449 protein-coding genes, 1 other RNA gene, 8 pseudogenes, 8 riboswitches and 2 other annotated features (1 of these 468 only partly in view) are annotated in these 461373 nt (G+C 35.6%); of the genes and pseudogenes, 364 read left to right on the top strand and 94 right to left on the bottom strand.

Annotated features, from left to right (window positions below):
- On the bottom strand, positions 1–112 hold the 5' portion of the coding sequence (locus NSU17_RS02280) for a hypothetical protein (RefSeq protein ID WP_340705528.1). It extends 74 nt beyond the left edge of the window; the window shows 112 of its 186 coding nt (coding positions 1–112); its start codon is at positions 110–112; the stop codon falls past the left edge of the window.
- Between the two features lie 214 nt (positions 113–326).
- On the bottom strand, positions 327–665 hold the full coding sequence (locus NSU17_RS02275; RefSeq protein WP_340433598.1) for a hypothetical protein: 339 nt from the start codon (positions 663–665) through the stop codon (positions 327–329).
- Between the two features lie 1159 nt (positions 666–1824).
- On the opposite strand from NSU17_RS02275, the gene NSU17_RS02270 reads away from it, so the two are divergent.
- From NSU17_RS02270 to NSU17_RS02200, 15 genes are all read left to right on the top strand, one after another.
- Positions 1825–3261: a DDE-type integrase/transposase/recombinase gene (locus NSU17_RS02270; RefSeq protein ID WP_340704174.1), complete on the top strand. Its 1437-nt coding sequence runs from the start codon at positions 1825–1827 to the stop codon at positions 3259–3261.
- A gap of 440 nt (positions 3262–3701) precedes the next feature.
- Entirely contained in the window at positions 3702–4244 is a 543-nt protein-coding gene (locus tag NSU17_RS02265) for an NUDIX hydrolase (protein WP_340704173.1), read from the top strand.
- A gap of 96 nt (positions 4245–4340) precedes the next feature.
- A complete protein-coding gene (locus NSU17_RS02260) occupies positions 4341–4853 on the top strand; it encodes a hypothetical protein (protein ID WP_340704172.1) in 513 nt (170 codons plus the stop codon).
- Positions 4854–4917: 64 nt separating this feature from the next.
- A complete protein-coding gene (gene fur, locus NSU17_RS02255) occupies positions 4918–5376 on the top strand; it encodes a ferric iron uptake transcriptional regulator (protein ID WP_016836900.1) in 459 nt (152 codons plus the stop codon).
- Positions 5377–5637: 261 nt separating this feature from the next.
- Positions 5638–6540 carry a site-specific tyrosine recombinase XerD gene (gene xerD, locus NSU17_RS02250; RefSeq protein WP_016836901.1) on the top strand — a complete coding sequence of 301 codons (903 nt, stop codon included), beginning with the start codon at positions 5638–5640 and terminating at the stop codon, positions 6538–6540.
- A 25-nt stretch (positions 6541–6565) separates the two neighbouring features.
- A complete protein-coding gene (gene deoB, locus NSU17_RS02245; protein WP_340704171.1) occupies positions 6566–7744 on the top strand; it encodes a phosphopentomutase in 1179 nt (392 codons plus the stop codon).
- A 13-nt stretch (positions 7745–7757) separates the two neighbouring features.
- Entirely contained in the window at positions 7758–9062 is a 1305-nt protein-coding gene (locus tag NSU17_RS02240; RefSeq protein WP_340704170.1) for a pyrimidine-nucleoside phosphorylase, read from the top strand.
- Between the two features lie 263 nt (positions 9063–9325).
- Positions 9326–11047: a SulP family inorganic anion transporter gene (locus NSU17_RS02235; protein WP_340433610.1), complete on the top strand. Its 1722-nt coding sequence runs from the start codon at positions 9326–9328 to the stop codon at positions 11045–11047.
- Between the two features lie 160 nt (positions 11048–11207).
- A complete protein-coding gene (locus NSU17_RS02230) occupies positions 11208–12482 on the top strand; it encodes an ISL3 family transposase (RefSeq protein WP_340704169.1) in 1275 nt (424 codons plus the stop codon).
- A gap of 584 nt (positions 12483–13066) precedes the next feature.
- Positions 13067–13417 carry an anti-sigma F factor antagonist gene (gene spoIIAA / locus NSU17_RS02225; RefSeq protein ID WP_016836905.1) on the top strand — a complete coding sequence of 117 codons (351 nt, stop codon included), beginning with the start codon at positions 13067–13069 and terminating at the stop codon, positions 13415–13417.
- Positions 13410–13853, top strand: a complete 444-nt coding sequence (gene spoIIAB, locus NSU17_RS02220) for an anti-sigma F factor (RefSeq protein WP_016836906.1) — start codon at positions 13410–13412, stop codon at positions 13851–13853. The genes spoIIAA and spoIIAB overlap by 8 nt, the downstream gene beginning before the upstream one ends.
- A gap of 91 nt (positions 13854–13944) precedes the next feature.
- Positions 13945–14739: a SigF/SigG family RNA polymerase sporulation sigma factor gene (locus NSU17_RS02215; protein WP_096550769.1), complete on the top strand. Its 795-nt coding sequence runs from the start codon at positions 13945–13947 to the stop codon at positions 14737–14739.
- Complete coding sequence (locus NSU17_RS02210; protein ID WP_340704168.1) at positions 14736–16193, top strand: spore germination protein; 1458 nt, start codon at positions 14736–14738, stop codon at positions 16191–16193. Before NSU17_RS02215 ends, NSU17_RS02210 begins: the two co-directional genes overlap by 4 nt.
- 268 nt (positions 16194–16461) lie before the next feature.
- The gene (lysA, locus tag NSU17_RS02205; protein WP_096550771.1) at positions 16462–17787 is read left to right on the top strand and encodes a diaminopimelate decarboxylase; all 1326 of its coding nucleotides are present in this window, start codon (positions 16462–16464) and stop codon (positions 17785–17787) included.
- Positions 17788–17989: 202 nt separating this feature from the next.
- Positions 17990–18358 carry a GNAT family N-acetyltransferase gene (locus NSU17_RS02200; RefSeq protein ID WP_096550772.1) on the top strand — a complete coding sequence of 123 codons (369 nt, stop codon included), beginning with the start codon at positions 17990–17992 and terminating at the stop codon, positions 18356–18358.
- On the opposite strand, the gene NSU17_RS02195 is transcribed toward NSU17_RS02200, so the two are convergent.
- Positions 18355–18855, bottom strand: coding sequence for a DUF309 domain-containing protein (locus tag NSU17_RS02195; RefSeq protein ID WP_016836911.1), 501 nt, complete (start codon positions 18853–18855; stop codon positions 18355–18357). The two genes, NSU17_RS02200 and NSU17_RS02195, sit on opposite strands and share 4 nt — an antisense overlap.
- 63 nt (positions 18856–18918) lie before the next feature.
- Between NSU17_RS02195 and NSU17_RS02190 the strand changes: the two genes are divergently transcribed.
- The 17 genes and pseudogenes from NSU17_RS02190 to NSU17_RS02110 form a co-directional block, all read left to right on the top strand.
- On the top strand, positions 18919–19692 hold the full coding sequence (locus tag NSU17_RS02190) for a segregation/condensation protein A (protein WP_340433626.1): 774 nt from the start codon (positions 18919–18921) through the stop codon (positions 19690–19692).
- On the top strand, positions 19685–20260 hold the full coding sequence (gene scpB, locus NSU17_RS02185) for an SMC-Scp complex subunit ScpB (protein WP_340705472.1): 576 nt from the start codon (positions 19685–19687) through the stop codon (positions 20258–20260). The genes NSU17_RS02190 and scpB overlap by 8 nt, the downstream gene beginning before the upstream one ends.
- A gap of 12 nt (positions 20261–20272) precedes the next feature.
- Positions 20273–21262, top strand: a complete 990-nt coding sequence (locus tag NSU17_RS02180) for a D-alanyl-D-alanine carboxypeptidase family protein (protein WP_340704167.1) — start codon at positions 20273–20275, stop codon at positions 21260–21262.
- A gap of 162 nt (positions 21263–21424) precedes the next feature.
- The gene (locus NSU17_RS02175; protein ID WP_340433630.1) at positions 21425–22159 is read left to right on the top strand and encodes a pseudouridine synthase; all 735 of its coding nucleotides are present in this window, start codon (positions 21425–21427) and stop codon (positions 22157–22159) included.
- A gap of 103 nt (positions 22160–22262) precedes the next feature.
- The gene (gene resA, locus NSU17_RS02170) at positions 22263–22796 is read left to right on the top strand and encodes a thiol-disulfide oxidoreductase ResA (RefSeq protein WP_340704166.1); all 534 of its coding nucleotides are present in this window, start codon (positions 22263–22265) and stop codon (positions 22794–22796) included.
- 14 nt (positions 22797–22810) lie between these two features.
- Positions 22811–24463, top strand: a complete 1653-nt coding sequence (gene resB, locus NSU17_RS02165) for a cytochrome c biogenesis protein ResB (protein ID WP_340704165.1) — start codon at positions 22811–22813, stop codon at positions 24461–24463.
- Positions 24460–25641 carry a c-type cytochrome biogenesis protein CcsB gene (gene ccsB / locus NSU17_RS02160; protein ID WP_340704164.1) on the top strand — a complete coding sequence of 394 codons (1182 nt, stop codon included), beginning with the start codon at positions 24460–24462 and terminating at the stop codon, positions 25639–25641. Before resB ends, ccsB begins: the two co-directional genes overlap by 4 nt.
- A gap of 151 nt (positions 25642–25792) precedes the next feature.
- Positions 25793–26509: a response regulator transcription factor gene (locus NSU17_RS02155; protein WP_340433638.1), complete on the top strand. Its 717-nt coding sequence runs from the start codon at positions 25793–25795 to the stop codon at positions 26507–26509.
- A complete protein-coding gene (locus NSU17_RS02150; protein WP_340704163.1) occupies positions 26502–28283 on the top strand; it encodes an ATP-binding protein in 1782 nt (593 codons plus the stop codon). Before NSU17_RS02155 ends, NSU17_RS02150 begins: the two co-directional genes overlap by 8 nt.
- Before the next feature lie 228 nt (positions 28284–28511).
- Positions 28512–29045, top strand: coding sequence for an RNA polymerase sigma factor SigX (locus NSU17_RS02145; protein ID WP_026018951.1), 534 nt, complete (start codon positions 28512–28514; stop codon positions 29043–29045).
- Positions 29035–30243 carry a hypothetical protein gene (locus NSU17_RS02140; protein ID WP_340704162.1) on the top strand — a complete coding sequence of 403 codons (1209 nt, stop codon included), beginning with the start codon at positions 29035–29037 and terminating at the stop codon, positions 30241–30243. The genes NSU17_RS02145 and NSU17_RS02140 overlap by 11 nt, the downstream gene beginning before the upstream one ends.
- Before the next feature lie 204 nt (positions 30244–30447).
- Positions 30448–30598, top strand: a pseudogene (locus tag NSU17_RS15890) (response regulator); the annotation flags it as partial.
- 101 nt (positions 30599–30699) lie between these two features.
- Positions 30700–30834, top strand: a riboswitch (FMN riboswitch).
- Between the two features lie 228 nt (positions 30835–31062).
- Positions 31063–31644 carry an ECF transporter S component gene (locus NSU17_RS02130; protein WP_016836928.1) on the top strand — a complete coding sequence of 194 codons (582 nt, stop codon included), beginning with the start codon at positions 31063–31065 and terminating at the stop codon, positions 31642–31644.
- A 210-nt stretch (positions 31645–31854) separates the two neighbouring features.
- Positions 31855–33201, top strand: coding sequence for a sodium-dependent transporter (locus NSU17_RS02125; protein WP_340704161.1), 1347 nt, complete (start codon positions 31855–31857; stop codon positions 33199–33201).
- A gap of 50 nt (positions 33202–33251) precedes the next feature.
- Positions 33252–33896, top strand: coding sequence for a TlpA disulfide reductase family protein (locus tag NSU17_RS02120; RefSeq protein ID WP_340704160.1), 645 nt, complete (start codon positions 33252–33254; stop codon positions 33894–33896).
- Between the two features lie 455 nt (positions 33897–34351).
- On the top strand, positions 34352–34750 hold the full coding sequence (tnpA, locus tag NSU17_RS02115) for an IS200/IS605 family transposase (RefSeq protein ID WP_340704159.1): 399 nt from the start codon (positions 34352–34354) through the stop codon (positions 34748–34750).
- An 11-nt stretch (positions 34751–34761) separates the two neighbouring features.
- A pseudogene (locus NSU17_RS02110) lies at positions 34762–35064 on the top strand (helix-turn-helix domain-containing protein); the annotation flags it as partial.
- 40 nt (positions 35065–35104) lie between these two features.
- On the opposite strand, the gene NSU17_RS02105 reads toward NSU17_RS02110, so the two are convergent.
- Positions 35105–38071, bottom strand: coding sequence for a Tn3 family transposase (locus tag NSU17_RS02105; RefSeq protein WP_017474138.1), 2967 nt, complete (start codon positions 38069–38071; stop codon positions 35105–35107).
- 146 nt (positions 38072–38217) lie between these two features.
- Between NSU17_RS02105 and NSU17_RS02100 the strand changes: the two genes are divergently transcribed.
- Positions 38218–38793: a recombinase family protein gene (locus NSU17_RS02100; RefSeq protein WP_340704158.1), complete on the top strand. Its 576-nt coding sequence runs from the start codon at positions 38218–38220 to the stop codon at positions 38791–38793.
- A 648-nt stretch (positions 38794–39441) separates the two neighbouring features.
- Here the strand turns inward: NSU17_RS02100 and NSU17_RS02095 are convergent.
- The 3 genes from NSU17_RS02095 to NSU17_RS02085 form a co-directional block, all read right to left on the bottom strand.
- Positions 39442–40656, bottom strand: a complete 1215-nt coding sequence (locus NSU17_RS02095; protein ID WP_340704157.1) for an IS110 family transposase — start codon at positions 40654–40656, stop codon at positions 39442–39444.
- 244 nt (positions 40657–40900) lie between these two features.
- The gene (gene qacH / locus NSU17_RS02090) at positions 40901–41278 is read right to left on the bottom strand and encodes a quaternary ammonium compound efflux SMR transporter QacH (protein WP_069120661.1); all 378 of its coding nucleotides are present in this window, start codon (positions 41276–41278) and stop codon (positions 40901–40903) included.
- Between the two features lie 2 nt (positions 41279–41280).
- Positions 41281–41829 (bottom strand): TetR/AcrR family transcriptional regulator, encoded by a 549-nt coding sequence (locus NSU17_RS02085; RefSeq protein ID WP_069120663.1) that lies wholly within the window; start codon positions 41827–41829, stop codon positions 41281–41283.
- Positions 41830–42169: 340 nt separating this feature from the next.
- Here NSU17_RS02085 and NSU17_RS02080 point away from each other — a divergent pair.
- A pseudogene (locus tag NSU17_RS02080) lies at positions 42170–43021 on the top strand (RNA-guided endonuclease InsQ/TnpB family protein); the annotation flags it as partial.
- A 215-nt stretch (positions 43022–43236) separates the two neighbouring features.
- Here the strand turns inward: NSU17_RS02080 and fabI are convergent.
- Entirely contained in the window at positions 43237–44013 is a 777-nt protein-coding gene (fabI, locus tag NSU17_RS02075) for an enoyl-ACP reductase FabI (RefSeq protein ID WP_016836931.1), read from the bottom strand.
- A 177-nt stretch (positions 44014–44190) separates the two neighbouring features.
- On the opposite strand from fabI, the gene NSU17_RS02070 reads away from it, so the two are divergent.
- From NSU17_RS02070 to NSU17_RS02055, 4 genes and pseudogenes are all read left to right on the top strand, one after another.
- Positions 44191–44517 carry a PadR family transcriptional regulator gene (locus NSU17_RS02070; RefSeq protein WP_340704156.1) on the top strand — a complete coding sequence of 109 codons (327 nt, stop codon included), beginning with the start codon at positions 44191–44193 and terminating at the stop codon, positions 44515–44517.
- Entirely contained in the window at positions 44514–45176 is a 663-nt protein-coding gene (locus tag NSU17_RS02065; protein ID WP_340704155.1) for a DUF1129 family protein, read from the top strand. Before NSU17_RS02070 ends, NSU17_RS02065 begins: the two co-directional genes overlap by 4 nt.
- 77 nt (positions 45177–45253) lie before the next feature.
- A pseudogene (locus NSU17_RS02060) lies at positions 45254–46292 on the top strand (IS1595 family transposase).
- A 52-nt stretch (positions 46293–46344) separates the two neighbouring features.
- Complete coding sequence (locus NSU17_RS02055) at positions 46345–46662, top strand: DUF3784 domain-containing protein (RefSeq protein ID WP_340435926.1); 318 nt, start codon at positions 46345–46347, stop codon at positions 46660–46662.
- 186 nt (positions 46663–46848) lie between these two features.
- Here NSU17_RS02055 and NSU17_RS02050 read toward each other — a convergent pair whose 3' ends face one another.
- On the bottom strand, positions 46849–47097 hold the full coding sequence (locus NSU17_RS02050) for a ferredoxin (RefSeq protein WP_016836934.1): 249 nt from the start codon (positions 47095–47097) through the stop codon (positions 46849–46851).
- Between the two features lie 111 nt (positions 47098–47208).
- On the opposite strand from NSU17_RS02050, the gene NSU17_RS02045 reads away from it, so the two are divergent.
- The 41 genes from NSU17_RS02045 to NSU17_RS01845 all read left to right on the top strand — a co-directional run bounded on the left by NSU17_RS02045 (position 47209) and on the right by NSU17_RS01845 (position 84828).
- A complete protein-coding gene (locus NSU17_RS02045) occupies positions 47209–48249 on the top strand; it encodes a helix-turn-helix domain-containing protein (protein ID WP_340704154.1) in 1041 nt (346 codons plus the stop codon).
- On the top strand, positions 48240–49682 hold the full coding sequence (locus tag NSU17_RS02040) for a RecQ family ATP-dependent DNA helicase (protein WP_340704153.1): 1443 nt from the start codon (positions 48240–48242) through the stop codon (positions 49680–49682). The genes NSU17_RS02045 and NSU17_RS02040 overlap by 10 nt, the downstream gene beginning before the upstream one ends.
- Positions 49683–49797: 115 nt before the next feature.
- Positions 49798–50436: a LysM peptidoglycan-binding domain-containing protein gene (locus NSU17_RS02035; protein ID WP_340704152.1), complete on the top strand. Its 639-nt coding sequence runs from the start codon at positions 49798–49800 to the stop codon at positions 50434–50436.
- 106 nt (positions 50437–50542) lie between these two features.
- Positions 50543–51790, top strand: coding sequence for an RNA-guided endonuclease InsQ/TnpB family protein (locus tag NSU17_RS02030; protein ID WP_340704151.1), 1248 nt, complete (start codon positions 50543–50545; stop codon positions 51788–51790).
- Between the two features lie 176 nt (positions 51791–51966).
- The gene (locus NSU17_RS02025; protein ID WP_340704150.1) at positions 51967–52722 is read left to right on the top strand and encodes a metallophosphoesterase; all 756 of its coding nucleotides are present in this window, start codon (positions 51967–51969) and stop codon (positions 52720–52722) included.
- 62 nt (positions 52723–52784) lie between these two features.
- The gene (locus tag NSU17_RS02020; protein ID WP_340704149.1) at positions 52785–53759 is read left to right on the top strand and encodes a YpdA family putative bacillithiol disulfide reductase; all 975 of its coding nucleotides are present in this window, start codon (positions 52785–52787) and stop codon (positions 53757–53759) included.
- Between the two features lie 326 nt (positions 53760–54085).
- Positions 54086–54685, top strand: coding sequence for a short chain dehydrogenase (locus tag NSU17_RS02015; protein ID WP_016836940.1), 600 nt, complete (start codon positions 54086–54088; stop codon positions 54683–54685).
- Between the two features lie 437 nt (positions 54686–55122).
- Positions 55123–55797 carry a glutamic-type intramembrane protease PrsW gene (gene prsW / locus NSU17_RS02010; RefSeq protein ID WP_340704148.1) on the top strand — a complete coding sequence of 225 codons (675 nt, stop codon included), beginning with the start codon at positions 55123–55125 and terminating at the stop codon, positions 55795–55797.
- Between the two features lie 213 nt (positions 55798–56010).
- On the top strand, positions 56011–56781 hold the full coding sequence (gene sleB / locus NSU17_RS02005; protein WP_340705471.1) for a spore cortex-lytic enzyme: 771 nt from the start codon (positions 56011–56013) through the stop codon (positions 56779–56781).
- A 12-nt stretch (positions 56782–56793) separates the two neighbouring features.
- Positions 56794–58083 carry a PepSY1/2 domain-containing protein gene (locus NSU17_RS02000; protein WP_340704147.1) on the top strand — a complete coding sequence of 430 codons (1290 nt, stop codon included), beginning with the start codon at positions 56794–56796 and terminating at the stop codon, positions 58081–58083.
- Between the two features lie 75 nt (positions 58084–58158).
- A complete protein-coding gene (locus NSU17_RS01995) occupies positions 58159–58800 on the top strand; it encodes a flagellar brake protein (protein ID WP_340704146.1) in 642 nt (213 codons plus the stop codon).
- A gap of 164 nt (positions 58801–58964) precedes the next feature.
- A complete protein-coding gene (gene cmk, locus NSU17_RS01990) occupies positions 58965–59639 on the top strand; it encodes a (d)CMP kinase (protein ID WP_340704145.1) in 675 nt (224 codons plus the stop codon).
- 125 nt (positions 59640–59764) lie between these two features.
- Positions 59765–60910 carry a 30S ribosomal protein S1 gene (rpsA, locus tag NSU17_RS01985; RefSeq protein WP_016836946.1) on the top strand — a complete coding sequence of 382 codons (1146 nt, stop codon included), beginning with the start codon at positions 59765–59767 and terminating at the stop codon, positions 60908–60910.
- 131 nt (positions 60911–61041) lie between these two features.
- Complete coding sequence (der, locus tag NSU17_RS01980) at positions 61042–62352, top strand: ribosome biogenesis GTPase Der (RefSeq protein ID WP_016836947.1); 1311 nt, start codon at positions 61042–61044, stop codon at positions 62350–62352.
- 21 nt (positions 62353–62373) lie between these two features.
- The gene (locus NSU17_RS01975; RefSeq protein WP_339288723.1) at positions 62374–63387 is read left to right on the top strand and encodes an NAD(P)H-dependent glycerol-3-phosphate dehydrogenase; all 1014 of its coding nucleotides are present in this window, start codon (positions 62374–62376) and stop codon (positions 63385–63387) included.
- 174 nt (positions 63388–63561) lie between these two features.
- Entirely contained in the window at positions 63562–63825 is a 264-nt protein-coding gene (locus NSU17_RS01970; protein ID WP_340704144.1) for a DUF2768 domain-containing protein, read from the top strand.
- Positions 63826–63842: 17 nt separating this feature from the next.
- Positions 63843–64568, top strand: a complete 726-nt coding sequence (locus NSU17_RS01965; protein WP_096550811.1) for a hypothetical protein — start codon at positions 63843–63845, stop codon at positions 64566–64568.
- Between the two features lie 92 nt (positions 64569–64660).
- Positions 64661–66139 carry a stage IV sporulation protein A gene (gene spoIVA / locus NSU17_RS01960; protein WP_340705470.1) on the top strand — a complete coding sequence of 493 codons (1479 nt, stop codon included), beginning with the start codon at positions 64661–64663 and terminating at the stop codon, positions 66137–66139.
- A gap of 205 nt (positions 66140–66344) precedes the next feature.
- The gene (locus NSU17_RS01955; RefSeq protein ID WP_340704143.1) at positions 66345–66617 is read left to right on the top strand and encodes an HU family DNA-binding protein; all 273 of its coding nucleotides are present in this window, start codon (positions 66345–66347) and stop codon (positions 66615–66617) included.
- Between the two features lie 219 nt (positions 66618–66836).
- On the top strand, positions 66837–67406 hold the full coding sequence (folE, locus tag NSU17_RS01950) for a GTP cyclohydrolase I FolE (RefSeq protein WP_096550813.1): 570 nt from the start codon (positions 66837–66839) through the stop codon (positions 67404–67406).
- A gap of 56 nt (positions 67407–67462) precedes the next feature.
- On the top strand, positions 67463–67684 hold the full coding sequence (gene mtrB, locus NSU17_RS01945) for a trp RNA-binding attenuation protein MtrB (RefSeq protein ID WP_016836954.1): 222 nt from the start codon (positions 67463–67465) through the stop codon (positions 67682–67684).
- Between the two features lie 69 nt (positions 67685–67753).
- On the top strand, positions 67754–68500 hold the full coding sequence (locus NSU17_RS01940) for a heptaprenyl diphosphate synthase component 1 (RefSeq protein WP_016836955.1): 747 nt from the start codon (positions 67754–67756) through the stop codon (positions 68498–68500).
- Between the two features lie 23 nt (positions 68501–68523).
- The gene (locus NSU17_RS01935) at positions 68524–69228 is read left to right on the top strand and encodes a demethylmenaquinone methyltransferase (RefSeq protein ID WP_339289565.1); all 705 of its coding nucleotides are present in this window, start codon (positions 68524–68526) and stop codon (positions 69226–69228) included.
- Positions 69229–69242: 14 nt separating this feature from the next.
- Entirely contained in the window at positions 69243–70217 is a 975-nt protein-coding gene (hepT, locus tag NSU17_RS01930; RefSeq protein WP_016836957.1) for a heptaprenyl diphosphate synthase component II, read from the top strand.
- Positions 70218–70324: 107 nt separating this feature from the next.
- Positions 70325–70741 (top strand): nucleoside-diphosphate kinase, encoded by a 417-nt coding sequence (gene ndk / locus NSU17_RS01925; RefSeq protein ID WP_016836958.1) that lies wholly within the window; start codon positions 70325–70327, stop codon positions 70739–70741.
- 388 nt (positions 70742–71129) lie between these two features.
- On the top strand, positions 71130–71900 hold the full coding sequence (locus NSU17_RS01920; protein WP_096550816.1) for a CheR family methyltransferase: 771 nt from the start codon (positions 71130–71132) through the stop codon (positions 71898–71900).
- A gap of 164 nt (positions 71901–72064) precedes the next feature.
- The gene (aroC, locus tag NSU17_RS01915; RefSeq protein WP_340705469.1) at positions 72065–73246 is read left to right on the top strand and encodes a chorismate synthase; all 1182 of its coding nucleotides are present in this window, start codon (positions 72065–72067) and stop codon (positions 73244–73246) included.
- A gap of 2 nt (positions 73247–73248) precedes the next feature.
- Complete coding sequence (gene aroB, locus NSU17_RS01910; RefSeq protein WP_340704142.1) at positions 73249–74340, top strand: 3-dehydroquinate synthase; 1092 nt, start codon at positions 73249–73251, stop codon at positions 74338–74340.
- A complete protein-coding gene (gene aroH, locus NSU17_RS01905; protein ID WP_096550819.1) occupies positions 74337–74708 on the top strand; it encodes a chorismate mutase in 372 nt (123 codons plus the stop codon). The genes aroB and aroH overlap by 4 nt, the downstream gene beginning before the upstream one ends.
- A 15-nt stretch (positions 74709–74723) precedes the next feature.
- Positions 74724–75824 (top strand): histidinol-phosphate transaminase, encoded by a 1101-nt coding sequence (gene hisC / locus NSU17_RS01900; RefSeq protein WP_340432845.1) that lies wholly within the window; start codon positions 74724–74726, stop codon positions 75822–75824.
- The gene (locus tag NSU17_RS01895; RefSeq protein WP_340704141.1) at positions 75821–76918 is read left to right on the top strand and encodes a prephenate dehydrogenase; all 1098 of its coding nucleotides are present in this window, start codon (positions 75821–75823) and stop codon (positions 76916–76918) included. The genes hisC and NSU17_RS01895 overlap by 4 nt, the downstream gene beginning before the upstream one ends.
- Positions 76919–76944: 26 nt before the next feature.
- Positions 76945–78234 carry a 3-phosphoshikimate 1-carboxyvinyltransferase gene (aroA, locus tag NSU17_RS01890; protein WP_172597859.1) on the top strand — a complete coding sequence of 430 codons (1290 nt, stop codon included), beginning with the start codon at positions 76945–76947 and terminating at the stop codon, positions 78232–78234.
- Between the two features lie 102 nt (positions 78235–78336).
- The gene (locus NSU17_RS01885) at positions 78337–79593 is read left to right on the top strand and encodes a tetratricopeptide repeat protein (RefSeq protein WP_340704140.1); all 1257 of its coding nucleotides are present in this window, start codon (positions 78337–78339) and stop codon (positions 79591–79593) included.
- Positions 79594–79606: 13 nt separating this feature from the next.
- The gene (locus NSU17_RS01880) at positions 79607–80164 is read left to right on the top strand and encodes a ReoY family proteolytic degradation factor (RefSeq protein WP_340704139.1); all 558 of its coding nucleotides are present in this window, start codon (positions 79607–79609) and stop codon (positions 80162–80164) included.
- A gap of 123 nt (positions 80165–80287) precedes the next feature.
- A complete protein-coding gene (locus NSU17_RS01875) occupies positions 80288–80737 on the top strand; it encodes a YpiF family protein (protein ID WP_016836970.1) in 450 nt (149 codons plus the stop codon).
- Positions 80738–80888: 151 nt separating this feature from the next.
- On the top strand, positions 80889–81386 hold the full coding sequence (locus NSU17_RS01870) for a QcrA and Rieske domain-containing protein (protein WP_340704138.1): 498 nt from the start codon (positions 80889–80891) through the stop codon (positions 81384–81386).
- A 22-nt stretch (positions 81387–81408) separates the two neighbouring features.
- Entirely contained in the window at positions 81409–82083 is a 675-nt protein-coding gene (qcrB, locus tag NSU17_RS01865; RefSeq protein WP_016836972.1) for a menaquinol-cytochrome c reductase cytochrome b subunit, read from the top strand.
- Positions 82084–82122: 39 nt separating this feature from the next.
- On the top strand, positions 82123–82917 hold the full coding sequence (locus tag NSU17_RS01860) for a menaquinol-cytochrome c reductase cytochrome b/c subunit (protein ID WP_340704137.1): 795 nt from the start codon (positions 82123–82125) through the stop codon (positions 82915–82917).
- A gap of 160 nt (positions 82918–83077) precedes the next feature.
- Positions 83078–83677, top strand: a complete 600-nt coding sequence (locus tag NSU17_RS01855; RefSeq protein ID WP_016836974.1) for a DUF1405 domain-containing protein — start codon at positions 83078–83080, stop codon at positions 83675–83677.
- Between the two features lie 58 nt (positions 83678–83735).
- Complete coding sequence (locus NSU17_RS01850) at positions 83736–84413, top strand: zinc metallopeptidase (protein ID WP_016836975.1); 678 nt, start codon at positions 83736–83738, stop codon at positions 84411–84413.
- A 208-nt stretch (positions 84414–84621) separates the two neighbouring features.
- The gene (locus tag NSU17_RS01845; RefSeq protein WP_016836977.1) at positions 84622–84828 is read left to right on the top strand and encodes a hypothetical protein; all 207 of its coding nucleotides are present in this window, start codon (positions 84622–84624) and stop codon (positions 84826–84828) included.
- A gap of 107 nt (positions 84829–84935) precedes the next feature.
- Here the strand turns inward: NSU17_RS01845 and NSU17_RS01840 are convergent, their stop codons facing one another.
- Positions 84936–85784, bottom strand: coding sequence for a YitT family protein (locus tag NSU17_RS01840; RefSeq protein WP_340704136.1), 849 nt, complete (start codon positions 85782–85784; stop codon positions 84936–84938).
- A gap of 287 nt (positions 85785–86071) precedes the next feature.
- Between NSU17_RS01840 and dapB the strand changes: the two genes are divergently transcribed.
- The 15 genes from dapB to NSU17_RS01765 all read left to right on the top strand — a co-directional run bounded on the left by dapB (position 86072) and on the right by NSU17_RS01765 (position 101213).
- Positions 86072–86869, top strand: coding sequence for a 4-hydroxy-tetrahydrodipicolinate reductase (dapB, locus tag NSU17_RS01835; protein WP_096550829.1), 798 nt, complete (start codon positions 86072–86074; stop codon positions 86867–86869).
- Positions 86870–86894: 25 nt separating this feature from the next.
- A complete protein-coding gene (locus tag NSU17_RS01830; RefSeq protein WP_026018954.1) occupies positions 86895–87302 on the top strand; it encodes a methylglyoxal synthase in 408 nt (135 codons plus the stop codon).
- Between the two features lie 130 nt (positions 87303–87432).
- Entirely contained in the window at positions 87433–88572 is a 1140-nt protein-coding gene (bshA, locus tag NSU17_RS01825) for an N-acetyl-alpha-D-glucosaminyl L-malate synthase BshA (RefSeq protein ID WP_340704135.1), read from the top strand.
- Positions 88569–89762, top strand: a complete 1194-nt coding sequence (locus tag NSU17_RS01820; protein WP_340704134.1) for a CCA tRNA nucleotidyltransferase — start codon at positions 88569–88571, stop codon at positions 89760–89762. Before bshA ends, NSU17_RS01820 begins: the two co-directional genes overlap by 4 nt.
- Positions 89731–90720: a biotin--[acetyl-CoA-carboxylase] ligase gene (locus NSU17_RS01815; protein ID WP_340704133.1), complete on the top strand. Its 990-nt coding sequence runs from the start codon at positions 89731–89733 to the stop codon at positions 90718–90720. Before NSU17_RS01820 ends, NSU17_RS01815 begins: the two co-directional genes overlap by 32 nt.
- Positions 90721–90994: 274 nt before the next feature.
- On the top strand, positions 90995–91828 hold the full coding sequence (panB, locus tag NSU17_RS01810; protein ID WP_339288714.1) for a 3-methyl-2-oxobutanoate hydroxymethyltransferase: 834 nt from the start codon (positions 90995–90997) through the stop codon (positions 91826–91828).
- A 3-nt stretch (positions 91829–91831) separates the two neighbouring features.
- Positions 91832–92698: a pantoate--beta-alanine ligase gene (panC, locus tag NSU17_RS01805; protein ID WP_340704132.1), complete on the top strand. Its 867-nt coding sequence runs from the start codon at positions 91832–91834 to the stop codon at positions 92696–92698.
- Positions 92691–93074 (top strand): aspartate 1-decarboxylase, encoded by a 384-nt coding sequence (panD, locus tag NSU17_RS01800; protein WP_340704131.1) that lies wholly within the window; start codon positions 92691–92693, stop codon positions 93072–93074. Before panC ends, panD begins: the two co-directional genes overlap by 8 nt.
- 214 nt (positions 93075–93288) lie before the next feature.
- The gene (lpdA, locus tag NSU17_RS01795; protein WP_168411774.1) at positions 93289–94629 is read left to right on the top strand and encodes a dihydrolipoyl dehydrogenase; all 1341 of its coding nucleotides are present in this window, start codon (positions 93289–93291) and stop codon (positions 94627–94629) included.
- A 249-nt stretch (positions 94630–94878) separates the two neighbouring features.
- Positions 94879–97677 carry an ATP-dependent DNA helicase DinG gene (gene dinG / locus NSU17_RS01790; RefSeq protein ID WP_340704130.1) on the top strand — a complete coding sequence of 933 codons (2799 nt, stop codon included), beginning with the start codon at positions 94879–94881 and terminating at the stop codon, positions 97675–97677.
- 40 nt (positions 97678–97717) lie between these two features.
- Complete coding sequence (locus NSU17_RS01785) at positions 97718–98197, top strand: cell wall elongation regulator TseB-like domain-containing protein (protein ID WP_340432869.1); 480 nt, start codon at positions 97718–97720, stop codon at positions 98195–98197.
- 15 nt (positions 98198–98212) lie between these two features.
- On the top strand, positions 98213–99406 hold the full coding sequence (locus NSU17_RS01780) for a pyridoxal phosphate-dependent aminotransferase (protein WP_168411776.1): 1194 nt from the start codon (positions 98213–98215) through the stop codon (positions 99404–99406).
- 67 nt (positions 99407–99473) lie between these two features.
- Positions 99474–100193: a DnaD domain-containing protein gene (locus NSU17_RS01775; protein ID WP_340704129.1), complete on the top strand. Its 720-nt coding sequence runs from the start codon at positions 99474–99476 to the stop codon at positions 100191–100193.
- A gap of 10 nt (positions 100194–100203) precedes the next feature.
- A complete protein-coding gene (nth, locus tag NSU17_RS01770) occupies positions 100204–100863 on the top strand; it encodes an endonuclease III (RefSeq protein WP_340704128.1) in 660 nt (219 codons plus the stop codon).
- Positions 100860–101213: a YpoC family protein gene (locus NSU17_RS01765; RefSeq protein WP_340432877.1), complete on the top strand. Its 354-nt coding sequence runs from the start codon at positions 100860–100862 to the stop codon at positions 101211–101213. The genes nth and NSU17_RS01765 overlap by 4 nt, the downstream gene beginning before the upstream one ends.
- Before the next feature lie 315 nt (positions 101214–101528).
- Here the strand turns inward: NSU17_RS01765 and NSU17_RS01760 are convergent, their stop codons facing one another.
- On the bottom strand, positions 101529–104180 hold the full coding sequence (locus NSU17_RS01760; RefSeq protein ID WP_340704127.1) for a PBP1A family penicillin-binding protein: 2652 nt from the start codon (positions 104178–104180) through the stop codon (positions 101529–101531).
- Between the two features lie 24 nt (positions 104181–104204).
- The gene (recU, locus tag NSU17_RS01755; protein WP_340704126.1) at positions 104205–104822 is read right to left on the bottom strand and encodes a Holliday junction resolvase RecU; all 618 of its coding nucleotides are present in this window, start codon (positions 104820–104822) and stop codon (positions 104205–104207) included.
- Between the two features lie 163 nt (positions 104823–104985).
- Between recU and NSU17_RS01750 the strand changes: the two genes are divergently transcribed.
- The 10 genes from NSU17_RS01750 to fabG all read left to right on the top strand — a co-directional run bounded on the left by NSU17_RS01750 (position 104986) and on the right by fabG (position 116030).
- Entirely contained in the window at positions 104986–105183 is a 198-nt protein-coding gene (locus tag NSU17_RS01750; RefSeq protein WP_340432884.1) for an endonuclease, read from the top strand.
- A gap of 34 nt (positions 105184–105217) precedes the next feature.
- Positions 105218–105595, top strand: a complete 378-nt coding sequence (locus NSU17_RS01745; RefSeq protein WP_340704125.1) for a YppE family protein — start codon at positions 105218–105220, stop codon at positions 105593–105595.
- Positions 105573–107846, top strand: coding sequence for a DEAD/DEAH box helicase (locus tag NSU17_RS01740; RefSeq protein WP_340704124.1), 2274 nt, complete (start codon positions 105573–105575; stop codon positions 107844–107846). Before NSU17_RS01745 ends, NSU17_RS01740 begins: the two co-directional genes overlap by 23 nt.
- A 4-nt stretch (positions 107847–107850) precedes the next feature.
- Complete coding sequence (locus NSU17_RS01735) at positions 107851–109116, top strand: ribonuclease H-like domain-containing protein (protein ID WP_340432892.1); 1266 nt, start codon at positions 107851–107853, stop codon at positions 109114–109116.
- Positions 109117–109277: 161 nt separating this feature from the next.
- Positions 109278–109574, top strand: coding sequence for a cell division regulator GpsB (gpsB, locus tag NSU17_RS01730; RefSeq protein WP_340432894.1), 297 nt, complete (start codon positions 109278–109280; stop codon positions 109572–109574).
- 59 nt (positions 109575–109633) lie between these two features.
- Positions 109634–110032: RNase P RNA component class B (gene rnpB, locus NSU17_RS01725), an RNA gene on the top strand.
- Between the two features lie 127 nt (positions 110033–110159).
- Positions 110160–111911, top strand: coding sequence for a GGDEF domain-containing phosphodiesterase (locus NSU17_RS01720; RefSeq protein ID WP_096550847.1), 1752 nt, complete (start codon positions 110160–110162; stop codon positions 111909–111911).
- Positions 111912–113045: a THUMP domain-containing class I SAM-dependent RNA methyltransferase gene (locus tag NSU17_RS01715; RefSeq protein WP_340704123.1), complete on the top strand. Its 1134-nt coding sequence runs from the start codon at positions 111912–111914 to the stop codon at positions 113043–113045.
- A 166-nt stretch (positions 113046–113211) separates the two neighbouring features.
- Complete coding sequence (locus NSU17_RS01710) at positions 113212–115113, top strand: ATP-dependent DNA helicase (protein ID WP_340704122.1); 1902 nt, start codon at positions 113212–113214, stop codon at positions 115111–115113.
- Between the two features lie 176 nt (positions 115114–115289).
- Positions 115290–116030 (top strand): 3-oxoacyl-ACP reductase FabG, encoded by a 741-nt coding sequence (fabG, locus tag NSU17_RS01705; protein ID WP_096550850.1) that lies wholly within the window; start codon positions 115290–115292, stop codon positions 116028–116030.
- A gap of 109 nt (positions 116031–116139) precedes the next feature.
- Here fabG and NSU17_RS01700 read toward each other — a convergent pair whose 3' ends face one another.
- The 4 genes from NSU17_RS01700 to NSU17_RS01685 all read right to left on the bottom strand — a co-directional run bounded on the left by NSU17_RS01700 (position 116140) and on the right by NSU17_RS01685 (position 119157).
- A complete protein-coding gene (locus NSU17_RS01700; protein ID WP_026018956.1) occupies positions 116140–117771 on the bottom strand; it encodes a b(o/a)3-type cytochrome-c oxidase subunit 1 in 1632 nt (543 codons plus the stop codon).
- A 49-nt stretch (positions 117772–117820) separates the two neighbouring features.
- Positions 117821–118315: a cytochrome c oxidase subunit II gene (locus NSU17_RS01695; protein WP_016837007.1), complete on the bottom strand. Its 495-nt coding sequence runs from the start codon at positions 118313–118315 to the stop codon at positions 117821–117823.
- Positions 118316–118337: 22 nt separating this feature from the next.
- A complete protein-coding gene (locus NSU17_RS01690; protein WP_016837008.1) occupies positions 118338–118466 on the bottom strand; it encodes a hypothetical protein in 129 nt (42 codons plus the stop codon).
- Between the two features lie 232 nt (positions 118467–118698).
- A complete protein-coding gene (locus NSU17_RS01685) occupies positions 118699–119157 on the bottom strand; it encodes a chemotaxis protein CheX (RefSeq protein ID WP_096552470.1) in 459 nt (152 codons plus the stop codon).
- 401 nt (positions 119158–119558) lie between these two features.
- On the opposite strand from NSU17_RS01685, the gene NSU17_RS01680 reads away from it, so the two are divergent.
- The 3 genes from NSU17_RS01680 to NSU17_RS01670 all read left to right on the top strand — a co-directional run bounded on the left by NSU17_RS01680 (position 119559) and on the right by NSU17_RS01670 (position 126185).
- Entirely contained in the window at positions 119559–123179 is a 3621-nt protein-coding gene (locus NSU17_RS01680; RefSeq protein ID WP_340704121.1) for a dynamin family protein, read from the top strand.
- A gap of 277 nt (positions 123180–123456) precedes the next feature.
- Entirely contained in the window at positions 123457–124377 is a 921-nt protein-coding gene (locus NSU17_RS01675) for a copper amine oxidase N-terminal domain-containing protein (protein WP_340704120.1), read from the top strand.
- 608 nt (positions 124378–124985) lie between these two features.
- Entirely contained in the window at positions 124986–126185 is a 1200-nt protein-coding gene (locus NSU17_RS01670; RefSeq protein ID WP_340704119.1) for an NAD(P)-dependent malic enzyme, read from the top strand.
- A gap of 149 nt (positions 126186–126334) precedes the next feature.
- Here NSU17_RS01670 and NSU17_RS01665 read toward each other — a convergent pair whose 3' ends face one another.
- Together NSU17_RS01665 and gdhA are read right to left on the bottom strand one after the other, a co-directional pair.
- On the bottom strand, positions 126335–126982 hold the full coding sequence (locus NSU17_RS01665; RefSeq protein WP_340704118.1) for a Yip1 family protein: 648 nt from the start codon (positions 126980–126982) through the stop codon (positions 126335–126337).
- A gap of 164 nt (positions 126983–127146) precedes the next feature.
- Positions 127147–128520, bottom strand: a complete 1374-nt coding sequence (gene gdhA, locus NSU17_RS01660) for an NADP-specific glutamate dehydrogenase (RefSeq protein WP_168411786.1) — start codon at positions 128518–128520, stop codon at positions 127147–127149.
- A gap of 167 nt (positions 128521–128687) precedes the next feature.
- Between gdhA and NSU17_RS01655 the strand changes: the two genes are divergently transcribed.
- From NSU17_RS01655 to NSU17_RS01645, 3 genes are all read left to right on the top strand, one after another.
- Complete coding sequence (locus tag NSU17_RS01655) at positions 128688–129152, top strand: YaiI/YqxD family protein (protein WP_096552472.1); 465 nt, start codon at positions 128688–128690, stop codon at positions 129150–129152.
- Positions 129145–130461, top strand: a complete 1317-nt coding sequence (locus NSU17_RS01650; protein ID WP_445684066.1) for a D-serine ammonia-lyase — start codon at positions 129145–129147, stop codon at positions 130459–130461. The genes NSU17_RS01655 and NSU17_RS01650 overlap by 8 nt, the downstream gene beginning before the upstream one ends.
- A gap of 169 nt (positions 130462–130630) precedes the next feature.
- Complete coding sequence (locus tag NSU17_RS01645) at positions 130631–130843, top strand: hypothetical protein (RefSeq protein WP_016837016.1); 213 nt, start codon at positions 130631–130633, stop codon at positions 130841–130843.
- A 110-nt stretch (positions 130844–130953) separates the two neighbouring features.
- Here the strand turns inward: NSU17_RS01645 and NSU17_RS01640 are convergent, their stop codons facing one another.
- Entirely contained in the window at positions 130954–131781 is an 828-nt protein-coding gene (locus NSU17_RS01640; RefSeq protein WP_340704117.1) for a phytoene/squalene synthase family protein, read from the bottom strand.
- Between the two features lie 225 nt (positions 131782–132006).
- Between NSU17_RS01640 and NSU17_RS01635 the strand changes: the two genes are divergently transcribed.
- Together NSU17_RS01635 and coaW are read left to right on the top strand one after the other, a co-directional pair.
- Positions 132007–133062, top strand: a complete 1056-nt coding sequence (locus NSU17_RS01635) for a 3'-5' exonuclease (RefSeq protein WP_340704116.1) — start codon at positions 132007–132009, stop codon at positions 133060–133062.
- Positions 133063–133199: 137 nt separating this feature from the next.
- The gene (gene coaW / locus NSU17_RS01630) at positions 133200–134045 is read left to right on the top strand and encodes a type II pantothenate kinase (RefSeq protein ID WP_340704115.1); all 846 of its coding nucleotides are present in this window, start codon (positions 133200–133202) and stop codon (positions 134043–134045) included.
- 199 nt (positions 134046–134244) lie between these two features.
- Here the strand turns inward: coaW and NSU17_RS01625 are convergent, their stop codons facing one another.
- Entirely contained in the window at positions 134245–134634 is a 390-nt protein-coding gene (locus NSU17_RS01625; RefSeq protein ID WP_340704114.1) for a ribonuclease HI family protein, read from the bottom strand.
- Between the two features lie 189 nt (positions 134635–134823).
- Between NSU17_RS01625 and NSU17_RS01620 the strand changes: the two genes are divergently transcribed.
- From NSU17_RS01620 to rbsB, 14 genes are all read left to right on the top strand, one after another.
- Complete coding sequence (locus tag NSU17_RS01620) at positions 134824–135378, top strand: RNA polymerase sigma factor (protein WP_340704113.1); 555 nt, start codon at positions 134824–134826, stop codon at positions 135376–135378.
- Positions 135359–136963, top strand: coding sequence for a DUF4179 domain-containing protein (locus tag NSU17_RS01615; RefSeq protein ID WP_340704112.1), 1605 nt, complete (start codon positions 135359–135361; stop codon positions 136961–136963). Before NSU17_RS01620 ends, NSU17_RS01615 begins: the two co-directional genes overlap by 20 nt.
- Before the next feature lie 332 nt (positions 136964–137295).
- Positions 137296–137487, top strand: a complete 192-nt coding sequence (locus NSU17_RS01610) for a zinc-finger domain-containing protein (protein ID WP_016837023.1) — start codon at positions 137296–137298, stop codon at positions 137485–137487.
- Positions 137488–137813: 326 nt separating this feature from the next.
- Positions 137814–138488, top strand: coding sequence for a phosphopantothenoylcysteine decarboxylase domain-containing protein (locus tag NSU17_RS01605; RefSeq protein WP_340704111.1), 675 nt, complete (start codon positions 137814–137816; stop codon positions 138486–138488).
- A gap of 97 nt (positions 138489–138585) precedes the next feature.
- A complete protein-coding gene (locus NSU17_RS01600) occupies positions 138586–139104 on the top strand; it encodes a YbaK/EbsC family protein (protein WP_340435658.1) in 519 nt (172 codons plus the stop codon).
- A 12-nt stretch (positions 139105–139116) separates the two neighbouring features.
- Positions 139117–139869 (top strand): VOC family protein, encoded by a 753-nt coding sequence (locus tag NSU17_RS01595; RefSeq protein ID WP_339288681.1) that lies wholly within the window; start codon positions 139117–139119, stop codon positions 139867–139869.
- 55 nt (positions 139870–139924) lie between these two features.
- A complete protein-coding gene (locus NSU17_RS01590; protein ID WP_340704110.1) occupies positions 139925–141079 on the top strand; it encodes a PstS family phosphate ABC transporter substrate-binding protein in 1155 nt (384 codons plus the stop codon).
- 631 nt (positions 141080–141710) lie between these two features.
- Positions 141711–143384 carry a formate--tetrahydrofolate ligase gene (locus NSU17_RS01585; RefSeq protein WP_340704109.1) on the top strand — a complete coding sequence of 558 codons (1674 nt, stop codon included), beginning with the start codon at positions 141711–141713 and terminating at the stop codon, positions 143382–143384.
- Between the two features lie 368 nt (positions 143385–143752).
- A complete protein-coding gene (locus NSU17_RS01580; RefSeq protein WP_340704108.1) occupies positions 143753–144733 on the top strand; it encodes a LacI family DNA-binding transcriptional regulator in 981 nt (326 codons plus the stop codon).
- Positions 144730–145611: a ribokinase gene (gene rbsK / locus NSU17_RS01575; protein ID WP_340704107.1), complete on the top strand. Its 882-nt coding sequence runs from the start codon at positions 144730–144732 to the stop codon at positions 145609–145611. The genes NSU17_RS01580 and rbsK overlap by 4 nt, the downstream gene beginning before the upstream one ends.
- The gene (rbsD, locus tag NSU17_RS01570; RefSeq protein WP_340704106.1) at positions 145608–145997 is read left to right on the top strand and encodes a D-ribose pyranase; all 390 of its coding nucleotides are present in this window, start codon (positions 145608–145610) and stop codon (positions 145995–145997) included. Before rbsK ends, rbsD begins: the two co-directional genes overlap by 4 nt.
- A 28-nt stretch (positions 145998–146025) precedes the next feature.
- A complete protein-coding gene (locus tag NSU17_RS01565) occupies positions 146026–147516 on the top strand; it encodes a sugar ABC transporter ATP-binding protein (protein ID WP_340704105.1) in 1491 nt (496 codons plus the stop codon).
- Positions 147509–148447 carry a ribose ABC transporter permease gene (rbsC, locus tag NSU17_RS01560; protein ID WP_340435643.1) on the top strand — a complete coding sequence of 313 codons (939 nt, stop codon included), beginning with the start codon at positions 147509–147511 and terminating at the stop codon, positions 148445–148447. Before NSU17_RS01565 ends, rbsC begins: the two co-directional genes overlap by 8 nt.
- Before the next feature lie 13 nt (positions 148448–148460).
- A complete protein-coding gene (gene rbsB / locus NSU17_RS01555) occupies positions 148461–149387 on the top strand; it encodes a ribose ABC transporter substrate-binding protein RbsB (RefSeq protein WP_340704104.1) in 927 nt (308 codons plus the stop codon).
- 57 nt (positions 149388–149444) lie between these two features.
- On the opposite strand, the gene NSU17_RS01550 is transcribed toward rbsB, so the two are convergent.
- Complete coding sequence (locus tag NSU17_RS01550; protein ID WP_016839427.1) at positions 149445–149855, bottom strand: DoxX family protein; 411 nt, start codon at positions 149853–149855, stop codon at positions 149445–149447.
- A 406-nt stretch (positions 149856–150261) separates the two neighbouring features.
- Between NSU17_RS01550 and NSU17_RS01545 the strand changes: the two genes are divergently transcribed.
- From NSU17_RS01545 to NSU17_RS01475, 15 genes are all read left to right on the top strand, one after another.
- The gene (locus NSU17_RS01545) at positions 150262–151305 is read left to right on the top strand and encodes a DmpA family aminopeptidase (protein WP_340434284.1); all 1044 of its coding nucleotides are present in this window, start codon (positions 150262–150264) and stop codon (positions 151303–151305) included.
- A gap of 280 nt (positions 151306–151585) precedes the next feature.
- Positions 151586–152332 carry a M15 family metallopeptidase gene (locus NSU17_RS01540; protein WP_016839429.1) on the top strand — a complete coding sequence of 249 codons (747 nt, stop codon included), beginning with the start codon at positions 151586–151588 and terminating at the stop codon, positions 152330–152332.
- Entirely contained in the window at positions 152329–153123 is a 795-nt protein-coding gene (locus NSU17_RS01535) for a M55 family metallopeptidase (RefSeq protein ID WP_340704103.1), read from the top strand. Before NSU17_RS01540 ends, NSU17_RS01535 begins: the two co-directional genes overlap by 4 nt.
- Positions 153124–153143: 20 nt before the next feature.
- Entirely contained in the window at positions 153144–154217 is a 1074-nt protein-coding gene (locus tag NSU17_RS01530; RefSeq protein ID WP_340704102.1) for a mandelate racemase/muconate lactonizing enzyme family protein, read from the top strand.
- 18 nt (positions 154218–154235) lie between these two features.
- Complete coding sequence (locus tag NSU17_RS01525) at positions 154236–156059, top strand: peptide ABC transporter substrate-binding protein (protein WP_339288666.1); 1824 nt, start codon at positions 154236–154238, stop codon at positions 156057–156059.
- A 113-nt stretch (positions 156060–156172) separates the two neighbouring features.
- A complete protein-coding gene (locus NSU17_RS01520) occupies positions 156173–157117 on the top strand; it encodes an ABC transporter permease (protein WP_340704101.1) in 945 nt (314 codons plus the stop codon).
- Positions 157117–158091 (top strand): ABC transporter permease, encoded by a 975-nt coding sequence (locus NSU17_RS01515; protein ID WP_016839434.1) that lies wholly within the window; start codon positions 157117–157119, stop codon positions 158089–158091. The genes NSU17_RS01520 and NSU17_RS01515 overlap by 1 nt, the downstream gene beginning before the upstream one ends.
- A gap of 11 nt (positions 158092–158102) precedes the next feature.
- Complete coding sequence (locus NSU17_RS01510; protein WP_016839435.1) at positions 158103–159155, top strand: ABC transporter ATP-binding protein; 1053 nt, start codon at positions 158103–158105, stop codon at positions 159153–159155.
- A complete protein-coding gene (locus tag NSU17_RS01505) occupies positions 159148–160095 on the top strand; it encodes an ATP-binding cassette domain-containing protein (RefSeq protein ID WP_016839436.1) in 948 nt (315 codons plus the stop codon). Before NSU17_RS01510 ends, NSU17_RS01505 begins: the two co-directional genes overlap by 8 nt.
- Complete coding sequence (locus NSU17_RS01500) at positions 160092–161024, top strand: S66 peptidase family protein (RefSeq protein ID WP_096550871.1); 933 nt, start codon at positions 160092–160094, stop codon at positions 161022–161024. Before NSU17_RS01505 ends, NSU17_RS01500 begins: the two co-directional genes overlap by 4 nt.
- Positions 161025–161036: 12 nt before the next feature.
- Positions 161037–161795, top strand: a complete 759-nt coding sequence (locus NSU17_RS01495) for a serine hydrolase (protein WP_096550872.1) — start codon at positions 161037–161039, stop codon at positions 161793–161795.
- Between the two features lie 12 nt (positions 161796–161807).
- Positions 161808–162617: a C40 family peptidase gene (locus NSU17_RS01490; RefSeq protein WP_340704100.1), complete on the top strand. Its 810-nt coding sequence runs from the start codon at positions 161808–161810 to the stop codon at positions 162615–162617.
- Between the two features lie 882 nt (positions 162618–163499).
- Positions 163500–165086, top strand: a complete 1587-nt coding sequence (locus NSU17_RS01485) for an FMN-binding glutamate synthase family protein (RefSeq protein WP_340704099.1) — start codon at positions 163500–163502, stop codon at positions 165084–165086.
- 126 nt (positions 165087–165212) lie between these two features.
- Positions 165213–165575, top strand: coding sequence for an enoyl-CoA hydratase/isomerase family protein (locus NSU17_RS01480; protein ID WP_340705467.1), 363 nt, complete (start codon positions 165213–165215; stop codon positions 165573–165575).
- Between the two features lie 211 nt (positions 165576–165786).
- On the top strand, positions 165787–166467 hold the full coding sequence (locus tag NSU17_RS01475) for a Dph6-related ATP pyrophosphatase (protein ID WP_096550874.1): 681 nt from the start codon (positions 165787–165789) through the stop codon (positions 166465–166467).
- A gap of 309 nt (positions 166468–166776) precedes the next feature.
- Here the strand turns inward: NSU17_RS01475 and NSU17_RS01470 are convergent, their stop codons facing one another.
- The 5 genes from NSU17_RS01470 to qoxA all read right to left on the bottom strand — a co-directional run bounded on the left by NSU17_RS01470 (position 166777) and on the right by qoxA (position 172651).
- Positions 166777–168072 carry an NCS2 family permease gene (locus tag NSU17_RS01470; RefSeq protein WP_340704098.1) on the bottom strand — a complete coding sequence of 432 codons (1296 nt, stop codon included), beginning with the start codon at positions 168070–168072 and terminating at the stop codon, positions 166777–166779.
- A gap of 130 nt (positions 168073–168202) precedes the next feature.
- Positions 168203–168303, bottom strand: a riboswitch (purine riboswitch).
- A gap of 583 nt (positions 168304–168886) precedes the next feature.
- Positions 168887–169168 (bottom strand): cytochrome aa3 quinol oxidase subunit IV, encoded by a 282-nt coding sequence (qoxD, locus tag NSU17_RS01465; RefSeq protein ID WP_016839144.1) that lies wholly within the window; start codon positions 169166–169168, stop codon positions 168887–168889.
- Between the two features lies 1 nt (position 169169).
- Complete coding sequence (gene qoxC / locus NSU17_RS01460) at positions 169170–169766, bottom strand: cytochrome aa3 quinol oxidase subunit III (RefSeq protein WP_096550877.1); 597 nt, start codon at positions 169764–169766, stop codon at positions 169170–169172.
- Entirely contained in the window at positions 169763–171712 is a 1950-nt protein-coding gene (qoxB, locus tag NSU17_RS01455; protein WP_340704097.1) for a cytochrome aa3 quinol oxidase subunit I, read from the bottom strand. Before qoxB ends, qoxC begins: the two co-directional genes overlap by 4 nt.
- Positions 171713–171760: 48 nt before the next feature.
- A complete protein-coding gene (qoxA, locus tag NSU17_RS01450) occupies positions 171761–172651 on the bottom strand; it encodes a cytochrome aa3 quinol oxidase subunit II (protein ID WP_340704096.1) in 891 nt (296 codons plus the stop codon).
- A gap of 396 nt (positions 172652–173047) precedes the next feature.
- On the opposite strand from qoxA, the gene NSU17_RS01445 reads away from it, so the two are divergent.
- Complete coding sequence (locus NSU17_RS01445; protein WP_340704095.1) at positions 173048–174937, top strand: ABC-F family ATP-binding cassette domain-containing protein; 1890 nt, start codon at positions 173048–173050, stop codon at positions 174935–174937.
- 15 nt (positions 174938–174952) lie between these two features.
- Positions 174953–176071: a conserved virulence factor C family protein gene (locus tag NSU17_RS01440; protein ID WP_340704094.1), complete on the top strand. Its 1119-nt coding sequence runs from the start codon at positions 174953–174955 to the stop codon at positions 176069–176071.
- A gap of 210 nt (positions 176072–176281) precedes the next feature.
- On the opposite strand, the gene NSU17_RS01435 is transcribed toward NSU17_RS01440, so the two are convergent.
- Positions 176282–177163, bottom strand: a complete 882-nt coding sequence (locus NSU17_RS01435; protein ID WP_340704093.1) for a DMT family transporter — start codon at positions 177161–177163, stop codon at positions 176282–176284.
- Positions 177164–177416: 253 nt separating this feature from the next.
- On the opposite strand from NSU17_RS01435, the gene aspA reads away from it, so the two are divergent.
- Complete coding sequence (gene aspA, locus NSU17_RS01430) at positions 177417–178823, top strand: aspartate ammonia-lyase (protein ID WP_340704092.1); 1407 nt, start codon at positions 177417–177419, stop codon at positions 178821–178823.
- Positions 178824–179289: 466 nt separating this feature from the next.
- Here aspA and NSU17_RS01425 read toward each other — a convergent pair whose 3' ends face one another.
- From NSU17_RS01425 to NSU17_RS01415, 3 genes are all read right to left on the bottom strand, one after another.
- On the bottom strand, positions 179290–179508 hold the full coding sequence (locus NSU17_RS01425) for a hypothetical protein (protein WP_340704091.1): 219 nt from the start codon (positions 179506–179508) through the stop codon (positions 179290–179292).
- A complete protein-coding gene (locus tag NSU17_RS01420; RefSeq protein ID WP_145986157.1) occupies positions 179496–179810 on the bottom strand; it encodes a hypothetical protein in 315 nt (104 codons plus the stop codon). The genes NSU17_RS01425 and NSU17_RS01420 overlap by 13 nt, the downstream gene beginning before the upstream one ends.
- Before the next feature lie 132 nt (positions 179811–179942).
- Positions 179943–180341, bottom strand: coding sequence for a hypothetical protein (locus NSU17_RS01415; protein WP_016839135.1), 399 nt, complete (start codon positions 180339–180341; stop codon positions 179943–179945).
- A 166-nt stretch (positions 180342–180507) separates the two neighbouring features.
- Here NSU17_RS01415 and NSU17_RS01410 point away from each other — a divergent pair, with 166 nt between their 5' ends.
- From NSU17_RS01410 to NSU17_RS01375, 8 genes are all read left to right on the top strand, one after another.
- Positions 180508–182682 carry a type IA DNA topoisomerase gene (locus tag NSU17_RS01410; RefSeq protein WP_340704090.1) on the top strand — a complete coding sequence of 725 codons (2175 nt, stop codon included), beginning with the start codon at positions 180508–180510 and terminating at the stop codon, positions 182680–182682.
- Positions 182683–182779: 97 nt separating this feature from the next.
- Positions 182780–183838, top strand: a complete 1059-nt coding sequence (locus NSU17_RS01405) for a hypothetical protein (protein ID WP_340704089.1) — start codon at positions 182780–182782, stop codon at positions 183836–183838.
- A gap of 392 nt (positions 183839–184230) precedes the next feature.
- Positions 184231–185586: an aspartate kinase gene (locus tag NSU17_RS01400; protein ID WP_340705466.1), complete on the top strand. Its 1356-nt coding sequence runs from the start codon at positions 184231–184233 to the stop codon at positions 185584–185586.
- Between the two features lie 157 nt (positions 185587–185743).
- Complete coding sequence (locus NSU17_RS01395) at positions 185744–186316, top strand: DoxX family protein (protein WP_340704088.1); 573 nt, start codon at positions 185744–185746, stop codon at positions 186314–186316.
- 85 nt (positions 186317–186401) lie between these two features.
- Positions 186402–186650: a hypothetical protein gene (locus tag NSU17_RS01390; protein ID WP_016839130.1), complete on the top strand. Its 249-nt coding sequence runs from the start codon at positions 186402–186404 to the stop codon at positions 186648–186650.
- A 179-nt stretch (positions 186651–186829) separates the two neighbouring features.
- Positions 186830–188437 (top strand): Na/Pi cotransporter family protein, encoded by a 1608-nt coding sequence (locus tag NSU17_RS01385; protein WP_340704087.1) that lies wholly within the window; start codon positions 186830–186832, stop codon positions 188435–188437.
- A 229-nt stretch (positions 188438–188666) separates the two neighbouring features.
- Entirely contained in the window at positions 188667–189437 is a 771-nt protein-coding gene (locus tag NSU17_RS01380; protein ID WP_340704086.1) for an S-layer homology domain-containing protein, read from the top strand.
- A complete protein-coding gene (locus NSU17_RS01375) occupies positions 189422–190138 on the top strand; it encodes an excalibur calcium-binding domain-containing protein (protein WP_340704085.1) in 717 nt (238 codons plus the stop codon). The genes NSU17_RS01380 and NSU17_RS01375 overlap by 16 nt, the downstream gene beginning before the upstream one ends.
- A gap of 87 nt (positions 190139–190225) precedes the next feature.
- On the opposite strand, the gene NSU17_RS01370 is transcribed toward NSU17_RS01375, so the two are convergent.
- Positions 190226–190744 carry an NUDIX hydrolase gene (locus NSU17_RS01370; protein WP_340704084.1) on the bottom strand — a complete coding sequence of 173 codons (519 nt, stop codon included), beginning with the start codon at positions 190742–190744 and terminating at the stop codon, positions 190226–190228.
- A gap of 1692 nt (positions 190745–192436) precedes the next feature.
- Here NSU17_RS01370 and NSU17_RS01365 point away from each other — a divergent pair.
- The 4 genes from NSU17_RS01365 to NSU17_RS01350 all read left to right on the top strand — a co-directional run bounded on the left by NSU17_RS01365 (position 192437) and on the right by NSU17_RS01350 (position 196373).
- On the top strand, positions 192437–193507 hold the full coding sequence (locus NSU17_RS01365) for an ABC-three component system protein (protein WP_340704083.1): 1071 nt from the start codon (positions 192437–192439) through the stop codon (positions 193505–193507).
- On the top strand, positions 193508–193990 hold the full coding sequence (locus NSU17_RS01360; protein WP_340704082.1) for an ABC-three component system middle component 2: 483 nt from the start codon (positions 193508–193510) through the stop codon (positions 193988–193990). It begins immediately after the preceding gene.
- Entirely contained in the window at positions 193983–195827 is a 1845-nt protein-coding gene (locus tag NSU17_RS01355) for a hypothetical protein (RefSeq protein WP_340704081.1), read from the top strand. Before NSU17_RS01360 ends, NSU17_RS01355 begins: the two co-directional genes overlap by 8 nt.
- A gap of 399 nt (positions 195828–196226) precedes the next feature.
- Positions 196227–196373, top strand: coding sequence for a hypothetical protein (locus NSU17_RS01350; RefSeq protein WP_340704080.1), 147 nt, complete (start codon positions 196227–196229; stop codon positions 196371–196373).
- Between the two features lie 30 nt (positions 196374–196403).
- On the opposite strand, the gene NSU17_RS01345 is transcribed toward NSU17_RS01350, so the two are convergent.
- From NSU17_RS01345 to NSU17_RS01315, 7 genes and pseudogenes are all read right to left on the bottom strand, one after another.
- Positions 196404–197786: a transposase gene (locus NSU17_RS01345; RefSeq protein WP_340704079.1), complete on the bottom strand. Its 1383-nt coding sequence runs from the start codon at positions 197784–197786 to the stop codon at positions 196404–196406.
- Between the two features lie 132 nt (positions 197787–197918).
- Complete coding sequence (gene tnpC / locus NSU17_RS01340) at positions 197919–199514, bottom strand: IS66 family transposase (RefSeq protein ID WP_340704078.1); 1596 nt, start codon at positions 199512–199514, stop codon at positions 197919–197921.
- Between the two features lie 49 nt (positions 199515–199563).
- Positions 199564–199920, bottom strand: a complete 357-nt coding sequence (tnpB, locus tag NSU17_RS01335) for an IS66 family insertion sequence element accessory protein TnpB (RefSeq protein ID WP_096549681.1) — start codon at positions 199918–199920, stop codon at positions 199564–199566.
- The gene (gene tnpA / locus NSU17_RS01330) at positions 199910–200236 is read right to left on the bottom strand and encodes an IS66 family insertion sequence element accessory protein TnpA (protein WP_340704077.1); all 327 of its coding nucleotides are present in this window, start codon (positions 200234–200236) and stop codon (positions 199910–199912) included. Before tnpA (NSU17_RS01330) ends, tnpB begins: the two co-directional genes overlap by 11 nt.
- 625 nt (positions 200237–200861) lie before the next feature.
- Positions 200862–201065 (bottom strand): annotated as a pseudogene (tnpA, locus tag NSU17_RS01325) (IS200/IS605 family transposase); the annotation flags it as partial.
- Between the two features lie 234 nt (positions 201066–201299).
- Entirely contained in the window at positions 201300–201530 is a 231-nt protein-coding gene (locus NSU17_RS01320) for a hypothetical protein (RefSeq protein WP_340704076.1), read from the bottom strand.
- 20 nt (positions 201531–201550) lie between these two features.
- Positions 201551–202465 carry a glycosyltransferase gene (locus NSU17_RS01315; RefSeq protein ID WP_340704075.1) on the bottom strand — a complete coding sequence of 305 codons (915 nt, stop codon included), beginning with the start codon at positions 202463–202465 and terminating at the stop codon, positions 201551–201553.
- 157 nt (positions 202466–202622) lie between these two features.
- Between NSU17_RS01315 and NSU17_RS01310 the strand changes: the two genes are divergently transcribed.
- Both NSU17_RS01310 and NSU17_RS01305 read left to right on the top strand, forming a co-directional pair.
- Positions 202623–202844: a UDP-N-acetylglucosamine 2-epimerase gene (locus NSU17_RS01310; protein WP_340704074.1), complete on the top strand. Its 222-nt coding sequence runs from the start codon at positions 202623–202625 to the stop codon at positions 202842–202844.
- Positions 202845–202855: 11 nt separating this feature from the next.
- Entirely contained in the window at positions 202856–203302 is a 447-nt protein-coding gene (locus tag NSU17_RS01305) for a UDP-N-acetylglucosamine 2-epimerase (protein ID WP_340704073.1), read from the top strand.
- Positions 203303–203590: 288 nt separating this feature from the next.
- Here the strand turns inward: NSU17_RS01305 and NSU17_RS01300 are convergent, their stop codons facing one another.
- The gene (locus NSU17_RS01300) at positions 203591–203863 is read right to left on the bottom strand and encodes a Parvovirus coat protein VP1-like protein (protein ID WP_340704072.1); all 273 of its coding nucleotides are present in this window, start codon (positions 203861–203863) and stop codon (positions 203591–203593) included.
- A gap of 326 nt (positions 203864–204189) precedes the next feature.
- Here NSU17_RS01300 and NSU17_RS01295 point away from each other — a divergent pair, with 326 nt between their 5' ends.
- The 4 genes from NSU17_RS01295 (at position 204190) to NSU17_RS01280 (ending at position 207192) form a co-directional block, all read left to right on the top strand.
- Positions 204190–204855: a M15 family metallopeptidase gene (locus NSU17_RS01295; RefSeq protein ID WP_016839124.1), complete on the top strand. Its 666-nt coding sequence runs from the start codon at positions 204190–204192 to the stop codon at positions 204853–204855.
- Between the two features lie 304 nt (positions 204856–205159).
- Positions 205160–205591, top strand: a complete 432-nt coding sequence (locus tag NSU17_RS01290; protein ID WP_016839121.1) for a BrxA/BrxB family bacilliredoxin — start codon at positions 205160–205162, stop codon at positions 205589–205591.
- Positions 205579–206370: a class I SAM-dependent methyltransferase gene (locus tag NSU17_RS01285; RefSeq protein ID WP_340704071.1), complete on the top strand. Its 792-nt coding sequence runs from the start codon at positions 205579–205581 to the stop codon at positions 206368–206370. The genes NSU17_RS01290 and NSU17_RS01285 overlap by 13 nt, the downstream gene beginning before the upstream one ends.
- 87 nt (positions 206371–206457) lie before the next feature.
- Positions 206458–207192: a hypothetical protein gene (locus NSU17_RS01280; RefSeq protein ID WP_340704070.1), complete on the top strand. Its 735-nt coding sequence runs from the start codon at positions 206458–206460 to the stop codon at positions 207190–207192.
- A gap of 110 nt (positions 207193–207302) precedes the next feature.
- On the opposite strand, the gene NSU17_RS01275 is transcribed toward NSU17_RS01280, so the two are convergent.
- Together NSU17_RS01275 and NSU17_RS01270 are read right to left on the bottom strand one after the other, a co-directional pair.
- Positions 207303–207446 carry a hypothetical protein gene (locus NSU17_RS01275; RefSeq protein WP_340704069.1) on the bottom strand — a complete coding sequence of 48 codons (144 nt, stop codon included), beginning with the start codon at positions 207444–207446 and terminating at the stop codon, positions 207303–207305.
- Between the two features lie 38 nt (positions 207447–207484).
- Entirely contained in the window at positions 207485–208297 is an 813-nt protein-coding gene (locus NSU17_RS01270) for an EcsC family protein (protein WP_340704068.1), read from the bottom strand.
- Positions 208298–208435: 138 nt separating this feature from the next.
- Here NSU17_RS01270 and NSU17_RS01265 point away from each other — a divergent pair, with 138 nt between their 5' ends.
- The 16 genes from NSU17_RS01265 (at position 208436) to NSU17_RS01190 (ending at position 224468) form a co-directional block, all read left to right on the top strand.
- Positions 208436–209407, top strand: a complete 972-nt coding sequence (locus NSU17_RS01265) for a 2-hydroxyacid dehydrogenase (RefSeq protein ID WP_340434889.1) — start codon at positions 208436–208438, stop codon at positions 209405–209407.
- Positions 209404–210531 carry a glycerate kinase gene (locus NSU17_RS01260; RefSeq protein ID WP_340704067.1) on the top strand — a complete coding sequence of 376 codons (1128 nt, stop codon included), beginning with the start codon at positions 209404–209406 and terminating at the stop codon, positions 210529–210531. The genes NSU17_RS01265 and NSU17_RS01260 overlap by 4 nt, the downstream gene beginning before the upstream one ends.
- 298 nt (positions 210532–210829) lie before the next feature.
- The gene (locus NSU17_RS01255) at positions 210830–211405 is read left to right on the top strand and encodes a YpjP family protein (RefSeq protein ID WP_340704066.1); all 576 of its coding nucleotides are present in this window, start codon (positions 210830–210832) and stop codon (positions 211403–211405) included.
- A gap of 122 nt (positions 211406–211527) precedes the next feature.
- Positions 211528–211890: a hypothetical protein gene (locus tag NSU17_RS01250; RefSeq protein WP_340434882.1), complete on the top strand. Its 363-nt coding sequence runs from the start codon at positions 211528–211530 to the stop codon at positions 211888–211890.
- A gap of 374 nt (positions 211891–212264) precedes the next feature.
- Positions 212265–213221 (top strand): thymidylate synthase, encoded by a 957-nt coding sequence (locus NSU17_RS01245; RefSeq protein WP_096550920.1) that lies wholly within the window; start codon positions 212265–212267, stop codon positions 213219–213221.
- Positions 213222–213345: 124 nt separating this feature from the next.
- The gene (gene folA / locus NSU17_RS01240) at positions 213346–213822 is read left to right on the top strand and encodes a type 3 dihydrofolate reductase (protein ID WP_340704065.1); all 477 of its coding nucleotides are present in this window, start codon (positions 213346–213348) and stop codon (positions 213820–213822) included.
- 733 nt (positions 213823–214555) lie between these two features.
- Positions 214556–215263, top strand: a complete 708-nt coding sequence (locus NSU17_RS01235; RefSeq protein ID WP_016839336.1) for a CoA transferase subunit A — start codon at positions 214556–214558, stop codon at positions 215261–215263.
- 1 nt (position 215264) lies between these two features.
- A complete protein-coding gene (locus NSU17_RS01230; RefSeq protein ID WP_016839337.1) occupies positions 215265–215918 on the top strand; it encodes a CoA transferase subunit B in 654 nt (217 codons plus the stop codon).
- A gap of 106 nt (positions 215919–216024) precedes the next feature.
- A complete protein-coding gene (locus NSU17_RS01225) occupies positions 216025–216642 on the top strand; it encodes a TetR/AcrR family transcriptional regulator (protein ID WP_096550922.1) in 618 nt (205 codons plus the stop codon).
- Between the two features lie 54 nt (positions 216643–216696).
- Complete coding sequence (locus NSU17_RS01220) at positions 216697–217839, top strand: acyl-CoA dehydrogenase (RefSeq protein WP_340704064.1); 1143 nt, start codon at positions 216697–216699, stop codon at positions 217837–217839.
- A gap of 22 nt (positions 217840–217861) precedes the next feature.
- On the top strand, positions 217862–219499 hold the full coding sequence (locus tag NSU17_RS01215) for an AMP-binding protein (protein ID WP_340704063.1): 1638 nt from the start codon (positions 217862–217864) through the stop codon (positions 219497–219499).
- Positions 219500–219519: 20 nt separating this feature from the next.
- Positions 219520–220875: an acetyl-CoA carboxylase biotin carboxylase subunit gene (locus NSU17_RS01210; protein ID WP_340704062.1), complete on the top strand. Its 1356-nt coding sequence runs from the start codon at positions 219520–219522 to the stop codon at positions 220873–220875.
- Positions 220876–220975: 100 nt separating this feature from the next.
- Complete coding sequence (locus NSU17_RS01205; RefSeq protein ID WP_016839342.1) at positions 220976–221188, top strand: acetyl-CoA carboxylase biotin carboxyl carrier protein subunit; 213 nt, start codon at positions 220976–220978, stop codon at positions 221186–221188.
- Positions 221189–221198: 10 nt separating this feature from the next.
- Positions 221199–222131: a hydroxymethylglutaryl-CoA lyase gene (locus NSU17_RS01200; RefSeq protein ID WP_016839343.1), complete on the top strand. Its 933-nt coding sequence runs from the start codon at positions 221199–221201 to the stop codon at positions 222129–222131.
- A complete protein-coding gene (locus tag NSU17_RS01195; protein ID WP_016839344.1) occupies positions 222109–222891 on the top strand; it encodes an enoyl-CoA hydratase in 783 nt (260 codons plus the stop codon). The genes NSU17_RS01200 and NSU17_RS01195 overlap by 23 nt, the downstream gene beginning before the upstream one ends.
- A 38-nt stretch (positions 222892–222929) precedes the next feature.
- Complete coding sequence (locus NSU17_RS01190) at positions 222930–224468, top strand: acyl-CoA carboxylase subunit beta (protein ID WP_016839345.1); 1539 nt, start codon at positions 222930–222932, stop codon at positions 224466–224468.
- A gap of 288 nt (positions 224469–224756) precedes the next feature.
- Here the strand turns inward: NSU17_RS01190 and trhA are convergent, their stop codons facing one another.
- Positions 224757–225398 carry a PAQR family membrane homeostasis protein TrhA gene (trhA, locus tag NSU17_RS01185; RefSeq protein WP_340704061.1) on the bottom strand — a complete coding sequence of 214 codons (642 nt, stop codon included), beginning with the start codon at positions 225396–225398 and terminating at the stop codon, positions 224757–224759.
- A 165-nt stretch (positions 225399–225563) separates the two neighbouring features.
- Between trhA and NSU17_RS01180 the strand changes: the two genes are divergently transcribed.
- The 4 genes from NSU17_RS01180 (at position 225564) to msrB (ending at position 228157) form a co-directional block, all read left to right on the top strand.
- Complete coding sequence (locus NSU17_RS01180; protein WP_340704060.1) at positions 225564–226406, top strand: DegV family protein; 843 nt, start codon at positions 225564–225566, stop codon at positions 226404–226406.
- Positions 226407–226609: 203 nt separating this feature from the next.
- The gene (locus NSU17_RS01175; protein ID WP_340704059.1) at positions 226610–227188 is read left to right on the top strand and encodes a YpmS family protein; all 579 of its coding nucleotides are present in this window, start codon (positions 226610–226612) and stop codon (positions 227186–227188) included.
- An 11-nt stretch (positions 227189–227199) separates the two neighbouring features.
- Positions 227200–227733, top strand: coding sequence for a peptide-methionine (S)-S-oxide reductase MsrA (gene msrA / locus NSU17_RS01170; RefSeq protein WP_340704058.1), 534 nt, complete (start codon positions 227200–227202; stop codon positions 227731–227733).
- A complete protein-coding gene (gene msrB, locus NSU17_RS01165; RefSeq protein ID WP_340704057.1) occupies positions 227726–228157 on the top strand; it encodes a peptide-methionine (R)-S-oxide reductase MsrB in 432 nt (143 codons plus the stop codon). Before msrA ends, msrB begins: the two co-directional genes overlap by 8 nt.
- 409 nt (positions 228158–228566) lie before the next feature.
- On the opposite strand, the gene NSU17_RS01160 is transcribed toward msrB, so the two are convergent.
- The 4 genes from NSU17_RS01160 to NSU17_RS01145 all read right to left on the bottom strand — a co-directional run bounded on the left by NSU17_RS01160 (position 228567) and on the right by NSU17_RS01145 (position 234205).
- On the bottom strand, positions 228567–229715 hold the full coding sequence (locus NSU17_RS01160; protein WP_340704056.1) for a Ger(x)C family spore germination protein: 1149 nt from the start codon (positions 229713–229715) through the stop codon (positions 228567–228569).
- Positions 229712–231166 (bottom strand): spore germination protein, encoded by a 1455-nt coding sequence (locus NSU17_RS01155; protein WP_340704055.1) that lies wholly within the window; start codon positions 231164–231166, stop codon positions 229712–229714. The genes NSU17_RS01160 and NSU17_RS01155 overlap by 4 nt, the downstream gene beginning before the upstream one ends.
- Before the next feature lie 15 nt (positions 231167–231181).
- Positions 231182–232297, bottom strand: a complete 1116-nt coding sequence (locus NSU17_RS01150; protein WP_340704054.1) for a GerAB/ArcD/ProY family transporter — start codon at positions 232295–232297, stop codon at positions 231182–231184.
- A gap of 111 nt (positions 232298–232408) precedes the next feature.
- Positions 232409–234205, bottom strand: a complete 1797-nt coding sequence (locus NSU17_RS01145; RefSeq protein WP_340704053.1) for a methyl-accepting chemotaxis protein — start codon at positions 234203–234205, stop codon at positions 232409–232411.
- 119 nt (positions 234206–234324) lie between these two features.
- Between NSU17_RS01145 and NSU17_RS01140 the strand changes: the two genes are divergently transcribed.
- The 5 genes from NSU17_RS01140 (at position 234325) to NSU17_RS01120 (ending at position 239629) form a co-directional block, all read left to right on the top strand.
- Positions 234325–234552 carry a YozE family protein gene (locus tag NSU17_RS01140; protein ID WP_340436042.1) on the top strand — a complete coding sequence of 76 codons (228 nt, stop codon included), beginning with the start codon at positions 234325–234327 and terminating at the stop codon, positions 234550–234552.
- A gap of 77 nt (positions 234553–234629) precedes the next feature.
- The gene (deoD, locus tag NSU17_RS01135) at positions 234630–235343 is read left to right on the top strand and encodes a purine-nucleoside phosphorylase (protein WP_340704052.1); all 714 of its coding nucleotides are present in this window, start codon (positions 234630–234632) and stop codon (positions 235341–235343) included.
- 185 nt (positions 235344–235528) lie between these two features.
- Positions 235529–237004 (top strand): lmo1851 family serine protease, encoded by a 1476-nt coding sequence (locus tag NSU17_RS01130; RefSeq protein WP_340704051.1) that lies wholly within the window; start codon positions 235529–235531, stop codon positions 237002–237004.
- A gap of 72 nt (positions 237005–237076) precedes the next feature.
- Positions 237077–237979, top strand: a complete 903-nt coding sequence (locus tag NSU17_RS01125; RefSeq protein ID WP_340704050.1) for a CobW family GTP-binding protein — start codon at positions 237077–237079, stop codon at positions 237977–237979.
- Between the two features lie 573 nt (positions 237980–238552).
- Positions 238553–239629, top strand: a complete 1077-nt coding sequence (locus NSU17_RS01120; RefSeq protein WP_016839360.1) for an undecaprenyldiphospho-muramoylpentapeptide beta-N-acetylglucosaminyltransferase — start codon at positions 238553–238555, stop codon at positions 239627–239629.
- A gap of 351 nt (positions 239630–239980) precedes the next feature.
- Here NSU17_RS01120 and NSU17_RS01115 read toward each other — a convergent pair whose 3' ends face one another.
- The gene (locus NSU17_RS01115) at positions 239981–240529 is read right to left on the bottom strand and encodes a GNAT family N-acetyltransferase (protein ID WP_340704049.1); all 549 of its coding nucleotides are present in this window, start codon (positions 240527–240529) and stop codon (positions 239981–239983) included.
- Positions 240530–241197: 668 nt separating this feature from the next.
- On the opposite strand from NSU17_RS01115, the gene NSU17_RS01110 reads away from it, so the two are divergent.
- The 7 genes from NSU17_RS01110 (at position 241198) to NSU17_RS01080 (ending at position 250465) form a co-directional block, all read left to right on the top strand.
- Complete coding sequence (locus NSU17_RS01110) at positions 241198–241869, top strand: response regulator transcription factor (protein WP_340704048.1); 672 nt, start codon at positions 241198–241200, stop codon at positions 241867–241869.
- The gene (locus NSU17_RS01105) at positions 241866–243257 is read left to right on the top strand and encodes a HAMP domain-containing sensor histidine kinase (protein ID WP_340704047.1); all 1392 of its coding nucleotides are present in this window, start codon (positions 241866–241868) and stop codon (positions 243255–243257) included. Before NSU17_RS01110 ends, NSU17_RS01105 begins: the two co-directional genes overlap by 4 nt.
- 198 nt (positions 243258–243455) lie before the next feature.
- Positions 243456–246260 carry a 2-oxoglutarate dehydrogenase E1 component gene (locus tag NSU17_RS01100; protein WP_340704046.1) on the top strand — a complete coding sequence of 935 codons (2805 nt, stop codon included), beginning with the start codon at positions 243456–243458 and terminating at the stop codon, positions 246258–246260.
- A gap of 58 nt (positions 246261–246318) precedes the next feature.
- Positions 246319–247566 (top strand): 2-oxoglutarate dehydrogenase complex dihydrolipoyllysine-residue succinyltransferase, encoded by a 1248-nt coding sequence (gene odhB, locus NSU17_RS01095; RefSeq protein WP_016839208.1) that lies wholly within the window; start codon positions 246319–246321, stop codon positions 247564–247566.
- 134 nt (positions 247567–247700) lie between these two features.
- Positions 247701–247878: riboswitch (Lysine riboswitch) on the top strand.
- Positions 247879–247981: 103 nt separating this feature from the next.
- Entirely contained in the window at positions 247982–248845 is an 864-nt protein-coding gene (locus tag NSU17_RS01090; RefSeq protein WP_016839209.1) for a transporter substrate-binding domain-containing protein, read from the top strand.
- A gap of 131 nt (positions 248846–248976) precedes the next feature.
- Positions 248977–249723 (top strand): amino acid ABC transporter permease, encoded by a 747-nt coding sequence (locus NSU17_RS01085; protein WP_016839210.1) that lies wholly within the window; start codon positions 248977–248979, stop codon positions 249721–249723.
- A 4-nt stretch (positions 249724–249727) separates the two neighbouring features.
- Positions 249728–250465 carry an amino acid ABC transporter ATP-binding protein gene (locus tag NSU17_RS01080; RefSeq protein ID WP_340704045.1) on the top strand — a complete coding sequence of 246 codons (738 nt, stop codon included), beginning with the start codon at positions 249728–249730 and terminating at the stop codon, positions 250463–250465.
- A gap of 263 nt (positions 250466–250728) precedes the next feature.
- Here NSU17_RS01080 and NSU17_RS01075 read toward each other — a convergent pair whose 3' ends face one another.
- A complete protein-coding gene (locus NSU17_RS01075; protein WP_340704044.1) occupies positions 250729–251487 on the bottom strand; it encodes an alpha/beta fold hydrolase in 759 nt (252 codons plus the stop codon).
- Between the two features lie 493 nt (positions 251488–251980).
- On the opposite strand from NSU17_RS01075, the gene NSU17_RS01070 reads away from it, so the two are divergent.
- The gene (locus tag NSU17_RS01070) at positions 251981–252178 is read left to right on the top strand and encodes a DUF6501 family protein (protein WP_016839213.1); all 198 of its coding nucleotides are present in this window, start codon (positions 251981–251983) and stop codon (positions 252176–252178) included.
- A gap of 37 nt (positions 252179–252215) precedes the next feature.
- On the opposite strand, the gene NSU17_RS01065 is transcribed toward NSU17_RS01070, so the two are convergent.
- The 4 genes from NSU17_RS01065 to NSU17_RS01050 form a co-directional block, all read right to left on the bottom strand.
- Positions 252216–253268, bottom strand: a complete 1053-nt coding sequence (locus NSU17_RS01065) for a toxic anion resistance protein (RefSeq protein ID WP_016839214.1) — start codon at positions 253266–253268, stop codon at positions 252216–252218.
- Positions 253265–253924 carry a 5-bromo-4-chloroindolyl phosphate hydrolysis family protein gene (locus NSU17_RS01060; RefSeq protein WP_016839217.1) on the bottom strand — a complete coding sequence of 220 codons (660 nt, stop codon included), beginning with the start codon at positions 253922–253924 and terminating at the stop codon, positions 253265–253267. The genes NSU17_RS01065 and NSU17_RS01060 overlap by 4 nt, the downstream gene beginning before the upstream one ends.
- A gap of 171 nt (positions 253925–254095) precedes the next feature.
- On the bottom strand, positions 254096–254368 hold the full coding sequence (locus tag NSU17_RS01055) for an acylphosphatase (RefSeq protein ID WP_026019132.1): 273 nt from the start codon (positions 254366–254368) through the stop codon (positions 254096–254098).
- A 30-nt stretch (positions 254369–254398) separates the two neighbouring features.
- The gene (locus NSU17_RS01050) at positions 254399–256117 is read right to left on the bottom strand and encodes a globin-coupled sensor protein (RefSeq protein ID WP_340704043.1); all 1719 of its coding nucleotides are present in this window, start codon (positions 256115–256117) and stop codon (positions 254399–254401) included.
- Between the two features lie 88 nt (positions 256118–256205).
- Between NSU17_RS01050 and NSU17_RS01045 the strand changes: the two genes are divergently transcribed.
- The 9 genes from NSU17_RS01045 to NSU17_RS01005 all read left to right on the top strand — a co-directional run bounded on the left by NSU17_RS01045 (position 256206) and on the right by NSU17_RS01005 (position 263916).
- Positions 256206–256493 (top strand): DUF1033 family protein, encoded by a 288-nt coding sequence (locus NSU17_RS01045; RefSeq protein ID WP_016839224.1) that lies wholly within the window; start codon positions 256206–256208, stop codon positions 256491–256493.
- Positions 256494–256744: 251 nt separating this feature from the next.
- On the top strand, positions 256745–256945 hold the full coding sequence (locus NSU17_RS01040; RefSeq protein ID WP_340704042.1) for a cold-shock protein: 201 nt from the start codon (positions 256745–256747) through the stop codon (positions 256943–256945).
- 279 nt (positions 256946–257224) lie between these two features.
- The gene (locus tag NSU17_RS01035; protein WP_340704041.1) at positions 257225–258190 is read left to right on the top strand and encodes a PstS family phosphate ABC transporter substrate-binding protein; all 966 of its coding nucleotides are present in this window, start codon (positions 257225–257227) and stop codon (positions 258188–258190) included.
- 70 nt (positions 258191–258260) lie between these two features.
- Positions 258261–259205: a phosphate ABC transporter permease subunit PstC gene (gene pstC / locus NSU17_RS01030; RefSeq protein ID WP_016839227.1), complete on the top strand. Its 945-nt coding sequence runs from the start codon at positions 258261–258263 to the stop codon at positions 259203–259205.
- 1 nt (position 259206) lies between these two features.
- The gene (gene pstA, locus NSU17_RS01025; RefSeq protein WP_340704040.1) at positions 259207–260088 is read left to right on the top strand and encodes a phosphate ABC transporter permease PstA; all 882 of its coding nucleotides are present in this window, start codon (positions 259207–259209) and stop codon (positions 260086–260088) included.
- Between the two features lie 12 nt (positions 260089–260100).
- The gene (gene pstB, locus NSU17_RS01020) at positions 260101–260946 is read left to right on the top strand and encodes a phosphate ABC transporter ATP-binding protein PstB (protein WP_016839229.1); all 846 of its coding nucleotides are present in this window, start codon (positions 260101–260103) and stop codon (positions 260944–260946) included.
- Positions 260947–260963: 17 nt separating this feature from the next.
- Positions 260964–261626, top strand: a complete 663-nt coding sequence (gene phoU / locus NSU17_RS01015) for a phosphate signaling complex protein PhoU (protein WP_340704039.1) — start codon at positions 260964–260966, stop codon at positions 261624–261626.
- 75 nt (positions 261627–261701) lie between these two features.
- Positions 261702–261913 (top strand) — a binding site (T-box leader).
- Between the two features lie 60 nt (positions 261914–261973).
- Positions 261974–263350, top strand: a complete 1377-nt coding sequence (gene trpE, locus NSU17_RS01010) for an anthranilate synthase component I (RefSeq protein ID WP_340704038.1) — start codon at positions 261974–261976, stop codon at positions 263348–263350.
- A complete protein-coding gene (locus NSU17_RS01005) occupies positions 263347–263916 on the top strand; it encodes an anthranilate synthase component II (RefSeq protein WP_096550941.1) in 570 nt (189 codons plus the stop codon). Before trpE ends, NSU17_RS01005 begins: the two co-directional genes overlap by 4 nt.
- A 762-nt stretch (positions 263917–264678) precedes the next feature.
- Here the strand turns inward: NSU17_RS01005 and NSU17_RS01000 are convergent.
- Complete coding sequence (locus NSU17_RS01000) at positions 264679–265149, bottom strand: glutathione peroxidase (RefSeq protein ID WP_340436553.1); 471 nt, start codon at positions 265147–265149, stop codon at positions 264679–264681.
- 21 nt (positions 265150–265170) lie between these two features.
- Positions 265171–266361 (bottom strand): MFS transporter, encoded by a 1191-nt coding sequence (locus tag NSU17_RS00995; protein ID WP_340704037.1) that lies wholly within the window; start codon positions 266359–266361, stop codon positions 265171–265173.
- A 216-nt stretch (positions 266362–266577) separates the two neighbouring features.
- Between NSU17_RS00995 and NSU17_RS00990 the strand changes: the two genes are divergently transcribed.
- Complete coding sequence (locus NSU17_RS00990) at positions 266578–267453, top strand: LysR family transcriptional regulator (RefSeq protein ID WP_340704036.1); 876 nt, start codon at positions 266578–266580, stop codon at positions 267451–267453.
- A gap of 44 nt (positions 267454–267497) precedes the next feature.
- Here NSU17_RS00990 and NSU17_RS00985 read toward each other — a convergent pair whose 3' ends face one another.
- A complete protein-coding gene (locus NSU17_RS00985; protein WP_340704035.1) occupies positions 267498–267992 on the bottom strand; it encodes a hypothetical protein in 495 nt (164 codons plus the stop codon).
- Entirely contained in the window at positions 267989–268378 is a 390-nt protein-coding gene (locus NSU17_RS00980; RefSeq protein ID WP_340704034.1) for a hypothetical protein, read from the bottom strand. Before NSU17_RS00980 ends, NSU17_RS00985 begins: the two co-directional genes overlap by 4 nt.
- Positions 268379–268534: 156 nt before the next feature.
- On the opposite strand from NSU17_RS00980, the gene rpmG reads away from it, so the two are divergent.
- From rpmG to NSU17_RS00960, 4 genes are all read left to right on the top strand, one after another.
- Positions 268535–268684 (top strand): 50S ribosomal protein L33, encoded by a 150-nt coding sequence (rpmG, locus tag NSU17_RS00975; protein WP_016839239.1) that lies wholly within the window; start codon positions 268535–268537, stop codon positions 268682–268684.
- A gap of 61 nt (positions 268685–268745) precedes the next feature.
- Entirely contained in the window at positions 268746–269333 is a 588-nt protein-coding gene (locus NSU17_RS00970; protein ID WP_340704033.1) for a 5-formyltetrahydrofolate cyclo-ligase, read from the top strand.
- Complete coding sequence (locus NSU17_RS00965; protein WP_340436132.1) at positions 269330–269557, top strand: YqgQ family protein; 228 nt, start codon at positions 269330–269332, stop codon at positions 269555–269557. Before NSU17_RS00970 ends, NSU17_RS00965 begins: the two co-directional genes overlap by 4 nt.
- 312 nt (positions 269558–269869) lie before the next feature.
- A complete protein-coding gene (locus tag NSU17_RS00960; RefSeq protein ID WP_340704032.1) occupies positions 269870–271765 on the top strand; it encodes an LTA synthase family protein in 1896 nt (631 codons plus the stop codon).
- A gap of 251 nt (positions 271766–272016) precedes the next feature.
- Here NSU17_RS00960 and NSU17_RS00955 read toward each other — a convergent pair whose 3' ends face one another.
- Positions 272017–272196, bottom strand: coding sequence for a DUF2759 domain-containing protein (locus tag NSU17_RS00955; RefSeq protein ID WP_016837707.1), 180 nt, complete (start codon positions 272194–272196; stop codon positions 272017–272019).
- A gap of 201 nt (positions 272197–272397) precedes the next feature.
- Between NSU17_RS00955 and NSU17_RS00950 the strand changes: the two genes are divergently transcribed.
- Positions 272398–273042 (top strand): MBL fold metallo-hydrolase, encoded by a 645-nt coding sequence (locus NSU17_RS00950; RefSeq protein WP_445684051.1) that lies wholly within the window; start codon positions 272398–272400, stop codon positions 273040–273042.
- A gap of 150 nt (positions 273043–273192) precedes the next feature.
- Here the strand turns inward: NSU17_RS00950 and NSU17_RS00945 are convergent, their stop codons facing one another.
- Together NSU17_RS00945 and NSU17_RS00940 are read right to left on the bottom strand one after the other, a co-directional pair.
- Positions 273193–273438, bottom strand: coding sequence for a DUF2626 family protein (locus NSU17_RS00945; RefSeq protein WP_340704030.1), 246 nt, complete (start codon positions 273436–273438; stop codon positions 273193–273195).
- A gap of 111 nt (positions 273439–273549) precedes the next feature.
- Positions 273550–274251, bottom strand: a complete 702-nt coding sequence (locus NSU17_RS00940) for a helix-turn-helix transcriptional regulator (RefSeq protein ID WP_340704029.1) — start codon at positions 274249–274251, stop codon at positions 273550–273552.
- A gap of 264 nt (positions 274252–274515) precedes the next feature.
- On the opposite strand from NSU17_RS00940, the gene comGA reads away from it, so the two are divergent.
- The 10 genes from comGA (at position 274516) to gcvPB (ending at position 283082) form a co-directional block, all read left to right on the top strand.
- Positions 274516–275547 carry a competence type IV pilus ATPase ComGA gene (gene comGA, locus NSU17_RS00935; RefSeq protein ID WP_340704028.1) on the top strand — a complete coding sequence of 344 codons (1032 nt, stop codon included), beginning with the start codon at positions 274516–274518 and terminating at the stop codon, positions 275545–275547.
- Positions 275520–276587: a competence type IV pilus assembly protein ComGB gene (gene comGB, locus NSU17_RS00930; protein ID WP_340704027.1), complete on the top strand. Its 1068-nt coding sequence runs from the start codon at positions 275520–275522 to the stop codon at positions 276585–276587. The genes comGA and comGB overlap by 28 nt, the downstream gene beginning before the upstream one ends.
- 13 nt (positions 276588–276600) lie before the next feature.
- Positions 276601–276906 carry a competence type IV pilus major pilin ComGC gene (comGC, locus tag NSU17_RS00925; protein ID WP_096550948.1) on the top strand — a complete coding sequence of 102 codons (306 nt, stop codon included), beginning with the start codon at positions 276601–276603 and terminating at the stop codon, positions 276904–276906.
- A 15-nt stretch (positions 276907–276921) separates the two neighbouring features.
- A complete protein-coding gene (gene comGD, locus NSU17_RS00920; protein ID WP_016837719.1) occupies positions 276922–277347 on the top strand; it encodes a competence type IV pilus minor pilin ComGD in 426 nt (141 codons plus the stop codon).
- A complete protein-coding gene (locus tag NSU17_RS00915; protein ID WP_016837721.1) occupies positions 277337–277648 on the top strand; it encodes a hypothetical protein in 312 nt (103 codons plus the stop codon). The genes comGD and NSU17_RS00915 overlap by 11 nt, the downstream gene beginning before the upstream one ends.
- Positions 277621–278070, top strand: a complete 450-nt coding sequence (comGF, locus tag NSU17_RS00910; RefSeq protein ID WP_096550949.1) for a competence type IV pilus minor pilin ComGF — start codon at positions 277621–277623, stop codon at positions 278068–278070. The genes NSU17_RS00915 and comGF overlap by 28 nt, the downstream gene beginning before the upstream one ends.
- 186 nt (positions 278071–278256) lie before the next feature.
- A complete protein-coding gene (locus tag NSU17_RS00905; protein WP_096550951.1) occupies positions 278257–278769 on the top strand; it encodes a shikimate kinase in 513 nt (170 codons plus the stop codon).
- A 126-nt stretch (positions 278770–278895) separates the two neighbouring features.
- A riboswitch (glycine riboswitch) is annotated at positions 278896–278986 on the top strand.
- A gap of 3 nt (positions 278987–278989) precedes the next feature.
- Positions 278990–279070, top strand: a riboswitch (glycine riboswitch).
- A gap of 88 nt (positions 279071–279158) precedes the next feature.
- Positions 279159–280259 carry a glycine cleavage system aminomethyltransferase GcvT gene (gene gcvT / locus NSU17_RS00900; RefSeq protein ID WP_340704026.1) on the top strand — a complete coding sequence of 367 codons (1101 nt, stop codon included), beginning with the start codon at positions 279159–279161 and terminating at the stop codon, positions 280257–280259.
- A gap of 20 nt (positions 280260–280279) precedes the next feature.
- Positions 280280–281626 (top strand): aminomethyl-transferring glycine dehydrogenase subunit GcvPA, encoded by a 1347-nt coding sequence (gcvPA, locus tag NSU17_RS00895; protein ID WP_340704025.1) that lies wholly within the window; start codon positions 280280–280282, stop codon positions 281624–281626.
- A complete protein-coding gene (gene gcvPB / locus NSU17_RS00890) occupies positions 281619–283082 on the top strand; it encodes an aminomethyl-transferring glycine dehydrogenase subunit GcvPB (RefSeq protein WP_340704024.1) in 1464 nt (487 codons plus the stop codon). The genes gcvPA and gcvPB overlap by 8 nt, the downstream gene beginning before the upstream one ends.
- A 158-nt stretch (positions 283083–283240) precedes the next feature.
- On the opposite strand, the gene NSU17_RS00885 is transcribed toward gcvPB, so the two are convergent.
- Complete coding sequence (locus NSU17_RS00885; protein ID WP_340705465.1) at positions 283241–283609, bottom strand: rhodanese-like domain-containing protein; 369 nt, start codon at positions 283607–283609, stop codon at positions 283241–283243.
- Positions 283610–283730: 121 nt separating this feature from the next.
- Between NSU17_RS00885 and NSU17_RS00880 the strand changes: the two genes are divergently transcribed.
- Both NSU17_RS00880 and NSU17_RS00875 read left to right on the top strand, forming a co-directional pair.
- Entirely contained in the window at positions 283731–284564 is an 834-nt protein-coding gene (locus tag NSU17_RS00880; RefSeq protein WP_340435267.1) for a lipoate--protein ligase family protein, read from the top strand.
- Between the two features lie 250 nt (positions 284565–284814).
- Positions 284815–287379: a vitamin B12-dependent ribonucleotide reductase gene (locus tag NSU17_RS00875; protein ID WP_096550956.1), complete on the top strand. Its 2565-nt coding sequence runs from the start codon at positions 284815–284817 to the stop codon at positions 287377–287379.
- 184 nt (positions 287380–287563) lie between these two features.
- On the opposite strand, the gene NSU17_RS00870 is transcribed toward NSU17_RS00875, so the two are convergent.
- Both NSU17_RS00870 and NSU17_RS00865 read right to left on the bottom strand, forming a co-directional pair.
- On the bottom strand, positions 287564–288325 hold the full coding sequence (locus NSU17_RS00870) for a TSUP family transporter (protein ID WP_096550957.1): 762 nt from the start codon (positions 288323–288325) through the stop codon (positions 287564–287566).
- 128 nt (positions 288326–288453) lie between these two features.
- A complete protein-coding gene (locus NSU17_RS00865) occupies positions 288454–289386 on the bottom strand; it encodes a DUF1385 domain-containing protein (protein ID WP_016837732.1) in 933 nt (310 codons plus the stop codon).
- A 133-nt stretch (positions 289387–289519) separates the two neighbouring features.
- Between NSU17_RS00865 and NSU17_RS00860 the strand changes: the two genes are divergently transcribed.
- The 27 genes from NSU17_RS00860 (at position 289520) to NSU17_RS00730 (ending at position 313511) form a co-directional block, all read left to right on the top strand.
- Positions 289520–289972, top strand: a complete 453-nt coding sequence (locus NSU17_RS00860) for a hypothetical protein (RefSeq protein WP_096550959.1) — start codon at positions 289520–289522, stop codon at positions 289970–289972.
- Positions 289973–290010: 38 nt separating this feature from the next.
- Positions 290011–290439, top strand: a complete 429-nt coding sequence (aroQ, locus tag NSU17_RS00855) for a type II 3-dehydroquinate dehydratase (protein WP_340704023.1) — start codon at positions 290011–290013, stop codon at positions 290437–290439.
- A gap of 14 nt (positions 290440–290453) precedes the next feature.
- A complete protein-coding gene (locus NSU17_RS00850) occupies positions 290454–291515 on the top strand; it encodes a M24 family metallopeptidase (RefSeq protein WP_340704022.1) in 1062 nt (353 codons plus the stop codon).
- A 16-nt stretch (positions 291516–291531) separates the two neighbouring features.
- Positions 291532–292092: an elongation factor P gene (efp, locus tag NSU17_RS00845; RefSeq protein WP_016837736.1), complete on the top strand. Its 561-nt coding sequence runs from the start codon at positions 291532–291534 to the stop codon at positions 292090–292092.
- 110 nt (positions 292093–292202) lie between these two features.
- Complete coding sequence (locus NSU17_RS00840; RefSeq protein WP_016837737.1) at positions 292203–292406, top strand: hypothetical protein; 204 nt, start codon at positions 292203–292205, stop codon at positions 292404–292406.
- Between the two features lie 3 nt (positions 292407–292409).
- The gene (locus NSU17_RS00835) at positions 292410–292787 is read left to right on the top strand and encodes a hypothetical protein (RefSeq protein WP_096550963.1); all 378 of its coding nucleotides are present in this window, start codon (positions 292410–292412) and stop codon (positions 292785–292787) included.
- A gap of 12 nt (positions 292788–292799) precedes the next feature.
- Positions 292800–293711, top strand: coding sequence for a stage III sporulation protein AE (locus NSU17_RS00830; protein ID WP_096550964.1), 912 nt, complete (start codon positions 292800–292802; stop codon positions 293709–293711).
- 204 nt (positions 293712–293915) lie between these two features.
- Positions 293916–294317: a hypothetical protein gene (locus tag NSU17_RS00825; RefSeq protein WP_096550965.1), complete on the top strand. Its 402-nt coding sequence runs from the start codon at positions 293916–293918 to the stop codon at positions 294315–294317.
- Positions 294314–294853: a SpoIIIAH-like family protein gene (locus NSU17_RS00820; RefSeq protein WP_096550966.1), complete on the top strand. Its 540-nt coding sequence runs from the start codon at positions 294314–294316 to the stop codon at positions 294851–294853. The genes NSU17_RS00825 and NSU17_RS00820 overlap by 4 nt, the downstream gene beginning before the upstream one ends.
- A gap of 177 nt (positions 294854–295030) precedes the next feature.
- Complete coding sequence (accB, locus tag NSU17_RS00815) at positions 295031–295549, top strand: acetyl-CoA carboxylase biotin carboxyl carrier protein (RefSeq protein ID WP_096550967.1); 519 nt, start codon at positions 295031–295033, stop codon at positions 295547–295549.
- Positions 295550–295561: 12 nt separating this feature from the next.
- Positions 295562–296938: an acetyl-CoA carboxylase biotin carboxylase subunit gene (accC, locus tag NSU17_RS00810; RefSeq protein WP_016837744.1), complete on the top strand. Its 1377-nt coding sequence runs from the start codon at positions 295562–295564 to the stop codon at positions 296936–296938.
- A 127-nt stretch (positions 296939–297065) separates the two neighbouring features.
- Positions 297066–298052 carry an LLM class flavin-dependent oxidoreductase gene (locus tag NSU17_RS00805; protein ID WP_340434062.1) on the top strand — a complete coding sequence of 329 codons (987 nt, stop codon included), beginning with the start codon at positions 297066–297068 and terminating at the stop codon, positions 298050–298052.
- Positions 298053–298176: 124 nt separating this feature from the next.
- Positions 298177–298590 carry an Asp23/Gls24 family envelope stress response protein gene (locus NSU17_RS00800; RefSeq protein ID WP_340704021.1) on the top strand — a complete coding sequence of 138 codons (414 nt, stop codon included), beginning with the start codon at positions 298177–298179 and terminating at the stop codon, positions 298588–298590.
- Positions 298591–298764: 174 nt separating this feature from the next.
- Positions 298765–300255, top strand: a complete 1491-nt coding sequence (glpK, locus tag NSU17_RS00795) for a glycerol kinase GlpK (RefSeq protein ID WP_340704020.1) — start codon at positions 298765–298767, stop codon at positions 300253–300255.
- Between the two features lie 71 nt (positions 300256–300326).
- Positions 300327–300458, top strand: a complete 132-nt coding sequence (locus NSU17_RS00790) for a YfhE family protein (protein ID WP_340704019.1) — start codon at positions 300327–300329, stop codon at positions 300456–300458.
- 204 nt (positions 300459–300662) lie between these two features.
- The gene (gene nusB, locus NSU17_RS00785) at positions 300663–301046 is read left to right on the top strand and encodes a transcription antitermination factor NusB (RefSeq protein ID WP_096550972.1); all 384 of its coding nucleotides are present in this window, start codon (positions 300663–300665) and stop codon (positions 301044–301046) included.
- Between the two features lie 23 nt (positions 301047–301069).
- Positions 301070–301957, top strand: a complete 888-nt coding sequence (folD, locus tag NSU17_RS00780; protein ID WP_422822739.1) for a bifunctional methylenetetrahydrofolate dehydrogenase/methenyltetrahydrofolate cyclohydrolase FolD — start codon at positions 301070–301072, stop codon at positions 301955–301957.
- A 107-nt stretch (positions 301958–302064) separates the two neighbouring features.
- Positions 302065–303420, top strand: coding sequence for an exodeoxyribonuclease VII large subunit (gene xseA / locus NSU17_RS00775; RefSeq protein WP_340704018.1), 1356 nt, complete (start codon positions 302065–302067; stop codon positions 303418–303420).
- Positions 303413–303640, top strand: a complete 228-nt coding sequence (locus NSU17_RS00770; protein ID WP_016837752.1) for an exodeoxyribonuclease VII small subunit — start codon at positions 303413–303415, stop codon at positions 303638–303640. The genes xseA and NSU17_RS00770 overlap by 8 nt, the downstream gene beginning before the upstream one ends.
- A gap of 4 nt (positions 303641–303644) precedes the next feature.
- Entirely contained in the window at positions 303645–304529 is an 885-nt protein-coding gene (locus NSU17_RS00765; RefSeq protein ID WP_340434055.1) for a polyprenyl synthetase family protein, read from the top strand.
- 92 nt (positions 304530–304621) lie between these two features.
- Entirely contained in the window at positions 304622–306523 is a 1902-nt protein-coding gene (dxs, locus tag NSU17_RS00760) for a 1-deoxy-D-xylulose-5-phosphate synthase (protein ID WP_340704017.1), read from the top strand.
- Positions 306520–307338, top strand: a complete 819-nt coding sequence (locus tag NSU17_RS00755) for a TlyA family RNA methyltransferase (protein WP_340704016.1) — start codon at positions 306520–306522, stop codon at positions 307336–307338. Before dxs ends, NSU17_RS00755 begins: the two co-directional genes overlap by 4 nt.
- A 107-nt stretch (positions 307339–307445) precedes the next feature.
- Positions 307446–307895, top strand: coding sequence for a transcriptional regulator AhrC/ArgR (gene ahrC, locus NSU17_RS00750; RefSeq protein WP_016837756.1), 450 nt, complete (start codon positions 307446–307448; stop codon positions 307893–307895).
- A 15-nt stretch (positions 307896–307910) separates the two neighbouring features.
- Entirely contained in the window at positions 307911–309629 is a 1719-nt protein-coding gene (recN, locus tag NSU17_RS00745) for a DNA repair protein RecN (RefSeq protein WP_340704015.1), read from the top strand.
- Between the two features lie 146 nt (positions 309630–309775).
- Positions 309776–310726, top strand: a complete 951-nt coding sequence (locus NSU17_RS00740) for a SpoIVB peptidase S55 domain-containing protein (RefSeq protein WP_340432745.1) — start codon at positions 309776–309778, stop codon at positions 310724–310726.
- 264 nt (positions 310727–310990) lie between these two features.
- The gene (gene spo0A / locus NSU17_RS00735; RefSeq protein ID WP_016837760.1) at positions 310991–311782 is read left to right on the top strand and encodes a sporulation transcription factor Spo0A; all 792 of its coding nucleotides are present in this window, start codon (positions 310991–310993) and stop codon (positions 311780–311782) included.
- 163 nt (positions 311783–311945) lie between these two features.
- On the top strand, positions 311946–313511 hold the full coding sequence (locus tag NSU17_RS00730; protein WP_340432748.1) for a FapA family protein: 1566 nt from the start codon (positions 311946–311948) through the stop codon (positions 313509–313511).
- A gap of 56 nt (positions 313512–313567) precedes the next feature.
- Here NSU17_RS00730 and NSU17_RS00725 read toward each other — a convergent pair whose 3' ends face one another.
- A complete protein-coding gene (locus tag NSU17_RS00725) occupies positions 313568–313828 on the bottom strand; it encodes a DUF2627 domain-containing protein (protein WP_016837762.1) in 261 nt (86 codons plus the stop codon).
- 288 nt (positions 313829–314116) lie between these two features.
- On the opposite strand from NSU17_RS00725, the gene NSU17_RS00720 reads away from it, so the two are divergent.
- The 9 genes from NSU17_RS00720 (at position 314117) to NSU17_RS00680 (ending at position 325610) form a co-directional block, all read left to right on the top strand.
- Positions 314117–315217, top strand: coding sequence for a Glu/Leu/Phe/Val dehydrogenase dimerization domain-containing protein (locus NSU17_RS00720; protein ID WP_016837763.1), 1101 nt, complete (start codon positions 314117–314119; stop codon positions 315215–315217).
- Positions 315218–315253: 36 nt separating this feature from the next.
- Entirely contained in the window at positions 315254–316681 is a 1428-nt protein-coding gene (gene lpdA, locus NSU17_RS00715) for a dihydrolipoyl dehydrogenase (protein ID WP_016837764.1), read from the top strand.
- A gap of 32 nt (positions 316682–316713) precedes the next feature.
- Positions 316714–317709 carry a thiamine pyrophosphate-dependent dehydrogenase E1 component subunit alpha gene (locus tag NSU17_RS00710; RefSeq protein WP_096550981.1) on the top strand — a complete coding sequence of 332 codons (996 nt, stop codon included), beginning with the start codon at positions 316714–316716 and terminating at the stop codon, positions 317707–317709.
- A 1-nt stretch (position 317710) separates the two neighbouring features.
- Positions 317711–318694, top strand: a complete 984-nt coding sequence (locus NSU17_RS00705; RefSeq protein WP_340704014.1) for an alpha-ketoacid dehydrogenase subunit beta — start codon at positions 317711–317713, stop codon at positions 318692–318694.
- 11 nt (positions 318695–318705) lie between these two features.
- Positions 318706–319998 carry a dihydrolipoamide acetyltransferase family protein gene (locus NSU17_RS00700; protein ID WP_340704013.1) on the top strand — a complete coding sequence of 431 codons (1293 nt, stop codon included), beginning with the start codon at positions 318706–318708 and terminating at the stop codon, positions 319996–319998.
- A 132-nt stretch (positions 319999–320130) separates the two neighbouring features.
- Complete coding sequence (locus tag NSU17_RS00695) at positions 320131–321825, top strand: methylmalonyl-CoA mutase family protein (RefSeq protein ID WP_340704012.1); 1695 nt, start codon at positions 320131–320133, stop codon at positions 321823–321825.
- The gene (scpA, locus tag NSU17_RS00690; RefSeq protein ID WP_340704011.1) at positions 321822–323969 is read left to right on the top strand and encodes a methylmalonyl-CoA mutase; all 2148 of its coding nucleotides are present in this window, start codon (positions 321822–321824) and stop codon (positions 323967–323969) included. Before NSU17_RS00695 ends, scpA begins: the two co-directional genes overlap by 4 nt.
- Positions 323966–325051, top strand: a complete 1086-nt coding sequence (gene meaB / locus NSU17_RS00685; RefSeq protein WP_340704010.1) for a methylmalonyl Co-A mutase-associated GTPase MeaB — start codon at positions 323966–323968, stop codon at positions 325049–325051. The genes scpA and meaB overlap by 4 nt, the downstream gene beginning before the upstream one ends.
- Positions 325052–325169: 118 nt before the next feature.
- Positions 325170–325610, top strand: coding sequence for a BrxA/BrxB family bacilliredoxin (locus NSU17_RS00680; protein WP_096550991.1), 441 nt, complete (start codon positions 325170–325172; stop codon positions 325608–325610).
- 232 nt (positions 325611–325842) lie between these two features.
- Here the strand turns inward: NSU17_RS00680 and prli42 are convergent, their stop codons facing one another.
- Positions 325843–325935 (bottom strand): stressosome-associated protein Prli42, encoded by a 93-nt coding sequence (prli42, locus tag NSU17_RS00675; protein WP_172597863.1) that lies wholly within the window; start codon positions 325933–325935, stop codon positions 325843–325845.
- A 125-nt stretch (positions 325936–326060) separates the two neighbouring features.
- On the opposite strand from prli42, the gene mce reads away from it, so the two are divergent.
- The 23 genes from mce to NSU17_RS00560 all read left to right on the top strand — a co-directional run bounded on the left by mce (position 326061) and on the right by NSU17_RS00560 (position 348039).
- Complete coding sequence (gene mce / locus NSU17_RS00670; RefSeq protein WP_016837773.1) at positions 326061–326459, top strand: methylmalonyl-CoA epimerase; 399 nt, start codon at positions 326061–326063, stop codon at positions 326457–326459.
- An 18-nt stretch (positions 326460–326477) separates the two neighbouring features.
- On the top strand, positions 326478–328025 hold the full coding sequence (locus NSU17_RS00665) for an acyl-CoA carboxylase subunit beta (protein WP_016837774.1): 1548 nt from the start codon (positions 326478–326480) through the stop codon (positions 328023–328025).
- Positions 328026–328231: 206 nt separating this feature from the next.
- A riboswitch (cobalamin riboswitch) is annotated at positions 328232–328410 on the top strand.
- A gap of 118 nt (positions 328411–328528) precedes the next feature.
- Positions 328529–329275, top strand: a complete 747-nt coding sequence (locus NSU17_RS00660) for an energy-coupling factor ABC transporter permease (protein ID WP_016837775.1) — start codon at positions 328529–328531, stop codon at positions 329273–329275.
- A gap of 1 nt (position 329276) precedes the next feature.
- Positions 329277–329570 carry an energy-coupling factor ABC transporter substrate-binding protein gene (locus NSU17_RS00655; RefSeq protein WP_096550993.1) on the top strand — a complete coding sequence of 98 codons (294 nt, stop codon included), beginning with the start codon at positions 329277–329279 and terminating at the stop codon, positions 329568–329570.
- Positions 329567–330349 carry a cobalt ECF transporter T component CbiQ gene (gene cbiQ, locus NSU17_RS00650; RefSeq protein WP_096550995.1) on the top strand — a complete coding sequence of 261 codons (783 nt, stop codon included), beginning with the start codon at positions 329567–329569 and terminating at the stop codon, positions 330347–330349. The genes NSU17_RS00655 and cbiQ overlap by 4 nt, the downstream gene beginning before the upstream one ends.
- Position 330350: 1 nt before the next feature.
- Complete coding sequence (locus tag NSU17_RS00645) at positions 330351–331205, top strand: energy-coupling factor ABC transporter ATP-binding protein (protein WP_340704009.1); 855 nt, start codon at positions 330351–330353, stop codon at positions 331203–331205.
- Positions 331206–331213: 8 nt separating this feature from the next.
- Entirely contained in the window at positions 331214–332815 is a 1602-nt protein-coding gene (cobJ, locus tag NSU17_RS00640) for a precorrin-3B C(17)-methyltransferase (RefSeq protein ID WP_340704008.1), read from the top strand.
- Positions 332816–332828: 13 nt separating this feature from the next.
- A complete protein-coding gene (locus NSU17_RS00635; protein ID WP_340704007.1) occupies positions 332829–333761 on the top strand; it encodes a sirohydrochlorin chelatase in 933 nt (310 codons plus the stop codon).
- Positions 333758–334534, top strand: a complete 777-nt coding sequence (gene cobK / locus NSU17_RS00630) for a precorrin-6A reductase (RefSeq protein ID WP_096551001.1) — start codon at positions 333758–333760, stop codon at positions 334532–334534. Before NSU17_RS00635 ends, cobK begins: the two co-directional genes overlap by 4 nt.
- On the top strand, positions 334531–335169 hold the full coding sequence (locus NSU17_RS00625; protein ID WP_096551003.1) for a precorrin-8X methylmutase: 639 nt from the start codon (positions 334531–334533) through the stop codon (positions 335167–335169). Before cobK ends, NSU17_RS00625 begins: the two co-directional genes overlap by 4 nt.
- Positions 335170–335174: 5 nt before the next feature.
- The gene (locus NSU17_RS00620) at positions 335175–336284 is read left to right on the top strand and encodes a cobalt-precorrin-5B (C(1))-methyltransferase (RefSeq protein WP_340704006.1); all 1110 of its coding nucleotides are present in this window, start codon (positions 335175–335177) and stop codon (positions 336282–336284) included.
- Complete coding sequence (gene cbiE, locus NSU17_RS00615) at positions 336274–337482, top strand: precorrin-6y C5,15-methyltransferase (decarboxylating) subunit CbiE (protein WP_168412197.1); 1209 nt, start codon at positions 336274–336276, stop codon at positions 337480–337482. Before NSU17_RS00620 ends, cbiE begins: the two co-directional genes overlap by 11 nt.
- On the top strand, positions 337475–338179 hold the full coding sequence (gene cobI, locus NSU17_RS00610) for a precorrin-2 C(20)-methyltransferase (protein ID WP_168412196.1): 705 nt from the start codon (positions 337475–337477) through the stop codon (positions 338177–338179). The genes cbiE and cobI overlap by 8 nt, the downstream gene beginning before the upstream one ends.
- A complete protein-coding gene (gene cobM / locus NSU17_RS00605; protein WP_096551011.1) occupies positions 338176–338955 on the top strand; it encodes a precorrin-4 C(11)-methyltransferase in 780 nt (259 codons plus the stop codon). Before cobI ends, cobM begins: the two co-directional genes overlap by 4 nt.
- On the top strand, positions 338952–340100 hold the full coding sequence (locus NSU17_RS00600) for a cobalt-precorrin 5A hydrolase (protein WP_340704005.1): 1149 nt from the start codon (positions 338952–338954) through the stop codon (positions 340098–340100). The genes cobM and NSU17_RS00600 overlap by 4 nt, the downstream gene beginning before the upstream one ends.
- The gene (locus NSU17_RS00595; protein WP_040764497.1) at positions 340100–341467 is read left to right on the top strand and encodes a cobyrinate a,c-diamide synthase; all 1368 of its coding nucleotides are present in this window, start codon (positions 340100–340102) and stop codon (positions 341465–341467) included. Before NSU17_RS00600 ends, NSU17_RS00595 begins: the two co-directional genes overlap by 1 nt.
- A gap of 61 nt (positions 341468–341528) precedes the next feature.
- Positions 341529–342308, top strand: coding sequence for a uroporphyrinogen-III C-methyltransferase (cobA, locus tag NSU17_RS00590; RefSeq protein ID WP_340432794.1), 780 nt, complete (start codon positions 341529–341531; stop codon positions 342306–342308).
- A 20-nt stretch (positions 342309–342328) separates the two neighbouring features.
- A complete protein-coding gene (locus tag NSU17_RS00585) occupies positions 342329–342865 on the top strand; it encodes a cob(I)yrinic acid a,c-diamide adenosyltransferase (protein WP_016837790.1) in 537 nt (178 codons plus the stop codon).
- 14 nt (positions 342866–342879) lie between these two features.
- On the top strand, positions 342880–344412 hold the full coding sequence (locus NSU17_RS00580) for a cobyric acid synthase (RefSeq protein WP_340432796.1): 1533 nt from the start codon (positions 342880–342882) through the stop codon (positions 344410–344412).
- Positions 344413–345093: 681 nt separating this feature from the next.
- Positions 345094–346221 (top strand): M20/M25/M40 family metallo-hydrolase, encoded by a 1128-nt coding sequence (locus tag NSU17_RS00575; RefSeq protein ID WP_340704004.1) that lies wholly within the window; start codon positions 345094–345096, stop codon positions 346219–346221.
- A gap of 10 nt (positions 346222–346231) precedes the next feature.
- Positions 346232–346708: a chemotaxis protein CheW gene (locus NSU17_RS00570; RefSeq protein ID WP_340434697.1), complete on the top strand. Its 477-nt coding sequence runs from the start codon at positions 346232–346234 to the stop codon at positions 346706–346708.
- Positions 346709–346774: 66 nt separating this feature from the next.
- Positions 346775–347281 carry a DUF1648 domain-containing protein gene (locus tag NSU17_RS00565; RefSeq protein ID WP_340434700.1) on the top strand — a complete coding sequence of 169 codons (507 nt, stop codon included), beginning with the start codon at positions 346775–346777 and terminating at the stop codon, positions 347279–347281.
- A 65-nt stretch (positions 347282–347346) separates the two neighbouring features.
- Entirely contained in the window at positions 347347–348039 is a 693-nt protein-coding gene (locus NSU17_RS00560; protein WP_340704003.1) for a DNA alkylation repair protein, read from the top strand.
- Here NSU17_RS00560 and NSU17_RS00555 read toward each other — a convergent pair.
- Entirely contained in the window at positions 348019–348531 is a 513-nt protein-coding gene (locus NSU17_RS00555) for a methylated-DNA--[protein]-cysteine S-methyltransferase (protein WP_340704002.1), read from the bottom strand. The two genes, NSU17_RS00560 and NSU17_RS00555, sit on opposite strands and share 21 nt — an antisense overlap.
- A 247-nt stretch (positions 348532–348778) precedes the next feature.
- Between NSU17_RS00555 and NSU17_RS00550 the strand changes: the two genes are divergently transcribed.
- Complete coding sequence (locus NSU17_RS00550; RefSeq protein ID WP_340704001.1) at positions 348779–349549, top strand: ABC transporter ATP-binding protein; 771 nt, start codon at positions 348779–348781, stop codon at positions 349547–349549.
- Between the two features lie 37 nt (positions 349550–349586).
- Entirely contained in the window at positions 349587–350141 is a 555-nt protein-coding gene (gene lepB, locus NSU17_RS00545; RefSeq protein WP_340704000.1) for a signal peptidase I, read from the top strand.
- Between the two features lie 460 nt (positions 350142–350601).
- Here the strand turns inward: lepB and NSU17_RS00540 are convergent, their stop codons facing one another.
- The gene (locus NSU17_RS00540; RefSeq protein WP_340703999.1) at positions 350602–350895 is read right to left on the bottom strand and encodes a MerR family transcriptional regulator; all 294 of its coding nucleotides are present in this window, start codon (positions 350893–350895) and stop codon (positions 350602–350604) included.
- Between the two features lie 265 nt (positions 350896–351160).
- Here NSU17_RS00540 and NSU17_RS00535 point away from each other — a divergent pair, with 265 nt between their 5' ends.
- The 12 genes from NSU17_RS00535 (at position 351161) to NSU17_RS00480 (ending at position 362436) form a co-directional block, all read left to right on the top strand.
- Positions 351161–352366 (top strand): branched-chain amino acid ABC transporter substrate-binding protein, encoded by a 1206-nt coding sequence (locus NSU17_RS00535; RefSeq protein ID WP_340703998.1) that lies wholly within the window; start codon positions 351161–351163, stop codon positions 352364–352366.
- Between the two features lie 211 nt (positions 352367–352577).
- The gene (locus NSU17_RS00530; protein ID WP_340703997.1) at positions 352578–353564 is read left to right on the top strand and encodes a branched-chain amino acid ABC transporter permease; all 987 of its coding nucleotides are present in this window, start codon (positions 352578–352580) and stop codon (positions 353562–353564) included.
- A gap of 9 nt (positions 353565–353573) precedes the next feature.
- Positions 353574–354866 carry a branched-chain amino acid ABC transporter permease gene (locus tag NSU17_RS00525; protein WP_340703996.1) on the top strand — a complete coding sequence of 431 codons (1293 nt, stop codon included), beginning with the start codon at positions 353574–353576 and terminating at the stop codon, positions 354864–354866.
- A gap of 11 nt (positions 354867–354877) precedes the next feature.
- A complete protein-coding gene (locus tag NSU17_RS00520) occupies positions 354878–355660 on the top strand; it encodes an ABC transporter ATP-binding protein (RefSeq protein ID WP_016837803.1) in 783 nt (260 codons plus the stop codon).
- 5 nt (positions 355661–355665) lie between these two features.
- Positions 355666–356373 (top strand): ABC transporter ATP-binding protein, encoded by a 708-nt coding sequence (locus NSU17_RS00515; protein WP_340703995.1) that lies wholly within the window; start codon positions 355666–355668, stop codon positions 356371–356373.
- A 138-nt stretch (positions 356374–356511) separates the two neighbouring features.
- On the top strand, positions 356512–357153 hold the full coding sequence (locus NSU17_RS00510) for a precorrin-2 dehydrogenase/sirohydrochlorin ferrochelatase family protein (protein WP_096551025.1): 642 nt from the start codon (positions 356512–356514) through the stop codon (positions 357151–357153).
- Between the two features lie 184 nt (positions 357154–357337).
- Complete coding sequence (locus tag NSU17_RS00505; protein ID WP_016837806.1) at positions 357338–357553, top strand: hypothetical protein; 216 nt, start codon at positions 357338–357340, stop codon at positions 357551–357553.
- A gap of 234 nt (positions 357554–357787) precedes the next feature.
- Complete coding sequence (locus tag NSU17_RS00500) at positions 357788–358528, top strand: 3D domain-containing protein (protein WP_340703994.1); 741 nt, start codon at positions 357788–357790, stop codon at positions 358526–358528.
- Between the two features lie 446 nt (positions 358529–358974).
- Complete coding sequence (locus tag NSU17_RS00495) at positions 358975–359673, top strand: GTP cyclohydrolase II (RefSeq protein ID WP_050988840.1); 699 nt, start codon at positions 358975–358977, stop codon at positions 359671–359673.
- Between the two features lie 11 nt (positions 359674–359684).
- Entirely contained in the window at positions 359685–360800 is a 1116-nt protein-coding gene (gene ribD, locus NSU17_RS00490; protein ID WP_340703993.1) for a bifunctional diaminohydroxyphosphoribosylaminopyrimidine deaminase/5-amino-6-(5-phosphoribosylamino)uracil reductase RibD, read from the top strand.
- Positions 360787–361866: an FAD-dependent monooxygenase gene (locus NSU17_RS00485; RefSeq protein WP_340703992.1), complete on the top strand. Its 1080-nt coding sequence runs from the start codon at positions 360787–360789 to the stop codon at positions 361864–361866. Before ribD ends, NSU17_RS00485 begins: the two co-directional genes overlap by 14 nt.
- Positions 361867–361881: 15 nt before the next feature.
- A complete protein-coding gene (locus NSU17_RS00480) occupies positions 361882–362436 on the top strand; it encodes a 5' nucleotidase, NT5C type (RefSeq protein WP_339288527.1) in 555 nt (184 codons plus the stop codon).
- A 147-nt stretch (positions 362437–362583) separates the two neighbouring features.
- Here NSU17_RS00480 and NSU17_RS00475 read toward each other — a convergent pair whose 3' ends face one another.
- A complete protein-coding gene (locus tag NSU17_RS00475) occupies positions 362584–363699 on the bottom strand; it encodes an IS4 family transposase (protein ID WP_096549683.1) in 1116 nt (371 codons plus the stop codon).
- A 374-nt stretch (positions 363700–364073) separates the two neighbouring features.
- Between NSU17_RS00475 and NSU17_RS00470 the strand changes: the two genes are divergently transcribed.
- Positions 364074–365849: an S-layer homology domain-containing protein gene (locus NSU17_RS00470; RefSeq protein ID WP_340703991.1), complete on the top strand. Its 1776-nt coding sequence runs from the start codon at positions 364074–364076 to the stop codon at positions 365847–365849.
- 75 nt (positions 365850–365924) lie between these two features.
- On the opposite strand, the gene NSU17_RS00465 is transcribed toward NSU17_RS00470, so the two are convergent.
- The 3 genes and pseudogenes from NSU17_RS00465 to NSU17_RS00460 form a co-directional block, all read right to left on the bottom strand.
- Complete coding sequence (locus tag NSU17_RS00465; RefSeq protein WP_016837813.1) at positions 365925–366473, bottom strand: biotin transporter BioY; 549 nt, start codon at positions 366471–366473, stop codon at positions 365925–365927.
- A gap of 414 nt (positions 366474–366887) precedes the next feature.
- Positions 366888–367055, bottom strand: a pseudogene (locus tag NSU17_RS15885) (hypothetical protein); the annotation flags it as partial.
- A 36-nt stretch (positions 367056–367091) separates the two neighbouring features.
- Positions 367092–367214 carry a hypothetical protein gene (locus NSU17_RS00460; protein WP_340703990.1) on the bottom strand — a complete coding sequence of 41 codons (123 nt, stop codon included), beginning with the start codon at positions 367212–367214 and terminating at the stop codon, positions 367092–367094.
- A 104-nt stretch (positions 367215–367318) separates the two neighbouring features.
- On the opposite strand from NSU17_RS00460, the gene NSU17_RS00455 reads away from it, so the two are divergent.
- From NSU17_RS00455 to NSU17_RS15880, 14 genes and pseudogenes are all read left to right on the top strand, one after another.
- On the top strand, positions 367319–367513 hold the full coding sequence (locus NSU17_RS00455) for a transposase family protein (protein WP_340703989.1): 195 nt from the start codon (positions 367319–367321) through the stop codon (positions 367511–367513).
- Positions 367506–368012, top strand: coding sequence for a transposase (locus tag NSU17_RS00450; protein ID WP_340703988.1), 507 nt, complete (start codon positions 367506–367508; stop codon positions 368010–368012). The genes NSU17_RS00455 and NSU17_RS00450 overlap by 8 nt, the downstream gene beginning before the upstream one ends.
- Before the next feature lie 159 nt (positions 368013–368171).
- A complete protein-coding gene (locus NSU17_RS00445; protein WP_445684065.1) occupies positions 368172–368888 on the top strand; it encodes a transposase in 717 nt (238 codons plus the stop codon).
- A gap of 385 nt (positions 368889–369273) precedes the next feature.
- Positions 369274–369927 carry a hypothetical protein gene (locus tag NSU17_RS00440; protein WP_340703986.1) on the top strand — a complete coding sequence of 218 codons (654 nt, stop codon included), beginning with the start codon at positions 369274–369276 and terminating at the stop codon, positions 369925–369927.
- A 15-nt stretch (positions 369928–369942) separates the two neighbouring features.
- On the top strand, positions 369943–371496 hold the full coding sequence (locus tag NSU17_RS00435; RefSeq protein ID WP_340703985.1) for a dynamin family protein: 1554 nt from the start codon (positions 369943–369945) through the stop codon (positions 371494–371496).
- Positions 371429–372550, top strand: a complete 1122-nt coding sequence (locus NSU17_RS00430) for a hypothetical protein (RefSeq protein WP_340703984.1) — start codon at positions 371429–371431, stop codon at positions 372548–372550. The genes NSU17_RS00435 and NSU17_RS00430 overlap by 68 nt, the downstream gene beginning before the upstream one ends.
- Positions 372551–372556: 6 nt before the next feature.
- On the top strand, positions 372557–374689 hold the full coding sequence (locus NSU17_RS00425) for a dynamin family protein (RefSeq protein ID WP_340703983.1): 2133 nt from the start codon (positions 372557–372559) through the stop codon (positions 374687–374689).
- Positions 374655–375329, top strand: a complete 675-nt coding sequence (locus tag NSU17_RS00420) for a hypothetical protein (protein ID WP_340703982.1) — start codon at positions 374655–374657, stop codon at positions 375327–375329. The genes NSU17_RS00425 and NSU17_RS00420 overlap by 35 nt, the downstream gene beginning before the upstream one ends.
- Before the next feature lie 19 nt (positions 375330–375348).
- Complete coding sequence (locus tag NSU17_RS00415) at positions 375349–378144, top strand: ATP-binding protein (protein WP_340703981.1); 2796 nt, start codon at positions 375349–375351, stop codon at positions 378142–378144.
- On the top strand, positions 378137–378952 hold the full coding sequence (locus NSU17_RS00410; RefSeq protein WP_340703980.1) for a hypothetical protein: 816 nt from the start codon (positions 378137–378139) through the stop codon (positions 378950–378952). Before NSU17_RS00415 ends, NSU17_RS00410 begins: the two co-directional genes overlap by 8 nt.
- 16 nt (positions 378953–378968) lie before the next feature.
- A complete protein-coding gene (locus tag NSU17_RS00405; protein ID WP_340703979.1) occupies positions 378969–379394 on the top strand; it encodes a hypothetical protein in 426 nt (141 codons plus the stop codon).
- A 4-nt stretch (positions 379395–379398) separates the two neighbouring features.
- Complete coding sequence (locus tag NSU17_RS00400; protein WP_340703978.1) at positions 379399–380109, top strand: hypothetical protein; 711 nt, start codon at positions 379399–379401, stop codon at positions 380107–380109.
- Between the two features lie 208 nt (positions 380110–380317).
- Positions 380318–381205: pseudogene (locus NSU17_RS00395) on the top strand (transposase).
- Positions 381206–381455: 250 nt separating this feature from the next.
- A pseudogene (locus tag NSU17_RS15880) lies at positions 381456–381662 on the top strand (ISL3 family transposase); the annotation flags it as partial.
- Positions 381663–381751: 89 nt separating this feature from the next.
- On the opposite strand, the gene NSU17_RS00390 reads toward NSU17_RS15880, so the two are convergent.
- A complete protein-coding gene (locus tag NSU17_RS00390; RefSeq protein WP_340705464.1) occupies positions 381752–382939 on the bottom strand; it encodes an ISL3 family transposase in 1188 nt (395 codons plus the stop codon).
- A 157-nt stretch (positions 382940–383096) separates the two neighbouring features.
- On the opposite strand from NSU17_RS00390, the gene NSU17_RS00385 reads away from it, so the two are divergent.
- Positions 383097–383285 (top strand): hypothetical protein, encoded by a 189-nt coding sequence (locus tag NSU17_RS00385; RefSeq protein ID WP_096551533.1) that lies wholly within the window; start codon positions 383097–383099, stop codon positions 383283–383285.
- A 10-nt stretch (positions 383286–383295) separates the two neighbouring features.
- On the opposite strand, the gene NSU17_RS00380 is transcribed toward NSU17_RS00385, so the two are convergent.
- Positions 383296–384309 (bottom strand): IS1595 family transposase, encoded by a 1014-nt coding sequence (locus NSU17_RS00380; protein WP_096551535.1) that lies wholly within the window; start codon positions 384307–384309, stop codon positions 383296–383298.
- 259 nt (positions 384310–384568) lie between these two features.
- Here NSU17_RS00380 and NSU17_RS00375 point away from each other — a divergent pair, with 259 nt between their 5' ends.
- The 4 genes from NSU17_RS00375 to NSU17_RS00360 all read left to right on the top strand — a co-directional run bounded on the left by NSU17_RS00375 (position 384569) and on the right by NSU17_RS00360 (position 387974).
- Complete coding sequence (locus NSU17_RS00375) at positions 384569–385318, top strand: site-specific integrase (RefSeq protein WP_340703977.1); 750 nt, start codon at positions 384569–384571, stop codon at positions 385316–385318.
- A gap of 145 nt (positions 385319–385463) precedes the next feature.
- Positions 385464–386696, top strand: a complete 1233-nt coding sequence (locus tag NSU17_RS00370) for a DNA polymerase IV (protein ID WP_340703976.1) — start codon at positions 385464–385466, stop codon at positions 386694–386696.
- An 18-nt stretch (positions 386697–386714) separates the two neighbouring features.
- Positions 386715–387671, top strand: coding sequence for a ribonuclease Z (gene rnz, locus NSU17_RS00365; RefSeq protein ID WP_016837815.1), 957 nt, complete (start codon positions 386715–386717; stop codon positions 387669–387671).
- Positions 387672–387743: 72 nt separating this feature from the next.
- Complete coding sequence (locus NSU17_RS00360) at positions 387744–387974, top strand: hypothetical protein (protein ID WP_016837816.1); 231 nt, start codon at positions 387744–387746, stop codon at positions 387972–387974.
- Positions 387975–388435: 461 nt separating this feature from the next.
- On the opposite strand, the gene proC is transcribed toward NSU17_RS00360, so the two are convergent.
- Entirely contained in the window at positions 388436–389242 is an 807-nt protein-coding gene (proC, locus tag NSU17_RS00355; RefSeq protein ID WP_340703975.1) for a pyrroline-5-carboxylate reductase, read from the bottom strand.
- A 64-nt stretch (positions 389243–389306) separates the two neighbouring features.
- Positions 389307–389517: a binding site (T-box leader), on the bottom strand.
- Positions 389518–389655: 138 nt separating this feature from the next.
- Here proC and NSU17_RS00350 point away from each other — a divergent pair.
- Positions 389656–390594 (top strand): MBL fold metallo-hydrolase, encoded by a 939-nt coding sequence (locus NSU17_RS00350; RefSeq protein ID WP_340703974.1) that lies wholly within the window; start codon positions 389656–389658, stop codon positions 390592–390594.
- 286 nt (positions 390595–390880) lie between these two features.
- On the opposite strand, the gene hmpA is transcribed toward NSU17_RS00350, so the two are convergent.
- A complete protein-coding gene (hmpA, locus tag NSU17_RS00345) occupies positions 390881–392026 on the bottom strand; it encodes an NO-inducible flavohemoprotein (RefSeq protein WP_340703973.1) in 1146 nt (381 codons plus the stop codon).
- 204 nt (positions 392027–392230) lie between these two features.
- Here hmpA and NSU17_RS00340 point away from each other — a divergent pair, with 204 nt between their 5' ends.
- The 5 genes from NSU17_RS00340 to NSU17_RS00320 all read left to right on the top strand — a co-directional run bounded on the left by NSU17_RS00340 (position 392231) and on the right by NSU17_RS00320 (position 397007).
- On the top strand, positions 392231–392674 hold the full coding sequence (locus tag NSU17_RS00340; protein ID WP_016837820.1) for an RrF2 family transcriptional regulator: 444 nt from the start codon (positions 392231–392233) through the stop codon (positions 392672–392674).
- A 92-nt stretch (positions 392675–392766) separates the two neighbouring features.
- Positions 392767–393519 carry an SDR family NAD(P)-dependent oxidoreductase gene (locus NSU17_RS00335; protein ID WP_340703972.1) on the top strand — a complete coding sequence of 251 codons (753 nt, stop codon included), beginning with the start codon at positions 392767–392769 and terminating at the stop codon, positions 393517–393519.
- A gap of 168 nt (positions 393520–393687) precedes the next feature.
- Positions 393688–394896: an argininosuccinate synthase gene (locus NSU17_RS00330; RefSeq protein ID WP_096551041.1), complete on the top strand. Its 1209-nt coding sequence runs from the start codon at positions 393688–393690 to the stop codon at positions 394894–394896.
- A 177-nt stretch (positions 394897–395073) separates the two neighbouring features.
- Positions 395074–396447, top strand: coding sequence for an argininosuccinate lyase (gene argH / locus NSU17_RS00325; protein ID WP_340703971.1), 1374 nt, complete (start codon positions 395074–395076; stop codon positions 396445–396447).
- A gap of 227 nt (positions 396448–396674) precedes the next feature.
- Entirely contained in the window at positions 396675–397007 is a 333-nt protein-coding gene (locus tag NSU17_RS00320) for a YqzG/YhdC family protein (protein WP_340435030.1), read from the top strand.
- A 150-nt stretch (positions 397008–397157) separates the two neighbouring features.
- Here the strand turns inward: NSU17_RS00320 and NSU17_RS00315 are convergent, their stop codons facing one another.
- Together NSU17_RS00315 and proB are read right to left on the bottom strand one after the other, a co-directional pair.
- Positions 397158–398420 carry a glutamate-5-semialdehyde dehydrogenase gene (locus tag NSU17_RS00315; protein WP_340703970.1) on the bottom strand — a complete coding sequence of 421 codons (1263 nt, stop codon included), beginning with the start codon at positions 398418–398420 and terminating at the stop codon, positions 397158–397160.
- A 29-nt stretch (positions 398421–398449) separates the two neighbouring features.
- The gene (proB, locus tag NSU17_RS00310) at positions 398450–399535 is read right to left on the bottom strand and encodes a glutamate 5-kinase (RefSeq protein ID WP_340703969.1); all 1086 of its coding nucleotides are present in this window, start codon (positions 399533–399535) and stop codon (positions 398450–398452) included.
- A gap of 435 nt (positions 399536–399970) precedes the next feature.
- Here proB and NSU17_RS00305 point away from each other — a divergent pair, with 435 nt between their 5' ends.
- Positions 399971–400744 carry a metallophosphoesterase gene (locus tag NSU17_RS00305; protein ID WP_340703968.1) on the top strand — a complete coding sequence of 258 codons (774 nt, stop codon included), beginning with the start codon at positions 399971–399973 and terminating at the stop codon, positions 400742–400744.
- A 117-nt stretch (positions 400745–400861) separates the two neighbouring features.
- Here the strand turns inward: NSU17_RS00305 and NSU17_RS00300 are convergent, their stop codons facing one another.
- Positions 400862–401026, bottom strand: a complete 165-nt coding sequence (locus tag NSU17_RS00300; protein ID WP_016837828.1) for an aspartyl-phosphate phosphatase Spo0E family protein — start codon at positions 401024–401026, stop codon at positions 400862–400864.
- 213 nt (positions 401027–401239) lie between these two features.
- Between NSU17_RS00300 and NSU17_RS00295 the strand changes: the two genes are divergently transcribed.
- The gene (locus NSU17_RS00295) at positions 401240–402442 is read left to right on the top strand and encodes a transposase (RefSeq protein WP_063210481.1); all 1203 of its coding nucleotides are present in this window, start codon (positions 401240–401242) and stop codon (positions 402440–402442) included.
- Positions 402443–403075: 633 nt separating this feature from the next.
- Here the strand turns inward: NSU17_RS00295 and NSU17_RS00290 are convergent.
- The 7 genes from NSU17_RS00290 to NSU17_RS00260 form a co-directional block, all read right to left on the bottom strand.
- The gene (locus NSU17_RS00290) at positions 403076–403198 is read right to left on the bottom strand and encodes a hypothetical protein (protein ID WP_016837829.1); all 123 of its coding nucleotides are present in this window, start codon (positions 403196–403198) and stop codon (positions 403076–403078) included.
- Between the two features lie 70 nt (positions 403199–403268).
- Complete coding sequence (locus NSU17_RS00285) at positions 403269–403391, bottom strand: hypothetical protein (protein WP_016837830.1); 123 nt, start codon at positions 403389–403391, stop codon at positions 403269–403271.
- 275 nt (positions 403392–403666) lie between these two features.
- Positions 403667–404275, bottom strand: a complete 609-nt coding sequence (locus NSU17_RS00280) for a hypothetical protein (protein WP_340703967.1) — start codon at positions 404273–404275, stop codon at positions 403667–403669.
- A gap of 173 nt (positions 404276–404448) precedes the next feature.
- Positions 404449–404586 carry a hypothetical protein gene (locus NSU17_RS00275; protein ID WP_016837832.1) on the bottom strand — a complete coding sequence of 46 codons (138 nt, stop codon included), beginning with the start codon at positions 404584–404586 and terminating at the stop codon, positions 404449–404451.
- A 127-nt stretch (positions 404587–404713) separates the two neighbouring features.
- A complete protein-coding gene (locus NSU17_RS00270) occupies positions 404714–404875 on the bottom strand; it encodes a hypothetical protein (protein WP_168412189.1) in 162 nt (53 codons plus the stop codon).
- Positions 404876–404933: 58 nt separating this feature from the next.
- Positions 404934–405140 carry a hypothetical protein gene (locus tag NSU17_RS00265; RefSeq protein ID WP_340703966.1) on the bottom strand — a complete coding sequence of 69 codons (207 nt, stop codon included), beginning with the start codon at positions 405138–405140 and terminating at the stop codon, positions 404934–404936.
- 55 nt (positions 405141–405195) lie between these two features.
- The gene (locus NSU17_RS00260; RefSeq protein ID WP_340703965.1) at positions 405196–405696 is read right to left on the bottom strand and encodes a hypothetical protein; all 501 of its coding nucleotides are present in this window, start codon (positions 405694–405696) and stop codon (positions 405196–405198) included.
- 138 nt (positions 405697–405834) lie between these two features.
- Here NSU17_RS00260 and NSU17_RS00255 point away from each other — a divergent pair, with 138 nt between their 5' ends.
- The 8 genes from NSU17_RS00255 (at position 405835) to NSU17_RS00220 (ending at position 414783) form a co-directional block, all read left to right on the top strand.
- On the top strand, positions 405835–407445 hold the full coding sequence (locus NSU17_RS00255) for a DEAD/DEAH box helicase (protein WP_340703964.1): 1611 nt from the start codon (positions 405835–405837) through the stop codon (positions 407443–407445).
- A 41-nt stretch (positions 407446–407486) separates the two neighbouring features.
- The gene (locus tag NSU17_RS00250; protein ID WP_340703963.1) at positions 407487–408251 is read left to right on the top strand and encodes a YqhG family protein; all 765 of its coding nucleotides are present in this window, start codon (positions 407487–407489) and stop codon (positions 408249–408251) included.
- A gap of 226 nt (positions 408252–408477) precedes the next feature.
- The gene (locus tag NSU17_RS00245; RefSeq protein ID WP_340703962.1) at positions 408478–409272 is read left to right on the top strand and encodes a carbonic anhydrase; all 795 of its coding nucleotides are present in this window, start codon (positions 408478–408480) and stop codon (positions 409270–409272) included.
- 813 nt (positions 409273–410085) lie between these two features.
- Positions 410086–410739 (top strand): reverse transcriptase-like protein, encoded by a 654-nt coding sequence (locus NSU17_RS00240; RefSeq protein WP_340703961.1) that lies wholly within the window; start codon positions 410086–410088, stop codon positions 410737–410739.
- A 139-nt stretch (positions 410740–410878) separates the two neighbouring features.
- Positions 410879–410981, top strand: a riboswitch (TPP riboswitch).
- A 59-nt stretch (positions 410982–411040) separates the two neighbouring features.
- Positions 411041–411143: riboswitch (TPP riboswitch) on the top strand.
- A gap of 78 nt (positions 411144–411221) precedes the next feature.
- Positions 411222–411968 carry a hydroxyethylthiazole kinase gene (gene thiM / locus NSU17_RS00235; protein ID WP_340703960.1) on the top strand — a complete coding sequence of 249 codons (747 nt, stop codon included), beginning with the start codon at positions 411222–411224 and terminating at the stop codon, positions 411966–411968.
- A gap of 2 nt (positions 411969–411970) precedes the next feature.
- The gene (thiD, locus tag NSU17_RS00230) at positions 411971–412786 is read left to right on the top strand and encodes a bifunctional hydroxymethylpyrimidine kinase/phosphomethylpyrimidine kinase (protein WP_340703959.1); all 816 of its coding nucleotides are present in this window, start codon (positions 411971–411973) and stop codon (positions 412784–412786) included.
- Positions 412779–413405, top strand: coding sequence for a thiamine phosphate synthase (gene thiE / locus NSU17_RS00225; protein WP_340703958.1), 627 nt, complete (start codon positions 412779–412781; stop codon positions 413403–413405). The genes thiD and thiE overlap by 8 nt, the downstream gene beginning before the upstream one ends.
- 217 nt (positions 413406–413622) lie before the next feature.
- Positions 413623–414783 (top strand): cation:proton antiporter, encoded by a 1161-nt coding sequence (locus NSU17_RS00220; RefSeq protein ID WP_340432823.1) that lies wholly within the window; start codon positions 413623–413625, stop codon positions 414781–414783.
- Between the two features lie 342 nt (positions 414784–415125).
- Here the strand turns inward: NSU17_RS00220 and NSU17_RS00215 are convergent, their stop codons facing one another.
- Complete coding sequence (locus NSU17_RS00215; protein WP_340703957.1) at positions 415126–417117, bottom strand: methyl-accepting chemotaxis protein; 1992 nt, start codon at positions 417115–417117, stop codon at positions 415126–415128.
- Between the two features lie 604 nt (positions 417118–417721).
- Here NSU17_RS00215 and proS point away from each other — a divergent pair.
- Positions 417722–419158, top strand: coding sequence for a proline--tRNA ligase (proS, locus tag NSU17_RS00210; RefSeq protein WP_016839662.1), 1437 nt, complete (start codon positions 417722–417724; stop codon positions 419156–419158).
- A gap of 1037 nt (positions 419159–420195) precedes the next feature.
- Here the strand turns inward: proS and serC are convergent.
- Positions 420196–421293 carry a 3-phosphoserine/phosphohydroxythreonine transaminase gene (serC, locus tag NSU17_RS00205; protein ID WP_340705463.1) on the bottom strand — a complete coding sequence of 366 codons (1098 nt, stop codon included), beginning with the start codon at positions 421291–421293 and terminating at the stop codon, positions 420196–420198.
- Between the two features lie 187 nt (positions 421294–421480).
- Between serC and NSU17_RS00200 the strand changes: the two genes are divergently transcribed.
- The 7 genes from NSU17_RS00200 to NSU17_RS00170 all read left to right on the top strand — a co-directional run bounded on the left by NSU17_RS00200 (position 421481) and on the right by NSU17_RS00170 (position 426475).
- Positions 421481–422074, top strand: a complete 594-nt coding sequence (locus NSU17_RS00200; RefSeq protein WP_340703956.1) for a carboxymuconolactone decarboxylase family protein — start codon at positions 421481–421483, stop codon at positions 422072–422074.
- A 281-nt stretch (positions 422075–422355) separates the two neighbouring features.
- On the top strand, positions 422356–422496 hold the full coding sequence (locus tag NSU17_RS00195; RefSeq protein ID WP_016838037.1) for a hypothetical protein: 141 nt from the start codon (positions 422356–422358) through the stop codon (positions 422494–422496).
- 79 nt (positions 422497–422575) lie between these two features.
- A complete protein-coding gene (locus NSU17_RS00190; protein ID WP_340703955.1) occupies positions 422576–423346 on the top strand; it encodes an NRDE family protein in 771 nt (256 codons plus the stop codon).
- 81 nt (positions 423347–423427) lie between these two features.
- Positions 423428–423541 carry a YjcZ family sporulation protein gene (locus NSU17_RS00185; RefSeq protein WP_016838041.1) on the top strand — a complete coding sequence of 38 codons (114 nt, stop codon included), beginning with the start codon at positions 423428–423430 and terminating at the stop codon, positions 423539–423541.
- 190 nt (positions 423542–423731) lie between these two features.
- Entirely contained in the window at positions 423732–424511 is a 780-nt protein-coding gene (locus tag NSU17_RS00180) for an SDR family NAD(P)-dependent oxidoreductase (protein WP_340703954.1), read from the top strand.
- 50 nt (positions 424512–424561) lie between these two features.
- Positions 424562–425146: a peroxidase-related enzyme gene (locus tag NSU17_RS00175; RefSeq protein ID WP_232019831.1), complete on the top strand. Its 585-nt coding sequence runs from the start codon at positions 424562–424564 to the stop codon at positions 425144–425146.
- 186 nt (positions 425147–425332) lie between these two features.
- The gene (locus NSU17_RS00170) at positions 425333–426475 is read left to right on the top strand and encodes a toxic anion resistance protein (RefSeq protein ID WP_340703953.1); all 1143 of its coding nucleotides are present in this window, start codon (positions 425333–425335) and stop codon (positions 426473–426475) included.
- Between the two features lie 71 nt (positions 426476–426546).
- Here the strand turns inward: NSU17_RS00170 and NSU17_RS00165 are convergent, their stop codons facing one another.
- A complete protein-coding gene (locus tag NSU17_RS00165; RefSeq protein ID WP_096551067.1) occupies positions 426547–426858 on the bottom strand; it encodes a CotD family spore coat protein in 312 nt (103 codons plus the stop codon).
- A gap of 355 nt (positions 426859–427213) precedes the next feature.
- Between NSU17_RS00165 and NSU17_RS00160 the strand changes: the two genes are divergently transcribed.
- The 6 genes from NSU17_RS00160 (at position 427214) to NSU17_RS00135 (ending at position 431259) form a co-directional block, all read left to right on the top strand.
- On the top strand, positions 427214–427567 hold the full coding sequence (locus NSU17_RS00160; RefSeq protein ID WP_340703952.1) for an alpha/beta hydrolase fold domain-containing protein: 354 nt from the start codon (positions 427214–427216) through the stop codon (positions 427565–427567).
- A gap of 202 nt (positions 427568–427769) precedes the next feature.
- Positions 427770–428672, top strand: a complete 903-nt coding sequence (gene rarD, locus NSU17_RS00155; RefSeq protein WP_340434908.1) for an EamA family transporter RarD — start codon at positions 427770–427772, stop codon at positions 428670–428672.
- Positions 428673–428769: 97 nt separating this feature from the next.
- Entirely contained in the window at positions 428770–429402 is a 633-nt protein-coding gene (locus NSU17_RS00150; RefSeq protein ID WP_340434906.1) for a hypothetical protein, read from the top strand.
- Positions 429403–429557: 155 nt separating this feature from the next.
- Positions 429558–430274, top strand: a complete 717-nt coding sequence (locus NSU17_RS00145; protein ID WP_340434904.1) for a cytochrome c biogenesis CcdA family protein — start codon at positions 429558–429560, stop codon at positions 430272–430274.
- Between the two features lie 29 nt (positions 430275–430303).
- Positions 430304–430675, top strand: coding sequence for a response regulator (locus NSU17_RS00140; RefSeq protein WP_016838052.1), 372 nt, complete (start codon positions 430304–430306; stop codon positions 430673–430675).
- Positions 430676–430767: 92 nt separating this feature from the next.
- A complete protein-coding gene (locus NSU17_RS00135; protein WP_340434902.1) occupies positions 430768–431259 on the top strand; it encodes a CcdC family protein in 492 nt (163 codons plus the stop codon).
- A 377-nt stretch (positions 431260–431636) separates the two neighbouring features.
- On the opposite strand, the gene NSU17_RS00130 is transcribed toward NSU17_RS00135, so the two are convergent.
- A complete protein-coding gene (locus NSU17_RS00130) occupies positions 431637–432059 on the bottom strand; it encodes a DUF2621 domain-containing protein (RefSeq protein WP_040764545.1) in 423 nt (140 codons plus the stop codon).
- A 133-nt stretch (positions 432060–432192) separates the two neighbouring features.
- Between NSU17_RS00130 and NSU17_RS00125 the strand changes: the two genes are divergently transcribed.
- From NSU17_RS00125 to NSU17_RS00110, 4 genes are all read left to right on the top strand, one after another.
- Complete coding sequence (locus NSU17_RS00125; protein WP_340703951.1) at positions 432193–432411, top strand: DUF1659 domain-containing protein; 219 nt, start codon at positions 432193–432195, stop codon at positions 432409–432411.
- Positions 432412–432429: 18 nt separating this feature from the next.
- Entirely contained in the window at positions 432430–432642 is a 213-nt protein-coding gene (locus NSU17_RS00120) for a DUF2922 domain-containing protein (RefSeq protein ID WP_340703950.1), read from the top strand.
- A gap of 79 nt (positions 432643–432721) precedes the next feature.
- Positions 432722–432874, top strand: a complete 153-nt coding sequence (locus NSU17_RS00115) for a YvrJ family protein (protein WP_016838057.1) — start codon at positions 432722–432724, stop codon at positions 432872–432874.
- 113 nt (positions 432875–432987) lie between these two features.
- Positions 432988–433623, top strand: a complete 636-nt coding sequence (locus NSU17_RS00110; protein WP_340703949.1) for an SCO family protein — start codon at positions 432988–432990, stop codon at positions 433621–433623.
- 128 nt (positions 433624–433751) lie between these two features.
- Here the strand turns inward: NSU17_RS00110 and NSU17_RS00105 are convergent, their stop codons facing one another.
- Positions 433752–434858 carry a methionine biosynthesis PLP-dependent protein gene (locus NSU17_RS00105; protein ID WP_340703948.1) on the bottom strand — a complete coding sequence of 369 codons (1107 nt, stop codon included), beginning with the start codon at positions 434856–434858 and terminating at the stop codon, positions 433752–433754.
- A gap of 258 nt (positions 434859–435116) precedes the next feature.
- Between NSU17_RS00105 and NSU17_RS00100 the strand changes: the two genes are divergently transcribed.
- Entirely contained in the window at positions 435117–435824 is a 708-nt protein-coding gene (locus NSU17_RS00100; protein ID WP_016838060.1) for a lytic transglycosylase domain-containing protein, read from the top strand.
- A gap of 66 nt (positions 435825–435890) precedes the next feature.
- On the opposite strand, the gene NSU17_RS00095 is transcribed toward NSU17_RS00100, so the two are convergent.
- On the bottom strand, positions 435891–436148 hold the full coding sequence (locus NSU17_RS00095; protein ID WP_016838061.1) for a GlsB/YeaQ/YmgE family stress response membrane protein: 258 nt from the start codon (positions 436146–436148) through the stop codon (positions 435891–435893).
- A gap of 851 nt (positions 436149–436999) precedes the next feature.
- On the opposite strand from NSU17_RS00095, the gene ilvD reads away from it, so the two are divergent.
- From ilvD to leuD, 8 genes are all read left to right on the top strand, one after another.
- Positions 437000–438670, top strand: a complete 1671-nt coding sequence (ilvD, locus tag NSU17_RS00090) for a dihydroxy-acid dehydratase (protein ID WP_340703947.1) — start codon at positions 437000–437002, stop codon at positions 438668–438670.
- Between the two features lie 422 nt (positions 438671–439092).
- Complete coding sequence (gene ilvB / locus NSU17_RS00085) at positions 439093–440850, top strand: biosynthetic-type acetolactate synthase large subunit (RefSeq protein WP_096551082.1); 1758 nt, start codon at positions 439093–439095, stop codon at positions 440848–440850.
- On the top strand, positions 440847–441368 hold the full coding sequence (gene ilvN / locus NSU17_RS00080; RefSeq protein WP_340434355.1) for an acetolactate synthase small subunit: 522 nt from the start codon (positions 440847–440849) through the stop codon (positions 441366–441368). Before ilvB ends, ilvN begins: the two co-directional genes overlap by 4 nt.
- Positions 441369–441480: 112 nt before the next feature.
- A complete protein-coding gene (gene ilvC / locus NSU17_RS00075; protein WP_340703946.1) occupies positions 441481–442494 on the top strand; it encodes a ketol-acid reductoisomerase in 1014 nt (337 codons plus the stop codon).
- Positions 442494–444038, top strand: coding sequence for a 2-isopropylmalate synthase (locus tag NSU17_RS00070; RefSeq protein WP_340434358.1), 1545 nt, complete (start codon positions 442494–442496; stop codon positions 444036–444038). Before ilvC ends, NSU17_RS00070 begins: the two co-directional genes overlap by 1 nt.
- A 129-nt stretch (positions 444039–444167) precedes the next feature.
- Positions 444168–445265 carry a 3-isopropylmalate dehydrogenase gene (gene leuB, locus NSU17_RS00065; protein ID WP_016838068.1) on the top strand — a complete coding sequence of 366 codons (1098 nt, stop codon included), beginning with the start codon at positions 444168–444170 and terminating at the stop codon, positions 445263–445265.
- 15 nt (positions 445266–445280) lie between these two features.
- Positions 445281–446693 carry a 3-isopropylmalate dehydratase large subunit gene (gene leuC, locus NSU17_RS00060; protein ID WP_340703945.1) on the top strand — a complete coding sequence of 471 codons (1413 nt, stop codon included), beginning with the start codon at positions 445281–445283 and terminating at the stop codon, positions 446691–446693.
- Positions 446694–446711: 18 nt separating this feature from the next.
- Positions 446712–447305 (top strand): 3-isopropylmalate dehydratase small subunit, encoded by a 594-nt coding sequence (gene leuD / locus NSU17_RS00055; protein ID WP_016838070.1) that lies wholly within the window; start codon positions 446712–446714, stop codon positions 447303–447305.
- 335 nt (positions 447306–447640) lie between these two features.
- Here the strand turns inward: leuD and NSU17_RS00050 are convergent, their stop codons facing one another.
- The gene (locus NSU17_RS00050) at positions 447641–448660 is read right to left on the bottom strand and encodes a C39 family peptidase (protein ID WP_340703944.1); all 1020 of its coding nucleotides are present in this window, start codon (positions 448658–448660) and stop codon (positions 447641–447643) included.
- A 269-nt stretch (positions 448661–448929) separates the two neighbouring features.
- On the opposite strand from NSU17_RS00050, the gene NSU17_RS00045 reads away from it, so the two are divergent.
- Positions 448930–450771: a dynamin family protein gene (locus NSU17_RS00045; protein WP_340703943.1), complete on the top strand. Its 1842-nt coding sequence runs from the start codon at positions 448930–448932 to the stop codon at positions 450769–450771.
- 168 nt (positions 450772–450939) lie between these two features.
- Here the strand turns inward: NSU17_RS00045 and yfkAB are convergent, their stop codons facing one another.
- Positions 450940–452052, bottom strand: coding sequence for a radical SAM/CxCxxxxC motif protein YfkAB (gene yfkAB / locus NSU17_RS00040; RefSeq protein WP_340703942.1), 1113 nt, complete (start codon positions 452050–452052; stop codon positions 450940–450942).
- A gap of 135 nt (positions 452053–452187) precedes the next feature.
- Positions 452188–454104 (bottom strand): right-handed parallel beta-helix repeat-containing protein, encoded by a 1917-nt coding sequence (locus tag NSU17_RS00035; protein ID WP_340434366.1) that lies wholly within the window; start codon positions 454102–454104, stop codon positions 452188–452190.
- A 331-nt stretch (positions 454105–454435) separates the two neighbouring features.
- Here NSU17_RS00035 and NSU17_RS00030 point away from each other — a divergent pair, with 331 nt between their 5' ends.
- Both NSU17_RS00030 and acnA read left to right on the top strand, forming a co-directional pair.
- On the top strand, positions 454436–454990 hold the full coding sequence (locus NSU17_RS00030) for a hypothetical protein (RefSeq protein ID WP_340703941.1): 555 nt from the start codon (positions 454436–454438) through the stop codon (positions 454988–454990).
- A 303-nt stretch (positions 454991–455293) separates the two neighbouring features.
- Positions 455294–458005: an aconitate hydratase AcnA gene (acnA, locus tag NSU17_RS00025; protein ID WP_340703940.1), complete on the top strand. Its 2712-nt coding sequence runs from the start codon at positions 455294–455296 to the stop codon at positions 458003–458005.
- Between the two features lie 180 nt (positions 458006–458185).
- On the opposite strand, the gene NSU17_RS00020 is transcribed toward acnA, so the two are convergent.
- Positions 458186–459166, bottom strand: a complete 981-nt coding sequence (locus NSU17_RS00020) for a diaminopimelate dehydrogenase (RefSeq protein WP_340703939.1) — start codon at positions 459164–459166, stop codon at positions 458186–458188.
- Positions 459167–459444: 278 nt separating this feature from the next.
- On the opposite strand from NSU17_RS00020, the gene NSU17_RS00015 reads away from it, so the two are divergent.
- The 3 genes from NSU17_RS00015 (at position 459445) to NSU17_RS00005 (ending at position 461035) form a co-directional block, all read left to right on the top strand.
- Positions 459445–459915 (top strand): hypothetical protein, encoded by a 471-nt coding sequence (locus tag NSU17_RS00015; RefSeq protein WP_096551093.1) that lies wholly within the window; start codon positions 459445–459447, stop codon positions 459913–459915.
- The gene (locus NSU17_RS00010) at positions 459903–460196 is read left to right on the top strand and encodes a YxcD family protein (RefSeq protein WP_096551094.1); all 294 of its coding nucleotides are present in this window, start codon (positions 459903–459905) and stop codon (positions 460194–460196) included. Before NSU17_RS00015 ends, NSU17_RS00010 begins: the two co-directional genes overlap by 13 nt.
- 260 nt (positions 460197–460456) lie before the next feature.
- The gene (locus NSU17_RS00005; RefSeq protein WP_340703938.1) at positions 460457–461035 is read left to right on the top strand and encodes a transcriptional regulator; all 579 of its coding nucleotides are present in this window, start codon (positions 460457–460459) and stop codon (positions 461033–461035) included.
- Positions 461036–461373 lie beyond the last annotated feature (338 nt).

Below are 461373 nucleotides of genomic sequence, written 5' to 3'. Positions count from 1 at the left end.
TTGCTTGTCCAACGATTGAACTGTTAATCCCTCTTCTAACTGCAGTTTCGATAACAACAAAAAGAATTATTAAACTAACTATATATAGAATTATTGAAACCATAGGAATCACAAAAATCCCTCCATCGTCATTTTGTTAAATCCACTAATAGCATCTTATTTAATGCTTAAACTCTTAATCGTAATAAATAATTTTCCTGCAGAATTCATAATTGTATCCCTAATCCATTGGAGTTCATTCATAGTAGTAATTTTTGCCCGTACGGAAACTTCTGTTTTTTCACGGAGAATGCTATCAATTTCAAATTGACTTTCTAGTAACATATCTAAAAATGTCTGTAATTTATCCTCTCTTTTTTCCCGATATAAAATATAATTTTAATTTTATATTTTCTTTCGGAAAGTAAATACTGATTCAATGCCCAAATGTAATTTTTGGTTTTTTCATCAAAGTGACTGGGATCACTAAAAATTTTTGCTTGTCCACAGTGCTGGCAAATGGCTGTGTAGCGAACATGATATACACCAATACCTGGCTCTTCAACATTTACATATACTTCATAAGGAATGAACACATCATAGTTACAGAAACTGCAAATAATTGGCTCATCAAAAATCGTAATTCGACTTTTTAAGGGACGTAAAGGCTCATCTGTTCTGGTCATTTTTTATCACTTCCGTGTACTCAATAATCGATATGTGTTTTTGCAAAGAATGGTCATACCGAAATTTTTCTTGAAACAATCGAATATCACCACAAGATGTACAGGTAAAAGATTGCAATGTCAGTTTCTCTTTTTCATCCTTATTGAAAGTTACTCTATCCAAATAAACCTCGCGATGTGTAAATTCATAGTTTTGGCAAAATGAACAAATCAGTTGTTGATTACGAATTTTTATTTGATAAATGCCTTTTCTTCTAACCATCTTTTCACTCCTACACAAAACCTATACTTTATTTTACCGTATTTTGAATAATTTGGATTTCTAGTGATGTAAAAATAGAATCTAAGGCTTTCAAGTGTTAAAACTCATATGAATGTATAAAACTACCTAAATTACTGTAAAAGTGGGGTCTAGAAGACGATCACTGTTTTATGAATTTGCGACAAAGCAAGTTCTATTAACAAAATAGTACCCAGAATGAGTTTAAATACAATCTACCAAAAAATTATAAATTTCCAAATAATATAATAAAGAAAATTCTGAATCCATATAATCCGGTTTTGGGGTTTTATGTTTTGCAAAATGCTTTTCAATTAAAGAACTAATAGTTATAGAAAAAGTTATCAGAATAAATTGCTAAGAATCTAGTAAATGTCAAGGGGGCGGTTAGGGGCTATTCACTAACCCTAATTTTTCCCCAGTTATACCTAAGTTTTCGATAGGTTTACTACCACCAAACCATTATAAAGGATTTTTTTATAGAAAAATATAGTTACAGAAAATTCAGATTTATTATGTCTGTTGATATTTTTTATGCGACACTAGTGTAGAAAATTAAATTAAAAATAGCAAATTTAAAATATAAAAATCCAACTAGCGATTATTTTAAAGCCTTTAATATGACCATTAGCAAAAAATAATAATAGGAAATAGAAAAAAGGATAATCAGAGCGAGCTCATAATTCTTCTTTTTTCCATATTGATGCCCATGTAATAACCCCTAACAAACCCAACGTATTGTCAAAAATTTATAGATAAAATCTAGATGATTTATTGATATATAAGGTTTTATAAACAAAAAACTTGCCACCCCCTTAAAATTAGGGTATTTATGAGGTAACCACACACTCAAAAATCCCTAATGAAGGAAGTGACAAGTTGTTACCTCAATTATTAACCTATTTGCTTGAATATATCAAGTACCAAGATCAAATGATTCGAACATTACTTACCCTTCTGATTGGAAAAAACATGTTTGATAAGCCAACTGAAAAGCCTGTCAATAAGCCTTATCAAAAACTCCAGGTGGATGAGCTGCCAATCATTGAAACTCTACAAAAGCTTGATTATCAAATTCTTCTCAAAGAATATTTGGAGAAGAACGGGAAACCTCTCAAACCTGTTCAGAGACGCTCCAATTCAAAAGGTAAAGTACCTTCATCCATGAAATGTCCAAGGTGTGGTGCTCCGTCAGATTATCTTTATGCCAATAACGGAGGTAAAGGACAGTATCAATGCAAGGTGTGTGCGTGTCTGTTTAATAAAAAGAATCAATATGCCAAGGAGGCTGTACTAAAATGTCCACACTGTTCGAAAACACTCGAGAAGATCAAGGAAAGAAAAGATTTTCTCGTATTTAAGTGCAAAAACAATGACTGTCCGTATTACAAAAAGAAACTGCGAGGAATGTCTAAAAAAGAGAAAAAGCAGTTCGAAAAGGATCCTCAGTCTTTTAAAGTTCGATACATATTCCGTCAGTTTCAAATTGATTATCAGCCGTTAGCCAAACATTCACCTAAGAAGCCAAAAGTGGATTTGTCCAGGCTTCATGTGTCACCGCACACATTGGGGCTCATTTTAACCTACCATGTAAACTATGGCTTATCGGCTCGGAAAACAGCTGCACTGATGAAGGATGTTCATGGTGTACCCATCTCTCACCAGAGTATATTGAATTACGAAAACAGCGTAGCACTTCTGCTCAAACCTTATGTGGATCATTATCCTTACGAGCTTTCTGATCAATTCTGCGGAGACGAAACATACATTAAGGTGAATGGCCGTTGGCATTATCTTTTTTTCTTTTTTGATGCGGTAAAGAAAATTATTCTGTCCTACCCTGTTTCTCCAAATCGTGATACAGTATCAGCCATTCGCGCGATTGATGAGGTCTTATGGAAGATGAAAGAGATTCCTGAAGACCTCACCTTTGTCGTAGATGGCAATCCGATTTACCTTTTAGCACAACACTTTTTTGCCCAGCACGGTATTACGTTTGATGTGAAGCAGGTCATTGGACTAACCAACGAAGACCCGGTTTCAACGGAATACAGACCGCTAAAACAAATTATTGAAAGACTGAATCGAACATTTAAGGGTAATTACAGATCGACACACGGATTTGGATCCGATCACGGATCCGTTTCTTATGTGACTTTGTTTGTGGCTTATTTTAACTTCTTGCGGCCACATTCAGCCCTGGAAGGCAAAGTGCCTGTAGTCATTCCAGAACTAAAAGAACTGCCGAATATGCCTGCACGTTGGATAAAACTGATTGGTTTAGCTCAACAATGGCTAGTAGAGCAAACTGCCTAACTTTTTGTTTAGCAGAGCCCTTACCAGCATCGGCGAAGCGAACTCTTGACAAACCGAACCAGTCAATGGTTTAAAATGGGAATTGGCAAGGGCTTCTTTGGTGTGCCTTCTTTTTGTTCCCTTCGCCCTTGTTGGTTCGAAATCAAACCATTGACGTGTTTGTCAAGAGCGATTGCGGCGGCATTTTCTCTATTTTCGTTAGAACACATCCTTCCAATACTGAGTTTTCATAGAACTTTTGACACTACCAAACCCAAAACAATCCTAACGAACCCCAATATCATTCTGTTTTATGCTTGATTTTACCATCTTTATCATTTTAGGGAATCTTGAAAAAATTTGATGATTCGCTTTTGGCGCTTTCCGATATACAAATTGCTTTTCATTTAAAGAACTAATGGTACAATGAATTCAGTATGAAGGATAAGCGAGGAATTGGTATGAAAAAATTTGAAGAAAAAACGATTCATTCGACAGAGATTTATAAAGGAAAAGTTGTTACGTTAACAGTGGATGATGTGATTTTGCCAAATGGGAAACCTTCCAAACGGGAAATTATTCATCATCCTGGAGCAGTTGCGATTATTCCAATTACCAATGAAGGAAAGATTGTTTTAGTAGAACAATATCGAAAAGCGTTGGAACGTTCAATAATTGAAATTCCAGCAGGGAAGTTGGAACCAGGAGAAGATCCAGCCGTCTGTGCACGAAGAGAATTGGAAGAGGAAACAGGTTATGGTGCAAGACAATTGACATATATTCAATCGTTCGCAACATCCCCTGGATTTGCAAATGAAATCATCCATCTTTATGTGGCAAAAGATTTATATAAAATAGAAGAAAAACGAGAATTGGATGAAGATGAATTTGTATCCATCATAGAAGTAACGTTAGAAGAAGCGGAAGAAATGGTGAAAAACCAGCAAATCTATGATGCGAAAACAGCATTTAGCGTGCTTTGGGTAAAATTAAACGAAATGTAAAATTATGAAGAGCGAAATTTTGATAGAATTTACTAAAATTCGTACTAATAAACCCCGTGGACGAGCATAAGCTGTAACAACGAAAGGAGAATGCTTATGTTTCGTTCCGTACAAGTTATTCAATATGGATTTTTACTAGCAATAGGTTTTGTCAGTGGGGTTATTTGTTTCCAAGCTTTTTCTTTGGACAAGTCTATGAATCTTATTAAGTTAGTGGATCCGCGTGTGTTAGAACTATCAGATGTCACTATGTGGCAAACGATATTACCAATTGTTGCATGGGGATTATTTGTATTATTTTTTACAACTCACCCATATCTCCATTTTTTTGCTAGACTAGTAGTAGCAGTAAAGGCCACATTTTTTGGTTTCGGTTCGGTATTTTTGTTAACTCAACAAGAATCGATTCTTGTCTATAGTGTTTGGTGGTTTCCATTTCAACTAATTTATTGTATCTTACTATTAGCGCTATGTTCTGTATTTGGAACTAGAAAAGTAGGGCCGAATCGAAAGTTTGTTTTTAATAAACATTTATTTATTACATTAGTGGTTGCTTTTACAGTGATGTGCGTTGGGGAAATGTTCGTTATTTCATCTATCATTAATTAGTCCCCTAATCTTGTAATTAATTTTAGACTTTTGTTATAATGGAATGTGTTTAGGAGGGCGTCATATGGAAAGCCGTATTGATCGTATAAAAAAGCAATTACATAGTGCTGGCTATAAACTGACGCCACAGCGTGAAGCGACAGTTGCAGTACTATTAGAACATGAAGAGGATCATTTAAGCGCAGAAGATGTATATCTATTAGTAAAAGAAAAAGCGCCTGAAATTGGTCTAGCTACCGTGTACCGCACTCTAGAATTATTAACAGAACTAAAAATTGTCGATAAAATTAATTTTGGAGATGGCGTTTCCAGATATGATCTTCGACAAGAAGGTGCAAAACATTTCCATCATCACCTAGTATGTATTGAGTGTGGTTCAGTAGATGAAATTCAAGAAGACTTATTAGAAGAAGTAGAAATGGTAGTAGAAAAGCGATGGAATTTTATAATTAAAGACCATCGTCTCACATTCCATGGAATTTGTCATCGTTGCCAAGAAAAACATGATCATGAAGATGAGTAATCCCTAAATAGGTAATCCCTATTTAGGGATTTTTTGTCGAATAATCGTTAGAAATTCAAATGCTTTCGAAATCCGTTGAAATACTTGCAGAATTGTAAAGTTTGCACGATTTTTCGCAATAAAATGCAGAATGATGATGATAGAGAATATCAATTATTTAAGATTTCTTGCATCTGATTCCTAATAAAAAAATGTTAAATCTTGTATGCTTTCATAAAAATCTCTATCATTTTATAGAAAGGAAGGGACAGGTGAGAAAAAATGAAAGAAGCGCAAGAAGCCGTCCTAGATTATCTCCATTTTCTAAGAGTAGAACGGCAATATTCTGAAAATACGTTAGCATCTTATAGAAGGGATTTAGAAGATTATATTGAACATTTACATAAAGGGCAAAAATTAGAGCGGTTAAATGATGTTGATCGTACTAGAATTCTAGTCTATTTGGAGCATTTAAGGGATAATGGCAAATCTTCTCGAACGATTGCCCGCCACATTTCATCAATCCGTTCATTCCATCAATTTTTATTAAGGGAAAAAATCACTGATCATGATCCTACAGTACATTTGGAAATGCCTCAAATTGAAAAGACATTGCCGAAAGTGTTATCCATTGCAGAAATCGAAGCATTAATACATGCACCTGATCGTTCCAAACCCCAAGGTATCCGTGATGTGGCTATGATTGAATTGCTCTATGGTACGGGTATGCGGATTAGTGAATGTATTGAACTTAATTTAGAAGATGTGCATTTATCGATGGGATTTGTGCGCATTTATGGAAAAGGTGGAAAAGAGCGAATTGTTCCTCTAGGAAAGAGCGCACTTTATGCATGTGAAACATATTTGCAACAAGCTCGTCATCTGTTGCAAGGGAATTATCCAAAAACAGATGCGTTTTTCATTAACCGTAGAGGAAAACGTTTAACGCGGCAAGGATGTTGGAAACTACTGAAACAGCATGCTTTAGCTGCAAATATCAAAAAGGAAATGACTCCCCATACTTTGCGGCATAGCTTTGCTACACATTTAATTGAAAACGGAGCGGATCTCCGCTCGGTACAAGAAATGTTAGGACATGCGGACATTTCTACAACACAAATTTATACACATATTAGTAAAACAAGACTTTCAGAAGTATATAAGCAATTCCATCCTCGTGCGTAGATTGTCAATGATAAGGAGGAAAAAAATGAAACCATTTAAAAGAATTCATTTAATCGTATTGGATTCAGTAGGAATTGGGGAAGCACCAGATGCAGAGAAATTCGACGATGTTGGAAGCGATACGTTAGGTCATATAGCAGAAGAAATGAATGGGTTACGCATGCCCAATATGGAGGCGTTAGGTTTAGGAAATATCCGAGAAATAAAAGGTATAAAAAAGGTTTCTAGACCGAAAGCCTATTACGGAATGATGCAAGAAGCTTCAGCAGGAAAAGATACGATGACCGGTCATTGGGAGATTATGGGGTTACGAGTAGATCAACCTTTTAAAGTATATCCAAATGGTTTCCCGGATGACTTAATTAAGCAGCTAGAAGAGAAAACGGGGCGCAAAGTAATTGGGAATAAACCTGCAAGCGGAACCGCCATTATTGAAGAATTGGGACAAGAGCATATGGAGACGGGAGCAATTATTGTCTATACATCCGCTGATCCAGTTCTTCAAATTGCTGCCCATGAAGACATTGTCCCATTAGAAGAATTATATAAAATTTGTGAAATTGCACGAAATCTTACTCTAGAGCCGGAGTATCTAGTTGGGCGTGTGATTGCTCGACCTTTTGTAGGAACACCTGGAAACTTTACTCGTACTGCGAATCGACATGATTATGCAATCAAGCCGTTTGGAAGAACGACGATGAATGAACTTAAAGATCATGGTTTTGATGTGATTGCCCTTGGGAAAATTTCGGATATCTATAACGGTGAAGGGGTAACGGAAGCCATTCGCACGAAAGATAATATGGACGGAATGGATAAATTAGTAGAAGCGGTAAAACGAGATTTCCACGGATTAAGTTTTTTAAATTTAGTAGACTTCGATGCGTTGTATGGACATCGGCGAGACCCAATTGGTTATGGAAAAGCGTTGGAGGAATTCGATCAGCGATTACCAGAAGTGCTCGAGTTGTTAAAAGAAGACGATTTACTCATCATTACGGCAGATCACGGAAATGATCCAACCTTTAAAGGAACAGACCATACTCGTGAATATGTACCATTGCTCGTATATTCGAAAAGATTCAAAGAAACAGGAGATTTAGGTTTGAGAAAAACTTTTGCGGACATTGCAGCAACAATTGCTGAAAACTTTAATGTTCCCGCACCGGCGAATGGTACGAGCTTTTTGTCTAATTTAATTTAACGGGGTGAGTCAAATGAGAATGGTGGATATTATTGAGAAAAAGAGAGATGGGAAGGAGCTTTCAACAGAAGAAATTCAATTTTTTGTCAAAGGATATACAGAAGGTTCAATCCCAGATTATCAAGCTGCAAGTTTACTAATGGCCATTTATTTTCAAGATATGACAGAAAGAGAACGAACAGATTTAACAATGGCGATGGTAGAATCGGGGGATACCATTGATTTATCTGCCATACAAGGAGTTAAGTGTGATAAACATTCTACAGGTGGTGTTGGAGATAAAGTGACTATTTGTTTATCTCCTATGGTGGCTGCTTGTGGAGTTCCAGTTGCGAAAATGAGTGGACGTGGGTTAGGACATACTGGTGGAACGATTGATAAACTTGAGTCTATTCCTGGTTTTCAAGTGGAACTATCTAGCGGCGAGTTTATTCAACAAGTCAATAACATCAAAATGGCAGTTGTTAGCCAAAGCGGAAATTTAACGCCCGCGGATAAAAAAATCTATGCTTTAAGAGATGTGACAGGTACCGTACCTAGCATTCCTCTCATTGCGAGTTCCATTATGTCCAAAAAAATTGCGAGTGGTGCTGATGCCATTGTTTTAGATGTAAAAGTCGGTGAAGGGGCATTTATGAAAACGGTCGAAGAGGCAGAAAAGTTAGCCCATGCAATGGTGAAAATCGGCAATCAATTAGGAAGAAGAACGATTGCTATTTTATCCGATATGAGTCAACCGCTCGGCTATGCTGTCGGAAATGCCCTTGAAGTAAAAGAAGCAATTGAAGTGCTAAAAGGGAATGGCCCGGAAGATGTAAAAGAGCTTTGTTTAACCCTTGGCTCACAAATGGTTTATCTTAGTGGCAAAACACAAACCCTTGAAGAGGCTAGGACGAAGGTGGAAAATGTATTAGCAAACGGAAAAGCATTGGAAGTGTTTAAAGCATTTATTGCTTCTCAAGGTGGAAATCCATCAATTGTGGATGACCCAACTTTATTACCACAGGCAAAATTTCAAGTTGAGATTCCAGCAACTGAGTCAGGTCATGTAGAAAAAATAATTGCCAACGAAATCGGTGTAGCCGCTATGCTTTTAGGGGCTGGAAGGGCAACAAAAGATTCCGAAATTGATTTATCTGTTGGAATCGTGTTAAATAAAAAGGTTGGAGACTATGTTGAAAAAGGTGAACCACTAGCAACGATTCATTCAAACCGAGAAAATATCAATGAGATTAAAGAAAGAATATATTCGAACATCTTCATATCGAATCAAAAAGTAGAAGCTCCTTCTTTGATTAAAGGGATTGTTGCAGAATGAAACTTTTGCATGTGGTAATACACGCAAAATGAATAGATCTACTATTATTAAACGATTTAAAAAGAGTGAATGGTGAGTTTTCCAATTCGCTCTTTTTCGTTTTCTTGCAATTTATGATGGTTATGAATAAAAGGGTTCGATATTCTTAATTTAAGAGACTAAAAAAGTTCTAAATTTTTCATAAAAAATATGACAAAAATATGAAAAATGTATATTATTAACTTAATAAAGCAATAAAAGAGAAAATTAAAGAAGGGATAAGAGTGGGTAAAATTTGGCGGGGGAGATTTGAAGGGTATTCGTTAAATTCTTTTAAAAAAGATTTAGTTTCAGGGACAATTGTTGGAATAGTCGCTATTCCTTTAGCGATGTCTTTTGCGATTGCCTCTGGTGTGAAGCCAGAGTATGGAATTTATACGGCAATCATTGCGGGGATTCTTATTTCACTATTTGGGGGATCGAAATATCAAATTGGTGGACCAACAGGTGCTTTTGTTCCTATTTTATTAGGCGTTGTACTTGTATATGGCTATGAAGATTTGCTGCTTGCCGGTCTGATGGCGGGAATTATGCTCGTATTAATGGGTGTATTGCGACTAGGAGTGCTTATTCAATATATTCCTAGACCTGTTACAATCGGTTTTACTGCTGGGATTGCAGTAATCATTTTTACTGGACAAATTGCTAATTTTCTAGGATTGCAAGGTTTGGAGCAGCATGAGCGTTTCATTGATAACATGTGGGAAATCGCCTCTCATTTGAATACAATGAATGTCTATAGTATTTTTATTGCCATATTATGTTTGGCTATCATCCTCATTACTCCTAAAGTGTTGCCAAAAGTGCCGGGGCCATTAATGGGCATTGTTATTTCGTCAGTTGTTGCTGCTATTTTCTTTAATGGACAAGTGGCTACCATTGGTTCTACTTACGGAGCTATTCCTAACACATTGCCACAATTAAAATTACCGGAAATTTCCCTTGAACGATTGGTGTCTTTGTTGGGGCCAGCTTTTGTCATCGCCATGTTAGGTGCAATCGAGTCATTGTTATCTGCAGTAGTTGCTGATGGCATGACAAATAGTAAACATAATTCAAATCGTGAATTAATTGGACAAGGTATAGCGAATATGGTAACGCCACTATTTGGTGGTATTCCTGCAACTGGTGCAATTGCCCGCACAGCAACGAATATTAAGTTCGGAGCTACATCGCCTATGTCTGGTGTTATTCACGGACTATTTGTTCTCATCACATTATTGTTGTTTGCGCCTTTAGCGGTGCATATTCCGTTAGCCAGTTTAGCTCCTGTGTTAATGGTTGTTGCATGGAATATGAGTGAGCGTAAACATTTTGCTCATGTATTAAAACTAAAATCAGGGGATTCACTTGTATTAATTATTACGTTTTTACTGACTGTTTTTACAAGTTTAACAATCGCAGTGTTTGTAGGATTGTTGTTGGCCATCTTGTTATTTGTAAAACGAATGAGCGACATGCTGATAGTGTCGAAAGTATTGCCCGACCATAAAAATAACGGAAAAGTTCAATCCCATGTCGTAAGTGAATCTCGGGATTGTCCTCAAATTAGTATCTATACAATTGAAGGTCCACTGTTTTTCGGTGCAGCCCAAACCTTTGAAGAACGAATTTTAAAGTCCCTTCACTATAAACCGCAAATTCTTGTACTTCGAATGGGGAAAGTGCCATTTATTGATGCAACCGGTGAGGCATATTTGCGAAATATTGTTCGCAATTTTAAATCACAAGGTGGACGACTGCTTGTAACAGGCGTACAACCAAGTTTGAAAACCTTATTAAATAAAAGTGGTTTAACAAATGAAATAGGTGAACATAACTTTTTCGAACATACTGGAGATGCCATTAATTGCGCATTAGGATGCGTTAACCGAAACAGTTGTATTGGATGTAAACATTACGCTTTCCGTGAATGCGAAGAATTATCAACAACAAAAATTAGTTAAAATGATTGGAAGGACAGATTTGAAAATATTGGCTCTATAATATTTGGTGTTGGTGAGTATAAACCAGCACCAATTTTTTTGAACAAAAAAAAATGAGACAGTGACAAAACTCTGGTAAAATGTAATCGACCAAAACCACATTTACAAGGAGTGATGTCACATGTCTCATCATTATTCTATACGTAATTTATTAAATATTAAAGACAAAAATATCACATTTGATGAAAATTTTTGTGCAGAAGAACTCATTAAAGGGGTCCAATCAAAAGTCTTTTATGGCCAATTAACTTACCAACCAAAAGCTTGTTATGCTTGTGGACATGTCTTTGATGATCAAATCATTAAACACGGTTTTAAAACGTCTCTCATTAAAATGCCTAGCATTTCAGGTTTTCATACCTACTTAAAATTGCGTAAACAGCGTTATTTCTGTAAACATTGTCATTCCACGTTTACTTTAAAAACGAGCGTCGTGGCTAAAAACTGTTGTATTTCCAACAATACTAAAGTATCGATTGCTTTAAATGCCAAAGATAAAATATCCGAAAAAGATATTGCGATGAAACATAATGTTTCTCATGCCACTGTCAGTCGAGTCATTGACAGCTTTTATAGCTACTATCAACCAAATGTTCACTACCTTCCAAAGCATTTGTGTTTTGATGAGTTTAAATCAGTGAAATCCGCAGCTGGAGCGATGTCCTTTATTTTCTGCGACTCTGAAACGGGGGAGATGGTGGATATCGTGGAGGACCGAAGATTACATGTCCTCAAAGAGTATTTCTTACGGTATTCCAAGAAGGCGAGAGATGCGGTAAAAACGATTGTCATCGATATGTACAGCCCTTATATTTCCTTAATCCAAGAAGTTTTCCCTAAAGCGGAAATCATACTCGACAAATTCCATATCCTCCAACTATTTAGCAGAGCTTTAAACAAAACGCGCATCAACGTCATGAATCGGGATAAAAAGAATTACAATAAATTGAAAAAATACTGGAAGCTCCTTCTGAAAGATCAAACAAAACTTGATTATAAGAACTATAAATATCATCGTTGCTTTAAAAAGCATATGTGTGAGGTGGAGATTCTCCACTATCTCATTGATTTAGATTCTGAATTAAAAGCGTCCTATGAGTTATACCAATACGTTCGACATTGCATCAAAACCAAAGACTTTGAGCTCTTGAAGAAAACCTTGGCGAATAAACAGAACAGCGTTTCCAGCTATATGAAAACCGCCATCAAGACAATAAACAAATACATAAATTACGTGGAGAATACGTTGAAATATGATTATAACAACGGCATTTTAGAGGGGATTAATAACAAAATCAAAGTGATTAAACGCATTTCTTTCGGTTATCGATCCTTCTATCACTTTAGAAACCGAATATTCATTACCCAAAACTTAGCGAAAATAAAAACAGCTTAGGGGAACCTCGAATTTCCCCTAAGCCATCCGATTACATATTACCAAATAATGTCACTAAAATTTATTCACCAACACCATTTGACAAAGAACCAAAATATTTTGGTTCAAATCTGTCCTTAATTATGTTTAAAATTATCCTTTTTTTCCATACTAAAGCTGATTAGGTAATCTCTTCTTATCTTGACGTTTCATGATGACGCCAAATTCCAGTGCAAAAAAGCATAGGTCAAGTGGAATAAGGGAAGGCGGGTTGGATAACTGGATTGTAGGATTGAAGCATTATTTGATTGAATGCCAATTGTATGCTGTGAGTTAATAGATTTATGAATTGATGACGCCTTTCCAGATGAGCTTGCAATCCGTTTATCGACTCCTACTAGCGTTCTTCGTTATTTCGCAAGCTCGTCAAATTGATTCGTTTGTATAGGTGGTGGATGAAGAAAGCATGAGAAACGAGTAAAACATATTATTTAAAAGTTTTTGTCGTATTTTTACTAGTTTCGGCGAATTTCTTCTACTATTGTCAACCGAAAGGGATTTTGACGTGCTATGTGGAATTGCGAAGGGAGGAGGCGATGTAACGGATGAATTTTGAAATAAATATGGAAAGAGATATTGCCATCATTCGATTATATGGCGAATTGGATCATCATGAAACGGAAAAAATTCGTACTCACATTTCTCAAACGATTTTAAAAGGAAATCTGCACACTATCATTTGGAATTTAGAGAGATTAAATTTTATGGACAGTTCAGGGATTGGCCTCATCTTAGGCCGCATGCGAGAGTTAAGTGCGGTCAATGGACAAACCATCATTTTAAACCCTTCAAATACGATGAAAAAAATATTTCAATTTTCGGGGTTAAGCAAGTATGTGATGGAGGGTAAAGAAGAAGAGGCGATCTTATATGCAAGGGGGATTGTGAATGGATAATGAAATGACACTTTCATTTGTAGCTTTAAGTGAAAATGAGAGCTTAGCGAGAATTGCGGTAACAAGTTTTGTGGCTCAATTAGATCCAACAATTGATGAACTATCTGAATTCAAAACGATTGTTTCAGAAGCTGTATCCAATGCAATCATTCATGGATATGACGAGGATGGCAAAGGGATTGTCACTGTCCATGCAGTTCGCGAAGGAGATGTCGTTTCAGTAGCTGTGAAAGATCAAGGAAAGGGGATTCCGGATATTAAAAAAGCTATGGAGCCTTTATTTACGACAAAGGCAGATATGGAACGGTCTGGGATGGGCTTTACCATCATGGAAAGTTTTGCAGATCATCTTCAAGTGGAATCTGAACCTGGTGTTGGAACGGTCGTTACTTTTTCCAAAAAATTTCACTCGATGAAAATGACGCAAATATCTTAACAACATGAGTGAAATTCAACACCTTTGAGTTTAAAAGAATAATTTTTGAATTGGATGCCAATATTAAAGGTATTTGGAAGAAGTAAGGGGGATGAGGACAATCGAACAGCCGTCCAATGTTTTGTTAACGCAAGAAGAGATGCGGGAGCTCATTAAGCTTGCTCAGGCCGGCGATATGGAAGCACGAAAACAGATGATTGAAGGAAATACGCGGCTCGTATGGTCGATTGTTCAACGCTTTGCTTCTCGAGGAGTAGAGCTTGAAGATCTATTTCAAATTGGTTGTATTGGATTAATGAAATCGGTGGATAAGTTTGATTTATCATATGATGTAAAGTTTTCAACTTATGCTGTTCCAATGATTATCGGAGAAATTCAGCGCTTTTTGAGAGATGATGGAATGGTGAAGGTTAGCCGTTCCATCCGAGAGTTAAATTTTAAAATACGTCAAGTCACCGATGAATACTTAAAGACCAATGAGAAGCCGCCTTCAGTCTCAGAATTAGCGGAAATGCTTGGTGTGTCACAAGATGAAATTTTAGTGGCAACTGATGCAATGAGAGATCCGGCGTCTCTTCATGAACAGTTGTTTGAGTCAGAGGGAGACTCCATTACGTTAATGGATCAAATGAAGGATGAAAAATCTGAATTACCGTTTCAATATATTTCATTAAAAGAAGTATTGAAAAAGCTTGATAAGCGTGAACAAGCAATCATTTACTTACGTTATTATTTAGATTTAACGCAAACGGATATTGCTGAAAGGCTTGGCATATCTCAAGTTCAAGTATCAAGGCTAGAAAAGAAAATCTTAGCCCAATTAAAACAATGGATGGATACTTCATCAAATACATCAAGTAAAACAAAAAAGACGGTGAATAAATGACGAACAAAATTTTTGCATCATTAGATGAGGCGAAAGAGTTCTTATATTCAAAATTTGGTAAAGATGAATCTTTCGATGTCTGTATTAAAGAAGTTCATGTCAAAGATTTGCCTGTACTATGCGTATATATCAGCGGTCTTGTTGATGGAATGACGCTCACTGTGCAATTAACACCGCTTTATTTTGATAGTGAAGAAAAACAATCTGCTCATTCGGTTAAAAATGACGACATCTATTTTGACAATATGTTCAACTTTTATGGAAAAGCTGAGCCGAAAGATAAAGAAGAATTTCTGCTCGGCGTTTTAAGTGGTCAAGTTGGGTTTGTGACACAACAAGGCTACGCCTACTTAACAGAGCTAAGAAGTTATCCAGGTCGTCAACCGGATGAACCGGATAATGAAAAAGTTATTCGAGGTTCCCGAGATGGGTTTGCTGAAAATATTATGCTAAATACGGCGCTCATTCGCAGGAGAATTCGAAGCCCAGAGCTGCGTTTTGAACTATATAAAATCACAACAAACGGAAGAACTGATGTTGCAATTGCCTATATTAAAGATATTGTCAATGACAAACATTTAAAGTGGTTGAAGCAACGTTTAGAAGAAATTAACCACGATGGATTGACGATGGCAGACAAAACATTAGAGGAGTGGATTTTTAAACAAAGGTTTCACCCAGTTCCGTTTGTTCGGTATTCGGAAAGACCGGATATTGTTGCCGCCCATTTGCTTGAAGGCCATATTGCCATTGTCGTTGATACGTCTCCGTCGGTTATTTTGCTGCCGATTACGATTTTCCACTTAATGCAGCACGCCGAGGAGTATCGACAATCACCCTTTGTTGGTTCAACCATTAGATTTTTACGTTATACTGCAATTCTTTTAAGTTTAACATTTATGCCGATTTGGTATTTGCTGGCCACCCATGAGCAATATTTACCGGAAGCACTTGATTTTATCGGTTCAAAAGAAGAATCGAATATTCCATTATTATTGCAAATCATCATTGCCGACTTAGGTTTGGAATATTTGAGAATTGCGGCAATCCATACACCAACGCCACTATCCACTGCAATGGGGTTAGTAGCGGGTGTAATCATTGGACAAATTGCCATTGATGTAGGTTTATTTTCACCTGAAGTTGTACTTTATGCAGCAGTTGTCGCAATATTCACTTTTTCCATTCCAACCTTCGAATTAAGTGTTTCCATAAAATATTTCCGTTTTATTGTATTAGGTTTAACAGCCTTATTTGGACCTAGTGGATTTTTCATCGGCTTCTTCTTCATCTTTTCGTATTTTTGTGCACTACGGCCGATGCAAATTCCTTACATGTGGCCACTAGTACCATTTTTCCCCAAAGCCTTCTTAAGGGTATTCATTCGATTCCCGATGGCAGACGATGCCCTCAGGCCATATATTGTTGGAGCAAAGCAGCGGAAACGTGTTTAAATTCAGTTGCGAAAGATGTGCGCCTATGTTAAAGTTCAAACATAAAACTAAAAATTTAAGGCTGTCCAGTGTCAAAATATTCAATCTATATTGTATAGATGATTTAATTCAGGGAAAGTTGGCGAAATTGGGCTTTCCTACCATTTTATCTGCTGACTGGTAGATGGAATTCATAAAGTTGAAATGGAATGCTTCGTTTTGTCGACCCTTAGAGGAAAAAGTTGAAATTTTTGACATGGACAGCTTATTTGTATACGGAGGGGAATCTATGCACTTATACGGAACTCAAACAATCGGAGAAAATGGCCATTTACATATCGGTGGTGTTGATACAGTTGAGCTAGCTAAAGAATATGGGACTCCACTAATCGTTTATGACCTAGAATTAATAAGAAATCGTGCTCGCGCATTTAGAGACACTTTTATTAAACATGGTGTTGAAGCACAAGTTGCATATGCATCGAAAGCATTTTCATGTATTGCAATCTATCAATTTGTTAACGAAGAAAATTTATCGCTAGATGTTGTGTCTGGTGGAGAATTATATACTGCTATAAAGGCAAACTTCCCCGCTGAACGCATTCATTTCCATGGAAACAATAAATCTTATGATGAATTAATCCTCGCCTTTGATGCAAAAATTGGTTGTATCGTTGTAGATAATTTCTATGAAATTGAACTATTAAAAGAAATTTCAGAATCTCGAAAACAATCGATGAATATTTTATTGCGTGTCACTCCTGGTGTGGAAGCACATACTCACGATTTCATTACAACTGGACAAGCAGATTCTAAATTTGGTTTTGATTTATATAACGGTCAAGCGGATGAAGCATTCAAGCTAGTTGCGAATCATGAATATTTAAATTTACTAGGTTTACATTGTCATATTGGTTCTCAAATTTTTGAAACGGACGGCTTTAGTTTAGCTGCAGGGAAATTAATTGAAAAAATTGGCGAATGGAACGATGCATTTGGCTTCCAATGTAAAGTACTTAATTTAGGCGGTGGCTTTGGCATCCGCTACACAGAAGAAGATCGTCCTCTTGAACCCCATGTGTATGTTGAAGAGATGGTCAAAACAGTAAAAGAGGAAGCTTCAAAACGTCGTTTAGCAATGCCTGAAATTTGGATTGAACCAGGACGTTCCCTAGTTGGAGATGCAGGAACTACATTATACACTATTGGTTCTCACAAAGTCGTACCAAATATCCGTGAATATATTGCAGTTGACGGTGGAATGAGCGACAATATTCGTCCAGCATTATACAATGCAAAATATGAAGCTGTCATTGCTAATAAAGCAAATCTGCCAAAAGATTACACTTATACTGTGGCTGGAAAACTATGCGAATCTGGTGATAAACTAATTGAGGATGCTCCTCTCCAACAAGCAGAACCTGGTGATATACTCGCAATTTTCTGTACAGGTGCTTACGGCTATGCAATGGCTTCTAATTATAATCGTGTGCCGAGACCAGCAGTTGTCTTTGTGGAAAAGGGTGCACATCAACTAGCAATTAGAAGAGAGAGCTATGAAGATATTATTGTAAACGATCAAGAATATCATTTAAACAAGGTGAATAAATTGTGAAATTTTCAAAATGGACATTGTTAGGATTTTTTGTCGTTTTTTGTTTAGTATGGGCATTGTTTTACATTTTTGTACTAATTCCTAAACTTCAGTAAATGAATCGATAAACTGGTAATTTCTGGGTGAAATTTGATTCTTAATTTGAAATCGTGTACGATAGTAAAGAATGTTTGTATGCGATAAGAAAACGAGGGAATGATACATGTTAGTACGTTATAAAAAATCACTCGAAAAAATTGCGATGGGTTTACTTTCGTTTATGCCCCAAGAAAAGGACGTCAAAAAATTAATGGAAACAATGCAGTCTTATGAACAAGAAGACAATTGGCAATTATATTTATGGAAAAAAGATGATGAGTATGTAGGAATTGTAGGCGTATTAGAGGAAGATTCTGTAGCGACGATTCAGCACATTACGGTTGTTCCTTCCTATAGAGGTGAGGGAATTGCCAAGCAAATGTTAAAAGAATTAAAAACATGTGGTGAATATACAGAAATCAAAGCTTGTGAAGAAACAGAACCCTTTGTTAAGAAATGCTTACATAGCTTACAAGAGGCAGACGAAAATTAACGTCTGCCATTTCTTTTTTCTTCACGCATTGTTAGAATATCTGAACGATCGCGCAGCATATGCTTATGAAGAAGAAATTCATGGGACAACGGTGGAAGTGATGAAATCTTGCCATTGACTTTTTCTATTAAATCACGATTCATTAATTTGATTTGAAAAGCTTTGTATGGTTGATTGTTTTCTATGGCATCAATACTTTTTAAACAATCGTTACATAATTGCTGAAAATCGATATAATCAAAAAATGGATGTCCTTGATTGGATAAAAATTTTTTGTAGGCTTTTCTCATTATGCGATGAGCGCCGCGAAGATTTCCTCTTCGCCAATGATATAAGCCGGTCGCCAATTGTATATACCCAACGAGAGGATGTTCTTTTTTTCCAGGTGCAATTGTCTTCCAATATTCCTCTAAAACTTCGTGACATTCAAAATAATCTTGATTACCATTGAAATATGCGCAAAAATCGATAAATAGCGGATGAAATAAGGGATGCATAGTGAATATGAACCTCTTTTCTCTATACTCATTTTTTAATATGAAACGCAAGGTGTGTGACATATGTATGAAGTAAAACTAGATGCTTTTCAAGGACCACTTGATTTATTATTGCATTTAATTCAACGTTTGGAAATTGATATATATGATATCCCGATGGCAGAATTAACCGCTCAATATATGGAGCATGTTCAAGCAATGAAGGTGCTGGAGTTGGATGAAGCCAGTGAATATTTAGTGATGGCTGCAACACTCCTTGCCATTAAAAGCCGGATGTTACTCCCGATTCATGAAGGGGAGATGGAAGAGACAGAATTTGAGGTGGAAGAACCCGATCCAAGGGAAGAATTAGTCCTAAAGTTAATTGAATATAAAAAGTATAAAGAAGCAGCAATTGAATTGAAAAAGATGGAAGAAAATCGACCAGAGAACTTTACAAAACCGCCAAGTGACCTGTCTCCATTTATGCCGGATGAGCAACTTGCATTGTTTAATGCAGACGTCAATATTTATGATTTGCTGTACGCATTTCAAAAAATGCTTCGAAGAAAACAATTGAGAAAGCCATTAAAAACGACTGTAAAAAAACAAGATATTCCAGTTAAAGAACAAATGTTAAGAGTTGTAGATGTGCTGAAAAAACGGGGTGGTAAATCCAGCTTTTCAGATCTCTTCCCTTATGAAGATAAATCCACAATCATTGTCACCTTTTTATCGCTGTTAGAATTGATGAAACGTCAAGTTGTTTTCGTCGAACAAGAAAGAAACTTTGAAGATTTGACCGTGATTTTGCAGAAGGAGGAACGATTAGGTGAACTCGAAAATCTTGATGGCTAGGATGGAGGCATTACTATTCGTTGTAGGAGATGAAGGACTGACGGTTAAACAACTGGCGGAATTATTAGATGTGGGGGAAGTGGATATCGAAGCTGGATTAAGTGAGTTAAAAACCCTTTATGAAAATAATGTTGCATCTGGTCTTACAATAAAACAATTGTCTGATACATATTTATTAACAACAAAACCAGAATTAGCAAATACGATCAAAAAATTAGTTGAAAATCCAAATAGTCAAGTACTTTCAACAGCCTCCTTAGAAGTTCTTGCAATCATTGCATACAAACAACCTATTACGAGGGCAGAAATTGAAGACTTGCGCGGTGTGAAAAGTGAACGTCCTATCCAGACTCTCGCATCACGAGGTCTTATTCGGGAAGTCGGACGAGCAGAAGGTACAGGACGAGCTATTCTTTACGGAACAACAAAAGAGTTTTTAAATTATTTTGGACTATCCAATTTATCAGAGCTTCCTCCATTACCTGAAGGTGATGAAGATGTTGAAAATGAACAAACAGATCTCTTTATGACAAAGTTCCAAGAAGTATTTCATAATGAAAATGAATAAAGGAGTGGCTAAGTGAAATTAGCTAAATTTATCATTACTTTCGCTTTTTCATTGATGTTTTATTTCTCGCTCCATCATGTTGTAAAAGCATCTTATGTTGTCATTGATGCAGATACTGGAAGAACATTGATTGGAAATAATGAGCATGCAAGAATGCCCATAGCAAGCCTTACAAAAATTTGGACTGCACTTATTGCTCTTGAAAATAGCAATTTAGATGATGAAGTTGTTATTTCTCGAGAGGCTACAATGAGTGAAGGGTCATCAATTTATTTAGAACCAGGCGAAGTGGTCACTGTAGAAACATTGTTGTATGGTCTTATGCTTCGATCGGGGAACGATGCAGCGTACGCTTTAGCGGAACATGCAGGCGGATCTGTTGAAGGATTTGTCGATTTAATGAATGAAAAAGCACTATATTATCGCTTAAATCAAACATATTTTACTAATCCTTCAGGCTTGCATCATGATTTGCATTTATCCAGTGCCTATGATACTGCCCAAATGTTAAGAATTGCTTTAGAAAATGAAGATTTTTTAAAAATTGCATCAACGATTCAATATAAAAGTAATACGAAAAATGGAACGACGTGGTTAAATAAACATCGCTTACTCCGAGAGAATGTTGGCGCTGTAGCAGGAAAAACTGGATACACAAAAGTAGCCGGAAGAACTCTTGCAACGTATTTTGAAAAGGAGAATGAACGCATTATCGTCGTAACATTAAACGAAGCCAACGATTGGCAAGTACATAAACAACTTGCAAATCAGGTGTTTGAAGAGTATGATATGAAAACGATTGTAAAAAAAGGAAAGTATAAAGCGAATGATAATATTACAGTTCAGCTGAAGGAACCAATTAAATTACTGATCTCGGAAGAAGAAGAAGATCAATTGCAAAACGTGTTGCACCTATCACGAAATCAAGATGTTAAATTCGGCATTTGGCATGTGTTTTTAAATAATGAAAGTATTTATTCAACAAAGGTAAAGTTAAAATAATAACATATAAAAGCTGTCCGAAACGCTCTTATTTTTCGGGCAGCTTTTCACTTGTATAAACTGAGTTGTTTTTCTTTAATATTGAGACAAAATATGACATAATTTTCATCAGTAAAGAAGCTAATGAATTAAAGTTATATGTATTTAGAGGTGAGTCATCAAATGGAAAGGCTTCAGAAAGTAATTGCTCAAGCAGGTATTGCTTCCAGAAGAAAAGCGGAGCAATTGATATTAGAAGGAAAAGTGAAAGTGAACGGTGAGGTCGTTACAAAACTCGGGACAAAGGTTTCAAGAAGCGATGTTGTAGAAGTGAATGGTATAAAAGTAGAAAGAGAAGAAAAAGTTTACTACTTATTCTATAAGCCAAGAGGTGTCGTATCAACGGTATCCGATGACAGAGGACGAAAAACAGTATTAGACTTTTTTCACGATCACGTGGAAGAGCGAATTTTCCCTGTAGGTCGACTAGATTTTGATACATCGGGCTTAATATTACTAACAAATGATGGCGAATTTGCTAACTTAATGACCCATCCGAAATACAAAATTGAAAAGACATATATTGCAAGGTTAAAAGGGATTCCGAGTTTTGAAGATATCAAAAAATTGCGGAGAGGTATTATGCTTGAGGACGGTATGACTGCTCCTGCAAAGGTGAACATCAAAAAAGTTGATCGAAAAGCAAATAAAGCAATTTGTGAAATTACCATTCATGAAGGGAGAAATAGACAAGTACGACGCATGTTTGACGCAATTGGAACGCCTGTTGTCAAATTAAAACGTGAAAGATTTGCTTTTCTTGACTTAAAAGGATTAAATGCAGGAGAATTTCGGGAACTTACTGCCCATGAAGTGAAGCAGTTGCGCGTGTTGGCAGAAACAGGGAAAATCGGTTGATACTATGTTCATAGTGATAACCTTCATAAACATTTCACATTTGGCCTTTAAATATTTGCTATAATGAAAGAGATTGGAATGTTCTCTTCAAGGAGGTTGCTGAATGGAAAAGAAAAAGAAACGTTTGATTATTAGAGGAATCATACTTGGAGTATTGGCTTGTGCAATTATTTATACAATATACAATACCGCGACAAAAGATACAGTAGAGGTTTTAGCTGATGGAGATACAGCTCCTGATTTCGAATTAGTCGATTTAGAAGGGAACACACATCGTCTATCCGATTACAGAGGTCAAGGGGTATTTTTAAATTTCTGGGGAACATGGTGTGAACCGTGTAAAAGAGAAATGCCTGCGATGGAACGACAATATCAACAATTTAAGGATCAAGGTGTACACATTTTAGCAGTCAATATAGCTCAGTCCAATTTAGAAGTAGAAAATTTTGTTAAGCAGTATAATCTTACTTTTCCAGTAGTCATTGATAAAACAAAAAGCGTGATGCAAGCTTATAATGTCGGGAAATTACCTGCAACTTATTTAATTACTCCGGAAGGAAAAGTGAAAAAAGTTCCTCCTGGTGAATTGTCAGAAGTACAAATTCAATCTCTTATGGAGTCAATTAAGCCAGAATAGGAGTATTTAAAATTATGGAAAAAATCTCATGTGTTTGTGGTCATGAAAACCCATTTGGTACAAAAATTTGTGAAAAATGTGGTAGACCATTATCTGAAGAAGCGAAAGCTCAAAAAGTTCTTGATATGCGATACGATGGTACAGCCATTCGTTCTAAAACCTACAACAAATCCATTATTGATAAAATCTGGAATTTCTTTTCGAGTGTTAAAGTGGGCGTTTCGTTAATTATTATTACGCTTGTTGCATCAGCTCTTGGTACGATTTTTCCTCAAGAATTTTACGTTCAAGTGGCTACACAAGAAGAGAAAGCGCTTTATTATAAACAAAACTATGGCGTTTTTGGTGAACTATATTACAATTTAGGTTTATCTGATTTGTATAGTTCGTGGTGGTATCAGATTCTAGTAGGGCTATTAGGAATCTCCATTATCGTAGCAAGTCTTGACAGAGGTCTTCCTCTATATAAATCGTTAAAAAATCAACGTGTAAAGCGCCATGAAAGCTTTATGAAAAGGCAGCGAATTGTTGCTCATGGGCCAGTAACAGAAGGCGATTCTTCGAAAACCCTTGATTTAATTGAAGAAAAAATGAAAAGTTTACGTTATAAAGTTCGTCGAGATGGAAACGCTTTATTGGCAGAAAAAAATCGCTTTGCCCGCTCTGGTCCATACATAAATCACCTTGGGCTCATTATTTTCTTGCTAGGAGTAATGTTACGATTCCTACCGGGATTCCACGTAGATGAATCGATGTGGATTCGCGAAGGAGAAGTTCGTGCAATTCCTGGAATGGATGGATATTTCCTAGAAAATAAACAATTTATTTTAGAAACTTATGACAACGATCCAACGAGAGCACAAATTGAACAAGGTGTTGCTGCCATTGCGAAAAACTATCAGACGGATGTAAAGTTATATAAACAGGCTGAAGGTGCAGTGTTAGGGGATACGGAAAATATGGAACTCGTTAAAGAGTATTCCATTCGTGTTAACCACCCATTAAAATATGATGGTTATGCTATTTATCAAATGGATTATCGATTAAATGAATTAAAATCAATGACGTTCGAATTAACCCATAAACAATCTGGTGAGTCTCTTGGATCGATGAAAATCGATTTGACAAATCCAGAAAAAGAATATGATTTAGGTGAAAATACAAAAGTTCAAATCTTGGACTACTACCCAGACTTTTCTGGACTAAAAGATGGTGTTCCTCAAACTAAATCCCAATATCCAAATAACCCTGCTTTTGTGTTTAAAATGATGACACCGGATAAGCCAGAAGGGGAAGTTAGTTTCGTTTCAATTGGTGCTTCTCCTATTGAAGCGGGGGAAAATGAATATAAAATGACCTTTAAAGGTGTAGAAACAAGAAATGTATCAGGATTAACAATTCGAAAAGATGTAACGATTCCTATCTTGATTATTGGTGGAGTTATTTTCTTATTAGGATTAGCAATTGGTTCTTATTGGAATCATCGTCGCCTGTGGGTACAACAATTAGAAGATGGCAAAATTATGCTTGCTGCCCATACAAACAAAAACTGGTTTAGCATGAAAAAAGATTTAGATGTTGTGACAGAATATGCGCATTTACCACAATATATTGACCAACTAGAAGAAAAAGATGAGAAGGATAAGGAAGGTGACGGTGCCGAATGAGTTTAATTGATATTAGTGGTAATTTACTTTTTACAGCATTCTTTGCATATATTATAGGTACGGTTTTCATAGCGGGTTCCATTAAAAGAAATGATGGTGCTGCCAGTAGAGCCGAAAAATGGGGAAAAATAGGAATTGTGATTGCAATTATTGGTTTTATTTCCCAGCTAGGCTATTTTATTACCCGTTGGATTTATGCGGGACATGCTCCTGTAAGTAACATGTTTGAATTTACTACAGCCTTTGGAATGTTCCTCGTTGGAGCATTTATATTAATCTACTTTATGTATCGTGTTACGGTTCTTGGTTTAGTGGCATTACCGTTAGCAGTATTATTTATTTCCTATGCAACAATGTTCCCAACGGAAGTAACGCCACTTGTGCCATCGCTACAAAGTAATTGGCTAACTATTCACGTTATAACAGCGGCAATTGGACAGTCGATTCTTGCTATTAGCGCAGTGGCTGGTCTTGTTTATTTACTAAAGGAAGTAGATCCAAAAACAAGCTCAAGGGAACGTTTTTGGCTTGAAGCCATTTTATATTTCTGCGTTGTTGTAATCGGCTTTGTACTTGTAACGATTACATTCCGCGGCATGGGATATGAAGCACAATTTACGTATGTTAATAATAATGGTATGGAATCTGAAATCGTTTATAATATGCCGGCATTATTCGGAATGAATGAATCTGAATTAAAAACGGAAGGCGTTATGAAGCCGTTAGTCGAAATGCCTGCGATTATTAATGCGAAGAAATTAACGACTGTTGTATGGTCATTCTTGGTTGGAACGATTTTATACTTGTTATATCGCCTCATTGTGCGAAGACCGATTTGTGAGTTGCTTCATCCTTTAGTGAAAAAAGTAAACTCCCAGTTAGTTGACGAAATTGGATATCGTTCTGTATTAATCGGATTCCCTGTCTTCACATTAGGTGCTCTCGTCTTTGCTATGATTTGGGCACAAGAAGCTTGGGGCCGTTACTGGGGCTGGGATCCTAAAGAAGTGTGGGCTCTCATCACTTGGTTATTCTATGCAGCTTATCTTCATTTACGTTTATCTAAAGGATGGGAAGGAAGAAAGTCTGCTTGGCTCGCATTAATCGGATTTGCAATCATCATCTTTAACCTCGTCTTTGTAAACTTAGTGATTGCAGGACTCCATTCATATGCATAATATCTATATACTATAATAAACGTATAAATATTAATAAAATAAGAAAGCTCTCCTCAAAACTATGGAGAGCTTTCTTAATAGTCTTTAATTTTTATTCATAAAATTGTACAATGAATATAGGTAGAGATTGCAAAGAGAGGGGTTAGACATCGTGTCTGAAAAAGTGTCCATTTTAGTTGTAGATGATGAAGATCGCATTCGTCGCCTGCTAAAGATGTACTTAGAACGGGAAGGTTACGAGGTAGATGAAGCTGAGAACGGTGCAGTAGCGTTAAAAAAGGCACTAGATAATGATTATCATTGCGTCATTTTAGATATCATGATGCCGGAGAAAGACGGATTACAAGTTTGTGAAGAGTTGAGAGAGAAGAAATCTACTCCCATTATTTTACTGACAGCAAAAGGCGAAGAAGCAAACCGTGTGCAAGGTTTTGAATTAGGTGCGGACGACTATATCGTAAAACCATTTAGTCCACGAGAAGTGGTGTTGCGAGTGAAAGCGATTTTACGCCGCTCAAGTGCATTAAATCAAGTTTCTAGTACTACTACATCTCGAGATATCGTTGTGTTCCCTCATTTAACTATCGATAATGATGCACACCGAGTAACATGTGATGGACAAGAAGTAAACTTAACACCGAAAGAATATGAGCTACTTTACTTCTTAGCTAAATCACCAGATAAGGTATTTGATCGCGAACAATTGTTAAAAGAAGTATGGCACTATGATTTCTTTGGTGATTTGCGCACAGTCGATACGCATATAAAGCGCTTACGTGAAAAGTTAAACCGCGTATCAGACAAAGCAGCTAAAATGATTGTAACCGTTTGGGGCGTTGGTTACAAATTCGAGGTAATCAATGACTAGAATATGGAATAGTATTGTCGGGAAGCTATGGGCAACCATATTGCTTCTCGTTTCGTTTGTGTTATTTATTTTCACAGTTGCCATGCTTGAATTCTTAGATGATTTCCATATGAAACAAGCGGAAAGTTCGCTTAAGCAAACAGCAACGACCATCTCGAACATTGTTGCCCATACAGATATCGATCAAATCACCGATGAGTTGTTGGAAGACTTATTAAATGGAGATACAAATGGATTTATTGCACTAAATAATCAGACTGTTATATCCAGTTATCAAACTGGAATAAATCAAGAAAAAATTCGAAATGCTTTGTTAAATTCTAAGGAATTTCAACGAGTCTTTGATACGAATGAACCGCTTATAAGACAAATGATTTTATCTTCTCAAGCGGATGAAGATAAAATGGAATCCTATTTTGTTTTAGGCTATCCATTATCGATTGAGCATGAAGTGCAAGGAGTTCTATTTATTTATCAAAACCCTTCTGCTCTTCACGAAACGACGAATCAAACGACGAAAATTGTCTTTCTCTCAGCATTTATCGCCTTTGTATTAACAACATTTTTTGCCTTTTTCTTATCTTCCAAAATTACGTTACCTCTCCGAAAAATGCGTGCCTATGCATTTGATATTGCAAAAGGTAAGTTTGATGAGCAATTGCCAACAAATCAAAGCGATGAAATTGGTCAATTAGCTGTAGCTTTCAATCAAATGGGGCGTCAGTTAAAACATCATCTCGAAGTAATTAATCAAGAAAAAGAACAGTTGTCTAACATTCTCACTTCAATGACAGATGCGGTAATTACGTTTAATCGTGATAAAACGATATTGCTGAGCAATCCTCCAGCTGATCGATTATTACAACGTTGGTTTATTCGAAATGGGGTCGATAAAGAATTATTCTTACCAGAAGAAATTTATGCCATGTTAGATCATGTTCTAACTTTTGAAGATAAGTTGGAAGAAGATTTGGAAATAGACGGTTCGTACTACCGCATCACCATCAGTCCATTAAAAAGCAGTGGACAAGCAATCCGTGGCGCGATTGCAGTCATACGTGATATGACTGAACAAATTAAATTGGATAAATTACGTTCAGACTTTATTGCTAATGTTTCTCATGAATTAAGAACGCCAATTGCCATGTTGCAAGGATATTCAGAAGCAATTATTGATGGTGTTGTTGAGACAGAGGAAGACAAGAATGAGATGATTAAAATTATTTATGATGAGTCTCAACGAATGGGTCGCCTAGTAGCGGATTTATTGGATTTAGCTCGAATGGAATCTGGACATACGACGCTTGTAAAAGAGTCTGTACCAATCAATTCTGTCTTTGAACGAATTACGCAAAAGTTTAGTCAAGTGGCGAAAGAAAATCATATTCAATTAATGTTCCATACGGAAATGTCAGATGATGTATTGATAAATATCGATGAAGACCGAATTGAACAAGTGTTAACAAATTTAATTGATAATGCGATACGTCATACACCAGAAGACGGCAGTGTAACGGTGTCATTGGAACAAGAATTATCTTATTTGAAAGTGCAAGTATCTGATACAGGAGAAGGAATTCCGAAAGAAGATTTACCATTTGTGTTTGAACGTTTTTATAAGGCGGATAAGGCGAGAACACGCACGAGGAAAGTTGGCACTGGCTTAGGACTAGCTATCGCTAAAAATATCGTTGAAGCCCATAATGGTAATATACGAGTTGATAGTGAAGTTGGAGAAGGAACAACTTTTACTTTCTATTTGCCTTTAAACTAAAATAGTTTATGGATCAGAATTCGTGGATATTCTAGGTAAATGAGTTGCAGAAATTTGGAAAGATAGGACTTGCCATTCTGCATAAGTATGGTACTCTTTTACCTGGAGTAGAAGCGAATTCTTTTTTTATATAAATGTTGGAGAACATTTAAAAGTAAAGTAGTTCTCCAAATGAAACATTTTACGATTTGAAACGACAAAATTAATAAGGATGGAGGTGGCATGGATTTGAAAGAATCCATATTCCATCGACTGTATGATCAATATCATCAAGATGTATTCCAATTTTTAATCTATTTAGTAAAAGATCGATCGGTTGCGGAAGATTTGTCTCATGAAGTATACGTTCGTGTTTTAAAATCATACGAACGTTTTCAAGGGAAAAGTTCTGAAAAAACTTGGCTTTTTGCTATCGCAAAAAATGTAGCAATTGATTATTTTCGAAAAAATGCAGTTCGCTCAGCCCATTCTTTTACCGCCTTTGATTGGGAAACAGAACAACTAGTATCACCAACAAAATCACCAGAATCTTTCATAGAATTAAATGATGAGACGAGGCAAATACTAGAGGCGCTGGAAAAATGTACAGGTGATCAACAAATGGTGATAATTATGCGCTATTTTCAGGAATTATCGATTGCTGAAACTGCAGCAATTTTAAATTGGACAGAAGGTAAAGTCAAAACAACACAACACCGAGCAATTAAACAATTGCGAGAATTACTATCACGAAACAAGGAGGCGAGTCAAAATGAATCATGAACATTGGGATGAGGATCGAATTGAAGAGCTATTAAAAAATGTTCCAAAAATTCATGATGTCCGTTCAAAAGAAGAAGTATTTGAACGATTAAAAAGAGATGGAGTATTTGATGAAGAGCCTCCGAAAAATTCACCAATTATTAAAAAGAAAACGAAAATGATGCCATGGTTGATTGCTGCTTGTGCTGCGTTATTTGCAGCTGTTCTCATACCATCTTTGACGAACAATTCAATGGAGGAACAAGCAATATTAAATAGTGAACAAGATGATTCCAGTGGAGATCAACAGGAAATGGAAACTTTTGCTCTTCCAAATGACATGGAAGAAAAGGAAAACTTTGCACCTATGTCAACATCGGACGCTGATATTAAAACTGCTGTATATCCTGAACAATTGGAAGGAAACACTCTTTTCAAGATTGGTCTTGCAAGCGATGAAGCAGAAAGCATTCCAGTAACAATCTTAATCCCAAATGAAAAAATTGTAGAAGATTTTGGGAAAGACAATCCAACACAGGTGGAGTTATACAATGAATATGCTCCGCAGTTAAATGAAAAGTTACTAGGGTTTAATGAATATCATCCATATGTGGGTGAAATAACAGAAAGTGAAGGAAAGGTTATTCATAAATTACCGAATAATCATCCATATGATGAAGATGCGGCAACTTATTATGCTACTTTAACAGATACCTTCTCTGATTACAGTGAAATGGAAATTGTTGATGAAAACAGCGAACCGGTAATTTTAGAAGATATTGGGGAAGAATATACCCTATTAACTGAAAAATCAAAGCAACATAGTTACTTTAAATATGTGCAAAATGATGGATCGGAGTTTTTAGCACCGAATTTTAGAGAAACTTATTCAACAGTAGAAGAAGCAATGGAAGCGTTAAAGGTAAGTACAAATGATATTTACAAATCAGTGATTTTACCCAATGCTGATTATTCCGTATCTGTCAATCATGATGTAGTAATAATTACATTTAAAAATCGCTTAGATTTATTTGAGTATAATCAAGTGGAAGCGATGCAAATGATTGAAGCGATGTTATTAACAGCAGCTGGATTTAATAAATCGGTACAATTTAAAAACATTGTACAAACAGAATGGGAAGGTTTCGATTTTACAAAACCGTTGCCAATTCCAGTTGGACCGAATGAGTTGCCATATACTGTATTAGAAAATAGATAAAGTTTTCCATTTGGGTATTTTGAAATTGATTGAGAAGAAGTATTAGAAATGCCGGGATAATATATTTTTATATATTTAAAAATTGATTGGAGTGCCGGAATGAAGGAATTGTTAATATCATTAACTCCCATTTTGCAGTTTCAGCGTATTTATCAAGCAACAAACTGTGAAGAAGCAAAGCAAATGATTCAATGGATTAAGCCTGATCTAGCAATTTTAGATGTGATGTTGCCAGATGGCGATGGATTCTCTCTTATCGACCATTCGCCAATATTCGAATATACCTGTTATTGTTTTAACGGCAAGAGGAGAAGATGAGGATCGTTTGCTTGGGCTTGGACTAGGAGCTGATGATGATATAATAATAAAGAATGATTGTTTTAATACTGCATATTAATTCCTTTACAAATACTCGGAATACGCCTATAATATTACTAAGTTAATAATAAAATAATGATTCATCTTCGGGGCAGGGTGAGATTCCCGACCGGCGGTATTAGAACGGTTGTTCTTAAGCCCGCGAGCTCTTTTTGAGCAGGATTTGGTGAGATTCCAAAGCCGACAGTATAGTCTGGATGGGAGAAGATGAAGGTACGGTCGTTTTTCGTTATGTAACCTAGACACGTGGCAATTATTGTGTTGGAAATTTTTGTATTAATCCAACGCGCTATTTTCCTATTCTCTTTTTGTCATGTGTAGCTTTTCGTGTACCCGTTTTCTCCCTTATGCTAGTTTGGCATAAGGGATTTTAATTTTTAACGAAGTCGACTATGTGCCTTTCTTCTTGCGAGTTGAATCAGCAAAGAGGAGAGAGTGCTAATGAACAAAATGAAATTGCGTTCTTTTGTAACAATCGCAATGCTATCGAGTATTTCATTTATTTTAATGTTTTTAAATTTTCCATTACCGTATTTTCCGGTATTTTTAGAGATTGATTTTAGTGATGTTCCTGCATTGATTGCGGCAATTACGATGGGACCTGTTGCAGGAATTTTAGTTGAATTAATTAAAAATATCTTGAATTGGCTATTTATGGGTGCTCCTACTGGGGTGCCAGTGGGACATATGGCAAACTTCGCAACAGGGATCTTGTTTATCATGCCAGTTTACTATGTATATAAAAGAACTAATTCATTAAAAGGGTTAATCTTTGGACTGATAGCTGGAACATTTACGATGTCAATTGGCATGAGCATATTAAACTATGTTGCTTTCCTGCCAATGTACACATATTTCTTAGGAATGGGTACATTTGATGTAAAAGAAACTATCGTTCTAGGAATTTTGCCATTTAATATTATCAAAGGTATTTTGTTGATGGTGTTAGTATTGATGTTATTTAGAACGATGAGAAATTGGATTGAAAATCAAAGAGCACAATATTTATTGCAAAAACAATAATAGAACATAGATTATTAGGGGTTTGCTGTTTTGTGCAAACCTCTTTTATTTTGAGTAAATTACGAATACCCTTTTGAAGGAATTGTATGATTACTTACATTATATTTCTGTTCGATCAATATTATAGAAAGTTTATATTGTTTTAAAAAATTGATATGATGTAATCATCATGTTTATTAGTTTAAAGTCATAAAGGAAGGAATTTTTACAATGGATCAAAATAAAGGGCAATGGACGAGTAAAATTGGATTTATATTAGCTTCGGCAGGGGCAGCCATTGGACTCGGCGCTATTTGGAAAATGCCTTATGTGACAGGTCAAAGCGGAGGGGGAGCTTTTTTCTTAATCGTTGTTATTTTCACCCTTCTCATAGGATTGCCAATGCTATTATCGGAATATATTATTGGTCGTAGCACTCAAAAAGAAGCAGTAACAGCATATAAATTATTAGCCCCCCATAATCTTCGCTGGTCTTGGATTGGGAAGTTAGGAGTTATCGGTTGCTTTATTATGCTATCCTTTTACAGCGTTGTAGGTGGATGGATATTTATATACAGTGGCGTTTCATTGGTTGGAGGAGTCATTGAGCCGAATACCAATCCAGGAGATTTTTTTAATTATGTTATAGGGACGCCATGGATTACGTTGTTAGGTCTTGCACTATTTACTTTAGCAAATGTATTAGTCATTGCATTAGGAGTGCAAAACGGAATTGAAAAAGCCAATAAAGTTATGATGCCGTTATTATTCATTCTATTTATTATTTTAGTAGTACGCGGCTTAACTTTAGATGGAGCAGTGGAAGGGGTAAAATTTTTCCTATGGCCAGATTTTTCAAATATTACTGGGGAATCGTTATTGTTTGCTCTTGGACAGTCCTTTTTTGCACTGGCGGTAGGATTTTCGTGCCTTGTAACTTATAGTTCCTATTTAAAAAAGGAAGTTAGCATACCTCAATCGGCAACATGGGTTGTTGTGTTAACCATTTTGGTTTCATTTCTTGCTGGACTAGCAATTTTCCCAGTTGTCTTTACATTTGGAATGGAGCCAACTGAAGGACCGGGATTATTGTTTATGGTTTTACCTGCTGCTTTTAGTCAAATGGCTTTCGGTGAAGTATTTTTGGCGATGTTTTTGATATTATTTTTATTTGCAACGCTCACTTCATCATTTAGCATGTATGAGATTATCGTTGCTGCGTTAATTGAGAAATTACATATTCGCCGCACGAAATTAACTGTCATTTTAGGAATCATCGTTTTTATAGTTTCCATTCCATCTGCATTATCTTTTAACGTATTAAGCAATGTGTCAATTTTTAATAAAAGTATTTTTGATGCCACGGATTATCTTGTTTCCAACGTGCTTTTACCTTTAGGAAATATATTAATTGCAATATTTATTGTATATGTGATGGATAAACAATTAGCAAAAAAGGAATTATTGCAAGGAAGCCAAATGGGGGAAGGGTATTATCACGTTTATAGAGCATTGATGACGTTTGTTGTTCCGGTTGTGATTATAATTGTGTGCCTGGCAAGACTGTTTGGATTTTGAAACAGCAGCATACATATAGTAAAAATGACAACCGTTATAAGGAAGGTGTTATGGAAAAATCGAAAGTATCCATTTTCTTTCTCTTGCTTATTCTCTGTGCATTCACTTGGACGATTTATTCGAAATTTATAAAGAATGAAAAAGGCCTAGAGGAGTCTTTTACAGAAGACGAGTTTATCGATTTTCTTTATGAAAATTTAGGCTTAGAGGATCCACACGATGTTGACATTCATGAATTTGAATATGACATGATTGAAACTGCTTATCAAGTGGTGGATGTTGAGGCAAGCGATTTTCAACTAAAAACAATGCAAAATGAAACAATTAAATTGTCTGATTTGAAAGGGAAAAAAGTTCTCATCAACTTTTGGACAAGTTGGTGCCCCCCTTGCAAAGAAGAAATGCCTCATTTAAATGAGTTCTATGAACAATTTGCAAAACAGAACAATATCGAAATATTGGCCATCAACATTACCGATCAAGAATTATCAATGGATGACGTGAAAAAATTTGCTGACAAATATCAAATAAAGTTTCCTATATTATTTGATGATACCGGTGCGGTTTCGACGGAATATAAAATCATTACGATTCCTACAAGCTTCATTATAGATGAAGAAGGTAAAATAACCGAAAAAATTGTCGGCCCGATCACAAAAGACATATTATTAGAAAAATTTCAGATAAATACATGAATACTTACTAAAAAACATAAACAAGACTAGACAGTATTGATACAAAAAAGGTGTAAGTGCTGATTATCCAGTTGAAATCAGGGGAGTCCATACGGAGTCATTTTGCTGATGGCAATGTGTTGATTATTGTTCGGAGCGGGGTTGGTTCATTTAATTGAACAGGGAATAGCTGAATGAACGAGGAAATCGATATTGCAAAAGGATTCGAAAGAAAAGCATAGTTTAAAAGAATTTGATGGTTATGTAAATAAAAGAGTGGATTACGATTTTAAGCCTCCTTTCTGGGGAAAAATTTTTAACATATCTCCGAAAGAAGTCTCCCGCTTCTAAACGAGAAGGTGCATATGCACCAGTGAAAGTGGGAGATGAATTTTGGTAGGCGTAGCCTAAAGTTGTCTCTTTTTTTTTGTGTTGTGATATAATCAGTCTCATATAAATGAAAGGTTGTTATATCAATGAAATTAGATAATAATAATCATTCAGTGTTCTTGTTGTATTACCATCTTGTCCTGGTCGTAAAATATCGCAGAAAAGTGATTGATGATACCATATCTGACTATGCAAAAGATATGTTTATTCGACTTGGTGAAAATTACAATATTTCCTTGGTTGAATGGAATCACGATATTGACCATGTGCATATTTTGTTCAAAGCACATCCGAATAGTGAATTATCAAAGTTCATCAATGCCTATAAAAGTGCAAGTTCTCGACTTATCAAAAAGCATTTACCACAAGTGAAAAGAAAACTTTGGAAAGAGTATTTTTGGTCAAGAAGCTTTTGCTTACTTACAACTGGTGGCGCCCCCATTGAAGTGATAAAGCAGTATATAGAAAATCAAGGGGTGAAGTGAGGTGATTCGATATGGCAAACAAAGCATATAAGTTCCGTCTGTACCCAACGAAAGAACAAGAGCAACTTCTTGCGAAAATCTTCGGTTGCGTTCGTTTTGTTTACAATCAGATGCTGGCAGAACGTAAAGAAATATATGAAAAGTTCAAAGACGACAAAGAGAAGCTTAAAGAACAAAAGTTTCCGACACCGGCAAAGTACAAAGATGAATTCCCATTCCTAAAAGAAGTGGATTCTTTAGCTTTAGCCAACGCACAAATCCATTTACAAAATGCTTATAAGGGGTCCCGTCAGGAAAATGCGGATTTACAACGCTAAGCACATTTTCGAGACGATTCCCCCATTTTTAACAACGTTAAGAAAATTTCAATGGTCTTAAAGAATCTAACGAGACTATTTTCTCGGAATTAAAATGGTATTCTCCTAGTAAATTAATATGTTCCCAACCTAGAGGCGATATATGGTGCAATAATTCTTCATTAAAACTACCAGACTGTTTTTGATATTCAACTGCTTTTGTTAGATGTAAGGTATTCCAGATACTGATGGCATTAATGATTATGTTTAAGGCACTGGCCCTTTGCAATTGATGCTGTATGGTTCGTTCTCTAAGCTCACCTTGTTTTCCAAAGAAAATAGCCCTTGCTAATCCATTCATGGCTTCTCCTTTATTCAATCCTCTTTGTATTTTTCTTCTTAATGATTCATCTGAAATGTAATTCAAAATAAAGATCGTTTTTTCTATTCGGCCCATCTCACGTAAGGCGGTAGCTAAGCTGTTTTGTCTTGAATAGGAACCTAGTTTCCCCATTATAAGGGAGGCTGAAACTGTTCCCTCCCTTATAGAATGAGCTAATCGCAAAACATCCTCATAATTTTCTTTAATGACCTTTTTATTTATTTGTCCACGTAAAATGGCTTCTAATTTTGGATACTCACTTGCTTTATCTATTGTAAATAATTTCGAGTCTGATAAATCTCTTATTCTAGGAGCAAATTTAAATCCTAATAAATGAGTCAGTCCGAATATTTGGTCTGTGTAACCAGCTGTGTCTGTATAATGCTCTTCTATATTTAGATCCGTCTCGTGGTGCAACAATCCATCCAAAACATGAATAGCATCCCTTGAATTTGTATGTATAATCTTTGTGTAATAAGAAGAGAATTGATCACTAGTAAAACGGTAGATAGTTGCTCCTTTTCCAGTCCCGTAATGTGGGTTTGCATCTGCATGCAGTGATGAAACACCTAGCTGCATTCTCATACCATCTGACGAGGATGTTGTACCGTCGCCCCAATAGGAGGATAACTGTAATTTATGATGAAAATTTACTAAAATGGCTTGGGCTTTATTCATTGCATCTTCATACATGCGCCATTGAGATACATTAGCTAGTTGCTTATATGTAAGTCCGGGTGTGGCTTCGGCCATCTTGCTCAAGCCAATATTCATTCCCATCCCTAAAAGGGCAGCCATGATAATGATTGTTTCTTCTTTATCTGGTTTTCGATTATTGGAAGCATGGGTGAATTGCTCATGAAATCCTGTTATATGAGCAACATCCATGAGTAAATCGGTTAATTTTATTCTTGGTAGCATCTGATAAAGGCTTGCACTAAACTTTTTTGCTTCTTCTGGAACATCTTTTTCTAAGCGTGCAAGTGACAGTTTTCCTTTTTCAAGAGAAACTCCATCCAACTTGTTGGAATTGGCAGCTAACCATTTTAACCTTTCATTAAGGCTGCTGGTTCTCTCCGTTATATAATCTTCGAATGATAAATTAACTGATAATCTCGTATTCCCCTTCGATTGATTCCATGTATCTTCCGAAAACAAATATTCCTCAAAATCCCTATATTGTCTACTGCCAACAATGGAAACATCTCCTGCACGAACATGCTCCCGAAGTTCTGTTAAAACAGCCATTTCATAGTAATGACGATTAATTGTTGTACCATCATCCTCATATAAATGCTTTTTCCATCGTTTTGAAATAAAATCCACGGGTGAGTCATCAGGCACTTTTCGCTTTCCGGATTCGTTCATTCCTCGAATAATCTCTACGGCTTGTAAAAGTGGTTCATTTGCCTTTGTAGAATGAAATTCCAGTACCCTTAATAGCGTTGGCGTATATTTTCTAAGTGAATAAAATCGTTTTTGCAGTAAGTCCAAATAATCATAGTCGGCAGGACGTGCAAGCTCCTGAGCCTCTTCTACTGAACAGACAAAGGTATTCCATTCAATAACTGATTCTAAAACCTTAAAAACGTCTAGTTTTTCCTCTCTTGCTTTAATTAATGCTTGTCCGATGTTCGTAAAGTGTATAACTTTCTCATTTAGCTTTTTACCGTTTTGTTTCTGGATTTCCTCTTGAGCCTTACGGCCTTTTGATAACAAACTAAGTATTTGCCTATCATGAATTTCAAACGCTTTATCTGTTAGCTCCTGAGTAAGTTGTAATAAATAGACGGCTAATATCGAATAACGTTTATTTTCTTGAAAGTCACGGAACGCATACGGTTCGTATCTTGAACCTAAGCGAGAAAGCTGTAATAGACGATTACGATGCAAATGGCTAATTTGCACTGTTTCTAATTCCATTTCTCGTAGGTATTCAAGTCGTTCTATTACTTTTAGAAAAGTTTCGGGTGAAGGATGACCCGGTGGTTCCTTTAACCAACCCAATATCGTTTTATTGGATTCGGATGGATGCTGCGAAGTAATAATCTCTTCAAGTTTTTCTTTTTGCTCATTTGTAAGAGATCTACTAACTGTATTAAATAGCTTCTTTTCAGCCATCGCCCTTGCTTCCCACACCATTCTTTCAAGTGTAGTGATAGCAGGCAGTATAATTTTGTTTTTTCTTAGAAAATCTATGCATTCATGCAGTAGATGAATAGTATCACCATTTTCCAAAGCTAATTGATGAAGGTACTTAAACGTCATTCGATATTCACTCAGGGTAAAAGTTACAAAGTCATATTCACTTCGAATTTCTTTCAAATGATCCCAAAGTGTATTTTCCCTTTGAGGATAATGATCAAGCGAGGATGGACTAGCACCAATCTGTTTCGATATATATTGTATGACCAAATCTGGGATGCTTTTGATATGAGTGTATGGCCAACCGGGATACCGAAGAACAGCTAATTGAACGGCAAACCCTAAACGGTTTTCTTCCCTCCTTCGCTTATTAACTATTTCTAAATCACGATTGGAAAAAGTGAAGTAGGTCCCCAATATCCATTCATCTTCAGGGATTTGCATAAAAGACTGTCTCTGTTCCGGTGTAAGCAATTCTCTACCTCTCGCAATTTTCATTCAATATCATCCCATTTCTGTATTTTTCAATTTATTAGTTCAATTATATATCAATAGAGTGTACTCTATTGATACAAGTGTAATAGACTGATAAAATCATAGTTAAGAGAGTCTCATAAGACTTGTCTCAAAAACGAGGTGACATTTTGCGAAAAATCGGTTATATACGTGTTAGTTCGACTAGCCAAAATCCTTCAAGGCAATTTCAGCAATTGAACGAAATTGGAATGGATATTATTTTTGAAGAAAAAATTTCTGGAGCAACAAAGGATCGTGAGCAACTTCAAAAAATGTTAGAGGACTTACGGGAAGGTGACATTATTTATGTTACAGACTTGACTCGAATCACTCGAAGTACGCAGGATTTATTTGAATTGATCGATTTAATACGAAGTAAAAAAGCAAGCTTAAAATCACTCAAGGATTCATGGTTAGATTTATCAGAAGATAATCCATACAGCCAATTCTTAATTACGGTAATGGCTGGTGTTAACCAATTAGAGCGAGATCTAATCCGTATGCGTCAACGTGAAGGGATTGAGCTGGCTAAGAAAGAAGGAAAGTTTAAAGGTCGGTTAAAGAAATATCATAAAAATCACGCAGGAATGAATTATGCAGTAAAGCTATATAAAGAAGGAGGTATAACTGTAAATCAAATTTGTGAAATTACAAATGTGTCTAGGGCTTCATTATATAGAAAGCTGTCGGAAGGGAAAAAATAGTCGTTCCCTATTCCATTAAAGGGCCATTATATTGAATACTTGAATTCGAGATAATTGAATAAAATTAAGTACTTCATTTAATAGCCCTTTTATTGAATAAGATTTCTGAACGGAACTGGATATTTATGTTAATACTTGTTTGGTATTGTTAAGAAATGTACTTAAACTAAAGAAGCAGGAGTAGAATAACAAAAAAAGAGTTTGGGACATAACAAAATGATTGCTTCTAAAAGACGAACACTAGCTGTTCCCATCTCTTTGATTTGTCTGAACACGTTCGTTCCATTGCGCTACGGCCACTCGCTTTCCGCGGGGAGGAACCTGAGCTTCCTTGCTGGAGTCGAGTGTCCTACGCTCCATTCCACCCTGTTTCCAACATTGTTTTCACAATCAAAAAACCTGAACGATTAAAAGTTATAAACTCTCAATCGTTCAGGTATAGTAAGGACTGAACTACTTATGTCTCAGTCTCTTTTCTTACGATTAGTCAAGTATATTTTATTAATTTGTATATGTTTTTATTTTAGTTGTAGTTGTGAGGGGGTACCCCCTCACAACTACAACTAAATTTTGGCATGCCAAAAAGACCTAACGTTTTTTTAATTTTTTCGCAAGGTCATTTATGGTATAGTGTAGTTAATCGATTATTTAACTTAAGGCAGTTTCATAATCGTATAAAATGCCATGTGTCAGTAACTGGAACGTCACTTTTAAAAATTTATTGATACAGGCGATAATCGCAACCTTATGAGGCTTTCTCTGAGGTTGTGTTTTTAATTTATAATAGTAATCTACAAAATGATTCGGTTTATCTTTCTTCTTCATAATCATGGCACACACCATAAAATATAAAAGCTTTCGCAAGTGTTTGTTACCTCTTTTATTAATACGATCATGATACTGTGTATTCCCCGATTGATAGCGCATAATATCAATTCCCGCATAAGCATTCAATTGTTTAGCATTTTGAAAGCGACGAATATCACCCATTTCCCCAATTAATCTACAAGCAGTAGAATCACCGATACCAGGGATGGAACGTAAAACCATATACTCTTTTCGATCTTTTGATAAAGTAATCATTTGTTGGACAAGTGCTTCTTTTTTATCCTTTAATTCTGCTATTCGATTTGCGTAATCACGGACTTGTTCACATCGCACATCGGTAGATTTAATCGCTGGATAACTATTTTGAGCAGCTTCTAATAAAGCAATTGCTTTTTTCTCTGCACGTTCTAAAGAAAGGTTCTTTCTTGTATTCGCTTTTAGACGATTCTTAATGACAGTTTTAGAGTGAGCTAAAACAAGTGTTGGGTGAGGGTATAGTTGTACTATATTTAAAAATAGTGCAGAATTTGGTGTCAGTATTTTTTCTAATTCTGGAAAACTCAATTGTAAAATGGAATGCAGACGATTTTTTAATAAAATCATTTCTTCATCAATTTCATCATAATAACGTGTCAATGCACGCATCTGCTCATAATAATCATCTTGGATATAGGTTGGTTCTCTCTCCATTTTAAAATGTGTTTTGGCTAATTCATGAGCATCGCTTATATCGGTTTTATGTCGACGCATCTTCGCCATTTGTAAGTTCGCTTCAAGGGGATTCATCCGACAATATGCATAACCGTAATCTTTTAAAAATGCTTCAATCGGTTTTGAATAAACACCTGTTGCTTCAAATACAATGTCTGGTGCTTGGTCATCAAGTGATGTAATATCTACTATTCGCTTATGCAATTGTTCAAAATCTCTTCGTGTATGATTGATTTCACCTTCATATTTGCACTGACGATAACTATCATAGATCGTTACTGTACTCTTTCCTTTACTAACATCTAAACCAATAACATGTTTCATTCCATTACTCCTTCTTTGCCAATTCATAGAAGTCTTCACATTACCTTATCGATTCCACTTTCTTATACACGATCTCTATGGACCCAACATACTAAACTGATTCGCATAAGGGTGTGAAGTTAGCCAGTTTTTAATACGGATTCAAAGATCCCTGAGACTGGTCGACTTTTCTTCACTTCTACTATAAAAAATAGTAGCACAAACCTTGGCCTTGGTTTGTACTACTAATCTTAGTATGTTTTTGTTATTCCATCTTTTCATTGATTGTAATAGTTTCGCTTGCTTCATGACCAGATTCTCCATGTCCTGGTCCAAACAAATTCAATATTACAACTCCTACAAGAATCAGTGTTATTCCTGCAATGCTAGCCATGTTAAGTTTTTCCTTCCAAACTAAAACTGAAATTACTGTAGTCAAAACAAGTCCTAAACCTGCCCATAATGCATATGCAGTGTTTAAGGGGATTGTTTTTAGCGACAAGGATAAAAAGAAAAAACAACCAACGAAAGCTATTATTACCCCTATTGTAGGATAGAGTTTTGAAAAGCCTTCAGATGCTTTTAATAGGGAAGAGCCAATAACCTCCCCCACTATTGCAAGTGCTAAATATAGATAAGACATTGTTATTCATCCTCCTGAGTCATTTTGATTAGTTCATCAAAAACTTTAACTTTTAAATCTTCGCTTAATGGTGCCATTCCAAATATTTCTGATAACCATAAACCATCTATGGATAATCTTGCTATTGTAATTTTGACAGGGTCGATCCCATCATTTATTAATTTTGTTTGCATACTATTGTATTTCTGGCGGAAGTCGTCTAATAAATCTGGATTAATAAACATCGCAGCCATTAATGCTGAATTTAGATTGTTGTTATCTAAATCGGAAAATGTAGTATTAACATAAGCCCTTATCCATTTTCCTATCTCTTTATTATCGTTATTAACTAACGTTAGAATGCTCTCGAAAAAATTATTTGTCCAATCTTCCACCATTCCTTTAATTAATGCTTCTTTGCTAGGGAAATGGTATAATAATCCACCTTTACTCACCCCAGCTTTTTGGGCGACCGCCTCTAAAGTGAGTTTGACAACCCCTTCTTCTTTTACAATTTCAGATGCAGCAGTCAATATATTTTTTTTCTTATTTGCATGCTTTGAAATAGACATAATAACCTCCATATTTTCGATATTTATACTATACCGTCTGGACGGTTTTTTGTCAACCGGATTAGAGTTTTTATGTAGTATCACTGTTTCACAATCAATTTATTCTAAAAAATAAATCTCAAGTTTAAGGTGAAATCCACTTAAAGTAACGGGTGCAGGTTAGTTTAAGAAGCATAGGCGTTTTTTTTGAATAAGACCCTATTTAAGATATTCAATTAAAGGGCGCGTTTCTGGAGTAACTAAAAAAGTCCAATTTCTCAATTTTAATACTGAGAAATTGGGCTTTTTAATATTGTAATTTCCTTAACGTTGTAAATCTGCATTTTCCTGACGCTACCCCTATAAGAACTTTTTTGAAGGTCGTACAGAGTTCCCTAAATTCAAAAGTAAAAAACACAAGCAATCCTATACAACCAATATGGTCAATGGAAATATTAAGATTGAAGATGGTCATATCAAATTACCAAAGTTCAAAAAGCCGCTGAAAATGAAGCAACATAGAGAGATTCCTGCTGATTACAAAATCAAATCTTGCACTATTTCGAAAACAAAGACAGGCAAATACTATATTTCGATTTTGACAGAATATGAGAAAGAAACTACTAAAGTAAACATTCAACATGTGGTTGGATTAGATTTTGCTATGGATGGTCTGTATGTCGATAGTGAAGAGGGTAAGAGAGCCAATTATCCTCGTTTCTATCGACAAGCATTGAAAAAATTAGCGAAGGAACAACGTATTTTGTCACGCAGGAAGAAAGGTTCTAATCGTTGGCACAAACAGCGACTGAAAGTAGCGAACTTACATGAAAAGGTTGCAAACCAACGAAGAGACTTTTTACACAAATTGTCCCATCATCTTGCAAGCAAGTACGATTGTGTTGTTGTTGAAGACCTCAACATGAAGGGAATGTCACAAGCCCTACATTTTGGTAAAAGTGTTACTGATAACGCATGGGGGATGTTTACAACATTTCTCCAATACAAGTTAGAAGAGCAAGGAAAAAAGCTTATCAAAATAGATAAATGGTTTCCATCATCCAAAACTTGTTCATGTTGCGGTCGAGTAAAGGAGTCTCTATCTCTTTCTGAGCGTACATTTCGCTGTGATTGTGGTTTTGTGGCAGACCGTGATTGGAACGCTTCTATCAATATCAAACATGAAGGATTGCGGCTGTTAGGGTTAGTATAGTAAAAAGAACTCTTGGAACGAGAGGGATAGCTCGGTCTATTTCCCATCATGAGATGGGATTACCCGAGAAGCCCCCACCTCTAAGCGAAGCGTAGGTGGCGGGTAGTTCACATAGTTGTAAGTAGGTCATTCGTTTAGAGAATGGCCTTTTATTGTGAGAAAATAAAAAAAGTAGCACAAACCAACAATTGATTTGTACTACAGCTAGTGAAAGATTATCCCATAATATGATAACCTGAGTCAACGTAAATCGTTTCTCCTGTAACGCCGCGGGATAATTCGCTAAGCATTACGACTGTCATATCTCCAACTTCTTCTTTATTTGTATTGCGTTTCAATGGAGATACTTCTTCATAACGGTGAAGGGCTTCGTTAAAGCTTGGAACACCTTTAGCAGCCAATGTACGAATTGCACCAGCGGAAATGGCATTAACGCGAATACCTTCTTTGCCAAGATCCGCAGCTAAATAACGAACGCTTGCTTCAAGCGCTGCTTTCGCAACACCCATGACATTATATCCTTCAAGAACTCGTTCCGCACCCAAGTAAGACATTGTAACGATAGAGCCGCCTTCTGTCATATAAGGACGCGCTGCATTAGCAACAGCAATTAATGAGTATGCGCTTGTATCTTGGGCAAAGGCATAGCCCTCTCGAGAAGTTTCAACAAAGCGATTTTTTAAATCTTCTGCATGAGCAAAGGCTACAGAATGTACGATACCGTGGATGACACCGAATTGTTCACCAATTTGTTTGAATGCATTTTGAATCGATTCGTCGCTGTTCACGTCACATTGAATAATGGCTGTTTTGTGGTCTTGATAGTCTTCTAAAATTTTTTCTAGTTTTGCTTTTGAACGATCTTTTCGATACGTGAAAATCACGTTTGCTCCAACTTCTAATAGTTTCTTTGCTGCTCCCCAAGCGATGCTTCTTTCATTGGCAACGCCCATCACAACGATATTTTTATCTTTTAATTTTAATACATCCATGTACTTGACCCCTTTAACATCAGTTATTAGTACCAACTACTAGAAGTGTAACAGCATTTCTAATAAAAATCAATATAAACTATTGACTGCTATTTTGTAATACAATATAGTTATGTATAGTTACTTTGTTTTACAAGATAGGTGCTTATCATTCCAACAATTGAGGTGGTGAAGTCTTTGTCTATTCGGAGTCAATTGTTAAAGGGAGTGCTCGATGGATGTATATTAGCAATTATTGAAAAAGATGAGATCTATGGATACGAATTATCAAAAAAGCTAGAACAAGTTGGCTTAGATATTAGTGAAGGTACAATTTATCCAGTGCTATTACGGCTTCAAAAAAATGGATATATTGTGGGGGAAATGAGGGCGTCTGTTTCAGGCCCAAATCGAAAATATTATTCTATTACGGTGAAAGGAAAAGAAGTACTTGATAATATTCGGGAAGAATGGAAAATCCTATCTTCTTCCATCGAAAAATTGTTGGGGAGTGATAATAAATGAAAGTTTCAGTGAAAGAGTTAATACGACAAAATAACGAAAAAAGAAAACAGCTTACACGAGAAAATCAGCAATATTATGAAAATCTCCTTGTTTACATTCGCGCCAATTTATCGAGAAATGAGCGAGCTACAGAGGAAGTTTTACTTGAAATGCTAGAACATCTATTAGAAGCACAGAAGGAAGGAAAAACAGCATCTGAAGTTTTCGGGAAAAATCCAAAAGATTTAGCGGATGAAATAATTGCCTCTTTACCAAAAGAATCTTGGAAGCGCCAATTAGAATTCGCTTTTGAAATCCTTTTTACGTTATTCGGGTGGTATTTGATTGTTCGTGGAATATTTCCTTTACTAAATAAAGAGAATCAAATAATTTATTCTGGAAATCTTGTTATCTCAACTCTTCTGCTAGTCGGTAGTTTATTGATGTTGATTTATTTAATAGTGAATCTATTGAAAAAAGAAGCTTTTCAAGAACCAAAAACAAAACAAAAAATGACAATTTTCTTTGGATTCATCACGATTGTTTTATTTGCGATGAGCTTTTATGTAAGATTTGCGATTCAACCATTTGGACCTTCATTTGAGGTTTCATATTATACCATTTTTGGCCTAGGGTGCTTCATGTTGTTAGCTTCTTATTTATTTAAAAGGCTTTGTTAAATTACTCTGTTGATATTTGATAAAAACAAACAAATGTTCTATAATGTTAGTAAGAACATTAGTTTGGAGGGTTTGAAATGACATTAAGAGGGTTAATAGCAGAGATTAAAAAATTGAATTCAGCAGAACAACATCGGTTAAAAGAATTTTTTATCAATTCTCTTATGTCATTTTCTGCAAGTGAACCTGTCTTTCAAGAAGTAACTGAACGAAAAAATAAAGATGGCTACACCTGTGTACACTGTAATTCTAAACAAGTGGTTCGTTTTGGTAAATATACAGTAAAACTTGGTCTGAAAGAAGTTGAACGTCAACGATACCGTTGTAAAGATTGCGGAAAAACATTTACTGATGTAACTGCAACACCATTGTATCGAACCCATAAGTCTGAAAAATGGTTGGATTTTATAAAATGTATGTTAGAAGGTTATTCACTCCGTAAATCGGCAGAACTCATTGGTAATGTACATTTACGTTACCCTGTTTTATTGGAGGCATAAAGTATTGTCTGCATTAAAACAAATGAATTTTGAATCTTTTTCAGGGATTGTAGAGATGGATGAAACTTATTTTCTGTATTCGGAAAAAGGCAAAAGAAATATCGAGGGGCGTAAACCTCGCAAACGTGGTGGCTCGTCAAAATTTCGTGGCATTAGTCACGAACAGGTTTGCGTTTTAATCGCAAGAGACCGTCAAAAGGCAACATATTCTGGTGTACTTGGTAGAGGTAGAATTGTTAAAACTCAATTAGATAAGGCTATTGGTTCTAAACTATCATCGGACAATACTCTTTGCACCGATGCTTGGAGAGCTTTTTCTGCCTATGCAAAAAGCAAAGAATTGGAGCATTATCGTTTTAAGTCAGATGGTACAGAACGTGTAAAAGGATTGTATCATATCCAAAACGTTAATAACTATCACAGCCGTTTAAAAGGTTGGATGCAACGATTTAATGGTGTGGCAACAAAATACCTCGACCATTATTTGAGTTGGTTTCAATTCTTAGATATTGTTAAACACCGAAGTGATAATGCATCTATAAGTAAAATGATTGTAGAGAGCTGTCTATTTCCAATTAATGAAACCTATGATTCATTAAGAACGTATAAATATTAAAATCTCGATTGTTTAACCAACAGAGAATCTTATAGAAAAGGAGGTAACTCGTTTGGGAGTAGCTGTTCTTATTATTTCAATACCTTTCTTAATTTTTGCTATCACACTATCGAAAGGAAAAGGAGCATCAATACTCGCAGGTTACAATACAATGCCTGACAGTGAAAAGGCTCAATACGATGAAGTAGCTTTGTGCAAGTTTATGGGTAAAATTATGTATGGTATTAGCTTTAGCATATTATTATTTGCATTGAGTGAGATGTTAGAAAACCAAGTTTTATTTATTATTGGTCTTATTTTATTTTTATCACTTATTATTTTTGCATTGGTGTACTCCAATACAAGAGACAGATTCAAAAAGAAAGTTTAATGATAATTGAAAGAGGACTTCACATCTTGAAGTCCTTAATTTATTAATAGAATCAACAATATTCATTAACATAGCCATTTAAAAAGATGCGGGAGCAAAAGGCGTAGTAGGGGAAAAAATTATTGTAAAATTCTAAGGGAAATAAAAATCAGGTGCATCCATTATCGGTGCACCTACTCTTATATTCTATTCAAATTTCAATGGGTCGCCATCGAAAGGTTCATCTGCCACTTTAATAGAATCTGTAGGGCAACCTTCAAAGGCATCTTGCATATCTTCCAGTAAATCTTCTGGTACTTCAGCGGTACCCGTGTTATCATCTAAAATAACGAAGGCAATTCCTTCATCATCGTAATCATAAATGTCAGGGGCAGCTGCGCCACAAGCACCACAAGCGATACATGTATCTTTATCTACAATTGTGTATTTTGCCATTTAGTAATCTCTCCTTTTTTCTATTGCGCTTCCAAGTTAAAGCTTCTTTATTATTCTAAAACTGTTTATTACACTTTTCAACATTAAGACTGTAAAATTGGAGGTTCTGATTTGCTATTTCAGTATTTAGTCTTAGATATATTAAAAACCGTAGAAAATGAGCGCACAATTTCTTCTCCTTATCATTTGCTGAAAGGGAAGCGCTCTGGCCAAACGATTCAAGATGTTGGTATATTCCGCTTGCATTCATATTTTGGTATTTTACCAACATTAACAAGGCAAATTTATGATAAAGAGATTCAAAAACTTGTTGAACATCAATTGATCGTTATATCAGAAAATAGTTTTCAATTAACGAAACAAGCAAACGAACTTCTTCAGCATTATGAGCCACTTCCTTTGAATGGTTGGCAATATAGAGGAAACGAACAGATCTTTTTTTCAAGACTCTCACTAACAGTACAAAGTTTATCGCATGCAAGAGAAAATGTCATGGCATTTTCTCCTATTCAAAAAGATGAAGAAATTCAGCGTTGGGTGCGACATTTCCTTTTAATCAATGATTACAAATCGGGACTTCTAAACCATAGCTTATATGATGAAATTCTACAAAGTCTTGAAAGGGCACAAATCAATACACAAGCAAAAGAAATTGTTGTAAAACGATTAGCGGGCTATCAAGAAACTGGATTTACTTGGGAACAAATTAGCATGGAATATCAAATGGCCGAAATAGATGTTCAAATCATATTTGTAGCTTGTCTTCATCAATGGTTGAATGAAATACTATTGAACACGAAACAATACCCATACCTATCTCAAATCGCTGATAAGATTCGCGTAGAAATTCCGCTGACGGGTTCTGCTTATCATACTGCGATGCTCTTTAAAAAAGGATATTCGATTGAACAAATCTGCAAAATTCGGAAGTTAAAACAAAGTACCATTGAAGACCACTTAGTTGAATTAGCAATCAATGATTCAACGTTTCCTATTGAACAATTTATAAAAAAAGAAGATATACAACTCGTACTTACAGCGACAGAAGATTACAATACGAAAAAGTTGAAAATTCTTCATGAAGTGCTACCGCATTTATCTTATTTTCAATTGCGTCTTGCACTGGCGAGAGGTGAAAAATTTTGCAATTAGAACAGCTGTTACAAAACCATTTTGGATACACTTCATTTCGACCAGGACAAAAAGAAGTCATTGAACAATTAATGAATGGAAGAGATACAATCGCTTTACTTCCCACTGGAATGGGGAAATCCTTATGTTACCAGCTTCCAGCATACATATTTAAAAAACCGATATTAATTATTTCTCCATTACTATCCCTCATGCAAGACCAAGTTGACCGAATGAAACAATTTGGTGAAAAACGGGTAGTAGCATTGAATTCTTTATTGAATCGTGAACAAAAACAACGAGTTTTACAATATTTACCTCAATATCGATTTATTTTTAGTTCACCGGAAATGTTGATGCAGGAACAGGTTAAAAGCAGACTGAATCAGATCGAATTGGCGTTAATTGTGGTTGATGAAGCCCACTGCATTTCCCAGTGGGGATTTGATTTTCGACCGGATTATTTGAAAATTGGAGACCTAATCAAAGATAAACGACCACCGATTTTAGCATTAACTGCAACTGCAACAGAAAAAGTGCTAGAAGATATACGGCATGTTTTAAAGATGGATGACCCTTATGAATACATTCATTCCGTTGACCGTCCAAACATTCGTTACGGGAAAAAAATATTTCACACAAAGGAAGAAAAAATGGAATGGCTCTTTGAACATGTTTTTCATACAGAAGGGCCAGGCATTATTTATACGCGATCGAGAAAAAGAACGGATGATATCACAACACAATTATTGAATCACGGGCTTTCTGTTTCTTCCTATCACGGGGGAAAAGATGCGGTAGACCGACAATTTATTCAACAGCAGTTTTTAGACGGCTCTTTGGAATGGATTGTTGCTACGAACGCTTTTGGCATGGGCGTACATAAAGAAAATGTACGTCAAATTATTCATGATTCAATTCCTTCAAACATCGCAGATTATATGCAGGAAGTAGGAAGAGCTGGTCGCGACGGCAAAGACGCAATCGCTATTTTGTTGTATTGTGAAGGGGATGAAGATGTAGCTCATTATATTGCAGGGGAAGATTTGCCGAATGAAAATCAAATTGAGTTGTACGATGAATATGTAAGAAGGCAAGTTAATCCGAAAGAAATGATGCATGATGGACTGATTTCTGAAACATCTTTTCGCGTATTGCACTATTGGATGGAGCATTATTCGATGGATGAAGTCAAATCTATTTTTCGACAAATGATGAGTGACAAATATCGTTCTGTGGAAGAAATGTTGAACATTGTAAAAAGTGATCAATGTATTCGAGAACAACTTGTCCATTACTTTGGCCAAACATTAAATAGTAAACCAGAGCATTGCTGTGAACATTGTGGTTTAGAATACCAGCATTTTCTCCTTCCAAGAACAACAAAAGAAACAAAAAGAAATTCGACCACTTGGCAGAGGAGATTGCGACAAATTTTATTAGGAACTGACTGATTGTAGTAAAATAATCATCATTGCGACAAAAATCTTTGAAAATAAAAATTTCCTCTCATTTACTTTTTCCCTCATTTTCGTCATAATTAGATATGATTGCAAATGGAGGTGCATTATGAGTAAAAATGATTATCGAAAAAAGATTGAAGAACACCGCCAATCGATTGAGATAAAAGATTCAAAAACGAGACTAAGTCGTTCAGAACGTCGTCGTAAAAAGAAAAAAACAAAAGAAACTCCATTACTCACCACTTTAACCGTTATTCTAATCGGTATTCCATTAGCGATTTTAATATATGTTTGGGGCTTTTGGAATCCAGGAGATAATGAAGAAGTTGCTGTTGATAAAGATGAAAATCTGATTGAAGTCCAAAGAAATAATGCGGTAGCAGCTAGCAATAAAGACGAAAAAGACAAAGCGGATGTAAACAAAGAAAAAGAATCTTCATCTGAAACATCGGAAAAAGAGGGAAAAAAGGATTCGGAAGCTAAACAAATATCAAAAACCGATTCTTCACATAAACAAACAGAAAAGGACGATTCTTCAATGAAAAAAGAAAATAGTCCACCTCAACATCATGAGAAGCAAAAAGAAAGTGTAAAAGTACATACTGTTAGTGCAAATGAAAATTTATTCCGTATTGCAAAACAATACTATAGTGATCCTATGAGTGGTGTTGAAAAAATTAAAGCGGCAAATAATTTATCATCCGATATCATTAGTCCAGGACAGTCGCTCATCATTCCGGAATAAAAGAAAATATTTTATCAGTTGAATGAATCGCCTTAACTATATTTACTGAAAATAATATAGATTCAGTAAAGTATAGTATAATATAGTTAGATGGGAGGTGAAAAAAATGTATTTTTGTATCAAGCAACAGCTAAATGGTTTGACGAAAGAAGAATACTTGACTCTTAGAGAACTGTGCCGTATTGCCAAGAACATATACAACGTCGGATTGTACAATGTTAGACAATACTATTTTGAACACAAGGAATTTCTTAATTATGAGAAAAACTATCATCTTGCAAAAACGAACGAAAACTATAAGCTGTTAAACAGCAACATGGCACAGCAAATTTTAAAAAAGGTTAATGAAGCTTTTAAATCTTTCTTTGGCTTAGTAAAACTAGCCAAACAAGGCAAATATGACTACAAGGCTATCAGTATCCCAAAATATCTTAAAAAAGATGGCTTTCATTCACTAATCATTGGTCAAATTCGTATAGACGGCAACAAATTCACGATACCGTATTCGAATCTGTATAAAAAGACTCATAAGCCTATCACGATAACGATTCCGCCTGTGTTACTTGACAAAAAGATTAAGCAGATTGAAATCATTCCTAAGCATCATGCTAGGTTCTTTGAGATTCAGTATAAATATGAAATGCCTGAAGATCAAAGAGAATTAAATGACCAAAAAGCACTGGCGATTGATTTAGGATTAAATAATCTTGCCACTTGTGTCACATCAGACGGCAGATCGTTCATCATTGATGGGCGGAGATTAAAAAGTATTAATCAATGGTTTAACAAAGAAAATGCCAGACTTCAAAGCATTAAAGATAAGCAAAAAATCAAAGGCACAACTCGTAAACAAGCTTTGCTTGCTATGAATCGCAATAATAAAGTTAATGATTATATCAGCAAGACTTGCCGTTACATCATAAACTACTGTATTGAAAATCAAATTGGCAAACTTGTCATTGGCTATGCTGAAACATTGCAGCGAAATATGAATCTAGGAAAAAAGACAAATCAAAACTTTGTCAATATTCCTCTCGGTAACATAAAAGAAAAACTAGAATATCTTTGTGAATTTTACGGCATTGAATTCTTTAAGCAGGAAGAATCATATACGTCCCAAGCCAGCTTTTTTGACGGCGATGAGATTCCTGAATATAATGCCGACAATCCAAAAGAATATAAGTTCAGTGGCAAACGTAATAAGCGAGGTTTGTATCGAACAAAGTCCGGCAAACTAATCAATGCTGATGTAAATGGCGCACTAAACATCTTAAAGAAAAGTAAAGCTGTAGACCTGAGTGTCTTATGCTCTAGCGGCGAAGTGGACACGCCTCAAAGAATAAGGATTGCTTAAAGCAGTCAAACTTCTTTGGAAGCCCCCACTTCAAATTTTCGCTAAAAAATTAAGTGGGGGTAGTTCACCAGTTGAATAAAATCCAGTAAAATATTATACATTACTGTAGGCTAGTGGATTAAAAGACGATGGTATATTCACCACGTCTTTTTTTTATCAGGAGGGGTACAACTTACATGATTGTTTTCGCAACGGTCCTCATCTTCGGTTCAATTCTTTCCTTTATGGTAAAGGAAGCTTTTGAAAATAACGTCATTCATCATGAAATATCATTAAAAGGTAAAGAGGAAAAATACACGATATTTTTCATTTCTGATATTCATACCCGATTAATTAGCGACAAATTGATTCAAGACATAAACGCTCCAATCAATGCTGTTATTATTGGAGGAGATTTAGCAGATAGAAGAACAAAAATATCGACCATTTACCGCAATCTTCATCTTCTAAAAACATTAGGGCCTGTTTATTTCGTTTGGGGAAATAATGATCGGGAAGTGGGAGAGGAGCGATTAAGAGAAATTTTTCAAGAAACGGGTGTACAAATCGTAGAAAACGATGCAGTGTTACTCCCGAATACGATAAATCGATGTTGGTTGAGTGCGGTCGATGATCTATCATCACGCAAAGCTCAACCTGAAAAAGCATTTAGTAAATGTCATCCTGAGGATATCGTTATTTTCGTTTCTCATAATCCAAATCTATTTCCAAAATTAAAAGATTATCATGCTGATCTAAGGTTGGGCGGACATTTCCACGGAGGACAAATTCGATTAGGGCCTTTTGGTATTTATCCTGTTGGCTCGTTTAGCGCTAAAGATGGCAAGTATACACTCATTAGTAATGGTTATGGAACATCGATGGTACCCTTACGTTTTGGTGCAAAACCGGAATGCCACATTATTGATATAAACTTCCATAGTGAACTTTAAACAAAGGATTGACATTCGCGTTATAATAAGAAGTAGTTTGTCGAATTAAGGAGATGTATTCAATGCAAAAAGTAGATGCAATTATCGTTGGAGGAGGCCCTTGTGGTTTATCGGCAGCGATTGAACTGCAAAATATTGGGCTAAAACCCATCGTGATTGAGAAGGGGAACATCGTAAATGCACTTTATCATTACCCAACCCATCAAACATTCTTTTCAACAAGTGAGAAATTAGCCATTGGCGATGTTCCGTTTATTGTTGAACAACGAAAACCAAGCAGAAATCAAGCTCTTGTCTATTATCGTGAAGTCGTGAAATTAAAAAATATTCATGTGAACCGATTTGAGAAAGTAATTTCTGTGGAAAAAAGACAAGATGGATTATTTACTGTAACATCAGATAAAGCACAATATGAAACACCTTACGTTATTTTGGCGACAGGTTATTACGATCATCCAAATTATATGAATGTCCCTGGAGAAGACTTACCAAAAGTATTCCACTATTTTAAAGAAGCCCATCCATTCTTTGATACAGATGTGTTAGTTGTTGGTGGGAAAAACTCAGCGGTTGATGCAACTTTAGAATTGCATAAGGCAGGAGCACGGGTTACGGTTGCTTACCGAGGCAGCGACTTCTCCCCTAGCATTAAACCTTGGATATTACCAGAATTTCAATCACTTATCCGAAATGGTGAAGTGGTTATGCACTTTAATACGACCGTTAAAGAAATTCGTGAACATGAAGTTGTTTTAAATATTCATGGGAAAGAAGAAGTAATTAAAAACGATTTTGTTTTTGCAATGACTGGATATCATCCAGACCACTCTTTTATTCGAAAAATGGGTGTAACGATTGATGAGGAAACAGGTCGACCTACATATCATCCTGAAACGATGGAATCAAATATTGAAAACTTGTTCATAGCTGGAGTTCTCGCTGCCGGCAACAATGCCAATGAAATTTTCATCGAAAACGGTAAATTCCATGGAGCCTTTATTGCAAAAGCAATTCAAGAAAAAAAAGCGAAAAAGTAAGGGGTTAATCAACTATCGCCTTCAAATTGTTTTATCGATTTTCGTTTCTGCGGGCTTTCTGCGGGGGGTATTCTTAGCCTCGCAGGAGCTCTTTCTTCACTTCTGTGGGTTGTTACGCTTTTCCTATAGAAAGTCTTGCTTTGCTACGGAAGAGGAATGACGGGACAAGCCGCCTTCACTTAAATGGACATTTCAAAAAACATTTCTAAAGTAAACGAGTCTTTACGCACAAGCTTTACATTTTCATAAAACAGATTTTATATTAATAGCATGAAATCAAGTAATGTTTTTTCATAAACGGTTTTTTGGATAGAGGAGGAATTGGTTTGAGAATTTTAGTTGTAGGAGCTACTGGTACAATTGGAAAAGCAGTAGTTGAAGAAATGAAAGATAGAGCAGAAATTATATGTGCAAGTCGCAGTAAAGCTGACATAAAAGTTGATATTACATCAGTTGAAAGTATAAAACAGATGTTTAAAGAAGTAGGAGAAATCGATGCTTTAGTGAGTGCAGCGGGAGGAGTCCACTATACGTCACTTGAAACATTGACGCCTGAACTAAATCAAATTGCAGTACAAAGTAAACTTTTAGGACAAATCAATTTAGTATTACTAGGTTTACCGTATATTAAGGACAATGGTTCAATTACTTTAATAACTGGAGTTCTAATGGATGATCCGATCAAAACTGGAGCTTCTGCAGCCATGGCAAATGGTGGCGTACATGCATTTGTCAAAGCCGCAGCTATTGATATGCCAAGAGGAATTCGAATTAATAGCGTTAGCCCAACAATTCTTGAAGAATCATTTGAAGATTACGGGTCTATGTTTGAAGGATTTGAGCCAGTTCCCGTAAAAAGAGTTGCTCTTGCCTATAAAAAGAGTATTCTAGGTGCTCATACGGGCAAGACATTCTATGTTTATTAAAAAGTGTCATTTTAAGCATTACCCACGTATTCAATAAATGGGTAGTGCTTTTTATTTTTTATGAAAAATTGATTGACTATTTTTATATGCAATAATAATTACGATACATATTTCGATAAGTCGATTTTTTCAAATTTACTTCGATATGGGTATACCAAATTTGGCATTATAGAAATATTTCTGATATGAGGTAATATATAGGATATGATGATGTGCACTTTGAAAAAGAAAGAGATTCGTATTGGGAATGCAACGATCTACAGTACAATTTAGTGTTGCAGTATAATAAAGGGGTTTTAGAAAAAATTTTTAATTTCGTGAGGTTTTCGCGACGGATAATCGTCGCTTTATTTATTGTTAGAAATTTTATGGTCCTAAACTTTAAAAAAGGTAGGTAATACTATAAAATATTATGTATAAGGAAAGGAGCGTCGATATTGTTTATTTTACTCTCTGCAGCGATTGCTCCAGGATTAGCATTATTTAGCTACTTTTATTTGCGAAATCAAATGGCGACTGAACCTCGAAAAACACTTTTTCGAACATTTATTTTTGGACTATTAATTACTTTCCCTATTATGTTCATTCAATATGTCTTGCAGGAAGAAGAATTAATTACAAATCCATTTTTCCTCAATGTTGTTTTCTCAAGTACTATGGAAGAATTTTTTAAATGGTTCATTATTTTTGCATTTATTTATCGCCATGTTGAATTTGACGATCCATATGATGGAATTTTGTATGGAGCAGCTGCTTCGCTTGGGTTTGCCACAATGGAAAATCTCCTTTATTTGTTGACATTTGGAATAGATACGGCATTTATGCGTGCGTTACTACCTGTATCAAGTCACGCCTTATTTGGTGTGGTGATGGGCTATTATTTTGGGAAAAGTAAATTTACAAAGAATAATCGTTCAATGGAATACTTAGTTCTTTCTATTGGAGCGCCATTTCTGTTGCATTTTGCCTATAACTCTATTTTGATGTTTGAAGATTATTGGGTTTATTTAATCGCACCATTTATGTTATTTTTATGGTGGTTTGCGTTAAGGAAAGTGAAGTTAGCTCACGAGCATTTAATTAAGCATTTAATAGAACAAAATAAAATTTAGCATGACCTAAAAGGAATGAGATTGCTTTTTAGGTCATTTTTTATTTTATTTGAAAATAACAATAAAATTTCATTCACTGTACATAATAACTCCTGAATGGTCGTTTCGATTGTTGATTCGACCATTTTTTCATTCGAATGTGCATAAATGATGTTAAATTTAACATGCTATGAAAAAGGAGTGAAATATATGGTAAGAAAACTTCTGATTTCAATGCTCATATTAATGACCTTAATCGGTACATTTACTGTCATGAAGCCTGAAGAGTCATTCGCTTTTTCTAATCAAGTTTTAGAACGGGGAGCCTTCGGTGATGATGTGATTGAGTTACAAGCAAGATTGCAATACTTAGGTTTCTATCATGGAAAAATTGATGGAAAATTTGGCTATGGAACTTATTGGGCTTTACGGAACTTCCAAGAAAGTTATGGTTTAAAAGTGGACGGCATAGCTGGAGCGCAAACAAAAAGAGTGCTGGTAAACAACAGTGATTTTGACCGTGAATGGGTCCATGCACAAATCAATGCGGGTAGAGAATTTACTTATTATGGCGGAATTCCTCTTAACCAACAAGTAAAAGGGAACAAAGGTTCATCAGGAAGTACAAGCTATCAACTTCCACCAAAATTTACGGAACAAGATTTACAGCTGATGGCCAATGCCGTATACGGCGAAGCTAGGGGAGAACCATACGAAGGACAGGTTGCAGTGGCAGCAGTTATTCTAAATCGACTTGAATCTCCTGATTTTCCAAATACGATTTCAGAAATCATTTTCCAACCTGGCGCTTTTACTGCAGTTGCTGATGGACAGATTTGGTTAACTCCTAACGAAAGAGCGAAACAGGCGGTTCTTGATGCAATGAGTGGATGGGATCCATCAGAAAATGCTCTTTACTATTTCAATCCAAAAACAGCCACGAGCAAATGGATTTGGACGAGACCACAAATTAAACAAATTGGTCAACATATCTTTTGCTATTAAAGGAGCGACATTATGAAAAGTGCGGTATACTTACTTTCCATTGCTGTTATTGCATTAGGACTATATGCTTTTGATGTTAGAGCAGACAATAAACAGTTGCAACAAGCCATGCATGCCCAATATACAAACTCATTATCCAATGCCAGTGAAAAATTGACCTACTTGCAGCGGTCTGTAGCACAATCCTTATTGTTCCAGGATGAGAAGGCGCTGCAAAATGAACTTGATAACATTTGGCGAACAAGCAATGAATTGCGTTCATCTATCAGTAACTTACCATTGAATCCTGATGTAGCAAATCAATGGCTACGATATATTGGGAAAATAGGAGATGAAGCAAAAAGAGCTTCGACAAATGGTGATTATGAAACTTGGCAATCCAAAATGAAAGTTGTAAACAAAAATTTAGAGCAACTAACAGATGAATGGGCTGTTGCAACAGCTCAATTTTATGAGAATGATGGGAACTTTGATAAATGGCAACAAGTTGCAAAAACAGAGCTTGAAGAATCACCATTTAAAAACCTCGCATCAAACTTAAAAACTTACACGGAAAAGGACTTCCCATTAACAACGAGTGAATCTGATTGGCTAAAGAAAAGAGACTTAAAACATATAAGAGATCGTGAAATTACGAAGGACGAAGCAATTCAAGTATTAGAAAAATTAGTACCTGGAATTAAAGACGCTACGTATACTGTATCGAAAAGTAAAGATGATGCACCTTATCCGTTTTATCACATTCAATTTGTTAAAGGCAGTCGGGTCGGATATGCGGACATTACTGTAAAAGGTGGACATTTAATTTCCTTCTTATCTGAACGTCCGGTACAGCCAGACAAAAATATTACACAAGAAAAAGTGAAGGAGTTAGTACAACAATTTATAGACCGAGCTGGATATGATGATTTAGCGTTAGTTGAAATGCGAGAAAACCATGAAGCTTGGCATATTCATCTTGCTCGAGTGGCTGGCAAACATAATGCGTTTGTGTATCCTGATGGAGTACAATTGAAAGTTTCTAAAGATAGCGGTGAGTTATTAGGGCTAAATGCAATGGAATATGTACAAAGAGAAAACATTAATGATAACCAGCCAGTGGTACCGATCGATTGGAAACAATTCTTCCGACCAAATACAGTAGTGGAAGAAGAGCGCTTTATCTACACAGAAAATGAAGCATATGAACTAAGATTATGTTATGAAGTAATTGCTCGTTTTTCAGACAATATCAATCAAACATATCGAGTTGTTGTGGATACGGAAAATCATGATGTCATAAAAGTGGAACAATTACCATAATTATCAAAATGCTCTAGAAATTCGCCTTAATTCGTGCAATAATAAAATTACAATTATTGTGCGAGGCGAATAAGTATGGATATTAAGATTGGAACAGTTCTCACATTGGAACCAACGACATCGGAAAAAGTTGAAAGATTTAAATGTAAAGTAGTGGAAAAGAAAGACAATATCATTTTTATTACTTATCCCGTAGATACGAAAACGGATAGGACAGTTTATCTAGTTGACGGTTCCCAGTTTCGTGCAATTTTTCGAAATGATGACGATATCAACTATGCATTTCAAACGGAAGTTGTCGGTCGTAAAATGGATCGAATTCCTATGATAATGCTTTCTTGTCCTCCAGATGATGAATTCATCAAAATCCAAAGGCGGGAATTTGTTCGAGTAAAAACACCTGTAGATGTTGCAGTGGAGCATTTAAATCAATTTTATCAATTCGTAACGGATGATATTAGCGCTGGCGGAGCCGCTATCAAAGTGCCTATATCCCCTCCATTTTCAGAGGGAGATAAGGTCAAACTAACGATTGTATTGCCTTATAAATCTGGAGAAATTCAATACATTCAAACGGATGCAGAAGTGATTCGAATATTTGAAAAGAATGGCCAAATGCTTGCATCTCTTCAATTTATCGATACGGACGAACTAGATAAACAATTCATCCTTCGATTCTGTTTTGAACGCCAAGTGATGCTGCGTAAGGAGATATAGGACCTCCAATAAACGATTATTGGAGGCTTTTTTATGGATAAAAAATAAGGATTCGACAACAATATGTAATACAAACTAGTTGTTTTTATTTACACAAACTATGAAAATAGTAAAAGTAAAAAACTTTGTTTATGTTACAATGTTGAAGGAAAGTAGGGATTGTCATGGGAAAAAACATACAAATAGCCATCGATGGGCCTGCTGGTGCAGGAAAAAGTACAATTGCAAAAATCGTGGCAGAACAATTAGGATTCACTTACATTGATACTGGAGCGATGTATCGAGCTGTTACGTATAAAGCGTTAAAAGAAAACATACAATTAAATGATGAAAAAAAACTAGAAGAAATGCTGCTAAAGACAAATATCGACTTAAAGCCATCTCCAAATGGACAACTTGTTTTCGTAGATGGAGAGGATGTGACAAAAAAAATTCGTTCCAATGAAGTCACAGCGAACGTTCCGCGAGTTGCATCTCTTGCAAAGGTTCGTGAAATCCTCGTTGCCAAACAAAAACAGTTGGCAAAAGACGGCGCAGTTGTCATGGATGGACGAGATATAGGAACTCATGTATTAAAAGAAGCAGAATTAAAAATTTTTATGTCTGCCTCCGTTGAAGAACGAGCAAAACGAAGATTGCTTGATAATAAAAAACGAGGCATTCCTTCTGACTATGAACAGCTAAAAGAGGAAATAGCGCTTCGCGATCAGCAAGATATGGAACGTAAAATATCGCCATTAGTTCAAGCAGAAGATGCCATTTATTTAGACACTACTCACTTATCGATTGAAGAAGTTGCAGAAAAAATTTTACATTTAGCGAAAGAAAAGATGGAATAATAGTCGTTTCTTTTCGCGTATGTTATTCATAATAAAGGAAATATTTAAACTATAAGGAAAAAATTTTGTGTTTAAATGCAATTTCTAATAAAATAGATATTGTAAGATGCGAAGGAGGGTTACATATGTCCGAGGAAATGAACTTAGGAGTTGGCCAAGAATTTCGTGAAGGAGACATTGTAAAAGGGACTGCTGCAAAAGTTGAAGACAAAGCAGTAACCGTTACAATAGAAGGTGCACCATTTGATGGGATTGTACCAATTAGTGAACTTTCTAGCTTGCACATTGAAAAAGCATCCGATGTGGTGTCTGTTGGCGATGAGCTAGAATTAATGATCACGAAAGTAGAAGAAGAAAACTTTGTTTTATCGAAACGTAAAGTAGATGCTTTAAAAGCTTGGGATAAATTAGAAGAGCTATACAAAAAGGGAGAAGTTTTTGAAGCAGAAGTAAAAGATGTTGTAAAAGGCGGTTTAGTAGTTGATTTAGGAGTACGAGGATTTGTACCAGCATCTTTAGTAGAAGATTATTTCGTAGAAGACTTTGAAGATTACAAAGGTAAAACGCTAACATTTAAAATTACAGAGTTAGATAAAGAAAAAGGAAGATTAATTTTATCTCACCGTGCAGTTGTAGAAGAAGAAAAAGCAAATAAAAAGAAAGAATTGCTAGAGAGCCTAAAGCCAGGAGACGTATTAAATGGTAAAGTTCAACGATTAGCTCCATTTGGTGCCTTCGTTGACATAGGTGGCGTTGACGGGCTTGTGCACATTTCACAAGTAGCCCATGAACATGTAGATGATATTAACACAGTTCTTCAAGAAGGGCAAGAAGTGAAAGTAAAAGTTTTATCTGTTGACCCGGAAAATGAAAGAATTTCTCTATCCATTAAAGAGACATTACCTGGTCCATGGGCAAACATTGCAGAACGTGTTTCAAAAGGTCAAGTATTGACTGGTACGGTGAAGCGTTTAGTGTCCTTCGGTGCCTTTGTTGAAGTGTTCCCAGGTGTTGAAGGGTTAGTTCATATTTCACAAATTTCTCATAAACACATCAATACCCCTCACGAAGTGTTGAAAGAAGGTCAAGAGGTTCAAGTGAAAGTGCTTGATGTTAATGAGCAAGAAAAGCGCTTATCACTAAGCATGAAAGAACTTGAAGAAAACCCAAAGCATCAAGAAGAATTTGATTATCAATTACCAGAAGAGACAACAGGATTCTCCATTAGTGATGTAATAGGGGAACAATTGAAAAAATTTACAGATCAATAAATTGTATTTCGAATAAAAATTGCGTGCTTTAAGGAGTGCGCTTTTTTTATGTCCATTTATGTCAAAAAATGATATATAATTGGATATCGTGTATAATACAAAGGATAAGAATTTGGAAGGATGAAGGACAGATGACAAAACCAGTAATCGCCATCGTAGGTCGTCCGAATGTAGGAAAATCAACAATTTTCAACCGAATTGTTGGTGAACGCATTTCCATTGTGGAAGATATACCTGGGGTGACCCGAGATCGCATCTACAGTTCGGCAGATTGGTTAAACCATGAATTTAATATTATTGATACAGGTGGAATTGATCTTGGAGATGAACCATTTTTAGAACAAATTCGTGCCCAAGCACAAATTGCCATGGAAGAGGCCGATGTGATTATTTTTATGACGAACGGTCGAGAAGGAGTAACTCTTCAAGATGAGCAAATCGCAAAAATGCTTTATAAAACAAAAAAACCAGTTGTACTGGCAGTCAATAAAATTGATAACCCAGACATGCGTGAATTAATATATGATTTTTATTCTTTAGGCTTTGGGGAGCCGATTCCAATTTCCGGTTCGCATGGATTAGGGATTGGGGATTTATTGGATGAATGTGCAAAATATTTCCCTAAAGAATATGAAGATGAATATTCAGACGATGTCATTAAGTTTTCATTAATTGGTAGACCAAATGTAGGAAAATCTTCATTAGTAAATGCAATTCTCGGAGAAGAGCGGGTAATCGTTAGTGATATCGCTGGAACTACTCGAGATGCAATCGACTCTCCTTATACGTATGACGGACAAGATTTTGTCATTATCGATACGGCTGGAATGCGGAAAAAAGGGAAAATATATGAAAGCACAGAAAAATATTCCGTATTAAGAGCATTAAGAGCGATTGAACGTTCAGATGTGGTGCTTGTCGTATTAAATGCAGAAGAGGGAATACAAGAGCAGGATAAAAAAATTGCAGGGTATGCTCATGAAGCGGGTAAAGGTATCGTCATTGTCGTGAACAAATGGGATGCCATTGAAAAAAATGAACGAACAATGAATGAATTTACCCAAACGATTCGCGATCAATTTTTATTTTTGGATTATGCTCCGATTGTGTTTGTTTCTGCTAAAACGAAACAAAGGTTGAGTCAAATTTTACCATTAGTGAAGCGGGTAAGTGAAAACCATGCAATGCGCATTCAATCTTCTTTATTAAATGATGTAATTGAAGATGCGATTGCAAGAAACCCAGCCCCTACAGATAAAGGAAAACGTTTACGCATTTATTACACGACACAAGTATCGGTTAAGCCACCTACATTTATCACTTTCGTAAACGATCCAGAGCTCATGCATTTCTCTTATCTTCGATTTTTGGAAAACCGCATTCGTGAAACCTTTGATTTTGAGGGAACGCCGATACGTATCATACCACGGGCACGTGAGTAAAAGAGTGAGGGATAAATAAAAATGAAAAAGGTAACAGTGTTAGGAGCAGGTTCATGGGGAACTGCCTTAGCAATGGTGTTGGCTGAAAATGGACACGATACATTAATTTGGAGCCACCGACATGAGCAAGCGAAAGAAATAAATGAACAACATACGAATGAAAAATATGTTTCGAATATACAACTACCTGAAAATTTAAGGGCAACAAGTGATTTGAAAGAAGCGGCAGAACATGGAGATATCATCATTTTTGCGGTGCCGACAAAAGCGATTCGTGAAGTAGCAGAAAACATTATGAATTATTTAAATAGAAAAGTATTAATTGTGCACGTATCAAAAGGGATAGAACCAGATTCTTTAAAACGCATCTCAGAAATTTTAGAGGAGTCTCTATCCCCGCATGTGATTGAAGATATCGTTGTATTATCAGGTCCTAGCCATGCGGAGGAAGTGGTGTTGCATCATCCAACAACGATTACTGCTGCTTGTACAAATCTCCGTTCCGCTGAAAAAATACAAGATTTGTTTATGAACCAGTATTTCCGTGTCTATACAAATACCGATGTAATCGGCGTTGAACTAGGTGGTGCATTGAAAAATGTAATTGCCTTAGCAGCAGGGATTTCCGATGGCCTAAACTATGGGGACAATGCAAAGGCAGCATTAATTACCCGAGGACTTGCGGAAATTGCTCGTTTAGGTGTGCGAATGGGAGGCAATCCCTTCACCTTTGCAGGATTAACTGGTATGGGCGATTTGATCGTTACTTGTACGAGCGTTCATTCGCGTAACTGGAAAGCGGGGAACATGCTTGGAAAGGGAATGAAGCTGGGGGAAGTATTAGAGAGCATGGGCATGGTCGTTGAAGGAGTTCGCACGACAAAAGCTGCTTACCAGCTTGCCAAAAAATACGATGTTCCGATGCCAATTACAACTGCATTGTTTGAAGTATTATTTAATGAAAAAGAACCGAAAGATGCTGTTGATGAGTTAATGAATCGCTTAAAGAAAAGAGAAATCGATTATTTACAATAAAAGGACAAGCATTTTCGTTGCATCAATGAGCGGGTATGAAAAAATTCAAAGTCGAGTTGAGTATCGGGAACTACAAATAATACCCGTTCATGTGCAATGAAAACGAACGCATGTGCGAAAGAGTGTTCATAGGCAAATATGTATACATACCGCTTCTTGAAAGGAGGAATTGCAATGAATCATCCATTATTAATGGATATAGATAAATTCGTACTTGGTGCTGCACGTGGTCCATTAGCGAACATGCACCCGATGGATGTCATGTGGGTTTCCTTTTACTCGATAGCTGCAATGATTTTATCCATTCTTATGATAACAGCAGCTCGCAAATGGGTGAATAATGCTATATTATCCTTTTTCATTAGACTGATTGCATTTATTATTTTTATATTTGGCACATTATTAATGGTTTTAGTAATCTTTACGTGGCCATCATAAATAAAGGGGTGAAAATCATGAAACAGAAACGGAAATTCATTTTTTTCATACTATTACTATCGACATCCCTTTTACTATCTGGATGTTTGTTTCCACAGGAAGAACGTGTTGAGAATCAAATACCTGATGAAGCTCAACTGATTGCTGTGCAAAATGCCATTGATCAATATCGAGCGGAAACAGGTGTGCTGCCGATAAAAAATAAAGATATGGATACAGATATATTTATTAAATATCCCATCGATTTCTCGAAATTGGTTCCAAAATATTTAGCGAATATCCCAGGGAATTCCTACGAAAAAGGTGGCATATTCCAATATATTATTTGGGACCCGGAAAACAATCCAACTGTAAAATTAGTAGACTTACGTTCAGCAGAAACGATTCGAGATCTAAATATTCGCCTTCTCTCAACAAAATACATGCCTTATAAAGACAGAATTGCGGATTATGTATATTCAATAGATTTTAAGAAATTAGGCTTTGCTAAAGAACTAACTGTGCCAAGTCCATATTCTAATAATCATTTACCATTAGTTGCTTCAACAGAAGGACAAGCCTATGTAGACTACTCCATCGATTTAGCTCAGTTTATAAGAGAAAATCATTTGAAGCCTGAGCCAGGAGAAGATATTCGTATGTTGCTTGTGGAAGCTTATCCAGTAGTACCGGCCTATTCACTGCCATATACTGTGAACGAGAATAATGAACCGATATTTATGTTTGATCCAATAAAAAAATAAAAAAATTTAAGCCTTGTACGACTTTTCGTGCAAGGTTTTTCATATCTTAAGTATATAATTCATAGATTGAAGTACGTAAAGGAGGAACTACAATAGGCGAACAAATCTTTCAACAAATAGCAGAAAGAACAAATGGTGATGTATATATTGGGGTTGTAGGGCCTGTGAGGGTTGGTAAATCCACTTTTGTGAAAAAAATGATGGAGTCAATCGTCCTACCAAACATCGTGGATGAAGAAGAACGGAAAAGAGCACTGGACGAGCTACCACAAAGTTCACCTGGCCCAGTCATTATGACTGCAGAACCAAAATTTGTTCCTGCTCATGGTACAGAAATTTGTATTGGGGAAAGTGAAATACCTTTCCGGATTCGTTTTGCTGATTGTGTTGGTTATGTCATTGATGGTGTAAAAGGGTATGAAGATGAAAATGGACCAAAGTATGTGCACACACCATGGAACACTGAAGCTATTCCATTCCAAGAAGCAGCTCGAATCGGAACAGATAAGGTGATCCGCGACCATGCAAACATCGGTGTAGTTGTAACGACAGACGGCACTGTTAATGGGATTTCACGAGAAGCTGCACAAGTGGCGGAAGAACAAATTGTTGAACAATTGCAGGAAATCGGTAAGCCATTCGTCATCATTTTAAACAGCCAATATCCAAACAATCAAAATACGCAAAAGTTGCGCAATGAATTGCTCTCCCGTTATAACGTTCCTGTCATTGCAATAGCTATTGATCAAATGACGTTAAATGATATGGAATTTATTTTAGAAGAAGCTTTGTATGAATTCCCTGTGGAAGATATTGAAGTGGAAAAACCTGATTGGCTTGATGTATTAGAACCGACTCATCACGTCAATGCAACGCTTTCAGAAGCAGTTGGAAATGTGCTGAATTCTGTAATGAAAATTCGCGATGTCCATAATGCGGTAGAAGATTTAAGAGAAATTGATTTTATTGAAAGCTGCGAAATTGAAAGAGTTGATGCAGGACTTGGTGTGGCAACGGTGCGCATCACATTAAAACCGGAAATTTATAAGGCGGTTTGCAATGAATTTTTAGATGCGCCCATTGACACGAAAAAAGATTGGCTGCTCTTCATTAAAGAGGCACAAGAAGCGAAAAAAGCACAAAAACGCTTCCGAGATGCGATTGAAGAAGCGACAATCAATGGCTATGGTGTAACGCTTCCGACGATGGAAGAGTTTGAGCCTAGTGAGCCAGAAATAATTAAACAAAATAATTTCTACGGTGTTCGCATGAAGGCGAAAGCTCCATCTTACCATATCATACGTGTCGATATGGAATCTGAGTTCTCGCCATTAATTGGGTCAGAATTCCACAGCCAACAGTTATTGAAAGACTTGCAGTATGCATATAAACATGATCGAGAAGCGTTATGGCAAACTCAATTGTTTGGAACGCCACTGCATGAAGTGTTGACGGAAGGAATTCGATTCAAAATGAATGCTGTGCCGCCAAGTGCGAAGAAAAGAATGCGTCAAACAATTGAAAGAATGGTGAATGAAGGAGAAAAAGGACTCATTACGTTTATTATTTAAAAAAAGTGAGATAATAAAAATAATGGAATTTTATTAGAAGGACTTTTTGTCATAATAGACGAAAAGTCCTTTTCATTATCCAGAGTGCCAAAAACTCAATTTTTCTTGGACAAACATGAATAAATACAGTTGCACCGCTTATTTCTATATGTTACTCTTTTTACATGATTTAGCTTTTTTAACCCTTTGAGAGGAGGTGAACAGTGTGAACAAAACAGAATTAATAAACTCTGTTGCTGAAGCTGCAGGTCTTTCTAAGAAAGATGCTTCTAAAGCAGTAGATGCAGTATTTGATACAATTCAAAACACTCTTGCAAAGGGTGACAAAGTGCAATTAATCGGTTTTGGAAACTTCGAAGTTCGTGAACGTGCTGCACGTAAAGGTCGTAACCCTCAAACGGGGGAAGAAATTGAAATTGCTGCAAGCAAAGTGCCAGCATTTAAACCAGGAAAAGCACTTAAAGAAGCTGTAAAATAATAGCTTCTTTAAAATTACATAGAGCAGTCGTCATGAATATGATGACTGCTCTTTTTACATATTATAATATTAATAAAAGATAAATCAATTCTACCATTGGAGCAAAAAAGCAACACATATAAGAGTACAATTTGAGTGAAAGCCTTTTGCGATTCACGTCTGTATGTGCTACGATTCATTTTGACAGTGTTGTGCTTTGTCGATTTAGGAGGAACATATATGTCAAATGTTGATTTAAAAAAAATAGAAGAAGCTGTAAAAATGATTTTAGAGGCCGTAGGTGAAGACGTTAATCGTGAAGGACTCATCGATACACCAAAACGCGTTTCAAAAATGTATGAAGAAATGTTTAAAGGGCTTAATGAAGATCCGCGAATTTATTTTGAAACGGTCTTCCATGAAAACCATGATGAGCTTGTTCTTGTGAAGGATATTCCTTTTTATTCGATGTGTGAACATCATTTAGTTCCTTTTTACGGAAAAGCTCATGTTGCATACATACCTCAAGATGGCCGAGTTGCTGGTTTAAGCAAAATCGGTCGATTAGTGGAATCCGTAAGTCACAGGCCTCAATTACAAGAACGAATTACAACAACCATTGCAGATATTTTAATGGAAAAATTAGAACCGCAAGGCGTTTTTGTATTGATTGAAGCTGAACATATGTGTATGACGATGAGAGGATTAAAAAAACCTGGGACAAAAACAGTGACTTCATGTGCAAGAGGAATTTATGAAGTAGATGATGTAAAACGACAAGAAGTGATTTCATTTATTCAAATGTCTTAATTAACAAAATAGATTGTGATATGATAACAAAGAATATGTAAATGTGAGGGAGAAGTATGAACCAATCTGATTATGTCGTAATTGAAGCAGAAGAAGATGGCGTACATGTAATTGGGTTAACTCGTGGTGAAGATACGAAATTTCATCATTCAGAAAAATTAGATGCCGGAGAAGTGATGATAGCTCAATTTACTGAACATACGTCGGCCATGAAAATTCGTGGAAAAGCGAAAATCTATACATCGCATGGAATCATTGAAAGCCAATCAAAAAAATAAACCGCTCATTATGATGACGACTGTAATAAGTGCAGTAGATTGTGCTTACATTGGAATGGAGTAATACCTATGGATGCAACATATATAAAAAACCATATTGAACAATTAAAAAAAGATATTTATCGTTATGTGCAACATAAAACACTTCTGAAATATACTGGAAATCCATTGGTGGATGAAAATCAATTATTTTACATGCTGTTGCCATTTTTTAATGGAGACCATTGGGATGATGAAAAATATGAAGGAATCATTACTGTCGGAATTGTACAAGCATCTTTAGCGGAACATGGTCTCATCAACGAGTATGATGCAACATCGAAAGAGCAGCAGCTAACAGTTCTGTCCGGCGATTATTACAGTGGTCGTTATTATGAAATATTAGCAAATTCAGGTAATATTTCTTTGATACGTCAACTTTCTGAAAGTGTTGTATTAAGATCTGAACATGAAATTCGAGTATATGAACCGAGACAATACGCCATCGATGATTGGTTAGATAGTATAACGGTTATTGAAACAGAATGTATTAGCAGATTTTATCAACTTTACAATTACGATCAATATTTAAATATAATGCAAATCAATTTATTGATTCTACGATTACAAAATGAACTATTAAACTATAGAGAAGGTAATAGTTCGCTCCTTTTACAAAAAATGATAGAAAGCTTTGTACCCGTTGATCATTTGAATTTTGAACAATACCTTCTGAAAAAATTGGATGTTCTTATTCAACAATTGCAAGAATTGTTACGTATCTCTTCTATCAAAGCTGAACTTAAACAATATATTGCAGAACGGTTGATTAGATAGAGTGAAGAAAGGTTATGAAAAAGATGGAAAAATCCAAAGAAGAACGCGTCCATGAAGTGTTTGAGAAAATTTACGAAAACTACGACAAAATGAATTCGGTGATTAGTTTTAAGCTTCATGTCAAATGGCGTGAAGATATTATGAAACGCATGAATGTAAAACCGGGATCTACATGTTTAGATGTTTGTTGTGGCACAGCTGATTGGACAGTTGCATTAGCACAGGCAACAGGTGAAAATGGAGTTGTTAAAGGGCTTGATTTTAGCAAAAATATGCTAAAAGTTGGAGCTGAGAAAGTAAAGCCGTATCCTCATGTGGAGTTAATACATGGGAATGCAATGGAACTACCTTTTGAAGATAACACTTTTGACTATGTCACAATCGGTTTTGGTTTACGAAATGTACCGGATTATATGCAAGTATTAAGGGAAATGCATCGTGTATTAAAACCTGGTGGGATGGCTGTTTGTTTAGATACTTCTCAACCAGAAATGCCTGGATATAAACAATTGTTTCGTTTTTATTTCAGATATATTATGCCGCTTTTCGGGAAAATTTTTGCGAAAAGTTATGAAGAGTATTCATGGTTACAAGAATCCGCAAGCACTTTCCCAGGGATGAAAAAGCTTGCAAAAATGTTTGAAGAAGCCGGCTTTGTAAACGTCACATACAAAAGTTATAGTGGTGGTGCAGCAGCAATGCATATGGGATTTAAGAAAGAAGTTTAGGGAGAGGTTCGCGAGTGGAAAAGATGAAGTTAAAAATGATCTATTCCGATTTAAAACCGGATATAGAAATCATCGAAAATGAATTAGAAAAAGCACTTTATTCAACGTCGCATGTATTAAATGATGCCTCTCTCCACCTTTTACGTGCGGGCGGAAAAAGAATTCGCCCACTTTTTGTTTTAATGAGTGCAAAATTTGGTCATTATAATATCGACAGAATGAAATATGCTGCTGTACCTCTCGAATTAATTCATATGGGTTCCCTTGTCCACGATGATGTAATCGATCATTCCGATATGAGAAGAGGGCGTCCTACCGTTCGTTCTCAATGGAACAATCGAGTTGCAATGCATACTGGTAATTTTATTTTCGGTAGAGCAATTCAATATGTATCCCAAATTAAAGATCCGAAGGCGCATCAAATTTTAGCAAGAACGATGGTTGAAATTTGTAATGGTGAAGTCATTCAAATTGAAGATAAGTTTCGACTAAATCAAAACTTAAAAGATTATTTCCGTCGAATAAAAAGAAAAACGGCACTTCTTATTGAATCCAGTTGTGAAGTGGGAGCAGTAGTAGCAAATGTTGATCCTGCTGTTACAATGCGGTTAAAGAGATTCGGTTATTATGTGGGTATGAGTTATCAAATCGTGGATGACGTGTTGGATTTCGTATCAACGGATAAACAACTTGGAAAACCTGCAGGCAGTGATTTATTGCAGGGAAACATTACTTTGCCTATATTGCTCATGAAAGATCATCCCAAAATTATCCAATTTATTGAGCGGGCTTCAAAAGGAATTGTGACAGAAGAGGAACGGTTAGAAATGCTTCAAATTGTACGCAATTCTGATTCAATTCAAGAAGCCTTGAAAGTAAGCGATCAATATTTAGCGAAAGCAATGAAAGAAGTAGAGCAATTACCAGAACATCCAACAAAGAAAAAACTAAGAGATATTGCATTGTTTATCGGTAAACGTAAGTTTTAAAAAATATATCTATTTCTAATATTGATAGTTGAAGCTTGAGCTTGATTTTGGTAACATTTAGCGGTAGGTAATAAAGCTTAATTGAGATTTAAGGAGTTGTTTAACTTATGGCAATTGAAAGAACATTTCTTATGGTAAAACCTGATGGTGTAAAACGCCAAGTAGTAGGAGACATTATTGACCGTTTTGAGCGTCGTGGATTTGTAATGCGCGGAGCAAAGTTAATGAATGTTCCACGTGAATTAGCTGAAAAACACTATGAAGAGCATAAGGATAAACCATTCTTTGGTGAATTGGTAGATTTCATCACTTCTGGACCAGTATTTGCAATGGTTTGGGAAGGAGAAAATATTATTAAGTTAGCTCGTGTGATGATGGGCGCTACAAAACCTGAAGAAGCACAACCAGGTACAATTCGCGGCGATTATGCGGTAACAATTTCTGAAAACGTTATCCATGGTTCCGATTCACCAGCATCTGCTGAACGTGAAATCAATTTATGGTTCAACAATGAAATCGTTTAATACACTGTAAATTTGCTATCCCACAGCAATTGTGCTGTTGGGATAGTTTTTTATTAATATGATATTGCAAAAGGTTAGTCAATAGAAAATTTTTGCAGAAACCGTAAATTTTGATAATATGAATATAATAAGCATAAGACTGTGTCTTCTTTTTTACACAAGCAAAGGGTATAACACGAGTATCGATACAATGCAAAGGCAAGGAATAACCTTTAAGGACGAACATGCGGAAAGCATTCGCCTGTAGTGAAATTCGAAAGTAGAAAAAATACTAACTACGAACAAATTTAATACTGCTTTAGAAATTTACTTTTTGAACTTTTACATATTTCAGAAAAGAAAAATTTTGTATATAATAAGTGTACGTCATTAGAGGGGATCGATAACTATGACAGACTACGAACTGTTTATTAATGGTATAAAAAAATTAACAGGTATTGATTTATCGCTATATAAAGAAGCACAAATGAAACGCCGTTTAACATCCCTTTATGAAAAAAAAGGCTTTAAAGATTTTGTTGATTTTTTGCACGGGGTTGAAAAAGATCGAGATTTATTGAATGAATTCCTAGATCGAATGACGATTAATGTTTCAGAATTTTATCGTAATGGGAAACGGTGGGAAGTACTTCAACATAAAATTTTTCCAAAACTGCTTGAAAAAAATAACCGTTTGAAAATTTGGAGTGCTGCCTGTTCAACAGGCGAGGAACCGTACACAATTTCCATGGTGCTCTCTAACCATGTACCATTATCTTACATAAAAGTATTAGCTACTGATATAGATGAAAACTGTCTTCAAAAAGCAAAGCTGGGCATTTATCCTGATCGTTCCTTAGCAGAAGTTCCTGCGGCTATAAAAGCAAAATATTTTATTGAAGAAGGGCAGTTTTATCGTGTAAAAGATGAAATTAAAAATACTGTAACATTTAAAAAGCACAATTTATTAAGTGACCCATATGAGAAAAACTTTGATTTAATCGTTTGTCGCAATGTTATGATTTATTTCACTGAAGAGGCAAAGGATCATATTTATAAAGAATTTAGCAATTCTTTACGACCAGGTGGCATTTTGTTTGTCGGATCTACTGAGCAAATATTCAATCCTGCTCGTTATGGTTTTGAAGTGGAAGATACGTTTTTTTACCGAAAAATATGAGATTGAAAAAAAGATTGGGCGCTTTTCGACTTGTGCGAAAAGCGTATTATATTTTCGTTAAATTCTATATTATATTAAAATTATGTATTCACAATGTTTTTTTACTAGCTTTATGTTATATTAAAAAATACATACTTTAACGAGTTGAAGGGAGAAAGTGTTTGATGAGATATTTAACTGCTGGGGAATCCCACGGTCCACAATTAACGACAATTATTGAAGGGTTGCCGTCCCTTTTACCAATAACTGCAGAACAAATTAATTACGATTTAAAACGACGACAAGGTGGTCACGGTCGCGGACGCCGTATGCAAATTGAAAAAGATACTGTTGAAATAGTTGGAGGAGTTCGTCACGGAAAAACATTAGGTTCACCTGTTGCATTAGTGGTAAAAAATGATGACTGGAAACATTGGACAAAAATTATGGGAATTGAACCTCTTCCAGAAGATGTAGATCCTTCAGAAATTAAGCGTCAAATTTCCCGACCTCGACCTGGACATGCTGATTTAGTCGGCGGAATTAAATATGGTCATCGTGACTTGCGAAATGTGTTAGAGCGTTCGAGCGCTAGAGAAACGACTGTGCGAGTGGCTGTTGGTTCCGTTGCAAAAGCTCTATTAAAAGAATTAGGTATTTCCATCGTAGGACATGTTACTGAAATTTACGGCATTAAAGCAGATACATCAAAAGTTGCAGGCAAATCAGCAGATGAAATTCGCCAAATTGTTGAAAACGATCCTTGCTATTCAGTGGACCCAGAAGCTTCTGCGAAAATGGTAGAAGCAATTGATGAGGCGAAAAAAGCAGGAGATTCCATCGGTGGTGTTGTCGAAATCATTGTGGAAGGTATGCCGCCGGGAGTAGGATCTTACGTTCATTATGACCGTAAATTAGATGGTAAATTGGCGCAAGCGATGTTATCCATCAATGCGTTTAAAGGGGTTGAGTTTGGTATCGGCTTTGAAATGGCTCGTCGTAGAGGCTCTGAAGTTCATGATGAGATCGTTTGGGATGAAAAACAAGGCTATCATCGTCGTACAAACCGTTTAGGCGGCCTTGAAGGTGGCATGTCTACAGGAATGCCAATCATTGTACGCGGTGTAATGAAACCAATTCCTACACTTTACAAACCTCTTGAAAGTGTTGATATCGAAACGAAAGAACCATTTAAAGCAAGTGTGGAGCGTTCCGATGCTTGTGCAGTACCAGCTGCATCTGTTGTAGCTGAATGCGTCATCGCTTGGGAAATTGCCAAGGCGATTGTCGAACAGTTCCATAGCGATCAATTACCACAATTAAAAGCACAAATTGAAGAAGCACGTAAATTGGCGAAGGAGTTTTAATGATGCGAATCCCAGTAAATACCCAAAGCCATTCCTACGAAGTGTTCATCGGAAGCGGTATATTATGTACCGCTTGCGATTCATTAAAAGAGAAAATTGAAAAAGCAGATAAACTCGTCGTATTTACCGATGAGAATGTTTGGCAAGCACAACAACAATATTTTAAAGAAAACTTCCCTTATCCTTTCGAAGTGTTTGTGATGCCAGGTGGGGAATCTTGTAAAAGTTTTCAAAATTTCGAAGATGCCCACACTTTTTTAATTGAAAAACATTGCTCGCGCCAATCCTTTTTATTTGCCTTTGGTGGAGGAGCAGTTGGTGATTTGACTGGGTTTGTAGCAGCAACATTCATGCGTGGAATCCCATACATTCAAATTCCAACGACCATTTTAGCTCACGATTCAGCCGTTGGAGGAAAAACGGCAATTAACCACCCGCTAGGCAAAAACTTAGTTGGAGCATTTTATCAACCGGAAGCGGTCATTTATGATATCAACTTTTTAGATAGTTTACCAACAAAAGAGATTCGTTCAGGAATGGCTGAAGTAATTAAACACGCGCTGATTTCAGATGAAAAATGGTTAACACAATTGATGCAAACACCATCAATTACGAAAATTGACAAAACAGCTTTAGCAAACCACTTGAAATCAGGCATCGAAGTAAAGGCGAAAATCGTAGGGCAAGATGAAACTGAACAATCTGTCCGAAAATATTTAAATTTGGGGCATACATATGGTCATGCTATTGAAGCAGCAGCTGGTTATGGCGGCCTTGCCCATGGAGAAGCGGTCATGATTGGGATGGTGTATGCACTTCTCTTGAGCGAACGATACGGTCAAATTTCTAGAGAATTTACGATTGATTTTCTAAAGTTTGCATATCGAAACGACTATCCATTCGAACAAGTAAAGAGATTCTCTTTTGAAGAATTATATGGATATTTAATGAAAGATAAAAAGATTGAATATGGCAAATTAAAATTTGTTTTATTACAGGAAATCGGCCAACCATTCGTAAGAGAAATTGGGGAATCGGAATGTAGAGAAGTAGATAGAGAGCTTCGCTATCTGCTAGAGGAGGTATGTAAATGATTCGCGGCATACGTGGAGCGATAACGATTGAATCAAATACGCCCGATGCGATTTATAGTGAAACGGAAAGATTAGTGTTAGAAATGGCGAGAGTTAACAATATCGTTCCAGAAGATATTGCTTCGGTGATTGTCACGACAACACCGGATATTAACGCCGCATTCCCAGCAAAGGCCGTGCGTTCAATTGATGGGTGGAAATATGTACCAACGATGTGTACCCACGAAATGGATGTTCCTGGATCTTTGCCTTTATGTATTCGAGTGTTAATGCATGTGAATACATCCGTACCTCAACAAGAAATACGCCACGTTTATTTAAATGATGCGGTGAAACTAAGACCAGATTTAGTCAATGAAAATCGATAAAAAGGAGCGTCAATCATGAAATTTAAAAAACAAATTTACGGTATGAAAGCTTACCAACCAGGTAAACCCATTGAGGAGGTACAAAGAGAATTTGGTTTAAAGGAAGTTGTTAAGCTTGCTTCAAATGAAAATCCTTTTGGCTGCTCTCCTAAAGTGAAAGATTTTATTGTAAATAATGGAATGAATTTTGCCATTTATCCGGATGGTTATGCGCAAGAACTTCGTACAGCAGTGAGTCAACATCTTGGTGTAGAAGAATCACAATTGCTATTTGGAAACGGTTCAGATGATATAATCGCAATCATTACGCGGGCACTCCTTTATCCTGGTGTTAATACAGTCATGGCAGATCCATCTTTCTCTCAATACAGTCATAATGCAGAAGTTGAAGGAGCAGAAGTTCGAAAAGTGCCATTGAAAGATGGTAAGCATGATTTAGAAAAAATGTTAGAAGCAATTGATGAAAACACGTCAATTGTATGGGTATGTAATCCAAATAACCCAACAGGAACTATTGTATCGGATGAGGAATTAAGCTCCTTTATAGAGAAAGTACCAAGTGATGTACTAATCGTATTAGATGAAGCTTATTTTGAATATATAACAGATCCTGCTTATAAAGATACGTTGCATTACGTAGAGGAATATCCGAATGTATTAATCATGCGTACATTCTCTAAGGCATACGGATTAGCTGCCTTCCGAATCGGATATGCAATCGGTCAATCGAAATTGATTGCCGCATTAGACCCAGTGCGTGCACCTTTCAACAACACGGCATTAAGTCAAAAAGTAGCGATTGTTGCATTGGAAGATCAACAATTTATTCAAGAAACAGTGGAACAAACGGAAAAAGGTAAACAGCAATATGTTGAATTTTGCAACAAACATGGACTTAAATATTACCCATCACAAACAAACTTTATTTTATTTGAAGTAAAAACAGACAGTGATGTGATCTTCCAAGAAATGATGAAACGCGGATTTATTATTCGAAGTGGGAATGCCTTAGGCACACCTGGATTCATTCGAGTTTCTATCGGTACAGAAGAACAAAACCGAAAGTTTTTATCACTTCTTGAACAGGTATTAAAGGAGCAAGGAGTATTGGCATGACCCGTAATGTGTTAATCATAGGATTAGGCTTAATTGGGGGCTCTTTGGCATTAGCTCTACAAAAAGCTCCCAAAACAAAAGTAGTTGGCTATGATCTTTCTGAAAAAACGAGAAATCTTGCAGAAACTTTAAATATTGTTCATGAAGTGGTGGAGGATGTAGAGGAAGCGGCTAAAAATGCGGACTTTATCATTTTTGGAACACCGGTAAACGCAACGCTACAATGGATGGATGAATTGAAGCACTGGTCGTTAAAGCAACATGTTATTATTACCGACACAGGAAGTACAAAAGGGTTAATTATGAAGAAAGCTGAAGAGCTAAGAGAACAAGGAATTACATTTATTGGCGGACATCCAATGGCTGGTTCCCATAAAAGCGGCATCACGGCTGCAAAACCCTACCTTTTTGAAAATGCGTACTATATTTTAACTCCTTTTGACGATGAAGATGGAAATAATCTTATCGCTCTAGAACAGTTGTTAAAATATACGTTAGCAAAATTAGTGAAAATCAATGCGGAAGAACATGATCATATGACGGCGGTAGTCAGCCACTTTCCTCACATCGTAGCTGCTTCCCTTGTTCACCAGTTAAATGAGGAAAATAAAAGATTTCCAATGACGAGTATGCTTGCCGCAGGTGGTTTTCGCGATATTACTCGAATTGCATCATCGAACCCGATGATTTGGAGAGACATTACATTGCAAAATCGAGAAGAGCTCATCGGGCAAATGGATGCTTGGATTGATGAAATGCAACGAGTAAAGAAAATATTACTGGAAAATGATGATGAATCTGTTGAAGAGTATTTTAGAAAAGCGAAAGATGTTCGTGATGCATTGCCAATTTCAACAGGGGCATTCTATACTACATACGATTTATACGTAGATATTCCAGACTATCCTGGTGTAATTTCCGAAATTACTGGCTACCTAGCAGACGAAAATATCAGTATTACAAATATCCGAGTAGTCGAAACGAGAGAAGACATATTTGGTATTTTGGTGATTAGTTTCCAAAATGAAAAAGATCGAGAAAAAGCAATGAAATGCATTCGTTCACATACGAACTTTGAAATGCACGTTTCTTAACTCGTATGTGGAAAGGGGGAATAAAATTGACTTCAAGAGTATTAGTTTATAATAAACCACGGTTAGAAGGCATTATTACCGTACCGGGTGATAAATCAATTTCACATCGTGCGGTAATGTTTGGAGCTATTGCGGAAGGAAAAACAACTGTTACAGGTTTTCTCCCCGGTGAAGATTGTCTAAGCACGATTGATTGTTTCCGAAAACTCGGTGTTGATATTCAAGTGGATGGTACAAATGTTGAAATCAATAGTCCAGGAATGGACGGTTGGCAAGAACCGAAAGAAGTATTATATACAGGCAATTCAGGTACGACAACAAGATTAATGTTGGGCATCCTTGCAGGGACAAACTTCCATAGTGTGATGACTGGTGATGCCTCTATTGGAAAGCGTCCTATGGGTCGCGTCACGAATCCATTGAAACAAATGGGAGCAAAAATCAATGGACGTGAAAATGGACAATATACGCCACTTGCCATTCAAGGAACAGCATTAAAAGCTATCGATTATACGATGCCTGTTGCCAGCGCTCAAGTGAAGTCTGCGATATTGTTAGCTGGACTTAGAGCAGACGGTACTACGATTGTACGGGAAAAAGAGATTACTCGGGATCATACAGAACGCATGCTACAACAATTTGGTGCAAAGATTGACGTAAAGGATGGCGTTATATCCTTAGAAGGCAGTCAACGACTTCATGGAACGCATGTAGATGTGCCGGGCGACATTTCATCTGCGGCCTTTTTCTTAGTAGCTGGTGCGATTGTTCCAAATAGTGAAATCGTTCTGAAAAATGTCGGCATTAATCCTACAAGGGCTGGCATTATTGAAGTCTTGCAGCAAATGGGAGCAAATGTAGCGGTTGATCAAGAGTTATCCGATGCAGCAGAACCAACAGCAACGATTACGATTAGGACGTCCAATTTAAAAGGGACAACGATAGAAGGGGATATTATTCCGCGTCTTATCGATGAAATTCCAATAATTGCGCTACTGGCTACTCAAGCGGAAGGAACGACAATTATTCGCGATGCAGAAGAATTAAAAGTGAAGGAAACAGATCGCATCACTGCAGTCGTAACAGAGTTGAAGAAACTTGGCGCAGATATTACAGCCACGGATGATGGCATGATTATTAATGGTCCAACAAGTTTAAAAGGAGCGAAATTAAGCACATACGGCGACCATCGAATCGGGATGATGGCAGCAATTGCCTCATTAATTACTGACTCTTCAATTGAAATTGATGATGCAGATTGTATTGCCGTTTCCTATCCAACATTTTTTGAGCATCTTGATTTACTATTAAAATAATTGATAAAAAAGGTTCATCTATTAGTGATGAACCTTTTTTCTTGTCTATTGAAAATTAGTTTTGTAGCATATTAATAGATAAAGAAAGTAAAGGTGAGCAAATTGAATAACATCACAAAGGACTTAATCGAAGCAATTGAAGAAGGAGAAATAGAACGCATTGATGCCCTATTAGAGACATTTTTTCTTAACGAAACACCAGAAGTTCAATATGAAATTAGTGATTTGTTTTTGCAATATGGGTATATACAGCATGCAAAACGAGTGCTGGAACATTTACGTTTCATCTTTCCTGATGAAGCACAAATTGCAATCGACTACGCTTCCGTATTAATTGAGCTTGGTGAGGAAGAAGAAGCGCTCAATATTTTAACTAGCATTGAAGAGAGCGCACCAGAGTATCCCCAATGCTTGCTAATTCTTGCTGATTACTATCAAATGCAAGGGTTGTATGAAGTGGCGGAACAACGGATCAACGAAGCGTTGGAAATACTTCCCGATGAACCGCTAATTCAATTTGCAAGAGCGGAGTTATTATTTGAAATTGGACGTTTTACAGAAGCTGCACGAATTTACGAAGACTTGCATAAACAAGAAAAAACCATTGCAGGTGTATTACTGGCAGAAAGGCTTGCAGAAGTATACCGTGCAGGCGGCGGATATGAAACGGCCCTTGATTATTACATGGAAGCATTGGAAGAGAAAGTAACTGCTGATTTGTTATACGGCAGTGCTTATAGCGCTTTCCAATGCGAAAAATATGAAACGGCTATCAGGCAATTAGAAGATTTAAAAGAACTAGATCCAGATTACTTTAGCAGTTATCTATTACTTGCCCAAAGTTATGCCATGTTAGAGGATAATAAAAAAGCATATAGTGTAATAAAAGAAGGAATTAAACGAGATGAATATGAAAAATCCTTCTATTTATTTGCAGGTAAAATGGCATTAAAAAATAACCTTCCCGAAGAATCCATTGAGCATTTGCAAAAAGCTATTGCTCTAGACCCTGAATATATGGAAGCAATCCTTGTACTAATGTCTATTTACCATCAAATGGAACGCTATGATGAAATTATTGAGCTGTATGAAAATTTACAAAAGGAACAGTTTGAGTGGATTTCGCTATATCCTTTCATTGCGGATGCTTATGCAAAAAATGAAGAGTACACACGAGCATACGAAATTTATAAAGCAGCATATAATGAATTAAAGGATGATACATTTTTTCTAGAAAACTATTGTTATTTCCTTATTGAAGATGGTAAACGAGATGAAGCGAAAGAAGTAGTACAACGATTAATTGAGTTACAACCTGCAGAAGTACAGTGGTTAGATTTGCTTGAGAGTCTAGAATAGGGGAGGGACACTCATGACTTCTTCCGTACCAATTGTAGACAAAAAGAATTTTGTGCGATGGTTTTTAAAAAATTTCCAATTGAAGCGACGAGAATGTGTATGGATATTAAATTATTTGCTTAGTAATGATCAGTTGCTTGAAAATATTCATTTTGTAGAAGAAGCTCATTATTGTCCGAGAGCGATTGTAATGTCGAGTGTTGATTCAAATGGTGTGCCGTTCAGATTTTACAAAGGCAACATTATGACAAGTGATGCTGAAAAATCCTTTCATGATTTAAGACTTTATCCAAATGAAGATATGTACATTCAGCTAAACTTTCCGAATGTGCCACCTAACCAATTGTATTTGGCAGTATTGGAAGAAAATCCGTATATGCCAAAATACTTGCATATTAATGAAAAAGACCGGTTAATTGCAGAAGAAATACTGAATACGAGCATGCTAACGTTCCAAGAAGAGAAATTATTAAAAGAAATAGATGAAGCGCTTGACCAAGGAGATAAAGAAAAGTTTTTAGAACTTTCGAATCTATTACAAGTATTAAAAGAAACTTCGAAACATCACTAGCGAAATTCAGTCGAAAGAGACGCTCTTTTCGACTGGATTTTTTATTTTCATCATCTTTTTCCAATAGAGTGGTGTATAATGATTTATGATTGATGAAAAAATGTTTATTTGGAGGAAATAAAAATGTATTTTCAAGTAAAAGATGTCCAACAATATCAACAGAACAAAGAATTTATTGATACTGCAATCGTTCCACTAGTTTATTTAGATTTTGCTGAGGACAAGATGGTAAAAAGTAGCTCGGATGTAGAGTTTTTAATGTCGCTTACATCCTTTATTGAACAGCAATTTAAAGGCCGCTTAATGTTAATTCCTCCATTTTCTTATACAGAAAGCACAAGAAGCGAGCAGGTTGTCCCAATCTTGAAAAAAAATATACAAGAAGGAGGATTTAAACACGTCATCTTTATCACTTGCGATCATTATTGGACAAACCTTCAAAAAGAAGTGGATGTTATTTGGTTGCCTGCAATACCAATTGAATCGATGGACAAAGATGTGAAGAAACGAATTTTAGAAGAACAATTAAAACAAGTAATCCCAGTTCTGACATCTAAGTGGACTCAACAGTAGAAATTATTTCAATAATTGTTCACATTCTAAATAAATACGAGATATTGCAATATTGACCTGCCTATTTTATTGATATATCATAGATATGTCCTAGTTTATACTATTATTATTATGTCTGTTGGACTGACCTTAAGTTAGAGGGGGGAAAAAGATGGTTAATAAAAAGGTTTCAAGACGTCAATTTCTTAACTACACTTTAACTGGTGTTGGTGGATTTATGGCGGCAGGTATGCTAATGCCAATGTTACGCTTTGCAATTGATCCAGCTTTACAAGTTAAAGCTGAAGGCGATTTTATACTAACTAGCCAAAAAATTGCTGACTTAACTGATGTTCCCGTACGAGTTGACTTTACTTATGAACAAGTAGACGCTTGGTATAAGTCTGAAGTTTCGGAAATGGCTTGGGTTTACAAAGAAGGAGATCGAATCATAGCTCTTTCACCTGTTTGTAAACACTTAGGTTGTACGGTTAACTGGGAAGGTGACCGCCCAAATGAATACTTCTGTGCTTGTCATGGTGGACGTTATGAAAAGAATGGTAAAAACATTCCAGGTACACCACCAACAGGTCCGTTAGATGAGTATGAAGTATCTGAAAAAGATGGTTATTTAATGCTTGGGAAGAAAATACCAAACACATTAGTTTAATTAGTTAGGGGGTACAACACAAGTGCTAAATAAATTATATGATTGGGTCGATGAACGTTTAGATATCACCCCAATTTGGCGTGATATTGCCGACCATGAAGTGCCAGAGCACGTAAACCCTGCACATCACTTCTCTGCATTCGTCTACTGTTTCGGAGGACTTACATTCTTCATTACGGTTATTCAAATTTTATCTGGTATGTTCTTAACAATGTATTATGTACCAGACGTAGAGAATGCATGGAAATCAGTATACTACTTGCAAAACGAAGTAGCATTTGGTGAGATTGTGCGCGGTATGCACCACTGGGGAGCTTCATTAGTTATCGTAATGATGTTCTTACATACGCTTCGTGTATTCTTCACAGGTTCTTATAAGAAACCTCGTGAATTAAACTGGATTGTAGGGGTATTAATCTTCTGTGTTATGTTAGGTCTTGGATTCACAGGATACCTACTACCTTGGGACATGAAAGCGTTGTTTGCTACAAAAGTAGGTCTTGAAATTGCGGGTTCTGTACCATTTATTGGTGAACTAATCAAAATCTTACTTGCTGGTGATGCTACAATCATCGGTGCTCAAACATTAACTCGTTTCTTCGCTATTCACGTATTCTTCTTGCCAGCAGCTTTATTTGCGTTGCTTGCAGTTCACTTTATTATGATTCGTCGTCAAGGTATTTCAGGACCACTATGATTTAAGTTTTAGAGTTGTTATTCAAAAGGAGGGGACAACATGCATCGCGGAAAAGGAATGAAATTCGTCGGCGACTCTCGCGTTAAGGCCTCAAACCGAATGCCGAATAAGCCGAAAGATTATTCCGAATATCCAGGTAAAACAGAAGCCTTCTGGCCAGACTTCTTATTAAAAGAATGGATGGTTGGTTCTGTTTTCCTTATCGGTTATTTGCTATTAACAGTCGCTCACCCATCACCATTAGAGCGTCCAGCTGATCCAACTGATACAGGTTATATTCCATTACCAGACTGGTATTTCTTATTCTTATATCAATTATTAAAATATTCATTTGCTTCTGGTGACTATAACGTTATTGGTGCAATTGTTATGCCAGGACTTGCTGTTGCAGCATTATTATTAATGCCTTGGTTAGATAAAGGTCCTGAGCGTCGTCCATCAAAACGACCAATTCCAACTGCAATTATGTTATTGGTAGTAGCTTCAATGTTCTATTTAACATGGGAGTCTGTTGTAAACCATGACTGGGAAGCTTCAAAAGCTCAAGGTCAAATTACACCAAAAGATTTAGGACTAGTACCAGATATTGAAATTGATGAGAATTCTGAAGGCTATCAAATCTTCCAATCTCAACAAACTTGTGTTGCTTGTCACGGCGGTGATTTAACAGGTGTTGGTTCAAACCCTATGTTATTAGGTAATGAACTAACAGCTGAAGAAGTTGAAGAAGTAATTCGAAATGGCCGTGGTGCAATGCCTCCAGGACAATTCTCTGGTACGGATGAAGAATTAAAAACATTAGCAGAATTTATTGCGTCATTAAAAGAAGAATAATGTTTTTGAAGGGAGTTAGTTATTATGCTAGCTCCTTTTTTCTTTATGGCTTATGTATATAAAATTCGAAAATAATTCACAATCTGCTGTCATATTTGGTATTATTACTTATGAAAAATAATAACCATATATTCCTATTTTTTCAAAAAGGAGAAACACAATGAAAACCTTATTGCCGCAGTTTACGTACGTGTTGCAACATCGTACCTTTTTAACTTTGTTATTCATTGTTAATTTCTTAGGTACCATCTACGGATACATTTGGTATATTCCTCAACTTTCAAGAACGGCACCACAATTTCTCATTTTTGTACCGGATAGCCCTACTGCGAGCTTATTTTTCTGTTTAGCTATTATAGGCTGGTTATTGGGCACGAACTTTAAATTAATTGAAGCCCTTGCATTAATAACGTTAGTGAAATACGGTATATGGGCAGTAGTGATGAATATACTAACATTGATGGAGATAGGTTCAATTGGGGTTGCAGGATGGATGTTGGTAGTTTCTCATGGTATGATGGCAGTAGAAGGAATTCTATATATGCAGAAATACCGCTTTACAAACATTCATATTGCCATAGCTGCTATCTGGACTTTGCATAATGATGTCATCGATTATGTATATGGACAAATGCCAACGTACAGCAGTTTATACAAATATGCCAACCATATTGGATATTTCACATTTTGGTTATCAATTGTCTGTATAGCTATTTCCTATTATTCTTTAAAGAAGCGTAATTATTTGCATATAATTTAAAAAATAATTAGAATAAAAAGTAAGATGAACAGTAGGAAAGGGGACTAAAGTCAACAGGATGTATATTCTATACTTTCTAATCATTTTATTATTACCAATTTATGCACAATTTAAAGTTCGAAACACTTATAAACGTTTTTCAAGTGTACATGCGTCAAAAGGCTTAACAGGTGCTCAAGTAGCGCGAATGATTTTAGATAGTCATGGACTTTATGATGTTCGCGTCGTTCCAACACAAGGTGTTTTATCCGATCACTATAACCCGATGACAAAAACTGTGGCATTATCTGAAGATAACTATCATAATGATTCATTGGCTGCAATTGCAGTAGCTGCCCACGAATGCGGACACGCTGTTCAACATAAAGAAGCATACTCTTTTTTAACTTTACGTTCAAAACTTGTACCAGTTGCAAACTTCTCATCTAGTTTATCTTGGATTTTTGTACTAATCGGTATTATTTCGTACAGTGCCAATATGCTTTTATTAGGTATTATTTTACTTGGTGCCGGCGTATTGTTCCAACTTGTAACATTACCAGTGGAATTTGATGCGTCGAAACGCGCTATGAATGAAGTCATTCAATTAGGAATTATTAACAATGATGAAGAACGTGGTGCAAGAAAAGTATTAAGTGCAGCAGCATTAACTTATGTTGCAGCAGCTGCAGTGGCTGTACTAGAACTATTGCGTTTAATTTTAATATTTACAAATATGAGTTCTAATGAAGATTAATGAACTGTAAAGAGCGAGTTGGTCAAATGCCAATTCGCTTTTTTCCTTTTTAGAAGAATAATTAGTTGGAATATACGGGTGACAAAGATTCCATTTAACTTGAACAAATAAATATGTAAGAAAAAATTCAAATTTTCCATGAATCAATTAATAAGCCCTCCCTTTCATTAATAAGATATAGCAAATCGGCTTGAACAGGAGGGGAAAGATGAAGATTAGTTATTCGAAACTGTTTTTGTTCGGGTTTCTTGGTTTCATTATTATTCTATGTCTTGCAATATATTCCATTAAATTATCTTTAAGCTATTTAGATAATGAAGATGAAGAATCGTATGATGGTTTTAGAATTTCAGATATTAAAGAATCAGATTCAACAGAGGAGAGCATTTCGATCGAATTCAAAGAAGATCATTAATATACTTGACATTTTGTGAGGCTGTCTTATGGAGCAGATTTACCTAGACAGCCTTTGAAAGTACGAGCTGAATGTAATGGGATCAAGTAAAGGGCTAAAGCAATTTATTATTCTTCAATTCGGAACCCTTCTCCTGTTACATCTTTTACATCAACAATGGACACGAAAGCATTTGGATCGAGTTTACGGATAATGGATTTTAGTTGAACGATTTCATTTCGACTGACGATGCAGTACAACACATCTCTTGACTGTTTTGTATAGTATCCGTAAGCATGAAAAACTGTGATTCCACGATTCATTTTTTCAGTTACGGATTTTGCGATTTCATCTGGTTTATTGGAAATAATGAATGCCCCTTTAGCGGAATATGCCCCTTCTTGAACGATATCAATCACTCTAGCTCCCACAAATACAGCCACAAGCGTATACATCATTGTGATGGAACTTAAGAAAGTTAACCAAGAGGCAACTAGTACTAAAGAGTCGAATAGAAACATCGTTTTTCCCATGCTCCAACCAATATATTTATTGGCAAGGCGGGCAATGATATCAACGCCACCAGTAGTCCCACCACAACGGAAAATGATACCTAAACCGACACCTACAAATACTCCTGCAAATAAAGATGCCAGTAGTAAATCGTTGTGCAAATCTAGCGGAAATTGATAGGTTTGAAAAATTCTTAAAAATACAGAAACGCTTATGATGCCGAGAACCGAGTAGAAAAACTCTTTACGTCCAAGCAATTTCCAACCTAAAATAAACATTGGAATATTTAAAAGGATGTTCATAATTGCCGGATCCCAATTAAGTGTAAAAAATAGAATTAAAGTAATTCCACTAAATCCGCCTTCTCCCAGCTCATTTAACATATTAAAATGGACGAAACCGAAACTGAAAATGGCAGTTCCTATAATAATTCCAATAATTTGTTGGATTTTAATATCCTTCAATCTATTACCTCCTTATGAAGAAAGGGCGTTATGGCAAGAGTGCATTTTAATTATGTTTTATTTTTCTACTTTTGACAACGAAATCCCTTTTCATTACGATTGTTAAGAAAGAGTGATATGATAATATAATAAACATTTAATCATAACAATATTCGACTTAATTTTTTGTTGGATGCAAACATTCAAGTAAAATAGGAGTAAAGACATTAGCAAGTAGGGGAATAGAAGTACCATTTGAAACCTTATAAGAAGAAATAAACATTGATGATACGAAAGGACGAATGCCAATGACAATAAGAGTAGCAATCGCAGGTTGCAGAGGGAAAATGGGGAAGGAAGCTGTCAACACTGTTGTCAATCAAGAAGGAATGGAGTTAGTAGCAGCTCTTGATTACAAACATGTTGGAGAAAGTCTTGCGGAACTTGAAATGTTTCCACCCGATTTAGATGTACCAATTTATTTGAATTTAAAACAATTAATTGAAGAAACAAAACCTGATGTATTAATTGATTTAACAAGCCCTCAAGCAGTGTATGACCATGTAAAGGTATCTCTTTTACATAACGTTCGTCCAGTTGTTGGAACTACAGGATTTACAGACGAACAACTAGAGGAATTAATTCAGCTTGCCGAAGAACAAAAAACGGGTTGTATTATTGCACCGAATTTTGCCATTGGTGCTGTGTTAATGATGAAGTTTGCAAAAGAAGCGGCAAAATATTTGCCTAACGTTGAAATTATCGAATTACATCATGATCGCAAATTAGATGCTCCTTCTGGTACAGCAAAGAAAACAGCTCAAATGATTGCAGAAGTTAGAGAAGCGCAAAAACAAGGACATCCATTAGAAGAGGAAACAATGAAAGGTGCAAGAGGAGCAGATTTTGAAGGGATGCGTATTCACTCTGTTCGCCTTCCTGGATTAGTCGCTCACCAAGAGGTAATTTTTGGCGGAAAAGGTCAATTATTAACCATTCGTCATGATTCCTTTAACCGAGAATCCTTTATGGATGGCATTGTGTATTGTGTCGAAAAAGTCATGGAACTAGACAAATTAGTTTATGGAATGGAAAATATTTTATAAATCGGGAAGATTGGAATGAGTGAATATGAAAATTGCATTAATTGCCCATGATCGTAAAAAAGATAGTCTTGTCGAGTTTGCCATTGCATATAAAGAAATATTACAGCAACATGAATTATATGCTACAGGAACAACAGGTCGCCGCATCATTGAAGAAGTTGGATTAGAGGTTACGTGTTTCCGATCAGGTCCATTAGGGGGCGATCAACAGATTGGAGCGATGATTGCAAACAACGATATGGATATGGTATTTTTCTTCCGCGATCCGTTAACTGCGCAACCTCATGAACCAGACGTTACAGCCCTCGTGCGTTTATGTGATGTTTATCACGTTCCGCTTGCAACGAATATGGGAACGGCAGAAATCTTATTAAAAGGGCTCCAAAAAGGTTTCGTTGATTGGAGACTCATTCAAGAAAGAAAATTTAATTAAACAGTGGCTATACTGTTGATTTCCCTTATTTGAATGCCATTATGCAGTTTAACAGTTTAGTCTTTTCGTTATGTTGGTATAAATTAGTGAATATATAATGAATACGCATAAATTGAAAGGACGTGTGTCGGTGAGAAAATTAAAGATAGGTATTACATGTTACCCTACTGTGGGTGGCTCAGGAGTGTTAGCGACAGAGCTTGGTAAAAAACTTGCTGAGCGCGGTCATGAAATCCATTTTATCACTTCTAGTGTTCCTTTTCGGTTAAAGAAAATTTACCCGAATGTTTTTTACCACGAAGTAGAAGTAAATAATTATTCCGTTTTTCAATATCCTCCGTATGATATCGCTTTGGCAAGTAAAATGGTCGATGTCATTTTAGATGAAAAATTAGATGTATTGCATGTTCATTATGCGATACCGCATGCAGTGTGTGCTGTCCTTGCCCGCGATATGTGTGGAGAAAATATTGGAATTGTCACAACGTTACACGGAACAGATATTTCTGTATTAGGCCAAGATTCCACACTCTCCCAAGCCATCAGATATGGAATTGAAAAATCCGACATAGTCACAGCAGTATCCAACGCATTAAAACAACAAACCTATGATATTATTGGTACGAATAAAGAAATCGAAACGATATATAATTTTGTGGATGAATCCGTATTTAAACCAATAGAAAAAGCTACTCTGTTAAAACAGCAATATGGTATTCGTGATGATGAAAAGGTCATCATTCATTGTTCAAACTTCAGAAAGATTAAAAACTTGCCAGACATTGTTGAAACATTCATCGAAATTCGAAAACAGCTTCCAGCAAAATTACTGCTCGTTGGAGATGGTCCTGAAAAACACCGAGTGATGGTTCAGGTGAAAGAATCTCCATATAAAGACGATATTTTATTTTTAGGAAAACAAGAAAATGTGGAAGAATTATTTTCTATTAGCGATTTAAAATTATTATTGTCTGAAAAAGAATCGTTTGGTTTAGTGCTATTGGAAGCAATGGCATGCGGTGTTCCGGGTATTGGAACGAACGTTGGAGGAATACCGGAAGTAATTGAGCATGGTGTCAACGGCTATGTTGTTGAGTTAGGTGATGTGCAACAAGCGGCTGCATATGCGATTGAATTGTTAACAGATGAAAATAAACATGAGGAATTTAAACTAAACGCAATACAAACGGTTCAAACAAAATTCCACGAAGAACCTATTATCGATCAATACGAAGAATTATATTATCGATTGGCGGCATTAAAAGTATGAAGCAGGTAAAAGATTGGGATGTCGCATTGCGCGTCATTGATAAAATTGAAAAAGCTGGATTTGAAGCCGTCATTGTTGGCGGTGCAGTACGCGACCATTTGCTGCAACGAGAAATACATGATGTCGATGTGGCAACAAGTGCACTACCGATGGAAATTAAAAAAATATTTTCCAATACAGTTGATGTAGGAATTGAGCATGGCACGGTGGTTGTTTTAGACGAAGGGAAACCGATTGAAGTAACAACTTATCGTACAGACGGAACCTATACAGATTTTCGCCGACCGGAAGAAGTCACATTTGTACGAGATTTGCCAAAAGATTTAGAACGGCGTGATTTTACGATTAATGCCATGGCTTATACAAAGGATGGTACCATTATCGACCTATTTGGTGGGAAAGAAGATATTGAGAATCGTATAATTCGAGCAGTTGGAGATGCCAATTCCCGATTTCGAGAAGATGCTCTTCGAATGCTTCGAGCAGTGCGTTTTGCTGCACAATTAGGCTTTGATATAGATGAATCAACGATGAAAGCCATCCAAAAAGATTGTGATTTAATTGAATTTATTGCCCGTGAACGAATTCATATGGAATTCTCAAAAATGTGGGTAGCAGATTATGTATATTTCGGTGTTAAAGCTCTAGTCGACAGTGATTTAGCCCTTTACTTACCTGGCAACTTTAGAGAGAATTTAGAGGTTTGGAAGGAATTTCACACAAAGCAAGAGGAAGTTGGATGGGCATACCTCTGTTTGCTAAACCGTAATGATATGGAGAATATTATTGATTTTTATAAATTATCCAATAAACAAAAAAACTTTACGAAAAAAGTGATTCAAGCGTATGACAGCCTCTTAAAACGTTGGGATGAATATGATTATTTTTTAAATGATTTAATTATTTTAGAAACAGCTTATGATTTTGCAATTTGGCAAGGAAAAAATGTTCCATTTGCAAAAGAGCATATTGCGAAGGTGAAAGAACATTTACCAATTCAATCAATGGAACAATTTGCACTGAATGGCAACCTCTTAATGGAATGGTCAGGTTTAAAGGGCGGTCCTTGGTTGAAAGAAGCATTAAACAAAGCGTTATATGCAGTATTATCAGGCAGAGTAAAAAATGATGAAGAACACTTAAAGGAATGGTTCCACAATGAATTTATCGATGAAAGACAAAATCATTAAACGTTTTTTAGAAGCAAAAGATGAGCCAATTTCGGGGCAACAATTGGCAGATGATTTAGGAATTTCTCGTACAGCAATTTGGAAACATTTACAAAATCTGCAAGATGAGGGATATGAATTTATTACGATTAAGAAAAAAGGGTATAAATTAATTGCTGTACCTGATCGTGTAGATGCTGCTAAAATTTCATCCTATTTAAAAACGAAACGCTTTGGCCACACGATTCATTATTTTGAAGAAATAGATTCGACACAAAGGCTGGCTCACCAGTTGGCAAGAGATGGTGCGAAAGACGGCACGATTATCATTGCTGAAGAACAAACTGGTGGAAAAGGAAGAATGCAAAGAACATGGTATTCTGCAAAAGGGAAAGGGATTTGGATGACAGTTATTGTTCGTCCAGATCTTCTCCCTCACCAAGCGCCTCAATTTACATTAATCGCTGCGGTTAGCATCGTAATGGCAATGAAATCTTTATATACTAACTTTACACCAGAAATTAAATGGCCAAATGATATTTTAATTAATGGAAAAAAATGCGTTGGGATATTAACGGAAATGCTAGCAGAAATGGATCGGGTGGACGGTTTGTTAATTGGAATTGGCATCAACGCCAATCATGAACAGACTGATTTTCCAGATGAACTGCAAGAGATTGCAACATCAGTTGCCATAGAGGAAAAGCAAAAAGTGGACCGTGCACAACTTGTTGCGGAGATTCTATCATATTTAGAACGATATACAGATGAGTATATCGAAAATGGTTTTAAGTCCATTAAGCAATTGTGGGTAGAGCATTCTTGTACAATTGGAAAACGAATTAGAGCATCAACGATTAGGGAAGTTATTGAAGGAAAAGCAATCGGAATTACTGATGAAGGCGTACTGGAAATATTATTGGATAACGGTCAAATAAAGAAAGTTTATTCTGCAGATATTGAGATTCAAAATCAATAGCTATTTCAAACGCCCTGTCTTATCTTTCATTCAACGCTTTACAAACTAGGCTTTTTTCTGTATCTTTTTAATAAAGTTGTGTAGTTCGATGGGCAGTATCGTAACGAACTGTACCTGTACGCAACTTGATAAATGGAATCTGCCTTGATCTAGTAAGACAGGGACGGAAGAAAACAAGTTCGAAACATCCGAACAAATACTATCCTTCTGTCCATTTTTGGAAGAAGGATATTTTTTTGTTTTCTTCCTCCGAATTTAATAAGGAGGAAACAATATGAAAACAACGAGCGATTTTTTAAAGATGAAGCAGAATCGTGAGAAAATCGTCATGGTTACTGCTTACGACTATCCTGCTGCAAAATATGCAGAAGAAGCGGAAGTCGATATGATTCTTGTCGGCGACTCGTTAGGGATGGTTGTTTTAGGCTACGATTCTACCGTGCAAGTAACTGTGGAAGATATGATTCATCATGCAAAGGCGGTTCGTCGAGGAGCTAAAGACACATTTTTAGTGGTGGACATGCCTTTCGGATCCTACCATGGTGATCCGAATGAAGCGTTAAAAACAGCAGTTCGCATGATGCAGGAAACAGGAGCAGATGCACTGAAATTAGAAGGTGCCGGTGAAGTGTTATATGTGATAAAAAAATTAGTTCAAGCTGGAATTCCTGTTGTAGCTCATTTAGGTTTGACACCTCAATCGGTTGGGGTTCTAGGCGGATATAAAGTCCAAGGGAAGACGGCAGAACAAGCTAAAAACTTAATTGAAGATGCTCTTCGTTGCCAAGAAGCAGGAGCCATGGCTCTAGTATTGGAATGTATTCCTCATCAATTAACAGAAATTGTATCCAATAAACTAGTTATTCCAACAATCGGCATTGGTGCTGGTCCTGAAGCAGATGGACAAGTACTAGTATTCCATGACTTATTAAGATATGGAAATCACCATATTCCGAAATTTGCGAAGGAATTTGCAAATGTTGGGGAACACATTCAGAAGGGGATTGAAGGGTATACAAAGAGTGTAAAAGATGGCTCGTTCCCAGCTCCTGAACATTGCTTCAACATGAAAGATGAAGTATTATTTTCAATTTATGGAGGCAAATAACCGATGGAAATCGTCACAACAATAGCCGAACTAAAAGAGATTGTAAGAAAGGTAAAAGCAGAAGGAAAAACAATCGGTCTTGTACCAACGATGGGCTATCTTCATGAAGGTCATATGGCGTTGGCGAAAGCGGCAAGAGAAGAAAACGATTTTATCATCATGAGTATTTTTGTGAATCCTACTCAATTCGGACCGAATGAAGACTATGAAACTTATCCAAGGGATTTAGAACGAGATCAAAAAATTGCCAAATCGGTAGGAGTAGATGTTGTGTTTGCTCCATCAGTTGATGAAATGTATCCAACTGATGGCGGTATTCGAATTCATGCGGGCAGACAAGCAACGATTCTTTGTGGTGCATCAAGGCCAGGGCACTTTGATGGTGTGTTGCAAGTAGTTACAAAGTTATTCCATTTAGCAGAACCGACAAGAGCTTATTTCGGCCAAAAGGATGCACAACAAGCTGCCATTATTTCTACTCTTGTTAGAGATTTTAATTTCCCATTAGAAATTCGTACAGTGCCAATTGTTCGAGAAGAAGACGGACTTGCGAAATCTTCTCGAAATGTGTATTTGTCTGAAAATGAGCGCAAGGAAGCTCCGGCAATTTATCGAGGACTGCAGCTTGCGAAAGAGGAATTTTTATCTTCCAAAGATGCAGAAAAAGCTATTGGCGTTGCAAAAGACTATATCTTAAAGAACACAACAACAGGGCGTATCGATTATATTGAATTGTTAGCTTATCCAGATTTAAAACCAATAGATGACAGCACAAAGCAATATTTACTTGCAGCAGCAGTATTTATTGGAAAAACTAGACTAATAGACAATATTATGTTTACGAATAAAGGGGATACAGAGAATGTTTAGAGAAATGATGAACGCAAAAATTCATCGTGCACAAGTAACAGAAGCCGATTTAAATTATGTCGGTTCTATTACAATCGATGCCGATATTTTAGATGCAGTAGGCATGCTTCCAAACGAAAAAGTGCAAGTGGTAAATAACAATAACGGTGCTCGTTTTGAAACATACATTATTCCAGGTAAACGTGGTAGCGGCGTTATTTGTGTGAATGGAGCTGCTGCTCGCCTCGTTCAAAAAGGGGATGTTGTAATTATTATTTCATATGCTTACGTAGAGCAAGAAAAACTTTCGGAACATAAGCCTACTGTGGCAATTATGGATGAAGGAAATAAAATTAAAGAAATTATTCACTACGAACCTGAAGCTACTGTACTGTAATCTTGTAGAAAAGAGAGCAAATTGGAACGACATATCCTGTTTGCTCTTTTTATTTTTAAATAAAATGAAGAATATTTTTCTGAAAATGGCAAATAACATAATGAAATTGCAACTATTCAGATGACAAACTTGCTGTTTTTGCATAAGAAAAATTCCTTCATTTACATTGATTTACAATTTTTTAGGTGATATTTTTGTTAAAGAGGTGATGAAAATGAAGAAATACGACGTTGCCATTATTGGAGCAGGTGCAGGAGGCTATGTTGCAGCAATTTATGCGGCTCGAAGCGGATTAAACGTAGCTTTAGTAGAAAAAGGGAAAGTGGGAGGAGCTTGTTTTAATCTTGGGTGCATTCCGTCCAAAATCATGATTGAACATTCGAAACTCATTCAAAAAATGAAGCTAGGAGAGCAGTGGGGGATTTCGACTAATAACATTGAAATCGATTTTCCAAAACTAATGCAACGGAAAGAAGACTTGATTCAGCAATTACTAGAAGATATTCATCGCTATATTGGTAATAATACGATTACTTATTACTCCGGAAAAGCTGAAGTTACAAAAGATTTAGTTGTTAAAGTAAACGGAGAAGAATTTGAGGCGAAAGACATTATTTTAGCGACAGGAAGTAAACCATTCGTACCTCCGTTTAAAGGGTTAGAGACAGCAACATATTACACAACTGATACGATTTTCAATATGAAAGAGCTACCAAAGCAACTCACAATCATTGGTGGTGGCGTGATTTCAATTGAGATGGCTTTTAGCTTAGCACCATTGGGCACAAAAGTAACGATTTTAAATCATAGCCGTGACATTTTGCAGACAGAAGAACCCGATGCACGACCAATTATACGGAAAAAGTTGCATGAGTTAGGAGTGGAACTTGTACTCGATTTTGAATTTGAAGAAATTCGTGGAAATGAAATTGTGACTTCAAGAGGGGTTTATACATATGAAAATTTATTATTTGCAACAGGTAGAAGACCAAATGTAGAAATTGCAGAAGCACTTGGATTAGAAATGGACGGCCGTTACATTAAAGTTAACGAATATTATGAAACAAATATGCCACATGTATATGCAATTGGCGATATCATCGGAGGTCATCAATTGGCACATGCAGCGAGCGCAGAAGGGATTCATGCCATTGAAGCAATTTTAGGAAATAAACCAGAACCGATTGATTTATCTACCATTCCACGTTGCGTCTATTCAACTCCTGAAATCGCGACATTTGGGGCATTGGAAAATGAAGTAAGTGCAGACGAAGTCATTGTTACAAAATTACCATTTAAAACAAATCCGAAAGCATTGATGGAAGGAAATGCAGATGGATTCATTAAATTTATTTCAAGCAAAAAGGACAATAGCATTTTAGGAGCATGCGTTGTAGGAGATGGTGCGACGGAAATTCTTAATTCCATGCTTGCAGTAAAAGTGGCTGGTGGAACAGCGGAAGATTTAGCGAAAATCATTTTCCCGCATCCTACAAAAAGCGAGCTTATTGGAGATGCAGCAAGAACTGTATTTTGGAAAGGAATCCATATTTAAAAACATTAACTTAGTGAAAAGGTTTCATATCCTTTTCGCTTTTTTTTATGTGGCAAATGAGTGCCATCAAAATAAGATATATTTTTATTCGAAAATACTCAAAATCCGAAGCGAATTAGCCAAATTAACGATAAGCATTCGTAAAATATGAATTTCGATGAATGATGTAAAACAAGACCATGCATTCTTATGTTATGATAAAATTCGCTTATAAATTATAAACATATGTAAATGTGAGTTGAGATTCAAATGGAAAATCAAAAATATGTCATTGTCGATTTAGAAACGACCGGTCATTCTCCTAAAGAAGGAGATCGAATGATTCAAATTGCGATGGTCATTATGAAAAATTGGGAAGTGCAAAAAACTTTCACTACCTTTATCCATCCAGGAAGAACGATTCCTTTATTTATACAAGATCTAACAAATATTTCAGACCAAGACGTCAAGGACGCATTACCATTCGAATCATATGCAGAAGAAATATATGAAATATTGCAGGATGCAGTTTTTGTAGCTCATAATGCCGACTTTGATTTATCTTTTTTGCAATCGGAATTTGAACGTGCGGGATTGCCGAGATGGAAAGGGAAGAAAATTGACACTGTTGAACTATCTAAAATACTGTTTCCTATGGCATTAGGCTATAAATTAGCGGATCTTGCCAGCGAATTAAATATTCCGCTCAATAATGCACATCGAGCGGATGATGATGCGATGGCAACGGCTTTATTATTCAAGAAATGTTGGGAAGAAATGTTATCACTTCCCATTCCAACTATTGAACAATTGCATAAACAGTCATTTAAATTAAAATCGAATATTTCCCATTTATTATTCCAAGCATTACAAGTAAAACGGAAAACGATCGAGAACGAATCGGATTATATCTATTATCAACAATTCGCATTAAAGAAAAAGGCGCTAAAAAGTGCTGAAAAAGATTTGAAGGGAAGTTACCCATATTCTACTGATGAAAAAGTTGAGCTTCTTTCAAAACACTTTCCCAAATTTGAAAAACGCCAAGAGCAATTTCAAATGATGGATGCCATTTGGGAAACTTATCAAGCGAAAAAAGAAATTATGATTGAAGCATCCACAGGGATTGGGAAAACGCTTGGATATTTGTTACCTTCCATTATCTATGCAAAGCAACGAGGAAAGAAAATATGCATTAGTACTTATACGTCATATTTACTTGAACAAATCTTATATAAAGAGATTCCTAAAATTGAAAAGGTTTTAGGAATAAAGGTAAATGTATCTCTACTAAAAGGAATGCAAAATTACATCGATTTAGAGTTATTTGAACAGCTCATTCAACAAGATGGACATTCCTACGATGAAACGTTGACGATTTTGCAAATTATCGTATGGCTATCAAAAACGAATACTGGTGATTTAAGTGAATTGAATCTATCCGGCGGAGGGCAATTATTCGTTGAAAAAATTCGCAAAAAAAATCGCAATCACCAAAATTCTTTTGATTTTTTTGAAAAAGCCATTAAGGAAAGCTTAGAGTCAGATATTATTGTAACGAACCATGCAATGTTGCTAGCTGATTTAGTGCGTATTGAGCCGATTTTCCAATCGATTGACGGATGGGTAATTGACGAAGCGCACCAATTTGTACAAGCAGCAATTCAACGTGATCAAATTATGTTTTCTTATGCTCAATGGAAATATCTTTTTGGTCAGATTGGAATTTCTTCTGATTCAGGTCTATTCCAAGCTTTTCGAAAAGCAGCCGTACAAACAGGAAGAGTCTCTGAACAACTGTTTTTCCAATTAGAAAAGTCTTTTGCAACAACTTTGGAACGTATTGAAAGGGCAATGCAAACACTTGCAATTTCAATACAAAATCAAAAACCTCCTTTATTAGATTATAAACAGACGGCATTTTTAAAAGATTTATCATTAAATATGCCATTGTTGAAAGATGTTTCGAGAACTTTGCAAAAATGGATTGATTTAGCGGAATATGTTTCAAACCAAGTTCGTCAAGATGTTGAAGAACTTCCAAAGAAAAACAAGCTGCTGTTAGAACGTTGGGATTATTGGATACGAGAATTAAAAATCAAATTAGCAGAGTGGGATGAACTATTTTTTGTAAAAAGCAATCAATTTGCCGTTTGGGTTGAAATAGATAAACGGCATATCCCAGGCAGCCTTCAAATATACAAGAAGCCGATTGAAATAACAGAAACAGTCGATGTATTGTTTAATAATTTAAGGAAAAACGCAGGTGTTATATGGACGTCGGGCACTTTGACCATTCCGAATAATGAGCGATTTATAGCAAAACAATTAGGAATCGCCGACAATGTCCCGATTCTTAAATTGGAAGCTCCCCAAAACTATTACGGTGGAGCGAAAGGTTATATCGTATCCGATATGCCAGATATTCAAGGAGTATCGCAGTCGGATTATATTGAATCGGTTGCAGCGGCTGTAACTCAAATTATTCAAACGATTGAAGGGCGATGTTTTGTTTTATTTACTTCGCAAGATATGCTAAAGAGAACGGTTGAGCTTATTCAAGAAGCAGAATTATTAAATGACTATTTGTTATTTGCACAAGGTGTTACGAGCGGTAGCCGAATGCGGTTATTAAAATCATTCCAAAAATTCCATCGATCTGTATTGTTTGGTACGAACAGTTTTTGGGAAGGGGTCGATGTACCTGGAGAAGATTTGAGTGCTGTCATCATAGTAAGGCTACCTTTTTCTTCCCCTGATGAGCCAACGTTTAAAGCAAAAGCAACGATGTTAACAGAAAAAGGGCAAAACGCTTTTATAGATTTATCTTTACCTGAGGCAATATTACGATTCAAGCAAGGATTCGGGAGACTCATTCGCTCGTCAAAAGATAAAGGAGTGTTCATTGTACTGGATCGACGTATTGAAACGAAATCGTATGGTCAAGAATTTATAAAAGCACTTCCTAACATTAAAATTGAAAAACTCCCTCTACAACATATGGTGAAAGACTTACAACATTGGTATAATAACAAAGGTGAGGAAGGAAAGCAGGTAGACAACAATTGAAAAAAAGAAAAAATTATTCCATAAAATATAAGGTGTTTAAATGAAAAATTGGATTATTTTTATCACAAGTTTTATGTTAATATTAACTATTGGAATATCTGTTTTAGTCTTCTGGAAAGCGTCAAGCCCATTTGTAAAAATAGAGAAGCAGGCTGTGGAGTTAGCAATTTCATCTAATTCCATCAAAACGGCCACTGATGCTTATGTTTACAATGGAAATAAACCGTATGTCACCGTTTTCGGAGTCGATGAAAAGGGTGAGGAAAAGGCTGTTTTTGTACCGATTACATTAGATGATAAATCGATACAAATCGTTAGCTTAAAAGACGGTATAACAGAAGATGAGGCTAAATCATTTTTAGATGAACAAAATGTTAAACAAGTGCTTCATACAAAATTAGGCTATGAGGAACCAGGCGCTGTTTGGGAAATCGCTTATATCAACAAATCGGATAAACTCAATTACGTCTACATTTTGTTTGAAGATGGACAATGGTGGAAACGCATTTTGAACTTATAGGGGAGAAGATTACAAATGAAAGAATTATTAGCCAATCGTGTAAAAACTTTAACACCATCTACAACTTTAGCAATTACAGCAAAAGCAAAAGAAATGAAAGCGCAAGGCATTGACGTGATTGGTCTTGGAGCTGGTGAACCAGATTTTAACACTCCACAAAACATCATGGATGCAGCCATTGATTCAATGCAACAAGGGTATACAAAGTATACGCCTTCTGGAGGTCTTCCTGCTTTAAAACAAGCGATTATTGAGAAATTTAAACGAGATAATCAATTGGAATATAAACCTAATGAAATCATTGTTGGTGTTGGAGCGAAGCATGTTCTTTACACATTATTCCAAGTGATTTTAAATGAAGGCGATGAAGTTATTATTCCAATTCCATATTGGGTTTCATATCCTGAGCAAGTAAAACTGGCTGGTGGAGTACCAGTTTATATTGAAGCAACAAGTGAACAAAACTACAAAATTACTGCTGAACAGCTAAAAAATGCTATTACGGATAAAACAAAAGCGGTTATTATCAATTCACCAAGCAATCCTACGGGAATGGTTTATACTCGTGAAGAATTGGAAGACATTGCGAAAATAGCATTAGAAAATAATATTCTGATTGTATCAGATGAAATTTACGAAAAACTATTATACAATGGAGCGGAGCACTTCTCTATCGCACAAATTTCCGAAGAAGTGAAAGCTCAAACGATTGTTATTAATGGTGTTTCAAAATCCCATTCAATGACGGGATGGAGAATCGGTTATGCTGCAGGTAATGCAGATATTATTAATGCGATGACAGATTTGGCATCTCATTCAACTTCCAATCCAACAACTGCATCTCAATATGCAGCGATTGAAGCTTACAATGGACCACAAGACTCTGTAGAAGAAATGAGAAAAGCCTTTGAGTATCGATTAGAAACTATTTATCCAAAATTAAGTGCAATTCCTGGTTTCAAAGTAGTGAAACCTCAAGGTGCCTTTTATTTATTGCCAGATGTCAGCGAGGCAGCTCAAAAAACTGGATTTGCTTCAGTAGATGAATTTGCAAGTGCGTTGCTAACGGAAGCAAACGTAGCGGTAATCCCAGGTTCTGGTTTTGGAGCGCCAACGACAATTCGAATCAGTTACGCAACATCTTTAAACTTAATTGAAGAAGCCATTGAACGAATCGATCGATTTGTTAAAGATAAATGGCAAGAATAAGCAGTTTCGCAATACGTAGCGTCCGTATATTACGGACGCTTACTTCATAATGAAAGGAGTCAAGCATATGAAGGAACAAAATCATCGACTCCGTAACTGGATAGAGCAAAAAAATGTAAGCATCCCAGAACTATTTTTTCGATATTACAAAAGATTGGGGATTTCTGATGATGAAGCATTGCTATTACTCCAACTTATTGCATTCCATTCCGACAACATTGATTTTCCTCCCCCAAGTGCATTAGCGGACAGAATGCATTTTACGGAAAATGAAATTACTGCGAAGTTACAACGATTGCTTCAAAAAGGCTTTATCGAAATCACTCAAGGAATCGACTCAAGCGGCAAAATTTATGAGAAATATTCAATTTTCCCTCTATGGGATAGAATATTAGATTTAATGGAAGCACAATCCATGAAGCAAGAAGAATTCCAAAAGAAAAATGAGGAAGGGGAATTATTCTCCCTTTTTGAACAGGAATTTGGTCGTTTACTATCACCGATTGAGATTGAAACCATTTCTTTATGGTTAGATCAGGATCATCACCCTCCAAAAATTATACGAGAAGCTTTGAAGGAAGCAGTGCTAGCTGGAAAATTGTCTTTCCGTTACATTGACCGTATTTTATTTGAATGGAAAAAGAAAAATATTCGAACAATCCAGCAAATTGAAAAGCAGCGGGAGCAATTTGCAAAACATAATTCACCTTCCGTCCCTCCGAATCAAAGTACAACAGAAAATCGAAAAAAAGTACCATTTTACAATTGGTTAGATGAAAGAGAATAGGGGAGATAGAATGTTGACAAAAAAACAGTGGGAGCATTGTTTAGAAGTAATCGACGAAATGTTCCCAGATGCCCACTGTGAGCTTGTACACAGCAATGCATTTGAACTGACAATCGCAACTCTTCTATCTGCCCAATGTACTGATCAACTTGTCAATAAAGTGACAAAAAATTTGTTTCAAAAATATAAAACACCAGAAGATTATTTATCGGTACCATTGGAGGAGTTGCAGCAAGATATTCGTTCCATTGGGCTTTATCGCAATAAAGCAAAAAATATTCAAAAGTTGTGTGAAAAACTTATAAAAGAATTTAATGGAGAAATTCCAAAAACGAGAGAAGAGTTAACTTCATTACCTGGAGTTGGAAGAAAGACAGCGAATGTTGTGATGTCAGTGGCTTTTGGAATTCCGGCTTTCGCGGTAGATACCCATGTAGAAAGAGTAACAAAACGACTTGGGCTTTGTCGATGGAAGGACAGCGTGTTAGAAGTAGAAGAAACGCTAATGAAAAAAACACCCAAAGAAAGATGGTCCAAAACCCATCATCAATTAATTTTCTTTGGCCGTTACCATTGCAAGGCACAAAACCCTCAGTGCCATCAATGTCCATTGCTTGACTTATGTCGCGAAGGGCAAAAACGGTTGAAAAAAGGGTTGGTTAAACAATGATACGGGTAAGGAAAGATGCTATACAAAAGGAACAAATCGAGCCTTATTTTGAAGCTTGGGAAAAGTTATCAAAAGAAATTTTTGATGCGCATGACGAACGCAATGGAAAAAAAGCTCAGAGTTTAATGGAGCAAGGCATTAGTTTGTTTGAGGAGTTGATTGTCAAAACTTCAGAATCGCAAGTTCAACAGTTCTTGCTCTCTGAAGAATATGAGGCAATGCCATTGAATGGGATGGAGCGTTTTCAATTCATCAAAGGAAGACCCGGACAATACGCATGTTTTGTGCAGTTAGATGAGTTATTTAAAGAATTGAAGAAACGATATGCGCGGTTAAGGGTACAGAAATAATGCATGGAACAATAGTGGCATAGGCGAGTGTAATCGTTTGTGCCACTTTTTTGTGGGGAGATATTAACAAATTATTCCAATAGCAGTTGATTATATAGAAAGTGCAAAATTTTATGCTTTTTCTTTTAGCACTTATTCCATATGTAGTATTGTTTATAGTTGCATACCTTTTCTTTAATTTGATTGTTCAAATAAAGAAAAATGTTGACAAGATAGTAGAACAGAATCAACGAATCCTTTCTTTATTGGATGAAATAGAAAAGAAAAGTGACAGGATTAATCCTGTCACTTTGATAAATGAATGATTATTGAATTTTAGTCGTCTTTTGAAGCTTCCCCAGGTGGTGTTGGTCCATTAGGGGGATTTACGACATTGCCTTCTCCTCCTGGTGAGAACCAATCATCAAAATCGTTGTTGTTTCCATTATTTGGATTACCATTGTTATTTCCGTTGTTGTTTCCATTATTTCCGTTATTACCATTATTACCATTATTACCATTTGGATTTCCTTGGTTACCGTTGTTTCCGTTATGATTTGGTGGATGGTCAGTTGAAGGTTCCTCAGTATCATCAGGTAATTCAACATCCGGTTCTGTTATTCCGCCATCAATAGTAATGGATACAGATGCTGGTGTGCTTCGGTTTTCTCCAATAATTGCAACAACGGTGAAAGTATATGTTTTGCCGGCTTCAATACCTGATATGGAAGCATTTTTATCCGCTGTAATTGTGACGACGGATGATTTGCCATCATCGGATTGCATGGATACTTCATATTGAACATCCGAACCTTCATAGTCTTCCGGAATTGTGTAGTCCCATGTTAAATCAACTACTCCAAATACTTGGTTAACTGCTTGTAAATTAAACGGTGCTCCTATATCCACTTCTTCATATGCATCAGAAACTTCTTTTGGTTCTGTTCCACGTACAAACAGCTCTGTTCTTCGAAGTTCACTAGGTGTATTTTTACTTGCGAGTTTTAACGGTTCTGTACCAACTTCAATTGTTACTTCAACGACTGAATTTGGTTTTGCAAATCGTTTCGTCTCTTTTCCTTGAGAAATTTCCCCCATGATTTTACTAAACAATACTTGTGGAAGGCGGCGTTCATCCCAAGTGGTTATAGGCTCAGAACGTTTTTCGTATCCACTCCAAATAGCAATGGAATAATTCGTTGAATATCCGACAAACCATGAATCTGGCACTGCTGTACTTGGCAGGTTATATTTTCTAAATTCATCGGCACCATAGTTTGTTGTACCAGTTTTCCCGGCGATATCTAATCCTGAAACTCTTGCTGCTGTACCTGTTGCGTTTCTTTTTGAACTTACTACATCACGAAGCATATCTGTAACCATATAAGCTGTATAGTCATTCATCGCCACTACCGGATCAGGTTTGTACGAGATTTTAGAGCCATCTCGGAAAACAATTTCTTTAATGGCATATGGTTTGTTATAAACACCGTTATTACCGAAAGCTGCATATGCCGCAGCGATTTCGATAGGCGATAATTCAATTTTACCGCCACCAATAGCATCTGCTTCTACAATTTCATCTCTTTCAATACCCAATTTTGAAATGAATTCTTTTGCTTGGTTGAGCCCAACTTCTTGCAATATTTTTACTGCTGGGATATTTCGAGAAGCATATAACGCTTCCCTAATAGTAATTGGGCCAAAATATTTTCCGTCCCAGTTTCCGAATTGTTTACCATTGGAATACGTATGTGGTTCATCCACAATGGTTTTTCCGGTAGACCATTTGAAATATTCAATGGCAGGACCATATGCGATTAGCGGTTTCATTGTTGAACCAGGAGGTCTTTTTGCGTCGTCAGCGTAGTTATAGCCTCTACCTGCACCATAATTGCGTCCACCGCCAATTGCTCGCAGTGCACCGGATGTTGTATCAACAACTGCCACCCCGGATTGAATCGTTTCTGTCGGGAAATTGCTTGCGTTATTCATGATATTTTCAACGGTAGTTTGTGCTTTTGGATCCAACGTTGTATAAACTTTTATACCTTCAGATAATAGACTTGGATCCCGATCTTCAATTTCATTTAATACAATGTCTAAAAAGGCATCGTATTTTGTGCCGGCAACGCCTTTTCTTTGTTCTTCCGGCAATAAGCGTGAAGCCACACCGATTTTCTTTGCTTCCTCAGCCTCGGCTTCCGTAATTTTTCCGTGTTGAACCATTAAACTTAATACGATATTGCGGCGTTTCTCCGCTCTATCTGGATTTTTAAACGGATTGTAATTGTTTGGACTTTGTGGCATACCGGCTAATAAGGCAATTTCATCTAGCTCTAATTCATTTAATTCTTTGCCAAAGAAGTATTCAGCTCCTGTAGCAAATCCATAAATGTTCCCTGAAATCAAAACTTTATTGAAATACATTTCAAATATTTCTTCTTTGTCATACATGCGTTCTAATTGAATCGATAACCATGCTTCTTGCGCCTTACGTTTTAATGTTTTTTCATTGCTTAAAAAAGAGTTTTTCACTACTTGTTGAGTAATCGTACTTGCTCCTTGTGAACCAAATCCGCCGGTAAAGTTCGCGATTACCGCACCACCTAGACGGAATAAGTCAATTCCAAAATGATCAAAAAATCTTACGTCTTCTGTTGCAAGAATCGCATCAACCATTTCTTGTGGAATCTCGTCATATTCAACATATTTTCGGTTCTCAACACCGATTGTTGCAAAGAGTTCTCCATTCATGTCGTAAAACTCTGCAGAAATCGGATCTTTCAATAATTCTTCATTCAACTCAGGCGCTGAACTTGCGTAATAAAAGAACAATCCCGCTCCAAAAACTAAACCGGCGAAAAAGAGAGTAAAAATGGAGATGATTCCCCATTTCAACCATTTTTTTATAGGTTTTTTATGATTTTTTTGTTGAGATTCTCGTATTTTTCGTATTTCTGTTCGAGAGCGTCTATTTTCACTCAATTCTATCTCCTCGCTTCATGTCTATCATTCTCCATTGGAAATGAGTTTTTTTATAGCATTTAAATAATCGATTCTAGGATTATAACCTGGAATGATTTCATAGCTTTTCTCCTCAAATGTATCGATTGGTATCGATTTTCGTCCTCCGTTTTTCATGTTGCACCACGCATCATATAAAACGGAAAAAGGTAGTAAAAAGTATCGATCCAGTTTAGAAAAACGCACAATGGTAAATGCTATTCCTTGTTGACTGGTTACATTTTTCATGTGGGTGATTTGATGTTCATGTACATTTTTTAAAGGGAAAGAAGTTTTACTTTCCGTTTCTTTTGCTTCAAAATCAATGTAGTAGCCGTTCCACACCCCATTATAATCTGTAGTAGATGGAGTACGAAAATATGCTTCTCGAATGACTGCCGCACTCCTTTTTGGATACTCTACTCTGACGATTTGGATGGGAACAGGTTTCTTATGAATGATTGCAATTTGTCTACTTAAATAGTACGCATTTGTCTCATTGATTTCATCTTCAAGAGTTTTTCCTCGATTTCCAAATGAAAAATCTTTGTTCTCTTGAATAGGATTCGCATTTGATGTCGTACTTTTCGGTTTATATGGTTTTCCGTTCGGATATTTGAGCATCCTAAAATCACCCTCTTGAAAATGATATCCAAAACTAGAAATAAGTTTAACATAAAAATTTATCGAAAAAATTGTTCTTTTAGCTAACGATGTCTAGTTTTGGCTAGATGAAAGGTTTTCTCCTATATATATTGAATTAACAAAATAATAAGGAGGGATTCGTATGAATAAATTTCAATTGCTTATATCTCAATTGGATTGTTTAGATGAAATGATGACCGCCAAACTAGAAAATGAACGAGCTATGATTAATGACTACTTTTTCGGACAAATTGTTTCCACTCATCAAAAAGTAAGATTAGCAGAAAAGAATGTTCATGTAAAGAATGCTTGTTCCCCTATTGCTAGTGAATTAGAATAGATTTTGATACACTAAGAATAAGAGGGTAATCTCTATGAAACTGCTAGAACTGACGAAATGGTTATTGGATGAGTGTGATGCGTCAAGAAAACGTTTTTTTGAAATGAGAGAACTTGACGCAACACCTCTATTTTTTGAAGAAGTTAAACCGCATTCGGATGATGTACACCAATACCTCATAGACTGGAAAGAACTGGCCATTCAATGGATTGAAGAAACTAAGCCAAAATATGTGCATATACAACAAATTTACAATGTCGTAGAATCGATGGATCAGTTCGTCGTACAATCCTTTTATAAAGAAACGAGCAAAAAAAGATTCCTTCAATCGGTGCATTCGGTGCAATATATACTTTCAACATTGTTAAGGTATTTGGAGGAGAAGAACGGTGAAGAAAAAAAGAACGATTGATGAATTAGTTAGGGAATGGAAAGAAGATGAAGAAATAAAACAAAATATTGCTCATATCGTGACAATGGAAGGTAGAGAAGGGCAGTACGCAGATTTTCCCAAACATCTTCATCCTTCTATAAAAAAAGCGCTACAAGAGCGAGGAATAAAAAAATTATATACGCATCAACGCCAAGCATTTGATTTAGCTCTTGCAGGAAAATCTTTTACTGCAATTACGCCAACCGCTTCCGGAAAGTCTCTCTGTTATCATTTGCCCGTATTACAAAAAATTTTAGAAGACCCTTCATCAAGAGCGATTTATTTATTTCCGACAAAAGCGTTGGCACAAGATCAAAAGACAGATTTAAATCACTTGATTGACGCCATGGATGAGGATATATACAGCTATACTTATGATGGTGATACAGCACCAAATATTCGGCAAAAAGTAAGAAAAGCTGGCCACATTGTAATGACGAATCCCGATATGTTACATTCAGGCATTTTGCCCCACCATACGAAATGGGTCTCGCTTTTTGAAAATTTAAAGTTTATAGTCATCGATGAACTCCATACATATAAAGGTGTTTTTGGCAGTCATGTAGCCCATGTCCTTCGGAGATTGCTTCGCATTTGCCATTTTTACGGCAGCAATCCTGTTTTTATTTGTACATCAGCAACGATCAAAAACCCAAAAGAGTTGGCTGAAAAATTAACAAATACGAAGCATGAATTAATTTCTCAATCAGGTGCACCGGTAGGAAAGAAAACTTTTATTTTCTATAATCCTCCAATTATACATACAACATTTGGTGTTCGAAGAAGTTCTATCTTAGAAGCGAGAGATTTAGCAGCGAAATTATATCAAGCTGGGATTCAAACGATTGTCTTTGCCAAATCCCGTGTGAGCGTCGAAAGGCTCGTTACGTATTTAAAACAGCTAACAAAAAATAAAATTGCAGATGAATCAATTCAAGGCTATCGCGGCGGATATTTACCTTCAGAGCGGCGTCAAATTGAAAAAGGTTTGCGAGATGGCACAATCCAAATTGTTGTTAGTACGAATGCCCTTGAATTAGGTGTCGATATCGGACAGTTACAAGCCTGTATTATGACAGGATATCCAGGAAATATCGCCAGTGCATGGCAACAAGCTGGACGAGCGGGGAGAAGACAAGATTCCGCATTGGTAATATATGTAGCAAATTCTACTGCTCTTGACCAATATGTCGTCAACCACCCGGACTATTTACTGGGCAACGCTCCGGAAGAAGCACTTATTAATCCAGATAATATTTTGATTTTGATGAGTCATTTAAAGTGTGCTTCATTTGAATTACCTTTTTCGACGAATGAAACTTATGGAGAATTTGAAGTTCAAGAGTTGTTGGAGTATTTGCAAGAAGAGGGCGTTCTAGTGAAAACAAATGCTCATTATTATTGGATGAGCGACCGTTTTCCAGCTCATGATGTAAACTTGCGTTCAGCTGCTGGCGAAAATGTCGTCATTATTGACCAAACCATTCCAGCGGGCACGAAAGTAATTGGTGAAATGGATACGTATTCTGCTATGACGTTATTGCATGAAGAAGCGATTTATCTTCATCAAGGAGTTCAATACCAAGTGGAAAAACTCGATTGGGAAGAGAAGAAGGCATATGTTCGTGAAGTCGATGTAAATTACTACACAGACGCCAATTTAGCTGTGGAACTAAAAGTGTTAAGTGAAGATAAATCAGCTATGTATCAGAATGTGACGGTTAGCTACGGAGATGTAAGTTTAGTCGCTATACCTACTATTTTCAAAAAGATTCATATGACAACATTAGATAATATTGGATCCGGAAAGATTCATATACCACCTATGGAGATGCATACAAATGCTACGTGGATTTCCTTTGATTTGCCGGAAAATTGGTCAGAGGAGATGCTGACAGATGCATTAACTGGGGCTGCGTATGCCATCGGATCATTCATCCCGTTGTATATCCAATGCGATCGAAATGATGTCACAGTTGTTCCACAAGTAAAGTCCGTACACAATGAAAAACCGACTTTGTTTATTTATGACAGCTATCCTGGGGGAATCGGTTTAAGTGAGAAAGTATATGATCTTCTCGTACCTATTTTAGAATTAACGATTGAACATGTCTTATCTTGCCCATGTGAATATGGTTGCCCGTCTTGCATCGGTGCACAAGATAATTTATCCGATGGAAAATCGAGAGTATTGAAAATATTAAAGATTTTATTTAATGAAATGATGTGATGGTATGAGTTACGAAAATAAAATAATGCAACTGAAAAAAATGCTTGGAAAGAAGAAAGAACAGCATTCTGAACAACCTTCATATCAAAAACCAGAAAAACCAGCCTATATTTCCAATTGGGGAAAGACTGGGCTTTCTATCGTAGAAAATGACTTTGGAGTGGTGTTTCATCGACAAGTACGATATCCATTTACTTATCAGCATGGATGGTATCAACTTCAACAATTTTTTCAGGCAGTAGAGAAGTGGGAACAGACTAAATTTCACCATCCATATGCTATATCCTCAGAGGAAACAGTGTTGTTTTTTGATACAGAAACAACGGGCTTAAAGGGAGTTGGAACCCAAATTTTTCTCATTGGTTTACTTGGAATTGATGAAGAGGAATTTGTGTTGAATCAATACGTATTAGCTGATCCAGCAAATGAAGCAGCATTATTATTTGAATCAAAGCTATGGCAATGGGGAAATACAATTGTATCATACAACGGGAAAAGTTTTGATTGGCCGCAGCTTGAGATGCGTTGGACTTTTCATAAAAACTTTTTGCCGAAATTACAAACGCCTAGGCAAATAGATTTATTACATAGTTCGAAGCGAATCTGGAAAAACCACTTAGAAAAAGTAAAGTTGACGAAAGTGGAAGAAGAAAAATTAGGTTTCAAAAGGGAACATGATATTCCGGGATTTCTTGCTCCGATTATTTATGCAGATGCGGTGAAGAGCGGAAATGCTATCGAACTAATGAAAGTTCTTCAACACAATGAATGGGATATATTATCATTATTGACGCTTTATATTCATTCAACAACTCTTCTTCTTGACCATGCGTTACGAGATGATGCAGTTACATATATAAATATTGGAAAATGGTACGATGATTTAAAGGAACGTCAACAAAGCGAGAAAGTATTATTATCTGTAACAAATCAATTTGATGTAAAAGAATCAGGTCTTGCATATTTCTATTTAGCATTTCAACAAAAACGTAATAAACAATTTCTAGAATCAATTGAATCTTTTCAAAAGGCCTTACATATAATTGACGAGAGAAAAAAATTGAAAGCTTTTGAACAATTGGCAATGCTCTATGAACATCAAATGAAAGACTATTCAAAAGCATTACAGTATACAATAAAAGGAATAGATTTGCTTCAACAGGCAACATTTATCAATGAGAATCAAAAGAAAAAACAGCTAGAAACTTGGGATAAACGTTTGCAGCGTATAAAAAAGAAAAATGGGAAATTATTTCATACTTTTGAATAAAACTTTCATTTCCCAGGTAAGCGCAAATATTGACAAAATCTTTTCCTTCGATGAGTCGAAAATTGCAAAAAAATATAATTATAAGATGTTTCTTTGTCCTTTTATAACGTTATATGTGGTATAATATAGGGTACGTATGTATCGATGGAAGGGCGATGTACATGGAAATAAAGTTAAATTCCAAAATGATATTGGAAAAAGAATTTAAAAGACAAATGAAGGGTTACAATGTCGATGAAGTAGACCAATTTTTAGATATTATCATGGAAGATTACGACAATTTCAATAAAATGATTGAAGAATTACAAGCTGAAAACGAACGTTTGAAAAAAGAACTAGAAAATGCGACTAAGAAACAACAGATACCTCAACAAACTTTAGGAAATACGAATTTTGATATTTTAAAACGATTATCGAATTTAGAGAAACATGTGTTTGGAAGTAAATTGTATGATTGATAAAATCCTCAAGTTGTTTTTGAATTAATTGTCTAGTATAATGATTTTTAGATCATAGTGGTTTCGAGTAATCGCTGCAAACGATTTTCGTTTGTAGAGGAAAGTCCATGCTCACACGGATCTGAGATGACCGTAGTGTTCGTGCTTACCGAAAAAATAAGGTAAGGCAAAGCTTTTAAAGCTTTGACGGCGGAAGGAAGACCTAAGTCGCTTCGTGCGATATGGTCGACACTTCCTGAAAAGTGCCACAGTGACGTAGCTTCACTGGAAACGGTGAAGGTGGAACGCGGTAAACCCCACGAGTGAGAAACCCAAATTATGGTAGGGGCGCCCTCCCGAAGGAAATGAACGGAGGGAGGGACGGGAAGAGTGGTTCTTCCCGTAGATAGATGATTACTACCTGACAGTACGAGGCGATCGCCGTTTGAGTACGCAGGCACAGAACATGGCTTACAGAAATCACTATGATAAGGAAACAAACACATTTTTAAATGTTCATCGTATACTTCAATTAAAATTATCGTCATAAGCTCTCCATTAAAGGAGAGCTTTTCTTTATATAATCGATGCGGGGGAGAATGGATAATGGTGGGGAAAAATGAAAATCAATCAATAGATAAACAGATAACCGAGTCAATATCAGCGAAGGTATTAAAAATCATTATGGATAATATGACTGAAGGCGTACTCGTAACGGATGAAACGAAGAGAATTATATTCGTTAACCCAGCTTTTGAATACGTAACTCGCTATCATTTTGATGAGGTTGTTGGAAAAAATCCTACAATCCTCCAATCTGGCATGCATGATCACAGATTTTATCAATCTATGTGGGAATCCATTCATCAACAAGGGATATGGCAAGGAGAAATATGGAATCGAAAAAAAGATGGCGAAATTTATCCTGAGTGGTTAAAAATTAAGGCCATTAAAAATGAACAAGGGGAAATTACAAACTATATCGGGATATTTTCTGATATATCAGAGAAAAAGATTATTGAAGATGAATTAAAAAATAAAATCTTAACCGATACACTTACCAATGTGAATAATCGATATTCTTACTTAGTGAAAATGAATTCTCTTTTGGATTCCAACACTTTGAATAATAAAAAAATGAAAGTACAACATGCTGTGATTTTCATAGACTTAAATCGTTTTAAGCAAGTAAATGATACGTTAGGTCATATAATTGGCGATGCTTTGCTTGTGGAAGTAGCGAACCGCTTAAAAAATTTAGTGAGTGAAAAAGATATAATTGCCCGCCATGGAGGAGATGAATTTATCATCACTTTAGTAAATATTTCTCACCCGAGAGACGCTGCACACTTTGCAGAAAAAATTATTCGTAAAATAGAGGAACCTTTTTTTATTGATGGTCATGAAATCTATATGTCAACGAGCATTGGCATTAGCCTTTACCCCATTGACGGCCAAACGACAGACGAGCTCATCTATTGTGCAGATAAAGCAATGTATTATGCAAAGCAAAAAGGTGCGAATCATTTCTCCTTTTATTTTGATGAATTAAATGTGAATAAGGCCAAATTATTAATTCTTGATAATGAAATGCGGAAAGGGATAGACAATAAACAATTTACTTTAATGTATCAACCAAAAGTATGTTTAACTACAAATCAAGTAATGGGTTTAGAAGCGCTAATTCGTTGGGAAAATGAAAAATTAGGATATGTTTCGCCAAATGAATTTATTCCATATGCAGAAGAAAGCGGCTTAATTATCCCTTTATCAGAATTAATCATTGATTTAGTATGTAATGATATCAGTTATCTTCATCAATCAGGTTTTCCAAATCTCCAAATCTCAATTAATATTTCCGGGCTTCACTTTCAGCAATATAATTTTTTACAATCAATCCAAACGATATTAGAACGAAATAACATATCAGCAAAAAATTTAGAGTTGGAAGTAACAGAACGAACAATTATGAATAACGATGCGGATACGATTAGAAAATTAGTTCGATTAAAGCAACTTGGTTTTAAAATAGCCATCGATGATTTTGGCACGGGTTATTCATCTCTCAGCTACTTAGTAAGATTTCCGATTGACTTTTTGAAAATTGATAAAAGTTTTATTCAACATATTACCGCTTTTGCTGATAAACAAGCTGTTGTTGATGCAATTATTCAAATGGCTCACCGCTTGAATATTCAAGTTGTTGCTGAAGGGGTTGAAAGCATTCAACAATGCAACTTATTAAAGAATATGGGTTGTGATTATATTCAAGGATATTATTTTTGTAAGCCTAAGCGAATTGATGATATAATAGACTTCTTGAAAATATGGGAAATTGAACATCAAGGATGGATGTAAATGACAAAATTTCAACTAGTAGCAACATCTGCAATGGGATTAGAATCAATTGTTGCAGACGAAGTAAAAGCATTAGGATACGAAACGAAAACAGAAAACGGCAAAATCTATTTTGAAGGTGATGAAAGAGCGATTGCTCGAACAAATCTTTGGCTTCGAGTTGCCGATCGAGTAAAAATCGTTGTTGCACAATTCCCTGCAACGACTTTTGATGAATTATTTGAGAACACAAAAGCCATTGAATGGGAACAATATTTGCCTGTTGATGCAAACTTCCCTGTCAGCGGAAAATCAGTGAAATCAACTTTATATAGTGTACCGGATTGTCAAGCAATCGTAAAAAAAGCGATTGTGGAACGGTTAAAACATGCTTATAAACGTATTGGCTTTTTAGAAGAATCGGGAGCAACTTTTAAAATTGAAGTATCAATTTTGAAAGATTTGGTAACACTGACAATTGATACAAGTGGTGCAGGACTCCACAAAAGAGGATATCGGGTAGGCCAGGGTGATGCACCTTTAAAAGAAACATTGGCTGCCGCTTTGGTAAAAATCTCAAAATGGTCACCTCACAGACCTTTTGTAGATCTTTTTTGCGGATCAGGTACGATTCCAATAGAAGCAGCGATGATTGGCCAAAATATTGCTCCTGGATATAACCGAGAATTCATTTCGGAAGAATGGGATTGGATGAATAAGTCAATTTGGGACGATGCGCGAGTGGAAGTAGAAGACTTAGCAAACTATGATCAGCCTCTTGAAATTTTAGGTACAGATATCGATCATCGAATGGTGAAAATTGCACAAGACAATGCAATGGAAGCAGGTTTTAGTGATCTTATTACTTTTAAACAAATGCAAGCAACTGATTTTACGACTACTTTAACAGACGGGGTAATCATCTCGAATCCTCCGTATGGTGAAAGAATTGGTGAGCGTGAGCAAATTGAAAAGGTTATTATTGAACTAGGTGAAATAATGAGATATTATCCAACCTGGTCGGTTTATTTGCTGTCTTCAATGGACAATATTGAAGAATTGTACGGCAAAAAAGCAACAAAAAAAAGAAAATTATTTAATGGATTTATTCGTACTGATTTTTATCAATTTTGGGGACAGAAATCCATCAAGTAACAACCTATGAATATCGAATGTTGTTAATTTATGTCGATTTTCTTATAATATAAATATTGTTAGTGATTAGCAAAGATTATGTAGACTTCAATAGGTGTCTTGAATAGATTCGAGACACTTTTTCTTAATGTCTAAAAAGTAGGCATTCATAAAGGAGATTTGAACAATGAGACCATCATTACCTTTTGAATTATCAAGAGAGAAAAGTTTTTTTGATTCCTTAGGGGATTGGATTGGCGACATTTTTTATGATGTATTACCCGAAAAAGGATTTGAATGTCGGGATGAACAAATTTTTATGAGTTATCAAATAGAGAAAGCATTAAAAGAAAATAACGTTTTGTTTGCGGAAGCGGGTGTTGGAACAGGGAAAACCCTCGCTTATTTATTGCCGGCAATTGCTTACGCTCGTTACAAAGGGAAACCCGCTTTAATTGCATGTGCTGATGAAACATTGATTGATCAGCTTGTGAAAGATGAAGGGGACATCGCAAAAATTGAGAAATATTTAGGATTGAAAATTGATGTAAGGCTTGCGAAATCCCGTGATCAATATTTGTGTTTAAAACGTTTTGAAGAAGCGGAATTGTATGAAGATGATGAATGGATAGATGAGATTGCTTTCAACATTCCAGAAGAAGTGTTTGCTGAAAGTTCAGCTGTACAAATCCCCCTTTATGGTGCAAGAAGCGATTATCCACAAATTAGCGATGAAAATTGGAATAAGGTGAATTACAATTCCATTATGCAGTGTAGTACGTGCGAGAAACGTAATCGTTGTGGTCAGACGCTGCATCGTATGCATTATCGAAAAGCGACTGATTTGATTATTTGCTCGCAAGATTTTTTAATGGAACATTTAGCAACAAAAGAATCTCGTAAAAGAGAAGGGCAATTAACACTTTTACCTGATGTTTCGTTGATTGTATTAGATGAAGGGCATTTATTGGAATATGCGGCTCAAAAAGCGATGACATATAAAGTGCAAAATTATACCATTGTAAAATTGCTAGATCAATTAATGGTAGACGGTATTCGTGAAAGCACGTTATATGCGATGGAAAAATTGCAAGATGACCACGAATTATTTTTTGATCAACTTCGGGAAGATATCGTACCATCCAATGAAGACAGAAAAACAATTCAGAAATCCGAAAAATTATTGGCATTAGGTAAGCAACTAATCGATGATGTAGAAAAATTATTGGAAGAGTTTGTTTTTGAATCAGAAATGTACGTTATTCCGGAATATGAATTGAATATTGTTGAAGAATTTTTAGAAGAGTATGAGGCTGCTTTAAAAATATTTATTTCAAAAAGCGAAGCAGTCGATTGGTTGGAAGATACGGATGGCGAAGAAACGTTAGTCATCATGCCGAGATTAATTACAGAAGTATTAGAAGAGAAGTTATTCTCGAACAATATACCGATTATCTTTTCATCCGCAACATTATCAGTCAATAAAGATTTTTCTTACATTGCTTCCAGTTTGGGTGTGAAAAAGTATCAGCATTTTAGCGTACCTTCTCCTTTTGATTATGATGAAGTTATGAAAATATATTTACATGAATTGAATGAAGATGAGAAAGTGAAGAAAGTAGAAGAGCTGCTAAAACAAAATAAGAAAACATTGGTACTGTTTAAATCTAGACAATCGATGTTGAATTTTAAAAACAAATTACCAATAATGTCACGGTTAACAGTTGGTTTTGAAGGAGATCGAGAATTAACATCCATTATTCAAGATTTCAAAAATGGCACTATTAAAACCCTATGTTCCTATCATTTATGGGAAGGTGTGGACTTGCCAGAAGAGGCATTGACACAAGTTGTTATTTATGAATTACCATTTCCACCAAAAGATCCGCTTTTTGATGCAAAACGAAAATTTGTTGAGAAACCATTTGAAGAAGTAGATTTACCATTTATGTTACTGCGATTGCAACAAGGAATTGGTCGACTCATCCGCACTTCAAAAGATTACGGTGACGTTCACATTTTATTAAATCAAGAAGATAATGCAATACAATCACGTTTTGTTGAAGTATTGCCAGTGAAACCACAATAATGAACGAACAGATATATGCAAAAAGTCTATATAGATTTTTTGCATATTTTTTTATTTTTAAGAATATAATTTTTTAAAAATTGTTGAAAGTGGTCGTGTCAATGCTGTCTATGTCGATGAATGTCTGTTATTGTAAAAGATGTACGGATTAATCTATTCGAAAAAGGGAGAGAAATATGAGATTAAAAGGAAAAGTTGCCATTATAACAGGAAGTGCAAATGGAATAGGTAAGGCCGCTACCATTAGGTTTTTGGAAGAGGGAGCAAAAGTAGTCATCGCAGATATACAAGCAGAAGAAGGAAAACAATTTGAAAAAGAATTAACTGAGCGAGGTTATGACGTTTTATTTTACCAAGTAAATGTTGCAAAAAAAGAAGAAGTTGAAAAAATGGTTGAAAAAGTGAAGGAACATTATGGCAAGATTGATATTTTAATCAATAATGCAGGTATTACAAGGGACGCGATGCTTGTAAAAATGTCAGAAGAACAATTTGATGAAGTCATCAATGTAAATTTAAAGGGAGTTTTCAATTGTACGCAAGCGGTTTCAAAAGTGATGATTGAACAAGGACATGGAAAGATTATTAATACTTCATCTGTAAGCGGTGTTTATGGGAATGTGGGGCAAACAAATTATGCTGCTGCAAAAGCGGCAATAGTGGGCATGACAAAAACGTGGGCGAAGGAACTTGGAAGAAAGGGTATAAATGTGAACGCTGTCGCTCCAGGATTTACGAAAACAGCAATGGTTGATAAGATGCCAGAGAAAATATTAAATTATATGGAATCGATTACAAGTTTAAAAAGGTTAGGGGAGCCAATCGATATTGCAAACGCTTACTTGTTTTTAGCTTCGGATGAATCAAATTACATCACAGGTCATATTTTACATGTAGATGGTGGAATTATGATGTAAAATTCAAAATACTTATTGAAAAAAAGTTCATCATATTTTAATATTCATAATATGTGCATAAATAACCCTCCCCGTCAATGTGGGGAGGGAATTGTGTTGCATTTTTTTCTTACCATAATCTAAAGCCTTTAGCTCCAAGAGGCGAGTTAGAGATAATATCGATGATTGGAATTGTATAAGCGAAGATAATTACTGCAATCATGATGACGCCCCAAAGTTTGAAGTTTTCGATAGCAGCTGGAGTTTTAGCAGCTCCTGGTGCAACTTCTGCAATTGGGAAATCCTCCTCACCTTTAGGAGCAAAGAAACCTACGTAAATTACTAATCCAGTGATTACTAATATTGCGATGAATAGGATTGATCCACCAACCGCTTGAGCAATTTGATAAGAGAGCCATTCAGCCGCTTGTTCTGAACCACCGTAAGTAGAGTAATCAGAACGACGTGGTGCGCCTAATAAACCTGCGATATGCATGGCACTCGACATAATCGTCATACCAATAGCCCATAAAATTCCTGCACAGTTTGCCATGCTATTAGCACGTTTTGTTAAAGTTCTACCATTTAGGTGCGGTATTAACCAGAATGCTGTACCAAAGAATGTTAATGCAACAGCACTAGCTACTGTTAAGTGGAAGTGACCTGTTACCCAAATTGTATTGTGAATCAGTTCGTTCATTTGGTAAGAGGCGTTAACGATACCACCGGCACCGCCAGGAATAAATGCAACCATACCAATGAATGGTAGTAAGAATCTTGAATCATTCCATGGTAATTTTTTGAACCATCCAAATACGCCTTTCGCACCAAGTTCACGTCCTCGCAATTCAAATGTTGCAAACATAGAAAAGGCAGTCATTAATGATGGAACTACGACGAAGAATGTTAATACGGCTTGAATGAACTTCCATAATGGATCAATACCAGGTTCAGTGTATTGGTGGTGAATACCAACTGGTACTGAAAGAATTAAGAACAACATGAATGTTAATTTTGCTAAAGCATCTGAGAAAACTTTACCGCCGATGATTTTAGGAATGATTGTGTACCAAATCATATATGCAGGTAATAACCAGAAATAAACTAATGCGTGACCGAAATACCAGAACAATGTTCTAGAAAGTAGTACGTCAACACGTTCTACTAATCCCATTGACCAAGGGATTAATTGGAATAATACTTCAATTGCTACACCTAATGTAGCGACATACCATAAGAAGTTGTTCACTACAACCATAAAGGATAATAGCGGTGTACTTTGGCCTTTATGTTCTTTCTTCCATTGAACAAAACGCATAATTTGTGCTAAACCTGTAAACCAAGAACCAACAATTACTAATGCTAAACCAAGGTAGAATACCCAGTGGGCTTGTAATGGTGCATAGAATGTGTAAAGAACAGAAGCTTCATTCGTTAGAATCATTGCGGCTGCTGCAACTAATCCAATTGTAGCAATCCAGAAACCAATCCAGCCAATTGTTCGTTGTTTATTTGTAAATGTACCAGAAGTTCGACTAACAGCAGCTGTTTGGAATCCCATAATGAAGAAAGTTGTTAATACAAGTCCGAGTAAAACACCGTGTACTGTTAACACTTGATAGTAATTAAGAAAACTAGGGAGCTGAAGTGTACCAGCACGAACTAATACTTGAAGTAATCCAGCTATACCACCTAATAATACTGCTATAAATGCGATATAAATATATGCTAATGCTAATTTACCATCTCTTCGATCAACCATTTCAAGTTGCTTTTTTAAACTTGTTGATACAGTGCTTTGTACTGTTTCCTTAGTTGCTGTTGTCATTAGGGTCCACCACCTTTAAAGTCGAGTACATTAATGTGTGACCAGTACCACAATACTCGTTACATACGATTGTATATTCTCCAACTTTATCCACAGTTGTAATTTTTTCTGATACATATCCAGGTTCAAGCATCATATTTATGTTTGTTCCTGCAACCTCAAAACCGTGAATAACGTCTTTTGTCGTTGCGATGAAACGAACTTTAGAACCAACAGGTATTTCAAGTTCCATTGGAGTGTAAGCAAACGCTTGTGCAACAAGTACCACTTCATAATCCCAGTCTTTACCTTCTACTTTGTGTATTCCGGGGTTATTGAAAGGTGCGATTTCATCTACTTTTTCGTAGTTTATCGTCCATTTCGAGTTATTTGGATGCGTTCCTCCATGGAATGCGCTTACACCGAGAACAATTAAGAACACGATGAGTGTACCTGTGCCAAATATTAACCACCATTTCTCATACTTGTGTATGTGCATTGTTTTCCCTCCTGCTCAAGTGTTAGAAGCGACCGATGTATAAATCGAATGCAGCGATCCAAAAAATAATAATAATTAGACCTATACCAAAAGTCGCTAAAAGAGTACCTGTTAAATTTTCCTCCGAAGAATTCTTTTTGTGATTTGTCATGTCTCTCCCTCCTATGAAATGAACTCAAATATGGTACTTCACGTTCATCATAATAAAAATCAAACTTCCAAGATGTGATAAAAATCACACTTCAATACTGGAAATGTGAATTTCCTGTGAAAGTCGATGGAAGCAAAAAAATAAAATGTCTCAAAAAAAGAGACATTTTATGCAAAAAACGTAATATCGTTCTATATTTTTTAATAAATTTTTATGAAAATCTATGTATAACTTACTTATTATCGATTGTAAGCAAAACCGTCAACATACCTATATCTTCGATGATAGTTGGTAATTTAATGGCGTTATCGATACCGTGAAGAGTTGTCTTGCCGATGAGTATTGTCGGTGGAGTCACGTCAATAAATAGTTGTTTTTCACTTGCCTGAATACTTAAATTTCCAGCAAACATATTACCGAATTCCCCTGTAAATGATTTCAACATTTCGCCTTCTAAATTCATGCCGAACATTTTCATTCCTATCGCAGAAAAAATAGCGGAAGTGCTATCCAGTATTACTCTACCTTTTATATCACCAGTCAAACCGACTAGAACGCCAATTTCTTTATGGGTAAAAGGCTCGGTCAAAAAGGAGGGAGACTGAATGTTGATATTCATTGGGATGATTTGTTTTAATGTGTAGATTGCACCGTTTAAAATCGTCTGTACATGTTTAGAAGTCATAGACATCAATCTTATCGCATCCTTTTGTATTTATTTACCTATTTTAGCAGAAAAAAACCGAAATTAAGAAGAATTTTGTATATTTATTATTATTTTATTTTTATTATAATAATTGATAAGAATTCTCATCGAAAAAAGGGGTAAAAACGAATGGTTTACGCATTCATTGCTGGGACGATTGCCATATATTATTGGATCGGTACATACATCTTTAAAAATGTAACGAAATAGTGCCAATCAACTTTTTTTAGCGATTGGCACAAATTTTTTGTATTTTCACACATTCTAAATATACTCAATAAAAACTTCATTTTTCTTGTAATCTTTTTGATTTACTAGCGATTTTACTTGAAAAGCATGTTAATATTATAATTGTGACAAAATGAAGGCAAAGGGGTATTTATTCCATGAGTAGTTTTGACGAAAAAATATCACAATTGTTAGAGCAATCCGCAATTCAATACATAATATTTAAGAATAATGAAGATACAGAGCGAATGGAAAAGCTCCACTTATTTGCTAAAAAACTATTACAAAAAGAATATGTCATTGGATTTGCCGGACATTTTTCAGCTGGAAAATCTAGTATGATTAATGCATTATCCGGTGAAGATATTTTAGCTTCTAGCCCGATTCCGACGAGTGCAAACATCGTAAAAGTCCATAAATCAGATGAAGATTTCGCTATTTGTTATATGAAAGACGACAAGCCTGTCAAATTTGAAGCTGGATATGATATAAAAACGGTAAAAGAATTAAGTAAAAATGGCGACCTCGTTACGCAAATCGAAATTGGGCATAAAGATTCAAAGTTGCCTGTCGGTGTCACTGTGATGGATACTCCGGGAGTCGATTCTACAGACGATGCTCACCGTATGAGTACGGAATCAGCATTACATATTGCGGATATTGTTTTTTACACAATGGATTACAACCATGTGCAGTCTGAATTAAACTTCCAATTTACAAAACAATTAATGAAATATAATCCAAATGTGTATTTGATTGTCAACCAGATTGACAAACATAATGAACAAGAACTTTCATTTGAAGAATATAAAGAATCGGTATATAACTCCTTTAAAGCTTGGGGAGTGGAGCCGAAGGGCATCTTTTTCACATCTCTTAAAGATTTCAACCATCCTCACAATGATTTTGAAAAAGTAAAAAACATTGTGATGGATTCAATGGAACACTGGCAAGATCGCCTAGTAGAAACGGCTGAAAACACATTGAAAAAGATGCAAAGTGAACATTTAGCGTTTTTAGAGGAAGAAAAGAATGCACGATTTGAAGAGAATAGTGAAGTTTTATCAACCGATGAATGGGATAACCGTGAAGATCTTTTAGAGCAATATGAAAAATTAAAATTGCAAACAGAACTATTCTCCATTGAAAATTGGGAGGAAAGCTTCAAGGAAAAACGAAATGACTTGCTAGAAAATGCAGCAGTCATACCAGCTGACTTCCGAGAAAAACTGCGTCTATATTTAGAGAGTCAACAAGAAGGATTTAAAGTAGGCGGCTTTTTCACTTCGAAAAAGAAAACTCAAGAGGAAATCCAACGACGCATTAAGGATGTCTATGACCAGTATCAAACCATCTTACAATCGCAAATCATCGGTCATATGAAATCGTTAATGAAACAGTCATTAAAAGATGTTGGAGCATTAACAGATGAAAGGGCTAGTCAAATCGATGCCATCGCTTTTGATGTGCCGTTTACTTTAATTGAAGAATGTGTTCAAAGAAACGCTATTGTTACAGGGGATGCGGTGTTAAACTTTGCTAATCGAGTAAGAGAGGCAACTCGTCGCTACTTTATTCGTGAAACGGATGCGTGGAAAGACAGTCAAATTCCATTATTAAAAGAACTCGGTGAAACATCACAAGCTCCGGTACAGCAAAAATTGAATAATCTAGAAAAGAAAGTAAAAGCAATTCAAAGCATCTCTGAAATAGGCGAACGAAAAGAATTTTTAGAAAGACAGCTCGTTCATGCATCAAAAAATACGAGAGATGAAGCGAAAAAACAAAAAGAGCAGTGGGAAAACAAGTTCGAACAAGAGTTAAATGAAGTTCGATTGTTTGACCCATCTATGCTGAAACAAGAGCAACAAGAAGAAGTGGTGGTAGAAGAGGTACCACAACAAATGGGTGTATCAATGCAAGGCGATGAAGTAATTGACAATGCTTTGCATACAGCAAATCTTGTAAGACAAGTGGAAGGCTTTGAAGAAGTAGCCGACTTCTTATTGAAAAAAGTTGAAAGGCTACAACATAAAGATTTTACGATTGCCTTATTCGGAGCATTTAGTGCAGGGAAATCAAGTTTCTCAAACGCATTAATGGGCGAAAAAGTATTACCGGTATCCCCAAACCCAACAACAGCGGCCATTAACAAAATACGCCCTGTAGATGAACAGCATCACCATGAAACAGCAGATGTTCAACTCAAAACGAAAGAACAACTACTAGAGGATATTCAATTTGCATATGAAGCGATTGGAATGACGGTCCAATCGTTAGATGAGGCATACAATCGTGCAGATGAAGCATTAAAAGTCGAACTGAAGGATGAGCGCTTAAATGTTCATAAATCCTTTATTCGCGCATATAAAGAAGGTTATCCTACTTACAGCAATCAACTCGGTGAGATTCTTCGTGTAAACCGAGAAGAATTTGAACGGTTTGTTGCGGAAGAGAACCGATCTTGCTTTGTGGATAATATTAATTTCTATTATGATTGTCCACTCACTCGTATGGGTGTGACATTGGTAGATACACCGGGAGCGGATTCAATCAACGCTCGTCATACAGGTGTCGCATTCGAATATATTCGCAATGCCGATGCAATTCTTTTCGTCACGTATTACAACCATGCTTTTGCAAAGGCAGACCGTGAATTTTTAATCCAGTTAGGTCGCGTGAAAGATGCCTTTGAATTGGACAAAATGTTCTTTATCGTTAATGCCATCGATTTAGCGAAAAACCAAGAAGAAGCTGAAGATGTGAAAGCTTACGTTCGCAATGAATTGCAGCGCTTCGGCATTCGTTTCCCTAAATTGTATGGCGTCTCCAGTTTACTTGCGTTGCGTGAGAAGCAAGAGAAGGCGGAATTGGCATCTGGAATGCAAGAGTTTGAACAAGCGTTTTATCGCTTCTTAAATGAAGACTTGGCATCAATTGCGATTCAAGCATTACATGAGGAAGTTGAAAAAACTCATCAACGTTTATCAGATTTAATTGTTCAAACTGAAGAAAACTTAAAACGAAAAGATGAACGATTAGAGGAATTGGCACAGCTAGAAGATTATGTAGAGAAACATTATCGTTCGTTAGGAACAAGCATGATTGAAAGCGATACGAAGCAAGAACTCGATGAACTATTATATTATGTATTGCAAAGAGTTTATTACCGTTATCCAGACTTCTTTAGAGAAAGTTACAATCCATCGACATTTGCAGCGTTGTCGCCACAAGAAGCTTTAAGTAAAGCGTTAAAAGAAACGTTAAGTTCTTTAAAATTTGACTTTGCTCAAGAACTTCGAGTTACGAATTTCCGCATCGCACAATTCATTCAAAAACAAATGAAAGAACGTTTCAAAGAAGAAAGTCGTTCTTTGAAGGAAATGAACCAAAGTTTCTCATTTATTGCTTATGAGTTTGAAGATGCGGAATTATTGGATTTCGATGGTCCGTTTGATGATTTCAATAAATATGCATCCGTAAAATCATATTTCAAAAATACGAAATCTTTCTTTGAAAAGAACGAAAAAGAACATTTGAAACTAGCGTTAGAAGAATTAACGAAACCAGATGCTGAGAAATATTTAGAAGAACAAAAACAACAAGTGATGGATTGGGCGCGGACGTATATTGCGAAGGAAGCTGAACGTTTACGCGAACATATTTATCACCAAGCGATGAATCAAATTCAAACAGAACGCTTATTGCTACAAGAAGAAAGCCGATTGGCGACTTGGAAAAATATCTATCAAGAATTGCAAAAAGTAGAAGTCAAATAAAGCGACGGAGTGTCTATTTGAGACGGCTCCCCTTGAGGCTCGACACAAATAATTTGTGGCGAAGGACTGTGGAAATTTGTTCGACTACAGCAGGCGCGGAGAGTTTTAACAAATCAATTAGGTAAAAGAATGTAAGGGTGTCTAGAAAAGTTCCATTTTCTAGCACCTTTTTTATTTGCAAACGTATGTATGTAGAAATTTTTGTGGAAGTTTGTAACCTTTTCCGTCGTTATTCGACTAATTGAACGAAAACAGAATTATGAAAGGAGAGGTGCATGTGAAAAAGAAATTATCTGCTCTTTGTGCATTAGCGGTGCTAAGTAGCTTCACGCTGATTCCTGATGGAAATGTACAAGCACTTGAAGTAAATGACAATTCGGTTATTGAAGCTAAAGAAGAGCACCAATTTAAATATTTTCAAGTAAGCGGAACAATTAGTAGTATTACTGAAAAAGAAAATGGATCATTCTTTGCAACTATAGACTCAAAGGAAAATCCATTCGGCTTTTATTTCAATGAAGACACTTTCATTTTCGATAATAGTGGAAACGCGTTAAAGTTGAAGGAAGGGATGCAAATCACAGCCTATGTTGATAGTCTTAAACCAATGATAATGATTTATCCACCTCAATATTCGCCTGATGTAGTCATTGTTCAAACGGATAATCCAGGTACAGTACAGTTGGATCAATTTGATCAAAACTACTTAAATGTCGCAAAAGATTTAATTATTCATTTGAATGAAAAGTCAAATATTATGAATTTATCAGGTGAAAAACTATCAAAAGAAGATGTTATTGATAAAGAAGTATTAATTTTCTATGAAGTTGTGTTAGAAAGCCACCCTGCTCAAACAGGACCTTCTAAAGTAATTGTATTAGAGAGAAATGAGCAATCGGAACAACCATCAGAAATCGAAAAAGCTTATCAAATCGCTGAAAATGATTTCTACATCGTCAACAATGTTAAAATGGTACCTTTACGATTAATTGCTGAGCAACTGGGCTACCGAGTAGACTCTACTGGCGTTGGAGCAATTGTATCAAAAGGCGAAGTTTCATTTACGATTACTAGAGGAACGAAATCTTACATTACAAATGGAACGACGAAACAGTTTGTAGAAGCACCTGCATTGTTAGAGCCTCGTAAAACATACGTGCCGTACGAATTCATTGAGGAACTTGTGGGGAATTTTTAAATAATTAAATTGGGATACCAACCGTTATAAAAAGGGCGCCTGAATAGTCATTTTAGGGCGCTCTTTTTGCTACTGTGACCGAAGTAAATTGGGGTTGTCGCTAAGATAGATTACGGCTGACGTCAGCTATCGTCTTAGAAAAATTGAGACGAGGCGGCGCAATTGATGTGATTGCAGCAGAAAAAGAATTATAATTTAGAAATTTGAGCCTGACCAAAAAGGGCAAACTTTTTGGTCAGGCTGTTTTTTTAATTATTAAGATGAAAAATTGTGAAAAATATGTGACAACGTCATTTTTTTCTAAATTGAAGTATGTGAAAAATATCATATTTAACTAAGCAAAATAGTCTGTTTTCATTTTCACAAATAAATGCTGATAGTATCAACGTTTGAATTGTGAAAAATGCATTATAAATTATATTAATATAATAAAAATTTAATCAAAAAATTAAGAAAAGTTGGTCAAAAAAATCATGAAAGCGCTTTAAAAACTCGGTATTTTCAATGTGTTTTGAGGTTTCGACAAAATATGTTATTGACTTTAATTAAGTAAAGTAATATTATACAAAATACAATATTAAACAATAATGGTTAGGGGATGATAAAGTATGGATTTAATGAAAAAGTCTTTAGAAATGCATAAAGAATTTAAGGGGAAAATGGAAATTGTATCAAAAGTACCTCTTAAAGATAGCTATGATTTAAGTTTGGCTTATTCACCAGGTGTTGCGGCACCTTGCCAAGAAATAGAAAAAAGCCCGATGCGCGTCTATAACTATACAATGAAAGGGAATTTAGTAGCGGTTGTATCTGATGGAACTGCGGTGTTAGGCTTAGGGGATATTGGACCGGAAGCAGCTCTTCCTGTTATGGAAGGAAAGGCGTTGTTATTAAAACGATTTGCAAATGTTGATGCAGTGCCAATTACATTGAACACAAAAGATGTGGATGAAATAGTTAGAACAGTAAAGGCGATTTCACCTACATTTGGCGCTATTAATTTAGAAGATATTGCAGCGCCTCGTTGTTTTGAAATTGAAGAACGATTAAAAGCGGAATGCAATATTCCAATTTTCCATGATGATCAACACGGTACAGCCATCGTTGTTGCAGCGGGATTAGAAAATGCATTAAAGCTTGTTGGAAAACGAAAAGAAGAAGTGAAAATTGTAATTAATGGAGCGGGAGCGGCTGGTATTGCTACATTAAAGCTGTTAGCAAGCATTGGATATAAAAACATTGTTGTTTGTGATTCAAAGGGTATCCTTTATGAAGGGCGTTCAGGAATGAATGCTGTAAAAGAAGAAATTGCGAAAATTACTAACCCTGAAAAGTTGACAGGAACATTGGACGATGCAATGGTAGGGACGGATATCTTTATTGGAGTTTCCATCGCAAATATTTTAACGAAGGAACATATTGATTCCATGAATCGGGATCCAATTGTTTTTGCATTGGCTAATCCAAATCCTGAAATCACTTATGAAAACGCTGAGCGTTGGGGAGTAAGAATCATCGGTACTGGTCGCTCCGACTATCCAAATCAAGTAAATAACGTATTAGCGTTTCCAGGAATCTTTAGAGGGGCATTGGATGTATTTGCGACAGAAATTAACGAAGAAATGAAAATTGCCGCTGTAAATGCCATTGCGTCTCTTGTTGATGAAAATGAGTTAAGAGAAGATTATGTGATTCCAAAACCATTGGATGAAAGAGTTGTTCCTGCTGTTGCAAAAGCAGTGGCAAACGCGGCAATTGAAACGGGCGTATCAAGGCTATATAGTAATCAACAAGCAAAAGTAATTTAGTGTGAATGTTCGTTATCAATTCTTGTATGGTAAACTGAAAGATTAAAAAATGAAAATCTCTTTTACAATTTGAAAAGATAAAAAATATGGCTTGGTGGTAGAAAGTAGGGGCTGACTGGTTTTTATCTAATACCAAGCCATATCGTTGATTACATATAATAGCTAAGTCCCAGTAAGACAATGATGATGCCAATGATAACGCCGATTAGAATAAAAATAATTGCTATGATTATAGCAAATATCAATAGTGTGAAAAAGGCCTTCCAATTAGAAAACTGATGAGCTTCTGCAATTGCTGCAATCGTAATGACAATTGACCATATGGTTGCAATGAATGTGAACAATATTCCAATGATTGCAAATGCACCAAAATCTTCGCTCATATTCATTAAACTATTCGGATCAATCAACATCCAAAGCAAGTAAATGGGAATTAACACAATAAACGGCCATACACTTAGGGAAGAAGCTTTGAATAATTGTGCATAAGTTCCTTTTCCTGAAAACATTTTCCCAATGAGCCAAGTACAAAGAGCTGAAAAAGCGTTGCTAATTAGTCCCACAATAGGCGAAAGAATAATGGTAATTAGAATCATTGCCCAAAGAGGAAAGTTTGGATAAATACCTATATCCATATATCCTGTAAACAAACTTCCAATATAACCAATCGATAAGAGAATAATGACATAAAGCCAACTTTTCTCTTGTATTACATAGCGAGTTGTTTTTTTAGGATGCAACCATATCGTGAAAAAAGGATTAATCTTTTCTTGTTGCGGTGTTTCGAACTCGTTCATCTAAAAACCTCCCAATATTTTCTTTTTTTAGTAAAACATATTTGATTAACGAACTTCAATAGGAAAAAAGATAGCCAATTGAAATATGCAAAATAGCACATTTCAATTGGCTTTATTTTCTATATTGAACCCCATTTGAAATCATTTCTCCCAATAATAGACGATTAATAAACCCCTTCAGCAATCATTCCGTTCGCAACTTTGATAAATCCGGCAATGTTTGCACCAAGCATTAAATTTCCAGGATATCCATATTTTTCAGAGCACTCTTTACTTGTTCTATAGATGTTTTTCATAATGTCATGTAGTTTTTCATCGACTTCATTAAATGACCAGTAAGTGCGGCTTGAGTTTTGTGCCATTTCTAATGCAGAAGTTGCTACACCGCCGGCATTTGCTGCTTTACCAGGTCCGTATAAGACACCATTTTCTAAAAACTCATTGATCGCTTCAGGAGTTGAAGGCATATTTGCGCCTTCCGCAACAACTTTTACGCCGTTACTAATTAAAGTACGAGCAGATTCTCCGTCAATTTCGTTTTGTGTTGCACATGGAAGTGCGATATCACATGGAATTGTCCAAATACCTGTGCAACCTTCCGTATATGTTGCATTTGGACGATATTCAACATACTTTTTAATTCGTTCACCTTGAACTTCTTTAATTTCTTTTACAATGTTTAAATCAATGCCCTCAGAATCGTAAATATAACCATTTGAATCGGAGCATGCAACAACTTTTGCACCGAAATGTTGGGCTTTTTCGATGGCATAAATAGCAACATTACCTGATCCGGAAACAACAACAGTTTTATCTAAGAATGATTCTTTTTTATCGCGTAGCATTTCTTCTACAAAGTATACTAAACCGTATCCTGTAGCTTCTTTACGAACAAGTGAACCTCCGTAACCTGGCTGTTTACCAGTAAGAACGCCTGCTTCATGCATCGCTTTAATGCGTTTATATTGACCCCATAGATAACCAACTTCGCGTGCACCAACACCGATATCTCCAGCAGGAACATCGACATCTGGACCGATATGACGGTATAATTCAGTCATAAATGCTTGGCAGAAACGCATAATTTCTGCATCTGATTTTCCTTTAGGGTCAAAATCAGAACCGCCTTTTGCACCGCCAATTGGCAGTCCAGTTAGTGCGTTTTTAAAGATTTGTTCGAAAGCTAAAAATTTCATAATGGATTCATTTACTGTTGGGTGGAAACGTAAACCGCCTTTGTATGGTCCGATAACATTATTAAACTGTACACGGTAACCACGATTTACGTGAACTCGATTTTGATCATCCTGCCAAGTTACACGGAAAGTAATGATACGATCCGGTTCTACAATTCGAGAAAGAATATTATGTTCAATATATTCAGGATGTTGCTCAAAAACAGGTACTAATGTAGAAAATACTTCTTCTACAGCCTGCAAAAATTCCGTTTGATATCCATATTTATTTTTAAGTTGATTATATACAGAATCAATATATTCTTTTGCTTTTGATTGTTTTTTTACATCTGTTGTTGTCATGTTTGTTTCCCTCCTCAAAATCTTATGAGAAAATGTTATTATGATTTTTCAAACAATTCAATCATTAATTTTTGAGTTAGGGAAAATAAAATGTAAAAATAAGGGAAAATAAATTATATTTATATAATAAAAAATACCAAAAATTAGGTAGGGAGTTGAAGGGTATAATATCCGTGTTTATAGATGCAGATGCCTGTCCAGTCGTTGATATTGCTGTATTTGTTTCATCTCAATACGAGATAAAACCATTCTTATTTTGCGATACTTCTCATCTCATAGAAAGGGAGGATGCGATAACAATTCAAGTTGCCGAGGGGCGAGATTCTGTTGATTTTGCAATAGTGAATGCGGTTTCAAAATTTGATATTGTTGTTACACAAGACTATGGTTTAGCTGCCATGTGTTTGGCAAAAGGTGCCTTTGTTTTAAATCAAAATGGAAAAGAATTTACAGATGAAAATATTGATCAAATGTTATTTTTTAGGCATGAAAATGCAAAATTTCGCCGTGCTGGTGGAAAAACGAAAGGTCCAAAAAAACGAACAGAGAAAAATAATTTGGACTTTGAAATAAAATTTCGACAAATTTGTGAACGAGCAATGTTATTAAAAAAGGAGAATGATAATGCTTAATTTTCTACACAAACTTTCGGAAATGGAACAAGATATTTTAGAGAATATGAAGAAACAGAACACTGTACTATGGTTAAATCCGAATAAAACAGATGAATTACCAGAAAATCATTCCTTTTCATTTCAGGAAGTCATCAACGCAGAAAAACGATTGCAACGGTTTAGCCGATATATTCAAGCAGTGTTTCCGGAAACGAAAAAATTACAAGGAATCATTGAATCGGATTTAATTGAAATACCAAAAATGAAACCATTTATCGAGAAGAATGCTGAAAAGCCGCTGTTAGGTAAACTGTTATTAAAATGTGACCATGAGTTAGCAGTTTCCGGTTCCATTAAAGCGCGAGGCGGAATATATGAAGTGTTAAAATTCGCAGAACAATGCGCCATCGAGAATGGTTTCATTAAAGATACGGATGATTATGAAAAGTTTAAGAGTGAAGCGTTTCGCCAATGTTTCAGTCAATATAAAATTGCAGTGGGATCTACTGGAAATTTAGGTCTTAGTATTGGCATAATGGCAGCGAAACTAGGGTTTCAAGTGACAGTACACATGTCCATGGATGCGAAAAAGTGGAAAAAAGATTTACTTCGTGAAAAAGGTGTCAAAGTGATTGAATATGAGTCGGATTATAGCTTAGCGGTGGAGGAAGGAAGAAAACAAGCAGAACATGATCCAATGTGCCACTTTGTGGATGATGAAAATTCCATCGATTTATTTAGTGGTTATGCAGTGAGTGCCCTACGATTGAAGAATCAGCTGGAAGAATTAAATATTCAAGTGGATGAAGAACATCCATTGTTTGTATATTTACCATGTGGAGTTGGTGGTGGACCGGGAGGCGTTGCATATGGTTTAAAAGCCCTATATAAAGAACATGTCCACATTTTCTTTGGTGAGCCGACTCAGTCTCCTTGCATGCTTTTAGGAATGATGACAGGATTGCATGATAAAATTGCTGTCAATGATATTGGATTGACGAATCGAACAGAAGCGGACGGATTAGCAGTTGGTCGAGCTTCCAAGTTTGTTGGGAAGTTGATGGAGCCGATTCTGAGCGGATGTTACACGGTAGATGATGAATTTTTATTTGAGAGTTTAAAAAAAATGATGCAACATGAAGGGATATTTATGGAACCTTCCAGCCATGCAAGCGTATACGGGCCGATACAATTATTGAAGGAAGGAAATGCGTATATAGAAAAATATGAATTAACGAATCGATTACATCAAGCAACTCATATTTTATGGGCGACAGGTGGCAATATGGTGCCGCAAGAACAAAGGGAAGTCTATTTGAATCGATAATAAGTACACTAATTATAATGGTTGAATCAACTAATCTAGCGATTTAAATGTTGAATTGTTAACTGAGTCATTGGCAAAAGAATTGAAGATGATTTAAAAATAGATTCGAAGGTAATAATTGAAGCTACTAATGTAGGTGCTGCGAGTAATTGAAGAAAGGAGGGTGGAAGTGGATAATACAAGATCAAAAATTATTGAGCCAACGATTATTGTAATTTCAATTATTATGATTATCACAGCAATTTTACTTATAATAAACGTTAATTTAAAACATCGAATTGCTGTAGATACAATTAATCAATTTTATGAAAAAGGTGGATTACCAGTTTACTCCGAAAACGCTAATATGACTTTTTCATTCTATTGTGACATGGATAATTAAACAATATCGCTTTTTCCCCCGTTTAGAAACAATTGCATAAAAATATTGAAAGCTTGTCCGAAAAGAGAGAGGGTTTCAATACCTTACTTTTCGGACAAGCTTTATCTTTGTTAATCCACCATCAATTCTTTTACGGTTTCTTCCACTTCGCTGCGGCTCATTTTCTCCTTGCCTTCTTTTAAAGCATTTAATGTTTTATGAGCGAGAGCAAGGGGTAAGCGACAGAACATTAAAATAGAACGTTTTTGGATTGCATCCATATATTGATAAGCTTTTTCTAAATTTTCCTCTGTATAATGGAACAAATCTTCTTTTGTCCAACCTTCAGGGATAAAGCTGACGCCTCGTGTTTCAAAATCTTCCTGTTGGTTTCTTAAAATATTGACCGCTTGCAAACCTCTGCCGTATCCAATGGCTAATTCCCGATCCGTTTTTACTGCACTATCCCATTCCCATAAATCGGAAAGCATGACACCAACAAGTCCGGCTACATAGTATGTATACTCATCTAAATCTTCCTTCGTGCGAACTTGCCAATTTGCTTTTGCCCATTTCGCCATACCGAATGCCATTTCACTTGCAGCATCGCAGACAATTTTTTTCGTTCCTTCAGGTAACAGTAAAATCCAATCATTTAAACGTATCGTTACTTCAGGCATGTATTGTTTAAAAGGTTCTAACAGTTGTAAATATTTGTCGTTATTAAAGTTTTCTTCTTTTAATAGTTCGCTTACTTCCATTAATAAGAAATATTTGATTTCATTCGTTACTTCTGGATGTTCATTATCTTCGATTTCATCCAATGCACGCATAATTAAATAGGCATTGGCAACAGCCTTTTTCAAATCTTTTTTTAAAAATGTAATCGGTATATAAAAAGTGCGACTCGTTTCTTTTAATACTCTCATAGCATCTTTTTCAAGCGCTTTCTGATTCATAAGACCAAATTTCCTCCGATCATTAACCTTTCTATTTATCCTACAATAATTTTTCTAAAATGAAAAATAAAACTTCTGAAATTATTATAGACAAAAGGAAAATATTAATTACAATTTATGTTTAACAAACTTTGGCAAGTTTTTTTTACTATTTTACGTGTCATTATTGACTATCTTCGTTACAATGAAATGTGATAGTTTGATAGAAAAAAGGTGAATTCATTCGTGCGAAAGGAAACATATATTTTTTTAGATATTGAGGCAGCCATTGTGCGCGGAAAACAGCACATCATTGAAATAGGGGCAGTGAAATGGTTGCCAAATGATGAAGTTGAATTTTTTTCTGAATTAATTCAACCATATAAATTTAAAAAGCTGAATAGCCGCATCCAAAAGTTAACGGGAATTCAAACGGAAGATTTATTATATGCTCCTTCCTTTAAACAAGTCATTAAACGCTTTATGGAATGGAGCCAAGGAGATACAATTTTCGTTACCTTTGGTGAGTTTGATCGAAAAGTTTTGGAAGAAGAGCTTTTCCGAAATCGAATCCAACGGCATTTTATATATCCCATCGTGGATTTTCAGCAAAAATATATGATTGAAAATCAATTAAAAGTTCAACCAAGTTTAAGTGAATTAATGGAAAAATTTGAAGTGGTTGCTGAACAACATCGTGCTTTGCAAGATGCAAATACCCTTTTTAAAATATTTAAAGCTTCAGGCGGCCATGAAATGATTGAAAAGCAAAAAACGAATCAATTCGCCCTCATGTTAAGTGAAAATCATCATGAAGAAAATGAAGTTGATGTATACTTAACCTATGTAACTGGAGAAGTTTTTCCTTCCCATATTCGTATTCACTCGATTAATTCCATACATAAATCGTTATCATGCATTATAACAGAAAAGGAAATTGTTCAAGAAGACGGTTCGATTGTTAAATTTGAATATAATGAAATTCTTCCGAATGAGGAATTAGCTCAATTTTTACATACCGTGAGAGAGGATGTACAGAATAAAGTTCTGATTACTCGCTCTGGTTTAAAACAAATTTCTCGCATTTACCGTTTACACCATTGTGTTTTACCAAAAACTGAAGTGATGACACTGCAACACTTGCTAATGGATGAGGGACTGCTAAGCCGTTTTACAATGAATGGCCAATCCATCGATACATATGAAAAAACAATTTCTAAATTATTATTTCGATATAAACACAAAATCATTGATGAATTTGAAAAAAGAAATTTATTCTCTAATGAAGTAGTAAAAGTTTAATTTTTTAACAAAAATTAATATAATTTTAATATAGTAACCGTTTTTTTGAATAGTGTTAAAATTAGAAAAAATTGCAATTGCAATCATATGCTTATACAGTTAAAGTGTATAGAGGGAATCTATAAAGGAGAAAGCTTATGCGCAATACAATAGGAATCGATGCAGGAGGCACTTTAACAAAAGTTGCTTACTTGGATGATCAAAATGAATTCCAATTTAAGGTCTTTCCTTCCAAAGATTTAACACTAGTGAAGGAATGGATTGAAGCAAATCCAAACATTGAAGAAATTGGGATTACAGGTGGTCGAACAGAACAGCTATTGGCAAAATTAAAAACAAAAAAATCAATCGATTATGTTGTAGAATTTGATGCAACAATCAAAGGGGTAAAATACTTATTAAAAAAAGAAGGCCATGAAATTCAAAAAAGTATCATAACGAATGTTGGAACAGGCACAAGTATACATTATATGGAAAATGACAAACATGTGCGTGTTGGTGGAACTGGAATTGGCGGAGGTACTTTAACAGGGTTATCAACGATTATGACTGGGCTTTCGGATTTTAATGAAATCACGAAAATTGCAAAGCAAGGTAAAAGGGAATTCATTGATTTATTTGTAAAAGATATTTTTGAAGGGATGAATCCTCCGATAGAAGGCCATTTGACGGCGAGTAATTTTGGAAAAGTCAACATATTAAATCATAACGATTATCCTGTTCCTGATTTATTAGCAACCATTCAAGCGTTAGTTGGTGAAGTCATTACAACTTTAAGCATCCAATATGCAGATACAAAAAATTCTGAAACGATTATATATATCGGATCGACATTGACGAATAATGATCATCTGAAAGAAGTTATTGCAAATTATACGATTTTGAAAAAACACAAGCCAATCTTTTTAAAAGATTGTGGATTTTCAGGAGCGATAGGTGCTCTTTTAAATAAAGTAGAACAAAGAAATATTGCACAATTATAAAAAAGAGCCTGACCAAAAAATGCAAAACTTTTGGTCAGGCTCAAATACATAATGATTGTTTTTTCTTTACTCCTGTAGTGGTCACAATCAATGCCCCGTCTCGTCGCATTTATCTCCGACGAAAGCGTTAGCGAGACGCAAAGGTGTAAAACAGAAAAGTGACTTTTCAGGCATCACACTTTTTTAATTATGGCGAAAATTACATCCCTTTACGAATAGCTTGTCGCGCTAACAGATCAGCTGCTTTATTTTGTTGTTCTGGAATCCATTTTATAAAAAACAAATCAAACTTATCAGCAAGTTTTAAAGCTTCTTCTAAATAGGGTTTAAATTGTTCGTTTTTTACATATTTCTTTTCCATTGAACTCACGACAATTTTCGAATCGGAACGAACGGATACGAATGACGTTCCTAATTTTTTTGCTTCTTCTAGACCTCGAATTAAAGCGATAAATTCCGCAACATGATTGTTTGATTCGCCTATAAATTCTCCAATTTGTATGGAATGTCCTTCTCCCTTTATAAATAAACCGATTCCGCTTGGACCGGGATTTCCGCTACTAGCACCATCAATATAAACTTCTAACATATTGCCCCCAAGAACTTTTTTTACTATATTATACCGCAATATATCAAAAGCGTGTAAAAACATTCTAATCTGTTAATGGTTTTCAGTAATGAATCTAGGTGGCCACGAAAATAAAAATTTTTTAAATAAAGTGAGATTTTTTCATGATGAATCTCGTTTTACTAAGTGAAGAAAGAAAGGAGGAATAACATGGATGAGGAAATCCGATACGTTCGACAAATTTTAGCAGGAGATAAAAGAGCTTACATACACATTATTAATCGTTATAAAAATCCTTTGTATGCAACGATTTTACGGATGACAAAAAATCCTCAAACGGCAGAAGATTTGCTCCAAGAAGTATTTTTTAAAGTGTATGAACAATTACCAAAATACAATCCGAAAGGTCCATTTAAAAGTTGGCTCTATCGCATTGCCATTAATTACTGTATCGATCAGCTTCGGAAAAAAAGAATTCAAACGGAACAAATTGAAAATACGATTATACGAAGCAACGATACACCAGAAGTAGTCTTATTACAAAATGAAGAGAGTAGAGAACTGGAGAAAATGGTTTCATTATTGCCGGAAGATGAACGAAACATTTTACTTTTACGTTATGCCAACGAATTGAGTTACGCAGAAATTAGTGAAACCTTAGAGATTTCGATAATAGAGGTACGCAATAAATTGTACCGAGCTAAGAAAAAATTACGAAAAAATGCAAAAGAAGGTGGGTATTTATATGGTGTGTCCGAAAGATGATAAGTTATTCGATTATATTGAAGGCATTTTAGAAGACAATGAAAAAGATCTTATGGAACGTCATATACAGTCTTGCCCTTATTGTGAGCAGCAATTAGAACTGCTATTAAAAGAAAATGAACTATTAGAACAAACACTAAAATCTCCAATATTGCCAGATGATTTTGCCGAAAAGATTGTCGATCAGCTGGAACCGCATAAACGCAAAAAAAATCGACCGTTAAAATGGGTGCTGGGTACGGCAGCAAGCGCACTTCTTGCAGGGGGAGTGTTCATGTCGGTGAGTCCGAGTGTTGCAAAACTTGTAGGTGGAATCTTCTACAGTGAAACGGTGGATGAAGGATTGCGAATGGCAATTGATACTGACATCGCAACACCTGTTAATCTTTCAGCAACAGATGCAGATATAACGCTGCACATTGAGGACTTGATAGCCGATACGTCGCGAATTGCTTTTTCCTATCGGGTAACCAATCAACAAGGTAAAGTATTAAATCCATTTATTGGAGATGCCGATTTATATTCAATCAAAGTATTAGATGAACATCAAAATGAAGTGGAACTTAATTCAATGAGTTGGGGACTTCATGATGACTATGGGATTTATGAAATATCGTTAGTAAATATCGATAACTTTACAAAAGGAACCGTTCGATTGGACATCCATCATCTTGCAGGGAAAGATGGACAATGGCAAATCGATATACCAATTGATTTGACTTCCGCTTATGAACAGCAAAAAGTTGTAGCGTTGAATGAATCTTACGAAGTTGAAGGAGTTAAAATTCATCTGGATAAAGTCAATTACGCTACTTCTACAACAGACATCTATTATCAATTAGAATATACCGAGGAAGTAAAAGAAAGATTAAAACAGCAATTAAAACAAAAAGAGCTACAATTTAATAATGAAATTGTCCAATTCCTATATTTCCCTTCTATTGGCTATCGAATTGAAAACGGAAAAGGGGTAGTGCTAGGTTATGAAAATATTTATTTCTCAAAAGAACGGGGCCATCCTGTTTCCGAAAATATGTTAAGCGGCATGGGACAATGGGATGGAGAGCCTAGTGAACTTGGTCCTTACAAACAAATTGATTCATTCGTTCCAAATAAAAATGCTGAAGAAGAATTATATTTCGTTGTAGATACAATTTATCGACCAAAAATTAGTGAATTCTCAATTACATTTAATCCAAAAGAATTACCTAAAACCTTTGAATATAACGGATATGAATTAACTATTGATTCTGTGCAAGAAAAAACAGATTATTCATTACAGAAATCATGGATGCCAATACAACGTCAAAAAAGTGTTGAAATACAATTATCAGGATTTGCTTTGCAAAAAGCTCCTAACATAGAAAAATGGGCACTAGAAGATGAAAAAGGAAATAAATATACGATTCACCATGGAGGATCAACTTTAGATGAAACGGATCAGCAAGGTCGATTCAAACGAACATTTGAATTGGTTTCTTCTGAGTTAGAAGAGATTCCTGAAGAAATGACACTCCATATCATTGCTGAAACGGAAGTCATTCCGTTGAAAAACGAAATACGAATTCCATTATTTAAAAATTGAATGAATCATTTAACGTAGAGGAAATCAATGGTTCGTTAAGCAGTAGTTCACCTTTGGAACTGCTGCTTTTTAATTAAGTTGAAGAATTACTGCACAAACGGTGTTTATCCCCTTTATCATAGACTATCGTAAAGACTTGATTATAAAAAATTGTCGAGCAAAAGGTATATCAACTCTTGTTCCAAAAGGACAAGCTCAGAAAATGTCGCAATAGACATATTCTCAATTGTTTTACAACATAATAAGCTTGTTTCAACTGGAAGCAATGCGCTTTGACAAATAAAAAATGACGATAGTAAAATATAAAAACTAATAAAGGGGGATTGTGATTTGTGGATAAAAGTGCAGTGATTAAAGATATAGATGAATTAATTGATACTTATTGCATAGATTGTCCCATCAAAAGGGATTTAAGACAAATAAGAGGAAAAGCAGGAGCACACCGGTTTTGCATTGAACAGTGCTCTGTTGGCGAGCAATTGCAATTTTTGGGTAACGAATTATTAAAGATGCAGGAAAAATGATGCAATAGAACTTTGGTACCTTTTTGTATTGAATTTTTGATAAAATAATGATAATATTATCAATGAAATATTAATACTCTCGATATATCTATCAAATCATATGTCTTTACACATGAATTGATATATCTTCTGAGGATTAATATATACACGGTTGGTTACCATAGGTTGAGCAGCTCCCTTAATAAGGGCTGCTTTTTTGTATTTTCCGAAACAGAAACTTTTTACATAACGACTCGTTTTTAAAAATTAGAATTTATTAATGAAAATGGAGTTAAAGTTCAGTAAACTTAATCTATAACGAAAGATAAAAATGATAGGTGATAGCTGTGAAGACATTAGAAGGAAAAAAAGTGCTCATTACAAGCGGAGGAACCCTTGAAAAATGGGATCGGGTTCGCGGACATACGAATCTTTCAAAAGGCACTATGGGCTGTTTTTTAGCTGAAACAGCTTTTTCTATGGGGGCAGAAGTAGTTTATTTACACGGATACTTTGCGAAGCTTCCGAAACATAAAGAATCCATGCGATTAGTAGGTTTTGAAGGAATTGAAGATTTAGGAAATAAAATAAAACATATTTTGCAAAGTGAAAAAATTGATATTGTGATTATGGCAGCGGCTGGTTCTGACTGGGTTGTAGACAAAGTTTACGACCAAAACGGTAATTTAATCACGGAAAATGGAAAAATGTCTTCGGATGAACCACCGATTATTCATTTTAAAAAAGCGCCAAAAATCTTAGGGAAAATTAAAGGTTGGGATCCAAAAACCCTTCTTGTCGGGTTTAAACTTGAAGCAACGGAAGATGTAGACTATTTAATTCAACGTGCAAAATTGCGAATGGAAGAATCGAATGCTAACATTATGGTGGCAAATAGTTCTCAATCATTGTATGGCGATGTTCAGCATTATATTATTTCTCAAACTGGAGATGTCATTGATGTTCAAGGCAAAGAACAAACGGCAAGAACTTTATTGGAAATACTGTGCGAAAAAGTATAAAATTGAAATTAAAACGAAAGGCTAGTTTCACTAGTCTTTTCTTGTATATAATAGGTAATAATTCGAATTTGTTTTATCGGGATTGGAGGATGGGAAAATGTCTTTACAAAGTGTAAAAGAACATTTAAAAAAATTTAACCGTGACCAAGATATTTTAGAATATGAACAAAGCAGTGCAACAGTTGAACAAGCAGCCATCGCATTAAACGTCATTCCTGCACGCATCGCCAAAACATTATCATTTAAAGATAAAGAAGGAAATGCTTTTCTTGTTGTAGCAGCTGGTGATGCAAAAATTGATAATAAAAAATTTAAATCTACATTTGGCGTTAAGGCGAAAATGTTAAGTTCAGAAGAAGTAGAACATTTTACGGGACATGTCATTGGGGGAGTATGTCCTTTTGGATTAGCTCATGATTTAGATGTTTATTTAGATGTTTCGTTAAAACGTTTTACAACAGTGTTTCCAGCTTGCGGCAGCATCAATTCTGCAATCGAATTAACTTGCGATGAATTGTTTGAATTTTCAAATGCGAAAGAGTGGGTGGATGTCGGAAAAGATTGGAATGAAACATTAACGGACATTAGTGAATTTGCAGCAACAAATGAATTATAGTAGGTGAGAAATATGTATTTACTTGATCATATCGTACATTTTGTGAAAGAGCCGAAAGCCATGGTTGAAAAAACGAAAGAAATTGGCCTTCATACAGTAGAAGGAGGAAAACATGAAATGTGGGGAACCTATAATTCCCTCAGTTATTTCGGCCTTTCTTATATTGAATTCATTGGCGTATTTGATGAAACGTTGCTCGAAAAATCTGCGGAAATTCCATATACATTGCATGAATCTTATAAAAAACGAAACAAAGAAAATGGTTTTACACGAATTGCCATTCGGACAACGACAATTGAAGAAGATGCAAAAAAACTTCGTGATGCAGGATATGAAGTGATTGGACCTGATTCATTTTCAAGAATACGCCCAGATGGAAGTGTATTAACTTGGAAATTACTGCATTTTGGCAAAAAAGAGTTGCCTTTTGAATATCCATTTCTGATTCAATGGGAAGGGTCAGACGAAGAACGATACAATGATTTAGTAAACAATGGAACAATCCAAAAGCATCCTTTAGGAGACTTAACAATTGATGAAATCTCCTTCTCCGTTACAGATTTACAGTGGGCAAAAGAATGGGCAAGTTTATTTGAACATGAAATAGTGGAGAGTACAGACTCATACATAACATTAAAAGCGCCAAATTGTCATTTCAAATTTAATTTAGAGCAAAAGTATGAAATCGTTGAAGTGAAAATTAGCGGTGCCAAAGAAGAAAAGCATGTAACGCTTGAGGACGGGAATTATTTGTTCGTTCGATGAAAATAAAGGGAAACACCTCCTACATGCCGAATTAGGTGGTAGGAGGTTTTTTGTAATGACGAACATTTTTGTGTCAATCATTGTTTTCTTCGTTCTATGTTTTTTTACATTTGGTATCGTTTTTATGGAACTGTTGATAGGAAATTTCGAATGGATTCCATTCATCATTATTTTTGCAATTTTTCTGTATTTGCTTTTTTTAGCATTTCTATTTCGATATTTCAAAACAAAGAAAAGAATCATTTGGTTTGTCGTTATTTCTTGTGTTGCGATTAGTGCTAGTTCCATTTGGCCGATTTACCAAAAATATGTAGAGAACATTCCAACCGTTTCAGCAGAAGTAAATATTTATGAATACATGCCTTTTGAAGAAAATTCGAAAGTAGTAACTTTAGAAGAAGAAGCAACTCTTCAATTATCCGATTCATTACCAATCATGGATGGTGCAACAGCATTGTATCCGATCTATTCCGCCATTGCACAAGCTACATATCCGAAAAAAGAATACGACCCATTTAATAGTGAAGTGATGGTCAATACAACGCCAGAAGCCTACGAAAATTTAATTAATGGTAAAGTGGATATGATTTTTGTCAATGAGCCTTCTCAAAAACAATTGCAGCGAGCAAAAGAAAAGGGAGTCGAACTAAAATTAATACCCATTGGGAAGGAAGCGTTTGTATTTTTCGTCAATCAAAAAAATGAAGTTGATGGGTTAACTTTGCAACAAATTAAAGATATTTATTCCGGTAAAATCACTAACTGGAAAGAGGTTGGTGGTAAAAACGAACCTATTCGGGCATATCAACGCCCTGAAGATAGCGGTTCTCAAACGGCGTTGCAGTCATTAATGGGTGATACGCCGATTATGGATGCACCAAGAGAAAATGTGGCGAGCGGCATGGGAGAAATCATTAGCGAAGTGGCACAATATCGAAATTTCGAAAACGCAATTGGCTATACGTTTCGATATTATTCACAAGAAATGGTCGGCAATAATCAAATTAAACTATTGGCCATTGACGGAGTTCCTCCGACAAAAGAAACGATTCGAAGTGGCGAATATCCTATAACAGGGGAATTTTATATTGTTACTGCAGGTACGGAAAATCCAAATGTCGACAAATTAATTGATTGGGTTCTATCTCCTCAAGGACAACAACTGATTGAAAAGGTCGGGTATGTGCCTATAAATAATGTGGATGAATGAATAAATAGTATGACAAAAAGTGGCTGTCATTTTGGACAGAAAAAATCATGATTATGAGGAAGTGAGGCTGTTTGGAAAGTTTCCGACTTTCTAGACAGCCTTTTCTTCATTTTTATGGTGAAATTTTTACAATGAGAGTTCACAATTCTTTTGAAAGCTCAAGGGCAAATCTTGCTAGAAGAATTGTATAATGATGGATAGGATACGAAAAAAAATGAATGACTATTATTTGCTCGAGTGTGGCTATTATTTATCAAAGATTGACTATTATAATCTTGATTTTGGCTATTATCGTTATTTCAAGGAAATCGTTTATATGTAGTTGGCTATTATGTTCATCAATTTGGCAAATATCCTTGGCCAGTTGACTATTAAATGCTTGAAACTGACTTGAAGCAAATTTTTATGGGTTGGCAATTATGTTCACAAATTTGACTATGATTCATCCGTATGACTATTATTGCCCGAGCTTTGACTATTATCAGCCCCATTTCTAAAAAGTGAATTTATGTAGTAATAATAAAATCTTAACAAAGCAGACAAAACAAAAGCATTATAAAACAAACACTTGTGTAAATAATAACGTTCATAACGAAGAGTAAACTCAATCTGACTAGAAAGAGGAATTAGTATGACAATTACAAAACCATTAACGGATTTAGACATTGCTTATGGTGCAGCATTAAAACCTATTGCAGAAATTGCAGAACAAGTAAACATTCCAGATGATGCACTTGAACAATATGGACGTTATAAAGGAAAAATCGACCCGAAAAAAATTCCGGGTGAGCCTTATGGTAAAGTTGTACTTGTTACAGCAACGAATCCAACACCTTCCGGAGAAGGAAAATCAACGGTTACTATTGGACTTGCTGATGCCTTAAAACAATTAAATCAAAAGGTCATGGTAGCTCTTCGCGAACCATCGTTAGGTCCCGTATTCGGCATCAAAGGTGGAGCAACAGGTGGCGGCTATGCACAAGTGCTTCCAATGGAAGAAATTAACTTGCACTTTAATGGAGATTTTCACGCGATTACAACTGCGAATAACTTAATTTCTGCAGTAATTGACAATCATATTCATCAAGGAAATCAACTAAACATCGACCCTAGAAGAATTATTTGGAAACGGGTATTGGACATGAACGACCGAGCACTTAGAAAAGTTGTTGTAGGACTAGGAGGTCCAACGCAAGGAGTTCCAAGGGAAGACGGCTTTGATATAACAGTTGCCTCTGAAATTATGGCGGTATTTTGTTTAGCAACAAGTATGGAGGATTTGAAAGAACGATTATCCAAGATGTTAATTGGTTACACTTATGATCGTCACCCAGTCTTTGTGCGGGACCTAGGAATTGAGGGGGCATTAACATTAATTTTAAAAGAAGCGTTCAAACCGAACATTGTACAGTCTATTGAAGGAACTCCTGCTCTTGTTCACGGTGGACCTTTTGCGAATATTGCTCATGGATGTAATTCCCTGATTGCTACGCAAACCGCACGGAAATTAGCGGACATCGTCGTGACAGAAGCTGGTTTTGGTGCGGATTTAGGTGCTGAAAAATTTTTGAACATTAAAGCAAGAAAAGGTGAATTCCATCCGGATGCAGTCGTAATTGTGACAACAATTCGCGCATTAAAAATGCATGGCGGAGCAGAAAAAAGCGAGTTAGCGAAAGAAAATATTGAAGCTCTCAGCAACGGAATCCCAAATTTAGCACGACATATTGAGACAGTAAGAAATTTCGGAATTGAACCGGTTGTTGCTTTGAATCGATTTATAACGGATACGGAGCAAGAAATTCAAACGCTTCTAAATTGGGCGAAATTAAACAATGTCCGCATCGCTAGAACAAATGTATGGGAAGAAGGCGGGAAAGGTGGAATGGATCTAGCCAAACAAGTATTGGAAGTTTTAGACGAACCGAAACAATTTGCTCCGCTTTACGAATTATCCGATTCCATAGAACAGAAAATTACGACGATTGTCCAAAAAGTATATGGCGGGATTGGAGTTGAATTTTCAAATCAAGCGAAAAAGCAATTGAAACAAATTAAGGAAAATGGTTGGGATCAATTACCAATCTGTATGGCAAAAACACAATATTCATTGTCAGACGATCCAACATTAATAGGTCGCCCAATTGGATTTACGATTACTGTAAGAGAAATCATTCCAAAATTAGGAGCAGGATTTTTAGTTTGCTTAACGGGCGATATTATGACAATGCCAGGATTGCCCAAAGCACCCGCCGCATTACGTATGGATGTTGATGAAAAAGGGAATGCAATCGGGTTGTTTTAATTGGAAAACGCTTTGCTATTTAGAGATAGCGAAGCTTTTTTTTATAAAACAACAATTTAAGGACGCCAATCATTATATAGACAGGCTGAATGTAAAGTTGAAATCTAAAGAAATCAGTTGAAAACAAAAAGGTTATTCCATATAATTACAAAATGATGAACAATTTGTGAACAATCGATAATGGTATAGCCTATTTAAAAGAAAAATGACATACTATAAAAGATTATTTCAGGTAATATATACACGTAAATTTTTTGGGCGGTAGATTGTGTAACCGATTACACATTAGGAGGTCAAATGTGTAACCGATTACATATTTTTTCATGAAAATGTGTAACCGGTACCACAATGATTCGAAAGGTGATTGTATGGTAACGATTCATGACGTAGCAAAGCGGGCAAATGTATCTGCAGCCACAGTTTCTAGATACATTAATAAGAATGGTTATGTGGGAAAAAAATCTAGAGAAGCAATAGAGCGCGCAATTAAAGAATTGAACTTTGTCCCAAACAATGTTGCAAGGACGCTATCCACTAAACAATCCAATATGATTGGACTCATTATTCCGGATATTAAAAACCCATTCTTTCCAGAGCTTGCCCGTGCTGTAGAAGATACCGCCTACAAATATGGATACACTGTTATATTATGTAATTCGGACGAGAATCCTAAAAAAGAACAACATTACTTTAAAGCTCTTACTCAAGAATACGTGGCTGGTGTTATTATCACATCTACTCACTCAGGAAATGGTCAAGAAGCAACTATTCCAATCGTTGCCTTAGACCGGGCTCCGATTATGGACATCCCATCTGTAACGACAAATAATATACTGGGAACAGAAATGGCCGGCCGCTACATGCTAGAGTGTGGTGCTAAAGAGCTGCTTTTTCTAAAAGGTCCTAAGCAACTTATTTCTTCCGAACAGCGTTTGAAAGGTTTCTTAAAGGCTGTTGAAGGAAAAAATATAAAAGTACACATTGTTGAAAGTCCCTATGATTTTAAAGTTGCTGAACATATTACATTCCAATTTTTACAAAAACATTCTACTATTGATGGAATATTTGGCAGTAGCGACGTTTCGGCAATTGGAGCGTTAAAAGCTTGTGAAAAATTGAATAGAAGCGTGCCGAATGATATTCAAATCATTGGTTTTGACGGTATACAGTTAGGAAATTATACAACTCCTAGTTTAACAACTGTTGCCCAAAACATTTACAAGCTAGGTGAAACTGCAGCAGAATTATTAATTCAACAAATCGAAGGCAAAAGCATAACTGAGAAAAACATTGTCATTAATCCGGAATTAGTTGTGCGAGAGACGACTCGAAAGGGGTTCTTACAATGATCACGGTGATTGGAAGCATAAATATGGATCTTGTAGTGGAAACTGACACTTTCCCGAAACAGGGAGAAACGGTTCAAGGAAAGCTTTTTACGACGATTCCAGGCGGAAAAGGTGCAAATCAAGCTGTTGCAGCGGCTCGACTTGGAAGTCAAGTTCGCATGATTGGTGCAGTAGGAGACGATAGCTTTGGAATAGAGTTATATAAAAAATTAATGAATGAAAATATAGATGTTTCAGGCATCGTGAAAACAAATAATTCCACTGGAATAGCAAATATCTTGCTACATAATCGTGATAATCGCATTCTTTTTGTTCCAGGAGCGAATTTTGATTTAAATAAAGAAATTATCGATGCCAATATCCAACTGATTCGAGAAAGCAAACTTGTGATGATGCAGTTGGAAATACCAGCAGAAACGATTGAGTACGTATTCACTATCTGTCAAGAGCATGCTATTCCAGTTTTATTAAATCCAGCACCTGCTGCGAATTTCAAAAAAGAATGGATGAATCAAATTACTTATTTAACGCCAAACGAAACGGAATGTGAATTAATCTTTGGTGCTGATTGGGAAACGGTATTAAAAGATTATCCAAATAAAGTCATTGTTACTTTAGGTAGTGAAGGTGCGGCTTACTATGATGGATCAAAAATTGTAAGAATCCCTGGATTTAAAACAACTGCTGTTGATACAACAGGAGCTGGGGATACGTTTAATGGCGCATTTGCTCATGCGATTTGCAGTGGAAAATCAATTGATGATGCGGTTGAATTTGCAAACATCGCTGCATCCCTTTCAGTTGAAAAGTTTGGCGCACAAGGCGGCATGCCAACTTTAAATGAAGTATTAGCTCGCTTGGGAGGACAGGAAGTTTGAAAAAACACGGAATTTTAAATAGAGAATTAGCTGGTCGTTTCGCAAAATTAGGTCATACGGATCAAATCGTTATTGCCGACTGTGGTTTACCAATTCCAGATGATGTACCTTGTATAGATTTATCATATAAGTTGGGAGAGCCGAGATTTCTTACTATTTTAGAAGTTGTACTTGACGATTTAGTCGTAGAAAGCTCCGTTTTAGCAGAAGAAATTAAAACAAAAAACGCAGAGCTTTCGAAAACATTAACAAACACATTACCGAACATTTCGTATGTTTCACATGAGGAATTTAAGCGATTAACGAAAAATGCGAAGTTCATTATTCGCACTGGTGAAACGACGCCTTATGCCAATGTGATTTTGCAATGCGGTGTGATTTTTTAATAGATTTCTTGAAAAAGTAGGTGATTTCATGATTGAAATGACAGGCATTTCGAAAGCCTTCAATGGCAATGTCGTGTTAAAAGATGTTCGGTTTAACCTTAAAGAAGGTGAAATCCATGCACTAATGGGGGAAAATGGTGCTGGAAAGTCGACATTAATGAAAATTTTAAGTGGCATTTATACGAAGGATGCTGGTGAAATTAAAGTAGATGGTCAACCTGTCAACTTTAAATCGCCTAAAGATGCTGAAAAATACGGAATCGTTGTCATACATCAAGAATTAAATATATTACCTGATTTAACTGTTGCTGAAAATTTATTTTTAGGAAAAGAAAAAACATACGGTCCTTTCGGTATTTTAAAAAATCGCGAAATGGATAGAGAAGCTGAGGAGCTATTATCTAAGTTAGGGTTACACGTGAATCCGAAAACTCGTGCTGGAGATTTGTCTGTCGGAAAACAGCAAATCATTGAAATAGCTAAAGCGATCGCCAGTGACGCGAAGTATATCGTGATGGATGAACCAACTGCTGCCTTAACAGATCGGGAAATAAAAACATTATTTGAAACAATTAATGAACTAAAAACGAAAGGAATTTCGTTTGTATATATTTCTCACCGTATGGAGGAAATTTTCTCCATTTGTGATCGCATTACAATTTTAAGAGATGGACAATATGTGGGGGAACGAAATATCCCTGAAACGAATTTTGATGAAATTGTTGCCATGATGGTAGGAAGGGAACTGGGCGAACGATTCCCCGAAAGACAATGTGATATAGGAGACATCAAACTGGAAGTCCGAAATTTAACGGCGAAAGGTTTGTTTGAAAATATTTCGTTTAACGTACGAAAAGGTGAAGTGGTTGGTGTTGCCGGATTAATGGGAGCTGGAAGAACGGAAGTAGCTGAAACCATTTTCGGTTATCGAAAAGCACATAGTGGTGACATTTTGATCGATGGTAATAAAGTATCCATTAAATCACCGATTGATGCAATGAAACACAAAATTGGATACGTGACGGAAGACCGTAAAACGAAAGGGTTAGTACTGAATTTTTCTATTCAGGAAAATGTAGCGTTGGCGAACTTAAAGAAAGTTTCCACTTCAGGTGTAGTGAAGAAAGAGAAAGAATTATCCCTCGTCAACCAATATATTGAGCAGTTAAAAATTCGGACATCTAGTCCAAAACAAAGTGCCAAATCATTAAGTGGTGGTAATCAACAAAAAGTGGTTCTTGCTAAATGGCTAGGTACGGAACCTGAAGTATTAATATTAGATGAACCGACTCGCGGTGTCGATATCGGTGCAAAAAAAGAAATTTACCAAATCATTAACGATTTAGCACAAGCAGGTGTAGCGATTTTAATGATTTCATCAGAATTGCCAGAAATCATTGGAATGGCTGATCGCGTTCTTGTTATGCATGAAGGAAAATTAACGGGAGAAGTTTCGAAAGAAGAAATGACGCAAGAAAGAATTATGCATTTTGCAACTGGAGGTGAACAAGTTGTCTAAATCGTCGAAAGAAATAATATCAAAATTAGGGCCATTAATTGGTTTAATTCTTTTAATTATTGTCGTTAGTATATTGAATCCTAGTTTTTTAACCATTTCTAATATCTTCAACGTGTTAAGACAAGTATCAATCAGCGCTATTATTGCATTCGGAATGACCTTTGTTATTCTCACAGGTGGTATAGATTTATCTGTAGGATCAACACTAGCATTAACAGGGGCTGTTGCCGCAAGTTTATTAGCTGGTGGGTTTGATCCAATCCTTTCTATGGGAATTGCTTTAATTCTTGGTCTCATCTTAGGTGGAATAAATGGGGTAATTATTACAAAAGGTAAAGTAGCACCATTTATTGCGACATTAGCAACAATGACTGTTTATCGAGGTTTAACGCTTGTTTATACAAACGGTAAGCCAATTTCAGGTTTAGGTGACCATGCTTCATTCCAATTATTTGGTAAAGGATATTTCTTAGGAATTCCGATTCCAGTTATTACGACATTAATCACTTTTGGTATTCTTTATTTTATTTTGCATAAAACAACATTTGGCCGCCGTGTTTATGCGGTAGGTGGAAATGAAGAAGCTGCAAAATTATCAGGTATAAATGCAGACCGAGTGAAAATTGCAGTTTATGCGATTTCCGGTTTTCTTGCTGCATTATCTGCATTAATTTTAACTTCTCGCCTAAATTCTGCTCAACCAACTGCAGGGCAATCTTATGAGTTAGATGCGATTGCTGCGGTTGTGTTAGGCGGTACAAGTTTAAATGGCGGGAAAGGTTGGATTTTTGGTACGTTAATTGGTGCACTTATTATTGGTGTACTCAATAACGGTATGAACCTCATTGGCGTTTCCTCTTTCTGGCAACAAGTCGTGAAAGGGATCGTAATATTATTAGCAGTTTTACTAGATCGCAAAAATACGAAATAAGGAGTGGGAAGAAATGAAAAAAATGAAACATCTATTTTTAGTTATCATTGCAATGTTAGTTTTATCTGCATGTTCCATGAATTCATCTGTGGAACAAAATGATGCTGCAGATGAAGGAACAAAAGAAGGAGCAGTAAAAGTTGGTTTCTCCATTTCTACATTAAATAACCCATTCTTCGTTACACTTAGCGAAGGTGCAAAAGCTGTTAGTGAAGAAAATGGTGTAGAGCTTGTGATTGTAGATGCTCAAGATGATGCTTCTAAACAAGCTTCTGACGTAGAAGACTTAATTCAACAAGGAATTGACTTATTGTTAATCAATCCTGTTGACTCTTCAGCGGTAGGTTCTGCAGTAGAATCTGCAAACGCTGCTGGCATCCCAGTTATTACAGTTGACCGTTCTGCAGATAGCGGAGAAGTGATTTCACATATCGCTTCTGATAACGTAGCTGGTGGTAAACTTGCAGGAGAATATTTACTTGAGCTTGCTGGTGAAGGTGCAAAAGTAGCAATGCTTGAAGGTGTTCCAGGATCATCTGCTGCTCGTGACCGTGGTGCAGGTTTCCTTGAAGCTGTAGAAGGTAAAGTAGATCTTGTTTCTAGTCAAACTGCTAATTTCAACCGTAGTGAAGGTTTATCTGTAATGGAAAATATGCTTCAAGCACATCCTGACATTGAAGCAGTATTCGCACAAAACGATGAAATGGCTTTAGGTGCAATTGAAGCAATTTCAGCAGCTGGTAAAGATATTATTGTAATTGGATTTGACGCTACAGATGATGCTGTGAAGAAAGTTGAAGAAGGCGTAATGGCTGCAACTGTTGCGCAAAAACCAGAGGAAATTGGTAAAATTGCTGTAGAAACAGCTATTAAATATTTAAACGGTGAATCTGTAGAAGAATTCGTACCAGTTGACTTAGAATTAGTTACAAAACAATAATCAATAAAAAGGTAGAACTTAGTAGCATGAATTGCTGCAACGTTCTACCTTTGTTTTTTATCGTACTTTATTCCTTTTTTCTTTTCCTTCTACAATGAAGTTATCAAGAGCAAGAAAACGATTGCTTGCAAAAAGTAAATAAGTAGCCATTGCCATCAAAGCTAAATCAAATTCATAACCTTGGAGGAACCCAACAGCAAATTTCACTGTTGCAATGGCTCCTGCCATCAGAAGAATGAATAAAAAAGCAAATAGACGTATGGAAAAACCAATGACAATGAAAATTCCTCCAATGATTTCAAGACCTGTAACACCATATGCAAAAACTTCTGGGAACGGTAAATTGTAGCTGGCAAATCGGTCTGCTACGGCAGTAATTCCTTCCTGCAATTTTGCTAATCCGTGAACGATGAAAATAACTCCTAGAACAATCCGAAGAATAAAACCTCCAAATTCACTTTTTCTCAATCAAATCTCCTTCCAACTGCTTTTTTACTATCATATTATCGCTCGTCCAAACATAGCACCGTTTCATTCAAATTTTATATCGTTTTATTTTTGCCAATAAAATTACTTGGCAACCTGTTAGTTTTTCACTTTCAGATTGAATCAACATCTTTTCTAGCAAAATATGTTTAATTTAATCATAAATATAGATTATGACGCTAAATAGATATGAAAATGTTTACAAAAATGAGAGAAATAAAGAGAAGTTGGTTCTATTTCCTTCAAATTTTTCATATGTTGTAAAATATATTATTTCAACGATCTGTTTGATTTTAAATCCAGCTCATGTGCTTTTTGTTTCTTCTAATCTTTTCCATACCTATCAATTCTATTAAAATACATTATAAAAATCGATGGGGGTTGGAATATGAGGAAAAAGATTCGAGAATTTGGAATCACCATTGGAAGATTGCCAGTTGGAGAAAAAAACTGCATAACCGATGTGGAAGGGGTAAAGGTGGGGCATGTGACGCTGGATTATCCAATAGATGATCAAGGTACATATGCATGTACAGGTGTAACTGCCATATTACCGCATGGCGGAAATTTATTTAAAGAAAAGGTAACTGCAGCAAGCTATGTCCTGAATGGATTTGGAAAAACAGCAGGCCTTGTACAAATCAATGAATTAGGTGTCATCGAATCACCGATTATGTTAACCAATACGTTTGGCGTTCCAGCTGTCACTCAAGGCACTTTAAAATATATGTTAGAACAAAATCCTGAGATTGGAATCTCAACAGGAACCATTAATATTGTTGTAGGAGAGTGTAATGATAGTTATTTAAATTCTATCCGTGCATGTCCTGTCACACCTGAACATGCCATTGAAGCGATTCAAAATGCATCTGATAAAGTAGTGGAGGAAGGAGCTGTTGGAGCAGGAAAAGGAATGATCTGCTTTGGTTATAAAGGAGGAATTGGTTCGTCATCTCGAATTGTAACGGCTAAGAACCAATCCTATGCAGTTGGATGTTTAGTGTTGAGTAATTTTGGAGAAAGTGTTGAGTTTCGACGTGAGCAATATATAAGAAACCAACGTCAAGAGGATTCCACTCTTAAACCGACAGATGGTTCAATCATCATTATACTAGCAACAGATGCACCGTTAAGCAGCCGGCAATTATTGCGCGTAATTAAACGTTGTGGAATTGGACTAGCTAGAACAGGAAGCCATTATTCTCACGGCAGTGGTGATATTGTAATTGGTTTTACGACTGCTCACAAAATTCCACATTTCACTGATTATATTACGGAATCTAGAATCCAACTACGAGAAGATCATCCAATCATGAATCAATTATTTATTGCTGCTGCAGAAACAACGGAAGAAGCAATTTTAAATTCCTTATCCCAAGCTGTTACAACAACTGGAAGAAATGGACATATCGTTCATTCATTTAATTGGTAAATAAAATGAATTGGTCCTATTTTCCGTAGAGGGAGTAAAGAATACATGTGCTTGCAAAATGCATTTATTATTCAAACCCTAAGTTTTATAAAAATAGCGAACTAATAATAAAATGATATCAATTAATACCATATATATACTTATTTATAATAATTAACCAAATAGGAACTAGAAAAAACAAGGAAAGTATGATATATTTCGTTTGAATACAGAATTATCAAAATATTCTATCATATGGTAATTCATTATGAAAATTTAATAGTATTAACGATTATTTGAGGTGATTTTCATACACGATTTTCTACTTTCACCCATTAAAGATCTTAAAATTCCATCACAAAAATGGAATCCACAAATACTTGAAGTTCAGGAACCACTTATTAAAGTGCAACAAGTACCGAACCGATTATACATCAGACCTATTTATTATGAACTAAACATTCCATCTAGTATTCAATCAATCTATTTACGTAAGGGAGTTTATCTACGAATCAAGAAAGCTTTAGAAATATTGCCTCGTCAGTATAGTTTCATTCTATTTGATGGATTTCGTCCATTTCAGGTTCAGCAATCTCTATTCAATCTGTTTTTAGAAAAAACGAAAATGCAGCATCCTGAGCTGACGGAAGAGGAAATTTTTCAAATCACTTTAAAATATGTTGCGTATCCAAGCATTGAGCCAACACTTACTTCCCCCCATATTACAGGGGGAGCGATTGATTTAACTTTAGGCGATGCGAATGGAAACGAACTAGACTTAGGCACAAAGTTTGATGAAATGAACGAAAAATCAGCAACGAGATATTTTGAAGATCATCCAGAAGAAAATGTTACAGCACTTCAAAATAGAAGAATATTATATAACAGTTTAATCCATGTCGGCTTTACAAATTACGCTGATGAATGGTGGCATTATGATTTCGGAAATATCTCTTGGGCAAGGAGAGTAAATGAACAAGTCGTCCCTTATGGCCCAGTATTAGCAGAACTAGAAAACAATGATGTAAAGGAGTTTCAGTTTATATGAAAGTTTATATTAGTGCAGATTTAGAAGGAGTTGCTGGCTCAACAACTTGGATTGAAACGGAAAAAAATACACCGGATTATGCCCCTTTTCAAAAGCAAATGACAAAAGAAGTTGAAGCCGCAATCGAAGGAGCAATAGCGGGTGGAGCAACTGAAATCGTATTAAAAGATGCCCATGACTCTGCAAGGAATATTGATATTTCAAACTTACCAGTAAATGTGAAAATAATTCGTGGCTGGACAGGGGATCCAATGTGTATGGTTGCTGGATTAGATGAAAGTTTTGATCGCGCCATTTTCATCGGTTATCACAGTAAAGGTGGAAGCCATCGAAATCCATTGGCCCACACATTGGTCGTGAATGCCGATGTGAAAATCAACGGTGAATATGCAAGTGAATTTTTAATTAATGCTTATGCGGCAGCACTACATGGAGTTCCTGTTGCATTTGTCAGTGGAGATGTTGGACTGACAGAGGAAATCAAGGCTGTTAACGAAAATATTGTTACGCTTCCTATCAAAGAGGGAATTGGTGGGGCTACTGTAAGTATTAGCCCTAAATTAGCAATTAGCGAAACAAAGAGATTGGTAGAAGAAGCGATGAAGGTTGATAGAGATTCAATTAAAATAGAGCTTCCAAAGCAATTCAATGTCGAAATTATTTACAGAGATCATACACGTGCATATCGAAATTCTTTTTATCCTAGAGCAAAATTTAAGCCTCATAATACAGTGGAATATGAAACAGATAACTATTTTGACGTTTTACGAATATTGCAGTTTTTAACTTAAATGATTCAAGGTGAGCCAACATGAAAATTACAGACATCAAGTGTTTCGAAGTTGCAGCACCCCTTATTACACCTTTTAAAACGGCACTTCGAACAGTCGAAAAGATTCAAAATATTGGTGTTTACGTTTATACAGATGAGGGAGAAATTGGGCTTGGGGAAGCAGCTCCAACGGCTGTCATTACTGGTGAAACGAGAGAATCCATTGTACACGCAATTGAGCGTTACATAAAACCTGCAATAATCGGGATGGAAATCGAAGAAATTGCGCTCATTATGGAACGCCTTGATCAATGCATATATAAAAATACAAGTGCAAAAGCCGCAGTGGATATGGCTATTTATGATTTGTTTGCAAAGCGTTATAATGCTCCTTTATACAAAGTGTTGGGTGGTTATCGTAAAGAGCTTGTAACGGATATCACCATTAGTGCTAATGATGCACAAACGATGGTCAATGACAGTTTGAAAGCAGTGAAACGTGGTTATCAAATTTTAAAAGTGAAAGTTGGGAAAGATCCTGAAAGAGATGCGGAAAGAGTTATCGCTATCCGAAAGGCTGTGGGACCTGACATTCAAATTCGTGTAGACGCCAACCAAGGCTGGTCTCCAAAACAAGCTGTCAGAATAATTCGTAAATTGGAGGATGCGAATGTCAACATCGAATTAGTCGAACAGCCTGTTCACTATGCTGATTTGGAAGGCATGCACTATGTAACAGCTCATACAGAAACAAATATTTTAGCAGATGAAAGCGTTTTTTCAGCAAAAGATGCACTTAAGGTTATTCAAATGCGTGCTTGTGATTGTATCAATATTAAACTGATGAAAACGGGTGGTATTTATCAGGCACAAAAAATTTCCCATATTGCAGAAGCAAATGGAATTGCGTGCATGATTGGTTGTATGTTGGAAACAAAAATTAGCATAAGTGCTGCGGCTCATTTTGCTGCGTCACAAAAGAACATTACGCTCGTTGATTTAGATGGGCCAAACCTATGTTTGAAAGATCCTATTTCAGGTGGTCCAACATTCGAAAGCCAATGGATTAGAATGTCGGAGGATCCTGGGTTAGGATTTTCAATAGAAAGTTAGAGAAAAATGGGGGGTTCTATGAAAAAGTATTTACTGTTTTTGCTCGCTTGTATCGCTATGATGCTAGCAGCTTGTAGCGATGATGAAGAAACAAAAGATGAATCTGTATTTCGCACAGTATATTCCGGAGAAGTAAAAACGCTCAACTATTTAAAAACATCTGAAACTAATGAATTTGCAGTTGCTGCAAACTTAGTAGATGGATTAATTGAATATGACAAATACGGCATTGTTCAACCAGGTTTAGCTGAATCTTGGGAAACAAATGAAGATGCTTCAGTATGGACATTTAGACTTCGAAAAGGTGTGAAATGGGTAGACCATGAAGGTAATGAAGTAGCTGAAGTAACAGCAAAAGACTTTGTAGATGGATTACATTATGTGCTCGATGCAAAAAATGAATCATCAACTGCATGGATTGCAACTGTTGTGAAGAACGGCAATGCATTCTATGAAGGAGAAATTACAGATTTTTCTCAAGTTGGGGTAAAAGCTTTAGATGAATATACCCTTGAATATACATTGGAGGGACCAACGCCTTACTTTCTTTCCATGTTGAACTATGTATGTTTCTTCCCGGTATATGGCGAGTTTTTAGCTGAAAAGGGAGACAGCTTTGGTACATCAAAAGAAAACCTTTTATACAATGGTTCTTATATTTTAACTGAGTTTGAACCTCAAAATAAACGTGTATTAACGAAAAATCCGACTTATTGGGATCATGAAAATGTGTTAATTGACAAAATCGAATATAAGTATAACAAAGAAGCAGCTACTGTTGCACCAGAATTATTCTTACGTGGAGAAGTGGACGAAGCGGCAATTCCAACTGCCATTTTAGATGATTGGTTCAAAGATTCAGAGAAAAAAGAATTAATTCGTCAAAGTAGAAGCAACTTCTATTCATATTTCTATGCATTAAACTTTAATCCACAATTTGATGCAGAATATGAACCGGAAAACTGGAAGATTGCAGTAAACAACAAAAACTTCCGTAAATCATTATTCCATGCGCTTGACCGAGTTTCTGCTATGTTGACGGACGAACCATATAATCCTGAATCATTATTAAACAATACGATTACGCCTAAAAACTTTGTTGATATAGATGGTGTTGACTATACACAATTAGAACCATTAGCGAAGTTTACAAATAATGATTCATTTAACCCTGACTTAGCGCTTGAATATAAAGAAAAAGCGATGGCAGAACTTCAAGGTAAAGCGACTTTCCCTGTTAAAGTATTAATGCCATATAACTCTGGAATGCCTGACTGGGCAAACCGCTCTCAAGTTATTGAACAACAAATGGAAAATTTGTTAGGCAAAGATTATATTGACATTATTGTTTATGCTGGCCCTTCAACTGGATTCCTTGGAGAAGTTCGGCGACCAGGAAAGTTTGCATTTATGGAAGTGAACTGGGGTCCAGACTATGCAGATCCATCCACTTATACAGATCCATTTACAATAGGTGGAACATATAACAAACCAGAATTAGCTGAAGGATATACTGATACGAATGGTCAACCGATTTATGAAAATATGGTAAACAAAGCGAAAGCAGCAATTGATTTTGCAGAACGCTATGAATTGTTTGCCGAGGCAGAAGCTTTCTTAATCGAAGAAGCATTCGTTGTTCCTTACAAAGTAGGTGGCACTGGATACGTAGCATCTAAATTAAATCCATTTGATGCACAATATTCACCATTTGGAGTAACAATGGAGAAATTTAAAGGGCAAAAATTGCTAGACAAACCGATGAACAACGAAGAATTTAAAGAAGCGAAAGCGCAATGGGAGAAAGAGCGTGCTGAAGCGCTAGCTAAAGCAAGTCAATAATTCACTATGAATTTATTCAATAAATGAAAAGATTCATAGTCGATCTTTGAAGAAGGAGATGGCTAACTTACATCTCCTTTCTTCTCTTATTTAGGTAAACAAGGGGGGTTCTCATGCTAGGATATATCGTAAAACGGCTGTTACAGTCAGTGGTTACACTATTTGTCATTATTACAGTCGTGTTTTTTTTATTACGCTTATTGCCTGAAGAAGGTTATTTAGGTGCCGCTGCTGATAAAATGACACCCGAACAACAAGAAGTCTATTTAACGAATTTAGGATTGCGTGATCCAATCCTCGTTCAGCTAGGAAACTTTTATTTAGATTTATTGCGTGGCGATTTGGGCAAATCCATTACATATCGTACGGATGTACCCGTTATTGATATTATTGCAGATAAAATCGTGTATTCATTTGCATTTGGAGTCGCAGCTGTTGCCTTATCCATTATCGTGGGCGTTCCATTAGGAATTTTCATGGCTCAATTTAAAGGAAGATGGTTAGATCGGCTTGGGACGGGCTATATTGTGTTCATTGTGGCAGTTCCTTCCATGGTCTATTACTTGCTCATTCAAGTATATATAACGGACTTCTTGAATTTACCTATGTTGTTTAATGAAAACAAGCCCATTACTTGGGTGTTGCCATTAATTTCACTGTCTTTAGGGCCAATCGCTTCTTATGCCATGTGGATGCGACGTTATATGGTCGATGAATTAAACAAAGATTATATTAAACTAGCGCGGGCTAAAGGTGTAAAAGAACGCACCATCATGTTTAGACATGTTATGCGAAATGCTTTTATTCCATTGGCTCAGTATTTGCCAGCAACCATCTTGCTAACTATCACTGGCTCCATTTATATTGAATCTTTATATTCCATACCGGGAATGGGCGGGTTGCTCGTTGACGCCATCCAGCGTCAAGATAATCCAGTCGTTCAAGCTCTTGTATTACTCTTCTCATCTTTAGGGATCATTGGATTATTTTTAGGAGATGTAGCAATGGCCCTTGTTGATCCTCGCATCAAATTCGGCAAAGGGGAGAGTGTTCGCTGATGGGCTTATATTCTGAAGAAATACGCAATATTACGGACAAATCTAGTAAACAATTATTTGAATTTGCGGTAGCAGATGAAAACAATGCAGAAAAAATCGGCTATTCGAATTATTCTTATTGGCGCTCTACTTGGAAGTCTTTTTTAAAAAATAAAGTAGCAGTAAGTTTATTGATTTTAGTTATTGCGATTGTTTTATTTGTTCTGATTCAGCCATATTTACCTAACCAAAAATCGCCAACGGAAATCTACCTGGATCCTGAAACTGGCTACCAAGCCCGCAATGTCCCACCAAACGAGGAATTCTGGTTTGGTACAAACTCCATTGGACAAGATTTATGGTCTCGCATATGGGCAGGAACAAGAACATCGTTATTTATTGGTGTGGTCGTAGCTATTGTTGAGGCGATTATTGGGATTACCATCGGTGCTCTGTGGGGGTATTCAAGGAAATTAGAAGCACCTCTCACTCATGCTTATAACGTGATTGAAAATATACCAACGACGATTGTATTGATCTTAATGTCTTTAATATTACGACCAAGTATCACTACGATTATTGTGGCAATGTGTATAACTGGCTGGGTTGAGATGGCAAGATTTATTCGCAACCAAATTGTCATCTTGCGTGACCGTGAATATAACTTGGCATCAAGAACGTTAGGAACGCCAAGCTATCGTATTATTTTAAAAAACTTGTTACCATATTTAATTTCAATCATTATGTTGCGAATGAGTTTAGCTGTTCCTTATGCAATTGGAGCAGAAGTATTTTTAACGTATATCGGTTTAGGGTTGCCTGTAAGTGAGCCATCATTAGGCAACTTAATTAACGAAGGTCGAGTATTAATGATGTCTCCAGATTTAAGATATCAGCTACTATTCCCAAGTATCGTATTAAGTGTGATTACGATTTCTTTCTATATTATAGGTAACTCATTCGCTGATGCGGCTGATCCGAAAAATCACGTATAGGAGGCATTCAAATGGTAGATGAGAAGAACAAAATCTTGTCCATTGAAAATCTAGTCATAAAGTTTACATTGCGTGGACGAGAACTGACGGCTATTCGTGATATATCTTTAGATTTATATAAAGGTGAAAGTTTAGCCATCGTAGGAGAATCAGGTTCTGGAAAATCTGTATTAATGAAATCGATCATAGGGCTATTGGATAAAAACGGTTATATTGATCAAGGGAAAATTTTGTATGAAGATTATGACTTAGCGCAATTTAAAACGGAAAATGATTGGTTGAAAATTCGAGGGAAAGAAATTGCGATGGTGACGCAAGACCCTATGACTTCTCTTAATCCGTTAAAAACGATTGGGAAGCAAATTGAGGAAGCGGTCATTTTGCATCAAGGACTAAAGGGAAAATCAGCCTACGAAAAAGTTCTTCAAATAATTCGGGATGTTGGAATAAAAGATGCGGAAAGACGTTACAAACAATATCCTCATGAGTTTTCAGGTGGTATGCGTCAAAGGATTGTGATTGCCATCGCGATTGCATGTAATCCAAAAATATTAATTTGTGATGAACCAACAACAGCTCTTGACGTAACGATTCAAGCACAAATTTTGCAGTTGCTGAAAAATCTCCAAGAAAAATATCAATTGACAACGATTTATATTACCCATGACCTTGGGGTTGTAGCAAAAGTAGCGGATCGCGTTGCGGTGATGTATGCAGGTGACATTATCGAATTTGGGAAAACGGATGAAATCTTTTTCAATGCAAAACATCCTTATACATGGGCATTAATTTCATCACTACCACAATTAGGGGAAAAAGGGAAAGAACTTTATTCCATTAAAGGAACGCCGCCGAATTTATTTAATGAAATTAAAGGAGATGCATTTGCGCCGCGTAATCCATATGCATTGAAAATTGATTTTGTAGAACGCCCTCCATACTTTAAAGTCAGTGATACCCATTATGCCAAAACGTGGCTGCTTCATCCCAATGCCCCAAAAGTAGAGCCTCCCGAAGTGTTGAAAAAATTTTTTGAAGAAGGGAGACAATACGCAAATGGCTAATCGCGAAGTAATACTTGAAGTGAAAAATTTAAATGTGACCTTTGGAAAAGGTAAGAAAAAGTTTGAAGCCATCAAAGATGTCAGCTTTCAAATTTATAAAGGAGAGACATTTGGATTAGTAGGAGAATCTGGTTCAGGAAAAACAACGATTGGCCGTGCGATTATGCGCATTAATGAAGTTACAAGTGGGGAGATATTATTTAAAGGAAGGAAAATCAATGGAAAAATCCCTCGTGATTGGGATCGTGAAATCACACAAAAAATTCAAATGATTTTCCAAGATCCAATGGCTTCTTTAAATGAACGGGCAAAAGTGGACTATATCATTAGTGAAGGCTTAATAAATACTAAAAATTATTCCAGTGAAAAAGAACGACAAGAGAAAATAAGAAATGCTTTGCTACAAGTTGGCCTTTTACCGGAATTTGCCTCAAGGTTTCCTCATGAATTCTCAGGTGGTCAGCGTCAACGAATTGGAATTGCTCGTGCTTTAGTGATGGAACCAGAGTTTATTATTGCAGATGAACCAATCTCAGCTTTAGATGTTTCCATCCGTGCGCAAGTATTGAATTTAATGAAACACCTACAACAACAAAATAATTTAACTTATTTATTCATTGCCCATGATTTATCCATTGTTCGCTTTTTCACAGATCGAACGGCAGTGATTTATAAGGGGAATATTGTGGAATTGGCAGAAACAGAAAAATTGTTTTCCAATCCCATTCACCCTTATACCCGTGCATTAATATCAGCTGTGCCTGAACCAAATCCGTATAAAGAACGTAGTAAAAAGGTGGAAATCTATGACCCTACTCAGCATAACTATGAAACAATGCCGCCTTCTTTTATTGAAATAGAAAAGGGACATTTTGTATTGGCAAACGAAGAAGAAATTGCCCGTTACCGTGAAACGAGAAGAATGGGGGTTAGCATGTGAGAATACCAAAATCGTTAAAAAAGGGTGATACGATTGGGTTGGTTAGTGCGTCCAGTCCAACTCCATCTGAAGTGTTGCCTAGAGCCATCAAAGCAATTGAAGACCTTGGCTTTAACGTCGTTGTAGGCGAAACTTGCAAAGAAAGGCATGGATATTTAGCTGGAAAAGATGACTTACGGGCACAAGAAATCAATGAAATGTTCCGCAATCCTGAAATTGATGGGATTTTTTGCATTCGCGGAGGATATGGTGCCCAAAGAATTTTGCCATTGTTGGATTTAGAGATGATTAAAGAAAACCCAAAAGTTTTTGCTGGGTATAGTGACGTCACAGCGCTTCATATTGTATTCAACCAATTATGTCATTTTGTTACATTCCATTCGCCTATGCCATCTACGGAATTCATTAAAGATGAAATGGACGATTATACGTGGAATTCGTTTTTGACAAGCGTCATGGATACAGAACGCACGGATTATTTTTTAGAAAATGCACCTGGGAATCCCGTGAAAGTATTAGTACCAGGTGAAGCGACTGGTGAATTGGTTGGCGGCAATTTGACATTGGTGGCTTCATCATTAGGAACTCCATATGAAATTGATACGAAAGGAAAAATATTATTTTTAGAAGATATCGATGAATATGAGCGAAGTGTTGATCGAATGCTTACACAATTAAAACTTGCAGGTAAACTGGATGATGCTGCGGGCATTTTGCTGGGAGCTTGGACAAATTGTGGTCCACAAAATCCAGATAAGCCTGAACAAAGTTTACGATTGCACACTATATTTGAAGAAATATTAGTTCCGACAGGTAAACCGATCTTAATGGACATTACATGTGGTCATGTGCTGCCTACGATGACGCTGCCATTAGGCAAGAAGATTTCATTTAATACCGAATTGAGAATGATAAAAGTAATGGGGTAGGTGGCGATTAGGATGGAGCAAATCCGAACCTTGCTAGATGAAGCAGATTGTAAGGTGCATCTTGTTGTGAAAGATTTGAAAACGGATCAATACTTGATTGCTGAAAAGATGGATGAAGTCTTTCCAAGTGCGAGTATTATAAAAGTTCCCATTTTATTAGCTGTATTGCATTATGTACAAGAAAATCAATTTTCTTTAACAGATGTAGTAGAAATTTCACCAGAAAATAAAGTGGATTTTAGTGTAATCACGGAGCAAGACTTAACATCCTGTACCATCTATGAGTTGCTATTATGGATGATTATTACGAGCGATAATTCTGCAACAAATGAACTCATTGATTTACTTGGTTTTGAAAAGTTGAACCATTATTTTAAGAAAATCGGTTTGGCTCATACAAACCTGGAACGCAAAATGATGGATTTTGAAAAAATAAATCTTGGGTACGATAATGTGACGACTGCGAGAGATATGGCACATTTATTTTCATTGATTTATCAACAACAATTATTAATAGACGAATTTAATAAAATAGCAATTGATATTTTGTGCAAGCAAAGAGACTATGAACGCTTAAAGAGATATATAGCGGACGTCCGGATTGCCCATAAAACAGGCAGTTTGGATACGGTTTGTCATGATGCAGGAATTGTCTATCATCCAACTATGGACTATTTGATCGGAGTTTTTCTAACGGAATTAAATGATTTTGAATTCGGAAAGCGATTCATCGGCCGCATTTCCAAAATCGTATATGACTATTTCGAATAGGGGGGATACCCTATGAAAGCAGTTGCAAGTGATATGATTGTACCCCTACATAAACACCCGTATTCTACTTCTGAATGTGTTGACGAAGTATTATATGGCATGGTTGTTGAGATACTCGAAGATTGTGGCACTTGGGTACATGTTCAAACCGCCTATCGATATAAGGGGTATTGTTTAAAAGAAAAATTGCTCATCAATGAAGGAAAAGCTGGGCAATGGGATAAAGAAGCAAAACATGTCATCATTCAAAACTTCGCAGATATTTTAGCGGAACCAAAAATTCAAAGCGCGAAAATCGCTACATTCGTGAAGGGATCTTCTATTTCATTAGTGGAAGATTCGAGTTTGAATCCAGAATGGGTTAAAGTAAAATTGGTGAATGGCGAGATTGGTTATAGTCGTTCTTATTGGATACGTGAAAGAATTGTAGAATTGGATTCTGAGGAAGCGTTTCGAGAAAATGTTGTTCAAACTGCATTGAGCTATTTAAAGGCGCCTTATCGTTGGGGAGGAAAATCGCCGCTGGGAATTGATTGTTCTGGATTATGTTCTATGGCATACATGTTGAATGGTGTTTATATTTACCGAGATGCACAAATTGTAGAAGGTTTCCCAATCAAGGAAATACCCTTTGAAAAAATACAAAAAGGCGACTTGCTTTATTTCCCTGGACACATCGCCATGTATATGGGGAATGGACTGTATGTTCACTCCTCGCTTGGAGGAAATGAGGTAAGCATCAATAGTTTAAATGAAAAGGATTCGAACTATCGAAAAGATTTAGCGACTTCTATTACTGCAGTGGGGAGTTTATTTGGATAGGTTGTTTTTCGTGGCAGTCTAGAATTTTGTCTAGACTGCCCGTTAATTTTGAAGATGAAATATTGTAAAGGTTGGCTATATCTTTCATAGTTTGACTTTGCATGATTTTGTAATTTTCGGATATTGTAAGGACGGTTTTATTTGTTTGGCTATTAAGAGCATTACTTTGACTATTATCTTACGGAGTTTGACTAATATGTGTTAGCAATTGACTATTATCGGATTTTATAGGGGCGATTTTGAGCTGCTTGGCTATTAAGTGTGTTACTTTGACTATTATCTTTTGGATTTTGACTAATATGTGCTAGCAATTGACTATTATCGGATTTTATAGGGGCGATTTTGAGCTGCTTGGCTATTAAGTGTGTTATTTTGACTATTATCTTTTGGAGTTTGACTAATATGTGCTAACAATTGACTATTATCGGATTTTAAGAGGACGAATTTGAGCTGTTTGGCTATTAAGAGCATTACTTTGACTATTATCTTACGGAGTTTGACTAATATGTGCTAGCAATTGACTATTATAGGATTTTATAGGGGCGATTTTGAGCTGCTTGGCTATTAAGTATGTTACTTTGACTATTATCTTTTGGAGTTTGACTATTAAAAGCAAAGTTTTGGCTATTATTTAAATATTTGAGGGAACGATTTATTAAGTAGTGTGTAAAATCAAGATATATTTTCCAAATGTTTAATGTATAGATTTTATTGGCGGATCAGATTCTAGAAGCAGCAGATTTTTAGTCTAAATTCTTTCTAACAGAAATGAAGAAAATACATCATCGGAATTCTCGCAACTAAAATTGAATAGTTTCCATATGATTGAGAAATCTAAACTATAGGGATTTTTTCAATTAATATTGTTTGGAGGTATCCATATTGAATCTTGCAGATGTGCTGATTGTAATTGGTTCGGTACTAATAGGCTTCCTTTTATTCATTCTTGTCGTGATTGGATTATATCTATATTTTATTGACCGGACGCAAAAGCAACATCCTGTACTTCGCAATTATCCACTAATTGGGAGAGCCCGTTATTTATTTGAAACGATAGGTCCTGAATTGCGCCAATATTTATTTAACAATGATACTGAGGGGAAGCCATTTTCACGTATCGAATATCAAACTATTGTCAAATCGGCAAAATATAAACGGGATGTAATTGGTTTTGGTTCACTTCGAGATTTTGAAAAACCCGGTTTTTATATTCGCAACTCCATGTTTCCTAAGTTAACAGAAGAATTAAAAATGGACGATGAAAAAATAAAGACAAAAAGATACCTCTTAGTGAAAGAGCCTTTATTTGGCCAAAGAAAGGAAATATTTGAAGATCATGTTTCAAAGGCATTTTTATTACATGATGAAGATGCAATTGTCATTGGAGAAAAAACGAAACATCCATTTATTGTGAAAGGGCAAATCGGCATGTCTGCTATGAGTTATGGTTCCTTAGGAGATCATGCCATTACTGCCTTATCAGAGGGGTTAGGATTAGCGAAAGGGACATGGATGAACACTGGGGAAGGAGGGCTTTCAGAATATCATCTAAAAGGTAATGTCGATATCATTATGCAAATCGGCCCTGGTTTGTTTGGTGTGCGAGATAAAGAAGGGAATTTTAATTGGGATGCATTATTGGAAAAAAGTCAGATTCCACAGATTAAGGCATTCGAAATTAAATTAGCTCAAGGTGCGAAAACACGAGGTGGCCATATCGACGCTGAAAAGGTGACAGAGGAAATTGCAAGAATTCGTATGGTGGAGCCGTTTAAAGCAATCGATAGTCCGAACCGATTTAAAGAGTTTAATGATTTCCCTTCATTATTTGAATTTATGGAACAAATTCGAGAAAAAACAGGAAAACCCGTTGGCATGAAGGTAGTTATTGGAAGCCCCGATGAATCAGAAGCTTTAGCAAAAGCGATAAAAGAGACTGGAAAAGGTCCCGATTTCATTACGGTTGATGGTGGGGAAGGTGGAACAGGTGCATCCTTCCAAGAGTTAGCAGATAGTGTCGGATTGCCAATTAAATCCGCCTTGCCATTAGTTCACAGTGCATTAATCAATTACGGTGTACGGAATCAGGTGAAAATCATCGCTTCCGGCAAACTGTTCTCTGCAGACCGGATTGCGATTGCCTTAGCCATGGGAGCGGACCTTGTCAACATCGCACGTGGATTTATGATTACGGTAGGATGCATCCAAGCATTAAAATGCCATTCAAATGCTTGTCCTGTCGGTGTTGCAACGACAGACCCTGATTTGCAAAAAGCTCTTGTCGTTGATGAAAAGAAATATCGTACGGCTAATTATGTCATCACCTTAAGGGAAGGACTTTTCCGTATTGCGGCTGCTTGTGGTCTTGAATCGCCAATCCATTTCAAACCTGAACATGTTGTTTATAAAGATGATAAAGGACGTGTAATTTCATTAGAGGAGATGTATCAATCATTACTAAAAAGTTGATGAATACAAGAAAAAATCGTGGTTATAAATCAATAAGAGGAAATTATGTTCCAATAGTTGAACATAATTCCTCTTTTTTTCAACATTAAAAAAACATTAGGAGTTATAAATTTAACAAAATAAGGGATCTGTTCAGTTGATGCAACTTTTGCACATCCCGAAATAAAATTTGGAGCTCCTCCTATTTTTACTCCACTTCGCTGGATAGTTGGAGAAGGAATTGCGAAGGATATTTGTTTTACAGGAAGAATAATTGATGCAAAAAAAGCGTATGAAATTGGATTAGTTAATTACCTTGTGGAAAGTGATCAAGTATTAAATAAATGTATTGAAATAGCTAAACAAATTTTAGAATCTCCTGCTGAGACTTTACGATTCACAAAAAGTTATATGAAAAAACATGCGGAGGAAAGTTTTGAAAGAGCCTTTAAAATTGAACATGATCAAGCATTTAAAGAGGTATTGTTTAAACAGCTTATGAAAAAATGATGAATCAAAAATAAAAGAGAGCGATATTTAAAATTAATGCTCTCTATACAGCCAGTTTCGAATTCAAACTGTTTGTTTCTATATAGCAAATTGTAACTATAGAAGTAGAGCTATTTTACACTTTAATTCGTTTTTTGTTTTTCGAAGCACTGAGTCTATAAACGGTTTATAATAAATAAGAAAAAACATATATTGAAAGGCTGAAACGATAGTGAATGATTGGCTGGAAAGAGTAAAAAATAAAAAATTTATCGCATCCTTTAGCGGGGGAAAGGATAGTATGCTTGCTTTATATAAAGCGAAGCAAGTAGCAGAACCACTTGGACTAATTGCAATGCTGGATGAAACAGAAGAACATTCCCACTCGCACAGACTGACTCCTGAATTTTTAACTGCGCAAGCTCAAGCTATTGGTTATCCCATTTATTCACGGGGAGCAAGCTGGACAACATATGAACAACATTTCATTGAGCTATTACAAGAGGCGAAGAAAAAAGGTGCGGAAGTCCTCGTGACTGGAGACGTGGACGTAGCATATGAGGGAACATGGCACGCAGATGTCACAAATAAAGTAGGGATCACATTAAGCATGCCCCTTTACCTTAAAAATCATCGTTCGCTAGTTGAAGAATTTATTGATTTAGGCTTTATAGCTATGGTGACAACCGTGAATTTATCACTCGGTATGCGTATAGAAGACTTAGGAAGAATCTTGACTAGAGACTTCTTGGACGAGCTTCAGCAAAGATCTATTGATCCTTGCGGCGAAGGGGGCGAGTTCCATACAACGGTGATCGATGGTCCAATATTTTCAGCCCCTCTTCAAGTTCAACCGTTGGACATTATTACACATGAAAATTATGCATTTTTGCCATTGAAATTAAAAGCGTAATAATGAAAACCTTACATTTAGAAGTGCCTCTCTAAATGTAAGGTTTTGATATTTTTAAAATAAATGGTGTAGAAGTTCTTTTGAAAGCCGTTTTTCATTGTAATCAGCATGAAGGACTACACGAAAATACCCTTAATACAATAGATAAAGTGTCGATGATGGGATTGCGTGTAAAATACAATTGCCTGTGAAATTTCGCAGTAAAAAATTTCACAGGCACTTTCATTCAGAGGAGGGTTTCTACCAGCATTTTTTTAGACTATTCTATGTAGTGGTTATTACTTTTGACATCACTCATCAATGTGTTTCTTAGATGAAAAACGCAAAATATAAAATAAATAGAATACAAAGTAAATACATCATTGGATGAACTTCTTTAAAACGTTTTTGAGCCATTAAACAAATGGGATAAAGGACAAACCCTAATCCAATACCAATAACTACGCTAGACGTAAGTGGCATCATAATTATTGTTAAAAACGATGGAATTACAATTTCTAACTTTGTCCAATTGATTTTACGAATTTCCATTGCCATTAAGGCACCGACAATAATTAATGCAGCGGATGTCACTTCCGCCGAAATCACACTGACAAGCGGTGAGAAAAACAACGCAACTAGGAAACACGCTGCAATGACGACAGATGTAAAGCCCGTTCTTCCTCCAACAGCAATACCAGCTGACGATTCAACACTTGTGGCAGGAGTTGAAGTTCCTAGAATAGCACCAAATACACCGGCAAGAGAATCAGCAAGCAATCCTTTACCTATATTCGGGATCTCACCATCTTTGACCATGCCAGCTTGGCTTGTTAATCCAATTAAAGCACCAGCCGTATCAAAAAAGGCAACAATTAAAAAGGTAAAGATGACTGTCAACATTTCAGGTGTAAATATTTCATCTAAGTGATTAAACACGACACCAAAAGTTGGTTCAATACTTGGGATACTCCCAATGAATGATGAAGGAACCTCAATTAAGCCACACATCATACCTATAATGGTTGTTATACACATTCCATAGAATATGCCGCCATTGATTCCACGCACTAATAAAATAATTGTGATAGTAAGTCCAACTATTGCAAGCAGAGTCATCGGTGAAGTCAAATCTCCAATGGAAACAAATGTGTCTTCATTGCTTATAACAATACCACCATTTTTTAAACCGATAAACGTGATGAAGAACCCGATTCCGGAAGCGATGGCGTATTTTAAATCTGATGGAATAATCGTAATAATTTTTTCTCGAACTTTCATTAAACTTAATAACGTAAAAATAATGCCCGCAACAAAAACCCCAGTTAGTGTAATTTTCCAGTCAATCCCCATTCCAATACATACGGAAAAAGTAAAGAAAGAATTCAATCCCATACTGGGAGCTATGGCGATGGGAAAGTTAGCAAGCAGCCCAATAAGTAGTGTACCAATGATGGCAGTAAGAGCTGTTGCAGTGAATACTGCTCCTTGATCCATCCCAGATTGGCTCAAAATAAGCGGATTAACGATTAAAATATAGGCAAGGGATAAGAAAGTCGTAATCCCTGCTAATGTTTCTTGCTTATAGGATGTATTTCGTTCTGTAAATTTAAAAAAGTTTCTCATGATGTACTCTCCTAGTTTTATCAAAGAATATATGAAAGCAAGTTTACAGCTAATAGATTTCCCCAATAAAAAAACTTTGGCGACAATTAGGCCAAAGTTTCTCTACAAAATGGAATAAAAATATTATGTATAATAAGTTTTCATTCCTTGTAGACAAGCTATTTATGGTAGCTGGTAGAAACATTCAAGCCGTATTCTTGAATTTATACAAGGTTTTTATGTTATATTAAAAAGTTTAGAAAAATGATAACAGCTTTCATTTGAATCGTCAATATAAATTAGAATGATTTTTTATAAATAATTAATATAAAATATTTTAAAAAATGAAAAAAGTAAGAATAATAAAACGAAAAGTCATGGATAGGAACATGCATAAGGAGAACAAAGTTTGAGAGCAGTTAAAAAGATGAATTGAAAGTCATTTTAATAAAAGTGTAAACATAAAACAAAAAAAGTTCATAAAATACAATTATTATGTTTGAAGTATAAAAAGTATGGTATTATTTTTTTAAGAAAAAATTTGTCTAAATTGTGAACGCAAAATATACAAAAGGGTATTCACGATTGTTGACAGCAAGGGGGATAGGACCATGTTGAAATATTTTATGAATCTGTTTGCGTTGCTTTTTATTTTGGGTTTGATATTACTTGGAATTAGTTTTGTTTCCAATCTATCAATGTGGTACGGTATTAGTATCGTGAAAGGGAGTTTTTATTTATTACTCATTGGCCTATTTCTTCATTTAATCCAATTTGAATTTCAGTCAAATAATAAAAAAGCTTGAATGCAAGATTCAAGCTTTTTCCATGTCCATTACATATCCCAAATTAAAATCAATAATGAACCAATTATTGTAACGACTGCGATAATAATTCCGTAAAGCACATTTGTATAAATCGCTTTACCGTCTTCCGTTTCACCTGCGTGCATAAATAGCACTAATTGCACTGTTGCTTGAACAAAAGCTGTGACAAGTAGGATTGACATTGCTATTGGGAAAGTAAAATCCAGAAAATATACAAGCAGAGCAATAATCGTTAACACTAATGAAAAGATATAGCCGCCGACTTGTTTTGCAGGGAATAATTCTTTCATATTACATCATTCCTTTCAAGTAGATGAAGCTGAAAATGAAAATCCAGACAACATCTAGGAAATGCCAGTAGAGAGAGAAGATAAAGGATTTATTGGCTGTTCGTGCATTTATGCCGTCTTTTGCCACCTGAATGATGATGCTAAGTCCCCAGAACAATCCGAGGGTAACGTGGGCACCATGGGTACCGAGCGTTGTCAAGAGTGCAGCAGTAAATCCGCTTGTTTGATAAGTTGCACCAACATGGTAGTAATGCATAAATTCAAAGATTTCTACTGAAAGGAACCCTAGACCAAGTAATAGGGTAATACCTAAAAATGCTAACATGGCCTTTTTACGTCCGATTCTCATTGCATGAACAGCAAGGCCAATGGTGAAACTACTTGTGAGCAATACAAACGTTTCAATAAGCACTGGTGAAATTTCGAAGATTTCCGGTCCAGTTGGTCCATTTCCTGTTCGATGTTCCATGATGAAGTAGGCTGTAAAAAGTGTTGCAAACAGCATGATTTCCGCACCAAGGAAAATCCAGAAACCTAAAATATTCAATTGGTTTTGGTGTGTACCATATTCAAGAGGCTGCGTGTGATCGATTTTCATGAATTAGCACCTCCATATGTGCTTTCCGTTGCTTTAATTTCTTCCACTGAAATATAGCGTCCATCATCTTTTTCAAAGGAACGAAGCACCATACATGCGAAAATACCGATTAGCGCGATGACTGCAGGAACCCACAATGCAAATACGAAGGAGAATCCAGCGATAAAGAAAATCACACCCATAATAAATGGGACACCACTATTATTTGGCATGTGGATTTTTTTAATGTCACCTTTAAATAATTCATGTCCATTTTTCTTCACATCCCATAATGCTTCACTCGATGCTACATGTGGAGTGCGTGCGAAGTTGTATTCTGGTACTGGGTTGTGCGTTGCCCACTCCAATGTACGAGCGTTCCATGGGTCATCCCCAACATTTCTTGGAGAATTTTTAATACTATATAAAATGTTATAGACGATAATGCAGAAGGCAATTGTCATTAAACCTGCACCGATGAATGCAACAAAGTTTAAAGGACCGAAACCTGTCGCTTCTGAATACGTATACATACGGCGTGCTTGTCCGTCTAAACCTGTAATGTACATTGGGAAGAAGGCAAGGACGAATCCGATTGATAAGAACCAGAAAGCCCATTTACCAATGCGTTCATTTAACATAAAGCCGAACATTTTTGGCCAGTAGTAATGTAAGCCAGCTAACATCGCAAATACGACACCAGGTATGATTGTATTATGGAAGTGAGCGACTAAGAACATTGTATTGTGATATTGATAGTCCGCTGCTGACATCGCAAGCATAACCCCAGTAACCCCACCGATTGTAAATAGTGGAATGAATCCTACTGAGTACAGCATTGGAACAGTAAAGCGAATTTTCCCTTTCCACATCGTAAGCAGCCAGTTAAAGATTTTCACTCCAGTAGGCACCGCAATGGCCATTGTTGAAATGGAGAAGATACTGTTTGTTAAAGCACCTTGACCCATCGTAAAGAAGTGGTGCGTCCAAACTAGGAATGAAAGTAGGGAGATAATCACCATTGATCCTACCATTGATTTATATCCGTAAAGGTTTCGTCCAGAAAAAGTAGAAATAATCTCACTGTAAAGACCAAAGGCTGGTAAGATTAAGATATATACTTCCGGGTGTCCCCAGACCCAGAAGAAGTTTGCCCAAAGCATGTCCATACCGCCATTTGTAGAAGTAAAGAAGTTTGTCGCAAATAAGCGGTCTGTTGTACCCATTAATAACGCAATTGTTAATACTGGGAACGCAAAGATGATAATGACACAAGCCATAAATGTAGCCCATGTAAACATTGGCATTTTCATCAGCGACATTCCTGGAGCACGCATTTTTAAGATCGTAGTAATCATGTTGATACCAGTCATTAAGGATCCAATACCCGAAATCTGAATAGCAATCATATAATAGTTCGTTCCGACAGATTCACTAAATTCCGTTCCAGCAAGTGGGAAGTAAGACGTCCATCCTGCATCTGGTGAACCACCGACAACGAACGAAATATTAAATAACATCGCTCCAAAGAAGAAAAGCCAAAAGCTGATAGCGTTAAGTCTTGGAAAGGCAACGTCACGAGCTCCAATTTGCAATGGAACGACGATGTTCATGAAGGCAAAGATGAAAGGCATTGCCATAAAGATGATCATGACTACACCGTGCGTTGTAAAAATTTCATTATAATGTTGCGCATCCAATAATTGATTTTCCGGCATGGAGAGCTGTGCACGCATCATAATCGCGTCAGCTCCACCACGGAACAACATCAAAATTGCGGAGATTAAATACATAATCCCGATTTTTTTATGGTCCACAGTCGTAAGCCATTCTCGCCACAGGTACCCCCATTTTCTAAAATATGTTAAACCAACGACAATGGCTAGGGAGACAACAACAATCGCTACCATAGATGCATAGATTGCTGGGCTTGGATGCGGCACAGCAAATCGTTCAAAAAATTCCATGGATTTTTCTCCTCTCAAAGTTTATTACGTAAATTACTAGATTTACGTTTATTCGTGTGAATGCTCAGCATGCATTTCGTACTCTGTATGTTCAAGCTCCGTTCCTTCATCTGCACCGTGGTCATGTTCTGGTGGTGGATTGAATCCAAGGTGTGTTCCGGTAAACGTCATTCTTCCAAGATGACCAGGTTCTAATAATTTATCGAAAGTTTCTTCAGTTAATGGTTCAGCATTGGCATGAACTTCTTCCACCCATTCGTCAAATTTTGCTTGATCCATGGCTGTTACAGTGAATGTATTTTCAGCAAAACCTTTACCACTGAAGTTAGCGTTACGTCCCATATATTCTCCTGGTGTATCCGCAGCTAAATGAAGTGTTGTCACCATGTCAGCCATCGCATATTTTTGACCACCTAATTGTGGAATCCAGAAACTTGTAATAGGTCCGTAAGAATAAAGTTTAAACTCAATAGGTCGATTCGTTGGTATATATAAGTAGTTCACCGTTTCAATATCTTGTTCAGGGTAACTAAAGTGCCATTTCCAGTTGGAAGATGAAGCGTAAATGATTAATGGTTCTTGATCTTCATAACCTTGTGGAGTTGCTTCTACAATGTAGTTACTTTTCACTGAAATAAACGAAAGAACGGCCACAATAATGATTGGAATACCAATAAAGAGTCCTTCAATCAAAGGACTACCCTCAATGTGAGGAGGTTCGTAATCTTCCGGTAGTTTCGAAGCTCTATATTTAACAAGCATGTAAACTAATAAAACCATGACAACGATTACAATAAATGCCATAATCCCGATGGAAATCATAATGTCACTTGCTTGACGTGCTGCTTGAGGTCCTTTTGGGTCTAACACTAATAAAGGTTCACAACCTGCGAGGAAGACAAGAAGCATTGGGAGAGATAACAGCAGAGTTCGTTTCATATGGATGTACTCCTTTCAACGTTCTAATAGAAAATCGATTTTCGATTTCCTTTCAATTCACTTTGAGTTAATTCTATATCAAAATAAGAAATTTAACATCGTTTTCACTATGGCTATAGTGTAAAATTCACAAAATAGACATGAATTGTTTTAGATTTTGTCGATAATTATCCAAAGCTTATCCAAATTTTACAATAAATCTGTATTCAGGCATTATAAGTATAATATTATTTTAGAAAAATAATTTTGAGAGCGAAGATTAAATAAAAATAGAAGAAAATAAATCTTCCAGTGTGGAACAGTTTGATAAGATACTGAAGAATGCAAGGAGATAAAAATTTCTATATAATAAATGATAGAATGAATAGAAGTTTATATTGAAAGAGATGGAATACGATGAGTCATTTAATTGTTTCGAATTTAACAAAAACCGTTGGAGATAAAACACTATTTAAAAACGTTGAATTTACCATTTATGAAGGAGAGCGGGCAGGTCTGATCGGAATTAATGGTACTGGGAAGTCAACTTTACTTTCCATTTTAGCTGGCGAACAAGAAGCCGATTCCATCGAAATGGACCATCCAAACAAATATCGAATTGCCTACTTGCCGCAAAAACCTGTATTTGAAGAAGGACTTACCGTTCTGCAAGCTGTCTTTTCAGGAAACTCTCCCATTTTGCAATTAAATAGAGAGTATGAAGAAGTCGTATCAAAACTCGCCTTTCAGCCTGAATCAGAAGCGCTACAAAACCAATTATTCCAACTGCAGCAGCGAATGGACGCTGAAAAAGCTTGGGATGTTAATGCTCTCGCCAAACAAGCTTTAACGAAACTGGGCATTAATTTGTTTGATGAGCATGTTTCGAATTTATCAGGTGGGCAGCAAAAGCGTGTGGCATTAGCGAAGGTTTTAATTGAACCGGCGGATCTTTATTTATTGGATGAGCCGACGAACCATCTTGATGCAGAATCAACGGAATGGCTGCAAGAAATGATACTTCGCTTAAAAGGAGCCGTTATTTTTATCACTCATGACCGCTATTTTTTAGATGAAATTGCCACTCATATTTATGAACTCGCGGATCAAACCCTTTATCGCCATAACGGCAACTATGCGGATTTCTTAGAAGCGCGAGCAATTCGGGAAGAAAATAGACAGGCAACGCAAGAAAAATTACGCAATCGTTACCGCAATGAGTTGAAATGGATACGCCGCGGTGCGAAAGCAAGAACGACGAAACAAAAAGCAAGAATTCAGCGCTTTGAAGAATTAGATAAGCAAATTGAACGGCATAAAGAAGAAGCAAAACTTGAACTGTCGCTATTGACTACCCGATTAGGGAAAAAGGTTTTAGAAGGCGTCCATTTATCCAAATCGTTTGGGGAGCGAACGATATTAAAAGATTTTAATTTTCTGATTCAACAAGGGGATCGCATCGGCATTGTTGGTGCTAACGGATATGGAAAATCGACTTTATTAAAGATATTGGCAGGGGAAATTCAGCCAGATGCAGGGGAAGTCATTGTTGGACCTACCGTTAAGATAGCCCATTTTCATCAAATGCTTCCAAAAATGAATGAAAATCAGCGAATGATTGAATATATTCGCGAGGCTTCGAACGACATTATCGACTCGGAAGGGGTTCGTTATTCAGCTGCCCAAATGTTGGAAAGATTTTTATTCCCATTACATACACACGGTACACCGATTGGGAAGTTATCAGGCGGTGAGCGGAAACGACTGCATTTATTAAGATTATTGATGGAACAGCCAAATGTATTGTTATTGGACGAGCCGACAAATGATTTAGATATTGAAACACTTGGAGTATTGGAAGATTTTATTGAACATTTCCCAGGTGTTGTGATTACCATTTCCCACGACCGTTTCTTCTTAGATCGAATTGTGAAAAAGTTATGGATTTTAGATGGAAAAGGGAATGTAGAGGAAAGCTTGGATTTATACACAGAATATTTAGCGAAGAAATCCGAAGCTGAAAAGTTAGAGACAAAAGCAGAAAAACAAGAAAAACCAAAGCAAGAGAAGCCAAAAAATGAAAAGAAAAAATTAACTTATAAAGAACAAAAAGAGTGGGAAACAATTGAAGAAACAATAGCACAAGTGGAAGAGGCAATAGCGGAAACGGAAGAACTAATGGCAGGCTGTGGTTCGGATTATGTGAAACTACAAGAATATACAGATAAATTAAACGAACTAAATGCTGAATATGAACGATTGATTGAAAGATGGACGTATTTAGATGGAATTGTGAACGGAAATTAAATGGAGGGAAGAATATTGAAAATAGTAACGATTGAGCCAACACCGAGTCCCAATTCAATGAAAGTGGTAGTGGATGAGGAGTTGCCTTTTGGCAAAAGCTTTAATTATACGAAAGAAAATATAGAAGAAGCACCAAGTGAAATCCAAGAAATCTTGAAAATTGAAGGCGTTAAGGGTGTTTATCGCGTATTAGATTTTTTAGCGGTTGAGCGGAATGCAAAATATCAATGGGAAACGATTTTATCCCAAGTTCGCAATGCGCTTGGTGATCAAACAGAAGAGGTGGAACAAAAGGAACAAGTTGCGGATCATTATGGAGAAGTTTTTGTCCACGTTCAAATGTTTAGAGGATTGCCGCTTCAAATTAAAGTGTTTGATTCTTCCGGTGAACATCGGATTTCAACTGGTGAGCGGTTTGTGAATGCGTTTCATCAAATTAAAGTTGACAAGACAGACGAAAACTATATTTTCGAACGTAAGTGGGCAGATTTTGGCATTCGCTATGGAGATAAAGAAGAAATTGCGCAAAGCGTCTTAAAAGAAATTGAAGCAACATATCCAGATGAACGGATTGCCCGCATAGTGGAAGCAGCAAATGCAAAAAAACAAGAAGCCGTAAAAAGAAAGAAAATTACGGTGGAAGAGTTTGAGGTGGAGGATTGGAAGGATCGTTTCCAAATGCTAGATCAAATTCCGGATCCGGATTTGGATGATCTTCCATTATTGGAAAAAGCTTTGGAAGATGAACAGATGTCCATTCGGAGACTCGCAACAGTGTATTTGGGCATGATTGAAGATAAGGCAGTTGTGCCGCTTCTTGTTCGTGCATTGAATGATAAAAGCGCCGCGGTTCGCCGCACTGCAGGAGATTGCATGAGCGATCTTGGATTTGTAGAATTTGAACCGGCCATGATGGAAGCGTTAAAAGATAAAAATAAACTTGTCCGCTGGCGTGCAGCTATGTTTTTATATGAATCTGGAACGGAACGGAGTCTTCCTGCATTAAGGGATGCGGAAAATGATCCGGAATTTGAGGTGAAGCTCCAAGTAAAGATGGCTATTGCACGAATCGAGCAAGGCGAAGAAGCAAAAGGATCCGTCTGGAAGCAAATGACGGAGAGAAATAATAACTGAGTATAAAAGTAGGGTAAGTTTTGTGCTCTTTGCAATGTAAAAATGGCTGCCTAACAAGTCGTTACTTTCTAGGCAGCCTTTTATCTATGTGTTTTGATATTTCCAAAATACTTTTCAAGTTAGTGAATTTAATATTCGATAAAAAGGGAATGTTTCATATCATCAAAGCGAAACTTAATCGTCAATAAAAAGAAAGAAGAAAATTTTTAATTACGCTAATTTCTCCTGTGTATATTTTCTAGGCTTTAATACTGTATATGAGATTCCACCAAAAATTAACAAAATACCAAGAGTCTGCAAGAGGCTTGGTCTAAAATCAAGAATCACCATATCGAGTAAAATCGCTACAACTGGATCTAGGAAAGTTAAAACAGAAACAATGATTGTCGGCAATTTACGAATACTGTCAAAGAATAAATAGTAAACAAATCCAGTATGAATAATACCTGTTCCCACTATAAACATTATGTTTGTGCTTGTTAAACCATGAAACACCGTAAAATCGCACATTGGCAACAAAATGAGTATGCCCAAAGCTGTTTGTACAAATGTCGTTGCATAAGGTGATAATCCTTTTAGCGTCTTACTTAAAAACATCGTCAACGCATAGCAAATGGCGGATAACATGGCCCATATAAATCCAGAATTCATAAAAGCTTCAATGGAATGTAAATGTTCCATTCCAACAATAAAAACAGAGCCAACAAAACAGATGATAATGGCAAGAATATTCCCAATCGTAATGTGTTCTTTCAATAATACCGCACCTAACATCACAACGAAAATGGGTGCTAAGTTATAAATAGAAATAGCTACGGAAATGGACATTTCTTCAAATGCCTTAAATAAAAATACCCAATTCAATACGAGGAATATTCCGCAAAATAGAGTTTGTAATACTTCTTTACGATCCCAAACTTCTGTCTTATGTCCTCCGGTTAACAACCATAGTCCACCTAAAAATAAAGTTGCACAGATACAACGAACAAATACGAGCTCTACAGCAGGAATCCCTGTATTCACTGTAAATAAACCGATGGAACCAAAAATGGCCATACTAACTGACAGTTTAATCATAGCAGATACATTCATTTGACTTCCCTCAAAACTATATTAGCATCCTATAATTTTCTGAAAACTCTGAAATAAAGCAATATAGAATCTATTAAATAACATTTATGTGAATTTGGCAATACTATTACAAAATATTATTAGGAAACATGGCTCTTTTTATATTTTTCTATGATAGAATAGTGTAGGATTTAATAAAGAAACTCTAATACAAGTTCGACAATGTAAACGTTTGCTTAGAGCTTCGATAGAAAGAAAAGGAGATTGTTTTTATATGAATACCGAAGTTCGTATTGAGAAAGACTTTTTAGGAGAAAAGGAGATTCCGAAAGACGCTTATTATGGCGTACAAACAATTCGGGCAACGGAAAATTTTCCAATTACAGGTTATCGTATTCATCCAGAATTAATTAAATCACTAGGGATTGTAAAAAAATCAGCCGCATTAGCAAACATGGAAGTTGGCTTACTCGATAAAGAAGTTGGGCAATATATCGTAAAAGCTGCTGACGAAGTGATTGAAGGAAAATGGAATGATCAATTTATTGTTGACCCAATTCAAGGCGGGGCAGGAACTTCCATTAATATGAATGCAAATGAAGTGATTGCTAACCGCGCATTGGAATTAATGGGAGAGGAAAAAGGAAACTATTCAAAAATTAGTCCAAACTCCCATGTAAATATGTCTCAATCAACAAACGATGCTTTCCCTACTGCAACGCATATTGCTGTGTTAAGTTTATTAAATCAATTAATTGAAACTACAAAATACATGCAACAAGAATTCATGAAAAAAGCAGATGAATTCGCTGGCGTTATTAAAATGGGAAGAACGCACTTGCAAGACGCTGTTCCTATTTTATTAGGACAAGAGTTTGAAGCATACGCTCGTGTAATTGCCCGCGATATTGAACGTATTGCCAATACGAGAAACAATTTATACGACATCAACATGGGTGCAACAGCAGTCGGCACTGGCTTAAATGCAGATCCTGAATATATAAGAATCGTAACAGAGCATTTAGCGAAATTCAGCGGACATCCATTAAGAAGTGCACAACATTTAGTGGACGCAACTCAAAATACAGACTGCTATACAGAAGTTTCTTCTGCATTAAAAGTTTGCATGATCAACATGTCTAAAATTGCCAATGATTTACGCTTAATGGCATCTGGACCACGCGCAGGCTTATCAGAAATCGTTCTTCCTGCTCGACAACCTGGATCTTCTATCATGCCTGGTAAAGTGAATCCTGTTATGCCAGAAGTGATGAACCAAGTGGCATTCCAAGTGTTCGGTAATGATTTAACAATTACATCTGCATCTGAAGCAGGCCAATTTGAATTAAATGTGATGGAACCTGTGTTATTCTTCAATTTAATTCAATCGATTTCGATTATGACAAATGTCTTTAAATCCTTTACAGAAAACTGCTTAAAAGGCATTAAGGCAAATGAAGAACGCATGAAAGAATATGTTGAGAAAAGCATTGGAATCATCACTGCAATTAACCCACATGTAGGCTATGAAACAGCTGCAAAATTAGCACGTGAAGCATATCTTACAGGGGAATCCATCCGTGAACTTTGCATTAAGTATGGCGTATTAACAGAAGAACAGTTAAATGAAATCTTAAATCCATATGAAATGACACATCCGGGAATTGCTGGAAGAAAATAATGCTACTTTTTTAGGCGAAGGGTACTATTGAGGTGCTCTTTGCCTTTTATTTTTTGAGTTACAACATGCTCATCTTGATGAAGTGTAATCGAAATCTGCAATGTTCGATAATAGCCAAAATCGTGGAGATAATAGTCAATCAAGCAAGGATAATAGTCAAACTCGGCAAGATAATAGCCAATGGAAGAAAAAGGTGCTTAGCGAAATTCGATATTAGTCAAAATCAAGAAGATAATAGTCAACCAAGCAAGGATAATAGTCAAACTCGGCAAGATAATAGCCAACGGAAGAAAAAGGTGCCTCGTCCGATACGATAATAGTCAAAATCAAGAGGATAATAGTCAACCATGCAAGGATAATAGTCAAACTCGGCAAGATAATAGCCAACGGAAGAAAAAGGGTGCCTCGTCCGATACGATAATAGTCAAAATCAAGAAGATAATAGTCAACCATGCAAGGATAATAGTCAAACTCGGCAAGATAATAGCCAACGGAAGAAAAAGGTTCCCTGTCCAATACGATAATAGTCAAAATCAAGAAGATAATAGTCAACCATGCAAGGATAATAGTCAAACTCGGCAAGATAATAGCCAACGGAAGAAAAAGATGCCTCGTCCAATACGATAATAGTCAAAATGATGAAGATAATAGTCAACCATGCAAGGATAATAGTCAAACTCGGCAAGATAATAGCCAACGGAAGAAAAAGTTGCCTCGCCCGATACGATAATAGTCAAAATCAAGAAGATAATAGTCAACCATGCAAGGATAATAGTCAAACTCGGCAAGATAATAGCCAACGGAAGAAAAAGATGCCTCGTCCAATACGATAATAGTCAAAATGATGAAGATAATAGTCAACCATGCAAGGATAATAGTCAAACTCGGCAAGATAATAGCCAACGGAAGAAAAAGGGTGCCTCGCCCGATACGATAATAGTCAAAATCAAGAAGATAATAGTCAATGGATGAAAAAGGCATCAGCAAACTCAATATAATCCAAAATTAGGAAGAGAATAGCCAATCGATGAAAATTACCAGCAAATGCTAAGGTGAGCCATTAGTCAATATCCCTAAAATAAAAAAACAGAGCGAATTTACTTCATTCGCTCTGATGAATCATTGACTTGATAGAACTTCATTTAAAAACGCATCCCGCTTTTCAGGAGTTTGTTGCTCGCCTTTCAATAACATTGCTCCAACTTTAAAGTCCGATAAATCTTTCTCCACAATAAATTGCAAGTTGATATCCGCCTTTTCTTGTCCATCAACAGGACAAACTCCTTTAAACTCTACAACATGTTGGCGATTGTTCGTTTTAAAATAAATCCACTCTTCATTTTCGCAAGTTTTGTTCAAAGCATCTTCATAGTTTAACGAAGGGCTACTACTAGAAGTTTGTGTTTTAATATAGGATATATATTCAGCACCATCCGTTGGTTTATACATATACCAAAAAATAAAAAGGATGAGTATAGGTACAATCCATAAAATCGTTCGTTTTGAAACATTTTGCATGGCAATAAACTCCCCCTACCTTTGTAATGACATTATATCAATATCAAATACTATTTTCTATAAAATTTCATATTATACTATTTCTGGTTAACTCAATACATTCTAATCAAAGAAAATAACATTATAATTATAATTAAAACTAGTCAACACAAGGTGATTGTAAAAAATGAAATTAATATTAACAGAAAAACCATCCGTTGCGAAAAATATTGCAGATGCGTTAAACATAAAAACAAAAAAAGAAGGATATTTTGAAGGGAACGGATACATTATTACGTGGGCTTTCGGACACCTTCTTGAATTGTATGATGCGAAAGATTATGATCCAAAAATGACGAAATGGAGAATGGAGTACTTTCCTTTCATCCCACAAAAATTTCAATACAAAGTGAAAACAGATCCTAAAAATAAAGAGAAAGAAGACTTTGGGGCAAAAAAGCAGCTGGAAATTATCCAACAGTTAATGAACCGCCCTGACGTGGAAATGATTATTTCTGCCTGCGACTATGATCGGGAAGGGCAACTGATTGGCGATACAATTATATATAATTTGAAAACGAATAAGCCCGTGTATCGAATGTTGCAAAATGAATGGACGAAGGAAGAAGTGTTGAAAGGTCTTAAACAATTAAAACCAAATACGGAAATGAGACCGCTGTTGGATGCAGGAATTAGTCGGCAATGGGCGGATTGGGTGATTGGCATTAATTTGACATCTGTTGCAACGTTAAAATATCAGAAAGGATCAGGCAGTGCTTTAAACATCGGAAGAGTTTTATTACCTACATTAAAAATAATTTATGATCGAGATAAAGAAATCGAACAATTCAAACCTGAAGATTATTTCAAACTCGAAGCGTCCTTTCAAACCCAAAATGGGGATGTGTATAAAGGAACGTATCACGAAAATGGAGAGGAAAAATTTAAGAATAGAGATGAATTAGAAAACATTCAAAAAGCATTAGCGAATCATCAAGAAGCACAAATTTTCGAAAAGACCGTAGAGAAAAAGAAAGAATATCCGCCTTACTTATTCAATTTGACAAACTTGCAAGGGTATATTACGAGCAAATATAAAGGTTGGACTTCCGATAAAGTGCTGAAAGTTGCCCAATCCCTTTATGAAAAGAAATATATTACCTATCCACGTACAGCTAGCGTCGTATTGGAAGAAAGTTTAGTGGATAAAGCAATGAAGGTTCTTCAAATTGTTAAAAAAGGCTTACCTTATGAAGGTGAAATCGTTTTTGCTAAAAAGAAACGTGTATTTGACAACTCAAAGGTTGAAAGCCATAGCGCCATTATCCCGACGTATGTGAAGCCTGCCCGTTTATCGAATGATGAGAAAATCGTTTATGAAGCGATTAAAAATCGTTTTCTAATGCAATTTATGCCTGTGGCTGAACATGAAGAAACAAAAATCGTAACGAAAGTGAGCCAAATCAAAGGAGAGTTTATTTCAAAAGGCAGAGTTCAAATTGTAGAAGGGTGGAGAAAAGTAGAACAAATTGAGTCAAAAGATATGATTCTTCCAAATGTAACCCTTCATGAGCTAGTGACAATCAAGGACCATGAACTAACCTCTCATGTTACTAAGCCGCCGAAACATCATACGGAAAAAACGTTATTGAAGGTGATGGAAACGTGCGGAAAAGGGAAGGAAGAAGAGTTGGAAGAAAGCGATGAAATGATGGCGACCATTTTAAGCGGTTTTAGCATCGGCACGCCGGCAACAAGAGCAGAAACAATCAAAAAGTTGAAATCAATTGGTTACATTACAACGAAAAATAAATATCTAATTTGCACAGAGCTAGGGAAGCGAATTGTTAAAACATTCCCAATCAAAGAATTGTTTGATTTAGAGTTTACCGGCCGATTAGAAAAAACGTTATCGGATATTGAAAAACAAAAATTTCAGCGGGAACGATTTTTACAATTTATTTTTGACTTTACGAAAAGAGCTGTACATACAATTCAACAAGATGAAGATGTGATTTTAAATGAAGTGGAGAAAAAGAAGAAAACCTTTGAAGTGTTAGGGAAATGCCCAGTTTGTGGTCATGCGGTCATTGAAGGGCAAAAAGGATTTGGTTGCAGCAATTGGAAAAATGGATGTAAATTTGTCATTTGGAAAAATGATAAATTCCTGGCTTCCATGAAAAAGAAACCGACGAAAACGATGGTGAAGCAGTTGTTGAGAGATGGGAATGTGTTAGTGAAAGGTCTCACAAGCAAAAAAGGGAATAAGTTTGATGCAATGTTGCGTTATGAAAAAAATCCTGAAGAAGAATATTTCAGTTGGAAGATGGAATTTTCCAACAACATAGAGCGAGGAAAGTAAGGATCTATTTGATGGAATAATCCATTTGAAGTGTATCTGAATATAATAATAAAAAGAGGAAAGGATTTTCATCATCATAAGGAAACGCTTTGTTCCATTGATGATTGTTGCCATTTTAGTCTATGGATTCTATGCTTTTTCGTCAGTGGCATTGGATGATGAGTGGCAAGCATTATCGCATGTAGAGCATAATCCATCATTCAAAATGCTTATGAATCAAACATCGGACACTAATTTCCTTCCTCAAAATCATTCTTATATAGAGAGTACTACTCAATTTGTGAATAATGCATCCCTTAATCCCCTCTACGAATTCATCTATTTTACTAGAAATTTCTCGCCCATCACTCTTTTAGAGCATCATGAATGGCACAATCCTACCGAAAAGTCCCAACTAATTTTGATTGCCATCCAATCCTTTTATACCATTGGTTTTTTGTTACTTGTCGGATCGGTGATTTGGTGGAGAATTATACAGAATTATTCCTTCTATGTACGAAAAACATATTTGCAATGGGGATTTGTTATTCAATGCGTTCATTTTCTCGCATTGATTTCACTTATTTTATTGGAAATGAATATATTAACGGATGGATTCCTTCCTTCCTTACCAAACCAATCATCGATTCAGTATGGCTGGTATCTCTCGCTTATAGTCTCAGTATTAGGGTTATTGTTTTTGAATAAAAATCGATGGTTCGATTTATTGTTTGTACTAATACTCATAGGTTGTAAAATCGAATATCCAGCAGATTTTCGCGCACTTATTTTAGCACTATTTGAAATCTTTCATTTAATTGCGGCTGCGATTTGGTTTACAGGTCTTGCCATTGTTATTTTTTTCTATTCTAAATATAAAACAATGGTAAAAAACTTCATTGCCATTTTCATTGAATATGCTTTTGTTTGCATTGTGATGTTAGTTATTTCCGGTAGTTTGTTAGCGTATAAATATGATTCGCCATTGGATTTATTGTTAAAGCCGTTTGGGCTGTTACTTTTACTTAAAGTCGTACTTGTCGGGTTCATCACAATTATTTCTCAAAAAATACATTCTACTATGGACGATTTTCATATAAAATGTTGGATGTATGTTCAATTAGTACTTATGGTCATGATTATTCTTCTAGTTTCTGTCATTTCGATTTTTAAATGATAAAAAGTTATAAAAATCTATGAATCAAAAATAAATTTAGACTAGAAAAATCAAGAAGATAGTATATAATAAAACTACTAAATATTAAGTATTGATAATCGATACTGACACATGATATATAGTAAAATCGTGTGCATCTATTTTTACCGAATAGGTGTGCACGGTTTTCTTTTAAAAAAAATTGAAGTTTTTTTATGTTAGGCAACTATGCAGTTTTGTAGTGAATTTCTACATATACTAGGACGAATTAATATAATCGGATTAAATTTTGCAAATATTTTATCTTTTTATTTAATTGGTCTTGACGATTTTTTATAAAATTTGTACACTGAGAAAAGTCAAATGTTTTTATGGAAAATACAATTCTGGATAGTAAGGATTTGATGAAAAAAATGATAGTATGTAAATTTGGTGGTACTTCTGTTGCAAGTGCAGAACAAATTAAAAAAGTGGCAAATATTGTGAAGGCTAATCCAAAAAGAAGAATCGTGACGGTATCTGCTCCAGGGAAACGCTTTGGTGATGATATGAAAGTGACGGATTTGTTAATCGATTTAGCAGAATCAGCTCTTCGGAATGATCAAGTTGAAGAGAAGCTGCAAAATGTGTTAAATCGATATATTGAAATTGCCCAAGGTTTAGGTTTAGACGGAAAAATTTGCGAAGTAATAGAGAAAGATTTACGCGAACGCATTGCATTAAAATTAGAAAAAGAGTTATTCATTGATAATTTAAAAGCAAGTGGAGAAGACAATAACGCGAAATTAGTTGCGGCATATTTCAATTCTATTGGCATGAAGGCGAAATATGTTAGCCCAAAAGATGGGTTAATTGTAAACGACCCTCCTGAAAGAACAGTTGCCTTACCAGAGGCTTATGAAAACTTAAAAAATCTTGGCAAGAGTGAGGAAATCATTGTCTTCCCTGGATTTTTCGGATATACAAAAGATGGTGTATTACGTACATTTGATCGCGGTGGTTCCGATATTACAGGTTCCATCTTAGCGGCGGCTGTCAAAGCAGAGCTGTATGAAAACTTCACAGATGTTGATTGCGTTTTTTCTGCAAATCCGAAAGTGGTAAACGATCCTATCGGTATTGAAGAAATTACATTCCGTGAAATGAGGGAGCTTTCTTATGCAGGATTTTCAGTATTCCATGATGAAGCTTTAATTCCTGTATTCAAACTAGGGATTCCTGTGAATATTAAAAACACAAATAATCCCTCTGCTCCTGGTACGCGCATTGTTCCATCCCGCAAGCCTAATGGTCGACCGGTCATTGGGATAGCGGCAGATCACGGTTTCTCGACTTTGTACGTCTCTAAATATTTAATGAATCGAGAAATTGGATTTGGCAGAAAACTATTGCAAATCATTGAGGAAGAAAACATTTCTTACGATCATACGCCATCTGGAGTGGATGATATTTCAATTATCATTCGTTCCAACCAATTAAATCCTGAAAAAGAAGAACGCATTGTTAAACGAGTGAAAGAAGAACTTCACGCAGATGATGTTTATTTCCGTCACGGATTTTCCATGATTGTCATTGTAGGCGAAGGTATGCGCAATAATACAGGATTAGCAGCCCGTGCAGCTTCAGCTATTTCTAGAACTGGAGCAAATATCGAGATGATTAATCAAGGGTCATCAGAAGTTAGCCTCGTATTTGGTGTATTGCAGCCATATGAAGACCAATGCTTACGCGCATTATATGAGGAGTTTTTTGCACCTGTAACGATTTAATATAATGAAGATGCGGCAGACAACCTGTTGCATCTTTTTTGTATTTATAATTTTTTCAAATTCATGAATTTTCATTATAAAAAGTATTTGTATATAGAAAAAAAGATAGTTCGGAGTAATAAAACACTATATAATAAGTGGTGAAAGGAGTGAAACAATGGAAAAAAAGGAATTGATTTTCTATCCGGAAAATCCAGTGACTCGATTTTTATTTAATGACACTCGTTCCGCGGCCATTTGGCTAGTTGTCCGCATTTATGTAGGATGGATTTGGCTCCAATCAGGAATTCATAAAGTATTTGATGATGCTTGGACTGGTAAGAATGCGGGAGCGGCAGTCAGCGGATATTTACAAGGTGCCATCGAAAAAGCATCCACGACGAATGATGTAATGGGATGGTATGCAGCCTTTTTAGAACATATTTGTTTGCCGAATGCGACAATCTTTAGCTATTTAGTTGCGTTTGGGGAAGTGCTTGTTGGGATTGGATTAATAATAGGATTGTTCACAGCCATTGCAGCCTTTTTCGGATCGATGATGAATATTGCCTTCTTATTTGCTGGCACGTTAAGTTCAAATCCACGTCTATTATTACTCAGCATTCTCTTAATGTTAGCTTGGAAAGTAGCAGGTTGGTATGGTTTAGATCGCTGGGTATTATTAAAACTCGGAACTCCTTGGGGAAAAATTGCAAAGCGGAAAGAAGACACAACAGTGTTCAATGCTTAATACATATGGTAAAATATGCTTACATAAATAGACTAAGAAAACGTTGCTTATAAGGCAACGTTTTTTCATGAAAAGGTGAAAGAAGATGAATGTAATATTTGTATTAACATCTACAGGTCAAGAATTATTACAAATGGTCTCCCACGATGTTGCAGGTTTACTTGCGGCGGTGAAGGGAGAATATGTAACGTTTCCTTTTGGCAGTTATAAATATGATTTTCATACCCTTGACCACTATTTAGAGGGAAATGAATATCGCCAAGAACTAGTGATTTATTTAAAAGAGGAAGATTCGAGAGAGTCAATGAAACAATTTGTCATTGATGCAGAATAGAAATAATATTTTGTGAAATATAATTTCAAAATGAATACTGCGTCTTGCCCATATCAGATGGTCGAATTTTTATTGATTCTTTCGTCTAATTTTGCGTTCTTCTAGGAACGCAATTTTGTTTTTTTTGTAAAATAATAATATTCCAGTGAATTGCTCTTTCTAGTGAAGGAGGTGGCTTGATGATTAATGCAATAGGTGGAATCGGCATTTTTTTATTAGGAATGTCGATGTTGACAAACGGGTTGAAAGAGATTGCGGGCGAAACGTTGAGAAAATGGTTACATACTTTCACAAAAGGAACGTTTACATCCTTAATAACGGGATTTTTTATGACTGTGCTCGTTCAATCTTCAACCGCAACAACGATTTTAACAGTTGGTTTTGTCAGTGCAGGACTTATTTCTTTTTTTCAGTCGATTGGTATTATCATTGGCGCCAATATTGGAAGTACAAGTACAGGGTGGATTATTTCCCTTTTAGGGTTTAAGATCAGCCTGCAAGCCATGTCATTGCCGATGATTGGTTTAGGGGTATTTGTACAATATGTGGCTCCAAGCGACATCAAGAAATATGGAGGCGTGTTGACCGGTTTCGGCCTTCTATTTTTAGGAATCGATTTGCTCCAAAAAGGGATGGAAACGGCCCAACATTGGATTCGCTTTGAGTCATTGGATACTGAATCCTTTCTGTCCATTTTGTTATTAATTGGAATTGGCATTATTATGACCATTATTATGCAAGCATCTAGTGCAGCGATGGCAACGACGCTTACTGCATTATTTGCTGGAGCGATTGATTTTGAACAGGCTGCTTTTTTAGTCGTTGGTCAAAATATCGGAACGACTGCAACAGCTATTGTGGCTTCGATTGGATCATCCATCGCAGCAAAACGGACAGCGGCAACCCATTTGTTGTTTAATGTTGTGACCGCTTTCATTGTGACCCTTTTCATTCGCTACATTTTACAATTTGTGGAGTTTTTGACTGTTGCGTTTACCGGTAGTTTTGATGAAACCGTGGGGCTTGCATTATTCCATACGCTGTTTAGTGTATTTGGTGCCATCATTTTCGTTCCATTTACAAAGCAGTTTTCAAAGCTCTTAACGAAAATGTTGCCAGAAAAGGCGAATGCGTTGACTCGAAATCTCGACGATCAATTGGTATCCATTCCATCCGCTGCCTTAGAAGTTGCTTATCAAACATTATTGCAAATGATGAAACATTTAACGGATGCAATGTTAGAGTTAATGGAAGCGAAAAAGGGAACGGCTAGCTACGAAAAAAAAGTGCAGGAAGTAGAGGAAGCCATTGTGTTACTCCGCAAATTCCTCAATGACGTGCAATCGGATTCAACGAAACTTCGTAATCAACATGTTGCCATATTGCATGTGTTGGACCATATCAGCCGATTAATTCGCGTTTTGCGAGAACAACAAAAGGTAGAAGGAGTTTTTCATCACGAGAAATTGATGAAATGGTGGCATAAAACGTTAGAACAAATCAATCAAAGTTTTGACAGCGAAGAAAAGTTGTTGGAAATGGAGCAAGAGTTGGAGAAAACCGCCCACAAAATTGCAGAAGAAAGACGAGTGCGCAGAAGAAAATATTATGAGCGAACGGCGGTAAGAGAAACAAAATTGGAAGTGGCCATGTCCAACGTTCAGGCGCTTCTGTGGATTGACCGTCTCGTCTACCATTACTGGCGCGCCTTTGCGAGATTGGTGGAATTTAAAAAAGGGACGGAACTAGAAGAATCCTCGAATTTTTATGATCGGGAATCGTTGTGACAAAAAGCAGGTAACAGTATGTGTGGGTCTATAGAAAATGAAGATATCCAAAATAAAGCAGGCTGGAAACGGCAATGGTTTCTAGTCTGTTTTTCTTATTAAAGGCAATATTTGAAGTTTTTAATAAAAAAATGCTCATTAGAAAAAAAGTCCAGTAATTCTTCCATATATTGATGTGTATGCAAGCATGAATGATTCCACTATAATTGAACGCTAGGGAGGAGAAGACATGAAAAAACTTATAACGATTTTACTATCCATTACACTAATAGGATGCTTTACAGTTCCATCCTATGCACAAACATTTCAAGATGTTTCGAAAACGCATTATAATTATTCAGACATTGAGTATTTAGTAGATCAAGAAGTCATTGATCAAGGAACAACATTTGCTCCTTCCAATACTGCAACTCGTTTAGATGTGATTGTGATGCTTGCAAAAGCATTGAAATTGGATAATTCGCCAACAGCAACAGGTTTCAAGGATGTCCCGAAAACTCACAAGTATAGAGGGTATATTTATGCAGCAACGAAGGCAGGAATCATTAAAGGTTATCCGGACGGTACATTCAAGCCTGACCAAAAAGTAACGCGTGGACATATGGCTACGTTTATTGCCCGCGCTTATCCATTGCCTGCAGGAAATCAAACATTTAAAGACGTTCCAAAAGGACACACAGCATATGAGGCGGTAAAGCAATTAGCAAAAGCGGGCATTACGACAGGATATACAGATGGTACATTTAAACCACAAACCAACTTATCTAAAGCCCATTTAGCAACATTCATGGCACGAGCGATCCGTTATCAAGAAACGGGTACAACCGCGTTAAAAGAAATGAAAGTTCACTTTATTGATGTCGGACAAGGTGACTCTATTTTTATTCAAACACCGAATGGAAAAACAATGCTTGTAGATGGTGGGGCGAAATCAGCAGGCGATGATGTATTGGTGGCCTTGCTGATGTATTCGAAGCTTTTCAGGTGTATAATTTTATAGACTCCGGAAAAGTACATACGACGGATACATATGTGAATGTATTAAATGCTGTCAAAAAAGAAGGAGCGAATTATCATCAAGCAACAATCGGTGAGTTGTTATCAGTAGATTCATCACTGAAAATACAAGTGCTACATGTTGATGCTAATGCAGATGACAATAACGATGCAAGTATTGTATTAAAAGTATCTTATCGTGACATGGATACGCTGTTAACAGGAGATGCCGATACAAATATTGAATCACAAATGCTACAGAAATATAATGTAGAATCTGAAATCATAAAAGCAGGACATCACGGTTCGAATACAAGTTCAAGTTTAGCATTTTTACGTGCTGTAAAACCAGAAGCGGTCATCTTAAGTTATGGTAAAGGAAATTCCTATGGCCATCCTCATAGTGAAGTCAAAAATAATATAAAGACGGTGGGGGCAAAAGCATACAGTACAGCAAAGAGCGGGAATATTGTTGTGACGTCAGATGGTTACACGTTTACGATCAATGCGAAACCGTTTGAAGCGAATGCAACATCGCCTACGCAAACATCGAAAAATCAATCCGGGGTAGTGTCCCGTGCGCCGATAAAATTTAGTAATTGTACAGAAATGCGCAAATATTATCCAAATGGTGTTTCATCCAGCCATCCATCCTATGACGAAAAACACGACCGTGATAACGATGGATGGGCGTGTGAAAAATAAATAAATGTAGAGAAATACTAAGTAGAATACGCATAAGGGATTGGGGCGTTTTTTATTAGTAATGAAAAATAATCAATAAATTTTCCTTTAGATACGAATAGAGCCATAATGATGTCGTCCTTCAAATAGGTACGCAATAATGCTTTCATAATAAGGAATAAATTTTTTTTGATTAATTAACGCTATAATTTCCTCTTTAGAAGCCCATTTTATGGCTTGTACCTCGTCAGATTGTAACGTCAATTCATTTAAATTCACGTCATATTCAATAAGGTAATAATCATTAAATCCACGTTCAAAATTAATAGTAAATTGTGGACGTATTTGTTCAAAGTTATAATGTATTCCTAATTCTTCAAATAACTCTCTAGAAGCAGCTTGTTGACTGGTTTCTCCAGCAATCGCACTACCACCACATGTGATATCCCAAAGATTCGGCCATTCTTTTTTAAAAGGCTGACGCTGTTGAATCAGCATCTCTCCTTGTGAATTAAATATGCAAACGTGTACGACTAAATGAAACTCGTCTGATGCCATTTTATCTCCACGAACGATTTGTTTCGCTAATTTGTTTCGATGGATATCATATAAATCCCACTTTTCCATTGTGCTACTCCTTGTGTAATTTTGCTTACCTATCTAAAACAGTAACGAGAGTAGAGATCTCTCTGTTTTTCTAGGATAATGCACGGTTTGGGAATTAGCAACCACTTCATATCTACAGTATTAAAAAACTATTAGTTTTAAGTTTTTTGAAAACTCCTCAGTTACAATGACGAAAAAATTTTTTAGAAGTTCTGTTTTTCGCATAAATTGTTCGTTTGTGATTCTGATATTTACCCTATATCAATTTTTTTCAATTTTATGCTTTAGTAAATCTTTAGCAAAAAACTAATGAAATAGATAATGCATGCATTCAACCAGGTATGAATTAAGAACAAGCTTTTTGGTAGTGACATATAAAGAAGGTTATACTCATGAAAATAAGAAATAATCGCTACATAATTTAGGAGAAATAACATGATAAATTTGGGTGGCCACTCGAAAGTGAGTGGCTTTTTTGAAGAAGAAAAGACATAAAAACTAGGGCTAGGTCTGAGTCTATACGTTGTTATAGAGTTTTTTATAGTAAGTAATTTTTTATATTTTTCAATAATTTTACTATTTTACAAAAAATTTAAATTATTAATTATAATAATAATAGTCTTACAGAAAAGTGGTGATTTCATGAAAAATAAACGACTCTTAACGATTATTGAATACTTATGGAAATATTCTTCGAGACAAAACCCAAAGTCCATTGGATATAATGCATTATCTGGACATAAAAAATATTGAGGGCGGATTGAAAGCGGTGCGGAATGATTTGAAGTTTTTAACTTCAGGAGATTCCTTTATAAATGTAGAAAGCTCTCAAATAGGAAGGAATCAATATATCAATTACTGGATCGAAGACCGGTTTTTTGAAATTCATGAATTGCGTTATTTAATGGATGCCATTTCTTCGGCGCGGTTTATTTCAAAGCAAGAAACGGAGCAAATCATAGGAAAATTGATAAACTTCGTGTCCGAGAATAAATCGATATTATTGTAGAACCACCAACTAGTCCATACGTTTACGAAAATCTTTAGTCCGCTATTTGTCAATACGGTTCAAATCATCCACCAGACCAAAGAGAGGCCAATAGAAATACATAAGAGAATACTCAGGAAATATTTAGTACGGAAAATTTATCGAGTTGAGGATAATACTAGTATTTTTACTTTATAATAATATTTTCCAGTTAATCAAAAAGTTGTATAATAAGATAAGAATTAAGAAGGAGCTGGATAATACATACATGTGAGTTACGCAATAAAATCGATAAAAAAATAGGAAACATTTTTGACAGATGGAATTACCAATACACTGACGGTTATTGGACAAAATCCTGATGAGGAACCTAAACATTAGTTTGATTTTACTTGTCTCAGTGCTTTAGATATCTTAATTCAATGTTAAACACATAGGGATATTTTTGGTTGGTTAGTTATTTGTGTGCTTTAAGGCTGTTTCGTCTCAGACGTGGTACTAACTAACAGTACAATAACGACTCAAAATTTTTCTATTTATCATCCTCCAATAAGTTTGTAATATCTGTGTGGGTTTTCGTGCCCAATCACTTATTCTATTGTCAATATACCTCAAAGATAAAAATGCGAAATTTAACTTGCACTGTCATTTGTTTACATAATGGAAACGACGAATGACGTCGAAATAATTTATATTGTTATATGTTTAAAAGGAGTTGCTGCAATATGGATTTACTTGAAATTTCTGCTCCACCAAGACCAGAAAACGGAAATATTTTCTTCGGAACTCCCTTAACGCCACAGCAGAGAATACAAGTAGTATCCAGTGAAGAGTTTGAGCAGATAGTTCATGAATGGGCATACGATTTTCTTAAAACGAAGTATCATGAAGTTTATCAGCTTGGTGGATCGGGTGATAAAGGAAGAGACATAATAGCATATATTGATGATACAAAGAAATTAATTGATATTTACCAATGTAAACATTATCAGAAACCTTTAACACCATCACAATATTGGGTAGAGTTTGGAAAACTTTGCTATTATACTTTTAATGGAGATTATCCTGTTCCCCAAAATTATTTTATTGTTGCTAGTCAAGGCCTAGGTCAGGATTTAAAAGATTATTTGGAGAAACCAGAAAAAATTAATCAAGCTTTGATAGATAATTGGGATAAATATTGCAAAAAAGGTATAACTCAAAAAAGAGAAGTAATTCTAGAACCCGAACTATTATCTTATATTCAAGCTTTTGATTTTAAAATTGTGCAAGAAATATCTACACTAAGACTTTTGGATGAATATAGTCAAACGAAATGGTTTAAATACAGATTTGGTGGTGGTTTGAAAAAAAGACCTAAAGCGGAAAAACCACCGAAAACCTTAGATGAGAGTGAAAGGAATTTGCCGTATGTAATTGAACTCTTAAAAGCTTACTCAGAGCATGTAAATACATGTTTTCGGACAGTAGAATCATTGAATGGTAATGATTATCTTAAAGATCATTTTCAAAGACAAAGAGTTGATTATCATTCTGCACAGTCACTTAAAAGATTCTCTAGAGATGAGTTTATTGATGAAGACCCATACACAGAAGCTAAAGAAGAAATATACTCAGGTGTCGTAGACATTTGCTTACAGGACTATAAATCTGGACTTATAAGGGTTAATACTACATTAAGTGAAGCTCGGAAAATCTCGCTAGATGGCAATGAACTTGGAAAAATTAATCCAAGTGATAAAAGTGGAATGTGTCACGAGCTTGTAAATGAATTTCGATTAAAATGGGTGAAGTAGATGCAAAGAGTCTTTAATAATGCAATTGAAACAGGGGTTAGAATTGTTGTTATTCTTACAGAAAGTAAAAAAAGCTTAGATTTACAACAACTTATTTTTTATGATCATTTAACATTGCATTTTGGTGATATAGATGCTCAGTACATAAGCTTGCATCCATCTAATCCATTTCATCCTACAGAATATATTGTGAAGAGAAAATTAGTACAAGAAGGTTTAAACATAGTTATTGCTAAAGGTATTGTTGATGTTGAGTATTCAGCTGAAGGGATTAAATATAAAGCTAATAAAAACTCAGAACACTTTTTGGTGTATTTTGAAAGTGAATATTACAAAAAGCTTAAGTTTTTTGCCTATCAGGTTGCATTGCGTTTTAATGATTATTCGTTAAATGAATTGACAAATTATTTTCGATTAAACATAGGCCAGTGGAAAGGAGAATTTGAGAAAGAAGTATTATTTAGAGGTGAAGAAGTTGTATAATAAAGGATTTTATATTTCAGCTCTTAGTTTGAGAGGACAAAATAAAGAAAATGCAGAAATCACATTAGCAGAGGGGTTAAATGTGATTTCTGGTGCCTCCGATACTGGAAAAACTTTTATATTTGAATGTATAAATTATGTATTTGGTGGCTCAACTAAACCTAAAAATATAATAGAAAGTAATGGTTATACCGAGATATTAATTGAAATAACTACTTATGATGAAAGGGTATTTACCTTAAAACGCAATCTTACTGACGGTAAGATGTTTAAATATGATTGCGGTCTAAAAGAAATATGTAAACAAGCACCAATTGAAATTGGTAATCAACATGATAAAGATGATGAAAATAATTATTCAAGTTTTTTACTGTCTCTGAGCGGGGCCACATATAAAAACGTAGTTAAAAATAAATCGGGACATACTACGAGTTTTTCATTCAGGGACTTTGTTCATATTTCTATGTTACATGAGAAGAAAATAATTGAATCGGCTTCACCGATTTATTCAGAAGGTTCGAGATTCACAAAAACTAGAAGCGAATCTGTGTTCAGGACTATCATGACAGGTAAAGATGATTCGGCTTTCGAGGAAACTAAAAAATCAGATACGGAAAAATTACGTGCAAAGGTTAAGATAGATGTTTTAGAGGATATGATAGTTTCTACAAGACTTCAAATAGAGGAACTAACTTCTGAACTTAAATCGGTTAATTTTAATATTGAAGATTTTGAGAAAAGTATTAGTGATTTAAAGGTACAGTTATCCGAAAAAAAACAAACATTAAATATACTTGAATCTAATAAACAACAATACTGGGACACTCTACAAATCTTAAAAAGTGACAGGATGTTGTTAAATGAAATAAAAAGTAGATTTAACTTATTGAAAAAAAATTACGAATCTGATCTTGAAAGACTTGCCTTTATTGAGGAAGCGGAATATTATTTGGGACAATTAATCGATGTAAAATGTCCTGTTTGTAATAGTGACTTTATAAGTGAAGTCCCCGAACTTAATCAAGCGGTGGCTGCAGAGATAGATAAAATTAGATTTCAATTATATGACTTAAATGAAACTATCAAGGAAACAGAACAGAAAATACTTGCAAAGGAAATTGAAATACAACAAATCAACAATGAAATTAAAAAAATCGATACAATCCTTGAAGAGGAACTCAAACCTATCTTAGGTAGATTTAACGAAAAAATTGATGAATTAATATTACTTCGGGATAAGTATAAAGAAAGAGAATTCCACGTAGAGAAGCTTACACAATTACAAAAAGAGAGGGATTACTTTAAGAAAATTGTAGAGAACAACAATACAACTTTAACGTTAAATAATGATATTAACGAAAACAGCATTAAATTGTTTTGTAATATTATTAAAAAATTGCTTGAAGAATGGAAGATTGAAGAGAACATTACTGTAGAATTTGATCATAATAAAAAAGATATTATTGTGAATGATAAAGATAAAGAAAGTTTTGGAAAAGGTTATGCTGCGGTTTTAAATTCCGCTTTCGTCATTGGTATTTTACAATATACTATAATGCTTGGTCTTCCACATCCAAAAGTAATCGTTTTGGATTCTCCATTAACGACATTTAAAGAAAGAGAAAAAGATAAATCTATTTCTTCTGATGAAATTGTAATTAATGATGAGGTTAAACAAGCTTTCTTTAAATATTTAAGTACTCAAAAAAGTGGTATGCAATTTATAATATTAGATAACGCAATACCGCCAAAAGAAGTGATACCAAAGATTAAGTATTATAATTTTACAAAAAACGAATCTTTAGGGCGTTATGGTTTTATTCCATTACAAAATTAACGTTTTATTTCGTTGCGATAATTTATCATTAATTTTTGTTAAAATTTGGGTAAATTTCATTACGGTAATTCTTGTCAAAATTTCACGTTATTCATGATTAATAACAATACAGGATTCCCGTATGATGTATACTGTACACGTTTTAACCTAATAAAGTAAATGTATTTAGCTAAACGAAACAGTTAAGGGGATTATAAGGCAAAAAACGTGGATGTTATATATAAAACTATTACTCATAATTCTATATTGTTTTTAAGAAAGGCTATAAATGAATTAACCAAAAATTACGATACAATTGCCAGTAGGCAAGATGCTATATTCTTGAGTGTATATTTACAGTTATCATTAGAGTTAGCAATAAAAGCCTACATTTTAAATAAAGCTGGCTAGAAGTCTATATTGGATCCAAAACAGCATAAAGATTATTTAGATGAAGAAATACTAGAAAAGTTTATAAAAAATGAAGTCAGAACAAAAGAACTTGAAAGTTTGAAAAACTTATTAAAAGATGCTCGTATATTTAACCTAGATGAATCAATTTCATAAATCATAGTTTTTCTGAAGTATAGAGTACCCCTATACTAAAAACTTTGTTTTTTTTAAATTATGCAACTTGGTTTTGTTGCTGTAATAAAGCATTGATTCTTCAACAGCTAGTTTGCAGGTATTATAAATTAACGTCACCAGATTGAAATGCATTTTTGCTTTCTTTCCTGTACGATGACGGACATTGTTTAATTGAAAGTATTCCTTTAAATAAGCGTTAACGCGTTCGACTGCTGTACGTTCTTGATAAAGCTGTTTCCATCGTTCTGTCCCACGTGCTGGATAGGTAAATTTACGGATATCTATATCACATTTGATTTTGAAAACTTTTTGGCAAAGGGTGTCTTCTCGTAATGGGCAAGTTGCACATTCCTTTGGACGTGTGAATTTTAATGTATTGTACTTAGCGTCAAAGCTGTCATATTGGTAACTATGTTCACGCACACAGGTTGGACGAAAATGTTCATCGAATCCTATATATTCTCCTTCTCGGCGAACGTTGTAAGGAATCACGACTCGCATGGACTGTGATACGGCTTGACGGTAAATAGGTTCAACATCATAACCAGCATCAAATATAGCTATTGTAAATTGACCGTTTCCTAAGTGATGAAGTTTTTTCAATAATGGAATCGCAGCTTTACAATCACTTAAATTACTTGAGGACATCAAACGCGTGATGATATATTGACTTTTCGTCGAAACAGCTAAATGTGCTTTATAACCAAACCAGAATGTATTTTTTCCTTTACTATTCTTTTTCACACCCCATTTTGGCTCAATCGGTACATCCTTCCAAAGGGTTTCTAATGGGATATCCAGCTGTTCTTTCAGTTCTTTTTCATAGGTTGATTGATTTCCTTTTTTCTCTACTTGTTCGGCTAACCAAACAGCTCGTTCAGCTTTAGTTTTACGACCACGTTTTTTAGGAGTTTTAGGTGCTTTCTTTTCTGATGGTGTGAAAGCATCACGAGCTTCAAAGTGACTCGCATCGATGGCGACATGTTCATCATTTAGAAAGCCTTCCAACATCGCTGTTTTGATGAGTGTATCGTTCATTTTATCTAGCACATCTGATTCACTAATGACTTGAATCATGCGTGAATAAGAGCTTTCAGATGGTACGACATCAGACACAAGGAATCCACAGTCGAAACGAAATAAAGGATCATGGACCAAACGTTTGACTAAATCCTTGATAGTTGGAATACGTTCGACAATACGAATAATCAGCGATTGAATCATTGCACCATAATTCAATTCACGTGGTGCACCTTTCAATGTCTTTTTAGAAAACAATTGAAATATAGGCTGAATGTCGATAGCACTAAAAATGGCATCATAACGATGGGAACTTTCCATTTCTAATAATTGATGGATGTCAAAAAGAGAAATTTGTTTTACAATAGTCATAGGGTACTCACCTCTTTCGGATGGTTTGTTTGGTTACCTACCATTATAACGAAATTTGGGGAGGTACCCATTTTTTATTGGTAAGCGTAAAATAACGCCCACGTGTTTTTTCGTGGGCGTTTATTATATGCTCTATTTAGTTTTATTTGGTATGCGACATTCTTCTGGAATTGTCTTCGACCAAGGAAGGAGTTGATCGATGGCTTCTACATCATTGTGATCTATCAATGGTAATTGTTCGAAAAGATAGGTTAAGTAGTTCAATGGATTTAATTGATTCTCTTTAGCTGTTTCGACAATGCTATAAATAATAGCGCTGGCTGATGCACCTTTCATCGATTGTGCAAATAGCCATGCCTTCCGGCCCATCACGAATGGTTTAATCGATCGTTCTGCACGATTATTATCGATTTCAAGTCGACCATCTTCTAAAAACACTATGAGCTTACTCCATTGATTTATACAATATGTAATTGCCTCTCCCAATTTGCTTTTTGGGGGAACATGAGGGCGTTTTGTTTTTAGCCATGCCAAAAAAGCGTCTAACACAGGTTTACTGTGTTCAAGACGGTATTCTTTGCGCTGTTTGGGAGTACAGTTCTCAAATTTTTCACTGATTTGTCTTTCAATCTGGAATAATTGATTACAGAATTGAATTCCTTCTGCAGCGGTTGATGATGTTTTATCCACATTGGCTGGTAATGCCTTCAGTGCTTCATCGAATTTTCGCCTTGCATGTGCCCAACACCCTACCAGTTCGACATCCTTTAATTCATGATATCCTGCATATCCATCTACATGCAGATATCCCTTAAATCCTTTTAGAAAAGCCTTCGGATGTTTACTGTGACGAGTCGTTTGATAATCATATAAGATGATCGGCGGTACGTCTCGTCCTGTTCGATACATCCACATATAAGACTTCGAATTCGCTTTTCGTCCAGGTTCTGCTAGAACTTGAAGTGTAGTTTCATCCGCATGTAGAATATCGTTTTCGAGTAATAGCTCATGCATCCGTTTATGTAAAATGGAAAGCCAATTGGTTGCACCATAAATCATCCAGTTGGCGAGCGTTTGGCGTGATAAATACACACCGAATCGTTCCAACTGCTTTTCTTGACGATAAAGAGGCATTCCTTCCACGTATTTTTGGTTCATGATATAGGCCATAGCCGATGCAGATGCCAAACTTTTTGGGTAAATTGGTGTTGGCATTTTGGCCGTGACAATCGGTGTCTCGATTCCTTCCCGTTTACATTGACGGCAACTGTAAATATGTTGAACATGCTCAACGACTTTTACTTGAGCAGGAATAATCTTGATTTCTCTTCGTATTTCCGTACTCATTTCGTGTACGGTTCCACCGCAACACAAACAAACCTGCTCTTCTTCGGCTAAACGATAGTGAATCGTTTCCGACGGCAAGTTCTCTAGTTTCGCATCGCGTTGTCCTACAGACTTCTTCCGTTTATAAGTAATGGTTTCAAGTGTAGGTTCTTCCACTTCTGTATCCGCTGTGATTTCAGCTTCATTAAAAAGAGGAAGTTCGAGTTGATCCGGATTCGTTTTTTCACTGGAAGCCCCAAATTTTTTATGTTGGCTAAGGCGGAATTGTTCTTCCAACCATTTGATTTTAGCCTGTAAGGCTTCATTTTGTTTTTTGAGTTCCGCATTTCTCGCTTGCAGTTCTTCAATTGTTGATTCATTGGTTTGTTTGTGTTTGTTCATAAGTTAAAGAATAAAGGAAAGGAATTGACAGGTCAATGTCAAATTCCTTTTAAACCATGATTTTAGCTGATACTTGTTCATGTGCTTGTTTTTGTTCAAATGAAAGACCATCGAGCAACCAACTGAATTGGCGGGGAGTGATGCACAAAGGGCCGGGAGTTCTTTCATCAGGCCATTGAAAGACCCCTTTCTCTAAACGACGATAGTACAACCAAAACCCATTGTGATCCCAATGGAGAATTTTCAATTTATCTCGTTTCCGATTACAGAAAACAAAGAGATTAGAAGAGAAAGGATTTAACTGAAAGCTCATTTGAACAATGGCTGCTAATCCATCAATCGACTTGCGTAAATCCGTTGCCCCCGCTGCTAAATAAACATGTTGAATGGATGTTTTACTTAACATGTGTTTTCAGCACCTGAACCACTTCGTTGAAAAGGAGTGGATTGAAACCTTCTTTTACTTCGATGGAAAATTCCCCAATGTTAACGATGAGCGGGGAATTTTTTTCATCCAACGGATGGGATACTTCAACAGTTAGCCATTGAGGGGAAGTCCGTGAAGTTTCAGTTGTCTCTAACTCTAGTCTTTTCATCCATTTATACATACTTTGATGACCTACTTGATTTTGTTTGCACCAAGCTTTTATACTTGACTCTCCACTAGATCGATAAGATTCGATTCGTTGTTGCCACAATTGTTTTCGTTCATCTGGGGACATAAAAATAAAAACCTCCTAACTTTTGATGTTGATCTAATTATCACAAAACATCAAAATGGTTAGAAGGTGTGGGATATTTGGCGCTTACTTTTATTGTCTTGAATCCCTTGAAAATCAAGGGGTGAGAATTATGAAATTAACTCAGATAGCAAATCAATTAAAATAATTGAAAAGTTCCAAAAATACAGAAATAAGTTAGTACATATTGGATATAACTTTAGCGAAGAAGAACTTACTAACTTTAAAGCGGATTGTATATACGTTATTGTACATATTATTATTATTAAAATGTTAGCTAGAGATAAGGGAGTTATAGCGTCAGCTTTTTACCAAGAATATCTAGATTATAAAGAATTCGAAGGATTAATATAATACCCACTGTATGTTGAACTAATGAATGCTATGGCACGGGAAGAAAACAAAGTAGTTTATTATTGTCCAATATGTAGCAATGAAACACTATCTGAGAATAAAAATGTTTGCTATTGTTGTTTAAGTGCTTTTGATGACAAACATATTTTTGGATTTATTGATTGTGATTTTTGTGCAAGTAAGGATTCAGTTATATATGATAAGTTAAATATCCATAATGACGGAAGTCATATGATAAGAGGTCTTTGTTTATACTTTTTCCTTTTAAATATCCCACAAATGATGAAACACTTAATTTCGGTGGGATACTAACCAACATATGTATGTGGTCTTTGCATGCGATAGCTTCAATAATTTCTATGCCTTTTCTTTCACATAGCTATCTTAATATTTGTCCAATATCTTTTTTTATCTTTTCATAAATTATCTGTCTTCTATATTTTGGTGCAAATTCGATGTGATACTTACAATTCTATTTGGTATGTGCTAAACTATTTGTGTCAGAAGACATAATAGGTCCCTCCTTAGTACAAAAATTTGGTTGGCGAACCAGGATTTATTTTAGCATCAAGTGGGATCTATTATAATACCTCACTGTAAGCTATACGGAACCCCCTGCCTAGCAGGGGGGGTTCATTTTTAAAAACAAAAAAATAGGCTGTATTACAACCAAAGTTGCAGCCTGTTTTTACTATGTTTGTAGACTTTTATAAATTTCAGACAACCGTTCCTCCATCTTTTCCCAACAGATATCTTTCATTGCTTTTCTTGCGTTTTGGCCCATTTGGCTCAGTAATTTTCGATTTTGATATAATCGGTAAAACTGATTGTAGTAATCTTCTGCCGTTGGATTTACTTTATCTATCACAATTCCACATTGATATTTTTCGATAAATCTTTTCATGTCAATGGATTGATTCACTACGACAGGAATCCCGTTATTCAAATAACTGAAAAACTTATTGGGCATCGCATATTCCGATTCGCATTGCTTGTATCGAAATAAATATAGCCCACATGCACCTTGTTTAATTCAGTAGGTAGGTTGTGATAGTCAATCCATTTACAGTTGATGGAAGGATGTTGGGAAATGAGATTCCTTTCCTTCATAGTAGGATGAATTCTTCCGAAAATCTCAAAACTGAAATTTTTCATTGACTTGTTGCAAAGATTCGCAATTTCGATGATTTTTCTAGGATCTCCTTTTTGGTACGTTACGACTCCTTCATAGGCAATGACAAAAGAGTTTTTATATGTTTTATCCTTCTGCAACTCTTCTTGATAGGAAGGCGTATTATAAATCACTGTAATAGGTACATTTGGGTATCTCTTTTGATAAATTTCTTTAATTGAATCCGATACCGTAATGAGATGATCGACTTCTTTCATCAATAATGTCAAGAATTTGCTATTTGCTTCTAATTCATGTGCATCAAAGATGACCTTGACATTTTTTCCTTTTTTTCTAAGCGTTCTTTTGATTTGTACAGCTTCATACAACGTATGCAATTCGTGGGCATGGTAGATATCAGCATTTGTAGATAAAGCCTTTTCATATAATTTATCAGGAAAATAATTTTGTGTATTCGTTTCTAAAGCTTTAATCATTTTGTTGATATGCGTATAAGTAATTTCCACTATATCATACGTTAAAAACTTAATCCCTTTATATTCGAATGAATCCTTTTTAAAAGCTGGGTCTTTTATCGAACTTCGATTTGGTCCCAAAACAACTCCTTTAGTTTTTCCAGCTACAATGGTTACGTCATAACCTAATTTTTTTAAGCTAATAGCTTCTTTTTCAAAAACACGGACATCTTTAAAAGAATGCTTTCGAATTAACTTGCAAACTTTCATTTAGCATTCCCCAATATGGATTCGGTTTACTGGTATATGCTATGCAAAATCTCTCAAATGTACATATTCCTATTTTTTTATAAATTAATAGACAGTAACAATGTTTATCACTAGACATAAAATAGATTACGAACTTTTTATGAAAGGGGGATGTGAGTTGAAGCTCATTACAATCGTTGGTGCACTGCCGCAATTTATTAAAGCTGCCCCTTTTTCGGATGTGTTTCGAAAGCAGCATCATGAAATTATGATTCATACGGGACAACATTACGATCAAAATATGTCTGATATCTTTTTTCAAGAGCTCTCCATTCCAAAACCCGATTATTATTTAGGAGTTGGTTCTGGAAGTCATGGTTTACAGACGGGGTTCTTTTAACAGGCGATATTATGGTCGATGCTGTTAATCGATTTATGAATATATCCAATAAACGCTATTCAAACAGTAAATGGTTAGAAACATTGAAAGCTGAAAATCCACATATTCCGCTTTTGAAAGAAAAAGAATATTATCTTGCTACGATTCACCGCGCAGAAAACACAGATGATTTAATGAAATTACAAACGATTTTCACTGCTTTAGAAAGGTTGGATAAACCAGTACTCATACCGCTGCATCCAAGAACGCAAAAATTGGTGGAAAAATTAAATATTTCGTTTCGAAACGTAACAATTATTCAACCAGTAGGATATTTGTTAATGCTTTATTTAACAAAAAATGCTTATATGGTGGTGACGGATTCGGGCGGTCTTCAAAAGGAAGCCTATCTTTTAAAAACGCCTTGCACGACGCTAAGGAATCAAACAGAGTGGATTGAAACGTTAGAAAATGGTTGAAATAGTTTATGTCCAATCAATGTTCATTCGATTATGGAAAAGGCATCCAGAAAATTAGACTGCTTGAATCATGCACAACCTCAAGTATTTGGAGATGGCAATGCAGCGCAGCGCATTTGTCAGGCGAATAACTTTGCATAATTAGCGTACTGATTAAAGGTACGCTTTTTCATTAAATTGAAAGAGGCGATTGTAGACATAAAAAAAGACACTTTTTATAAAAAGGCTGTTTTTTAATATTGCTCTTTCCTAAAATTTTTCAGTATGAAAAACGTCCTTTAGCCCTTACTAGAAAAAGAAGTTACGAATTTTCATGACGTTAGAGAATAGTCTTGCATCCCGTGCCATTCTGCCGTAGTAAGGATGTTTATAAGGTGCTAAACATTGTTGAAACAATTCATCACAATAGCGGCATGGTCCGTACATTGCGTAACAAATATCGTGTTGTAAACAACAAAAGTCGACGGGATTTGTTGGTGCATCCGGTCCAGAACAACCCGGTCCGCAGTAACGATAACCAGGATAGCAGAAACCGAATGGCGATCTACGACGTTGGAACATTTAATATCCCCCATTTCCAATATAACTAGTACATATTTATACTATGGCAAAAATGAAGATTGAGTAGGGCATACATATAGATCTTCCATAACTTTATAAGATTAAGAGGGTAAAAAGTGTCTATCAAATTAAAATGAAAACTTATAAACTCAATTGCAAATAAATAGGAGAAGAGCTGCTCTTTGTAATGGATATGCTAAGGAGCAGCTCTATTTTTTATTTATAAATAATTAATATCGATCGCAATAAAAAACTATAAATTTTAAACTTGCCGGCACTTTTTAGAGAGTTTTGGATATATATAAGTCAGAAGGGTGGTGAATTACATGAGTGTAACAACAGTGATTCGTGATTTGTCTCAACTATTGCCCGTAGCACAAACTGCTTGCAAGTTGCTGTTTCAAGAATGCTATAAAGCGGGGATTCGAGATATTTTTATTACAGAAACTTACCGAACGCAGGAACGACAAAATTATTTATATCAGCAAGGTCGCAGTCGTCCAGGCTCAATAATCACATGGACCTTAAACAGCAGACACACAAGCCGCTTAGCGTGGGATATCGCAGTAGCACCACCTAAAGATCTTTACGATGTGACTACGTTGAATAAAGTTGGCGCCATTGCTCGAAAACTGGGCATTACTTGGGGTGGAGATTGGGTCGGCAGTGTCGATCGTCCTCATTTTGAAGTAACTCCATCTTGGACGATGCCAAAGGGTTATAAATTAGAAGGTACGGTGATTGTGCCAACAACGAGCAAGTTAAAAGTGCAGCTCATTATCGATGAAAAAGATATTGAAAAGGGGGAAGCAGGCGTGTGGGATCCAAAATCACCGACGATGTATTCAGCAGCTGAACAAATGCTGGAACAAGCAGTTAAAGAAGGACTCATTCAATCGTATCACTTAGATGACCTTCGAAATAAAAAAATGACAGCTGATCGATTACTCGGTTTATATATTACGATTCAGCAAAGAAGGAATAAAAAGTAGAGCGATGAAGCTTTGATAAATACACTTTATATGAAAAAATGGTGGGTGAACAGGTGAAACACCTATGTTCATCTATTTTTTTACAGTGAATGGCTACTTAGAAAAAGAAGAATTATGTTCTACCACTAATCTAGAGGACAACCTTTAATTAAAATCAATTGGTTGTCCTTTCCTGTTTTCCGTATGTTATTCTCTCAAAAGGTAGGTTTCAATAATTAAAAAAATATAAAAGCAACTTTCTGTCAAACTATGCAAAACCATGATATTATAAGTTTTGCGAAAAAATATGAAAGGGTGCGAAACGATGAACGCTTACGAAGAATACATGCAAGCCATCGTGAAGCCAATGCGTCAAGAATTGGTGGACGTTGGATTTAAAGAATTAACAACAGCAGATGAAGTCAATGAATTTATGGCAACAGCGAAAGGGGTATCGCTTGTTGTGATTAACTCCGTATGTGGTTGTGCGGCTGGAAGTGCACGTCCAGCAGTAAGAGAAGCAATTAAAGAAATTAAACCAGATCACTTAGTGACGGTATTTGCTGGACAAGACCGCGAAGCAACAGCGGCTATGCGTGCATACTTTGAAGATATTCCGCCAAGCTCCCCATCCATTGCTATTTTACGTGATGGACAATTGGAATACTTTATTCCAAGAGAACAAATTGAAGGTTTTTCAGTGGAACAAATCCGTGACCATATTACGGGCGTGTTAAAACAAGCATGCGGAAAGTAATTGTGACGACAGCAGGTAGGCCAGATGAAGAGTCTTTTCAGTTGGCAAAACAAATTAGCGAAGAACTTCATGTTCGTTATGTTCCGCGAAAGAAACGTTCTGTTGCGAAAATCGGCAATCTTTATCAAGCCAATGTGATTGTTGCCGGGAAAAATCGGTTCGAGTATTATGTGAAAGGCTCTTCAACGCCTTTCTTTTTTCATCCTGATACGGCCGCTTTTCGTTTGAAGCGGTTAGAGAGAGGGGAAACGGAGCCGTTTATTGAGTCTTGTGGGCTGCAACCGGGCGATTCATTTCTTGACTGTACATTAGGAATTGGTTCAGATGCGATTATTGCTTCTTTTGCTGTTGGCGAAAGTGGAAAAGTGGTAGGTGTGGAAGTAGATCCTATCATTTCTTATCTTGTCCGGAGAGGATTAAAAGAATATGAAACGACAGACCCAGTGCTAAAACAAGCGATGGAGCGGATTCAGGTTATTCATGCTGAGGCAGTTGAATTTTTAAAGAAGCAGCCAGATAGTTCCTTTGATGTTGTATATCTTGATCCGATGTTTGAGGAGACCATTGAAGAATCAAATAACTTTGAATCACTAAGAGAAGTCGGCAGCCATCATCCATTAACGGAAGAATGGGTGAAGGAAGCGTATCGTGTGGCGAAAAAGCGGGTGGTGTTAAAAGCTCATTTTCGTTCAACTCATTTTGAAGACTTGGGTTTTGAGCGAAAAGTGCGCTTGACATCGAAATTCCACTACGGGGTATTAGAAAAAATTAATTGCTGATTACAGCAAGTGTATAAAGTATAAAAAGAGCGAATATGGCAATTTCGCTCTTTTTTGTGTAGGTGCGGATGGGGAGTAGTAAATATTATGATTGAAGTAGTCGCTTGTGCGAATGGGAAATCAACTTGTGTAGATAAAGTATTCACTTGTGCGAATGGGAAATCAACTTGTGTAGATAAAGTGTTCACTCGTGCTTATGATATTTCATCTTGTGTAGATAAAGTATTTACTCGTGCGTATGGGATACTAACTAGTGCAGATAAAGTGTTCGCTTGTGCGTATGGGAGACCAACTTGTGTAGATAAAGTATTTACTCGTGCGTATGGGAAATCAACTAGTGCAGATAAAGTGTTCGCTCGTGCGAATGGGAGACCAACTTGTGTAGATAAAGTATTCACTCGTGCGTATGGGATACTAACTAGTGCAGATAAAGTGTTCGCTTGTGCGTATGGTATCTTAACTTGTGTAGATGAAGTAGCCGCTTGTGCGTATGGGATTTCATCTTGTGTAGATAAAGTATTCACTCGTGCGTATGAGAAATTAACTAGTGCAGATAAAGTATTCACTTGTGCGTATGATATTTCATCTTGTGTAGATAAAGTGTTCAATCGTGCGTATGGGATACTAACTAGTGCAGATAAAGTGTTCGCTTGTGCGTATGGGAGACCAACTTGTGTAGATAAAGTATTCACTCTTGCGTATGGAATCTCAACTAGTGCAGATAAAGTACTCCCTCGTATATATAGCATCCCAACATGTGCAGAAGAAGCCCTCACTCGTGCGTATAGGAACAAGCTTTCTCGTGCGAATGGAGCAGTATAACTTGTATTGATCAAATATTCACCATGCTCCAAATAGATGTTTCCAATCTACTTTTACACATTTACTAAGCGTATTTTCATTCATTTTCCATATAAAAAGACACTCGCCCATTATTTTGATCGAGTGTCTTTTTGTAATTGTTCTATTTTTTGCTTAAACCATTCTTCTACTGTTAACCCACTGGATTGAATTTCCTTTTGTAGTTGTTCAAAGTACAGTTCTGCAACTTTTATTGTAAATATTTTATTTGCCATTTCCTGAACTCCCTTTATTATTTCTCTCCTAAGATAAGTTATAAAAACTCTCCAACAGACAATTCTTTTAATCTTTCCTTCACTCTTCTTTTCCGATAAAGCATGTTGCCAGTTTCTGCGATATTTTCAATCATACCTTTATTGGCGAAAGCTCCGAATAGTATGCCGGCAATTGGTATCGCTTGGAAGAATTTTTTCCAACCAAATTGATCACGGAACGTATAAAACACTTCTTGCCATCCTTTTAATTGCTGGATTACATCCGTAGAGAATTGTTTATCCATTTCCGACAATTCTTTTAAGATGGCTTCCTTTCCAACAATATCTGCATTTGCAAATTGCAAACATTTCACGATAAATATGCGTTCTATTTTATCATTTGGATCGTATCCATGAATTATGGCAATTTCCTGTAGGGTTTTCAAGGAAATTCCCAATATCACAGGAATATCGACGACAAGAGTAAATAATCCGCCTACTCCCGTTGAAGCTCCTTGCACCGTTGCAATTGCTGCGCGTTTTTTCGAAAGCTGCTCGGAAATCTTTTTCATCTCTTCAATCGGCAAATTTCGAATCTCTTCTATCGAGTGGATATTTTTAACAGAGGAATGTTGATTGATTCTTTTAATGATAGCTTGTTCACTGACTAAATATTTTCCGCCTGTTTGAATGTAGCTTCCTAATTCATCCACTAATTCAGCAACTTTTTTTTGAATCCATTTTGGTGTCAATTTATCTAAAATTTTAAAGGGGATTCTACCGATTTTTTCCCAAAAAAATAAATCTTTTTGTTCCTTTTCCCATGCTTCAATCTCTTGTAAATAGGCCAATAATTGCTCTTTTGTTTCCAATATTCATTCTCCTATTCGTTTTTACCATACATTATTTGTAGCGGTTTCCTATTTATACGAGTTCCTTTTCGAAAAAGTTTCGACAGAAGGATTATTAAAAAAAACCGAGAATATGTATGTAGAAGAGGAGTGGTAGAAATGTTTAAGATTTTTGTGACGAGTAAAATTAGTGATTCAGCATTAAACATATTAAAATCTGTGGGTGAAGTGGAAGTTTGGGAAAAGGAAGAAACGTTGAATGGGCCAGCGTTACTCGACAAAATAAAAGATCAAGATGCCGTGCTTTCGATGGTCAACAATTTCATTACAGATGACATTTTACAACAAGCATCAAAGTTAAAAGTTATCGGCAATTGCGGTGTTGGCTATAACAATATCGATATTGCTTCTGCAGAAAAACGTGGCATCGTCGTAACAAACACGCCAGATGTTCTAAATGATGCAACGGCAGACCTTACATGGGCACTGATTCTTGGAATAGCAAGAAGAATTGTTGAAGCTGATCATTTCGTTCGGGAAGGGAAGTTTACCGGCTGGCTTCCGCATTTATTTATCGGCAATATGGTATATGGAAAGAAATTAGGCATCATAGGGATGGGGAGAATTGGGTCAGCTGTATGTCAAAGAGCAAAAGGGTTCAATATGAAGGTTTACTATTATAATCGAAATCCGTTGCCGAAAGAAAAGGAACAAGAATACAATGCACGATATGTCGATTTGGAAACGTTGTTAAAAGAGTGCGATTATATCACAATCCATGCACCATTAAATGAAGAATCTTATCATTTGATTGGGCGAGAAGAATTACATCTCATGAAAAAAGATGCTTATTTAATTAATACATCCCGTGGGCCATTAATTGATGAACAAGCGTTATATGAACATTTAAAAGAAGGAAAAATCGCTGGGGCGGCACTCGATGTGTACGAACATGAACCGAAAATTGTGGAAGGGTTATTGGCATTAGATAATGTCATCTTGCTTCCTCATATTGGCAGTGCTACATATGAAACGAGAACAAAAATGGCGGAACTCGCTGCGAACAATATTGCCAATGTGTTATCGGGTAAAGAACCGATTACGCCTGTGACGAAAGGTTTGGAAATATGAGAGTTTTAGTTGCACCGGATTCCTTTAAAGGCTCTCTTTCATCTATTGAATTGTGCCAAACAATTCGCCATGGGATGAACAACGTCATGGATGCAGAAGTAATCGAAGTTCCGATTTCTGATGGAGGAGAAGGTTTTTTAGAAAGCATCTGTTCTGTGCATCCATTCCAAGTGGAGTTGGTAAACGTCAAAGATCCGTTGGGGGGAACGATTCAAGGAAAAATGGCGTTTGACTTACAAAAACGAACGGCGTTTATCGAGATGGCAAAAAGTACAGGGTTAACACTTGTATCGGTAGATGAACGAAATCCCTATCAATCATTTAGCTATGGGGTAGGAAATTTTATTTTATATGGTTTAGATAAAGGCTGTCGTACCTTTATTATCGGCCTTGGCGGTAGTGCTACGAATGATGCGGGTGTTGGGATGCTTTTGGAATTGGGCGTGTCGTTCAGAGATGTTCACAGTAAACCTGTAGAAATTGAATCATTAACGGATATCCAAAAAATTGCTTCACTTGATTTACAAAAGGTTGATCCGAGGCTATTTGAATGTGAATTTATTTTGGCGACGGATGTAAATAATCCTCTTTGTGGAGAGCAGGGGGCGACTTTCGTATTCGGACCGCAAAAAGGCATTGCCAAAGAGCGTTTAAACGAAATTGATGGAATCCTTGAACATTATGGAAAAGTATTAGAAAAAGAATTTCGTAAGGAGATTGTAAGTCGCGAAGGCGTTGGTGCTGCTGGGGGAATTCCTGCATCTTTTTTGGCACTTTTTAAAACGCAAATTAGACAAGGCATTGACATATTAATTGAATATTTACAATTAGATCAGTTGCTTCCTACGGTGGATTTTGTCATCACAGGGGAGGGGAAGCTAGATCATCAAACCCTTAATGGAAAAGTAATCAAAGGAATTTGTGAACTTGCCAATCTGCATCATATCCCAGTTGTGGCGGTTTGCGGCAATATTGAATTATCGAGAAATGAAATAAGAGAATTAGGATTAGCCGCGGCTTTCTCAATATGTAAAGGACCTAGTTCGATAGAAGAATCAATGAAAGATGCAAAACAACTTGTGTTGGAACTAGTTGAGAATATCGCGGAGTTGCTGAGAATTTAAGTGTAACTGCACTGCTACTCTATCAAAGATTCATAGCAGTGCTCCTCCTATAAACAAAAAAAGCCACGAGACGCAGCTTTTTTCATGACTTATTTAGAAAAGCAGAATGAAGTTAAGTATCCTAAATAAAGAACAAGACCAATGGCAATAGTAATTGAGGCCATTCCTTATCCCTCCCTAATAGAAAACAATAGTCGATTCCCTAGTAATTTTACTATGAAAACTTAAATTAGGAAACCTTTTTCATAGAAAATCGTAAATAATGATAGTAGATTTGTATAGAAAGCTGGTGAGGTCCTTGAAAAAGTGGTGGCAAAAAGCACTCGTATTTACCGTTGCCTTATTAACATTAGGGTTCATTACGCCTGATCATTCCATTTGGGATGTATTAGAAAATGGACAAGACTCGAATCGAACGCCAAGTTCCGATTATAAAAATGTTGAAGAAGCAAATGAAAGTATTGAAGAATCTTATGATCCAATTGATGCAATTATTCAACTTGCACGTGAACAATCATACATAAAATTTGGTTCAAAAATTGCACCGGTGATTGAAGATGAATTCGAACAACGGATTTTCCCAAATATAGAAAGAATTATTTCTACTACCTTATCAAATTTGGATGATGAATCAAAACGTTATGTAACAATTTCTGAAAAACCGGGCGGAAATTATTCTGAAAAAATTTTTCATATTACGGATGGCATAAGCGGCAAGGATTTGCTTCGATTCCATGTTCGTACGGAAAAGCGTCCTCAAGAAGGATATTATTACAACTTCCATTATCATACTCACGAGGATCACTTTGCATCCCATCATACGATTGGGGATATTTACTATTCTAAAAATACTCCACCTAAATGGCTTTCTTAATATCCAATACCACCTAAAAATGGGTGGTATTTTTTTATTTTCTATATCCAATTTCTTTAAAAATAGGCTAAACAATACTACTATTATACCGATATGTTATTATGTCAAGGAGGTCTTTAGTAGTGTTGTTGAGTAACTTGATTATTAGGATAAATGGCGCTGTTGATGCATTAGATTATGGTACAGCTCGTAGATACATAGAGGAAAACTTTGATACTGTTTATGAGAATAGACATTTGCTTAACAGTAATGCTCGGGAAATTCTTTTATTTGTTCAGCAGAAATTTGAATCGGTGGAACAAACGTTAACAAAAGATGAATTACATGCCATTACTGTCATTAATACTTATGCAAGTCGATTCGATATTAGCGGATTAAAGATATTTTTAAGAGAAAAAGAACAATTATTATTAAGGGAAAATACACTAAAAAATTTGAATAACGATGCAAAAATATTGTTATCAATGATGGGAATGATAAAATGAAATAGTTCCAATGAGGACATTTGGTAAAAGACAAATGGAGAAGCTGATTCGAGTTCATTGAATCAGCTTTTCGTTTTTTTTATTGTTAATTTGTAAAGCAAAGGGTTGTTAAGTATATTGTATATAAAATAAGTCCGATACCAATTAAAAAATCTGCATCCATTATAATCCCTCCGATTGAAGATATGTTTAGAAAGTAATTATATGCAACATTTTACAAATCCATTCATTTTTCATTTTGAAACCAATCTTTTTTCTTTTATGATATGATAAGAAAAGTTCTTTTTTCGATGACGCAATATTATTTCATAAATTGCTGTAAGTTTGGAAAAATGATTACGAACTAGAATTTACATAGATGGGAGTGTATTGATATGCGCCATCCTGAGTATGCGTATTTAGATTTATTGCAACATATCTTAGATACGGGAGTGAAGAAAGAAGATCGAACAGGGACAGGAACAATCAGTATTTTTGGTTATCAAATGCGCTTTGATTTAAGCAAAGGTTTTCCATTATTAACTACGAAGCGCGTACCTTTTAAACTGATTGCTAGCGAATTGTTATGGTTTATTAAAGGAGATACAAATATTCGCTATTTACTCGAGCATAATAACCACATTTGGGATGAATGGGCGTTTAAAAAGTGGGTTGAATCAAATGAGTATAATGGACCGGATATGACCGACTTCGGATTACGTGCAGCAAAGGATGAAGAGTTTGCGAAAGTGTTAGATGAGCAAATGAAAATCTTCCATGTAAAAGTACTAACGGATGATGAATTTGCAAAAAAATATGGTGAATTAGGTCCGGTATATGGAAAACAATGGAGAAGTTGGCCTAATGACAACGGTGAAACGATTGACCAATTAAAAAATGTGATTGAGCAAATTAAGCGAAATCCAAATTCCCGCCGATTAATTGTCTCTGCATGGAATCCAGCTGAAGTGGATGAAATGGCGCTGCCACCTTGCCATACGTTATTCCAATTTTATGTGGCAGAAGGGAAATTATCATGTCAACTATATCAACGTAGTGCAGACGTGTTTTTAGGTGTGCCGTTTAATATTGCTTCTTATGCATTGTTGACGCATTTAATCGCTCATGAATGCGGACTTGAAGTAGGAGAGTTTATTCATAGCTTTGGCGATACACATATTTATTTAAATCATATAGAACAAGTGAAGGAACAGCTTTCTAGAGAACCGAAAGCCCTCCCAACGCTAAAAATTAATCCTGAGAAAAAATCGGTATTTGATATCGAGTTGGATGACTTGTCGATTGAAGGGTATGACCCACATCCAACCATCAAAGCGCCTGTAGCAGTTTAAGAGTAATAATGTATTTGATTTGATAAATGCTACAAAAGAAATGACTAGTATGTATGAAGAAATTTTACTGAAAATCATGGAATCAAGGTAAAAATAAAATGAAATTTAAAATAGGAGAGAGAACATGATTTCACTAATTGTAGCACATGACAATAATCGAGTAATTGGATATAAAAATCAAATGCCTTGGCATTTACCTGGGGACTTAAAATATTTTAAAGAAAAAACAATGGGAAAACCAATTATTATGGGGAGAAAAACATTTGAATCGATCGGACGGCCTTTGCCTGGGAGAAGAAATATTGTGATAACTAGAAACAAAGAATATACTCATGAAGGGATTGAAGTGGGTTCAAGTTTCGATGAAGCATTGAAACTTGCGGGTGATGCTCAGGAGATCATGGTTATCGGCGGAGAACAAATCTTTAAACTTGCATTGCCGATTGCAGATCGATTGTATATTACACTTATTAATCATGAATTTAAAGGTGATACATACTTTCCGGCATACGGTGAAGAATGGAAAATCGTTTCATCAAGTGAAGTTTTTAAAGCCGATAAAGGATATACGTTTCAATATTTAGTTTATGAAAAAAAATAACCAGATGATTAAAGGAGCGTCTAAGAATTTGGCGCTCTTTTTGTAATGATGAAATTGTCAATTATCAAAAAAATGGAACTTCAAAAAATCTACTTCTGAATAATATTTAATAATAGTATCTGTTAGTTTTCTAATATACTTTTCGTTTTACGATGTACTTTAACAAGTACATACTCTTTCCTCCACATTTGAGTTAATAGCAATGAAACGTTCTCCATCCTTTTCAAAAAAGACCAGCTCCATCCTTTTCCTTGAATTCCCAACTTTTGAACATAATGTTTTCATCTGCTTATTTCATTCCCTCATTTTCAGGTGTAGTAATATACCAAATAGAAACACCTACAACTTCAATTTTTCCCATTTTTCTATTGCTCCTTTTGGGGTGATATTGTCCGATTGAAAAGAGTGGATAAGAAATTTATTGAACAAAATGATTGAAAGAAATATAATAAAAACAATTGAAAATAATCTTAATTTTTTCAAAATTTTCTCCTTCATGTTTTAATTTTCTTCTTTAGGGTATTAAGGAATTTGATTCATCGATGACGGTGATGGTATGATTTTCACTATTTCATCATACATCATCATTAGTTTTGGAATGGAAACGTTTTTCAGAATATTAATATAATAATTTATTTTTCTAATAAAAATTTAGTATAAAACTATTCTATTACACATATTTTTAAAATATAGATATATTTAGTTGCTAAAAAGATAAAGGAGGACTCACAACATGTCAAAAGTTTTTACATCTTTTGATGAAGCCATCCAAGACTTGAAAGATGGGGATACCATTATCGTTGGTGGATTTGGATTATGTGGCATCCCTGAAAAAGCGATTGAAGCCATTTTAAGAAAGGGAACAAAAAATTTAACGGTTGTCAGCAATAACTGTGGGGTAGATGATTGGGGACTTGGATTGCTGCTTGCTAATAAGCAAATCTCTAAAATCATCGCTTCCTATGTAGGGGAAAATAAAACCTTTGAACAACAATTTTTAAATGGGGAAATTGAAGTTGAATTAACACCTCAAGGTACACTAGCAGAAAGAATTCGTGCTGGAGGTGCCGGTATTCCAGCATTCTATACAGCAACAGGAGTTGGGACACCTATTGCAGAAGGAAAGCCAACAAAAGTATTTGATGGAAAAACGTATATCGAAGAAAGAGCAATCGTGGGTGATTTTGCATTTGTAAAAGCATGGAAAGGCGATAAACTAGGAAACTTAGTTTACCGGAAAACAGCAAGAAACTTTAATCCTTTAGCTGCAATGGCTGGAAAAATTACGATTGCAGAGGTAGAAGAACTGGTTGAAGTAGGGGAATTAGATCCTGATCAAATTCATACGCCTAGCGTCTACGTTCAACGTATTTTAGTTGGCGACCACTACGAAAAACGGATTGAAAGAAAGACAACGCGAAAAAAAGAGGAGGTTTATTAAGATGACTCTCACAACCAGAGAGAAAATTGTGAAACGCGCTGTGAAAGAAATAAAAGATGGCATGAATGTTAATCTTGGTATCGGTATGCCGACGCTTGTCGCCAATGAAATTCCAAGCGATTATCAAGTGTTATTACAATCTGAAAATGGTTTACTTGGTATTGGTCCATATCCGACAGAGGATGAAGTGGATCCGGATTTAATAAATGCAGGTAAAGAAACGGTAACAGCTGTAAAAGGAGCAGCATTTTTTGATAGTGCTGAATCCTTTGCCATGATTCGTGGTGGACATATTGATTTAGCGATTTTAGGTGGAATGGAAGTGTCTGAAAAGGGCGATTTGGCTAACTGGATGATTCCAGGAAAAATGGTAAAAGGAATGGGCGGTGCGATGGATTTAGTGCAAGGGGCGAAACGCGTCGTTGTAATCATGGAGCACTTGTCCAAAAAAGGAGAGCCAAAAGTACGAAAAGAATGTACTTTGCCGCTTACAGGTCAAGGTGTAGTGGACCGTTTAATTACGGAATTAGCTGTATTTGATTTCACGGAAGAAGGAATGGTTTTAATAGAAAAATCAAAGGACATTTCCTTGGAAGAATTAAAGAGCAAAACAGAAGCTGAATATAGCATTTCACCAAATCTTATAGAGTGGTAAAAAAATTTTTGTTGAAATTTATATGTTTTATGTCATAAAATTCTAAGAAAATAAATATATTTCTATTAGCGCTTGGTTCAAACGTGAAACCGAAAGGCGGAAAAAAATGAAAAAATCAGTTAAAGAACGAATTTTAGAAACTTCATTGCACTTATTTCAGGAACATGGTTATCACGGAGTCACGGTAGATAAAATCGTCTTAGAAGCGGGAACATCGAAAGGCGGATTTTATCACAATTATAAGTCAAAAGATGAGTTGCTATATGAAATCCATGATGTATTTATTTCCTATGTGATAGAAAAAGCGGAACTTTCCTACACGGAGAATAAAACGCCGATTTCTAGATTATCCGCCATACTGAATTCATTCATTAAAGTTTTTGACATGTATAAACCGTACATTACAGTTTTTTACGAAGAAAGCGCTTATCTAAATCATGAATTTAAACAAGTTATCAATGAAAAACGAGATCGCTATCGAAAGTTGCTTGAAAAGGTGATTGTTGAAGGCCAAGAAAGTGGAGATTTTCGAAATGAATTGCCAGCCAATATTGTTACAATGGCGATTATCGGCATGATCAATTGGACTTACAAATGGTTTAAGCAAGATGGACCAATGACTATGGAAGAAATTACAGCCATTTTCAAAGATTTAATCCTCCGCTCAATTGTCACAGAGCAAGGATTGGTTGAAGCCAAACAATTAAATCAATTAATAGAATAATCATAGGTCAAAAACAAACCGACTAGTCGGTTTTAAAAATAGGGGGAAATGTTCATGAATTTCGAATTAACAAAAGAACAATTAATGATTCAAGAAATGGTAAGAGATTTTGCAGAAAAAGAAATTAAACCGTATGCAAGAGAACATGATGAAAATTCCACATTCCCAATTGAAACATTTAAGAAAATGGGTGAACTTGGACTACTAGGTATTCCGTTCCCGGAAGAATACGGCGGTTCAGGAGGAGACACGATTTCTTACGCGATTGCGGTTGAAGAAATCGGAAAAGCTTGTGGCGGTACAGGACTAAGTTACGCTGCTGCCATCAGTTTGGGTGCATCACCTATCTATTATTTCGGAACAGAAGAGCAAAAGCAAAAATGGCTTGTTCCAATGGCGAAAGGAGAAACACTTGGTTCCTTTGGTTTAACAGAGCCAAATGCTGGATCTGACGCAGGTGGTACTCAAACGAAAGCTGAACTAGTTGGTGATGAATATATCATCAACGGTGAAAAGCAATGGATTACGAATGCTGGATACGCTAGACAAGTAATTGTAACAGCTGTAACAGGTAAAAGAGAAGATGGAAAGAAAATCATCACATCTCTGATTGTTCCTACTGATGCTCCTGGCGTAAAAATTCGTTGCGATTATGACAAAATGGGTGTTCGTGCATCTAACACTTGTGAGATTGTATTAGAAAATGTTCGTGTACCAAAAGAAAACGTGTTAGGAGATCCGAAGCGAGGATTTAGCCAATTCTTACAAACATTAGATGGTGGACGAATTTCCATTGCAGCTCTTTCTGTAGGGATTGCTCAAGCCGCTTATGAAAAAGCGTTGAAATATGCAAAAGAAAGAGTTCAGTTTGGCCAACCGATTTCTAAATTCCAAGCCATTCAGTTTAAATTAGCTGACATGGCAATGGAAATAGAATTAGCTCGCAACATGGTATATAAGGCAGCATGGTTGAAAGACAACAATAAACCATTTGGAAAGGAGGCAGCAATGGCAAAACTTTTCGCATCGGAAATGGGCTTTAGAGTGTGTAACCAAGCTATTCAAATTCACGGTGGCTATGGTTACATGAAAGAATACGATGTGGAAAGACATTTACGTGACATTAAATTAATGGAAATTGGTGAAGGAACTTCTGAAGTTCAAAGATTAGTAATATCTAGATTAATAGGGTGCTAAAAAAATTTGAAGGAGGAACTGAATGGCTGATCTTGTTTATAAAACTATTGGTCAATTGTTGGAGGAGCAAACGGAGAAATATCCAAATAAGGAGGCAGTTGTCTATTCAGACCGAGACTTACGATTAACGTATAAAGAATTTGATGCTTGGTCTGATCAAGTAGCGAAAGCACTCATGGCCCTTGGAATTGAAAAGGGTGATCATATCGCCGTTTGGACAACAAACGTACCAGAGTGGGTAGCATTACAATTTGCTACTGGCAAAATGGGTGCTCCGCTCGTAACGGTCAATACAAATTATCGAACTGCAGAACTTGAATATTTATTAAAGCAATCCGATTCCAAAACGCTCATTTTAATTGAGCAATTTAAAGACCATCGCTTCATTGATACAGTTTACGAAATCTGCCCTGAGTTGAAAACTTCCAAACCAGGCAAGTTGAATTCAAAACGTTTGCCGATGTTAAAAAATGTCATTATTATAAGCGAAAACCAATTCGACGGAGTATACAACTGGAGTGACGTCATTAAACTGGCAGATCAAGTGTCGGATGAAGAATTAGAACAAAGAAAAGCTTCTCTTCACTATGATGATGTCATTAATTTACAGTATACTTCCGGAACAACAGGATTCCCGAAAGGTGTTATGTTAACACATTACAATATCGTAAACAATGCCATTAATATTGCAGAAAGTATGAAGCTGACTAATGAAGATCGCCTATGTATTCCAGTTCCGTTCTTCCACTGTTTCGGATGCGTCATTGGAACATTGGCCATTGTAAGCGTTGGCGGTACGATGGTGCCGATTCAAGAATATAATCCAGTGGAAGTTTTAAAAACGGTGGAGAAAGAAAAATGTACTGCCTTACATGGTGTACCAACGATGTTTATTAGTGAATTGAATTTACCTAATTTTGATGAATTTGATTTATCATCACTACGTACAGGTGTAATGGCTGGTTCCAACTGTCCTGAAGAAGTAATGAAAGCTGTTATTCAAAAAATGAATATGAAAGATATTACGATTTGCTATGGACAGACTGAATCTTCACCAGTAATTACACAAACACGCACAGACGATCCATTTGATTTAAAAGTGGGTACAGTAGGGCGAGCTTTACCGAATGTGGAAGTAAAAATCATTGATCCAACTACTGGTAAAGAAGTGCCGCCTAATACGCAAGGTGAACTTTGCACGCGTGGCTATCACGTGATGAAAGGTTACTATAATAATCCAGATGCCACAAAAGAAGCCATTGATGAAGATAACTGGCTCCACACAGGGGACCTTGCTACAATGGATGAAAACGGCTATGTGCGAATTACAGGCCGTTTGAAAGATATGATTATTCGCGGTGGAGAAAATATTTATCCTCGTGAAATTGAAGAGTTTTTATATAAAAATCCAAAAATTTATGACGTACAAATCGTTGGTGTGCCAGATGAAAAGTATGGAGAAGAAGTGGCTGCATTTATCATCTTAAAGCAAGGTGAAACAGCAACGGAAGATGAAATTCGCGAGTTTTGCAATGGAAAAATTTCTAAACATAAAATTCCTAGATATATCTTCTTCGTAGACCAATATCCAATGACAGCATCAGGAAAAATTCAAAAATATAAGTTGAGAGAACAATTTACTGCAAAACTTGTACACTAGTAGGAAGGAGAAGTATGCCGATGTTTAAGAAAATATTAATTGCAAACCGCGGAGAAATTGCTAGAAGAATTATTCGTACCTGCAAAAAATTGAATATTCGTACAGTAGCGGTCTATTCGGAGGCAGATCGTGAATCCCTATTCGTTCGAGAAGCCGACGAAGCGTATGAAATTGGTAAACCCCCTGTTTCTTTAAGTTATTTAAATATTGAAAAAATAATAGAAGTTGCTAAAAATGCAAATGTCGATGCGATTCATCCCGGTTATGGCTTACTTTCTGAAAATCCCAATTTTGCAAAACGATGTGAAGAAGAAGGCATTGTTTTTATCGGACCGAAACATGACGTAATCGCTGCAATGGGAAGTAAGTTAGAAGCAAGGATTAAAATGAAAGAAGCAGGGGTACCAATTATCGAAGGGGTAGACGTTGCTATTGAAAACGTAGAAGAAGCAGTCAAAATAGCAGATCAAATTGGCTATCCGTTAATGTTAAAAGCTTCTAGCGGCGGCGGTGGCATCGGCATGCAACGAATTAATAATAGCGATGAACTTTCAAAATCCTTTGAAGGCAATAAAAAGCGAGCACAGTCTTATTTTGGTGACGGCACGATGTATATTGAAAAATACATTGAAAATCCTCACCACGTAGAAGTGCAAATTATCGCCGATGTACATGGAAATGTAGTACCGCTTTTTGAACGAGAATGTTCAATCCAACGTCGAAATCAAAAAGTGATTGAGGAAGCACCATCTCCAACAATTTCAGATGCAACGCGAGAAAAAATGTTAGAAGCAGCTGTTCAGGCAGCGAAGTATATTGGCTATACTAATGCTGGAACTTTTGAGTTTTTAGTAGATGACAAAGAAAATTTCTATTTCTTAGAAATGAATACTCGATTGCAAGTGGAACATCCTGTAACGGAAGAAATTACGGGAATTGACCTTGTAGAACAACAAATTCGGGTTGCAGAAGGGTTGCCGTTGGAGATTTCGAAAGATTCAATCAAGATGAAAGGACATGCGATTGAAGCGCGAATTTATGCCGAAGATCCAGTAACGTTTTATCCTTCACCGGGGACAATTACTTTACTGGAATTGCCTGAAGGGGAAGGAATTCGAAACGATTGTGCTGTTGAATCAGGATCAGCGGTTACGCCATTCTATGACCCGATGATTGGCAAATTGATTTGTTTCGGTGAGACGCGCGAAAAAGCATGTGAACGTTTAGTTGAAGCATTGAAACAATACAAACTAGAAGGAATTAAGACAAATATTCCAATGCTTATGAAAATTGCAAGTCACGAAGAATTTAGAAAAGGTAATATTACTACAAGTTTTGTAGATGAATATTATCTACCTGAATTTCAGGTTAAGTAAGTAAATTTAAGCTGTTCAATGATAATAGCTTTTCTTTCCATCATTGAACAGCTATTCAATATTTTTCATTTAGTTAGTAATAATATTTGGAGGGATTATGATGACAGTAGTAAAAGCAAATATGGCAGGAACAGTTTGGAAAATTGTTGTATCTGAAGGGGAACAAGTACAAGAAGGACAAGATGTTGTAATTTTAGAATCAATGAAAATGGAAATTCCGATTGCTTCTGAAGCAGCAGGAGTTGTGAAAAAAATCTTTGTTCAAGAAGGCGATTTTATTAACGTAGATGATGACATTTTAGAAATCGAATAGGGTGAAAAGGATGCATCTTCCAACGAAAGTGACAATTAAAGAAGTTGGTCCAAGAGATGGATTGCAAAATGAATCCAAGTTCATTGAGACACAAGACAAAGTGGATTGGATCAACTTATTAAGTAAAACAGGATTAGACTATATTGAAGTATCCTCCTTCGTTCATCCGAAGTGGATTCCACAATTAGCTGACAGTGAGCAAGTATTAAAGTCAATCAATCGAGAAAAGGGAGTAACGTATGCTGCCTTAGTTCCGAATATTCGCGGGCTTGAGAGGGCTTTAACTTGCAACGTAAATGAAGTCAGTGTGTTTATGTCCGCTAGTGAAGGCCATAATAAAAGCAATATTAATAAAACGATTGATGAGACGTTTCCTGTATTAAAAGAAGTTGTGGATGAAGCGTTAAAAGCAAATGTAAAAGTGCGCGGATACGTTTCAACGGTGATTGCTTGTCCTTATGATGGACCTGTTTCACCAGAACAGGTGTTAAAAGTAGTGGACCGATTAGCGGAAATGGGCGTTTATGAAATTTCATTAGGAGATACAATTGGCGTCGGGGTTCCAACGCAAGTGGAAAGTTTACTTTCTACATTATTAAAACACTTCCCATCAAATCTATTTGCCATGCATTTCCATGATACGAGAGGTACGGCTCTCGCAAATGTAGTGAAATCTTTAGAAATGGGTATTACGACATTCGATAGTTCAACTGGTGGGCTTGGTGGATGTCCATATGCAAAAGGAGCATCAGGAAATGTTTCCACTGAGGATTTATTATACATGCTTTCTGCCATGAACATCGAAACTGGCGTTAATCAAGAAGCACTGATCGAATCAGCATTTTTCATTGAAGAAAAAATTGGTAAGAAATTAGTTTCAAAGCAAATGGAAATTGCAAGAAATGAAAGGAGCGCTAACGTTGACAACGCTCGTACAGTTTAACGAAATCGAAAAGGGCATTGGTCTCATTACGTTAAATAGGCCAGAAGCAGCAAACGCGATGTCCATTCAATTATTGACGGACCTCAATGAATGTTTGGATGAGGTTGCTAAAAATCGAGAAATTCGTGTTGTATTAATTACCGGCAGTGGTGATAAAGCCTTTTGCGCTGGGGCAGACTTAAAAGAGCGCAAAAATATGAACGAACAACAAGTTCGTGAAACAGTAAGACTCATTGGCAGTACGGTCAATCGAGTAGAAGCTCTGCCACAACCAGTCATCGCTGTTTTAAACGGCGTTGCTTTCGGCGGCGGATTGGAATTAGCTCTAGCGTGCGATCTTCGCATTGCCAGCAGTGAGGCAAAAATGGGCTTAACGGAAGTTTCCTTAGGCATTATTCCAGGTGCTGGTGGTACGCAGCGTTTACCTCGTTTAATTGGTCTTGGAAAGGCGAAAGAATTAATTTATACAGCAAGAAGAATTACAGCAAGCGAAGCTCTTGAAATCAATCTCATCAACGAAGTCGTTGAAAAAGAAGATTTACTAAAAAGAGCGACAGAACTGGCTAGAGAAATTGCCAAAAATGCACCGTTATCACTTATTCAAGCAAAGATTGCCATTAATAAAGGGATTGAAGTCGATTTAACAACGGGATTAAAAATCGAAGAACTTGCATATAACGAGTTGCTATACACTGAAGACCGTATGGAAGGTTTAGTAGCATTCCAAGAAAAAAGACAACCTCAATATGTAGGAAGATAACTTAATTTACGCTTTCAGAGCCAAAGGAGGATTCATTCATGGGTGATACGGTAACAAAAAAATCCCACGCAGATTTAATAGAAGAAATTAAAAAAGGTGGACATGAGAAATACCATCAAAAAAATAAAGAGCAAGGGAAATTATTTGTACGCGATCGACTTAAATTGCTTTTTGATGAGGATGTATTAATTGAAGATGGCATATTTGCAAACGTAATGGCGGGAGATTTGCCAGCAGATGGAGTTGTAACTGGGATAGGCAAAATCCATGGACAAACAGTTTGTTTTATGGCCAATGATTCAACGGTAAAAGCAGGATCATGGGGTAAAAGAACAGTTGAAAAAATCTTGCGCATTCAAGAAACTGCTGAGAAACTAGCTTGTCCAATCATTTATTTAGTTGACTCTGCAGGAGCTCGTATTACTGACCAAGTGGAAATGTTCCCAGGAAGAAGAGGAGCGGGGCGCATTTTTTATAACCAAGTAAAGCTATCGGGTAAAGTACCTCAAGTATGTTTATTATTTGGTCCATCTGCAGCAGGTGGCGCCTACATTCCGGCATTCTGTGATGTGGTCATCATGGTGGATGGTAATGCATCCATGTATTTAGGTTCTCCTCGAATGGCTGAAATGGTAATTGGTGAGAAAGTAGATTTAGAAACAATGGGCGGAGCAAAAATGCATTGCTCTGTATCTGGTTGTGGAGACGTTCTTGCAAAGACGGAAGAAGAAGCGATTGAATACGCAAGAAAATATTTAAGCTACTTCCCAAATAATTATCGCGAAAAACCTCCAGTACAAGCACCAAAATTGCCAGCTCAATTCGAAAAAACAATTGAGGAGATCATTCCAAAAAATCAAAACGTACCTTTCAATATGTATGATTTAATTGATCGAATCATTGATGAAGGTTCGTTCTGTGAAGTGAAAAAGCTGTTTGCAGCTGAACTCATTACTGGTTTTGCTCGGATTGATGGACAAGCGGTTGGAATTGTAGCGAACCAACCGAGAGTCAAAGGCGGCGTATTATTCCACGATTCTGCTGATAAAGCTGCTAAATTCATTAACCTATGTGATGCTTTCCATATTCCATTAATCTTCTTGGCGGACGTACCAGGGTTTATGATTGGTACTCAAGTGGAAAGGCAAGGAATCATTCGCCATGGAGCAAAAATGATTTTTGCGATGAGTGAAGCGACAGTTCCAAAAATTACAATCATTGTGAGAAAAGCATACGGTGCTGGATTATATGCAATGGCAGGTCCTGCTTTTGAACCTGATTGTGTGATTGCATTAACAACAGCGCAAATTGCAGTTATGGGACCTGAAGCGGCAGTGAATGCGGTTTATGCGAATAAGATAGCTCAACTGCCAAAAGAAGAACAACAAGCATTTATTGAAGAAAAACGAAATGAATATCGTGAAGAAATCGATATTTATAAGTTAGCTTCAGAATTAATCGTGGACGATGTCATCGAGCCAAATGAGTTGCGTCAAGTGTTGACTGCAAGACTTCATGCTTATTCTTCAAAATATCTCGTATTCTCAGAGCGTAAACATGGAGTAAGTCCAGTTTGATAATGGAATAAAGTGCGAACTATTTCGCACTTTTTTCTTTTTGAAGAATGGCCATTATTTTATTCGAGTTGACTATTTTCCATTAAAGTTTGGAATGCACTTTCTTTAAGTTAAATGGCAATTAAAAGGATTCATTTGGCCAATATCTGATTTAAAATGACTATTATCATAGCGGATTTGGTTAATATCCGTTCATTGCAGTCTCATTTTAGTGAATTTTCTATTAGATGGATTCATTTGACGGATATCTCATTTGAATTGACTATTATCCGCCTCATCATCTTTTTGTTACAAATAAACCGCCACACAAACCACCATACACGTACATCCTGCGATGACAAATAAATGCCAAATTGCGTGATTATACGGAAGTTTTCTCCAAGCATAAAAAATGGAACCTATTGTGAAAAACAATCCTCCGGCAAGAAGTACAATAAAACCTTCTAACTGTAAAAATGCATAGAGCGGTTTAATAGCAAACATAATAAGCCATCCCATTGCCAAATATAATATTAAAGAAAAAGTTTCAAATCGGTGAATAAACAAACATTTAAACACAATTCCAAACAAGGCAATGGACCAAATAATACATAATAGTACAAGTCCGAGTGTCCCGTTTACAGCAATCAACAAAAACGGAGTATATGTACCTGCAATTAATACATAGATTGAGGAATGATCGAGAATGGAGAAAAACTTTTTATATTTTTCCGGCATGCTATGTAATAAAGTGGACATACAAAACAACACAATTAACGATGTACCAAAGACGGAGTAGGAAATAATTTGCACAACGCTTTCATTATGCACAGCCAATAATATTAACAAAACACAAGCAGGAATACTTAAAAGTAATCCGATTCCGTGAGTGATGGCATTCCAAAATTCTTCTTTCCAATTTTTATAATCAATTTGATGGATATTGTTCATCTTATCACTCTCCTAATAATGAATAGATTACATGAATACATTTCAATACAACACTATCATTTGTCACATATTTCAAATACCCATGAAAGTTATGACAGTTGTCATCTTTACAACCGGAATCATCGCTTTATATAATAATACAAATTAGCTAGAGGAAGTGGGTAAGTGGGAAAGATTCATATTGTGACAGATTCATCAAGTGATATTTCAAAAGAAGAGGCGTTAGAAAAAGATATCCATATTGTTCCTCTGACGGTGAACATTGATGGAAAAACATACGTTGATGGGGTGGATATTCATCCTAAACCATTTTTAGACATGATGGATCAAGCAAAGGAATTACCAAAAAGTTCACAGCCAGCGCCAGGACAATTTGCAGAGATTTATGAAAAATTAGGAAAAGATGGCGATGAAATCATTTCAATACACATTGCTGGCAATTTAAGCGGCACATTAAGCTCAGCACAACAAGGAGCACAAATCGCCAATGCAAAGGTAACCGTATTTGATTCACAATTCATTGCCTCTGCATTAGCAATCCAAGTGCGGGAAGCGGTGCGGATGAGAGAAGTTGGAGCTTCAGTCCATGACATCATCGAAAGGTTGAAAGAAGTTCGCGCCAATACTAAAATGTATATTTATTTAGATACGCTAACGAATCTAGTCAAAGGTGGCCGAATAGGGAAGGGGAAAGCGCTATTAGGCTCATTATTGAACATTAAACCTATTGCTATATTAGAACAAGGTGAGTATCTACCTGTTGCCAAAGTAAGAAGTTATAGTCAAGTGGTAAAATATATGTTTAAAGAGTATAAAAAACATATCGCAGGGAAACAGGTAAAATCGATCTGCATCTCTCATGCAGGTGAGATGGAAAATGTAGGAGCACCGTTAAAAGAACTGATTGAACAATCGGGATTTTGTGATATTGAAGTAACGGTTACGTCTCCAATCGTTAGTACTCACGTTGGTCGAGGAGCCATTGCATTAGTGTTTTTTGCAGAATAACGAAATATTGTAATCGAAGTGTCAACAACCTGTCGAAGGGAGTAGACACTTTTTTTATGTTTACAAGCGTATTCTTTTATTAAATTTTCCAATCAACTTATAATAAAGATTACAAATGTATGTATATTGAATAGAGTTTGATGCATACTAAAAGATTAGTGCTGATAGAATCATTTGTAAGATTGAATAGGAGTGTCAGATAAATGAATGTTTGGAAAGTCGCCTTTTTTATATTATCAGGTTCCATTGTATTATTATTGGCATTCGTTATTTACTGGGCGACTTCATCTGTGGAAACAGCAATCCCTTCCCCTAAAGAAACGTCTCTAAAACCTACAGATAGTGTCCTTTATGTTGAAACGACAACGGAAGATTTTGAAAAAATGGCCATTAAATATTTAGCGCAAGAATTAAAAAGTTCTTCATTACCGGTGGATTTAGAGATAAATGATGCTATTCAGATTTCCAGTGAGATTATTGCATTTGGGATTACTGTACCTGTTTCCATGAAATTCGATCCAGTTGTCAATGAACATGGCAATATTCATTTAGTTCAATCAGAAGTGAATGTAGGGAGTTTAAATCTCCCTTCTTCGATGGTATTGAAGTTAATGAATGAAGCCATTGATTTTCCTGAATGGATGATTATACGACCTGATTCACAAGAAATATTTGTGGATTTATCAAACTTATCGCTATCTTCTGGTGCAAGGGTGAAAGCAAAAGAAATTGATTTGAAAAATAATCGAATACTATTAGAAATCGTGATTCCAAATGAATAGGAGTGAACAAAATGCCAACGGAACTAGCCACATTTGCTGGAGGATGCTTTTGGTGTTTAGTCAAGCCATTTGATCAACTAAAAGGGATTGAAAAAGTTGTATCAGGATATACAGGGGGCCATGTGGTAAATCCCACATACCAACAAGTTTGTTCCGGGACAACGGGTCATGTAGAAGCAGTACAAATTACCTTTGATCCAGCAGTTTTTCCATATGAAAAATTAGTGGAGATTTATTGGACATTAATTGATCCGACTGATCCGGGAGGACAATTTTTTGATCGAGGGGAGTCTTATACAACGGCTATTTTTTATCATAATGAAGAGCAGCGAAAAATTGCAGAACAATCTAAAAAGCGTCTAGAAGAGTCGGGAAAGTTTGATAAACCGATTGTCGTAAAAATTCTTCCAGCAAAACCATTTTATCCAGCTGAAGAATATCATCAAGATTATTACAAGAAAAACCCGCAACATTATGAACGGTATTTTATCGGATCTGGTAGAGCTCAATTTATTAAACAACATTGGGGGGATATGAATGAATAAAGAAGAACGATTAAAACAGTTAACACCAATGCAATATTATGTGACGCAACAAAATGGTACAGAACCGCCTTATCAAAATGAATATGACCAACATTTTGAAGAAGGTATTTATGTGGATATCGTATCAGGCAAGCCGCTCTTTAGTTCCAAAGATAAGTTTGATGCAGGTTGCGGTTGGCCAAGTTTTGCAAAACCTATTGATGCGAGTGAAATCGTTGAGAAATTGGATTTGTCCCACGGTATGCGCCGCATCGAAGTTCGCAGCAAAACAGCAGATTCCCATTTAGGCCATGTGTTTCCGGATGGACCGAGGGATCTGGGAGGACTACGCTACTGCATCAACTCTGCCGCTTTGCGTTTTATTCCAAAAGAGAAATTGGAAGAAGAGGGCTACCGAGAGTTTTTGAAGTTATTTGAGGAATAAACATGTACTTATTAGAAAATGGGGGCGTCTGAAAAGTCATTTCAAGACGCCACCTTTGCGACTGTCGCTATCGCTTTCGTCGCAGATATATTGCGGCTGTCGCTAGCGCTTTCGCCGCAGAACCATTGCGACTGTCGCTAGCGCTTTCGCCGCAGATACATTGCGGCTGCAGCACACGCTTTCGTCGCAGAACCATTGCGACTGTCGCTATCGCTTTCGTCGCAGATATATTGCGGCTGCAGCACACGCTTTCGCCGCAGATAAATTGCGACGAGGAGGCGCGTTTGTGTAACCACCGCATTAGCAAAGTTTTTAAGAGAATATTACTATAAGAAGTAAGGCTGTTCAGAAAGTGTTCGACTTTCTGGACAGTCCTATTTTTTTGACATCATTTAGAAAGAAGATGCCTTTACGGATACTCGTTAAGCGTATCTTTGAACATTGATCTTCCGGATTTCAATTTATCAACCGTTACATGAACATCAATCGAATCTTCACTCAAAGGAATGCGCCCATCTTTTTCCGTATTCTTCCATAACTTCAGTTTTTTTCTATAAAGAATTTCAGATAGCCGGTAAACATCACTATTCAATTCCAACCCTTTCTTATATGTTCTTAATATTTCTTTTTTTATCTCTTCTTCAATTTGTTTTTCAAGATCTTTGTAGGATAGATTCAATTCAAAGCTACTTAATGTTGAAGTAACAGAAACTTCAATTTGAAACTTCGCATTATTCCCTTTTGTGATGGGCGTAATTTTTAATCTAAGATTTCGATTAACGAACGTAAAGTCGTGTCCATCAATGCTTGTTGTAAGATACGTAGTAATCGTTTCTCCTGTAAGGTATTGCAGTCCTTTTGCATCATCCTTTAATAAATAGCCTTTAAATTCTTTAGGAGTTATTAGGGCTACGCCTTCAATAACAAATGCCGGGTCAAATCCTTTTTCTGTGTTCCACACTTCCTTTATCGTGATATATGGAATTTTGGCTAAATGATTCGGTTCATTTAATTGAATAATTAATTTTCGTATATTGACCGGTTCAATAAACGAATTTTGTTCATACGTGTTTAATGGATTTGCCAATTTCGTCAATGTAATGGATTTTCTCAAAATGGGCGTTTCGAGAAAAAATTCTTCGATGGGCTTGTCCGTTGCATAAATCCATGTTTGATAGCGGGTATCAGTATATCTTGTAAAAGTATTGAGAATTTCATTCATATTTCCGGATTTTAGTAAATCCTCACTAAAAATCAATGTAGTCAAGTGACCTAAAAATAATCTTTCATCTACGGAATTATATAAATTTGCAAAAGCATCATCGACGGTTTTTCCGGTACTATAACCCACTTCCGATTGCATGAGGTCTTGATTGATTTGTCCAGTTTTTGCTGTATTTCCAAAACTGACCACTTGAACATATATTCGATATTCATTTTCTATATAATCGATTCCAACCCCATAGACATAGAGCATCCGCCAATTTTCTTGCGAATCCCAACAACCTGCAAGTAAGATAGGAATGATTGCAACTAATAAATATTTGAGATGTTTCATTTTTGCCCCTCATCACTCGTTCGTGTTTTATCAGTTGGACTTAACATTTTTGGCCTTTCCCGATATTGTCTATTGGTTAATCGTGCCATAGATTTACCAAAGGTTGACCAATTTAATTCCGCAGAAAAATTCAAGTAAGGTACGCCGAAAATACGTATGTTTGCCATATATAAAAGAAGCAAGTATATACAAAGGAAAAAGCCAAATAATCCGAAAAAGGAAGTGACGATAATAAAAATAAATCGAATGATTGTAATTAACGTTAACAATGATTGATTGGAAACCGTAAATGTCGCGATAAAGGATAATGCAATAATCACGAGCATGGCCGGACTCGTTATACCGGCCCTGATGGCGGCATCACCGATGATTAATCCGCCAACTACGCTGATGGTGCTACCAATTGCAGTCGGCAGCCTCATCCCTGCTTCCCGGAACATTTCAAACATCAAGAGTAAAACAATCATTTCCAATGCTGTAGGGAAAGGCAGTCCCCGGCTCGATACTACCACTGTTGCAAGAAGTTGCGACGGCAATTGATTTGGATGGAAAGTAATAAGAGCCAGCCAAAAGGCAGGCAGTAAAATACCAACCATCACTCCGGCAAACCGCATTGTTCGTTCAAAAGCACTGAATAAAAGAGGGTATTCATAATCTTCACCGGTTTTTAATAAATAAGTAAAGTTGACAGGTGTAATAATGGCATAACTGACCCCGTCGACCAGAATAACCAGCCTGCCCCTTATCAGCGATTGAATGGCAAAATCCGGTCTTCCGGTTTCATTTGTCCATGGCATCAGCAATTTTTTGCCCTGAAATTGTTCCATTAAAGAATCGCCGTTTAAAATAATATCGGTGTCAATATTTTCAAGTTGCTTTTTAACTTCTGCAATAATTTGTTCGTTAGCAATATCTTGTAAATATAATATCGCTACTGTTGTTTTAGATCTTTCTCCAATTGTCAACTTTTCAACACATAATGAATGGGTAGGGAGGCGTTTTCGAATTAACGCAATATTTGTTGAAATATTTTCAATAAAGTTATCTCGTGGACCTTTTATCAACAATTCCATTTTTGTTTCTTCAGTTGAACGATTGGGCTTCTTTGCTAAATTGCAGGTAAGCAATAGCTGCAATTCATTAATATAGATGGCTAGCTTTCCAGTAAACACTTCAAAAGAAACAGTTTCCAATTTTTCGATTTTTTGAAGGTCTGGAAATGGCAATTTTAATAACTCTTCTTCTTTTAACACTCCTTTCGAGTGTTCGATGAATTTTTCCAACGTCGGCAAAATATAGGAAAATATCATTTGATTGTCAATCATCTCATTACAAAAGATGAAAGTAATTTGGAAGTTGTGGATTTTAAATTCTTGAAATGTTACATCTTCAGCTTTTTTAAATAACTCCTTAAGAGTAAATAGATTTAGGGAAGCTTCATCAAAGTCCACTTGATATCCCTACTTTCATTCCATATTTTGCTGGTTTGGTTGGCGTTCTGAAGTAGCTTTTCGGTTTGGAATAAGAGATACAATAATTAGAAAAAGTGAAAATAAAAAAATGAAAATAAACGCAAATTGTTGGATATAGTGATAATTCCATTTTACAAATACTTCGTCCTCAATAAGGAATAATGCAAGATTGAAAATAACGAAAGGAGGAAACATGTAATACCAGATTTTCTTATGTTGCCCTGTGAAATTTAGTATGTCACAAACGATAAATAATATGACTCCTATACGAATGAACGCTCCTGATAACCATTGATAGACAGAAAGGAAATCCATATGTTCTATGAATCGGCCAATGGCAACCAATGTCCATTCTTCATAAGCAGGAAAATGCATTTTCGCGGCTTGTTCCGGGCCAAATTCAACAATGGCGCCAATTAAAGGACCAAGGGTTAAACCGACTAAACAAAAAATGAGAATGCCAAGATGATACCATTTTAAAGGTTTCTTAAAATAGTGCTGCAAAAAAAGCAGCATGTACAATTCAATGAATCCCGATGCCGGATAAATCATCGCCATCAATACAGGGCTTAAGCCGTGCTCCAATATTGGAAAAATCAATTCATAATTTTTCACTTGCATATTTGTAAACGCTGCGTAAAAACCAAAAATAATAACAAAAAATAATATGATTGTATTGACATTTACGATTGTTTGAATATTAGTGGAAACTAATAAGAAACATACGATGGCATAAAGCAATACTAGCAATGTTGTCGGAGTACTTTCTAAAAATGTGGAAGATATCCAAAGAATTGTTTCTTTTAAGGTAAATGCAGCAAGTATATACCCAAAAATGACGATGGAAAATAATGCGATGTTCGTTCCCACTTTCCCGATTTTTTCGGTTAGCCAGATTTTCATCGGCTGTAATTGAGATTTTTTTTGAATAAATATAATCATAAGGATCCATGGAAATATCACAATTCCTGTTAAAATGACAGTAATCCATCCGTCGCGTTTAGCCGTTTCCAAAATCGGAGGAAGAAGCGTTACGTGATTTTTCAAACCAATCGATGTTAAACATAAAAAAATCACATGTAAAATACTGATTTTAAATGTATTGTTCACATTTTCATCTCCTACATTATTTCTATCTATGAAAAGTCTAACCAAAAATAAAAAAAATTCGCTATCTACATGGTAAATAGCGAATTTTTTTATTTTTGTTAAAAGTCCCTATTATATTTTAAACTCGCTAACTAGATTTCTTAAATCATCTGCTTGTTTTGCAAGTTCTACTGCACTGGCATTGATTTCCTCCATTGCAGCGGAACCTTGCATCGCAGCATGTGCCGATCTTTCCGTTGCAAGGCTTGTGTTTTGACTGAGAGCATTGACTTCTTGGAAAGATGTTGTCAAGTCATTGACAATTTTTAAAGTAGAACTAATCTTTTCAACCATCGAAATAATAATATGCGTTGTCTTATTTGTTTGAGATAGGATGCCATTTAATACTTCATTTGTTTCATTCGTTACTTCCACACCACGAGAAATGGATTCTACGCCTTTTGCATTTTGCAACACAATTGTATGAATTTCATCTTGAATAGAATGAACAATTTTTGCCACTTCTTTTGCTGCTTCTTGCGATTGGATGGCGAGTTTCTTCACTTCATTACTTACTACTGCAAATCCTTTTCCATGTTCTCCAGCACGAGCAGCTTCAATTGCTGCATTTAAAGCAAGCAAATCTGTTTGTTCTGCAATAGCTGTTATCGTTGAGATGATGGATGTGATATCTTTTGATTTTTGTCCTAGGGCTTCAACTGTTGAAGTAGTGTTTTTCATTGTGTCTTCAATGAAATGAATGACATTTGTCGAATCTTTTACTGATTGGCTGCCGTTTTGAGCAGCTGATTGCATTTCTTTTGCTGCTTTTTGAACTTCATATGCTTCATTATTTAATTCAACCATTGACTGTTCAAGTGCTTTCATTTTTAATGCAGCTTCATTCATTCGTTCGATTGTAGAGCTGGAATCATTTGCAATATCATGGGTAGAACTTGCAATTTCATCAATTGATTTTGCATTTTCTTCTGCTAAAGCCATTAATTCTTGAGAACTAGATGAAACATGCTCAGCTAAGTTGGACACTTTTTTTACTAATTTTGAAATTGATTCGATTAACAAGTTTGTGGAGTGGGCAATTTCAGCAAATTCATCTTTTGTCGCTACTTTCACCCGTCTCGTTAAATCTCCTCCAGCATGGGCGATATCAAGAATGGAATGATTAATTTTCGCTGTATTGATTCGAATAGAACGGAATAACAGATAACTAAAGAAAACAGCGATAAACAATGAAAATGATGATAGACAGATGAAGGCGATGCGCGAGAATTTTGCAAAGTTTTCGATTTCTTTGATTGTTTTTTCGTTTTTGTCTTCTAATAAATGCAACAACTCATCAGCATGTTTTTCGATATTATTTTTAATGGCAGGTCCTTCACTTCTTTCCATTAAACGAACGGCTTGTTCATAACTGTAATATTGTCTTGTTTCAATAATTCCTGTAGATGCGTACAAATATGAGCGAAAAAATTGTTGAATGTAACTGACAAGCTTGAATTCTTCCGGGCGATGTTCAAAGTTTTTGCTAAGTTCGATGAGTTGATTTTCAATTAATTGCTTTGTTGTATTATATTTATTTAAGTTTTCTTCATCCCCGTAAATGAGAAACGCTTGTTCAAAAATTGTCAAATTCGCAATGTCATTTGCTAATTGATTGATTTCCCTTTGTTCCTTTAAGTTTACTTCTGCAAAATGATTTAAGTTTTGCTGTAGTCTAGTTATGTTAATATAGGATAGAATAAGCATGATAACGATAATTGTAATGAGTATTGCATAGGTCAGTACAATTCGACCACGAATTGTGTGATAGAAACGGCCTTTCGTAGGACTTTTCGTTTGGTGTTTTTTCCCTTTTGCTTGAACTTTTTTTGTGGATTGATTATTCATTTTCTGTACTTTTACGGTCATTTTTGTAAACATCCCCTTTAAAAAATGCTGTTTCCATGTATTGCGATTTTCAAATCTATTCTACTATAAAATGTTAAAAAGTCCTACATAAATTTAACTAGATAGGCGGGAGGTACTGAATGAGTCAAAGTTTTTATCAATTTGTCCTTTCTTATCGTGGAGGAGATTTATCGGATCCAAAAACTCGGTTTGCTGAGAAAATGTTCCAAGATCACAGTTTTCCCAAAATTAGCCATTCTTTTGAAGAGCTTTCCAGTTACATTGAAACATTAGCAGATGATGATTTATCCACGAATACTTTTGACGAACTATGGGAAATTTATCGCATGACAAATGATGGTGAATGAGTAACAAATTATTCATTGCATAATTTTTGAAAAATAAGTATATTTTAGTTTGAAATCATTGAAATGAGGGGAAGCCATTGAGTATTCATATTAATGCGAAACCTGGAGAAATTGCAGATATTGTTTTACTTCCTGGAGATCCGTTACGAGCAAAATATATTGCAGAAAAATTTTTAGAAAACGCGACATGCTATAATGAAGTGCGCAACATGTTTGGATTTACAGGAACGTATAAAGGTCACAGAATTTCCGTGCAAGGAACGGGAATGGGGGTTCCGTCCATTTCTATTTATATTACGGAATTAATGCAAGATTATGGAGTAAAAAAATTAATTCGTGTTGGTACTTGTGGCGCTCTGCAAAAAGATGTAAAAGTGCGGGATGTGATTTTAGCCCAATCCGCTTCCACAGATTCCAAAATGAATGAAATAATTTTTAATGGAATTGACTTTGCGCCTACAGCTAATTTTGATTTGCTATTAAAAGCGTATAACGCTGGATTGAAAGCTGGTTTGAATTTGAAAGTTGGTAATGTTTTTACAGCTGATATGTTTTATTCTGATGAAAATCAAAATGAAAAGTTAGCGCGTTATGGGGTTTTAGCAGTGGAAATGGAGACAGCAGCCCTTTACACATTAGCTGCTAAGTACGGAAGGCAAGCCCTTTCCGTATTGACAGTTTCAGATCATATTTTGACAGGCGAAATTACAACTGCAGAAGAAAGGCAAACAACGTTTAATGATATGATTCAAGTGGCGTTAGAAGCTGCAATAGAAAATGAATCAGTCTAAAAAATAATTATTAACATTTTGATAGAGAATTTAAATATTGGATATTGCTGTCACATATAAATTCAATGAAACTAAAAATATGTTGACTGTCATTAAATATTGACAGTCTTTTTCTTTTCGGAAAAGCTTGAAACTGTTAATATGGAAATATCGTAAAAGAAAGTGTATATGAGAGTGGTGAAACTATGGAAGAACAAAATCAACAAGAGAAAGAAATACAACAAGAACAAGTCAAACCAGCTACGAGATTTATTCGGTTAAAACCATTTACTTTTATTATGATGATGTTTTTAACAATTCTTTTCACATCAGTATTAACGATATTTGCATTAACTTTTGGAGATGAAAAAGTTGTAGAAGTAGCGGTTCCCGTTGAAAGAGAAGAATTTTCACAGCTATACGATGCCTATGATGAACTAAAAGAAAAATATTATACGGAAATAGATGATGAAAAAATTATTCACGGTGCCATTAATGGTATGTTTGACGCACTAGACGATCCATATTCTGATTACATGGAAAAAGAAGAAGCAGAACAATTTAATTCTGATCTTTCATCGAGTTTTCAAGGAATCGGTGCAGAAATTCAAGAACGAAATGGAAATATTATTGTTGTTTCGCCCATAAAAAATTCACCAGCTGAAAAAGCAGGGCTATTACCTGAAGATATTATATTATCTGTAGATGGACAAAGTTTACAAGGAATGAGTGCTACTGAAGCAGTGCTCTTAATTCGCGGCCAAAAAGGAACTCCTGTCAACTTAACAATCAAGCGGGGAGAATCCGATGAATTAATTGAAATGACAATTATTCGCGATGAAATACCGATTGAAACGGTATATGGTGAAATGGGAGAGGACAAAATAGCTCATATTCAAATAACTTCTTTCAGTGATAAGACTTATGAAGAATTACTGAAGATTCTTGAACAATTTGAAGCAGAAGGTATGAAGAGCATCATATTAGATGTAAGACAAAATCCTGGTGGATATTTAAACGCTGCGATTGAAATTTCAAACTTATTTATTGAAGAAGGTAAACCGATTGTCCAATTACAAGGACGCAAAGGTGAGCCAGAAGTTGTATTAAGTGAAGGTGGAAAAAAATATAAAATTCCAATTGTGGTGTTAATAGATAACGGAAGTGCTTCTGCTTCTGAGATACTAGCAGGAGCTTTAAAAGAATCAGCTAATGCTAAAATTGTTGGTTTGAATTCTTTTGGAAAAGGGACAGTTCAAACGGTGACTGAAATGCCAGATGGTTCAAATTTAAAATATACGACGGGCAAATGGTTAACGCCAAAAGGGAACTGGATTCATGAAAAAGGAATCAAACCAGATGTAGAAGTGCCTTATCCTGAATATATGAGTATTGCTTATGTCGATCCTAAAAATGAATTACAAAAAGACGTTGTATCGAATTATGTAAAAGCGGCGGAACAAATGCTTGATGCCCTTGGATATAGCGTTGGAACTATCGACACTACTTTTGATGCTGCAACAGAAGCGGCAGTACTTCAGTTCCAAAAGGACAAAGGGCTAGAACGTACAGGTAAAATTTCAGGAGATACAACGTATGAATTAATGGATGCATTACGTGAAAAAATTAAAAAAGAAGATCCACACATTTTAAAAGCAAAAGAATTGCTACAAGTTCAATAATGGTTACAATGAAAAGAGCTGCATTCTTAACATTGAATGACAGCTCTTCTCTTATGAATGGAGGAATATCACGTGAAAGACGTTTATTTATTTAGCGGATTTTTAGGAAGCGGTAAAACTTCCATGTTGGTGGACGTTTTACGCCAATTGAAAGAAGAAGGCTATAAACCAGCCGTTATTATGAATGAACTTGGGGAAATTCCTTTTGATTCTCAAGCAGTGGATGATGAAGTTCCGTTAAAGGAAATACTTGACAGTTGTATTTGTTGTACTGGTGGAGAGAAAACGGAAGCTCAAATTCAAACATTGCTTTACGAAGCAGATTTTGATGTGCTGATTATTGAGACAACGGGAGCTGCACATCCTGTAGAAGCGTTGGATGCCGTATATTCTCCGTTATTTGCTGAACTGTTAAATATTAAGGGGATTGTCACGGTAGCAGACAGTAAACGATGGTTAGAGCGTGAACAGTTCACTCCACAAGCAAGAAGCCTCTTTTTGGAACAAATTCGCCATGCTCATTTGATTCTTGCCAATAAGAGCGATTTATTAACAGAAGCGGAAAAAGCAAACGTTGTGTTTGAATTGCAAGGACTTAATCCCAATGCGTTTATATTGCAAACAACAAATGGACGAGTTCCTTTGAAATTACTGAAAAACATGCAAGCTACAGCATTAAATAAAGAAATAGAACCGGCTCAAATCGGCAGACATTTGCATTTAAGTTCTCGAGTGATTGAATTTCAAAAAGGCTTTACTCAAGAAGAATTTGAAGAATGGGTAAGGGGACTTCCGCCGACAGTTTATCGTATGAAAGGTTATGTACCCATTGAAGGAATGCAATATCCAATGTTATTCCAATATGCATATGGTTTAGTTCAATGGATGCCAGAATATATGAAAATGCCGCCAAAAATTGTGATGATTGGCGAAGATGTACAATCTATATCAGTGATTGGTGAAAAGAAAGAATAGTTAAAGATGTAAAATTCGTAATAAAAATGACTTATTTCTATCATTCTTTAGAGCAAACATTTTAAATGACATATTGGTGTAGGTTTCGTTGAAAATGGATACTACTGGACACAACAATTTATCCAAATGTAACGAAAACGAGTGAAAATCATCCATCTAATTGATGGATGATTTTTTTGAGCTTTTTTCGTATGGAAAAGTTTAAGAAAGCGGTAATTTAATTGTGAATATGTACCGGAGAATTTATCGCATGGGTGAAAGCTTCATTTATGTGAAATGGCTAATAAATGTGAGGGATTGGCCAATATATTGTCGGATTTGGCCAATATGTACCCAAGAATGACCAATATCACATAGAGTAACGCTTCATTTATTGGGATTAGCTAATAAACTACTGAAAGTGCCTAACTCTCCATAACAGAAGCATCATTTTATCCAAATGTGAAATTCCGTTGTTTCTATCGTGTTTTATGATAAAATCAGTGTTGTTGGCTTCATGTACTGCTTTAATGAAGCATAATGTAAACAAGAAGTTTGAACATAACGGAGTTTCATGAGAATAGGAGAATTTTTGTGAGCGAAAAAACAATCGTTTTAACTGGTGGGGGAACTGCTGGACACGTCTCGTTAAATGAGGCAATCATTCCTTCTCTTCAAGCGGAGGGATACACAGTTCATTACATCGGTTCACATCATGGAATTGAAAAGGAATTAATTACTGATAGTTTTCCTGAAGTTCCTTACCATAGCATTTCAAGTGGAAAATTAAGAAGATATTTTTCATTAAAAAACTTCACAGATCCTTTTAAAGTTTTAGCGGGAATCGGTCAAGCATTTTCGATTATAAAAAAAGTGAAACCTTCCATTGTTTTTTCTAAAGGTGGATTCGTTTCCGTACCAGTTGTGATTGCAGCAAAATTGTTGAATATTCCTGTAGTCATTCATGAATCGGATGTGACGCCAGGTCTTGCAAATAAATTAGCTCAACCTTTTGCTTCTCATATTTTTACGGTTTTTAAGGAAACATTAAAATATATACCTGCGAATAAAGCAACATGTACCGGTTCTGTTGTTCGGGAACAGCTGTTTAAAGGAAGCAAAATGAGGGGATTAAAACTTTGTCAATTTGAAAGCAAAAAGCCGGTGTTGCTTGTTATGGGTGGTAGTTTAGGTTCCGTCGTGTTAAATGACGCAATCCGAAGCAATCTACCAGAGCTTTTAAAGGACTACAACGTCATTCACCTTTGTGGTAAAGGGAATGTTGATTCATCCTTATTAGAATTAAAAGGATATAAGCAGTTCGAATACGTGACATCGGAATTACCAGATTTAATTAACGCGGCAGATTTCGTTGTATCGCGTGCAGGTTCAAATTCCATCTTTGAATTTTTAGCACTGAAAAAACCAATGTTACTTATTCCGTTATCATCTGCAAAAAGCCGAGGCGATCAAATTTTAAATGCAAAATTATTTAAAAATCAAGGTTTTGCAGAAGTATTGGAAGAAGAAAATTTAACGAAGCAAACTTTTTTGGAATCCCTTCAAACTTTAATTCAAAATAAAGAATCCATTTTAGAAGCGATGGCGAAAGCGGAAAGGCCGAAAACTCCGAAAGAAATGGTAAATTTAATTTTAAAATATGAAAAATAAATAAAAGAGGCTGGGACATAAACAAAAAATTAAAGGGGCAATTGAAAGAGTTTTGATAAAAAATTGATATAACGAATAATTGATTGAAGTGACGGGGCGAGTGCTCCTGTCGCGCACGCTTAGTCGCAAAGCGGAGCAAGTTCAAGGAAGTAAATTCAAAGCTTTCCTGCGACGAGCCCTCTCGAGACACCGCAGGAGCGAAGCAATGAGCTCCGAGGAGGCTCGAGCTGGGCCCGCGGAAAGCGTCCCCGGAACGGAAATCAATTTTAATAACATATCAAAAAAACATCATTTTCTCCTTGGAGAAAATGATGTTTTTTTAGATTTGTCCCAACCTCTTGATTTCATTTATTAAATTACTTGTTCTTCCGTGTCTTCTTGCTCATGAGCCGTTACTAAATAAAATAAATCTTTTGGAATTTTATATAAATCATATTTTGCTTCGCCAACATTAATTTCCTCATATAAAGTTGGATGTAATTCATTAGCGGAAATTACATATTGCAACTTTAAGGAGGCACGTTTCGATTTTTCATTTTCTTTTCGAATTCTTAAAAAAACGGTATGGAAATTATATTTGAAAAATATTTCGGATAAGAATTCTTTTTTTGCTATCTGATTGTATCCTTTTCCTTGGAATGGGGCGCCAATCCAAGTGCCTAAAAATCCAGCGCCATCTTCAATATCATACAAACTTATTGTTCCAATGGGTTGACCCCATTCATCAAGAATCGTTCTTGATATCGTTTTGCCTAAAGCCTCTTCTTCAATAATTTGTTTAGTCATAAATAGATATTCCTCTGGGCTCGTCGCTTTATGACGAACATACGGGAAAACCGACGGGTGTATGAGTAATTGATACAATTCATTAGTTTCTAATAAATCTCGATGTTTCAGCATGTAAACGCCTCCTTTTTAGGATAGTTGCAAAAAATTTCCAATAACACGAAGAGCAACGACACCAAAAACCTAAAAGTTTAGACGTTATAAACTATAGACATGCATCCATAGTTTTCCCGTTCTAATATTCTAAAAAAATTTTGACCAGTATATCTTATAATAAATATAATCGTTCTTACAAGATTTTGTTTGAAAAAAACAGTATTTTCTGTGTAAAGTTTGTGAACGTAATAAGAAATATTCTATAAAAAACCATCGATGTTTCAATAAATGAAATAGTTAATGGTTAAAATAGCTACATTTAGCATAACACTTCTTGCAAATGAAAAGCTGTAGATGTTTTATTTATATAATACCTAGATTGAATAACTCTAAAACTAGGTAAATTTATCGAAATTCGTCATCGATATAGGGCATAAACGTAAAATATGCAGATTAGGGAAAAAAGTTACAAGGATGAAATAACTTTTTCAATAGTGGGGAGATTACAGATTATGATGAAAATTCGATCCAATTCATTAAAAAAGAGCCACAATTTAAGGTAAACTTAAATTGTGGCTTTCAAAGTTTAAGGATATATTCTTTGTGAAAAAAGTGTTAGGGGTGTCTTGTATTTGGTAATATAACCATTATTTATAAAATTTATACCTTTTTGAAAGGTGATTAAAATGAAAAAAATATTATTAGTAGAAGATGAAAAAAGTATAGCCCGATTTATTGAATTGGAACTTATTCATGAACATTTTGATGTGACAACATGCAGTGATGGCAGAGAAGGCTTACAAAAAGCGCTAAATGAATCTTTCGACTGTATATTGCTTGATGTGATGTTACCTAGTCTCAATGGTGTTGAAGTTTGTCGGCGAATTCGTGCAAATTCCGATGTGCCGATTATTTTATTAACGGCTCGTGATGCCGTTACGGACAGAGTATCAGGATTGGATGCCGGTGCGGATGATTACATTGTTAAGCCTTTTGCGATTGAAGAATTATTAGCTCGAATTCGCTCTGTTTTAAGAAGAGCCAATTGGGGTGAACAACAACGAAAAGTCATTAAAGTAAGAGACCTTGAAATTGATACCGCATCCTATAAAGTAATGTTTGAAGGGAAAAAATTAGATTTAACCAAAACTGAGTATGATTTATTGAAATTGTTGTGTGAAAACAAAAACCGAGTATGTACTCGAGAGTTAATATTAGATAAGGTATGGGGACATAATATGGAAGTGGAAACAAACGTAGTAGATGTTTATATTCGTCATCTACGCTTAAAATTACAGACAGAAAAAGAACCATATATTGAAACAATTCGTGGCGTTGGGTATGTGGTGAGAGAATGAAAAAAATTAAACTATCAAAGTTCCAATTAACATTAAAACAAAAGTGGACGTTATCTACTTCACTAGTCATATTTTTTAGTTATGCGACGATTTGTATCATCATCTATTTTGCACTCTATACTTGGCTCATTCATCAAGAGGAATTAAATGCAGTCCGAACTGTTGATGATTTAACGGATTTTTTTCATACCCAAGGCCAATCGATTTCAATCAATGAATTGAAAGACAATACAGGGTTATTGAAGTCAATTGTTCATCAAAATCAAACGGTTCGTCTATATAATATGGATGGTTATGAAGTTTTGAAGATTAATGATTACTCGCCTAGTGCAAACATCAATTATCCGATTGATGAAATACAGAAAACTGTCGTTGAGAAACTATCGCTAGATCATAAAGAAGTCATTGTTGTGAATCGTTTAGTTCAAATCGGATTTTTTCAAGGAATTATTCAATTAATACACCCGCTTGACACGTTTCACTCCATGATGCGTTATGTGTTGACGGTTTTGGTAATAGCAGGAATCGGTGCATTGTTCATTGCAGTAACTATGAGTCATTATTTGGTTCATATAATAATGAAGCCGTTAAAAGATTTGCGGAATTCCATGACTCGAGTAAAAGAAAAAGGTTTTCAAGAAAATATTCATTTTACTTATCATCATGATGATGAGATTGGTGATTTGCTAAAAATTTATCGCTCCATGATGAATGAATTGGAAGTAACTTTTATGCAGCAACAACAATTTGTTTCAGATGCATCCCATGAACTTCGCACACCCATTCAAGCGATTGAAGGACACCTGTCTTTAATTAAGCGATGGGGTAAGGATGATCCACAAGTGTTGGAAGAATCGCTGGATTTGGCAATAGATGAAGTTCAACGCATGAAGAAAATGATTGAGGAATTATTAAGTTTGGCTCGAAATGAAGGAAAAGAAGAAACTTCTTGTGATTTAGAAAAAGTTTTAAATACCGTGATTGAAGAACTTGAAGTTGTTTATTCAAATGCTAAAATGAATGTGGTGTTCGATGGCGAAAAAAGGATGGCACAAATATCTGAGAATGCGTTTGCACAAATTGTAAGAAACATTATCGAAAATGGAATTCGATATAATGAAAATATACCCATTATCCAAATACATGTTCATTATTTTACAGAAAATATTTTTATGACGATACAAGATAATGGTATCGGCATTTCAAAAGAACATTTACCTTTTATATTTGATCGATTTTATCGCGTGGATCGTTCGCGGAGTAATGGAGGTGGAACTGGACTAGGTTTAAGCATTTCAAAAATGTTGGCAGACAAGTATCAAGTGGAAATGGATGTATCGAGTTCAGTAGGAAAGGGCACAATTTTTACATTACGTTTACCTACTTAACACATTTTTTTAATTCCATTCAAAAAATTTCATCTAAATTTGTGAAAAATAGTTGTATTTTTTATGAAGAGTAGTAAGATTGAAATGGAAAAAAGGTTCTTCTCAAATTGTTATATAAATTTATATTAATAGAAGAATGATTTTTATACTTTCTATTTAAAATGTAATTGCTATTAGCAAAATTTGGAGGTTTTTCTCATGTCGAACAATGTAATTACAACTGGATCTCCTTGGTCAGTATTCTCTGGTCCGAACTTAGGGTATGTAATGGAACAATATGAACTGTTCTTACAAAACCCTGACGAAGTTGATTCGGAATTAGCTTCATTATTCCAACAATTTGGTGCTCCAGTACTAGAAGAAACTTCAAGTGGTGCGCAAATGGCTCAAACAGGAGATTTTAATAAAGTATTGGCAGCTGTAAAATTAGCAGATGCAATACGAGCTTTTGGGCATTATGGAGCGGACGTATACCCACTGAAAGACCGTCCATTAGATTTTTCAAAAATTGAGCCACAAGCATACGGATTAACAGATGCAGATTTAGCTGAATTACCTGCTTCACTATTCTTAAATAATGTCCCTGCAAACGTTTCCAACGGTAAACAAGCGATTGATTATTTACGTTCACTTTACACTGAAAAAATTGGATTCGAATATGCACATGTAGAAGATCAATCCGAAAGAAATTGGATTCAATCAAAAATTGAATCAGGATTCTTCAAACAAAAACTATCTGCAGATGAGAAAAAAGCCGTATTAGAAAAACTTACTCGCGTTGAAAACTTTGAAAAATTCATTCATAAAACATTCGTTGGTCAAAAAAGATTCTCTATTGAAGGTTTAGATACATTAGTAGTTTTAATTGATGAAATCGTAAAATCCGCAGAAAAAGATCAAATGAAATTTTTACAAATCGGTATGGCACACCGCGGACGTTTAAATGTATTAACACATATCGTAAACAAGCCATACGCTATGATGTTTGCAGATTTCGCACACGTTCCAAACGATTACTTCTTCCCTGAAGATGGTTCAATTGAAATTGCAAAAGGTTGGACTGGCGATGTGAAATATCACATGGGTGCAACTTATCACAAACCATCTGGATTAACGGTAAAACTTGCATACAACCCTTCACACTTAGAAGTAGTTAGTCCTGTTGTAACTGGTTCAACGAGAGCAGCTCAAGAAGATACATCTAATCCTGGAGAACCAGTGCAAGATACATCAAAAGCACTAGCTGTTCTTGTTCATGGAGATGCAGCATTTAGCGGTGAAGGAATCGTACAAGAAACATTTAACTATGCTGGAACAAAAGGATTCTCTACTGGCGGTTCTATCCACATTATCTCCAATAACATGATTGGATTTACAACAGAATATTACGATTCTCGTTCAACACACTATTCATCAGATGTAGCAAAAGGATACGGTATTCCTGTAGTGCACGTGAATGCAGATGATCCTGAAGCAGTTATTCAAGTAGCAAAATTTGCTTTTGAATATCGTCAAATGTTCGGTAAAGATATTTTAATTGACTTAATTGGTTACCGCAGATTTGGACACAATGAAACTGATGATCCGACTGTAACAAATCCAAAAACATACTTAATTGTTGATAAACATCCTACAGTTCGTGAACTTTATGGTGAACGAGTTGTAAATGAAGGTATTGTAACAAAAGAATTCGTAGAACAGTTAAACCAAGAAATTTATGGCGAAATGCAAAAAAGTTACGATCATGTTAAAGCAGTAGGCGAAGAAAAGGGTCATCATCTCGAAGTGGAAATTCCTGAAGAGGTGAAACAACCTTATCCACAATTAGAAACAGGTGTTTCTGCTGAGGAATTAAAACAAATTAACGAAGAATTGTTAGCATGGCCTGAAAACTTTGAGCCTCAAAACAAATTGGCAAGAATTCTAAAAAGACGTGTTGAAGCGCTAGAAACAGGTAAAATTGACTGGGGTCATGCAGAAACATTAGCGTTTGCATCAATTTTACGTGAAGGAAACCCAATTCGTCTGACTGGGCAAGATGCTCAACGTGGTACTTTCTCGCAACGTCATTTAGTACTACATGATAAAAATAACGGTTCTGAATGGACGCCATTACACAATATTTCAGGAGCTAAAGCTTCCTTTAGTGTATTCAATTCTCCATTAACAGAAGCGGCAATCGTAGGTTATGAATATGGTTATAACCTGGAAAATGAGAAAGCATTAACAATTTGGGAAGCACAATTCGGGGACTTCGCAAATATGGCTCAAGTAATGTTTGATAACTTCATTACAGCTGCTCGTTCTAAATGGGGTCTTAAATCTGGATTAGTTCTTTTATTACCAAATGGTATGGAAGGACAGGGGCCAGAACACTCTGCAGCACGCATTGAACGTTACTTGCAATTATGTGCTGAAAATAACTGGATTGTTGCAAACTGTTCAAATGCCGGAAACTACTTCCACTTATTACGTCGACAAGCGAAAATGCTTGGAACTGAAGGAGTGCGTCCATTAGTAGTTGCAACACCAAAATCATTATTGCGTCATCCATTAGCTGCAGCTACATTAGAGCAATTATCTGAAGGAAAATTCGAGGAAGTCATTGAACAACCAGGACTCGGACAAAATCCTAAAAAAGTGGAACGCATTATTTTAGCTTCTGGTAAAGTGACAATTGACTTAGCAGAAGCAATTAAAGACGGTGAAGGATTCGAAAAACTTCACATCCTTCGCATTGAACAATTATATCCATTCCCAATGGAAAAACTTTCTGAAATCATTGCGAGATACCCTAACGCGAAAGAAATTGTTTGGGTACAAGAGGAACCTAGAAACCAAGGTCCTTGGAAATTTGCCTTAGAATACTTACTTGAATTAGCTGAAGGCAAAAAAGTACGTTATGTTGGACGTCCAGAAATGTCTTCTACTTCAGAAGGTGACATGGACTCACATAAAGTTGCTCAAGCTAAAGTAATTAACGACGCTTTAGCAGATTTGTAATCTTGCATAATTTACGTTAAGATTTAACAGTGTTGAGAATTAAAGGAGGATATAAAAAGTGGCTGAAATTAAAGTCCCTGAATTAGCAGAATCGATTACGGAAGGTACAATTGCACAATGGGTGAAAAAAGTTGGAGATCGCGTTGAGAAAGGCGAATTCATTGTTGAATTAGAAACAGATAAAGTAAATGCAGAAATTATTTCTGAAGAAGCAGGAGTATTAACTCAAATTTTAGCTGAAGAAGGCGATACAGTATTAGTTGGCCAAACAATTGCGATCGTTGAGCCTGTTGAAGGTGGAGCTGAACCTACTCCAGCACCTCAAGCAGAACCTGCAAAAGAAGCGGTTAAAGAGGAACAACCACAAGCTCCTCAAGCACAACCAGCACAAGCTGCACCGGTTGTTGAGGAAACATCTAATGAGCGCGTAGTAGCTTCACCAGCTGCACGTAAACTTGCTCGTGAAAAAGGCATTGATTTAGCAGCAATTTCACCAGTAGACCCACAAGGCCGAGTTCGTGTACAAGATGTTGCTGCTCATGCTGCTAAACCAGCACAACCAGTGCAAGCAGCACAACCTGTAGCACCTGCTGTAACTGTAGATGAATCTCGCGTTACAGTTGAAAGAATGAGCCGTCGACGTCAAACAATTGCAAAACGTCTTCTTGAAGTTAAACAAAATACGGCAATGTTAACAACATTCAACGAAATTGACATGACAAATGTGATGGAACTTCGCAAACGCAAACAAGAACAATTTGTGAATGAGAATGGTATAAAACTTGGATTCATGTCATTCTTCACAAAAGCAGTAGTTGCTGCATTGAAAAAATATCCTTATGTAAATGCACAAATTGTTGGCGATGAAATTCATAAATTTAACATTTATGATATCGGTATTGCGGTATCTACAGAAGAAGGTTTAGTAGTTCCAGTTGTACGTGATGCAGATCGCAAAAACTTCGCTGAAATTGAAAGAGAAATTGCAGAACTTGCTCAAAAAGCACGTGAAAAGAAATTAGCAATTTCTGATTTACAAGGCGGAACATTTACAATTACAAATGGCGGTATCTTTGGTTCATTAGCTTCAACACCAATTATCAATGGTACGCAAGCAGGTATCCTTGGTATGCACTCAATTGTAAACCGTCCAGTAGCTGTAAACGGCCAAGTTGAAATTCGTCCAATGATGTATGTGGCACTTTCATACGATCATCGAATCATTGATGGTAAAGATTCAGTTGGATTCTTAAAAACAGTTAAAGAATTAATCGAAAATCCTGAAGATTTACTTCTAAATTCATAAGAAAATGTATAATATACTCCCCAACTATTTTTGGGGAGTATATTTGGTACTATTAAACTTTTCCTATTTGTTATTGACAAGTAAACACCATTTAGGTTATGCTTCTCTTAACAATTGAATATTCTAGCCTCACTTGGTAGGGTAGAGGCGCGGTATTTATTAGTTTCTCATGGAGCTTGAGCGAGTGAAGAAGTGGGAAAGAAGGAAATATCGCCGAAGTGTAGTTATTTGCTCAGATAACTATGCTGGGGTTACAGTGAATAACTGTAACACTGTCTTACATGTTTATATGTAAGGTGTGCTATTCCAAAGTGGAACTAGAGGTATTAGTCTAACAAATTGATGCGACCTTAAGTTCTTCTTAGGTCGCTTTTTATTTGTGAAGCTAAGCGAAACAGAGACAGGGGGAATTAAGATGAAAAAGAAATTATTGCTACTTTTCATAACCATGATGACGGTTCTCGTTCTTGCAGCATGTGGTTCAGGAAACAAAGAATCAACAGGTGGAGAATCACAAAAAGATTCAGAATCTTCATCCGAGTCAAAAAGTGTATTAAGAGTAGGTATGGAAGCTGCTTATGCACCATTTAACTGGTCTCAAAAAGATGACTCAAATGGAGCAGTTCCTATTGCAGATTCTAAAGAGTTTGCAAACGGTTACGATGTTCAAATCGCAAAACGTATTGCTGAAGGATTAGGGATGGAGCTTCAAATTGTAAAAACTGACTGGGATGGTTTAATTCCATCATTACAATCTGGTGCAATTGATGCAGTTATTGCGGGTATGTCACCTACTCCTGAACGCATGGAAGTAATCGATTTTACAGACAACTATTATACGAGTGATTTCGTAATTGTTGTGAAAAAAGATGGTCCATATGCAAATGCAAAATCGATTCATGATTTTGAAGGGGCTAAAGTAACAGCACAACAAGGTACTACTCACTACAAAGTAATCGATCAAATGACTGGCGTTAATAAACAAGTACCAGCTACAGATTTTGGCCAAATGCGAATCCAATTATCTTCTGGTGCAATTGATGCTTATATTTCAGAACGTCCAGAAGGGATGTCTGCTGAGGCAGCAATTGAAGGATTTACTTACATTGTTCCAGAAGACGGATTTGAGGCTGATGAATCTGATACAGCAATCGCTGTTGGCTTGAAAAAAGGTTCGGACTTAAAAGATAAAATTAACGAAATTTTAGCTGGTATTACGGAAGATGAACGTCATCAAATCATGGAAGAAGCTATTAAAAATCAACCATCACAACAATAGTGTGGTGAAAGGTTGTCTTGAGATTCTCTATAAGACAACCTTTTTCCATTTTCCTTCCCTGTAAAGTTATTTACTGTGCTTAACTTTAATTCTTCTAAGTGCGAACAAAAAAACAATAAGGGGATTTCTTTATGTCTTTCTTAGAAACAGTTTGGAATATTTTTCAGAATAACTGGGATTTGTTTTTGCGAGGAGCATGGATTGCATTAATTCTTGCGATATTAGGTACGATTTTTGGTGCGATTATCGGATTTTTCATCGGGGTTATGCACACGATTCCATTGCAAAAAAAATCCTTTAAAACATATGCATTAAAAACTATTAATTTTATACTAACTTGCTATGTTGAACTATTCCGTGGCACTCCAATGATGGTACAAGCGATGGTTGTGTTCTACGGACTCTATGCCATTGATATTCAATTAAATCGCTTTGTTGCTGGTTTAATTGTTATCAGCTTAAATACAGGTGCTTATATGGCAGAGTATGTGCGTGGTGGAATTGTTTCAATCGATAAAGGACAATACGAGGCCAGTGAAGCGATTGGTATGAATCATTTTCAAACAATGTTCTATATTATCCTTCCTCAAGTAGCTCGAAATATTTTACCAGCGACTGGTAACCAGCTCGTTATGAATATAAAGGACTCTTCTGTACTAAGTGTCATTAGTGTAGTTGAATTATTCTTTACAACGAACTCTGTTGCGGGTAGTACATATCGTTATGCAGAAGCATTCTTAATTGCCTGCGTATTGTACTTCATTATGACATTCACTGTAACTCGTATTCTTCTTTGGTTTGAGAAGAAAATGGATGGACCTGATTCGTACCGAGTGGAGCTTGTGACAGGAAACAAGCCGATAAAGGATGGTGAGTAATGCTATGACAGTGGTCATTGATATCAAACATTTAAATAAAACATTCGGCAATCATGAAGTATTGAAAGATGTCAATTTCCAAGTAAGAAAAGGGGAAGTTGTAACGTTAATTGGAGCTTCAGGATCAGGAAAATCCACATTATTGCGTTGCATTAACTTGCTGGAAACTCCTACAGGCGGTGAGATTATTTTTAATGGAGAAAATATTTTAACGGAAGGTTACAATAAAGAAAAATATCGTACGCACTTAGGTATGGTATTCCAGCAGTTTAACTTATTTAATAACTTGGATGTATTAGGGAATTGTATAGTCGGACAAGTAAAAGTATTGAAACGTTCAAAAGAGGAAGCCATAAACAATGCGATGAAATATTTAACGATTGTTGGAATGGATCGCTATAAGAATGCGCGACCTCGACAACTTTCAGGTGGACAAAAACAGAGGGTTGCCATTGCAAGAGCTTTAGCAATGAATCCAGACGTGATGTTATTTGATGAACCGACTTCTGCCCTTGACCCAGAAATGGTAGGGGAAGTATTAAAGGTTATGCGAGACCTTGCGAAGGCTGGAAATACAATGTTAATTGTTACCCATGAAATGGAATTTGCAAAAGAAGTTTCAGATCGTGTCGTGTTTATGGATAAAGGGGTCATCGTTGAAGAAGGGCCTCCTGAACAAGTACTAGTCAACCCAATACACGAAAGAACAAAAGAGTTCTTAAGACGAACATTAAATAAATAAGATGGAACGGGGCTGTCTAGAAAAGTCAATCACTTTCTGAACAGCCTTATTTCTTAATACTAATATTCTCTTGAAAACTTTGCTCCTGTGGTAGTCACATCAAACGCGCCTCCTCGTCGCAATTTATCTGCGTCGAAAGCACTAGCGACAGCGCAATTTATCTGCGGCGAAAGCGCTAGCGACAGCCGCAATTTATCTGCGGCGAAAGCATGTGCGACAGCCGCAAAGGGGGTGTCTCAAAATGACTTGTCAGACGCGCCCTTTTAACTTACTTTATTTTGAAATTGTTTGATATGTTGAGCAATGGCTAAATTGAATAGTTCTGGTCGTTCGATATTCGGCAAATGTCCTGTATTTTCAAAAATAATTAAATTGGAAGACTTAATCATGTAATGCATTAAATAGGCATTTTGAATAGGTACTACTTTATCTTCTAGAGAACCAATGATCAGTGTTGGCACATTAATGGTCAATAAATCATAAAAATAGTTTCTTCCAAAAGCTGATTGAACCGATTGTAAATACGTATCTTTTCGAATGTGAAAAGCATTCTTTGCTAATTCATAAACCTTTTGTTCTTCAGGATTGTATAAACATTTTTTGATGAGCCGTTCATTCAGTTGTTCGAGTGACGATTTTTTTAAAAATCGTTTTGTTTTTTCAAGAGTAATATTTCCAAGCAAAGTAGGAATATAGTAAGTCGTATTACATAAAATGAGTGATTTTACACGCTTTTTAAAACGCTTACATATTTCTAGTGCAACGATTCCACCGAGTGATAGACCAACAAAATGTGCTTTTTCGATATTTAAATAATCTAATACTTCAATTATGTCTTTTGCAAAAAATTCGACATTGATATTTTCTTTTTCTGGAGAGTCACCATGTCCTCTTAATTCGATGATAATTAATCGATATTGTGTAGTTAGTTCCAATTGGGGAGCCCAAGCTTGTATGCGGTTACCTAATCCATGAATAAAGACTATTTCTTCACCTTTCCCAACATCTAAGTAGTTTAACATCACGATCACCTATTTCATCAGCGTATGTTGAGAAATCACAGGGATGGTTTACTTGATAGTCTTTGCAAATAACAATAAATTTATCAGCCAGAATGGTAAATAACGTTATCATTATTATATGTAAATTGCACAGAAATGTACCGTGACAACTGTACTTATGTTTGGAAAAGTTTCAATAAGGCTTACTGGTGATAGTTGGCGAATATTTTTTAAAAGGGAAAGGAAGAAAAGTAGTTAGTGCTCAAGAAAGGATTTATCTAAAATTCTACTGCAACAGATTTAAAACAAATAAAGAATCATAAATAAGCATACGATAAATTAAGTAAATCGAAATTACCTAATGGACGACAAAATCCTTCAGTATTTGTTAAAATGAAATGTGTTAACTGGACAAGAAGTTTATGAGAGACGATTTTGAAAACTTTCATGTATTTACCTGGCAATTCAATGATATAATTGTAACGATAGTTTAATGAAGAGAGAGGGTATGATGATGCTACACTTAAAATGGAAGGACGCACCTACTATTCGTACAGTAAAATGTGTGAATACAAATGCAAAAAAATATTTAGTATCTAACGTGTTAACTGTTGGGAAAGAATATGAAGTGAAAAATGAAACAGAAGAATTTATTTTTATAGTTGATAATACTGGAAAAGTAGGCGGGTATTATAAAGAGTACTTCGAATAAATAATAAGCACGAGTGTTTTGTATCACTCGTGCTATTTTACTTGCCATCTATTTCATGGATGGTTTGTTCAATCAATTGTTGTTTTTCGTTCCGGTCGGCTTGAATTTGCAATGTTTCTTCGATTGATTCGATAAGCTGTATTTGCGTTTCTTTCAAATGATCCAGTTCTACATGACTTTCGGTAATGCTCGTCATTTCAGCGCTTTTCATCGCTAACTTCTCTGAAGTATTCATTAAATGATGACTTGTCGCATTTGCACGATGTTGGCGATTGAGGTTGACGAGCATGGAAATTTGAGATTGCCATAAAGGGATTGTTGATAATATAGATGACTGAATTTTTTCAATGAGCATTTCATTGGTTGATTGAATCATGCGAATTTGGGGAGCTGTTTGAATAGCTATTTCCCGCGATATTTGTAAATCATACATTCTTCGATCTAGCCATTCCGCCGCATTTTTCATATCGAGTAACTTTTGCCTCATCATGGGGTTGTCCATATCGTTATAATCCTTTTCCACCATTTGCAACTGCTTTTGAAGGTCAAGTCTTTTCATTTCCAAAGCAGCAATGTACAAATTGATTTCTTGAAAATATTCTTCATTTTTTTCATATAACTTATTTAACATATTGTTATCCGTCAATAAATTCTCTTGAGCTCGTTTTAAATGAATCGTTAGACGGTCGATTTGCTTACTTAAGCGATTGTATTGGGAAACGATTTGTTGAATGGAAGTTTTTCGTTTAAATAGTTTTCTTAAAAATCCTTTATCTTGAATGTTGAATTGATCGAGATTCATTGAATCCAACTGTTCAATTAAGGTCGATAAAATCTCTCGAATTGGTGAAGTATCGTTTCTTTGTACTTGAACTAATAATTGATGGGTAAAATGTTTTAGGGATTTTTGAACTTCTTCACCAAAACGAACAATGGCTTCATAGCAAGTACTATCTAGCTCGCTTGCTAAATATAATGCTTTTGACTGCTCTTCTTCAGTAAGGGTAGGGAATACTTTACTCTCCACAATAGAAAAAGAGCTCTCGTTTGGGAACAGTTCAAAACCTTCTGAGCTCTTTTTCTCCATCATTGATTTTCCCTCCCAAATTCTATTTGCTTTTGTTTTTTTTCATGCTCGAGTTTGACATAATCCAACTCCAATTTTAAATTTTCTAAATCAGATGCAAGAGCAGCTTTTAAGTCATCTTCCATCGAACTTTGTAATTTTTTCATCGCTTTTCGAGCCTCTTCAAGAGCGATATGCACATCAGCATCTTTAATTTGCTGTTGTACTAACGTTGCGTAATTTTTGCTCAATTGCACAGCTGAAGGCAGGTGAGAATAGAAGAAATCTTCAACTGTGTAAAATTTTTGCGGATTTGTTTGAACGATATTGACTATTCTTCTAGACAACTTTGTCATTTCATTTAGTAATTTAAAAGAACGAATGGAACGCACTCGAATATATTGCTGTGTTAATAAATTTATGTGGCTTTTTGCTTGTTTTAATTGGGATTCAATATGATTATATTCTGAACGGGTAAAGCCGAGTGCTTTCGTCTTTTTATATTTTTGAACAGATTTAATGATATAATTACTAACTATATAAGTTAGAATGGATGCAATTGGTATGATTAATCCATTCAGAAAACTGATATTTAATTGAACAACTAATATGATAAAAACTGTAAAACTAAAGAAAAAATTGAGTAAATGTCGTATGATGAAGTTGCTTACCCCCAGCATATGCGTACCTCCTCGTGTTCTTAGTATAAATACGTTCGGTGGGGAATAAAAGTTTCAAAAACTTATTTGAATTTATCATTTCTCTATTTAAATGATACTACTTTTTTCACATATTTTTAAAGAGAAGGAATGGGGGAAATACAAAAAATTGGACGTTTAAAAAACGTCCAATTACATCAATTCAAAATTCAATTTTTCATAACCTTGTAAATCATCAAAAGTTTTGATTGACAAACTTGATTTTAGATTTTCACCTTTTTGAATAAAATGTAAAAATTCATCAATAGATTGATTTTTCCCTTCCACATCGATTTCAAGCTGATCGTTTTCATTTATACGAAAATTCCCTTTTAATCCTAATTCTAACGCCTTCTGTTGAATGAAAAATCGGTTGCCAAATCTTTTTTCAGCGACATTGATCATAATGTGCGCCCTCTTTGCCATCACTCCACCTACAATCAATTAAATTTTCATTCAGCCGTGGGTTTTCAACATATGAATTAAATCATTTAAATAGTGAATGACTTTTTCAGAAGCTTTTTCGATTTCTTGCAAATGGATTTCTGCTTGTTGTCGATTTCCTCTACTTAATTCCAAAATTGCATTTTTTGCCGCAATATGAACTTGCTTATGAACGCGCTCTAATTCTTTGAAAGATTCTACATGTTTAAATTTAGCTTGGGTGTCATTTGCATAATACCATTTTCCTAAACGGCAATCTTGGTGGGAGGAAACTTCTTCTGGTGATAATTCTTCAACTCCTAAAATCATGTTATATACCCGCCATTTCCATAATAGATGATCAGTTTTTGATAATTGTAAAAGGGCGGTACTGGATAAGTGAACAGGGTTATTATTGATAATGTCATTTCGGAAACGCATCATTTCTTTACTTAGTGCAAATATACTTTCAGACGTTTGTTTACCTAAGCTATGAATTTGTTCTTGAAGATTGGCCATTTCAGACATACGTTTAGTAATTTCATCAACGGCAGCAGCTTGTTCTTCAGTAATGGAAGCAGTGCTGGCAACATCATGTTTAATACTTTCAATAGCATGTACAATTGAGTTTAATAAAGGTAACGACTGTTTTGCCTCTGAAGTAGCTTCTTTAATCTTCTGTGATGCATCTAGAATGGAATCGGAAACCATATTTGAATATTGTTTAAATGCATCGACATTTTGTGATACTTCATTTAATGCGTTTATTGTTCCTTCAGCTAATTTTCGTACTTCTTGTGCCACAACAGAGAAACCTTTCCCATGTTCACCAGCACGAGCTGCCTCAATAGAAGCGTTAAGTGCTAGTAAATTTGTTTGGTCTGCAATTTCGTTTATAATTGTGACGATATTATCAATTTCGTTCACATAGTTTTGTAATTGATGGAATGACTGAACAATTTGTTGGAACGTATTATCCGTTTGAAAAATATCATTTAACGCTTTTTCAATTGTATTTTTTCCGTCGATAACATTGCTTACTGAATCCGTCGTTTTCTCAGAAATTTTCGATGAAGCACGGGCAACTTCTCCAATCGAAGCGGAAACTTGTTCGATTGCTGCGGTGGAATTTTGAATTTCCGTTGTTTGTTGATCAACGCGTTGAATTAAATCTTTCATGTAGATGATTTTCGTATTCGATTCAATTAGCGAAGAAATTTCTGTAATGACATTTTCGATCATTCTTTCTGTTAATACTTCTACCAATAACTCTTGCTCTACATTCATTGCAGCGTTTAATGAGCGCAAATATTCCAATGCTTTATGAGGTTTCATACCAAAGTTATGTAAAATGTGAGTACTAATGTAAAAGGAGAATTGATTAAATAATACGATTAATTTTCCAGTTTCAAAATTATGTATTCTGAATAAGTGAAAAAATTTTATCGCATTTTGTACATACTCATCATTTCGTTCATTAAGAAAAAATTGTTGCAAATATTTTTCAATTTTTTCTTCTGGAATAGGATTTTCGCCTTTCGGTGAAATTTCTTTTAAATAGCGTTGAAAAATATTGCTCATTGTTGGAGTGAAGTTTACAATTTTTTTAAATAATTCTTGTAAATTTTGCTGATCCTTTTTTGTAAAATGATTATATTGTAAGGTTTTTAAAAAACGTCCTGATGCTTCTATATCAGTTCCACGTTCTAATAAATCGTTTAAATGAACTCTTGGTTTAAATGTTAAAACCATACTTAAGTCCTTCCTTTCGATTCAAAAATTACCAAGTTATAGATATTTTAACATATTTTTTATTATGAAAAGAATGGGGTTTTTCAACGTGTATAAAATTATTTATATGAAGGCAGACTTTGAACCTTGGTGGCAATTTGAAGGTTGGGAATCACATATTGTGTCAGAAGAAGTTTTTGATACGAAAGAACAATTTGAAGTTGCAATTAAAGAAACTCTTAATGTGTTTAGAAAAAAATTTGACCATGAGGAGAGCAGGGAAGGAAAGTATTTTGCCTTTTGGTCGGAAGATGAAAAAACTTATTGTGAAGCTTGTGATGATGAATTACAAATTTTTCATGGTATAATTGTGCAACAACTTGAATATAATCAATAATAGTAACAAAATATATCCCGATCCATTCGAGAACGATTTCAAATCTGTATAAAAATCGTTTGACATTTTGTAATATGGTGGTATAATGTAAATACAATTGAATTGTAAGGCCGGAAACAAGTGATTCACATATTACAAAGAGTGATCGGTGTTTTTGTCGGTACTCTTCGTAATATGTGAATTTTTTTATTCTGGTAATAAAAACAATTCCATATTGTAAAAATATTTTTATTTTTTTGGAGGTTTTTTTAATGAAACAAGGTACAGTAAAATGGTTTAACTCAGAAAAAGGTTTTGGATTCATCGAAGTTGAAGGCGAAAACGACGTATTCGTACACTTCTCAGCTATTCAAGGTGAAGGTTTCAAAACTCTTGATGAAGGTCAAAAAGTGGAATTCGAAGTGGTTGAAGGCAACCGCGGACCTCAAGCTTCTAACGTTGTTAAATTATAATTATAAACGAACTTAAATATGATGAGGCATCCATTTTTGGACGCCTCTTTTTATTTTCGATATGGAAACATCATTTTCTTACAGAGAATGATGTTTTTTTGTTTCTGTTTTTAGTAAAAATTCCTCTTTCTTTTAAATTGCAATCTTAACATTTTCTGCATCCAAAAGTAGTGCAAATTTACAATCTCTTAACAATTCCTTTAAACAAGATCAATATATGAATTTTATAGTGGGAAATGTAGTGAGAATTAAACTATTAAACGACGGAGGAAATGTCAAATGAAAAAGTGGAAGTTCTTAACGATGACTGCAATGGTAAGTTCTGCATTATTACTTGGAGCATGTGGCGGAGAAAAAAATGAAGCTGGGACAAACGTTGGAAATACACCACAACAAGCAGAAAATGGAGAAGCACAATTAGCAGGCTCTGTAACAGGTGATGGTTCTTCAACTGTTGCCCCTATTGTTGAAGCGCTTGTGGAAGAATATGCTGCTGTTGAACCAAATGTACAAGTATCTGTAGGGGTATCTGGAACTGGTGGAGGATTTGAAAAATTCATCGCCGGCGAAACGGATTTCTCAAATGCTTCACGAGAAATTAAAGAAGAAGAAGCTCAAGCTTTAAAAGATGCGGGCATTGAATATACAAAATTTGAAATAGCTTATGACGGAATCACTGTCGTAATTAATTCAGATAACGATTGGGCTACGGATTTAACAATTGAACAATTAAAAGAAATTTGGATTGAAGACGGAAAAGTGAAAAAATGGTCTGATCTTGATCCATCTTGGCCAGATGAAGAAATTGTCTACTATGCACCGGGAACAGATTCAGGTACCTTTGACTATTTCGACGAAGTCATTTTGGAAGGTGAAGATTTAGTTCGATCAGCTCAATTGTCTGAAGATGATAACGTAATTGTTCAAGGCGTTGCTTCTGATAAAAACGCTATCGGATTCTTTGGCTATGCTTACTATTTGGAAAATCAAGATAAATTAAAAGCGGTACGCGTGAACGGTATAGAACCATCAAATGAAACAATTGAAAACGGGGAATACACGCCGCTCTCTCGTCCGTTATTTGTATTCGTAAACAATAAAAAAATCACTGAGAATGAATCATTTTACGATTTTATGAAATTCACTTTAGAAAACGCTGGCGACATGGCTGAAGCTGTTGGATATGTGCGTTTACCTGATGATAAGTATAGAGAAGGGCTGAAAACGTTAGAACAATTTAAATAATCCTTTAGATTGTTAGTGTGTGGGAGGCTTTCACCCACACACTTTGCAGGGTTAGAAGGGAGATTATGAAATGGCTCAAAGCATTGAGAAAGAGCAATCAATCCAACAATTGATTGAGAAATCTCGAAATAAAAAGGGCAAAAAAATCATTGAAAAAATAATGCCTATTTTACTCCTATTAGCAGCACTGATTTCTGTTGTTACCACATTAGGCATTGTCTTTACATTAATTTTCGAGACCTTTGAGTTTTTTAGGAGAGTATCAATTGTCGAGTTTTTATTTGGAACAGAATGGTATCCATTTTCAAGTGGCAGTCCATCCTTTGGTGTTTTACCACTCATATTAGGAACATTCAAAGTGACGCTGATTGCAATAGGTGTAGCTGTTCCGATAGGTTTGTCAGTAGCAATTTATTTAAGTGAATATGCTTCTGACAAAACTCGAAAAATCATGAAACCGATTTTGGAAGTATTAGCAGGTGTACCGACCATTGTCTATGGTTTTTTTGCTCTGACGTTTGTCACACCGATATTACAAACTTTGATACCGTCGCTGAAATTATTTAATGCTCTTAGTCCAGGGATCGTAGTGGGAATCATGATTTTACCTAGCATTATCTCTTTATCGGAAGATGCCATGAATTCTGTACCAAATGCTATTCGAGAAGGAGCTCTCGCGCTGGGTGCTACAAAGCTCGAAGTTTCGTTAAAAGTTGTACTTCCTGCAGCGTTATCCGGCATCGTTGCATCCATTGTATTGGGCATTTCTCGGGCTATCGGTGAAACGATGATTGTCTCCCTCGCCGGTGGTGCAACTCCAACTTTTGATTTCAATATTACGGGTTCAATTCAAACGATGACAGCCTATATCGTACAAGTATCTTCTGGTGATGCTGGTTACGGCACAACAATCTATTATTCCATGTATGCCGTTGGATTTACGTTGTTTATATTCACTTTATTGATGAACTTAGTAGCTCAATATATTTCGAAACGCTTCAGGGAGGAATATTGATATGACGAAATACATTGACGATACCGTCGTCATGAAGCGTATGCAGTCTCGATTAAGAAAAAATAAAATTTGGAAAATAATATTTTTCCTTGCTACTTCTTTTGCATTGTTAACCCTCGTTGTATTAATTGTAAGAATAATATCTCAAGGAGCGGGATACATAAATTGGGATTTCTTTAACAATTTCGGTTCACGTTTTCCTGAAAAAGCTGGAGTAAAAGCGGCATTAATTGGTTCGATTAGTATGATGCTCGTTGTAGCTCCAACTTCCATCATACTTGGGGTGGCAACAGCAATATATTTGGAAGAGTATGCAAAGAATAATAGATTTAATGATTTTATTCGAACAAATATATCCAACTTAGCTGGTGTACCATCAATTGTCTTTGGTTTATTAGGATTAACTATTTTTGTCCGCATGTTTGGTTTAGGAAAAAGTATTCTAGCTGCTGGATTAACGATGAGTTTATTAATTTTGCCTGTCATTATTGTAGCTGCACAAGAAGCAATCCGTGCTGTACCAAAAGAACAGCGGGAAGCTTCATATGGTATGGGCGCAACCAAATGGCAAACGATTACTCGAGTTGTATTGCCATCTGCCATACCGGGAATCTTGACGGGAAGCATTTTAGCTTTATCTCGTGCAATTGGAGAAACAGCGCCATTAGTTGTAATCGGAATCCCTGTAATTATCCATTTCTTGCCTACTGGTTTGCTTAGTGAATTTACAGCTTTGCCGATGCAAATTTACGATTGGGCAAAACGCCCGCAAGAAGCATTTCAATATGTTGCTGCAGCGGGAATTATTGTGTTGATGATTGTCCTTGTGCTGATGAATTCGATTGCCGTGTTGATTCGAAATAAATTCCAAAAACGATATTAAGGATGGGTGAAAGTGGTACAAACAATGATTAACAATGAATTGAAACCTTTGCGTGTTGTTGAAAAGCAGTTCAAAGTCAATGAAAATTTCCAGACAAACAGTAAAGCATCCGTTTTCTATGCGAACAATTTTAATCTTTGGTATGGTGAGCACCATGCGTTAAAAGATATTCAATTTAACGTTCAAGAAAATGAAGTGACGGCCATCATCGGGCCTTCAGGATGCGGAAAATCAACTTTTATTAAAGCGTTGAACCGTATGGTGGAACTTGTTCCATCAGTGAAAATAAGCGGAGAAATTTTATACCGTGGTCGCAATATATTTGCTGCTGATTATGCAGTAGAAGAATTGCGTACTAAAGTTGGGATGGTGTTTCAAAAACCAAACCCTTTCCCGAAATCCATATATGATAACGTCGCTTATGGGCCGAGAATTCATGGCATTAAAAATAAAAAAATATTAGATGAAATTGTAGAAAGGTCATTGAGAGGTGCAGCGATTTGGGATGAAGTGAAAGATCGTCTTCATCACAATGCTTATGGTTTATCAGGAGGACAACAACAACGTATTTGTATTGCACGGTGTCTAGCGATTGAACCAGATGTCATTTTAATGGACGAACCAACATCTGCCCTTGATCCAATTTCTACATTAAAAGTTGAGGACCTCATTCAGGACTTAAAAAAGAATTACTCCATTATTATTGTGACACACAATATGCAACAAGCGGCCCGGATTTCAGACAAAACAGCCTTTTTCTTAAATGGAGAAGTAGTGGAATTTGACATCACAGATCGAATATTCTCAACACCACGTGATCAGCGTACAGAAGATTATATTTCAGGGCGTTTCGGCTAATAAGGAGTGATGGGTGCGTGAGTATTCGAGAAAGATTGGACAAAGAATTGGAATCTGTGCAACAAGCATTTTTAACTTTGTGCGATAAAAGTATTCATCAATTTGAATTATCGTTTCAAGCATTTATTGAAAAAGATATGGAATTAGCAAAACGAATAATAGAAGAAGATGTGGAAATGAACAAGATGGAAGAAGAGATTCATAATAAAGTAGTGCTCCTTCTGACCAAACAACAACCAATTGTTGCAACAGATCTTCGTCGTCTTATCGTTTTATTAAAAGCTGCTTCAGATATGGAACGGGTTGGAGATTATGCAGTGAACATATCAAAGGGAGCCATTCGCATTGGGGAGGAACGATTTATTACGTCAGTAGAGTTAATGGAAGATATGTGCTATAAAACGATATCGATGCTTCGGCAAGTCGTTAATGCATTTGTGGAAGAAAATGTCCAAAATGCAAAAGAAATTGCTGAAATGGATGATCAAATCGATGAAATGTATGGAAATATGATTGCACATTTAATGAAACTTTCTGCCATTAGTCCTGAAAGTGTTTCGCAAATCACGTATTTATCTTTTGTATGCCGATTTATTGAGCGTTGTGCGGATTTGGCAACGAATATCGCAGAATATATCCTCTATTTTAAAAAAGGCCTTTACTTAGATTTAAACCGTTAATGTTGTATTCTAACTTTTCAAAAGGGTTTTTATTGAATAATGAAAAAATTTATAATAAAATGATTTCAACCAAATACGGAAGCGATGATGAAAAAGAGTAGTATTATGGATTGGCTAAGAGAGCTAGCGGTTGGTGCGAGCTAGTGCAAGACATAATACGAATGGGTTTTCTAGCTCTAGCATTGAAAGTTTAGTAGGTGCTAGCGTATCGTTTACGTTACAAACTTTGAGTGGACATAAGTCTTCTTATGTCAATAAAGGTGGTACCACGGCTCCCCGTCCTTTAATTTTAGGGGAGTTTTTTATTTTGATAGCTTAGTTAGTTGAGTTGAGAGGAGAAGGTAGAGATGACAGTAAATTATGTAATGAAAACTTTACAGGGAGATATGATGACTCCTATTTCTGTTTTCCTTAGTGTCTCAGGAAAAAATAAAGTATTATTTGAATCTGCTGCGAAACATGAGGAAAGTGGAAGATATTCCTTTATTGCCTATGATCCGATTGCAGAATTAATTGGCAATAAAGAGAGTTACTTGTTTAGGAAAGAAGGGGAGGAGGAAAAGAGGGAAGGTTCGGTCTTTCAAAAGTTGAGAGATTTAATCCCTATTTCCAATGAATCACTTCCTTTTTCCTTCTTTGGAGGGGCAATTGGCTATTTTAGTTATGATACGGCTTTTTATACTGAAAAAATCGGACCTCTCTTACCAGATGAGTTGAATATGCCAGATGTGCATCTTCTGTTTTATAATCAATTTATTGTCATCGATCATTTACTACAAAAAGTATCGATCGTGGCCATTGATTTATTCCAAGAAGGTAAAACAAGAGAGGAAATGGATGAATACATCCATCAGATTGAAGAACAATTGAAAAATGGTACTACGCTTATTGAAGTAGAAAAAAGTACAGTTGAATTTCGTCCATCCATTGATCAAGAAACATTTGTTAATATGGTAGAAAAAGCAAAAAATTATATTGAATGTGGTGACATTTTTCAAGTTGTATTATCTCAACGTTTTTCGTCCGATTTTAAAGGAAATCCTTTTTCTTTATACCGCCGTCTGCGTACTTCGAATCCATCACCATACATGTTCTATTTAGAGTTTGATGATTATACAATTTTGGGTACTTCCCCAGAAAGTTTAGTAAAAATCACCGATGGATTCATTAAGACGAATCCGATTGCTGGAACGAAACCTCGTGGAAAAACAAAGGAAGAAGATCGAAAATTAGAGGAACTTCTTCTAAGTGATGAGAAAGAACTTGCGGAACATCGCATGCTCGTTGATTTAGGTCGAAACGATTTGGGGCGGGTTTCGAAGGTCGGTACAGTGAACGTTTCAAAATATATGAAAATAGAAAAGTATAAATATGTAATGCATATTGTTTCCGAAGTAATCGGTGAAAAAAGAGATGATGTTCATGTAGTGGATGTCATTACTAGTTGCTTGCCTGCTGGAACGGTTTCCGGAGCTCCGAAAATTCGCGCCATGCAAATTATCAATGAACTGGAACAACAAAAAAGAGGGGTTTACGCAGGGGCAATTGGTTATATTTCAATTAATGGCAATTTAGACTTGGCAATTGCGATACGTACGATGATCGTAAAAGATGAAAAAGCATATGTGCAAGCTGGGGCAGGAATCGTGTATGATTCCATTCCGCAATCTGAATATGAAGAGACGCTGAATAAAATGAAGGCTTTGTTGGAGGTAGAGCGATGATATTACTAATTGATCATTACGATTCATTCACATACAATTTATATCAACAAATTGCCTCGCTCGGAAAAGAAGTGAAGGTTATTCGCTACGATGACATCACGATTGACGAAATTCGTGAAATGCAGCCTGAAGCGATTGTATTATCGCCAGGACCCGGAAGACCTGATGATATTCCTCAAACGGTCAATGTTGTAAAAGAACTGTACACGGAGTTTCCAATCCTTGGTGTTTGTTTAGGGCATCAAATTATCGGTGCCGCATTTGGCGGTGAGATTGTGCAAGCAAACCGCATCATGCATGGAAAAACGTCGCTATTAAACTATGAACGAAAGGGATTGTTCAAAGAGTGTTCTAATGATGTAGAAGTGATGCGTTATCATTCATTAGTCATTGAACCTACGACATTAAGTAAAGACTTTGAGGTAATTGCAACGTCAAAAGATGATGGAGAAATTATGGCTATTCAACATAAACAGCTACCTATCTATGGCGTACAATTCCACCCTGAGTCAATTGGTACACCAAGCGGAAATCATATCGTCAAGGCGTTTTTAGCAAATGCATAGTAAAAGGGGGCGTCTGAAAGGATTTTGAGACGCCCCCTTTGCGGCTGTCGCTATCGCTTTCGCCGCAGATAAATTGCGGCTGTCGCTAGAGCTTTCGCCGCAGATAAATTGCGACGAGGAGGCGCGTTTGATGTGACCACCGCAGGAGCAAAGTTTTTAAGAGAATATTACTATAAGATGTAAGGCTGTTCAGAAAGTGTTCGACTTTCTGGACAGCCACTAATATTTTATTGAAGATTATAGTCCTAATAGATGTTTATTAGTCAAACTTCAAATCATTATAGTCAATCTGAGGAGGATAATAGTCAAAATTGTGACAGTTATAGCCAATTATGAAGAAAACGATTATTGATTGAAAGATAATAGCCAAAGTTTAGAAAATAATAGCCAAACTCAATAGGAAAATGGCCAAATTTGTGATGATAATAGTCAATCAGCTAAAAATGCCTATAGAAAGAAGCGATAATAGCCAAAGTTTAGAAAATAATAGCCAAACTCAATAGGAAAATGGCCAAATTTGTGATGATAATAGTCAATCAGCTAAAAATGCCTATAGAAAGAAGCGATAATAGCCAAAGTTTAGAAAATAATAGCCAAAATCAATAGGATAATGGCCAAATTTGTAATGTTAATAGTCAATGAGCTGAACATGCCGATATAAAGAAGTGATAATAGCCAAAGTCAAGCAAAAAATAGTCAATACCAATAGGATAATGGTCAATCTGCACGTTATAATAGCCATTCCAGAAATATAAAGCGTTATTATAAGTATTTCTCAATCTCTTTCTCAAATTTGGATGGTTTATCCATCGGGGCAAAACGATCGACTACTTGACCATTTCGATCCACTAAAAATTTCGTAAAATTCCACTTTACTTTCGAACCGAGAACGCCCTTCGTGTTACTTGTCAAAAATTTAAATAATGGGTGCGCATCGTCACCATTTACTGCTACAATTTCATGGATTGGGAATGTCACCCCGTAATTGATTCGACATGCTTCTTCCGCATCTTTTGCAGAGTCTAATTCTTGTTTAAATTGATTGGAAGGGAAACCTAAAACGACAAACCCACGATCTTTATATTTTTGATAAATTTTTTCTAGTTCATCAAATTGTGGAGCAAAACCGCAATTAGATGCAGTGTTCACAATTAACATCACTTGTCCTTTATAGCGGCTTAATGGATACGTTTCTCCCTTAGCAGTTGTTACTTCGATATCGTAAAATTCCATGAGCGCTCCTCACTTCCACTATTAATTCTCAGTTCTTCTACTGCTTAAATTCAGTATAACAGCTAATAGGAGAGAAGTAATGATAAACGAACTGATGAATGCGATTACCCCGTTCCATCCGAAACTAGCCCAAAAGAATCCACCTGTTGTTCCACCAACACTGGAACCGAAATAGTAGGCGAATAAGTAGAGGGAGGAGGCTTGAGCTTTATTGCTTTTTGCACGGCTGCTTACCCAAGAACTTGCAATAGAATGGGATCCGAAAAAGCCGAAAGTAAATACAACAATCCCAAGTATTTTAATTATTAAGTTGACGGGAAGTGTTAATAAAGCGCCCGATAACATAATCATAATCCCGACTAACAGCACCTTTTGACGCCCAAACCGATCCGATAAACTACCAAACCAAGCAGAGCTAAAAGTTCCAACTAAATAAACGATAAAAATCCAGCCAACGATAGTTGTACTTAGGTTGTAAGGTTCTTCTAACAATTTATAACTAATATAGTTATATAAAGTGACAAATCCTCCCATTAATGTGAATGCAATTCCGAACAAGCAGACTAAACCTGGATCTTTTAAATGGGAAAATAGTGATTTCGTCAAGGAAGCTAATTGTAAAGGTCTTGGTTCAAAGTGTTGAGATGCCGGCAATGCCCATACGAAAAAGAAGCTCACAATTAAACTTAAAATACCAAGAAAAAGCATTCCTACTTGCCACGAAAATAAATCTGTTACCGTTCCCATGATAATCCGCCCGCTAAGGCCACCAACTGTATTTCCGCTTATATATAGTCCCATTGCAATACCTAGACTAGAAGGATCCATTTCTTCTCCTAAATAGGCCATCGCAATGGCAGGAATTCCCGCAAAAACAATGCCTTGTATGACTCTCAATAACAATAAAATTTCAAAAGAAGGAGAGAATGCTAGCACAATAGTTATGAACGATGCTGCAAAGATGGAAAAGGTCATTAATCGCTTTCGTCCCCAAGCTTCCGATAATGATCCAAATAAAATTAAACTAAAGGATAGGGAGACAGTAGAAGCTGATAATGACAAACTGGCTACAGCAGGTGAAACATGGAATTCTTCAGAAAATTGCGGAAATAAAGGTTGCGTAATGTATAAGTTTGCAAAAATAATAAATCCTGCTGCAAACAATGCTAAATTCGTTAATGTAAATTCTCGAGTTCCTTTTTGGATATACACTGTTCTTCGCCTCTTTCAATTTTGACATTTTTTTGAACAATCAACTTACCGATAATTATAATGGTGATTTTCTAAAATAGTAATTTCATAGTTTTTATTTCACTTATAACTTTGAGTTATAAGTAGATGTATCTTTAAAATATGCCATTTCATTGTGACATCTTTCGGACATGCTATAATTTGGATAAAGAATATGAAGGAGAAGGGGACAATCAATTGGATATCAATGCACTCATTTATTTTCAAACTGTTGCAAAATATGAAAATATGTCGCGAGCAGCAGAAACTTTACATATAAGCCAGCCTGCCCTCAGTAAATCGATTGCTATGCTGGAAGAGTATTTAGGAGTTGAACTTTTCGATCGAAATGGCCGCTCCATTAAATTAAACCGATACGGGAAATTCTTCCTAGAACGAACGAATCTGATTTTAAAAGAAATCGAACGGGCAAAAGAAGATTTAACCAACCTTGTGACACCTGATGTTGGTGAAGTCTCATTAGGATTTATGCATACGTTGGGACTCGAAGTTATTCCATCCTTAATGATGAAAGTGAAAAAGCGATTTCCTCATATGCGTTTTCAATTAACGCAAAGCAATTCTAGTGTCATTATGAAAAAATTAGAAATGGGAGAGCTTGATATTTGTTTAGTATCTTCTCTTGAAACTAGTAAAGACGTCCATTGGGAAAAATTATGGGAAGAGGAGTTATTTTTAATTGTTCCGAAACAACATCCATTAAAAAATCGGAAAAAAGTCAAGCTTGCTGAATTTGCAAAGGAGCCTTTCATTTCTATCAAAAAAGGAAATTCATTGAGGAAATATGTTGATGAGATTTTTAAACGAGAAGGGTTTCAATTAAATGTTGCTTTTGAGGGGGAAGAAGTACATACCATTGCCGGACTTGTGGAGAGCGGCTTAGGAGTTTCGTTAATTCCTCATATTAAAGGGCTTGACCAATATAATGTACACATCATACAAGTAGATGCTAAAGACTGCAAAAGGGAAATTGGACTAAGCTATTTAAAAAATCGTTATATGAGTGGAGCAGTAAAGCAATTTATTGAATATGTTCGAGAGTTTTTTTATTAATAAAACCCAAACAGAATCATCTTCCATCCGTTTGGGTTGATGAATTAAGAATTTTGTTTGCCTGTAATTAAATTAGCAATTTCTTCAATAGTCATCGTGGAATTGACTTTAAATTGCCCTTTTTGAATTGAGCGGGCATATTCCGGTTGGGCTAAAAATAGCTCCATTTCAACCGCATTTTTAATAATGCCCATATCTTCCAATTTTTTTGAAACTTCATAAGGTGTTAGGCCGGAATAAATATATAGAATGTCTTCTATTACATTCTCCTGTTGTGTCGATGTAGTCGTTTCAGAAGGCGCATTATTTACCTCGGGTTCATCTTGCGTTTCGGTTGAATTGGAAGATGATTGATTTTCAAGTTCTTGTAATTGTTGTTTTGCTACTTTTAATTGGGATTCTAGCTGTGTAATTTTTTCTTCGTAATTAGCAATTTCCTTTGACTCTGATTCGGTATGAGAGAAACGATCCATCCCTGTATAAAGGATGCCGATGACTAAACAAGCAAGGCCAAACCCACGAACAGTCGATCTTTTCATGATTGACCTCCGTGATTAAGAATATGTAGTACTTGTTCTTCAGATAATGTTGACATTTTGCTGATTTCACTAATTGGGTATCCTTGCTTATTTAATTCGATGACTTGTCGAACTAAAATTTGATTGACCGGCTTATTCGGTTGTTTGAGTACATTCTCTGGTTTAGTTGTAATAGGTTTTGTCGCCGGCTTTACTTTAAAAGAAGGCTCGAGTAATAATTCTTCTTCGATCACTTTTAATCTTCTTTTAATTCCGTTTGTTTCTTGATAAAATTGCAGAGATAATTCTTCAACATCTCGTTCTAATTTTTTTGATGTATCTTTTAGGAAAAAAGATGCAATAATACAAATAATGCCGATGATGATTAGTAACGTTGATAGTTCCACAATCGCTCCTCCGAATTTTACATTTTTGAATTATTTTAACATAAGGATTTTAATTAATAAATGATGCTAGATTTTTTTTCAATTTATGTTATAATGACTTAGTCGTATAAATCATGCTTATATATAAATTCATGATAGAGAGTGGGAGGGTTAATAATGCGCGTAAACATTACATTAGCTTGCACAGAATGTGGAGAACGTAATTATATTTCTACAAAAAATAAACGTAACAATCCAGAACGTCTAGAACTAAAAAAATATTGCTCTCGCGAGAAGAAAGTCACTCTTCACCGTGAAACGAAGTAATGATTTTGCCAAAACCAATTCCGGTTTTGGCTTTTTACTTATAAGCAAAGGATTGATTGAAATGAACAAAAAAGAATGGCGAAATACTATTAAATCCTCTTTAAACCAAATGTCCAATAATCAATATCATTTACTTTCAGAAATGATAAAAAAGCGCTTATTCAATGAACCCATCCTAGAACAATGCCATACGATTGCGTTGACTATTTCAAGACAGCCTGAAGTGGATACTTATGAAATAATTAAGTCATGTTGGCAACTTGGTAAGCGAGTAGCTGTTCCAAAATGCAATCCAAAAACACGAACAATGGCTTTTTATCATATCACTAGCTTTTCTCAGCTGGAAACGGTATATATGGATTTGCAAGAACCTATACCAGAAAAAACAACTTATGTATCTCCTGAAGAAATTGATTTAATGATTGTACCAGGGATTGTATTTGATCAACTTGGGTATCGAATTGGTTATGGAGGCGGTTATTACGACCGGTATTTAACGAATTATAATGGGCATAAGATATCTCTAGCTTTTCATTTACAAATTGTCGAAGAATTACCAAAAGAATCTCATGATATTCCAGTTGATTTCATTATTACTGAAAAAGCTCTCATACATTGTGCCAACAATCGAAAGGAGATAGCTGAATGAAAACGATACTCGATATTCGCAACATATTGAAGCAATATGGATCGTTTATTTATACAGGAGATCGCTTAGGGGATTTGATGATGATGGAAGATGAAATACGCGAATTATATAAGTCGCAAGTTATAGATCCAAAAGAATTCCAATCGGCTCTATTGATAATTCGAAACGAAATAAAAAAAGAAGAAGAAAGAAAAATGAAATTAAATAACGAATATAGCCAATAAAAGAAAAAAATAATGATTGAATCAATTGTTAAAAAGGTGTAGACTTGTTAAGTCATTTTCATAAGAACAGTGTAGAAGCCACTGTTTTATTTTTGGGAACCTTTTTGTAAAAAAGACGTAAATATTTTTGGGGGTTTGTAAAGGGAAGGTAATATATAATTTTTATAACCTAATTTCTTTTAATTTTTTCGTAGTGCAATTCATTGAATAATGGCAAGAAAAAGATTAAGATATTATTTGCCTTCTTCTAAATATATGAAGTATATGTGCGAATGTTGTGACTTTGAATACGTAAGAAGAGGAGGATGCAAGATGAAGTCATGGAAATGGCCTAAACATACGATTTTAATAGTAGCCATTATCGCAACTTGGATTAAGACTGCAATCGTCTATCGAACCAGCTTTGAATTCGATTTAGAAAATGGAATGCAAGAGTTCATTTTATTTATAAATCCTCTTAGCTTTTTGCTTTTTGCTTACGGAATATCTTTATTTTTCAAAACAGAAAAGGCGCAGAATCGTTGGATTGTCATTACAAGTATGGTGTTAAGTATTGTACTTTATACAAATGTTGCTTTCTATCGATTCTTCAACGATTTTATTACGCTTCCTGTATTATTCCAAACAAGCAATTTCGGAGAATTAGGAACGTCTGTAGCTGAAATACTTAATTTTAAGGATCTTTTATACTTTATTGATGTATTTGTTATTTTGTTGGCAATTAAATACTTACCAAAAATGGAGACATTATATAGCGTTCGAAAAGAAGTTCGTCGCGCATATTTTGTCCTATCATTAGCTGTGTTATTTTTAAATTTAGGTCTTTCTGAAACAGAACGGCCACAGCTTTTAACTCGTAGTTTTGACCGCGAATTACTAGTAAAAAATATTGGAACTTATAATTATCATTTATATGATATTTACATTCAATCAAAATCTTCCGCTCAACGTGCTCTTGCCGATGGGAGCGAACTAGTGGAAGTCAATAACTATGTTCAAGCAAACCAAGCAGCCATTAATGAAGATATGTTTGGTAAATATCAAGGTCGAAATTTGATTGTCATTCAACTGGAATCATTGCAAAGTTTTGTCTTGCAAAATGACATGAATGGATACGAAGTTACACCATTCTTGAATTCCTTAATTCACGATAAAGATACGTATTACTTTAATAATTTCTATCATCAAACAGGACTTGGCAAAACAAGTGATGCTGAATTCTTATTGGAAAATTCACTGTTTGGTTTAGACCGTGGTGCTGTATTCTTTACGCATAGTGGAAATACGTTTAATTCGATGGCTGAAAAGCTAGGGAAAAATGGATATTTTACAAGTGTCATGCACGCAAACAATAAATCTTTCTGGAATCGTGATATGACATATCAATCATTAAAAATGCAAAAATTCTATGATATTGATAGCTATGAAGTAAACGAAGATAATTCTGTAAACTGGGGATTAAAAGACATTCCATTCTTTGAACAATCAGCGGAAATTATGACTGAAATGCCGCAGCCGTTCTATACAAGAATAATTACATTAACAAACCATTTCCCATTCACATTGGATGAAGAAGATAAAATGATTCCTGAGTACAACTCTAATTCAGGTACGTTAAACCGTTATTTCCAAACTGTGCGATACATGGATGAGGCGGTCAAATTATTCTTTGAACATTTAAAAGAAAAAGGATTGTATGAAAATTCCATTATTGTTATGTACGGAGATCACTATGGAATTTCTGAAAACCATAATAAAGCGATGGCTATGTACTTAGAAAAAGAAGAAATTACGCCATACGATAGCGCATTGTTGCAGTCAGTGCCGCTATTCATTCACGTTCCGGGATCTGGTGACGGGCGAATCATCGAAAAGGTTGGAGGTCAAATTGACTTAAGACCAACCATTTTACATTTGTTGGGAATTGACACTTCCAATGATATGCAATTAGGTGCAGACTTGTTCTCTGATGAACACGAAGACTTTGTCATCTTCCGTGATGGACGCTTTGTGACGGATCAGTATGTATTTGCGGATCAAACATGCTTCGATCGTGCAACAGGAGAGAAGGTGGATATTCAAGGATGTGCACCTTATATTGAACGAGCTCAAAAAGAGCTTGGATATTCAGATAAAATCATCAATGGTGACTTATTACGCTTCTATGATGAAGAAACGGGAAATTTAATATCTGAAGCGGTTAAATAATTGTTGATAAAGTGACCGTTTTAAACGGTCACTTTCGACTGTGGTGCATGCTTAGCTACAGAGTAATGGCAAAGAGGATAGCAGAGACTTATTTCTGCTTCTGTAGCAGAAAAGAGTTATAAGGGCTATGATTATAGAATGTGGGGGTTTCTAGAATGCTTTGATTTTCTAGAAACCTTTTTTCCTTTTAAAAAATTAATTTAAATAAAAAACGAGATGCGGCAATGCACCTCGTTTTTTATTTCTTTTCATTAGTGATGTACTGGTGGATAGCCTTGGTATAATACAGTCATGATGACAAACCAACCAAACACTACTCCAGATGCTAATCCAAAAATAATTGCTAAAACGTTTTTGTCTTTGATTGCGCGGAATGCCGCAACTAATGAAAGAATTGCAATTAAACCGAAAATAACCATTAATAAGTTCATGAAAAATATTACACTCCTTTCGACATCCAAAGAGTATGTCGGTAAAACAATATTCCTTCTCTATTTTATAGCAACAGTCATAAAATGTCGAGTTTTAAAAGTGACGTTTATATGAACAACGATTGATTCGTTTAAAAGTTAGAAATGAATTGGTTGGCAATGTTCATTTTTTCCAAACCATAGTATAATACGCTAGAGGTGATGAGATTGTTGGATGTTAAAACATTAAGTGTCGGTCCAGTGCAAGCAAATTGCTATATAGTGAGCAACCAATCAAAAGAATGCATCATTTTTGACCCAGGCGAAGAAGGAAATAGAATCATTTCTACTATTCAGTCTCAACAGTTGAAACCACTAGCCATCTTTTTAACTCATGCTCATTTTGACCATATAGGTGCTGTCGATGAATTAAGACAGGCTTTTCATATTCCTGTTTATATTCATAAAGAAGAAGAGGATTGGTTAATGGACCCAAATAAAAATGGTTCAGGAAAATATGTGGATCTTCCAACGTACCGTCTGCAATCGGCAGATTATATCATCGAAAAAGAGCAGACTTTTGTTGTAGGAGGCATGAAATTTCATGCGGTATTTACGCCAGGACATTCTCCAGGAAGCATTTCATATATTTTCGAAGACGATGGGTTTGCAATTGTAGGCGATACGCTGTTTCAAGGAAGCATCGGTCGAACAGATTTAATTGGTGGTTCACTGGAAGTGTTATTAAAATCCATTCATGAGAAGCTGCTTGTGCTGCCTGATGATTTTATTATTTATCCGGGACATGGAGGCTATACAACACCAGCTCATGAAATGGATACGAATCCATTTTTACATGGCTTTTAACTTAATAAGAGGGTGTCTAGAAAGTCGAGAATTTTCCAGGCACCCTTGCTTGCTTTTTCCTCCTGTGATAGTCGAAACAAACTTCCACTATCCTCGTCGCAAAAAGGGCCGCCTCAAAATGACTTTTGAGACAGCCCCATTTCTGATTTATTAGTGTCCAAGTCCACCCGGTACGTGGATAAACGTTGTGTAATAAGTAAATCCAGCAAAGAATATTGTCAAATAAGCTCCGAAAATGTACATGTACATGCGTTCTGAAAGGTTTAAGAAGCCTAATAATAAGAATAATACAGAATTACCTACGAATAATAGCGAAATCTCAATCATATGACCAAGATAGAACATTACGGCAAAAATACCTGTCCAGAATGCTAAAACTTTATACATATTAGCCATGTCAAATCCCTCCTTTTGTACGACACAATAATCTCAATGTTTATTATAAATGATAATTGACAATATTGTAAACTGATACTTCGATAGATTTGTGACAATCAAGTGTATCTTTTACAGAGCAACATTTGGCACAAATATTTCATATTTACAAAAATCGCAATCGTGAACCATACTTTCAAATTGAACAAATTCATTTTTTTCAAATAGTGTGTCGATTTGACCTTGTAAGTATGATTTATGTAGTTCACATACTATATCGCTATGTTCTTTTATTTGACTTCTATATGGACAGTTAAAAATCGTTAGCGTAATTTTCTTTCCTTCAGCAGTATCTACAATTTTTGGAATGTAGCCAACTAGTAGAGCAGCTTCAGATAAGATTTCTAATTTTTCTTCAAAGCTAAGAGGTTTAGTTATCTTTGATAATCTTTTTTGAATTTCTTTTAAGCCATCTTGATAACTAATTTTTTTCGCTGTCTTCAATGCATCTTGTCCCAACTCACATACAAGTTGAAGTGCCCATTTGACGAGATGTTTTTCATCTCGTTTTGGGAAAGTCAACTCAACCCCTTGTTCAGATACTTGATAAATTCGACCAGGTCTTCCACCTTTACCTGATTTAAAAAAATCAGTAGTGATGAGATGGATCTCCGATAATTTCGTTAAATGCAATCTTGCCACATTGGGATGTATATTAAATTTATCTGCAATATCTTGTACAGTAAATGCTTTTTTTTGTTGCAACATGTATTCATATATTTGAAAACGAGTTTCATCCGCTAAAGTACTCGTAATTTTTAATGGATGCAACATGTTGTTATCCCACCTTCAGTAATATTTATGCTACTTCAATTTTAGCTTTATTATTAATAAAATGATAGTGAAAATACGTGGTGATTATTGGGTGTTAGCAAAATATTCAAAATTTGTAATAAAATCTGCCATAAACTTTTCAAAAATAAAGTTTCAACAGAAAAAAGGGGTCAAATAAAAATTTTAAGAAAAAGCCTTTTCCAAATATAAACTTCGTCTTATACTATTGCTAAATTCAGCGGTCACGAATTTAGGGAAGTGGTGATGCGTTTGAAAGTGGAGTCCGTTATTGAAACAAAATCAACTCAATTATTGTTAAAAGCTTTACATTTCGGAGCTAGTGATATTTTAATTGAGCCAACTCCAAACCATTACACCATTCAGTTTCGCAAATATGGAAAATTATTTCCTGCAGGTCATTTCCCAATTGAATTAGGGGATCGAATGATTTCCTTTTTTAAATATAAATCTTCTTTAGATATTAGTGAAAAGCGAAAGCCGCAAAGCGGTTCATTTGAAGAAATGTTTTCCAATCGTTTGTATGCCTTCCGAGTCTCTACTTTACCTTCCGTATATAAAAGAGAAAGCCTCGTTATTCGTTTGTTTTTACAAAATGCCTCATATCCGATTGCTTCATTATGTTACGATCGCCATTCAGCAGAAAAATTATTGAGATTGATTTCCAATCGACAAGGATTGATATTATTTTGTGGCGCCACAGGATCGGGCAAAACTACGACATTATATTCATTAGCAAAATATTGCAGTGACACATTAGGGCGACATGTAATTTCTCTCGAAGATCCAGTGGAAAGCAGCCAGTCGTATATGCTTCAAATTCAAGTAAATGAGCTTGCAGGTATTACATATGCAGCTGGTTTAAAAGCAATTTTAAGACATTCGCCCGATGTCATTATGATTGGTGAAATCAGGGATGAAGAGACTGCAGAAATCGCCATGCGTGCTGCATTATCCGGTCATTTGGTGCTATCAACTATACATGCAAAAGATTCGGTGAATTGTCTATATCGTTTAATGGATTTAAATGTTTCCATAGAAGAAATTCGGCAAGCTTTGATTGCAATTATTGCCCAATGTTTAATTCAGTTACATGATAGCGATAGCAGGAAAGCAATTTATGAAATTTTGTCGGAAGATATTTTACAAGAAGCAATTATAAATACAGCGCAAGGAATTGAATATCACTTGCCAGTTGAGGAAACATTGGAATTCCAAAAAGCTGCTATTAAAGAATTGGGGGATTTGTCGTGCTACAGCAAATCAGCGAAAAAATGATTTTCCCCATTCAAAGAAATTATAAGGAGAAAGTTCGGGATGTTCCATCGCTCCTAAATAGGACAAGCATATTACTGAAAGAAGGATATACATTTTCAGATGCCTTGTTTATGTTACTTCCTTATCACGTTAAAGAATTGGAAAAGTGGAATGCTTTATTACAACAACAGTTCAATAACGGTTCATCGGCAGTGGATATTTTACAACAACTTTCAATTCCAAAACATTTTTTATTATTGATAGCTATTGCAGAAGAAAAAGGGGATTTGGCTGAATCATTGCACCACGTAAGTAAGCAAATAAAATTTCAAGAAGATACGCAGCGGAAAATTATGAAGTTGCTAATGTATCCCGCTTTCTTGATGATTTTATTAACAATGGTTTTTATATTGTTTCGAAGTTATTTTTTACCAAACATAGAGCAACTCGTGATTTCGAATCATTCAGAAAAGGTCAATAGTATAAACTTCGCTGTTGTATTGCTTCATATACCAGATTTTCTCATACTCCTATTCATTATTTCGTTATTCTTGATATTTATTTCAATTCATTCCATTCGAAAAAAAGAAATCGCTCATCAACTAAACATCATTATGAAAATCCCTATAGTGAAGTATGTTTATCAAGTGAATTTAACAAGACAATTCTCTCATTTGCTTGGAAGTTTATTAGTATCAGGTATATCACTTCAACAAGCATTGTCTATTTTAGAACAACAACAAATAAGTCGCCACTTATCATATATCACAGCACTATTGAAACAAAGGGTGAAGTTCGGTGATTCATTGTCAGAGGCTGTGAAGATACTTCAACTGTTTATGCCAAAGTTTGATGAATTGATTCAACACGGTGAAAAAAATGGATACTTAGGCCGGGAAATGCTCATATTCAGCGAATTGCTAAATGAGAGGATCCAATCGACCATCAAATTTTGCTTGGCGAGCATTCAACCTCTTTTCTTTATTTTGATAGCGATATGCATTGTTGCAGCGTATTTAAGTATACTGCTGCCGATGTATGACTTAGTCGAAATCATGTAATAGAGGTGAAATCATGAAAAATCAAAAAGGTTTTACGTTAATTGAGATGTTAATTGTGCTATTTATTATATCTATCTTAATATTAGTAACTGTTCCAAACGTAACGAAACATCGGAATACGATTGATGATAAAGGTTGTGAAGCATATATCCGCATGGTACAAGGGCAGGTAGAATCATACAAAATTGAATACAAAACCATCCCTACATTAGATCAGTTAGTAAACAAGGGATACTTAAGAGAGGGGATGGATAAATGTCCGAATGGCAAGGGATTTACCATTGAGACGGATGGAACTGTGACATTAATCAATCAATAAAGGAGCATAGAGCTATTGAAAGAACAGGGGTATACGCTATTAGAAATATTATTCGTTTTAATGATTGTCGTATTGGTTGGTATGTTAGGGACAACCTTTTCTTTTAAAATGACAGAAAAAATGGTTGTGGAACAGTTTTTCCACCAATTTACATTAGACATTCAAATGGCACAAATGCTGGCCTTGGAAAAGCAAAGGAGCTGTTTTGTTTCTTTTGTAAATCAAGATACTTATAGAATATACCATCAACTAGATGAAGTGATTTTAGAGAGAAAACTACCGGAAATCATTGAGTTTGATCAGTATAGTAATTTATTAACTCTTCGAATTGATCCAGATGGAAATGTAAAAAATTTTGGGAAATTCACTTTTTACACTCCTTTCGGACAAAAACATATTGTCATTAATATCAATAAAGGACGAATTCGTTATGTGGAATGAAAAGGGGACTTCCATGTTAGAATCGTTGCTAACGCTTATGATTATTATAGTAGCCATAAGTTTTATTCCGTTCATTTTTCAACTTCAGCATTCTCTATACAATCAATCGTTGGAATTACATGCATCCCAAGTGGCCTATGAAGCAGTTATTATTGCTAAAAATACCGGTATTTTCGAAGGGAAAAAATGGATCGACAACGTAGAATATGCTTGGTATTTTCAAACAGATGCGGTTTGTGTACGATTTAACAATTTAGATGGGGTACGATACAAATGCATCAATGGCGATGGCGAATTGTAAGAAGTGGAAATGGATTTACATTTATCGAGGCGCTGTTTCAATTGGTGATTTTTTCGTTACTCGCTCAAGTAATTTTTATTTTTTATCTATTAATTCAACAATGGCACAACACGATCGTGGCAGAAGAACAAATTAAATGGGAAATCTTTATTCATGATTTACAACAATATTTGCTTGATGCAGAGGATATTTATATAATGAATAATTCATTATATATCATAGACTCTTCCACAAAAACGATAAAAATAAACAAGATTACAGATGTGATTCGTTTGCAAATCAATGATCAAGGTTATGTGCCACTATTAATTGGTATTCGGCATGCCGAGTTTTCCCTTTCAAACAATATTGTAACGATAAAAGTAGAATTCTTGAATGGTATTGTAAAGGAGAGAGCGTTACTTGTACAATATCATAAATAACGAAAAAGGCATGATATTTCCCGTTGCCATTGTCTTTTTGTTTTTTCTTATCACTGTTGTAATTTTTTACAGTTCAACCTACTTAACTCAATTTTCTATTATAAATTCATTGGAAAACATAAACATTCGTGCTACGATAAATTTACTTGGAGAAACCGCAGAGTTTTAGTAGAAAGGTGTCTAATTATGCGAAAGATTTACTTAGTAGGGTTTATGGGGTGCGGAAAAAGTGCAGTCGGACGCCAATTAAGCTATGCCCTACGATTGCCCTTTTATGATATGGATAAAGAAATCGTCAGACAACAAGGCATGTCGATTCCAGAAATTTTTGAAAAGTTTGGAGAAGAATATTTTAGAAATTTAGAAACTGAATTTTTAAAAAACTTTCGTGACGAAGCTTGCATTATTGCGACTGGTGGCGGCGTTCCAATGAGACAAGAAAATCGACAAATAATGAGAAGAACAGGTTTAATCTTTTTTCTTGATGCATCATTTGAAGACATTTATAAAAGAATAAAAAATGACAAAAATCGACCAATTGCACAACGTTCGACTAAAAAAGAACTGGAACGACTATATTATTATAGGAGAAAATTTTATAAAAGAGCCGCTCACATCCGTGTCCTTACAAAAGATCGAACAATTCGCCAAGTGGTAAATTATATTGCTTTTCAAGTGAATCGACTAAAAGGCGAATGATAAGGTGTTGTTGTTTAAAAATGTTCGTTTTTTTAAGGAGTTTTAAAAAATGATTGCCTTCTATTACGTTCAATGTTAGGATATAGGCAAAGATGTCTGTTTGTTGAAAAATTTCATATGGTGCGGATGATTGTGCGGGGAGAGAACGTTTTTACGTCGCCGAAGGAGCAAGTAGTAGAACTATGAATCTCTCAGGCAAAAAGACTCGTACGGGACGCAACTCTGGAGAGTGCTGAATAACAGCCACCCAAGGGGAAAGCCTATTTTATAATAGGTGTAACTTTCAGGTGCAAGGACAGAGAATTCCTTTAAAAAGGGGATTTTCTGTCCTTTTTGCCTAGTTTAAAGATATTGGTAGTAAATTGTTAATTAATGAGGGAGGTTTCACGATGGGAGAATTAAAGAGAACACCATTATTTGACGAATATGCGAAATATGGTGCAAAAACGATTGATTTTGGTGGATGGGAATTACCCGTTCAATTTTCATCAATAAAGGATGAACATGAAGCTGTAAGAAATCGTGCTGGACTTTTCGATGTATCCCATATGGGAGAAATTCTTGTAAAAGGGAAAGATGTTCTCGGCTATCTTCAAAAATTATTGTCCAATGACATTTCAAAAATTCCAGTTGGCGGCGCACAATATAATGTAATGTGCTATGAAAATGGTGGGGTGGTAGATGATTTAATCGTCTATAATCTTGGCGATGACCAATACTTGCTTGTTGTCAATGCGGCAAATATTGAAAAAGACTTTGAATGGATGAAAAAGCATGCAGAAGGCGATGTAACGATTATAAATCAATCAGATGAATATGCCTTAATTGCACTTCAAGGACCTCTATCAGAAAAAATCTTGCAAACATTAACAGATGTGAACTTATCTGAATTAAAACCATTCCAATTTAAAGCATCTGTTCAAGTTAGTGGTTATTCTGTATTGTTATCACGCAGCGGATATACAGGTGAAGACGGCTTCGAATTATACGGGGAGCCAAATTCAATTGTAGCATTGTGGAATAAACTATTAGAAGCAGGAAAAGAAGATGGATTGATACCATGCGGCCTTGGAGCACGTGATACGTTGCGTTTTGAAGCATGCTTACCGCTTTATGGACAAGAATTATCAGAAAATATTTCTCCATTAGAAGCAGGCATCGGCTTTGCAGTAAAACTTCAAAAAGATGCGGATTTCATCGGTAAAGAAGCTCTTAAAAACCAAAAAGAACAAGGGCTTTCAAGAAAACTGGTTGGTATTGAAATGATTGATAAAGGGATTCCTCGCCATGGCTATAAAGTATTTAAAGGCGACACTGAAATTGGAGAAGTTACAACTGGTACACAAATCCCTAGTACGAAACGTAATTTAGGACTTGCTTTATTAGATATTCAATATACTGAAATTGGTACAGAAGTGGAAGTAGAAATACGCAATAAAAAGGTAAAAGCACATGTTGTGCCGAAGCCATTTTATAAACGTGAAAAATAAAAATTAATGGAGGTCAAACAATGAAGCATCGTTATCTTCCAATTACGGAACAAGACAAACAAGAAATGCTCTCTACCATTGGAGTAGAAAGCATTGATGAATTATTTGCGGATATTCCTGAAGAGGTGCGTTTTAAAGGGCTTTATAATATTAAAGAAGCAGCATCTGAATCTGCGCTATTAAAAGAACTAAAAGCTTTAGCAGATAAAAATATCAACACTGAAACAGCTGTTTCATTCTTAGGTGCAGGTGTATACAATCACTACAAACCTGTTATTGTGGACCACGTTATTTCTCGGTCTGAATTCTATACTGCTTATACACCATATCAACCGGAAATTTCACAAGGTGAATTACAAGCTATTTTTGAATTCCAAACAATGATTGCCGAATTAACAGGTATGGATTTAGCAAACTCTTCCATGTATGATGGCGGAACAGCGCTTGCAGAAGCAGGGATGCTTGCTGCCGGCTCAACAAGACGTAAAAAATTGTTAGTATCTGAAGCAATCCATCCTGAATATCGTACTGTTGTAGAAACTTATGCATATGGCCAATCAATCGAAGTAGTAAATGTGCCAATGAAAGATGGAGTTACAGATATTGAAGCATTAAAAGGTATGATTGATCAAGATACTGCGGCTGTCATGGTTCAGTATCCTAACTTCTTCGGTCAAATTGAAGACTTGAAAACAATGGGTGAGCTTGTACATGAAGCGAAAGGATTATTCATTGTTTCTGCAAACCCATTAGCATTAGGTGTGTTAACGCCTCCTGGAAAACTTGGAGCTGACATTACTGTAGGGGATGCACAACCATTTGGTATTCCTGAAAGTTTTGGAGGACCACACTGCGGTTATTTTGCTACGACTTCAAAATTAATGCGTAAAGTGCCTGGCCGTTTAGTAGGACAAACAGTAGACCAAGACGGACGTCGCGGTTTCGTATTAACATTACAAGCTCGCGAACAACATATTCGCCGTGAAAAAGCAACTTCTAACATTTGTTCGAATCAAGCATTGCTTGCTCTTGCTGCATCCGTTACTATGACAGCTTTAGGTAAACGCGGTATTCAAGAAATGGCAAAGCAAAACATCGTGAAAACTCGTTATGCAAAAACAGCGTTTGAGCAAGCTGGATTTACAGTTCCATTCCAAGGTGCTCACTTCAACGAAATCGTTGTAAAAGTAAACAAACCAGTGAGTGAATTAAACAAAAGATTATTAGAAAAAGGCATTATCGGTGGTTATGATTTAGGCCGCGATTATCCTGAACTTGAAAACCATGTGCTTATTGCCGTAACAGAATTGCATACGAAAGAAGAAATTGATCAATTAGTGCAAGAAATGGGGGCTTACAATGCATAACGAAAATCAACCGCTCATTTTTGAATTATCGAAGGAAGGACGCATTGGCTACAGTTTGCCAGAATTAGATGTGCCAGAGGTAGAATTATCAGAATTAGTTCCACAAGAATATTTACGTGAAGAACCTGCTGAATTACCGGAAGTTTCAGAATTGGATATTATGCGCCACTATACAGCATTATCTCGCCGCAATCATGGCGTAGATTCCGGATTTTATCCACTAGGTTCTTGTACGATGAAATACAATCCAAAAATTAATGAAGAAGTTGCCCGCTTCTCTGGATTCGCGAATATTCACCCGTTACAAGACGAGTCAACAGTTCAAGGTGCAATGGAATTAATGTACGAACTTCAAACAGCTTTAAAAGAAATTACAGGTATGGATGAAGTTACATTACAACCTGCTGCGGGTGCGCATGGAGAATGGACAGCATTAATGATGATTCGTGCTTTCCATGAAGCAAATGGGGAAGGTCATCGTAATAAAGTAATCGTTCCAGACTCTGCACACGGAACAAACCCAGCTAGTGCTACTGTTGCTGGATTTGAAACAATTACAGTAAAATCGGATGAAAATGGTTTAGTTGACTTGGAAGATTTACGTCGAGTAGTTGGGGAAGATACAGCGGCACTTATGCTGACAAATCCAAATACGCTCGGGCTATTTGAAGAGCACATCATTGAAATTGCGGATATCGTGCATAGCGTGGGCGGCAAAGTGTATTATGATGGAGCCAACCTAAATGCGATCATGTCGAAAGTTCGTCCGGGAGATATGGGATTTGACTGTGTACACTTGAATTTACACAAAACATTCACAGGTCCACACGGCGGTGGAGGTCCTGGTTCTGGTCCTGTAGGGGTAAAAGCAGATTTAATTCCATTCTTGCCGAAACCAGTATTAGTGAAAAAAGAAGATGGCACGTTCCATTTTGATTATGATCGTCCACAATCCATTGGCCGTGTAAAACCATTCTACGGAAACTTCGGCATCAATGTGCGTGCTTATACGTATATTCGTTCAATGGGTCCTGAAGGATTAAAATTAGTAACAGAATATGCAGTATTAAATGCGAACTACATGATGCGCAAACTACAACCTTACTTTGACCTTCCTTATGATCGTCATTGTAAACACGAATTTGTTTTATCCGGTCGACGTCAAAAGAAACTGGGTGTTCGTACGTTGGATATTGCGAAACGACTACTTGATTTCGGTTATCATCCACCAACAATTTACTTCCCATTAAATGTGGAAGAGGGGATGATGATTGAGCCTACAGAAACAGAATCGAAAGAAACTTTAGATGCGTTCTGTGATGCACTGATTCAAATCGCAAAAGAAGCGGAAGAGAATCCGTCTATTGTACAAGAAGCACCACATACAACTGTTGTGAGTCGATTAGATGAAACTCAAGCTGCTAGAAATCCAATTTTGCGTTATCAAAAACAATAGCGTTCACAATAAAAATATCCATGAGTGCATCTCATGGATATTTTTTACTACTTTTAAAACTAGCTATTTTAAAGATGATATATGACATGAGTAAAATATCATAAATGTTGTTGGCGAATCATGTCATTTCTTTAAATATAGGAATTTCAACAGGCAAACTAATTTTTTGTTTTAATTTTACCAGTCCAAGTTTTGAAACCGCCTTGAAGTTGATACAATTGATTGTAACCTTTTTTCTTTAAGAAAAGAGCTGCCCTAGAACTTCTTGTCATATTTTGACAATATAAATATACAGGAAGATCTGGACGAATTTCTTTGTAACGTTGACGCAATTGAGAAAAAGGAATATTACGTGCACCTAAAATGTGACCAGAATCAAATTCTTTTGTTTCTCGAACATCGATTAATTGAGCTTTTCGATATCCTTTAATAAATTCTTCTTGCGTCAAATTAGTAACAGATTTTTTTAAACGGAATGAACTTACTAAAACATAGATAATGATAAGTCCTAGGATTGTTGCAATCATATATAATACTGTCGCCACTTCTAAAATTCTCCTTTCTATTTACATAGAACATTATAAATAAGAAATTGGCATTCGTCCATTCAGTTTGATACAATAAAAAAGTTGTGAGGAGGAAAACAAGTTGAAAACGAAATGGTATTTCATTAATTCAGGACCATGCAGTCCTTCTTATAATATGGCATTAGACGAGGCATTACTCGATTTTCATAGTAGAGGCGAAATTCCACCAGTCATTCGATTTTACGAGTGGAATCCGCCAACCCTTTCTATTGGATATTTCCAAAGAGCACATCGAGACATTGATTTTGATGCTTTAAAAGCGCAAAATATTGGCTTTGTTCGGAGACCTACTGGTGGAAGAGCAGTTCTTCATGACAGCGAATTGACATATAGCATCATCGTTACAGAACAATACCCAAATATGCCTGAAACGGTTACAGAAGCTTATCGTTTTTTAAGCGAAGGCTTGTTAAAAGGGTTCCACAATTTAGGGTTAGATGCATATTTCAGCATCCCTGATACGGAGGAAAAACAAGAAGCATTGAAAAAACCAAAAAGTGCAGTTTGTTTTGATGCTCCAAGCTGGTATGAACTCGTTGTAGAAGGAAAGAAAGTTGCTGGAAGTGCGCAAACTAGACAAAAGGGTGTCGTTTTACAGCACGGTGCGATTTTATTGGATCTCGATGAGGACAAGCTGTTGTCTCTGTTCAAATTCCCTTCCGAAGAGGCAAAAGAGCGGATGCGAAAACAATTGCCGGAAAGAGCAGTTGCAATTAACCGTTTATCAACACGACGCATCACTATTGAGGAATGCATTCATGCATTCAAAAAAGGATTTGAAGAAGCTTTACAAATTGAACTTGTTCCATATGAATTAACAGAAGAACAAAAGGAATATGTGAAAAAATTAGAAGAAGAAAAATATGCAAATGATGAATGGAATTTCAGAAAGTAATTAAAAATTATCGTTCAAAAATCGTGACTAAAATTTAATAATCAGCTCCAAACTTAGAAATTTCTAAGATTCATAGAAATTATTATTTGTCAACCCCTTGAATCGATTCTAGTTATGAGGTAATCTTTTCTAAGTAGAACGAAACAATATATTGTATGTTCATTTTACTAGACATACAATATATTGTGTTTTATTGTTTATATATGGGAAATGATAGATAAATTATATATGTGCTAAGGGAGGCTGGCAGATGGTAATGGTAGATTCTTATACGACCATCCTCATTGATCAACTAAACAAAGATATTGAACAATTTCCACAAGTTCATTCAATTACTCCAGATATGCATATAACGCATAAAGGTGTATCGAGATTAGTCATGATTGACCGATACTCATTCAAGGATACGGAAAAGAAAACATTAAAACCTGGAGATTTTGTTGTATTAACAATTAAAGAAGATCCAAAGTTTCCAGCTCGAGGATTAGGTTATATCCAATCAATTGATTGGAATGCTAATAAAGCAGAAGTATTAATTGAAGAAGAATACAGAAATGTACTCGATGATCCAAAAGAACAAGAAACAGGCATCATCGTTCGTTCTCTAGATGTTATTGAAAAGCCTCTAGAAATTTTTTATGAACAAATTGCGAAACGAAATGCAACAGGCTTATCGGCTGTTGAACAAACAGAAGAAAAACGCAATGAATGGTTCCAAAAATTTTACGAGCAATTAGCTTCTTTAAAGTTCGTGCCGGCTGGACGAGTTCTATACGGTGCAGGTTCAGGAACGCAAGTCACATACTTCAACTGCTATGTAATGCCTTTCGTTCCAGATAGCCGAGAAGGTATTAGTGAACATCGCAAAAAGGTAATGGAAATTATGAGCCGCGGAGGCGGTGTTGGTACAAACGGTTCAACACTAAGACCTCGCAATACGCTTGCAAGAGGGGTCAATGGAAAATCAAGCGGTTCTGTATCATGGCTTGATGATATTGCGAAACTTACACATCTTGTCGAACAAGGTGGTTCGCGTCGGGGAGCACAAATGATCATGCTCGCTGATTGGCATCCAGATATTGTTGAATTTATCATTTCCAAAATGCAAAATCCTCGTATTTTGCGCTATTTAATTGAAAATATGGAAGATGAATCAATCGTTCGCCATGCGAAAGAAAAATTAAAATTCAAACCATTAACCCCGCTTGAAGAAGCGATGTATCAAGGAATCCTAAACTATAAAAACATCCCTGGTTTAGGAGGATTTAGCGAAGCAATTATTAAAGAGGCGGAAACAAAGCTTCGCGATGGCGGAACGTACACTGTGCATAATCCAGACTTTTTAACGGGTGCCAATATCTCTGTTACTATTACAAATGAATTTATGGAAGCGGTTGAAAAAGACGAAGAATACCCGCTTCGATTCCCAGATGTAGAAAACTATACGCCGGAAGAAATGGCAATTTACAATGAGAAATGGCACAAAATTGGTGACGTGCGCGAGTGGGAAGCTCTCGGTTACGGAGTGCGCACTTATCGCAAAATTAAAGCACGAGAACTTTGGAAATTAATTAATATATGTGCAACTTATGCTGCAGAACCAGGTATTTTCTTCATCGATAATGCCAATGAAATGACAAATGCCCGCGCTTATGGCCAAAAAGTTGTTGCGACAAACCCTTGTGGTGAGCAACCGCTTGCGCCGTATTCAGTATGTAACTTAGCAGCAGTGAATTTAGCTCAATTTGCATTGAAAGATGAAAAAACAGTGGACTTTGAGGCATTAAAAGAAACAGTTCGCGTTGGCGTTCGCATGCAAGATAATGTCATTGATGCAACTCCGTATTTCCTTGAAGAAAACCGTAGACAAGCTCTAGGTGAGCGACGTATCGGTCTTGGAGTAATGGGCTTAGCTGATCTACTAATTTACTGCGAAAAAGAATATGGTTCAGAAGAAGGAAACAAGCTTGTCGATCAAGTTTTCGAAACGATTGCGACAACTGCTTACGAAACGTCCATTGAACTAGCAAAAGAACGTGGCAGCTTCCCATTCTTAGTAGGTGAAACAGAAGAGGAAACAAAACGCTTACGTGAAGCATTCATTAATACTGGTTACATGAAACGCATGCCAGAACATATTCGTCAAGGGGTACTTGAATATGGCATCCGAAATTCCCATCTGTTAACTGTTGCTCCAACTGGTTCAACAGGTACTATGGTGGGAGTTGCAACTGGTTTAGAACCTTATTTCTCTTTCACATATTATCGTTCTGGTCGCCTAGGAAAATTCATCGAAGTAAAAGCAGAAATTGTTCAAGAATACTTAGAAAAGCATCCTGAAGTAAATGAACATCACTTACCTCACTGGTTTGTAACAGCGATGGATTTGACGCCAGAAGCTCATGCAGATGTTCAATGTATCATTCAACGTTGGGTAGATTCATCTATCTCTAAAACGGTAAATGCACCGAAAGGATACACGGTGGAACAAGTAGAAAAAGTTTATGAACGTTTATATAGAGGTGGAGCAAAAGGTGGAACGGTTTACGTTGACGGTAGCCGTGATTCGCAAGTGTTAACATTAAAAGCGGAAATGACGCAAGAAGAGCAGTTAACATTTGAAGAATTGCAGGATGAGCCTGTTGAAAAGCCAGTAGTATTGTTAGAAACAATTGCTCCGCTTCAACAAACAAACGTGAACATCGGTTCCGAAGTAGGAGATACATGCCCAGTTTGCCGCCAAGGAACAGTAGAAGAAATTGGTGGATGCAACACATGTACCGTATGTGGTGCCCAACTAAAATGTGGTTTATAATTATGACAAAGTCATACTGTAAAAAGTGTGTGACCAATAAAAAATGGTTCTTTGCCAAATGGTGTTGGTGAATAAATTTTAGTGACATTATTTGGTAATATGTAATCGGATGGCTTAGGGGAAATTCGAGGTTCCCCTAAGCTTTTTTTATATTTTCTAATTTGCGAAAATCAGCAAACGATCATTAGAAAAAATAATCATAGCTATTTTTCGCTAGTAAAATTAATGTCGTGACGATAAATAAAATACGAACAACAGTAGTTCCTTGTTTCAATGCAAACTTTGTTCCTACATAGGCACCACATATCATGGAAATCCCCATGATTATTCCGTAGATGAACAATACTTCCCCGAGTATGAAAAACATCACTAATGCTGCAAGATTACTAGTAAAGTTTAATAATTTTGCATTTCCTGATGCTTGTAAAAAATCAAAACCTATCATTAAAAATACAAAAATGATAAAAGAACCTGTTCCTGGACCAAAAAAACCATCATAAAATCCGATGGCGAGTAAAGAACAAAGGAAAACGATTTTTCGTTTCCACGTCAATTCTTTTTTCTTTTCAATTTGCCCCCAGTCTTTTTTTATTACTGTGTAAATGAAAACTAGAAGCAGCATGATAATCACAAGGGGTTTTAAAATTGCTGGATCCAATAAATGAACGGTCCAGGCACCAAGCATGGAAAAGATAAAAACGAAAGGAACAATTGGCCCTAACAGTTTCATATCTACTTTACCAGCTTTTAGGAATGTTAGAGTGCTTGTTAAATTTCCCATCGTTGCTGCTAATTTATTCGTTGCGATGGCACTAGCTGGCGGGAGTCCAACAAACATCAGTGCTGGTACGGTTATTAAACCTCCGCCACCTACAATGGCATTTAAAAAAGCTCCTAAAAAACCAAAAAATATAAGAAGTATTACGGTTATGACATCAATTTCCATTTCTCTATCCCCCATATTTTTTTATAAAAGTAATGTTACCGAATTGGTAGGGGAGAGTAAATATTTTGGTTTTTTTGGTATAAAAAAAGACGTTCCAGCAATCATATGCTGTGACGTCTTTTCATTGATTAGTCGTGATTCAATTGGGCGATGATTTCTGGATTGTTTTCGATTTCATGTAGCTTCTTAAAGGAAGCAATTGAAACTTCTACCATGTCATCATCCGGTTCTTTTGTTGTTAATAACTGCAACCATAATCCTGGATATCCTAAATAGCATAATACTGGTATATCTCTTAAAGAATTAGTAAATTGCAATACCTCATAGGAAACGCCTAATACGACAGGGATTAATAAGATACGAATCAGCACACGGAACCATAATGGATCAACGGGGAAGAATAAGTAAATGAACATCCCGACAATGACCGTAAATAAAATGAAGCTTGAACCACAACGGTAATGTAATCTTGATTGTTTTTGCACATTTTCAACTGTTAATTCAAGTCCGTTTTCGTAACAATTAATGACCTTATGTTCGGCTCCATGGTATTGAAAAACTCGACGAATGATAGGCGTTAACGAGATGAAATATAAATAAATCAGAAGCAAAATTAGTTTAATGCCAGTTTCCAAAAAGATTTGTGGATATTTACCGGAAACCCATGGAGAAAATAATTCGGCAATAAAAACGGGAACTAAAGTAAAGACAAATTTACCAAATAAAAAAGAAAGAATCCCGACAATTGCAACGCCGAATATCATTTCTAGCTTTGATAATTCCTGGCCATCTTCCTCTTCGCCGGGCGTCACATCGTAACGATCACTAGAAAATTGTAAATGTTTAGAACCGATTCCAGCGGATTCAATAATGGCTATATTTCCTCGGATGAAAGGAATTTTTTTAAGCTTTTGCATCCAAGGTTTTTTAGGTTTTTTCGCATAGTAATATTCAATGGATTGATCGTTTCGGCGAATTGCGGAAACGGTATGTTCTTTTCCTCCGAACATGACCCCTTCAAGTAGCGCCTGTCCTCCATAAATAGGTGTTTGATTGCCCACAGCTGACACCACTCTCTAACAATATTTCTTTCTATCAACTTTTTTTATTGTACTAAATTTTCAGCAATTGTACTAGCGTACGCATACGAAAAATCAATATTGGTAAAAATATATAAAAAAAGGAGTGGTTGGCATGTTGTATTTAGCGTTCATTACTAGTTTATTTGCATCGATTTTTCTTACAGTTAGTTTAAAAATGTTATCATTTTTCAAATTCATTCAATGGAATCCCATTGGATTTTCCAAAAAATATGAAATTTTTGAAGGTAGTCATCCGTTTATCAACTGGCTTATTTTAGCGGTTTTGATTTTTGTCGTAAATTTAATAATTTATTTGATCATGCAATATGTACAAAATGTGCCTCCATTTATTACTTCCCTTGTCATAGGTGGACTTTTTGCCATTATTGCAGAATGGATTATTTACGATTTACCAGCAGAATTATCTTCTTTTAAAAAACTGTCCATTCCATTTATTGTAATGGTGGTGATAACGGCCAGATTTATTATTGAAACAGCTTCTTTCCATTATCAAGCTCATTTGGAACGAAATAGGTTGCCGTATAAGGAGTCTGTGATAAAATAAAAGTGGTAATTTCCTCTAATTTTAAAGGAGAATCGGCGATGAAGTTGTTAGTGTTAAACGGGCCTAATTTAAATCGACTGGGTAAAAGGGAACCAGAAATTTACGGTTTAGAAACTTTGGAAGATGTAAAAAAAAGATGCGTTGCTTTGGCGAAAGAATTTAATGCGGAACTGGAATTTAAACAATCCAATCATGAAGGACAATTAATTGATTGGATACATGAAGCGGAGGATACAGGAGTTAACGGGATTGTATTTAATCCGGGAGCTTACACGCATACAAGCGTCGCACTTAGAGATGCCATTGCAAGTATTAGCGTACCAGTTATTGAAGTTCATATCTCTAACATACATAAAAGGGAGGAATTTCGTCATAAATCCCTACTTGCGGCAGAATGTGTTGGTCAAATTTGTGGTCTTGGAACATTTGGATATGAATTGGCATTAAGAAAGTTTTTACAAAAATAAGGAAGGAAAAGTCCATGAATAAACTAGACAAATTACGAAAAGAATTGGAAAGTCATCATGTGGACGCATTGCTTATTACAAATCCATACAACCGCCGATATATGACAGGCTTTACAGGATCGAGCGGTGCAGCCCTTGTAACAAAAAACGATGCGGTATTTATTACCGATTTTCGCTATACGGAGCAAGCAAATCATCAAGTGAAAGAATTTCGCATTATTCAGCAGGAAGGTTCCATACTAAAAGAAGTAGAGAAGCTTGTTGATGAATGTAAAATTAAAACATTAGGTTTTGAAAGAGATACAGTAACTTATGGAGAATATGAATCTTTTCAAAATCTGTTGAATGTGGAGCTAGTACCATTATCCGGATTAATTGAAAAAATTCGCTTGATTAAGACTGATGAAGAGATTAAGATTATAAAGGTTGCATGTGAAATTGCTGATGCTGCATTTTCGCACATTTTAAACTTTATTAAACCTGGCGTTACAGAGCTAGAAGTATCGAATGAGCTCGAATTTTTCATGCGCAAGCAAGGTGCAACGTCTTCATCCTTTGATACCATCGTCGCAAGTGGTCTCCGAAGCGCTTTACCTCATGGTGTTGCTACAAACAAAATCATTGAGCAAGGAGACTTTGTCACACTTGATTTCGGTGCCGTTTATAATGGGTATGTTTCCGACATGACGCGTACAATTGCGGTTGGTAAACCTAATACAAAATTGGTAGAAATGTATCATGTCGTGTTGGAAGCGCAATTATTAGCGTTAGAAAAAATTAAACCAGGCATGACTGGTATTGAAGCGGACAAAACTGCGAGAGATTATTTAACTGAAAAAGGATATGGAGAGGCTTTTGGACATTCAACTGGCCACGGAATTGGTTTAGAAATTCATGAAGGTCCAGCTCTTTCCTATCGTAATAATCAAACATTAGAGCCTAATATGGTCGTGACAGTTGAACCTGGTGTCTATTTGCCGGGTATCGGCGGAGTTCGCATAGAAGACGATATTGTTATCACAGCAACGGGCAATGAGAGATTGACTCATTCGACAAAAGATTTAATTATTCTATAATGATGGAGGAATATTCATGATTTCAGTTAACGATTTTCGTACTGGTCTAACAATTATTGTAGATGGAGAATTATACCGAGTACTTGATTTCCAACACGTAAAACCTGGTAAGGGAGCAGCGTTCGTTCGTTCCAAATTACGTAACTTACGAAATGGTAACGTAGCGGAAAAAACATTCCGCGCAGGTGAAAAAGTTGAAAAAGCGATGGTAGAAAACCGCAAAATGCAATATTTATATGCACAAGGTGATTCCCATGTTTTCATGGATTTAGAATCATATGAACAAATCGAATTAAATGCAAATCAAATCGATTATGAATTAAAATTCTTAAAAGAAAATATGGAAGTTTACATTATGTCATATCAAGGAGAAATGCTTGGGGTAGAACTTCCAAATACTGTGGAATTAAAAGTAGTTGAAACTGAACCAGGTATCAAAGGTGATACTGCTTCTGGAGGTTCTAAACCAGCTACTTTAGAAACTGGTCTTATCGTACAAGTACCATTCTTTGTTAATGAAGGTGATATTTTAGTAATCAACACTTCTGATGGATCGTATGTTTCCCGCGCTAACTAATAATTTCAATAAAAATTAAGTGGACGTCAAAAGCACGTCCGCTTTTTTTATTGTTCTTTGGTCTATTTATTTGAACAAGCTCATATATTGCTTTCACAAGGAGGAGTCAAATGGAATTACAGGATGTATTAAGGGTGGCAGGAGTAGGGCTAATTATTGCACTGTTACATGTTTTCTTTGACCAAGTTGGGAAGAAGGAATTTACATTCTATATATTCTTTATCGCATACCTATACATGGCTGCAGAACTAATCCGATTTTTACGGCTTTTTTTCGGTGAAATTATGCTATTTTTCCAATGGTTAACGAATTGACATATGACGATTTTGATTTATGCCGTAATTCTACTACTCATTATCATACTGATTAAAGAAACGGTCCCAAAACTTCATTCGCTCATTGCCATCATCTTCTTTTTTATAATATTACATTTTCTATTATCGAAATCTGTACTTCCATTAATTGGACAAATCCTGTCATATGTAAATTCAGTACCATATGTTCCTCAACTTGTCTATTCTGCTCTTTTTTATCAATTAGGTATATTTTTTAAGATGCTTTTTGATGAACAAGAGCATGAGACGATGGGAGAATTCGTCATGTTTTCGGTCCGGATCGCATTACTATCTTATTGGGTTGGTGAGTTTGCCAAAGTTCTTTCTAGTTTTTCTTCAATTCTAGATAAGCTTCAATAAGGGGCTTTCATAATGGATGAACTATTGAACATTTTTATCGATCCATTAAAAATTGCAGGTAAATCCATTGTACTCGTAGTCACATACACCATATTATTTCTGATATTAGAAGCTTTTGTACCGCAATTTAAAAAATGGGGAGATACATTATTTATTATTGTCCTCGTGTTGACACTTGGACAAACCGTAATGGAGTCATTCGGTTTAATTGGTGAAGTTGTGAATGTCGCTGCCGAATTCTTTTTATCGATCACACCGATTCTCATGTCCATTATCGTTGTGCTCAATGCAGTATTTTCCTTCATAGCTTGGAGTCCTATTGTTATCGCGATATTTGAATTTTTAATATTGTTATGTCAAAAGGTGCTTATTCCAGGAATCGTCATCGCGCTGCTACTGGATTTTTGTACAAGATTTATTGGCGAAATGTCTTTTTCAAAAGCTTCCGATTTAATACGAGGAACCGTCATGACATTAATTACAGCATCGTTATTGTTGATGGTCGCATTTTTATCTTTTGCAGGAGTTGCCTTTTTTACCGTAGATAAAGCGATTGCGAGCCCTGTGAAAAAAGTAATTGAACAAACGATTCCAATTGTTGGTTCACTAATCGTTGAAGGTTTTTCAATCTTCCAAAAGTACCAATCTGCTGCCACTACTTTAGCGGGATTTAGTGCTATGACTGCATTTTGGATAGCCGCGTTTTATCCGGCTGGAAAGCTGTTGATTCATGCAATGACTTTTAAAATTTTAGCTGCAATCGTCGAGCCCTTTTCTGGTGGAACGATTAGCGGTCTCCTTGATGATATTGGAAAGTCATTACTCGTCTTATGCGCTTCAGCAATGCTATTAGGAATCGCTTTCGTTTTCATTTGGCTCATCTTCATGGTAATTTTGCAGCTCGGGGTGGGAAAAAGCTTTTGATCAAATTAATCGCCATCATACTAATAGGAAAGTGCTTGCTATTACTGGCTGAGGAAAAAGAGATTATGGTCTATGTCAAACTAGCAACTCTATTAATTGTCATTACAACTTTATTAGAAATTCTCAAACTATAAAGCATAGAGCTTGTACTTCATTCATACAATGTTTTGAAACATGAGAGAAGGGGGGCACTAAGAACGTGAGGTGGAAAAGAAATGGACAAAGTTAAATCTATTAATTATACCTATTGCAGTTCTAGCGTTCATTGCGTACATTTCAGCAACGAGTGATGCATCCGTTGAGCGATATGATACTGTTTCAGCAGAAGGTAGACTTGAACAAGCTTTAAGTGAAATAGAAGGCGTTGGACAAGTAAAGGTTTATTTTCATTACGATGAAAATCCTTCAAATACGGATGGAACTTTAAGCAACTATTTTCGTTCAAGTAACAATACCACTACTGTATCAGGATTGCTCATTGTTTCAGAAGGTGCGAAGGATCCAAAAGTCCAAAGGCAGCTTCTTGAAACGATCAGTAAAGTTATGCAAATGCCTACCCACAGAATTATGATTGTACCGATGGAAAGTAAAGGAGATGAACAATGAAAGTAAAAAGAAGAACTGTTTGGCTATTAACATTATTGAGTTTAGCTGCTGTCATTTCAGTGTATTATGTATTTGAACCAAATCGTAATGTGGATTTAATGACAATTTTTACGGATGATACCCTTGAAGAAACAACTTTAACAAATGCAGATGAAAAATTAACAACGCCTACAGTATCTGAAAGCCATTTATTTGAAGATTTAAGAATGGAAATTGCTAATGAACGTAGCCAATTAAGAGAGCAATTAGAACAAAAAATTGCTTCCAGTGAATATTCTGCAGAGGAAAAAAATGAAGCATATAATCAAATGAATGAGTTAATTAAGAGAGAATCTGCTGAGGCTATGCTTGAAATGTTAATTGAAAATCTTGGCTATTCTGATGCATTAGTACATGTAAAAGATGGTAAAGTACAAGTGACAGTATTATCCGATGAAATTTCGAAAGCTCAAGCGAGTGAAATTATCTATGTTGTTCGTCAACAAATTAATGATATTCAAGATGTGACAGTAAGCGTTCAATCCAATTATTATTGAGATATAATTTTGAATGGAGAAACGATGTTGTATAACAGAAGATGAACAGTGCTTCGTTTACGTAACGAAAGCACTGTTTTTTGCTCATTTTATAGAAAATTAAAAAATATTGTTTCAAAATCTGTTGAAAGGATATAAAATGATTATTGTATTGAATAAAAAGAAGGGGTGTCTACATTGTTTAAAGTACAAGAACTTCGTGAGATTATTAAACTAGTTGATTCATCATCTCTTGACGAATTCATATATGAAGTAGATGGTGCAAAAATTAAATTAAAGAAAAATCAAGGTGTTGTAACAGAAGTGGTAGCACCGAAAGTACAAACTGTTGTACAACAAGCTCAACCACAGGTACAAGCAGAACCAAAAGAAGAAGTAAAACCACAAGCTGAAAGCGCAGCACCTGCAGCAAGTACTTCTGAAGCAAAACCTGTAAATTTAGATGATCCTACATTACATAAAATCACTTCACCGATGGTAGGAACATTCTATGCAGCACCATCACCTGATTCACCTCCTTACGTTAAAGTAGGGGACAAAGTGGAACCTGATACAATTGTATGTATCGTTGAAGCAATGAAATTATTTAACGAAATCGAAGCAGAAGTTAAAGGTGAAATTGTTGAAGTACTGGTGAAAAATGAACAGCTAGTAGAATTCGGTCAACCACTATTCCTAGTGAAACCTACTGAATAAGAGGTGACCAAAATGTTAAAAAAAGTATTAATTGCTAACCGCGGAGAAATTGCGGTTCGTATTATTCGTGCTTGTAAAGAATTAGGAATTCAAACGGTTGCAGTATATTCTGAAGCGGATCGTGATAGCTTACATGTAAAACTTGCTGACGAAGCATATTGCATCGGTCCAAAACTATCAAAAGATTCCTATTTAAGTTTTCCAGCCGTATTAAGCGTTGCAGAGAAAACGGGTGCCGATGGGATACATCCAGGTTATGGATTCCTAGCAGAAAATGCAGATTTTGCTGAAGCATGTGAAAATGCTGGCATTAAATTCATTGGTCCTTCTTCCAAATCCATTCGCATCATGGGGATGAAAGACGTTGCCCGTGCGACAATGGAAGAAGCAGGAGTACCTTTAGTACCTGGTACAGGCATTGTTCCTGATATTGAAACAGGTAAAAAATGGGCAGCTGAAATTGGCTATCCAGTCATTATTAAAGCGACTGCTGGTGGCGGTGGTAAAGGAATCCGGGTTGCTCGTACAGAAGAAGAGTTAGTAAAAGGTATTGAAATTACTCAAAAAGAAGCTCAAGCAGCATTCGGAAATCCTGGTGTATATTTAGAAAAATACATCGAATTCTTCCGTCACTGTGAAATCCAAGTATTAGCAGATGCATATGGAAATGTGATTCATCTTGGTGAACGTGACTGTACAGTACAACGACGCATGCAAAAATTAGTTGAGGAAGCACCATCTCCTGCATTATCTCCAGAAAGACGTGCAGAGATGGGGGAAGCTGCTGTAAAGGCAGCAAAAGCTTGTGGCTATGAAGGTGCTGGTACAATCGAATTTATTTATGATTATAATGAGGACAAGTTCTACTTCATGGAAATGAATACTCGTATTCAAGTAGAACACCCTGTAACAGAAATGGTTACTGGCGTCGATTTAGTTCAGCAACAGCTCAAAATCGCTTCTGGCGAAAAATTAACATTGACACAAGAAGATATTCAATTAAAAGGCTGGGCTATTGAGTGCCGCATCAATGCGGAAAATGCATACAAAAACTTCATGCCAGCTGCTGGTACAGTTGAAACATATATTACACCTGGTGGTCCTGGAGTACGAATCGACTCCGCAGTATATCCTGGATACACAATTCCGCCATACTACGATTCGATGGTTGCAAAATTAATTGTACATGCGGATACACGCGAAGAAGCAATCGCTCGTATGAATCGTGCATTGAGCGAATTTGTTGTTGAAGGGCCTGGTATTCATACAACGATACCATTCCACCATGCTTTAATGAACAACGAAGTGTTTAAATCAGGGAAATTCAATACAAAATTCCTTGAAGAAAATGATGTATTAAATACAAAAAAAGAAACTGTGAAAAACTAACTGAACTTACGGAGCCTTCAATTTGAAGGCTCTTTTTTTATTTAATAACCACTTTCGGAGAAGCGTGTTTTATGCTTTTTCCTTAACAAAGCGCTATACTAAGTTTAACGAGAAAGGGAGTGAAATAATGTTACCGAAATTATCAGTCCTTGATTTAGCACCTGTATTAGAAGGTGAAACTCCAGCGGATGCTTTTCTTCATAGCCGCGCATTAATTCAACTTGCAGAAAAATGTGGCTATCATCGATATTGGGTAGCTGAGCATCATAATATGGAAGGAATTGCAAGTTCAGCAACTGCTGTTCTCATTTGTTATTTAGCAGGAGCAACGAATAAAATTCGTGTAGGGGCAGGAGGAATCATGCTTCCAAACCACGCACCGCTCGTCATTGCTGAACAGTTTGGAACATTAGAGTCCATGTTTCCGGGAAGAATCGATTTAGGACTAGGACGAGCACCTGGAACGGATATGTTAACGGCGAGAGCGTTAAGAAGAGATGAGGCAGGAGCATATCAATTTGATGAATTAGTGGATGAATTGATGAGCTATTTTGATGATGAACACCGTGCGGTTATTGCAGTGCCTGGAAAAGGCTTAAATATTCCGATATGGCTTTTAGGGTCCAGTTTATATAGCGCAAGACTCGCAGGCGTTTTAGGATTACCTTTTGCTTTTGCAAGTCACTTTGCTCCGGATCTATTAGACGATGCAATTGATACATATCACCGGAATTTTAGACCTTCACAATTTTTAGATGCTCCTTATACGATGGTCAGCATTAATGCTTTTGTTGCTGATACTGATGACGAAGGAGAATTTTTAGCAAGCTCATTATACCAGCAATTTTTAGGGATGATTCGAGGAAAGCGTGGAAAAACACCCGCACCTACAAACATGGATGAATTATGGAACGAAGAAGAGAAAAAGCAAGTTTTACACACATTAAAGTATACTTTTGCGGGATCCAAAGAAACTGTTTATAAACAAATCATGGAATTTATAGCTCAGAGAAGAGCTGTTGATGAAATCATGGTAAATGGTCCGATTTACGATCAAGAGAAAAGAAGAAAATCCTTTGAATTGCTTGCACAAAGTTTCAAAGAACAGGCTTAGAATATTTCGTGAAATTCTTTGTTTTAGTACAGGGGATGAAGAAAATTTTGTATAATAATCATTAATCGGTGCAATTTGAGAACTGTGATAAACAGTTTTGGAAAGAAAAGAGAGGATGAAGAAGATGGCTGAAAAGTCTGCAAAAGCATTTATACAACCTGCTCCTTCCGGCAAAGAAGAACTTGGGAAAATTGAGGTTGCCCCAGAAGTCATTGAAGTGATTGCGGGGATTGCAACGAATGAAGTAGAAGGTGTTGCATCTACTCGCGGTAATTTTGCATCTGGAGTCGCTGAACGATTTGGGAAAAAAGTACATTCAAAAGGGGTTAAAGCAACAATCAGCGAAGATGGGGAAATACTGATTGACGTATATTGTTCAATAAAATACGGAAATTCAATTCCAAAAGTAGCTAAAGACATTCAAACAGCCATTCGCCAAGCCATTTATAACATGACATCCATTGAGACGAGCGAAGTAAATGTTCACATTACCGCAATTCAATTTGAAACGAATGCCGAAGAGGAGATTTCCCTTTAGAATTATATAAGCATTTATTAACATCAAATGGATGACTATCAAAGTTGTCCTTTGATGTTTTTTATTTAACAATTTTTCTGAAATGTGTTATCGAAATTCATGGAAATCGAAGGAGTTTTACTATCCATCAAGAATAAATTATTCAATGGGTGGAATGTGGAAGGAGTGAAGGATGTGGAACAATATATTTTATCTCTAGATCAAGGAACGACTAGTACACGAGCAATTTTGTTCAATAAACATGGAGAAGTTGTTCATATTGCTCAAAAAGAATTCAATCAATATTTTCCTAAACCAGGCTGGGTCGAACACGATGCGAATGAAATATGGAGTTCGGTTTTATCGGTAATTGCGTCAGTTTTATCTGAAAAAAATATACAACCAGAGCAAATTGCGTCAATTGGCATTACAAATCAACGGGAAACGACGGTTGTTTGGGATAAAAACAGCGGGAATCCGGTCTATAATGCCATTGTATGGCAATCAAGACAAACTGCAGAAATTTGCGACGAGTTGAATGAAAAAGGCTATAACGAACTATTTCGAAATAAAACAGGATTATTAATTGACCCTTACTTTTCAGGAACGAAAGTAAAATGGATTTTAGATCATGTGGAAGGGACAAGAGAAAAAGCTGAAAAAGGAGACTTACTGTTCGGGACAATTGATACGTGGATTATCTGGAAATTAACAGAAGGATCTGTACATGTGACGGATTATTCCAATGCTTCTAGAACTTTAATGTATAACATTTACGATTTAAAATGGGATGAAGAGTTGCTCGAAATATTAAACGTGCCTTGTACAATGCTGCCGAAAGTTCGTCCATCTTCAGAAGTTTATGGATATGTTTCAAAAAAGAACTTTTTTGGAGTTGAGGTACCGATTAGTGGCATAGCTGGTGACCAACAAGCAGCTTTATTCGGTCAAGCATGTTTCACTCCAGGTATGGTGAAAAATACATACGGTACCGGCTGCTTTATGTTGATGAATACCGGTGAAAAAGCTGTACAATCAAAACATGGACTACTTACAACAATCGCTTGGGGAATCGATGGAAGAGTGGAATATGCATTAGAAGGTAGCGTTTTTGTAGCTGGTTCTGCCATCCAGTGGTTAAGGGATGGACTTCGCATGTTTCAACATTCCAGTGAAAGCGAACGTTATGCAGAAAGAGTTGATTCAACAGAAGGGGTTTACGTAGTACCTGCTTTTGTTGGGCTTGGAACACCATATTGGGATAGCGATGTAAGAGGCGCTATATTCGGTTTAACGCGAGGAACGACGAAGGAGCATTTCATTCGAGCAACCTTGGAATCATTAGCCTATCAAACGAAAGACGTGTGCAGTGCGATGGAATCGGATTCAGAAATTCCATTAAAGTCTTTACGGGTAGATGGGGGCGTTGTGAAAAACAATTTATTGATGCAGTTTCAATCCGATTTATTAAATGTGCAGGTTGAGCGTCCTTCTGTGAATGAAACAACGGCGCTGGGTGCTGCTTATCTTGCTGGAATGGCAGTTGGTTTTTGGAAAAATCAAGATGAGATTGCACAATATTGGAATCTTGAGAGAAGATTTGAACCAAATATGAGTTCCGAAAAAAGGGAGAAACTGTATCAAGGGTGGAAAAAAGCTGTCAATGCGGCAAGATATTTCAAATAAAAATTGGTAATAGAATTTCTCTCCTCCAAACGTTCAAACTAACGAAGTATCAGTGAGAAAGGAGAGAGAAAATGAAAAAGCCAATCCACGAAAAATTATCTGAGAAAAACAATAAATCAAAAGCGCAAGAAGTTCATTACAAGAAAGATTTTAAGCAGGCGAAAGAAACAGAAAAAAACATCAACAACAAAATGAATATGTAAAGAATTTTAAAGCTCCATTAGTCGAATTGCTGATGGAGCTTTTTACATTTCATGTACGCCATAAAAATTTTTTATTTCTTTAACTTGAAAAAGTAATGTTATAATAGAAATTGTTGTATTTTTATCAAATTGTGATTTGCTAATGTATTTTTTGCAAACAATAGTTATAATAGGTACGAATGTTAGAAATGAAGGAGTTAAATTATGAAACGGCACGAGATTCGTGAAAAAGCGTTACAAGTTTTATTTCAGTTAGAAAATACCGATTTAACGCTAGAAGAGGCAATTAGTCATATAATAGAAGACAATGAAATGAATCCTTTTTTTAAAACGTTAGTATATGGTGTAACTGAAAAACTACAAGAAATTGATCGTCAACTTGAAGAAAAATTGGAGAATTGGTCGTTATATCGTTTGCCTAAAATAGAACGAACTATTTTGCGATTAGCCTTATATGAATTACTTTATATGGATGAGACACCTTCAGCAGTCGTGTTGGATGAAGCAATCGAATTAGCAAAAACTTTTGGAGATGACAAATCTAGCAAATTTGTCAATGGAGTACTTTCTAAGTTTGTTGAACAGTAAGAACATTCATTTTTAAAAGTTCCATGAAATTAGAGAAAGCACTGGGAGGAAGAATCGTGGCTCAAATTATTGATGGAAAAGCAATAGGGCAACAAATCCGCGAGTCAATTGCAGAAAGAGTGAAAGAATTAAAGGAAAAGGGAGTAACACCAGGTTTAGCTGTTATTTTAGTAGGTGAAGATCCAGCATCTCAAACGTATGTACGAAATAAGCATCGTTCATGTGAAGCGATTGGCATTTATTCAGAAGTGATTAAATTACCTGAAAATACAAATGAAGAAGAATTATTAGAGCAAATTCACACGTTAAATGAACGAAAAGAGATTCATGGTATTTTAGTACAATTGCCATTGCCAAAACACATTAATGAAGATAAGGTGATCGCCGCAATTTCACCAGATAAAGATGTCGATGGTTTTTCACCAGTTAGCGTTGGTAAAATGATGTTGGGGCAAGATACATTCTTACCATGTACTCCATTTGGCGTTATGAAATTATTAGAGTACTCTGGCATCGAAATCGCAGGAAAACATGCAGTTGTAGTGGGTCGCAGCCATATCGTTGGTAAACCAATGGGCCAACTGTTACTGCAAAACGATGCAACAGTTACATATACCCATTCAAAAACGAAAGACTTACCTTCTATTACGAAGCAAGCGGATATTTTAATTGCCGCTGTAGGCCGACCGAATTTCATTACGCGTGAACATGTTAAAGAAGGTGCTGTCGTTATAGACGTAGGTATCAACCGAGTTGAAAACAACAAGTTAGTTGGTGATGTAAACTATGAAGAAGTGGAACCAATCTCTTCATATATTACCCCTGTACCAGGTGGAGTGGGGCCAATGACGATTACGATGTTGCTGTATAATACAGTTAAATCGGCAGAAAAAACATTAGGCGACAAATAACGATAAAAATTGTACAATGAAAGAGAAAGCTGTTTTTCTAGGAAAACAGCTTTTCTAATGGTTGCAATTTTTGTACTATAACAGGCTTGCAAAAGGGGAGTTACACGATGCCATCTTCTTATTTAACAGTGAAAGCTTTAACGAGATATATTAAAAGAAAATTTGATGCGGATCCACACTTACGAGACGTTTATGTGAAAGGTGAACTATCCAACGTAAAAATACATACATCTGGGCATATTTACTTCACTTTAAAAGATGATGCCGCTCGAATTAATGCACTGATGTTCCGGACACATGCAAGCCAATTAAAATTCAAACCTGAAGATGGCATGCAAGTTTTTATACGTGGAGATGTTAATGTTTACGAAGCTCAAGGTTCATATCAATTATATGTTCTATCGATGGAACCGGATGGTATCGGAAGTCTTTTTATCGCTTTTAATCAATTAAAAGAAAAATTACATAAAGAAGGATTATTTAATCCAAACTTTAAACAACCAATTCCAAAATTTCCAAAAGTAATCGGTGTATGTACAGCAACAACAGGTGCAGCAATTCGCGATATTTGCACAACCATTAATAGAAGATATCCACTTGCAGAAATTATCATTTATCCTACCCTTGTCCAAGGAAATGGTGCAGCACAATCTATAGCGAAAAATATTCAATTGGCGAATGAACAAGGATTAGCTGACGTACTGATTGTAGGTCGTGGGGGAGGATCCATTGAAGATTTATGGGCCTTTAACGAGGAAATTGTTGCAAGAGCGATTTTTGAGAGTCGCATACCAATTATTAGTGCAGTGGGTCATGAAACAGATACGACGATTGCAGATTTCGTTGCAGATCTCCGTGCACCAACACCGACTGCCGCTGCAGAGCTTGCTGTACCGAACATTCAGGAACTATATCAACGAATATTAGCTTTTCAATCCCAAATGCATCAAATCGTAAGAAGCAAGTTGATTTATGAAAGAAATCGTCTTAATAAATTGCAACAATCATATCCTTTATCTCAACCTGAACGGTTGTATCGGCCTTTTACAGAAAGATTGATTCAAGCGGATATAAATTTACAACGAGCCAGTCAAATGTTCCTGATGAAAAAGAAAAATGAATTATCTCAACTCGATGGTACGTTAAAAATTCATTCACCACAAAATGCAATTGTCTACTATAAGAAACAATTAGAACAAATTTCGTACTTGTTGACAAGAACTGCTTTTCAAGCGTTAAATCGAAAAAGAGAGAATTTCCATTACACGATTCGCACCCTTCAAGCATTAAATCCTTTGACAATTATGGAAAGAGGATTTAGCGTTACTTATAAAGATGAAAAGGTCGTTAAATCGATCTCTCAGTTAGAAAAACAAGATGACCTTTCGATCCATCTTCAGGATGGAATCGTGCATGCAAAGGTAATAGAAATTCAAGAAAAAGTTGGTGAAAAAGATGACTAAACAAACATTTGCCGATGCAATGACGGAATTAGAGGAGATTGTTCGTAAATTAGAACAGGGAGATGTTCCACTAGAAGAAGCCATTGACTTATATAAAAAGGGTATGGAGTTGTCAAAATACTGCCACGAAAAGCTAAGAAATGCTGAAGAACAATTGATTTCAATTGTCAATGAAAATGGCGAGAAGAAGCCTTTCGAACCAACAAATGGAGAGGAATAATACAATGAATAATCGTTTAAAGCTATTTATCAATGAACATCTTGACTATATTAACCGTGAACTTGAATACCAAGTGGAACGATTAGTTGCACCGCATACATTAAAAGAATCTATGTTATACTCGTTAAGGGCAGGAGGAAAAAGAATTCGTCCATTGTTTGTCGTTGCCGTTTCCGAAATGTTTAACTATAAACAAAAAGAAGTTTATACAGTTGGTGCTGCGGTTGAAATGATTCATACATATTCCCTCATCCATGATGATCTACCTAGTATGGATAACGATGATTTAAGACGCGGTAAACCGACGAATCATGTTGTATTCGGAGAGGCGATGGCTACCCTTGCCGGAGATGCTTTAAACACATTGGCTTTTGGCGTTTTAGCGCGAATGGAAAATATTTCTGCTGATAAAAAGGTTGAATTAATCAACTTATTAAGTGTTGCTAGCGGTGCGGAAGGCATGGTTGGGGGACAAGTTCTAGATTTAGATGGTGAAAACCGTCAATTGAATTTATCGGAATTGGAACAAGTCCATTTAAATAAGACAGGAGCAATTCTTCGTTTTAGCATTGAAGCGGGTGCAGTATTATCCAATGCAACAATGGAAGCTCGAAAAGCGTTAATAGAATATGCACGACATATTGGCCTCGCATTTCAAATACAAGATGATATTTTAGATGTGGAAGGCACATCAGAACAGTTAGGAAAGACAGCTGGTAAGGACGAAGAGAGCAATAAAAGTACTTATCCTGCACTACTCACACTGGATGGTGCAAAACAAAAATTAAATGAACATTATCAATACGCTCTGAACGCTTTGAACAATTTACCGGAAGACACGACGTTATTAAGAGAATTTGCGAACTATATCATTTCCAGAAATAATTAATAGATAAAATAAATTACTTTTGCCATTGATATTAGCTTGATATAATAGTTAAAACTTCGATGTGAATAAACTGATGAAAAGGTGTGTGAGAGATGGATTTAACGACAATTACTGGTCCATCCTTTTTAAAAAAGTTAAATAAGCAACAATTAGAGAAACTTGCTCAAGACATTCGAGATTTTCTAATAGAAAAATGCTCAATTACAGGTGGACATATCGGACCAAATTTAGGGGTAGTTGAATTAACTATTGCATTGCATAGAGCCTTTAATAGCCCTTTTGACAAGTTTTTATGGGATGTAGGTCACCAAGCATACGTACACAAAATCTTGACAGGACGAGCAAGAGAATTTAACACATTACGTCAATATAAAGGGTTAAGTGGTTTTCCAAAACGAGCAGAAAGCAAGCACGATGAATGGGAAACGGGCCACAGTTCAACTTCATTATCAGCAGCAATGGGAATGGCCATTGCGAGAGATATAAAGAAGGAAAACAATTATATTGTTCCGATTATTGGCGATGGGGCTTTAACTGGTGGAATGGCACTAGAAGCATTGAATCATATTGGGCACGATCGAAGAAGAATGATTGTCATTTTAAATGACAACGAAATGTCCATCGCGCCAAATGTCGGTGCATTGCACAATATTTTAGGCCGATTAAGAACTGCTAAGGAATATTCTAAGGCGAAAGAAGAATTAGAATCTTTGATGAAGCGAGTGCCTGTTTTTGGTGGAAAACTTGCTCATGCGGCTGATCGTGTGAAGGATAGTTTAAAGTATCTTGTTGTTTCCGGAGTGTTTTTTGAGGAAATGGGCTTTAAATATTTAGGTCCGATTGACGGCCACGATTTCGATGCTTTAGAAAAAACGTTAGAATATGCGAAAAAAGTAGAAGATCGACCAGTTCTTGTTCATGTAGTGACAAAAAAAGGAAAAGGATATAAGCCGGCTGAGGAAGATAAAGTTGGTACTTGGCACGGTACAGGACCTTATAAAATTGAAACAGGAGCCTTCGTCAAAAATAATGCGAAAGGCCCTTCTTGGTCTAGTTTAGTTTCGGAAACCGTTCGAAAATTAATGAAAGAAGATAAACGTATTGTAGCGATCACACCTGCAATGCCAGTAGGTTCGAAAATGGAAGGTATTCAAAAAGATTTTCCAGATCGATTCTTCGATGTTGGAATTGCAGAACAGCATGCAACGACAATGGCTGCGGGATTAGCGACACAAAATATGAAGCCATTTTTAGCAATTTACTCGACATTTTTACAGCGAGCATATGATCAAGTACTGCATGATATCGCTCGCCAAAATTTAAATGTTTTCATTGGCATTGATCGTGCGGGACTTGTCGGTGCAGATGGCGATACCCATCAAGGTGTTTTTGATATTGCCTTTTTACGCCATATCCCAAATATCGTAATCATGATGCCGAAAGATGAAAACGAAGGGCAACATATGGTCAAAACTGCTATTGAATATAATGAAGGACCAATCGCTCTCCGTTATCCCCGCGGCAATGGGGTAGGCGTTCCTCTTGATGAGGAGCTAAAAACGATTCCAATTGGTTCTTGGGAAGTGCTGAGAGAAGGTCAAGATGCAGCCATTTTAACATTCGGTACGACTATTTCGATGGCTTTAGAAGCTGCAGATGAGTTAGCTAGTCGTAATATACATGTAAAAGTAGTGAATGCTCGATTTATCAAACCACTTGATGACAACATGCTTCATGACATCATGGGGAAAAATATGCCGATATTAACGATTGAAGAAGGCGTATTAAAAGGTGGATTTGGCAGTGCCATATTAGAGTTTGCCAGCGATAATAAATACAACCAAGTTGAAATAGAACGAATGGGGATTCCAGATCGTTTTGTGGACCATGGCAGTGTCGATTTATTATTGGAAGAACTGCACATTACAAAAGAAGAAACAATTGCTCGCATTGAATCCTTAATTAAAAAATCGTTAGGTAAAAATACCGTATGACGAAATCTCCGAAAGAACGGGTAGATGTTCTTCTCGTACAGAGGGGGTTATGTGAAACCCGGGAAAAAGCAAAACGAGCAATCATGGCGGGCATTGTTTTTTCAAAAGAATTGCGAATTGATAAGCCGGGAGAAAAAATCTCGATTGATGCGCCGTTGGAAGTGAAAGGTGAACAATTAAAATACGTTAGTCGAGGCGGTTTAAAATTAGAAAAAGCATTACAAGAATTCGATTTGTCCGTGGAAGGAAAATTAATGCTAGATATTGGTTCATCTACTGGGGGATTTACTGATTGTGCTCTTCAGAACGGTGCTAAACATTGTTATGCCTTAGATGTAGGATCCAACCAATTAGCTTGGAAATTAAGAACAGATGAACGTGTCACGGTAATGGAAAAAACAAATTTTCGCTATTCAAAGCCGGAAGATTTTACAAAGGGATTACCAGATTTTGCGACGATTGATGTTTCCTTTATTTCCTTATCGCTTATTTTACCAGTTTTGCACAACATTTTACTTCCGAACGGTGATGTAGTGGCACTTGTCAAACCACAATTTGAAGCTGGTAAAGAAAAAGTGGGGAAAAAGGGCATTGTTCGTGATACTAAAACACATTTAGAAGTGTTGGAAAACACTGCAAAAATGGCGACAGATGTTGGTTTTGTAGTAAAAAATGCTACCTACTCTCCAATTACGGGAGGGGAAGGGAATATTGAATTTTTATTCCATCTACAAAAACCATCAGAAGGACAACATGTTTCGGCATTCACTGATTTCCAAAAAGTTGTTGAATTAGCTCACCAAGAATTAAATTAAGTTGTATGCTAGGGAATGGCAATCGTCATTCCCTATTTTTACTTGCTGAATAAGAACTTATAATGATAGTATAAATATACATTTATATACATTAAGAGGTGCTATTTATGAGTAAAGGTCAAAGGCATATGAAAATTCGTGAAATTATTGCTAACAATGAAATTGAAACGCAAGATGAACTAGTTTCTGCTTTAAAAGAAGCAGGTTTTAATGTTACACAAGCAACGGTCTCAAGAGATATTAAGGAATTACATTTAGTGAAAGTACCACTTCCTGATGGACGATACAAATACAGTTTACCGGCAGATCAACGGTTTAATCCATTGCAAAAATTGCAAAGGGCTTTAACCGATTCTTTCGTCAGCATTGATGGCGTTGCTCACTTTTTAATGTTGAAAACACTTCCAGGAAACGGAAATGCTGTTGCGGTTTTGATTGACCATCTAGAATGGCCGGAAGTATTAGGTACATTATCCGGTGATGATACGATTCTCATCATCGTACGGGATGAAGGACAGAGGGAAATCATACAACAACGCATTTTAGATTTAATATAATTTGAGGTGGTCTGTTTGTTGAAAGAGCTGAATATACGTAATTTCGCCATTATCGACGAATTAACCGTTTACTTTAATGATGGATTAACCGTTCTAACAGGTGAAACAGGAGCCGGAAAGTCCATCATTATCGATGCTGTTCATTTGTTAGCTGGTGGACGAGCAAGTCAAGAATTTGTGCGACACGGTGCAAAAAAAGCGGAATTAACGGGTTTGTTTTTTGTTTCCGACAATCATCCTGTCTTTGAAAAATTATCTGATGCCGGTATAGACCATGAAGAAGGTACCATCATATTACGGAGAGATATTAATGAAAATGGAAAAAGCGTATGTCGAGTAAATGGTAAACTTGTTACATTATCGGTTTTACGTGATATCGGCTCCACGCTAGTGGATATTCATGGACAACATGAAAGCCAAGAATTAATGGATGAGAAGCGCCATATCGATTTACTTGATCAATTTGCTGAAAAACAAATCCAGCCAATCAAAGACAAATATCATCGCCTCTATCATGAATATCGTTTATTAAAAAAAGAAGTCGATGCCATCAATATCGATGAACAACAGACAGCTCAACGTATTGATTTGTATCAATTCCAAATTCAAGAGCTAGAAGATGCAAAATTATCAGAAAAAGAAGAAGAGGCTTTACTTGAAGAACGGAAACGATTGCAAAATTTTCATAAGATTTATGAACGAGCCATTCATGCCTACGATGCAATTTCTGGAGAATTAAAAGGACTAGATTGTATTGGAGAAGCGATGAGCGCTTTGGAAGATATCGTTTCATTAGATGAGCAATTTCATGATTCCTTTGAAGCTGTATCATCTTCATTCTATGCGTTGCAAGATGCTTCATATCAAATCAAAAATATCATTGATGAACTTGAATTTGACCCTGAACGATTAAATGAAATAGAATCACGGCTTGCACAATATCAAATGATGAAACGAAAATATGGAAGTACCGTAAAAGAGATTATTACATATTATGAAAAAATTAAAGAAGAACTAAACACACTATTAAATCGAGATGAAGCCATTCAACAAAAAGAACAAGATTTAAGAAAAATGGAATCTGAATTAGACCAATTGTGTGATGAATTAACGAAAGTTCGAAAAAAATGTGCAGGTATATTAAGTGAAGCCATAATGAATGAGCTTCGTGATTTACATATGGAAAAAGCGAAATTTATCGTTCAGTTTGAGCGTTTAAATAATTTCGACATAAATGGGAAAGACTATATATCATTCTATATATCCACCAATGTAGGAGAACCTCCTAAATCTTTGCCAAAAATTGCATCCGGCGGAGAATTATCGAGAATAATGCTTGCATTAAAAACCATTTTTTCATCGAAATCTCAAATTACATCCATCATTTTTGATGAAGTGGATACAGGTGTAAGCGGCCGCGTTGCACAGGCAATTGCTGAAAAAATCGCCAATATTTCATTCAATTCACAAGTATTATGCATTTCTCATTTGCCTCAAGTTGCAGCAATGGCAGATCAGCATTACTTAATATCAAAGCAAGTTGAACAAAATCGCACTTTTACGACTGTTCAAGTAATTGAAAATGATACACGGGTAGAAGAAATTAGTCGCATGATGAGCGGAACTGAAATTACAGAATTGACATTGCAACATGCGCGAGAATTATTGCAATTAGCACTTATAAAGAAAAATGAAATCAAAGAACAATTAATAAGTTCTACCTCGATGCAATAAGGAGGAGTCATCAATTTGATGACTCCTTATATTACAAAATCTACTTTTACTAATTTTGAAAGTACCTAAGCGACAAATATTTACCTCACATTATTAAAAGAACAGTTACACATAGTAATGTTACAAACAATTTGAGGAGGTGGACTATGAAATGCCATTTGCGTAATCTGTTGACTTATCTTGTGCTCATCATCGCACTTTTGTCACCTTCAGCAGCAGCCGAAGCAAAAAAGCTAATTCCGATGGGTGAATCGATAGGGATTCAGTTAGAATTGCCATTTATATATGTAGCTCATGATGTATTATTACCAAATGGACAATGGTTAAAAAAAGGTGATATTATAAAAGAAGTCAACGGAAAGCCAATACAATCTATCGAGATGTTGAAGGAATCCATGACTGATTCGGAAATAAGCCTAACCATTAAACAATCGTCCAATCATACAAGAACCATTACACTAACGAACGATCAAGCAAATAATATACTTCCCTTTCTAAAAGATGAAACGGATGGCATCGGTACATTAACCTTTATTGATCCTGAATCGAAAGAATACGGTGCATTAGGTCATCAAATCATCGACGGTGTATTAAATAAACCTCCTGAATTTACAGATGGTTCTATTTTTTTAGCATCAATTGAGCAAATAAAAAAATCGAGCCCTGGAAATCCTGGTTATAAAATTTCTGTCATTAATCATGACGATATACGTTTAGGAAATATTTCATCCAATGATATATATGGTATTTTTGGTAATTGGGAATTAGATGTAAAAGAAATAATGCGTAAGCCTATTGAGATTATGCATGATGATGAAATTCAATTAGGAAAAGCAGAACTTCTTACAGCTATTGAAGGTTCAAAAGTTGAATCCTTTACAATTGAAATTGTGAAGATAGAAGATAATTTTTTACAATTTGAAATAACCGATCAAAATCTTTTATCCAAAACAGGTGGCATATTACAAGGGATGAGCGGAAGTCCCATTTTGCAAAATGGTAAATTTGTTGGTGCAGTAACACATATGTTTGTCGAACAACCAGCTCGAGGTGCAGCCATAACCTTATCAGAGATGTTAAAAAAGAAGCCAAATTAAGCCGAAAAGACTATGCCAACATTTTGGTATAGTCTTTTTTTGATAATCGAATTAAAAACATTGTATGACGAAAAAATGAAATTAGAAATAAATGGTGATTTCTGTCACAATATACATAAAAATTACGACTACCTTCTCATTTTTAAATTCGATAAAGGTTTTTTCGATAAAATGTCGAAAAGAATAGTGTCAAGTAAACGGAAACTATGACATATAAGTATTAAAAATGCAATATTAGGGAGAAGGCTATAAGGGGGATTTTACATGACGAAAATTAGAGTTGCAATTGCCGATGATAACCGAGATTTAGTGAGAACAATGGAACAATACTTTGAAAATCATCCAGACATTGAAATAGTTGCAACTGCTTCAAACGGTAAATTGTGTCTCAATATGTTAGAAGAATATAACCCAGACATTTTGTTGTTGGACATTATTATGCCCCATTTAGATGGTTTAGGCGTTCTTCAAGAAATGTATAAAAATGATCGTTTTCGCGATACTCAAGTCATTATGTTGACGGCTTTTGGACAAGAAGATGTAATGAAACAGGCTGTTACATACGGGGCTTCCTATTTTATGTTAAAACCTTTTGAGTTTGATCAGCTCGTTCAGAAAATTTTGCATTGCGCAGGCCAAAAGCGTGAAACTGTCAAGAGACAAAGTGTGTTACAGCCTGAACCAAATGGAAAAGTGAATCAGAGACAATTGGATACTACGATTACATCAATTATTAAGGAAATTGGCGTACCTGCGCATATCAAAGGCTATGCATATTTACGAGAAGCTATTCAAATGGTATATCACGATATTGAATTGTTAGGTTCTGTTACAAAAATTTTATATCCAGAAATTGCAAAGAAATTTGGTACAACTCCTTCTCGTGTTGAAAGAGCAATCCGTCATGCCATTGAAGTTGCATGGAACCGTGGAAATTATGAATCCATCTCTCAAATGTTTGGATATACAGTCCATCATTTAAAATCAAAACCTACAAATAGCGAGTTTATTGCCATGATTGCTGACAAAATTCGTATTGAACTAGTGGCTTCATAATCGTATTTTCTTTCATTGTCATATTATTATTAACAATAGATTTTTCCATCCAATTGTCACCTCTTTATTGAGGTGACTTTTTATTACTTTATCATATTAATTTTATAAAAGGTATTACACTTTAAATAAAAAAATTATATTATAGTACAAGAGGTGAGCATATGTGCGTATATTTTCCAATGATTATTTTGAGTTAATCGAAGAAAACGGTAAAGTTTATATTCAAAACTATAAAAAGGGTTTTCCAATTAAACAATTCGATGAAATATTAGGCTCTCTTACTCGAATAAAACTGTCAAATTTTTCAAATTTAAAAAAAGCTCTAAAAGAAGAAGTGTCGAATCCTGTCGAAATCGGTTACTGGTTGCCTCCGATGGAAATTGAAGTATCAAAAGATAAGATGACAGCCCATCTTATTGTTTATGAATCAACCATTTTGGAAAATCCAAGTCAATTTCAAAAAGAACTAAATGACATATTGACTCAAAGACAGATTGTCCATGGAATAAAAGAGCTTAATCTAGAATCGATTACGATCGGGAAACCAATTGTAATTGCTGAAGGAACGGAACCAATTAAAGGGGAAGATGCACAGGTTACATACATAAAGATTCCGGAGAGAAAACCTGTCATAAGGGAAGATGGAAAAGCTGATTATTTTGATATGAATTTCATATTTGAAATCAATGAAAATGACTGGTTAGGAGAGAAAATCCCCGCCCAACCTGGTGTAAATGGCAAAAATGTTTACGGAGAAGAAATTCCAGCTCCTCCAGGTAAAGATATACCATTAAAGTATGATCGTAAATCTGCATATGAAGTAGAAGAGGATGGAAAAATTGTCATTCGGGCATTAAATAAAGGCGTTGTAGAGGAAAGACAAGGATTATTAATGATTAATAATCATTTGCCAATCGATGGAGATGTTGGGTTAGAGACAGGAAATGTTGAATTTGATGGTTCAATTAGCATTAGTGGAACTGTTCAAAAAGGTTTTAGTGTCATTGCAACGGGTGATATTTTCATTGAGGGTACAGAAGGTGTTACAGGTGCGAAATTAATCCAATCTAGAGAAGGAGATATTTACATAAAAGGTGGTATATTTGGATTAGGTCAAACAACTGTAAAAGCTGGTGGCAACATTTACGTAAAACATGTCAATGAAGCAAATTTATATGCAAAAAAAAATATTGTCATCGGATTTTATTCTTTAAACTCCTCATTGCAAGCTGATTCGATTTTTGTGGATGAGCGGAAAGGAAAAATTATTGGTGGCAAGGCAATTGCGAGAAACACTATTGTGACCGCTATATCGGGTAACCGGATGGAAAGGCGGACGGAATTAATTATACAATCAGTGAATCGGCAAGAAGGTTACAAGATTATACAAGAAAAAGCAGCATTATTAAAGTCGACACAAGAAGAAATGGAGAAATTATCTGAAAAGATAGAGAAACTAGCAGCATTAAAAAATCGGCTTACACCTGCTCAAGCGAAGGTTTATAAAGAAATGAAAGAAGTATTGGAAGATAAGAAGCAGCAAGTAATTGAATTGGACAATGAAATTCAAGAGATGATCGCAGCGATAAAATCCATCGGCAAAGAGGAAATCATTGTTAATAAAGAAGCGTATCCTGGTACTTTTATCCAAATAGGGAAACAATCGTCCTTAATAAGAAAGACAACAAAAGGGAAATTTTTACTGGAATTTGGCGAATTAAATATATAATAAAGCGTTCAGTGGAGGGACTTGTCTCTCGTTGAACGCTTTATTTATATAATAATCTATTGTTTAATTTCTTTTGTTTCATCCTTTTTTTGAAACCTTGGAGCCACTCTTCCCCTTTTTCGATCTCGATGCAATAAATAGCCCGCAAAAAATCCAATTCCGATGATGCTAAAGATAAGCCCTATAAGAAATTGGAACCATAACCAAGGAAAAGGGGAATTTAATATGCCGTATAGAGTATCGCGCATAAACTTGATACCTGCACCAGCAATTAATGCGGGAATCAATAAAATGATAAAGGCAATTAATCGGGCCATGAAATAACCTCCTTCGCAATTAATTCAATTTTACATCGCCAAGAAATAGTGTCAAGTTTCGACAAAAAATTGCTAATCTTTTGCACATTTTTGTCATAAAAATTATATTAGAATTATAATTTTTAATAATACGAAAAATCAGAAAATTAGGAAAAGTATATCTTTCAATATTTCTAGTTGATAAATTAAAAAATAAAAAGTATTGTAAAGTAAAATAGTACAAATTGTAGAAATTTTGTCGCTAATTTTAGGGATTTACTCCATTATATTTTTAGGGAGGTTTTTTGAATGGAAATCTTTAAGTACATGGAAAAATATGATTATGAACAATTGGTATTTTGTCAGGACAAAAATTCTGGATTAAAAGCGATTATCGCCATCCATGATACAACCCTTGGACCAGCATTAGGTGGCGCTCGCATGTGGCCTTATCAATCTGAAGAAGAAGCCATCGAGGATGCATTGAGACTTGCTAGAGGTATGACGTACAAAAATGCAGTAAGTGGCTTAAATCTTGGCGGTGGTAAAACAGTAATTATTGGTGATCCAGCTAAAGACAAAAACGAAGAAATGTTCCGCGCGTTAGGACGATTTATTCAAAGTTTAAATGGTCGTTATATTACAGCAGAAGATGTTGGTACAACTGTTGAAGATATGGACTTGATTTATGAAGAAACAGATTATGTAACAGGTGTATCACCTTCATTTGGTTCATCTGGTAACCCATCTCCTGTAACCGCTTACGGAGTTTATTTGGGAATGAAAGCAAGTGCTAAAGAAGCATTTGGAGATGATAGCCTAAAAGGCAAAACAATTGCTGTTCAAGGATTAGGTAATGTTGCATATAACTTGTGTAAATACTTGCATGAAGAAGGCGCAAAACTGATTGTCACGGATATTAATGAAAAAGCAATAGAGAGAGCTGTCAATGACTTTGGTGCAGTTGCGGTAAGTCCGAATGAGATTTACAAACAAGATGTTGATATTTTCTCACCATGTGCACTTGGTGCCATCATTAACGATGAAACGATACCGCAATTAAAAGCAAAAGTCATCGCTGGATGTGCAAACAACCAGTTAAAAGAATCTCGCCACGGGCAAATTCTTCATGAAAAAGGAATCATTTATGCACCAGATTATGTAATTAATGCTGGTGGAGTAATTAATGTTGCAGATGAACTTTACGGATATAACAGAGAAAGAGCAATGAAACGAGTAGAAACAATTTATGATTCTTTAACAAAAATTTTTAAAATTTCAAAAGATGAAAACATCCCAACTTATTTAGCTGCTAATCGTTTGGCTGAAGAAAGAATTAACAGTGTACTAAAATCAAGAAAACAATTTTTACAAAAGGAAAAAAACATCTTAAGTAGAAGACAAAAATAATTTCGCTATAGATGAAATTGATTTGGAGGGATGGCTTTGGCTCGAGAATATGATTTAGTCATTATTGGTGGAGGAACTGGGGGATACGTTGCAGCAATAAAAGCAGCGCAATTAGGTTTAAAGACTGCCATCGTTGAAAAAGAAAAATTAGGTGGTACTTGCCTTCATAGAGGGTGCATTCCAACGAAAACATTCTTACGAAGTGCGGAAATGTATCGTGATGCTAGTAATGCAAAAGAATATGGAATCCAAATTTCAAACATTCAATTTAATCTTCAACAATTACAAGAACGAAAAAAAAGTGTAATTGAACAGTTACATCAAGGTATCAAAGGGTTAATGAAAAAAGGAAAAATTGATTGCTATTACGGAACTGCAAGACTTTTAGGACCATCCATATTTTCTCCAATGGCAGGGGGAACGGTATCAGTTGAGATGAATGATGGTTCTGAAAATGAAATGCTGTTGCCTAAAAATATCATCATCGCAACTGGAGCCAAGCCACGTCCATTTAACGGAATTGAATATGATGGGACAATGATTTTAAATTCCGATCAAATATTGGAAATGGAAGAGCTTCCAGCATCCATGATTATAATCGGTGGCGGTGTAATTGGCATTGAATGGGCTTCTTGTTTAAGCGATTTTGGCGTGAAAGTAACAATTTTAGAATATGCAGATCGCATTTTGCCAAATGAAGATATAGCCATATCAAAAGAAATGGAAAAACAGCTTATAAAACGCGGTATTAACATCGTGACGAAAGCCGAAATCTCCCCTTCATCCATCGTAAAAGGTGATAATTCGGTAACAATTAACGCAAACGTGAACGGTGAAGAAAAGAAATTTGAAGCGGAGAAAATGTTAATTTCAATAGGCCGCATTGGAAATATTGAAAATTTAGGGTTGGAAAATACTGAGATTGAAACGGATTCTTCCTTTATCAAAGTAAATGATGTTTACCAAACGAAAGAAAAACATATATACGCTATAGGAGATTGCATTGGTGGTGTTCAGCTTGCCCATGTGGCCTCTCACGAAGGGATTATTGCGGTGGAACATATTGCATCCGGAAAGAAAAAAGCAATTAATTACCGAAACATTCCAAGATGCGTATATTCATTCCCAGAGGTTGCAAGCATTGGGTTAACTGAAGATGAGGCAAAATCGTTAAATTACGATGTGAAAATAGGAACCTTTCCATTTAAGGGAATTGGAAAAGCAGTGGTATATGGTGAAACAGAAGGTTTTGTTAAAGTCATAGCAGATCGAGAAACAGATGATTTACTCGGTGTGCATATGATTGGTCCGCATGTAACGAATTTAATTTCAGAAGCTGCATTAGGATTAACTTTAGATGCAACACCTTGGGAAATCGGCGAAACCATCCATCCGCATCCATCATTAAGCGAAATTTTAAATGAAGCTGCTTTAGCGGTTGATGGAAAAGCGATTCATATATGATGAGAACTGTTTTGTGAAAGGGGAGTGTATCAATGTCCGACTTACATCATGCACAATTAGGCTTATCAGACAACGATGTGTTACAAATGTATGAAACAATGCTTTTAGCTCGTAGACTTGATGAACGTATGTGGTTACTAAACCGAGCTGGGAAAATTCCGTTCGTTATTTCTTGTCAAGGCCATGAAGCTGCTCAAGTAGGGGCTGCCTTTGCGTTAAATCCAACAAGGGATTATATTGCACCATATTACCGTGATATGGGAGTTGTGTTGCATTTTGGGATGACACCAAGGGATTTAATGTTGTCTGCGTTTGCGAAAGCAGAAGATCCAAACTCCGGTGGTAGACAAATGCCTGGACATTTTGGTTATAAAAAGAATCGAATCTTAACTGGATCATCTCCAGTAGCAACTCAAGTACCACATGCTGTAGGAGTTGCTTTAGCAGGAAAATTACAAAACAAAGAATTAGTCTCTTTTGTAACATTGGGAGAAGGTTCCACAAACCAAGGTGACTTCCATGAAGGAGCAAACTTTGCTGGCGTTCATAAATTGCCAGTTATCATCATGGTAGAGAACAATAAATATGCCATCTCTGTACCAGTTGAAAAACAATTGGGCGGTCGCGTGGCTGACAGAGCTATTGGATATGGAATGCACGGCGCTTCCGTTGATGGCAAAAATCCTTTAGCTGTTTATAAAGTGATGAAAGAAGCCGTTGATCGTGCGCTTAAAGGTGAAGGTCCGAGCTTAATCGAAGCAGTAACTTATCGATTAACGAGCCACTCTTCCGATGATGATGACAAATATCGTTCTAGGGAGGAAGTAGCAGAAGGAAAAGCAAACGATCCGTTGCTGTTATTTGGTAACTACTTAATCGATACAAATGTCGCAACGAAAGAAACTCTAGAAGAAATTAATGACAAAGTGATGGCAATTGTGAATGATGCGACAGATTATGCAGAAAAAGCACCTTATGCTCCCCCAGAACATGCGTTGAAATATGTTTATTGGGAAGGGGATGAATAAGATGGCGGTAATGTCTTTTATTGAAGCGATTAATTTGGCGATGAAAGAAGAAATGGAAAGAGATGAAAACGTTTTTATTTTAGGAGAAGACGTTGGTAAAAAAGGTGGAGTATTTAAAGCCACTCAAGGATTGTATGAACAATTTGGTGAATGGCGCGTTTTAGATACGCCTCTAGCAGAAAGCGCAATTGCCGGTGTAGCCATTGGAGCTGCAATGGTAGGAATGCGTCCAATCGCTGAAATGCAATTCGCAGATTTCATTTTGCCGGCTGTTAACCAAATTGTCTCTGAAGCAGCCAAGATCCGATATCGTTCAAATAATGATTGGAGCTGTCCGCTTGTTGTTCGTGCTCCATATGGTGGTGGCATCCACGGTGCGTTATATCATTCCCAATCTGTGGAAGCACTATTTGCCAATACACCAGGGTTAAAAATTGTCATCCCTTCCACTCCATATGATGCAAAAGGATTACTAAAAGCAAGTATTCGGGATGAAGATCCAGTTTTATTCTTTGAACATAAACGGGCATATCGATTAATCAAGGGAGAAGTGCCGCTTGATGATTACGTGTTGCCAATCGGTAAAGCAGACGTAAAAAGAGAAGGGGATGACATTACTGTTATTACTTATGGACTTTGTGTCAATTATGCCCTTCAAGCAGCTGAGCGCCTTCATGACGACGGAATAGAAGTGCACATTTTGGATTTACGTACGGTATATCCACTGGATAAAGAAGCAATCATTGAAGCTGCAAGCCGTACTGGAAAAGTACTTCTCGTTACGGAAGATAATAAAGAAGGTAGCATCATGAGCGAAGTTGCAGCCATCATTTCCGAAAACTGCTTATTTGACTTGGATGCACCAATCATGAGATTAGCGGGTCCGGACGTTCCAGCTATGCCATATGCACCAACGATGGAAAGATTTTTCATGATCAATCCTGAAAAAATTGAACGGGCTATGCGGGAATTAGCCGCTTTTTAAGGGGGATACGTATGTCAGTTGAAAAAATTATCATGCCTCAATTAGGAGAAAGTGTTACAGAAGGAACAATTGAAAAATGGCTTGTTAAACCTGGAGATCATGTAAATAAATACGATCCTATAGCGGAAGTTTTAACGGATAAAGTAAATGCGGAAGTACCTTCATCCTACACGGGCATTATCAAGGAATTAATTGGTAAAGAAGGCGAGACGTATCCGGTAGGAACGGTGATTTGTACGATTGAAGTAGTTGAGGAAAAAGAATCATCAAATATAAGTGAAGCCATTCGCAATGCGACGAAAGAACCTGTGAAAGTAAAAGTGAATGAACCAAATTATGGGGAAAACATTCCAAAACAAAAAAATCGATATTCTCCAGCTGTATTGAGATTAGCGAGCGAACACAATATAGACTTAGAACAGGTAACTGGTACAGGATTAAATGGTCGCATTACGCGTAAAGACGTTCTAAACTTTATTGAGTCAATGAAGGATGGAAACGTACCGTCCGTTGAACGACAAGTACAAGAGCCTGTTCAAACTCAAGAAACAAGTCCGTCGCCATCACCAGTACAACCAAAACCAATTCACATTGAGAAACAAGCAGGTGATGTGGAAATTCCAGTATCCGGCCTTCGTCGTACAATCGCTAACAATATGGTGAGAAGTAAGCATGAAATTCCACATGCTTGGTTGATGATGGAAGTAGATGTAACAAATCTTGTACAATATCGTGATTCCATTAAAAAACAATTTAAAGAAAAAGAAGGATTCAACATCACATATTTTGCATTCTTTGTCAACGCTGTTGCTCAAGCATTAAAAGAGTATCCAATGCTTAACTCTGTTTGGGCTGGAGATAAAATTATCCAGAAGAAAGATATTAACATTTCAATTGCTGTTGCGACAGACGATGCCCTATTTGTTCCGGTAATCAAAAATGCAGATGACAAATCCATTAAAGGGATTGCAAAAGAAATTAATGAATTGTCTCAAAGTGTTCGAAGCGGAACATTAAAGAGTGATCAAATACAAGGTGGAACATTTACTGTAAATAATACGGGCTCATTCGGTTCTGTACAATCAATGGGTATTATCAATTACCCTCAAGCGGCGATCTTACAAGTGGAATCCATTGTAAAAAGACCAGTCGTTATTAATAATATGATTGCAATTCGCGATATGGTGAATTTATGCTTGTCAATTGACCATCGAATTTTAGACGGTTACATTTGTGGGAAATTTCTAAATAGAGTAAAAGATATTCTCGAAAATACAAATTATTATGAAAAGAATATTTATTAAAAGTGCTAGAAAGCCTTGTAAATCAAGGCTTTCTTTAATTTTTATACTTTATTGGTAGCGGTTTCTAATGTATTATAAATATTATAAAAATTTATAATTTGATGAAAAGGGGGAAGCTGTTTAGCGAAGTCTATGTCAAACAACATGCATGAGATCGATTTTCCATCCGCAAGTTATGAAGAGTGGAAAGAAACAGCTATAAAATCTTTAAAGGGGAAGCCATTTGAATCACTCTTTACTAAAACAATTGAAGGGGTTACAATACAACCGTTATATACACAACAAATGTTGGTGGAAAAATTAGGGGACCAATTAGAAAAACAAGTAAACACGATTCGTGCGCTAAATGCTACAAAATCTGTTCAAGCTGCCCAAACAATTTATGCTGAAAATACAAAAGAATTCTTTGATAAAATAAAAGATAGTGTTAATCGCGGTAATGGTTACATTACAATCGATAGTAGAATCCTTGAATGGGACGAAGAAGCTTTAACTCAATTAGCTAATTACTTAATTGAGTATCCATTTAAATTAATCGTACACGAAAACAAGATTTTAAATGTATTTTCAAAAATTCAAGAATCTGATCGTGAAAAAGTTAGAGGATTTGTTCTTACAAATGAAGCAATTACGCTTGATGATTTTCCGATGGTTCGGACTTTTGCGGCAAATACAGTTCCTTATCATAACGATGGTGCACATATTGTACAAGAACTTGCTCTTGCGCTAGCTCAAGCGGCAAAATATGCCGAGAAGTCTGAATCCTTTGAATCCTTTGCAAATAAATTTTTCGTAAATTTTGCAATTGATACTTATTTTTTCCAAGAAATTGCAAAATTGCGTGCCTTTAAAGTTTTATGGAAAGCCTTTGCAACGGCATACAATGCGGAAGCAGTTCCAGTTCCAGTATTGGTGGAAACATCATTACGCAGTTTCTCTAAATACGATATTTACGTAAATTTACTCCGTGCTGGTAATGAAGCCTTTGCTGCGTTAATCGGAGGAGCAGATGCCATTACTGTTCACCCATACGATGTATTAACAAAACCGACTGAACAATCCGTTCGTATTGCAAGAAATGTCGTGTTAGTGTTAAAAGAAGAATCATTTGTTGATGATGTTCTTGACCCTGCAGGAGGTTCATATTTCATAGAAACTTTAACGGCAGAATATGTAGAAAAAGCTTGGGAATTATTCCTTCAAATTCAAGAAGCAGGTGGCATTGACGAATTCGAAAAATCCGGAAAATTACAATCAGCTATTGAAGAAGTCTATAAAGAGCGTATTCGTCAAGTAGAAACGAGAAAACATTCGTTAATTGGTACAAACATTTATGCGAATCCAGCTGATCTGCTGCAAACAGAAACAAATCCGTTATATAAAGATATTAAGCGTTTAGCAATTCCATTTGAAATGCTTCGAGAGCAATACAGTCAATTGAATCCAAAAATCGGCATTCTCACTTACGGAAAATTAAAAGACTTTAAACCTCGAGCGGACTTTGTAGAAGGATTTTTCGCAACAGCTGGTGTTGTACCTGTAGAATCCGGTGAAATTGAATCGATTGAAGAGGCAAAAAATTGGTTACAGCAAACGGATGCTGATTATGTAGTGATTGCTGCTACAAATGATCAAACAAAAGAAATCGTACCAGTTTTATTGGAAAATAAAAAAGAAGGCTTAATTTTAGATGTTGCAGGGAAATTCCCAGAAGAAGAAACAGACTGGTTATCTCAAGGTTTAAACGGATTTATTTTTGCAGGTCAAAATATTGTGGAAAAGCTCACTGCGCTTCTTGAAAGCTTGAAGGGGGTACAACAACAATGAAACCAAACTTTCATTCTGTCAATATACAAGATGTAATAAAAAGTGAACAAATTCAACCATCTCATACATTTAAAACAAATGAAGGAATTGAAGTAAAAGAATTTTATAAGAATGAAGATATAAAAGACGTAAAACATTTACAAGACTTCCCAGGAATCGCACCAAATACCCGTGGACCATATCCAACAATGTATGTAGCGCGTCCATGGACTGTTCGCCAATATGCAGGTTTTTCAACGGCAGAAGAATCGAATGCATTCTATCGAAGAAATTTAGCAATGGGTCAAAAAGGTTTATCGGTTGCCTTTGATTTGCCTACACACCGAGGTTATGACTCCGACCATCCTCGCGTAAAAGGGGACGTGGGAAAAGCGGGCGTTGCCATTGACTCTGTGGAAGATATGAAAATTTTGTTTGATGGCATTCCTCTTGACCAAATGTCCGTTTCTATGACGATGAACGGGGCCGTTATTCCAATCATGGCCTTCTACATTGTAGCGGCTGAGGAGCAGGGAGTAACGCCGGAAAAACTTGCTGGTACAATCCAAAACGATATTTTGAAAGAGTATATGGTGCGTAATACGTACATATATCCTCCAGAAATGTCTATGAAAATTATTGCTGACATTTTTGAATATACAAGTAAATACATGCCTAAGTTCAACTCTATTTCCATTTCCGGCTATCACATTCAAGAAGCTGGTGCAACGGCGGACATTGAATTAGCATATACGTTAGCAGATGGATTGGAATATGTACGAACAGGACTTAAAGCTGGCATCGACATTGACTCCTTCGCTCCACGATTGTCCTTCTTCTGGGGCATTGGTATGAACTACTTTATGGAAGTAGCAAAAATGCGTGCAGCTAGAAGAATTTGGGCACAAATGATGAGCACATTCAATCCAAAAAATCCGAAAAGTTTGGCTTTACGTACACACTCCCAAACTTCTGGATGGTCGTTAACAGAACAAGATCCATTCAACAACGTAACTCGTACGTTAATTGAAGCAAATGCTGCTGCGATGGGTCATACGCAAAGTTTACACACGAATGCTTTGGATGAAGCGATTGCGCTTCCAACAGACTTCTCAGCTCGCATTGCACGTAATACGCAATTATTCTTACAAGAAGAAACGCTTATGACAAAAGTCATCGATCCATGGGGCGGATCTTATTATGTGGAAAAATTAACAGATGAGTTAACGAAAAAAGCTTGGGAGTTAATTAAAGAAATTGAAGAGCTGGGTGGAATGGCTAAGGCGATTGAAACAGGTCTTCCAAAAATGAAAGTAGAAGAATCAGCTGCAAGACGCCAAGCAAAAATTGACTCTAAAGTGGAAACGATTGTTGGCGTTAATAAATACAAATTAGACGTTGAAGAACCAATTGATATTTTAGATATTGATAATACGCTAGTTCGTCAAAAACAAATTGAAAGACTTGAAAAAATGAAATCAGAAAGAAATGAAGAAGAAGTGCAAAGACATCTTGAACGTTTAACGAAAGCTGCAGAAACAGGAGAAGAAAATATGCTTGCTGTTGCAGTTGACGCTGCTCGTGCTCGCGCGACACTTGGTGAGATTTCCGATGCCATTGAAAAAGTTTGCGGACGTCATAAAGCAGTTATCCGTTCAATTTCAGGTGTTTATTCATCTAACTTCTCCGATAATGAATTAATTGAAGAAGTAAAACAAATGACAGATGAATTCCTAGAAAACGAAGGTCGTCGCCCGCGTATTTTAATTGCGAAAATGGGACAAGACGGACATGACCGCGGTGCAAAAGTCGTTGCTACTGGTTATGCTGATCTTGGGTTTGACGTAGATATTTCACCGCTATTCTTAACACCGCAAGAAGCGGCACAAATGGCAGTGGAAAACGACGTGCACTGTGTAGGTGTATCTTCTTTAGCAGCAGGCCATAAAACGTTAGTACCTGAATTAATTGAAGAATTAAAAAAATTAGGTAGAGGAGATATTATCGTTGTCGTTGGCGGTGTAATCCCTGCTCAAGATTACCAATTCCTATACGATAAGGGTGTATCTGCAATCTTTGGACCAGGTACAGTAATCCCAGTTGCAGCGATTAAAATTATTGAAGAAATCTATCATCGATTAGGTTATGAGGAAGTGTCTGAATGATGGGCGAAAAAAACGCAGAAGAGACTGCACTACATGTCATGAAAGGTATTGAAAGTAAACACGATGGAATGTCATATGTTGCGCCAAAAAAATTTCGAAAAAAGCGGCAACAACAAGTTGATATAAAGCAATTAGCGAGTGAAGTGCGCGGAGGAAAGCGCACTTCGCTTTCAAAAGCAATTACTTTAATTGAAAGTTCCAATCATGAACATAAGGTGCTGGCTCAAAATTTATTGCAAGAATTATTACCTTTTACAGGAAACAGTATTCGGATTGGAATAACTGGGGTTCCCGGAGCAGGTAAGAGCACTTTTATTGAAGCGTTTGGTACAATGCTTTGCGAGATGGGGAAAAAAGTTGCCGTTCTTGCAATAGACCCTAGTTCTACCATTTCCGGCGGCAGCGTTTTAGGGGATAAAACACGAATGGAACATTTAAGCCGTCATCAAAACGCATTTGTACGTCCTTCACCAAGTGCCGGTACCTTAGGCGGTGTTCATAAAAAAACACGGGAAACGATGCTTCTTTGTGAAGCAGCTGGATACGATATTATTTTAATTGAGACTGTTGGTGTAGGGCAAAGTGAGACGTATGTTCGTGGTATGGTTGACTTTTTCCTTCTTCTCGTCTTAACAGGCGCAGGTGATGAATTACAAGGCTTGAAAAAAGGCATTATGGAATTGGCAGATGGTATTGTTGTCCATAAAGCTGATGGAGACAATGTAAAAAAAGCGAAAAAAACCGTTCAAGAATATAGGAAAATCCTGCATTTCTTACAACCGTCAACTCCAGGTTGGGAATCAAAAGCTGTTCCTGTTTCATCCTATGAAAAAAAAGGATTGGAAGATGTTTGGGAAATGATTTTATCGTTTGAAAAACAAATGAAAGAATCCAGCTACTGGTTCACAAGAAGACGAGAACAAACAAGTGATTGGTTCCATTCAATGATTACAGACCATCTAATTGATTCATTTTTTGGTAATAAAGAAAACAAAGAATTAGTGAAAAAGCTGGAAGAAGAAATATTGCAAGGAAAATTAACCGTAACGCAAGGCATACACAAATTGTTCCCCAATCAGTAACTGCCTTTAGGTTGTAATCCCTGTATAAAACCCATTTCAGAGAATCCTTTTGAAGTATTTGCAATTAACTTTTCCTTCTTCTATGCTAAAATTAATACTTGAAAGGAGATTGAAATGTATGAGTATGGATTACGATTTATTTATGCAAGAAATTATTACCACTGCACGAGCTGAAATGGAGAATGCTGGATATGAGCAATTAAGAACCCCAGAAGATGTAGAAAAGGCCTTTGCACGTCCTGGAACTACTCTTGTCATGATTAATTCTGTATGCGGCTGTGCAGGAGGTATTGCGCGACCTGCAGCGGCAAGTGCAATTCATTATGATAAACGTCCAGATTATCTAGTAACGGTTTTTGCTGGACAAGATAAAGAAGCAACGGCTGCTGCACGTGCGCATTTTGGAGACGAACATATTCCTTCATCACCAGCTTTTGTTTTACTGAAAGACGGAAAAGTTGTCGCTGATATAGGTCGTCATGAAATAGAAGGACATGATGTAATGTCAGTTATTACAAATTTACAAGCCAATTTTGAAGAATATTGCGATGAAGTATAATTAAACCAAAAATAGAATCCGCATACTCGTATCATTCAAGTATTGCGGATTCTAACTTATTCATTTCATGAATAGATAGAAAAATTGCTTACTATATTTTCAGAAATCATTTAATTTTATTTTTATATCAAATTTTTTTAATTGTATCTGTTGTGGTACAGTGTTGTTGGTTGATATACATTTTTTCAAAATAAAAAAGCGATTACATATCTTGTAACCGCTGTAAAGAATGTTAGAAGAATGATAAACCGAATGCCAATGTTGAAAGTAACATGATTGCAATCATCGTGTAGACTATTATTTTTTGAAATTTTTTGTTGCTCATATTCTCGCTCTCTCCTTTTTTTCATAGGATTAGTTTATCAAATCTGAAAAATTTCTCAAGTACGTAGCGGAAATTTCGTAATTTCGCTACAATAGATTATGTACTATAACAGAAGGGGTGGCATGATGGAAAAAGTCGATCATATTGGAATCGCAGTAAAAAACCTAGACGATTCAGTAAAATATTATACTGAAGTTTTAGGTTTGAAATTAGAAAGAATTGAAGAGGTTCCATCGCAAAATGTACGAGTAGCATTTATCGATGCTGGGAATGTACATATTGAATTATTACAACCCTTAAGTGAAGAAGGGGCGATTTATAACCATATACAAAAACGTGGAGAAGGAATTCAACACATTTGTTTCAGTGTAGATAATATTCGAGAAAAAATGGCTGAATTAAAAGAAAAGGGAGTTCGCCTTCTGTCTGAAGAGCCTATACCTGCAGCTGGGGGAGCTGAAGCATGCTTTATTCATCCAAAAGATAGTTTTGGAGTTTTATATGAACTATATGAAAAAAAGTGATAAAGGGGTTAAGGAATCATGGATATGTTAGATAAAATCGATGAAATGTATGACCGAAAAAGAGAGATTTATTTAGGCGGTGGGGACAAGCGCATTGAAAAGCAACATGAAAAAGGTAAGCTAACAGCACGTGAACGTATTGATCTATTACTAGATGAAGGCACTTTCGTTGAAATAAATCCATTTATTAAACATAGAGTAACAGATTTCGGCATGGGTGAACAAAATGGCCCTGGTGACGGTGTTGTAACTGGATACGGTAAAGTGAATGGCCGTCCTGTTTATTTATTTGCTCAAGATTTCACAGTATTCGGCGGTGCATTAGGAGAAATGCACGCGAAAAAAATTGCTGCAGTGATGGATTTGGCTGCAAAAAATGGAGCGCCATTCATCGGCATCAATGACTCTGGCGGTGCCCGTATTCAAGAAGGAGTATTATCATTAGACGGTTATGGCCACATCTTCTATCGCAACTCGATTTATTCTGGGGTTATTCCACAAATTTCTGTGATTATGGGTCCATGTGCTGGCGGTGCTGTATATTCTCCAGCAATTACAGACTTTATTTTAATGGTGGATAAAACATCCCAAATGTTCATTACTGGTCCGAAAGTAATTGAAGCGGTTACAGGAGAAAAAATTTCATCAGAAGATTTAGGCGGTTCAAAAGTGCATAACACAATTAGCGGTAACGCTCATTTCCGCGCCCCTTCTGAAGAAGAAGCGATTGAACAAATTAAGAGATTATTAAGCTATTTACCACAAAGTAATAAAGAAAAAGCACCAAAATTACCACGCCCTGAAGGAGACGATTGGCGTCCTGAATTAATTGACGTTGTTCCAATTGAACCTACACGTCCTTACGATGTTCGTAAAGTAATTGAACAAGTGGTGGATGAAGGTTCCTTCATGGAAGTGCATTCTGAATTTGCGAAAAACATTGTTGTAGGATTTGCTCGTATTGCTGGACAATCTGTTGGATTAGTTTGTAACCAACCAAAGGCCTTAGCAGGTGGTCTTGATATTGACTCATCCGATAAAGCTGCCCGTTTCATTCGCACTTGTGATGCATTCAATATTCCAATCATTACATTTGAAGACGTATCAGGATTCTTCCCTGGCGTTAAACAGGAACATGGCGGTATCATTCGTCACGGTGCTAAAATCTTATATGCTTATTCTGAAGCAACCGTTCCAAAAATTACAGTCATTTTACGAAAAGCATATGGTGGAGCATACGTTGCGCTAAATTCAAAAGCCATTGGTGCAGATTTAGTATTCGCTTGGCCAAATGCAGAGATAGCCGTAATGGGTGCTGCTGGTGCTGCTAACATCATCTTTGCGAACGAAATTGCAAATTCAGAAGATCCGGAAGCTACACGTCAAGCAAAAATTGAGGAATATAAAGAAAAATTTGCTAATCCATATGTTGCTGCTTCACTTGGAATGGTTGATGATGTAATCGATCCAAGAGAAACTCGCATTAAGTTAATTCAAGGATTAGAAATGCTTGAAAATAAAGAAGAATCAAGACCTAAGAAAAAACACGGAAATATTCCGCTATAATTGTGAAAGTTTCCAATTACGTACCATTAGAAGCACAAGCTAATCCCAGTTTGTACTTCGATTTTTCCAAAAATTCAAATTGGTTCTAACAATATTTCATATCAAAAGGTAATGAATATTATATGAATTTAGTAATTATTTTGTCTTATTTATAGAAAGATATAGAAATTTTTCAAACAATATGCTACAATTCAACTAAATTTCAACAACTGAATAATCTATACGGTGCTAATGAAAATTAGCTTAAAAGGGAAACTAGTGAGAATCTAGTGCGGTCCCGCCACTGTGAAGAGGAGCTCAAAATCAAATGCCACTGTGCAAACGGGAAGGCGATTTTGTAGCGATGACTCTAAGCCAGGAGACCTGCCGTATGGAGTGGATGGTAGTGTCCTACGAGGATAGGTACACGAATAGGCATGATTGGATTATTATGTCTTATTGTGGGACACTGCTAGTTTGGCAGTGTTTTTTTATTTTCAAATTTTCATTTTAGGAGGAATTTTATGAAAGTCTCAATCAAAATACTTTACTTTCTAGCAGTATTATTAATCATTCCTAATACAGCTTTTGCTATGCATATCATGGAAGGTTTTTTACCAATCAAGTGGGCAATATTTTGGTGGCTCCTTACATTCCCTTTTTTAATCATTGGATTAAAGAAAATGAGTAGTTTAGTAAAGAGAAATGCTGAGACGAAGTTATTACTAGGTTTATCGGGTGCATTCACTTTTGTATTATCCGCATTAAAAATTCCTTCGGTTACGGGAAGTTGTTCTCATCCTACGGGTGTTGGATTAGGAACCGTATTATTTGGACCATTTGTAATGAGTGTTTTAGGTACCATCGTGTTATTATTCCAATCATTATTATTAGCCCATGGAGGTTTAACAACGCTTGGCGCCAATGCGTTTTCGATGGCGATTGCTGGACCTTTTATCGCCTATGGAGTATTTAAAGGCTTCAATAGGATCGGTTTGCCCTTTACTCTAGCAGTTTTCTCAGCAGCAACATTAGCAGATTTAGGTACATATGTCATTACATCTATTCAACTTGCACTAGCCTTTCCATCTGAAGTTGGTGGAATTTTCGCTTCATTTGTAAAGTTTGCTGGCGTATTCGCTGTTACACAGGTACCATTAGCAATTATTGAAGGATTGATTTCAGTAATGGTGATGAATTTCTTATTGAAATACAACGAAAGAGAATTAAAGTTACTTCAAGTACTAAAGAAACCCCAGGAGGTGAAGTAAAATGTTAAAAAAGAATATGCTTTTATTAATTTTGATCATTTTTTTAATGATTGTCCCGCTGATTGTTAACGGAGATGCAGAATATGGTGGTGCAGATGGAGAAGCGGAAGGATTAATTACAGAACTGAACCAATCCTATGAACCATGGTTTTCAAGTATTTGGGAGCCTCCTAGTGGTGAAATAGAAAGTTTATTATTCGTACTACAAGGAGCAATCGGTGCAGGGTTCATTGGTTACTTTATAGGATATATGCGAGGCCGGAATAGGGGCGGGAATGCAGAGATACAGAAATGAGAATGTTAGAATATTTCGCTTATCAATCACCTTTAAGAAATAAACACCCAATCGAAAAAATGGGATTTGCTCTTATTCCATTAATATTGAATATCGTATTTCAACATGTTCTTACATCCATATTCATATTTTGCATCATGACAGTTATTACTTTAATAATCGGAAAAGTTCCGATTCGCGTATATTTGAAGTTATTGCTTATTCCAGTGGTATTTCTAATTTCAAGTATACTAGTCATTTTACTCAATTTTTCAACTAACCCTATAGAAGGTGCCATTTTTCAATCTATTATTGGTCCCGTCACGATTTCAATTTCGATAACGAGTGTTGAAAAGGCATTGATGCTATTTGTTGTTGCTTTATCGAGTATTAGTTGTTTGTATTTTTTAATTTTATCTACGACGATTCAAGATTTTCTATATGGATTAAGGTGTTGTAAAGTACCAACTACTTTATTGGATTTAATTGCATTAATGTATCGATTTATATTTATATTTCTTGATTCCAGCAGGACAATCTATCTTGCACAAATAGCAAGGTTAGGTCACAGTTCTTTATTAAATTCTATCAAATCAATTGGACTTATAATCAGTGCTTTGTTTATTAAGGTATTTCAAGAAATGAAAGACTTAAATAATGCGATAAATGCAAGAAGTGTAGATGGCTATTCAGCAGTCATTTCAAGAGAACTTCATTTTTCAACAAGTAGTTGGATATTTACGTTGTTAGTGAATTTGTTCATTATCGTCTTTTATTTCACCGTTGGGAGAGTTGGTTAAAATGAATACTCCTTTGTTTGAATTGAAAGAAGTTTCTTATACCTATGAAGATGGAACAGAAGCTTTACAAAAAATAAATTTACAAATTGATCAAGGAAAAAAAATTGCTTTGTTAGGTAGTAATGGAGCAGGGAAATCCACTTTAATATTGCATTTAAATGGTTTATTAAAACCAACCTCCGGAACAATTTATTTTAAAGGACAACCATTATCCTATTCAAAAAAAGAATTGTTAAATGTTAGACGCAAGGTTGGAATTGTTTTTCAAAATCCAGAAACCCAGTTGTTTAATGGAACTGTTTTGGATGATATTGCCTATGGGCCATTTAATTTACATCTAGCAGAACAGGAACGAAAGTCGTTGATAGAGAAAGCAATTAATCAAACAGACGTTGAATCATTATTAGATAAACCGATTCACTTTTTAAGTGTTGGGCAAAAAAAGCGAGTTTCCATCGCTGGAGTTCTTGCTATGGATCCTGAAGTCATCATATTAGATGAGCCGACTGCATCTTTAGATATTTATTACACAAGGAAAATACGAAAATTGTTAAACGAACTTCATTGTGACGGGAGAACACTCATTCTTTCTACTCATGATATTGACTTTGCTTATGAATGGGCTGACGAAGTCGTTGTGATGCATCATGGAGAAATGTTATATCACGGTGCTTTTTATAGTTTGTTTGAAGAAAACAAGGACATTGTGAAAAAAGCAAATTTAGAAACATCCATAATATTCGAAATTGCGCAAATGATGAAAATGCAAGGACTCATTTCAAAACTAGATGATGTACGTTCAAAAGAAAAAGTAATCGATGTACTTCATGATTGTTTCATGATGGCAAAGAATTAAAAGGGGTGATGAGTTTGAAGGGAAAGCTTTACATTGTCGGATTTGGTCCAGGTGATGCTAATCACATTACCTATCGTGCAGTTGAAGCAATCAAAGCTAGTGATACAATCATTGGCTATAAAACTTACGTCGAGCTAATTAAAGATTTATTAGATTCCAAACAACAAATTATTAGTACAGGGATGACAGAGGAAGTATCACGAGCACAAGCGGCAATAAAACTTGCTGAAGCGGGGCACCATGTGTCGGTCATTTCAAGTGGTGATTCAGGTGTATACGGTATGGCTGGTTTAATTTATGAAGTGCTCATTGAACAAGGGTGGAATAAAGAAACCGGGGTTGAAATTGAAGTTATTCCTGGCATTTCTGCAGTTCATTCTTGCGGTTCCCTTCTTGGAGCTCCAATAATGCATGATTCATGCACAATTAGTTTAAGCGACCATTTAACGCCATGGTCTATTATTGAAAAAAGACTGGAAGCAGCGGCAGCAGCAGATTTTGTAATTGCTTTATATAATCCTAAAAGCGGTAGGAGAACAAAACAAATTGTAGAGGCTAGGAGAATTTTATTAAAATACCGGTCACCGAATACGCCTGTTGGACTCGTAAAGAGTGCTTATCGTGAGAGACAAAATATTGTAATTACTACGCTAGAAAAAATGCTAGATTACGAGATTGGTATGCTCACAACGGTGATTATCGGAAATTCTTCCACTTTTGTGTATGATGACTTAATGATTACACCGAGAGGATACAAACGAAAATATACGCTTGATAGCGAGATTCAACCATTGAAACCTCATGAACGATTAAAAAAGGAAGCTGAACCTTGGTCTTTAGAAAATCTAGAGTCGAAAGAAAGTGAACTATTTAAACAAAAAACGCCATTTCAACTTGCATGTGAAGCAATTGCCATGCTAGATCAAAAGCAACATTTCGTTGTAGAACAGCCAAGCAATATGTCTATTTTTGAATTTGCGGTAAGCCCTGGAGTGGCAAACAAACGATTTACTCCGGAGCAATTTCAGCTGTTAGCAGAAATTGTGGGAAATGAAGGAAGGATGGACTATTCAAGGGATCATCAGTTACTCATAAGTATTCCAACCAATAATCCTAATAAAATAGTAGAGCAAATATCAAACGTTGGATTGCTAGTGATGCCGGTTGGAAATGTCGTTACGGTAAAAGCTTGTGATTTTTGTGATGGTGAAAAAACTGAACCCATTCCATACGCGGAAGAACTTCAAAGACGATTTGGAGGAAAAGCCATGCCGAAAGAATTAAAGATCGGTATTAATGGATGCGGAATGGCTTGTTACAACGCAGTTATGGAAGATATCGGAATCGTTTACCGAAAAGGTAAGTTTGATGTGTTTTTAGGGGCAAAACCAGTTGGGCGTACGGCCCATCCTGGACAATTAATTGAAGAAGGACTAGAAGCGGATCAATTAGTTGATTTAATCGAAAAAATTATTGAGGAATATAAAGAACATGCTCATCCAAATGAAAGACTATTTAAATATTTTAAACGGAAAAAAGTGCTAGCAGGCTACGAATATCAAGATAATGAACCAAAATTGAATTTACAACCGATTCCTTGTGTAGATTAGGAGGAAGAAAATAATGACAAAAGCCATTTTGTTTGTAGGACATGGAAGTAAGTTAGAAGCAGGAAATAATGAAGTAAGGGAATTTGTGGAGCAATTATCCTCTTTAATAGATGCTAATTTATTAGTTGAGACTTGTTTTTTAGAATTTGCTGAACCTACCATTTCTCAAGGAATTGATTATTGTGTTGAAAAAGGTGCAACAGAAATATATGTAATTCCGATTATTTTACTACATGCAGGACATTCAAAAATTCATATTCCTGCTGAAATTGTAGAAGCACAAAATAAATATCCCCATGTGAAATTTACGTATGGTGAAGTTGTTGGAATTCACGAAGAAATACTTCAAATTTTACTAGAGCGTTTGCAAGAAATCGGTTTTGATACACAGGCAAAACATGAAGACACAGCGATTTTATTAATTGCTCGTGGTGGAAGCGATGAATACGCAAATGGTGATTTTTATAAGATTACAAGACTTTTATGGGAAAAACTAGATGTTCCAATAGTAGAAAGTGCTTTTATGGGAGTGACAGAACCATTAGTTGATGAGGGTATTGAACGTTGTATTAAACTCGGTGCGAAAAAAATAATTATGCTTCCATATTTTCTATTCACAGGCATTTTAATCGAACGAATGAAAAAATATTGTGAGCGTTTCAATGAACAATACCCGAACGTAAAAATAGAGATTGCACATTATTTTGGAAATCATCCACTTTTAAAATCAGTGATCATTGAGCGAATGGATCAAGCACTAAATGGACACTCAAAAGGTGTTAAGGACTTGGAGAATATTCAAAGGTTAAAGCAATTGGGACTCATTTCTCATCATCATCATGACCATGAACATCATCACCATCATCATGACCATGAACATCATCACCACCATCATGACCATAATCATCATCATCATCATGATGAAAAAACGGAAGTGAAACCATGATTCTGTTTTTAGCAGGTACAAGCGATGCACGAGAGTTAGCAATTTTGTTAAAAAAGGAAGGCTTCCCCCTAATAGCCACTGTAGTAACAGAATCTGCTGCAAATAGACTTACTGATGAAGGAATCAATGTAAGAGTTGGTCGCTTAAATGAAGAAAAAATGTTTGAATTTTCAAAGAAAAATGGGGTGACTGCAATTGTTGATGCAAGTCATCCCTTTGCAGAAGAGGCGCATAAAACAGCGAAATCAGTAGCGGAACAATTAAAAATCCCATATATACGATACGAAAGAGAACAATCAAAGCTAGAACAAGACTCTATTATTTATGTTTCAACTTACGAAGAAGCAGCGGAACTCGCAGCAAAGAAAAAAGGAGTTGTCATGTTAACAACCGGCAGTAAAACATTAGAAATCTTTGCGAAAAAATTATTGCCACTAAATGATGTTCGCGTAATTTGCAGAATGCTTCCCCGAATCGATAATATGCAAAAATGCGAACAACTTGGCTTCCCTCAAAAAAATATTGTAGCAATGCAAGGACCTTTTACAAAAGAGTTAAATACTGCCTTATTTAAGCATTTCGGAGTGACACTCATGATAACAAAGGAAAGTGGAAAAGTTGGTGCTGTTGATGAAAAAGTAGAAGCTGCAAAAGAATTAGGGATTGAGACGATTGTGATTACAAGACCAAATATACAATTTGGCAATGAGTTTCACAAAATGGAGGAAGTTGTAGAATTCTTAAAAATACAAAGAAACGAGGGTGTGCTATGAATTTTAAACCGATTACGGTAGAACCGAATAAAATTTATGATTATAGTTTTGCCATTATTGAAGAAGAGATGGGTGAACATCATTTTTCTGAATTGGAATGGCAAGTCGTGCGTCGAATTATTCATGCTTCAGCAGATTTTGAATTAGGAAGGAGTGTTGTATTTTCTCCTGGTGCAGTTGAAGCAGGCATCAAAGCAATTCGAGAAGGAAAACATGTGATTGCCGATGTTCAAATGATTGTCAGCGGCTCAGGAAGGAAACGATTTCAAAAATATGGCGGAGATTTGCATTGCTATATCGGTGACGAAGATGTGGCACAAGAAGCAAAAAAAGAAGGAGTTACACGGGCAATTATGTCCATGAGGAAAGCTATCCGTGAACATGTAGGAGGAATTTATGCGATTGGTAATGCTCCTACAGCCTTATTAGAGTTAATTCGCCTTATCAATGAAGGCATCGCAAAACCCGACTTAATTATTGGGATGCCTGTCGGATTTGTTTCCGCAGCTGAGTCGAAAGAGGAACTTTTAAAACTAAAGGGAATACCTTATATCACAAATGTTGGTCGTAAAGGAGGTAGCACGGTAACCGTTGCCGCATTAAATGCTATTTCGATTTTAGCTGATCAGGTGTGAGGTATATGCAAAAACAGAAAAGAAAAGATCCTTCTGAACTTAGGGAAGGTTATACAACGGGTGCTTGTGCAACAGCATGTGCTAAAGCAGCATTAATCTCATTAATCACAAAGCTAGAACAAAAAAAAGTAATGATTCATCTGCCTGTGGGAAAAGATGTTGAATTTTCAATCGAAAAATGTGAAATAAGAGATATTGAAGTAAAATGTTCCGTAATAAAAGATGGTGGAGATGATCCTGATGCAACTCATGGAGCAATTATTGAAGCAACTGTTTCTTGGAGAAAAGACAAGGAAATTTTTATTGATGGCGGCAAGGGAGTAGGCCGAGTAACAAAACCTGGATTACCAATTGAAGTGGGACTAGCTGCCATTAATCCCGTTCCACGTAAAATGATTCAAACAGAAGTTGAAAAAGTCTTACAGCAATATGGAATTGAAACCGGAGTAAATATTATCATCACTGTCCCCGAGGGTGAAGAAATTGCTAAAAAAACATTAAATAGTCGTCTTGGCATCATTGGAGGTATTTCAATTTTGGGAACAAGGGGAACAGTCGTTCCTTTTTCCAACGCCGCTTATATGGCAAGTATTGTACAAGCAATATCTGTAGCAAAAGCAGCGGGTAGTGAACATCTTGTCTTTACAACTGGTGGAAGAAGTGAAAAATTTGCCATGAGCATGTATAGTGAGCTTCCTGAAGTTGCTTTTATTGAAATGGGAGATTTTGTTGGTTTTTCAATGAAACAGTGCAAACAATTAGGCATTCCGAAAGTATCTTTAGTCGGGATGATGGGAAAATTTTCAAAACTTGCCCAAGGTTCCATGATGCTTCATTCAAAAGGTTCTCAAGTCAATTTTGAATTTCTTGCATCCATTGCTAGAGAAAGTGGCGCTACCAATGAAAGTGTTAGACAAATTCTTCAAGCAAATACAGCAAATGAAGTAGGGGAAATCATGAAAGAACAAGGATGTATGAAATTTTTTGACAAATTATCGGAACTTTGCTGTAAAGAAATCTTAAAACATGTTGGTGGCGGATTGATTGTTTCAACTGCGATTTATTCAATGAAAGGTGAATTATTAGGAAAGGCGGAAATAATTGATGCCCATTAAATTGATTGGAATTGGTGATAACGGTGCACAAGGTTTGCATCCACAACTCATCGAATGGATTGAAAGTGCAGAAGTTCTCGTTGGTGGAGAAAGAGTATTATCATTTTTTCCAAACTTTAATGGAGAAAAAATATTATTGAAAACTAAAGTAATGAGCGTTATAGAAAAGCTAGAAAATAGGAATCAAAACATTGTGATTTTAGCCTCTGGCGATCCATTGTTCTATGGAATAGGAGGCCTCATTTCGAAAAAACTTCCAGTTGAAATTTATCCTTATGTAAGTTCAATTCAACTTGCAGCCGCAAAGTTCGGAATTAGTTGGCATGATGCTTATTTTGTCAGTATTCATGGAAGGCCGATTAAAGGACTAGCGCAAAAAATCGATGGAAAAGACAAAGTGATTATATTAACGGATGAAAATAATTCGCCAAATAATCTAGCATCATACTTAATAGAGTTTGGAATGACCGAATATGAAGCATATATTGCTGAAAACTTGCAAGGAGAAAAAGAACGTTGCAGAAAAATGACACTTGAAGAAATGAAGCGAGCAAGCTTCTCCCCTTTAAATGTTGTAATTTTAGTAAAAATTCAGCAAACAAAAAATTGGTCTCTTGGCATAGATGATGAAGAGTTTTATCAACGAAAACCGGAGAAAGGTTTAATCACGAAAAAAGAAGTTCGTGTTTTATCCATTAGTGCATTGAATTTACATGAAAAAAGTATTGTTTGGGATATCGGCACATGCACCGGTTCCGTTGCAATTGAAGCAGGGAAGATTGCAAAAGAAGGTAAAATTTTTGCCATTGAAAAAAATGAAGAAGATATCAAAAACTGTCTTCTTAATCAACAAAAATTTCGGGTTGATTTCACTGTTGTACACGGAAAAGCACCAGAAGGCCTTGATAAGTTTCCGAATCCCGATGCTATTTTTATCGGTGGTACGGGTGGAAACATGGAGGAACTATTAACCGTATGTTGTGAAAGATTAAACAAGAATGGCCGCATTGTTCTAAATGCTGCAACAATCGAAAACTTATATGAATCTATCAAAATATTTTATAAGTTAGGATTTCATACAGAAGTTACCCAAGTACAAATTGCGAGAAGTAAACAAATATTATCGTTGACTCGATTCGCTCCATTAAACCCTGTGTTTATTGTAAGTGCAAAACGAAAGGAAGATGAGGATGTGTAAAGGTGCTTTATATGGCATAGGTGTAGGACCTGGAGATCCGGAATTACTTACCGTTAAAGCTTTTCGGAAACTTCAAGAATGTCCTGTAATAGCCTATCCGAAAAAAATGCGAGGTTCAAAAAGTTATGCGTATAAGATTATAGAAGTTTATATACGTCCTGAAGAAAAGGAAATGTTAGGACTTGTATTTCCAATGACGAAAAATCAGGAAGTATTAGAGAGGGAATGGAATAAAGCCGTTGATGTAATTTATGAAAAAATTGCTCAAGGGAAAGACGTGGCATTTGTTACTGAAGGAGACCCGTTATTATATAGCACTTTTATTCATCTAATGAAAGTAATGAAGGAAAAATATCCCGATGTAGAAATTCATTCCATACCCGGTATTTCCTCCGTCAACGGTGCAGTATCCCGATTAACCATTCCACTAGCAGATGGTGATGAACAAGTGGCTATCATTCCCGCAAATGATGATGTTGAAAAGATGAGAAAAGCAATTGAAAATCATGATGCTGTAGTATTTCTAAAAGTTGCAAAGGTTATTGATGTGTTGCTAGAAATGCTTCGAGAATTAGGATTAGAAAACAAGGCACATGTAGTTACAAAAGTTACATCTGACGAGGAAATCTTATGGAATATCAACGAATTAGAAGGTGCCGATTTAAATTATTTATCATTAATGGTGGTGCGCAAATGAAGAAAATTTGGATAATTGGAGCAGGTCCAGGCGATCCCGATTTAATAACTGTAAAAGGATTACAAATGTTGCAAGAAGCAGATTGTATTCTTTATACAGACTCCCTTGTTAATGAAGAATTAATTGCCAAAGCAAAGAAAGAAGCAGAAATTATTAAAACAAGTGGAATGCATTTGGAAGAGATTGTTTCAATCATAGTCGATCGAGTAAAACGTGATAAATTAGTTGCCCGCATTCATACTGGAGATCCATCGATGTACGGTGCCATTGCTGAACAAATAACATTATTGAAAAAAGAAGGCATTGGGGTAGAAATCATTCCTGGTGTAAGCTCTGTTTTTGCTTCTGCAGCGGCAATACAAGCAGAATTAACGATTCCAGAATTAACACAAACTCTTATTTTAACCCGCGCTGAAGGTCGTACACCTGTACCGGAAAAAGAAAAATTAAAAGATTTAGCAAGCCATCATTGTACAATCGCTCTTTTCCTAAGTGCAACATTAACGAAAAAAATAGTGAAGGAATTAAAAGAAGCGGGGTGGCAAGATGACACGCCCGTTGCGGTAATTCAAAAAGCTACATGGCCAGATGAAAAAATCGTTCGTACAACACTCGCGAATCTCGATCAAGCGATGAAAGAAAATGGCATTCGGAGTCATGCCATGATTTTAGCAGGATGGGCACTTGACTCTAACCTTTATGAAAAGGATACGTATCGCTCAAAGCTTTATGATGCCGAGTTTACTCACGGCTATCGGAAAGGAGTTTCAAAGTGATTCAACTTGTGGAAGAGGAAATTCCAAACATTCATCAAAAAAATGATTATGCAGTTGTTGCTATAACAAAACATGGTGTAGAAATTGCTCGGAAATTACAAGGACTTTTTCCTAATTGTGACCTTTATTATCCGCAAAAGTTTTGTAAAGCTGATGAAGATAGCTTAAGCATCCAACTATATGATGGCAATGTTCGAATTCTGTTATCAGCGATTTTTAACAAATATAAAGGTCTGATTTTATTTATTTCTCTCGGTGCAGTTGTTCGCATGATAGCACCTCTTATAAAAGATAAAAAAATTGATCCAGCCGTTGTTGTTATAGATGATTGTTGTAAAAATGTAATCAGTGTGCTTTCCGGTCATCTAGGTGGAGCGAATGAATTAACGCGAGAAATCGCGGCATTGCTTCATGCAAACCCTGTGATTACGACGGCATCAGATGTTCAGCAAACTATCGCTGTTGATTTATTTGGCTCTCGGTTCGGTTGGGTTTGGGATTCAGAAGAACATTTAACGAAGGTTAGTGCAGCTGTTGTGAACGAAGAACATGTTGCTGTTGTACAGGAAAGTGGAGAGCGTTCATGGTGGATATATGATCGCCCATTACCAGAAAATATAAAAATTTATCAATCCATTTTGGAAGCAATCAATGCAAAACCAAGCGGTGCTCTAATTGTTACTCATCGGTTACTCACACCAGAAGAGACACCAATTTTACAATACGGCATTATATTTAGGCCTAAAGTAATTGTAATAGGAATCGGTTGTAATCGTGGAACAAGTGCGGAGGAAATTCATTTCGTCATTGAAGAGACGTTGCTTGAGTTAGGATTTTCATCAAAAAGTGTAAAAGCCATTTGTACGATTGATCTAAAGAAAGATGAAGAGGGTTTATTGCAAGTTGTAAACGAAAGAAATGTGGAATTTTGTACGTACACAGCTAAAGAATTGAATGAAATGCATATCGAAGAACCATCAGAAACGGTTTATAAATATACTGGAGCATATTCCGTAAGTGAAGCAGCAGCAAAACGTTATTTACAATCAAATTCACTAGTTCTAGTCAAAAAGAAAAGTGGGAATGTAACAATTTCTGTTGGGGTACTCGAGCATAAGGAGGATTTTCCGTGGCAAAAAGATTAATGATTGCAGGTACATCGAGCGGGGTTGGAAAAACCACTTTAACAATCGGAATCATGGCGGCATTGAAAAAACGAAATCTTGTCGTTCAAGGATTTAAATGTGGTCCAGATTATATTGATCCAACCTATCACACTGCCGTTACAAAACGAGTTTCTCGAAATATTGATAGTTGGATGTTTAGCCACGATGTCATTCGCGATATTGTGGAACGCAATAGTCGTGATGCAGATATAACAATTATTGAAGGTGTAATGGGGTATTTTGATGGAAAAAATCCATTAGAAAATACTGGTTCTGCTGCTGATATTGCGGACATTACTGAGAGTCCAGTTCTTCTCGTAGTGGATTGTGCAAGTATGGCAAGAAGTGCTGCTGCGATTGTAAAAGGATTTCAAACAATCCATGTACCATCACGTATTGTTGGCGTAATAGCCAATCGTGTTGGAAGTGAGAGCCATTTTAACATTGTAAAAGCTGCCATTGAACAAGAATGTCATATTCCTGTGATTGGTTATATGAAGAAAAACAATGAACTCCACTTGCCAAGCAGGCATCTCGGGTTAATTCCTGCTATTGAACGGGGAGATTTAGATTCTTATTTTGAAATGCTGGCAACAGAAGTTGAAAAAACGATTGATCTTAATAAACTACTAACGATTTCTGAAACAAACAGCTTAGAAAAAGTGAATCATTCTATTTTTGAAGAAAATTTAAAGGGGAATGTGAAAATTGCAGTAGCAAAAGATGCTGCTTTTAATTTTTATTATGAAGAAAATTTACAATTGCTCCGAGCTCGAGGGGCAGAACTTCTTTTTTTCTCACCGTTAGCAAATGATCCAGTACCGGAAGATGTTGATGGTTTATATATTGGTGGAGGCTTCCCGGAAGAATTTGCTGAAAAGTTAGCGAGTAATGAAGTGTCGAAACAATCCATCAAAGCAATGATTGAAAAAGGTGTTCCAACTGTTGCTGAATGCGGTGGATTTATGTATTTAACAAAATCCATTGAGACGACAGAAGGTATGAGTTATCCAATGGTTGGGGTAATTGATGGTAAAGTAGCCATGCAGTCCACACTTGCAGCCCTTGGATATCGTGAAATTTTTGGCATGAATGACAATTTCCTAATGAAAGAAGGAGAGGTTGCGAAAGGTCATGAATTCCACTATTCAATTTTCCAGCCAAATTCACTATATCCACCAGCTTATGAATTGAAAAGTCGATTTGGAGCAAAACGAGTTGGCTGCATTCTCCATTCTTTAATTGCAGGATATGTTCATTTCCATTTCGCCTCCAATTCAAAACTTGTAGATAACTGGATAAATGCATGTTTACAATTTCAAGAACAGAAACGAAATGCAATCTAATAATCTTAGAATGAAAAAGATGAACAAAAATATGAAGCAACAATGTTTCGGGAGGGAAAATATGAGGTTAGGAAAAGTGTATTTAGTAGGTGCTGGACCTGGGGATGAGAAATTAATTACCGTTAAGGGTCTTGAATGTATTCAACAATCTGACTGCATTGTATATGATCGGCTTATTAACTTAGCATTGTTAGATTATGCTCCATATAATGCAGAGCTTATATATTGTGGAAAACTTCCAGGAAAACATATGCGAATCCAAGAGGAAATTCATGAAATTCTAGTACAAAAAGCATTAGAAGGAAAAGTAGTAACCAGATTAAAAGGTGGAGATCCAAGTATTTTTGGAAGAGTAGGAGAAGAAGCGGCAGTATTAAAAAAGAAAGGAATACCATTTGAAATTGTGCCCGGCGTTACTGCAAGCGTTGCAGCAGCCGAATATGCGGGAATTTCGTTAACCCATCGTGAATATGCATCCACTGTTGCGTTAGTTACAGGACACGGAAGTAAAGATAAAGGTTCTGATAATTTAAATTGGGACTCCCTCTCCGGAATTGATACAATAGCATTTTATATGGGCGTAGGTAATTTAAGAAATATTTGTCATAAATTAATGCATCATGGAAAAAAAGCTGATACCCCAGTTGCAATAATTGAAAATGGTACGACAACAAGGCAAAGAACGATTACAGGGACATTAGAAACAATTTATGAACAAGCAGTAAAAGCACAGATTAGGAATCCTGCCATGATTATTGTAGGTGAAGTGGTACGTATCAGAGAACAAGCACAATGGTTTGAAGAATATATAGATGATTTGAAAAACACTGTAAATGAATGAAAGAAACAGGAGAAATATCGATGAAACAAAAAGGACTTATATTAATATATACTGGAAATGGTAAAGGGAAAACGACTTCAGCTTTAGGTCTTACTTTGCGTGCAATTGGCCGCGGCATGAACGTTCGTTTTTTACAATTTATTAAATCGAAAGAACGGACTTATGGTGAAGCCCTTGCTCTAAAAAAATTAGGGGTGACAATGGAACAATTAGGAATCGGTTTTACTTGGACAAAAACACCTGAGGAACATCGTGAAGCCTTGAAAAAAGGTTGGGAAATAGCAAAACAAGCCATTCAAGATTCAACTGTAGACGTTGTAGTATTAGATGAATTAAACAATGCCCTAAGCATTACACAGTTTCCAGTTGAAGATGTGATTCCATTAGATGAAGTGATCAACGTCATTCAAAACCGACCAAAACATATGCATGTTGTAATTACAGGCCGTAATGCAAAACAAGAATTAATCGATATTGCAGATTTAGTTTCAACTATTGAACCGACGAAACATTATTACAATGAAGGGATTCCAGCAGTAAAAGGCTTGGAATTTTAAAGGAGAGGTCGTTTTTGCGTGCTAATTCAATTATGATTCAAGGAACATCTTCTGATGTGGGAAAGAGTGTGCTTTGTACCGCACTTTGCCGCATTTTCTCAAATGCAGGATACAAAGTAGCACCTTTTAAGTCTCAAAATATGGCGCTGAATTCCTATGTCACCAAAGATGGGGGAGAAATTGGGCGTGCCCAAGGTGTACAAGCGGAAGCTGCTAGAGAAATCGCAACAACCAAGATGAATCCGATATTACTGAAGCCGAAACAAGACATGGTATCAGAAGTCATTGTTCATGGGAAACATTTTATGGATATGAGTGCTACAAATTATAGAGATAACTTTGTGCTGCAGGCATTACCAATTGTTGAAAAGGCCATTCGAGAACTAGAACAGTCCTACGATATTATTGTAGCAGAAGGTGCTGGAAGTCCAGCTGAAATTAATTTAAAAGATCGAGATATTGCTAACATGCGTGTTGCGAAAATGCTCAATGCGGATGTGTTCCTTGTGGCGGATATAGATCGAGGAGGCGTTTTTGCATCCATTGTTGGCACTCTAGCATTGCTAGATGAAGATGAACGAAAACTTGTAAAAGGAATAATTATTAACAAATTTAGAGGAATGATTGAAATACTTGAAAACGGAATAAAATGGCTTGAAGAATATACAGGTATTCCTGTCATTGGCGTCATCCCATATTTTGACTTGAAAATCGAAGCCGAAGATTCATTAGCCCTTGATACGTTAAAATTAAAAAGACCGAAAAAGAACGATTCTCTCATTGATGTTGTTTGTATACAATTGCCGAGAATCTCTAATTTCACCGATTTAGATCCGCTATTTGATGAACCTGATGTAGGCGTTCGTTTTGTAAGTCATGCAAGTGATTTAGGCAATCCTGACTGTATTATAATTCCTGGTACGAAGAATACGACAGCAGATTTAGAGTGGTTGAAAGAAACGGGGTTATTTGAGGCTATTCAGCAATGCTCTATGAATGGTTCGCGGGTATTTGGGATTTGTGGTGGCTATCAAATATTAGGAGAGAAGTTGTTTGACCCTGACTTTGTGGAGAGCGATATAAAAGAAACGACAGGTCTTTGCTTATTACCGATTCAAACGACTTTTGAAAAAAATAAACGCACGACCCAAACGAAAGGGAAAATTCATCCAATGCTTTTTAATAAAGAAATTGATGTGAAAGGTTACGAGATTCATTTAGGTCAAACAAAAGTAACGCAAGACTCTAATGTACAACCATTTTTACAATTAGATGATGGATCTTGTGATGGGATTATTTTTCATCACGGGAAAGTGATTGGTACTTATTTACATGGAATTTTCCAAAATCGTTCCTTTACAAGAGCTTACTTTAATGAAATTAGAAAAAGTAAAGGTTTAAAAGAATTATCAATGGATGTAATATCCGATAAAGAACAACGAGAACAAGCTTACGACGTACTTGCACAACATGTACAGCAATATTTGAATATGGAATATATTTATTCTTTATTAGAAAATCAAAAGAAGGTCAAAGGGGGCGTCTGAAAAGTCATTTCAATACGCCCCCTTTGCGGCTGTCGCACACGCTTAGCCGCAGATAAATTGCGGCTGTCGCACAAGCTTAGCCGCAGATAAATTGCGGCTGTCGCTATCGCTTTCGCCGCAGATAAATTGCGGCTGTCGCTATCGCTTTCGCCGCAGATGAATTGCGGCTGTCGCTATCGCTTTCGCCGCAGATGAATTGCGGCTGTCGCTATCGCTTTCGCCGCAGATAAATTGCGGCTGTCGCTATCGCTTTCGCCGCAGATAAATTGCGGCTGTCGCTATCGCTTTCGCCGCAGATAAATTGCGGCTGTCGCTATCGCTTTCGCCGCAGATAAATTGCGGCTGTCGCTATCGCTTTCGCCGCAGATAAATTGCGGCTGTCACTATCGCTTTCGCCGCAGATAAATTGCGGCTGTCGCTATCGCTTTCGCCGCAAATAAATTGCGGCTGTCGCTATCGCTTTCGCCGCAGATAAATTGCGACGAGGAGGCGCGTTTGATGTGACCACCGCAGGAGCAAAATTTTTAAGAGAATATTACTATAAGAAGTAAGGCTGTTCAGAAAGTGTTCGAATTTCTGGATAGCCTCTTTTATTTGTTCAGTATAAGTGGTGAAATTTGTAATCTTAAGCAACTAAGCGTAGAATGATGATGAAAAAGGTATGATAAAGGAGTTTTGATGATGAGAAACAGCCGTTTAGTAAATGAATTTATCGAATTAGTACAGATTGACTCGGAAACGAAACACGAAGAAAAAATTGCACCCGTACTTATAAAGAAGTTAGAGGATTTAGGTTTTTCAGTATATCAAGATGATGCCCATACACGAAATGGTCATGGTGCTGGGAATATTATTGCCACATTGAATGGAAAAGAAGATATAGAACCCATTTATTTTACTGTTCATATGGATACAGTCGTTCCTGGAAAGGGAATTAAACCTGAAATACGGGATGATGGATATATTTATTCAGACGGAACAACGATTCTAGGTGCAGATGATAAAGCCGGTATTGCTGCACTATTTGAAATGGCCCGTCGACTTAAAGAACAGTCAATTGAGCATGGAACCATTCAATTCATAATTACTGCTGGTGAAGAAAACGGACTTCGTGGGGCTAAGGAATTGGAACGGGAAAAGATTTTCGCCAAGTATGGATATGCGGTAGATAGTGATGGAAAAGTTGGGGGGATTGTCGTTGCAGCTCCTTACCAAGCTAAAATTGAAGCGAAGATATTTGGAAAAACTGCCCACGCAGGAGTTGAACCAGAGAAAGGAATCTCTGCCATCACCCTAGCTGCAAAAGCGATTGCTGAAATGAAATTGGGGCGCATCGATCATGAAACAACGGCAAACATCGGTCGTTTTGAAGGTGGAAAGGCAACAAATATCGTTTGCGATGAAGTTTTAATTTTAGCAGAAGCCCGCTCCATCCAAAAGGCTAAATTAGATCACCAAACGAAACATATGAAAGAGACTTTCGAAAAAGTTGCTGAAAAATTAGGCGGCCGTGCAGAAGTGGATGTTCAAATCATGTATCCTGGATTTTCAGTAAACGAATCAGACAAAGTGGTGCAAATAGCAGTCGAAGCTGTCCGAAATATTGGTCGTACACCTCAAATTGGCGTTTCAGGCGGTGGTAGTGATGCAAACATTATTTCAAGTTTTGGAATTCCGACAGTGAACTTATCGGTAGGCTATGAAAATATTCATACAACAAAAGAAAGAATGCCTATTGAAGAATTGGAGAAATTAGCCGATTTATTAGTAGAAATCGTTAAAAGTTCTTGCAAGTATTGTTCAATTTGAGGTGATGTTCATGAAAACAATCGTTTTTCGATGCGAAAATGAAGAATACGCAATACCTGTTAATCAAGTCGTGTCGATTGAAAAAATAGGAAAAATAAACCCCATTCCACACTTGCCAACTTATTTAGTAGGTTTTACGCGAATTCGTGGAGAGCTTATACCTATCCTTGATTTTAATATTATTTTGTACAACAAACCAACAACGGATTCGTTGGCGAGAATCATTGTATTAAATACGAACGTCGTCAATTATGGATTAGTTGTGAGTGAAGCGAAAGAAATTTTAGATTTTCGTGATGAAGACATTCAACAAGTGGGGCTCGTAAATTATTCTAAAACAAAATATTTTACAGCAGTGGCCAATTTAGAAAATCGAATGATTACGATTGTGAATCCAGACGTTTTGATAAATTCATTAGAAGGAATTCGGGAAATTATTGATTATTTACATCATTTATTGAAAGAGGAAAAAGAGATGAATTCATAAAATATAGAATTGCTAGAGTAAGGCATTGGCCTTTTCTAGCTTTATTTTTATATAAGGTGGAATGATATGATGAAAACGCCATATCGACCAATTCTTCATATACCAAAAACAAAAATGGAGAAAATCTGTGATATCGTTGGTATTGGTTTATTTATATTGTCTAATTTGTTTATTATTTTTCAGTGGAGTCAAATTCCTGATCGAATACCAGGACATTTTAATGCTAAAGGTGAAGTAGATCGATGGGGTTCAAAATATGAGTTAATCATATTGCCATTCATTGGAATGTTTGTTTTATTGTTAACATCTCTTTTTGAAAAAGCTCCCCATATGTATAATTATCCGGAAAGAATCAATGAATCAAATGCAGAAAAATTTTATTTAAATAGCCGAAAGATGTTAAATATTATAAAAAATATTTGCATGATCCTTTTTGCATTGATTAATTTTCAAATTGTACAAATCGCATTAGGTAAAACCGAATTTCTTTGGATTTGGTTTATTCCGGGGATTATCGTTTCCCTCATTATTACAATAGGTATTGGTATATATAAACAATCCAAAATTAAATAATTATTTTCCACACTTCTATACCGAATGACAAGAAAAGTTGATGTTGAAATATTGGAGTTGATTTGATGGAAATACGGAAAGAACTATTAGAACTGTCTGAACAGAAGTATCAATTGTTTCAAAAAACATTAATACCGAATCAAGAAAATATTCTTGGGGTTCGCATTCCGAAGTTAAGAGCATTAGCAAAAGAAATTTCAAAAAGCGACTGGGAAGATTTTTTATTGAATGGAACAGAGGAATATTTTGAAGAAATTATGCTAAAAGGCATGGTGATCGGGCAAGTAAACATTCCATTAGAGGAAAGGCTCAAGTGGATTAAGTGGTTTGTACCTAAAATAGATAATTGGTCTGTATGTGATAGTTTTTGTGTCGGATTAAAATTTACAAAAAAGCATCGGGATGAAGTGTGGAAATTTCTTAACCCCTATTTCCAATCAAAAAATGAATTTGAAATACGTTTTGCCATCGTGATGTCCCTTAGTTATTTTATTGAAGAAAAGTATATTGAAGAATTATTTCAAATATGGGATGACATCAAGCATGACGGCTATTATGTTAAAATGGCAGTCGCTTGGGCGATATCCGCTGCCTATTTAAAGTTTCCCAAAGAAACAACATCATTTTTACAAAAAAATTCTTTAGATGATTTTACTTATAATAAAGCGTTACAAAAAATAATTGAGTCTCATCGTATCAGCAAAGAAGTGAAGGAAAGCATACGAAAAATGAAAAGATCAATAAGGAATACCTTCTAAATCTAATAATCGTTTTTTTACATCCAGTCCACCGCTATAACCAGTAAGACTTCCGTTTTTACCTATGACGCGGTGGCAAGGGATGACGATGGATAATGGATTGCTTCCAATTGCTCCTCCTACTGCACGGACTGCTTTTGGATTTCCAATATTCGTTGCCACTTCAGAATAGGTAGCAGTTTTGCCAAATGGAATTTTACATAATTCATTCCACACTTGTAGTTGGAAAGGAGTTCCAGAAATATCAAATGGTAATGTAAATTGTTTGCGTTTACCATCTAAATATTCAATCAATTGGGAAGAATAGGGCGAAATGAATAGATCATTTTCAACTACTTCACAATGTGGATATTGTTTTTGGCAATACTGTTTTAATTCTTCCATAGAAGAATGTTGAGCCCCTACAAAAACTAAACCTTTGTCCGATGCGGCAATATATAAGTCCATATATGAATGGTTGATGCATGATGCGTAAATGCTTTTTTGTTTCATAACATAACCCCTTTCTCGTTTTCCTAAATGAAATACTAAATTAAGTAAACTGTAACATACTTTTTCTTCCGATTCTTCATCTGAAAAAAATAAAGTATTTAAATTAATATGATAATAAAAAGATAAATCAAAATAGCGATGTATTATAGGGGTAAATTAATAGTTAAAAATATTGTTACTTTTCTTTATATATTTAATTATTGTAATATTAAAATACTAATAAAGGTGGACAAATGGGGGAAGAACATTGATACAGTTAGAAAATGTAACAGTGAAACGAAATGGCAAAATCCTTTTGAAAGAGATTAATTGGAATATAGATAAAGGGGAGCATTGGTCCATCATTGGATTAAACGGAGCGGGTAAAACTTCATTGCTCAATATCATCACCGGCTATCTATACCCTACTTCAGGAACAGTAAAAGTGTTAGGTCAAGAATTTGGAAAAACAAATATTCCTGAATTGCGTAAAGAAATCGGCTTTATCAGTTCTTCTTTAAAAGAGCAATTAAGAGAATTTGATTCTGTGTTAAGTATTGTGCTAAGCGGAAAATTCGCATCGATCGGTCTATATGAACCGGTAGAAAAAAAAGATGTGGAAATCGCACATATGCTTATGAAACAATTAGGAATTGAATATTTGGAAAGTTCCCGATATGGCCTACTGTCTCAAGGTGAAAAACAAAGGGTGTTAATTGCTAGAGCATTAATGGCCAATCCGAAAATATTAATATTAGACGAACCTTGTAATGGATTAGATGTTATTGCAAGAGAGGAATTTCTAGCGTTTTTAGGGAATCTTGCACGACAGGAATATTGTCCAACATTAATCTATGTCACTCATCATGTAGAAGAAATATTGCCTTGTTTTTCTCATACTTTGTTGCTAAAAGATGGGGAAGTATATGCAAAAGGATTAGCCAATGATCTATTAACCGAGCAAAACTTATCTCAATTTTTTGGTCGCGATCTATCCGTACAAGAACAGCAGAATCGTACATGGATTGCATTTAAATAATTGGACAATTCAAAGCCGTTTACGAGGAGCAGGATAAATGAAGGGAAATAACATTCGGAAAGAATTGCTATCTTGGTTTTTTGTTTTCGTTTCGGGAATTACTATTGCTTTAATCTGTAGGGAATATATTTTTTCTCCCGTTGTTGTAAATGGTGCGTCAATGTCACCTACATATGAAAATGAAGATGTCATTATTGTTAGCAAAATAAGTAAAATCCAACGATTTGATCACATTGTTTTTAAAGCACCTTATGAAGATGAATATTATATTAAACGGGTCATAGGTTTGCCTGGAGATACGGTTGAAATGAAAGATGATGTATTAATTATCAATGGAAAAGAATTTGAAGAACCATATGTAAAACAAAATGCTGAGTATCAAATTCGCATGACTGAAAATTTTACATTGGAAGATTTGACGGGTGAAAAGAAAGTGCCAGATGGCTATATATTTGTATTAGGAGATAATCGTTTGAACAGTTATGATAGTCGGCATTATGGTTTAATACCAATAGAGGATGTTTTTGGAGAATCTAAATTGAGAATTTATCCACTACAAAACATGAAATATTTTTCTAATCCATATGAATAAACATGTTGCAAAATAAATCCTAAACATAATTAAGAAGAAGTGAGAGGCTGGGACATAATCAAAAAATTAAAGGGGCAGTTGAAAGAGTTTTGATAAAAAATTGATATAACTAAAAATTGATTGAAGTGACGGGGCGAGTGCTCCTGTCGCGCACGCTTAGTCGCAAAGCGGAGCAAGTTCAAGGAAGTAAATTCAAAGCTTTCCTGCGACGAGCCCTCTCGAGACACCGCAGGAGCGAAGCAATGAGCTCCGAGGAGGCTCGAGCCGGGCCCGCGGAAAGCGTCCCCGGAACGGAAATCAATTTTAATAACATATCAAAAAAACATCATTTTCTCCTTGGAGAAAATGATGTTTTTTTAGATTTGTCCCAACCTCTTTTTCATCGACTTTCCAATTTTGATAATGCAAAAATGCAATAAATGAAAGATAAGAATACAGTATATTAAAAATTCCAAACGTCTCAACAGGTATTATATGGTTGCTCTATTTTTATTTGATGATTGTTTTGACGTTTTTTTAATTCTTCTCGAATTTCATTTGTCCACACACCATCTTCTAAATGATTTGCAATTTCTATTAATATTTCAACATCATGAAAGGAATATTTTCGAATACCTGTTTTTGACCTTTCGGGGAAAATTAATTTTCTTGATTCATAATAACGTATCTGTCTATGGGACAAACCTGTAAGCTCACTAACAGTGCCGATTGATATAACCTTTTTATATTTATATGCATGATTTTGTAGAGGCATCAAGCATTACCCACTTTCTGATAGTCTAATATGTTTAACTCTATATCTATTTATTAAACCACTCGAAAAAAAATACCAAACTAACATCATATTTATAGTGAATGTTTCTACATGAAATCTCATTAATCGACATGTAAAAAAATTGCAAGTTTAATAAAAAAGTATGTAAGGAGTTCTTACAAAGATGATGTTCACAAAATTGTAAATAAATATACTAAAATTAGCTTTATTTTCAAGAGAACAATTTATCAAAAGGAGGAGATGTATGAAAAAATTACTTGTTGTTTTTGCCAGCTCTTTATTATTGGTAATCCTTTCAGCCTGTTCACAAAGTTCCAGTAATCAATCCGGTCAACAAACAACAACAGAACAAACTGGAGATAATTCCAATGTTATAAAAATTGCAACCCATACACCGTTATCCGGTGGTAATGCAATCATTGGTGAAGCCATTAAACTTGGTGCTCAAATGAAATTGGAAGAAGAAGCATCACGATTTGAAGAAATGGGCTTTACACTGCAATTGGAACCTTATGATGACCAAGCAGATCCAAAAAAAGGCGTATCGAATGCCAACTTAATAGGAGCAGATGATGCAATTTATGGAGTAATTGGTCACTTTAACTCAGGGGTTACGATTCCTTCTTCAGAAATATACGAGAAATACAACATAACAATGGTGAATCCCGGAAGCACTGCGACAGATGTAACGGATCGAGAGCTAAAAACAGTGAATCGTATTGTAGCCCGTGATGATTTCCAAGGACCAGCTGGTGCTCAATTTGCTGTTAATGAATTAGGGGCAAAAAGAATTTTCGTGATTCAAGATAAAACAGCTTATGGCACAGGAATTGCTGATGCGTTTGTTGCAGAAGCGGAAAAATTAGGTGCTGAAATCGTTGGATATGAAGGAATTACAGTTGGTGAAAAAGACTACAATGGTGTCATCAATCAAGCATTAAATAAAAAACCTGATTTAATTTTCTTTGGAGGCATTTATAGTGAAGGTGGAATTATTATAAAACAAGCACGGGATAAAGGAATCAATGTACCAATTATGGGTGGCGATGGAATGGACTCCTCAGGTTTAGTTGATATTGCTGGGGAAGCAGTGAAGAATGTGTACATTACATCGGTTGCTGGAGATACAAGTTCAACCCCTGAAGGAAAAAAATTCATGGATGATTATAAAGCAAAATTCAATAAAGAAGCAGAAGCATTTTCGGCTTATGGATATGATGCAATGGGCGTATTTTTACAAGGTTTAGAGAATGCTATTAAAGCAAATGGCGGCAAACTTCCTCCGAAAGAAGCAGTTGTAGAAGCTGTAAGAGCAATAACTGATTATCAAGGAGTCATCACAGATGTTTCTTTCGATGAAAAAGGAGACAACAAGAATGCAAAAGTTTATTTATATAAATTTGAGGAAGCAAAATATCCAGCATCGTATGTAGGTGAAGTAAGCCAATAAGCAGACTGAAAGGGGATGTCTAGAAAGCCGGACACTAGACATCCTTCCTATCTAATAATAAGAATTATTGCTACTATGGTTCTCAATATAATTTGTCACTAACCTCGTCGAAGGAGGACGTCTTAAATTGGCTTTACAGACGTCTCTTTTTTTCTAAAAGAGAGGGAATAAAACAGCACGAGTTTAATTTACAACGGATTGGAGGAATTTTATGTTTCAAGAGATGCTCCAAACTTTACCTCAAGTTATAATTGACGGTTTAACACTCGGAAGCATTTATGCTGTTGTAGCACTAGGGTATACGATGGTTTATGGCATTTTACAATTAATCAATTTTGCTCACGGTGAAATTTTTATGACCGGTGCTTATATTGGAACAGCTGTTCTTCTTATTATTCTTGGAATGGGATTTGGTTCATCGATACCGAGTCTTTTATTATTAATCATTGCATTAGTTATAACAGCCCTATGTACAGGTTTACTTGGAATGGGTATTGAAAGAGTTGCCTATCGTCCAGTGAGACGAGCCCCTCGATTAGTTGCCTTAATTACAGCTGTTGGTGTATCTTTCATTCTTCAAGATGTTGTTCGAATAGTTGCTGAAATCTTGACTGGAAATTATATTGTGACAGGACCGTCTTTATTTTCCAAACAAATTACAATACCAGTATCATCATTTTTATCAGTTATTAATGATGCAAGTTTAAAAGTTTCGTTTTTTATAGTGCTCATTTGTGCCATTGGTATGATGATTTCTCTAGATTTCTTTGTCAATAAGACGAAATGGGGAACTGCGATTCGTGCCGTTTCAATGGATCGGGAAACAGCAGCACTAATGTCTATCAATGTAAATAAAGTGATCGCCATTACCTTCTTTATTGGTTCTTCATTAGGAGGAGCAACAGGAGTGCTTTTTGCCATACAATACGGTACGATTGACCCTTACATTGGATTTATTTTAGGGATTAAAGCTTTTATAGCGGCAGTAATGGGTGGAATTGGAAATATTCGTGGAGCGATGTTTGGAGGCTTTTTATTAGGATTAATCGAAATGTTTGCTTCTGCAAATCTTTCTATATTAACAGGTGGCATTTTTGGAGCAGAATATAAAGATGTATTTGCTTTTGCAATTTTAATTTTAGTACTGCTCTTCAAGCCTGAGGGATTGTTAGGAAAAGCAGCAACAGAGAAAGTGTAGGTGATGGAAATGAAAGAAAAATTATCGATGTTATTGCAAAAGAAATCTGTTCAAATTACTTTGTTTACCCTTTTCATCATCGTGACTTCATCCGCATTATACTTCTCTCAAAAATCCGTTGTTTCATTCTTATTATTACTGTCTTCACTATTAATTCTCTACTATATGAATTTAAAGGTCGTGACGAAATGGATAATAGCGTTAGGGTTATTATTCATTCTTATACCATTTGCGTCTAGCGGTGGACCAGCCTTCCATTCTTATATGGAAGTAGCAACAATGGTGGGAATTTATATAGCGATGGCATTAGGATTAAATATCGTCGTTGGGATGGCGGGATTATTAGATCTTGGCTTTGTTGCGTTCTTCGCTGTTGGCGCGTATTCGTATAGTATTTTTGCAACTTCACAGGCATCCAACTTTATGCCTTTTGGTGAATATCCATTAAGTGGTAGTACTTTCTGGGGTTTTTTAATTATCGGTGGTATTATGGCAGCAATTGCCGGAGTGTTAATTGGTGTTCCTGTGCTACGGGTAAAAGGAGATTATTTAGCTATAGTTACTCTTGCTTTTGGTGAGATCATCCGAATTATTTTCAATAATTTAGATAGACCAATTAACTTTACGAACGGTGCTATGGGGATTGCATCCATCACACCCCCAAATCTGTTTGGATTGGAAATTATTTATCCAAATCAATACTACTTTATTGTCCTCTTCATCTTACTATTTACGATTTTTGCAGTAAATCGTTTGGAACATTCAAAAATAGGTCGTGCATGGAAGGCTGTTAGAGAAAACGAAATTGCTGCACAAGCGATGGGTATTCCGTTAGTGAAAACAAAATTACTCGCCTTTGCCTTAGGTGCTTCTTTTTCGGGTATCATGGGCGTTGTATTTGCAGCTAAGCAACAATTTATAGATCCAACAAGTTTTACACTACTAGAATCATTTACGATTTTAGTAATGGTTGTATTAGGTGGAATGGGTAGTGTTCCGGGAGCCATTTTAGGGGCAGCATTAGTAACAATTTTAAATTTGCAAGTATTAACGGAGTTGACGAATTGGCTGAATCAATTAAGTTTACAAGGTGTGATTACAATTCCTGATGCATTAACACCTGCAAAACTTCAACGATTCATTTTTGGGGTGCTACTAGTTATTTTTGCTATCTATCGAACAAAGGGATTAATTCCTGCAAAGAATAAAAAGTTTGACGTAGAACAAATAAAAGAAAGAGCTCAGAAAAAAGCTGCAATATCCAATATAGGTTCGAATGATACAGATCGAGTGCAAGCCTAGGGGGTGTAGCAATGAATATATTAGAAGTTTCCAATTTAACTAAGAAGTTTGGTGGATTAACGGCCAATTCCAATATTTCAATGGCTGTTAAACAAGGTTCCATTACAGCGGTAATTGGTCCAAACGGTGCTGGAAAAACGACATTTTTTAATATGATTACAGGAGTTTATCAACCTACTGAAGGGGAAATTTTACTAGAAGGCAAGTCTATTGTTGGATTAAAGCCAGATCAGGTTGCTAAACGTGGTATCTCCAGAACCTTCCAAAATATCCGTCTTTTCGGGGAAATGACGGTCATCGAAAATGTATTAGTTGGAATGCATACCCATTTAAGAGGAAATCTATTAGGAATTTTTCTTAATCTACCGAATACAAGAAAAGAAGAGTCAGAGGCGGAAGTGGAAGCTTATCGACTTTTGGAATATTTTAATCTGGAACCATTTATAAACGAAAAAGCGAGCAGTCTAAGTTATGGGAACCAAAGAAAGTTGGAAATTGCTCGTGCTTTAGCAACGAAACCGAAATTACTTTTACTGGATGAACCAGCAGCAGGAATGAACCCAAGAGAAACGCGGGAATTAACCGAAGTAATTCAACGGATGGGAAAAGAATTCAATGTAACGGTCATTTTAATTGAACATGATATGAAATTAGTTATGGAAATTTCTGAGCATATTGTCGTTCTTGACCATGGCGAAAAAATTGCGGAAGGTAATCCAGATGAAATAAGATCGAATCCAAAAGTGATAGAAGCCTATTTAGGAAAAGCTGCTTTGGAACTAGAAAAGAGGTGAGTGGAATGACTGTTTTGGAAGTGAACAATATTGAAACCTACTACGGAGCAATTCAGGCATTAAAAGGGGTAAGTTTTCAAGTAGAACGTGGAGAAATCGCTACTTTAATAGGGAGCAATGGTGCGGGAAAATCAACGACATTAAAATCAATAAGTGGTTTAGCAAAAGTGAAAAAAGGAGCAATACTCTACAATGGACAAGATATCACAAACAAACAAGCCCATGAAACAACATTGATGGGAATTAGTCACGTACCAGAAGGTAGAAGAATTTTTGCCAATTTAACAGTGAAAGAAAATTTGCTTATGGGAGCATTTTCTGTAAAAGGAAAAGCAGTAATCGAAGAACGTATGGAAAATGTCTTTACTTACTTTCCAAGATTAAAAGAACGAATAAATCAGAAGGGTGGAACAATGAGTGGGGGCGAGCAACAAATGCTTGCAATCGGTCGAGCATTGATGATGCAGCCTAATTTATTAATGCTTGATGAACCTTCTATGGGACTTGCTCCAATTGTCGTTGAACAAATATTTGAAATCATACTTCAATTGAATGAGATGGGCATTACAATTTTGTTAGTCGAACAAAATGCATATCAGGCATTAAGCATTGCACACCGAGGTTACGTTATTCAAAATGGTGAAATTGTCTTAACGGGAACAGGAAAAGAACTTGCTGAAAATGAAGAGGTAAAAGAAGCATATCTTGCATAAATAAAGATAGTTATTAGTTCAAAAATACATCATTTTTCAATAAAGAAAAATGGTGTATTTTTATATTTAATAATGAATTTAAGGTTATAGTAATAAACAAAATTTAAAAGAATGATTATATAACAGAGGAGGTCAATCATGTATTATCCAATCATGATGAATATAAAAGATAAAAATGTTGTCGTAATCGGTGGGGGACGTGTTGCTTATCAAAAACTAATAGGATTAGAGGGAACAGAAGCAAACTTAACGATAATTAGTCCAACCATTATTCCAGAAATTAAGGAATGGATGAAACACAATAACGCGAAATGGATTGAAAAAACTTTTGAACCTATAGATATTGAACAGGCAAATATCATTATTGCTACAACAAATGATTCAGCTACAAATCATGAAATACGAATCCATAAAAAAGAACATCAACTTTTGTTGCTTGCAGATAATCCGAAAGATAGTGACTTTATTACACCAGCAACCATAAAGAGAGGGAAACTTAACATCTCCATTTCTACTGGCGGTGCTAGTCCTAGTTTAGCAAAAAAAATTAAAAAAGATCTCGAACAACAATTTGATGAAAAATTTGAGGATTATATAGAATTTTTAGATTACGCTCGTCATATCGTTTTAAATCAAATTGCTGATCGTTCATTAAGGAAAAAACTTTTAACCCAATTATTGGATTCCAAATTTTACAATCTTACGGTTGAAGGAGATATAATAAAAAGAAATGAAATATTTAAGGAAATGTTGCAGCAAGTAAAAGGACAATCATTTTAATTCAGAAATAAATATATTATGTAAACTAACGAACAAGTTTCAGGTTGTTCTAAACCAATAGTAGAAAGAACTGATTGATTAAACATTTATTTTACATGAGTTGCTCTCTAAAGATTTCTTAAATAGCCCACACAGCCAATTAACTGAATAGAAGCATACAATGAGGTAAGAAAGGGGGCAAATCGTGTTTGAAAAAATAAAATATTTAATCGGCCAGCCCATCGGTGTTTCGTTTAAAAATGGATTAAGTGTCTCAGGGGTATTATGCAGTGCAAATGAGCATGAAATCTCCTTAATGGAATACTTATATCAAGAAAAATTTATACAAAGACATTATGATTTTCATATGATACAAGGAATATATATGTTCCCAAGCTGTTCGGATGAATATCTAAATTAAACAATCCTCTAGAGATTTTCTAGAGGATTTTATTTTTTGTAACAACGATTCAGAACCTTTTTTGAACTAAGCAATTTTCTGATACAAGCCCTTTCTCTCATTTTATCAACTAGTTTGAAAGCTGTATTATTTCATTTTTATCAAATTATGAATAAAAATGTAAATATTTGGACAATACTTAGTTCGTATTAACAAAAAGTGAATTGCAAGTTTGTTTGTTAAGGAGGACTAAGTATGAAAAAAATTGCAGCATATATGCTTTTATGTTTGACATTGTTTACAACATCATTGACATATGCAAAAGAAACATCAGTGGAAGAAGGGGAAATCGACTTTGTCACCAACATTTTAGGTAATGGAGTGGTGGAAGATGCAATTACACGCCAACTTGCTTTTATGAAAGCCCCACTATTTACTGTATACACTGTGAAGGAAGGGGACAACTTGTTCCGCATTGCATTAAATCATGAAGTACCATTAGATTTATTAATGGAATGGAACGATTTAGACAATACATTGATTCATCCTGGTAAGAAATTGATTATTTACAATGACGAAAAATACAAAAAAGAATACAAACCGATTTCTATTGTAGCTGACACAACGGGTGGCTACTTGCCGAAAAGAGAAACGAAAGCATCACCTACCTCTACTCAGCAAGTGATAAAAGAAGATGAACCGTCATTAAAAGAAATGACTGTTACAGCAACAGCATATACTGCATACTGTGAAGGATGTTCTGGTACCACTGCTTATGGGATAAATTTACGAGAAAATCCACATATGAAAGTAATTGCTGTTGATCCTAACATTATCCCACTCGGTACAAAAGTATGGGTGGAAGGCTACGGTTATGCAATTGCTGGTGATACTGGAGGAGCCATTAAAGGAAATAAAATTGATGTATTCATCCCTTCCCATGATCAAGCAATGCAGTGGGGAGTAAAAAAGGTAAAAATTAAAATTTTAGATTAAACTTTCATATCATCATGAAAAAATAACTCATAAAAAATACACTTCACTTTCAATTATTTAAGAAATGAAGTGTATTTTTTATTATATTGACAATCAAATAAATTATAACAATTGGTCGACTTTTGTCCCCTTAAAGTCATGTTCAATGATTGCATAAAAATGATAAAATAGCACTTCTTATAATAAAGAAAAATCTGCCGAAATTAAAAATGTAAAATAGCAATTAGTTCGTACGAAAATGTTTTATCTAAATAATATTTCTATTATTATACAAAAAGTAACATGGAAAACACTTCTTTTGCTTTTTAAACCTATTTCAGCTATATTAAAAAAGGCAAAGATTAATTCCTATTAATAAAATAGGAATTTTAAATAGATTTAGTTGAATTAGGTGATGAATATTGAAAAATCTACTATTAAATAAGAATGACATTTTGCTTAAAAAAATGCAGTTAATTTCATATAAAGAAAATGAGCAAATTTGTCTTGTTGGCCCAGTAAAACTCCCTGTAAAACAAGATAATTTTGAAGCCACATTCCAGTGGTATACTTGGTTGAAGCTAGATGAACCCATTTCAACAAAGGAAGAAGTGTTAAATTATATTTTAAGTGCGAACTTGCAAGAATCTCAACAATCATCTGTATTGGTTTACGGAGATTTTGAAAATGATGAGGAAGCGCTTATTCGTATGCACAGCATTTGTCATACTGGAGATATTTTCGGAAGTCAACGGTGTGATTGCGGTTATCAATTACATGAATCGATGAAAATGATTGTTGAACATGGATGTGGTGCAATCTTTTATTTAGCGAATCATGAGGGCCGTGGGATTGGATTATTTTCAAAATCATTAGCTTACTTATTGCAAGAAGAAGGTTATGATACAGTAGAAGCCAACCATGCACTTGGTTTTGAAGATGATACAAGGTCCTATGAAGAAGCAATTAAAGTATTAGAGACTCTTCGCAATAAACCTGTAACTTTAATTACAAACAACCCTAAAAAACTGGAAGCGTTAAAACATCATGGTCTATTAGCTGATAAACATATTCCACTTTGGGGCGGCTTAACTGAAACAAATCGTTATTATTTAGAAACGAAAATTAAAAAGGCAGGTCACATACCAGAGAAACAATTGTTTTAGGAGGGGTCATTGTGTTAACGGATCGTGATTACATGGAATTAGCATTAAATTTAGCGCGAACGGCAAAGGGCAAAACAAATCCAAATCCTGTTGTTGGGGCGGTCATAGTAAAAGATGGGGTTATCGTAGGAACAGGAATACATCGTAAAGCTGGAGAAGCCCATGCAGAAGTTCATGCATTTCATATGGCAGGAGAGCATGCAAAAGGTGCCACTTTATATGTCACGCTAGAGCCATGTTCTCATTATGGCAAAACCCCTCCTTGTGCAAATTTAGTGAAAGAGTCTGGTGTTAGCAGAGTGGTAGTGGCGACACTTGATCCAAATCCTCTCGTTGCGGGTAAAGGTGTTGACATCATTCGAAAAGCAGGAATTGAGGTAGAAGTAGGCTTATTAGAAAATGAAGCGAGAAAATTGAATGAACGATTTATTCATAATATGTTGACAAATCGTCCTTTCGTTATTTCAAAATTTGCCATGACATTAGATGGGAAAATCGCAACGCATACTGGACATTCAAAATGGATTTCCGGTGAAGCAGCCCGCCTTGAAGTTCACAAATTACGCAATGAAGTTGATGCGATTTTAGTAGGAATAGGAACCGTTTTAAAAGATAATCCGCTATTGACGACACGATTGCCCAATCAAAAAGGGAAAAACCCAATTCGAGTTATTTTAGACAGTCATTTACAAATTCCGATGGATGCAAATGTTTTAAATGACGAAGCTGAAACAATTATTGTGACAACTACCGGTGCGGATCCAATCAAAATAGCGGAACTTAAAAAGAAAAATGTACATTTTATATACTGTTCTAAAAATGAAAAGGGTATCTGTTTAGATGAAATGTTGGAACAATTATATAAACATGGAATAACAGATGTGTTAGTTGAAGGTGGAGGAGAAATAAACGCCTCGTTTATCAGAGCTGGACTTGTAAATAAATATATTATTTACATTGCACCAAAAATATTAGGAGGGCGCCACTCCATTACCCCGGTAGCTGGTGATGATGTTGATAATATGAATTTAGCGGCAAAAGTAGAAATTGACTCATTCGATAAAGTTGGAGAAGATTTACGAATAATTGCTTATCCAAAACTAGGTGATCAACATGATATTCACTGATATATTGATTGTGGGTGCTGGACCGAGTGGCTCACTACTTGCACTGCTATTAGCAAAGAAGGGGATTTCTGTCACCCTTCTTGAACAACATAAAGAAATTGCAAGGGAATTCCGAGGTGAACATTTGAATGAAGATGGAGAAAATATTTTAAAGAAACATAATCTGTATTCAAAAATTGAAAAACTCGGATTGTTAAAAATAAAAGTTATTGAATATTGGAAAAATGGAAAACTCTTTAAAACAATTCAACCTGAGAAACAAGTTGGCCATTTAGGAATCCATGTTCCGCAAGCACATCTATTATCAGTAATTATCGAAGAAGCAAAAAAATACGAAAATTTTTCTCTCATGACAAATACAAAAGTGATTGATTTACTTAAAGATGAAAATGGTCATTTCATTGGGATTAAAGGGAAAAGAGGTAAGGAAGAAATCCTTATACATAGTTCGATGATTATAGGGGCTGATGGAAGATATTCCACTGTCCGAAAAAAAGCAGGTATTGAAACAATAACACGTAAACATGGCTATGACTTACTTTGGGCAAAAATACCGGCACCAGACAATTGGCAACCATCCATAAAAATGGCTGAAGTAGATGGTTTCCAATTATCATTATTTACCCAAGCTAAGGGTTATGTGCAAATTGGCTGGAACATTGCACAGGGATCCTTTTCGAAAATCCGCAAACAATCTATACAACTGTTTATAGATAAATTGATTCAAGCATTTCCTGAATTAGAAGAATCGGTTCGAAAACATATTACTACTTGGGATGATTTTGTCTTATTAGATGTCTATAGTAATCACACAGAAATATGGAGAAAAGACAATATACTGTTAATAGGTGATGCATGTCATGCGATGACACCAACTGGAGCCTTTGGATTAAACAGTGCTTTAAAAGATGCAGATCGGTTATCTGAATGTATTGATCCCGGAAATATAAATGAATTACGTTTATCCCAATGTGAGAAACAAAGAAAAGAAGAAGTAAAAAAATTACAAAAATTGCAAATAGAAAAGGAAAAAAACTTTTCTACCCAGTTTATTATCATTGGTTAAGAAAGTAGGGGAAAAGTGAAAATCGGTTTTGATATAGATGATACATTGATTAACTTACGAGAACATGCTTTTCATCTTTATAATAAAAAATTAGGAAAACAGATTGATATTGCTCTTTTTTATCAATTAAAAAGAGTGGAAATTCATGAACTTTTCGGGTTAGACGAAGATGAAGGTCATGTAATGTGGAATTCGTTAATGGAAGAAATTTACTTTACAGACTGTCCAGTTTTTGAAGGGGCAATTGATTTTATCCGTAAACTTGAAAAAGAAGGGCATTCCATTTTTTATATCACATCGAGACCGAAAACATATTGTGAAAAAACTCGACAATGGATGAAAAATCGAGGTTTTCCGGTCATTGATGAACATTTTTATTGCGGAATGAAGGATCACGAAAAGATGGAGATCATTCAGAAGCTTAATTTGGATGTTTATTTTGATGATAAACCCGCTGTACTGGAGACATTAACAGATTCCAATACAAAAGTTTATGTAAAGCATCAATCTTATAATGGACATGTTCCTTTCCCTAGAGTATATGATTGGAAAAACTTTAAACTAGAATAATCATTAGCATTGCATAAATATAGTTAGAATTTTCTGTTAATTAATTTTTGTGAATTTGTGCCAAAAAGACAAAACCTAAAGAAAGGTGGCACTGCCCATTTGGTAAATATATACAGTTAAACCAGAGCGACAACGACAAAAGGGAGATTATGGACTGGCTCGCCCATCAAATTTTCGCAACCAAACATAAGCTGGTTTCCACAGAGCTCTCTTTAACCAACGAGTAATTCGAAGTAGAGATTTCTTACTTTTCATCTCCAATTGAATGAGAACATGTAAGCAATACGTGATAAGGGCTAAGAAAATTTGATTTTGAATAGCTGTTTCACTCATTCCATAAAAGTGCTTAATTTCTACGTGTTGCTTGAGCCATTTGAAAAAGAGTTCAATAGCCCAGCGAGATCGGTAAATATCACTTATCTCTTCTGGTTTTAAATCAAATCGGTTGGTGATGAAACGAAGTAAGTTCCCTTTTGTGTCCATAACTTCTAGTAGACGAAAGACATTTTCAGTACGATTTTGTGTGGTACCAATGTAGACCATTTTATCGGATAGAACGTGACAATCATCAGGAAGTGAAAATGTATAGACTTCACGAATGACTGCGTTTTTCTTCAGTCTTGAAACGAAGAAATAGCCATCATCTGTCATCCGATCAAAACGTTCATAGTCCACATAACCGCGGTCAAACACATACATGGCTTCTTTATCATCCACTAGGACTTCGAGTTGATTTCGGTCATGTTCTTTTGCTGTCGTAATCACTGCTTTTTCAGGATAGACGGTGTCTTTATCCATGAAAACGAGCCGTAAGTGTAGCTTTACACCAGCTTTTGTTTTACGGAATTTTGCCCATTTATAATTGGTCAAATTCAACGGGAGTGTACTTGAATCAATGATTTTCAGTGGCATATTCTTTCCGGTTTTATAATGGTACCGTTGAATTTTCCAAACAAGATCCAAGAACAAATTTGCAAGAATTAGTGGGTTGATCTGATTGTTTTTTCGGGATAGCTGAGAGGCACTTATCGATTCAAATCCGAGTGCTTTTTGAAGATCTTCGTCTACAAGTGCATCACTCATTTCCTCTAAGCTCTTAAATTCGAGCAGCTGGGCTACCAATAAAAGTTTAATATAGGCTTCTGTTGTCAGCTTTTTTGTGTAATAGTCCTGTTTCAATTCTTTGACTTGTTCGCTAAGTTTTTGAATATTTATGGGTGAAACCCATTTACCAAATGATGAAATTAGTGTATTCTTGTCCATAACGTTTATCCTTTACGATTGGATTTGGACAGGAACCACCTGTACTTCCATTGTAAAGGATTTTTTTGTTTCGAAAGCAATAAAAAATTGAACATTCTTAGTATTTTGAATCATCAGATTTAATTAGTGCAATGCTAGTGTAGAATAATATTTCCTAAAAACATACAATGGAAAATTTTCATTGTATGTTTTTTTATGGTATTTTAATAATAGGTATATACAGTTAAGAAATATTTTGTCGATATTATGAAGTGTATAGGTAAAAACTCACAATTATACACATTTTTGTAACTTTTTCTTCTACTATACGTTTAAATAATATAGAAGATATCGATGAAAATGTATCAATACATAAATGAAAAGGGGTAATATAAATGAAATTTAAGAAAAAAATTGCCGCATCCATTGCCGCCTGTTTAATCGCTGCTGGTGCTATGTCCGCCAGCGCTAATGAATTTCCATTTAAGGATATTAAAGCAGATGATTTCTATATTGAGCCACTGAAAAAATTTTTAAAGTTTGATTATGTTAAAGGTTTTGATGACAACACATTCAGACCATATCAAAATGTGAATCGTGCACAAGCAGCTTCTTTCGTTGCGAGAACGATGGGGCTTGATTTGGAAAATGTAAAAGACCCTGGATTTAAAGACGTACCAAAGCAATATGGGGATGTTCCTAATCCTCACTATGGAGCAATAGCAAAATTGACTGAGCTCGGTGTATTTGATAAAGGGAAATATTTTAAACCTGGTGAGGAAATCACTCGTGCTGAAATGGCAAAAATTTTAGTAAAAGCTTATGAATTGGAAGCTCCAACATTAAAACGATTTTCTGATGTTCCAGAAAATGATGAAAACTATTCTTACATTGGAACAATCGGATCATTAGGAATTACAGTTAATGAAGGTTTATTTAAACCGAATGATGGAGTAGGTCGTGCTCATCTAATCACATTTATTGCTCGTACAATCGATTTAAAACGTTCTGATGACAAAGAAGATTATTGGGACACATTAAAAGGTTGGGACGATAACGAAGACTCAAATGAAAACAATGAAGAAAATAATAATGACAATGGAAATCAAGGTGGTAATGAACAAGTAGACGATTATATACAACTAGAAGTTTTGAAAAAAGAGATTGAGTTTCACATTACCGATTTAAGAGATGCGAGAAAAGAAGTAGATAAACAACTAGAAAAACTCAATGAAGTGAAAAAAGATATAGGAGATATTGAAGAAATTGAAGAAGAAATCGAATATTTACAAAAGCAAATAGATAAAAAGAAATCAGAAAAAGAGAAAGAAGAAAAACGGAAAGAAGTAGACAAACAGAAAATTAGAGATATCGAAAGAAAAATTGATGAACTCGAAGATGAATTAGAAGACCTTGAAGATTTAATCGACGAGTATGAAGTACAAAAAAATAAATTATCACAGGCTTTGAAAAATCTAGATTCGATAATGAATAATGCAGAAAAGATATTACAGACTGCTAAAGAAAAATATCAAAAAGAATTAGACCAAACAATTATTACTTTTGCATATGAAATAAATAGAGCTAAAAGGGACCACGCCTCAGCATATGCAAAGACATTTGATAAAGACTATTACGAAGAATTGGGAAAAAAGACAAAAAAAGATTTGGAAAAAGTAATTGATAAAGGAAAAAAAGTATTGAAATCTAACGTTTCGTTAAACGAGTTGAAAAGCAAACTGATAGATTTAAATGAAGCAATCATGAAAGCAGAAGATGCTTACGATTCTATGAAAGATGCTGGAGTGGACTTAAAAACTTTAGAAAATGAATTAAAGGATTTAATCAAAACGGCAAGAAGTCTTTCCAATGACATTGAAAAGGAAATTGATAAAAAAGAAGATAACCGTGAAGATTATTTTAAAGCTGAATTAAAAGATGCAATTGATGAATTAGAGGATGCAATTAAAGAATTGGAAAGGGCAGTTAAGGATAAAAAAGGCGTTACTAAAGCTCGTGGAAATGTATCCGATGCTATTGAAGACGCGGAAAAAGTGCTGAAAAATTATCGAGATTCTGGACTAAAGAGCTTACAAAAATACGAAGACCAATTAAAAGATTTAATTAAAAAAGGAAATGATCTTTTTAAATCTTCAAAAGAATTACAATAATTAAAAACGAATGGTCAATAATGGCCATTCGTTTTTCACATTTTGAAGGGGTATCTTTAAAAGGTCAAAACCAAATTAAACTAATTTTAATAAATTTGCGTTCAATAAACGATGTCTAACGAGAATTCCTACCCAAGCAGCAATGACACCTTTCATCATTTCTAACAGTATAAATGGCGCTGCTCCTGCCATGAATGCCGCATACAATGACATATCGGCAACGAATTTTAACCAAATAGTACCAAAGGCAAGCGTGATCATCATTCCCGAAACGTTTGCAATCAAGCCATGGATATAAGTATATCCGAATTTATTTAAATACCATCCCATGAATAAAGCAGTTGGAATAAAGCCAATAATATAGCCACCTGTAGGTCCAACGAGTATTGATAACCCACCAGACATTCCTGTAAATACTGGTAAACCGATAGCGCCTAGTAAACAATAAACAAGTACGCTAAGGGTACCATATTTTAATCCTAATATTGTTACAATAAGCCCGATTGCTAAAGTTTGACCAGTAATTGGAACTAAAGGAAGTGGGATTGTAATTTGAGCTAATACAGCAATGATTGCTGCACCAAAAGCTGTTAATACAAGTCCATAAGTTTTTGTTGAAGTCACCGTCTTCTCCCCTTTGTTAACCTGTTTATATAATTGGTTTACAAAAAGAATAACGAACAATAATAGAAAAGTCAATACGAATTTATCTATGATAATAATAATTAGATAATAATAATTATATTTTCTAAATGCAAATTAAGCAATGAATGTTCACGTAATCCTCGATATATCAATACTTTCAACAATTTTTATAAAACGACAATTATGTAAAATTAGACATAAAATTGAATGGTTTTGGGGTTTGTTGGGGTTGTTGTGGGGTTGTTTAGAGCTATTTTGAGGTTACTTGAGGTTGATTGGGGTTCATCAAAAAAACGGAGAGCATGTGCATAGGAATGAATGAGTTAGTTCAAATATGTAAATAAACAATCCCGGACGAGAGCGCTTTTATTATTTGTTGACATAATTCATAATTTAATCAGTTTTGAATCTCAACAACTTAGTGCCGAAATCAGTTGAGTGGCGCTCTATCCATTTGAATACTTCATCACGTGGGTAACGCGCTTTGATAGCTGTTAGTTTTGGGAAGTCTTTGCGTTGAACAATTTTTCTAACAGTTGGTAACTCAACTTGCAAAATTTCAACTAAATGCTCTTGTTTTAATACTGGTGGATAAGCTTATTTTGTTTGCCCATCTTGTACACCTTTTAAATACGCTCTTTCTACCACTTCAGCGATTTTTAACTCTAATAGTTCTCTTTCTTTAGATTGAATATCTTCTAGCAATTTAGCAAGATTCATTCTAAGTCCTCCAGTTTATGGCAAACTAAAAATGGCTCTTACGCAATTTTGGTGAAGGCCTATAATTTTACTTTTATAGTATAATAAAAGAAAAGGTGTGATGAATGATGAATCGTCAAATCCATTGGTCTTCACCGAATCCTTTCCTAGAAGTTCTGGATATTCAAGAAGAACCATCCTCCATTACCTTTATTGTTCGAAGCACTCATGAATCCTGCCCTTGTCCTCATTGCCAAGTGCCTTCCACACGTCCACACAGCCGATATACACGCATGATTCAAGATTTGCCGATTGCCTGAAAAGCTGTTTCCATCCTGCTTATCACAAGAAAATGGTTTTGCGACCAACCCAATTGCACCCAAAAAATTTTTACTGAACGGTATGATTGGATTTCCAAAAATGGACGCCGAACTTTACGGTCCGAAGAAGTATTACGTAAAATCGCGTTTTCCACCAGCTGCCTCAATGGCGAAAAAGAAGCGAAAGCCCTGTCCCTCCCTGTCAGCCATGACGTATTGCTCTCCCTTATTCGGAAAACGGAGATTCATCAAGAGGTGTCCCCCTTTTATCGGAATCGATGACTTTGCTTTTCGGAAAGGACACAGCTATGGCACGATCATTTGTGATCTGAGCACGCACAAGCCTGTTGCATTACTTCCGGAACGTTATCCGGAAACCATATCAGAATGGCTAAAAAATCATCAAAACATCCAAGTTGTCAGTCGTGATGGCTATCAGGCTTTTCGGAAAGGGATTCAGAACGCTTCGCAAAGTATTTTGCAAGTATATGACCGATGACATTTTGTCCGGGCGGTAAAGAAGCAGATCGATGCTTGCCTCACCTCGATTCTTCCTTCCGTCATCACGTTGGAAAAAGAAGAAACGGACCAACAAACCTTTCCGCATGAAACCAAACTGCAAAGGAGACAAAAAGAAAGAGCCGAAAAGAAATGGATGATGATCAAAAGCATTCAACAGGAATACAAAAAAGGAAAGAAAAAAGCGGAGTTGGCCAGAGAATTTCATATGGATCCCCGAACCATTTCAAAATATCTCAACATAACCGAGATGCCGGTTCAAGTAAAAAGAAAGCGAAAACGGCAAACCGATGGTTTTGAGCAATACATTCAGCAACTCGAACAAGAGGGCAAGACCATCCGTGAAATTGATGCGCAACTTCGTAAATATGGATATACGGGGACACTTTCAGGTGTCCGCGTTGCAGTCGAAAGCATACGAAAAGAAAGAAAACGGCAGGGGATTAAGGAATCTTCCGTTCGAATTTCCAGACGGCAAATGATTTCATATGTTTGGAAACGAAAATCTAGACTTTTAGAAGAGGAACTGCAACTTCTTGAACAATCCTTTAAGATGTACCCATCCCTTCATTCTTTCCACCAAATGGTTCAAACATTTAGAGAAGCATTTGATGAACGGAACTATCCGGCATTTTTCAAATGGTTGGAAAAACAATTGTCTTCTCCAAACAATCATTTATATGATTGTGCACTTCGACTCCGTAGGGATTTACAGTCGATTAAGCTGGCATTTAGTACTTCCTACAGTAACGGAGTTGTGGAAGGCCATGTTCACCGATTGAAGCTGATGAAACGAATCATGTATGGCCGGGCAAAGCTGGATTTACTTGAAAAACGAGTGTTATATCATTTATAAAATGTTTTTTTAAAAAATTAATAAAGAGATGAAGGACTGTACATATATGGTTTCACCAAAAGAACGTAAGAGCCATTTTCTACTTGCCAAAAAAACTACTTTTGTGTAAAAATTAGGTATAATTTGGTTCTTAAATATCAAGGGGTGAGAATTATGAAATTAACTCAAGTGATAGGTTGAATATTTCAGAGATTTTAATAGGAAAATAAAGAAAATAAAGAAGTATAGACAAATTTCGACATATATCCAGCTAGATTTGTAGTACATTTGTAGTATAGTGGTAGTACATTTGTAGGTTTATGGCGAAAAATCGACATAAGAATAAATATATTGCATTTCTAGTTGTTAATATTTTCTATAAAAACTGATTAAAGGAGTACAGAGGATGGCGATCGATACAGAAAAGACACTTAGTCGAATTTATGAAGCAAATGTTTTACTCAATTCCAACATGTTTGATGCTATGCAGGCTGCAAAGGAATCAAAAGAGGTTGCTCATGAAGTATTAAAAGAGCTAGATCTTATGTATAAAGGAACGGAAAAAAGCCTTCAAGATGTGAAAGAAGATCTATCAAAAAAATTGCTTCAACTAGAGAATGATTTTAAGTCTGAACTTTTTACGGTAACAAATAACTCATTACATAAAATTACAAATGACAATGCAGACCTGAAAAAAGCTACTAAATTTTTATATGAGGATCACCAGAAAATTTTACAAAAGCTCGAGGAACAACAGGAACAAATTATTCAATCACTTCACACTACTCTAGATAAAAGTGTGCGTGTTTATAAGGATTTCATCGAGAAGATGCAAAATAATATTGAATCTAACTTGGAAGTACTTCAGAAAGAACAAAAAAGTATATTTATAAAGCTTGCTGAGCTGAATAATACTTTAAACACTACAAACGAAACGTTAATTTTACATAACGAAACGATGATAAGTAAATTAGACGAACACACGAAGCAACTGAAAAAAAATCAACGTACATGGTTTATCGTCCTATTTATTGCCATTTTCTTTGGTTACTTTATGTAAGAAGAGAGGTAAACTATGCAATTAACTGTTACGTTTTCAGACAAAACCATCTCAATTATGAATAAGGAAGGTATAGTAAACCTGTCTCCTTATTTTTACTATTTTAATCAACGAGTCATGATTGGGAAGCAAATAGAACAAGCGATTGATTTGTTTCCAGAGTATATATCTAATGTTTTTTTTGAAAAAGATGAGAAGAAACTGGGATATTTCCTTCAAGAGCTTAATGATTATGTAATAAAAAGCTTTAAGGTAAAGAATTATAAAATAGAATTATCTTCAAACCTCAGTCATTTAAATAATGTTATTAAAAACACTTTACCAAATGTATCAGTAAAAATTAAGAATGATTTTACTAATAAAATACCAGTTGAGTTGGAGAAACATTTACATAATGCACTTTCTACAGTGATTACAAATGAACTTATTCGTACGTGCCAAGTTTCAGGCAGCTTGTTTCAGAAAATCAACCGAATTGTTCGTTTGAGAATTGATTTTTATATAAAGGAATTACTTGAGAAAGGCAGAACGAATGTTCAACTGAAGTTTGTGGATAATCAATACTCTGTTCAGTTCATTTGTAAAGAAGTAAATGACCAAATCCCTTCTATTAATAGGATTATAGAAATTTATAAACAATCAATTAATAGCCATGAACGAATTGTTCAATCCCTGTACGAGGTATATGATGGCAATTTTAAAGTTACGTTTATTAGTCCATTCTCCTACGGAAAGTCGACGCTCATCAATGGTCTTTTTGGTGAAAAGATGTTAAATATGGACATTCGTGCAGAAACGGCTATTATTACAAAAATAGTGAGCTCGGATGAAAACAGGTTGTTTGTAAAATATGAAGACAATCGAATTGAAATGCAAACATATGAAAACTATGAGGATTTAAGAGAAAAATTAAAAACTTTAACTAGTGTGAGAGGAATTAAAACGCCATCTGAGGTGCAAATTTACCATACATTGGGTTACTTTCCAGGTGTCACGATTATTGATGCTCCCGGTTTAAACTCTAGACATGCTGAGCATAACAAGAAGGCATCTGACGCCATACAAATGAGTGATCTTGTCATATTTTTAATCAATCCAGCTCATATTGGAGAGGCTAATTTTTCACGCCAAATTAAAGAGTTTCTTGAATTAATTCATAAAAATAACAAAAAATATGGATTTGTTCTTTCAAAATTAGATTTATACAGTGATGATTACGATGTCATCATGAAAGAAATGGAAACTGTGTTGCAAGATTTAGATCCTTCTTATTCTATCAACAACGTGTTTTTCGTCTCAGGGTATTTTGCCCTTTTTGGTAAGTTGTTACGTGATGACAAAATAGACGTAAACGATGTTCGTAAATCCCATGGGATTTTTGTGATAGAGAATGATGAAATCATTATGGGACGAGGAATTGAGAAGCACCATTCATCTTTTCTTCTTCAATTTAGCAAAATCAAGCAGCTGGAGCAATTCATAATAGAAAGGGGTGATAATCATGCTACAAACAAACTCTATTTGGATCGTAGAGAACGAGAGACAGCTAAAGTCAATTCACCTTCTTAAAACGAAGTTGCTATATAAAGAGGCTTTACTTCAAGAGGAGTGTGATATTGCTACTTTACCAAACTATGATATGGTGTTTTTCCTCCTTACTCCAACACAAATTGGTAATAAATTTTTTATAGATGCCATAAAAGAAATTCTTCACGTTCGCAAAAATAGTAAAACAATCTTTCTAGCTATTGATGATTGTTATCAACTAGATAACGAAGAGATTGTTAAAGTCATTCTCGAATTAAAGGCTTCTATTAAAGAATTGATTACTAATCCGAATGTTTTTACGGTGTCATCCTATTATGCTGCTTTGCACCATCAATATGAGATTAAAAAAGTATCACTGGAAGAGCTTCGACAAAATAGAGATGTCATAATATCGACTGATGATGGGGAGCTTTTGACAGGTAGAAAATTGGAGGAAGATCATGTTAAGCAGCTATTGAAGCTAAGTAAAATGGAGAAGTTCTATCAGCTTGTACAGGATTTTTCCAAAGGATTACAATTGGCAGGAATCGATGTTACGAAGAAAAACTGGCTTGTACTCGGTCCAGAAAATACGGGGAAGAGCTTGCTTACAGAGCTTCTTAAAACTAGTGTTGGTGACTCTTTTCATTTTCAAGATATGCGTGATGATCTAAAGGATGTTGGAAAGTATTATGACGGATTAGTGATTGTTTTAGATTTAGATATCCTGAAAAATTTGGATTATTTAGAAAAAATTTGTTCTACATATGTCGGCATCGAAAAAATCATCGTTGTCAATAAAATCGATAATTTTATGTTTTTTCAAAAAAGCCAGCAGATGCTTAAAATGGATATTAAAAAAAAGATAAGCAGTTTTACAAGTGATCCTATTTATTTTGTATCATCGTATTATTTTCACCAATACCTCCAACTGAAAAAAGAGGAAATCACTGTTGAGGATCTTATTCAAAATCCGAATGTAGTTTTGGTCGATGCACTTAATTTTCCTATATCAAAAGAAAAAAATAAAACAAAACTACAAGAGCTACTTTTCAACCAGTCAGGCTTCGGTAATTTACTACAAAATTGGGAGTGATAAAGCATGTTAGAAAGATTTGCAGAGACGAAAAAATTCCTACTAAACTTTACAAATGAGCTAGTGAATTCGGAGCATATTGATCGCTACATTATTGACAACTCAAGTCTTTTACAAGAGATTGTTAGACTTGAAAAAGGAGAATTTAAGATTGCCCTCGTAGCACCTTTTAGTGCAGGGAAATCTACATTTATTAATGCGATTATTGGAAAAGACCTTTTAAGTATGGATATTCGAGCAGAAACTTCAGTTATTACAAAAATCACCTACTCTAATGATATTAAAATTGAAGTAACGTATTTTCAAAACGATCATGTCGAAGTGATTGAGACAGATGAACAAGGAAATCCTCTTACATATGAATCTTGTAAGGAAATACTAAAAAAAATAACAACTGTTCGCGATGCAACGAACGAGGAAAGAATCAAACAGGTAGTTGTGTATTGCCCATTGGATATTTGTAAAGACAATGTAGAAATTGTCGATACGCCTGGTCTTTTTTCTAGACATGAGAAGCATGAGGCGATTACGAATAACATTATCCCACAAGTAAACGCTGTTATTTTTATGATTGATCCAGATAGTGTTGGAGAAGAACATTTTACAGAAAAAATTCGTAATTATGTTAAATCCGCGAAAAATTCAAGCCTAGAAGAGGATGGACGTCACATTTTCTTCGTCATCAACAAAATTGACATGTTTGATGCAGAAGACATTGCAAAAGCAAGGCATGAATTAGAGGAAGTTCTCTCAGGGATTATTATGAAGCCTAACATTCATGAAGTATCTGCCTATTTTGGAATGAAAGGAAAGCAGCTATTGACGAAGGATATAGATATTTCGGAAGTTCAAAAGGATAGAAAAATTAGAATCCCTGATCCGTTAGATCCTGAATATACCATTGCCGGAAGGCTAATAACTAAAGAAAATGCAATGGATATCATCAACTTCAGCAAAATTAAAGAATTAGAGAAATCGCTTGGGGAGTATCTACAAAGCAAAAACCAATACTTAATTACGGATGTCATTTCTAGTATCCGAAATGTTTTATCTGACACGATCAACAAGTTGAAATTTGAAATTAAAGAAATTCAAAAAACAATTACAGAAGATAAGACGGTCTATATTGAAAAAATCGACAAGCTTCGAGAGGAAATTGAATCCATAAAAAAAGTCACCCTGCAAAACATTAATAGTCTTATAACAAAACGAATCCATGGAGGGATTTCTGAACAAAGTTTAGAGGATGAAATTTATGATGAAATTGAAGGGCAACTATATGATGTGGTAAAAGATATTGAAAGAGAATTATTTAAAAAGTGGTCAAGAGAAAAGCCGGGCATTGACCGCTATAACGCAGAGGAGGTTGTTAAATCGATTATTTTGGAAGCAGAAGATGATCTTGTATTAAAGGTAAAAGAATTAGTCAGACACTCCTTTCTTATGATACAAAAGATTATCTCTACATTAATTAGTGATATTCAGGATCAGCTTAATACCGTTACTGAAAAATTAGAAGAGGCTGAGGTCAAAAACTTAGGTATGAAGATGGAGCGAATCGGTAATCTAAATGTTGATAGCTTAGTAGGCTCAACCATGAATAAAATTGAGCGTGAGTTTTCAAATATCATAGTTTCTATTGCAAAAGATTGCCAGGAAAAGGTCCAAGAGGCTTATAATTCCTCAATTTCTATGGTAAAGAAAGCAGGATTTTGGAATTGGATTAAAGGATTGTTTGGTGCAGCAGACTACGAAGAAAAGTTCGACATATACCGCTTTAAACAAGAGCTTGATGTGTTAATTGATGACTTAACCGATACAATGAAAAATCAGTTGATGGAAAGTGATATTGCTATCGCTAATCCGATTGTGGATATGTCTAAAGAAATCGTAGACGAAATGAAATCAGAAGTTTCAACAATCATTACGAATGTTGTAAAGATTAAAGAAAATGTGTTAGTGAACTTGAAAAACGAAATGGATAAAAATGAAGATGAAAAAATGGCTTCTATCAGTAAGAAACAGCAAAAAATTTCTAAAGTTAATGAAATGAGAAATCGTTTTGAAGAAAGGCTTATCCAATTAACAGAGGAGGCGCTTGACAATGAACTTCAAAATAAAACGCCAGTTAATCAGTAATTATTTAGACAAATTATATAATCAGCTTATAAAGGATGTCGCTTTGATTAGCGAATTTCAAACGTTAGTAAAAAGATGTAACTTAGAGACTAGTAAGCTATCGAACTATGCAATTGCTATAAAAGAAGAAATTAAAAGCGAGCTAGTTCAATTATCAGCTTATAAAAGCTTGGATGAGGAAAGTAAGGAAAATCTTCTCACAACAATTGATCAGATTCATCAACAACTAAAGATTCCTGAATTTACGGTAACAAAAGAAGAGTGTATGGACGTAGTAACTGTTAGTGTGGACCGAGAGTACCGCAATGCAGCAGTTGACAAGCAAGCTCAAGAATTTTTGAACATGGGAACAGCAATAGGTGCTTTTATTGGTTTCGGATTAGGTATTGTAATTCAAAAAAACCTTCCTTTTCTACTCATTAGCATCCTTGGTGGAGCTGCCATAGGCACTGTTATTGGAAAAAACAAAAATAAACAAAAAATGAAAAGGTCTGTTGAGCCGTCAATAAAACAAACGTTTGGTAAAGTAAACAAAAATAAGTTTGAATCGGTTATTCAAAAGAGAAAGGCTTCCATTGTAACTTTATTCAACCAATATATTCAGCAAATCGAGGATGCATGCCAACCCATTCTAAAATAGGGAGAGGATTTCAGCTATTATGCTAGAAGATATTGTTCAAATAAAACGAATACATACACCTTTAGACGAAGCTCGTTTAAGCACTCGTCATATGAACACGGCTGACTATCAGTTTTTTCAAATCAATAAAATTTCTCTTTCGGATGAACTTGAAAAAGAGAAGATTCAAAGTTATGTGAATCATTGTGTAAAGCAATTTATTGCTTCATTGACAGATACCAAATCACCAATTGTTTTTCGCTTAAAAAGCAATAGGACGGATCGAACCATTTCTCTTTTTATAGGGGCGAAGAGAAAGAATGGACAATCGATTGCGGAGAGATTTAGTTCCTATTTTCAAACAATAGATTTTCATGAAGTGAGTGGGCAACAACACCTTGACTCCTATGAGGCACAGGCACTAATCACGGGCATACCTGCACAAAATGAGACAACATATGTCGAATATATTGAGTCATTCGTGAGGTTTATACGTGAAAAAGACGTTATGTTAGAGGTTGTGGCTAAGCCTATTAAAAAAGTAACAATCCTTCAACAATTAGAGAACTTAATGGATCGAAGGACAAAAAATTCGCTTCACTTAAAAATAAGTCATTCGGAAAGTACGGCTACCTCTGAAACGTCTTCTACGAGTTTTGGACAAACAATGACCGATGGAAATAACATTGGTGGCGGTTTACTTGTTGTCAATTCAGGCAGTTCAAAAAGTGAAGGAACAACAAGCTCTAATTCAGATTCTAAAGGCATTACAGAGACCGTTACGAAAAACTTGGAGCAAATAAAACATCAAGCGATGGAATACGACCACATTTTAGAAATATATACAGAACGATTACAGCAAGCACTCTCATCAGGATTGTGGAAAACAGCTATTTCGATTTATACAAAAAATCGTGAAGATTTAGCTGAGGTAACTGAAGTATATAGGTCTGCTTATAGTTTAAATGCAATTGAGCCTTATCAAGTGTTTCCGTTAAGTAAAACGTATCAAACACTTTGCTGGCTAGAGAGAGACGCAGATTCTCATTCATTGAATATATTTCATGAAAAATTTCGCGAATTCTCTTTTCTTACAGGTGAGGAGTTATCGTATGTATTGGATGTTCCGAAGGAGCAGTATAATGGATACGAGATATCCCAAGCACCGAGATTTAGCCAAAACTCACAATCGACTCACGGAATTCCTATCGGTCATATATATGATGGGGAAAAGAAAACCCGCAGTTTGTTTTACTTACATCGGAACCAACTTGTAAAGCATTTGCTTGTAGCAGGGATTACAGGAAGTGGAAAAACCAATACGATATTCAATTTGCTTAAAAATGTGGATGTTCCGTTTTTAATTATTGAACCAGCAAAAAAAGAGTATAGAGGTCTTCAAAAAGTAATTCCAAACTTACGGATATATACACTTGGAAATGAAGGGGTTTCGCCATTTAGAATCAATCCGTTTTATTTTCCTGCAAATGTGAACATCCAACAGCATATTGACAACTTAAAAGTTATCTTTAATGCTTCTTTTACGATGTACGCCTCTATGCCGAATATATTAGAGCAGTGCATCAATAATATCTATATCAAAAAGGGTTGGAGTTTAACGACATCTAGGAACATCTATCAAAATAATGATTTTGATTATAAAAATTATTTTCCAACAATTGAGGATTTATACTATGAAATCGACAGCTATACAAAGGAGCTTGGTTATGCCCAGGAGCAAATGCAAAATATTCGAGCTGCCCTTTTAACACGAATCAAAAGCTTAATGACGGGCGGAAAAGGATACATGCTCAATACAGTCGAGACAATCGACATCGAGGAACTTTTGCAATATCCAACTGTATTAGAGCTTGAAGCGATAGCCGATGACGATGAAAAATCGCTCATCATTGGTCTCATTTCAATTTTTATTTATGAATATTTAAAAGCAAACGAATTTGAGTTTGCTGGAAATTTAAAGCATTTACTCGTATTTGAGGAAGCACATCGCATTTTTGCGAACGTGAATCAGCATGGAAGTCAAGAAAATGTAAATATCAAAGGAAAAGCGGTTGAAAGCTTAAGTCACATTCTTTCTGAAATTCGGGCATACGGAGAGGGAATGATTATTGTTGATCAGGTTCCTACTAAATTAGCTCCAGATGTTTTAAAAAATACAAATACGAAGATTATTCATCGGATCGTTTCTAAGGATGATTGTGAATATGTTGCCAATTCACTTGGCTTATCAAATGAAAAGGTAGATTTTATTAGCAAGCTTACAAATGGGGCCGCTCTTCTTTACACAGATGGAATGAGCTCACCTGCCCATTTGCAAATCCTTCACGGAAAAGAGAATATTAGTTATGTTTCAGACCATGATGTGAGAGAGCATAGTCAATCGTATAATCATCTTTTAAATTACTCTAAACATATGCATCCATTGACAGAAATTATGTTACAGAATATTGCTAGCTATTCGGAATTGAAAAAAGAAGTGGAGAGCTTTTACCGCACATTGTTCGTTGAACCGCTAAAAAATCTGCAAAGCAATTATCAGTCTTTAAAGGAAAATATTATTCGTCATGCTATTCACTATGGCTTTGATATGAATATTGATGTAGACGATTTTGTTTTTTCTTTTGTAAAGGAAGCGTTGTTCCAATTAGTAAAAACGAACGAGAAAATAAAAAAGCAAGTAAACAGGCGAATTTTTATCGAGAGATATATTGAAACATGCCTGGTGCTTCTTTCAAAAAACTACGAGATTCATAAAAAGGAATACGCTTTGCTGGAGCTCAATCAACAAAAGTTAGGGGATGAATACGTTGGTTGAATTTACTTCGATTTTTGAAGTAGCTAAAAAGTTTATGGAGAGTGCAGAGGAAGCAAAAGATCTAAATGAAGCAGGAAAGCTTGAAACTGTTGAGAAACAGGAGCTCTCATTAGAAGAAGTACCGTTTGAAGAACAGGTTATGTATAAAGTGGAGCAAAGCCAGCAATTGGAGCAGGAATTGCAAGAAGCGAATGAAGTAAAATATATGTCAGATGATATTGGTTTACGGCAAAAATCAAGAGAGTTTGGTGATCCTGACTATATTAACGAAATTAGAAATCAAAATGAAAAGATAGATCAAGTTTTGTCGAAATATGAAGAGTCCCTTAAAAACGATTCCTCTGACTTGAATTATCAACGTGTTTCTGAAAACTTAGAACGGTACAAAGGAACTGTATTCGAGCACGAGCTAAAGGATACACTAAAAGACAAATTTGAAACGGTAGAAGAGAAACAACGTATTGTACAAACGGAGTGGGGAGAAACAAAGCCTGATGTTATCCTTCGAGGAGCAACGGAGGATATGACAATTGGTGATCTTAAAATTAAGAAGGGTGAAGATCTCTACATTGAGGCAAAATGCGGATCTCCAGAATACATTCGCAATGAGATGGAACATATTTTGCAGCAGGTGGAAGGTCATGATGGTAATTCGTTAGTTGTCGTATCAAAGGATTATTTAGAAATCAGTCCTGAAGTTCGTCTAGATTTTGAAAAGAAGCTGGCCGAAAAAGGAAGCCATGTGTATGTAGCGGATGTGACTTCGATGGATATTAGCATTGGCCTAACAACTAGTCTTCGTCTGTAAAGAGAGGTGAATTAGTATGAGACAAACATATTATGGAGTTGACTCCGTGCTGTATCATGAGCTAGAGAATCACATAAAACAATTTAGTCAACTCACACGAGATTTATTTAGTCAAGCGATTACCAAAGAGCAAAAAGTAGCTTTAATGAAGGAAAAAGAAGAATGGAAGGAAACGATTCAAAATAAACTGTTAGAAGATGGAACAATTCTTGGCTTTTTGACGATGGAACAAATAGATGATGTAGAAACAACGATTCAGGTTATTGAGGATGAAGAAATAAAAGGCTTGCTAAGATCAAATTTTATTCCGAATCATAAACTTGAGGAAGTCATCGTATCGTTAATGAAGGTAGATTCAACAGATTATGTGAAAAATCTTATTTTCTTTTTAGAAAAGGCCAAACAAAATCAGCAAAGCGTTATTGTTTGGATTATGGAGTGATAAAGTGGATTTCCAACAAATTAACAAAAATGTAATGCAATACTTAGAGAAGCTAAAGAAAAGCATGTTCACGAATCCACTTAGAATTAATTTGACAATAAAAAAACTCGACATGTATGTCGATAGCTTTCATAGGGAAATAAATGAATTGTTACAGCAAGAAAATAAAAGCGTGAACTTTGATATTGAAAAGAATGTAAAGAAACCAAACATTGTGCCAGTTGATTTAGATAAGCTGGAGAATGCAGAAAGAATTAAAAGTAAACTCGTTTCTGTTTCTAACAAACTCTTAAGTGAACTAGAGGATTTTCGAAAATCAATTAATTTTTTTAATTTTATTGAGGAAAAAAAACGTTTTAAGCAAAATGTCTGGCAGATTTTAAAAAAAGAAGTGGATTTCCTAAATAAAGGTACAACTCTTGATCGAATTATTAGTGATATCGAAAAAGAATTAAATAATGGTGACCAAAAGGAGCAGGAAAGTTTATTTAGTAAAATTCGAAGTTTGGTGTATCTTATGGATGATGGGTCTCTCGAAAAACTGAAAAGGTTATTTATTGATATTCGAAGTAACGAGGTTATAGATGAGATAAGAAAAAATGAGGAAGAAAAACTAAATGAGATCATTAATCACATCATTAATGAATATAAAGATTATTTATCTAATTGCATAAATTACTATAAGAATCATTATAACGGACTAGATGATGTATAAAAGTTTGTGTAAAGCATTTTGCTAGACCAAAAGAAAAAGGTAGGGTATTCTCTGATTTGGCCAACACATTACAGAGAAAGGAGTACCCTACCTATGTCGAACGTGTTGCAAAACGCATAATCCATGCATAAATGTACGCAAAAAATCCACCGTCTTGGAAATCATATACAGTGACTAGAAAACACATTTCCAAGGGGTGGACACTATCATGATTTCCAATTTCGTTATCGAACATGCACTGTCTAGCGAAATCGATCCTCTTTTACAGGCGTTATTTCAATACATCGATCAACTTTCTTTACCAGAAACACCTTATGTGACAGGACGACCACCGATTTCGAAAAAATCATTGTTAAAATGTTTCTTTTTAAAAACCTATTTTTCCATTGGTTCTTTACGTCAGCTAGTTGATACACTCGATCGATTTGGCTATTTCCGGCGTATTTGTGGACTCAAAGAGGTTCCTCATCTTTCTACATTCTCACGTGCAGGCAAGTGGTTTCAAGAACAGGAGTTTTCCTGTTTTAATGCCCAACTTCTGAAAGATTTAGGAACTAGATATCCAAAAGTGGTGATCATCGACAGTACGGCACTCCGAAGCAGTCTTTATGATTCTCAAGCAAGATGGGGGTATTAACTCGATATCACTGGTTTAAAGGGTATAAGTTACATCTTTGTACAACAACAGAGGGAATCATTTTATCCCACGTCTTCACAACGGCCAATCGAAATGATGCAGCCGTTGCGATCGAATTATTTCTTTAAAGGAATGGGAAATCGAGTTTGCCCTTGGAGATGCCGCTTATGACAGTGAAAAAGTTCGTCAAATGGCTGAACAGACAGGAATCTTTTTCGTTTCACCCATTAATCCTCGAAATAAGTAATAAACGAAAAGATGCCTATTGGTCGCGTGATGCCTCCGTTTTTGAAAACAGAATTTGGAAAGTGGTTGTTTCGTTTCCGTAACAGGATTGAACAGACATTCAATCAGTTAAAGAATGATGGTTTAGAACAGCCACGTTGGTATGGGTTTCGTCGCTATTTACTGCATGTACAACTATGCATTCTTATGCACAATTTTGAGTTTTTACTCTAGTTTTGCAACACCATCTATGTTTATAAGCTTTTCCGTAAGCGAACAGTGCCTGGCACTGTTCGCTTAAAGGTGTATCTTTATTTTGTTTTAAAATCAAAATATATTGACAGAATATCATATGGTATTTTTATGGCTCTTCACCACAAAATGTACTTGACAATCAGGTTGTTTTCTGATCAAGGGTACAAAAAATGCGAAATTTCCTGTATGGTAAAGGTGACCAAACCATCAACCATGGAGGAAATTTCGCATGCAATCTCAGTTTATCAAAGATTTGATCACTTTACCAGGCTTTCTTATTCATGGAGAACGAAAAGAGGGAGAACGATGGATTTTTGAACTTTCCCTCCCTCCTCATTGTCCGATCTGCCCGACTTGCTTCGGACGGACAACCAAAATATCATCGAAACGAAAACAATGGATTCATGGCTATACAAATACGGTCGGTTTATTTTGGTTCTTTGTCAAATGGTGTTGGTGAATCAATGTTAGTGACATTATTTGGTAATATGTAATCGGATGGCTTAGGGGAAATTCGAGGTTCCCCTAAGCTGTTTTTATTTTCGCTAAGTTTTGGGTAATGAATATTCGGTTTCTAAAGTGATAGAAGGATCGATAACCGAAAGAAATACGTTTCATCACTTTGATTTTGTTATGAATCCCCTCTAAAATGCCGTTGTTATAATCATATTTCAACGTATTCTCCACGTAATTGATGTATTTGTTGATTGTCTTGATGGCGGTTTTCATATAGCTGGAAACGATATTTTGTTTATTCTCTAATGTTTTCTTTAGGAGCTCAAAGTCTTTGATTTTGATGCAATGTTGCACGTATTGATATAACTCATAGGACGCTTTTAATTCAGAATCTAAATCAATGAGATAGTGGAGAATCTCCACCTCACACATATGCTTTTTAAAGCAACGATGATATGTATAGTTCTTATAATCAAGTTTTGTTTGATCTTTCAGAAGGAGCTTCCAGTATGTTTTCAATTTATTGTAATTCTTTTTATCCCGATTCATGACGTTGATGCGCGTTTTGTTTAAAGCTCTGCTAAATAGTTGGAGGATATGGAATTTGTCGAGTACGATTTCCGCTTTAGGGAAAACTTCTTGGATTAAGGAAATATAAGGGCTGTACATATCGATGACAATCGTTTTTACCGCATCTCTCGCCTTCTTGGAATACCGTAAGAAATACTCTTTGAGGACATGTAATCTCCGGTCCTCCACGATATCCACAATCTCCCCCGTTTCAGAGTCGCAGAAAATAAAGGACATCGCTCCAGCTGCGGATTTCACTGATTTAAACTCATCAAAACACAAATGCTTTGGAAGGTAGTGAACATTTGGTTGATAGTAGCTATAAAAGCTGTCAATGACACGACTGACAGTGGCATGAGAAACATGATGTTTCATCGCAATATCTTTTTCGGATATTTTATCTTTGGCGTTTAAAGCAATCGCTACTTTAGTATTGTTGGAAATACAACAGTTTTTAGCCACGACGCTCGTTTTTAAAGTAAACGTGGAATGACAATGTTTACAGAAATAACGCTGTTTACGCAATTTTAAGTAGGTATGAAAACCTGAAATGCTAGGCATTTTAATGAGAGACGTTTTAAAACCGTGTTTAATGATTTGATCATCAAAGACATGTCCACAAGCATAACAAGCTTTTGGTTGGTAAGTTAATTGGCCATAAAAGACTTTTGATTGGACCCCTTTAATGAGTTCTTCTGCACAAAAATTTTCATCAAATGTGATATTTTTGTCTTTAATATTTAAGGCTGTTTTCGTAAACTTTGTTGTTTTTTTATAGGAAAAGTTATCTTATACTATAATAAATAATAATATCCAAAAAATAACAATAAGGAGGAGTTCATTAATGCTATTTGTGTTATTTGTTATACCATTATTAGGCACTTTATGGTTTTTAAATTTTACTACTTTTTTAAAGAAGTTAAAGAATGGAAAAGACACCCATAACCAAAATGTCTTAGGAGCAGTCTTAACATTTATTTTAATCTTGGCTATAATCATCTTAATCATTGAAGCAAAAACCATCGCCCTCTGATGGTTTTTCTTTAGGCTATTCCTCTTAAAGAGTTAACGATTATTTTATTCGATTTTTGACAGGCTGAAATAAGCATTTGTTCAACACGCTTATCAAATGCTAAATTCTTTCCTAATTCGAGCCAACGGAACCAATAAAGGTAATTGTCTAAATATAGAGTTCCTACACCTTTAAAGCGGTACATCCAACCTTTTAAACGATTGTGAAAATTATTTACGTGTTGGATATGGTAGATGCCCTTTTTCACACGTTGTTTTAGTCGTTCATTTACTGTTTCGTGTTGCAAGCCTTTAATTCTTGCAAATTTTTTGTAATTAGTTGCGGTATCAGTACATAACAAAGCAGAAGGGTGAATATACCCTCCTATCACATTATCAATTTCCTCGGCTCTTACACGTCCTGTTCCTGCTTTTCGAGCAATGATATTTCCATTACGGTCTTGTGCAACTACAACAGCAATTTTAAGATTGGAAATCCCTCTTTTCCCATCTTTTTCTCCACGCTTTTTAGGTTTTCTATGATTTATTTGACGTTGACCTTTCAACGATTCACGAAAGAAAGTTTCATCACTCTCAACAATACCTTGTAATTGATTAAAACCTTGACTACCTAATGCATATAGGATTTTATGTCGCCAATAAAATGCAGTAGAAATGTGTATTTGCAGTTTGTCAGCGATTTTAGGTAGCGTATATCCCTCGACCATAAGTTCAATATATTTAACCCACTTCTCAGGATAATGTGAGCCTGAGAATGGTGTATTTGTCATATCATTAAACGACTTTCCACAATCTTTGCATAGATAACGCTGGCGACTGCGATATTTACCGTTCCGTTTAACATCTGTGCTGCCACAATGAACACAACCTAAACCCGAAGAAAATCGTGCTTCACGAAGACTTTTTAGAAGTTTATTGATTTTATCGGGTTCTTCTGGGAATAAGTCTTGCTTCATCGCTTCAAAAAGTGCTAACTGCTCTGATTTACTTAATTCGCTAAAATCCTCATAAACGTCTAACCACATATCTTTCATCCTCCTTAAAGTCTATAATATCAACTCTTTATACATATACCCAAGAAAGCAACAATTTATGCGAAAACAGCCATATTTAATAAATTACGTATAGAATAATGATGAGACATGTGACATCACTCCTTGTAAATGTGGTTTTGGTCGATTACATTTTACCAGAGTTTTGTCACTGTCTCATTTTTTTTGTTCAAAAAAATTGGTGCTGGTTTTTACTCACCAACACCAAATATTATAGAGCCGAACAATTAGATTGTGGCATAATGTTTTTTCCGTTGCAATTAATGCTGCGGTTGAAGAAGAAATTTTGCCGCGCAACCGATTTACTCGTGTTTCTATTCCTGATGAAGATAATGACGTGGTAAAGGACAATTACCTCACTGAAAATGAATTAAACCAATTACTTGATTTTGCTAAACAACATGAACCTATAACAAATTACACCGCTCTACTTGTTCTCGCTTATACGGGAATGCGAAAAGGTGAATTGATGGGCTTACAATGGAAAAACATTGACTTTAAATACAACACCATTACGATTGAACATACACGGGATAGATTAGGGCTGAGAAAACCAAAAACGAGAAACAGTTACCGCACAATTTCCGTTGATCCATCCGTAATGGAACAATTGAAACGCTATAAAACTTGGTGTAAACAATTGCTATTAAAGCATGGAAAAAAGATTAAAGCTGATTCAATTGTTTTTATCGATGAATGCGCAGAACCTATTTATAACGAGTTCATAAATTATGTTTTGAAATTAGTCATCAAAGCAAGTGGAATCAAAGAAATCACTGTTCATGGTTTAAGACATACCCATGCAACAATCCTTTTAAACCGTAATGCCAATGTAAAAGCGATTGCTGAACGATTAGGAAACACCCCAGATATGATTTATCGTATTTATGGACATCTAACAAAGGATTCCAGCAATGCTTTAATGAGTGTTTTTAGCGATAGTTTGAGTGCAAGTGGGGTTAAAACTGGGGTTCAAGATTAAAAAAATCGGCTGAAACCATTGATATGAAAGGGTTTCAGCCAACCTCTTTATATAAGGAATAATTATGTGAAATATAAGAAAAAGAGGAATGGAATCGTTTATGATAAAATATTGCAGAAAGGAATATCTTTGGAGGTGAAATAATTTGGCAAGAGTGATTTTTCATGTTGATATGAATAGCTTTTATGCTTCAGTTGAACAAGCCTATCATCCTGAACTGAAAGAAAAACCCATTGCCATCGCTGGCAATCCGAAAGAACGGCGCGGCATTATTGTAACTAGTTCCTATGAAGCGAGAGCAAAGGGGATTTATACGACGATGAATGTAGCTGAAGCATTAAAAACTTGTCCAGAGCTAATCATCTTACCTCCAGATTTTCCAAAATATCGTGACGCCTCCAAAGCAATATTTACGATTTTAAAAAGTTATACAAATCTTGTTGAACCGGTTTCAATTGATGAAGGCTATATGGATGTAACAGAAGTTTCAAAGGAACGGCATCCATTGGAACTTGCAAAAGAGATTCAACTTCGAATTTTCAATGAGTTAGATTTGCCATGTTCCATCGGCATAGCGCCAAATAAATTCTTAGCAAAAACAGCTTCAGACATGAAAAAACCCATGGGCATTACGGTATTAAGAAAAAGAGAAGTACGAGAAAAATTGTGGCCTTTACCCGTATTAAAAATGCATGGGGTAGGGGAGAGTACCGCTAAAAAACTCCAAACACTCAATATTAATACAATTGGAGACTTAGCAAATGCCGATGAAAGGTTACTAAAACAAAAATTGGGTAAAAATGGAGTTAGACTAATAAGAAGAGCAAATGGGATTGACACAAGGGAAGTGGATCCAAATGCAATTTATGATACAAAAAGCGTTGGAAATTCCACTACACTACCATATGACATCATCGAAATGAAAGATATCGAAACAACTTTTCTTAAACTATCTGAAAAAGTTGCAGAAAGATTGGAAGCAAAAAATTTATGCGGTTCCACTATTACGATTCAAATTCGGGACTGTCATTGGAAAAATCAATCGAAAAGTAAAACTGTACAAAATCCAATTTATTTAGAAAAAGATATTTTCCGCGAAGCAATGGAATTATTCTCGAAAGCATGGGATGGTACACCAATCCGCCTTCTTGGAGTGACCGTGTCTAACGTAATCGATAAAAAACATTTTGCTGAACAACTGTCCATTTTTAATTTTGAACAATTTGTAAAAGAAGAGCCTATTTATGAAATCATTCATTCAATGGAAAAGAAGTTCGGAAAAGGAATTGTACGAAAAGGGATTGATGTCAAGAAAAAAAGTTATGCATCCAAAACAAGTTTTAGCAAAGATTTCTTTGACGATTTAATCGATAAATAGTAGGAATGGAGATTCAACATGGAATTACAGTTTTTAGGTACAGGGGCGGGAATGCCTTCAAAAGAGCGAAACACAAGTTCTCTTGCATTAAAATTATTTGAAGAAAGAGGAACGATTTGGTTGTTTGATTGTGGAGAAGCAACGCAACACCAAATTTTACATACAACTATTAAACCAAGGAAAGTTGAAAAAATTTTTATTACCCATTTACATGGAGATCATATTTTTGGTTTACCAGGTTTTCTTAGTTCCCGTTCCTTTCTAGGAGGAGAGGAAACTTCACCGTTGACCCTTTACGGACCCTGTGGATTAAAAGATTGGGTTATATTCACGTTGCAACTGACAAAAACGCATTTAAACTATCCTTTACATTTTGTAGAAATTCATGAAGGGATAATATTTGAAGATGATCAATTTATTGTGACTGCAAAACAACTTGAGCATGTCATACCATGCTATGGTTTTCGTGTTGAACAAAAACCGCTACCTGGTGAGCTATTAGTTGAAAAGGCATTAAAACTTGGAGTTCCAAAAGGTCCGATGCTTGGAAAATTGAAAAGTGGGGAAGATGTCACATTAGAAGATGGAACGATTGTTTATAGTAAAGACGTAACTGCACCACGCAAAAAAGGCTTTGTTGTGACAGTCTTAGGTGATACGAAATATTGTCATCAATCGATTGAATTAAGCAAAGATGCGGATATCGTGATACATGAAGCGACTTTCGATTATTCTACGAAAAAACTTGCAGCAGATTATGGGCATTCGACGAATGTGGATGCTGCGAATATTGCAAAAGAGGCTGCTGCAAAGTATCTAATTTTAAACCATATCAGCGCAAGATTTTTACCACATGATTTAGATAAGATTATAAAAGAATCAAAAAATATTTTCCCTAACGTATTTGTAGCAAATGATTTTTCTCTTTTTCATTGGAAAAATGGAAGGTTAACAGAAGGAAATGAAGATAAATAATCACCTAAAATTTCAGAAAATAATAGAATGATTGAGGATAATTATTGTATGATGTTGTTGGGAGGGGAGAGTATGAATCAACCAAAAATAAATCCGGGGTTACTGCGTTTATTTGTTGTCTTTCCTAACTTATTAGCTTGGTGCTTAATGATTGGAATCATATTTTTTGTCATTACAAACTTTGAAGAATTAAAAGCAGCTGAGGCTTTATCTTTTTGGATTATTCTATTAGCGATTTTTTTACCTATTACAATGTATACATCTTATTCGATTATAAAACGTATTAAAAGCGGTGCGTTATAAGAAACTTGGCTATCTAGAAAGAAAAATTCTTTCTTGGTAGCCAAATTTTTTTATGTAGAATTCTGCTCTGTTACTACTCCAAAATTTCGTACTAATCCTTGTCAATAGTCTTAAGTAGCATACTCGCAATTTCATGGTAAAATGCACTTTAGTAGGTGATAAAACCCAAGTTTAAATGTCTAAATTCTTTTTGGAACCTTACATATTTCGAAGTAAATAGTCAAAAATATATATTTCGACAACATAAAATAGCAAAAAAATACATTTCCTAGGAAATAATTGATAAAAGGTTGATATTCTTTAAATATTATAAAATGCTCCGTAATCGGAGCATTTACAATGTTGATAAAGTTTGAATTTTCTTTCAATATTAACTGTAAAGTCAACTAATGGAAACGACGGAGATTTCTTTTCTAGTCAAGGGATTTTTGATATTTTCCCAAGAAAGAATAGAACAAAAATTACTCACCCCTTGCGAGTTCTCGAGATCTTGCTTCGGCACTTTTAATACAAGCATAAATGGCTTCGTTAAATCGGAAGTTTTCCAATGCTTTTATTCCAGCTTCAGTTGTTCCACCAGGACTTGTCACTTTTCTGCGAAGTACTTCAGGTTCTTCTTTAACTTTTTGAAGCATCATTGCTGAACCAGCAATCGTTTGAACCATTAATTTTCTAACCGTTTCTTTTGATAAGCCAAATTCTACTCCAATTTTTTCCCACGCTTCTAGCAAATAATAGAGATAAGCAGGACCACTTCCCGAAAGAGCCGTAATAGCATGAAGTTTATCTTCTTCCACTTCAATGACAATGCCAATTGCTTCTAACAATTGAAGATAAATAGACTTTTGTGAATCTGTTACATATTCATTAAATGCAATTCCACTGGCTGCCATACCGATTGCTGCTGAAGTATTGGGCATGACCCTTGCAATTGGTCGAACCCCTAGAGCTTTCTCAATTGTTTCAATTGCAATTCCAGCAAGAACAGAAAGGATTGCAGTATTTTCGGAAAGATAAGGAGCAATCGATTCAAAAGCAACTTTTGCATCTTTGGGCTTCATCGCTAAAATAACTAAATCGGCATCTTTAATTTCTTCTAATTGTTCAATAATGTGAACTCCATATATATTTTTTAATTCGTGTAATCTTTCAACGTTAGAACGATTTTTTACATAAATTTGGTTAGCAGGAACAACTTCATTTTTGATCCACCCATGAATTAATGCTTCTGCCATTGATCCTGCACCCATAAATACAATTTTTTGCATTCCTTTTCCCTCCGATATATTTTATCCATAATGAACAATAAAAAATGCGTTTTCATCCTTCATTAAAAAGGACGAAAACGCATGTTTCCGCGGTACCACCTTCGTTTGCTAAAAATAGCACACCTCTAGCCCTTATTATCGCTAAGGGAAACGGTCATGTTTTCATGACTGCTCAGAAGTAGGTTCAATGAATTGAGAGGACTATGCTACTCTCACCAAATGCAGCACTCTCTGAAGTCATCAATTCATTTACTTGGCTTCATCATCGCAATACTTTGTTCAATTATTACAGAAATTATATGCATTTCGATAAAATATGTCAACTAAGTGACGTGGACTAATTAAAAAAAAAGAAGTAAAATAAAATGAATAAGTATTCATTCAGAGAGATAGAGAAACAAGGGGGAACAGACATGGAAATAACAAAAATTATCATACCTACTCCCTATGATGTTGGAGATGTCAATGCTTTTTTAGTTAAAGGTGAGGCGCTTTCTATTTTTGATGTTGGTACGAAAACACCAACTGCGTACGAAGCACTCGTTCATGGAATAAAAAATGCAGGATATCAATTAAGTGATATTGAACAAGTGATTTTGACTCACCACCATCCTGATCATGCTGGATGGATTGAGGCTTTTCCAAATGCGAGAATACTAGGGCATGAATATATCGATTATTGGATGAATAAAGAGGAATTATTATCATATCGCGATGACTTTTATGAATTGCAGTTAAAAAAGCAAGCAGTTCCAGAAGAATATATTCAAAAAATCATTCAAATCCGAAGAAGAATGGATTTATATGGGAACACGCCATTAACTCAATTTATAAAAGATCGAGATGAAATACCAGGACATCCAGGTTTAATTGCTTATTATACTCCTGGCCATGCTCAAAGCCATTTTATTTTTTATAATCAAAAATCAAAAGAAGTCATAGGTGGGGATTTGTTATTAGAGAAAATCGCATCCAACCCACTTATTGAACCACCGGTGGATTTATCTTTTGATAGACCAAAATCACTTATTCAGTATCATGAATCATTAAAATTTTTAACTTCTTTAGATATAACTAAATTATATTCCGGTCACGGTAATGACATTGTTGATGTTAAAGAATTAGTCGATGTGAGAATCCAAAAAGACTTGCTTCGAACAAATCAAGTTTATGAAATTTTACATGAACCAAAAACTGTTTATGAAGTAACGAAAGAATTATACCCAAATGCTAACGATTATCAACTTGGGCTAACTTTATCAAAAACGCAAGGTTATTTAGATCTTTTAGTAAGGGATGAGCGCATACGTTATGAGCAAGTAGGGGAATATGAAATATATTTAAGGCAATAATTTCGTAGAAAATGGTTTCAATAACTATTCGACAGTTATCCATACCAAGAATAATAATAAGTCTACTAAGAATAATATTTCTAATTATGAACCGTTTTTTAGCAGAAATCGTATACAACCATTAATTTTTCTAAATATTTACTTATTCTTTTTTAGTTAAGTTAAGGAGTTTGAATACACAAAAAACCCACAATTGAGGTTTCATCCCTTAATTGTGGGTTAATGGTTTGATTATGATGAAATCAGATCGATTTGTGACAAGGAGAATGCTTAGAGATACAACTTTTTAAGCTTTTAATGCAAGCCCAGGTCCGAAGAATTCAAAATGAATTCGCTCTTCAGAAACACCAAGTTCTCTTACGTATGAAATTACAGTTTCCATAAATGCTTCAGGTCCACATATATAAACTTCTGTGTTTTCTTGAATGTATTTTGATAAATCTTCTTTTGTAATGTATCCTTCTGTATCAGAATATTTCACAAAGTATGAACCATTTAATTCATTAATTTTCTTTTGAATTTGGTCTTGGAATACAGCTAATTTTTCATTACGAACAGATTGTACAAATGTTACGTTACGGCCGAACTCCATTGAATCAAGCATTGCATAAAGTGGAGTGACGCCAATTCCACCACCTATAAATAATACAGGGTTATCGTTTTGTTGTAGAGTAAATAAACCTGCAGGTGCACTGATTTGTAGCGTGCTCCCTTCTTCAACATAATCATGTAAGTAATTTGATACGACTCCTTTTGCTTCTCGTTTTACTGAAATACGATAAATATTTCCATTCGGTGCTTGTGATACAGTGTAATGTCGCAAAGCTGTATATTCTTCACCAGGAGCTTTTACTTTTACTGTGATGTATTGACCTGGTTGATAAGGTGGAAGCGCTTTCCCATCTTCCGGCTCTAAATAGAAGGAAGTAACAAGTTCATTTTCTTGTTCTTTTCTTACTACCTTAAATGGTTTAAATAAACGCCATCCTCCATTCGCTTCAGCTTGTTGATAAAGCTCTTCTTCCACTTGAATGAAGACATTTGCAATTACACCGTAAGCATCTGCCCAAGCTTCAATAATCTCATCCGTTGCTGCATCACCTAATACTTCTTTAATGGCAGCTAGTAAATTTTCTCCTACGATTGGATAGTGTTCAGGTAAGATACCAAGTGCTCGATGTTTATGAGCAATTAAATGCACTACCGGTAAAATGGATTCTAAATTATCAATGTTAGCGGCTGCTGCATATACAGACGCTGCAAGGGCTTGTGGTTGTCTTCCTTCTCTTTGATTTGTTTGGTTAAATAGATTTTTTAATTCAGGATGGTTTGTAAGCATTCTTTTATAGAAATGTTTCGTGATATCCACCCCATGCTTCTCAAGAACTGGTACTGTTGCTTTAACGATGTCGATAGTTTTTTGTGATAACATACTTTCACGTCCTTTCAAAAAACACTATAAACATTATAAAAATATTAAGCAATATTTCAGATACATCTTTAACATTTTTGTCACAATTGATGTATATTAAATACATCTTTAAAAACGAATTTTTTTTCTTTTAAACAACTTAATTTATTGAAAAATGGTATAATGTTATGCGAATTATAAATGGAAAAAGCGTGGTGCATAATTTTGAGGTTAACTTTATATACTGATTATTCCTTAAGGGTTTTAATATATTTAGGTCTAAAAGGGAATGACCAACTATCCACCATTCAAGAGATAGCGGATAGTTATAATATTTCAAAAAATCATCTAATGAAAGTGACTTATGATTTAGGCCAATTAGGTTTAATCGAAACAATTCGCGGTCGGGGTGGAGGAATTCGCTTAAAAGTTGCTCCGAAAGATATTAATATCGGAAAACTTGTAAGACATACAGAAGAAGATTTTCATATAGTTGATTGTTTTAATCGTGAGAATCCTCTTTGTATCATTTCTCCTTCTTGCCAATTAAAACATGTTCTGTATGAAGCCTTGCAAGCTTTTTTAAATGTGTTGGATCGATACACATTAGCAGATTTTCTACATTCGAAAGAAGAATTATCAAATTTACTTCAAATGAAGCTTGATTAATAGGGATTGTCCATTTTTGGATATCCCTTTTTCTTTTGTTATGAATCATGAATAGAATACTAATTGAACAAATAAGGAAGGATTATACCAATATGAAAAATAAAAAAGTTTTTATTACTGGTGCAACAAGTGGATTAGGAAAATTAATTGCTGAATTATGTTTGAAAAAAGGACACGAAGTATATGCAACAGGAAGAAATGAGGAGGCGCTAAATCATCTTTCAAAACTTGGAGCAAGAGTGTTGAAAGGGGATTTAAGTAATAAAGAAGATATTCATCGAATATGCAGCAAACTTCCTGATATCGATGTCGCCATTATCAATGCAGGAGTTGGATTTTTCCAATATGCCTTTAATCTTTCAGAAAAAGAAATTGATGCAATGATAGACATTAATGTAAGAGCTCCAATGTATTTCGTAAAAAATTTATCACCAAATATGATAAAAAAACGTTCTGGTCACTTTATATTCATTGGCTCTCAAGCTGGGAAAGTAGCAACAAAAAAGGCGAGTATTTATGCAGCAACGAAACACGCTATCACCGGCTTTGCAAATGGAGTAAGAATGGAATTAGCTCCATACAATGTACAAGTATCGGCTGTTTATCCTGGACCAATTGATACTCCATTTTTAGATAAAGCTTCTTCATCATCGACTTCATATAGAAATTCTCTAAAAAGGGTATTATTGCGTCCTGAAAAAGTAGCCAAAGAAGTTGTAAAATTAATTGATCGGCCATTAAGAGAAATCAATTTACCTAAAATTTTGAATATCACAAGTAAGCTATATGCAGTCGCCCCTAGAATTGTTGAAACATTAGGTAAGAAATTCTTTACAAAAAAATAATTTTAAATCTTGCAAAAATTTAAATTTTATACAATTATATTAAGTAATAAAATGTTCTACAAACTTATAAAAATTCACTTGTATTTGAAATTATAATCTGATAACATTCATGTATAAAGTTTTATAAAATTGTATAAAAATACATTCATTATCGAAGGAGTATTTGATATGGCAAATAAAAAAGTAGTTTTAGCTTATTCAGGTGGACTTGATACATCAGTGGCGATTCCTTGGTTAAAAGAACAAGGTTACGACGTCGTAGCTGTTTGTTTAGATGTGGGTGAAGGGAAAGATTTAGAATTTATACAAAAGAAAGCTCTTCAAGTTGGGGCTGTTGAATCATATATTATTGACGCAAAAGATGAATTTGCAGAGGAGTATGCGCTTGTTTCGCTACAAGCACATACTTGGTATGAGCAAAAATATCCATTAGTCTCTGCTTTATCTCGTCCATTAATTGCGAAAAAATTAGTAGAGATTGCAAACAAAACAAACGCAGATGCGGTGGCTCACGGCTGTACGGGTAAAGGAAACGACCAAGTTCGTTTTGAAGTATCGATTAAAGCACTAAATCCGAATTTGGAAGTGTTGGCGCCGGTGCGTGAATGGGCTTGGAGCCGTGATGAAGAAATCGAATATGCAATAAAACATAACGTACCAGTACCAGCAACGATTGATTCGCCATTCTCCATTGACCAAAACCTTTGGGGACGTGCTAATGAAGCAGGAGTTATGGAAGATCCTTGGGTAGCTCCTCCAGAGGAAGCATATGGTTTAACTGTATCGATTGAAAATGCGCCAGATACACCAGAATATGTAGAAATTGAATTTGTTGAAGGTAAACCGGTAGCATTAAATGGCCAAGAAATGAAATTGGCAGATTTAATTCTAGAGTTAAATAAAATCGCTGGCCGACATGGTGTTGGACGCATTGATCATGTTGAAAACCGTTTAGTTGGTATTAAATCTCGTGAAGTGTATGAGATTCCAGGTGCAAAAGTTCTTTTAACAGCTCATAAAGAATTAGAAGATATCACATTAGTAAAAGAATTAGCACACTTTAAACCAATCATTGAACAAAAACTTTCTGAAGTGATTTATGATGGTTTATGGTTTAACCCAATTCGTGAAGCACTTTGTGCCTTTATTAAAGAAACGCAAAAATATGTAAATGGTACAGTTCGCGTTAAATTATTTAAAGGTCATGCAATTGTTGAGGGACGCAAATCTCCAAATTCTTTATACAGTGAAAAATTAGCTACTTACTCTAAAGACGATGCATTTAATCATGCATCAGCAGTTGGATTCATCGAACTTTGGGGTCTTCCAACTGTTGTCGCTTCACAAGTGAACAATAAAGAAGTAAACAGTAAATAATTATGTTGAGTGCGAAGAGGTCTAGGTATGATTATTTTAAGACAGGATTAGAGAAGAAGAGGCTTGTTCTTAAAATAAGTGCTTGAGAATGGTGGTTTCTCAAGCATACCAAGACTACTTCGCTATTCTTTTTCACATGAATTGTAACATTATTTTTAGTAAGGATAGGTGGAACAAATGACAAAACTTTGGGGAGGCCGTTTCCAAAAATCAGCAGAAAGCTGGGTTGATGAATTTGGAGCGTCCATTGGTTTCGATCAGCAATTAGTGATGGAAGATATTGAAGGAAGTCTTGCTCATGTAACAATGCTCGGCGTACAAGGTATTTTACCGGAAGAAGATGTGGAAAAAATTAAATGGGGACTAAATGAATTAAAAAAGCGTGCTGAAAATGGCGAGCTTGAATATAAAATTGAAAATGAAGATATCCATTTAAACATTGAAAAAATGTTGATTGATTTAATTGGTCCTGTTGGAGGGAAATTGCATACTGGCCGAAGCCGCAACGACCAGGTTGCGACAGACGTTCACTTATTTTTAAAGAAACGAGTAAAAGAAGTAATCGAATTAATAGAAACTTTCCAAAAAACAATTTTACAAAAAGCAGAGCAGCATATCGATACAATTGCTCCTGGTTATACGCATATGCAAAGAGCACAACCAATTAGTTTCGCCCATCATTTAATGGTGTATTTTTGGATGTTAGAGCGTGATAAAGAACGATTTAAAGAATCAATGAAGCGTATCGATATTTCACCTTTAGGGGCAGGTGCAATGGCTGGAACAACATTTCCAATTAATCGTCAATTGACTGCAGATTTGTTAGGTTTTAGTAGAATTTATGAAAATTCAATGGATGCGGTAAGTGATCGTGACTTCATTGTAGAATTTTTATCCAATTCATCTTTACTCATGACCCATCTTTCCCGTTTTGCAGAAGAAATCATTATATGGTCTACTGATGAATTTAAATTTATCGAATTAGATGATTCCTTTTCTACTGGATCATCCATCATGCCACAGAAGAAAAATCCAGATATGGCAGAATTAATCCGTGGAAAAACGGGTCGTGTATATGGAAATTTAATCGGTTTACTTACGGTGTTAAAGGGAACACCATTAACATATAACAAAGATATGCAAGAAGATAAAGAAGGAATGTTCGATACTCTTCAAACAATTTTAGGATCATTAAAGATCTTTGAAGGAATGGTTCGAACAATGACTGTTAATACGGAACGATTGCACAAAGCGGTACATAGCGATTTTTCCAATGCCACAGAGCTTGCAGACTATCTCGCTACAAAAGGAATGCCGTTCCGTAAAGCACATGAAGTGACTGGAAAGTTAGTTTTTACTTGTATTCAAAAAGGTATTTTCTTACAAGACTTGTCCTTAGATGAGATGAAGGCGGAAAGTGAACTGATTGAAGAAGATGTTTATGAAGTACTTAAACCTGAAGCGGCTGTTTCTCGTCGTCTCTCTCAAGGTGGGACAGGTTTTGAACAAGTTCGAGTGCAAATCGAAAAAGCAAAAGCATGTTTAAATTAATTTGTTTGGGAGTGTATAGAAAGGTCGTAAATTTTCTATACACTCTCACTTTTTATGATCACAATTTCTTATAAATTTGCTCCTGGGATAATCGAAACAACTTTCCACTATCAGCACCGTAAATGGGAGTCTCAATACGATTTTTCAGTGGGCTCTTTTTTATGACATTTCAGTTAATGAATAGCCTCCTCAAAATAGAAAACAATAAGGAAAAGGAGGTTACCACATTGAGAATCGTCATTTCTCTTGTATTAATTGCTTCAACAATCTTTGTTGCCAACATAATGTCTGATTCTCCCGATAGCAATGCCCAACAAACTGCACCTGCTTATGCAAAATGGGGAAGAATCGTTATGGAGAAGGTAAAAGAGAAATATGCACAAGCAAATATTATTGATTATCTCCATATCGGAAGAGAAATTGGAGATAAGACGACTACGGAAAAATTTAAACTTTGGTTAAGAGAAGGCAATCGTGAATTTGGCGTCTATGTTGATATTATTTTCGATAATCAAACGGAAGAGGTCATCGATATTCTCTATAGGGAAACTAATCGTTAAGAATTGGTGCAAAATTCTTTTATTGAATTGGATAAGTCTCCTTGTTATGTTGTTGAATCTGTTGAAAAGAACTTATATATGTCAAAATTGATAAAATAACCTATCAACACTTCATTGTATTGATAGGTTATTTTTATGATGGACTATTTATCATCTAATTTGACCATTTCCACGTATATAATATTTCGTTGATGTTAAAGCTGGTAATCCCATTGGACCTCTTGCGTGAAGTTTTTGTGTACTAATTCCGATTTCTGCACCGTACCCAAATTGAAATCCATCTGTAAAGCGTGTGGAAGCATTGACATAGACGCTTGTTGCATCAACGCGGTTTAAGAATATTTCAGCACTTTTCTCATCATTTGTGATAATTGCTTCCGAATGTTTCGTACCATAATAATTGATATGATCTATTGCTTCATCAACATTATTCACAATCTTCACACTAATCGTTAAACTTAAATATTCCGTTGCATAATCTTCGTCTGATGCTAGTGTAGCATGTGGTAACACATCGCATACTTTTTCATCTCCAATAATTTCAACCCCAGCATTTTCTAAGTTTGTTAATAATTTTTTTCCGTGCAGTTTAAACCAATCTTCGTGAATTAATAAGCTTTCTGCTGCATTGCAAACAGAAGGTCTTTGTGTTTTCGCATTGATAATGACTTTTTCAGCAATTTCATAGTCTGCTGATTGATCGACATAGATGTGACAATTTCCAGCTCCTGTCTCAAGCACTGGGACAGAGGCTTCTTTTACAACTAAATCAATTAATTTTTTACCGCCGCGAGGAATTAATACATCAATATATTCTTTTAAATGGAATAATTCAGAAGCTGTTTCATGTCGTGTATCTTCAATCAACTGAACGGCATCAATCGGCAATGCGGATTTTTCTAACGCACGGTGTATACATGAAACAAGAGCTATATTGGAATGTTTAGCGGATGAGCTTCCACGCAACATAACAGCGTTTCCAGTTTTTAAACATAATGTAGCTGCATCAACTGTAACATTTGGACGGGCTTCGTAAATCATGCATACAACTCCAAGCGGCACTCGTCTTTTTTCAATTTTTAATCCATTTTCTTTTGTAAAACTTTCTAACACTTCACCGATTGGATCTGGTAAGGAAATTAATTGATATATAGCTTCACACATTGCTTGAATGCGTTGTTCATTTAACATGATTCGATCTAGTACTGCATCAGTTAAACCATTTTCTTTTCCGCTTACTAAATCTTTTTTATTTGCTTCAAGAATGGCATCTTTCTCAATAAGCAGCTGTTTTGCAATTTTTGCTAATGCGTCATTTTTTTCTTCTGTTGTTTTTACATTCATTAAATAACTTGCAAATTTCGCTAATTTACCTTTTGTTTTCACTTCGCTACCTACCATAAATTGTGTCATGAAAATACCTCCTTCATTCTAGAAAAATATTATAATTTTACCCATTTATCTCGATGAATGACTTCAATATATCCTGAGTGAAGTTCTTCGGTTTTTTTACCACAAGCAAAAGCCAATTCTTTGCTGGAATAAAACACTTCTCCTCGACCTAACAGACCTGATTCTCCATAAACTTCCACAACATCACCGCGGTCAAATTCACCTTCAACTCGAAAAATCCCTGCAGGCAATAAACTTTTTCCTCTTAATAACAATGCTTCTTCAGCACCTTTATCGATGAATAATTTTCCTTTTGTTTCTGTAAAGGAAATCCATTGTTTTTGGTTAGGAAGTATAGTTAGATGATCACGATCAATATACGTTCCATCACCATGACCATTTAAAATATCGAGCAATTTATTTGGTCCACTTCCTTTTCCAATAAATACTTTTACACCAGCTTTTAAAGCGGTGCGAGCAGCTAGCAATTTGGATTGCATGCCTCCCGTTCCCACTTTGGAGCCAGCACCTTTTGCTAGTTGAAGCATGTCATCCGTAATTTCAGTTAGATGACGAATCCGTTTAGCTTTTGGATTTTTTAAAGGATTATCGTCATAGAAACCGTTAATATCCGTCAAAATAATGAGTTGATCTGCATGTACTAACCCGCTTACTAGGGCAGAAAGCATATCATTGTCGCCAAAAGTAAGTTCCGTCACTGAAACAGTGTCATTTTCATTTACGATAGGCAAAATAGAACGTTCTAACAACTCACTAAAAGTTGCAAAAGCATTTTTATAACGCTCTTTATTTGAAAAATCGGTACGTGTTAGAAGCACTTGGGCTGTTGTGATTCCGTATTTTGCAAATTGATCTGCATAAAGTTGAATAAGTAAACTTTGACCAACAGCTGCAGCTGCTTGTTTTCCTTTTAAAGTGACTGGTCGAGTAGGGTAACCTAGTTTTCGAAATCCTGCCGCCACCGCACCAGAAGAAACAAGAAGAACTTCATGGCCATCTTTGACAACTTGATAGATTGAGTCAACGTGTTCTTTAATTTTAACGTAGTCAATTTCACCCTTTGAATTTGTAAGCGAACTTGAACCTATTTTAACGACAATTCTTTTCTTCTCCATCAACAACCATCCTTAAAAACTTTCTACTGAAATAAAAAAACCTTTTTCGCCCTTATTTTTAGGGCGAAAAAGGAGTTTCCGCGGTACCACCTAAATTGGATTATGCCAACATAATCCCACTTTACCTCAAATAACGCTTTGAGCATGCGTCTAGTTTTAGCTAGAAGCTAGCGAAGCAGGTTCAGCAGCTCTTATTTGTACGATGTCTTTCAGCCTATGGACATCGCTCTCTTTCCAACAGTGTGCAGCTTACTAGTCTTCGTTAAGCTGATTGCTATATAAACATTTAGTGGTATATTTATTAATTAATATGCATGAAATTTTAAAAAGTGTCAACAATTAAAAAGTTTCTAACGAATAAAGTGTTTTATTCATTAAATAATAAATATACAATAATTTATAAAAATTTATAAAATATAAAGGGGCAAACTATCAATGAATATTGAAGTAGGAAATGGAGTAGACATCATAGGAGATATCCATGCATGTTTTGATGAATGGATTCAAATGTTGCATCAATTAGGTTACGAAAAAAATGAACAAGGATTATACGCTCATCCAAAAGGGAGAAAAATTATTTCTCTTGGAGATATCATGAGTAGGGGACCAAAATCGATTGATACGATGAAATTTTTTTTAAATCATTGCAATGTAAACACGTATATGATTGATAGTAATCATGGATGGAAAATTGCCCGTTGGCTAGATGGAAGAAAAGTGCAGTTAAAACATGGTGATGAAAAGGTAGAAGAAGAATTTAATCAATATGAAAAAATACATGGTATAGAAAAAACAAAAAAGTTAAAAAATCAATTCAAAGACTTACTAATGAACGTACCTTCACATTATATCTTAACAGATCAAGGGCAGCCAAAAGTCGTTTGTGTGCATGCAGGCATACGAGAAGAATTTATCGGTAAAGAATCCAATAGAATCAAAAATTTTTGCCGCTATGGCGATGTTGCTGGCATGGACGAACAAGGGAAACCAATACGTCGTGAGTGGTATAAGCAATATAAAGGTTCATTGCTTGTTATTTGGGGCCATGAGCCAAAACCAGAGCCGCTAATTATGAATAATACAATTAATATTGATCAAGGAGTTGTTTTTGGAGGGAAGTTAACGGCTTATCGGTATCCTGAAAAAGAATTTGTATTTGTTCAGGCTAAAAGAGACTATTCAGGTGCAAAAGAGAATCCTTTAAAATAAAGAAAAATAATACCCATCAAACCTTATAGAAAAGGTTTTGAAGGGTATTTTTAGAAATATATAATAAACCTATATAATTAACGAATTAACTTAATGGATGATTCCTAAGTTAATAAATTATGCCGCTTGTTTTGTATACTTATTTAGTAAATAGTCTAACTGTTGGCTGCAATTTACTACTTTTGGATGGGTGAATCCTAGTTCTTGTGCTTTTCGATACATATCTTTTCTTTTTATTTCTATTACAACTTTTAACACTTTTTTATACAGCGTGTTAAACATTTTTATTCCTCCAGTAAATATTGTTCATAATTTGATATTTTTCATATATGGTGTTGAAGCTCCTTCATTGTATACTATTTAGATTGAGCATTTTGCATATTTTTTGACCCAAGAGCCATAAGGATTTCAAAGACATAAAAAAGGACTTCACCCCTAAAATGTAGAATTTTTGAAGTGACGAAACAACAAAAAATTCAAAAGGAGGAAGTCACTTTGTATATTCTACAAGAAAGCCTATTTTCCTTTGAAGAACTGCAAAAATTAGAGTCAAAAGAGAAATTACCTATCTTTTTTAGCTCGCTTGATTTACGCCCTTATGCTAAACAGTTGAGAAGTTCTTCACCCCGAGGGGCTGACGGTCATTCCAGAGAAGGGATTCTAAGGGCTCTCATCGCTGCCCCACTCGAAGGCATCGACACCTTTACCGCCCTTCATCATCGATTGGATAAAGACCTTCGTTTCCGTTATCAATGCGGTTTATCGATTGATCGCCCCGCACCGTCTATCTCCACTCTCAGCCGGGTTTTTGCAGCACTTACCAAAAAAAAGCTGGCTGAAAAGATCTTCCTTGACTTGGTACAGTTAGCTCAGGAGGAAGGAATAATTGACGGCAGCCACCAGGCCATCGACAGTGCCGCCATTGATGCCTATGAAAAGAAACAGCCCAAAAAGCGTAGTGAACAAACGGGTAATGCCAATTGGGGCGCAAAATATGATTCCTTCGGCAATAAAATTACCTGGTTTGGCTATAAGATGCATCTTTCAGTCGATACCGCAAGCGAACTGCCAATGGCCATAAAAGTAACCCCTGCCCATGTGAACGATGGAGAAGTCGCACCAGAATTAATCGAGCAAGTGGCAGAGCGTACCAAATCCAAAATTGAATTTCTGATCATGGATGGCGGATATGACCAACTAAAAAACTATGAATCAGCCAAAAACATTGGAGCGCAAGCCATTATCCCGCTCAATTTGCGCAACGAAAAAGAGCCTCCTGAAGGGATTTCTTCCAATGGAACTCCGCGTTGTTCCATGGGTTATGAAATGACTTATTGGGGAGCTGATAAGGACCAGCTCAAGTTCAGATGTCCTCACGCAACCGGCAAAGTGGATTGCCCATTAGGAATGGCAGCCTGTTCATCTTCCAACTATGGAATGGTGGTAAAAGTCGACATCAAAAAGGATGTGCGCCGATATTCCAATCCGCACCGTGATACAAAACGTTGGAAAGAGCTTTACAACGAGAGGACAAGTGTAGAACGCTGTAATTCAAGAATGAAAAGCTACCTTACGGCGAACTCCCTACATGTATGGGGAATTGAAAAAGTAAAGACCCATATTTACCTGAACGCTATTGTATTACTTGTTTCAGCGCTAGCGATGGCAAAGGAAAATAAAGGGAAGAAAGCCGCTTAAAAAAATTCAATATGAAAAATTCTGTAGGTATGCCCAAAAACAGGATTATTGTAATATTTTGTAAAATAACATGCTGGTAGCTATTTGTCGAGTGCTTTATTTTTTATACTTTTATCCAAAAAATCTAATTTTGCAAAATGCTCAGATTAAAAAAAATGTCGGATTGTGGAGGAAAAATAGATTTTCACAAATTTGTCACAATTTAATAGGATTAACTAATAGAAAATGGGGTATATATCTTTGTTGTAGGTAATAATATAATTCAATGAAATCTCATCCAAATCCAAAGTTGAAGGGGATGAGATATTGATTATAAGTGATGAATTTAGATTAGAGAAGGGGATTTCTAAATAGGATTGGGCTCTTGAAAAGTTGATTTGAATCATTTCTCTTTACGACTGTTTGCAATGATTTCAAACTTAGAAAAATAGCGAATAACAGGGATCAAAATTGACGTAACAGATAATGGAGTATTACTTACAAGATCTAATGCGGACATAGACGATGATGACGTTTGATGTGACCATTAAAAGGGGAAAGAATTATATTTATAAGTAATTGAGCCTGACCAAAAAGTTTTGCTCTTTTTGGCCAGGCTCTCTTTTATTGAATGATGAAATGTAAGAATACTCATTAATTTGTGAATGATAAGATTGCTTTATTTTTATATACTTCAAGTGTACGAATTGCTTCTTCTTTAGAGTCATATTCGAAACAACGGAAAGAGTCTGCATCAAAAACTGTTACAACCCACATAAAAAATGCCTCCTTAATTTACCAAGAAATAATTTATTTATAATCTATTGTCAATGACTATAACTACTCATTATTTTGTATAGGACAAGTACGCTGAATGACCGAATTTTTGAAGTGCTAATGTTGCTTCATTTTTTTCAATAAATTCAAAGATACGATAAGAATTTTTTTCAAATACAGTAAGCACCCACATCTTGGGATCAAACTCCTTCATAAAATAATTTTGTTATATAACAATTTGCTGCTTTCTAATAAACAGTTAAATTGTTATATATCAATTTCAAATTCATTGTACACCTAATATATGAGAAAGAAAATAGAAAGTGAATTATTTCACAAATTGTTCAATATGATGACGTTTTCATCAGAAATTTACAAAAATTTATGAATATACATTTTATTAATAAAATTTACTATTAGTTTAAAATCCAGCGAAAATGTAACAATTCGCTGGATTGTTGGTACAATTTATTCAAGAATACGTTTATAAAATTCTTTTGGAAATTCAATACCTAAATTTTCGAATTCTTTTTCCGCTTCTTCAACAATTTGTTTCACTTTTTCTCTTGTCTCTTCATCTAATTGTGGTTCTTTTGGCATTTCAACGCCCAATTCCTTTAATTTTTCTTCTGCTTGCTCTTTCGTAATGGATCCACTTTTCATTTGTTTCATAATTTCCTTTACCTTTTGCTTTGTTCCCTCATCTAGTCCATCGTAAATTTTACATTTCTCATCTTTAGGGGAGATGACGCCTAAATTATACAGTTTTTCATCTGCCTGTTCAGAAGTAATTTTACCTTCTTCTAATTCCTTAATAATTTGTTTTACTTGTTCTTTCGTTTCTTCATCTAATTGAGAATACGTTAGATGTGCATTTAAATGCGGAATTTTCACACCTAAATTCTCTAATTCAGAATGCAAATCATTTAAGATTTTATCCACTTGTTGCTTTTTTTCATTATCTAATTGTTCATATTCCTGTAAAAATTTTGAATGATAATGGGCTTCTGCTCCTAAAGGGAACAATAAAAGTCCAAAGGTTAAAAGGAAAGTGAATAGATAAAATCTTTTTTTCATGTTGATCACCTCACAAAGATTTTAGCTTTCAATATTTTTAACCTTACACTTTTATCGTTCCCAAAATTCGCAAATAAAAAAGTGACGTTTATTGGTATATTCAGCAAGAAAAAGCATAAAAAAAGGAGCATTATTTGCTCCAAATAATGATTGCTAATATTTATGAAAATGACTTAAGCTACAAGAGTCAAGTTTGTGAAGGAAAGGATTGCTGGCAATTGTAACTCTTCCATAGCTTTAACTGCTTCTTCTTTCGTTTCGAATTCATAAATGCGGAAATTTTCTTCCTCAAATAGTGTGACGACCCACATCATTAACGCCTCCATTATATTTATATATCAACTTTGATTTCATTGTACTCCTTTTCAATCACATAAAGAAACGATTAGTGAAGCATTTCACATTTTATTCATAAAATATTTTTCACAAAGTTAACAATTATTTTTTTAAATAATTATCAAGGGAAATAATTTTTTCATCTTCTGTAGGAGGCTGTTTTGACATAACATCTTTAAAAAAATCGAATTTTTCCTTATGACCAATGTACATATTAAAGTTGCGGTGGGACTGGTTCATGAAAATAATTTGATTTTTATTCATTTGATAACCTCCAAATGGACAGGAGAATTAAAAAGAAAGGGTTAAATATTTTTATGGGTTAAATATTTTTATTTGATTTTTGAGTTTTATCGTGATTTGTTTTATTGTTTTTATTTTTTACTTTTGAATCGAATTCTTCTGAAATTTCCTCTGATGGATCTTCTGGATTTTCAGCATGACTAGTTGTGTTTTTATGCAAGTGTTTATAAGTTTCAAATGGATTGTGAGTTCTTTTGTTTATTGTTCTCTTATTATTTTTGCTCATATTCTTCACCTCCTAGCCCTAATTTGCTCTTATCGGGTTATTTTATAATTGGAACTTACTCGTAATTTTTTTCTAAAATATAATCCATTTTTTCTAACAATTGTGATTGAATTTCAGTATCTCTCTCATATTCATTTTGAAACATCTGAAAGTTCATTACATCTAGATTGGGTGGTGCGTTATACATTTTTTCAAGCAATTTTTTTAACACGTCCAATTGTTGAATAACATTTTCTTTTAATGCAATGGTATCTGGATATTGAACATTAAAATCCATTAATTCACTCTTCAACTCAACTATTTTTTGTTGCATTTCTAAATTTTCTTCCATACCACCTTCTATTACATAAAACGTTGTAAATTGCAATTGATTCATTTTCTCTTCTGATTTACTAAGGTGATCACTAATACGATCTACTAAAGGAAAAAATTTATCGTCTAATGTTTCATACAATGCTTCAAATTCTTTTGATTGAGAATAATCTGTAAAATATCCAGGAAAAAAAATAATCAAAAGAAATATTCCAATTAAGATGATGAACAACCATTTTTTCATTTCTTTCTCCTCGCTTTTAATTTTTATTTTGCGAAAGGGAAAAATTTTTATCCTAAAATGTTGGTTTATTGGCAATAGAATCATCATAGGTTTATAAAATTTGGACAACCTAATGAACAATAAGAGAGGTGAACTGACATGATGATTCAAAAATCCTCACAATGGAAAGAGGAGTTTGCACGTCGCCTTGAAAAGGGAGGACCTTGGGATAATTGGATGCTATACAAAATGGCTTATGAGGTCGTAAAAGATCAATTAATTACAGATTTTTCAGGTTTACAAGCTCCGAAATTTTTAACAAACATACAATTTCTCGAACATCAAATAGATGCAGCAAGAACGGTTATTGAAAAAATGAATGGAAAGGCAATATTAGCGGACGAAGTTGGACTTGGAAAAACGATAGAAGCTGGTTTAATTTTGAAGGAATATATTCTAAGAGGACTGGTAAAAAAAGCATTAATCTTAGTGCCGGCATCATTACTTACTCAGTGGGTTGATGAACTGAACGCAAAATTTTTTATTCCTGCCATTGGTTGTCGAAAAAAGAATGTTCCCTTCGAACAATATGATTTTGTTGTCATGAGTATGGATATGGCTAAACGGAGTCCATATCGGGAAAAGATTTACGAACAGAACTATGACATGATTATTATTGATGAAGCTCACAAATTAAAAAACAATAAAACGCAATCATATCAATTTGTACAAGGATTAAAGAAGAAATTTTGTTTATTGCTAACTGCTACACCAATTCAAAATAACATTTTTGAAATTTTTTATCTCGTGTCCTTATTAAAACCTGGTCACTTAGGAAATGTAGAAAGTTTCCAATCATATTTCAAAAAAGGGAAAAATGGCTTACAGGAAGATGAATACTTAAAAGAATTAGTGAATCAAGTGATGATTCGAAATCGTAGGCAAGATACGGGCATTGAGTGGGTTGGTAGACATGTTGAAACAATTCCAATTCAATTTACTGATGAAGAAAAAGAAGTTTACGAAATGATTCAACAATTAAAGGAACGCACAAGTGTATTTGCCAATTCTTTTGCTATGACAACACTATTAAAAGAAATGTGCTCGAGTAAAGAAGCAGCATATTTAACATTAGTGAAAATGAAAGAGAAGATGCAAAGTAGAGATGAAATAGATTATATAGAAGAAATTATAGAGAAAATGTCCAATTTAGAAATCAATTCAAAAGCAGAAAAAACTTATGAAATTATTCAAAAGGCAAAAGATAAAGTCATTATCTTTACCGAATATAGAGCAACACAACACTATTTACAATGGTATTTATATCAAAAAGGAATTAAAAGTGTGTTGTTTAACGGAAAGTTTAGTAAAAATAAGCGAGATTGGATGAGGCAATTATTCAAAGATTACGCTGACGTATTAATAGCAACAGAATCAGGTGGCGAGGGGATTAACCTTCAATTTTGCCATCATGTTGTAAATTTTGATTTACCTTGGAATCCCATGAAAATTGAGCAACGAATTGGCCGGGTACACCGTTTTGGTCAACAATCAGATGTATATATTTACAATTTAGCTATTCAAAATACAATTGAAGATCGCATCATCGACTTATTAACAAATAAAATCGATGTCTTTGAAAAAGTTGTGGGAGAAATAGATGATATCTTATCAAACAAAGTGGAAGAGCCAATATACAATTCTCCAAGTTTTGTGCCAAATTTCCATTTTGAAGATTTCGGGTTAGAAGATCAGTTAGGCTTCACATAAATTTTCCAATGCAAACTTCTCGAATTGGGAGGAGCAAAAGAATGATAGCTGAACAAATCCATCATTATTTACGAACATTTTTTATAGAGACAAATTGTAAAATTGAAGAGGAAACATCCGATTATTTAACTGTTCAATTAACAGCTGATATTGATAAACGTATAATGAATCGTCCTTTTTATTGGCAATTTATTGAAAGTACAAAAGGAGAGCCAAACCCATTAAAAGTAACCTTTATTACGAAACAAAAAGAGAATTTAAACATTCGTGGTGAATATATTCATTATGGGTCGATGCGAATGCATCAAATTTTTCAAGCCACGAAAGACTTAGGCTGTTTTGTTCAAATGTATGAGAATATTGAGGGAGCAAGTTTATTTCCATGGATTGGTGCAAATTTTAAAGTTTCTTATCATACAGACCAAACAAAGGAATTGCTCTTTTCTTTAGGAATTAACTTAATTCATGGCAGCGTCAAAAGTGACTTCCAAGATATATTATGTGCGTTGCAGTTAACGGATGAATTGCCAAAAAACGCATATTGCCTACCTTATATTGTTTCTCCAATGAGGGCGATTGAACGTTTGGAAACAGCAATTGAAAATTATATTGCAAATGATGATTTATCTTGGGCGGATGAGGCAAAAAAACGATGGAAAAGGGAACAAGAAATATTAGATCATTTTTATGAAGATGTAGAAAACAAACCAGAAATTTATGAAATAGAGAAAAAAGCGTTAGAAGAGCGATTTCAACCTCGAATTAAAATTGAAATCGTTAGCGGGGGACTGTTTTACTTAAAATAAATGAAATCATTCTAATTTTCGTAGTACTAACCAAAGCTATGGTAAGTACTACTATTTTTTTGCGGCTTGGACTCTCCGCTCCCCACTCATGCAAGTATGTATTTTTAATCAAGCTCTATTAAGTTTATAAACAAGGGAATGGTGCTATATAGCATGACCGAAGTATAAATCAATCATCTATTTGGTTAAGTTAAATAAAAAATGGAAAAATGGGTGGGGAATATTGATGAAGTTAAACTATTATATTGTGATTTTTTTGCTATCATTGTGCCTTGGTGTAGTTGGTTATCTATCTTATCAAAAATCAACTATTGAACAATCGCCTGGAGAAAATGACTATACATTCAAAAAAGTTTCTTATACTAATGAAGAACAAAAGACTTCAAATGAATTGGAAGTTCATGCTTGTGAAAAAGGAACAATGCAATCACCTATACAAATTGAATACAAGAATGTACTTCTTAAAGATGCCCCAAGAATCAACATACATTATGAAAAGGAGCCTGTTGTACTAATAAAACAAAAAAATCAGTTTAAAGTAAATTCGAAATCGAATACAAGTTTTATTTCGGTTGATAATGAACAATACAAATTTCATTCCTTCCATTTCCATTTACCAAGTGAACATCAAATCGAAAATCAAAACTATGATATGGAATTACATCTCGTACACGAAAATGAAAAAGGCGACCATGCTGTAATAGCGGTATTTATAAAATCTGGAGAAGAAAACGAAGCAATTAAAGAAATATGGAACTTTATACAAGATGAAAATATGAATGAAAAAGAAATGGATTCATTCAATTTATTACAATTAATTCCTGAAGTAAGGGAAGGGTATTACTATTCCGGTTCTTTGACGACACCTCCTTGTACAGAAGGGGTTGACTGGATTGTATTTGAAGAGCCAATCGAATTTTCAATTGAACAAATTACAATGTTTAGAGTTGTTTTCGGTCATACGAATCGACCTATACAACCAACGAATGACAGGAAAATTTTTAAAATAACCATCAATTAAATATTCTAAATATAATCCCTCATATCATATGAATGATTGACATTGAAATGCACTTTATAAATATGTTGAATATTTTATGGTTCAATACAGCAAAGTTGTAGAACAATTTGTTTCTCATCTACTTTCTGAGCATTCATGTTTTAATCAGCTGTAGTAATAAAGTGAGGGAGTGATTCTACAGGTTGATTATTTTGAATTTTTTAAATGGTTAAAGAATAAGGGGCGGTATCGCTCCTTTTTGTGTTAATTAAGCACATAAATCGTTTTATGATTACTGTTTTAAAAATGCCTCACGTTATTGAATATTTTTGTTATTAAAGGAAAAAAATAACTAAAAAAGTGGTAATTTCCTTCATCCAGTTGCATAGTGAGGTGAATTGAATGATTATTAATATGTTAACTGTAATATTTGTCTTGATTTGTTGTATTGTAAGTTTTCTCCTTATGGTTTTCACAAAAAAAACTTTGTTGTTTCGATATATTCCAATAGTTATCATCACAGTTAGCTTCATCTTTATAACGATTAAATACTTCTTCTATTCATATTACTTGATAGTCACAAAATTATTTGATGGTGTAATCCTTGTTCTTTTCCTTACATTATGGTTCTTCATTATGATTGAACATGTCATTCTTGATCTCATTGAAGATTATTCAAACATCCGCTCATTTTTTCGTATCATGTATAATCGAATTAAGCGATTGAAGTTTCGTTATGTTCGTTTACATTTCATAAAAAAAATTAAAAACCAAAGCCTACATTAATGCACATATCGATTTGTTGAAGGAAACAGGAACAGGGAGGTTCTATTCATGAAAATAACCATTGAATGGACGTATCATCATAAAGGATTGGAAACAACTTTTCGATCAGATGAAATGCCGCCAGTTCAAGCCCTATTGATTGCAGAAGAATTAAAGAAAACCGGAAAAGTAAAACATATGACCTTTATTGATCAATATGACAGTACATGGTCTGTTAAAGAAATAAAAAAATATTTAAAGGAAATCGAAACTGAGCCATCCAATGTGACAGTGTATTTTGATGGTGGTTATGATTTAGAAAGTCAAAAAGCCGGTTTAGGATTTGCCATATATTTTGAACAAAACGGAAAATCTTATCGAACTAGAAAAAATTTAATGCAACTTGGCTTAAGATCTAATAATGAAGCGGAATATGCGGCATTATACGGAAGTATTCTAGAGTTAGAAGTGATAGGCGTTCATCATCAAACTGTTCGATTCATTGGTGATTCACAGGTTGTTATTAATCAAATGAGTGGAGAATGGCCTATTTATGAAAAAGAATTAACAAATTGGGCGAATAAAATTGATGAAAAATTAAATCAACTAGGAATCAAATCTGAATTTAAATTAGTTTCGCGAAAAGGGAATGAAGAAGTCGATCGATTAGCAACTCAAGCATTGAATAATACCATAATTGAAGGAAAAATAGAGTTAGATTAATCGAGAAAAACTTGTGACATTCAATCTAGAATTTAAGTGATTTAGCTGTTTTATCTAGCAATCTTTTTAAATTCTATTAAATTATTTGAAAAAATAAAATGAAAATGTGTTATAATTTTCATAACAACTAAAAAATTATTAAATTTTGCAGGGGTGGCCTAAGTGCCTGAGAAGGTGATATCACCTAACCCTTAGAACCTGATGCAGCTAGTACTGCCGTAGGGAGCAAAATACCTTATCGTATGAATGATGATTATGTGTATTGTTGCTCTCCAAACTTGGAGAGTTTTTTTATTTCATATGATAATTGCAGGGGTGGCCTAAGTGCCTGAGAAGGTGATATCACCTAACCCTTAGAACCTGATGCAGTTAGCACTGTCGTAGGGAGCAATGAAAGATTGTGTTCTATTTTCAAAGCTCTTTTGCGCCGTGCAAAGGAGCTTTTTCTTTACATAAATTTTTACAATTATAGGAGGATATATATGAGCTTAATCAAAATAAGAAAAAAAAATCCATTAATTCATTGTATTACAAATACCGTTGTAACGAATTTTACTGCAAATGGTTTGCTTGCAATTGGAGCTTCACCAGTTATGTCAGATGAGCCATTGGATGTAGAAGACATGGTCGCTATTGCAAACGGATTATTAATTAATATTGGAACATTAAATAAAAATTCCGTAGAAGCAATGATATTAGCTGGGAAAAAAGCAAATGAACTAAATATTCCTGTCGTACTTGATCCTGTCGGAGCGGGGGCTACAACATATCGTAAAGAAACTGCAAAAAATTTATTAAAAGAGATTAAATTTGATTTAATCCGATGTAATGCTGGTGAATTAGCAGCAATTGCAGGAATTAATTGGCAAGCAAAAGGAGTTGATAGCGGACAAGGAGAAATGGATATTACCAATGTTGCTAAGGAAACTGCTCAAAAGTATGGTGCAATTATTGCTGTTTCTGGAAAAGAAGATTTCGTGACTGACGGAATAGAACACTATCAAGTTAGTGGTGGCCATGAGTTAATGACTCAAGTAACAGGAACAGGTTGTTTATTAAGTGCTATTTGTGCTGCAGCATTAACGTTGGATGGAGGAAAACTTGAAAATATTCGAAATGTATTAGCTGACTATAAAAAAGTCGCTGAAAATGCGTCGAAAGAAAAATACCTTGGTTCCTTCCAAGTTGAAATAATAAATGGATTACATCAAATTTCAAGAGGTGAATAACTATGAATATTGTCTTGACAATTGCTGGTTCAGATAGCGGCGGGGGAGCTGGCATTCAAGCGGATTTAAAAACATTTCAGGAGCTAAATGTTTTTGGTACATCTGTTATTACCGCATTGACTGCTCAAAATACATTAGGCGTAGAAGGTATTTATCCTGCAACGGCTGAATTTGTGGAACAACAATTGAATACGGTTTTACAAGATTTTGAAGTGAAAGCATTAAAAACAGGTATGTTATTTTCTGCAGATATTATTAAAACGATTGCAAAAAATTTAATAGATAAAAATATTCAAATAGTCGTTGATCCAGTGATGATTGCAAAAGGTGGGCAAGCGTTATTGCAAGAAGAGGCCGTACAAGCGATGAAAAATGAATTATTGCCAATAGCAACCGTATTAACGCCTAATATTCCAGAAGCTGAGACAATCACAGGTATGAAAATTGAAACAGCAGATGACATTCAACAAGCAGCAGCAAAGATTTTGCAACTTGGTGTTAATTGTGTAGTAATGAAAGGCGGACATTTTGAAGGTCCATCTGCTGTTGATACGGTCTTTTTTCAAGACGGCTCTTCCTTCCAATTAAAATCAAAACGAATTAACACGAAACATACCCATGGAACAGGGTGTACTTTTTCTGCAGCTATTACAGCAAATTTAGGTAAGGGGCTTTCGTTAAAAGAGTCCGTTATCGAAGCGAAAAAATTTGTTCAAATGGCAATTGAAAATCCACTAAATATCGGACGTGGACATGGTCCAACAAATCACTTTGCTCACCGTTTTGGTGCTAAAGTAGAGGTGGAAATTGTTGAATAGAATGGATTTAGCTGTTTACTTCATAATGGGTAACGAGAATTGTAATAATGAGTCCCCGCTATCAGTGCTAGAAGATGCCTTAAAAGCAGGTATTACGATTTTTCAACTGAGGGAAAAAGGTAAAGAACCGTTAATGGGGAAAGAATTAGAACAATTTGCAAGATCATGTCAATCCCTTTGTAAACAATATGGAGTTCCTTTTATTGTGAATGATGATGTGGAGCTTGCATTAAAAATCGACGCAGATGGCATTCACGTTGGTCAAGATGATACACCGATAGAAGCAATTCGCGAAAAGTTTAAAAACAAAATAATAGGTGTTTCCGTTCATAATAAAGAAGAAATGGTGAAAGCTGTCGAAGGAGGGGCAGATTATGTAGGGATTGGTCCAATTTTTGAAACGAAATCGAAGCCTGATGCAAAAAAGCCAGCTGGGGTTAATTTTTTAAAGAAAGCAAGGGAGATGTATCCGAATTTCCCTATTGTTGGAATTGGTGGGATTACTCCATTCAATGCACAAATGGTGTTAGAAGCAGGAGCTGATGGCATAGCAGTGATTTCTGCTATATGTAATAGCAATAATCGTACACAGACAGTCCAGCAATTTAAGGGAAAGTAACATCATAACAATAAGTAATTCTATCGTAACCTTTCTCAAAATAGAATAACAAAATTTAAAAATAAACTGAAAAAAAGGAATTTACATAATAATATAATTCGATTATAATAGTTAACGTATTTGAATATGGAGCAAAACATGGTGGAGTCTGTCAACAAGGCTACCACCATGTCTTTTTTTTGCATCCATCTATTATGACAACAAGGGGGTAACTATTGTGGATGTATTTGAATTTATTTTACAAATCGTACTCGTGTTGCTCGTTGCAAAAATTGCTGGTCAAATCAGCATTCGCCTAGGACAACCATCCGTATTAGGCAAAATCATTGCAGGTATCGTTCTTGGGCCGGCTGTTCTTGGATGGATAGAACAAACGGAATTAATTCATGTGTTCAGTGAAATCGGAGTATTATTATTAATGTTCCTAGCTGGACTTGAAACAGACTTGGAAAGTTTAAATAAAAATGTAAAAGCGGCAACACTTGTAGCAATTTTAGGAGTAGTAATGCCAATTTTAATGGGGTGGGGCGCTTCACCACTATTTGGTATTCCTACATCTGAAGGAATATTTTTAGGATTATTACTTGCTGCAACGAGCGTAAGTATTTCCGTTCAAACATTGCGGGAAATTGGGTGGTTAAATAGTAGAGAAGGTGCTACATTACTTGGAGCAGCTGTTCTTGATGATGTAATTGTAGTAATTCTCATCGCTGTTGCAATTGGATTTTTTGTGGGCTCGGATACAAATATTGCATGGGTTATTGCACAGCAAATTATCTTCTTTATTGTCATTTACTTTGTTGGAAAATATCTTGTGCCGAAGTTTATGCATCTTTTTGAAGGATTTAAAGTTACTGAACCGATTGTTACTGCGGGATTAATATTATTATTTGCCTTTGCATATTTCGCTGATTTCCTTGGGGTATCAGGAATTATCGGTACATATTTCATGGGGGTAGCTATTAGTAGAACAAAATATGCAAAAGAAGTTGAACATGGTGTTTCACCAATTGCATATGGCATCTTTGTACCGTTCTTCTTTATTAACATCGGTTTACCAATGAGCTTTGATGGTATTGGAGATCAAATTGTGTTTATTATCGTCTTTTCTATTATTGCCTTGCTTTCAAAATTTATCGGTTGCGGTCTTGGAGCAAAAGTTTGCGGCTTTGGTTGGAGATCCTCGGCAGGCATTGGGGCAGGCATGATATCCCGAGGAGAAGTTGCATTAATCTTAGCTTCCATTGGACTAACTGGCGGCATATTATCTCAAGAGTTTTATGGCGCAATCATTGTAGTCATCATTATTACGACTTTAGTAACACCACCATTATTGAAGCTAATTTTCGGTAAACGGGAAGAAGCGCAACAAGCATAATAAATAATTAAAATAAAAAGGGGGCATATCAAAGTCATTTTGAGACGCCTCCTTTGCGGCTGTCGCTATCGCTTTCGCCGCAGATAAATTGCGGCTGTCGCACACGCTTAGCCGCAGATAAATTGCGGCTGTCGCACACGCTTAGCCGCAGATAAATTGCGGCTGTCGCACATGCTTAGCCGCAGATAAATTGCGGCTGTCGCACACGCTTAGCCGCAGATAAATTGCGACGAGGAGGCGCGTTTGATGTGACCACCGTAGGAGCAAAGTTTTTAAGAGAATATTACTATAAGAAGTAAGGCTGTTCAGAAAGTGTTCGACTCTGAACAGCCCCTTTTATTATTATATTTTAAATCTGCTTACAGTTTTTGATAATTCTTTGCTTAATTCGTTTAGTTCTTCTGAAGCTTCAGCAACAGAATGTATTGCTCTTAATTGCTCATCGCTAGCAGCACTTACTTCCTCACAAGCTGCTGCAGTTGATTGTGCTGTCATGGACATTTCCTCAATGGTTTCCACAACTCGATCTTTATATTTTATGATACTATCGATTTCTTCCGTAACAGTTTTAAAAGTATGTTCCATATTTAAAATTAACGATGATAGATTTTGGAATAGTATACTTGTATTTTCAACAACTGTTCCTTGTTCTTTGAATGTATCTTGCATTTCATTCATTTGTTTAACGACGGAAATTGCTTCTTGCTGCAATTCATGGATTGTTGATTTGACATGTTCCGTTGCTTTAGCCGATTGTTCGGCAAGTTTACGTACTTCTTCTGCTACAACAGCAAATCCTTTACCATGTTCGCCTGCACGAGCTGCTTCAATACTTGCGTTTAAAGCGAGTAAATTCGTTTGTTGCGAAATTTCAGAGATTGTATCCATCACAGATTCAATCGCATGAATTTTTTCTTCCAGTGAAGACACAGAGATAGACATATTGTGTAATTCTGATTTCGAATTTTCAAAGGAATTTAATAAATTGTCCATTTTCTCTTGTCCTTCATTATTCAATTCATTCGCTTCATTTGTAATTCCTTTGAGCGCTTTCGATTGCTCTGTCATTTGATTGATTTTGTCTCCTAATTTCCCTGATGAAACAGTTACTTGCTCTGCGTTTTCACTTGATTGTGTGGCGCCTATTGCAATTTCTCGCACAGCATTTGTTACTTCTACACTGGAAGCATTCGTTTCTTCAGCAAGGGCGCTTAAGTGATGAGAACGATCTTCCACTTGTCTTGAAGATGATTGAACAACTCCAATGATTTTTTTCATTTCTTCAAGCATGTTATTGAAATGTTTTGCTAATTCACCAATTTCATCATGTCTCTTTGTATCGATATGTACAGTTAAATCGCCATGTGCAACTTTTTCCATAGAAGTACATAAGGAATAAATGGGTTTGATAATTTTTGAAATGCTGAAATACAGTACGAAAAAGATTGCGATTAAGATGATGAATGTAAATAAAATAATCATATTTTGAATGCTATTTGCTGTACTATGTAATTGTTTTACATTGTAAACAGCACCAACTGTCCATCCTAAAGTCGGAATTTTTTCATAAACAATCACATTTTCTTGATTATCAATTGTCGTTCTTAAAATATTTTTTTGATTTTCGTCATTTAAAATCTTTTCAACAAATTCTAGATTGCTTAAATTCTCCCCCGTTAGTGTCGGGTGAACAATAGCAACTCCCGAAGAATCGAAAATAATTGGATATCCTTCAAAGCCTAAATCGATTTTCGAGATTTCCTCTGTCAAACTTGATAGTAAAATATCTACTCCTAATACACCTAGAACTTTATTTCCTTCCACTACTGCTTTTGAACCTGCAATTGCGTATTCCCCGGTTGAAGCATCTACATACGGAGGGGACCATAACACTTCATTTGGGTTTGCAATTGCTTCAGTATACCATGAACGGGTATTTACATCTAAATCAAAAATTTCATCGAAATGTGGTTCAGTGATAATTTTATTTGCATCTGTAAAGTAAATGGACGAAGCAGAGTTGTAAATGGTTAAATATTTTTTTAATTGTTCCCGAAAAGCTTGATCCGCTTCATCATTAAACGTTGTTGAGTGATTATAATAATCTAATACACCTTGGTCTGAAGCCATTTTTAAAATGCTTTTTTCATAACCATCAATAAAAGTTGAAATGGAATTCGTTAATTCTTTAACTAGTACATCACTTTGATCGATGACTGCATTTTCGGTTTTAGATGATATTAAGATGGAACTTGCTGTTGATAGGGAACCTAGACCAATTACAATGACGAGAAATACTATCCCAATAATTTTCCATCGAATGGAAATTTTCATTTTTCAACCTCCAATTTACATATTATGACAAACTTTGGATGAAAGATTGTCGAATCTAGTAGTATTTACCGATTATATGAAACCATAAATTAATAAAAAATAATATACTACTTTATTCATATATTTTTTAATAAATTTTGGATATTTTGAAATTTCCCATCATATAATTGATAAAACTATCTTTTTGTTGCAAACATTTCAAAATTTTTACATAGAATTGAAAGGGTTGAATTTTGAGAATGTTTAGGAGAATGCTATCAGAATTGTCCAAGAATTTTTAACTATTAAATGATGAAAAAAGTTTTCAAATGTATAACTTTTTAACATTACCTCCGCAAAATTTTTATATAGTAATTGTATTTATTGCTTTAATTTGGTACATTATATTAGAAATAAATATTCGTTTTTCAAATAAAATCCGTTAATATAGCATTCGCTGAGAGCTATATCACCACCTAATGTCTTTAAAAGGAGAAGACGTTTATTGGTTTCATTGAATATCTGAAACGACAAAATATGTCGAATGTTGGTGGGAACTACTATTCAGCGTAAAGGCGTCCTCAATCGGGCATCTTTACGCTATTTTGTTGTAAGGAGGATGACTATGTCGCAACAAACAAACGATTTTACAAAATGGTATATCGACACAATACAAAAAGCAGATTTAATGGATTATACGCCGGTTCGTGGGTGTATCGCATTTAAACCGGATGGCTATGAACTTTGGGAACATATCCAGTCTGAAATGGATAAACGTTTTAAAGAAACGGGTCATCGTAATGCATATTTTCCAATGTTAATACCTGAATCTTTCTTCCAAAAAGAAAAAGATCATATTGAAGGTTTCTCTCCAGAACTACCATGGGTGACAGAAGCTGCCGGTGAAAAGCTAGAAGAACGTTTAGCACTTAGACCAACTTCAGAAACGATGATTGGTCATTTATATTCCAATTGGATTAAATCCTATCGTGATTTGCCAGTACTGATTAACCAATGGGCTAACGTTTTCCGTTGGGAAAAGAAGACTCTTCCATTTATTCGTACTTCTGAGTTTTTATGGCAGGAAGGTCATACAGCTCATGAAGATGAAGAAGATGCCCGCAAAGAAACAATGCAAATGCTTAATATTTATAAAGATGTTGTAGAAAATGTATTGGCCATCCCTGTGTATGATGGACAAAAAACACCGTCTGAACGTTTTGCAGGTGCTGTTGATACGTACTCCATCGAAGCAATGATGAAAGATGGTAAAGCCGTACAAGCAGGTACTAGTCACTATTTGGGAACAAAATTTGCTGAAGCGTTCAACATTAAATACTTAAACCGAGAAAATAAACACGTACACGTCCATACAACATCTTGGGGAACATCTACTCGTTTAATCGGTTCTGTTATCATGGTTCATGGTGATGAAAAAGGATTAGTTTTACCGCCAAAAATTGCACCAACACAAGTAATTTTAATTCCTGTTGGACCATGGAAGAAAAATCCTGCAATCATTGAAAAATTAGATGAAATCTTTAAGGCTCTAAAAGATAAAGGGATTCGAGTACGATTAGATGATACTGATCAATCACCAGGATTTAAATTCAATGAGTGGGAGTTAAAAGGAGTACCTGTTCGCATCGAGCTAGGACCACGTGATTTAGAAAACAATCAAGCAATCTTAAAAGCTAGAGATGAAGACGAAAAAATCACAATTTCTCTCGATTCTGTTGTAGAAGCAGTAGAGAAAGAATTACAAACAATGCAAAAACGTCTATACGATAAAGCAAAAGCTTTCCGAGATGCAAATTCTCATTTGCATATTGATACGTTAGATCAATTAAAAGAACATATTGAAAATAGCGAGAAAAACGGAACAATTCCAGGATGGGTACTTGCAGGTTGGTGTGGTGATGATGCATGTGAAGCTAAAGTAAAAGAAGAAACAAAATTTACTTCACGCAATATTCCATTCAACCCACCAACAACGAAACACACTTGCATTCATTGTGGAAAAGAAGCAAAACATACAGTATGGTTCGGAAGAGCATATTAATTGCTTACGTAAGTAAAACGAGGCTGTTGAAAATTTACAGCCTCGTTTTTTAGTGGTGCGCCCGGCATGTACATGAACTATAGGGTGTAAGTCCCGAACCCCGAAGACAGAAGTAGAGGTTAGCCAAGAGCAAGGGTGTCCGTGGTGACGCGGAATCTGAAGGAAGCTGGAGGCAAAACACCGGTCCGAGGAACACGAACCTCATATAAGGCTAGGTATGATTGAGTGAGTTTGCCAAACAAAACAAAGCTCTTTCTGTCGAAGGTCATATCGAGTAGATGAGGCGGATAGATGGTGTGAAAGTGCATGTACTTACCCGGGGAGGTCTGGCGGATAGGTGAAGTACGCTTCATAACCTACTTAGTGATAAGTAGCTGAACCGTCAGAAGTCAGCAGAGGTCATAGTATTAGTTGGTCTAGAACAACTAAGAAGGACCGAACAATTAAGAGAGAATAGCCCTTGGCATTCAGTGAGTCATGATGAACACAGAAAACGTAGTACCTCACTTGAGGAAGGAAGCGGTGAATCCCGTGGGAGACCTCTTGGAGGGTGGAGTGACCACTGGCATAAGAAGACAAGCTATTCACGGAAGTTATGAAAACTTGCGTCAATTATCTTAATTGAACCGCCGTATACGGAACCGTACGTACGGTGGTGTGAGAGGACGGGAGCTAATCACTCCCTCCTACTCGATCGCCTGGCATGGGTGTAATCTATAGGGTGTTGAAGGCAGAAGTAACAGTTAGCTTAACGCAAGGGTGTCCGTGGTGACGCGGAATCTGAAGGAAGCTGGAGGCAAAACGCCGATTATTTTCTATTTAAACCTGGTTCTAAATAATCCATTGATAATATAACTAATCCTCGCACCAAAAAAACAGAACACCTCAAATTAAAACACGTACTTCCTATAAAGGGTTGATAATATTTACCTGACTTATTTATTTAAAAATTTAGAATAGGAGAAGTAAAATAAGTATATAAAAAAGCGAATTGAGAAACCGATGTGTTTTCCAATTCGCTTTTTATAATTAATTATTTATTGATGCTTCTTTTGGAATTCGTACATGAAATCGCGTAAAGCTATGCAAGCTTCTATTGGTACGGCATTATATGTAGATGCTCGACAACCACCAACAGAGCGGTGGCCGTTTAACCCGACAAAACCAGCAGCTTTTGCTTCAGCTAAAAATTGCTTTTCTAATTCCTCATCAGCTAATCGGAACGTAATATTCATGAGAGAACGGCTATTTGGTTCCGCATGTCCTTTATAAAATCCATTGCTTTCATCAATAACATCATAGATATATTTTGCTTTTTCTTCGTTGCGTTTCTGAATTGTCTCAAGTCCGCCTTGATTTTCAACCCAGTTTAAAACTTCTCCTAACATGTAAATACCAAATGTTGGAGGAGTATTATATAAAGAATTTTTATCCGCATGTGTTTTATATTTTAACATAGTCGGTATTTCTGAATTTGCTTGTTCAATTAAATCTTTGCGAATGATGACTACCGTCACACCAGAAGGTCCTAAATTCTTTTGAGCACCTGCATAAATAATGCCAAACTGATTCACATCGATCGGGCGAGATAAAATGTCGCTTGACATATCTGCAATTAATGGAACATCTCCTGTATTCAGGAATTCTTTCCATTGTGTTCCATAAATTGTATTGTTGGATGTAAGGTGAACATATGCATCGCTTGCATTAAATTGAATATCTTCAATACTTGGAATATTTCGATATTCATTGTCTTTCGTACTAGACGCTACCACTGCATTTCCGAATAGTGTTGCCTCTTTCAAAGCTTTTTCTGACCAAGATCCTGTTAAAATATAGCTAGCTGTTTTGTCTTTTGTTAAGAAGTTCATTGGAATCATCGAGAATTGAAGACTTGCTCCACCTTGTAAAAAGAGAATTTCGTAATTATCAGGTATGGAAAGGAGCTTTTTCAAACGGTTGATTGCATTGTTATGAACTTCATCGTAATCTTTACTTCGATGGCTCATTTCCATAATGGACATGCCAGACCCGTTATAGTTTACTAGTTCTTGTTGTGCTTTTTCTAATACTTCTAGGGGTAATGCTGAAGGTCCTGCATTAAAATTGTATGCACGTTTGTTTGTACTCACGATAAACACTCCTTGAAATTGCAATATAGTTTGATTATATACTCTTTTCCATAAAATCGAACAATATTTTTATAAGAAATAGTGAAATATTCCGATAATCATAAAATTTATGTTAAATTGATAAAAATTCTGCAATTTCGAACTTCATTTTCTGCTATGTTTTTTTTACGAATATAAAGGAGCAATTTACATGACTAGTTATTATGAAAAAAATAAAAATCATTACATGAAGAAATTAAAAGAATTTGCGCCCGAACAGTTTAAAGCCTTTTCTAGATTTGATGGAACGGTTTTTAAACCAGGGGCATTATCGAAAAAAGAAAAGGAAATCATTGCAGTCGCCATTGCCCATGTCACAAAATGTCCCTATTGTATAGATGTTCATACAAAAAAAGCAAAGATTGCAGGAGCATGTCAAGAAGAACTTATAGAGGCAATATTTGTTGTAATGGCAGTTGAAGCAGAGACAACCTTAAATCAACATGAACATGCTTTGATTGATACAACAGAGTCATTCAAAGCGAAACTTCAACCATACTTTAATTTTTCTCAAGTTGTCATGGGAAAAGGTTTTTTAACTGATGGATTTAAAGAACTGCTTGCTATCGCAGTTGCTCATGCAATCCACTGTACACATAGCATCAATTCCCACACAAATAATGCAATGAAACTAGGGGTGTCAGAGGAACAAATTGCTGAAGCAATATTAGTTACAGCGGCTTTAAAAGCAGGAAGTGCATATGCACATTTACTGCATATTTACGAAAGTTATAACGATTTATAAAGTAGGGAAGAGGCATCGCAATATACTTTGGAAGATGATGGGTATAATATGTTAACAAACATTTAGAGTGCTTTATAACGTGATAAGAAATTGATATGAGACTCAACACATTTTTCTAATGTAGAGTCTCTTTTTGTAGATTATTGCAAGTTCATAAAAAATTTAAAATTTTTGTATTAGAAATGTAGCATGTGAAATTTATCTTATAAATAATGATAAAAATTCTATTGTTTTATTTCATGACCTATGAAAGAAATCAAAGGAAAGTAGGGGGGATTGCTGTGACTATTATTGTATCTATACTCTTTTATGTTATTCCTGCATTATTAATCATTTGGTTTATGGTGAGTGTGGTTTCTGCATTAAGGCATAAAAATAAAATATTAGAAGCAATTTTAGAAGAAATAAAAAAGAAGAACTAATCAATTTTAATTTATAGTAAAATTATAGCTCATGAATGATAAACTATTTTTATAAATAAAATGTTAAAGGGTTGGGAGCATGTGTTTAATACATTTTCATTATCAAGAACATCCTATTTACAAATTAATTGTTGTAGCAAATCGGGATGAGTTTTATGATCGCCCGGCAAAACCTGCACATTTTTGGGAAGACGAACCAGATATTTTGGCGGGTAGAGATCTACTTCAAATGGGTACATGGCTCGGAGTATCTAGAAATGGTCGTTTTGCAGCTATTACGAATTATCGTGATCCGAGTTTACCTGCAAAGCCTCGTTCACGCGGAGAAATTGTACGAAATTTTTTGAAGGATGCGAGACATCCAAAAGATTTTGTAGATGAATTAGTAACAACTAAAGATTATTACGGTGGATATAATGTCATTGTTTGGCATGAGGATCATTTATTGCACTATAATAATATCTTTAATGAAATAAATGAAATACAACCTGGGACGCATAGCATCAGTAATCATACATTAAATACTCCGTGGCCAAAAGTTGTTAAAGGAAGGGCACGCTTAGCAGAATATATACAAAATAATACTGGAAAATTAAATATCGATGAATTATTTGAAATTGTCATGGACCGTGAAATCGCTCCAGATGAGCAGTTACCAAATACAGGTGTTGGGTTAGAGATGGAAAGAAATTTATCCTCTGCATTTATTCAATTACCCCATTATGGCACTCGTTGTTCAACCGTCTTATTAATAGATGAGGATGGGAATATAACTTTTGTGGAACGAACATTTGATAAAGGTAATTTTCTTTTCGAAAAAAATTTTCATATTAAAATAGAAAAAATTTAAATATTAATCTATGCACTTGTACCTATCCCATTCATCGTTTCCACATAAACTGGAGTATCGAATGATGAGGGAGGGATATCCATGGGCTATTACGGAGGATGCTATGGTGGCCATTATGGAAATAACTTTGCTTTATTAGTAGTATTATTTATCCTACTTATTATTGTTGGTACACATTTCAAACGTTGGTGTTAATTTTGTAAGAAAGACTGATTCTAAAGAATTTTCACTTTAGAATCAGTTTTTTTATTTCTAAGGAACTTTTAATCAATTAAGGTTAAGAATAAATAGAAAATATTCATTTGATTATTTTGAAATTTCAATAAAGTATCTATTTACATACCTTGTTCTTATTTTGCAAAATAGAAGTAAAGGAGAGTGAACAATGGAACTTAATTTACAAGGTAAAGTTGCCGTCGTCACAGGAGCAAGTAAAGGAATTGGTCTACATACTGCACTTCAATTAGTTAAAGAAGGAGCGAATGTTGCCATATGCGCTCGAAACAAATCTTCATTGGAAGAAGCAAAAACAATGATAAAAAAGGAAACGGGAAAAGAAGTGCTTGCCATTGTTGCGGACGTTACTAAAGAAGAGGATTGTAAACGCTTAATTGAAGAAACTGTTAAGCAATTTGGCAAATTAAATATTTTGGTGAATAATGCTGGTACTTCTGCTGCCTATTCTTTTGAAGAAGTAGACACTGAACTTTGGGTTGCTGACTTAAATTTAAAATTGTTTGGTGCAATTCATTGTTCAAAATATGCACTTCCATATTTAAAGGAATATGGTGGCTCAATCGTAAACGTTACTGCGTCAATCGCAAAAACTCCAAGTGAAAATAGCCTTCCAACTACTGTTAGTCGTTCAGCAGGGTTTGCATTGACAAAAGCAATGAGTAAAGATTTAGGAAAATATAATATTCGAGTTAACACAGTATGTATCGGGCTTATTCGAAGTAGGCAAATTGAAGAAAAATGGAAAAGAGAAATGCCAAATTCTTCATGGGAGGAATATTCTAAAGAAATTGGAAAATCGATTCCTCTTGGTAGAATTGGCGAAACAGATGAAGCAGCAAATGTTATTACATTTCTTGTTTCTGATGCAGCTTCTTATGTAACGGGCACTTCCATAAATATTGACGGTGGTTCAGGAGGAACATTATAAACCTTGTTCTAGAGGCAATCACTAGTAGAAAAGTGGGGAGAAATATGGGAATGTATGATGAACAATTATCTTATTTAGAAAAGCCAAAATTAGAAGAAATACCACCAGAATTACAAGAATATTTTGAAGAGAACATCAAAAAGCAAGAAGAAAAATTAGGAGTAGTAAACAACTTATTTAAAGTTTTGCCGTTAAATGCGATTCAATTTAAAGCCTTTTTAGATTTTAAATATTCGTTGTTTAATACGAAAAATACGTATTTAGATTTAATTGATAAAGAAATGATAGGTCTTGTTGTATCATCGGTGAACTGTTGCAACTATTGCTTGACAACTCATAGCGATACGTTACGAAGACTAACAAACGATCCAGTTTGGGTAGACACGTTAACGTATAATTACCGCAGTGCAAAATTAACAGAAAAACAAAGAGCATTATGTGACTACGCTTTCCGTGCAACGAAATATCCAGACGAAATCACAACAAAAGAAGTAGATTTGTTGAGAGAAGTAGGGTTTAACGACCATGAGATTTTAGAAGCGGCTTTTGTGGTAGGTTTCTTTAATTACACCAATCGTTGGGTAAGTACAATTGGCGCAATTCCAAATCCTAAACATAATCAAAACAATCGTTAATCTTTCGTAAACCACGTTCAATCAAGAACGTGGTTTTTTGAGCGCATCTTGTCCAATTAACAATTATATTCCTTTGGTTAACGAAATGAAACTTTCGTAATTCTTTAATCGTATGATTACTGTAGAAGTTAGTGTAAACTGTAAATGAAAGAGTAACATACATACATTGAAGAACGGAGGAAAGCCATGTCAGAAATGAAAAACCCTTTATTTGAAGATTTAGATGCAAAATTGAAACAAGAAAACCATGAAATTGTTGAAGCTCCTCCTCAGCTTGTAACAGAAGAAGAAAAGTCACAATTGCGTAAAAGACAGATTGAGTTAAAAAAAGATCCAGCCGTTCGTACTCTTGCTGAAAAAATAGACTGGAAAAATCAAATAGCGGTTTTAGAATTCGGGAAGGAAACCGCCAATGCCATTTCTAAGTTTTCCGATCGGATGCTTGCTTCCATCAAACAAAGTAAATTAGAAAAATCTAGTGAGCTCATCAATCATTTAAATAAAATCATGTCTCGTTTTGATCCGGAAGATTTCAAAGAAGAGAAGAAAGGTTTTCTATCTCGTCTGTTTGGAAAGGGAAAAGAGCAACTTCAAAAAATATTATCGAAATACGATACAATGAATAAAGAAATTGATGTCATTTATCAAGAAATTACGAAATACGAACAGGAATTAAAAAAAAATACGCTCGAACTTGAACAAATGTACGAACAAAACCTTGAATATTTTAAAAGTTTAAGCGAACATATCGCAGCGATTGAAGTAAAACTGGAAGATTTAAAACCGGAACTTTCAAAATTAGAAATGCGAGCAAATGAAGGGGATCAAGAAGCAATTATGGATCTCGAATCCTTACAGCGAGCTATCGAATTGTTAGAACAGCGGCGCTATGATTTAGAGATGGCACAACAAGTTTCTTTCCAAGCAGCTCCGCAAATCCGATTAATGCAACAAGGCAATAATCATTTGATTGCAAAAATTAATTCCGCATTTGTAACAACAATCCCAATTTTTAAACAAGGTTTAATCCATGCAGTAACCATTCAACGTCAAAAATTAGTTTCTGACTCTATGCAAGAGCTAGATAAACGTACAAATGAAATGTTGTTGAGAAATGCGGAAAACATTCGTCGTAACAGTGTGGAAATTGCTAGAACTGCAAGCCAACCAAGTATTAAAATTGAAACGATAGAAAATACATGGAAAACAATTTTGGCTGGAATTGAAGAAACGAAACAAATTCAAGCGGAAACAATTCAAAGTCGCGAAGAAGGTAGAAAACGAATTGAACAGCTTCAACTTGAATATGAAAAGTTAAAGAAGATGTAATGAAATAAAAAAACTGCACCTCTTTGCAAGCTTTATGCTGCTTTAATAGGGGTGCAGTCATTTATTAGGATTTAATATCCAAATCTTCTTTGTAGAGGGAAGCACCTTGGTTCAGGGCTACCACATTGCTGAGATGTTTGATAATATTCATTCACTTCTGAATACGTTCTTGGATAATAGTGTTGATGATGATAGATATGTCGATTTACTGTTGTTGTGTGCACTGGATGGAAATGAGGAACTATTGTATTAAATACATTCGTTTTCACAACTTCTTGAGTTGGTGAAACTTGAGCAGGTGCAATTTGTGTTGGCATTACATTTGGTGGACAACAAATAGGTTGCGGTCTCATATGATGATGTTGATGTCTTCGATTAAACATTTATTTTCACCTCCTTAATAGTTATTTATTCATCCATAACATATGGAAGATTTAAAAAATAAACTAGATTAATACCTATGATGAACAAATAAAATTTTGAAATGAAAATTATATTTATTATTAGAGAGCTAGATTGAAAGGGTTTTAAAATTTTCTTCTTTGCTAATTTTGATGGATAGTAGTCATTATTGTGACATAGTGCAGCATACTCCAACTATTTATGTTGATTGAATTAGAATTTCATTGTACAATCAAATCACAGTAATCAAATAAGAATTATAAGAAAAAAGGGGTTGATCCTCTACTACAAGGTTCTACAATTCATGCTCAAGTAGTATTATATCCTGTAACAGATTTGACGTTCAGCACTGCATCCTATGAAGAATTTGCAGTTGGATATGATCTTTTAAAAGAAGATATGGCGTGGTTTAAACAACATTATTTAAACAATGAAGATGAAACATATCACCAATATGTCTCTCCATTACTAGCTAAAGACTTGACGAACTTGCCCTCCGCTTTTATTATCGTTGCTGAAAATGATGTATTGAGGGATGAAGGGATTGCCTATGAAAAGAAATTGGAGGATTCAGGGGGAAAAGTCAAACTAAGAATCGCTCGGGGACTTGTGCATAGTTATTTCTCAAAAAATGAATATTTCCAAAGGCAAATAAAAGCTTTTCATTTCATCACTTACTTCACCAAATGAATAAACACTTCACGATGACTAACTGAATCAAGTTAGTCATTTTTCACTTTTTAAATTTATCAACTCTACCGAAACGTTATTAATAAGCTATTCCCTCTAGATAACGAATTGTATTCGTTTGATATTACATTTACTTCATTATTTTACATCGCTATAATTTGTATGTAAGTTAATTCATATCATTGAAAGGTTGATTATCAATATGTCTGAAGAAAGAAAAGGCATGATCAGTGCCATGGCAGCGTATATCATTTGGGGATTCTTTCCTGTTTATTGGAAGTTATTAGAACACGTCAATAGCATTGAAATATTATTAAATCGCATTATTTGGTCGTTTATTTTTACAACTATTTTTATATTCATTATTGGTCAAAAAAGTAAACTTATTGAAGATTTGAAATGGCTATGGCAAGAAAAAAAGACATTTTTCTTACTTTTACTAGCATCCTTTGTCATTTCATGTAACTGGTTCCTATATATTTGGGCAGTAACAAATGAGCATGTAGTCGAAACAAGCTTAGGATATTATATAAATCCATTAATCACCGTATTGTTTGGCCTATTCCTTTTTAAAGAACAATTGTCTAAAGCTCAAATCACAGCTGTTTTTATAGCATTTATCGGAGTGGCATTGATGACAATTCGTTACGGGAAAATCCCTTGGGTTGCATTGGGGATTGCTTGTTCATTTGCCGTTTACGGTGCATTAAAGAAAAAAATTCAGCTCGATGCAACAAGGGGATTAGCAATTGAAACATTGTTTATTTTGCCTTTCGCACTAGTTTATTACGGTTTTCTTATGTTTACTAACAATACGTCATTTTTGCAATTCGATTGGAAAACAGATGTGTTTCTTATGTTAGGGGGATTGGTAACCGCTTACCCGTTGATTTTATTTGCAAAAGGGGCTCAAGCTTTACCACAATCTATATTAGGCTTCATCCAGTACTTTTCTCCAACTATTATTTTAATTTTGGGAACCGTTGTTTATAAAGAACCCTTTACAAACATAGAGTTGATTTCTTTTAGTTTTATATGGCTAGCTATATTACTCTTTAGTTTATCTACGGTTATGGAAAATCGAAAAAAACGTAAATTAGCCTAAAAGGATTTATTTATTTTTTATCGAATTACCATAATGAAGCTTAGATTGGGAATATTTCGATTTTTTTGTTTTTTAGCTATTTGGAGGGGATTGGTTCATGTTCATAAAAGTTGGGGATCGAGAATATCCTTTTCATCGCATTCGAATTGAACTGATTGAAACCGGCATTCAGGAACAATTTCGTTTGTTTGACAAAAAAACAATTCGTGAACTACTTCAACATAGACGATACGAACATTTAAAAGAAAAGGTTATCAAGGAATATACTGAACTTTTAGATGTTCCGGCTGGAATCGCTATTTATCAGATGAAAAAAAATCATGACCCCTTTTACAAAGAATTTTTAAATAAATATGGAGATTTAACTTATTGTCAATTTATTGTTAAAGGCAACGATTCTTTGCTAAGTAAAAAAGGTGTTTATTTAGTGATTAAGAATGATGAACTAGTTTTTGCAGGGATTTGTAACAATACATTTAAATTAAGATTTAATCAACATATTGGAAATATCTCTCCTAAATCGTGCTTTCGAGATGGCACCGCAACTCATTGTCATATTAATGCCAATATTGCTGAACATATAAGAGATTCTACTATTTATTTTCAAATATGTTCGTTAACTGATTTAAATGAAATGAAGCGATTGAAAAATTGGATCATCGATCGTTTTGAACCCCAATGGAATTTAAGATTTGGAAGCGATGTTAATTATTCTTATAATAATAAATAAACAAAATTTTTTCAGCATATATTATTTATAATCATCATTAACGATGCATCAACATCATGTGTTATTATTTGTTAATAATTTTTCAATTTTTAAATTAGTACTTTTTAAGCAACATTTGATATGATAGAAACATCAATTGCTAAGGAGAGATAAAGATGGCAACAAATATTAATATATTATTTGCCTTTGGTGCAGGATTTTTAAGCTTCATATCTCCATGCACATTGCCGTTATATCCCGCATTTTTATCGTACATAACAGGTATGAGTTATGATGAAATTAAAAATGATAAAGGCATGTTGCAAAAAAGAGCAATTCTTCATACGCTCTTTTTCTTACTAGGATTTTCAATTATTTTCGTCGTTCTAGGTTTTGGTGCAAGATTATTATCAATTGAAAACTTTTTTATTAATTATCAAGATTTAATACGCCAAATTGGTGCTATATTAATTGTTCTTTTCGGACTAATGATCGTTGGATGGCTAAATATCGACTTTTTAATGAAAGATCGAAAAATACAATTTAAAATTAGACCTTCAGGCTACTTAGGTTCATCATTGATTGGCCTTGCCTTTGCTGCAGGATGGACACCATGTACAGGACCGATTTTGGCAGCAATTTTTGCTCTTGCTATGACAAATCCAAATTCGGCAATGGGGTATATGATTGCTTATGTTTTAGGTTTTTCAATTCCGTTTTTTATTCTATCATTCTTCATTTCAAGAATTGGTTGGCTACAAAAATATAGCAATAAAATTGTAAAAATCGGTGGCTACGTAATGATCGCTGTTGGAATATTATTATTTTTCGATGGCATGAATATCATTATTAGAATTTTATTGCCTATATTTGACGGTTTCACTGGTTTCTAGAATGCTGATGAAATAAAGGAGATTTGTCAATGCCTTCTGTATTAATTGTGGATGACGCATTATTTATGAGAACAACAGTAAGAAAACTATTTGTTGAATGGGGTTTTGATGTAGTAGGAGAGGCCACTAACGGTGAAGAAGCCGTAAAACTATTTCACCTCCATCAACCGGACTTAGTGACAATGGATGTGACGATGCCCATCATGTCTGGTATTGAAGCATCTAGAGAAATTCTAAGTAACTTTCCAAACGCTAATATTATTATGGTTACCGCATTAGGACAACAACGCTTGATTGTTGAAGCCCTTGAAATAGGGGTAAAAGATTTTATTACCAAACCATTCGATGCAGCACAATTAAAAATGATTGTTAATAAAGTCTTAGATACATATGAATTATAATAATGTGGTATTATTATGAAGGTACTGCCTGTTAACAGGCAGTTTTTTTAAGCAAATGTGTTGAAGTTGTAATTTCTTCGAGGAGGGATTATATGTTAGAAGCAATACCTTCTCGCTATATTATTATTGCGAGTACGTTAATGGCAATATTTATGGGGACTTTCATCATGATGATGAGATTGCGTTCGCAAAAGAAACCGGTTAATGCAAAAAAAATCCTTATACCGCCCATTGCTATGTCTACGGGTGCATTAATGTTTATATTCGAGGAGTTCCGTGTACCACCTCTTCAAATATTGGAAGCTGTTATAGTAGGAATTATTTTTTCTATTGTTTTAATTTCAACTTCCAAATTTGAAATTCGTAACAATGAAATTTATATGAAACGCTCCAAAGCATTTTTTATCATTTTGGTAAGCTTGTTATTGATACGAATTGCTGGAAAAATTGTATTAACCGATTCTTTTGATCCTGGAGAATTAGCGGGCATGTTTTGGATACTTGCCTTTGCCATGCTCTGGCCATGGCGCATTGCCATGTTCATTCAGTATAAGAAAATTGAAAAATCAAACATAGTAAATTAAGTAATAGGAAAGGGACCCTGTAAACTAGAAGGCTGAAAAGGGGCTGTTCAGAAAGTCGAATCTTTCTGAACAGCCTTACTTCTTATAGTAATATTCTCTTGAAAACTTTGCTTCTGCGGTGGCCACATCAAACGCGCCTCCTCGTCGCAATTCATCTGCGGCGAAAGCGTGTGCTGCAGCCGCAATTCATCTGCGGCGAAAGCGATAGCGACAGCCGCAATTTATCTGCGGCTAAGCGTGTGCGACAGCCGCAAAGGAGGCGTCTCAAAATGACTTTGATACGCCCCCTTTTTTAGTTGCAGGCACATTTTTTTACTTCATTATTTGTTCAAAGTTTAATGATGGCTTGTACCTATGATAAAGGTATTAAATATCCATCATTTTTTGCTTTCCGCAAAATATTTTTCATAAGGCGTTACATCAATATTCATTTCAGCTAATTTTTTTCGCAAAAACTTGTGATCTCTTTTCGGAGTTGCAATAATATAGCCTCGAATAATTAATTCTTGCGTAATGGTTTTGGCATGCTCTTTTAATGCAAGTTCGCCAATTTTTCCAGCAATCGACTCCTTAGCTTGCTGTCTAAATAATTCGGGAACTGGACTAACAAGTTCATTTAACAATTGCTTTGATTCGTCATTCCATAAATGCAGAGTCTTCTTGATATAGTAATCTTGCCAATCTAAATCTGATTTTCCATCCTTTTTTGGCAAAGATTTCAAAAACTTTCGGAACATAAAAAACCCGCCAATGGCCATTAATACAACCATTACAAAACTCCAAAAAACGAGAAACCACATTAACCAACCTTCCAATTTGTTCACCTCTTTTTCCTCTCTAAAACATTATAACAAGGTAAAAAATTTTTTCATTAAGGTTGTCTCTATTTTTTTTTGAATTCGATATATGGATAAGTGAAAGGGGGGATAAGTAATGGCAAACTTAACGTTTGAAAATGCAACATTAAAAATCGTTTATGAGACGGGGATTGATGAATATGGTGATGTTGTCTACTCTTCTAGATCTTACAAAAATGTGCGCTCGAATGTGACAGCAGAACAATTAGCAGCTGTTGTACAATCATTCATTCAACTATCCAATTATCCAGTCGTTCATGCAACTTTGTCTACAACAGAAAAAATCGATTTATAATGAAGGAGGTAACATGTCATGACAACAGTGCTTGAAATGAAATTTGAGGCAGCTAACGGAAAGATTTTAACCCTCTCATTGAACGATCCAAAACCAAATTTAACTTCAATAGATGTATCCAATGCTATGCAAATGATAATTAATCAAGATGTTTTTCATTTGGATGGCGCACCACTTGCGGGCGTTAAACAAGCACGACTGATTGATAAAACGATTACAGAAATTCTTTAATTTTCATGAAAATCGGCAAAGTCCTTACTGGATTTTGTCGATTTTTCTAATCAACATATTAGAAAAGGGGATTATATAGATGGAACAATGGATCACATTAATTCAAGAACTTGGTTTTCCTATTATCATTTCTTTTTATTTGTTACATCGAATCGAAGCTAAGCTTGAAGCCATTTATTCTGTTCTCGTATCATTGAAAAACATCAATGGGGAAAAAGTATTTGAACGATAGAAAAGTGAAAAATATTTCACAAATTTGTTAAAAACCTTTCAAGCGGAAAAGCTTTTACTATTATACTACTTTCCTATATGATAAACATAGTATTCCAAGGGAGTTGAGGCTTTGTGAAAATTATAAAAAAAAGGAATTTTATTATTATTTCTATCATGTTGTTTGTTAGTATAGTGTTAAGTGCTTGTAGCAATTATAATTTTAAACCAACAATCGAGTACCAAATTGAAGATTTTAAGATGATTGACCATCGAGGAGAAACAGTTACATTAGACAGCTTAAAGGGGCAACCTTGGATTGCTATGTTTATTTTTACAAATTGTAACACGATTTGTCAGCCAATGACGTTAAATATGTCAATCGTACAAGAAAAATTAAAAGAAAAAGGATTAGAGGACTATAAAATCGTTGGGTTTTCAGTAGATCCAGCAAGAGACACTCCTGAAGTGCTTTCGAAGTATTTAAAATTCTTTACTGTACCCGATGAATCAAAATGGCATTTACTAACTGGTTATGATCAAAAATTCATCGAGCAATTTGCATTAAAATCGTTTAAAACTCTAGTAAAAATGCCTGAAGACGGCGATCAAGTAATCCATGGTTCCTCTTTTTATTTGGTTGACGAAAATGGTGTAGCTGTAAAATTATATACGGGTTATTCAGAAGAGGAAAATTCCGGTCAAGCTGTCCCATATGATGAAATAGCAATCGACATGGAGACACTAATTAACAACATGAAAAAGAACTAATTAAAATTAAACGATTAAAAAGCTCTTGAAAAATTATTCTTACTCACAAATCAGATAATAGAAAACCGAACTATTTCGCATCATTTTTTTCAAGAATTGAATAGTTCGGTTTTTTGTTGAGTAAAAATTTATTGTTCTTCTCTTAATTGATTAAATACTTGTTTTAAATCTGCAATAATATCTTCTGCATTTTCTAAACCTACTGAAAAACGTAGCAAACAATCATCAACTCCTCGAGCAACACGCTCTTCATAAGGAATGTCCGCATGTGTTTGAGTAGCGGGATAAGTAATAAAGCTTTCTGGACCGCCTAAACTCTCAGCAAAAGTAATCAGCTTCATTTTTTTTAAAAAAGGATTTACTAAATCCGCATTTTGTAATTTAAATGAAAGCATTCCGCCTTTACCTGTATATAACACATCCGTTACTAAAGGTTCTTCTTTCAAATATTTAACGACTCTTTTTGCGTTTTCATCATGTTGTTTCATTCGTAGATGCAGTGTTTTTAATCCACGTATTACTAACCAACTATCAAAAGGAGAAAGTACAAGACCCATACTATTTTGATTATATGCTAATTTTTCGCTTAACTCTTTTCCTTTTGAAACAACAAGACCAGCTAATGTATCATTATGTCCAGCAATATATTTTGTACCACTATGCATTACTATATCGGCACCATGTTCTATTGGGCGTTGAAAATAAGGCGAGTAGAACGTATTATCAACAATAAACATTAAATTATGTTTTTTACAAATTTGATTGAAGTAATCTAAATCAAATTCAATCATTAGTGGATTTGTAGGAGTTTCAAGGAAAATGGCTTTTGTTTTTTCATTAATCAACTCTTCTACTTGTTCCGCATTAGAAAAATAAACAGGTCGAATATTATACAACTCGTTATATGATTTCAATAAACGATAAGTGCCTCCATACACATCTTCCGGCAAAATAATTTCATCACCAGGTTTAAATATTGAAAGAATTAATTGGATAGCGGCCATTCCGGAACTACAGGCAAATCCTGCATCTCCACCTTCCAATTCTGCAATTCCATTTTCCAAAATTTCCCGAGTTGGATTTTTTGTGCGAATATAATCATAACCTGTTGATTCTCCAATCCCGGTGTGTTTGTATGCTGTAGATAGATAGATTGGGGGATTTACAGCTCCAGTTCTAGGGTCGCTTTGATTTCCTAATTGAACTAATTTTGTTTCGATTGAATTTTTCGTCATGTCTGTCACTCTTTCCTTGAAAATACTAAATAATTTTAGTTATCTAACAATTTAACATGGTCTAATTTTAAAAACAATAGTTTCAGAAATTAACATGATTTTTCTTAGTTATTTAATAGAATTAATTAAATATTTATAAATTTGTTTTCTAACTTTCATCAAACTTTAATGGTTTTTTAAAATTAATTTTTATTATATTTTTAGGATATAATCATTATTTAGGGGAGAAAAAACAACATTATGATTTAGGGGGAAATTATGTCGAAAAAGAAGAAAAAGAAAAGATCATTAATAAGCCCCGGAATGAAGCTATTCCTCATTATATTACTCATTCCTGCATCTATAATCATATATTCCATTGCATATTTAGCTTGGGAAGATTTAAAATCACTATCTTTATTTAATTCTAATGAAACAACTGAAATTGAAAAAATACAAGAGGACTTTGATTTAAAAATTCCAGCAGAATATATACCAATTTATATGAAAGCTGGTGAACAATATAATGTTCCTTGGACATTACTTGCTGCACATCATCGAGTTGAAACGAGATTTTCAACAATGAACACATTAATTTCACCCGTAGGAGCAGAAGGCCATATGCAATTTATGCCATGTACATTTGTAGGATGGAGTCATCCAACTTGTGATGGACTTGGGAAGGGAAATATTCCGGAATCAGAAAAAACCGATCCGAAAGTCATAGAAAAATATGGCGGCTATGGAGTTGATGCAAACGGGGATGGGGTGGCAGATCCATTTGATATTGAAGATGCAATATTTAGTGCTGCCAATTTTTTATCTCAAGCCGGGGTAAGGGAAGGGAAAATGGAAAAAGCGATTTATCATTATAACCATAGCAATGATTATGTGAAGAAAATTTTATATTATTATGAGCAATATGAGCGTGTTAGTCCTCTTTTAGAAAAAGAAGTGATAACAGCCACAAATAGTAATTCAAGCTAAAAAAGTGGTCCATAGTAAAATGATCATCCCTGTATTGGATGATCATTTTACAAGTGAATCAGTATTTTAATCCGTCGCTTTTCTAAACCCTTTCATGATTAGACTTACAATAAATACTAATACAACGGATCCAATCAAAGCTGGAAATACATAAAAGTTTGAAACTTCCCAGCCCCAGTTTCCTAAAAATGCACTACCGATCCATGATCCAACAATGCCGGCTACAATATTTCCGATAATACCACCAGGGATATCTTTGCCGACAATAACCCCAGCTAGCCATCCAATTACTCCACCAATAACTAAATACCAAATAAAATTCATGAATAATTCCACTCCTTTTATGATGCATCTTCATTATGTTAGTGTGCTCAAATGCTTTTGAGATATGCAAACAAACTAGTCTAAATGAAATAACGAAAAATAAATTTTTCTAAATATTTTGCAAAATGATGAAAAATGTCATATAATTTTCACAAAGAAGACAAAATTAACGGGGATGGGGGAGATCTATATGAATATGACAAGAAATTTAGATCGACAGGGGATTATGTTTGCAATCATTCACACAATCATATTTTTCAATTTAGCAATCGATTTTGCGATTGTTCCAATAGGTTAATAGAAAAGGAAGTAGTCTGAAAAGTCATTTTGAGGCAGCTCCCTTTCGGCTGTTGCTAACGCTTTCATGATGAGGGATAGTTGGATGTGACGACCACAGGAGCAAAAACATTAAAATATTGATTTTGATTATTTGAACCTGACCAATAAGTTAACTTATTGGTCGGGTCTTTTTGTTTTCATTGAGAAAGTTCTATTTACAACGCTTTTTCACGAATTTCTCAAAATGAAATCGTTTATTATTCCAATAATAATAGTTGAATCTGAAAAAAATTTATTTTTATTAAATTCAGAAAAAAATTGAAAGTATAAGAATAATTCCAACAAAACGTAGAAAGAAAACGTTTGCAATAAAATTGAATTTTTAAAATTTTATAAAAAATTTAAAAAATACGGTTGACGAAAGGGTCATTTATGTACTATTATGACAACAATTTCACCGACACTTTTTCAAAAGAACTTGAAAAAATATTATAACCATCAGTCGGAGAAATTATTATTACCCGTTATCGCTACATTGGAAATATTAGTATTTGTGAGGGGCGTTTGAAAGTATGAGAAGTGATATGATTAAAGTAGGAGTTGATCGTGCTCCTCACCGTAGCTTGCTTTATGCTACGGGAAAAGTAAAACCAAAAGACTTAGGTAAACCATTTATCGGTGTTTGTAACTCTTACATCGATATTATACCTGGTCACGTACACTTACGAGAATTTGCTGAAGAAGTTAAAGAAGCAATCATTGAAGCAGGAGGAATTCCATTTGAATTCAACACAATCGGTGTTGATGATGGAATTGCGATGGGTCACATCGGAATGCGTTACTCTTTGCCAAGCCGTGAACTCATTGCTGATTCTGCTGAAACAGTGATAAATGCTCACTGGTTTGATGGCGTCTTTTTCATTCCAAACTGTGACAAAATCACGCCTGGAATGTTAATGGCTGCAGTACGCACAAACGTTCCTTCAATATTTGTTTCCGGTGGACCAATGGAAGCGGGAAGAAGTTCTACAGGAAAACAACTGTCATTATCTTCAGTATTTGAAGGAGTAGGTGCGTATAAGTCAGGTCAAATGACTGAAGAAGAATTTAAAGATATTGAAATGAATGCTTGCCCAACTTGCGGATCTTGTTCAGGAATGTTTACGGCAAATTCTATGAACTGTTTAATGGAAATGCTCGGAGTTACTCTTCCAGGCAACGGTACAATCGTTGCTACGAGTGAACAAAGAAAAGAACTAATTCGTGAAGCAGCAAGACATTTAATTCGCATGATTGAAGAAGATATTCGTCCTCGCGACATCATTACAAAAGAAGCAATTGACGATGCTTTTGCTTTAGACATGGCTATGGGCGGTTCTACAAATACGGTATTACATACGTTAGCCATCGCTAATGAAGCGGGAATTGATTATAACTTAGAAGACATTAATAAAATTGCTGAACGTGTTCCATATATTGCAAAAATCATGCCAGCATCTGATATTTCGATGGATGACATTAATAAGGCTGGTGGAGTAAGTGCCATCATAAACGAATTAACAAAAATCCCTGGATGCATTCATCCAGATCGTCCTACAGTTGCAGGTAAAACAATAGGTGAACTTGTTCAAGGCTATGAAATTACAAATACCGATGTAATTCGAACGAAAGATAACCCATATAGTCCAGTTGGCGGTTTATCAATTCTTTATGGAAACCTTGCACCTGAAGGTTCTGTCATTAAAGTAGGTGCTGTTGATCCATCTATAAAAGTGTTTACTGGCGAAGCGATTGTTTTCGATTCTCAAGAAGAAGCTTTAGCTGCAATTGATGAAGGAAAGGTAAGGGAAGGACACGTAGTAGTGATTCGCTATGAAGGACCGAAAGGTGGTCCTGGTATGCCTGAGATGCTTGCCCCAACTTCTGCTATAGTCGGTAGAGGGCTTGGAACGAAGGTTGCTCTCATTACAGATGGACGATTTAGTGGTGCATCACGTGGCATCTCCATTGGGCATATTTCACCTGAAGCAGCTGAAGATGGCCCTATTGCTTTAGTTAAAAATGGTGATATAATCGAAATCGATTTACCAAACCGCACAATCAACTTAAAAGTTTCAGATGAAGAATTAGAAAATCGTCGCAATCAACTAAAACCATTCGAACCAAAAATCAAAACCGGATGGTTAGCAAGATATTCAAAACTTGTGACAAACGCTTCTAAAGGCGGCATTATGAAAATATAATTTTCTTAAAATTAAGATGAATAGGAACATTAAAAATATGCAAATAACTGTTTAACTCAATGATGAGGTTAAAGGATATAGAGCATTGTATCTACCAGAGAGTCGGTGTTGGTGGAAGCCGATGATACAACTATATCCGACATCCCCTCGGAGTGAGCTATTAAACGCGTAATGCAATTAGATAGCTCCGGGCACTATTTCGTGCACCGTTACCAATGAATAGCTTTCCCATCTAAGTTGCCGTTGAAGATTTATTTCTTCAATGAGATGGGATGTTACAGCTATTCGCAGAGGTAGCGATTTCGCTACGAAAAAGGGTGGTACCATGAAAAGTCTTTTTCATCCCTTCGCAAAAGGTCTTCTTTTGCGTTGGAGAAAAAGGCTTTTTTATTTTAGAGATTTAGAAGGAGGATGTATAAACAATGACTGCGAATGCGTCAACAAACGCAAAAATTGATGCCACACCAGCAGAAATGCAAAAAATTGAGAACAAACCCAAAAATGGTGCAGAAATTTTAATTCAAGCATTGCAAGAGCAAGGTGTTGATATCGTCTTTGGCTATCCAGGTGGTGCAGTTTTACATTTATATGATGCAATGTATAAAAATCCGATACGACACATTTTAACTCGTCATGAACAAGGAGCAATCCACGCAGCAGAAGGATATGCGCGTGTTTTAAATAAACCAGGGGTTGTCATCGCAACAAGCGGTCCAGGTGCAACGAATTTAGTAACAGGAATCACTGATGCGATGATTGATTCCATTCCATTAGTCATTTTTACAGGGCAAGTGGCAACAAATGTAATTGGTTCTGATGCATTCCAAGAAGCTGATATTATTGGAATTACAACACCAATTACAAAACATAATTATCAAGTCCAAGATGTAAACGACATTCCACGAATTGTAAAAGAAGCTTTTCATATTGCAAATACAGGTAGAAAAGGGCCAGTGCTCATCGACTTGCCAAAAAATATTTCAAACGCAATTTTTGATGAATCAAAAGCGAATGTACCAGATGAAGTTTACTTGCCAGGCTATCAGCCAACTTATAAACCGAATTATTTGCAAATTCAGAAAGCTATTCAAGCAATCAGTGAAGCAAAAAAACCGGTTGTTCTTGTTGGAGCTGGGGTACTATTTGCGAACGCTAGTGAAGAACTCGTAGAATTTGTCGAAAAATACAAACTTCCAGTGGTTACTACGTTACTTGGATTAGGAAGTATTCCGGGCAATCATGAGCTAAATTATGGTATGGGTGGAATGCACGGTGCAGTCGTAGCTAACAATGCTATCACGGAGTCAGATTTAATTATTAATATCGGTGCTCGATTTGATGATCGATTAACAGGTGATACATCACGATTTGCTCCGAAAGCAAAAATCATTCATATCGATATCGATCCAGCTGAAATTGGCAAAAACATTCGTACAGACATTCCAATTGTTGCTGATGCTAAAGAAGCATTGAAATCTTTATTGAAAAATGATTTTAAAGCGCCAGATACGGCAGGTTGGATTGATTATTTAAACAATATGAGAACAGAGTATCCATATTGGTATGTGGAAGATGAAAAAGAAATGTTACCACAGCAAGTAATCGAGATGATTCACGCCATCACTAACGGTGATGCTATTGTTACAACTGATGTAGGGCAACACCAAATGTGGGCTGCTCAATACTATCTTCAAAATCATAGTCATCAATGGGTGACATCTGGTGGCCTAGGAACGATGGGATTCGGTTTCCCAGCCGCAATCGGAGCCCAATTTGCCAAACCGGATAAAAAAGTAATCTCCATCGTTGGAGATGCCGGTTTCCAAATGACAGCCCAAGAACTTGCACTATTAAAAGAATTCAACCTACCAGTAAAGGTAATCATCATTAACAATGCAGCGCTCGGCATGGTGCGTCAATGGCAAGAATTATTCTATGAAAGCCGCTACTCGCAAAGTTTAATGCCAGTTCAACCAGATTTTGTAAAACTAGCTGAAGCCTATGGACTAAAAGGATATTGCATTAGAAATATGGATGAAGCTGAAAAAATCTTAACTGAAGCGATAAATTCCGATGAACCGGTGGTTGTTGATTGCCGAGTAAAGCAATTAGAAAATGTATATCCAATGGTGCCATCGGGTAAGGCGCTTCATGAAATGGTAGGGGTGAAAAGAATTTGAAACGAGTAATTACTGTAAATGTTATTAATCAAAGCGGCGTATTGAACCGCGTAACAGGATTATTAATGAAAAGACAATTCAATATTGAATCCATTACAGTTGGTCATACAGAACAGCCAAATATCTCAAAAATGACGCTAGTAGTTAATATTGAAGATGATGTCAAACTGGAACAGCTCATTAAACAATTATCTAAACAAATCGATGTTTTAAAGGTGAATGACATTACTGACAAAGCGATCGTTCTACGCGAACTGGCACTTATAAAAGTTGTTTCACCGCCGAATTTAAGGCTGGAAATGAATGCAATTGTTGAGCCATTTCGACCTCAAATTGTGGATACCTCTAAAAATGTAGTCACATATCAAGTGATTGGACATCCGGATAAAATCGATGCTTTTATCGAACTTGTTCGACCATATGGCATCAAAGAATTAACTCGAACAGGTGTTACTGCTACAGTACGAGAAGTACAACAAAACTTCTATGATCAACCAACCCTTTCACTTTTAAAATAAAGCGAATAAAGTGGTCTTAACGTCACAATGCAAAGTTAGTTTTCAGAACTATCTTTGACATTGAAATAATATAAATCTTTTGAAAATTAACAATTATTAGGGGGAAATTAAAATGACAAAAATGTACTATCATAACGAAATCGATGAAACAGTATTAAAAGAGAAAAAAATCGCAGTAATCGGATACGGTTCTCAAGGGCATGCACACGCTCAAAACTTAAAAGAATCTGGTTTTGATGTACGCGTAGGTATTCGCCCAGGTAAATCTGCAGAACAAGCAAAAGAAGATGGCTTAGCAGTAAAAACTGTTGCTGAGGCTTCAAAAGAAGCGGATGTCATCATGATTTTGCTTCCAGATGAAGTTCAAAAAGCAGTGTATGAAGCAGAAATTGCTCCAAACTTAGAGCCAGGAAATGCACTAGTATTTGCTCATGGATTTAATATTCACTACCAACAAATCGTACCTCCAGCTGATGTGGACGTATTCTTAGTGGCACCAAAAGGACCTGGTCACTTAGTTCGCCGTACTTACACTGAAGGTGCGGGTGTACCAGCATTAATTGGTGTATATCAAGATGCTACTGGCAATGCGAAAAATCTTGCTCTTGCTTGGGCAAAAGGAATTGGTTCTGCTCGTGCAGGCGTTCTTGAAACAACGTTCAAAGAAGAAACGGAAACTGACTTATTCGGTGAGCAAGCAGTACTTTGCGGTGGGGTAACTCACTTAATTAAAGCTGGTTTTGAGACATTAGTTGAAGCTGGATACCAACCAGAAAGTGCATATTTCGAATGTTTACATGAAATGAAACTAATCGTTGACTTGATTTACGAAGGTGGATTCTCTAACATGCGTTACTCAATTTCAGATACAGCTGAATGGGGTGACTATGTATCAGGTCCACGTGTAATTACCGAAGATGTAAAAGCTAACATGAAAAAAATACTTGAAGATATTCAAAGTGGTAAATTTGCAAAAGAATGGTTAGAAGAAAATGCAAATGGTCGTCCACAATACAACGAATACAAACAAAAAGAGAAAGAGCATCAAATTGAAAAAGTGGGCGCTGAGTTGCGTCAAATGATGCCTTTCATTAACGCTGGAAATCGAAAGGTAGTGATTAAATAGTGAGAAAGATTGATATTTTTGATACAACTTTACGCGATGGTGAACAATCACCTGGCATTAACTTAAATACCGCAGAAAAAATTGAAATTGCAAAACAATTAGAACGCCTTGGGGTAACGATTATAGAAGCAGGTTTTCCTGCTTCTAGCCCCGGTGACTTTGATGCAGTGAACAAAATCGCAAGCACTGTAAAAAACTCAATCGTCACAGGTTTAGCTCGCTGTGTACAACATGATATCGATCGTGCTTGGGAAGCATTGAAAGTTGCTGAACAGCCACATGTACACGTATTCTTAGCAACAAGTCCAATCCATATGGAATACAAATTGAAAAAAACACCTGATCAAGTCGTGGAACAGGCGGTAGAGGCAGTAAAATATGCGAAAAAATTCTTCCCACTTGTAGAATGGTCAGCAGAAGATGGTTTTCGCTCTGATCGTGAATTTTTAGTTCGCATTATCGAAAAAGTTATTGAAGCTGGCGCCACAACAATTAACATTCCCGATACAGTTGGCTATGCTACACCTCAAGAATATGGTGAATTATTCAGATATTTAAAAGAAAATGTACGAGGTTCAGAGAAAGTAAAATTCTCAGCCCATTGTCATGATGACTTAGGAATGGCTGTTGCCAATTCATTAGCAGCAATGCAAAATGGTGCAGATCAAATCGAATGTACAATTAACGGAATTGGTGAACGTGCAGGAAATGCTTCTTTAGAAGAAATTGCAGTAGCCCTTCATATTCGAAATGATTATTATCAAGCTGAAACGGGCATCAATTTAAAAGAAATAAAAAGAACATCTCAATTAGTTAGCCGTTTAACAGGATTCTTAGTGCCCCCAAATAAAGCGGTTGTTGGTAAAAACGCCTTTGCCCATGAATCTGGGATCCATCAAGATGGCGTGTTAAAACATAAAGAAACGTATGAAATTATATCTCCTGAATTAGTTGGTGAAGGAGAAGTTCCACTTGTACTCGGTAAACACTCTGGTCGCGCTGCATTCCGCGATCGAGCTGAAAAAATGGGCTTTGAATTATCGGATGAAAAATTAAATAAAGCTTTCGAAGAATTCAAAAAGCTTGCAGACCGCAAGAAAGAGATTACGGAAGAAGATTTAATTACATTATTAACCGAACAATCTGTTTCAATTGAAAATATCGCAAAATTTGAATTAAATAGCGTTCAAGTATCTTATGGTACAGATAATATTCCAACGGCAACTGCTTCTGTCACTACTCCAGAAGGGGAAACTAAGACGCTTGCAGCAACAGGAGCCGGATCAGTTGAAGCGATATTTAATACGCTTGAACAATTAGTTGATACAAAAGTAAATGTATTGGATTTCCAAGTAAAATCTGTTAGCAAAGGACGAGATGCTTTAGCAGATGCCGTTGTTAAAATTCGTTATAATGACGTCACTACAACAGGTCGCGACTCAGCTCAAGACGTTCTTGAAGCAACTGCTAATGCATTTATTGACGCAATTAACAGACATATCATTCACGAAAACTTCGTAAAGAAACATGTAGCTCAAATATAAAATTATTAAATCTAGTAATGTATTAACATACATTTCGTACGCCATCAAATAACCAAAAATTTGATGGCGTTTGTTAAACATTGGGTTTTCCTTTACTCTTTAAATCTCTATAGAAAGGTGTTTTATAACATGGAAAAGAAAATTACGGTTCTTCCTGGTGATGGTATTGGTCCTGAAGTCGTTGCAGCAGCTGTTCGGGTACTTCAAGCTATCGGGAAAAGATATAAACATGACTTTCAATTAGCTTATGCATCAATCGGAGGATCTGCGATTGATCAATTTAACACTCCACTTCCAGAAGATACGATTGAACTTTGTAAACAGAGCGATGCTATTTTACTTGGTGCTGTAGGTGGTCCGAAATGGGATAACAATCCTCCTGAATTAAGACCAGAAAAAGGATTATTGCAAATTCGCAAAACCTTTGACTTATTTGCAAATTTGCGACCTGTAAAAGCTTTTCCAAGTTTACTTGATTCATCTCCTTTGAAAAGAGAAGTTGCAGATAATGTTGATTTATTGATTGTCCGTGAATTAACTGGGGGAATATACTTCGGAGAGAAGAAACGTACAGAATCAGAAGCAAGTGACTTAAGTATATATACTCGTAAAGAAATTGAACGAATTGTAGATAATGCATTTGAACTTGCAAAATTAAGACGAGGTAAACTTTGCTCGGTAGATAAAGCAAATGTTCTTGAAACATCACGTTTATGGCGTGAAGTGGTTGAGGAGAAAAAGCATCAATATCCAGAAGTTGAAGTGGAACATAACTTAGTAGACTCCGTTGCCATGAAGCTTATCACAAATCCAAGCCATTATGATGTCGTTGTTACGGATAATATGTTTGGAGATATTTTAAGCGATGAGGCATCTGTTATTACCGGATCATTAGGGGTGCTACCATCTGCATCCATCCGGGGAGATTCTTTTGGTCTATACGAGCCGGTTCACGGATCCGCTCCTGAAATCGCAGGTTTAGGTATTGCAAATCCAGCAGCAGCGATTCTTTCAGTGGCAATGATGCTTCAATATTCCTTTGGTTTAAAAGAAGAAGCTGCAGAGATTGAACGTGCAGTAAATGCTGTATTCGAAGATGGTTACTTCACAATGGATTTAGCGAAGGATAAAGAACATGCTTTAACAACTGATGAATGGACTGACAAAGTCATCGCTGAAATCGATACAAGTTTTGTAGCTGATAGCATCATGGAATCATATATTTAAAGGTTGGTGGTTAAGATGGCGAAAAATATTATTGAAAAAGTTTGGGAATCACATGTTGTACATCGAGAAGAAGGGAAACCAGATTTATTATATATCGATCTTCACTTAATACATGAAGTAACTTCTCCACAAGCCTTTGAAGGATTAAGACTTGCTGGTCGAAAAGTTCGTCGTCCAGATTTATGTTTTGCAACGATGGATCACAATGTCCCTACGAAAGATATTTATACAATCAATGACCCAATTGCGAAAAAACAAATTAACACATTAGCAAAAAACTGTGAAGAATTTGGAATTCAACTCGCTGATATCGGCCATCCAGATCAAGGAATTGTTCATGTAATCGGACCTGAACTAGGTTTGACACAACCAGGGAAAACAATCGTTTGCGGCGACTCCCATACTTCCACACATGGTGCGTTTGGCGCATTAGCATTTGGTATCGGTACTTCAGAAGTAGAACACGTTCTTTCAACTCAAACATTATGGCAAAATAAACCTAAAACATTGGAAATTCGCGTAAATGGGAAACTAGGTTTTGGTGTCACTGCAAAAGATATCATATTAGCCATTATTGCAAAATGGGGAGTTGGCTTAGGCACAGGTCATATTATTGAATTTACAGGGGAAGCCATCCGTAATCTTTCGATGGAAGAGCGCATGACAATCTGTAATATGTCCATCGAAGCTGGAGCAAAAGCAGGATTAATCTCACCTGACGAAAAAACAATTGAATATTTACGTGGTCGTCGTTTTGCACCGAAAGAAGAATTTGAAAAAGCAGCTGAATACTGGCTAAGTTTAGCATCTGACCCAGGATGCACCTATGACAAAGTTCTTGAAATTGATGCAAGTGAAATCGAACCGGTTGTAACTTGGGGTACAAATCCATCGATGGGGACAGGTGTAACAAAAAATGTACCGACTGCAGATGATTACGAATCCGAAACAGATAAGCAAGCTTTAAGAAAAGCGCTAGAATATATGGGATTAGAAGAAGGGCAACCAATTACATCCATTGAAATTCAGCACGTCTTTATCGGTTCTTGTACAAATTCCCGTTTATCAGATTTGCGCACAGCAGCAAGTATTGTAAAAGGGAAGAAAGTGGCACCGGGCGTTCGAGCAATCGTTGTTCCAGGTTCTCACTCAGTGAAAAAAGCTGCTGAAGAAGAAGGCTTAGATAAAATCTTTATTGAAGCTGGTTTTGAATGGCGCAATTCCGGATGTTCCGCTTGTCTTGGCATGAACGAAGACATCATTCCATCAGGAGAACGTTGTGCATCCACTTCCAACCGAAACTTTGAAGGGCGTCAAGGAGCTGGTGCACGTACGCACTTAGTCAGTCCAGCAATGGCAGCAGCTGCTGCAATCGAAGGTCGTTTCGTCGATGTCCGAGAATATTTGAAACAAAAACAAGAAGCATAATTGAAAGGCGGGTTAAAAATGGAGCCAATTAATATCATCAAAAGTGTCATAGCACCATTGGATCGAAAAAATGTCGATACAGATCAAATCATTTCAAAGGAATTTTTAAAACGTATTGAACGTACTGGATTTGGTAAATATTTGTTTTACCATTGGCGTTACGACGAAAATGGAAATGAAATTTCAGACTTCGTATTAAATAAACCCGAATATAAAGAAGCAAAAATTCTAGTAGCACAAGATAACTTTGGTTGTGGCTCGTCCCGGGAACACGCACCATGGGCGATATTGGATTACGGATTTAGAGTGATTATCGCTCCAAGCTTTGCAGATATTTTCCATAACAACTGCTTCAAAAATGGAATTTTGCCTGTTAAATTAAAAGAAGTAGAAGTGGACGAAATATTGGAGAAAGGACTCCAAAAACCTTATATAGTGGAAGTAAATCTATCTGAACAAACTGTCACAGGGGAAGATGGAGCAGTTTACCACTTTAACATCGACCCATACTACAAAGAAATGTTGTTAAATGGTTGGGATGAAATTGCTTTAACATTTAAATATGAAGATAAAATTAAAGAATATGAAGAAAAACGAATTGTATTTAAATAAATTTATTAAAAAAGGGCGTCATTTCGGACGCTCTTTTTAATGTAATAAAATACGGTTGAGAATTGTTCTTAAAAAGCTCTAATAAATACACTATATATTCTCGTTTAAACCGTTTATATATTGTCATCAGTCTTTAATGCAGGAGTTTTATCTCGAAAATTTTTCTAATTAATTATATTGATTAATAAGGAAGTGGAAAGTTTTGTTGGCATCCAAAAAACTTCACTATTGGTGTAATTTAAAAAAATGATGCGGCTCCAAAAAAGAGACCGCATAAAACTTCATCTTATGAATTTTGGTCTCAAATGAGAAAATTCATGAAAGTGCTACAATCGCTACAATATTACCAATGCATGGGAACCTAACTGTTTATAAGTACGGAAAAATGTTTTTTCATCAATTTTCTCGATACCTGTTAATGGATTCATAATCGTCACTTTTCCATTTTGATAACCAGTCAACACGACTGCATGTAAATTCTTATAAACCCCATGCTTTTGATTTGTTCCTTCAATTACCCAATGACTAAATTTGCGTGGTTCTTTCCAATCGATTGTTACCCATGTTAATACAGGAACACCAGATTTAACATAGTCAATTAGTTCTTGTTTCGTGGCATTCGTTAAATCTAATGCTCGGAATTCCAAATTGTTTTCTGCTAATACTTTATTTGCAACATCTACCAATGGTGGAGCATATACATAATAACCGCCATCTTTTTCTTTCGGATCCCCAGCATATGCTTTATTTGGATCTGGTCCATATGTGACGCCATTTTTTTTATATACTTTTGATTTAGGTAAATATTCATTCATTTGAAGCTTATCCATTTTGATGCCATAGTAATTTAAAATGGCAGTCAATGATGTAATTTCACAACCGTTTGGTAATTCAGGATTTTGCAGTACCACTGGCACCTTTAAACTGTCTTTAGGTGAAACATTGAACGTTTCAATTTGTATAATTGGTTTTGAAGGATTAAATACAATACTTTCTCGAGATTGCTCCATCCATTCTCCATGATCCGTAATGCGATAAATAACAATATCATAAAGTACTTCGGGAAATACTTGCTCAAAATGAACCATTCCGTTTTGGTCAACAATTCCTCGCTCAATCTCTTGCTTTGTTTCAAAATCAAATAATGCAACCCCTAATTTGGCCACGCTTTCTTTGCTAGAAAATTCCACCGTTTGAACCGTCAACACTTCTTGTGATTCCATAGAAAGCTGCATTGGGCTATATTGTTGATTGCTCGATAACTTTAATTCTTCGCTCTCAATCATACTTCCACAACCAGTTAGTAATGCGATGGACATACCGAATAAAATTGCTGATTGATTTTTTATCTTCATGATGCCACCTCTAATGTATTTCTCAAAAAACGTTATCGCTTTTTTACTATTAATTCCTAAGCGTATTTTCCTACAAAACTTTATATTATTTTTACATTTATCAAAAAAAAAATACTCACATTTCTGTTTTTCCAAAAAACGAATAAGTTCAAATGACTAATTTGTAAAAAAAACGGAGAGCATCTTTTCTTATTTTCACTTTAGATACAACTTCCAATAAAAGAAACCATATATAATTATACTATATAAAAGGATAAAGGATTGATTCGATGATTGGAAAAAATAGTTTTTTAACAAAATCCAATAACGGATTCACTGAGAAATTAAAAACACTTTCTTCAAAAGTAGAAAAAAATGCGTATTTAAAATATACTTCCAATAAATTAAAACAACTGATTGAAGATGCTGAATCTCCATATATCGTATTATTTATTAGTAAGGAAAAAGTAGGGAAAACTTCACTAATTAATGCACTCATTGGTAGAAATATACTACCTGAAGGAAACAGAACGCATGTAAATACTTTGATTCGGTACGGAAAAAAAGAAAGAATAAAGGCAATATTTGTAGATGGAACAATTGTTCATTTCGATACGAAACATTTACATCTATTCATTGATACAAATACGCTTGTTGGGGATATACTCCGAAAATATTTGAGTTATATAGAGATTTATATTGACTGTGAAATACTAAAAAACGTCATATTTATTGATTCGGCAACGTTGGAAGCAGGGCAAAAAGGGGATCTATATATATCTGAAACACTTATACAGCGAGCAGACGATGTGTTTTGGGTATTGAATCATGACACAATGTTATTACAAGAAGAATTAGATCAATTAAAGAAGATTCATCAAATGGGGAAAAAGCCATTTTTTATTTTGAACACTAGCAAATATGAAGACAAAATTATAGAAGATTTTATCGCATCTGAAAAAAAACGCTACGGTGATTTCGTTGAAGAATTTATTGGTGTTTCCATCCAACAAGCGATGGAGGCAAAAAAATCCCATAATATGCAGCTTTATATTGATAGCCACATTAACGTCTTGCATACTAAAATAAACCATTTATCGAAGGAAAACATAAAAAGGGCTAAAAACATTGCCTTTCGATTTAAACAGTGGATTGAATTATTCGAAAGGGAAGTAAAGTTAATACCGGAACGCGAACCTTATTTGTCCGCTGCAAATTATATGAAAAATCTTGCAGCATTCAATAATACGATAGAACGTTCAAGCTATGAAAGAGATTTAAAAATCTTATCTGAATATGAAAAAGAATATGCTCATATTAGCCAAATATTTAAAAATATTCAAACGCTATACCAGTTACTACAAGTTCTTGAATTTGAAAAATATTTAAAAGACGACAGAGTTGATCTATTTGTTACACTTGCAATAAAGTATCATGAAAAAGTGCGAGAATATCGAAAACTTCATAGTGAATATATGCTGGAATATCAATATTTTGAAAAACAAGAAAAGAAGCTTTTACGTAAAAAGTTTGTAAAACCATTAATTCAAGACAATTCTAATGAAATCAATTTATTATTAAAAAAGGCAGAACATCTGAATCAATTACAGTGTAAGTGTAAAGATGCATATAATTCTATTAAAAGACTTGAACTTGATTTACTTAACGATTTATATAATACCCAAGATCATATTAATGATTTAACTCAACAACAACTTGAAAAAATAATGAATAAAGCTCATTTATTAAATAGCAACAGAAAAAAACAGCAGAGGAATATAGAAAAATATGTAAATAAATTAAATGAGTTTCAATGTATACGTGAAATACAAGAATTTCTTCAGCAAGAAATGAAACCATTATTAGAAAATGAATCTTTGCCATATTCACAAGAAGAACTTCATCATGTTTTATCAACAATCGATCATATTTCAAATGTTGATTTTTCAACCGAAGCATTATTATCTAATATTACGATTGACTCAATAGAACAGAATCTCACTATATCTGTAGATTTTGAAGAAAAATATTCATTTTATCCTTTAAATTTAACAGAATCAGATATAGTATCCGAAATTCCTCCAATTCCGATGGCAATCGATTTTCAACAGATTTTGAATTTCGATCATTAACCACAAAATTGTCGGCTGAAAAAGACGGTCCCTTTGTAACTGTGGCGCAACTTTAGTCGAATTTATTTGCGATGTATTAGAAACTTGTTTCGACTACCGCAGAAGCAAAGATTTATGTTCATAAGTAAAATGGTGTCTAGAAAGCTTTCGACTTTCTAGACACCATTTTTATTTCTTAGCTGAACCACTTTCAAATGTTACATTAGGATAATACATGTTTTTCACAAGCACATTAGGGCCTAAACATTTCACAGCTGGACAATGGCAATTTAATGATTTTGCTAAAGGTGTATCCAACCACTTATCAAAGATTTCTACTAATGAATCTGATTGAATATTTCCAAGAGGAGGAGTGTCACCAAAATCAGTGACAATAACGTCTCCTGTAAAGATATTGACGTTTAAACGAGAACGGCCATCCGGATCATTGCGCAACGTCACATTTTTTGCTTCTTTTAATCGTTTTAACAATGCTAAATCTTCTTCTTTCTTACTGCAATGATAAAACGGAAGTGTACCAAATAGCATCCACGTATTTTCATCTCGAATGTCGAGTAAATGGTGAATGGCATCGCGTGTTTCATCCAATGTAAGACTTGTTAATGACGAAGCGAAATCGGATGGGTACATTGGGTGTATTTCGTGCCTTTTACACTTCATTTCATGAACTACTTGATGATGAATCTGTTCAATGTATGGAACCGTTTTTTTGTTCAACATCGTTTCCGCCGAAACCATGACACCTTGTTCACTTAAAGCTCGAGCATTTTCAATCATACGTTCAAACAATTTCGCTCTCTGTTCATAAGTTGGTTTTCTGTCCATCATTGCAAAGCCCGTTTCAACGAATTCATCAATCGTACTCCAATTGTGAGAAATATGGAGCACATCAATATAAGGCGCAATTTCCAAATATCTTTCTAAATCAAGGGTTAAATTCGAATTAATTTGCGTACGAATTCCTCGTTCATGAGCATATTGTAAAATTGGTTTTACATAATGTTGAATTGATTTTTTGCTAAGCATTGGCTCTCCGCCAGTTATACTCAAAGACCTTAAAGTTGGAATTTCGTCCAATCGTTTTAACAGTAATTCAAGAGGTAGTGCATCTGGATCTTTTGTTTGTAAAGTGTATCCAACCGCACAATGAGCACAGCGCATATTGCATAAATAAGTTGTTGTAAACTCAATATTTGACAATACAAGTTTTCCATATTGCATAACATCTAAATAACTTTCCCACGGATCATAATTTGGAGTAATTTTTTCTAAAGTAGTCATATCTTTCGAATCTCTTCCTTTCCAACTAACTATTTTCTCATAGTTTGCTAGTTTCGAAAACTAAAATTGCAGCAAATAGAACATTTTTCATAATATATCAGTAAACATTAAGCTAAACTACAACAAAAAATTCCATCAATAATCGGAATTATTGATGGAACTATTATTTTCGCTATAGTACACATCACCGTATTTATTTTCAACGATGGTTTTGACGATTTCAATTTTTGAATTGTTTAATGCTTGAACATTATAGCGATATTTGTCATTGCGAATAATGCTATTTTCTACATAGATTTTTGATTGATTTTGCGCATGTAAATCTGAATGCGCTCCATCTGTTAATTGCACACTCATGAGCTCTAATATGGATTCGTAATCAATCCAAATTTGAGCTTGCAAATGTTTCGAAATAAAACTTTCTTGAATATACACTTCACTGTGGTTTTGAATAAATAAAGCATTTCGTTTCCCTTGATAAATCTCAGAATTATTCAATATAACGGAACTATCATTGACAACAATTTGAGCTAAATCATGTTGGAAGATTTGACTATGATAGAAAAAGAAGTTTGAATCTTTCAAAACCTTTACTCCATAGGATTTTCCATTATATATTTGGCAATGTTCGAATTTTGCAGTGGAATGATCATTGATTTCAATTTGTACATTCATACTATTACGAAACTTCGTGTGAATTGCGTAAATCTCACAACGATGTAACAGAAATATACTTTTACCACGTTGAAAATCCGAATTGCTTAAATAAATTTTTACCTTTGATTTACATGCAATATGGGGCATTTGGTTGTAATAAAAGTTGCACCCGTCTACTTCCACCAATGAATTTGTCACGGCCAATATTCCGTTTCCGTTATTTTCTGAAATTTCACAGCGGTATACTCTCATGATTCCACGATCAACATTAATAGCGGAATTGTTGTTTTGCGTAATTTGACATTGGAGGAGCATACACTCCGATTTTTTTTCTACATATATTCCAACGTGTCGGCCATTTACGATTAAACAATCTTTCATAGAACAAAACGACTTTTCGGTGATTGCCACTTGAGCGGATAAATGATCTTTAATAACCGTTTCATTACAATTGACTATAGATTCTTTACTTATTAATAATCCATTTTCATGTCCTGAATGAATTTCACAACGCTCAATTTGCATTTTAGATTTTTTTCTCGCTTGAACATTGATATTATGATGATTTGAAATCTCACAATGGGATAGTGTTCCATCACTATTTTGCAAGATGACACCGCATTCATTTCCATGTTGAATTGTGCATTGCTTTCCATTCAATACACTATTGTCAACAAAGAGTTGAGTAGCATTATGGGAGTAAAGAATGGTTGAATGTAAAAAAACATCTGAAGCTTCTTCGACTACAATTCCAAATCCTTCACCACGTTCAATTGAACTATTAAAATCCATGTATGTCGATCTTTCCACTGAAATTTGTCTTTCTGCGTGATGGTGCAAATGGCATTTCTTTGTTTGCATAAAGGATTGATCTGTGATCCAAAATCCTTTCAAAGCATTTGAACATTCACATGATTCTAAAAAAGCTTTTGAGTTTTTTGCAAAAAGCTGCATTTTTCCATTATGATGAAACTTGCAGTTGATAAATACACCATTACTATTATTTAGGAGTGCGATTCCTACTTCTTTTGCTTTTCTAAAATTGCTATTAACACCTTTTAAATATCCTCCGTTTACTGTAATGAGTACATCCGCATTTCCTTCGATGATGCAGTGTTCAAAAATCGCTTCACCCTCAACATATAATTGGGCAGTCGGTGAAACTTTCATTTTTTTAAACGTAATACGAACGTTCTTGGGAATGATAAACATTCCTTCAATAACGGTTTGACCATTCCCATCACCAATGAGTGTCATATCTTTTTCAAATTGAATTGATTCTTTATATTTTTTAGGTAACAGCTGTACTGCTTCACCGTTACTCGCTTTAGCTAATGCACCTTTTAGTGTTTTATATTTTGAAAACATCAAATTGTAAAACAAACGAATTACCATTTAACCCCTCCTAAAAACTTACATATAACTATTCTCACTAAAAAATTGGAATTCTAATCCTTTTTTAATGAAACTAAGTAAAAAAATGATGTCGTTATAAGGGGTCTTCGTTAAAATGGTATAAGGATTAAATTCCTTCTTCAGTAAGGACAGAGGAGTAAAGTGGTCACTTCCTTGAATAAGTGTATAAAAGCCATTTGGGGTTGTGGTGAGAAGTATTGAAATTTAAGCCAGAATGGTGAGTACGCTTCATTTTATGAAATGTTAAATTTTTATATTAAGGTTTTCTCAAATAAGGACGCCATGAAAATTAAAGAAGGGAAGAAAATACATGAGAAGCAGGTTTACAAGGACGGTATTATTTGCAGCATTAATCATCATGCTGGCCTTTTTGTTCCAACAGATTACAATTCAATTTTCAGGTGAAGGGTTTGACACGCCGCAAGAAGCATTGCCAAAAGATGCAGAGTATGAGTGGATTGAAGGGCCGAAAACAGAAAAAGAACATCGATATTTCTTTTTGTCCAATGGAAACTATTTTGGTACGGGTGTAGTAAAGAAAAATTTGAAAGGATGGTCAAGCGGTAACGGTGCATACGCAAAGCTGCCAAAGCGTTTAAATGAAAATGAAATCACTTCCGCTCATTCTGATGGAAAAATTCTATATGGATTAATAAATAAAGAAGGACAAGTAGAAGTGATCGTAAATGGTGAAAAAGCTACATTGCTCAATCTTTCAACTTTACCAAAAGAAACAATTGATTTATATAAGGTAAATGATTATTTCATTTGGTATGTTGATTTGGAAAAACTCCAAGATTCCGAACATTTTCATATAGTAATCAAAAATGATAAAGATGAAATCCTGAGTGAATTATCAATATAATAACTGACTAGAAAAAGGGAATAATTAATAGAAAATCTCTCTTTAATTTTTTTATTGTTAAGTATAAACTATAATTAGCATTATCCAAAATATTCATAGAATTCATGAATGTAGCATTTTTATACACATCGTTGAATTCTTGAATCTTTTGGAATAAAATTTAATTGCCCAAATGGGTCATAAAAATCTCTAATGACAAAACATAATTTTAATGTAATTTACTTATGAAGATAAGTGAGTTATGATTGGTCATGGAGAAAAGAACTAGCAAGCCTTTTCAAAATTTATATAGGGGGATTACATATGACAAAGAGCAACTTACACAACAGTCGTGCTTCTTTTGAGTTAAATGGTAAAACGTATTATTATTACCGTTTAGCTGCTTTAGAAGAAGCAGGCATTGCAAAAGTTTCACGCCTACCTTATTCAATCAAAGTATTATTAGAATCTGTTCTACGTCAATATGATGACTATGTAATCAAAGAAGAACACGTTAATAATCTTGCAAAATGGGCAGAAGGTGCAGATCCAGAAGGAGAAGTGCCATTCAAACCTTCTCGCGTTGTTTTACAAGACTTCACTGGTGTACCAGTAGTAGTAGACTTAGCTTCTTTACGTTCTGCTATGAAAGAATTAGGTGGAGACCCATCAAAAATCAATCCAGAAATTCCGGTTGACCTTGTAATTGACCACTCTGTACAAGTTGACAAATACGGTTCTCCAACTGCTTTACAAGCAAACATGGATTTAGAATTTGAACGCAACGCTGAACGTTACAAATTCTTAAAATGGGCTCAAACTGCATTCGATAACTTCCGTGCTGTACCACCTGCAACTGGTATCGTACACCAAGTAAACTTAGAGTATTTAGCACCGGTTATTCACGTTAAAGAAAATGAAGATGGCACATTCGAAGCATTCCCAGATTCAGTAGTTGGTACTGACTCCCACACTACAATGATCAACGGTCTTGGAGTTCTTGGTTGGGGTGTTGGTGGTATCGAAGCTGAAGCTGGTATGCTTGGACAACCATCTTACTTCACAATCCCAGAAGTTATCGGTGTTAAATTGACTGGTAAACTTCCAAACGGTGCTACTGCAACGGACTTAGCATTAAAAGTAACTCAAGTATTACGTAAACGCGGCGTAGTAGGTAAATTCGTTGAGTTCTTCGGTCCTGGTGTAGCTACATTGCCACTTGCAGACCGTGCAACAATTTCCAACATGGCTCCAGAATATGGTGCAACTTGCGGTTTCTTCGCAATTGACAATGAATCACTTAACTACATGCGTTTAACTGGCCGCGATGAAGAACACGTTCAAGTAGTTGAAAAATACTTAAAAGAAAACGATATGTTCTTCGATCCAAACTTCGAACCAGTTTACACAGACGTATTAGAAATCAAATTAGACGAAATCGAACCAAACCTTTCTGGTCCAAAACGTCCACAAGACTTAATTCCGCTTTCTGAAATGAAAAAACGTTATCGTGAAGCGGTTGTAGCTCCAATGGGCGTACAAGGTTTCGGCTTAACAGAAGATGAATTTGCTAAAACTTCAACAATTAAATTTGAAGATGGCGAAGAATTAGAAATGCCTACAGGTGCTGTAGCAATCGCTGCTATCACATCTTGTACAAACACATCCAACCCTTACGTATTAATCGCTGCAGGTCTTGTTGCGAAAAAAGCGGTTGAACTTGGTATTAAACCACCAAGATGGGTAAAAACATCTTTAGCACCTGGTTCTAAAGTTGTAACAGGTTACTTAAAAGATTCTGGTTTACAAGATTACCTTGACCAAATCGGATTCAACACTGTAGGTTACGGATGTACAACATGTATCGGTAACTCTGGTCCATTACTTCCAGAAATCGAAGAAGCAATTAAATCAAAAGACTTATTTGTAACATCTGTTCTTTCTGGTAACCGTAACTTCGAAGGTCGTGTTCATCCATTAGTAAAAGCTAACTACTTAGCATCTCCACCACTTGTTGTTGCTTATGCTTTAGCTGGTACTGTAGATATCGACCTACAAAAAGATCCAATTGCGAAAGACAAAGATGGTAAAGATGTATACTTCAACGACATCTGGCCATCATCTGAAGAAGTATACGGCATCTTAAATAAAGTCGTTACACCTGAATTATTCAAGAAAGAATACGAAACAGTATTCACTGCAAACGAAAAATGGAATGCAATTGAAACATCAACTGAGTCTCTATACACATTTGATGAAAATTCAACTTACATCCAAAACCCACCATTCTTCCAAGGTTTATCTAAAGAACCAGCTCCAATTCAAGAGCTTAAAGGCTTGCGCGTAATTGCGAAGTTTGGTGATTCTATTACAACTGACCACATTTCACCAGCTGGTGCAATTGGTAAAGATACTCCTGCAGGTAAATACCTACAAGAAAAAGGTGTTGCAATCCGCGACTTCAACTCTTACGGTTCTCGCCGTGGTAACCATGAAGTCATGATGCGTGGTACATTTGCAAACATCCGTATCCGCAACCAAATTGCTCCTGGTACAGAAGGTGGATTCACAACTTACTGGCCAACAGGCGAAGTAGAATACATCTATGACGCTTGCATGAAATACCAAGAACAAGGTACTGGCTTAGTAGTTCTTGCTGGTAACGACTATGGTATGGGATCTAGCCGTGACTGGGCTGCAAAAGGTACTTACTTATTAGGTATTAAAACAGTTATCGCACAAAGCTATGAACGTATCCACCGTTCTAACCTAGTAATGATGGGTGTATTACCACTTCAATTCATGCCTGGTGAAAACGCAGAAACTTTAGGATTAAAAGGAGATGAAACAATCTCTGTTAACTTAACAGACGATGTAAAACCTCGCGATATCTTAACAGTAACTGCAGTTTCTCCAGACGGCAAAGTAACTGAGTTCAAAGCATTAGCTCGTTTCGACTCAGAAGTAGAAGTAGATTACTACCGTCATGGCGGTATCCTACAAATGGTATTAAGAAACAAATTAGCTGGAAAGTAATTTCTAGCAATATGAAAGCAGGTTGACTTGTTCAACCTGCTTTTTTTGAATAGTTGGAGGAAAGCGCCTCAAGAAGTTGGGGAGAAGGGGAAAAGGGATTTTCCGGTCAAAAAAGCCAACCATAATAAAACGGCTTCGCTCTATTATTTTCGAGCTGAAGCCGTTTCGTTCAATTAGCTTTTATAAAAGTTCTTTTCTTAAATCTTCTGGAGATTTAGGAGATAGTAAGCCAAATGGAATATCAAACACTGTTTTAGCACCTTTATCTCCATTTTGACTTAATCGATATGCAGCACGTGCATAAGCTACCAGAGCGCTAGAAGTAAACATCGGATTGCTTTCAAGATTCAAGCTAAATTCAATAATTTGTTTATGACCTTCGTCGCTTTTACCACTTCGAATAACAAATCCACCATGAGGCATTCCGCTATGATTCTGCTTTAATTCTTCTTCAGAAATAAAGTGTACAGTTGTATCATATTCATCAAAATAATTTGGCATTGTTTTGATTTCATGCTCTACTTTTGCAGGATCTGCTCCTTCTTCTAATACGACAAAACATTCTCGAGCATGTTTTTCACGTGTTGAAAGTTCAGGATTTTCACCACTGCGCACACGATTTACCGCTTCATCAATAGGAATTGTATATTGTACAGCATTTTTTACACCTTGAATTCGACGGATTGCATCAGAATGCCCTTGGCTTACACCTTTTCCCCAGAACGTGTATGTATTTCCTACAGGTAATACAACTTCACCGAGAAGGCGATTTAAAGAGAATAATCCTGGGTCCCAACCAACTGAAATAATTGCAACTTTTCCGGATTGTTCAGCTGCAGCGTTGACACCATCAAAATATTCAGGAATACGTGCGTGTGTGTCAAAACTATCAATTGTATTAAAATATTGAGCAAAATATGGTCCCTGTTCTGGCAAATCTGTTGCAGAACCACCACATAATATCATCACATCGATTTCATCTTTAAAAGATTGTGCATCGTCCACATGAAGAACTTTCACATTTGATTTAACAGCCACTGTTTTTGGATCTCGGCGCGTAAACACCGCCACTAATTCCATATCTGGATTTTGTTGAATCGCCGCTTCTACACCCCGACCTAAATTTCCGTAACCAACAATCCCAATTCTAATTTTACTCATAACTTCTCCTACCTCCTAAAACAACAAAAAATATATTTTTTATATTACCTCTTTGAACATCATTGTACAATAAATTTTTATACAATTCTTTGCATGAATAATAATCTTATCATTATTGTAATAAAATTATTAAAAAATAATTATTAGGTTTATATAATTATATTATGTATACTAAAATGTAATTATAAAATTAAAATATGTATTTAGTTTGTTCACAATCATGATTTTGATATACTGGTAGTGTATGACATCAAAAGATGTAAATAGGAGGATTTAAAATGAAAAAACTTTCAGCCATTGTACTTGCATTTGCATTAGTTTTCTCAAATGTTGGTGCAGTTGTATTTCACGATGGTGGGGACTTCACTGTTGAAGCCAAATCTTACAAATCAGGCAAAAAAGGTTTTAGCGGCAATAATGGTGCAACAAAAAACCGCATGACAAATGATGATGCTAGTACAAATGGTAGCGTTAACAAAGCAACAACAAATAAAAACGACAATAATACATCTACTTCCACGAAAAAGGGAGGTTTTTCTTCCGGTGGATTAATGAAAGGTCTTATGATCGGTGGACTTGCTGGATTATTGTTTGGAAGCCTATTTGCTGACATGGGATTACTAGGAAATCTCTTAGGCTTAGTTATTAATCTCGGTGCCATTTTATTGATTGCATATTTAATCATTAAAATTTATTTCATGATAAAACGAAAAAGCGAAAAAGAGGTTACGGAAAATTGGAGAAGATAACGTTATCTGAACAAGAGATCATTGATGCCGTTTGTCTATTCCACGCTAAATTTAAACATGTCAATCCAGAAGATGTGGAAGTAGAGTTGATGTACGATGATGCTAGTGGTTTTACAGCTGAAGCGTATGTAAACGGCGAAATGGAACCTTATAACACTGTTAATTTCATTACAGCAATTCGACTTTACATTGAGGAACAATTGCATCGAGATGCAATGTCAGCTCGAATTGTTTTAGAACTTCACGATGAAGAAGGAATCATTGCAAATATTGAATGGTAACGGAGAAGGCGTCTCGAGAGATTTTTCAAGACGCCTTCTTTTCATAAGTCGCTTTTTCCTTTGCTCCAAATATATGGGAATGCAAATTGACTTATAAGCAGTAAGCCTGTCCAAAAGTACAATTGTTGGACAGGCCCTTTCAATTTCATGTCGACAACTAAAAATCCGTATTTTATTAATTTTCATAAAAATCAACTATTTTGTTTTCATTTGTTTTATGTTATGTTCAAAAAGAGATTTGAAATGAAAGTGGGATTCATATGACAATGGATGCTAGAAAAGTGTATAACGGAATTGTTTTACTAACAGGATATCTTCAACGATTATATGTATTTGAAAATATTCACCATCAATTAAACCTTCCTCATGATTCAGAACGAATTCAAAAGGTGAAGGAATTATTTGATGATACCCTTGCAATGTTACCTATTTTTGAACAAGCAAAAGAACTCGCTCCAACCCAAGTTAATAAGTTAAAATCTGTAACTAATGAAGTAGAGAGTTTAATGGCAAGTTATTTTAAAGATGAACCTGTCTCATTTCAAGAAAAGTTGGCTTATGTTGGGTCAAGCCTTTATGCTGAACAACATGTAAATTTAGGAATCATCCGCCTTGGTAAAGTATTTCAGATGGAAGTGAATAGAGATTTCGAAATGCGTACGAAGTTTTATGAAGAGCGAACTAAATTCATTGATACGATTGTTTCTTTAATTAAGAAAAATCAACAAATTGAAGATAAAGCGATGGAAATCATTGAATCTTGGTATACAAATGTCAAAAACAATAAAGAAAATATTCTCAATGATCTCAAAACGATCAGTACATTAATTGGTTTTTAACACAAAAACTGATGGAATGATATAGTCCATTCACATCAGTTTTTTCATTTTAATATAATATTTAATTATCCAGAGGCTGCCAATATATCGCATTAGAATCTTTATATTCATCGTATCTCACTATCCAATTTTTGTAGAGTAGGCAATTCGTATAAGTATAAGTATTATTCCCAATAAACTCCTCAAATATAGATGGAAAAAAATGATATATCTCGCCTCTCTCATTTGCACGATTATTTCATTGAGGTATACTGTTTTAGAGGTGATACAAAATGTTTGTCAGCGAAAAAGAAGTAGAAATCCGCTATGCGGACACCGATCAAATGGGGGTTGTCTAC

Origin of the sequence: Ureibacillus sp. FSL K6-2830 (genome assembly GCF_038004145.1) — a bacterium.
Taxonomy (GTDB): Bacteria; Bacillota; Bacilli; order Bacillales_A; family Planococcaceae; genus Ureibacillus; species Ureibacillus thermosphaericus.
The sequence above is the reverse complement of the archived record's forward strand: the minus strand, read 5'-3'. Positions and strand labels throughout refer to the sequence as shown.

What these genes read in the sequence shown, in the direction of transcription:
- NSU17_RS01495 (WP_096550872.1), top strand. Translation starts at nt 161,037, where the DNA reads ATGGAGCAAATCCGAACCTTGCTAGATGAAGCAGATTGTAAGGTGCAT.
- NSU17_RS02095 (WP_340704157.1), bottom strand. Translation starts at nt 40,656, where the DNA reads ATGAAACATGTTATTGGTTTAGATGTTAGTAAAGGAAAGAGTACAGTA.
- NSU17_RS00770 (WP_016837752.1), top strand. Translation starts at nt 303,413, where the DNA reads ATGACTAAACAAACATTTGCCGATGCAATGACGGAATTAGAGGAGATT.
- cbiE (WP_168412197.1), top strand. Translation starts at nt 336,274, where the DNA reads ATGCCCATTAAATTGATTGGAATTGGTGATAACGGTGCACAAGGTTTG.
- NSU17_RS00885 (WP_340705465.1), bottom strand. Translation starts at nt 283,609, where the DNA reads ATGATTGCAACAATCCTAGGACTTATCATTATCTATGTTTTAGTAAGT.
- NSU17_RS01295 (WP_016839124.1), top strand. Translation starts at nt 204,190, where the DNA reads ATGAGTGTAACAACAGTGATTCGTGATTTGTCTCAACTATTGCCCGTA.
- qoxD (WP_016839144.1), bottom strand. Translation starts at nt 169,168, where the DNA reads ATGAAAGAATTATTCCCTGCAAAACAAGTCGGCGGCTATATCTTTTCA.
- ndk (WP_016836958.1), top strand. Translation starts at nt 70,325, where the DNA reads ATGGCAATTGAAAGAACATTTCTTATGGTAAAACCTGATGGTGTAAAA.
- leuD (WP_016838070.1), top strand. Translation starts at nt 446,712, where the DNA reads ATGGAGCCAATTAATATCATCAAAAGTGTCATAGCACCATTGGATCGA.
- pstA (WP_340704040.1), top strand. Translation starts at nt 259,207, where the DNA reads ATGACGAAATACATTGACGATACCGTCGTCATGAAGCGTATGCAGTCT.
- NSU17_RS00405 (WP_340703979.1), top strand. Translation starts at nt 378,969, where the DNA reads ATGAGACAAACATATTATGGAGTTGACTCCGTGCTGTATCATGAGCTA.
- NSU17_RS01620 (WP_340704113.1), top strand. Translation starts at nt 134,824, where the DNA reads ATGGATGAGGAAATCCGATACGTTCGACAAATTTTAGCAGGAGATAAA.
- NSU17_RS02210 (WP_340704168.1), top strand. Translation starts at nt 14,736, where the DNA reads ATGACGAACAAAATTTTTGCATCATTAGATGAGGCGAAAGAGTTCTTA.
- msrA (WP_340704058.1), top strand. Translation starts at nt 227,200, where the DNA reads ATGCCAACGGAACTAGCCACATTTGCTGGAGGATGCTTTTGGTGTTTA.
- sleB (WP_340705471.1), top strand. Translation starts at nt 56,011, where the DNA reads ATGCTCATATTAATGACCTTAATCGGTACATTTACTGTCATGAAGCCT.
- NSU17_RS01815 (WP_340704133.1), top strand. Translation starts at nt 89,731, where the DNA reads ATGAATTTATCGATGAAAGACAAAATCATTAAACGTTTTTTAGAAGCA.
- NSU17_RS02065 (WP_340704155.1), top strand. Translation starts at nt 44,514, where the DNA reads ATGAAAGTTTCAGTGAAAGAGTTAATACGACAAAATAACGAAAAAAGA.
- ilvC (WP_340703946.1), top strand. Translation starts at nt 441,481, where the DNA reads ATGACAAAAATGTACTATCATAACGAAATCGATGAAACAGTATTAAAA.
- NSU17_RS01935 (WP_339289565.1), top strand. Translation starts at nt 68,524, where the DNA reads ATGGAAAAATCCAAAGAAGAACGCGTCCATGAAGTGTTTGAGAAAATT.
- NSU17_RS01215 (WP_340704063.1), top strand. Translation starts at nt 217,862, where the DNA reads ATGGCTGATCTTGTTTATAAAACTATTGGTCAATTGTTGGAGGAGCAA.
- NSU17_RS00635 (WP_340704007.1), top strand. Translation starts at nt 332,829, where the DNA reads ATGACAAAAGCCATTTTGTTTGTAGGACATGGAAGTAAGTTAGAAGCA.
- NSU17_RS00765 (WP_340434055.1), top strand. Translation starts at nt 303,645, where the DNA reads ATGAATAATCGTTTAAAGCTATTTATCAATGAACATCTTGACTATATT.
- NSU17_RS01445 (WP_340704095.1), top strand. Translation starts at nt 173,048, where the DNA reads ATGAGTCATTTAATTGTTTCGAATTTAACAAAAACCGTTGGAGATAAA.
- NSU17_RS01775 (WP_340704129.1), top strand. Translation starts at nt 99,474, where the DNA reads ATGAAGGAACAAAATCATCGACTCCGTAACTGGATAGAGCAAAAAAAT.
- NSU17_RS02140 (WP_340704162.1), top strand. Translation starts at nt 29,035, where the DNA reads ATGAATCATGAACATTGGGATGAGGATCGAATTGAAGAGCTATTAAAA.
- NSU17_RS00475 (WP_096549683.1), bottom strand. Translation starts at nt 363,699, where the DNA reads ATGGACAAGAATACACTAATTTCATCATTTGGTAAATGGGTTTCACCC.
- ahrC (WP_016837756.1), top strand. Translation starts at nt 307,446, where the DNA reads ATGAGTAAAGGTCAAAGGCATATGAAAATTCGTGAAATTATTGCTAAC.
- NSU17_RS00695 (WP_340704012.1), top strand. Translation starts at nt 320,131, where the DNA reads ATGTCAAACAACATGCATGAGATCGATTTTCCATCCGCAAGTTATGAA.
- aroH (WP_096550819.1), top strand. Translation starts at nt 74,337, where the DNA reads ATGATTCGCGGCATACGTGGAGCGATAACGATTGAATCAAATACGCCC.
- NSU17_RS01670 (WP_340704119.1), top strand. Translation starts at nt 124,986, where the DNA reads ATGGATTTAATGAAAAAGTCTTTAGAAATGCATAAAGAATTTAAGGGG.
- resB (WP_340704165.1), top strand. Translation starts at nt 22,811, where the DNA reads ATGGAAAAAATCTCATGTGTTTGTGGTCATGAAAACCCATTTGGTACA.
- fur (WP_016836900.1), top strand. Translation starts at nt 4,918, where the DNA reads ATGGAAAGCCGTATTGATCGTATAAAAAAGCAATTACATAGTGCTGGC.
- NSU17_RS00125 (WP_340703951.1), top strand. Translation starts at nt 432,193, where the DNA reads ATGGCAAACTTAACGTTTGAAAATGCAACATTAAAAATCGTTTATGAG.
- NSU17_RS01535 (WP_340704103.1), top strand. Translation starts at nt 152,329, where the DNA reads ATGAAAGTTTATATTAGTGCAGATTTAGAAGGAGTTGCTGGCTCAACA.
- NSU17_RS00720 (WP_016837763.1), top strand. Translation starts at nt 314,117, where the DNA reads ATGGAAATCTTTAAGTACATGGAAAAATATGATTATGAACAATTGGTA.
- NSU17_RS00655 (WP_096550993.1), top strand. Translation starts at nt 329,277, where the DNA reads ATGTTAAAAAAGAATATGCTTTTATTAATTTTGATCATTTTTTTAATG.
- NSU17_RS01720 (WP_096550847.1), top strand. Translation starts at nt 110,160, where the DNA reads ATGGTGGGGAAAAATGAAAATCAATCAATAGATAAACAGATAACCGAG.
- NSU17_RS01160 (WP_340704056.1), bottom strand. Translation starts at nt 229,715, where the DNA reads ATGAAACATCTCAAATATTTATTAGTTGCAATCATTCCTATCTTACTT.
- argH (WP_340703971.1), top strand. Translation starts at nt 395,074, where the DNA reads ATGACAAAACTTTGGGGAGGCCGTTTCCAAAAATCAGCAGAAAGCTGG.
- NSU17_RS00870 (WP_096550957.1), bottom strand. Translation starts at nt 288,325, where the DNA reads ATGGAAATTGATGTCATAACCGTAATACTTCTTATATTTTTTGGTTTT.
- NSU17_RS00430 (WP_340703984.1), top strand. Translation starts at nt 371,429, where the DNA reads ATGCTACAAACAAACTCTATTTGGATCGTAGAGAACGAGAGACAGCTA.
- rpmG (WP_016839239.1), top strand. Translation starts at nt 268,535, where the DNA reads ATGCGCGTAAACATTACATTAGCTTGCACAGAATGTGGAGAACGTAAT.
- NSU17_RS01265 (WP_340434889.1), top strand. Translation starts at nt 208,436, where the DNA reads ATGTTTAAGATTTTTGTGACGAGTAAAATTAGTGATTCAGCATTAAAC.
- coaW (WP_340704115.1), top strand. Translation starts at nt 133,200, where the DNA reads ATGCGCAATACAATAGGAATCGATGCAGGAGGCACTTTAACAAAAGTT.
- NSU17_RS01875 (WP_016836970.1), top strand. Translation starts at nt 80,288, where the DNA reads ATGTATTTTCAAGTAAAAGATGTCCAACAATATCAACAGAACAAAGAA.
- NSU17_RS00705 (WP_340704014.1), top strand. Translation starts at nt 317,711, where the DNA reads ATGGCGGTAATGTCTTTTATTGAAGCGATTAATTTGGCGATGAAAGAA.
- NSU17_RS00850 (WP_340704022.1), top strand. Translation starts at nt 290,454, where the DNA reads ATGAATAAACTAGACAAATTACGAAAAGAATTGGAAAGTCATCATGTG.
- NSU17_RS02000 (WP_340704147.1), top strand. Translation starts at nt 56,794, where the DNA reads ATGAAAAGTGCGGTATACTTACTTTCCATTGCTGTTATTGCATTAGGA.
- NSU17_RS01400 (WP_340705466.1), top strand. Translation starts at nt 184,231, where the DNA reads ATGATAGTATGTAAATTTGGTGGTACTTCTGTTGCAAGTGCAGAACAA.
- recU (WP_340704126.1), bottom strand. Translation starts at nt 104,822, where the DNA reads ATGCTCAAATATCCGAACGGAAAACCATATAAACCGAAAAGTACGACA.
- NSU17_RS00875 (WP_096550956.1), top strand. Translation starts at nt 284,815, where the DNA reads ATGGTAATGGTAGATTCTTATACGACCATCCTCATTGATCAACTAAAC.
- NSU17_RS02105 (WP_017474138.1), bottom strand. Translation starts at nt 38,071, where the DNA reads ATGAAAATTGCGAGAGGTAGAGAATTGCTTACACCGGAACAGAGACAG.
- NSU17_RS01225 (WP_096550922.1), top strand. Translation starts at nt 216,025, where the DNA reads ATGAAAAAATCAGTTAAAGAACGAATTTTAGAAACTTCATTGCACTTA.
- NSU17_RS01065 (WP_016839214.1), bottom strand. Translation starts at nt 253,268, where the DNA reads ATGATGGAGAAAAAGAGCTCAGAAGGTTTTGAACTGTTCCCAAACGAG.
- panD (WP_340704131.1), top strand. Translation starts at nt 92,691, where the DNA reads ATGTTTAGAGAAATGATGAACGCAAAAATTCATCGTGCACAAGTAACA.
- NSU17_RS01100 (WP_340704046.1), top strand. Translation starts at nt 243,456, where the DNA reads ATGTCGAACAATGTAATTACAACTGGATCTCCTTGGTCAGTATTCTCT.
- rarD (WP_340434908.1), top strand. Translation starts at nt 427,770, where the DNA reads ATGTCTGAAGAAAGAAAAGGCATGATCAGTGCCATGGCAGCGTATATC.
- NSU17_RS01695 (WP_016837007.1), bottom strand. Translation starts at nt 118,315, where the DNA reads ATGCACATACACAAGTATGAGAAATGGTGGTTAATATTTGGCACAGGT.
- scpB (WP_340705472.1), top strand. Translation starts at nt 19,685, where the DNA reads ATGGCTAGGATGGAGGCATTACTATTCGTTGTAGGAGATGAAGGACTG.
- NSU17_RS01870 (WP_340704138.1), top strand. Translation starts at nt 80,889, where the DNA reads ATGGTTAATAAAAAGGTTTCAAGACGTCAATTTCTTAACTACACTTTA.
- NSU17_RS00710 (WP_096550981.1), top strand. Translation starts at nt 316,714, where the DNA reads ATGTCCGACTTACATCATGCACAATTAGGCTTATCAGACAACGATGTG.
- qacH (WP_069120661.1), bottom strand. Translation starts at nt 41,278, where the DNA reads ATGTCTTATCTATATTTAGCACTTGCAATAGTGGGGGAGGTTATTGGC.
- gcvPA (WP_340704025.1), top strand. Translation starts at nt 280,280, where the DNA reads ATGAAGCATCGTTATCTTCCAATTACGGAACAAGACAAACAAGAAATG.
- NSU17_RS01650 (WP_445684066.1), top strand. Translation starts at nt 129,145, where the DNA reads ATGCTTAATTTTCTACACAAACTTTCGGAAATGGAACAAGATATTTTA.
- NSU17_RS02120 (WP_340704160.1), top strand. Translation starts at nt 33,252, where the DNA reads ATGGAAAAATCGAAAGTATCCATTTTCTTTCTCTTGCTTATTCTCTGT.
- NSU17_RS01595 (WP_339288681.1), top strand. Translation starts at nt 139,117, where the DNA reads ATGTATTTACTTGATCATATCGTACATTTTGTGAAAGAGCCGAAAGCC.
- comGF (WP_096550949.1), top strand. Translation starts at nt 277,621, where the DNA reads ATGCATCAATGGCGATGGCGAATTGTAAGAAGTGGAAATGGATTTACA.
- NSU17_RS01130 (WP_340704051.1), top strand. Translation starts at nt 235,529, where the DNA reads ATGGAAGAACAAAATCAACAAGAGAAAGAAATACAACAAGAACAAGTC.
- NSU17_RS00360 (WP_016837816.1), top strand. Translation starts at nt 387,744, where the DNA reads ATGAATCAACCAAAAATAAATCCGGGGTTACTGCGTTTATTTGTTGTC.
- NSU17_RS02035 (WP_340704152.1), top strand. Translation starts at nt 49,798, where the DNA reads ATGAGTAAAAATGATTATCGAAAAAAGATTGAAGAACACCGCCAATCG.
- NSU17_RS00145 (WP_340434904.1), top strand. Translation starts at nt 429,558, where the DNA reads ATGGCAACAAATATTAATATATTATTTGCCTTTGGTGCAGGATTTTTA.
- NSU17_RS01410 (WP_340704090.1), top strand. Translation starts at nt 180,508, where the DNA reads ATGAAATTAATATTAACAGAAAAACCATCCGTTGCGAAAAATATTGCA.
- cobI (WP_168412196.1), top strand. Translation starts at nt 337,475, where the DNA reads ATGTGTAAAGGTGCTTTATATGGCATAGGTGTAGGACCTGGAGATCCG.
- NSU17_RS01470 (WP_340704098.1), bottom strand. Translation starts at nt 168,072, where the DNA reads ATGAGAAACTTTTTTAAATTTACAGAACGAAATACATCCTATAAGCAA.
- trpE (WP_340704038.1), top strand. Translation starts at nt 261,974, where the DNA reads ATGACAGTAAATTATGTAATGAAAACTTTACAGGGAGATATGATGACT.
- NSU17_RS00970 (WP_340704033.1), top strand. Translation starts at nt 268,746, where the DNA reads ATGAACAAAAAAGAATGGCGAAATACTATTAAATCCTCTTTAAACCAA.
- NSU17_RS00135 (WP_340434902.1), top strand. Translation starts at nt 430,768, where the DNA reads ATGTTAGAAGCAATACCTTCTCGCTATATTATTATTGCGAGTACGTTA.
- NSU17_RS00495 (WP_050988840.1), top strand. Translation starts at nt 358,975, where the DNA reads ATGCAGTTAATTTCATATAAAGAAAATGAGCAAATTTGTCTTGTTGGC.
- NSU17_RS01075 (WP_340704044.1), bottom strand. Translation starts at nt 251,487, where the DNA reads ATGTTAAACTACTTAGATGTTGGGAAAGGTGAAGAAATAGTCTTTATT.
- lysA (WP_096550771.1), top strand. Translation starts at nt 16,462, where the DNA reads ATGCACTTATACGGAACTCAAACAATCGGAGAAAATGGCCATTTACAT.
- NSU17_RS01205 (WP_016839342.1), top strand. Translation starts at nt 220,976, where the DNA reads ATGACAGTAGTAAAAGCAAATATGGCAGGAACAGTTTGGAAAATTGTT.
- NSU17_RS00425 (WP_340703983.1), top strand. Translation starts at nt 372,557, where the DNA reads ATGTTAGAAAGATTTGCAGAGACGAAAAAATTCCTACTAAACTTTACA.
- NSU17_RS00800 (WP_340704021.1), top strand. Translation starts at nt 298,177, where the DNA reads ATGGCTGAAAAGTCTGCAAAAGCATTTATACAACCTGCTCCTTCCGGC.
- der (WP_016836947.1), top strand. Translation starts at nt 61,042, where the DNA reads ATGACAAAACCAGTAATCGCCATCGTAGGTCGTCCGAATGTAGGAAAA.
- ccsB (WP_340704164.1), top strand. Translation starts at nt 24,460, where the DNA reads ATGAGTTTAATTGATATTAGTGGTAATTTACTTTTTACAGCATTCTTT.
- NSU17_RS01145 (WP_340704053.1), bottom strand. Translation starts at nt 234,205, where the DNA reads ATGACCGTAAAAGTACAGAAAATGAATAATCAATCCACAAAAAAAGTT.
- NSU17_RS00620 (WP_340704006.1), top strand. Translation starts at nt 335,175, where the DNA reads ATGCAAAAACAGAAAAGAAAAGATCCTTCTGAACTTAGGGAAGGTTAT.
- NSU17_RS01565 (WP_340704105.1), top strand. Translation starts at nt 146,026, where the DNA reads ATGATTGAAATGACAGGCATTTCGAAAGCCTTCAATGGCAATGTCGTG.
- NSU17_RS00380 (WP_096551535.1), bottom strand. Translation starts at nt 384,309, where the DNA reads ATGTGGTTAGACGTTTATGAGGATTTTAGCGAATTAAGTAAATCAGAG.
- NSU17_RS01385 (WP_340704087.1), top strand. Translation starts at nt 186,830, where the DNA reads ATGATTAATGCAATAGGTGGAATCGGCATTTTTTTATTAGGAATGTCG.
- NSU17_RS00300 (WP_016837828.1), bottom strand. Translation starts at nt 401,026, where the DNA reads ATGTTTAACACGCTGTATAAAAAAGTGTTAAAAGTTGTAATAGAAATA.
- NSU17_RS00820 (WP_096550966.1), top strand. Translation starts at nt 294,314, where the DNA reads ATGAAAGTAAAAAGAAGAACTGTTTGGCTATTAACATTATTGAGTTTA.
- NSU17_RS01395 (WP_340704088.1), top strand. Translation starts at nt 185,744, where the DNA reads ATGGAAAAAAAGGAATTGATTTTCTATCCGGAAAATCCAGTGACTCGA.
- NSU17_RS00840 (WP_016837737.1), top strand. Translation starts at nt 292,203, where the DNA reads ATGGAATTACAGGATGTATTAAGGGTGGCAGGAGTAGGGCTAATTATT.
- efp (WP_016837736.1), top strand. Translation starts at nt 291,532, where the DNA reads ATGATTTCAGTTAACGATTTTCGTACTGGTCTAACAATTATTGTAGAT.
- NSU17_RS01580 (WP_340704108.1), top strand. Translation starts at nt 143,753, where the DNA reads ATGGTAACGATTCATGACGTAGCAAAGCGGGCAAATGTATCTGCAGCC.
- NSU17_RS00095 (WP_016838061.1), bottom strand. Translation starts at nt 436,148, where the DNA reads ATGAATTTTATTTGGTATTTAGTTATTGGTGGAGTAATTGGATGGCTA.
- NSU17_RS01715 (WP_340704123.1), top strand. Translation starts at nt 111,912, where the DNA reads ATGACAAAATTTCAACTAGTAGCAACATCTGCAATGGGATTAGAATCA.
- qoxC (WP_096550877.1), bottom strand. Translation starts at nt 169,766, where the DNA reads ATGAAAATCGATCACACGCAGCCTCTTGAATATGGTACACACCAAAAC.
- proB (WP_340703969.1), bottom strand. Translation starts at nt 399,535, where the DNA reads ATGGAGAAGAAAAGAATTGTCGTTAAAATAGGTTCAAGTTCGCTTACA.
- NSU17_RS00350 (WP_340703974.1), top strand. Translation starts at nt 389,656, where the DNA reads ATGGAAATAACAAAAATTATCATACCTACTCCCTATGATGTTGGAGAT.
- NSU17_RS00190 (WP_340703955.1), top strand. Translation starts at nt 422,576, where the DNA reads ATGTGTTTAATACATTTTCATTATCAAGAACATCCTATTTACAAATTA.
- aroC (WP_340705469.1), top strand. Translation starts at nt 72,065, where the DNA reads ATGAGATATTTAACTGCTGGGGAATCCCACGGTCCACAATTAACGACA.
- NSU17_RS02030 (WP_340704151.1), top strand. Translation starts at nt 50,543, where the DNA reads ATGTATTTTTGTATCAAGCAACAGCTAAATGGTTTGACGAAAGAAGAA.
- NSU17_RS00520 (WP_016837803.1), top strand. Translation starts at nt 354,878, where the DNA reads ATGAATATATTAGAAGTTTCCAATTTAACTAAGAAGTTTGGTGGATTA.
- rbsK (WP_340704107.1), top strand. Translation starts at nt 144,730, where the DNA reads ATGATCACGGTGATTGGAAGCATAAATATGGATCTTGTAGTGGAAACT.
- NSU17_RS01360 (WP_340704082.1), top strand. Translation starts at nt 193,508, where the DNA reads ATGCAAAGAGTCTTTAATAATGCAATTGAAACAGGGGTTAGAATTGTT.
- scpA (WP_340704011.1), top strand. Translation starts at nt 321,822, where the DNA reads ATGAAACCAAACTTTCATTCTGTCAATATACAAGATGTAATAAAAAGT.
- mce (WP_016837773.1), top strand. Translation starts at nt 326,061, where the DNA reads ATGGAAAAAGTCGATCATATTGGAATCGCAGTAAAAAACCTAGACGAT.
- NSU17_RS01235 (WP_016839336.1), top strand. Translation starts at nt 214,556, where the DNA reads ATGTCAAAAGTTTTTACATCTTTTGATGAAGCCATCCAAGACTTGAAA.
- NSU17_RS02230 (WP_340704169.1), top strand. Translation starts at nt 11,208, where the DNA reads ATGTCTCATCATTATTCTATACGTAATTTATTAAATATTAAAGACAAA.
- mtrB (WP_016836954.1), top strand. Translation starts at nt 67,463, where the DNA reads ATGAACCAATCTGATTATGTCGTAATTGAAGCAGAAGAAGATGGCGTA.
- NSU17_RS00005 (WP_340703938.1), top strand. Translation starts at nt 460,457, where the DNA reads ATGACAATGGATGCTAGAAAAGTGTATAACGGAATTGTTTTACTAACA.
- meaB (WP_340704010.1), top strand. Translation starts at nt 323,966, where the DNA reads ATGATGGGCGAAAAAAACGCAGAAGAGACTGCACTACATGTCATGAAA.
- NSU17_RS00150 (WP_340434906.1), top strand. Translation starts at nt 428,770, where the DNA reads ATGTTCATAAAAGTTGGGGATCGAGAATATCCTTTTCATCGCATTCGA.
- NSU17_RS01765 (WP_340432877.1), top strand. Translation starts at nt 100,860, where the DNA reads ATGATACGGGTAAGGAAAGATGCTATACAAAAGGAACAAATCGAGCCT.
- NSU17_RS01880 (WP_340704139.1), top strand. Translation starts at nt 79,607, where the DNA reads ATGACTTCTTCCGTACCAATTGTAGACAAAAAGAATTTTGTGCGATGG.
- tnpC (WP_340704078.1), bottom strand. Translation starts at nt 199,514, where the DNA reads ATGAACAAACACAAACAAACCAATGAATCAACAATTGAAGAACTGCAA.
- NSU17_RS01050 (WP_340704043.1), bottom strand. Translation starts at nt 256,117, where the DNA reads ATGGTTTTAACATTTAAACCAAGAGTTCATTTAAACGATTTATTAGAA.
- NSU17_RS01625 (WP_340704114.1), bottom strand. Translation starts at nt 134,634, where the DNA reads ATGTTAGAAGTTTATATTGATGGTGCTAGTAGCGGAAATCCCGGTCCA.
- NSU17_RS00515 (WP_340703995.1), top strand. Translation starts at nt 355,666, where the DNA reads ATGACTGTTTTGGAAGTGAACAATATTGAAACCTACTACGGAGCAATT.
- NSU17_RS00560 (WP_340704003.1), top strand. Translation starts at nt 347,347, where the DNA reads ATGGAAATACGGAAAGAACTATTAGAACTGTCTGAACAGAAGTATCAA.
- NSU17_RS02050 (WP_016836934.1), bottom strand. Translation starts at nt 47,097, where the DNA reads ATGGCAAAATACACAATTGTAGATAAAGATACATGTATCGCTTGTGGT.
- gdhA (WP_168411786.1), bottom strand. Translation starts at nt 128,520, where the DNA reads ATGACAACAACAGATGTAAAAAAACAATCAAAAGCAAAAGAATATATT.
- NSU17_RS01850 (WP_016836975.1), top strand. Translation starts at nt 83,736, where the DNA reads ATGTATATTCTATACTTTCTAATCATTTTATTATTACCAATTTATGCA.
- NSU17_RS00955 (WP_016837707.1), bottom strand. Translation starts at nt 272,196, where the DNA reads ATGAACTTATTAATGGTTATTTTCGGTTTAATTGCAATTCTTTCATTA.
- NSU17_RS01210 (WP_340704062.1), top strand. Translation starts at nt 219,520, where the DNA reads ATGTTTAAGAAAATATTAATTGCAAACCGCGGAGAAATTGCTAGAAGA.
- NSU17_RS00860 (WP_096550959.1), top strand. Translation starts at nt 289,520, where the DNA reads ATGTTGTATTTAGCGTTCATTACTAGTTTATTTGCATCGATTTTTCTT.
- cbiQ (WP_096550995.1), top strand. Translation starts at nt 329,567, where the DNA reads ATGAGAATGTTAGAATATTTCGCTTATCAATCACCTTTAAGAAATAAA.
- rpsA (WP_016836946.1), top strand. Translation starts at nt 59,765, where the DNA reads ATGTCCGAGGAAATGAACTTAGGAGTTGGCCAAGAATTTCGTGAAGGA.
- NSU17_RS01220 (WP_340704064.1), top strand. Translation starts at nt 216,697, where the DNA reads ATGAATTTCGAATTAACAAAAGAACAATTAATGATTCAAGAAATGGTA.
- NSU17_RS01970 (WP_340704144.1), top strand. Translation starts at nt 63,562, where the DNA reads ATGAATCATCCATTATTAATGGATATAGATAAATTCGTACTTGGTGCT.
- NSU17_RS01070 (WP_016839213.1), top strand. Translation starts at nt 251,981, where the DNA reads ATGCTACACTTAAAATGGAAGGACGCACCTACTATTCGTACAGTAAAA.
- NSU17_RS01290 (WP_016839121.1), top strand. Translation starts at nt 205,160, where the DNA reads ATGAACGCTTACGAAGAATACATGCAAGCCATCGTGAAGCCAATGCGT.
- NSU17_RS02265 (WP_340704173.1), top strand. Translation starts at nt 3,702, where the DNA reads ATGAAAAAATTTGAAGAAAAAACGATTCATTCGACAGAGATTTATAAA.
- tnpA (WP_340704159.1), top strand. Translation starts at nt 34,352, where the DNA reads ATGAAATTAGATAATAATAATCATTCAGTGTTCTTGTTGTATTACCAT.
- NSU17_RS01200 (WP_016839343.1), top strand. Translation starts at nt 221,199, where the DNA reads ATGCATCTTCCAACGAAAGTGACAATTAAAGAAGTTGGTCCAAGAGAT.
- NSU17_RS01055 (WP_026019132.1), bottom strand. Translation starts at nt 254,368, where the DNA reads ATGGCAAAGAGGGCGCACATTATGATCAATGTCGCTGAAAAAAGATTT.
- NSU17_RS02150 (WP_340704163.1), top strand. Translation starts at nt 26,502, where the DNA reads ATGACTAGAATATGGAATAGTATTGTCGGGAAGCTATGGGCAACCATA.
- NSU17_RS00445 (WP_445684065.1), top strand. Translation starts at nt 368,172, where the DNA reads ATGATCAAAAGCATTCAACAGGAATACAAAAAAGGAAAGAAAAAAGCG.
- NSU17_RS01035 (WP_340704041.1), top strand. Translation starts at nt 257,225, where the DNA reads ATGAAAAAGTGGAAGTTCTTAACGATGACTGCAATGGTAAGTTCTGCA.
- nusB (WP_096550972.1), top strand. Translation starts at nt 300,663, where the DNA reads ATGAAACGGCACGAGATTCGTGAAAAAGCGTTACAAGTTTTATTTCAG.
- NSU17_RS01230 (WP_016839337.1), top strand. Translation starts at nt 215,265, where the DNA reads ATGACTCTCACAACCAGAGAGAAAATTGTGAAACGCGCTGTGAAAGAA.
- NSU17_RS01140 (WP_340436042.1), top strand. Translation starts at nt 234,325, where the DNA reads ATGAGTCAAAGTTTTTATCAATTTGTCCTTTCTTATCGTGGAGGAGAT.
- NSU17_RS01090 (WP_016839209.1), top strand. Translation starts at nt 247,982, where the DNA reads ATGAAAAAGAAATTATTGCTACTTTTCATAACCATGATGACGGTTCTC.
- leuB (WP_016838068.1), top strand. Translation starts at nt 444,168, where the DNA reads ATGGAAAAGAAAATTACGGTTCTTCCTGGTGATGGTATTGGTCCTGAA.
- NSU17_RS00215 (WP_340703957.1), bottom strand. Translation starts at nt 417,117, where the DNA reads ATGAAAATTTCCATTCGATGGAAAATTATTGGGATAGTATTTCTCGTC.
- NSU17_RS01940 (WP_016836955.1), top strand. Translation starts at nt 67,754, where the DNA reads ATGGATGCAACATATATAAAAAACCATATTGAACAATTAAAAAAAGAT.
- NSU17_RS01525 (WP_339288666.1), top strand. Translation starts at nt 154,236, where the DNA reads ATGAAAAAGTATTTACTGTTTTTGCTCGCTTGTATCGCTATGATGCTA.
- NSU17_RS00965 (WP_340436132.1), top strand. Translation starts at nt 269,330, where the DNA reads ATGAAAACGATACTCGATATTCGCAACATATTGAAGCAATATGGATCG.
- NSU17_RS01000 (WP_340436553.1), bottom strand. Translation starts at nt 265,149, where the DNA reads ATGGAATTTTACGATATCGAAGTAACAACTGCTAAGGGAGAAACGTAT.
- NSU17_RS01415 (WP_016839135.1), bottom strand. Translation starts at nt 180,341, where the DNA reads ATGCAAAATGTTTCAAAACGAACGATTTTATGGATTGTACCTATACTC.
- NSU17_RS00680 (WP_096550991.1), top strand. Translation starts at nt 325,170, where the DNA reads ATGAGTATGGATTACGATTTATTTATGCAAGAAATTATTACCACTGCA.
- NSU17_RS00740 (WP_340432745.1), top strand. Translation starts at nt 309,776, where the DNA reads ATGAAATGCCATTTGCGTAATCTGTTGACTTATCTTGTGCTCATCATC.
- NSU17_RS00240 (WP_340703961.1), top strand. Translation starts at nt 410,086, where the DNA reads ATGAAAATAACCATTGAATGGACGTATCATCATAAAGGATTGGAAACA.
- NSU17_RS01345 (WP_340704079.1), bottom strand. Translation starts at nt 197,786, where the DNA reads ATGACTATTGTAAAACAAATTTCTCTTTTTGACATCCATCAATTATTA.
- NSU17_RS01515 (WP_016839434.1), top strand. Translation starts at nt 157,117, where the DNA reads ATGGGCTTATATTCTGAAGAAATACGCAATATTACGGACAAATCTAGT.
- NSU17_RS00385 (WP_096551533.1), top strand. Translation starts at nt 383,097, where the DNA reads ATGCTATTTGTGTTATTTGTTATACCATTATTAGGCACTTTATGGTTT.
- gpsB (WP_340432894.1), top strand. Translation starts at nt 109,278, where the DNA reads ATGGAAATAAAGTTAAATTCCAAAATGATATTGGAAAAAGAATTTAAA.
- accC (WP_016837744.1), top strand. Translation starts at nt 295,562, where the DNA reads ATGTTAAAAAAAGTATTAATTGCTAACCGCGGAGAAATTGCGGTTCGT.
- NSU17_RS01520 (WP_340704101.1), top strand. Translation starts at nt 156,173, where the DNA reads ATGCTAGGATATATCGTAAAACGGCTGTTACAGTCAGTGGTTACACTA.
- NSU17_RS01920 (WP_096550816.1), top strand. Translation starts at nt 71,130, where the DNA reads ATGACAGACTACGAACTGTTTATTAATGGTATAAAAAAATTAACAGGT.
- NSU17_RS01685 (WP_096552470.1), bottom strand. Translation starts at nt 119,157, where the DNA reads ATGTCTATGACTTCTAAACATGTACAGACGATTTTAAACGGTGCAATC.
- NSU17_RS01300 (WP_340704072.1), bottom strand. Translation starts at nt 203,863, where the DNA reads ATGTTCCAACGTCGTAGATCGCCATTCGGTTTCTGCTATCCTGGTTAT.
- NSU17_RS00790 (WP_340704019.1), top strand. Translation starts at nt 300,327, where the DNA reads ATGAAAAAGCCAATCCACGAAAAATTATCTGAGAAAAACAATAAATCA.
- NSU17_RS00530 (WP_340703997.1), top strand. Translation starts at nt 352,578, where the DNA reads ATGTTTCAAGAGATGCTCCAAACTTTACCTCAAGTTATAATTGACGGT.
- NSU17_RS01690 (WP_016837008.1), bottom strand. Translation starts at nt 118,466, where the DNA reads ATGACAAATCACAAAAAGAATTCTTCGGAGGAAAATTTAACAGGTACT.
- NSU17_RS00940 (WP_340704029.1), bottom strand. Translation starts at nt 274,251, where the DNA reads ATGTTGCATCCATTAAAAATTACGAGTACTTTAGCGGATGAAACTCGT.
- NSU17_RS00960 (WP_340704032.1), top strand. Translation starts at nt 269,870, where the DNA reads ATGAAGTCATGGAAATGGCCTAAACATACGATTTTAATAGTAGCCATT.
- NSU17_RS00585 (WP_016837790.1), top strand. Translation starts at nt 342,329, where the DNA reads ATGAAACAAAAAGGACTTATATTAATATATACTGGAAATGGTAAAGGG.
- cobM (WP_096551011.1), top strand. Translation starts at nt 338,176, where the DNA reads ATGAAGAAAATTTGGATAATTGGAGCAGGTCCAGGCGATCCCGATTTA.
- NSU17_RS02125 (WP_340704161.1), top strand. Translation starts at nt 31,855, where the DNA reads ATGGATCAAAATAAAGGGCAATGGACGAGTAAAATTGGATTTATATTA.
- NSU17_RS00565 (WP_340434700.1), top strand. Translation starts at nt 346,775, where the DNA reads ATGATGAAAACGCCATATCGACCAATTCTTCATATACCAAAAACAAAA.
- NSU17_RS00570 (WP_340434697.1), top strand. Translation starts at nt 346,232, where the DNA reads ATGAAAACAATCGTTTTTCGATGCGAAAATGAAGAATACGCAATACCT.
- NSU17_RS00700 (WP_340704013.1), top strand. Translation starts at nt 318,706, where the DNA reads ATGTCAGTTGAAAAAATTATCATGCCTCAATTAGGAGAAAGTGTTACA.
- NSU17_RS01680 (WP_340704121.1), top strand. Translation starts at nt 119,559, where the DNA reads ATGAGTAGTTTTGACGAAAAAATATCACAATTGTTAGAGCAATCCGCA.
- NSU17_RS00030 (WP_340703941.1), top strand. Translation starts at nt 454,436, where the DNA reads ATGAGAAGCAGGTTTACAAGGACGGTATTATTTGCAGCATTAATCATC.
- gcvPB (WP_340704024.1), top strand. Translation starts at nt 281,619, where the DNA reads ATGCATAACGAAAATCAACCGCTCATTTTTGAATTATCGAAGGAAGGA.
- NSU17_RS01260 (WP_340704067.1), top strand. Translation starts at nt 209,404, where the DNA reads ATGAGAGTTTTAGTTGCACCGGATTCCTTTAAAGGCTCTCTTTCATCT.
- NSU17_RS00335 (WP_340703972.1), top strand. Translation starts at nt 392,767, where the DNA reads ATGAAAAATAAAAAAGTTTTTATTACTGGTGCAACAAGTGGATTAGGA.
- folD (WP_422822739.1), top strand. Translation starts at nt 301,070, where the DNA reads ATGAAATTAGAGAAAGCACTGGGAGGAAGAATCGTGGCTCAAATTATT.
- NSU17_RS00280 (WP_340703967.1), bottom strand. Translation starts at nt 404,275, where the DNA reads ATGAAAAAAAGATTTTATCTATTCACTTTCCTTTTAACCTTTGGACTT.
- NSU17_RS00665 (WP_016837774.1), top strand. Translation starts at nt 326,478, where the DNA reads ATGGATATGTTAGATAAAATCGATGAAATGTATGACCGAAAAAGAGAG.
- NSU17_RS00525 (WP_340703996.1), top strand. Translation starts at nt 353,574, where the DNA reads ATGAAAGAAAAATTATCGATGTTATTGCAAAAGAAATCTGTTCAAATT.
- thiM (WP_340703960.1), top strand. Translation starts at nt 411,222, where the DNA reads ATGAGCTTAATCAAAATAAGAAAAAAAAATCCATTAATTCATTGTATT.
- xseA (WP_340704018.1), top strand. Translation starts at nt 302,065, where the DNA reads ATGCCATCTTCTTATTTAACAGTGAAAGCTTTAACGAGATATATTAAA.
- spoIIAB (WP_016836906.1), top strand. Translation starts at nt 13,410, where the DNA reads ATGGATAATGAAATGACACTTTCATTTGTAGCTTTAAGTGAAAATGAG.
- NSU17_RS00595 (WP_040764497.1), top strand. Translation starts at nt 340,100, where the DNA reads ATGATTGCAGGTACATCGAGCGGGGTTGGAAAAACCACTTTAACAATC.
- proC (WP_340703975.1), bottom strand. Translation starts at nt 389,242, where the DNA reads ATGCAAAAAATTGTATTTATGGGTGCAGGATCAATGGCAGAAGCATTA.
- NSU17_RS00270 (WP_168412189.1), bottom strand. Translation starts at nt 404,875, where the DNA reads ATGAATAAAAATCAAATTATTTTCATGAACCAGTCCCACCGCAACTTT.
- NSU17_RS00250 (WP_340703963.1), top strand. Translation starts at nt 407,487, where the DNA reads ATGATAGCTGAACAAATCCATCATTATTTACGAACATTTTTTATAGAG.
- NSU17_RS01305 (WP_340704073.1), top strand. Translation starts at nt 202,856, where the DNA reads ATGGTCGATGCTGTTAATCGATTTATGAATATATCCAATAAACGCTAT.
- pstC (WP_016839227.1), top strand. Translation starts at nt 258,261, where the DNA reads ATGGCTCAAAGCATTGAGAAAGAGCAATCAATCCAACAATTGATTGAG.
- NSU17_RS01735 (WP_340432892.1), top strand. Translation starts at nt 107,851, where the DNA reads ATGAGTTACGAAAATAAAATAATGCAACTGAAAAAAATGCTTGGAAAG.
- NSU17_RS01640 (WP_340704117.1), bottom strand. Translation starts at nt 131,781, where the DNA reads ATGAATCAGAAAGCGCTTGAAAAAGATGCTATGAGAGTATTAAAAGAA.
- msrB (WP_340704057.1), top strand. Translation starts at nt 227,726, where the DNA reads ATGAATAAAGAAGAACGATTAAAACAGTTAACACCAATGCAATATTAT.
- comGC (WP_096550948.1), top strand. Translation starts at nt 276,601, where the DNA reads ATGAAAAATCAAAAAGGTTTTACGTTAATTGAGATGTTAATTGTGCTA.
- prli42 (WP_172597863.1), bottom strand. Translation starts at nt 325,935, where the DNA reads ATGAGCAACAAAAAATTTCAAAAAATAATAGTCTACACGATGATTGCA.
- NSU17_RS01435 (WP_340704093.1), bottom strand. Translation starts at nt 177,163, where the DNA reads ATGAATGTATCTGCTATGATTAAACTGTCAGTTAGTATGGCCATTTTT.
- NSU17_RS00140 (WP_016838052.1), top strand. Translation starts at nt 430,304, where the DNA reads ATGCCTTCTGTATTAATTGTGGATGACGCATTATTTATGAGAACAACA.
- NSU17_RS00915 (WP_016837721.1), top strand. Translation starts at nt 277,337, where the DNA reads ATGTGGAATGAAAAGGGGACTTCCATGTTAGAATCGTTGCTAACGCTT.
- NSU17_RS01105 (WP_340704047.1), top strand. Translation starts at nt 241,866, where the DNA reads ATGAAAAAAATTAAACTATCAAAGTTCCAATTAACATTAAAACAAAAG.
- NSU17_RS00945 (WP_340704030.1), bottom strand. Translation starts at nt 273,438, where the DNA reads ATGGCTAATATGTATAAAGTTTTAGCATTCTGGACAGGTATTTTTGCC.
- NSU17_RS00540 (WP_340703999.1), bottom strand. Translation starts at nt 350,895, where the DNA reads ATGCCTCTACAAAATCATGCATATAAATATAAAAAGGTTATATCAATC.
- NSU17_RS01745 (WP_340704125.1), top strand. Translation starts at nt 105,218, where the DNA reads ATGAAACTGCTAGAACTGACGAAATGGTTATTGGATGAGTGTGATGCG.
- NSU17_RS01380 (WP_340704086.1), top strand. Translation starts at nt 188,667, where the DNA reads ATGAAAAAACTTATAACGATTTTACTATCCATTACACTAATAGGATGC.
- NSU17_RS01370 (WP_340704084.1), bottom strand. Translation starts at nt 190,744, where the DNA reads ATGGAAAAGTGGGATTTATATGATATCCATCGAAACAAATTAGCGAAA.
- proS (WP_016839662.1), top strand. Translation starts at nt 417,722, where the DNA reads ATGTCGCAACAAACAAACGATTTTACAAAATGGTATATCGACACAATA.
- lpdA (WP_168411774.1), top strand. Translation starts at nt 93,289, where the DNA reads ATGAAGAAATACGACGTTGCCATTATTGGAGCAGGTGCAGGAGGCTAT.
- NSU17_RS01080 (WP_340704045.1), top strand. Translation starts at nt 249,728, where the DNA reads ATGACAGTGGTCATTGATATCAAACATTTAAATAAAACATTCGGCAAT.
- NSU17_RS02240 (WP_340704170.1), top strand. Translation starts at nt 7,758, where the DNA reads ATGAGAATGGTGGATATTATTGAGAAAAAGAGAGATGGGAAGGAGCTT.
- NSU17_RS02275 (WP_340433598.1), bottom strand. Translation starts at nt 665, where the DNA reads ATGACCAGAACAGATGAGCCTTTACGTCCCTTAAAAAGTCGAATTACG.
- NSU17_RS01110 (WP_340704048.1), top strand. Translation starts at nt 241,198, where the DNA reads ATGAAAAAAATATTATTAGTAGAAGATGAAAAAAGTATAGCCCGATTT.
- NSU17_RS02215 (WP_096550769.1), top strand. Translation starts at nt 13,945, where the DNA reads ATGAGGACAATCGAACAGCCGTCCAATGTTTTGTTAACGCAAGAAGAG.
- rnz (WP_016837815.1), top strand. Translation starts at nt 386,715, where the DNA reads ATGGAATTACAGTTTTTAGGTACAGGGGCGGGAATGCCTTCAAAAGAG.
- NSU17_RS01830 (WP_026018954.1), top strand. Translation starts at nt 86,895, where the DNA reads ATGAAAATTGCATTAATTGCCCATGATCGTAAAAAAGATAGTCTTGTC.
- NSU17_RS00625 (WP_096551003.1), top strand. Translation starts at nt 334,531, where the DNA reads ATGAATTTTAAACCGATTACGGTAGAACCGAATAAAATTTATGATTAT.
- NSU17_RS01280 (WP_340704070.1), top strand. Translation starts at nt 206,458, where the DNA reads ATGATTGAAGTAGTCGCTTGTGCGAATGGGAAATCAACTTGTGTAGAT.
- NSU17_RS01510 (WP_016839435.1), top strand. Translation starts at nt 158,103, where the DNA reads ATGGTAGATGAGAAGAACAAAATCTTGTCCATTGAAAATCTAGTCATA.
- NSU17_RS01585 (WP_340704109.1), top strand. Translation starts at nt 141,711, where the DNA reads ATGACAATTACAAAACCATTAACGGATTTAGACATTGCTTATGGTGCA.
- NSU17_RS01490 (WP_340704100.1), top strand. Translation starts at nt 161,808, where the DNA reads ATGAAAGCAGTTGCAAGTGATATGATTGTACCCCTACATAAACACCCG.
- NSU17_RS00185 (WP_016838041.1), top strand. Translation starts at nt 423,428, where the DNA reads ATGGGCTATTACGGAGGATGCTATGGTGGCCATTATGGAAATAACTTT.
- NSU17_RS00645 (WP_340704009.1), top strand. Translation starts at nt 330,351, where the DNA reads ATGAATACTCCTTTGTTTGAATTGAAAGAAGTTTCTTATACCTATGAA.
- NSU17_RS01975 (WP_339288723.1), top strand. Translation starts at nt 62,374, where the DNA reads ATGAAAAAGGTAACAGTGTTAGGAGCAGGTTCATGGGGAACTGCCTTA.
- NSU17_RS00315 (WP_340703970.1), bottom strand. Translation starts at nt 398,420, where the DNA reads ATGACACAATTTATGGTAGGTAGCGAAGTGAAAACAAAAGGTAAATTA.
- NSU17_RS02025 (WP_340704150.1), top strand. Translation starts at nt 51,967, where the DNA reads ATGATTGTTTTCGCAACGGTCCTCATCTTCGGTTCAATTCTTTCCTTT.
- NSU17_RS02130 (WP_016836928.1), top strand. Translation starts at nt 31,063, where the DNA reads ATGAACAAAATGAAATTGCGTTCTTTTGTAACAATCGCAATGCTATCG.
- NSU17_RS01245 (WP_096550920.1), top strand. Translation starts at nt 212,265, where the DNA reads ATGCGCCATCCTGAGTATGCGTATTTAGATTTATTGCAACATATCTTA.
- hisC (WP_340432845.1), top strand. Translation starts at nt 74,724, where the DNA reads ATGAAATTTAAAAAACAAATTTACGGTATGAAAGCTTACCAACCAGGT.
- NSU17_RS00175 (WP_232019831.1), top strand. Translation starts at nt 424,562, where the DNA reads ATGTATGATGAACAATTATCTTATTTAGAAAAGCCAAAATTAGAAGAA.
- NSU17_RS01275 (WP_340704069.1), bottom strand. Translation starts at nt 207,446, where the DNA reads ATGGCAAATAAAATATTTACAATAAAAGTTGCAGAACTGTACTTTGAA.
- NSU17_RS00440 (WP_340703986.1), top strand. Translation starts at nt 369,274, where the DNA reads ATGGCGATCGATACAGAAAAGACACTTAGTCGAATTTATGAAGCAAAT.
- comGA (WP_340704028.1), top strand. Translation starts at nt 274,516, where the DNA reads ATGCGTTTGAAAGTGGAGTCCGTTATTGAAACAAAATCAACTCAATTA.
- NSU17_RS00255 (WP_340703964.1), top strand. Translation starts at nt 405,835, where the DNA reads ATGATGATTCAAAAATCCTCACAATGGAAAGAGGAGTTTGCACGTCGC.
- NSU17_RS00555 (WP_340704002.1), bottom strand. Translation starts at nt 348,531, where the DNA reads ATGAAACAAAAAAGCATTTACGCATCATGCATCAACCATTCATATATG.
- NSU17_RS00165 (WP_096551067.1), bottom strand. Translation starts at nt 426,858, where the DNA reads ATGTTTAATCGAAGACATCAACATCATCATATGAGACCGCAACCTATT.
- NSU17_RS00435 (WP_340703985.1), top strand. Translation starts at nt 369,943, where the DNA reads ATGCAATTAACTGTTACGTTTTCAGACAAAACCATCTCAATTATGAAT.
- NSU17_RS00120 (WP_340703950.1), top strand. Translation starts at nt 432,430, where the DNA reads ATGACAACAGTGCTTGAAATGAAATTTGAGGCAGCTAACGGAAAGATT.
- NSU17_RS01995 (WP_340704146.1), top strand. Translation starts at nt 58,159, where the DNA reads ATGGATATTAAGATTGGAACAGTTCTCACATTGGAACCAACGACATCG.
- folE (WP_096550813.1), top strand. Translation starts at nt 66,837, where the DNA reads ATGTCAAATGTTGATTTAAAAAAAATAGAAGAAGCTGTAAAAATGATT.
- NSU17_RS00660 (WP_016837775.1), top strand. Translation starts at nt 328,529, where the DNA reads ATGAAAGTCTCAATCAAAATACTTTACTTTCTAGCAGTATTATTAATC.
- NSU17_RS02200 (WP_096550772.1), top strand. Translation starts at nt 17,990, where the DNA reads ATGTTAGTACGTTATAAAAAATCACTCGAAAAAATTGCGATGGGTTTA.
- NSU17_RS00020 (WP_340703939.1), bottom strand. Translation starts at nt 459,166, where the DNA reads ATGAGTAAAATTAGAATTGGGATTGTTGGTTACGGAAATTTAGGTCGG.
- qoxB (WP_340704097.1), bottom strand. Translation starts at nt 171,712, where the DNA reads ATGGAATTTTTTGAACGATTTGCTGTGCCGCATCCAAGCCCAGCAATC.
- NSU17_RS00485 (WP_340703992.1), top strand. Translation starts at nt 360,787, where the DNA reads ATGATATTCACTGATATATTGATTGTGGGTGCTGGACCGAGTGGCTCA.
- NSU17_RS00305 (WP_340703968.1), top strand. Translation starts at nt 399,971, where the DNA reads ATGAATATTGAAGTAGGAAATGGAGTAGACATCATAGGAGATATCCAT.
- deoB (WP_340704171.1), top strand. Translation starts at nt 6,566, where the DNA reads ATGAAACCATTTAAAAGAATTCATTTAATCGTATTGGATTCAGTAGGA.
- NSU17_RS00200 (WP_340703956.1), top strand. Translation starts at nt 421,481, where the DNA reads ATGACTAGTTATTATGAAAAAAATAAAAATCATTACATGAAGAAATTA.
- NSU17_RS01710 (WP_340704122.1), top strand. Translation starts at nt 113,212, where the DNA reads ATGAGACCATCATTACCTTTTGAATTATCAAGAGAGAAAAGTTTTTTT.
- NSU17_RS00115 (WP_016838057.1), top strand. Translation starts at nt 432,722, where the DNA reads ATGGAACAATGGATCACATTAATTCAAGAACTTGGTTTTCCTATTATC.
- NSU17_RS01060 (WP_016839217.1), bottom strand. Translation starts at nt 253,924, where the DNA reads ATGCTGGGGGTAAGCAACTTCATCATACGACATTTACTCAATTTTTTC.
- cobJ (WP_340704008.1), top strand. Translation starts at nt 331,214, where the DNA reads ATGAGTTTGAAGGGAAAGCTTTACATTGTCGGATTTGGTCCAGGTGAT.
- panB (WP_339288714.1), top strand. Translation starts at nt 90,995, where the DNA reads ATGAAAACAACGAGCGATTTTTTAAAGATGAAGCAGAATCGTGAGAAA.
- NSU17_RS00415 (WP_340703981.1), top strand. Translation starts at nt 375,349, where the DNA reads ATGCTAGAAGATATTGTTCAAATAAAACGAATACATACACCTTTAGAC.
- acnA (WP_340703940.1), top strand. Translation starts at nt 455,294, where the DNA reads ATGACAAAGAGCAACTTACACAACAGTCGTGCTTCTTTTGAGTTAAAT.
- NSU17_RS02085 (WP_069120663.1), bottom strand. Translation starts at nt 41,829, where the DNA reads ATGTCTATTTCAAAGCATGCAAATAAGAAAAAAAATATATTGACTGCT.
- NSU17_RS00985 (WP_340704035.1), bottom strand. Translation starts at nt 267,992, where the DNA reads ATGAAAAGATCGACTGTTCGTGGGTTTGGCCTTGCTTGTTTAGTCATC.
- cobK (WP_096551001.1), top strand. Translation starts at nt 333,758, where the DNA reads ATGATTCTGTTTTTAGCAGGTACAAGCGATGCACGAGAGTTAGCAATT.
- NSU17_RS00170 (WP_340703953.1), top strand. Translation starts at nt 425,333, where the DNA reads ATGTCAGAAATGAAAAACCCTTTATTTGAAGATTTAGATGCAAAATTG.
- NSU17_RS01545 (WP_340434284.1), top strand. Translation starts at nt 150,262, where the DNA reads ATGAGGAAAAAGATTCGAGAATTTGGAATCACCATTGGAAGATTGCCA.
- tnpB (WP_096549681.1), bottom strand. Translation starts at nt 199,920, where the DNA reads ATGTTAAGTAAAACATCCATTCAACATGTTTATTTAGCAGCGGGGGCA.
- folA (WP_340704065.1), top strand. Translation starts at nt 213,346, where the DNA reads ATGATTTCACTAATTGTAGCACATGACAATAATCGAGTAATTGGATAT.
- lepB (WP_340704000.1), top strand. Translation starts at nt 349,587, where the DNA reads ATGAAGGGAAATAACATTCGGAAAGAATTGCTATCTTGGTTTTTTGTT.
- NSU17_RS01860 (WP_340704137.1), top strand. Translation starts at nt 82,123, where the DNA reads ATGCATCGCGGAAAAGGAATGAAATTCGTCGGCGACTCTCGCGTTAAG.
- NSU17_RS01190 (WP_016839345.1), top strand. Translation starts at nt 222,930, where the DNA reads ATGGGTGATACGGTAACAAAAAAATCCCACGCAGATTTAATAGAAGAA.
- NSU17_RS00290 (WP_016837829.1), bottom strand. Translation starts at nt 403,198, where the DNA reads ATGTGGGTTGTAACAGTTTTTGATGCAGACTCTTTCCGTTGTTTCGAA.
- NSU17_RS01665 (WP_340704118.1), bottom strand. Translation starts at nt 126,982, where the DNA reads ATGAACGAGTTCGAAACACCGCAACAAGAAAAGATTAATCCTTTTTTC.
- xerD (WP_016836901.1), top strand. Translation starts at nt 5,638, where the DNA reads ATGAAAGAAGCGCAAGAAGCCGTCCTAGATTATCTCCATTTTCTAAGA.
- NSU17_RS01700 (WP_026018956.1), bottom strand. Translation starts at nt 117,771, where the DNA reads ATGGTTGATCGAAGAGATGGTAAATTAGCATTAGCATATATTTATATC.
- NSU17_RS00180 (WP_340703954.1), top strand. Translation starts at nt 423,732, where the DNA reads ATGGAACTTAATTTACAAGGTAAAGTTGCCGTCGTCACAGGAGCAAGT.
- NSU17_RS02190 (WP_340433626.1), top strand. Translation starts at nt 18,919, where the DNA reads ATGTATGAAGTAAAACTAGATGCTTTTCAAGGACCACTTGATTTATTA.
- NSU17_RS01315 (WP_340704075.1), bottom strand. Translation starts at nt 202,465, where the DNA reads ATGAAAGTTTGCAAGTTAATTCGAAAGCATTCTTTTAAAGATGTCCGT.
- ilvD (WP_340703947.1), top strand. Translation starts at nt 437,000, where the DNA reads ATGAGAAGTGATATGATTAAAGTAGGAGTTGATCGTGCTCCTCACCGT.
- rbsB (WP_340704104.1), top strand. Translation starts at nt 148,461, where the DNA reads ATGAAAAAAATGAAACATCTATTTTTAGTTATCATTGCAATGTTAGTT.
- NSU17_RS01855 (WP_016836974.1), top strand. Translation starts at nt 83,078, where the DNA reads ATGAAAACCTTATTGCCGCAGTTTACGTACGTGTTGCAACATCGTACC.
- spo0A (WP_016837760.1), top strand. Translation starts at nt 310,991, where the DNA reads ATGACGAAAATTAGAGTTGCAATTGCCGATGATAACCGAGATTTAGTG.
- NSU17_RS00330 (WP_096551041.1), top strand. Translation starts at nt 393,688, where the DNA reads ATGGCAAATAAAAAAGTAGTTTTAGCTTATTCAGGTGGACTTGATACA.
- NSU17_RS00130 (WP_040764545.1), bottom strand. Translation starts at nt 432,059, where the DNA reads ATGTGGTTTCTCGTTTTTTGGAGTTTTGTAATGGTTGTATTAATGGCC.
- NSU17_RS01115 (WP_340704049.1), bottom strand. Translation starts at nt 240,529, where the DNA reads ATGCTGAAACATCGAGATTTATTAGAAACTAATGAATTGTATCAATTA.
- NSU17_RS01615 (WP_340704112.1), top strand. Translation starts at nt 135,359, where the DNA reads ATGGTGTGTCCGAAAGATGATAAGTTATTCGATTATATTGAAGGCATT.
- tnpA (WP_340704077.1), bottom strand. Translation starts at nt 200,236, where the DNA reads ATGTCCCCAGATGAACGAAAACAATTGTGGCAACAACGAATCGAATCT.
- NSU17_RS00805 (WP_340434062.1), top strand. Translation starts at nt 297,066, where the DNA reads ATGTTACCGAAATTATCAGTCCTTGATTTAGCACCTGTATTAGAAGGT.
- NSU17_RS00835 (WP_096550963.1), top strand. Translation starts at nt 292,410, where the DNA reads ATGACGATTTTGATTTATGCCGTAATTCTACTACTCATTATCATACTG.
- NSU17_RS02175 (WP_340433630.1), top strand. Translation starts at nt 21,425, where the DNA reads ATGGAAAGGCTTCAGAAAGTAATTGCTCAAGCAGGTATTGCTTCCAGA.
- NSU17_RS00260 (WP_340703965.1), bottom strand. Translation starts at nt 405,696, where the DNA reads ATGAAAAAATGGTTGTTCATCATCTTAATTGGAATATTTCTTTTGATT.
- cobA (WP_340432794.1), top strand. Translation starts at nt 341,529, where the DNA reads ATGAGGTTAGGAAAAGTGTATTTAGTAGGTGCTGGACCTGGGGATGAG.
- NSU17_RS00500 (WP_340703994.1), top strand. Translation starts at nt 357,788, where the DNA reads ATGAAAAAAATTGCAGCATATATGCTTTTATGTTTGACATTGTTTACA.
- NSU17_RS01285 (WP_340704071.1), top strand. Translation starts at nt 205,579, where the DNA reads ATGCGGAAAGTAATTGTGACGACAGCAGGTAGGCCAGATGAAGAGTCT.
- thiD (WP_340703959.1), top strand. Translation starts at nt 411,971, where the DNA reads ATGAATATTGTCTTGACAATTGCTGGTTCAGATAGCGGCGGGGGAGCT.
- NSU17_RS01505 (WP_016839436.1), top strand. Translation starts at nt 159,148, where the DNA reads ATGGCTAATCGCGAAGTAATACTTGAAGTGAAAAATTTAAATGTGACC.
- fabG (WP_096550850.1), top strand. Translation starts at nt 115,290, where the DNA reads ATGAGATTAAAAGGAAAAGTTGCCATTATAACAGGAAGTGCAAATGGA.
- NSU17_RS00245 (WP_340703962.1), top strand. Translation starts at nt 408,478, where the DNA reads ATGAAGTTAAACTATTATATTGTGATTTTTTTGCTATCATTGTGCCTT.
- NSU17_RS00470 (WP_340703991.1), top strand. Translation starts at nt 364,074, where the DNA reads ATGAAATTTAAGAAAAAAATTGCCGCATCCATTGCCGCCTGTTTAATC.
- NSU17_RS01365 (WP_340704083.1), top strand. Translation starts at nt 192,437, where the DNA reads ATGGATTTACTTGAAATTTCTGCTCCACCAAGACCAGAAAACGGAAAT.
- cmk (WP_340704145.1), top strand. Translation starts at nt 58,965, where the DNA reads ATGGGAAAAAACATACAAATAGCCATCGATGGGCCTGCTGGTGCAGGA.
- nth (WP_340704128.1), top strand. Translation starts at nt 100,204, where the DNA reads ATGTTGACAAAAAAACAGTGGGAGCATTGTTTAGAAGTAATCGACGAA.
- NSU17_RS01530 (WP_340704102.1), top strand. Translation starts at nt 153,144, where the DNA reads ATGAAAATTACAGACATCAAGTGTTTCGAAGTTGCAGCACCCCTTATT.
- NSU17_RS00015 (WP_096551093.1), top strand. Translation starts at nt 459,445, where the DNA reads ATGAAAAAACTTTCAGCCATTGTACTTGCATTTGCATTAGTTTTCTCA.
- NSU17_RS02195 (WP_016836911.1), bottom strand. Translation starts at nt 18,855, where the DNA reads ATGCATCCCTTATTTCATCCGCTATTTATCGATTTTTGCGCATATTTC.
- dinG (WP_340704130.1), top strand. Translation starts at nt 94,879, where the DNA reads ATGGAAAATCAAAAATATGTCATTGTCGATTTAGAAACGACCGGTCAT.
- aspA (WP_340704092.1), top strand. Translation starts at nt 177,417, where the DNA reads ATGAATACCGAAGTTCGTATTGAGAAAGACTTTTTAGGAGAAAAGGAG.
- resA (WP_340704166.1), top strand. Translation starts at nt 22,263, where the DNA reads ATGGAAAAGAAAAAGAAACGTTTGATTATTAGAGGAATCATACTTGGA.
- fabI (WP_016836931.1), bottom strand. Translation starts at nt 44,013, where the DNA reads ATGGATGTATTAAAATTAAAAGATAAAAATATCGTTGTGATGGGCGTT.
- NSU17_RS00755 (WP_340704016.1), top strand. Translation starts at nt 306,520, where the DNA reads ATGACGAAATCTCCGAAAGAACGGGTAGATGTTCTTCTCGTACAGAGG.
- NSU17_RS00285 (WP_016837830.1), bottom strand. Translation starts at nt 403,391, where the DNA reads ATGTGGGTGCTTACTGTATTTGAAAAAAATTCTTATCGTATCTTTGAA.
- dxs (WP_340704017.1), top strand. Translation starts at nt 304,622, where the DNA reads ATGGATTTAACGACAATTACTGGTCCATCCTTTTTAAAAAAGTTAAAT.
- NSU17_RS00035 (WP_340434366.1), bottom strand. Translation starts at nt 454,104, where the DNA reads ATGGTAATTCGTTTGTTTTACAATTTGATGTTTTCAAAATATAAAACA.
- gcvT (WP_340704026.1), top strand. Translation starts at nt 279,159, where the DNA reads ATGGGAGAATTAAAGAGAACACCATTATTTGACGAATATGCGAAATAT.
- NSU17_RS00510 (WP_096551025.1), top strand. Translation starts at nt 356,512, where the DNA reads ATGTATTATCCAATCATGATGAATATAAAAGATAAAAATGTTGTCGTA.
- NSU17_RS01600 (WP_340435658.1), top strand. Translation starts at nt 138,586, where the DNA reads ATGTCTTTACAAAGTGTAAAAGAACATTTAAAAAAATTTAACCGTGAC.
- ilvB (WP_096551082.1), top strand. Translation starts at nt 439,093, where the DNA reads ATGACTGCGAATGCGTCAACAAACGCAAAAATTGATGCCACACCAGCA.
- NSU17_RS00905 (WP_096550951.1), top strand. Translation starts at nt 278,257, where the DNA reads ATGCGAAAGATTTACTTAGTAGGGTTTATGGGGTGCGGAAAAAGTGCA.
- NSU17_RS01005 (WP_096550941.1), top strand. Translation starts at nt 263,347, where the DNA reads ATGATATTACTAATTGATCATTACGATTCATTCACATACAATTTATAT.
- NSU17_RS00275 (WP_016837832.1), bottom strand. Translation starts at nt 404,586, where the DNA reads ATGTGGGTCGTCACACTATTTGAGGAAGAAAATTTCCGCATTTATGAA.
- panC (WP_340704132.1), top strand. Translation starts at nt 91,832, where the DNA reads ATGGAAATCGTCACAACAATAGCCGAACTAAAAGAGATTGTAAGAAAG.
- NSU17_RS00575 (WP_340704004.1), top strand. Translation starts at nt 345,094, where the DNA reads ATGAGAAACAGCCGTTTAGTAAATGAATTTATCGAATTAGTACAGATT.
- NSU17_RS01965 (WP_096550811.1), top strand. Translation starts at nt 63,843, where the DNA reads ATGAAACAGAAACGGAAATTCATTTTTTTCATACTATTACTATCGACA.
- spoIIAA (WP_016836905.1), top strand. Translation starts at nt 13,067, where the DNA reads ATGAATTTTGAAATAAATATGGAAAGAGATATTGCCATCATTCGATTA.
- NSU17_RS01085 (WP_016839210.1), top strand. Translation starts at nt 248,977, where the DNA reads ATGTCTTTCTTAGAAACAGTTTGGAATATTTTTCAGAATAACTGGGAT.
- NSU17_RS00460 (WP_340703990.1), bottom strand. Translation starts at nt 367,214, where the DNA reads ATGAATCTTGCTAAATTGCTAGAAGATATTCAATCTAAAGAAAGAGAA.
- NSU17_RS01845 (WP_016836977.1), top strand. Translation starts at nt 84,622, where the DNA reads ATGAAGATTAGTTATTCGAAACTGTTTTTGTTCGGGTTTCTTGGTTTC.
- NSU17_RS01750 (WP_340432884.1), top strand. Translation starts at nt 104,986, where the DNA reads ATGAATAAATTTCAATTGCTTATATCTCAATTGGATTGTTTAGATGAA.
- aroB (WP_340704142.1), top strand. Translation starts at nt 73,249, where the DNA reads ATGCGAATCCCAGTAAATACCCAAAGCCATTCCTACGAAGTGTTCATC.
- NSU17_RS01780 (WP_168411776.1), top strand. Translation starts at nt 98,213, where the DNA reads ATGAAAGAATTATTAGCCAATCGTGTAAAAACTTTAACACCATCTACA.
- NSU17_RS00725 (WP_016837762.1), bottom strand. Translation starts at nt 313,828, where the DNA reads ATGGCCCGATTAATTGCCTTTATCATTTTATTGATTCCCGCATTAATT.
- NSU17_RS01040 (WP_340704042.1), top strand. Translation starts at nt 256,745, where the DNA reads ATGAAACAAGGTACAGTAAAATGGTTTAACTCAGAAAAAGGTTTTGGA.
- yfkAB (WP_340703942.1), bottom strand. Translation starts at nt 452,052, where the DNA reads ATGACTACTTTAGAAAAAATTACTCCAAATTATGATCCGTGGGAAAGT.
- NSU17_RS00050 (WP_340703944.1), bottom strand. Translation starts at nt 448,660, where the DNA reads ATGAAGATAAAAAATCAATCAGCAATTTTATTCGGTATGTCCATCGCA.
- NSU17_RS00045 (WP_340703943.1), top strand. Translation starts at nt 448,930, where the DNA reads ATGATTGGAAAAAATAGTTTTTTAACAAAATCCAATAACGGATTCACT.
- NSU17_RS01895 (WP_340704141.1), top strand. Translation starts at nt 75,821, where the DNA reads ATGACCCGTAATGTGTTAATCATAGGATTAGGCTTAATTGGGGGCTCT.
- trhA (WP_340704061.1), bottom strand. Translation starts at nt 225,398, where the DNA reads ATGAACAATATCCATCAAATTGATTATAAAAATTGGAAAGAAGAATTT.
- NSU17_RS00950 (WP_445684051.1), top strand. Translation starts at nt 272,398, where the DNA reads ATGAGATTGTTGGATGTTAAAACATTAAGTGTCGGTCCAGTGCAAGCA.
- leuC (WP_340703945.1), top strand. Translation starts at nt 445,281, where the DNA reads ATGGCGAAAAATATTATTGAAAAAGTTTGGGAATCACATGTTGTACAT.
- NSU17_RS02260 (WP_340704172.1), top strand. Translation starts at nt 4,341, where the DNA reads ATGTTTCGTTCCGTACAAGTTATTCAATATGGATTTTTACTAGCAATA.
- NSU17_RS00100 (WP_016838060.1), top strand. Translation starts at nt 435,117, where the DNA reads ATGTCGAAAAAGAAGAAAAAGAAAAGATCATTAATAAGCCCCGGAATG.
- aroQ (WP_340704023.1), top strand. Translation starts at nt 290,011, where the DNA reads ATGAAGTTGTTAGTGTTAAACGGGCCTAATTTAAATCGACTGGGTAAA.
- hmpA (WP_340703973.1), bottom strand. Translation starts at nt 392,026, where the DNA reads ATGTTATCACAAAAAACTATCGACATCGTTAAAGCAACAGTACCAGTT.
- NSU17_RS00830 (WP_096550964.1), top strand. Translation starts at nt 292,800, where the DNA reads ATGGATGAACTATTGAACATTTTTATCGATCCATTAAAAATTGCAGGT.
- NSU17_RS01590 (WP_340704110.1), top strand. Translation starts at nt 139,925, where the DNA reads ATGACGAACATTTTTGTGTCAATCATTGTTTTCTTCGTTCTATGTTTT.
- qoxA (WP_340704096.1), bottom strand. Translation starts at nt 172,651, where the DNA reads ATGAAACGAACTCTGCTGTTATCTCTCCCAATGCTTCTTGTCTTCCTC.
- NSU17_RS00265 (WP_340703966.1), bottom strand. Translation starts at nt 405,140, where the DNA reads ATGAGCAAAAATAATAAGAGAACAATAAACAAAAGAACTCACAATCCA.
- NSU17_RS00420 (WP_340703982.1), top strand. Translation starts at nt 374,655, where the DNA reads ATGAACTTCAAAATAAAACGCCAGTTAATCAGTAATTATTTAGACAAA.
- NSU17_RS00535 (WP_340703998.1), top strand. Translation starts at nt 351,161, where the DNA reads ATGAAAAAATTACTTGTTGTTTTTGCCAGCTCTTTATTATTGGTAATC.
- dapB (WP_096550829.1), top strand. Translation starts at nt 86,072, where the DNA reads ATGACAATAAGAGTAGCAATCGCAGGTTGCAGAGGGAAAATGGGGAAG.
- NSU17_RS01785 (WP_340432869.1), top strand. Translation starts at nt 97,718, where the DNA reads ATGAAAAATTGGATTATTTTTATCACAAGTTTTATGTTAATATTAACT.
- NSU17_RS01390 (WP_016839130.1), top strand. Translation starts at nt 186,402, where the DNA reads ATGAATGTAATATTTGTATTAACATCTACAGGTCAAGAATTATTACAA.
- NSU17_RS00105 (WP_340703948.1), bottom strand. Translation starts at nt 434,858, where the DNA reads ATGACGAAAAATTCAATCGAAACAAAATTAGTTCAATTAGGAAATCAA.
- NSU17_RS01820 (WP_340704134.1), top strand. Translation starts at nt 88,569, where the DNA reads ATGAAGCAGGTAAAAGATTGGGATGTCGCATTGCGCGTCATTGATAAA.
- NSU17_RS02020 (WP_340704149.1), top strand. Translation starts at nt 52,785, where the DNA reads ATGCAAAAAGTAGATGCAATTATCGTTGGAGGAGGCCCTTGTGGTTTA.
- NSU17_RS01175 (WP_340704059.1), top strand. Translation starts at nt 226,610, where the DNA reads ATGAATGTTTGGAAAGTCGCCTTTTTTATATTATCAGGTTCCATTGTA.
- NSU17_RS00455 (WP_340703989.1), top strand. Translation starts at nt 367,319, where the DNA reads ATGATGAATCGTCAAATCCATTGGTCTTCACCGAATCCTTTCCTAGAA.